Here is a 455,147-nt window from a genome sequence, read left to right as displayed (position 1 = left end):
TGCTATTTTATTGCCAGTTTTATTGAATTTTCAAGGTGCATCTGCGCTTATTCAAATGCGAAGTTTGAGTTATTGATTCTTTCAACTAAAACATCTTGAGCTTGCATCTTTTGTCCCTCCCATATTTGGTATTATTTTATTTATACTATACCTCATTATAATTACCAATTTATACCATTTTCGGAAGTATATGTAAAGAATTTATTATTTGCGGATTCAAAATATCCTCCGAAGCATAATTGCTTCTGCGTGCTTACCTCCTTTAACCCCCTTTTCGCATTTTACATCTCTGCAATAATGTAAATATATGGCTTTTCCTAGAAAAATCTGTTCTTCTAATCCATCAAAGAAAGGTTTAATGTCAGAGAATTCCACCCCGTCATATCCGATAAAAATAACAGTGTTTTGGCTGGGTCGATAGCTAAACCGGATAAATCATCTGATTTTAAAATAAGATTTTTCATTTGTTACCTCGCAGCGTTTTTTAGAAAAATCAACATCCGCATGGACCATACTTGCACAATGGTTTATTTATATCTCTAACGTTTCACAATATTTTGAAATTACACTGCATATAGTAGAATATACTCGTTTTGCGTCTTCATATTTAACTAAAGTGTGAAGTACCTCTCTTAATTCTAGAATATCTGCTTGTTTCTTTTCATAATATTCTTCGCTTAGTTCAAGACAAGCCTTGAGGTATTCTTTCAAATTTTGATTCTGCGCTTTATATGGATTACCATCATATTTGGTTTCCGCTTGGAATTCTTTAATATATGTATGCAGCAGCTTGGTTTTTTCTGGCATTTTGGGGGCGAGTTCCGATTCCCATTTTTCTTTTTCCTGCATTAATTGAGAAGTTACTGCAATTCTGCTTATATCTTCATTGTTTTTCTTTAAGCTGTATACATCTATCTTTTCATCATCTATGAAACCATTCAGATAATCTTCATAGGATATCTTTAATAGCAATATCATTTGCAAATCTGAATAGGTTTCTGAATATAACGAAATAAGTCCTCTAATATATTTTTTTAAAGGTTTATCTCCCCTTAAGATAGTATTTCCCATAGAATTGACTATACTTTTACTGCTTTTTTCACCTGATAATATTGACATTTCACGGACTATATCTTTTAATATCAATTTTGATAAATATTCTTTTTGAATTAGCGTAAGCTGTAATTCTGAATGAAAACTGTCAATTACTCCGCAACCATTAGATTCATTTTCTCTTTCTATAATTTTAGAAAAATAAGTATATTTGCCTTCGCGCAGCAAATCTTCTATTTTTTGAAATACATATTTCCTTATTTCTTCGTGCACCGTTGTTTCAGAATGGGTCATATAACGAATAATCTGTCTATACAATTCTTTTAAATCGTTAGAGTAATTCTTACTTTCGCAATTAATGCCATAATCATTAATAATATTCGTAACAATTTTTTTCTTCAAATTTATAAAGGAGCTATCAAGTTTAAAATCTATGTACAATGTTTGTCGTAAAATTATATAAACTATAGTATCAATTATTTTTTCCATTCTCAGAGAACGTTTTCTTAAGGGACCACCAACAAAATGTGCAATTTCATGTGTCATTCGTCTTATAACTGCTTTCGGATTATACAGTGATCGCTCATTTATTGAAACTTTGAGGAGCCTGTCACAAGGCATTTCCACCTCATCATAAGAAATTATCTTTACATTAACCTCATCTGAAAAGCTAGGAGACATGAAAAAGGTATATTTCTTTTCTCCGCTTGTTTGCATAATTCCCATTGTTTTATAAATTATAGCAACATAAAAGGCCATGATTTTAGGCGGAACGTCATAAAAAATATTGCTGAAGGATGTTGCTCGAATAAATTGACGGTCTGCATGCATTGCACTGTTTACTAATGCATTTAAGCCATCATAATAGGAGCAAAAACATTTATCGAATGCTTCAGAATATTGGATATTTGCTTTTTCATTTTCAATCTGTTCTTCCATTTTGCTATGCAAGTATTCTAAAAATTCAATAAAAGGTTGATAAATGCAGATTACAAAATCTTCTGCAAAGCCATTATGTAAAAGACTTATGATGGAAGCAGAAACTTCTTTCACTGGAATGCAATATGAATCATATCCGCATTCCTTTGCTTTTTCTACAAACTCCTCCTGAGCATTTTTTATTCTATTAACCAAAGGGTCATATATTTTAAAATCACTTTTTTGATCAGGATACTCTTCTTTAAGCCCTACTTTGATAAAAGATTCATATGCATAAAAATCGCCAACAGATTTGCCAGTATACAGATTTAACAGATATTGTATGAACAGGAGCCATCCCATATCTGTTTTTCTATTTACAACTGAGATATCATGTCTTCCTGAAAGCTTAAATGATTCGCTTGTATAGCCATATTTTTTTTCAAAATCATGTAAGTCTTTCTCTAAAAATTTATATGCAGAATAATTTTGCACGCTGATATTAACAACAATTTCATATTCTTCCTTATCATTTAGATATTTTAATACATTCTCTTTGCTCCATTGATTTTCTGAAAATTTCTCGAATATCGCTTTAAGATTTTCTTTTCGAAGGCCGTAAATAGAAAAAGTATCTTTAACCAATTTAACATCTTTTTTGTTGCTATAATTGATTTTAAATAATAATTCCATATAGTCTTTGATAGAAATGTTTTTTGCTAATATAACAATGCCACTGTAGTCAAATGTGAAATAGTATAAATATTTTACTGAGGTAAATACTTCTCTTATTTTTCTTAATATACTTTCTACATCATTTTTTAAATATAATTGCAGCATAGAAAAACATAAAAGAATAGAATCATCCTCCCAAAAGTCTTTTATTTGCTCAGCTTCAAATCCCACTTCCGGGTTTTTGGATATATTGGTAAAGGCTTTTATCTCCTGCACAAAAAAATCACTTTGAAAAACCTCTTTCCGGCGATAAGAACTTTCGTACGCCTGTGTAAGCAGGTGGTGTTCACTTTCTTTTATTTTTTCTATGCCAAGTATATCAAAATATCCTAATGCATAGTACATATCACCAATTGGGTAATCTGCTTTTTCGTTTCTGGGAATATTCCATTTTCCAAGTCGAAATTCTCTGCTATCAATCTTAACCTTCTGCATTTTTTTCCTCTTCTTCTTTTGCATCATCAGTAGAATAAAAATGGACCATTCCATCTTCGGATACAATGACTGCCATTGCTTTCATTCCACGTTTTGATTGGTCTGCAATATATAACTTTGCTGAATTAAATTTTGCTCCGCGACCGGGATCTTTTTTTATTGTTGTGCTTCCTTTAAATGGAAGAATCATTCCATACCCATATCCATTTCCTTCGTTATCGATAATTAATGCGCCATCTATTGCAGTTAGTCTGCTTACATATTGGGGGTCTAAATGCACTGTATCCAACATTGTGCCTGAAGAAGATTTAAGCAGTTCTTTAACTCTATCTTCTATAACTTCTCTTTCCTCACATATAATTATCAACGTAGTTCCCTGCGTTTGGTGTATCGCTGCATGGACTAGAGGCCATATCTTATCATGCTCTGTTCTCGCCAAACCATCAATTCTCTTTTTAAATAGTGCTTTATAGTTTGTTTTAGAAGAAATGTATTTCCCACAATTATATCTGAGGGTCTCCGTCCCCCAATACATATCCCATACCATATGTTTGACGAAATTAAAACATATCAGTTGCTGCTCCTGATGGATAGAATTTGTAAAACCTTTCAACCACCATTCTCCGTCAAAAGCAAATGCTAATCCTAAAGGCTCCTTTGAGGAGGTACCATTTGTAATTTCTAACAGTTTTCTTATCTTTCTTATATTAGTTCCACAAAAGGAAACCTTGTCAGAGAATGCACAATTAGCAAGTTTGAGACATAAGGCATCTTTGGAAGTCAGAAAAAAGCAGATATTTCCATTGCTTTCTGAATGTTCATAATAGGTCCCTGAAAGCTCTGTAATATCTTCGATATGTATATGGAGATAATCCCTTATATATTCTCCTAAAAGCGAGCAAGCTCTCTGGTAAATTCTATTTCCAAGCGCCTCTGTCTCCACATCAGTAAGATTTGATATATTATTTCTAAATAAATGTTCCCTAATGCTTTTAAAAAGGAATGAATTAAACAATTTTGAACTATGCGCAAAAGACGCTTTTATTGTATATGTATTTTTTGAAGCCTTATCCATTATTTTAAATATCGTACAATCTGGTAAGGCAATGTCCAGGGCATCATCTTCGTCTGCCTTTGAAAAATTGACATTGTCTTTACCATAAAAATGACTGAATGTACTATAGAAAAGCTTTATATAAGTATTTGGTTCTTCCCTGCTTTCTTTTGTATTCATGATTTACTCCTCTTATATTGATTTTAGCCAAAAATAAAAGCCTCCTTAAATTAAGGCTGGCTTTTAGATGTAGGTTCATATATTCTATTATCCGTATGCAGGGCAAAGATTTCTTTATCCTTTCGATAATATCTGGAATCATGATACAGTATATCATCGTCCGTATCTTCCGTTTCCCTCAAATAGTGTGCTGTATCTATTTCCAATACAAATTCCTTTTCCATCTTTGCGTAATCTGCCTCCCAATTTATTTATCATTTAAGTGTTAATCATTTTTCACGATTGTATTATCGCTCATCAAGTTCTGCTATTGACAAATAGTATGCCAATACTGTTCGCTGCTTATACATAGTAGAACTTAAGATTTAATTATCAAGGTACCAATCAATGAAAAATATCGACACTTATATGCGCTTCATCATAACACATTTCCCTAAAGCACACAATACTTTCTTGAAAGTTTTTTGCTTTTTATGTTGATTTTGACGATCAGCTGTCATACTTTTTTCTAAACAGCAATGCAATATGGATTATAAAACAGAAAAAAAAACTATATTTTTGTTCTATATTACAATTTATTCTGAAAACATTCGTTGTTGCTATGACAAAAATTTATTATAAAAAAATCAGGGTATGACTCTACAGAAACGCTGGTTTGCCCCTACTGAACGTTTAAAGTATAAAGGCTGCTTGCAAAGTCGTGTAAGAATTATATTATAAATCAATATATTATAATAGGAACTTCTATACTTTGATTTAGGAACTATTATGCCCTTAAAGGAGCACTGAATAATTGCTTATATTTTTAATGTCTTCATCTGGTTTTTGGTTATGAACTGATAATTGGTATAATTTCTTCACAGGTATATTCACTGTCAAGCCTTTTCCTAACAGATGGTAAGAAACATACAACGGGTGATACGCTTCGCAAGACATTCTTATCTTAATAAGAAAATGGGCTTTGATCCGGCTTTCATCCTGCAGGTAAACGGACTTTATCGAAAATCTCATCTTTGTTATATATTCTGTGACAGTTCAATTTATATAAAAGAATCCATTTCTCTGAATTTACCATGCCGATAACCTTCTCCATTCAAAATATGGTAATATATCCTGTTTGAAAAAAGAAAACATAACAGTCCATATATAAGCAATTATGTAGTATACCGATTTTGCTTTGCCAGTTCTACCTTTTTCACCCTTTTTGTATGCTTTAACCAAGTTACATACTTATCAACGGTAGCATCTTCAATCCGGCTGACCAAACGAATTGTCAGATCCTCCACTTCCCTCTCTATATCGACATATACACGCGGTACTGCCGATTCCATATTATATTTTGCAACGGAGCTATCCGCAGAGTCCGTATATATGACCCGGACTTCTCCTTCATATTCATAGTCCGCGTCCTTAAACAGAAAACGTATTTCATTAATTCTATCTGCTGCAAACGCCCGGATAACGTCCTTGCTCTCCCCAACAGCATTCTCAAACTGCTTTTCTTCCAGATATTCATCCAACTCTTTCCACCGAGAATTAATTTGCTGCAAAATCCGAAACAGGTCCTCATAACAAATCGCCTCTGTTCCGCAGTTCTGCAGATGCCCATGGGTGTGAAAGGTTTCATAATCCTTTTCCCGGTATTTGTAATTTTCCTTATTTGCCTTATATTTGGTTTCAAACTGTGAACCAATATACTGGACAATATATAATGGATAATCCTGATCCGTATACTTGGAAAGCGTATAGTCACGCAATGCCTTGGGTAGATACGGAATCCCATCAATATCAAAAAAACCTTCTCCGAACTCGATATTACACCCCGACTCTTTCTCCGAATATCCGTTCCACATAGGAAAGCTGTCTGCTTTTACTGAAAACGATCCAATATAGACATTGCTGCTACTGGGCAGCAAATCCTCGTGCGAACGGTTAATCTGCGGAAAATACTTTTCCACAAACTGGGACTGCATGGGAGAGTGCATGGATGGGATATCTTCCGAAATAAAAGCTATGCTCTTTAAAAAAACTTTTCCTTCAAAAACATCGTTCATATATCCGCAATTATTGATTCGAAAGCGTGGGGCTGTATCTTTTTTTACATGCCTGTCTGTCCCCAGTTCCCTTTGTTCCGAATCCATAATATCCCAACAGTCTGCCTGCGCCGCAGAGGAATCCTCTTTCCGGGGTTCTCCGGCCAAAATTTTTTTCAGTGTTTCCATGTTCGTATAATGTACCAGATGCGAAGTGCGTTTTTTATCTTCCATATTAAAACAGCATTCTTCCTTAAGCGCTTTAATGGGCTTATACATGGCCAGAAGAAGCGCGCAGAATTTACCCCTCTGGGCCGCAGTAAAGAAACGGAATTTGCCGTTATCCCGCAAAGTATTAAAGACCCCGGCTCCACGTTCTTCATAAATCCTGATATAACTAAACGAACGATACAATTGATTCTGCAGGCGTTCGGCTTTGGTATATTTTTTTTCGTCCATCTTTGTTTTTTTTATTCTTTCATCATTATTCAGCAGCCACTCAGCCAGCGCAATTGCAGCTTTTAATGAAATTTTATAATTTGCAGGGAAATGAAGAAGGAATCTCACCAAATTCCGCTTGCTTGCCATCAAATATTCTAGCTGCTGTTTCGTCACCTGAAATCCCGCACCAAATAATCCATTTATATTATCCTGTCCTTCTGATTCTTTCCATTTTGCGTTCAGTTCTTCGATACTCTTCTGCTTGGCCAGATATAACTTTTGCAGCTTTGTCAAGCTGATAATATAGACCGATATACGCTCAATTTCGTTTCTCAATTTGGCCTTATTCCCTCTGTCATACTCATCCAGCAGGTCATATTGTGACGGAAAAACCTGCCCGATCATACTCGCCTTTTTGAAATATGGAAATGACCTCAAAAGTGCCTGACTTCTTATATGTAAGTCAGCTGTTCCCGATATGTTCTGACACATATTAATCTGCTCGTCAGTCATTGGTTCCGCTCCCGGCTCTATCCCTGTGCAAAGTGTATAATATCCTTTCAAAAGATTTGTTTCAGGATTCCATTCAAACCGATCAGCTTCCTTTTCGTTATCCTGATCGGAAAAGTGAGTATCCATGTAACAGAAAATTCTCCTCGCTGTTTCGATTTTCCTTTTTATACCGGATATCTTTCCGCTTGGGTCGTCATTAATAGAAAAAATACAACTTGATGCATAATTGTTCAATCCCATAATACGCCGTTGTTTTTTTACCTGCTTTAAACCAAAATGTGGCTCCGCATCAAGTGCGCCTCCATCACCGTACATCCTTTTATAAATCTCAATCGCTTCTTCATAAGCTCCCCGTTGCATACAACAATAACCCAGATCAATCTCAACCCTGGCGTCCGTTTCTGCATCCGTACTTCCTTCCACTCCCTGACTTTTTCTACTCTTTTTTGCAACCGCCAATGAGTCATGTAGATATCTCAGTATTTTCTCTGCTTTGGAAAATTCTGCCCGTGACATGTAACAATTGGCGAGCAGATACCTGGTCTTTAATCCAAGGGTTCCCAAACGAATATACCGCATCTCCTTCCAATTCTGTGCTAGCAGATCCATAAAAATCCCAATTGCTTCCTCATATTTTTCAGAACGCAAAGCCAAAAGCCCGTTCATAAATTGGAGCTGGCAGTTTGATTCCCCCTCCTGAAAAAGAGATTTCTTAACCTTATCCTTAATACAGGCCAGCAGTCTGGGCTCCTGCAGATACAGGCAATGCCATTTCATCACTTCCACCTTAGATTTCAAGTGCCCCTTTCCTGCAAACTCATCCAGTTTATCTATTAACGTTTCAAGACTGGCAACAGCATGCTCCTTTCGTTCCTCATCCCAAAATTTCAGTTGATATTCATTTTCATCTATTTTTATAGTAATTTGTTCCAACGGCAGTTCTTTGGAACTGGCAACATTTTGAAACTTGATATATTTTCTAAGACTACTTGAAATTGTAATCAGAGCATCAATATTATACCCTGGTATATACCCGTCTTTCTTATCCAGTTCACTTGACCATTGAGCAGCAATAACAGCTATTGCTATTGCGCCTTTATAATTTTCCTCAAAATGCAGATCACGCTGAATTCTGGAAAGCTCCAATAAAACCAGAAGAAAATATCTTCTTCTGTCATAAACATTCAAGTCATCACATTTTTCAAACGATTCTCTCTTTAAGCCCAACATATCCTCATCGTTTTCCAGAAATCGCTCACCTTCTATTTGCAAACGCTTCATCTTGCCTGAAATTACTTTATCCGCCTTCTCCAGCCATACCTGTAAGCCTTCTTTCTTACCTGAATCCTTCTGTACCTGAAATGCCGGATCTTTGGCCAATAATCTGTTTTTCAGGCAGCTGTATAAAAACACTATCTCCTTTTCGGAAATTTCTGTCTGATACTTTCTTCTATGTATTTTTGCAATATTAATAATCGCATCCATCCATATCAGAACATACTGTCTTTTCTGTTCCGGATTGCTAATATGGCTATACTCTTGTTCCATACGATATCTTACCTGCTTAAATTCATCCAGCGCAGCATCAAAATCACTTCTGCGGTTCTTACGTGCATAATCACGATAATATTTTGCCAGATTCAGTTTAATCAACCGAAGGTACAGATCCGCCTGTACCCTTTTATCTGATTTAGCAGAATCCCGCAGTGCAGCAGCCTTGTTCTTTCCATGCCAGAAAATTTCAATTCCTTTGCTTGCCCAACTATCTGAAGCATCCAGCTCATAATTTTCATAGTAGTATTGCGAGATTCTCAGGCAAAGATTACCCCTTACCAGATGATACAATACCAACATTATTGATAGCTTATATTGTTTATCCACTTCTTCGCTATCTATAGGCTTGTTATATAACATTTCCTTGTTATCCGCAGTAAATAGTTTATACTGTCCCTCAACTCTGTTCCATAATGTCTTCAACCCTCGAAAGCGCAAGTGCTCATTCCCTTTAGAATCGTCTTTATGCTTATCAGGATCCATACCCATATTTTTTTCTTCTATTTCTGCAAGATCTTTTAACAGCTCATCATCATTTTGTTCAAATCGCTTGTCAGAAATAATATCTGTCATATCATAATATACTTTTAACGCTTTATCATCCTTAGGAGCAGACTCCTGACTCACATATTCTATCAATAACTTATCCAGCTTGAAACTTTCATCATAAGAAAAGAAAAAATGTTTCATAATAAACCCTAACCCCTTTCTTTTATTTCATCTCATATGCCTCCGGTTGTTTCGTGCTGCATCTGCGGGCAGCGCTTTGCTACTTACAAATACTTATTAAGTTTCTGTAGTTTCGGGCTTTAAATGAAAAGGCCGCAAACACCGTCACCGATGGCCTGGCCTTGATATTTAAAGGACAATGTTATATCTGCCTTTATGCAATGTTTCCTGCCATCACCCCATATGAAATACGACAGCCTGCGTACTTTTTCCTGCCTGCTGGTTTGGGCATCGTTGCCGGGGCCGGAATGACACACTTCATATTGTGACTGATGAACTGGTGGTAGGACGTGAAGCCCAGACAGTTAGTCTCATAACCGCAAATAAATACGGCATTGTTTCCGTAATGGAAACACATGACTTCCCGTTAGTTAAGCATTTTACTGTATTGTCCATCGACTTTCTGGCAGTATTCAGGATCTTCTTCCTCATCTTGTGTAACAGCAGCGTAAAAAACTTTCTTTGTGTACATCCATCCCTACGCAAACTGTGCTACAATTCATTTGATGACCTCCATTTGTATGCAATAATTCCTATTACCCTTAATGTTTTCTAACTTATTAGTATACAGGAAAATCCATGAAACTACAAGTCGGGGGATTACATAGTATCTGTTACACACAAAATCCAATTAAAATCGCCTTCGGAGATGAGATTTTGTACTCTTGTATCACGGTCTGTGCAGTAAATGTGCGGACCCGACTGAATCGTTATGCGTATTGCAACACATATTCTACCTATTTCCCCTGAAATATTCAAGAATTACGCGATGTATTTGATATAGGAAAGCTCAAATAAATATACTATGCTTTAAGCCTTCTGACCATGTGACTATACTCATTCCCTACATTTTAACCCAATACTTAAAAACCTTGTGTCAGGAACAATAATTCATGGCATTATTTTCCACATTCTACTAAAATAATTACAATATTTAGGATATTAAAGTATTTTATAGTCATTAAAAAGGTATTAACGTCATTTTTTGTCAAATATAATATTCTCTTAAATATACAATCCATGCAAAATTGAATCGAAAATTTCTTCACACAGCAAATTTTTTTACGCTTAAAATTTGTAGGATACCAACAAGAACGGGGGATTAAAATGGTTAAAAAAATTTTTATGATAGCAGTTACAGACAAAGAAATTTCCCTAAACAGAAAATATACAGAAACAATATTTGATTTACTTACGGTTAATTCTCCTTTTGTAGAAGAATATGTAATTGAACCGCATTATAAACAATCGGTTCATGATCTTCATCAAAGTTTACATAAGGCATTAAACGGAGACCGCTACGAAGGCTACATAGTACTTTTAGATTCTCTGACAGAGCCAATCTATAATCCTAATGTTATGTTTGAATTAGGCGCTATTTTCTATTCCGAAAAACCTTATGTAGTCATTTCATCACATCCGAAAGAAAGCGTGCCCTTTGATATAAATATTATAAACATAATAGATATTCCACACGTAATCGTTAATTATGTTGAAGACTGCCACAAAAACTCTAAAGAAATAAATGCCTATCAACATTTCTATTTAGAAAACAGAAGCGCAGAAACATCTATCGTCATTAAATTTCTTACTCTGGTCCACCATCAGTATAAGACTTGCCTGAGAAATATTGATAAAACAATCACTGGAAAAATTGAGTTAAAAAATGTCTTGGATGAAGTAAAAGGAATAAAAAAATTACTATCTAATACTGCGGAATATATTGATGGTGAAAAAGCTGCTTTTCGTAACCTTGGGGAAGCCGTTAGACATGCAAAAATTTCTTTACGAACAACCAGATTTGCAAATGAGTCTATTGTAAAAGATGATTCTATAGAAGAAAAGAAAAAATTTATGGAATCATTGTATGATGCATCAAAAGACCCAAACTTAAATGATAAATTTTATCGTATTATCTGTAACAATCATCCCGCAAAGTGGCAGGATATATATAATATCTTATTTTTTGGAGGAAATGGTGCAAAGGTCTTTGTCAGAAAACATGATTTTAGTATTCACTTTGAATTAGTAATAATTGATGACAAAATTGCTTTCATTCATTTCTATCAGGCAAACAGCAGAAAAGAAGAAGGGCAGTCGGTTAAAGAGGTAGAGCGGCTTAAATCCACACTAAAAATTCAGGGAAGCAGTATCTGTCAAAAATTATCTGACATTTTTGACAGATTACATCATCGTGATTTCTCTAAAGGGGATCCTTCAAGAACGTTATTAGGGATTCCAGTACAGGATGGTGACTTAGACGAAAAATGTAAAAATTATGGCAGTTTTGTTGTGAATGAGACGATTCCAACTCATTCATTATATGGAAGTAATGCCAATGATAAAAGAAAGGAATATATTATTCAAATGTTTAAAGATGCCTTTCTTACATGGCATATAAATGAGTTCCATGACAAAACGATTATGGCTTCCGGTATTTCTTTGCTGGAAGGTAATGATAATTTTATTGAAAAAATGAAAAACATTAAGTTAGATGAACGCGAATATGCAGAAGCAAAACAGTTATATGCGGATAATCAAAAGAAACAGTAAAAGGGCTAATAGATGGAAAAGAAGCTTAAGCATTTAGAAATGATTGTTAGAATTATTGAACGAATGGAAAAAAATAGCTTTTCCTTAAAAAGCTGGACTATGACTCTACTTGTTGCTATTTGTGCTTTGTCTGTGAATGATTCAGAAAAAAGATTTATTCTAATCGCCGGACTTCCCACCATAACCTTTTGGTTGTTGGATTCATTTTATCTATACATAGAAAGCAAATATAGAATTTTATATAAAATCGTTTCTAAAAGAAAAGAGAGCGAAATTGATTTCAGTATGGATATTAATAATATCGCTCTTAGTAAATGTGAAATGGAAAAAATTTATTTTATAAAATGTTTATTTTCTTTTAGCGAAATTCTGTTTTATTTGCCATTAATTATTGGAATAGTTTTGATTATCTGTTTATTAAAAATATTTTAAACATTACTATTAAAAAATAATTTTGTATTGCGAACAAGGGGAGAAATGCTCTATGAAATATATTAAACAATTTTTGATCATACTTGCCATATCTTTTATTGGCGAACTTATTAAATTTTACTTGCCATTTCCAATTTCAGGAAGCATATACGGAATGGTACTTCTTTTTATATTACTCGTTACTGGTTTCATAAAGATTGAGCAAATTGATGATACTGCTAAATTTTTATTGGATATAATGCCTATACTTTTTATACCCTCTGCAGTCGGGATCATCACAAAATTACATGAACTCCAAGAGATTTGGTGGCAGATCATTATTATTACGGTTGTCACTACCATAATTGTCATGACAGTTTCAGGCCTGGTAACACAGACGATAATAAGAAAAAAAAATAGATTGAAAAATCAGCCTGGCGGCTGATTTTATCAATCGCAAATTTGTGCTCCGGGCACAAATTCGCAGGTCAAGAAAGCAGCATGGCTAGTAGCGTGCAATGTACCGGGGGATAGATATGGATATGTTTACAGAAACAGTTTGTTGGGGACTCCTTATAAGTGTAGGGTCCTATATCTTATGTGATTATATACAACGGAAAAAACATTTTATTTTTTTTAATCCACTTTTGTTTTCTACAATTTTCTCGATTTTATTTTTGATAATTTTCAAAATAGATTACGAAGATTATTATAACAAATCAGATTATTTGTATTATCTATTGTCTCCTGCAACAGTCTGCCTTGCTGTCCCTTTATATGAACAAATCAATGTTTTGAAAAAAAATATTCAAGCAGTTTGTTGGGGGATTATCTCCGGTGTCCTTGCAAGTATGGGAAGTATTTTGGTTTTCTCAATTATGTTTGGGTTTTCACATACTATGTACGTTACTTTATTACCCAAATCTATTACTGCTGCAATTGCTATGGGTGTTTCAGAGGAAATGGGAGGAATTTCCAGTTTAACAGTACCTATTGTCATTATGACGGGCATCACAGGACATATGGTGTCCGAAAAAGTATGCAAAATATTTAAAATCACAGATCCGATTGCTAAGGGCATTGCTATTGGTTCCGCATCTCATGCAATGGGAACAACAAAAGCAATAGAAATGGGAGAAGTTGAAGGTGCAATGAGTAGCCTTTCGATAGCTGTAGCTGGTATAATAACCGTGATTTGTTCTTTTGTATTTGTTCATTTTTACTAACGAATGTTTGGTACTATGTCAAGAAAAAGTACAAGTTAAACGTGAACTTCTGATCCATTCCTGATTACCTCTCCGCCTGTTCTATTTTTTCACTCAGCTACTTTATGGTTCTCTGCTTCGATATCTGCCCTGGAGCCAGATGATTGAGATGGTCAAGCTTTTTTGTAACATTTACAAGGAAAAGTTTTGACATAGATCATGTCTGCATTCTCTTTTCAAATGGCGTCATATATCTATTTGATGAATGTGGCGGATATGATTGTAATAAACATATATATAATCTATAGTTGCATTGTAAGCGTTTAATTTCGGGGTGTATCCCAAAAGTCTAGGAACCCTATCACCAGGATTCCTGTACGCTAACATTTTGCTCGTTCTTTTTGCTACATTTTGCCTGGACTTTTTCACTCCAGGGAGCCAGCTTGGCTAACTCATCATCTGCCATATCCTTGTTGGGACGATGCTCCAGCAGATATTTCAGATATTCATATAAATTCAAGCCGTATGCCTTTGCCATTTCAACAATGGTTAAATATAAGGCATTGGCGGATGCGCCATCCGGTGTATCGGAGAACAGCCAATTCTTTCTACCTATGGTTACGGGGCGGATGCTATTCTCGCTTAGGTTGTTACTCAAACTGCAACGGCCATCTTCCAGATAGGTCATCAGGAAATCTTCACGGTTTCTGATGTAGGTGATTGCTTTCTTCAATTTGCCGTTACTTCCGGGATTTACCTGTTTTATCCACGCCAAGAAGCCCTCAATGACCGGTTTCTGATCTTTGAGGCGGCGGTTATAAATCTGTTTGAAACTAAGACCTTTTTCTTTGTAGGTGCGTTCGTATTCGAACAGTTTATTGCAATAGAGAACTCCCTGTACTGCAGGATTGCTGTAATCCTTTTCGTGTCCCTTTGGAATGGCTTCCCAAAGGTATCTGCGGATATGAGCCCAGCAACAGCAACGATGGGGTTTCTTTCACTTTATTGTATCCTTGATAGCCATCTGCCATCAGATAGAAACCAGGTTCAATTCCTTTCAGGAATTGCTGCATTTTCGCCTGCTCTGGTAGGAGGTAAGCGCCAAATATTCCTGCGGATTTTCTAATCCGCTGGTTCCCTCTATAATTGTAGAAGAAAGATATTTAGACTATTTCACTACAATTACGGAGGATAGGCTATGGCAGCTGCCCGCAAAGCCCGTGTTCCGATGGCGGAACAGATCAGGCTTATCAATGAATGCCATCAGAGCGGCATGACAGATGCTGACTGGTGCCGTGAAAACGGCATTGCAGCAAGCACCTTTTATACCTGGGCCAGCCGTTGTCGAAAAGCGGCATCAGATCAGATCCCGGTACCAAACTATGGTCATCTTGAAGACCCACACCCAAAACAGGATGTGGTTCCTGTTGACATTGTTCCGGAACAATGTCCGGAGCAGCATACAGCATCACAGATGCGGCAAATGTACCTTGACAATTCACATACGATTGAGGTGGCCATGAAAGACGTTACTGTCCGCATCTGTAATGATGCCGATCCTGTCCTGCTCGCCAGGACGCTTCGTCTCATCCGGGAGACTTCATGTTAGGCGATATCTCTGGTCTTGAAAAAATCTACATTGTCTGCGGCTATACGGACATGCGCAAATCGATTGATGGTCTCTGCGCTGTTATTGAAGACCAGCTGAAGATGGATCCAGCCTCCAGCGCGCTTTTCCTGTTCTGCGGAAGGAGACGGGACAGAATCAAAGCCCTATTCCATGAACCGGATGGCTTCGTCCTCATTTATAAAAGGCTGTCCGTCCCAGGAGGTTATCAATGGCCCAGGAAACAGTCGGAAGTCCGGAATCTTTCCTGGCGTGAGTTTGACTGGCTGATGTCAGGGATTGATATCGACCAGCCCAAAGCACTCAAAACGGAGTGAAACATCTTTAGATTTTGTTAAAAATCCTGCACTGAAAAATGGGCGGACTTCCTTATATATTCAGCATTTTTCAGCCCTTGTTTTCCTTTAGGAATATCCCGGTTTCTGGTATAATAAAGGGAGTAAATCCAAGGAGAGAACGATGGCTTCCAGTGCAAAAGATATCCAGCTGCGAGAGCTGAAGGACACCATATCCGGGCTGAAAACAATAGTCTCTGAACAGACGGAGCTGATCAAATCTCTCCGTCTTGTTATTGATGAAAAATCCAGCCATGAAAAAGATCTTCAGGAACAGGTGGACTATCTGACCAAAAAGCTTTTCGGTTCCTCCAGCGAAAGAAGAACTGATGACATTCCCGGACAACAGAATCTTTTTGATGAAGCGGAAGCAGAACTGGAACTTTCCCGGTTCGAAGAAGCGGCCGTGGTCCGGGAGCATACCCGTAAGAAGAAAGCAACCCATGAGGAGCTTTATAAGGGACTGAGAGTGGAAAAAATAGTCATCCCCCTTCCGGAAGAAGATCAGGTCTGTCCAGTCTGCGGTACGCAGATGGTTCTGATCGGCGAAGAGTATGTCCGCCGGGAACTGCTGAAGCGCAGCTTCGCAATGGCAGATGAGACCAGGGTCCAGGTACTGAAAGAAGAAGACCGCCAGGCACAGGTGTAGTCTTTCATGTGGCTGTTCCGCAGTGGTGAAGATGATCTTCCAGCCATTATCCTGTATGGCTATTAACCTGCCAGAAGCGGCAGCCATGCAAAGGAGTTCCTGAAAGGGTACCATGGGTATCTGGAAACTGATGGTTATCAGGGCTATAACAGCCTGCCGAATATCAAACGGTGTTCCTGCTGGGCACATATCCGCCGATACTTTATCGTTGCCGTTCCCAAAGGGAAACAGTATGATTACAGCCAGCCTGCAGTGCAGGGAGTCCAGTACGGTAACCGGCTGTTCGCCATAGAGGATTCCATCAACAAAAAATATCCTGGTGATTATGAAAAAAGGAAGCAGCTGCGTCTCAAGAAGGAAAAACCTGTTCCGGAGGCTTTCTGGTCGTGGCTTGAACAGCAGAAGCCAGTCCGAAATACCCGTATGGATAAAGCGGTAATTATGTGCTTAACCGGCGGGAAACAGCGGAGACCTATCTTGAAGATGGACGCTGCAGCTTTACGAATAACCTCAGTGAGAATACGATCCGTCCATTTACAGTTGGACGGAAGAACTGGCTGTTCAGTGATTCTATTTCCGGAGCCAATGCCAGTGCTGTAGCATATACCATGGTTGAGATAGCAAAAGCACATGACCTGAACCTTTACGGATATCTGAAATTTCTTCTGGAGCATCGGCCAACGAAAGAGATGACAGACAATCAGCTCGCAGAGCTTGCACCTTGGAGCGAAAAACTCCAATCTATCAAAAATCGTATGTGAATTATAGTGAATTACTCCAACCCGCAAAGGGGTGGGGTGATTTTTATATCTGACCGCATTATTATTTGGCGGTTACTAAACAAATAATCTACATCTAATGGATTATCTCTTAAAAACTGACACAATTTCTTTCTCATTGTATTTGACAAAGCTTGTCCACAACCAAAATGCAAGTCAGATATATGCAACCATCTCACCATAATTTCCCTTCCTTTTCACTCAACTTACAGCGCCTTGAAAAATACTGAATTAAAATATAAGGAATCTTCTCCTTTTATGCTCCGGAATTAAAATCAACATGACAATAATCCACTGAACAAAAAAAGAGGAGGATTCCCCATTTTACCCTGCAAGCATCATTAAAGCCCAGTTTTCCCCGTGCTGCCGTGGCATCCAAACAAAATTTTGTTTTTCACTCCATATATAAAATATCAGAAACAGCAAAATTCGTTAGCACCGATTCTTGCGTATTTATTAATATATTTAATTTTATCATATTATAGAATATATTGGCAGGAACTATTGTTTATTGGTATGGCACTATGGGTTATTACAATACGAATTTTATCAATTTCTTTCATTCTTATTGGTTAGGTCAAGTGATCTTTGAAACGGTAATAATTCCCACAGGTATTATGTGTAAAGTTTTTCAGCTACATGTGTTGTCCCCATGGTTCAGCCTACAAAAATAGTGTAAGTGCTACAGCATACATTTGAAATATAATAGCGGCAGAGTTGTATCTTAATGTCACCTTTCTGCCGCTACTATACACATTGTTATATCGCTTCTATCATCAGAGCTCAATTATTTGTTACCGCCGTAGCAACCTCCGTATTGATAAAAGTTTGGCTTTGTTTTACTCCCCAAGACTCAAGTGTCCGTCACCTATTCCGTTAGTAGAAAAATCTCGTTCGATAATTTAAAACACCCCAGCAGCAAAACATATTCACACATATTATTTTCTGTTCTTGAAATATTCTGTCAAAAAGTATCTGTTCTCATAAATGGTATTATAATATTGTGCTATGAATGCCTCATATTCATTCAATATCTGTTGCTTCACTTGCTTTTGATTCGTAACATTCTGATATCTCATTTTTAGAATATAATTTACACATTTTTCAAATTGATTGCTTTTTATGACAACTTTTATGAACTCTTGGCACATACTTTGGGCTTGGCTAAGACTGCGCTTAAGAATCCTTGCAGCATCCATATCAAATGGAGAAAGTATATACCAACGTATGCAGGCATCTAAATGTGAGACAAAGTTTCCTCCTTGGCTAAATGTATGTGGATAGCATGGGATTACAAGATGAGGAAATGCTTGTTCAGGCTTAAATACCTTTTTCTGAACCGTTGCATAGTCAATATGTTCCTTTCTATCTTGATAAAGATCAAAAGCACCTATATAGTCAAGGATTTTGGCCGTATTACTCATTTGTATTGTACTTGGTGAGTATTCTGGTTCAAAGCGAAACCTATATATTTTTTTCCCATCAGCAGAGACATAAATTGATACAATCTTCACCAATCGGCATGGAAAATGGCAAAGCGTTTCAGGCGTTATCATCTGTACCTCAACATCCGGAATATTTATGTCTGCAAGCCAGATATTATCAGGCACCAATTCGACTTGGAATAGTTTTTCGGGATTCCAAAAACATACAGCAGGTATTTGTTCTGTTCCAACAACCAGGTTCATGTTATCCAAAAATGACTGATAAGGAGCGATAAACTTCTGAAATTGTTCTACCGACACATTTTGGTAAAACAACAGAATCAGAGACAGCAGGATACCTGGCGTTTTTTCAAATCTATTATTTCCAAGATTTCTGGCATCCTGACTACAAAAGTATTCGCACCATTTTTGCAGGATAGGGCCACGGATATCTAATAGTTCTTGTTCAGAAATTGCACCTTCTTTAAGTCGATCACGATCAATGTTCATATATCGCATCGGATCGCCATCCAAGATCAGGATACGCCACTCTAAAAAGCCCGCGTGGACATTTTGCATACGGTTTCTGGGATGATAAATTGTCTCAGTGTTTGAAATCTCATTAAACTTATAACTGATATGGTATAGGTTCTGGGTGGTCTCTGGCAGAAAGACTTGCTTACTCATATCCTTGGTTCGGATTTCACACGGACGTATTTTCAGGCGATAGTAACGGCAGGCTGTTTCATCCCAGTAGTGAGCGGTGTTATCTAAAAAGCAATAGTTTTCTTCTCCCTTATAAGCCAAAAACGGTAGTATAGAATCTACAGAATTTGTAAATGACAGCATATGTTTATCCCTATAATCATTAAACGGAATAAAGAAGCTTCGGCGAAGATTGCGTTTATCTCTCTTACTATCGCAACCTACTTCATCCCGAGTAATTTCCTGGTAAAAGATGTTAAAGTAGTCGCATTTAACACTTTTAATCAATTCTTTACACACTTGGCAGATTTCTGCATATGCTATATCAATTTCGTTTCCAACATCGAATTGCGTATCATAATAGATAAAATTTCGTTCATAGCCATCCGAAGCCTTAGGGGTTATCATTTTGTATGGGTCAATAGCGATCTCTACATTTGTGCCTTGGATTGTGTTGTCATAAAACATTCCATCTTCATTCTCTGGGATATCATGCACATTAATTTTACCCCTGCTTTTACCGTAAGAATGCAGAACAATAAGCCTTTCCGGCTGATTTGGCTGACGCGTATAAAATTTGATACAATCAGTTAATTGAAATACTGATTGAAGTCCTATTCCAAAAATACCAGAGGGCCTTAACCAATCAGGCATATTTTCCATAATCTTACGCAGACGAATGTTATTTTCTTTACTTGAGCCAATATCTGCAATATATTTTACATCATCAAGTGTAATGCCAATTCCTTTGTCTTTAACAATAATGAGAAGTTGATTGTTCTCTAAATATTTGATAACCTCAACCAAGATATCATAATCAGCAAAAATGGTGTGCCGATTATCTTTCATGAAATCGGTTAATCGCAGTCCTTATTTTGTACTATTTTTAGAAAGCCCATATTTTAAATGAAAACTGGTGAGAAGGATGAAAACGGCAAAGATATTGAAAAGCATTATACTGGTCCCATCTGTTATTCTGTCTCGATGCAAACAATATATTGTGAAGTTTGTTCGGAGGAGATTGGAGAAAAATGCTATCTTCTATTTCATTATGATTTTCTTGCTTATCAGAATTTGGAATGCAGATTGGTAACAGCCCTTACTGTTTCCAGCGGTGTGAAACGCTTGCCAACGATGCATAAGCTTTTGTTAACAAAGAAGCAATTAAGTCAATGTGATATAGAATATCTTTGTGGGCAGCTAAAACTCAATAATTCGGAAATATTAATGTCAGAAAATGCATATCGAGAATTTCTTAGAGATACAAAACTGCCTGAAAGATTTTTTGAATATTTTGGTGCAAAGGAGACATACGCTGAAGGCTTTTTATCTTCAGTTGCGAAGACACCTTACCTTTCCTTTAATGAGTCACTAATCAGCGATTCATTTCTTCCTCCCTTTGATAAAATAAAAATTATTTGCCTCCTTAGAAAATATTCTTCTGCTCCACGATACAACAAAATTAGTGGAAAGGCAGAAGAAATGGTATATAATTATTTGCAACTTCAAAAAGAATGTGATAATTCGGATACAAATGAATAGTCATACGCAATATTTACTTACTACATAAATTCTTCCTTGTAGGGCAATGGCAAACAGGATAATTCAGTTTGCCATTGCCTTGATGGACATATTCAAATCATATCTTGAAAATTCTCCCTCCTGACGTACAAGCTCCATCCCCTTCATATCCCCTGTAATTAAAGATAAGGCTACCGGACTTCTTTCTGGGACATTTCATTATCCACGGACAGCTGTAGAATAGGTGATTGCTTCCACTACTTCGATACAGACCAGAAATAAATTTCGGATATTTTACTTTTCAGCAGTCACCACACAATATTTCCCCCGCATTCAGAGCAGAATCTGGCATCTCTCTCTCCAGTTTATGCTCAATTACTTCTGTGGCCTCGAAAGAGAAAAAATCTTCTTCCCTTTTTCTACCTTTTGCTACCATTACTCTTTTAAAAACTATTCTTTTAGGCCAACGCAAAAACAATATCCCCATCGGTTTTTGATTCTCTTTCCTTTACTCTGGCCATGAAACACCCTTGGGATAGATAATTTTGTAAAAATCGAACTAATCACCCGATATACTCTACTTCTATTTAATTCAACACGGCTCTGCTCAGGTGTATAAACCGAATATCGTTTTTTCTTACAGAGCCATTTTACAAGTCTTTTTTCTACCCAAAGCCGATGTAACCAAAAATCTATAATCTCTATATTTAATACATTAAACCCTGCATTCATTAAATATTGATAATATTCTTCACTTGTTCGTCTCAAAAAATACCCCCCCCCCATATCTAAATGGAGCAGTTTGCTCACAAATTACAAATATACCACCATTAAATAAATGTTCGTAAATGTTATGCATTAAATACTGACAATGCATATCGTCAATATGTGCCCATACTGCAGACGAATAAATCATATCAAATTTGGCATCTTCTGTGATTCCTTTTTCAGAAACCTCATAACTAACATTATCATACTGCAACTTTTTTGCTATATCTATCATTGACGGTGAGGCATCCACTCCATGAATATATAACTCTTTCTCCCATATCTTTTTAATATATTCACCATCTCCGCAACCGAAATCACATATATATTTAAAGTGATTTTTTTTAATAATTTTTTTTATTTTCCTTATAATAATTTTTCGTCTTGCATAATAATATGGAATAGGTGTAATTGTATAAAATTTCTCTTTTTTATAAGTATATTCCATATTAGCTCTCTCATCCCAATAAGAAATATTTGCGCCCTTCCAATTGCTTTCATACATTCACTTTCTCCTCATCTGCGTTGAAGCAAATACACCCTATATTTTTCTACTTGTTAATATTTATTTTTTAAAATATACTCTGCATCCGGAATATAGGAAATACATCTATTAATTCTTGAATCAATACTTAATATTAACTCATGGTCTGTTAACCATCTACCTCCATTTACTTGCTTTGTTTCCCAACATTTTGCATGTACAAATTCATCCGAATCTGACCATAGCTCTGGTACCGGCATCCATCCTGCAACAAAAGCAATATATAAGCCCTCTGGAGAATACAAATTAGGAATGCTCCTTTCCATTGCTTCAATAATTTTTATTGTTGCATTCTTAAGTACGTTTGTCCGCTCATTAATTTCATCCGTAATCGTTTCTGGTGTCATTCCCTCTTTTTTTAAACGTCTATATTCATTTAATGAAGTTCTTGTTATCTTAATACTGTCATTTAATATATCTGGTGTAGCCAGAAAAAGAGCTTCGCTATAGCTAACTACATGGATTATCTCAGGACTATAAATATTATTAGGCTCAATATCATCCATCATTGCTGTAACTGCAGCCAATTGCACTTTTGCCCTTTCCAAATCCGGCTTAAAAAAGTCCAAACCGGCTCTAGTCTGAAGCACCACTTTAAATTTATCATCTTCTAGCCCTTTTACAAGGCTTAAAAGAGCTCTAGATTTTGCCAAATCCTGAATTCCCCATGTGCTCCGAGGCGTGTTCAACATATTTTGAAGAATAAAGACCTTTATTCCACACTTTTTAATCATTTTAGCCGCAAGATATGCCGAAATAATATATGTGATATCATCACATCCCCGGAATGCAAAATGATGAGAAACATTTGCTTCTACAGGTTTATTTGTTGTAGCAATATACTGAATTGTATTAATATGCTCTTTTAAGTTCTTATATAAAGAATTAGATCCTCTTCCGTCAAGTTCATCGAACCACCATAACGAAAGTGCGTGCCATGCAATATTGATATTCTTTTCATATATTTGGGCCATCAATTTTACATTTTTTGTTCCAGAATATGTACGCACAAGCATAGGACGGGCTATATCCCAAATATCCTTAAACTCTTGTTCTGAATTAATCGGAACTCCACCGCCATTGACTTTTTCTTCCCAGTTTTCACCAAAATTAGACTGTGAAAGTTGTGAAGTACCAATAGAAAGAATATCTAGGTATCCAGTATCAGCTAAAATCCGGCACCACTCTTTATACTCCTTTAAACACTGCTCTCTTTTCAGTTCTGCAGAATATGGGCCTGAATGTGCCCTAATCAATGGCTGAAACCCATTCATAAAATTATGTTCAAGCCTTGCAGACAGTGAATCTCTAAATGTCCCATATTCCAAATATTTATTACGATTGAGCGGTTTCATCTCTTTATAAGAATTTTCCTCAATAATAGTCTTTCCAAATGTCAATAACTCCTTGTCATATTGGCAGCCAGACAATATTTTTTGCGGTATTTCTTCATATGGAATCCCCATGATCAGCAATGTTTCTTCAGCTGATTCCCCCCCACGAAAAGTGCGAATTCGGCCCTTATATTCTTTATCTATCGCATTGCAGGCAGCAGCTAATCCCGCAAAATAAACACTTTTAATCGTTGCTCCTGCACTTTCGTAATCACCATTCTGTTTCAATATATGTACCAATTTCCCGACAATATTAATTGCATCATTCACGTCCAAACGATACGAAATACCGATATGATTAATTTGATTTTCTTTTAACCATTTCAATATAAGCCTTTGGGAACTATCAGCAGAAATCTTCTCTAGGGCCTCCTCAATTTGCGTTGGTGCAACAATAACACGATATCCACACTCTTTTAATAACGCCGCTGCTGCATGTATTCCCATTGTATGAGCATCTAATAATGCTTTCATCAAACCAAATGTCTCATTCTTCAAAACTGTCATATTCATAGTCCTTCAAAAAAATTCCCGGGCAGATTCTAATAAAACTTTTCTCCCTTCTTCTCTAAAGTTTCGTTCCAACACCGTACTAGCCAAATTAATTATCATTGTCATATTAGGCGTTAAAATGCCTACCTGCATCCCTAAATCTTCCATTGGCACCATTCCATTAGGAATATCCTCGAAAATATACCGACACCAAATAGATGTAGGTGCATCTATCTCTCGATATTTATCATTATTTTGAATGCATTCAAATAGATCATTACCTTTAACATTATATGTTCTCTTCATCCAATCAGCCGTTGACTCTATTTCAAAACCAACTTCCTTGGATATTCTCATTCGCTCACCATCTATTTTTTCTAAAAAACCTGACACGCTTTTAGAAATTCCATCGTAATAATATTTAAAATCAGCCTTCTGTGTTTCAATCCAACCAATATTCATAAGTACTGGTGCACAGTGCAATACCATGCCTACATTAGAAAAAGAGGTTATCGCTACAGAATTGACTATTTTAAAATAAGGTTTTAAACAGGCAGGCATTGATGCCATTATATACTTCATTTCTTCCTTCCTTAAAGAAGCAATTTGAACATCATTTTTCATGGCATATAGATTTACACTATTATTAGTATCTTTTCTACATGTATACACAATTGTCTGTGTTTCAGCAATTTGGGGCATCTCTTTAACTCCATGTTGCCGGAGTGTATTAGCAAAATCTATTGCGCCAAAAGTCCTTCCCGGATTTAATATAATCACCATATCTCTATGAACATATGGCGCTAATTCCTTTGCTATGTCCCTATGAGCACTACTTGGCGTAGCTACCATTACGAAATCAGAAATCACTTCACTTATTTTTGAAGAAGCCTTTTCTATTGTCGCCACATCATTTATAATGCCACTACAATAAATTTTGCGTGTTTCTACTACTTCCTGTATATTTTTTAATGTTCTATTCCATAAAGTTACTTTAACACCATTCAATGCAAGGTGAGCTGCCATTGAAAGGCCTTGATGCCCCGCACCACATACAAACACTCTATCGCTATCCTTCGAATTTATCGTACTCATATTAAAACCTCATATAATTTATATTTCATTTAATAAAAGCACTCTTTATACATTATACTGTCTCCATTGGCATCTAATATATCCACCTGTTCTAATATTTTATGCCGTTTTTTCGATAATTCTTCAGAAGTATTTGCTTCTATTAAAAAACCAAGCACTCTGTCACCACTAGTTGTTTTTTTACGTATTTCACTTCCAAATGTTTTATACTGAAACAATTCACTAATATTCCCAGAAATCACATTTTCTTCAAACCCAATCAGTTCTTTCAATATACCACTATGAGCATAAACATAATTCATCTCTGCCGACTTATTTACATAGGTAGGAGCCACGCATTGAACCTTATCTCCAAGCACTCTATTAACGTATAGCTTCATAATATCTATACCCGTTATATTCTCTATAAATTTATATTTCGATCCGCCCCCCATACGCGCACTACACTCAATAATGCTTATATCATCTCCTTTTACAATAGCCTGTATAAGTAATGGCGTATTCTCTAACTCAAATGCCTTACAAATTTTTTCTGCTGTATCTTGAATTTTATACTTCACAATATCAGAGAGTATAATTGGATATTGACTTTGATAAATAGTAAATTTATCTATATCAGTCTTCATTTTGTTTGTCGAACTAACTAAAAGAATTTTAACTCCTTCATTATCTTTCCAAGCATCTATCGAAATTTCTTGTCCTTCTATATAATTTTCAGCAATTACCATCTTGCTTCTACTTAAAAGGAAAGCATTATCCACAGCCTCTTCAAGCTGTTTATCATTATTAACTTTTACTACTCCTTTTGAGCTGTTAGCATCACAAGGCTTTACTAGAAATGGATATCTTAAACTATCCTTTATTTTTTTTAGAAAAGGCTTATCTTCTTCTAATAAAATCCAATCTGTAGTAGGCACACCATATTCTCGAAATTTCTTTTTCATATATGCTTTATTTGTGATATTTTGTGCTATACAAGAACTTAAATAGGATGGAAGTTGTAATTTCTCTGATACTCTTGCGGCTGTTAATAAAGCCTGATCAGTACATGCTGTTGTTATCAAATCCACTTTTTCGCGCACTGCCAAATCATACATTAAATCTTCGTCAAGAGTACTAGCTTGAAAATGCTCCTTTACATATTTTTTAGCTGGAGGATTTTCAAGATAATCCGCTAAAATAACTTCATGTCCTCTAGACCGCAATTCCTTTATTAAAGCTATCTGGTCAAATCCACCAGCTAATACTAAAATTTTCACGATTTACACGCTTCCTCCTATTTATTGACACATTGATAACAAAATAATATCTAATTAAAAATAATTATGTTTTTAGATCTAAAAAATTAGAATTCGGTGTAAGGTTTGTGTCGCTAAATATTTCTTTAGCGAACAAAAACAACTTTTTCATATTGATTTATAATTATTATTTCTTATATAATTTTTATATTTTAACAACTTTTTCACGTCTTGTCAATTTTCTTATCTTTTTCAACCAATATTTTTAATTTGTATTTACTATTTTGTTATATATTTTCCCAAATTCTATTTACTTTATTAAAAAAAATAATAAATTCTTTAACAGAATATTATGAGTGGTCAGTATATGGGCCAAATTAAGGAAAGGAGCAGTTTATGTCTAAAAGAGGAGAAAATATACACAAACTGAAAGATGGAAGATGGGAGGCACATTATATAAAAAATAGAGATAAAAATGGAAAAATTCATTATGGATACGTTTATGCTTTAAAGTATGCAGATGTTAAAAAAAGAAAGAAAAAATCATACAGTCAATGGAAAATACCTCCAATGTAATAAATGATTCTATGAAACCATGTTATTTTTCAGAAATATTTGATAAATGGAAAGTAAAATCTCTTTCTATTGTCAAAAAAGTAGTTATTACTTTTATGAAACAATAATAATCATCACCTTCTTCCGTATTGGGGAAAAATTACAATATCACAGATTTCGGAACAACTCATACAGAAATTCATATTACTTAAATTGGATGAAGCACTTTCCATTTCTTATATTAATACTATTCTATCCATATTTAAAAATATATTAAAATTTGCTAAACAATATGGTTACTTAACTACATCAATTCCTATATTTCAATTGCCGAAGCAAAGGAAAACACCTTCAGATATTTTTAGTTTGTCTGAATGGGCATGCTTGAATAATTATTTATTGACTCAAAATGATAATTTTTCTTTTGGTATTTTTCTTTGCATGTACACAGGAATACGAATTGGTGAATTATGCGGGTTAAGATGGGAAGATTTTGATTCTAAAAGCGGTCAATTAATGATAAAAAGAACAGTGTACCGGATAAAGAATATGGCGTATACATCAGATAATAGTTTACCCAAAACAATTGTTAGTATAGCATCTCCCAAAACACCTTCTTCAATTAGAGAAATGCCATTGCCTGCTTTTTTATGTAGGAAGATGCAACAATATTCCAGTGATCCTCTGCATTATATTTTAACAGTAACCACAAAGTGCATGGAACCACGCATTGTACAAAAAAAATATAAAAATATATTAAAAAAGTGCGAAATACGATACCTCAATTTTCATTCTCTTAGGCACAGCTTTGCATCTATTGGAATTTCAAAAGGATTTAATTGCAAAACACTGTCGGAAATACTCGGGCATAGTTCTGTTAACATTACTTTAAATACATATGTTCATAGTAGTATTGAACAAAGGCGGCAGTGTATGGAATTATTAGTAATGAAATAATGGTCAAAATAGTAGTCAATTTAAAAATTTGTTTTAATTTTATTATTTTCACTATTTGTTCGCTAAAGAAATAGTTTAGCGACATAGATATTTCATAAAATTATTTTTAGAGGAAGGACCAAGATTATTGGCTTGGTGAAATGAAGATGGTATGGAATAGTCAAGTAAAGAAAACATATGAAGACACGAAAGCACAATTATATATTTCTGGCGGAACAGAACGTCTAGCGCGTGAACATGAAAAAGGGAAACTGACAGCCAGGGAAAGAATGGCTATGTTGTTTGATAACAAAGTATATTCAGAAATCAATATGTTGGTAAAATCAAGAACATCTCTAGAAGATTTACACAAAAAAACATATTTAGGTGACGGAGTTATTGCATGCTATGGAAAAATAAATGGAATAACTGCATATGCAGTAGCACAGGATTGTACCATCAGTGGTGGTGCTGGTGGTGAAGCCCATGTGCAAAAAATATGTCAGACATTAGAATTAGCCCTAAAGACTAAAAGCCCTTTTATATGTTTATGTGATAGTGGAGGAGCAAAAATTGAGGAAGGTATTATTTCATTGTCTGCATACAGTAAGTTATTTTACTTAAATACACAAGCTTCCGGATATATTCCTCAAATAGCTGCTATTATGGGAAATTGTGCTGGAGGATCTAGTTATTCGCCTGCAATGTGTGACTATATATTTATGGTCAAAAATACAAGTCAATTTTTTATAACAGGCCCAAGAGTGATCAAAGAATTAACTGGGGAAGTTATAACTATGGAAGATTTAGGTGGTTCAGAAGTTCATAGCCAATATAGTGGTGTGGCAAATTTTGTTTGTGAAAATGATGCAGAATGTATTCAAGAAATAAAAAAACTACTTAATTATACATGCATAAAAGAAAAGCCATTCAAAATTACGATACGCAATAATTATAAGGAATTAGGCAGAAAAATAGAAGAAATTGTCACTGAAAATGCGCGACACTCTTATGACGTTCGACAAGTAATTTCTTGCTTGGTAGATGAAGAGTCATTTTTTGAAATTTCAAGTAATTTTGGCAGAAATATAGTAATAGGTTTTTGCCGACTAGATGGTAAAACAACTGGCATTGTGGCAAACCAGCCATGCGTATTGGGAGGAGCAATTGACTGTGATGCGTCAGATAAATGTGCACGATTTGTTCGTTTTTGTGATAGTTTTGAAATACCTTTACTTATAATGATTGATGTTCCAGGATTTTATCCAGGAGCCGCTGAAGAAAAGAAAGGAATTTTAAGACATGGCAGTAAAATGTTATATGCGTTTTCAGAAGCGACTATACCCAAAATATCTTTAATTATGCGAAAAGCATATGGGGGTGCATATTGTGCCATGAATAGTAAAGCTTCAGGCGCCGATATGGTGTATGCATGGCCTATTTGCGAAATTGCCGTCATGGGTGCCGAAGGTGCTGTAGATGTTATGTATAACAAGCAAATAAAACAAGCTGAAAATCCTACTGAATTTCGTCAAGAGAAGATTGATAGCTATAAGGAAAAATATTTAAATCCTTACTTTGCTGCTTCTTTAGGGATGGTTGATGAAGTAATCCTACCAGAAGAAACCCGGGAAAAAATCATTCAAGCCTTTGATGCTTTAAAAAATAAGGAAATAAAAGTATATAGCAAAAAACACGGTAATATTCCGTTATAAGAAAAGAGAAAACGTATGCACACAAACTCTATGGGAAATTTTTTTGAAGATTTTATTGTCGGGGAAGAAATATATCATGCTCTTTCTAAAACCATTTTTGAGAGCGATAATAATTTATTTTCTCTTCTTACAATGAATGCACATCCGGTACACACTAACATAAATTATGCTGAAAAGCAACAACATGGACAGCTTCTAGTAGTAGGGACATTAGTGTTTAGTCTGATTGTTGGTCTGACTGTAACAGATATTAGCGGAAAAGCTATTGCAAACTTAGATTATGAGAATGTTAAACATCTTGCACCAGTATTTATAGGAGACACCTTGTATGCTAAAACAAAAATATTGGATAAGCGTATATCACGGAAAAGTACTGACAGAGGAATTTTGTATGTTGAAACGATAGGATATAATCAAAATAAAATCAACGTAATTTCTTTCAGGCGGCATGTACTAATCAAATGCAGTAAGAGGGAGAAAGAATGAATACCAATATGTTATTACGAAGTTTCATGTTTTTACCAGCTTATAATTCAAAATTTATTGATAAAGCACTATGCAGTAACGCTGATGCATTAATTCTTGATATGGAAGATGCCGTTCCACCTGAGAAGCGTCAATCTTCGAGAGATAATATTATTCAATATCATAATAATGGAGCATTCCATCAAAAAAATATATTTATAAGAATTAATGAGATAGGAACAAAAGATTTTTCAGAAGATATTATGCAGTTGATATTACCCGATATTACCGGATTAATGCCTTCTAAGATTATGAATGCTGAGGATATTATTTTTTTAGATAAATTATTAAATGTAATGGAGCTAAAAAAGAATATTGATGTTGGAACTATAAAATTAGCACCACTTATTGAAACAACAAAGGCCGTGATGGATGTTCAGCGAATAGCACAATCAAGCAAACGACTTGTTGCTTTATGCTTTGGAGGCGAGGATTATCTTAATGACCTTGGCAGCACATATACTTATCAGGAAACAGCTTTCATTTTTCCTCGCGCTATAATTGTCAACGCGGCCAGATCTGCTGGACTTTTACCAATTGATACCCCATATCTAAATGTAATGGATATAGAAGGATTTGAGAAAAAAGAATGTGAAGCCTATAAAAATGGCTTTGCTGGATGCTTACTTCTAAATCCAAGACAAATCGAACCAGCAAATAGGGTATTCTCTCCTGATGCTAAAAAAATAGAATACTCCAAAAAGGTTATTGAAGCAGTAAATTTAGTTACTTCAGAAAAAAAGTCCGGTGTTGTAATGTTGGATGGGGTAATGGTCGGACCACCTATGAGGAAAAGAGCCCAGTCTGTATTAGAACAAAATAAATTAATTAATTTAAAGAAATAGGTAGGGCATTATGCTGCGAAGCTTTTTGTTTGTACCAGCCAAAAGACATATGCTTTCAAAAATAAAGACATTCGGGGCTGATGCATATATAATTGACTTAGAAGATTCTATTGAAATTGAAAATAAGGAAAAAGCACTAAATCAGACAGAAATCTTTTTAGATGAATATTCTAATAATTCACAATTTTTTGTCAGATTAAATAAAGAATCATATGACAATGAAGTAAAAAGACTCGTAAGATTTTCTAATGTAGGTTTTATGTTACCAAAGTTTGATAACATAGATTTTTATGACGCTTTCGCCCATATTTGGAAAGAACGAACAGTAATTGCCATAATCGAAACTCCTATTGGAATTGTCAACATAAAAAAAATTGCAAACTGTAAATGGATAAATATAATGGCTTTCGGTGCAGAAGATTACACTTCTATTACAAATATGGATAATAGACCAGAATTACTTATGTATCAAAAAAGCCGTTTAGTTACATATGCAAAAGCATATGGTAAATATGTTTTAGACACTCCCTGCTTTTGTCTAGATGACGAGAATACAGCTATTGAAGAATTTAAAATGGCTGCACGAATGGGATTTGATGGAAAGTTGGCAATAACACCAAAGCATATAGAATACATCAATAAAATATTTAACCTTGGTAAAAATAACCATGAGGATATTATAGAAATTATAAATCGTTTTGAAAAAACAGGAGAAGCAGTTCAGGTGATTGATGGTAAAGTATATGAAAACATGCATATAAACAAGCTAAAAAAACAATTGGATCTATAAAATACATGCTTTGCAGACATATGGAGATAAGAAGAAAATGAAAAAGCTTATAATACTAGGCGGAAGTGGAATTGGAATGTCCGTAGCTGCTATTGCCACACAAGATTTAACAATAGAGACCTTGGGTTTTCTAAATGATATTCTCCCAATAGGCTATAAAGTCGGGAAATTTACAAGGGTTCCAGTTATAGGAACAACAGATGATATCAATCGCTACTTAAAAGATGAAGACACATTTTTTTTTATTGCATATGTAGGTATGCAACACGAAGAAGAAGTTTATAAAAAAATTGAAAGTTTGAATATTCCGACAAATAGATATTATTCTGCAATTCATCCGACCGCTGTTTACCCTAAAGGATTTTGTTCCATTGGAAATGGAGTACTATTAACGGCTTTATCTCAAGTCGGCGTAGATGCAGTAATCTCTGACAATTGCATGTTGTTAGCAAATTCTTATGTTGGACATGACAGTTTTCTTGACAGATTTGCACATATTGCAACAAATGCAGTAGTTGGTGCAAATGTTCATGTAGGTAAAGCTGTTCATGTAGGTAGTAATGCAACCATTAGAGAAAAAATTACTATTGGTGATTTTTCTCTAATCGGAGCAGGCGCTGTTGTAATAGAAGATGTTCCCCCTAATAGTATAGTAGTGGGTAATCCCGCAAGGGTCCTGAGGACAAAAAAGAATGTTTGAAATAGCTTGGTCGTACATTGTAAATAATCGTAAACTCTGGTTACACTTTTCCTTTGGAAATACCCTGAACTCTGGTATAATAAAGGTATCAGCTCCAAGGAGGGGACAATGGTTTCCAGTGCAAAAGACCTTCAGCTAAGAGAGCTGAAAGATACAGTATCACAACTGAAAACAATGGTATCCGAACAGACTAAGCTGATCAAATCTCTCCGTCTTGTCATTAATGACAAGGCCAGCCGTGAAAAGACCTTTCAGGAACAGCTGGATTACTTGATCAAAAAGCTTTTCGGTTCTTCCAGCGAAAGGAGATCCGATGGCATCCCCGGCCAACAAAATCTTTTTAATGAGGTCGGGGTGGAACATGGTCCATCCCTGTTGGAGGAAGAAACAGTAATCCGGGGACATACCTGTAAGAAAAAGGCAACCCATGCGGAGCTTTTCAAAGGCCTTCCGGTTAAAAAAGTAGTGATCCATCTTCCAGAAGATGAACAGATCTGCAGCGCCTGCGGTACACAGGTGGTCCTCATTGAAGAAGAATATGTCCGCCGCGAGCTGGAATTCATTCCTGCCAAATGTAAAGTCATTGAATACTACAGCCAGAATCTATGGCTGTCCGTCCTGTAAAGAAGGACTTGGTGATACCGAAAAACCTGTGATCGTAAAATCCCGGGTTCCGGAAACACTGCTGGAAAAAAGACCGGCAACCCCATCAACTGTGGCATGGACCATGTATCAGAAGTATGCAGGCCGGTTTCCCCTCTATCGTCAGGAAAAGGACTGGAAACAGTATGGCGCACAACTCAGCCAGACCACACTTACCAACTGGATCGTCTATTGTGCTGAGCATTATTTTCAGCCAATGTATGATCTTCCATCGGCAGCTACTCAAGCGTAGCTTCGCAATGGCGGATGAGACCAGAGTCCAGGTACTTAAGGAAGACGGCCGCCGGGCAGACACAGTCATCCATGTGGCTGTTCTGGAGCGGTGAAGATGGCCTTCCTCCGATCATTCTGTACGGGTATTCCCCTACCAGAAGTGCTTGCTCAGTCAAGATTATTTACAGCCTCTAATTTGAGGTTACTATTTCAAAAATATAAGTAAATTATCAATTCGAGATTATGTCATATTTATCATACACAAAGCTACTAAGCATATATTTATAGTGCCAAGAGGGTTATGCCCCATATTATAATATTGACTTGTAAACATAATATGATAATGTTTTTCCTTCTACTATATCAGTTAGTTCAAATACACCATTGCCCACAATAATATCATGACAAAAAGCTCCCTTATATATAATTGTCATATTTCTAGGCACTCTCAAAATACTCTTTTTAATATTTTCCATTACTTTTTCCATTACTATTGCAGGAAAGGGATTAAACATATATATATGGGTATATTCATCATATTCAAGAAATTCTGCAGCATCAGCATGATAGACTATACATTTGCCAAGTTTTTCCTTTCTAATATTTTTATTTGCAATTTCACATAATCTTTCAGATAATTCAACCCCCCCCACTTTAAAAAAAGCATACTTACTAAAAATTTTTAACATATATCCTTTCCCACATCCTAGGTCTAAAATAGCATCTGTATCCTTAATAGGTATTCCTTTCATAATTTTATATAAATAAGTATTATCTCTCGTTGCTTGGTAAACACTTGAGCGCTCCTGACTTGTTCCTATTTTTTCATAACCTTCATTTTTTACAAAATCCACTCCTCGTATTCTATCCAAAACAATCCACCACAAATACTTCACTGAATAAAAAAATCTTTTTTCTTTAAATATTTTTAGCAATCCATATAAAAATTCCTTAAAAGAATGAAAATACATAACTTTAAACCTCACTAATAAAATGAAATAATGGTAACAAAACTATTGACAAAACAGCTACGCTTATCATTATAATATACAGTACTAATGAATATCCTATCGCTAATTCTTTTGAAACACCCAACAACATCAGCAAACTTATTGTTGACATTTGGCTGACCCCTAATCCCATTACGGACAATGGGACTAAAGCCATTACAGAAACTAATGACATAATCCAACAAAGATCCTGAAAAGGAATTATTATATCTAATGAGTAACAAACGGAAAAAGAAACAGCTACAGAAACAATTTGCAGTATAATACCCCACAAAATACTAACCAAAATCGCCTTTTTATCATTCACATATCGCTTAATTCCATTTAGAACATTTTCAAGCATTTCTCCAATTTTTCTTAATATCCCCTTTTTTCTTTTTATTCCATCTAAAAACCATCCCCAAAAGTTTATCGACTTTTGATTAAACAGCCCTATGATAAGACAAATGCATCCTCCTATTATAAAGCAATAATATAGTTTATATTTATTTGAAAGGGGTATTCTCGAAAATATCATTCCTATTAGTCCTACAATAAAACCCCCTAAAAAACCAGTTATTTTATCAACTAAAATAGAAGCTGTAATCATTCCCATATTTTTCTCAGTTTTTTTTAATAAAACAATTTTCCCTCCTTCACCGACTATTTGTCCTCCCAGTGAATACGTAATTATATGTCCTATCAAAACACCTTCCAAAAGTCGTACAAATTTTATATTTTTTAATAAAACTTTCCATTTAAACGCCAAAAGCCCGCACATAAAACATACCATAACAAATGCTAATAAAAGCATTTTCTTATCTGCATTAAGTAGGTAAGAAAGTATTTCTTCTGTATTAACCTTCCTTAATAATATAAAAATAATGACTAAAATAAAAAATATTTTAATAATTAATTTTAAGTACTTTTTCACTATATATACCCCAAATATATACGAACAAATAGGTTATCTATTTCATACATCTATGCTTATTTAACCAAATCACTAAATTATTAATATCTTGTTTAAAACAATATTTTAAAATAATTTCGAACGGGCAATAAAGAACTTTCAACACACCTTTCAATTTAAAATATATATAACTATCTATCAAATCTCCACCGAATTTTTTCTTAAATTTGTAATGATGATAATAATAGCTTGTTTTATCTTCCGTAGGCATAACTCCCCCAAAATCAAACATTTCAAATCCCCTTGCATGATAATTTTGAATAGCATACCAAATTATTGCTTCATTCGCGTTATATTTATGCAATGTTGCACCATACTTATATCTAACTGTTTTCTTATCTCCAGAAATTATAAATGCGCACCCTCCAAGAAACTCCTTTTCATCTGTTTCCGCACAAAATATCTCTATATTATTCAACTCATCCGCATCTAATTTAGGAATTCCCTTTTCTTCACAAAATAAATTTTGAAAATCAAAGTATTTCTTCTTATCGTCACTATCCTCTACTTTCCATACACGAATACCATCCCTATTTGCCCTATTAATAGCATATTTACAAGATTTATAATCAAAACATGCAAAAATATCTTCAATTTCCTTTGATATATCTAATAAAAATGTTTTTGCAGTAATTTTAAAATCATACATGTTTTTATCTATTTTTTTATTTTCATGAAGACATTTTATACTGCTGTCTGCCGTATAAAACAATTCTTCCTCAAACCATATATCAAATATTTTTAAAAAGGCTAAATTTTTATATCGAAACATATACATATCTCCAATAGTTACTTTTATCACCAAAACGGCTCCAAAATAAGGATAAGTTTAGATTAAAATAAAATTACTTAATTTATTTTCCTCGTATTATATAATAGTAGTGTATATAGTTCCTCTCCAAAGACTGTAAGCTATAATTTTCACAGATGCTGTAGATTAGTTCTAGTATAGCGTATTCAAAGTTTATGTGGAAAATCATATCTCAAGCTCATCCATTTTGTATGTCCAATGATACACTACCGGATGTTCGTTGATTTCGGCAATATACTGATATATCCGTTCTTCCAGTTCCTCTTTGGAATCGACACGGATGCCCTTCAGACATTGCTTCCCCATCTTTCCAAAGAAACTTTCAATCAGGTTCAACCATGAACCATGCCTGGGTGTGAATACAAATTCAAACCTCCCCGGTCTTGTTGCAAGATATTTTTGAGTCTCTTTGGATGTATGGGCGGAATGGTTATCCAGGACAAGCCGTATTGTATCATGTTCCGGATACTTCGCATCAAGCTTACGGAGCCATGAAATGAAATCCGAGCTTTTATGGGTATCACTTACAAGGGGGATAATTTCTCCCGTAAGCAGGTCCACTCCTGCAAGTAAGGACAATGTCCCCAGACGTTTATACTCATAATCCCTTCCGACAGTACCGTGTGTCTGTGTCGGCGGAAGGTCCGGTGCTATGTTCTTAAGAGCCTGGATGCCAGGTTTCTCATCATAGGAGACAGTCACTGTTTTGGGATCTTCCATGTTGATGACAAGATTCCCTTCTTTGTCAAAGCACATCTCTACCTGCTTATATACAAGGAGGACGTCATGCATTTTTGTCTCAAACTCGGGATCCTTCCGTTCAAGGTAATAGCTGATCTTATTGGGCTTTATTTCATTGCCTTCAAGAGTGGATCGAACAGTAGCATGGGAAATATTCTTCAATTTGGGGTATCCCGCTTCTACGCAGCAGGACTGAATGTACTGCTGCAGCGTGCGGTATGTCCACAGTTCCTGTGCCCTGCCCAGATCCTTCGGCTTTGTGCATGCAATGTTGGTGATCCAGATCTTTTCCTCATCTGTTATGGAGTTTGGTTTACCAGACCGGGCAGCATCATTCATTGTATACTCAAGCCCTGCGGCTATATATTTGTTGACGAAATTAGCTACTGTGTTAGGGTGGACACCGATTGTCTTCGCTATCTCAGTGTTGGACATTCCATCTGCGCTATAAAGGATAATTTTTGCGCGTTGTACCTTACAGTATTCCGCAGTCTGGGATCGAGCAATTTTTTCCAGAACCTCGCGGTCGTCATCTTTCAATATGATGTTTCCGTATTTTTTGTTTCTGCCCATAGTTTTGTCCTCCATACCTGTTGATAAAACCACTATAGCAGATACACATTATTTACACAAGAACTTTCAATACGCTATACTAGTTTTCCTACCGTTTAACGTTTTCAGAAAGTCTATAATCAGCTATTTGTCTAATTAGTTGTATAACGCATGACGTTTTATTTAGCATGAGATTATATTTGACCTTATCACCAATTCGGATGGTATTTCTCTTTTTAAACGCTTTTCCATACTAGCAACCATTTCTCAGATACAAAAATAGAGCTGGTAGCTACTGGTCAACACAGTGATAATCACTAGATTTTCTACCATGTCCGTGAGCTAAAGCCGAAGACCGAATACCGATTTTCTCTTATTCAGGATTGTGCCAGCTGAAATCTTCTTAATCAAGACTTTGTAGATTCTGTCCCCCGAGTCAGAAAACTTGTTTCCTTACTGCATACGGTTTCCGTCTATGCCCTAATGAAAGAACTTCCCACTGCAAAGCAATTGCATACTATCATCTGTCTCACCTGCTTTCCTGTGCTTCTATCAACACTTACGGTGAGGTAAATCCTCTGAAACCACCGCAAACCCATTTCACTCTTTGAAATGATCGAAATCAAATAAAGCAAGCAAAAGCTTAGATTGTTCCGTTCGTGGACACCCTCTCCAGTCCACTCATGACGGTCCCCGGTATTTCCTACCACATAGCAACAATCATTATCATTGAAATAGACAGCTTTACAAATTTCAGTTCCGCAGAACCGGTGGTTGCCTATGTCACATTGAATCCATCCGTCTATCAATCGGGACAGATGACCTTTCACTCATGTCAAAATAGTGAAATGGGGCTCCAAATACCTTCGCTATGCCTTATTTATTGCCGCCAAATAGTCTACTTGGGATAGCTTTTTGGAACCCATTTTGCCCGTGACAAGCGCCAAAGGACAAGGCGTACAACCATTATCCATGCTGCAAAGAAACTGACCAGAATCCTATTCCATCTAGTTAAATCAAGCTAGTCCTGATTTTTGACTTCCATAAACATTTTTTGAGGTGCTCTGTTTGTCATACAATTGTCAAGATGCATATTTATCAGAAATGTCCTATATAATATTTCCCGAATATTAGTTCAGAAGACTAACCTATACTAGGGATCTGAAGGGTCAATATACCCCATTAAATTTTACATATATTGACTTATAAAAAACTCTGGACAAAAAACATACTACAATATATTTAATAAGCATGTCTTATCTATCTGTTCAGGCAAACTAATATGCTCACCATCAAACACCTCATTTTTATCCTTTTTCTTTATACGCAACCGCCAATATATCTTTTTCAAATATTTTAAGACTAGTCCTACCATATAACATCGATAATATATACAAAACCAAATTAATAATCTTAGATAACATCTTAGTAACAATGGAAATTAAAGGATTTAAGACATAAATATCTGTTCCAACTATAACTATATTTTTAAATCCTGTAGCTCTAAGCATTTGTTTCATGCTTATTTCTGTAAAACCAACTTCATGCGTAATATCTATATATCGTCCGGCAGTAGAAACAAATGGATTTACCATATTCGGAGTTTTTAATAAGAAAACACCGTCTTTCCTCATCGCCTGTATTACAGCATCTAATACATCAAATGCCTCTTCCTTCGTTAAATGTTCTATCACATCATTAAGGACAATAACATCATAGTAATCTTCTTTATCGTCCAAAAAATCTATTATAGATAAATTATATACCTGAGCGTTCTCATTCTTTCTTTTAATAAATTCAATATTTTCCTTGGAAACATCTACACCTGTACAATCTTTATACCCATATTTATGACAGAAATAGAGAAACTGCCCCATTCCACATCCCAAATCTAAGATGCGTTTGCTCTTATCTTTTGGCATGTACTTCAAATAATTCTTCTTAAAATATCTACTATGCAATTCAAAATCTTTCTTCATATTATGTGTATCTGCAAAACCATTAGACATATATAAAGCATAAACTCTTTCTTTCCAATTACTCACTTTCTCCTAACTCCTTTTCTTTGCATACTCTATATTTTCTTCGCAACCAAATATAATATTTCTGCATCAACGTGTTTCATGGACTTTTATCTGCTTATTTTGTTACATGCCTGTTTTTGAATACATCATAATAATTACTACTATTTCTCTGCTTTACATATAATACATTTTTCAAAAATTCTTATTGACCATCTACCAGCCATACAGCACAACAGGTAATGTACAAAATAAACTATCTTTGAAATTATTTTTACAAGATAGCTAACTACCCCCCCCCATACATAAATATCTGCTCCTATAACTTCCACATTTTTAAATTCTGCAGCTTCATATATTTGTTGTAACGATAAAGAAACAAAGCCCAATTCATGTGTAAAATCCATATACCTTCCACTTATTCCACAAAATGGATTGGCCTCATTATCAGTCTTTGTTATGACTATTCCCCCATCCTTAAGAGATTCCTTTATCAACACGAGCAAAGGCATTACTTCTTCCTTTTTGAAATGCTCAATTACATCATTGAAAATTATTACATCATATTGATTTTTATGTGTATTCAAATATTCTTCCGCATCTTGACACACAACATCCAAACCATCCGCCTTACAAAATCGAACATTTCCCTCGCTTATATCTACACCTTTCACATTAGAATAACCCATATCCTGTAATACAGCCAGGTAATGTCCCATCCCACATCCCAAATCCAATATTGTTATGTTTTTGTCCTTAGGAATATATCTTAGATAATTTCGCTTTACATATTTAGAAATCATTTTCCTTTCTTTTTCTACCGTTGACAGACTCATCCTTTTCTGTAAGTCCTTATCATACCCTTCGTATATTTTATCTCTGTAATTCATAACCCTACCCCTTTCAATATCCTTGTTTCTTAGCATACTCTATAGTTTTTCTTAATCGCCAGATATAATATTTCTGCATCCACCTAGTTCTTACATAAGGACTTTTACCTATCATAACTTCCATTGAATGAAACATCATCACAATATCTCTAATACCTGTTTTTTTTAATATCTTAATCATGTGCCTTTGTTCAATGTATGACATATGCGATGGCCTTATCCATTGATAGAACAACCATTTATCGGGTAATAATTCTCCAAAAATTCCTAGCCGCTTGCCCATAATAGTTATCGGATATTCTTTTATCCCTCCCGCCATGCCGCTATCTTTATATATATTTGGAAATTCTATATAATAACTATTTAATGGTGCTAATTTATGATTAGGTCCACCCTTATCCGTCCAGTCAATATAAGGAGTAAATGAGCTATCATACTTAAACCCTAATTCCTGCAAAATTTCTATTGTATCCCTATCTGCACCAAATCTGGCAGCACGATACCATTCTGGTTGCACCCCTAATCGATTTTTAATCAAATTAGCTAAATTGTTTATTTTAGCCTTCTCAACCTCTTGAGAATATGCTATACATGGAAATTTTTCTTCTTGTACCTTATCCGGATCTTCTTTACATGGCTCAATATATTCTGGATGAAGATGCGCACCAATAATTGCACCTTTCTCTATTTCTTTTCTTAATATTTGACAGCATTCATCATTTTCTACGACCTCTGGCGATACAAAATAGATTGGCTTAATTTCATATTTATCCCATATAGGACGTAGGATTAAAGGAATTCCTTCTATAACTGAAGAAAACTTAGCTGGCTTCGTTTTCTTCCAATGAATATCTGCATCCATTTCCGTATCAATCGTTACATATAACTTCCTCTCAAAGTCATTTTTACCCAAGTTCTTCCTCCAAATTAATAGCTCAAACCAACTGTTTATAAATCTGTTTATACTTTTGAATAATATTGTTCCACTCATATTTTTCAATATCATATTGTTTTACAAACTCTGTTCTTTTCATATTCATTTTCAATTTCTCGATCAATTCTTCCTCCGAGCAGTATATACAATCTTCTGGCAACAACTCTCTGTGAGGCTCAATATTCGATGCTATAATTAAATTCTGAGATGCCATTGCTTCCAATACGGAAACAGGCATTGCTTCGAACCAACTTCCCGTAAAATAAATACTGGCCTCACTTAAGTAACGCACATACTCTTCACCGCTAATATAACCTCTTAAATAAATTATCTCCTGCAAATTATATTTATTTATTAATATCTCCAATTCGTCTCTATATGGACCCTCGCCAAGAATATTAACTTCCCATTCTGACATATCAATTTTAGAGCACGCCTCTATTAAATCCTGTATCCCCTTACTTTCTTGCAGTCTTGCTGCAACAATAATACTTTTCTTTCGGGAACCAACCCCAAATAAATTATTAAAAATTCCATTAGGTACTACCTGACAGTCTACATTTGAATATGCTTTACAAATTTTATTAGCCAAATAATAGCTAGGCGCCGTGACCATAGTAGCATTTTTTAATATGGATTTCCACATAGGTTTTACTATTCCATACAAATATTTAAATCTTGCATTATTATGTCCTAAGACATCGCTTCCATGTGCAGTAACCAAGAATTTAATACCATACTTTTTTCGGAGCCATAATGCTAATAATCCGGTAGGAATAATAAAGTGGCAGTGCACTATATCATATTGTTTAATATCCATCTTTTTTATAATATAATGAAATGCTGATATACAATACGTTAATTGTTCCCACGGATGACACACCCTTTTTTTGCTACGCCAGCAAGCTACACGATGTATTTCCACACCATTATAATTTTCTTTTCTTGCCAAACCTTTAAACGCCATAGTCACTACTGATACTTTATCACCATCTTTAATCATTAACTCTGACATATCTCTACAGACTGCGGCTCCACCCCCTCCTAATGGAGGATACTCATAATTTAACATTAAAACTTTCATTTTTCTTCCTTACAATATTTCTTAATACTGATATTATGAATCAAAATATCCATTATATTTTTCTAATTGGCTCCCTTTATATATCCATGTCGATATTTCTCCATTATACTTAATTGTTGCTACTGGCTCTACTTCATAGATAAACTCTGGCACATCATATCGATATAATCTAAACTTACTTAATACCATATACTCTGTATCATCCCATTTATAATTTTCTGCTCCTGATCCCTTTCCAATGATGCCAATATTAAATCCAGGATTATTTAGCCATATATGTCCATAATTACCATAGATAGCTATCTGTCCATAGTCATTCAATCCCTGTTTGTCCACAATATCCTTAATTAAATTCCCAGCTATTGCAATATCCTCCCCCCATGTCATCGCCTCTCCCGCATACCATGCCCCTTGTCTTATATTCTGTTTATAATTTGTTGAACGTACTACCCAAATTGGTTGAAAAATCTTAACATTAGGACTGAATATCAACATTTCTCCTATATATAAAAAGCCTAAAACGCTAAAAACAATTCTATATTTAAGATTTGCTTGAATTTTAGTTTTCGCTATATAAACATAGTAGCAACATATCAAAACTTGCATTATAATAGTCACACCATAATATCTTTCACCAGCTGGCTGTCCTGCTATAGAAAATAAGATTGGCTGTATAAGGCTAATAAACATCATTATTTGTATAAAGCTACTTTTACTAATATCTATTCTTTTCACTAAAACATATATACAAAATATAAGTAGAAATAGAATTACAGTAGGATAATTACACAATATTGTTCCATAGGCATAAAATAACTTATATATAAAATGTTCGATTGCATTAGTTGCTCCAAAATGATAAATTGCGGCTCCAAAGTGATCTGTAGAATTGTAATATCCTGCTGGTATCTCCCTGTATGGCATCTGATACTGTGGAATGTAATATGCCCCTATAATACCCCCCCCCACGCTCAAACACAATAAAAAGGTATTAATATACACCAACAACTTAGATAAGCATCCCTTAAATTTTATATTCATCCAGTCATATAACTGTATGATAAATGCACATATCAACATTAATATCATTATAACAAACAAATAGCTTACCGCTCCCTTACAGTAAGACATTTCATTTGAAGAATCAATTACATTATCTGAAGAAACAAATCTCAGCACATAAGTAAATGGAAACAAAACACTACCAATATTAATTTTAGCACAAAGACCATTTTCCAAAAAATCAAGATAAACCAAGCTTAACCAACTAACTCCGACTGCTGTCCCAGTTGCCAACAAGCAATACTTAATTGCGCTGGCCAATTTCTTATACCAAAGTTCAACCTTACGTATTCCAATATAAATAAAAAACATTACACAGATACACCAATACAACACTCCTGGAAATTTATCCATACAGCCAAAAACTGCAGCCACTGTTCCCAAATAGGCATATTTCAAATCATCTGTTTTTTCAGCGACAATGATTAAACTAAATCCTAATATAGCAAAATAAATATATGCTGTATCATAATTACAAACCTTCAATAATAAACAGCTAACTGGAAGTGCTAATAAGCTATATAAAATAGCATTATCCACAAATCGGAATTTAATGTTATGAATATTCTTACCCAATATTTTATTTCTCCAAATTGAAGAAATGAGGAGTACAATTCCAAAAAAGAAATACCAATGTACCAACTTATAAATCCTTAGTAATGTATATATAGATATTATATTCTTAATATTAGGGGGAAGTATTCTAAAAAAAGTTCCAAACACCATTTGTGATGTACGATATTGATATTGCATTGCCAATGCAAAGCCCTCTATATTTTTCATATTCTCTATATCAATAATGGCACTCATATGCATCCATTCATCAGCCGTCATACATTCTGTCACCATATTGATTGAAAAATACAGCATTGGTACTGAAAGAAGCAACCATGGTAAGGCATATTTTCCATATTGAGCCTTCCAATAATAAATCACTAATATTGCAAATGCAAATATCAGCATACCGATTTCCATAATATTCATGTTTTTCTCTCTCCCAAATTGTTTCAGAATCATTATCTATCATCTATCTGGTAACAAATTTCCTTAATACTGTATGACGTATCTACATGAACTCCATAGTATGTCTTCATCAGAATTTCGCTCATAAGCCCGAACACAAATAAAAGTAACCCAATAACAATAAAAAAAATTGTCATAAGTGGTGGAAAAATATTGTCAGACATTTTTCTTCCCTCAATCCAAAACACCACCGACCAGATGCCACATACACCACCTAATGCTAAGAAAAACATTCCAAATCCGCCAAGCATATGTAAAGGTCTTGCAGCATACTTATTCCAAAACCATACTGATATCATATCTACAAAACCTTTAACTGTACGTTTCCAATTATATTTTGTCACACCGACTGTTCTTGCCCTATGATTTACAACTACTTCACCGACTTTAAAGCCTTTCATCTGCAAAATAGCAGGTATAAAGCGATGCTGTTCACCATATAAATTAACCCCTTTAAAACATTCTCTGCGATATACTTTCAAAGAACAGCCGCTGTCATGTATGCCATCATGTACTAAAATATACCTGAATAAATTAGCTCCTCTGGAAATAAAACGTTTCATCAAAGTATCTTTTCGATTCTTACGCCATCCTGATACTACGTCCAAATTATTCTCTAATAAATACTCTATCATTCTGGGTATATCATGCGGATCATTTTGCCTATCCCCATCCAAGGTTACAACAAACTCTTTTGTAGCTATTTTAATGCCCGCATCCATTGCAGCAGTTTGTCCAAAATTCCTACGAAATTGAATGTATTTAAGAGGTTTTAATGTACGGCATACTTCATCGGTCTTGTCGGAAGATCCATCGTTAATAAATATAATTTCAAAATCGAAGTTTGCTTTATTACAAACTTCTTTTATTTCCTTGTGAAGTTCTACTACATTCCCATCTTCATTATAGACCGGCACTACAACGGATAAACTAATCATTTTCTTTTGCTCCTTTATTACCTTAATTTGTTTTACATTCTTCTCCACCATGCTGATCTTTAACACATTTTACAGCAATTTATATGATATGGTCAAGAAAAATTTATATTATTGCAGAATAAACGCATGAACAGAAACACTAGTAAAAAAGAACACTTTTTGATTAATTTTGTATCATAAATCTGGCAAAAAATTATCCTGTCACTTGATTGCGTTATTTGCTGTCGCATTGTCAAAAACAAAAAAATATGTTCTTTTCAATTTGAATAAAAATACAAAGTAAGCCTGCCCTATTTTTGTCCGCGCGTTTATTTTGATATTATTGCAAAAGAGAAGGTTGAATATGTGAAAATATATAATTATGATGGAAAAAAAAATTTATGTGGGTATAAAATAAGAGAAGCCAGAATACATAAAAAAATGTCTCAATCAGAGCTGGCTGCGAAAATGCAAACAGAAGGAATCATATTAGAACGTGACAGCATAAGCAGAATAGAAATAGGCACACGTTTTGTAACCGATTATGAGCTGATGATTTTTGCAAGAGTATTAAAAGTTAATATTGAATGGCTATTAACAATTCCATGATTTTTATTCATAGTATGGGTAACAGGAATAAGTCGCCTTTTCCATAAAGATGACTGGTAGTGTTTTTAATTTTGTGTCTTTACCCTTCCACCTTATTCCAGAGGCCGGGTGTGGGCAGAGCCCACAAGCCCTTATAAATGCTAGGTTTCCGGCTAATTATAGTTGGTAAAAATCTGCTAAGGAAAAAATCCAAAGACACATAATTATTTACACCCTCAGATGACTTACTCCTATTTCATCTTACTAACACAAGAATTATCGAATACTGCTAATTAACAATAATTACTTTCGTATTTCCAACAAATCTTTTAATCTCACATTTATCTCCCCACTCCTTCTTATATATACTACGAAATATACTGCTCCCATATTCATCCGCTATTATTACCCTTTTTATATCGGATTCAAAAATTTTCTCAATTTCATTAGTAATTATAACCATGACCTTATCATTCAATTCTTCATCCATGGACAATACCTCATTATAGTCTTCTTCTGTATTTGATTCCGCCCATACCTTCTTCCTTAAATCCACAATATTTAAATTTGTCTCTACATCCAGCCAGTCAAAATATGCCGACTGCTTTTCTAATGTCATCATCGTCACAATCTCATATCCTTGTTCTTCAAGATCTTTTGTAAGTACAGCTGCCCCTCCTAAATCTGACGATGGTACTTCATTGGGTACACATGGAAACTGCCAAAAGTTATTCTGTATGTTAAACGTTAATAAAACAGCAATAACAAAAATCACATAATTCTGTATTCTAAATAATCTGATTTTATCAAATATCAAATACGCCGATATGCACATAATAGGTAAAAATGCAACATATGTACGCAAATAACGAGTATTGTGAAAAAACACTGCATATCCTAATAGTGGTAAACCTGCAATGAAAAACAAAACTTTTACATTGTCTATTTTTCTTTTCCAAGCATAAATTAGCGAAACAATAAAAGGAAATGATATATAAAATATTTTATAAAAAACAAACTCCAAAAAAACCGGATAACTTTCAATAAAGCTTTCTATATGTCCGCCTTGCTGCATAATTTCAATTAATGTTCTAATCAATGGCTGTTCTGCTATTATTATCTCTAATATAACAATGCAAATTAAGCCACAAAATAGTCCTATCTTTCTTGGCGGAAATCTTTTCAAACCGGTTTTCCCGTAATTTATATAGAAATAATACAATCCAGCTATTATTAGCAGCATAAGCAGAGCAACTACCGTAACATCTTTCGTATTCCAAACATAAAGGAAGGTTATAATTCCTATAAGCAAGAGACTTATTCTCTCCCATTTTGTTCCTTTCTTCTTTTGCGCACTATAAAATAATGCAGAATCTATCATTATAACTGCCTCAAGAAAAACGTACATTCTAATATAAAAATGATTGAAAATTACATTCGGCATAAAAGTTATAATACTGCTAATCGTTATAATCCAGTACGGGTTGTCATAAATATTATATAGCAAATATAAACAACACAGAAAACTAACACTCCCCGCCAAAAAAGGAACTAATTTAACTGCCAAGTCTCTCAGTCCAAAGATATTGTTTAAAATATAAGCTAAATGATTAATATATAATCCCCATTCATATGATGTTACATAATCGGCATTTAATGTTGATATATGATGAAACTCATCATTAGAAAAAAAACCTTTGTGGGTCAGCAAAAAAACAATCCTACATGATAAAAAAAGAATCCCCGAAATAATAATTGCATATTTCTTTCGTAGTTTTGGCAAATCATTAATTTTTTCATAAAATCGGGTAATAAAAGTAAGTACAATTACAATTATAATTGACACAAGAAAGAGAAGACCCAAACTATATAAATTAAATTTCCCATTAAGTGTATCCAAGTTTATCATAACTATATATGGTGAAATTCCTGTAATTTCTATAGTTAAGACATCCCCTTGGATACTCATATCTCCAATATCCTCTGAATGAGCACAAGATGCCATATATTGAAGCGGAATATTTTTGACCATAAATAAATTTTTTACTACCACATCACTTATTTGAAGTTTTTCTGCACTAGTGTCGAAATCAATACGCAATATATTACTATATGGAACAGAAAAATTATATTTCCTAGCATCTGAACCAGCCAATTCCTGAACCATGCGCTTTCCACTAAATCCCTCATTTCCATCATCACAATACACCTGCACAACATCATTCGTCATTGTATTCTGAACTACCATTTCCAGCTTTGTAGAAAAATTAATGTATATATACACTATGCCGATTAATAATAGAAACAATAAGCTCTCTTTTATCAAATTCCCATAATATACAGTTATTATAATAGATAACAATACTAATAAAACAAATAAAACTAACAGGACACCTATTTTGCATAAATCCAGTTTATATATTATTGGGACAGTATTGTTTAAAATAACATATGGATCATTCCCTGTGCTTTCAATTAATATTCGTTCTTCTTCAATTTCTACTACTTTCAAATCTTCTGAAAAAGAACATAATGCAAAATCCTGGGGAGAAATTTTTTGAGTTGTAAACAATCCCTTAACTGCAATATTGCTAATTTGAAATTTCCCCTTATCATTTCCAAAATCAATTCTTAGCAAATGACTATCTGCAATATGAAAACTATACTTATGTGTATCTTGGCCAAGTACATCCCATACCACATGCTCACCATCAAAATAATCCATTTTCCCCTGTATATAGTATACTTGCAAAATATCATTCGGGTTAGTACTTGACAGATTAAATTCAATTTTAGGAAAAGTATTATACAAATATATAGCACTTATTAAAAAGAAAAACAACAGACAGAAACAGAAAATTTTGCGTCTATCCCTTATTTTTTTAATTATTTCCTTATATCTACCTAGCATTTTCCTAATACACTCCAAATATTAATTAAGATTTAATTGAAGATTTCTCCAAAAGCTCATTTCCCGACTCATCTGCAAAAATATGTATATAAATTTCTCCAGTTTCGCCATTAGGAACATTTAATATCTCCTTCTCCTCGAATGGCTTTAGTAACTGTATTACTTCCACTTTTCAGGCAGAGCATAAGACAAATATATCTTGGTTCCACCACGCATAAAATATCAGACTACTCAAATGTAAAAATATATTTCAAAATTTCCTCGGAATAAAAAAATAGCCAACAAAGATTATTGGAAGAAAAATCCATAAAAAAAAGATGAAAAAAATATTGAATGTTTCTTGTATAATAATTTTTAAATAAGTAAAAGCTTCTAAACTTATTCCTTTTTTCTATTTCTCATTTAATCACTTTGTAGTCATAACCTAAGATGCCACTCTAACTCTATGCTAAAGCTTATTATATAAATGCTGTATTCTGGTATCTAACCATTACCAAGATATTTGTGCCAAGTAATACCGATAATACAACGTTCAGGACAGCGTAGTGAACTAGGGATTCCTTAACTTCCTGCAAATTTATGCCTCTACCCTTTGAACTTAGTACAAACCAATTCTACTCTCCGGAAAAGAGTAGGTAATTTAAATATGTTCCAACTTACGTTTTCATTTTAACATATATTGCTATCCTTTAGTTTATTTTTACCGTACGTCATTTTTTATCTTAATCCTTTTTTAAACCAAGTTTTTCTAATGCAAAAGAAGTACCAATGCAAATAATGTGGTAACCATTTCCACATATGAAAATTGGATTCACCTTCTTCTCGGTCAAACCATTGTGATGGTACTTCTGTTATCTTATACCCCATAATATATGCTTTAACAGCAATCTCTAACCCAATTTCAAATCCACCATTGCTCTCTATTAATATTTTATCCAGCATGCTCTTACGATACAATTTAAAGCTGTTCGTCACATCATGAGTAGGAATTGCGGTAAGAATATGCAACGATATACCCGCTGTTCTTGAAAAAAGCCCCTTTAAAAAGGGGCCGCCTGTTTGCCTTCCGTCTTTCATATAGCGTGAGCCACATACTAAATCGTATCCTTCCTCCATTTTGCTACACATAGAATCAACAACGTCCAATTTATCTGACGAATCTGCCATCATTACCAATACCATCTCATTTACAGCTGTCCGCATACCTACTTTAATTGCATTCAAAGCACCTCGTCCAATATTATTTTTTACTAAAATAATTTCAAACGAATAGTTAGCTTTTTCCGCCAAAATAATCGGTAAGGTTGTATCTTCTTCAAAATCATATACTATCAATACCCTTTTAAATGCCTTGATCTCATTCTGTATCTCATCAAACAGCTTCAAAATCCCCTTGTCTTCATTATACACAGGAACAATGATATCCAACATACTTTAACCTCTTAAATTAATCTTCCTAAATATTACCCATATCAATTTGGTTGCAAATCCAAGGAATCACTTCATCAAGTGTTGTATTTAAATCCGTTTTGGCTTCAAATCCTAATTTTTCTTTCGCCTTCTGTACAGATGGAACACGCTTTTGTACATCATATTCAAACGCCGGATCTGATACAAAAGTCAGCGGTTTATCTCCATTTATTTTTTTCCAGATCAATTCTGCTAATTCTTTAACTGTCGTGGAAGTCGCTACGGATAAATTAAAATCTTCATTAATAGCCTCTTCTTTTTCCACACACATACGAATACCCATCGCAAGATCTCCACCATAAGTATAATGTCGGATCTGGTTTCCAGAGCCCAAAATATGCAAAGGATCCTGTCCCTTATACACTTTTTGTACAAGATCCGGTACTACATGGCTCATAGCCAGATTTATATTTCCCGACATAATTACTTTTTCATTCTTAGCACGTTGTTCACCCGTTCCAACACAATTAAACGGTCTTATAATTGTATAAGGCAACTTATATTGCTCCCATGCACCTTTTGCAAAATATTCACATGCCAGTTTCTGAAAACCATAAGTCGATAATGGAGGCGGACATTGCAACTCATCGCCTTCCTGACTAGGATAACGGCTAACACATTCATAAACCATAGATGAAGACAGTACATTTATCTTCTGCAAATGCCTGTTCTCATGCGCCCAAATTGCAGCATCGAACGTTGAAGAAATAATCCTCTCATTTTCTGCCAGCAAATCGTATGCATACGTATGAAAATACGTAATTCCTCCAATCATAGCAGCAATTGCAATCACCTGATCGCAATCCGCTATCAACTCTTTCATAAGCTCGACATCCTTACAGTCGCCTTCAACAAAATGATATTTAGGATTTGTATCATAACTTTTCTGAATAGGGCCATACTTACTAAAATTATCAATTCCTACTACCTCATGTCCATGCTTCAGCAAATCATCAATTAAATATCCTGCTACAAACCCCGCTGAACCAGTTACTAAAATCTTCATTTTCTTATCCTCCTAAATTTTTATTAATTAAACATATTTCCTAATGTAGATATTTTCACATCATTGCTATAATATAATTCTGTACATGCTCCCCATGAATCCAATATTTCAAATCCGTTTTTTGAATATAATAAAGACGCATTACTCATAACGGAAGCATATTTTTTATGGTTGTTTAGTACCAGCAAGAGACTTGCCTTTGAACAAGCATCATATAAATCATGAAAATAAGTTCCTAACTTTAAAGCTTCCATTTCCTCTGGAAGTGCACAAAAATCATGCAGATTCATTTTATAACCTGCTGCCTTTAATTTTTCAGCAATATACACTGAACTTGACCCTCTTAAATCTGATGTCTCTGGCTGCCCTTTAAATGCCATACCGCTTAATGCAATAACTTTATTATCATCTGGCGCGCCAATCTTATTTTGCACCCATTGTACAACCATATCTTCCAATGATTCATTAAACTGCCTTGCCGCAAGTATAAACTCCTTACTACTGCATTCTGGCATATTATTAATTAAAATATAAGCATCCTTTTCCAAGCATGGCCCTGCTACAAATCCAGGTTTGGCTATATTACTTCTTGCATAGCCATAATTTGCGTGCTCTATCACTTTGCTGCCATCTACATTAAATTTCTGTGCCGCCATGCAAAAAGCATTCCCAATTGCAAATGTCATATCTCTATATGTATTGCAATATAACTTAATCAGTTCTGCTTCCTCTAAACTTTCTGCCTCAATTATACACGGGGTTATCTTTCTAAATATTTTTTGCGCCACCTCAACGGATTCCGCATTATTGCCACTGATAACCTGTGGTAAATGTGTCAGCTCATAAACTGCTTTTCCCTCTAACGTTCTTTCCGGGCACATAGATACTAATAACTCATTTTCCTCTTTACCACACATATTCATTAAGAATGGCAAAATAACATTACGGGTCGTTCCAACAGAAACCGTACTTCTCAAAATAATCAATTCAGAGCCATCATATACATTTCTTATTGACAACATAGCTGATTTGATATACTCGAAATTAGGAACTTTAAGCCCCCCCTTCAAAGGCGTGCCAACGGTAACAATAAATGCATCATATTTAACATCAAGCGGGAATTCATCAACGATATGCAGTGTTTTATTATTCGTCCGCTTAATTAGGTTGTCCAATCCTTCCTCATAAAAATGTGCTTTATCATTTTTCAAACAATCTTTAATATGTGCATTTACTTCCACCCCATAGACATCTATCCCTTTTGAGGCCGCAACTACTACTAATGTCAGTCCAACATATCCTAATCCAATTATTCCTACTTTCATTCATCCATCCTTTCTCATCCTTGAATATAATCTTAGAGTATTATTTACTTTAATTACCTGCCATCTCTAACTGTATCGTTTCTCCAAAACTAATGGACGCCGGATTTTTACACTTCTCATAGATATAATAGTAAATAGAATCCCTATTTTCTGGTAAATAAATTTTATCCGTGTGTACCCATCCGTCTTCAGCGTTTATACTAATAGGAATTTCCTTGCCAGCATCTACACTATCGTAAACAATTTCTATATATTGAATATACTTACCATCAATATTATAAACATTGTCCGCATAATTATCTACCTTAAGACTATACTCAAAACACTTACTTTCTATCTTATCGTATTCCTCCTGGCCATAAAGTTTATATATATACACATTATTATACCTAGGATATTGTATTAAATTATCGTCCGATTCAATAATAGATGCCAGATATTCCAAATGATGAACTACAAGAGTAGTATAATTATCCTCTCGCAATACCCCCTTATCTGATAAATTCCGAAGCATGAATCCTTTTCTATCGGCATAATATAATGTTGTTGGATCCCAGTCTTCTCCCTCGATCAGAATCCTCTCATCCCTTTCTGTAATTTGATTAATATAAATACCCACATTTGCATTTGTTGTATTTTCTTGATATAATGTCCAATGAATATAATCCTCATTCGTAGTCGTTTGAGCATGCATTAACAAAACCCCAAGTGCTCCTATAAGTATATTTCCAATTCTTTTCTCCACTTTCAGCATTTTATAAATTTCAGATATCATCACTCCAAAACATATGCAAATAAAAGGTGATAATGATATCAGATAATAAGTATGAATGTAAAACAGGTTAAATAATGTAAATACCGTTAACAAACAGGCACCTGCACAACTGATTATCATTAACATATTTTTCTTGTTACAGTTAATAATATAAGTGATTAGTAGTAATGCAAAGATATAAAATCCTCCAAAAAAATCACATATTCTTTCCAGTATTACTCTCCAGTTGTCATAATTTAATTTTTGTTTCCATGTTCCATAATTCCAACCTGATAAATCACTTAACCAATTTGTATATATAGATTTTGCCCTTATTACATCTGTATACTTCATCCATATAGCTCCTATAAGGGCAGGGATAATACATATAATCCCCAAAAATAACAACCTTTTCCAATTATTTAAAACATATTTTTTAATGGCTAAAATACATAATTTATGATTTTGCGACTTTATTTCGCTAAATAGCATATACAAAATCCAAAACGCCAGAAAAAAGATTATCGGAAACATCGTACTAGCCTTTAAAAGGTAGCCCAAGCTACCAAACAAAAGCCCAAAAATAAATTGACTATTCTTTTTTTCTTTTAACCATCCATATAATCCCCAAATATAAAGTAAACCAAATAATACGGACATATAGTCGATCAGAATCGCCCTGCTCCAATATATGTTATAAGGCAATAATACATATACGACACATATCCATAAAGAAGTATTTTTATCTACAAATAAATCCATTACCTTCTTTAATACCCATGCAGATAAGTAAAAAAAGACAATACTGTAAATTCTTCCCCATAAATTAATGTCTGTTTGATGAAGCAGTTTCATAGCCACGTATACAACTGTTTGATAAATGGGACACTCAAAAATACAGGTAGTCCATGGTTTTCCCCAAACAGGTATTTGATATTGAAACAAACTCCATCCTTCATGAAAATAATTTTGAATAACAATGGCGGTCTCACTCTGTCTAAAAGCATGCTGTTCATTTGCAATCGGTATTACCATAATATCCGTCAGTCGTATAAAAAAAGACCAAACAATGATTAATCCTACAACTATCAACGCTATATTCTTTTTAAGTCTTTCTTTAATTTTCAATCTTTTTCTCTCCCTCAGATATTCGTTTTTTGAAAATCAAAAAACTTTGTTTTCCCCAAAAAAAGCCACTTAATGGCATTAATCGAAGATATAACTTTACAATCCATCCTGCTTGTGGTAATTTACTTTTTGTTGTAAACGGTAAGAATTTTTTGATACATTTTTTTACCCTAAAGCCATGAGTACACGCTTCTTCAATTAAAGCCTTTTCTGTAATTGGCGTTATATGATCAAAAAAGTCCCAGTACTGCCCTTTGACATATTTAATATTCGGCGTCAAAATCCATATTTCACCATTGGGTTTTAAAAGTTCCTTTTCCATTTTAAATAGCATACTTATATCAGACTTACTAATATGTTCCAAAAAATTGCTCATAAAAAAAATATCTACCGATTCCCTTTCAAAATACTTCGGCAAACTTTTAATGTCATCTACAATAACTCTAACCTCTTTGCCCGCATGCACCTGAACATCTGGATTCACATCAATAGCTACCTTATGCCAATCACATTGAATATTGTTAATAAAATCACAATAGCCAGCAGCCACATCCACCATCACTCCCCTCTCTGCAACATCAACAGAGGGTAAAAATTTTTCAAAATAAGAACATACACATTTCCAAAGCCTATTCTTTTTTTCGATCTCTTTATTACTAAATCTATTACTATATAATTTCTGTAAAAAATCACTCATAAAAATCTTCCTTCTTTTTCATTTCATAATATTTTTTTATTCCTTCCAATAACGAAAGGCATCGATAATTTCCTATTGCAAGTAATATCTTAGATATATCAAGTACATTCTTTTTTACATCCACATTTCTTATATCTTTATACTCAATATCGGCTACTTTTCCTGTAATCTCTTCTATAGCTCTTACTACCTGCATAATACTTGTTCCAATACCAGTTCCAATATTAAAAACTGGCACATCATAATACTCCCTATCCTCTTTATCAAGAAATAATCGAATCATTTCTACGGCATCATCTATAAAAATATAGTCTCTTATTATCTCTCCATCACCATAAATAACAACTTTTTTCCCAAAAATAATATTTTCCAAAAATGTAGTAATTACGCCAACTCCAGAAGAAGCTCGCTGCCCTTTTCCATACGGATTGGATAATCTAAAAATTACATTTTTCATACCATATAATTCATTATACATCAAAAGAATTTTTTCCTGTGTCAATTTCATGATACCGTAATGATTAATAGGTGATGTTATCATGTTTTCCGACAAAACTTCCGTTTTTTGGTTTCCATAAACAGTTCCTCCTGAAGATATAAACACCATACGACTCACATTGCATTTGCGCATCTGCTCAAGCAAATCTATCATTCTCACGATATCTTTTTCATAGCATTTCTCTGATGCCTCTATAGAACTACTTGGGCCAATACTACTTATAAGCAAAATTATCAAATCCTGATTCTTTATAATTTCATCTGAAAAATTCTCATTAAAATAATCAATGTAAAAATAATTATAATCCGCAATATCTAAAGGAATATCCTTCTTATTTAACCGATCACATATAGTAATATTATATCCGCTATTACCGAGCCCGGCAGCAAGCCTTTTTCCAATAAACCCTGCTCCTCCAATTAGTAAACACTTTTTTTTCATAACATACTCCGTTCCAAATTATTTAACTAAAGAATAGAAAATTCTTTAATCAACTTACAAATCTTAATAATTATCGAATTATTTAATTCGGGATATAAAGGTAATACAAGGACATTATTTGCTGCTGTTTTTGCATTAGTCAATTGCAAATTATTATATTTTCCTTCAAAGCAATTTGCATCAGAAGTTAAAGGGAAAAAATATTTTCTAGAATAAATATTTTGCTCTCTTAGTTTATTATAAACCAAATCTCGGATATCCTTCTTTAAAAATCGAATAGGAAAATATCCGTAATTATACGTAACACCTTCTTGGTTGTATTTTTGTACAACTATACTATCCATATTTGCCAATTCTTCGGCATAAATTTGAACTTTTTGACGTCTTAATTCAATATTTTCTGATATATACTCTAAATTACATAATCCCATAATAGCAGAAAATTCATTCATTTTAGCATTAGCCCCTACGCTAACTATCAATTCTTCTCCACGAATCCCAAAATTTTTAAGATTATACAACCTTTCAAGCATTTCTTTACTATGTAATGCAACAGCCCCTCCTTCTATTGTATTAAATACTTTTGTTGCATGAAAACTAAAAATGGAAACATCTCCATAATGAGCTATTCCTTTTCCGTTCAATGTTTCGCCAAAAGCGTGCGCAGAATCATATATTACTTTTAGATTATATTTACTTGCAATACGCGCTATTGCTTCTACATTACACAGATTTCCATACACATGAACTGGTAAAATTGCTACCGTTTTCTTTGTAATTAGTTCTTCTATTTTTGTTTCATCTATAGTATAATCATCTAATTTTATATCGCAAAAAACTGGAGTCAACCTATTTCGTACAATTGCATGAGTTGTAGAGATAAATGTAAACGGTGTTGTAATCACCTCACTTCCTTCTGGAAAATCCATCGCCTGAATTGCAAGTTCCAAGGCCATATGACCATTTACTGTTAGCGAAAGATATGGTGCCTGCAAATAAGCACATAATTTTTCCTCCAAAAGTTTATGGTTCATTCCCATATTAGTAATCCAATGAGAATCCCATAAGGGTCTTATCTTTTTTATATAATCTTCATACGGAGGTAAAGACGTTTTCGTAACTAATATCTGTTCATCCATAAATTTATCTCCACTATATTCTAAAACTTTTTTTATTGCCACATATGCAAGAAGCAATTTCTTCATGCGACAAAAGTTGAATACTTCCTGAAATAATAATATCCAATTTTAATTGCAATATTTTTTTCTTTATAGGTATTTCAACAATATATATCGGATCTATTGTTTTAAATATATCTATTCCATCAACTGTTTTTATACTTTCAAGTGGTTTATATATTACTTCTTCCCCATTAACCTTAAATTCTTTTATTTTACATTTAACAAAAATACCCTCACAAGGATCAAAACGAAGATAAATTTTTTTGCAGTTAACACCATTGAATATAATAGAGTACTCATAACAAAATGAATGAGTCTCCAAAAGCATATATTCTTTTCTAATGCTTTTTTCTGATGCAAACTCTTTCGTTGTGCTATAAAATAATGAGCAAAACTGCATAAGGTTTACAGGCAGCCTATCCTTTTTATCATATTTTCCTGTTAACTTAAAATATTCAAATTTATTAGACTGATAATTTAACAATAAAGACGCAATCTCTTCATTTGTCAATGCCTTTACTTCGCCTGAAAGTACAATGTCATATTCATTAGTAGCATTCTCGGTGTTAACAGACATTTCTGCTATATACATTGGATCCGTTGTTCCAAAAATATCCATTCCCTCAAAGGATTCTATACATTCGATTGGTCGAAATAATAGCTCCTTCCCATTTACTTTAAATTCGTTTATACTGCATTTGACAAGTACTTCTTCCGATGGATCAAAACGAAAATATAACATATTACTACTTATATTATCTAGCATGACAGAGTAATGATAGCTAAATGCATAGGAGTCCAACAATTTATATTCTTCTCGGATTCCATTCTTCAGCGTAAATTCATTCGATTCACTATAATATAATGTACTAAACTGCTTAATCCCTGAAGAAAATTTGTTAAATATATCATATTTACCTGCTAATTGATGATAATCATATCTACTAAAACCATAATACTTTTGCAAATCATCCCGTACCCTTATATCAACCAAAAGTTCATTCAATAAAGCCAAACCAAATAATTTGGTATACATTACTGTAGTTGAAAGCAGGCACATTCTAGATAAAGCATATTTAATATTAAAATACCCTTTCACCGAATATTCTGACCATTCCGGAAATACTTTTATAAAAGCTTCCTCGTCCTCTATCTCCAAAAAATGTCTGTTGTAGCAAAATAGCTCCACACAATTCCGCTGTGCATTTTCAATTGAAAACCCACTTGTATTTATTGCTTCATTTTCATGAACTCTAAAACATGTTAATTTCTCAGGAATAATATATATATCATGTCTTAAACACAGCCTAATCCATCTTATCAAATCTGGAATTTGTCTATATGGATATACAAATTCCATGGCTCCATTTTCTTCATATATATTTTTCCTCACAAGTATACTTGGATGACATAAGCAATTTCCATTAAAGAAAAAAAACCTTAACCACTCAAACCGACTACGATTAGATTGCTCAAAAATATTATAATAAAAACTTTCTTTTTTATCATAAGGACTGCCGTCATCATTTACGACCTGAACCCAAGTAAAAACCGCAGCACACTCTTGATGTTTATCCAAATAAGTAACTTGCTTTGCCAACTTATCTTCGTCTTTCCAGAAGTCATCTGAGTGCAATATTGCAATATATTCTCCTTTTGCATAATTCTCAACTCCTTCTTTTATTCCGCCTCCTCGATTGTATTCATGTTTAATAAACTGAATCCTCTCGTCATGGTAAGACTCAATAATATCACACGAATTATCACTAGAGCAGTCATCTATTATAATAAGCTCATAATCCTGAAAAGACTGTGATAATACACTATCAATACTTTTTTTTAAAAAAGGACTATGATTATATGATGTCAAAATAACTGAAACTTTTATATTTTTCATTTCCAATACACTCTTATCCTATTTTATCTACAAATCTCGACTTCCCTTTCGTAACAACATATAAAATTGCACTTTTAGGTATCGCATTCTCTTCAAACACTTCTTTACCCATAATACTTTTACCAACTTCTATAACTCTAAAACCAGATTCCTTTATTCTATCTAAAAATCCTTGTTTACTATACCGTCTGACATGATCTCCTTGCCCAAATCTTCTCCATCGTTCTTCCTCTGGGCAATTTGGATCTTCATCAATTTTTTTTGTTTTAAGGTCTATTGGCACAAGAAGCATTCCCATACCATCTTTTTTTAGTATTCGATATAACTCTGATAATGCCTTCCTATCATCCTTCACATGCTCTAATACATGAAAGCATATCCACATATCAAAGCTTTCATCTTCAATTTCTTTCATATTCTGAATATCAATTTTATAATCAACTCCATCCATAAGCATATCTGCTGTCTTTACTATAACTTCTGGTTGATTATTCTTGAAATAATCTTCTACTGGAGCAGATGGTGCTATATCAAGCAAACTAACTTCTTTATCCTGTTTATTTTCAAATATTTTGCGAAAAAAAGCAACACATAAACGATCACGATCTGTTGCATAGCAAAATGGACATGTATACTCTTTTCGATTTAAAAATTCCGCTTTAGTGTGCTCAGCTCCATATTTCTTTTCCTGTTGAGCATAATATAAATTTAATGGATCATATTTATCTGGGTAGTTATGACATACTGCACATTTTCGTTTATTTTTTTTTATATAAAACATTAATTTATCCTTTCAACCGTCACCTCATTATCTAAGTGTACTTTATTCCATAATTTCGTTTCTATATTTTCGCCAACTTCAAAAATGGCAGCATTATTTACCAAATCCACAAATAATACCGTTTTATTTGCTATAACTGGAACAGACATGACAAGCATAATATTATATACCCCTTCAAGTATAGGTAACAATGTTCTAAACTTAATACGAAATCTTTCTCCTCTTTTCCCCTTTATTACCCCCTTTCCTATTTTTTCTAATGCTAAAGTTGAACCTAATAGTTCCATATTTTTATTATCACGTATATGATATCCCAATCCGACCTCTATATCTTCAAAGAATTCTATTTGCATTTCAATAGTTACTTTCTCATTGTACTTTATATAATACTCTTCTTTACCATTTTCATTAAACACTTTACAAGCTATAAATCTCACTTCACCTGTTCCCTCTCTGAAAATATCCACCTTCCGTGCGAATTCATTATTATAATCTATATTTTTTCCTTTTCTCTCCTTCTGAATCTCTTTCTGTCGTTCCATAATCTCAAGATGCTCCTGATTCATACTGACTCTTGTTTTATGCAAATATAAATCTGCCAATTCTGCAGCCGGCCCTTCTGATAATATCCTTCCATTTTCAAGATATACACATCTTTTGCACAATGTACGAACCGTATTCATATCATGTGTAACAAATAAAATCGTAGTTCCACTTTTCATCAATTGTTCCATTTTAGCCATACATTTTGCCTGAAAGGCAGTATCCCCTACTGCCAAAGCCTCATCTACAATCAAAATATCAGGATCTACATTAATTGCCACAGCGAAAGCCAAACGCACAAACATACCGCTAGAATAATTTTTAACCGGCTGATAAACAAAATCACCAATATCCGCAAACTCTAGTATTTGAGGAATTCTTTTTTTCATTTCCTCTCTTGAAATCCCCAAAATTATTCCATTCAAATATATATTCTCTATACCGGTATAGTCCATATTAAAACCTGTTCCCAATTCAAGGATAGAAGAAATACGACCATTCACTATCACGCTTCCTCCTGAAGGAATCAGCACGCCAGTTATAATTTTCAAAATGGTTGACTTCCCACTTCCATTCTTGCCAATAATGCCTACGATCTCTCCCTTGTGCACTTGGAAGGAAACATGAGAAAGCGCATAAAAATCTGTATGCTTTATATGCAAAAACGGAAAAGCAGCATCCAAGATCCTATCCCGCGTTCTATTATATATTTTATATATCTTGGTAACTTCCTTTACATCTATCATAATATCGTTCATTTTCTCTCCCAACTCACATTACATCTGCAAACTGTGGTCTTAATCTTCTGAACATATTAGCCCCAATAACAAATACAACTACTGTAATTCCCCAGAAATAAAAGCATTCCGCTTTATTTTCCCAAAACCATTTGTGATAAATAAAACTTTCTCTATAACCATTACATATATAATACATAGGATTACACTTTAAAATAATATTTACCTTTTCTGGCAAATTATTGGGCACCCATACGATTGGTGTTGCCCAAAACCCCACCTGCAATATGACAGAAATCACATTACTGATATCTTTAGAGAATACTGCTAACGCTGAGCATAGCCAAGTTAAACCCATTAACAAAATATCCATTGATAAAAAATAATAAAGTACTTGAAAATTATAAATGCTAACTTTATATCCATAAAGGCCAAACATAACAAAAATTACAAAAATAAAAAACATATGAACAAATCCTGCTGAAATCAATTTTACAATTGGAAGAACGCTAACTCGAAAACACATTTTTTTAATCATATAGCTATACTCCCACAAACATCCACTAGCAGATGAGAACACATCCGAAAAATAATTCCACGCCAAAAACGCTGGAATATAAAATAAGATAAAAGGGACATCATCTACAGGCACAGATCTAAAGCCAAATTCAAATACAAACCACATAATAAGAATTGTAGAGAACGGCACAACAAAAGCCCACACAATACCTAAAATTGAATTTGTATATTTTGCTCTGAAATCATTTTTTGCCAAATCTAATATTGTTTTTCTTTCCCGCCAAATATCTATCAAAAATCCAATTAATTTATTTAACATTTTCTTTTTCCTCATAACCATCTAGTCAATATATATTTAGCTTATTTTACAATTTTGATACAATCTTAAATATTTGTGTACTACATTTGTAATGTTAAATTTTTTACTTGCAGAAACTGTCCTAGATTGTAAAATATTATATATTTCCTGATTTTCTGCAAGTTCAACAATGTCCTCCACCATCTCAGTTTCATTAATTACCCAATTTTGCACAGAAATTAATTTTCCTGCTAATTCTCCACTTTCGTCCATTAACTGATTATGTATTTCAGCTATATCTGTTGCCAAGACAGGTTTTCCACATATTAAACTATCCGCCACCACTAGCGGATAACTTTCACCTGGAAATCTTGATGGTAAAAATCCTATATCTGAAATACAAAAATAATCCCTAATATTTTGTTGAACTCCCATAAAATGAATATTAGAAGATGTTTCTCTTTCAAGTTTATTTCTTATTTCTCCATCACCAATTATAATCAAATGTATTGGTCTAATACATCTTTTTCGAGCCGATTCTACTGCCCTGATCCCTTCTGCCCATCCCTTTTCTGGAATTCCGCGGCTTACCAAACATAATACAAAAGCGTTTTCTTCTATTCCTAACATTTCACGTTTAATTCGATTACCCGTTATTTCCAATTCAGGAAGTCCGTTATCAATTTTAACAAACTTATCTTTATTCGGAAAATAATAATTATTTTGGATAAATGATTCTAAATTTTTATCTGCTGTATACGCAAAGCAACTACATGTTTTAGTAACTACCGCCAAAACATCCTGTCTATTTTTTTCTTCAAGAGCTTCATACATTCCATGCAATGATACCAATTGTTTACATCCAATCTCATTACTCGCAATCCATCTTGAAACGGCAACATCTACCGAAGCATGATGAGAATGTACTATATCTCCTCCCAGCAAGTTAACAATTCGATTAAAATAATCCATAGATTTTATTGTTACAAGAGGAACCTCACCATGTAAAATTTTTCTTATATTGTTATCGCTCCTTTCCATATTAAAATTGAGTAATGTGACACTTAGTCCTTGATGCTTCATTTCGTTAGCTAAATATAGTGGATAAGTTTCTCCACCCCCAGAAATTAAGGCATAACATCCCATTAATATATTAGGATTCCTCTTTTCTTTTTCCAAGTTAATACTTTCTACATGATAATATTGTTCAACAATATCATCATCATCTGTTTCCTGCACTGCTTGATAATGCTTCCTTAAGCATATTAAAACATTTTCAAAGGTTTCTTCTTTTACTATATAATTACGAGCTATATACTTTCCAACAATTTCCCATTCCTCATAATAACGAAATGTTTTCTGAATCTTTAGAGACGTACTCTTTTCATGGATGCGGTAGTAATTTGTTGTCTCATTTGTATAAGCAACTGTCCCTCCCTTCATAATACTTAAATAAAATAGCCAATCTCCACAAAGCAACAAATCTTCACAGATATTTTCTATTTCTTCTGGGAATTTTTCAATACTACGAAATACCACACTACTTACATTAGGAATCATATTTTTATATGCAAAACCATTCCTTACCATCTGGGCTGCGGTCATAATAAATGGTTTATTCCATTTAAAAAATGGAGTATCTGCCATATATCCCTCAGTAGACCATATTTTCTTACCATCTTGAACAAACTCACTTCTTGCAAAAGCAAGCATTAATGATTCATAGCGGAACATTTTAACCATTTCTTCTAGAAAATTACCTTCACAATAATCATCACTCTCTGCAATCCAAATCAACTCCCCATTTGCTGCTTGTAAACCTTTATTCCATTGTTTAAACACTTTTCCAACATTATTTTCATTAAATATTGTAGTTGTATTTTCTTTATGAATCCTTGCATATTCTTCCAATATATCTCTGCTACCATCATTAGAACAATCATCAAGTAATAATACTTCAAAGTTCTTATATGTTTGATTATATATACTGTCCAGCCTTTCTCTTAAGTATGGTTCGTGATTATAATTTGGTACAATAACAGAGACTAAAGGATTATACTCTGTTTTCAATTCACTTTCATATGTCCAGCGCATATTCTCAAATGTTTCATCATACTTCCATTTACCTGAGTTACCATAATGTATAAGATTTTTCTCTCTCCCTATTGTAACACGATATAATGCACCTCCATGTTTTTCTAAGAAACTGTCTATTTTCTCTGCTATTGGTTTAATTGGCGCAAAGAACATTGCTTTATAAATTTTCTTTAACACCCAATGTATCATCCGCATTCTTTTTCTCCTTTAAAAGCTTTATCAAATCTACTATCTATCCCTGTTCATTTTCCTTAAATCTATCATAATAAGCAATGATAAACTTTATTTGTATATCATTCCGCAATCTAAAAATCTGTTTTTTACATTCCAATATTGGCATACTTCTACAAGATACACAAAAATAAGATATTATTTAGTTATTCTTACATTCATATAATTTTAGATATTAAAAAAGCAACCAATATGCTCAAAAGCACTTGCTTTAACTATCAAACCTTCTCCTGTGGAATTGCACATAATCTTCTATCACCCGCAAATTATGCCTTTGTTAAATCCTAAACATCACTCATATTATTGTTCATATAAATACACTATTAAAATTACTTTTATTTTCTCTCCTATAACTTCTAGGTATCAATATTATTAAATTTATCCTGATACTTTTGGAAACCTTTTATCCATACACTTTCCTACCCATCCATATATACCTATTTACAATATCATTATTCGACTTTTTAGTCAAATTACCATATCATCTAACTTCACAAAACCAAAAATTATTTATCAGTTCTACTTCCATACACCCTCAAAACCTCCCCAACCATCCTATCCTTACTATATTTCCCAGCCTCTTCGGCCACCATTTCCACATCTAAATCCATATCTTCAATCTTTTTAATCGCCTTCAAATACTCCCCTATTTCGTTCTTTTCCAGTACTATTCCACATCTCTCATTCACCAGTTCTCTCACTGCACTTGTCCCAAGCACGATAGCCGGCGTTCCACATGCCATAGCCTCCACCGTTACCAGAGAAAAGGACTCCTCCAAAGAAGGATTCAAAAAAATTTCTGCCGCCGAATAAAGAATCCTAAGTTCCTCTTTATTTTCGGTTCTTTCTATTCCCCTCATTTTTTCCGGTAATTTCTTTAACTGCTTTTTATTTACCCCTACAACCACAATGACATATGCATCCGATATATGTTTTGCTAATTCCTCTAAGGTATCCAGCCCCTTCCGTTTATCCCACACACTGGCAACTCCAAGCAAAATCTTTTTATCAGCAGAAATATTATGCTTCTCCAAGATTTGATTCATTTCCGATTCTTCCCGGCAAGGTCTGAACACCTTTAAGTCAATTCCATTATGAACTACTTCTATTCTTTTATCATGAAAAAAAGAAGCTCTGATCAGCCCAGCCATCCATTCTGACGGTGCCAAAATAGTCAAATGCCTAATGGCCGTAAACATTTTCTTCTTTTGATTATAATTTCGCTTTGACCCATCCCAAAAGTAACTTATGGGATATAAGTTTTTCTGAGGGCAGTGGCAACATCCTCTCCTCCACTTTTCGCATGCCGCTGCCACAAAATACGGGCAATGACCTGTAAACGGCCAGCAATCATGAAATGTCCAATATACTTCCCCTTGAAATTCGTCCTTAAGGTACTGAAATAGCAACGGGAGATTCAAATAATATCCATGAAGATTGTGCAGGTGAATTATATCCGGCTTTTCTTCTCTAAGCCTCTTTAATAACCTCTTCGTAACAAAATAGGAGCCAAATCCTTGCCGGTCAAATAAAGTGTTTAAAATAACATGCATCCAAAATGAAACTGCATTTCCGAATTTCTCACATTTTACATCCGTATACACCTTGCGCCTTCCCACAAAGGAAATCGTTCCATATCCCCTATTCTCAGCAGCTACCTGGATATCGTGCATGATCTGCCCTGTACTGGTATTGCAAACAGTATTAATCTGCACCAATTTCTTTTTCATGCTCTATCTCCGCCAAAAACCGTTTATACACTTTCGCTGCTTTCAATATATTTTTCATACGAAATCTGATCCTGTCCTTTTCCTGCCCGCTTACCGTTTTGGTTGCTTCTCCTTCAAAATGCATTACTGTAAGCTTCGGTTGATAAATTGTCTTTTTTTTGTGGTGTATACACCATAATGATTGGATATTTTCCTCATAGTAAAAAACTGTTTCCGGGTCGAATATTTTATCCCGCATATCCATATACTCTCTTGAATAAATAAGACATGCCCCCATCAAACACACATTTTCTTTATATTCCTGATATCCCTGCGCACTGGTACCATGTTCCTGACGCCTGAAATATGCCTTCATAAAAGGATATATAATTGGATAAACGCCCAGCATCATTCCATTCAAAAAAATAGTACGGTTCACTCTTTTTTTATCCGGCGGTTTATCCGCAATTGGACTTTGATGTATCTTCCTGACAGGATTGTATATATCCGGTCCCATGACTGCAAAAGTATTTTCTGCATACTCTTTTTGAATCCTTATGGCAAAATCCTTTTGAACAAATTCTATATCATTATTCGTAACTACTAAAAAATCCGGATCCCACCTTCTTCTTGCATAGTCACATCCTTCATTATTTCCCACCGAAAACCCGTCATTACTTTCTTTTATTATGACAGCCATATTTTCATTCTCGCGATAATCTTCCCACAAAATTCTGCCTGTTTGATTAGGGGAAGCATTATCCACAACGACAATGTATATGTTCTTTGCTCCCTCCAAACCCATGATGGATTTAATACATTTTCTGGTAGCTTCTATGGCATTATAATGTAATATCACAAAACATATTTTTTTCCCTGTTTCCAAGTCCTTCACCTAACGCCAGGCTCTGCATAAGCATTGTCTGGCACATACACAGCCTTTATCTTAATTTTTGTCTTCCTGCGCCTTTTTCAACTCTTCCACCTGTTCTTCCAAGTCTTTACAGCGCAGCGCCATCTCCGCCGCCATTGTTACATACTTGTCCTCCAGCTGGGAATGTATAATAGAAAGTGTTAACACCTTTTCAAACAATAAGCAAATCATGATTAAAAATACAAAGTTAGCCGGAGAAATAATTCCTAAAGCATCTGCCATTCGATAGGATACCTGAGGAAACAGTCCAAGCACAGCCAATATCCCCCCTGTTCCAACCCAGAATAGTGTATCCTCCAGTCTGACCTTAGACCTTCGTATCCTTGCTATAATCCAAACGATACTAAAGGCCGCCACAATTAACAGCGCTGTTCGAAGCATGATTGACATTTATCGTTCCCTCTTTCTAAACCATTGAAAAACCAATATCCCATAAAGCACATGCATCATGTAACTGATGGAACGTCCCATCGTCAAGTAACTGGTGCCGGCTGTCCTCTCCTGCATGCTTACCTGGACTTCACATATCTTCACGCCACAATTCAGTAAAAATGCCAGGGTATCCGGCTCCGGTCCGTAATTCATCTGATAGCCAAATTTTTTGATCATTTTTTTATTAAATAAACGCATACCGCTGGTGACATCCCGGATCTTCTTACCTGTTGTGATCCAAATCGCCAGACTGATTAAATTACTGCCAAACATTCTTGAGCTAAAGGGCTTTTTTTCGTCTACAAATCTTGAGCCAATGACGATATCAGCGTCATTCCTTTTCATTTCCTCCAGCATATCGGCAATATAAGCGGGATCATGTTGTCCATCCCCATCAATCTGTACTGCATATTCATATTGATAATAATTGGCATATTTTATCCCGCTCTTAACGGCTCCCGCCAGCCCTACATTCACAGGCAGTTCAAGCAGATTATACCCTCTTGTCTTACAAACTTTACGGGTCGCATCCGTAGAGCCGTCATTCACTACCACGTAGTCATATTGTGGATAGTTTTTTATAATATTATCCACTACCTTTTCAATATTGTCAGCCTCATTATAAGCCGGTATTATAATCAAACACTTCATCCATTACAACCAATTCCTTATAACATCATACTATATTGCCTATCTGCAGTCTTAAATCAGGCTATTTTTACTATACCAAAATCATATAAAATGTGCAACGAAAAGCCGCCATTTTCCAAGACTACTACTCCGGCCAAACCACATCCGAATCACTCATTTCCTTGTCAAGAACTGTCTTGACATCCGGTTTTCTTTCAATAATTCCCTGTATATACAAGCAATCCGCAACCGTAATTCCTAAAGCTTCATTATAAGTAAGGCTCCTCAAATCTTCAGAATGATCAGGTATCCTAATTACAATTTCCTCTTTTCCTTCCTGGCTTGCCTCCATAATATGATTTATTACATATTTATTCAGCTGTATACAGGTTTGATAGTCTGTGTGCTCCCGCGTACTCATAAGAAACTTCCCGTCCGGAAGCGCGGTTGCAATCACACAGATCGGAATTGCAATCGGTAATAACTTTGTCATAAGCGGAAGCGATTTCGCTATATACGCCGCCATCACAACCGTTGCTGCAATCAGATAGAACCATATGCCCCAGGATGCATCGATTCTGCTCATATAGGCTGTCTTAGAATTTAAAAGTAAAAGAAATATTGTAAGCAAAATCCCGTTACATAGCAGCATTGCAAATATGTCTGCAAATTCACCCTGTCCCTCAAGCCGTCTTTTGCCCAGCAGGAGCGCAATTCCGACAGCTAACAATAAAATAACCACCACAAAGCGTTTAGAAAGCCCTAAAAGAATTGCAATCAATTGTTGCACTGACAGTGCAAGGTTAAGACCGCTTTCTCCTCCTACAACCTCCGCTCGTCCACTGGTTATCTCAAGCACCAGAACAATTCCCCAGCCAGCTAAAATAAAAAGATAAGCCATATTCTTTCTGACAAATTCTTTAAAGCTGTCCTTACAGTGATATAGAGCAAAAAGCAAAGCAGCCCCCGCGTAAATTGCTGTTATCGCCGAATGAAACAAATTTGAAAATAGCGCAAAATATACCAAAATGCAGAAGCCTGTTTTCCGAATCAGATTCCATGACAGAAATTTTTCTGTCACATCTTTCCATTGCAGAAGCAACAAGACAACTATAGCATTAAGGACTCCCGACATAGTATAATAATAAATGCAACATAAGTCAGCCGCAGTAAACATACATTGACTTGTTCCTCTGTTCCTGAAAATAGCAAAAAATGATACAAGGAACAAAATTTCACACATTAAAGCCGTGCAAGCTGGCATCTGAGCCCGGACAATTAAGACTTTTTGAAAGCAAATACACATTACCACTATAAGGAACGTAATGATACATGATGAGATAATTGTAACAGAATATACATAATCGCCACAAATCGGATATATTATATGGGCGGCCATCCAGCCTGCAACAGGCATTAAGGTTCCCGGCATAATTCTTGTAGGCTCCCATTCCTTCCAGCGGGGTATCGGAAGACGGTAGGCGCCAAGGCACAGCCAGTCATCACAGTCAAACACCACCAGCGGGCACAATCTGATAAAAAAGAAAAGCAGGAATACCACAATCCCGGCCTGTATTGCAATATTCACTGCCTTTTCCCTTTTTGAACTAATTGACATATCTTATTTTTCTCCGTATATCTATCAAAAATTCCATCATCCTATTTGCAAATGCTTCTATAAGTAAACAACATAACAATTATAGAAAATATATTATGGCATGTCAATCTGAAAAATAGTATATTCTTCCCTCATGGCTGTCTTCTCCGCAGTCTTATATAAGATCTGGTATTTCCCCAGCTCCCCCTCCAAATCCCCTAAACAGGAGTTTTGAGATTCTAAAAGATAAAATTTCTTTTTATCCGGAAAATTATTTTGAACCCATGTCTCCAGCTCCTCAAATGTGATATTCTTGCTCTGTTCCTCGCTCCAATCCGCATAGCTTTCCCTCTGACCATTTCCCGCATAGTAAAAATTATATTCCGGCAAATATGCTGCCACGGTAGATGCTCTGGCTACATCCACACTGACAATCAGCTCATCCGGCGTTATATTTTCTCTGATATATCCCGCAGCACCACCTCCGTCCGAATAGCTTCCGTAAAGGACATTGGCTAAACCGGAGCTTTCCTCCTTGGCGTTCCATCTGATAAACATACATACAGATAGCACAAGCAACAATACCTGAAGTCCGCACAGTGCAGCCCCTGTTATCTCTGCCTTTTCCTGCTTTTCTCCCCTCTGCTCATACATAAGCCATAATGTCCATATAAACACAAAGCAAAGCGACAGGAAATGCCATATATGAAGCTGGTATACCATCACGCTGAAAGCCGCCTGAAATAAATAAGCCGACATCATCACCGCCACAGCCTGGATATTCCTCAGACGGAAAGAAATAAAAAGCATAAGCCCCATGGACAAAAGAATGAAAATGAAACAAAAGGTCTGACCCCTTCCTGACAGCCGTTCCAAAATCTGGTAAGAGAAGTTTTTCATCTCCCTAAGCAGCTCCATCTTTCCAAATCTGCTTACCTCAAACACCGGACTGTCGGAGACATGATAGAACTGTATAATCAATAACAGGAAGCTGACCAGCGGTATCCAAATTCCTTTTAAAATATTCCATAATGGCGTCATTGTCTTTTGTTTATTGCATTGCCTAAGGTTTTCTCCCAGCCAAAAACACGATATAACGCCTGCCTCCGCCAATGCTATCACATCCGATTGCACCAACAGCCCCAAAAGCAGACCAAACCGTATACATCTATCATTTCTTTTGGGATAGTATATTGCAAGTAAAATTAACAGTAGCGCAATCAGGCAGTAGTTTCTGGCAACCACTGCATAATAGTAAGTAAAGGCAGGGCTGAACAGCACCATTGCCTTTATTGGTTTATAAAAAGGCGCCTTGTACAAAAACAATCCTGCGGTCACCGCCATTATGGCATAGCTGACAAAACCAATGGTTCTAAACGGCAGTCCTGCCTTTGCAAAAGGCATCAATAAGAAATACCACAAGCATGGGTGTCCCTGGTATTTTATTTCCTTTAGCAGTCCCATCGGTGATAATTCTCTGGCCATCAGCCATACATTTGCCTCGTCCCGCCACGGCTCGTGGCATACAAGCAATATTCCGTTAAGAGCCAGATATCCCAGAAATACTGCTGCCATAAGAATGTATTCCGTTTTTTTCTGTTTATTTATATCTGCTATCTTAAACCTCATTCTCCTACACGCACTTCTTCTTTTCTGTAAAAACGGGCTGCCGCTGTATTGACCCAATCTGTAGAATCTTTCGTAATATCCTGCGAGCGCAATACCTCCGGGACACTGGAATAGGGCTCTAATACGACCACACTTTCCTCTCCCAAAAGCTTTTTCAACCGCGCCTTTGCCTCCCTGTCATATTGTCTGGCTTCCCCTGACAAAAGCGACTTGGCGGCAGATACACAGACCATATCCTGGGTATCGTCCGCTAAAATCGAATTCCCGGCAAAGAAAGCTGCCATCAACACCACCATTATAAAATAAGAAACTGCATATTTAGAATACATATCTTTTAAATATGTATTTTTCAGATATGCTGTTATTTGATTTTCATTCTCGCAAGACCCCGCTATACCTCTAACGGTACAGATCACAGTAAATTCCCCTGCTATACAGATAAGAATCCACAAAAAATATCTGATATTCTGTATGCGTCCTGCTCCAGCCCCGCCATAGGCATATAAAGTAGGCGTAAAAGAGGATGCAAAGACCGAAAACTCTAATCCCAAAACAGCGCCCAAAGACCATATATCTCTTAACTTGCTTTTAACTGGAATGCGGCACAAAAAAGGGAATAAGAACAACATTCCGGCTATTACAAGAGGGCTTGTCCACTCCACCATATAGTGATAAGCCTCATGGAAAGAATACAGCACTGCCCTGACCGGCGGCCAGGCCTCAAAGGATGACTGCCGCACCGCATTCCCCGGTGCCAGGCAATTTACAAGGAAAAGGACTATCGTTACAAGCATCACCAGGGCTGCCTTCCTAGATACCTTCTTTCTTTTATAAAGAGCGTAAATCAAAAGGAAGGCCGTAAGTTCCGCCGTAAGCAGCGCTGAAATGTAATTTCCTCCTGAAATAAACACTGCCAAAGCCAGAAGGCCTGTCAACTGCTTCAAATTACACTTGTCCTCCCAAATGATAGCGGACAAATTGGCCAATTGTATCAACATCAGCGAATAAAAAATCACATAATAACTGGCGCCATTCCACCAGAAAAAGCCCTCCACTGGCGATGGCAGCATCTGTATGGACAATAACAGCGCCACGCCTGAAACAAGATCTGCAATCCGCCCATCCCCATGAAACACCCTCTTTACGACTTTTCTAAAAAAATAAAATACGGAAAAGAGAAATAACCCTAAAATGATAAAAGTGGTGAGCGGATAAAACTGCTCCCCAAAAACTGCAGGCTGAAGCGCAAACAAGGCCACCGCCGCATAGCTGCCCTGCCATTCCAGATAAATGGTCCGTACCTTCCGTCCCGCTTCCTTAAGCACCTCTATTACATTATGCGTATCCACCCATACTGCCCTTGTCTGCGTGCCATAAGAATAATCATCTGCACTGCTGTGGCTATAAAGGCCTATCCCAAAAACAGGCGCCACGCTGAACAACAACACCAGACAAACCGTAATCCACCAAAATTTTATGGTTTTTAATCTATCCATGCGTCTTTCCTTTTCCACTTTCCCCTCTGTTCAGATAAATCACAGGCTGCCTGAAAAATATACACCAGCCCTGCCGCCGCAATCGGAAGTAAAAGCGTAAAATATCCCAATATATATCTGCCCTTTGCCTCCCATATCATATGGAACAAAAACCCGCCAAAAACGTTTAAAAGCAGATAGGCTCTTTCCAGACGCCAATTTTTTATCACATATATGCACCCTGCTGTGCTGCATAGGAGGACAATCAAATGGTAAGCATTCATTAGATGTGACAACAATTTCCGTCCTGTTCCATAAATGAAAAAATCCGCCAGCTCAGATCGAACTGAATATCTGCTATACCATTCATTTACAATCATTGACTGAAAAGTTGGGTCATTCCACTGGGATACAAATTTTTTATAGAAATAGTATACCGCATGCTGTGGATTATGTACAAATCTTTTTAACGATTCCCGGATACTTTCCATGCTCTCTTTTGCTGCCGCCTCCGTATCAAAGCCGTTATCTGCGTATACATTCATATTGTATCCATTATACCAGCCGCAGCCATTATCTATTTCTTTCGCCTCCTGCAGCCCCATTGCAATCCAGGCTGCCTTAGGCGCTCCCTCCCCAAGCTTATCAATTCCTGCTCTCTGTATATAAACACTATTTATCGTCCAAACACCCACCTGGGACAAGACAACGATTCCTATGATCCACAGTATCATACTCCACTTTCTATTTTCCAGTATTTTTAAAAACAGTGCAATCACAATTGCCAGAAGAAATATGGTTGTATTGGATTTAACAATTGTTCCCAGCATAAGCAGTATACCTGCCGGCAGTAAATAATTCCACCTGTCACTTCTAATATACCGGATACCGTAATAAACCGCTCCTGTCCCACAGGCAATCCCAACCACATCCCCATATACAAACGTAGCATAAAGAAACAGGGGCAGCATTCCCATGGAAATAATTTCCTCCCATATCCTTACCCTCTCATCCTCGAACAATTCCCAGGTGATTTTATGTAGATAATGGATAATCAGCAGGATAGCTGTCACATTGATAAACTGAAAAGCCAGATAATTTTCCGCACCAAACAGCCTGTAAACCAATTCCAGGAATGCAACCATGCCAAGCTGAAAAGGATAATAACCAAGGTAAGACCCTCCTGCAAGGGCCTCATAGTTTCCTTCCATAAACTCTGTCGCGTATTCACTTAAAAATGCACTGTCGCAAACCACACCGCACCGGAAAAGCAATACAAAAAACGAACTGACCATTCCGGACCAAAGGCAGGAAATGAAAGCTAATTTTTTTCCTGCACTTTTGTGATACGAAAGATACCTGTTGATCTGGCGCGATACTGCTCCCATTATGAGCAAAACAGCAAGGAGTAGAAGTGGATGATCTCTTTTATAGGACGGCACCTCATTGACCAGATACAGTTCGAAATATGTGGTTTTCAGCAGACTGAACAAACTGTCCATAAACAGCACAATTCCCATTGGTATCAAATAAAAATAAGTCAACTTTTTTGCCATTTTTATACCCCTGCATATCGCAAGCTTTGTTTGCGATACTGCCACTGATAAAGAGTTTGGGAGTTTACTTCCAAACTTATCCTGCAGCTCCAAATTGAATCAATATTCCCTTAAAATATGCACCAATATACAGTATCTCCTTGAAAAATCAACTGCTCTGACAAATCAAGATAATTCCAATCCTTATCCTTAAAATATTGATCGTATATTTCTTCATCGCACTTTACTTTTTTAAAATGCCGTCCGGTTACATGCTCTATGAATGAAATGGTTGTGGTTCCTAATACTCTCTCGTTAATTTGATGTGCCCCATAGTTTACTTCCTCATAATGGTCAGGGGCATATGCGTCTTTCACAACACATATTTTGGTTACCTCAGTTCCTGTCTCCTTCTCATATTTCAGCACCTTCTGGTACATCATGCTCACGTACACCTCATCCAGCGTGTTGCTGACGAATCGGTTCGTTACCACAAAATCACAAAATAGCAATTGTACCAGCATATACCCAATACAACCCAGTGAGAGCAGCCATCTCACCTTATCCAAACACACTACATATGCGGTAACCGCCAGCAGGCCCTGCACCAGATAAAAGCAAAATGCCATTCTCGGCGGAAACGAAAAGGTTTCCTGCAATACCGGTATCACATAGAGCAGCAATAAACTCCCCACAAAGGCAATCACTATAAAAAGAAGCTTTTTAACCACTTGTCTTTTCACGCAGCTATATATAAGCAACACCGTCACTCCAAGCGTAAAAAGAAATGGAATCCACAAATTAGGTAGTATACCCAGACTGTTTTTGTGAAGCTCAATAAAACTCTCTGTCATTGCCAACGCCTTCTTACCTATATTTCCTGTACCCGCATGCTTGCCAAAAGCCCTGACAATTCCTGCCTTCTCCAAAATCTTGATACTGATATAATTGGCCGCTCCCATTCCCATAGCAGCGACTATTCCGATTAGTTCTCTTTTAACCGCTTCCATGGATAACTTTTCATCATGCTCCAGACACCCATACACAGTTACAAGTATTGCCGCATAGATCATTGTAAACTGATAGGTACACACAGCCATTGCAAACAGCAGAAGCATAGAGGCATATTTCCTGTCCGCATATCTTTTTACACCTGCTGCTGCCAGTAAATACCCCAGTCCAAAGTAAATGCTGTATTCGCCAAACATCAGAACTTCCGCAAAAAGCACATTAAAGAAAACCAATACCAAAACAAAATTATAGCCTATTTTCCCTGCAAGCTCCTCAGGCTCCCATCTGCTGAATGTCTTTTGAATCACTATCATAGCCCCTAAGAACATGAAAAAGGCCACAAGCATACTGATACTCAGATTATCTGTTACTCTGACCCCCAGCTTTAACAGAATATAATCAAAAAAAGCAACCACATAACGTCCCACCTCTATTCGGGAAAAAATATCTGCATCTCCGGAAAGCATATGATAAATGGTATCGGAATTAAAATTTTTTCGAAGCATCCCGCCCCAAAAAACCAAAAGCAGCGAAAAATTAATTCCCACCCTTATCAGTTCTTCTGTATATTTCTTACCTTGCATAACGAAACCTTCCTTTAGATATTTATTTTTCTGTCCGAAATTTTTGATTGAAAGTCTTCCTTCCACACATGTATAATATCCCGACTGCAACTGCTATATATACGCTTAAACTAATCTTAAACCGCAGGTCCATAAGCTCAATCAGCTGACTGTTCTCATGTGTAAAATAATAATAATTTATATCTTTCGATGCGTTTTCTATATACATAGTTCCATCCACAGCAGGGAATTCGGTCAACCGCACAGTATCCCTGGCCGCATCGCATAATTTCTCATCAACATAAACCTGATTTATTCCAATCACATCCTTGGGAAACAAAAGCAAAAAAGATAAAATTCCCGCTGTTAAAGCCACACCGGCAACCATCTTCCATCTTGTGCTACTTAATCGTTTCTTTAACTTAATCCCAAAATCACACGAAAACAAAAAACATTTATTATACCTTGAAAGAAGTTTAAACACACACTTTTCATTTTCAATCACTCTATACAGAAATTCCCCTAAGAATATGAATGTAATGTTTTTAATAGATGCATTAAATAAAAACGGTTCTGAAATTCCGGCAAACAGAAAGGTACAGATAACGGCAAGCTCCATTCGCAGATTTTTTTTGATGCAATATCTCAGCAATAAAACATATGCTGCTGTCAGCATAATAAATGGAATAACACCGTATTCGTTAATGGCATATACATATGAATTATCAAGTGAAAAATCAATCCCCTCGTTACCGCCTCCAAATAGGGAAATGTCATATAAAGCAAAAAAAACTTTGATTGCCCATAGGCGGCTATTAAATATCTTATTTACGATTTCAAATAGTATGCCATTCCCCAATGCCATAGGAAAGACTATCGAAATAATGACGCATACAATCGGTAATCCCTGGATAATCCCCGTTTCCCATAAACTAAATTTTCTTCTCTTATAAAAATAAAAAAATAATATGAATAAAACAGCCGATGTCAGCACCCCGGTTGAGCTAAAAGAATACATAAATACATATAGATTACCTAACAGCAATAAACATACTGTATAAAATATTTTCTTTTTATGATTGATACACAAATATAAAGCAAAAACCATTAACAAAACATATGTGATATGCAGTACATTAGGATGCGTATACCCTAAGCTTTCCCTAAGAACCGGCCCCATGCCAAATTTTTCATCTACCCGCCTTACCCCTGTTCTTCCCCAGAAAACGGCAGCGGTCACAGAGTAGAACATACATATACTCCATACGGTAGTTCCCACAACAAAAATCCTTTTCACGGACACATTTTTCATTCCAATCGCCAGAACCACATAAATAAACATACCAAGAGAACCTGTCACTTTAAATGTAAAGGCGCCCCATATCCCCAATACCCCCGCTATAATAATTTCTGCCATACTATACTGTCCCACAAGAAATTTGCATGCCAGCAGCAAAACTCCCAGCATGAGGCAGCCGCGAAATAAAAGTGAACCTTCATCCAGTCCAACGCCTTTTGTGAACAAAATAACAGCAAATAATATATAATACAGCAGTTCCTCTAAGGAAACCTGTACTTTATTATCCTCCATCCTTATCCCTTCCAAAATCATCTATTGCCTGCCTGTAAACACCTTCAAATTTTTCCGCAAGACAATTCCATGTAAAATTCTCAAGGACTTTTGTCCTGCCTTTTTCGCCCATAAGTTTCCGCTTTTTTTTATCCGTCAATATACTTTCTATCTTTTTTTCCCATTCTTCCGTCACAAATTTTTCCACGATATACCCGTTTTCCCCATTTTCAATCAGCATACTTGCACCACCATTCATACTGCTGACAATGGGAAGTTCAAAATACATAGCTTCAAGAAGCACCATACCAAATATCTCATAATTACTTGTAAATATAAATACCTCTGCTGCTCTATAAACCTTAGGCAGCTCTCTTTGCGATATTTTTTCCTGATAAACAATATCTCCTCTTTCAAGTTCATTCTTAATAAAGTTTAAAAAAGATGTTTTATATTTTTCTTCCCCATTTCCTATTAAAACTAACTGTAACCCTTTTATCCTGCCCCGCAGCCGTTTATATACTTCCACTAAAAAGTATACATTTCTCCTGTCTTCTATTTTCCCTACATACAAAATCTGCGGCCTGTTGCTCTTTTGAAATTCATAAGAGGGAAAATTATCCGGATTGATACCCACACCCAATGGCAATGTTCTTTTAAATCCCTTTCTCTGTAGAAATTCTTCCGCCATCCTGCTTTTGGTAACCGCCCATACATCCTGATACTTTCTCCTATGGAGAAACAATCCGTCAAAAATTCTACATCGTAAATTGTATCCACGCGCATAGGGATGATAGTATGGGCCATGATAAATTACTACCGGCTTCTTTCTTCCGGTATAAAGCTGCCAGCTCATGATCTGGTCATACTCGTGTACCTGTATCACATCATATTGATTGAGGATTTGCTTAGTTGATGGCATAAAACCATTTTTCAGCAAGGCAATCCCCTTCATCCAATAAATCCAAAAAGCATATTCTTTCCCGTCCTTTTGAAAAGCATACTTTTCTTTCTTATCGCCTTCCCTGCCATTGTAAAGAACAATGTCACATTGATTTCCCCGTACCACAAGCGCTTTTGCCAAGCCAATCTCCTGCACGTTATAACTCTCCAAATCTAACTTATCCGGGAAGGTCCGCACAATTAAAATCTTCATAATCTGTTTTTAATCCTTCTTTTCCATCTAAGATACCGTTCTTTTCCCAATACCTTTGCCGCTATTTTAATACACTTGAAATAGAATCGCCGATACCAGGGAGACCAGCTCGCAAAATAATGATGGATAGATATTGTATCGGACGTAATTGCAAAAGATTGCGTTTCATGGTCAAAACAGCAAAAAAATTCACTGGGGAAAACTGCCACCCCATTTATAATTTGAAAAGCATTATTTCTCTGCAGTCCTTGTCTTTCAAGGACTCCGGTAACAATATCAACAATATTTTCCATGCGGCCATCTATTTTCTGTCCAAATTCCTTTTTTTCATACTCCTCAATCAACTGTTTAAGCATTTTGTGACCTGCCACCGAAGCATAAATCAATCCGGGTGCTATTTTCCCCTCGCTTTCAAAACCTGTAAATGCTTCATATTCCAGCAGTTTCTCCGGAATTGGTTTCAGCAGTTCTACATCCGTATCTAAAAAAATGCCGCCATACCGGTTTAAAATATCAAATCTGGCAAAATCCACTACAAAGGCCCACTTCTTCATCCGATATGCCTCTGCTATATAGCCATTCTTCCTAACATCATAATTGGACTCATTCCACTCAATAATCTCCCAGCCGGGAAGGTATCTTTTCCATGAGGCAATGCACTTTTGTATAAGTTTAGGCTTTTTATTATTTCCAAACCAGCAATAATGTATTTTTTGTGGTATCATTCATTTTCCTCATAATTTACTTTCGTCTATTACCGCTTTTCAGTTCCTTGAATTACCATTGTTTATAATCGGTTATAAACAATCGTCATAAAGCTGAAAATATACATTGTCTCCGCCAAGGACAACAATCTGAATTCCCTGCCAGCTTCCAAATCCGTTTTCATCCTGTTTTTGCTAAAAAGCGTAAACATCAGCAGGGGAAGCAGCGGCAAAAAATATCTCCCCTGTACTCCGAATATTACGTTCTGATTGGCCTGTGTTTCTACCAGCATAATCGCATGAAACCCAACAAATTCCCCCATCAGCAGTAAGCCCGTTAAAACCCTCTCACCGGGCTTTATTTCCTTTACTTGTTCCCTTGTATTCCAAGCTGTTGCAAGTACTAAAATCATCAGAAAAAAAATTATAATTACCCAGCTGGTTTCATCTTCGGTCCATGCCATTCTATTTCCTATCATACTGCCTAAATAATAATCTGCTCTTTTCATGATTGTTCTGACAAGCATTTGAACAAAACCAAAGGGATTTGTAAGCAAATATCGTAAACTAAATTTCGGAATCTGACCGTCTGTTACCCATGACATATTTTCGGCGGCTCCGGAAGCAAACAATATCTGGGTTTTTGCTTCCGTACGGTAAAAAAAGGAGCTGATTTCTCTTTTAAAATGAAACAGCATAGTAGCTCCCGCTAACAGCCAGCAGGTCAGACATGCTCCGATTTTAAATCTTTTCCCTCCGTTTAATTCACTATGCATGAATACCATCAAGAGCAGTATGGGAATATATATGCCCCCTTTACAGCTTCCAAGAATCATACTCGACAGCAGAAGTCCCGCCCATTCTTTTTTCCCGATTTTGCTTTCTTTCCCTTTTAAAACAATGGCCAACACAAAATAAACAATGGGCGTAATTACCGCATCATATGTGATTCCGGCCGCCTGATAAAGATTCATAGGAATCAGTGCCGCCACTGCAAATCCCTCTTTTAGGAATGGGGTGACACGGATAGCCAGACAGCAAACGATAATATAGAAAGAAAGGCAAAACAGCTTGGCCAATAATACACTTCCCATAGCATTTAAATGCAAAATTCTCCCCAGTGTAATACCCAGAACCCCTGGAAAATATTCCAATATACTATCGCTTGCGGTGGGACGGTTTTCCAAATACGGCTGCCACTTTGCATCTTTCTCGTTCCCATCGCCCAGCTTTCTCATAAGAATATAAAAATTGTCTGTTTCTTTACGCAATTCCATCTCATCCGTTGACAAATATACATACTCCAAACTGTCCTGGCCTGCTTTTCCTATTAGCTTATTAGAATATTTATAAACATTCGTAAGATGTGTTCCTCCATCATGTACAATATTTACGTTTAAAAAAGAAAGAAAAATAATACCCATCGGAACCGCAATGCAAAGAAATATTGTCTCCACACTGCCTTTTCTCAACATAGTAAAAAAAACGCAAGAGAGGAACATGAATGCCAGAAGACCCACAACCAGCATAAAATGTATTTTATAACATGGCGTAGACATGTGCGTCCCAATGCTGACGGCATATTCCACTACTTCATTATTAATCCTACAGGCCGGTTCTCCTGCATCCGGAACATAGCCATATAGTCCCAGGCTCCTGCTATCCGGCGCTTCAAGCGTTGATATAGTCACTACATAACATTTATCTGCTTTTCCTCCGCCCTCTGCATATAACTTTACAGGTACGGCATATTTAATATTTCTGTTTTCAATTTCTCCGGAAAAAACAATTGTTCCATCCCATTGCTGTGTTATCTGAAAAGCCGTCTTACCATTAAGATACAGATCATGATCTGAAAAATCCAATGTTATAAACTCCCAGTCGTAAGAACAGACAAACTCCTGCTCAACTGTAGTGCCCTCCCACATGTCGGGAATGATCTGTTCCTCACTTCTATTTGCTATAAAAGTTCCATATTCCGGTACTTTACGCCAAAGAATGATTGATGCCAAAGCTAATAACATAAAAAATATGACAACTAATATAATAACTTTTATATATTTTTTTACAAACTCCATCCCTGCGCCCTTTGCTATTTTCCTGATTTTCCATAACTTCTCCACATTCTCTAAAACCATTCTAACACTGTATTTAGATAATTGAGCACAAAAAACTATATTGCGTTCTATTCTTATTTTAGGTATACTAATTCATTATACGTGGATGATTGGCATAATACAAGCCTAAATTCAATGTAAGCAAACTGCATAGCGGTATACCAAGAGTATATTAAGGAGGCATAAAATGATAAACCGTTTAAAAAAGTGGTGCCGAATATATTTTGAGGACAAAAGAAATATTTCTTATATAAACAAATTAGAGCAGGAAGGCTCTTTAAAAATCAGGGAAATTGAAATAGAAACAGTGAACAGATGCAATGGCAAGTGTTCTTTCTGTCCTGTAAACGCTAATGAGCCTCAAAGGGAATATGCCAAAATGTCCACAGAGTTGTTTTATAAAATAATAGCAGAACTAAAGGATATGAATTATAGCGGAACATTATCCATTTTTTCAAATAATGAACCATTCCTGGACGATCGGATAATAGATTTTTATAAATATGCCAGAAATAATCTTCCATCTGCAAGGTTAAGTATATTCACAAACGGAACCCTGATGAAATTAAATGATTTTAAGGAAATCGTAAATTATCTGGATTACATGGTCATAGATAATTATAATGATGATTTAGAAGTTCTTCCCAATTTAAAAGAAATATTCGCCTATCTGCAGAAGCATAAAGATCTTCAGGACAAAGTCAATTTTGTTGTCCGGCCTCAGGACCAGGTGCGGACCTCCAGAGGCGGACAGGCACCTAATAAGAAAGGTACTGAAGGAATTAACGAATTATGTCTTCTCCCCTTCAGAATGATGGTTATCCGGCCAACGGGCAAAGTCAGCTTATGCTGCAACGATGCTTTAGGAAAATATACTTTGGGGGACATCTCCCAAGACAAAATAATTGATATATGGAATTCTACCAACTATGAGCAAATCCGTCAGGAAATGCTCAAAAACAGGCGTAAAAATTTGAAATTGTGTAAAAACTGCGATACAACAACAGTTCCCTGATAAAACATCTGGGCATTACTATTTCCAATAGCACCCTCCTTCGACTGTTTTGAAATTTGAAGGCATCTCATGATCCATTGGATAATCCCATGCCTCATTAAAATCCAATTTTACCGTGGGGCTGTCCACCCAGCGTTTTCCTTTAATACCAAAAAGCAATTGGGTAGCTCCCCCCATATGGATTGCCTGTTTGCCAGCCATTTTTAATTTGGCGGCTAACGGCATACCATAAGCGCCGCAGCCTATAATCGCAATATCAAAATTAATTTTTAATGCTTCCTGATACATATAATCCAGCGCTTCAAACCAGGAAGAAAAGCGGTTATCCTGCTCTCCGGCTATGGTTTGTACCGCTTTTAATGTTTTTAATTCAAATTCGGGCAATACATTTTTATTCTTAAATAACCGTTCTCTTTTTTTATACTGCTTATGGATGGAATCCTCAAAAGGGTGAATAACCAGCACTTTTTTCCCTTTGAGTGCCGCAGACCATGGCCTTTTAGCCCGCCATGGTTCAAGCCGGGTTAAGTAAGTTAGTTCCACATCCCCCATATATTTATCAATAACATAATCTTCCATATGGCAATGCCACATAGCCAATAAATCTGTCTGTTGGCATGTCTCCAATAGCAGTTTGGCAAAATCTCCTGCCAGCTTTTCATCATTTGGGAAAAAACCGCTCCATTCCCTCAGTCTGCCAAACCATTTACGAAATTCGGCATCTGTCTCAGCGCCTCTGTTCTCCAAATTCCTTTCTAAAATTCTGATTACTGTCTGCAGCTCCGTATTTCCAAATCGAGCCACCATAAATGGAATTCCGGATTTTATTTTATCCGCAATCCAGCGATTTGTCTTCTCTTTCCCCATTACCCATCTATGAGCATAATAAGGCATTACAATATCACAGTGGAAATATTTCTCAAATATATGTCTTCTTAATACTTTATGAAAGTAAAAATCTCTCCAATCCCATTTTTTTTCATACCGCCGCCATTCCTTATCATCAATCTCCATCAGATTCATGTTCATTACTCCTTAAATGCTGTATTTTCGCTTCTTTATGATTGATTTCATAAACCATATCACAATTTTTTATAGTAGATAGTCTGTGGGCGATGATAATGATTGTCTTGCTTCCGGTCAGCGTTTCAATAGCCTCCATTACAGCTGCTTCCGTATCGTTATCCAACGCTGACGTTGCTTCATCCAGCACCAACACTTCAGGGTCATTATACAGTGCCCTTGCAATTCCGATTCTCTGCCTCTGCCCGCCTGATAATCTGACACCGCTTTCTCCTACTTCGGTGTCTAATCCATCACCCAGGCTTTCTATAAATTCTTTGAGCTGTGCTTTTTCAATCGCCTTCCATAATTTTGCATCATTATCCGCTTCTCCCACTGCTCCATATAAAATATTATTTCTGATTGTATCATCAAGCAAATAAATATTCTGCGGAATATATCCTACATTTCTCTGCCATGCGGATAAATGCCGGAAAGCATCTGTTTCATCTATTCGTATTGTTCCTGATGTAGGTGTTAAAGCACCCAAAATCAAGTCTGCCAGCGTTGTTTTTCCTGCTCCTGAGGGTCCAATGAATGCAACCGACTGCTTCTTTCCTATTGTCAGATTAATATGTTCCAGTACATAATCTGTACCTGTCGGATATTTAAAAGACAGATCATCTACTTTAATCTCATTCTGAAGGGGCAGAGCCTCTAAAGCAGTATTCTTCCCTGTTTCATGCTCCTTCACTTTTTCAATTTCTTTTAAATCGCCATACACTGCCTCAAATGCCGGCATATTAAACATAATCACACTCATATAATTAGCAATCCTGTTAAAGGAAGGCAATAACCGGAAAGCTGCAATCGCAAAAACAGAAATTGTTGTTATAAAATAAGAACTATTCGTACCGTTTAATAGTTTAACAATCACCACTGTCATCAACGCTGTGATACAGACAGCTTCCATGATTGGTCTTGGAGCCACCTGCAGATAACGATAAATTTGTTCTCTCTCCGCCCAATTTTGATATTCCGAATTGAATCTGTTCAGGAAAAAGCCCTCCCGACCAAGAATTTTCGTCTCCTTCATACCACCAAAAGACTGTTGCAGCCATTTTACAATACCAGCGCTGTACATCCGGTCCTCCTCGCCTATCCGTGCCAGATATCTTTTAAATTTCTTTGCAAAGAACACCAAAAAGATTATCATAAACAGACACACGCCGATGGTAATACTTTTATCCTTAACAATTAAAAAGACTCCCAATACAATACAGACTAATACCTCCGCGATCAATTGCAAGATAGATAAAACCCCTTGAAACATCATAGCCACATCCGTATTAATACTTCTAATCAGCTCAGCGCTACTGTGAGATAAATGGAAATAGTAAGGCTGCTTCATATAGCATCCCATCATTTTTGACGCTAATTTTTTCTGATTACTGAAGGTAAATTTATACTGTAATTGATACATAACAGAAACACATATATTTTTTAATATATAAACCACAATTAATATTCCCCCAAGAAAGGCAAGGAACTGATTCGTATTCTGGAAACCAAATGTACAATAAGCCCACCATAGATAATCTGTTCTCATTATTATTTGAGGGTCCATCATCACGTTGACTAGCGGCATAACTGCGGTAACGCTAAGCAGTTCCAAAAAAGTAGTTATCACGATTGCCACCAACAGAAAGAAAAATCTAATCTTCTGTTCTTTGGAAAATATATAATTTACCTGTCCTATAAATCCTTTCATTCGTTTCATCGTTATACTCCTCGCATGTCACAAGCTACACTTACAAAATACACACTAACTCCCATTTCGCTCCTTTGCAGCTACGGGTACAAACCTAAATCAAATATATAACTATACTCATACCCTGGACTCATAAGTAACGCGCCATGTGTCCCACCTACATTGCCGGCAACCAGACAATTACATTTAGAAAGCAACCATACTGACACCAAATATTCTTTGCCTTTAAGATATTTGTCCTCATTTCTATCACTATGCATGTCGTTAATATTCTCTTTACCGGACGTAATATATCTTGTAGTCTCTACAGTCAATAGCTTGTCGCCAAATTGAGTTTTCATAACATCATATATTGCTTTATCTTCCGTTGCGAGAAAAATATATGTACACGAATATTTGTCCATCACTTTTCTCACCTTTTCAGCCACCTGCATGGCCGTTGGCTGCACCGGATGATTATGGGGCCTTAAATTAACGTAATCTGTTCCTCTCGCTAGAACCCCCAAAACTCTCTTATTTTCAAATAACTTTTTTCTCTCAATCTGAAATTCAGCTAATAAACTATCCTCAATTGCAAAATAATTCCGAAAGACTTCTCTCCAGCGTAATAGCTTTTCCCTTTCATCTACCAAATGAATATCAGGATAATCATTTTTTCGGGTAATCATACCGTCACTTAATATAATATTTTTGCTGTTTGCTATGTCCATAAGCCCATATCCCATAGGCTGCTTAAAATAAAATTCCCATGCATTTATCTTACCCACTTGTGCCGGTTCTAAATATGTATTTCCTGTATTTTGCATATCTATCACAGGAATATAACCTTTTCTTACCGCATAGTCTACCAGTCCCATATTAGTCATTACATGAGAAAATAGCCCCACCTTACAGGAAGCGCGTCGAATTATGAAAAATATTTTATCCGGATTTTCTTTTCCATATGAAACTTTTCTTTCGCGCCATTTCCACTTAGTATATGGTTCATTGATAAATGGAATTTTTTGAATTTGTTGTTTTAACTCAAATCTAAAACCACTATCTTCCCTCATTATTTTCTCCTGAATATTGTTGCGCATTCCAGCTCAATCTTTTCATAATCATTCTGAGCAATATAGTCAGCCAGATAACCTTCTATTTTATTTGCATTAGGCAATTCTGCTCTTTCCTCTCCCTGTATCAGATCAGATTCGAAATTTCCATATGCTGGGTTTAATACAAAAATACATGTAGGTATTTTTTCAGGTCTCACCTCATAATATTCCTTCAGCCTGGGACTATTAAATGGCATTCGCCAGGAGGAAGGTGTTCCGTAAGCATTATCGGTACATAGATACCCCCAAAAACAATTTTGAGAATACAGCACTTGATCATTTTCACGTACATACGTGTCTATAGCTGTTTTTACATTGTTGTACTGTTTGGCATGTTCTTGCGTAGTGAAAAGATATTTACCTACGCCTGATGTAATCTGTGTGTCCAGCTGGCTAAAAGGGGCATCTCTATAAACACTGAAAAACCTCAGGAATGCTGTTTGAAAAATCATCACACAATAGACTGACAATACGATTCCCGATACAATCTTTTTCTTTTGTAATTCGTCCAGATGGAATACAAGCAAAATCGCGCCCATGTTGATAACCACGAACCCTATCGCCATTGCATCCAATCCGGTATCAGAAGAAAGTGAAAAAGCCAGCGTCAGGCTAATCCCTGCCGTTCCAAACACTCTTACCACATTCTTATTCAGATCTTTCCATCTCTGAAAAATACTTATGATTGGCATTGCAAATAATACACCTGCTATATTGATACAGCCCAGCATATTTCGGGAAAGAAAAAAATTACAAGCAAAAACTACTAAATCAATTCCCAGCAGAAAATTAATTTCCTTCCTGGTAAATAAAAGACATCTCCTTTTTTTATGCCGGATATATATCATAAGCAACCCTGAAATCCAAATAGTCCATTTATATCTCCATATAATTCTTATGAGTATAATCGGCACCACTGTAATTAAGTTAATATGCTTTGCATGTTGCATTTCCGGTTCATTTAGAATATGGGGTATACTTAATATAATTTCATTTAATGGACTTTTATATAGAATGTATCCTACATAGGCAACTGCCACAGTAGCTGTTCCGGCTATTACCGACATAATCTCATATCTCAAAAAACGGTATCTGTTCCTGACCAAGAGATATATACCTAGTATTACATAAAGCAATGCTAAATAGGGTGTATTTCCCACTGCGAATGCCAGCAAAATCCCTGTCACATACAGTTTTCTTTTTCTTGCCTTTTTCTCACAAACCTGTTCATAAAAGAGCAATATTCCAAGTAAAACCCAAGTTAATGTCATATTATAATATGACATACCGCCTATATTCGCCCTGGAATATAAAAAATAAACTAAAGCGCATAATAAACTCGCAGTGCGGGAATTTTGTTTTTGAAGCGTATTGTAGGTACACCACGCGGTAAATGTAGATATTCCCCAATATAATAATCTAAAATATAAGTATACTCCCTCATTGCCTCCTGTTACCAGACGATATAAAGCGTACAACGGGAGCCGCAAAGGTCCCCACACCTGCGCAAAAAACCACTCATCTACAAGAATCCTTTCACCCAGCCAAAACCGATGTACAACCGTCAGGTAAAAGCTCTCATCTGACCAGCTAAAGCTGTAAAAACTTCTTATCAATAAGCATATACTGCATATCCCTAAAATCAATGCAGGCAATAGATTATATGAAATTTGTATGATGTTCTTACCAAACTTCATTTTCCCTTATACCATATCCTAACATACAATTTTTAGTTTTTATTTTGTAATTCAATAAATTTGTTTTCTTTTAAACTGTATTTGCCGCGCTTGAAGAACTTATGCTTTACAACCCACCAGCCGGGTACCCAGATATACTTATGCATGGCAGGGGATGCGCTTCCAATCATCCAACAATTTCGGTCGCATTTCTTTGTACATTCCCTGACCTTCTGCGCCTTGTCAGAATTCCACAATTCGCCCCAGCTTTGCTCCCTTAGATTTCCCATCACTGCCTTTTGAGCCATGCCATTGCAGGGAATCACATCACAGAACGGGTCTATGAAAAAGGCATTTCGTGACATATCACAGGGAAGAAGTCGTTTATTTCCATAAATATAATTGATCAACCCATGGTTAAAGTAAGCCCTGAACCATTTTTTAGGTGAGTTGCTACGCAAAAGCTCATTGATCAGCTTTTCAAAATTACGTGCAACCTTTAATTTATCATCAATTTTGTTATCTGTCTTTCTAAAATAAAAAGAATTATGAAGCGCAGCCGTTGCAAATTCCATGCCCATATCATTGGCAATATGATAAAGCGGCACTAAATCCTCACAATTCATATCCTGAACCGTCATTCCAAACCCCACATCAGGATGCCCCATCTCAACCAGAGTCCTCAGCGTATCATACCCTCTATTATATCCGTCCGGAATTCCTCTGATCTTATCATTCGTCTCCTGCAGTCCTTCTATACTGATCCTAATCCCTACCTTGGGAAATTGTTTACATAAGGCAATAATCCTGTCTGTAAAATATCCATTTGTAGAAATTACAATTCTGTCTGATTTTTTATATAGCTCCTCCACAATCTGGGGAATATCCTGCCTCACAAAGGGCTCCCCGCCCGTAATATTTGTAAACGCCATTTCAGGCAGCTTTTTAATATCTTCAAGCGTAATTTCTTCACTGGGTTTTGAAGGATCCTTAAAGCAATCGCACATATTACACCTGGCATTACACCTATATGTGACGATTACAGTTCCATAAAGAGTTCTTTTCGCCATGCCTTCTAACCTCTTCTCGTTTTTATAAAAATTTTTGCCAACTTAACATGTCATGAATCGGAGATTCATGTACGCCATTCGCCGCTCTCCAAATAAGTAAGCTCATTCTTGCTAACGCTCATTATATCATCTATTATTACAAATTCCAACTTTTTATTAATGTACATCTCTGGTCCATGTGTGAAACACTGTAACCATCTGCTCTCATCTTTTCTTTACTATCTTAAAAGGAATGGGTCGCTAATATCATCGGGTCAGGTGCGCAGGTTATCTTATTGGGGTTGCTGTTTAAATACGCCCCCCAAAAGCCGAATGTGCTCTCCGTAAAGATATTATGCTTACACTCCGCCATAAGCTGCATATCCCGAAAACTATCTTCCCCTCTATTCCAATCCACAAAATATACTTTATCCTTCTTAAAATTCAATCCAAAAATCTTTTCATTTTCCTCACACCATCCCACGCTTTTTTCATCTGTAAAGAAAATAAAGACCGGATTATCCACATGTTTTTTTATATATCGAACGGAACGTTTAAAAAAACCAAATTTATAACAATATCCGTTCACAAATAGAAGATCGCTCCTTCTCGCATGAATAGACACTGCATTACATCCTCGAATCAATTTCATCATTTCCTTGTTCTTTTCGTCCTCAATTGCAGGAAAAGAAAAAGCCTCGCGCACCATAGGATCAATACACTCTATTCCAAATCCTTTATATTTAAAAGCAAAAGAATGTCCTGTATATGCATTGGAGGGATATTTTCTAAAAATATGGTAATTTTCATTGGCTTTGCTTATCAAACGACCTGCCAACAATTTCCGCATATGTCTTTTTATATGATAACCAATTCTTGTCTGAAAAAAACGTGTCATGAACAGTCTGATTTTTCTTTTTAAAGTCATAGGCTTCTTAGAAGGCGCTTCTATCTTTTTTCCATAATTAGTAAGATACACTCCTTCTTCTTCCAACGCCTTAATGATATGAGGCGCATAGTTCCAGTTCTCTTTCCAGAACTGACTATCTTCAACTCTCTGAAGTATTCTTTTCCAAGCCTTTGCATCAAATAATTGCTTTATATTAGGTGGTTCAATGCCAAATATTCTTTTCAATTCATAACCATTCCACATAGAAAACATTCCGTCCTTATGTGGAATCTCATAAATAAGATTTTCTAAATAACATTCCTCATCTTGGTTTTGTGAACAAATTGCCAAATACTCTGCATAATCTAACATTTGATTCCCTAAACCGGAATCCATGTGCACTACCCTCATCCCTTTTCTCCTGTATCTTGGCCATTCATAAAACAAATTTGTTTCATCATTAATTCAATCTAATTCTTTTGATATAGCCAAATCAATTTTTCACAGTATTCCTGTACGGTATCAAAATTTTTCTCTCTACATTTCTCCGAATAGTCTTGTGAAATTTTTTTATTATCCCACATTTTTTTCATTTTCCGATATAAATCATCCCCATCACCGCTTTTAAAAAGCTCTCCGGTTTCTCCCACGCGTATCAGCTCTGGTATTCCTCCAATATCCGCCCCCAGCACAGGAGTCCCGTAAGCAATTGATTCCATCACTGAAAAAGGACAATTCTCATACCATTCTGACGGATAAACACTAAAATCTGCTTCTTCTATTACCTTGCGTAGTGCTGCGCCTTTTAAAAATCCTGCATTTTTGATATTATCTACCTGATTCATTTCATTTTCTAATGGACCACTCCCTGCAAACACAAACGGAATCTCCGGCAGTCTCTTGCATACACTTACCAAAGTACGGATTCCTTTTTCTTCCGAATAACGGCCGAAATAAAGCACATAACCCTTCTTATCTGGTATCTCCGCCCTTGATGCATCCACAAAATTATGCATTACCATCGTTTTCCCTTTATACAGAGAATTCGTAAGAAATTTCTTTTCCATAAAATAGGATGGACAAATAATCGTATCCAGATATCGGTATGTCTTCAATTTACGGTACAGTTTTCCCTCCCACTCCCCCAGCAGACTTTTTACCAGAGAATTATGAATACATTTATTTTTGGTGCACTGTCTCAAATTTCCTTCTAAACATTTCTCGCAATTTTGATTAGAAAACGGGATCCTCAGCATATGATTGGGGCAGAGCAATTGAAAATCATGGGCCGTAAAAACCAGCCGCACCTTTTTCCCGCTTTGCCTGCGATATTTCTCTATCTCATAAATAATAGAAGGTGTCAGCTGAAAGTTAAAATTATTTAAATGCACCACATCCGGCGCGAAATCGTTCAGTACCAGCCTGATTTTTTTTCTTGCTTCCACCGAATAAATAATCTTAAAAGGATATAACAATCTGCTGATTTTTCCGGTATGGAAATTTATATTGGAAGTATAGCTATTAACCTCATTTCCTACAATCCGCCTGTCATCTTCCATACCAAAATACTGCACCTTATGCCCCATTTTTTCCAGCTGTTTTCCAATTTGAAAAATATAAGTTTCCGATCCTCCATTTGGATATAGAAATTTGTTAACCATCAAAACCTTCATGAGCCTGCTCCATTTATTTAATCTTCCTATTTCCTTAGTATCCGCATTTTTCCTATTTTTGTTCATACAAGCTTAAGGTTTCCTTCACTACTTGATCCCAATTATACTTTTGACAGATAAAATCCTGGCTTCTCTCCTTAAAGCTTTGCACCTTCCCGGAATCCTTAAGCAATTCATCCAATTTTATGCCAAGCTGCTTTACGCTGCCCTTTTGGAATGTCACTGCACAGCCTTCTGTAACCTCCGTATTTTCTTTTATATCGCTGACCAGACAGCAATTTCCATAGCTCATCGCCTCGAGCAGGGTAAGCGCCATCCCTTCCACATCACTTGGGAGTACATACAAATAAGCGTTAGAATACAGTTCTTCCAAGCATTGTCCATGGATGAAATCAGTCATTATAATCCTCTTATCTGTTTCAGACATTGCCTTAATCTTCTTCACATACTCATCGCTGTGGCTGGTGCCCCCTGCAATCACTAACTTTTTATCTGTGTCTAATTTTTTAAATGCCTCAATTAAATAATGCAGTCCTTTTTCAGGCACAATTCTAGCCAAAAACAGAATATACCCATCCCTTTCCAGTCCATACTCCTTTTGAATCAGATCCGCCTTTTTTATAGCTGGACGATCAATTCCATTGGGGATTAAAATTGTATCCCGCCCATATGTCTCCTTAAAATATTCTTTCATGTTCTGCGAAAGAACGATAATCTCATCTGCATACTTAGCCGCCAGCTTTTCCCCAAGTTTCAACATATCGGAAGCAAAATTTCCCCACTTTGCCCTCTGCCAGTCTAACCCATGTATCGTAGCCACCACATGGATGCCAAAAAGCTTCGGTATCCATATCACAATGCACGGTCCCTCAGCATGAAAATGTATCACATCATAATGTCCAAACAGGGCGCGCAGGGATGCCAAAAAGGAATATACGATTGCATTAAATGCACTGCTTTTGGGTGTAGGGATCGTAATTAACCTTATACCGTTATAATACCTTCCTCTCCGTTCATCAAATCTCCGGCCAGCCGTGTGCCGACCATATCTGTTGTAAGCATCCACTTGGCAGCCTAGTCTTACCAGCCTTGTGGAGAGCTCATCCACAACAATCTCCACTCCTCCTTCTCTGGAGGGAATCCGCTTATGGCCGATCATGGCAATCTTCAAAGGCTTCTTTCTTCTTTTGCTGTTTTTCTTTTCATCTCTTTTAAATATGTGCTCTTTTATAATCAAAAATAAAAAAGAAAAATTTGTATCTAAATATCTGGGCAATAATCTTACGGGATCCTGAGTAATGCGGTAAAGCCACTCCATACATAACTCCTGCATCCACTTAGGCGCTCTTTTGACTGTTCCTGCATGAAAATCAAATCCTGCGCCTACTCCAAACATAAGTCCGCAGACTCTACCCTCATGCGCTGCCATCCATTCTTCCTGTTTCGGCGCCCCTAAGCCCACCCAAATAAAATCTGCCTCGGTTTTATTAATTTTCTCGATAATCTCCGCATCTTCTGCCTCCGTCAATGGACGGAATGGCGGCGAATACATGCCAGCAATCTTCAGCTTTGGAAATTTCATCTGCAATTCTTTTTTTAGCGCTTTTAAGGTTTCCGGCTTACTTCCATAAAAAAAATGCCGATAGCCCTCTTTTTCAGAAAGTGCAAAAATTTCAGGCATTAAATCTGGCCCAGGCACTCTCTGTGCCTGTTTCATTCCAAAAAGCTTCTGTACAATAGACAGTGGCTTTCCATCCGGCAGATTTAACGCCGCACCATTTTGCACATTGCGGTATTCCAAATTTCTATATGCCATCACCGTAGTATGCACATTGGATATACACACATAATGCCCTTTTAATGTATCCAGATTTTCTTTGACATAGAAAACTGTTTGCTTCATATTCGTCACATGAATGTCTGTGCCCAGAATCCTATAACTGTCTAACTTTTTTAACATACCTGCACCCTCGCATGCTGCAAACAAACCTGTTACTTTGTAATATTACAATCCACCTATTGCTCTTGGCCCTGAGGATCCACGAATATCCATGACGGCCACAGTTCTTCCATTTGTTTTTTTTCAAAAGTCTGGCTGTTTTTATGAATTGTAGGGCGTATCATAATTTTGTCTTCATTATGATTCAGCCTTGCTCCCCAGAAACTAAACGTAGAATTTGCACATATATTGTGTTTGCAGTTACTCATAAGCCACATATCGTAGAAGCTGTCTTTCCCGCGGTTAATATCCACTATAGTATATTCCTTGCCGGAAAAGTTTTCTCTGACATAAGTAATATCATCAGAAAATAAATAAAAATGCGCCTCGGGAATCTTTTCTTTTATTATTTCCATTGCTTTTTTGTAATAAGCATCCGTACAAATATTTCCAAACATAGCCGCATTTTCTGGATCCAGGTAATCCCCCCGCCTTAAATGTACGCTGACAGACGCATGCTCTCTCATCTTCTTTGCCATCTCATGGTTGAAAGGATTTTCCGATTTAGGAAACTGTATTTTTTCCCTCAGGTCATATAAAATATCCGCATAATATTTTTCACAGGCAAAGTAACCGCTGATATACATATTTTCAAAGGTAAAAATCTCAGGGTGGTACATTTGACTTTCTGTAAACCTGTGGACTGTAAATGGCAGACATTTTCTTCTCACTTTACCCGCCATCCCTTCACTGCCTATCAGCGCCTTCTTTTCCTCCGGTGTACAGATTTCATATACCAGCCTGTCGAAATAATCAAGCTCCAGCTTCCTTTTGGCCAGCATCCTTTCCTGCTTTTGGAGCGAAAACCATGAAATATCCACTCTGGCCTCTTTTCCCATTCGCACAAATTTTCGGTAAAGGGCATATTGCTGGAGTTGATTTCCCAATCCTCCCGCGATTTCTACAATGATCATTGAATTGTCCTCATAATATATTTATGTGTTGCATATATCCACTTGAAAAAATTGCATCAGAGCACTGCGGGATTAAAAGTGAATTCTAAGCCCTTCCACCTGAGGTCTCACAATTTGATCTACGCTTCCATTTCTCACATATATTGTCAATGTACCACAGGGTATTTCTTGAAAATCCGTTAAATCCATGGTTAAATCATATACCCAGTGCCTGTCCTCTTTATTGTACATGACGATAATATCTATATCGTCAAAATCCTGCTCTTTATAATATTCTTCGGGATAAGCAATATTAATGTCGCATACTTTTGTTATCATCTGTTCTTCTTCTGTCCAATAATACACATTGTCAAAACCGCGCAGCTTCATCCAATAGTTAATCGTAAGATTGCCCTCCTCATTCGGTCTGAAGCAAGCCAACACATTACTGTCTTCTCTTTTCATTTTATCCACAGCCTGAAACGTTGACATAATGCTTTCACCTCTATATCTAAAGTAATCTGCTTCCCGCAGCATTACTCTTCCATGGGCCGCCAGACACAAAAGTATGCCAAGCACATAAACGAATCTCCGCTTTCCTGATAAAGGTTTCCATTTGGGAATCACATAAACGAAAAGGAACGCGAATCCAACGGAACTGGGAAGAATATATCTTTCACCAATTCCCGATCTCCCATAAAGAACAATCTGTGGAAGCACAAAGCTCGCTGCCAGGAGTATTTCTTTCCATAATTTTTTAAGTTCCTCCCAATAAGTAAGCAAAATCAAACAAAAGAAAATACCAAAACGCTTATACCATTTTAAATCACCTTTAAATGATCTTCCAAGTCCATCTACATACTCCAAAATAGACATGCCACTTTCAAATCCCACATTTCCGTACTGGTCTGTCCCTACATAAAAAACAATCACTATAACCGGCACGATAAAAATAATACTTAAAGCAATCAGATATCCTATCCTACTTTTTATACAACGCCATATTCCCGGCAAAGTTACCTGCCCTTTTTCCGAAGAACAAATTTCAAAATAGAGAATATACAACATAAAAAATGGAATCAGTATAATATGGGATTCCTTGTAATGAACCATAAGGATAAACAGAAAAACATTTCCTGCCATCCATCCTTTTTTATTACTTTTCAGATACCTCAGCATGCAAAAAAAGCCTGCTGATAGAAGCAAAGTCGCCAGTGATTCCTGGGGACCTAATTTCCACCATACAGCGGACTGGTATCCTATCATAGATGTAAAAGCAAACAGTACGGAATAAACCTTCCCAGCGCTCATTTCTTGTCCACAATAATATAGAAATATGATTGAAAATATAATCTCTGAAGCCTTAAAAAAAGAGTAAGCAATCAGGTTATCACCAAACACATAACAGCTAAATATTCTGACAAAATAATATAACGGCCTGTATCTCCAACTTAAATCTCTCCAAAACCATACCTTGAGTATATCAAGCAGATTCGCATTTTGGCACCTGAATTCATATGTCCATCTTAAGAACTCATGGTCATCCACCAAATGAACTCCACTGGTTAATGTTCCCATTCCCAATAACGGCACTGATACAAGCACCAGTGCCAACATAAAGATGATGAAAAGCTCCCATTTCCCATTGATTTCTTCTATTTTCCCATTGAGCTTTTTCAAACCTCCCTGAAATTTATTTAGCATTTTTACCTCCTTCACAATCTATTACAAACAACGACAACGCTGGTCCTAATGACCATGGATAGGCTCCATATACCTGCGGATACATGCTAAATCCCTGGCATTCTGCCAAGCAATCATACAGTTTCCCCTCCTTAACCATGCTCCAAAGAGCCTCTCTCCCCCGCTGCATTCTTGATTTATGAATTCCAATCAAAACTCTGGTTTCCAAAGATCTGGCAATCGCATAAAGAATCATTGCTGTAGCAGAAGTGTCCACAGGCCCCTCTTTTGCTCCAAGCTGCCAGCTGTACAAGCCATTTTCCAGCTGATAAGCCTCTACTTTATCTACCATCCTCCTGTAGGACTGTTTAATCATATCATAACCTGGCATGGATTCCTCCATATATGCAAGACTCTCCGACATCCCAATCATTAACCAGCCTACTGCCCGTCCCCAACCGATAACACCATATTTAATTCCGCTTTCAAGCTGATAACCATGATAAGGAAGCCCTGTCTTGACATCCATACCTCTATCCATAAAATTCTGTATCTGTACAATTGCCAGATGAATTGCATTCATATCCCCATATGTACTGCCATATTTACACAAAAAAGGACAGGTCATTCCAATTCCATCTGCAAAAATATAACCATTTTTCTGCTCCGGCCGATATGGAAAACTCCCCGCACCATCCGTTTCATGCTCAAAAAGATATTGCACCATGGTTTCTGCCGCCTTTTTGTATTTTTCTTCTCCGGTAATCTGATGCAGATCGATCAGTGCCATGCCACTATACAAATCGTCCAAATAATATATCTTACATCCTCGTTTTATCCATCTGTCATAGTATTTCCTAAGGTATTTTGTGATAATGGCTGCTTCCTCAGAATTTTTATTTTGCATATAATAGTCAATCAGGCTTTTCGCAAGCAAGCCATTAGGCCAGTTAATTTTATCAAGCGGTTCCTGCTTGTGTCCCGTTGTTATTTTAATAATCCGCTTCAGATAATATCCCAATCCTCTTTGGGGATAATTTAGAAGTTCTCTCTCCGCTTCCTTTACCATTTCAAGCATTCTTCCCTTTCTCCTTTCCGTATTTTTTATCCTTTATAAACGCCTTTAACATGCCGCACCATGCTGCCCCCAGGAAAAAAAACAAATAATTCCTTGCCAGATAATCAGAAATAATATGAGCCTCCGCAATATTATATACCGCCAACGCAGCAGTCAGCGTAATTGACATATAGTCGTTTCTTTGGTAACAGTATATTAAAAACCATATAACAAACGCCACAAATATGGACGCAGGTATAATGCCATACCAATAAAATAGTCTTACCCATCCCATATCAAAAAAGTAATTGTTTTCCGGTCTTGAAAACAGACTCCAGGTCTGCATAGTGCCTTCAAATCTGGCGTTTTCAACCAAAATATACATTCTCCCATTTAATATTTTATTTAAATAGTAAAGCGTTACTGTAACCGGATTTCTATCAAGATTCCAAATATAATCATATAGCCGGTAGGCGTTAGCTGCTATAAATACCGAGATGGCAACACTTCCTGTAAAAATAAAAATTCCGGCCAGATTCACATATTTCTGCCATCGAGAGTTATTTAGCTTAACCTCTATAAATACCATCGCCATTGTAAAAATCGTTACCATAAAGCTGGTCTTAGAATTGGTCAGCAGAAAAAAGCCCCCGTTTAGCAACAGTACTATTCCATATTGGTGCCATTTCATTTTTTCTCCGTACAAGTATAACCCTAGAGCTGTAATCATCCATACCATACATTGTAATGCGTTCGGGTGCCCCATTCCTAATACATATCTTGTCTCAATACCGCCCCGTCCATAGTCTTCTGTTAATGAGACAGTCCCATAAAGACCTGTAATCGCCAAAATCATAATCGCCACGCATCCGACCAATGTCAAATAAAACACTGTTTTCAGGCATTTCTTCATATCCACGTCCTTGCAAGCCGCAATAAAAATAACCAGCCTTAGAGCCTCATTTCTTCCTGTTATATAATACGAAATTCCTCCTATGATACAAAACAAAAAAATCATCGCATACTCTTTCAACGAATACTTGGTTAAAAAAACCTTTAGTAAAAAGAATAGAAACGTGATACGAAAAATCTGTCCCTCCACAGGGTTCGTATATGCGCTTTTATCAATCAGTACCAAAAGTACTTCTATTAAAACTCCTATATTAAAAAAATAATACGCCATTTTTGAAAATTCTTCTTTTATCCTTGCCATTAAAATATCCTTCTTAAATATCTTTATTCACAAATTATCTTTCTTAAATATTTTTATAAATAACTTTTAATAAACGGAATCTTTCTTAAAACAGCAGTATAAATGAATCCTACAATAAAAACCCCACATACATAAATGCTATTAGCAAACACTCCTATCGTCTTTTCGGACAAAAACAAGTAAAGGGACAATAACTGCCAACGCACAAAATTGTCCAATAAATAAATTCCAAACACACATTGCCCAACAGCCGCTATCGTAATATTTATTCTTTCATTTCCCCTCCATCTGTCAGCTATTTTTCCACATATACAAAAAACAAGCGGTGCCATAATGCATATAAATATATCCAGTAACTCCTGCGAATAGTTTCCAATTTTTAAGAAGTGTATCTGCATAATAATCATATCAAATACAACGCAGCCTATGAAACCAACCGATTCCTGCCAGAACCTATACCTCTTTTCCTGCCAAGTGCTGGCAAACTTCATATAGTAACCTAAAATCATATAAAAAACATAGTCATTGACAAAACCTAGATCCAGCGAAATTGAAAAACCAAAAAGCTCTTTCCACAATGGTAAAATAAGTGCAAATATTATTTTTAAACCAAAAAGATAGCGCATTAGTCTTTGATCTATATGTCTAATCATAATCCGGAAAAAGGGCAATGTCAGCAGCATTCCACAATAGGCATATAAAAACCATAGAGATTCCCTGATTCCATTTGTATAGAATTTCTCCAAAAAATCATTTACTCCCGCATTCGGTATCCTATGCCTGCAGACATCCATCACATAATAAAAAATAGAAATTATGATCAATACAATAAAAATTTTGCTAACCCTTCTGCAAAGCAGCTCCTTAATCGTCTCATCTTTCGATAATAATAAAGCGCCTGACACCATAAAAAACAGCGGTACGCCAACCCTGCAAATACAGGCCATCCCCAATGAAAAGAGCCATGTCATAATATTGCCTGTTTCCGTGTAATAAATGAATCCATCCGTATGGTTAAATATAACCAACAGAATTGCAACAATCCTTATTATGTCCAAATCAATTTTTCTGGCAGCTTTCATTTTACCCTCTATCTAAAGCTTTATTCCAATTCCTGCATAATTACTTTGTCTTTTCCATAAAATCCTGCCACTGCCCAGTTTGTAAAAGCGCCGGAATCTGTTGTTACCGGCATATGCATAAGGGGTCCCTGTTCAGGATTAATAGGGCACAAATATGCCTCTTTTACAGAATCATCCAGTAATATTTCCATTTGGGATTTAATCTGCATCCTGAAATCATCAGCCTGCCCACTTATTACATATTCGCAAGATCTCTTAAAAACACTATTGCCCAGCATTCCATCAAAAAGTATCACCTCCAACCCCAAAATACAAATGCATGGTACCATAACACTTTTTTGATAACTCTTCTCATTTAACAGAAATCCTTGTTTTCCCTTCCCTTTTAAATGATTTATCAGCCACCCCTCTATATAAATAATAGACGCCGTTATCGTAAGAATAAATGTAATATATTGCATGGTAGCCGGACCTAGTGAAACCTCACCTTTTACATAAATAGAAGGCGTAAACATAGATGCATAAATACAATACATATAACCCAAAAAAATGAATGGTAATTTAAATTGAACTTTCATATCCGTTTTTAAAAAAAACTCCCATACAAGAATAGCCAGCACAATCAGCAAAATAAAGATAAGTGTTTTATTTTTTGCAAACGTACCAATAGAAACAATCCCCTGTACCAGTGATTCCAGAATTGTGCGAATAATCTTTTGCCAGCTAAACCCAAAATCCTCCCCACCTCTCGCCGCATTTCCTGGCGCCATAATCTGAAAAAAAAGCGCTACTGTCCCCGCCATAAACGGAATGCCCAGCAATAAAACTTTCTTGAATTTCTTAAAACGCAATATAACTACTGGTAAATAAATAAAAAACACAAGAAAAAATGAGAAATAACTGCTTCCCCCTATCATAACCAGTCCTATAGTAGAATACACAATATACCGTATACGTCCTGTCCTCTCAAATTTTGAAAGATATGCCAGTAAAAGTAATGCCAATACATGAGGGAACATATAATGAACAGTTCCTACATACCAATACATTCCAATTGCCGTACTGGGAATAAATTGATAACTGGACATTAATATAATCACCGCAATGGTAATGCTTTCATACCACTTAAACTTCAATCTGTTTACAGTAACTTCATGCACCAAATATATTGTGGAAATGCAGACTGCCAAAGTGCTTGCCAAAGGAACAATCCAAAAACTATATGGCACAAATACTTCTGGCATCAATGTAAACAAAAAAACCGTAAACCAATCCCCATTCCATACTCTACACATATTCCTTGTCGTTTCTATGCCTGCCTTAAATACCTCTATTAAAGAATGTGTACGCAGCCACGCCTGATGCGTACCCATGGAATATCCATAATCATCTCCTGACGGTCTTGCATAAAATGCCAGATACCATATAGGCAACATTGAAATAATAAATACAAAGCTTAGCGCCAATGCCATCACTTTGGTGTTTATCTTCTCTAATAATAACCCTATCTTATCTTTTAAATTGTTTTTTCTCTCCATGTATGCCTCCCACAGATTACGATTCTATTCTTTTACCACTTTTTTTCATAATCTCCCAAACATACCCAAATTCCTCCGTCCTGCCAAACACCAGCAAAAACAAAGAATTAAACACCACACAAATCGTCCCAAACATCACCAGGAAGGAACCAACTGTCACCTCCCGCATAACCGTCATTTTAAGCCCTGTCAATATTCCTAAAATCACAACCAAAACAATCAGATATTTCACCGAATCCGCGAAATAAGCGCCGACCCTCTTATCAAAGCATACCTTATAAATGATAAGCGGTTTCGTTACATTGGCTATCAATCCCGACACTATGGTCCCGATATAGATTCCCACAAGTCCGATTTTTTGTACCAGTACAATAGAAATAATCAAATTCACCACACCCTGGATTAATGCAAGGTATTTATCCTGCTCAAAAACGCCTGCTGCCGTTTTAAAGTTCGACAAGACAATTCTATCACCTTTAAAATAATAATCAATAAGAATGCAGGCTACTACACTGACCGCCAGCACTTTTTCTGCCCCCTGCCATATGATAATAAAGGGGGTCAGCAACAGAAAAAAGCCCACCGCCGAAAAACCATATACCCAGCAGGCAAAGAAACGGTACACCTTAAAGATTTGGTACTGTTTTTCCCTGGATTCTGTGGCAATCAAATTACCAAACCCGGATAATACAGAATTAAAGATAATATTTACAAAGTTTGCAACGGAAGTCAACACCATATTATAGTTGCCCACATAGCCAACCAAAGTAACATTGATAAAGGCAGAAATAATCATACTGTCCGTTTGAAGCCTGGCCACATCCCCTACCTTATGGAACACCAGCGCTTTCGTCTTCTTGATGATTTCTCCCGTTTCCTCTTTGGAAAGACCGGCCACCTTCCGTTCCAGCAGATACGGATACCGTTTATTTAAATATCTGCTGACCGCGATCTTCTGGAATAATTCCACAAAAGCAGCGGTCAAAAGATACAGATAGAAATTTTCTGTCAGCATAATCACAATAATCTGAAACGTCACTGTGATCATCTTGGTTATGGTAATAATATTTGTCTGTATATAATTATTCTGCTCTGCATTCACCAGGCTGTATTTGTACGCTACAAAGTAAGAGCTGACCGTATTAAACAGAAAGATAAAATAATACAGTGTTAAATCTCTGATCTCTATTCCCTGCGGCTGCTTAACCAGATAAGGTAAAAAAGGAGAAATTACCAGGCCGATAACCCCAATCACCAGACCAATCACACGGTACGCTTTTTTATACAGCAGCATATAGGATTTGATTTTTTCATAATCTTTCCTTGCAACCGGTCCATACAGGCTGAAATTCAAAGCAGTTCCCACTCCCAGCTCTGCCATAGACAGGACAGATAATATTCCTGTGTACAAATCATTGACACCATTTAAGGTATCTCCTAAATGGTCAATGAAAATGGTACGTAAAACAAATCCCAGTAGTTGGGTAACAATATTTCCTATATATCCAAACGCTATATTTCTTGCGGCTGACTTAACTCTTCCCATAATCTGTCAACTTCTTTCCCCGTTAAAAGCGCCCGCTTTGCGTATTCCGGCATGATTTTTTCAAGATGCGCCCTTATTTCCTGCTCCTTGTCTATAAGCCACCTGAAGGCATCTGTTAAATCTTCCGGCCGGTTCAGGCTTTGAACCGGTATGACATAGCCCTCGCCAGTTCCAAATAAATCCACGGCAATCCCCTTCGCCTTTACGGAATACCCCACCACAAGTGTAGGTACACAGGAAGAATACGCCGCTATGGTGGAATGGGTTCTTGCTCCTACGAATAGTCTGCAGCGGCTGATATATCCCTTTAGTTCCTCACAGGTGCCATCTCCGATTTCAACCACCCGCCCTGTATATGCAAATTTTTCATATAATGCATGGATGGGAACCCTGTCGTCATTCTTATTCCATATAACATGGGGAATAAGCGCAACCTGCATATCTGTATGATTTATGATAAAATGTATCATATTTTGATAATTTTCAATCGCAATACCATCACAGCTTTCTTTTTCCTGAATCATGGGACTTACGTTAATGCCTACCGTATTCCCTGGAATAAATCCATCCGGCAAAGGCAGTTCCTTTTTCCCTAATGTGAAAGCCGGATCCGGATAACAGTATAGCTCCGGCGCCTTCCTATCTTCAGCTTTCCTGCTATCTTTCACCTGCTTCATAGTCTCGAAAGCCTTTTTCAAAGCCTCATAGGTAATGGATTCTCTGGCGATAATGGTGTGATATCCCGACAAGTCCGCCATAATTTCCTTTCGACTCAAAAGCTCTGGTTCTATAGAACAGCCCAAAAGAATCGTCTTAGTTCCCCTTTTATGAAAGGCATCATTGGTCAGTCGCAAATCGCCCAGCATATTGTCATAGCAATAATTATCACCGCCAATGGAGACGGCTAACGGCGCTGTTTTTCCCCTGAAAATTGTATGGTACCGGTATCTGATAAAGCTTTCTTTATCCCCTGTCAGCTTGCGGTAAACAAAATATAGCAGATGGGCAAGTTTGTGCCCTGCAAAGCTGCGCTCCTGGAAAATTTCACATAATCCGCTGAGGGAATAAGCCTCATCTTCCCTTCCGCGATAGCTGACCAATACCGCATCTTCCTTGAGCATATGGCAGAGGCTGTTAACAATCGCCTCACAGCCATGATTGCCGCTGCCCGCATGCATATACATTACCAGTTTATCCTTCAATTTAATCCTCCGAATTTTTTTAAATGATATAGCCATAAATATACATCTGGCATAGCGCAAAACAGTTTCGCTTTCACCTTATATCCGGCCGAAAGCTGTTCATACGCTCCCGGCACCTGCAGCTCTCTTTGTAAGGTAGCATGGCATTTCTTTATATACTCAGCCTGCCGCCTTCTCTCCTTCCCTGAAAGCAATGCAAGCTTTCCTGCTGTGAGCATAACCGCCATGATCAAAATAGTCGTGGCGTGTACTCTGGCCTTCTTTGCCGCTAGTTCCGGTTTTACTGTTTCTTTTCCTGAAACTGCTTCCCACATGCAGTCAATTCTATCCCTTGCAAGCTCCCAGCAGATAATCTGGTCCATATATTCCGGTCTGAAGGCTCTGTTCATTGCTCCGGCAGGATTCTGATAATAGCCATACCCTTTATACGGAATTTCTACTATTTTTTTTACCTGTGGCAGTAAATCTACCAAAAACAACATATCCTCACCAATCGTGAGGCCCCGCCTAAAACGGATATCACCAATCAAAGTTCTCTTATACAGCTTGCTCCAACACCGGCTGTTTCCTTTCAAAATTCCTTCTGAAATAAAGGAAGCTCCTGAATAAATTTGTGTTCCACTTTTTTCTATCTCTGCCCTTATACCTTCATTTGTCTCTTTTTCTAAAATCTGCTCCCACTGCTGTTCACTGCTCCAGCTTTCAAAGCTGCAGCCTGCAATATCACTATTTGTTTCTACCAGACTTTCATATAAAAGCTGCAAGGCTCTTGGCAGTAATCTATCATCTGCATCTACAAAGGTAATGTACTCCCCTTTTGCCGCTGTTATCCCCGCATTTCTTGCAGCCGAAACGCCTTCATCCCCCAAACCAATCAGCTGGATATTGTCATATTGATAGGCTGCATTTTCACATACCGCTTCCGTTTGGTCTGTAGAACCATCATTAATAATAATGACCTCAAGATTGGGATAGGTCTGAGCTTCTATACTTTTTATACAGTTGAAAAGAAAGTCCTGTCCGTTGTAAACCGGTACAATCACACTAATTAATGGTTTCATTTCATCATTTCCTATAGTAAATAAGCATCGCCAGCCGCAGCAGCCTGATGGTAATTTCATTGGGGTGGCGTAAAACAAGATAAAGCAGCTTGTTTGCCTTATCCTGCACACGGACAGAGGTATTTTTACACAACTCTCTCACTTTTTCATCCCTGCAGATTTCTGAAATATTTTTTTTATACCCAGATGCATTTCCCCTGGCTTCATTTTTCAGTACCAAGAATAACATGAAAATGTATTCCTGATCCGACCTCCTGCACATGGCAGAACGTTTTTCTCCTGCAAATTTATCCTTCAAAATCTGCTCCACTACTTGTCTGAGCAATTGAATATTCTGATACAGCCCTTTATCATATTTGTGACTCATGGAATCACCTACATAAAGATAGTGATAATATGCCTTATGGTCCATAATCACCAATCGCTCACAGTCAATCAGCGCCGGCAGTATAACGGTTGTATCTTCCCCCATTATAATCGCAGGGTTACTGTACCTGCAATTATTTTCAATCAATTCCCTTGAAATCAATTTCATGCACCGGGAAATACATACATATCTGTGTTCCTCTCCAAGAAGCTTTGGTATAACCTCCTGTTCTATAGCTTTCCTGTCATATACTCCGGGCGGGAGCTGCTGCCATACATATTCACAATTCCCCTCTCCCCTTTCTATCACATAATCGCTTGCAATGATTTCCCTTAAATGACCGGACAGCTTTACTGCCATCTCACCTATCATATTAAGGTCAACCCAGTCATCGCTGTCCACAAAGCTTAAATATTCACCTGTACTCTCACGTACGCCCCTTTTCCACGCAGAAACCAGGCCGCCGTTTTCCTTATGAATTACCCGTATCCTTCCATCTTTCAGGGCCAGCGTATCACAAAGTCCTCCGCTTCCATCGCTAGATCCATCGTCCACTAACAGAATTTCTAAATTATCATAGGTCTGCCCTGTCAGCGTTTCCACGCATTTCGATAAATATTTTTCTGTATTGTATACGGGTACTATCACGCTAATTTTGTATTTTTCCAAATGAAACCTCCCGTTGCCGCCTGTGGCAGCATACAGCATAAATCAGTACGAAAAAGTCCGGGCAAAACTTCATTTCCTTCGCCCATCTAAGCCAAAATATCTTCATAAATCCAAAGAAGCCTGTCAATGCTTTTTTCAATCGAAAAATCGGCTTCCACCTTCCTGCGGGCATTCTCGCCCAGTCTGGCACATAGTTTGGTATCCCCAAGAGCTCTCCGCAGGCCATCCTTCAGCGAAGATACATCCCTGGGCTTTATTAAAATTCCTGTCCGGCCATCCTCAATCATTTGGGGGATTCCTCCCACTTCACTAGCCACAACCGCACAGGAATAAGCCATCGCCTCCAATACAGAAACCGGCTGCCCTTCAAAATAAGTAGGCAGTACAAATAAATCACATTCCGACAAATATTTGTTTTTTTCCTCTCCTGTAATCCATCCCAAATCTATCACATGGGACGAATGGCCGGCCGTAAGAGCCTTCAGCTCCTTATCCTCCCAGACACCTCCCAGATACAGCCTTAAATCCGGATATTCTTTTAGAAGCTCTTTCATCGCTATGAATAGTTCTTCTATTCCCTTTGTTTTACAGAGCCTTCCTAAAAACAGAATCTTATGCTGTCCGTACTGCTTATCCACAGCCGGAGGTATCTGTATGGCATTAGGAAACACTTTGATTTTGCTTTCTTCCACCATACAGGAGAAAAACTCCTTCCATTCAGACGACAACACAAGAAAGCGGTCCGCCATAGCAAAGACCTTCCGCACCTGCTCTTTTCCCCGCTTATTTAACTGTTTGTTATAAAAATTGGGGAAATCCCCTCCATGCTGATGAATCACAATTTTCTTTTGAAATAGCTTTGCCGTTTTTATGAAAAAAGATTTTCTGTAATAACTGCTGTCAGAAGCCACATTTACATGCACAATCTGAAAACAAGGCACCTTCAGGCAAAAGATTAAAAAAGCTTGAACTGCCTTTAAAAGCTTGCGCAGCTTGTTTCCGTCTACCATTGTACCTATATAGCATAAATCTATTTTCCGGTCCAGATCGGCTTCATAGTAAAGATTCACTACCCCGGAAATGCCCCCATGGACACTCCTGTCCGGCCCTACCATTAGCACTTTTGTCCTGTCCTGTTTTCTCATTGGCAGTCCCTTTCTGCTACCTGCAAAATCTACCTTAATTTGAAAATGCGTCTTATCTTTCGAACTGCCTTCCTGAAAAAGCGCTTTACCTTCATGGAAATCCTTGTATAAATCAGTTTACGGCCGCTGACAGGCGGCATAATCAGATAATTGTATTCTTCTATATGCGCGAGCAAATATTCCGGGTAGCTCTCATCCACATCCACCCTCTCAAACTTTGCTTCTCTGCCAAACATATCTTCTCCCAGAATCAACCTGTCCTTCGCTTCCGCTAAAATATCCTGGTTGTTGTATTCCTGATGAGCCGCTGCAACCACCTTCGTCCCAATCCGCTTGGACACATCTGTCTCCTGCCTGCTGCCCATATATCCAAAATGCCAGCCTCCCTCTGCCACCCGCACCGCATTCGCTGCTGTTGTGGATGCCTCCCGTAATTTGATAATCCCATTTGTCGGAATATTCCGCTTGCTAAAGATCTTGGTTCCGAGCCACATTTTTTTCTCCACCTCTGGGAATTCTCCCGTGATGGAAAGCAGGCTTCCCGATACTTCCTCCATGTTGATATAACAGTAAAACATCCTTTGCGCCAGATGATAAATCTTCTCCGGATCAAAATTTGCAATGATTTCCTTTAAAACTTTCGGATTAGGAATTTCATCCACATCACTGAGTATAATGATATCCTCATCTGACGCATCCCTAAGCCCCCGTGCCAAGGCATTTTTTTGAAAATTATCCCTTTGATGGGTGGTTGCCACCATTGGTGAATTGTCCACAACAATATACTCTATCTTAGACAGAAATTCCTGGAACATGGCTTTATTTTTTTCAAAGCAAAGCTCTTTCGATTCCCCTGAAAAAGTAACTGTGGCTTCTTCAATCACAAATTTATCTACAATTGGATCCAGAATATGAAGCCGGAGCTTTAAAATATCCAGTTCATTAAAAAAGGGAATACAATCATATACCATCTGCTTATCCTCTTTTCATTCCCAACATTTTTAATCCCTACATGGATGATTATTTGTTTCAATTCAGGCAGGACTGTGTATTACCGCTGTCTCCAAAACGAAAATGGCCTTATCATCCCTTTTATCTTAAGCCATCTTTTGGTCCATGGATTTTCAAATCTGGGATACTGCTCATTCCGTCCCCACCATTTATGAAAAACAAACGGGGCGTCCACCTCCAACGTTTCCGGCACCGGATGCTCGTGTCCGAAATACTTTGCCACCTCCACAGGCGCAATCCTCATACCTGCTTCCTCTATTTTATGCTTGTTCATACAGCACAAAAAAACATCTTCATTGTAAAAACCATCTCTATCCTTTTCCCATACAAGATTTGCCTTCCTGGGAAAATCCAGAAGCCGCTTGCTCCTGAGTGAAATACTATTTCCTACCCTGCACAGATTGCCATAAATATCATAAAAACAGCGATGCTTGTCTCCTTCCGGCACTGGCCAGGGAGAACCGATATAATCATACGCAAGGAACTGATCCTGCCATTTTTCCGGATGAACCACAAATCCGTCATAGTGAATCAGCAGCACATAATCTGTATGAATATAATTTCCAAGCTCATACACCGTTTTGTAATTAAAGCAATCAATATCCGTCAGCTTAGTAGTATGCTTATAGGTAATCCCATCCGGCAAGGTAAACGGCTTTCTATGGGTAATCAAAACCACCTCGCCAAACTCAATTCCTTTCATACTGTATTCTAGTGCTTTTATGGTTTCATATACCTTTACACTGGTCATGGCCGCCAATGTAACATCAGGCAGCTTCAGCTTACCACAATCCTTGTGCTCCTTAGCATATTGGGGTTTATTTCTATTCATGAACAGTTCCATTTTGCTTTCTCCGTCTTCTAAGCACTGCCCGCCAAATCTTTTTCAGATAAAACCATGCGTAAACAGCTCTTCTCTCAATATCTTGGAAAAAAAATTGCAGTTTGCCCGGTCTTATATTTCTCTTTGCATATTTCTTTGATTTCTTCTTATATTCCTCAAGCTCTTTTCTGCATTCCTTGGCAGTAAACAGCCGTCCTTTTCTGTCCATGTAATGAAAAAGGCTGTAAATGTTCTGTTCCGATGCCCAATATCCGTCTGATACATTATGTCTTGCCCAATATTTAGGCGCTATGGCAAACTTTAAGGTTTCGCTGGTGTGAGCCGGCAGACAGGCAAAAGAAGAATTGGACAGCAGCAGATAATACGCATTTTTTAAGGTTACATAATCTTTTCCTATGTCAAAATGATATGCCGGAATACCTGGCAGCATCTTTCCGGCGCTTTCCACATCATCCGTTATGATCATAAATTCCATATCAGGACGGATTTTTCTCATTTCCTTCATGCCGTGAACCCAATATTTTTTGTCAACAAAAAGCTCCGGACTTCCGGTATATTCCCCGCCCCGCATATTGATAATGCACAGATTCTCCCTGCTGTACTCATAAGAATCATATTCCGGTTTCACTTTAAGCCACTGCTTCACCAGTTCCAAATGCTCTATAAAATAGGATTCATCCTGCATATTGCCGTAGATCAAAGTATTGTCCGCCACATGCTTTATCCCCTCATCCGGTCCTGCAATATAGCAGCCATGTTCCATATCGTGCCTAGAATTACCGATATAAAGCCGTACTTCCTTATCATCATATCTTTTAAAGTTTTTCTTATCCTCCTGGGAAATGACATGTCCTAAATCCATGTCCATAAAATACATTCCCCGGTCACTGTGCATATTTACCGCAAACCTCTCCTGACCTGCGGTACCAAATTCATACCCGTTTTCTTCTGCAGCTACTCTGGCCGTCACATAGCAAAACAACTGGTTCCCCAGCCCCTGGCCATTTATAAATTCTGTTCCTACCATTCTCTTCCCCCACCTTATAAAATGGTTTCCATCAGTTTTCCATCTTCAACTTTATAGATGATATCACATTTTTCAATGGTATTTAGTCTGTGTGCAATGATAATCATTGTCTTTTTCCCATGGAAACTGTTGATGGCTTCCATAACCGCAGCCTCCGTATCATTGTCAAGCGCCGATGTGGCCTCGTCAAACACCAATATTTCAGGATCATTATAAAGCGCTCTGGCAATGCCGATACGCTGTCTTTGTCCTCCGGAAAGACGCACGCCCCTATCTCCAATTGTTGTATCCAGTCCTTTGGGCAGCTCCTGGATAAATTCCTTCAGCTGGGCTTCCTCAAGAACCTCCCAGAGTCTTTTCTCATCAATTTTGTCCGCATCAATACCAAAAGCAATGTTATCTCTGATAGATTCGTCTATCAAATAAATAGACTGGGGAATGTAACCCACCTGTGCAAGCCATGACTCATAATTTTTAAAAATGTTCACTCCGTCACAGGTAATTTCTCCCTCCTGGACATGTAAAAGCCCTAAAAGCACATCCACAATTGTGGATTTCCCGGCGCCGGAAGCTCCAATGATTCCTACCGATTTCCCCTTAGGCACAATCATATGTGCATCCTTAAAAATAGCCTTGTCCGAATCCGGGTAATGAAAGCTGATATGAGCCAGTTCGATTTTATCCTCCAGTTTCAGCTTCTCTACCTGGGAATTAGCCTTCCTCTCCGCTAACATGGCATCCGTCTTCATACCCTCCTGCAGATTCTCATAGACAAAATCAAGACTGGGCTGGGTATAGGCAATCTCCGTAATATACGTATTAATTCTGTTTACACTGGGAAGTATTCTGATTGCCGCCACACCAAAGGCTGCTATGGTTTCCATGATGGCCCCCACGTCTCCGCCGCCTTTGATGTAAATAACAAGAAAAGATAAGACACTGACAATAAATACCGTTTCAATCAAAAGCCTGGGGCTGTTATTTAAAACCGCATAATTGCGCGCCACGTCTGCCCCAACTTTACCTGTTTCATAATAATTCCTTACAAAAAATTCTTCCCTGTTTAAAACCTTTACGTCCTTGAGTCCATAAGTGGCCTGAATCCTCCACTTGGCAATCCGCGATTGAAGGGCCTGGTTTTTAGCGCCTATTTTATTTAATCTTGGCTTAAACACCTTGATAATAAACAAAGTCATAAGACCAAAAACTGCAAGAATGAACAAAGTCATACTTGCATCCTGCCACAATAATACAAGGAAAATCAAAAAAGATACCACAACTTCACTGGCAAGCTGCAGCATAGCCAAAATCAGAGAAAAGGTCTGGGGAATATCGCTGTCCGTAATACGAAAAACAGTAGGAATATCAGCCCCAAGGTATTTTTCATAAGGCCTGTTTAAGAATTCCGCCATAACGCGGCTAATCATTTTATTTCTGTTCCGGGTGATAAAGGAATTCTGTTTATAAGTTAAAAATAAAATATAAAGATTCTTAATCACATAAATAGCCATCATTGCAAATAAAAGTGTCAAGGTAACCTGGCCAACATCCCGGATATGAAAAAAATTACACAAGTCCTGCAAAATTTTATATTGTTCAATATAGCCCTGCAGCTTTTCCGGCATCAAAAGCGCATCCACCACCGGAATCATGGCCCCAACTCCCAGGGTTTCCAATAAACCGCCGATAAAAATCATTATCCCCAGAATAACCAACTGTATTTTTTGTTTTCTGTCAAAGATATATCTTATTTTGCCAAACAAACTTATCTTTTTCATGTAGCTCCTCTTACTTGACCGCTTGCCCCTAAAAAAGCCGCAAACCTCATTCTATATTGCCTGATTTTATCATAATTTTTGTAGCAGCCGCTCCAAGATTAAGCATCAGGTATTCTTTCCTTTTTTACAGAACATCATCTGAATCATACTCCATCAGCGAGAAACGTTCAACTGCATCTTCCTGTTCCATATCGCATGCCAGACTTTCCGCTTCTTTCACTACGATTTCAAACACATAATCCATTCCTTTTTCCGTATAGTTTCTGCTTTTTATTCGATATCTCTTGGTATTTTTCTCCAGTAGTTTCCTGATTTCATCTTCCTTTTGTGCTGACTTGCTATGAACAACCAAAATATGAGATTTCGTCCTCCGGTTCACACGTTCAAGCACTATTAAAACTATCGTTGCCGCAAGCGAAGTGATTACCGCCATCTCATACAACTGACAGCCGCAGATAATCCCGATATGAAGCGACCAAAGGATAAAAATCAAATCCACCGGATCCTTTACCGCCGTCCTGAAACGGATGATTGCCAAAGCGCCTATTGTTCCCAAAGTAATTACCAAATTGGACTGCAAACACAAAATAATTGTGGATATGAAAAGAGGAAGAACAGCTATGGCTATATTAAATGCCTTATTATAAAGGGAACGATGCAGTACTACCTGGTACACAATAAACTCATATGATGCCAGTATACCCGCCACAACAAGCACCGATAGAATCATTGATGTGGTAATTTCCTGGTTTTGCAAACTATTCATAATGTGATTGGTCATCGCCTGGATAAGATTCATTATTCTTTCCTCCTCATGTACTCTGCTGTTTTTGAACTTTACCTGACTTGAAATTTAGTCAATATAGCTATTTAAGATGGAGGCAAGATATTCTTTTCTTTTATAAAAGAAACTTCTAAACTCCTCTATTTCCGCATCAAAAACAGCTAAAGAATCATCATTATAAAAGCGTCTGTCGTTTTCCCGCATAGCTTCAGATATAAATTCCCGATATCCATCAACTCTTTCTTCCATAGCCCCTACTTCAAACACCGTCTCCTCCAATTCTTCTATTCTATGGATCAGCTGTCTCCTGAATGTAGCATTTGTCATCAAATTTCTAAACATCCCATCAGCGCCCATAGCTAAATCTATGGTATCCAAATTCGGATTGAATCCCTCGGAATTCAGATCAAATACCATCCATCTCCATTTTCCGTCCCCATATGCGCCATCTTCTTCCTTCTTTACCCTCCAGCAAGCATAATTGGGAAACGGCCAGTCGCCTTCCCTTGCCGTATAAAGCATTGCCGCAAAATAATCAATATAGCTTTCCATATCAATCATCTGGCATACCTTGTTATAATTTTCATCCTTTGTCAAGTCGCTTTCAGAGCAAAAATCCACCATTTTTCTATAATATTTAAAATCTTCTTCCTCTCCTTCAGCTAATTCCCCGCCTTTTATCATAATCACATTATCCTTGTCCACCCCATAGTAATATTCCAAATAACGGGCATCATATTTTTCACACAGCCAATAAACGCCCCAATACTCCCCGTTTAGAAACATCACATAAGGCTGGTAGTTCATAGCGGAAACCTCTAAATCTTGAATGACACTGCTGATTAGATAATCTTTGACCTTCATTCTCAAATCATTCCCTCCCTGAAAAAGAGTCAAAGTTGAAGGAAGATATCCTGTTCCAAAAAAATCCGCCTCAAAATACTTATTTCCATCATATTCTTTTCTGGCATATAAATTCAAACTTTTAGGGTTATATGCTCTGGTGCTGACCCCGTGAATGCGTATTCCACATTCTTGTGCCAATACAGGTTGTCCTGATGAATCAAAAAACTGACATACTGCTTTTCTCTCCCACTTTATCCCTCTGTTCTTATAATTTGCCAGCCATTGGGACCAATAGGATTCTCTGAAAATATAAATACCCTTGTCTCTGTATTCCCTTTTATAATCGTCATAGGCCTTACCAGTTACATAAATACCCGTTTCATAATCGAAAAGGTTAGAAGGGTCTGTCACTAAACTGAGGATATTCATTCCATCATATCCGTCTTTATCGGAAAATCCTACAAAATAAGTCGCTGTCTTTATGTCCCTGCATTGCCCTGCCCCATCGTAAAGGGCTGCCCGCACCACAGTTGCCTTATCAATTTTATAATTGGGCACCTCATATCCCGGCCCTGGTTCCAATGTGCTTACTTTATCTACTAGTTCCTTGTCAAGTCCCACAGAGACATCCCGTATCATGGAATAAATATTATCCTTCTGTGTAGCGTCTGTGATCAAGATCGGGTTTTCATATTTTGCAGAACTTTTATCCGGCAATGAACCATCCAAGGTATAATAAATCGTCCCAGCCTTCGCTTCCAGTTCCAGTTCAAATTCATCCTCATAGAATCCTGATTCTCTGGAAAAGAACACTCTGAGGCTTTCCTCATTCGGCGCAGTTCCATTGCTTTTAGCCCAAGACATCTCAAACAGAATCAGCAAAGCCGCCACAAGCACGCTTCCTGCTGCGAAAAATCTTTTCTTCCTTGCGCGAAATTTCATCTAAACCATACTCACTTTCTTTTCCTGTAAGGCAAGTCTTCCCAAATAATATTTAGAAAAGGACTGTTGCAAAAGTATATTTGACTGAAGAACTCCTTTGATATAGGAAGGGAGCACCCGGTCAAATTTTACTTCCAGAATGTGTTTCTCCTTTTCCATGACCGGTATTCTGAAATAATTTCCGCTTAAAAACCGTCCTATTTCATTTGATGCGGAAATATTATAATCCAGCGTAATTCTTATGTTGGCAATGGACTCAACAAATGCTTCTCTCTGATAACTGATAATTACCTTTGGAGCAAACCCTCGCGTTACGATATCTAAACAAAATTCTTTCAACAGAAGTTTCTGTGTTCCCCAAAAAACATCCATTACTTTTCCATCTATAATACTCTGATATTCCTGCATTGAAAGTACGCATTTCCGTTTATGGCATCCGCTGTTTTTCTTTTCCTTTTTCTCAAGCCAAAGCCTCTCTGCCTGGTCTCCATAATAGCGGATACGGTATTTGAATCTTTTCCCCTCACCAGACACATTATCTCTTGCGCAGGTATTCTTGTAATCGTCAAAGTACAGACTTTGAATTGTATATTTCCCATCTTCTCCCGCGTGAAAATCATAATCCAGTATCCCTGACAGTCGTTCCTTTACCGCAAGTAAATCCGCTTCTTTTTCACAGTATTTCCATTCATTTCTATACTTTAGCTCCGTGCTTTCTTTTCCTCCCCACTCCATCATACCTTTCTGGTTTTTCGTCATGAACATATATTTTGCCTCTTTGCTTAAATTTCACGGCGGCTGCCGCCGAATGGCTTAACAATAGCATTCTATCATAAATGTTCATACAATGCTATTACAAATTGCCAACGCACCGTATACAAACACTATCAAACCATGCAGGTGGCTTATTGTAAATAATAATTAAGCTTTCACCTAAACTGTTGCAGCACGCATCTCCAAGCCCTGGCTTTCCCGTTCAATAAGTGGAAGTCCACTACTGCGAATCCTTATGTTGCCGCAATGGTATCACAAACCTGTCATATGCCTTCACCACTTTGTAATAGGCTCCAGGCCAAGCCAAAATCAGTTTCATCCTAACCTTATCCCCTAACGCCACATAACTTTTTCTATAAATCTTTTTTATTTCCTGTTTTTCCTCTTGCAGTAATGCAATTAATTGCCGCCCGGATTTCTTCATGCCTCTATCTAGGAAATCCACATAATAAAAAACCATCTTACGGTAAAACTGATACATCGCCTTTTCCGCCAGCTTTTGCATGCCAAGACCTATCAAATATTCTCTCTGTTCTTTCCAAAAAGGAATTTCATCCTGAAAACGTCTCTCATGCAGCCGGCTGTTCATAATACTGCCGCTTCTGTCCACCATATAATTATAATAGAGCGTATCTAAAAACACACATTTGGACGCTTTTGTAAGCGCCCATGTCGTATACATAATATCTTCTGACTTTCTCCCTTCAGGGAAACGAATATCCTTTATCACCTTTCTGTCAAAAAGCTTGCTCCACACCGAATGGTAAATATGATATTGCGGATCCCCGTTAATATATAATTCTAAAGCTTCCTGGCGGCTGAGCGCAAGTACTTTACCGGTAGGATGGACTTCCTCCGCTCCCTCTCCCACCTGCCGGTAAGAACATATTGCAATCTCCGCCCCGGTATCCAGACATGCTTCCAACATATCTTTGTACATAGAAGGCTCCGTCCAGTCATCCCCATCCACGTATCCGATATAATCGCCCTTTGCTATTTTTAAGCCTGCATTTCTTGCGGAAGAAGGTCCGCCGTTTTCTTTATGAATCACATGAATGAACTTACTTTTTTGGGCATATTCATCACATATCCCGCCCGTTCCATCGGTAGAACCGTCATCCACCAAAATTATCTCCATCGGCTCATAAGTCTGAGCCAAAAGACTGTCCACACAGCGGGGTAAATATTTCTCAATGTTATAGGCGGTTACAATCACCGAAATCAATTTCGCATCCTGCTTCATTCTGCCCTCCTGCACACAATCTATGCCTGCGGTACTGCGTAATTATTATAGAAGGTTTGGAAGTTTAGCTAGCTTTAGGCCTTTATACATTCCCCTTCAGGCGAAATCCGAATCATTTCTTCTGTGTAAATATCTTTAAGCTCCTGATTGTTAAACCATTTAGAGGGCGCTATCACCAGCTTGTCCTTGGAGGCATTCAGCCATGCCCCCCACCAACTGAAACTAGAGTTTGCCAAAATATGATGTCTGCATCTGCTCATCAAAAGTAGATCAAAATATCCCGTATTCTCCGTGGTTCCCTCTACTACCACAAACCGGTCTTCCGAAAGCTTTAACTTCCCACACAATTCCTTTACCCACTTGCCAACCCATTCCACATCATTACTGAACATAAAAAAAATTGCCTCTGGAAAAACATCCATCATTTTTTCAAATCCACCACAGTAATACTTTTCCGTACATATTCCGCCATATACCTCATCATTTTCAAGATAATCCCCTCTACGCACATGCACGGATACAGACAGGCAGTTCCCTATTTGCTTCAGGTACTGCTCTACTCTTTGCCTCATGCTGTTTTTAAATTTGAATTCATCGCCCCCGGATTTGCCATCGTCAAGTTCATTCCAGATTTTATCTGAAAAAATAAACGCCTGCCGCACCTTATCTTCTATATCTTTAAAATATTTTTCACTCTGGAAATACCCTGTCAGATAAGCAGGCTCTTTGGCCAGTACCTGCTCATCAAAATTTCCATCTTTTTCATGATACTCAAGAGACTTTCTTCCAAACAGCTTTCTCCTGATTCGATGAGACAGCTTTAAAAATCCGTCCGTAATCCTATTCAGTTCCTCTTTGGTTGCCCTGGGATAATCAATGCCAAACACCCAAAGCATAACCGGTCTTGCATCTCTCCCTTCATACTCCGTAAAATCATCAAATTTTACCTCTTTCCCCATAGAACAAAGCTTTAAATATAGAGCATACTGGAACATCTGATTCCCAAGCCCGCCTGTCATCCTGATTATAACCATAATACCCTTCCATGCTTCTAATCATCCCTGCCGCTTCACGGCAACGTATTTTATTTCTATTTAACAGTACAATTTACCCTGCCCTTCGCATTTATAAGAACCATACCCTTGGTATAAACATCATTGCTTTCCCTATCGTTCACCCACTTATCCGGAGCCACTACCAATTTATCCGGGTTCGCATTAAGCCATGCAGCCCACCAGCTAAAGCTGGAATTGGATATGACATTGTGCTTACATTTACTCATGAGCATCATGTCCAGATACCCCGTATGCTCGGTGTTTGCCTCCACCATCACAAAACGTTCTTCCAAAGATTTGCTCTGTTCCGCCTCCATGTATTCCTTAAGCTGATTTTCAACTAGATACTCTACCCAGCCTCTTACCCACTTGGGTTCATTACTGAAAACATAAAAAACCGCATCCGGATATTTTTCCTGTATAAACCTTACGGCTCCTTCATAGTATTTCTCCGTACAAATCCCCTCATACAATTCTTCGTCCAGTCGGGAATCACTGCGATACATATGTATACTCACAGCCTCCGTTCCCTCAATTGCATCCAAGCATGTTTTCGTACTCTTATAAAGCTTTTCCGGCAAATGCAGTTCTTCTAAAGAAGGAAACTGATAAAGCGCTCTCACCTCATCCTTAATATCTTCAAAGTATTTTTCACTTTGAAAGTTGCCCCGCAAGTACATAGAATCAAAATTCAATACCTGTGGGTCGTAAAAACCGTTCTCATAATATTCAATCGCCCGGCGCCCAAAAATTTTCCGACCAATTCTTTTTAAAATCTTCATGGAACCGTCCGTGAACTCTATAATCTCATCCCATGTGGCTCTTGGATAGTCAATGCCAAATAAGGCCAGCATAATCGGACGGGTATCATCACTGCGATATTCGTTGATATCATCAAATTTTACTTCCTTACCCATAGAGCAAAGTTTCATGCATAATGCATATTGGAACATCTGATTCCCCAGACCTCCGGACATTCTGATTATATTCATATCTTTACCTTATCCATTCTTATACTGATTAAGTCCTGTACTGTCAGTCAGATATTGTCTCGCTTAAGTTACAGCAATTGTTTCTATTTTAGCATCATCTCTCCATGTTTGTCCACGTGTTCTTTCCACTACAAGCCGAACTGTTACACGATTCGGCCATTAGAAGTTCGCCTTCGGCGAAAGGCCGGACTCACTCTCGGCAAAATTCAGGCTTTCTTACGGACTCTGCAGTAAATGCAAAGTCCTAGGCTGAACTGTTACCGAATCGTTACGACAATGTCCTAACGTCCCTAAAATTTTATTGCCAAATATCATATAGGGCCTTATAATATCATTAAATTTGCCCTGGTTTATGATAGTATACAGTGCGCAGGTTCTGAAAGGACATAATAATTTATGCTGTTTAATTCTTATATTTTTATATTTCTTTTTTTTCCATTAACCTTAATTGGATATTACGGATTAAATTATGCCAAAAAATATAATCTTGCCCTGGCATTTCTCATCGGTATGTCCATGTGGTTTTATGGCTACAATAACATATACTACCTTGCTATTTTAATTGTCAGCATTTCCATCAATTATGGGCTCATAACCGGCATGGCAAGTGTATCCGCCAAACGTTTAAAGCGTCTTTTTTTATGGGCAGGCGTTTTCCTTAACATTGGTATCTTATTTTATTTTAAATATTATGATTTTTTTATAGACAATATAAATTCCGCTCTGAAAGCCGAGTTCCCATTATTAAAGCTCATACTTCCTCTCGGAATCAGCTTTTATACTTTTCAGCAGCTATCCTGTGTGATAGATTCCTACAAGGGCGAATGCGAACATTACAGTTTTTTGGAATATGCACTGTATGTCTCCTTTTTCCCACAGCTTATCGCAGGACCCATTGTCTACCACAATGAACTCATTCCACAGTTTCAGGATATAGGCAACAGGAAAATTAACTTTGAAAATTTAAGCAGAGGTATCTATGCTTTTGCCTTGGGACTTGCCAAAAAAGTGCTGATTGCCGATACATTTTCCAGCATTGTAACCATAGGCTATAACAATATAACCGCTCTAAATACTACCAGCGTTATCCTTGTAACCGTCTGTTACTCCCTGCAGCTTTATTTTGATTTTAGCGGTTACTGTGATATGGCATATGGCATGGGATATATGCTTAATGTAAAACTCCCGGCCAATTTCAATTCCCCTTATAAAGCGGAATCTTTTGCAGATTTATGGAACAGATGGCATATGACCCTGACAAGATTTTTTATCAAATATGTCTATATTCCTTTAGGCGGCAGCCGAAGGGGAAAGGCCAGAACCTACCTAAATACGCTAATTGTATTTATTGTAAGCGGATTGTGGCATGGCGCCAACTGGACCTTCATATTATGGGGGACGTTGAACGGTATTGTAATCATCATTGAACGGTTCACAAAGCTTGCTTCCCTGAAAATACCTAAAATAATCAAAATGGTAACAACCTATTCTTTATTTACATTTACCTGCAGTTTATTCAGGTCTGCTTCTGTCAAGGATGCAGGCATTCTTTGGATACGATTGTTCTGTGGCGGATTTGGCCCTGTCTATCAGCCGCTTATAGATGCTTTTGGGGATTTAACAGAATCGAAATTTTTATATCGCGCAGGCTTTGGCGCTATTATGACAAATTATCCGTGGCTTATGCTGACTGTATTTACCGCTATTGCCCTGGCTGCTTGCTTTACACTGAAAAACACGCAGGAAAAGGTGGCGGAGCTAACGCTTTCAAATAGAAAATTTTTTGTAGTGGTCATCCTTATGATTTGGAGCATTATATCTTTATCCGGAATCAGCGAATTTTTGTATTTTAACTTTTAAGTCAAGATCATTGTCCATGGGAATGAATCAATCATTTAGGAAACAAACATGACACAAGTATAGAATCGAGGAAATTATGAATCAGAAAGCTGCTAAGAAATGGTTTATAAAGTGTATCCTTACATTAGTAACCTTATTGGCCTTTATCGCTCTTACCGTTATAATTGTGGACCCATATTTCCACTATCATAAGCCGCTTCCATTTTTATCCTACCGGCTGTATGAAGAACGCTACACCAATGACGGTATATCAAGACATTTTGACTTTGATGCCATGATAACAGGTTCTTCCATAACGCAAAATTTTAAACCCAGCGAAATGGATGCTCTCTTTGGAGCCAACACAGTCAAAGAATCCTTTTCCGGTGCCGGTTATCAGGAGCTGGCTGATAATTTGGACAGGGCCCTTTCAAGAAATAAAAATCTAAAGCAGGTTTTGTGGGCAGTGGATTATAATGGATTTCTCCGGGAATATGACTGGGCAAGATATGAGGAATATCCTACTTATCTGTACGACAATAATCCCCTGAACGATGTCTCTTATCTGTTCAACAAATCCATATTATACCATGGCGTGATGACCAATATTGCTATGACCCTTACCAAAACCCCCAGTACAACTATGGATGAATATTCTTCCTGGGATATGGAAACCGGACTGGAGGTTATTTTGACTACTTATGATAGAAATAATGTCAATACGGATGTTCCCACCGGCTTTGGGGAGGAAGAATACAATATGGTTACCCAGACCATAACCCTGAATATTCTTCGTGTGGTAAATAAATACCCTGACACCACCTTTTACCTTTTTTATCCCCCTTTCAGCATCTTCTACTGGGAATCTTTAAATATCAAGGGAACCTTAGACCGGCAGCTTAGGGCAGAGCAGGTTGCAACCGAATTGCTGCTTGCGTGTCCTAATGTAAAACTGTACAATTTTTTTGATCAATATGATGTAATCTGTAATGCCGATTATTACTCTGATGATGGTCATTACTGCGAAGAAATCAATTCCCGTATTCTGCAATGGATTGCCCAGGATACAGGACTGGTTACAAAAGAAAACTATTTAGGGAAACTGGCGGCAGAAAGAGAATTCTATGCAAACTATGATTATGATAGTCTCTATGAGTAAATGCAAAACGAATATTTAGAAAAAAAGATATTTTTATATGATGTAACCAATGCCCCGCAAAGCGGGGCATTTCTGTAGCAGTCCAGCTTTAACGGGCCGCTTCCTTTATCATCCATTCCTGAAACATTAAAATATACCAGATTTGAATCCGCCATTTTCCTTTATCAATAAAATCTTTCCAAATCTTCCACACCACATCTGCATTCAAGATACCCTGCCGCTCTAAAATGCTTCTGTCAATCAGGCTTTCCGCCCATTCTCTCAGTATCGGCTCACGCAGCCATTTTTCAATGGGAATGCTGAATCCCTTTTTAGGGCGCTCCATCATCTCCTTCGAAACGTAGCGGTAGAGCACATTCCGCAGCACTTTCTTTCCCGTCTTTCCTTCTCTCTTATAATCAATAGGGAGGCTCCAGGCAAATTCTACCACATCCTTATCCAGCATGGGAACTCTTGTTTCCAGGGACACTGCCATTGCCGCCCGATCCACCTTCACCAGGATATCATCAGGATGATACATCAGCATGTCCATCAGCATAATATTATGATTGGTTTCTTTTAAAAATTTTGGTTCATATTCACTATATTTATAACTGCACTCCCTTCCATCAAGACAGATTTCCTTTGTAAGGGGATCTGTTTCATAAGAACAGACATACAGGTCTGAAGGTCCCTTTGCCCCCAGCAGTTTTCCCTTAATCCGATAAATTGGTTTTCTGGCTAACGGACTGTGGGTTACCAACAGGCTGCAGGGCTTTCTAATAAAGTAAGGCACGTCCTTCATCTTATTCCAAATGCGCTCCACCGAAGCATAGGAAGTATATCCGCAGAATAATTCATCTCCCCCATCCCCGCTTAAGGATACCGTCACATGTTCTCTGGTCATTTTGCTCACCAGATAAGTGGGAATCTGTGAGGAATCCGCAAAAGGCTCTCCAAACATCCCTGATAATTTGGGAATCACCGCTTTCGCATCCTCCTGGGTAATATAAAGCTCCGTGTGCTCGGTGCCAAGATGCTTTGCAATTTCCCCAGCGTACACTGCCTCATTATAAGCCTTATCCTCCATACCGATGGTAAAGCTTTTTACCTTATTTTTATTGAAAGACTGCATCAATGCCACCACTGTGCTGGAATCGATGCCCGCTGAGAGAAACGCTCCTACCGGCACATCCGCCACCATCTGCTCCGATATGGCCGCCTTCAAAAGCCGCTCCAGTTCATCCGCCGCTTCTTTTTCAGAGCCATGAAAAGGATTTGCCTGCCCTTTTTTGGCTGCCTCCTTTACAGACCAGTAAACCTTGGTTTTTACTTGCTCTATTCCTGTAAAGGGCAGCTTTAGTTTGAGCATCGTACCGGCTTCTAATTTAAAAATTTTTTCATAAATGGAATACGGAGCAGGAATATAACCATGTACAAAATACAAGTTAAGTACGGATGTGTTGATTGGATTTTTAAACCCATCCAGCACCGCAATAGATCCCAAATCAGAAGCAAACACAAAGCTTTCCCCTACCTGTCCGTAATATAGAGGCTTTTCTCCTATCCTGTCGCGAAGTAAATACAGGACCTGCTCCTTTTGATCATACAGGGCGATAGCAAACATTCCTTTGCAAAGAGAAATAGCCCTCTCTATCCCATAGGCTTCAAATGCTTCCAGCAAAACCTCCGTATCGGAACTTCCCCTAAACTTCTCTACCTTTTTTTCCTCCAAAAGCCTTTTCGCTATTTTTTTATAGTTATAAATCTCTCCATTATAGGCAATCACATAGCGTCCACTATGGGAAACCATGGGCTGAGCGCCATTTTCAGACAAATCAACTATGGAAAGCCTTCTATGGCCTAACGAAACCTGGCCATCTTTCGAAAAATAACTTCCTCCTGCATCAGGGCCTCTATGGTGCATTCTTTCTTTCATTTTTTCAATGTTCTTTTGCTTGTCTCCATTCCAATTGCAAAATCCTGCTATTCCACACATTTTTATACCCCCTGCATATCGCAAGCTATACAACACATTTAAGTTAAAACCGGGAATCCCTGTGTTCCCAACAGTCATCTATTTTTTAATAGGGATAAAAGAAATTTCTCCCAACCACCATATACATGTTCCGGCCGGTAGGTCTTCGCCATCCCCGCAGCTGCTATGCCCAGTTTATCTGCCATCTGTGTATCTGCTAATAAACTGCGCAAATGCTCTCTCATGCTGGCAATATCCCCCACTGGGGTCAAAATCCCATTTTTTCCATTTTCTATTAAATCAGCTGGACCACCGCAGGGACAGTCTGTGGAGATTACCGCAAGTCCCATCACCATAGCTTCAATCAATGTGTTGGGAACTCCCTCCGAGTTGGACGAAAGCACAAAAATATGTGCTTTATAAATGGCATCCGCCACATTGTCAATACTTCCGGGAAGCAGCACCTGCTCTGAAAGCTTCTTTTCTTCTACCAGCTCCATCAGTTTTTTTCTGCATTCGCCATCTCCATAAATAATCAGCTTGTAATCAGAAAATTCTTGTGCAATTTCCGCAAAGGCCCGGATAATCATTTCGTGGTTTTTATTTTCATCCACGCGTCCTACTGCCACAATCGTTTTTTCCCGTACCCCTTCGTATCTTTCCCTGAAAAATACAGCGCTCACAGGATTCTGCAAAATAATCGCCTTGCGGCGTACCTTTTCCGGGAAAAAATCAAAGCATCTACGGGTCTGCAGAATCACGCCGTCCGCCCATGCAAACAAGCATCTTGCCATAAAACGCATCCATGTATGATAATATTCTTCCTTAGGCTCCGCCCGCACAGACACCGCAACTGGTATCCTTAAAAACCGGGAGGTTAAGATTGCCATCATATTATTTTTTCCAATAAAGGAAAGAATCACGTCCGGTCTCTCCGCCTTCCAAATATTTCTAAGCTTCCTAAATCGGCGCTTGAAATTTACCAGACGATTACCCGTAGTCTCCTCCTGACTGATATCGGAAATTACCCTCTTTACTTTTTCATTTAATAGATATTCATTTTCCTTCTGATACTGCGTTACCATAGTTACCCGGTAGCCTTTTTCGGCAAAATAATCCGCCAGATTAACCAGCACCCTTTCTGCGCCGCCCTTTGTCAAGGCTCCAATTAACATGGCAATATGAATCTGCTTTTCCATCATAAACCTCATTTATCCTGTTGGTTTCCATTTTTTAAACTCTCCTCTCAGACAGAGCAGATTTGCATGCTGACTTCAAACATGCTTTAACGCATATACGTCTGATACCATTTCTGAAAAGTAAAAAACGACCAGGACAGCTTAGAATAGTTCGCACCGGTTGCCGGCCCTCCATCTCCTGTTTTCATATAATTTTCTATCATATCAGCCGTAAAATCCGCGTCAAATATGCCCTGCCTTTTTAAAGAATCTCTGCTGCACATATCCGTCAGCTGTTCCTTCAAAGGTCCTCTAAGCCATTTGTCCAATGGCACCCCAAAGCCAACCTTGGGACGGTCTAGCAAACTTCTTGGAATATAATCATAAGCAATATCCTTCAAAATACGTTTTTTATTTCCCTTTTCATATTTCAACTTGTGGGCCATACGGAAGGAATATTCCATTACATCCTTGTCCAAAATAGGACATCTTGCTTCCAGGGAATATTTCATGGAAGCCCGATCCACCTTACATAAAATATCACCTGGAAGGTACGTATCCATGTCAAGCAGCATCCTTCTCATCTGCCAATCAGGTACTTGATAGGTACTTTCTATGGGGAAATGGCAGGGCAGCCCCTCTCCCATCACCATCTGGTTTGCCCTGGTAATATAATTGCTTGCTCCAAACTGGGTTTTGGTTTCCCGATTTCGATTTCCCGCAATCACTCTCACCCGGAAGGAAAGCTTTTCCTCAAGCCCAATCTGCCTAAACCCTGGCAGCTGGCACACCCCATGCACCAGGCCGCCAAGGCCGTCCAAAAGCTGTGCCTGATGTACATTCTCATAAATGTTATAGCCACAGAAAAATTCATCCCCCCCATCGCCCGAAAGAGCAACCGTCACATCCCTTCTTGCCAGCGCCGACACCAGCATGGTGGGGATTTGGGAGGAATCTGCAAAGGGCTCATCATAATACAAAGGTATGCTTTCCACAAGGCCAAGCATTTCCTCCTCATCTATATAAAGCTCCGTATGATTTGTGCCAAGATGCTCCGCCACTTCCTTTGCATATTTTGCTTCATTGTAACGTTCTTCATGAAAACCAATGGAAAAGGTTTTAACCGGCTTCTTTGAGTGTGCCTGCGCTATAGCTGTCATCAAAGAAGAATCATATCCCCCGCTTAAGAAAGCGCCTAACGGAACATCCGCAATCATGCGCGAAGCCACCGCTTTATTTAAAAGTTCCTTTAGCTCTGCCTTCGCCTGTTCATAATCGTTAACAGGTTTCTTGCTCATTTCATGATATACCTTCTTAATATCCCAATATTTCCAGATGGTAATTTCACCCTGGTGGAACTTTAAGATACTCCCAGGCTCTAACTTATATACGTTCTCGAATATACTATCCGGCGCATTGATGTACTGCTGAAACAGAAATCTTGAAAGAATATCCTTCCGTATTTTTTTATGGAAGCCTTCCCTTTTCATAATGGGCTTTAATTCCGATGCGAAAATCAGATTGCCGTCATTCACCTCATAATATAAAGGCTTTTTCCCAATCCTGTCCCGCACCAGATAAACATCCTGTGTCTCCCTATCATAAAGACAAATAGCAAACATGCCATTTAACCGATCCATGCACTTAATGCCCCATTTCAGGTATGCGGCAATGATCACCTCAGTATCGCAGTTAGAGCAAAAAGGATACTCTTTCAGTTCCTTACGCAGCTCCAAAAAGTTGTAAATTTCTCCATTAAAGACCACACTTATCCCTCCATCCTTTGAATGCATGGGTTGGTGTCCTAAAGGGGATAAATCCATAATGGACAGTCTTCTTTGGGCCATACCAATCTGATAACCGTCCTTTATGTCAAAAATTTCCTCTCCGCTGTCATCCGGCCCTCTATGATACATAGTATCGTTCATTTCTTTAAGCTGGGCCAGCGTGATATTTTGTTTTGAAATAAAACCGCATATTCCACACATAAGTTATTCCTTTACCGTTGCTTCTATATATTCTTTCCACTGTTCCAAAATTGCAGCCTCATTCACTCTATCGCTAATTTTACGCGCATTATCGCCCAGGCGCTCTGCTAATTCCTGGTCTTCTATTAATCTGTTGATACTGTCTGTCAGCGCTTTTTCATCTCCAACCGGTATCAGGAGCCCGTTTTCCTCATGTTTGATAACGGTTTTGGGGCCGCCGCAAGGGCAGTCTGTAGCCACCACAGGCATTCCCAAAGCCATTGCCTCTAACAGCGCATTCGGCATACCCTCGTAATCAGAGGAAAAGGCATACACAGCCCCTTTGGGAAGCTGCTTTTCTAAATCATCGCTTGCCCCTGCTAACAGCATGTAATCCTCCGCCTTATACTCCTTAATAAATTTTTCCAGCTTTTCCTTAGTACCATCAAAAGAATCGCCTCCATATATTTTCAGGATATAGTCGGGATGTTTTTCATGTACTTTCAAAAAGGCTTTCAGAAGCATCAGCTGATTCTTAAAGTCAACCAGCCTTCCTGACTGCACCACCAGCTTTTCCCTCACCTCGGGTTTAGGCACGCCTATATATTTGTGATTGACAGGGTTTAAAATAATCCTTGACCTTTTACGCAAAGAGGCCGGAAAGGATTCTCCCTGTTCCCTTGTCTGGAACACACAGCCTGCTGCCCTTGGATATAAAAGAGGAATTAAAATTTTGTCCGCTAAGGAATTATAATAGGATTTCGGATCCTGTCTGACCGCCGTAATCACAGGAATCCCTGTGCCCAATGCGGAAATAAGCGCCCGATAATTTGGTCTTCTGGTAAAGGAGATTACCACATCAGGCCTTTCTTTTTTCATAAGCGCCCGCAAGTAATGAAACCGCAGCCAAATTTTAGGAAGGCGGCCTTTTCTTTCATCCTCTTTCCGTAATCCGACATGAATCCTTCTCACCCGTTGGTCCAGCTTAAATTCAACCTCACCCTGCCACTCGGTAGCAGCAATTACCTCATAATCATCTTTCACAAGCTGATTAGCCAGGTTAGATACCACCCGCTCTGCCCCGCCTTGTTCAAAACAATTTAAATGAAATAAAACCTTCCGCATGTTAATCCTCCAAGCCCTTTACTGCCTACTCTCTAAAAGGAACGGCTACACCAACGTTAATTTTAAAAATTGTTCGATATAATTCTCGTAAGTGAAGATTTGCGCTCGGTTTAACGCTGCCTCTTGATACTTCTTAAGTTTTTCATCATCTTTAAGTAAATCCAGTACAAGCTCCGCCATATGTTTTTCTTCTTCCAGTATATGACTGGCATCCAAATCTCTGTCCCTATTCATAACCGGAACTAAAATACCATACGCCCCATAAATAACCGGCTTTTTTCCTTCCCGTATCTGCTTTTCGAACAAAGTAGTGTCTCCATCCTCAAGGAGTATCTCTGCCGGTCCGGTAAGGCAATCCACGCTAACTGGCGCCAGTCCCAACGCCATTGCCTCCACCAGCGCATTTGGAAAACCTTCATTTAAAGAAGTAAGCAAATAGATTTCTCCTTTTTTCAAATATTGATAAGGCTCCCGCTGCATACCTGCAAAATAAATAACATCCGATATTTTTAAATCCTCCGCCAGTTTTTTATAATAGCCAAAGGTTCCCGCTCCCATCAGAATAAGCCGACTTTCCGGTATTTGCTTATGAACCAGCGAAAATACCTTCAGCATATGCCAAAAACCCTTCATATCGTCATCCCTGCCCATGGATACCATATACCGGATTTTTCTCCCCTGATCGTCATAATCCCCCCAAGGCAGCTTTGGCTCTTTTGCCTGTGCTTCCTCCCTGATTGCCTGTACATCATACAAATTATAAAGTGTAGCAGTTCTATTAAATCCAAATTTAATATTGAGTTCTTTCTCAATTGTTTTAGAGCAGCAAATCATCAGATGGGCCAGTCTGGTAAACAATTTGATTTTAATTGTTTCTTCCACATCTGTGTAATTTCTGAGTCCAAGCCATACTTTTTCCCGTCCTGTTTTCGAAAAGGCATTGACCATATTCGCAGTAGGGCCAAAGCTATAAGCAATATCAGGCTTCATTCTTTTCTTAAGCTTCCTAACCTTTGCGGAACGCCTTATCATGTTAAATATCTTTTTAACTTTTCCCTTTTTTGCCCCCATCTGAATGTCAATGATATTTAAACCCTCTATATTATAAGCAATGTTCGCCGAATTAAATATGACGATTGTCACATCGAAATACGGTTCCATCAATCGCGCAGTAGTGATACACACCCGTTCAAAACCACCCTGATGAAGCATAGGGGATATTAGCATTAATTTCTTTTTCATCTCAAAATACCTGTTTCATAAAATCGCATCATCCGATCAGCTTGTTCCTTTACATCAAATCCCGCTTTTTGCATCTCCTCCACATAGCTTTTTCTCTCATAATCCGCCGTATTTTGGATGTACTTAGCCCAAAGCGCCGCCTTTGCCTGTATATCCATAGTGTGCACCAAATCCGTTGCTATCACTTCCTCACAGATTGTATCCGACATCACACATCTAAGGCCGGAGGTTTGGGCTTCCACCATGGTTCCCGGCAGTCCCTCAAACCGGGAAGGGTAAACAAAATAATCCATAGCCTGGTAATAGTCATAAATATTACTGTGGTTTCCAAGAAAGTATACCTTATCTTCTATTCCCAGCTCCTTCGCCAGAGCCTTAGCATCGGCCATCCCGCTTCCTTCGCCCAACAGCAGTAAAACAAAGCTCTTTTTTTTAGCTAAGTTTCCATTTAAATCTTCATTTAATTTTTCTTTCTTACAAAGCTTAGCAAAGATTTGTAACAAATATTCATGATTTTTAGCATAATGGAACCTGCCCACGTGACCAATCACGTATTTGTCTTCAATCCCAAGCTCCTTTCGTTTTTCCCTTCGCTTTCCCTCATCGTAAGCAAACAGTTGACAGTCAATGGCATTGGGAACGAAAATTGTCTTTCCCTCCCTCACCGCCTGCTCCCCGAAAACGGAAATTCCTGCCAGCTTTGAACAGGTAAAAAGATAGTCCGCCTTTTTGGAAAGATTCCGCCGCATCCATCTGGTCAGCTTACCCTTAGCGCCCTTATCTACCCCGGCGCTTCTGGCATGGGCAATGGTAATCGGAATCCCTGCCTGCTTTGCTATGGGCAGATAAATCGCCGCTGTACTGGTCATATGTCCCTGCACCGCTTTAAAATCCTTATGAACCCTGAAGAACTCCTTCATGGCACTCCGGTAGGAAAAATAGTTATATAGCCGAAAACGGGGAACGCGAAATATCCGCCCTCCCAGCTTTACAATCTCTTTATCAAAATGTCCCTCCGCTTCCGTATGAACCAAAAAATCAAATTGAAATTTATTTTTGTCTATATGACGGTATAAGTCCATAATGCGGCTTTCCGCACCGCCAAGTTGTGTATTTCCGAGCACATGAAGTATCCGAATTGGTTGCGCCATTTCTTCTCCTTTTGCCTTTATGACTATTGTCAGAATATTCGCGCAGCTTATTCTTTCGCAATTGTCTGCTTTTGCGTGCTTGCCTTTACCATCCAATATTTTCCTTTTGCCATAATAAACTCTTTCCACCTGCCTGGAATACTTTGCTTCACCGCAGGCTGCGCTAAATATTCTCTATAAGAAATCCACTGCGTATCTTTTCGCTCAAAATAGCTTTCATACCGCTTCAAATCATCTTCTTTGACGGTTCCCGTATGAACCACCATGGTTGAATACCCTTCCATCTTTCTCAATGTACTGCTAAGCCGAAAGGAAATCGGATAAAATTTTAGCCCCTTAAAATAGTAGGGTCTTTCCCCAAATCCATCTGTCAATGCCGTAAAACCGGTCTCCTGTAACGCTTTTAAGGTACAAATATCATAAGAATGAGCAGGTGCCATAAAAAGATCTGTCTCAATTCCTTTTTCTCTCAAAATCCTTTTCCCTTCTGTCAGCATTTCTTTTTGCTTTTCCAATGGAACCCCTGCAAATTCAGAAAAATTGTTAAGGGGAAACAGACCACCTTTATTGGTGGTGTAAATGTGGTAAAGCCCATGCATGGCAATTACCCAGCCTTCTTTTTCCAGCTCTTTCACATATTCCCAGAAATCCGCCGGCCTGCATTCATTTTCTTTTTCATCCTTTTTCAGATTTTCGTCTCTGTTCTTTGGAACAACCCCTATCAGCGGCTTCACCTGATACCGATCCAGAAGCTCTTTGAACTTTAAAAAACGCTTCCAATCCATATCGGATGTTATGTCATCCAGCCTTACCGCTATTTTCATATAGTCTCCTTCCAAAAAACCTTATCTTATATGAAAAAGGTAAATCTTACAAATTTTCTTTGTACCAGTTGATGGCAAGATTTATCCCTTTTTCAAAATCATATTCAGGGTCATATCCAAGCATCTTCCTTGCCTTGCTGATGTCTGCATTGGAATCTCTGATATCTCCGGGCCTGCTGGGCCCAAACGCCGGTTCCACGTCCTTACCTAGCGCCTTGCAAAGGTCATGATAAACGTCTATCAAATATTCCCTACCCCCTGCTCCAATATTGTATGCTTCGCCTGCTGCCTCTGAAGGAGCCAAACAAGCTTTTAAATTCGCCTCAATTACATTATCAATGTAAGTAAAATCCCTGGACTGCTTACCATCGCCATGGATTGTAGGCACTTGTCCGTCCATAAGCTGCTTGATAAACTTAGGAATCACTGCGGCATACATACCATTCGGGTCCTGCCGCCTGCCAAACACATTAAAATACCTCATGCCATAAGTGTCCAGTCCATACAACACTTTATAAAGTCTTCCGTATTCCTCATCCACCCGTTTGGTTAGAGCGTACGGAGAAAGAAGCTTTCCTTCCCGCCCTTCCTGCTTCGGAAGGATCGGATGATCTCCATATACGGAGGAGCTGGATGCATAGACGAATTTTTTCACGCTGTTTTGTCTTGCAGCCTCCATCATATTGAGTGTGCCGCGTATATTAATTTCCTCATAGAGAAGTGGCATCTCGATACTTCTGGGGACGCTCCCCCATGCTGCCTGATTTAAAACAAAATCCACGTCCCTGCAGGCATCCATGCATGTATCTAACTCCCTGATGTCTCCTTTAATAAAAACAAAATCAGGATTTAAGGTTAACTTCTCAATGTTTTCATACTTTCCCGTTGATAAATTGTCCAGGCATCTGACTCTATATCCCATGTTTAAAATGGCTTCACATAGGTTTGAGCCTATAAATCCTGCTCCGCCTGTCACCAGAAACATAGAATTTTTATCAAACTTTAACTCTCGATATCCCATTTTCTATTCTTCTCCCATTATTGTTTCTTCCAAACCTCTATATATCTTCCTCTCAAAAATGGTCCCATCTTTTCAATCTGCCTGTAATGATTCGGCAGAATCTTACTCCAATCTAAAAAATGGCTCGTTTCACTGTCAGGAACAGTATCTACTATAAAATGTAATATATTGCTTTTTCCGCGATAACATGATAAGGCCGTACCCAAGTATCCTCTGTTCCACCATGCATAAAGTCTAATGTTACCAGATAATCAATATCCTTTTCTATTACTTAATCGAAACTGCCTACCTTATATGTGGCCATCCCATCATCTAACTCACGAGCTGCCAAAATAACATCTTCACACATATCCATTCCCACTTTTTTATTGGCTGTAATATGCCGCAAAAGTTCTCCAAGCCCGCACCCTATATCCACCACATATCCCTTTTGTTCATTATGAAAATTAATATATTATGCTGTTTTTAAAAATCCAGCTTCTTTTATCTTTCGAAAAATTTTCATGTTTCATCCTCTATAACCGCCAATATAGATAGCCCTTATCTTCCATCTCCTTGCGATCGCGTAAGCCCTTGATATCCAGCAACACCTTCTTTTGTCCTGCTTTAAAGAATCCTGCAAAATCTTTTTCCTTTAAAAAGGTAAACTCTTTATGAGCAACCGCTATGATTATCGCATCCATGTCCTTTATGGCGTCCATGGTCTCGAACGTGATTCCATAAAGCTGTTTTGCTTCTTTTGCGTCTGCCGCCGGCTCCACCACCATAGGTGTAATTTTATATTCCTCAAGCTCTCTATAAATATCAATTACCTTGGTATTTCTGGTATCCGGGCAATTTTCCTTAAAGGTGAATCCAAGAATGGCAACCTTAGCCCCTTTTACATGAATATCTGCTTTTATCAGGTTTTTCACCAAAGACTCTGCCACATATTTTCCCATATCATCATTGATGCGCCGGCCTGACAAAATAATCTGGGAATGATATCCAAGTTCCTCCGCCTTGTAGGTCAGGTAATAAGGATCCACACCGATACAGTGGCCTCCCACCAAGCCAGGATAAAATTTCAGGAAATTCCATTTGGTTCCTGCTGCTTCTAACACCGATTTCGTATCAATCCCCATCTTATTAAAAATGATGGACAACTCATTCATAAAGGCTATGTTAATATCTCTCTGGCTGTTCTCAATCACCTTAGCGGCCTCTGCCACCTTGATAGACTGTGCCCGATATACACCGGCCTCCACCACCAACTCATAAACCTTCGCCACCGTATCTAAAGTTTCCTCATCCATACCGGATACAATCTTAACAATGGTTTCCAGACGGTGCACCTTATCTCCAGGATTGATTCGCTCCGGCGAATATCCAATTTTAAAATCCACACCACATTTAAGGCCTGATTCCTTTTCCAAAATAGGCACACAAATATCCTCTGTAACCCCCGGATACACAGTTGATTCAAACACAACCACAGACCCCTTTGTCAAATTCTGCCCTAAAATACGGCTGGCCCCCTCAACCGGCGTAAGATCCGGCGTATGGTCGCTGTTCACCGGCGTGGGAACTGCCACGATATGGAACTTAGCCTCCCGAAGCCTTTTGGGATCAGCTGTAAACGCCACCTTTGTTTCCTTAATGACATCATTTCCTACTTCATTGGTAGGATCCACCCCATTTTTGTATAAATCAATCTTTTTTTCATTTAAATCAAAGCCTATCACCTTAACCTTCCGTGCAAAAGCTACTGCAATCGGCATTCCCACATATCCAAGTCCAACCAGCGACAATTTTTCTTTCCCACTCACAATATCTTCATATAAATTCATCCCAAACCTCCATAGTCGCAGTGCACATTCTGAAAACGTTCGGTTTCCCACATTGCTTCGCGGCACTGCTCATTATCTTCGCGTACATTATACCACATCACTAAATTACTTGTTAATCTGTTTTGCAATTTCTTCTAAATAGATGGAAATAACCTTCCGGCGGTCAAACACATGCTCCACATATTCCCGCCCCCGCAGCCCCATCTCCTGGCGGTCGGATTTTGTATAGCTTAAAATAGTCTTAATAGCTCTCACAAGTCCTTCCGTATCTCTGGCCGGAAAAGTAAGCCCGCTTAATCCACTTTGCAATGTCTCACGACACCCCGGCACATCACTTGCAAGCACTGGTCTTCCACAGGCCGCCGCCTCAAGCAGTACATTCGAAAGCCCCTCATGATAAGAAGGATGGACAATCACATGACTCTGCGCCATAACCTTTGGCACATCATCGATATGTCCAAAGTACTTAAGCTTCCCTTCCTCTGAAAGCCTTTGGATCCATGGCTCATAGGTCTTCCGGCTTTCTTCCTCATATTCCCCTACAAGATAAAAACGGCTTTCCTGAAACTCTCCTGCAATCTGCTCTGCCGCAGTCAAATATTCTTCAATTCCCTTATCCTTCATCATACGCAAAACCGCCAAAAATATAATTCCCTTATCCTCGGACGGATAGCTTACGTAAGGGTGCTCCTGCAAATTCACACCGGATCCTGGCAAAAGCCTGCTCCTTTCTTTTCCCACACCATGTGTAAGCATAAACTGCTGATTCCCTTCATTTTGAAAGAAAACACAGGCTGCCTTTTTTACTGCAACTCTATAAAAAGCAATTAATGCCTTTCCCAGCAATCCCTGCTTTTCCACCGCTGTACCAAGTCCGGTAATGTTTACAAGGTATGGTACCCTCTTTATCCTGCACGCCAGCCCACCGTAAAGGTTGGGCTTTATGGTATAAGTCAACACCACATCCGGCTTCTGCTGCCTCAAAAGCTTTGTATATTTGACAAAAAGCTTAAAGTCATGGACAGGGTTACTGCCCCTACGCTCAAATTCCGTAGGGATCACCTGAAATCCCATATCTTCAAGCTTCCTGCAATTTTCATCAGAAGGCACTGAGATGACTGTCTCATACCCCTTATCTGTAAAGGCCTGCAAAACCTCTTTTCTGAAAAGATACAATCCATTTGCATAATTGCTCAGAATCAAAATCTTCATAACAGCCCTCCATGTAAAATTCCTTGCGATTTTACACTCCGCCTCATGCCATCATAAGCTGACAATAGCAGCTTCTATCTCTTTCTTTTTGCGGATGACAACGCTGTCGTACATCATCATCACCACGTCTTCCTCATAATCGCCAATCTGCTCCGGATTTGTATTTCCCTTAACATTTTCCTGAATCAGTTTAATAAAATCCACTCCGGCTCCATAGGCATGAAGATACGCACCTCCAAACCTTGGGTTAATTTCTGAGAGATAATATTTCCCGTCCTGATAAAAGAAATCCATATCTAGCGGCCCGTTAAACTCCATAGTCCCCAATACTTCTTTTACAAAATCAAATAATCTCTCATCCTTAAAAGATATCGTCTTATTGGCTCCTCCAATTGTGGTGGAAAGCTTACGTTTTGAAAAGATAGCTACCGGCTTATGGCTTACAGTATCCACATAAACGTCAGCGTCCAAGTCCTCCCCTGTCATAAGCTCCTGAATCATCAGGCTTTCATCTGCATCCGTCACCTGCTTTAACAATGCAAGGGTTTCTATCTTTCTGGCACCCACACTGCCGCTTCCCATCCTGGGCTTTACAAATACAGGCAAAAGAATCTCTCCCTTTTCATAAGCGGTTAAAAATTCTTCATAGGTTCCATAAGTTTTTATCGTATGAATTCCATGCCGTATCAAAAATTGATACATTTCATACTTATTAAAGCAGAGCTTTGCCGTTTCCGTGTAAGGCGCCAAAACCACAACACCCAAAGCCTCAAACTCCTCCCTGTGCTCCGCAAGCAGGGCAATTTCAGGATCAATCAGGGTAGTTACCGCATGAATTTCTTCTTTTTTACAAATATCTAAAATCATGGGAATATAACCAGGGTCGGTAATCAGCGGAACCTGATAAGCTCTGTTGGCGAAAGCCATGGCAGGAGCCACCTCACTATTGTCCGTAACCACAATCTTTGCATCTCTACCCAGCGTTTTCCTGAAATCCTTTAATAATTCACATCTTCTTCCCACACTGCAAAATAGTATATGCATCCTTCTTAGCCTCCCTGCGTTCACTCTATCCCTTCTTTCGGCGGTGTTCCCTGAAAGGCTTCCATGGTAGCGTCCGTTTCACTGCTAATTCCCTCTCTTTTTAACACTGCCTTAACCGTGCTGAAAAAAATTTTCAAGTCCAGCCCAAAGGAAATCTGATTGACATATTCCACATCATACTCAAATTTCTTTTCCCATGTAATCGCGTTTCGCCCATTGATCTGCGCCAGTCCTGTAAGTCCTGGCCTTACGTCATGTCTTTGCTTTTGAAAATCATTGTAAAGAGATAAGTATTTTACCAAAAGAGGCCTTGGCCCAATGATACTCATTTCCCCTTTTAAAATATTGAACAGCTCCGGGAGCTCGTCTAAACTGGTGGCACGCAGTTTTTTTCCAAACTCTGGAAGCCTTTCCTCATCCGGCAGCAGATTCCCCTGCCCATCCCTTGCATCCGTCATAGAGCGAAACTTATACAGCTTAAATATTTTTTCATTCTTTCCCGGTCTTTCCTGGGTAAACAAAACCGGACTTCCCAGCTTTTTTCTGACTAAAATAGCAAGGATAATATAAACAGGTGAAAGTACAAGTATCCCACACAGTGAAATTATCATATCAAGCAGTCTCTTTATATACCTTTCGTACATATCTACCCCTTATCTGTCAAAATGCTTCCTTACAATCTTTATAATCAGTTCCATATCCTCCGGTGTATTTTTAATATCGCTTGGCAGGCAGAGTCCCCTGTTAAAAATATCCTCTGCAGCGCTTTCCCGCACACCTTCCTTACAACCATTCCCCTCAGCAGCGATAAAATCGCACTTGGCAAATACCGGCTGCAAATGCATAGGTTTCCAGATGGGGCGGGATTCTATATTCCACTCATCCAGCGCGTCCATTATCTGATTGGGTGTAACGCCGCACGCAGGAGATATGGTCATACAGGTAAGCCAACAATTGGCATCCCCATCCTCATTTAAAGGATTTAAGGTAATTTCAGGTATATCCGCAAAAGCCTCCTTATACTGCCTGTAAATAGCCTTTTTCCGGTCCTTGTGCTCCTCTAAGTGCAAAAGCTGCCCTCTGCCCACTCCCGCCACAATATTACTCATTCTATAATTATACCCAATATTAGAATGCTGATAGTGTCTTGCCGGATCTCTGGCCTGGGTAGCCAAAAAAGTAGCCTTCTTTGTAAACTCCTCTTTCTCCGACACCATCATTCCCCCTCCGGATGTGGTGATAATTTTATTTCCATTGAAAGAATAGATGCCAATATCTCCAAAGGTTCCCGTATGCTTTCCTTTATAAGTACTGCCAAGAGACTCTGCCGCATCCTCAATCAGCGGAACATTGTGCTCCCTGCAGATTTCCATAATTTCATAAAGTTTCGCCGGTGTTCCGTATAAATGAACCACAATCACGGCTTTTACATTAGGATACTTCTCAAAAGCCCTCCGCAAAGCATCCGGGTCCATATTCCAGGTGTCTTTCTCCGAATCGATAAACACAGGCACTGCCTTTTCGTATACCACCGGATTACAGGTCGCGCTAAAGGTCAGGGTTGGAACAAATACAAGATCCCCCTGAGAAATTCCCAAAACCTTAAGAGCCAGATGAATCGCTGCCGTCCCTGCGCTTAAAGCTGATGCATGAGAAATTCCCACATAATCCGCAATCTCCTTCTCAAATGCATTCACATTAGGGCCAAGGGGCGCCACCCAATTTGTATCAAAGGCCTCCTTAATAAATTCCTGCTCCTCCCCATGCATAGTGGGGGAAGACAAATATATTTTTTTCCCTGTCATTTTCCTGCTCCTTTCTAAAAATTCCTCTGGTGTAAGAACAGTTAGCCCCAATACCATAGAACATCTTCACAAAGCCGCCATTGCTGCCAACATCAGAAGGTCTTCTCGCTCTGTTCTTCGTAATTATAAGTGGGCACAATCTCCTTAATAAGCGGCCGGATATCGCTGTTTTCATTGACGGACGCTTCTTTTAAATTTTTCAGCTGAACAAAAAATTCCATTTCATTTATATCAATAGGTTTCCCAATATAAATCAGTTTATTTTTGGTTCCCGTCATTCCCTCCTCCTCCATCAAAAGCTCCTCATACAGCTTTTCACCGGGGCGAAGGCCGGTAAACTCAATTTTTATATCCTCATCCACACGATAACCGGATAACCGGATTAAATTCCTGGCCAGATCCAAAATCTTTACAGGTCTTCCCATATCCAGCACGAAAATCTCCCCACCCTTGGCATAAGCTCCTGCCTGTAACACCAGCGATACCGCCTCAGGTATGGTCATAAAGTACCGTATGATATCAGGATGGGTGACCGTCACCGGCCCTCCCGCCATAATCTGCTTTTTAAACAATGGAATGACGCTGCCATTGCTTCCAAGCACATTCCCAAAACGCACTGCCACAAATTCCGTGTCGTAGTGCTTGTTAAAGGTCTGAATAATCATCTCGCAGATTCTCTTGCTGGCTCCCATAATATTGGTAGGATTTACCGCTTTGTCCGTGGAAATCATTACAAAACGCTTTACATCATTCATGGCAGCCGCCTGGGCCGTTTTCCAGGTTCCAAATACATTATTTTTTACCGCCTCATTCGGGCTTCCTTCCATCAATGGCACATGCTTATGGGCCGCCGCATGATAGACAATGTCCGGTTTATAATGCTCAAAAATCCAGTTCATACGGTTCGTATTGCGGACAGATGCAATCAGTACGGTTAAAGAAAGGTCAGGATACTTAGCCAAAAGCTCCTGCTGCACATCATAGACATTGTTTTCATAAATATCAAGAATAATGAGCTTAGCCGGATGATGGGAGGCAATCTGTCTGCAAAGCTCGCTTCCAATAGAACCGCCGCCGCCTGTTATCAGCACTTTTTTCCCTTTTACATAGCCAAGAATAGAGTCTAAGTCAACCTCAATGGGCTCCCTTCCCAAAAGGTCCTCAACCTCCACATCCCGCAGTTTGCTGACGCTGACTTCCCCGTTCACCAACTGATACATTCCGGGGAGGGAACGGAGCTTACAGCTTGTTTCCTTACAAATATCCAAAATAGCAGACATCTCCTCCCTGGAAATGGAGGGCATGGCTATGATGATTTCATCAATACCATAAATGTCCGCGCACTCAACAATCTTATTTCTTCCCCCTGCCACCTTGATACCTTGAATAAATTTTCCCCATTTTCCTTTATCATCATCAATAATACAGCGGATGACCATGGTGGAAAAATTGCTGTTCACAATCTCCTTGATAATCAGATTGGCGGCTTCCCCCGCTCCAATCACCATAACGGAAATACTATTATTTTTATTCTGCTGCTTGTGCTTAAGACTTCTGAAAAACCGATAGGAAAAACGGCTTCCAAAAATAAAACTAATCAGCAAAAAAACGTACAGAAAATAATAGCTGCTGGGAACAGCCTGCTGCCCTGGCACTTTAAAAAACTGAATCCCCACCGCCTGGGCTGCGGAAGATACAACACTGGCCATAACCAGATTCTGAAGCTCCGTCTCCCCTGCAAAGGCCCAAAGGCTGCTGTACATTCGAAACAGATATAAGACAAAAAGGGTAATTATGATATTCACCGGCAAAAACCTGCTGACAGGATTTAAAAAATGCTCCGGTATTTCTGACATATTAAAATTATAACGCATCAAAAGAGCCAAATAACTAGCCAAAATAACACTAATTACATCATAAATAATCAGACAGGTCCTTCTGTAAAATATTTTAACATTAAAAGGGGTTCTTTTCTTTTCTTTACTCATCACTCTAATCCCCATACTTAAAGCAGCCCACAAATCTTAATTTCAGTTCTCCTGGAATACAAGGGGCGTAATCGCCAGCATCAGTACCAACCCGCAAGGATTGCTTAAATGGAAAATCCATTCCACCATCCCCGCCACTGCTACTGCCACACTTACCACCGCAGGGAATGATGCATAAGTTATTTTGTCCTTTTCCCTCCGATAATACAAACAGCTTCTCATAAAAGTGGCAGCTCCTAACAGCACAAAAAAGATTCCCACTGGTATGCCATGATCGTAGGCCACCTGCAGGTAGATGTTGTGAGCATGGGTTGCATTCTCCCCACTCTTTAAAATTGCCCCCATCTCCTCGTGCCCTATCATATTGAGCTGCTCCAGATAAGATTTGAAAATATCCAATCTGCCGTTGGTATAATCATCATCCCTTAAGGCTTCCTCCGGCACATCCTCCGGTATATAATCTGCCGAAGCCACTAACTTACTGCTATCCACAATACCCGGAATCACAATCCTTTTTTCCGTTCCATAAGATGTATCCGCCTTGGCGCTATTCTTATGAGCCCTTTCATATTCCGCCTGCTTCAGTTCTCCATAAGGGTCCAAAGTTCCCTCTGGTATACCAAAAATTTTATCTGCAAATACATCTATAAAACGGCCAACCCGCATATAGTTTATGGTTGCAAGTCTTCTGCCCCGCATAACCTCCTGCGGGCAGTACATGGAATATTCTATCTCATAAAGAAACGGTTCACTGATAAGCCCAGGTATATTCCTCTGCGCCGTAAACGTCACCGGCAGGCACACCAACACGGCCAATATCAGCATTCCCATGTTCTTTCCATAATTTTTAAGTAGTTGAAGCTTTCTACCACCTGCCATTATACCAACTGCGAATAAAACAGTAATTCCTACTGCAAAAAAGGCTGTTCTGGACATCGTAAAAAGCATATAAGAAGAAACCACTCCAAAAAGCACCAATTCTTTCCAGCAGTCTCTTAATTCCCGGCTTTTCTTAAGCTTTGCAAGCAAAATAACCATTGCCGCACACTCAACTATGGTCAGATAAGAAGCTGTAATTGTCACTGTGTGGAAAATATGGGTATATCTTGCATTCCTGTAGGTAACATAGGGTCGATGCAGCAGAGCAAAGCCCGTAGACCATATAAACTGAATCACTATTCCTCTTGCAATATTTACAAATATCCTCTCCTTGTGTTCCCACATGCCATAGTTTAAATAAAACAGGCCAAAGGCCACCACAAGCGCAACGCCCCACCATCTGCCATTTCTGAAAATAATAATAAGGGCAAAAAAGACTGCCACAAAAGCCGCATATACATAGGACAGCCTTGCAAGCTTCCTTTTGCACAGCCCAATCGCCGTCCGGATTAAAATGAAACCTAACAGTATTCCAATCAGAACCGTATATTTAAGGGCCTGCACCGCAAGCTCGTCCATTTCCTCCGTTAAGTTTGTTTGATAATAATGATACCCATAAAGCCCGGCTGCCGCCAGATAAATCAGATTATAAATATTTACAATTTCTTTCCACTTAAACATGGCAATGACCGCCAGTGAAAACCAAAGCATCTCCTTGCGCTCCGCCACTGTATGATGAATATCATACAATCCGCTCATATACTCGCAGCATCCGGCAACCGCTCCGGCAATTGCCACAGACTGAACCAGATCCCCAAAATGACTTTTCAGGTAGTCCAATGTAAAAATCGCCTGCTGCCCCACTCTGTCATGGTTAATGCCATAAAATAAGATAAGTGCAAGTAAAACCACACTGACAAAATATACCGTATTATCCAGCAAATACTTTCCGAAAAACCCGGTAAGTACAGCCCCAATACAAATAAGGGCACCCACCGCCACAATCGGGTTCATAACCCCCTTAAAAACCTTTTCTACTGTAGTCAGCTTGTCCTCTTTTTTCTTATACCAAAGCCGGACCCCCAATACAGATAAAGCGGCAATTCCTACAATCAGAGCGCCAAGGCCAAACACCCAAGTCTTTCTAAGAGGCATACGATAATTATAATTGGCCATAAGACTCATGCCTTCCTGGGTGGAATCTGCATAATATAACGTTCCCATGTAAGGCATTTCCTCCAAGGACACAGGCCCCCATCCGCTGAAAATCTCCGAGTCATCCCCCTGCAGGATTACAAAATAAGGCTTGCCCACTTCCATATCAACGTCAATGATAACTTTCTGGTATCCTGGCAGATGCTCCGGCTCAATTACTGTCTCCTCCTCACATATCACCTGCCACTGCTCGTCCAAAATCCGCAGGAAAAAGGTTTCTCCATGGCTGTTCTCATCTAAATACACATCTATGGTATCCATGTGATTGTACTGGGCAATTATTTCCTGCAGGATGGTTTTTTCCTCATCAACTGCCTCAGAGATAATTTCTCCTTGCGGCATCACTACCGTGCTTACCGTCTCATGCCAGATTCTAAGAGGCCATAAGGATATCAAAAGGAGTGCCATTATCATTAATATTACGGTTTGAATTGCTTTACTTTTATATACAATTTTCTTCATCTTTATACCCTCCGCATACCGCAAACTAAGCCTGCGGTTCTGCCACCCATAAAGAGTTTGAATTTACTTACAAAATTTTCATGCATGGGTAAGTATATCACAGATATTTCCAATTATCAAACTTTCACACCACACTTTAGCGATTCTTCTAGCAGGTTTGTCTTCCCGGACTGTTTATTCCCTATCCCCTAAAGATGACAAAAGCACCACTGGTAATAATGCCCACAAAAAAACCACATATCTAACCAAACAAGCCGGTCCCAAAAGCACTGTGAGCCAGCAAAGGCCCGGCAGTACAAATGGAAGTACCATGCTCCATCTTTTTCCATAGCACAGAAAGCCTAAGAAAAAACACCAGACTAAGAACAAAAACCCGGGAGAAAACAGCATGGATATTACCGGGATTCTCTGCTGGGCAATTTCCAGAGACATTTTTCGGTATATCTCATTGAGCCACGGGAATTTGCTCTCTCTTACGCCCGGTTCTTCTACCTCATAGCCGAAGTAAGAACTATCCTCATAAGTGTAGGTAAATACGGTGTTTCCACGATAGGTGTCTATCACCGTGTCCGGGTACCAAAATCCGTAGGAAGTCATAAACCACGCATTGAAATAAGCAAAGGGATGTTCTGCCCCCCATTTGGCCCACAGTTTCCAAAAGCTTTTTTTGTCAGCTTCGTAGGCTTCATTGTTAAAGCTTATCTTCACTCCGTCCGTTACCTTGGGGGTATATCTGGCAACAGCCTCTTTCGGCAGATATCTGTACAAAATTTCCTGTTCCTTTAAAGGAACTTCCTCATACGCGCAAATCCTTGCCATCTGGGAAATCGGCACCGTAAGCATCTCCTGGTTTTCTGAATCATCTGCGCCAAGCGCTGCTGCAAGCCCGGCGCTAACCAATACATAAGCCCCTATGCTCACCACAAGGCAAGGGAGAACCTTTTTCCATTCTTTTCTTAAATAAAATACCAATACAGGTGTAAATACCAGAAATCCATAAAAACCATTATGCCGCAGCAGCATCATTCCGGTAGAGGTAATTCCAAACAGGATAACCTGGCCTTTCTTTCGAAAAAATTCATTTACATCCGCACACAGCTCCTGCAAAAGAACTACCAGAATCAGCATCATTCCCGTAAAAAGCCCATCCTTAGCGGAACAAAGGGAAAACATCACAAGCACCGGACACAGGCCAAAATACAATATCATCACTGCTCTTACCCATTTAGCTGCCCCTCTGCTTTCCATTTTTCCTATGCACCACGCAAAAATACCAGCCATGCTGGCCATTTGCACCACTGTATAGCAGGCAATCCCCAGATTATAGGAACCTGTCACTTTATAAACCAGCTGAATGATTCCTCCCAACGCAAGCACATGCAAAAGAGGATGGTGGGTCGAAAAGCTCCGCATCACCACCTGCAAAAGTTCATCCTGCGCATCATACACAAAAAAGCCGGGATAAACCGCTAAGAAAACAGGAATGTAGAAAAGCAGTATCGCCCCTGCTCTGGCAAAAAAACTGCCATAACCTTTTTCCTTCCTTTGTTCCTGCTGCCCGGCTACGGATATGCTGCCTAATGCGCTGCTTCTCCATGGCGCTTTCACACTCCCAAGCTTGTCCCAACAGTAACGCGTCAGTAAAGAAAAAAGAACCGCTAATATACCAATGCCACCCCACATCCGGCCATTCGTAAAGGGAACGCTGCCCCATAAATCCAGCTGCCTTCCAAACACCATGCAAAGAGAAAAAACGATTCCAAAAACGCCAGGATAAATCCATCCCGTCCATTCTCCTCCAAAATCCTTTTCCAGCGCTTTATTCACCAAATAAAACAGAACGAAAAAAACAAAAACAGATACTATGCTGTTGGTATACCCCAGGCTCTCCGCCCGATGAAGTATCCACGGCCAAGCGCTCACACCGGCAAAAGACAAAGCAGCCGCCAAAATCCGCCTTAAAGCGCCAAATTTATAAATATGATACCTATTTAATTTCTCAGCGTTCTTCTGCCTGCTTTTCATTAAGCTCTGCTCCTGTTATCTCCCGTATCACAAACTGCGGAGAATTATTCATGGAAATGTACATTCGTCCCACATACTCACCTGTCAGTCCTACCATCAGCATCAACATTCCCCCTATAAACACGGTCACTGACATTAACGCGCTGAACCCTGTCACCAGTCCCGGAGGATTTATAAAAATTTTTTTAATAATCGTATAAATCCCATATAAAAAGCCAACTGCGGCAAACAGCGCGCCCGAAACAGTGGAAATCCGCAGCGGTTTCACACTAAAGGCTGTAAAGCCATTAAACCACAAACCTAATAATTTTCCTAATGTATACCCGGAGGTTCCTGCCTGCCTGTCTCTATGGTTCACCTCCACATTGATGATCTTCTTTGTGGTGCGTAAAACCAATCCGATTACATAAGGATAAGCATTCACGTAACGCATCATCTCATCCACCACAAACCGCCTCGCCGCAAAGTAACTGGACAGATACAGTTCCTTTGGCTTGCCAAGCATCACACGGGTCATCACCTCATTCACATGGCTCCCCCAATTTCGGAATCCGGAATGATGTTTGTTTATATATTTGGCATAAACCACATCCGCCCCTTTTTCAATTCCATCAAGGAGCTTGTCCACCTCGCCCGCAGGCGTCTGGCCATCATCATCCAGGCAGACAACAATATCCCCTTTCGTGTAGTGAAATCCTGCCATTAAAGCGCTATGCTGTCCAAAATTTCTGGCAAGGTCAATTCCCGTAATATTGTCATTTTCCACACACAGCTTTTGAATCGTACCAAAGGTTTCATCCGGAGAACAGTCATTGACTAAAATCACCTCATAGTCATATTCTTCCATCTGACTCATTTTTCCCTGGATTTCCTTAATTACGCCCGGCAGTGTTGCCTCGGATCGATAACATGGAATCACAAAACTGACCAATTTTCTCACGGCAAACCTCCTCTGTCTCCACCTCTCATCCGATACTTCAGATAAATAAATCTTACAGGCAAAGCCTGTTTAAAGTTTTAACTGTTCTTATTTATCACAGCCATATAAATCACATCTTTATAACGGCCCTCCAAAAAAACTTCATCCTTCAGATAGGCCTCCTTAACAAAGCCTGCCTTCTCATAGCTTCTTCTGGCCTGCTTATTTTCCGCCAAAACCCGCAGCATAAGCTTGTGAAGGCCTTCCTCCCAAAAGGCATACTCTATCATCATTTTAGCGGCCTCAGTTCCATATCCCTTTCCAAGGGCATCCTTCTCTCCGATAAATATGCCATACTCCGCCTTATGATGGTCTCTGTCTATATCCCGCAGATAAACGCTGCCCACCGGCTTTCCATCCATCTTCCTGCAAATCATAAACTGCACCACCTTACCCGTATCTATCATATTTTTCATCCAGTTTTCATGTCCCGCTCTGGTAAAAGGCTTCTGATAAATGAAATTGCTGCGAACGAAATCCGTATTGCGCCACCGGATAATATTCTCCGTATCCTCCGCCCCCATCAAGCGCAGGTAAATCGTTTCCCCTTCCAGCCTATCCTTTTTCACCCCTTTATCCTTCATACCTTCCTCCCACTTTCCTAATGCCTTTCATTCACTTATTTTCCATGCAAAGCATATATTTCAAAGACACCGGCCACCTGCTCCACAAGCTGCGCCTCCACGGGCGTTCCATGGCCTTCGTAATATTCAAAAATCCACTCCATGTCCTCACTGGCTTTTCGGACAAAATAAACGTCCTCCCTGTCCTTAAGAGCCATTTCCATATTTTCTATCTCAAAAAGCGCCAGCTTTTTTCTCTGCAGAGGGCTCTTGCAGGCCCAGCCGCCCATAATGTCATAGTTATCCAAAGAATTATCCACATCCCGGAACATTTTTTCCGAATAAGGAATCCCGGCATCGGAAACCGAAGAATATACATCAATAAAATAGAAATTCTCCTTATTTTCACCCTCGGAAAGACATGTATAAAGTTCCCTATAAAGAGCATTTACCTTTTCCCGCTCCCTCTGCCTTAACGAAACCGACTCCACACTGTCGGGAAAAGTCATAAGCGCCAGCAATCCAAAACAACCTGCTGCCAGAATCCCTCCCAGGCGCTTTGCCTTTGCGCTTTCAACTTCACTCCATTGCACAAAAATCATGGCAGCCAGAATGCAGAACTCCATCAGATATAGAGAATGGGTAATCCGCTCCGGCGCCCGGTCCCCCATTAAGATATACATCCACAGCGCTGTACGCACTCCAAAAAGAAAAATCAGCTTCCATGCTGCCCCAAACGCATTTTTTATATAGGCGCTCCCATTCTTCTTCTCCTGCTCTCCCCTGCTTTTTTTGGGAATCGCTGTAAAAAAAGCTGCCATATATCCCAGTATCACCACATAATTCCATGGATAATCACTGCCCACAGCCCCGGCTCCATGGCTAAAACGGTAAGTATAATCCTTTAGCTTCAAAATAAGCTTTGGCCCAAAAGGCTCTTTGGCGCTTTTCGTTTTGCCAGCATAGTCCGCAATCTCTCCCACCATAACATGGTCAATCTCCTCGTCCATGCCGAAATTATAATTATCAAGCAAGACCTTTTCACTTTCACTAAGGCCGATGCTCTCATAAAATTCCTTATGTTCTTCATATTCAGGCGGTTTTTGAAAGTCATAAAGCTCTGTCCTGTTATCAAAAAATTCTGTAAAATCCCTCCATTCTTTTGAACCGTAGGCTATCATGTGGCTAACCTGCCCCATCAGAATGCCGCCCAAAATAAGTCCAATCACGGTAAAATATTTAAAAGCATGCTCCTTTGTGAAAATCTTATCTTCGCTTCCCCATTTTGCAGTGCCCGCCACACAAATCATGGGAAGCACCAGCAGCAGCATCTCCGAACGAATCAAATAAGCCACTGATACCAGCAAAACGGCAGGAATATTTTTCCTTACAAATTCCCTGCCAGAGAGCCTGATGTCTGTGGTAAAAAATAGAAATGCCGCCGTCCCCCCAAGAAACGTGCAGGTTACCGTATACTGCGCAAAAATCAAATGCTCTAAAAATACTCCCCCAAAAAGCAATCCTTCCGTAAACGCCACAGCCAGCTTTCCCCACCAGGTTTTACAAAAGGCCAAACTCCTTTTTAAAATCAAATAGAAACAACCATAATGGCAAGCACACAAAAAAATCCCATACCAGGGAAGCCTCCCTGCAAGCCTGTAAAACAGACTGATAAAGGCACTGATCATCCACAGCATCTGTATATTATGCCCCTCCGGCGTACCTGTATAGACTCCTGCCAAAATATCCTTCATCAGCACATCATCATTCAAATCATAAAAATAATCAAATCTGCATCCTGCAAATATACCCAAAATGCACAGTGCCGCTAAAGCAATTATGCGGTTTTCATATTTCCTTAACTGATTTTTAAGCTCCATAAAATTCCTTCACACAGCCTGCAATATACTCCGTCTGCTCCTTCTTCAGCTGGTAAAACATGGGAAGCCTTAGCAGTCTCTCACTCTCCCTGGTGGTATAACGATCCTCCCCATGAAATCTCCCAAACTTAAGCCCGGCAGGCGCGGAATGCAATGGTATATAGTGGAAGACTGTCAAAACATCCTTTGCCTTCATAAAATCAATCAAACCGGAGCGCTCCTCCATATCTTTCGTCTTAATATAAAACATATGCCCGTTGTGTCCGCATCCCTCCGGTACTATAGGAAGCTCTATTTTCCCTGCCTCTGCCAAAGGCATTAGGAGCTCATAGTACTGGTTCCACCTTGCGATGCGCGCCTCATTAATTGCATCCGCCACCTCAAATTGTGTATACAAATAAGCCGCATTGATATCACTGGGCAGATAAGATGAACCGAAATTCTGCCACCTGTACTTGTCCACCTGTCCCCTATAATATTTGCTTCTGTCCGTTCCTTTTTCTCTCAGTATTTCTGCCTTTTCAATATACTCCGGTTCCCGTATCAGAAGTGCGCCTCCCTCGCCCATACTGAAATTCTTTGTCTCATGAAAACTATAGCATCCGAAATCTCCAATGGTACCCAGCTGCTTTCCCTTGTAGGTACACATAATTGCCTGGGCAGCATCCTCCACCACCATAAGATTATGACGTCTGGCAATGTCCATAATCACATCCATTTCACAGCTGATTCCCGCATAATGCACCACAGCAATCGCCCTGGTCTTTTCCGTGATGGCCGCTTCAATCAAAGTCTCGTCAATATTCATAGTATCCGGCCTGATATCCACAAACACTGCCTTTGCTCCCCGCAATACAAAAGCATCCGCCGTTGAGACAAAGGTATAAGAAGGGAGAATCACTTCATCCCCTTCCTTGATGTCACACAAAAGCGCCGCCATCTCAAGCGCATGGGTGCAGGAGGTAGTGAGCAGGCATTTAGATGTTCCGGTAACATCCTCTAAAAATACACTGCATTTTCTGGTAAATTCACCATCCCCGCAGATATGCATACTCTCCACGGCCTTTTTCATATTTTCCATTTCCCCTCCTGTATAAGGGGGTACATTAAATCGAATCATATTCATACCTCCTGCATTTCGCAAGCTTTGCCTGCGGCACCGAGCTCCTATTTATTCATAAACTGTAAATGCTTCATTAGAAAAGGTCTCCACATAATGATTCCCTTCCATAAAATTCCATATAGCCTTCAGCTTCTCATCTCCGTCACAAGCCTCCACATCCGTTCCCCAAAATGCCATAGCTTCCTGATTCCCAGCCAAATACGCTGACAGCTTAGGTGTGAGAATCACAAGCGGACGATCCTCTCCCACAGCCTCATTTAAATATGACATTTCTGTCAGTTCCTCTTGAAGTTGTGAAAGCGAGCTGGTATTTAAATCAGCCCATGTTGTATAAATAGCTGGCGCCATATCAAGGTAATAGGCAAGTCCTGGAATATTCCCGTACAGGATCAGCTTTTTCCCTTCATACTCCGATCGATTTTCCGTCATAAAAGCAGAAATCTCCTCTAAGGTCTCCGCATTCATTTCATTTGTATACATTCCCTTAAGCACCGAATTTCCTGCCACCTTATAGTTCCTCTCCTGCCCTGTCTCACCATCCAGAAAAACATAAAAGGAGCCAATTCCTATCGCCTGCACGAAAAAAGCCGCCAGTATACCGGATATCATAGCTTTTACAGGGAAAAGCGGTACCTTTCCGGTGGTATCTAAATAAATCCTTCCCCACCTTGCAAACCGGTAACCCATCCAAAAAACCACCGGCACAATAAAAAACAAATTATTCAGTACCGGCCAAATATGATTATTGCTTCCAAGAGGTGTAATCAAAATAACAATCAGCGCAATACAGCCAATCAGGCGCCACTCGTCATCTAACATTTTTGTATACAGCATCCAAATCGTAACGCCAATTGCCACCAGCAAAAAAACTACTCCCCACTGCAATGCCGCTTCTTTCTGATAATATTTAAAATTAAACATGCCCCATTTCCCAAGGACAAAAAACAGTACAGGAATACAGATACAATAAACCACCTTCCTGACTCCTGCTAAATACTCTTTCCTGATTACAAGAAACGGAATCCCCGGCAATATGCATAAAATCATATAAAGCATCCAGCGGAACCCATGAAAATAGGCATCCAAAATAGCCAGCACCATCTCCCCTAAAGTATAATCGGAGGCACCCTTCGCCATGCCGAAAACACCATTTACCATGGTTCCAAATGCATTTCCGCCATAAACCCCACAAATCACGCCCACCAAAACCAGAAAAGCAGCAAGAAATCCCACAACACACAGCCCGGTTTCCCTTGCAATCCGTTTCAAGCTTTTTTTCTTCAAAGCTCCATAATACCAGACTGCCAAAATAAGCGCGCTTTCCAAAATATTATTCGGGAAACGCACCATTCCGTTTACTCCCAGCACCATGCCTGCTGCCACCAGACAAGCCGGTCTGCATCCCGCCAGCCCCCGAAACAGCAAAATCGCTCCCAATAAGAACAACAGATATGTAAGATAATTATACAAAATCACCGCAGGGCACCAGCAAAAGCCAATTGCAGCCATCTCTCCCAAAAAGGCAATGGAGCTGGGCATTTTTGTTTTAAAAAAGCGATAGCCAAGCAAAGCTGCCACACTTATAAGAAGCGAACAGTACAGCTTCACTCCCAGCATAGTCCCCCCCATAGGCAGTTTCGTAAAGAAAAATCCCAATACATTCGAAAGGAATGTAAGCAATGTCCACACTCCGCTTACCTGCCCAAAAAAACGATAATTGCCAAGGCTGTAACCGGTATCCGTCAAATCAATCCCCTGGTTCATTTTAAGCAGTGGAAACAACAATAAAAGCAGCGGAAAGATTACATCCTCCAAAATACTCCATAACGTCTGTAATTCTTCTTTTTCTAATACAGCCGCCAAAGACCTTCCCTTTTTGTCGTCCTTCATCCTACCCCTCCTTCCCGTTGCTTACGGCAAAACAGCCATCTACCTTTTTCAGCCATCTACCTGGTTTTGTCTCATAAAACCTCTTTCCAACCCGAGCAAATAAACTGCTCCTTAACCAGTCTATGACAATGCCTGCCACAAAAAGAAGTAATACGCAGCAGATAAGCTCCCAAAAGAAATAAAAAATCCCCTTATTTCCCTGTGGATTTATTACCTCTTTTATAAAATCATACCACAAATAGCGCAGGTCAATGTGTTCATGAAGCAAATAAATTCCAAAACTTAAGCTTCCCAGCCTCCTTATCATTTCAGCCCAAGTCCCCTCCCTTATACGGATTTTAGAAAATCCATAAAACAGCCCCACTGCCCCTGACAGGCAAAAGATAAAATTATAGTGAAAAGGAACCGTAAAATAATACCGAAAGCTATCCCATCTCTGGCTTAGGAACCACATAGACAGATTCATAAGAAAGCCTATAAAACAGCTTCCCACATAAACAAGCCACCCTTTTTTTTCAAGAAACGGAAAACCATAGCGTCCCAAATATGCCGCTAATAAGTAAACACAGATAAACCAGGGCAGATCATATCCATATCTGTCAAAAGCAAACACCACCGGACTAATACTCTTTATCACGCTAAAAAGAATCAGTAGCCCTCCCAGTGTAACTTCCATTTGCTTTTTGGACATATTTTTTACCGCCGCCCCAAGCACCGGCGTCAAGAGATATAGCATAAAATAGGAAGCAGCAAACCAATAATGCTCCGTCTCTATAGGAAAAAGGTACTCTATCAGCCCGTATATTCCCTTTGAATCTACCACCGTGCTAATCCCCATAACTTTACAAACAAATAATATAAGCAATGTATAAAACCAGATCTGGCATAAAAATCCTGCTGCTCTGCTTATCTTAAAAGTGCTTTTGACACTAAAATATCCACTGATAAATAGATAGGTATTGACTGCCACCAGGCAAAAGGACTCCAACAATGTACCCAAAACTCTCACACTGTCAAGGGGCATATCAAGGGCGATTAAATTATCTGAACGCGACAAAAAATGCAGAATTACCACCATGACCATCGCCACAATTCTCAGCAATTCATAATTTGCCATGCGTTTACGCTCCGCCACTTTACGCACCTCCCTTCCGTCCCGTCATTTCTTCGCACATATCATATTTGCTAAAATATCCCTCTATATTTTATCGTTCCCTGCACATCTTGCCATTTTCCACCCGGTAAACCATATCACACTTTTCAATGGTCTGAAGACGATGTGCTATAATAACCAGAGTCTTTCTTCCATGAAGCCTGTTGATAGAATCCATAATAGCAGCTTCCGTTTCATTATCAAGAGCAGATGTTGCTTCGTCTAGTACCAAAACCTCCGGATCTTCAAACAAGGCTCTGGCAATACCAATTCTCTGACGCTGTCCGCCTGAAATCCTGATTCCTCTTTCCCCAATACTGGTATCAAGTCCCTCCGGAAGCCCTCTTACAAACTCGTCCAGCTGTGCCTCCTTAAGCGCGTACCATACCTTTTCATCCTCAATCTCGTCATCCCCATAACCAAAAGCCACATTCCTCCGAATCGAAGAATCAATCATAAAAATCGTTTGGGGAATATATCCTATATTCTTAAGCCAGGACTGATAATTCTTACAAACCTCCACGCCGTCTGCAAGAATCTGTCCGCTTTGCATCCTTAAAAGCCCCAGCATAATATCCACTACCGTGGTTTTCCCCGCGCCCGAGGTTCCCACAATCCCTACCGCCTTGCCTATGGGTATCTCCATATCTGCATGGTTAAAAATGAAAACATCCGTATTGGGGTATTTGTAAACAATATCCTTAAGCTCTATCTTATCCTTAATTTCCAGCTTTTTAATTTCCGCCTGCTTCTGATATGTCCGTTCATCATAATTAATATTTTCATCCCTGATTTCTTCCTGAAGATTATCGCTAACCCCCATGAAGAACGGCTCAAAATAAGCGATTGACGTTAAATGATTGTTAATACGGTTCGCACAGGGAATCAACCGCATAGCCGCCACTCCCAAGGCTGCCACTTGAGGCAGAATATCAGAGACCGGTGTTCCCTTAAAAAGCTGAAACAGCATATAAAAAATCATGCCTGCAATCGCCACTGTCTCTATCAAAAGCCGGGGCGTGGCATTATATAAATTATACCTTTGCACGGCATTTACGTACCCGGCACCGCATTTGGCATACTCATTTATAAAATAATTCTCTTTATTTGCAATCTTAATTTCCTTGATCCCCATAACCGACTGGTCAATCCACTTATACAGTCCGCTGTAATACTCCTGGTTTTCTTCCCCGGCCTTTTTCATAATGGGCTTTAAAATCCCCTTAATTATCATCAGCACTGCCACCAAAAGCACCGTAACGGTGACCGTCATCCACACATCTGCACTAAGGCTTACCATAATAAGACATATAAACACAATCACCTCGCTGATCAACTGCAAAAGAGATAAAATAAGCCCATACATATTATTCACATCCGATGTAATACTTCTTTGAATCACAGAAGTATCGGCATTCAAATAATACTCATATGGCCGTTCCATAAAATTAATCATCATTCTTCTGGACGTGGCAAACTGATTTGTATAGACAAACTTAAGCTGGGCCTTCTGCTGAAAAAAAAGAAAGATGTTCTTAACCGCAAAAATCACAACCAGCGCCAGCATGGTAATCATCATAAGCCCTCTGGTATCGTCATAAGCAAGATGACCAATGTCACAAATTATCTGCAAATACCGATACTTTTCCACAGCATGCTCGTCCATCACTACCTGCATGGCCGGTACCACCATGGAAACACCGGCTGTTTCTAAAATTGCTCCTACAAGCATCAATAAAATCAGCAGCACCATAATCCGCTTCTGGCGCTTGTCCAACAATACCATTAATTTTCTAATTATTTTTTTCATAAATTTCTTCCAGAGTATTATTATTTTATTTAAAAATATCGTTCTATTTTACCACAGCTAGCACTACAAGTCAAAACCCCGATGTTGATATTACAACATAGAAGCTTGACAAACTCATAAAGAACTCTGTATAGTTAAGAATAAATCTTTGAGTATATTGTCTCAAAAAACAGGGGCTTTCGCGCCATCACATTTTACAGGCCAGCTTATTCATATAAATGGGAGTTAATCATCAATTATGAGTAAATTATTTTATGAATGCAAAGAAATAGCTTATGCATATAAAGAAAAAGCTTTAGAATATAAAAAGCCATTTTTCATTTTATTATTCATTTATTTGTTATCCTTCAGCGCCATAATAAGATCTAATTATAGTTATTTGGATGATATGGGAAGGGCATATGCCGGATATCACGGTTGGTTGGATTGGAGCCGCTGGACTACGGAGATCCTTGCTACATTTGTGCACGCACAGTGGCACCTAACGGATATTTCCCCCCTTCCACAGATTCTTGCATGTATCATCATGGCTGCAGGAGGAATTTTATTATTAGACATATTCAAAAAAGACTTACCGATTGGCTTTTGGAATATTGCTGCCGCTTCATTAACGGGACTTACTCCCTTTTTTTTGGGAATGATTGTTTATAAATTCGATTCCCCCTATATGGCATTATCCTTTTTTGTAAGCATTTTTCCTTTTTTATTTTATAAAAAATCGCTGAAAAAATATATAGTTACATCTATTTTCTGTCTATTGGTAATGTGTACAACCTATCAGGCTTCTTCCGGTATTTACCCATTAATTGTATTGTTTCTGGTTATGGAAAATCTCAAATCAGGCATATCCATCAAAAAGAATCTTAAATTCATTGGATTATCAGCATCTTGCTACTTAATTTCTCTTGGAATTTTTTGGTTCTTTTTCATGAGACCTAACGGTGTTTCCGTAACTTCTCCCAGTATGCTTATCCCCCATATTATTTCCAGATATATAGCATATTATAAAATAATATGTTATGACTTTACACCTCTTTGGCTTTTTTTGATTTTAGCAACAGCTGTCCTCTTTCTGTATCTGGTATGCAAAACAGCTTCTGTTTCCACAATACAAGCTTTCTTATTTGGTATATTAACGGTGCTTGCCGGAAGCGCCCTTTGTTTTGGAGCCTATCTGTTTATCAGTGAAGATGCATATGATACCAGATGTATGTATGGATTTAACCTTTTCCTTACATTGATGGCCATCTACATTTCATACCATGCGAAATATTGGATTTCAAAAGCTGTTTATACAGCTCTTGCATGGTGTTTCCTCGTCTTTTCATTAACCTTTGGCAATGCACTTGCTTTGCAACAGGAATATTTAAATTACAGAATCACATTAGTCGCAAATGATTTAAACGAATTAGAGCTTATGAAAACAGATGAGATGAAAAAAATCCGGATACAAGGAAGTATTGGTTCAGCTCCCGCCATAACAAATATGGCGGAAACATACCATTTTTTAGGGAAAGAAATATTTTCCGGTTTCGGAGAAGGTTTCTGGGGCGCCTATTATTTCTACCATTATTTTAACATTCCAAATATTGAAGTCATAACGGAGGATGACGAATGTGACTATCAAAATTTGCCTCTTATAAAGGATACAATGTATCATACGATAAGTGGCAGCGGGCGCAATATCTTAATTAAATTAAAATAATGATGCCACGGTTATCGTTCCAGCGCAATAGGTCGTCTTCCTCATCCACCACATGAATATCCGGATTTACTATCTCAAACTCATGTAAAATATGTGCAAATCATAGGTTTCCCTATGAACCTTATTTCAAAACCACATCCTCCACATCCAGCTCCTGCCACCTTGCGTAAAAAACCATATCCTCATAAACTGGCTTAAATCTGTCAAATGGAACCCCAGCCTTTGTGGTCCAACCCATGAATACGGAGCTGTATCTGGAAGGAATTGGTTCATTTTCCACTGTTTCTCCGTCTTTTACACAGGCAATCTGCCAGGCTTCATCATCCACCATGAAGGACACATTATGGTAAACTACTCCCTCCAGCCATACCTCATTTAAAAAATCCATTCTTTTACTAATAAACCATTTTAAATATCTGACGCTATTGTCATATTCTTCATAATACTGGTAACGGTTTTCAAGCTCCTCCCAGCGTATGCTGTCCATTTCCGCAGAAGCCCTGCTTTCCTTTACCATTTCATCTATTCCTGTATCTAGCAGTTTCTCCAGGAAGGGCAATGCCTTTTCTTCATATAAAGTCTGTATCCCTTTATAAAAGTCTTCTTTTTCATAAAGCAGTGCAAATAAATTCGTACCATATATATGGTCATTCATTTTTGTAATCCCTGCAGGATTACTGGCAATCTCGTCCAGATTACAATTGCCAAAAGCCACATCATAATCCCAAACCGGCCCTGCAAATATTTTATTGCTCACTGCGGTCTGAGGTTTATAAAAAAAACTGCTTGTGACACCTCCGTCATAATTTTTAGAAATTTCCTCCACCAAATATTTTTGTACAAAAGAAGTGACATCAATATATTCCGAATAATGCTTCCCTGTTACCGGATGCATCCCACTAGACTCCGCAGCAGCATCCTGAAATTCCTGCATAAGGTCTGCGATGTAATCTACCTGTTCTTTCGAAGCATACGCAGGGCTCTGCAAAGCATAACAATCCCCCTGATTGGTGATAAAACCACTGATTGTCTCCTCAAAACGGCTGGGTAATTCACGCTCTAGCAGATATCCTCCGGAAAAGTCCGTTTCATCATATCCATTTTCTACCCATTTTCTGTCTCCGTCCTCTGTTTCCAGGCGCTCAAGCCTCTCCAATTCCTCTGGGCTGTAAATGGAATCTAAAACTGTCTCCATATCACGGATATCAACCATTTCACTTCCGACCCTGATTTTTTCCGTTAAATAGTAATTTCCATAATAAATATCATTCACATACAAATCTATCATCTGCCCCTCGGGCACGTAATCCATTCCAAGGGCTTTCGCTAACTCCATCGCAATTTCGTTGCGGAGTCTGGTCTCATCATATCCGTTGGCAATCAAATTCCATGACCTGGACTCCCCAAATCCAAAAAAATCAACCTTTTCGCAGAGCTTAAACTGATACGGCTTTTTGGAAAGCCCCCAGGTAGAATTTCCTCTTCCCCCAATGCTCTCCGCTTCACCAGCATAAAGCTTTATTCCCTTCTCGTCAAAAAGAACTACTTCCCCTGCTTCCTCATTTTCCTTATTCTCATCAATATATTCCATACTGCCAGAATAGGTAGTGAGCATAAGCACTGGCAGGTCAGAGGAATACATAAAAATCACCGGTTCCTCCAACATCAGCTCTCCATCTCTCCCGTACAGAGCCAGCTCATAGGCTTCCCCTTCGGAAATATTCTTAAGCACATCCCCTTCCTTTAACCGGGAATTTCCAATATAGATTTCTCCTCCATCGGTTTTTTCCAAAACCAGTCCCATGTCCCTTACAAATCCGGGAAGGAAAAAATAGCAGATGCCATTTTCACTTTGCCACAAAGAAAATTTTATTTCCAGAGAGCCATCTTCCAATCTCCAAATCATTTCAGGAAGTTCCTTTTCCTCTCCTGCCGCCTCCTTATCTTGCTCCACTGCCACCGTATCCTGGGCATTTTCTTCCTTCTGCTGCTCTCTTTCCTTTTGTACTTCCACATCCTCCCAGGTTCCCAAGGACTGCTCCTGTTCCAATGACACATTCTTTTTTCTGAATTCATTTATCTTACCTTTTACTGTCGGAAAGGTCAGCAATGCCCCAAGAGCCAGTATACCCGCTGCCGTCAGAAAAGTTTTCACCTGCTTATTATCTACCACTTTAATCCTCCATATTTCTAACAGTCCTCACCTATTCAATCAGCTCGTTCTGCCTGTGCATCTTTGGTGCCTCATACTTGTCCATAAAGTCCTCCCCGAGATATATCTTTTCCTTTGCAAATAAAATAGCGTCCGGTACAGTAAACACTGTGACAACCCTGTCAAATACAAGATTCGGGAAATAATTTAATATTTCCATTGGGAACTTCCCATCTAATACAATGTACTCTGAAAACAGTTTTTCATAATCAAGCACGTCCCTGGGATGCGGTTTAATTAAAATCTGTGCCTTTTGCCCCTCCACATAGCCATACTCCGCAATAATATCCTTAAAAATCCGCTCCCTGGTTTCTAAATCACACAAGGGCTCTGACAGCACCAATACCTTATGCTCGTGGCCCAAACCGGAGGAAAGATCTTTTTCCAGCCTTTCTTTGCCTGCTACAAAAATCGACACAAGCATTTCTTTTTCCTTTTCTCTAAGTCCCTCCACCAAACTCTTACGCGGAACTTCAATATATTTTGGACAAGGATATTTTAATACAGAGATATCATTGACTTCCATATCCAGGCAATATTTAGCATATCCATTTTGAATAAATATAATATTCCTGGCCGCCATCCAGGCCTTTAGCCCAAAATGTCCCCGGTTATCGTACCGCGCCGTATCATAATAGCAGATGCAGTCAAGTCCATCCTCCAGCGCATGATAATAAATTTTGTGAACATTCAAATAATAGCCTATGGGGTCCGAGTCACAAAACACATAAATGTCCTGATACTCATGCAAATCCACCGGAACGAAAGGAGCCTGCAGTTTTCCCATCAGCCTTGTAAATTTTATTCTGGCCAACATATTCAGCAGAATATTGCCTCTGTCCTTATGGTACTTGGAAAGCTCCGGAAAAAAATCCTCCCGTTTTTCCTCGTAGGGAATAACCTCCTCAAACAATCCCGATTTTTCCGCCCGCTCTTTCAGCGTTCCAAAATCATTTGACAGGGAGCTGAGCATAAGGGAGGCTTGTCCCCGTACAGCGCCTCCCACATCTTCCGGCAGATTTAGTTCTTTTAAGCAAGCAATATATACATGATAATAAGTATGACAAATATAAATACGTTTTTTCATAACATAAATAGTATCATAGAATTTTATTTGATTGCAACGGATATTAGTGTATAATCAAAATATTAAGAATATCTTTTAGATGTTACTATGAACAGCCGCCAAACCTTAGCAGGCTCTAATAGGGAGGATACATGAACAATAGAAAACTGGCTATTATTACTGCCCGTGGCGGCAGTAAAAGAATTCCAAAGAAAAATATAAAAGAATTTTGTGGGAAACCAATCCTTTGTTACTCAATAGAAGCTGCCCGGGATGCAGGGGTATTTGATGAAATCATGGTGTCTACGGACGATATGGAAATTGCGCAGATAGCATGCAAGGCCGGCGCAAGCGTACCTTTTTTCCGCTCTGCTGAAACTGCAGGAGACTATGCCTCAACAGACGATGTCATCATGGAGGTGCTAACAGCCTATCAAAAGCTGGGGCAGACTTTTGATTCCTTTTGCTGTATTTATCCCACCGCTCCTTTCTTAAGCGGCTCAAGACTCAAAGATGCCATGGTTCTTTTAAAGGAAGCTGATTCTGTCATGCCGGTAGTTCCCTTCTCCTATCCCCCCCAGCGTGGTCTTATCATCAAAAAAGAAGGCTTTTTAGCACGGCAGTTTCCCGAATATGCTGCTACCCGCAGTCAGGATCTGCCTAAAATCTACCATGACTGTGGACAATTTTATGCCTGCCGCACAGACTCTTTCCTGCAGGCCAAAACCACCGATGTGGAAAAGCTTCTTCCTCTGGTTCTGACCGAGTTGGAGGTACAGGATATTGATACTTTGGAAGACTGGACCTTAGCAGAGATGAAATATAAATTATGGAAGGGATAACCTGAATTTACCTATCCTTTCGTATGAAATTCTATATTAAAATAGTGTTCTCCATAATTGAATGAACATGGAAATGAGGAAAATATGAAACCACTTCAAACCCCCTTTTTTAGAATCAAAGAGCAAAGCCTGCAATACGATATTTCTCTTTTAAAGCAATCGCTTGCAGATAATTGGGGCAATTATATTGCTGCATATTCCGTCAAAACCAATTCCCTGCCCTGGCTGCTAAATTATCTGAAAGAGCAGGAATTTTATGCCGAAGTAGTATCCAAAATGGAATATGATCTGGCTGTCAGACTTGGCTTTCCCCGCAAGCATATCATATACAATGGACCCATAAAAGATAAAAAAACCTTTGAAACCGTCCTGCTGGCAGGCGGTTATGTAAATTTGGATTCCAACTATGAGCTTGATTGGATGGAGGAATTAAGCCGATTATACCCTAACAGACACTTTAAAGTAGGACTGCGCGTCAACTGTGATCTTTCTCTCCTGTGTCATGAGGAGATACCTGCATCCCAGGAAGGAGGCAGGTTTGGTTACTGTTATGAAAATGGCGTGCTTAAAGCCGCCCTTGAGCGGCTTTCTGCCTTGCCTAATGTATGGGCGGCGGGGCTTCACATGCATACCTCCACACAATCCCGTTCCATACAAGTCTTTGGCGCTTTGGCTAAAATGGCTGTCACCATTGCCAAAGAGTATGCCCTTTGCCTTGACTATGTAGATATGGGTGGTGGTTATTTCGGCGGCAGGGATGATAAACCTGACTATCGGGATTATTTTAAGGAAATCTGTAAGGAGCTTTCCGCTTATTTTAATCCTCAAAAAACCATCCTCATTGCAGAGCCAGGGGTTTCTCTGATTTCAAGAGCCACCACTTTTGAGACCTCCGTAATTGATGTAAAGGATATACGGAATCGAAAATTTGTGGTAACAGACGGAAGCCGTACCAACTTAAATCCACTGGTCACAAGGCATGTTTATCCCCATCACATACACTATATTTCAGACACATCTGTCAGAAAAACAGAATCCTCCCAATGGATTTGCGGCGCTACATGTATGGAATATGATAAATTGTTTGAAATAATAGATGATATTGCCCTTGTTCCAGGCGATCAGATTATTTATGACACTGCCGGCGGTTATACTATATGCTTAAATCCCTTGTTTATTAATTATTTACCCGCTGTCTATGTGGAGCATGAGGACGGCACCCTGTTCACTGCAAGAAAAGCCTGGGACAACGAAGAATACTTGCAAAAAAATTATGTAGAAAAGTCAAAAAGGAGAAACAGCTGATGAATCTCTCACCCTTAAATCATTCTGCTTTAGAAAATTTTTGTTGGAATAAAGAAATCAAAATTGGCTCTCACACAATAGGCGAACATTCACCTGTTTTTATAGTAGCGGAGATTTCCGCCAACCATAATCAGGATTATAACAGAGCCATAGAAATCATTCATGCGGCCAAAGAAGCCGGAGCCAACGCCGTAAAGCTTCAAACTTATACGGCTGACACCATCACCATCGACTGTGACGACCCCTGTTTCCAGATTGACGAAGGAACCATCTGGGACGGAACTACCTTGTACAAGCTTTACCAGCAGGCCTATACCCCTTGGGAATGGCAGCCTAAATTAAAGGAGGAGGCTAATCGGCTGGGAATGGAATGCTTCTCCTCACCTTTTGATTTTTCCTCTGTGGACTTTCTCAAGGAAATGGACGTTCCCGCTTACAAAATTGCCTCTTACGAAATCAATGACATTCCTTTGATCCGCAAAATTGCAGGGCTTCATAAGCCTGTCATTTTTGCCACAGGGGTTGCCTATCCTGAGGATATTGAGCGCGCCCTTTCTGTTTGCAGAAAGGAAGGAAATAAGGATATTATCTTATTAAAGTGTGTATCCTCCTATCCCACTCCTTACGAGGACATTCATTTAAACGCCATCCCCACTCTGGCAAAAACCTATGGCTGTTTAGTCGGCATATCTGACCATACAATGGGAACGATTGTCTCGGCCGGTTCTATTGCCCTGGGCGTAAAAATGGTAGAAAAACATTTCACTCTGCGCCGCTCGGACGGCGGCCCGGACAGTGCCTTTTCTATGGAGCCGGAGGAATTTGCGCAGATGGTGAAGGATATACGCATTATGGAAAAGGCACTGGGCAGCAGCCAGTATCAGCTTACCGACACACAAAAGCTGGAGCATGAGGGATCCCGTTCTTTGTTTGTGGTAAGGGACATCTCTCCCGGAGAAACCTTAACCCCTGAAAATATCCGTTCCATACGCCCTGGCAACGGCCTGCACACCATGTATTATGAGCAGGTACTTGGCAGAAAAGCAAAATCATTCCTAAAGAAAGGGACGCCACTTCAATGGGAACTAATCGACTAATTTATTTCAGAACGGACGGAAACAGCCAAATCGCATCCGGGCATCTGGTACGCTGCTTTTCTGTTGCTTTATCTTGCCTCCAACTGGGTCTAAAGGTTTGCTTTCTTATCTCAGATGAAGATAGCAATGACCTCCTTACAAGGATTTTAGGCAGCCATCCCGCACCTTCTGTGTTAAACGATTGTGAAAATAATTTTTCCATTATGCGCCTTAAGACCGCTGCCTTCGACCATCCTGACCAGGAACTGCCCGAGGTGCTTTCCCTGCTTACCTCCAATACGACTTCTGCCGTCTATTTCCTTGACTCTTATTATGTCACGGAAAGTTATTTACAGGCTTTAAGGCCTCTGATAAAAATCGCCTATTTGGACGATCTTAAGCTATTTGATTATCCCGTAGATTTACTCATTAATTACGACATTATCCCAGATACGGCTATGCCGGCTTACAGAGCCGCTTATCAAAATGCAGGTAAGCTTTTTTTAGGCACTGCTTACACTCCTTTGCGCAGCCAGTTTCAGGATAAAAAGGCATGTATCAGGAAACAGGTATCCCATCTTTTCATCACCACTGGAGCCAGCGATCCTTATCATTTTTGTCTTAAATTTATAGACAAAATAATCGATTCTTCCTTTATTTTGCATATACTCATCGGAAAATTTAACACCGACAAAGAAACGCTCTACCGGCTTGCTAGAGAATTGCCCTATCTGATACTCCACGAAAATGTCAGTGATATGGCTTCCCTCATGCAGACCTGCGATTTGGCAGTATCTGCCGCTGGTACTACTTTATATGAGCTCTGTGCCCTGGGTATACCAACAATCAGCTTCACGATAGCAGATAATCAGCTCTCCTCTGCCCAAGCCTTTGAAGAAATAGGGCTTATCCCCTGCGCTGGTGATATGCGTTCCAATCCGGAGGCTGTACTCCAATCTGCAGCAGATTTTGTGACATCAATGTCATATAACGCAAAAGACAAACTGGCAGATGCGGCATCCTTAAGTCCTTCCTATACGAAAAGAGTCTCCGTCCATACACGTATGTGCCATCTTATAGACGGTAAAGGCGCTTATCGAATCGCTCTAGCTCTTAAGTCCCTCTAGCCCAAAGTTAAAAATGGTTCATATTATTTCGTATGTACATAACTTTCTGCGCGTTGTACGCTTACGAAAAGGATTGCTGCACCAATTGCCGCACAAATGCTTCCAAACAAAAGCGCCCGCCCCATACCAAAACCATCAATCAAAAAACCTCCCATGCTGGAGCCAACCACGGTTCCAATCGTATTCGTCATGGTAAAGTAAGATTGTCCTTTCACAGCATCCCGCGGGGCCATAATTCCTTTTATATAATAAACCGGAGCAACGGCAATCACTGCCCATCCTCCCATCTGCATCAATTGTACGGCATAGAAGCCCTCAACGCTGGTCACCAGCAGTGTGCCAACCGCTTTTAAGAAAAAGGCAATTCCACAAAGGCGGAACCAAAAAGAAGCAGGTTTTTTCTTTAGCAGCCATCCAAAGCAAAACATAACAGGCAGCTCCAGAATTGCAGCAATCGCCTGCATATTTCCCATAACAACGCTGTCCCATCCCTTTGCCAGCACAATCTGCAAAGTAAAATTATTCAGCAAAACATGGCTGATATACAGTAAAATACACCCAGCTAATGTAATTCCAAATCTGGGATACCGGCGTAAAAATCCCTTTTCACTTGGCTCTCTGCGTGCATCCTGGGCCTCTAATTCCCGAGGCTCATAAACATAAAAATGAATTGATAAAAACAATAAGAGGAAAATACCGCAGATTGCCAACGAAATGGAGCGTGCACCCCATCTGGCTACACACTTCCCAAGTATAGCCGCTAATACCGCATAGGCTAAAGAGCCTATTCCCCGGGCAATTCCAAAATCGGTTCTCCCCACCTCCGGTTCCTTTCCAACAGAAAGCGAATTGATCAAAGGAAGGACCATTTGCAGCAAGGCCATGTCTGCCGCAAACAGAATACTTGCTCCCAAGCGCGTTATTGGAAAAAGAAAAGCCTGCAAAAGGGCTGCAGCCAGCAGGCTTCCCGCAATAAGATATAGCCAATGCTTAAGCTGTTTGCCTCCCGAACGGTCTATCCGTCCTGCAACAATCGGCTGTCCAAAAGTGGAAACAAGGCTGCAAATGGCAACAATTACTCCTATCTGTCCATTGGTATAACCGTTTTCCAGCAAATAGGCACTGGAAAACCCTATTAATCCTCCAACCCCCATCCAATATCCGCATTGAATACAGGCATATTGGATGGTGCGTTTATATTTCATAGCTTCGTCCCCCTATCATTCGTATCCTTTGCAATATCAGCATAACTCTTTACCCAAAAACATATTACAAAAATAAACTTTTAATGCGCTGAGCCTGTACAAGTAAATCTGAATCCGCCTCACCCTCCAACACAAAAAAGCCCCGCCCCATCAGAGAATGCCCATTTGACACGTTTGTCAATTCATCCCCTTCTTTCAGGTTACATTGCCATGCCGCCAATTTTACATTTAGAGCCATTTCCACCCTGTTTTGATCTGGTACCTCTCTTACAGTTCCCTGCATGTCGAAATAATGAATCATCATCGGCTTTGTACAGGCAGCTTCAAAACAATAGGGAAGTCCCATTCTGTATTTAATATATTCTTCCGCCATATCCACTCCTGTGCATAAAGGCGTAAACAAATTATGTAGATTATGCCCGGAAGGCCTTGCGGAAAGTTCCACCACAAAAGGGCCCTGGCCGGTTCTGATCACATCTGCATGAAGGAGACATTCCTCTAATCCAAGGCACGCAATCACTTCCGCCATATAATTCTTTACCTGTTGCCAAAAACTATCGTCAGGCAGCACGGAAAAGTACCCCACTGCCTGCCTTGAAGGTGGTGGCGTGTTTTCTTTTTTGCGCAGTAGAATCATAAAAAATCCATCTTTTGTTACTGCTCCATCTACACCATATTCCTCTCCGGCAACGCACTCCTCCAGCACATACGGCTCCCTGCCTACAGCGCAAAGCGCCTCCTTTAGCTGCTGCTTATCAGCCAGCATATATATTCCTCTGCTCCCGGAGCCATATCTGGGCTTTAAAATAGCAGGAAACGTTAGCCCGAAAAATTCATTTTTCACACTATGCTCCATTTGAAATGCCCTTTCCTCAGATATCTCTCCATCCGTATCTGCTATAGCCCTTACGTCTATCCCAAAGCAATGACATTTCCGCAGATTTTTTTTACTTAATGTTTCATGAAACTTCAGCTTATCCGTACATAATACCGCTGTCTCTTTGCTGACCCCAGGTAAGCCAAGTGCGTCATTGACAGCCCCTATGGTAGTCAGATATCTCCCAATCGGCGCCGTCAGCACAAAATCCGGCCTCTCCCTTTTTAAGGTTTCAATTGTAACATCTTCGTTGGAAATATCTATTACAAACTTCTGGTCTGCCGCCTTAAGGCCTTCCGCCTGTGGATTCCCATCCAGGGCCACCACGCTAAGACCATGCTCATGTGCCTTTTTGATTGTGTGAAGCGCCTCACCGCCAGCGCCGATAATTGCTGCTTTCATTTCTTTCCGCTCCCCTTAAGCTTTTGCCGAAGGTTTCGATATCCCCATAATAATTTATAATAAGCCATAAAATACATTGTAGACCTCATATGCATTTTGATAAGCTTCCTCTCCTCTGCATGAACCCGCTCCAGATAATATGGATTTTTCATAAATCCGGGAAATGTTTCCTGCATCTCCCGGCCCATAGCTTTTACAAAGCCATATTCCTTCTTTTTCACCCCTGACATATAAGAAAACAAGGTATTTACATAAAACAGTGTGGTGAAACTGCTCTCTATCTCAGCATAGAATTCTTCCAGATAGCCAAACTCCTTTGCCTCCTTAACCATAACCCTTGCTGCTTCCATCCGATCCTCACAGCGTTTTTTGGTTATGGTGTGAACCGTGGAGTTATCATGCTGATAATAATAATAAAGAGGTTCTTCTAAATATTCAAAATGCTTCGCTCGGAGCATCCATGAATTACTAATTGCATTATCTTCATAAAAAATATGCTCCGGAAAGCGGTTTGGAAAGTCAAGAATAATATGACGCCGATAGATTTTCACCACAAGGCTGCCACTGTCTAAAATAAGTGATTTATACTTTTCTTTTGTAAGGACTCCGGTCTGTGACGGCTTATTGTTATGTACAATCTGCCCTATTTCCATGCTGTGCTCACTTGTCAGGTGATAATCGCATCCCACCATATCTGCTCCGGTCTCCTCTGCCTGAGCCAAAAGCTTTTCGTAAAAATCCGGAGTAATCCAGTCATCACTATCAATAAATCCTATCCAATCTCCCTTAGCCCTTTCCAAACCCAGGTTTTTAGCTCCCCCCTGCTTTTTGTTTTCCTTTGAAGCTATCACATAAAATTTATCCGGGTATCTGCGTTCATAATCGCGCAGTATCTCCAGGGAATGATCCGTGGAACAGTCATCCACAGCAATAATCTCGTAATCTGATATGGTCTGATGGACCAGTGAATCAATACACCAGGTAAGCTTGTCCCCGGCCGCCATATTATAAACGGGTACAATTACACTAAGTTTCATCCGAATTCTCCACATTAAAATATTCTGCGATTCTGGTAACGGCTTTGATTACATCTTCCACATCCTGATCTGTCATAGCATAATAAAGCGGCAGACTGATCATTTCCTCATACAGCTTTTCCGCTTTCGGGCAAAGTCCTCTTTGATATCCCAGCTTTTCATAATATGGAAAATAGTAAGTAGGAATGTAGTGTACATTACAGCAAATATTTTCCGCATCCAAAGCCTCAAAAAACTGTTTCCGGTTTATACACAGCTTTGACGGATTCAGCCGTAAAATATACAGATGCCTTGTGGTATCTGATTCCGGTATTTCTTTTTGTACCACAAGCTGAGGCAATTTGCCAAAAGCTTCATCATAAGCCGTCACGATTTCCTTTCTCCTTGCAGAAAACACAGGAAGCTTATCAAGCTGGCTGATTAGCAAAGCTGCCTGTATATCTGTTAGACGATAATTCATGCCAAGTGCAATCTGCTCATAATACCATGATCCCTCCGGTTCATGGTACATCTGCTGTGGATCTCTTGTAATACCATGGGCGCGGTACAAAATCAGTTTCTTATAAAATTCTTCCTTGTTGGTGAGGACCGCACCGCCCTCCCCACAGGTAACCGTCTTCACCGGATGAAAGCTTAAAGTCGTCATATCCGCAATAGAACCATTGCACTGTCCCTTGTAGCGCGTTCCAATTACATGCGCCCCATCCTCTATCAATACCATATTGTTTGCATGGCAATGGGCAAGTAAACTGCCAAGCTCTACCGACTGTCCTGTAAAATCCACAGCCACTACAGCTCTTGTTTTTTCACTGGTCAGCTTCTTTACTTGTTCCGGATCAATATTATAGGTTTCCTCGTTAATATCCGCAAAAACCGGCTTTGCGCCACAGTAAAGCGCACAGTTAGCTGACGCCGCAAAGGTAATCGGCGTGGTAATCACCTCATCCCCCTCTTTTATTCCGGCTGCCAGACAAGCCAAGTGCAGTGCAGCAGTTCCATTGCTGCATACCACCGCATATTTTGCACCTGTTATTTTGCACAGCTTTTCCTCCAGCTCTCCTATCTTAGGGCCACAGGTAAGATAATCACTTTTCAGCACATCCACTACAGCTTGTATATCCGCCTGATCAATGTATTGATGCCCGTAATATATTTTCTTATCCCGAATGGGAGCTCCTCCTGATATTGCCGGTCTGTCCATTTAATAACCATGCTCCTTTCCATCTATCTTCTGTTCTTTCTCTTTCTTCTCCTCATTTAACTGTATTCTGATCATATCAGCAATTACCGCTATGTATTCACTGTTGGTAGGTCTCGCCTTTCCATTTTCACAGCAATAACCAAAAAGCACTTCAAAAGTCTTCTTGTTTCCTCTCTCCCATGAAATTTCAATTGCATTGCGTATGGCTCTCTCAACCTTCCCATCTGTGGTATTATACTGCTTCGCAATTTCCGGGTAAAGCAGTTTGGTAACACTTCCCACCACTTTCATATCCTCCTCTGCCATAAGCACCGCACTGCGCACATACCTGTATCCCTTCAAATGTGCTGGCACACCGATATCAAGCATCATGTCAGACACCATCTGCTCTATTTTCTTATCGTCTTTTTCCCGCATAATTTACGCTCCCTTGTTTCTCAAGATTTGTTTTTAATAGTAATTATAGTATAAATTATGTCAAATTCCGTGAATAGTTGTAATTCATCGCATTATACATTATTTATGTCATAAAATTTGATATTTCTCCATAAAATTACGAAAAAAACGAACAAATCCATCTTCCGAAACTATATCATCCTGAGCACTATCTTCTAAGTCATAAAAATAGCTGTGGGTTTCAATATCCAAAGAAATGCTGTCAAGTGGGAAACCGGACACCCTTTTCTTATGGGGAACACCCGTAAAAAGAAAAGATTCTCCCCACAAATCCTCCTCCATGCTTTCTTCTCTGCACTGCTCGTCCCAAATCAGGCAGATAGCATTTTTGTATCTGCCTCTCACCAGTCCGTATTCCTTTACCAGAGCAGTATAATGCTGAATCAGTTCTTCATCGCTGAGCCTTACCTCGCCCCCACCCCGCACATGAATCCCCGGCTGCAGGCTCTCAGGCAGCATATCCCCTGAGGCATGATTCCACAAGTAGAGTCCGCTGTCACAGGAAAACACCGGACATTTAAAAATCTGAAAATAACCCTCCGCCTTCAGCCTTGCATTTTCAAGAGGTGTCCTCCCTGCTTCTTTCACCTCCGGTATCACAATTCCCCTTGCATTAGCCGCATCCTTAAGTCCAATTATTTCACAGGGTATGTCCCTTAATGCTCTTTGCATGTATGTTATTTTAGCGTCATTTCCCGTTCCATATATGATCTGCATTTTCAGCCCAACCTTCTTCTTTCGTAAACTCTAGGCCCAATCTGCCATGCCTTTACAGCCTGTCCCAAAACGCAATGTTACTGGCAAAATTTATCCTGCCTATTTCGCCGGCTTATAGGCACCATCTTTTACAATGAACCGCCACAAAATATTTCTGTATTCTTCCGTGGCATAATCGATTCCCACTCTCTTTGCCGCCACATATTCAGGCTTATATCCATCATCCTCCAGCCACAACAGATGAGAAGTCACCATATCCTCCTCATTCAGTGTCCTGTCTATCTCCATAGCCCTGGTAAGCTTGCCTGGCCCATTATAACCTGTAACACCACGAATCAGTACTGCCTCCGGATGTCCTTCCTTCCCGCTCACCACATTAAACAAAGCATGTATGCCATAACAAAGATATACATATGCTGTTCCGCCCTTTTCATACAGAACCTTCGTCCGCTCCGTCTTTCCCCTGCTGGCATGACAGGCTGTGTCCTTCTCGCCGCAATAGCATTCTGTTTCCATAATTCTATATTTGAGAACGCCTTTATCTGTTTTTCTGCATAGCAGTTTGCCCAGAAGCTCTGGTGCTAACTCCTTAGCGGAGCGGCTCAGCGCCTTCCTGCCCATTCGTTTCCCCATATTTATTCTTCCATATACTCCAGATAGTCTTCCTCGCTGGCAAACAGCATATATCTTCCATCTACCAGTCCCATGTATCCATTATTTACAACATAGCCTTTCATATTTCTGCCTCCAGTCATTCTGATTTATTTCCTGTTATAATCAGAATAACATTATGGCAGTCCTATAAAACGGACTTTAAAGCGTTTTTAAGGCAGTTTATACTGCTCCTGAAGCCTTTTTACCTCTGCTAAAAACACAGCGTTATTTTTATTGGTCAAATGCTCCTGAAATTCATGGGTACCAAAATTTTCCTCATTTAACTGTAATAGACAAAGAGCAATGTTAGAACAATGATCTGACACTCTCTCATAATTAGTCGAAATATCTGAAAGAATAAAGCCCATTTCAATCGTACACTTACCCTTACGCAGTCTCTTAACATGGCGCTTTTTAATCTCAGAGTTCAGATAATCAATCAGCTCCTCCATAGGCTCCACTATGTTTGCCAACTGCAAATCTTCTTCACGGAATACCTGAATCGAAGTATTGATAATGTCCCTCACAGCCTCTGAAAAAACCCTCAGCTCCTCTACTGCTTTTTTAGAGAAGGTTAGATCTTTTTCATACATTTCTTTAGCGGATTCCATAATATTGACAGCATGGTCGGAAATCCTCTCGAAATCTCCAATGCAGTGCAAAAGTATGGTAAGCTCCTGGCTGTCTTTTTCCGTAAGGTGCTTACTGCTTATTTTCACCAGATATGTACTCAGCTCGTCCTCATAATGATCCACTAAATTTTCTAATTCTATTACTTTATCTGCCCCTTTCTGGTCAAATTTGTTAAACAGCTCCATGGCAAGAAACAATCCGTCCTTTGCATAATTCGCCATATCAATCGCCGCGTTTTTACACTGCTCAAGCGCTACTCTTGGGGTATTTAAAAATCTGGCATCCAGAATCTGAATTTCCATTTTAGCTGGCGTTACCGGCCGTATTTCTTCATCACTTTCAGGAATTGTCAAGTAAGCCAGCTTTTCCAGAACCCATGTAAAGGGATACATAGCCACTACTGCCACTATATTAAATGTCGTATGTATTACAGCAACTCCTATTGCGCTTGCTGTCTTATCCAAAAACTGAAAATGAAACACCGCATTCAATGTATAAAAATTTACCATAAAGGCTACTACTTTTATTACTTTGTAATAAAGACCAATGAAAGCCGCCCTTTTTGCCTGTTTGCCTGCGCTGGCACTGGAAATCATCGCCGCCACACAGTCACCCACATTCTGGCCCATAATAATAGGAATCGCCGTTGAATAGCTGACTGCTCCGGATACACATAGCGCCTGCAAAATACCTACGGACGCGGAAGATGACTGAATAATCGCCGTAAGCACAAGTCCAATCAGCATACCCAGAACCGGATTGGAAAACATAAGCAGGATATCAATAAAATCAGGATTTTCCGCCAATGGCTTTACGGTATTGGACATAGTATCCATTCCAAACATGAGTACCGCAAAACCGATCATAATTGTTGCGGCCACCTTATGTTTTTCCCGCTTGCACATGCTCATCATAATCACACCTGCAATTGCCAGAATCGGTGAAAAAGAAGATGGTTTCAGAAGCTGGAAAAAAAGACTTGAACCCTCCACCCCTGTCAGACTCAGAAGCCAGGCTGTCACAGTGGTTCCCACATTTGCCCCCAAAATAACCCCTACTGCCTGGCCAAGCTTCATAATCCCCGAGTTTACAAAGCCAACTACCATAACGGTTGTAGCAGAAGATGACTGGATAATTGCCGTCACGCCTGCGCCTAAGAGAATTGCCATCAGCTTATTGGCTGTAAGCTTCTCCAAAATAATTTCTAATTTACCGCCGGACGCTTTTTTCAGGCCATCGCCCAGTACATCCATTCCATACAGAAACAGCGCCAGGCCGCCTATCATAGTCAGTACACTAAAGATATCCATTCTCATACCCCCTGCATACCGCAAGCTTTACCTACGGTACTGCGTAAATAGATAGTTTGGAAATTTATTTCCAGACTTTTCCTCCGAATGTGTCGTAAAATTGCTATGTTTTTTATTTTACACTATTTCATTGATTTTGGATATAGGTATTTTTCTAGCGCAAAATACAAAAACCACAAAACATTTGTTCATATTCTCTTTCCATGATAGAATAGAAAGAAAGCGCAAATTGGGGCCTCATCTGTCATGGAAAACCAGTGTTTACATACAGGAAATCTGCCCTTTCGCCAAAATCTCTGCATCATACAAAATACGGAGGATTATTATGACAAATGAAAATAATATTGATTTAAACAAGGGAATGCTTGAACACAATTATGGTATAGATGCCTTGCGGATACTTTCTATGTTCATGGTGGTGGTAGCACATATATTAGGGCCGGGCGGCGTACTGGCAGCAGCAGAGCCAAGGTCCATCCAATACGAAGCTGCATGGTTTTTGGAAATTGCTGCTTACTGCTCAGTGAATTGTTATGCTCTTATTTCAGGATATGTCGGTATATATGCAAAATATAAATATCAAAATATTGTCATGTTATGGTTAAGAGTTGTATTTTATACTTTGTCTATTACCTTACTCTTTTCCATATTGATTCCTGATGCGGTCTTACTGAAAGACTGGATAAAAGCAGTATTTCCCATAACTCGCGGCTATTACTGGTACTTTACCGCATATTTTGCCCTGTTTTTCTTTATACCCATCCTTAATATGGCCATCAGCAAAATGACGAAAAATCAACACCGGGCAGTCACGATTACACTCATATCTGTATTTTCGTTTTGGCCAACATTGTTTCATAAAGATGTATTCGGGACATCATCAAATGCATGGTGGCTGATTATATTATATATCATTGGCAGTTATATCAGAAAATATGGATTATTTCAGAAAAGCAACGCCCTCACAATGTTTCTGGGTTATATTACCGTAACTGCCTTAACGTGGCTGTCTAAATTCATAATAGAATCTCAAAGCCTTGCATTTTTGAACTTTATAGATCAAAATTATTTATTTAACAATACATCAATTACGATGCTCATGTCCGGTGTCTTTTTATTAATAACCTTTGAGCGAATCCATATTGGACATACAGTAACAAAAATAATTCAATGTTTTTCTCCTGCGGCATTCAGTGTTTATTTGATACATGCCAATCCTTTTGTTTGGAATTATCTGATAAAAGGAAGGTTTTCTTTTCAGGCTAAGCTCCCTGTTCTGCTGGGAATTCTCACTACACTATTGATTGCGGCACTCATTTTTATATCCTGCTCTTTTATTGATTTGATTCGGTCTGGTATTTTTAAAGCCCTCAAGCTCCAAAAGTTTATTGGCGCAGCAGAAGATAGATATTGCAAAAATTTATGGAGTTAAGTCTATTTATTTACATTAAGCAGTTTTTACTTATATATTTGTAAGGAGCAAAAAAGAAAAACCGTTAAAGAAAACCTGACGAATATTTATAATAATACGGAATAAAATAGTATTAGCCAGATAATATTAAGAATTCTTTAAGGTTAACATAAAAAGAATTAAGATGTGTCTATAAAAGTGTATTTGTCCGCATAATATGTTATCCTATGCTAAGCATTTAGAAATTCTATAAAGTCTGAGCTGGCACTGAAATCTGCAGGCTGCTGAAAATATGAGCGCATAGTGTACTTCGTATACATATAATTCGCGGATAGCCTGCAAGAATGGAGGATTCGTATGAGAAATAAAAAATTATTAAAAATAACAAGCTTATTAGGAGCAGTATCACTTTTGGTTTTGACACTGTCCGGATGTGCTGTAAAAGCTGAAGATAGTAAAGATGAACAATTATCATCTGATAACGTTATTTTAACGGAAACAGGCGAGGTTCTGGAAAAGGAAAAATCAACGCCAAAGACAACCCAGACGCCTGAACCAATGAATACACCTAAGCAAACTGCCCCACCTGAAAATTTAACGCCTGACATGAGTCTGATAACAGAGCCGGCACAGGAACAGGTCGTCACCCACGAAGACCCGGTTGAACCTCAGGGTAATAACCTGCAGCTGGTGTTTCTAGGAGACAGTATTTTTGACACGTATCGGGATGGAACAGGAATTCCCTATCGCACGGCAGTCCAATGTGAAGCTGATGTGTATAATTTAGCCATCGGGGGAACATGTGCTGCAGTTGACGCTGATGACCCTCTTGGCACCGAGGAATGGGCCTCAAGAAGCCTTGTTGGGGTAGTTAAAGCTATCGCCCGAGAAATACCTACGGATATTTTTGTCAACGATGAGGTAAAAAAGATATTAGATAATCCCAACGTTGATTTCACAAACACAGATTATTTTATTGTTGAATATGGAACCAATGATTTTTTCAGCTCCGTTCCATTAGACAGTGAAGGGGAAGTGTTTAATTTAAAAACTTATGCCGGAGCGCTAAGATATGCGGCTATGACTTTGAAGGCGGTGGCACCTGATGCCACGATAATTCTCTGCTCACCAGCATATGCCCGTTTTTTTGATGGAACCTGGATGATTGGAGATGGAAACAGTGTCAACAATGGGCAGGGAACACTCTTTAACTATGCAGGTATTTGCCAGTACGTGGCAAAATCACAAAACGCCCTGTTTTTTAATGCTTATGAAGATTTAGGAATTGACGGCTACACGGCCGATGAATATCTGGAAGATGGTGTCCATCTGTCAGATTCCGGCAGGCAGCTGTACGCAGATGCACTTGCCAAAATGATACTTGATTATGATAAGACAAAAAATAATTAAAGAGGGCTTTCTTTAAAATTGGGGCTTATCTTAAAAAGAGGAGACAAGGAATGGTATCCATCATTGTCTCCTCTTTTTAAGATTTTTTTGTTTCGTTATAGCCTTATGGCAAAGATTAAGATATACTTAAGATAAAATGGAGCAAGCAAAGGCATCAGCAAGAATGGAGGGTTACAATGCATTTAGAAACTACGGGGAGGCTGACGCTTCCCACTGATTTGGACATGATTGATGAAACCATACGTTTAAAGGAACTGTTGGGGGCGGATGCTTTGAGGGATTGTGACGGAACCTTAATGCCGCAGGAGCTTCTTGACCAGAATGCCAAGATATATGCCACCTATTACACAACGCGAAAAGACAATGACTGGGCCATGAAAAACCCGGAGGAAATTCAACAGGAATACTTAATCAGCGACCGGATTACTGCAAAAGACACCCAACTGCGGATTGAACTTATGAAGGGCTTTCATACACAGCAGCTTAAGGTGAATACCATTGATTCTCCGAAACGCTGGTGGGAAGTAATAGACAGGACTACGGGTGAAATTGTTCCTGCGGATCAGTGGGAATATGATGAAGCCTCCGGGGAGGTTGTCATTGAAACAATTCCTTATCATCAGTATACGGTTAGTTTCCTTGCTTTCCTTATCTGGGATCCGGTGCATATGTATAACTTCATTACCAACGACTGGAAGGATGCACCACATCAGCTTACTTATGACGTAAGGCAGCCCAAAACCCAGGCTTATGTAAAAGAGAAACTAAAAAAATGGTGCGAGGAAAATCCTAAAGTGGATGTGGTCCGTTTTACTACTTTTTTTCACCAGTTTACACTGACCTTTGATGACAAAAAGCGTGAAAAATTTGTGGAATGGTTTGGTTACAGCGCCAGCGTCAGCCCTTATATTTTAGAACAATTTGAAAAATGGGCGGGCTATAAATTCCGTCCTGAATTTATTGTCGATCAGGGCTACCACAACTCTATTTTCAGAGTTCCATCCAAAGAATTTCTGGATTTTATTGAGTTTCAGCAAATTGAAGTAAGCAAGCTTGCAAAGGAGCTGGTAGACATCGTCCACAGCTACGGCAAGGAAGCCATGATGTTTTTGGGAGATCATTGGATTGGAACGGAGCCCTTTGGAAAATATTTTGCAAATATTGGGCTGGATGCTGTAGTTGGCTCTGTTGGAGATGGTGTTACTTTGCGCATGATTTCTGATATAAAAGGGGTGAAATACACAGAAGGAAGGCTTTTGCCCTACTTTTTCCCTGATGTTTTCACCGAAGGGGGCGATCCTATTGGGGGGGCCCAGGATAACTGGATGAAGGCAAGGCGCGCTATTTTGCGCTCTCCTTTAGACCGAATCGGTTACGGTGGATATTTGAAGCTTGCGGCCGAATGGCCAAGTTTTATCGAGCAAGTACAAAAGGTTGTAAATGAATTCCGTGAGATTCATGCAAATATGCAGGATACAAAAGCCTACACTGCTCCTTTTAAGGTAGGCATTTTAAACTGTTGGGGCAATCTGCGCAGATGGATGGCGAACCAGGTTCACCATGCCCTCTGGTACCGGGAAATTTATTCTTATGTGGGCGTTATTGAGTGCCTTAGCGGAATGCCTGTGGATGTGGAATTTATCACCTTTGACCAGGTGCGGGAAGGCCTTGATCCTGATATCAAGGTAATCATCAACGCCGGTGATGCTTATACCTCCTGGAGCGGCGCTGAGAATTGGCAAGATGAAAGAGTTGTTTGTGCCATCCGCAGGTTTGTGGACCAGGGCGGCGGTTTTATCGGCGTAGGCGAGCCCAGCGCCTGCCAGTATCAGGGACGCTTTTTCCAGCTCAGCGATGTGCTGGGTGTGGACAGAGAGCTTGGCTTTTCCATGAGCACTGATAAATATAATGAATTAAACAGCAATCACTTTATTTTAGAGGATACCCCCGGGGAAATAGATTTTGGGGAAGGCAAGAGCCGTATTTACGCTCAGGGTGAAAATTATCAGATTTTAAACATGGACGGAAAATATAGCCGTCTGGTGGTCAATGCTTACGGAAAAGGAAGAAGCGTTTATTTTTCAGGCCTCCCTTATTCTCCTCAAAACTGCCGCATCCTGCTGCGCGCTATTTATTATGCCGCCCACCAGGAAGGGGAAATGAAAAAATACTATGTTACGAATGTTGACACCGAGCTGGTAGTCTTCGAGAAAACCGGAAAAATTGCGGTTATTAATAACTCCAAAGAGCCAAAAAAGACCGTTCTTTATGTAAACGGCCAGCTGAAAAAGCAGCTTGATTTGGCGCCCATGGAAATGCGCTGGGAAAACTTATAAGTCCCTGAAACCGCTGGCGTCCAAATTTGTGCATGATTTGCCACGTAAGAAGCGATGGATAAAATTTTTAATTAAATTAAGCCCCAATCCGCAAACATCGTAAGAATGGAGGTTATCTATGGATAATAAAAATACTGTTTATGATAAAATAAATAAAGCAATTGCACAGTTTGCGCTAGGCGGCAGCCTTATAGAAAAAAAGCCTTATGGAAACGGTCATATTAACGATACCTTTTTGCTTACCTATGCGCTATCCGGCGGGCAAAAAAAACACTATATCCTCCAAAGGATGAACCGTTCTGTCTTTAAGCAGCCAAAGCTTCTCATGGAAAATATGGTAAATGTCACCGAATACCTGAGAAAACTTATAGCCTCACAGGGCGGTAATCCCGACAGGGAAACCTTAAATGTGGTGAAAACAAAAAATGGCGCCAGCTATTATGAGGATGAGCATCAGAATTGCTGGAGGATGTTCCTGTTTATAGAAAACACGCTCTGCCTTGAGAAGGTGGAAAGCACAAAGGATTTTTATGACAGTGCTGTGGCATTTGGCAATTTTCAGAAAATGTTGGCGGACTATCCCGCCCATACGCTCCATGAGACGATTCCCAATTTCCACAATACGCCTTCCCGCTTTCTTGATTTTAAAAAAGCAGTGGAAAAAGACGCTCTTGGAAGATGTGCTTATGCAAAGCCCGAGATTGCCTTTGCCCTTGCACGGGAGGCAGATATTTCTATCCTGACAGAGCTTTTGGAAAATGGGATGCTGCCTCTTAGAGTAACCCACAATGATACCAAGCTGAACAATATCCTGTTTGACAAGGATACAAAAAAAGCTCTGTGCATCATTGATTTGGATACGGTCATGCCCGGTCTTTCCCTCTATGACTTCGGAGATTCCATCCGCTTTGGCGCCAGCACCGGGGCAGAGGATGAAACAGACTTAGACAAAATCGAAATTGACCTGTCTTTATTCGAAGCTTTTGTCAACGGTTTTCTAAAGGGGTGCGCCGGCAGCCTGACAAAAAAAGAAATTGAAATGCTCCCCATGGGCGCTAAATTGATGACCTTTGAGTGTGGCATACGGTTTTTGGCCGATTACCTGGAAGGGGATGTTTATTTCAAAATCCACAGGGAAAACCATAATCTAGAACGGGCCAGGACGCAGTTTAAACTGGTCGCGGATATGGAAAAAAAGTGGGCAAAACTGAATGAAATTGTCCAAAAACAGGACGCCCTTTATCAATGACAGCCTTAAATGATTTATAAGCCAACAGGTAATTGTGAAACCGATCCAACTGGTTTATCAATTCACAATTACCTGATTCTTTATTCAGGCAATAACAGATCCTTCTCCATGGAAAAAAGCAAATCCTCCGTAAAGCTTAAGAGCATCTGTGCATCCCGTTCCACCATGCCGCATTTCTTATAACGGAACAGAAAAAAGGGCGTTCCCTTTGCACTAAAAGATAACTTTTCATGCCGTTTTAGCACTTTCGGTATTCCTTCGGGAACTATGTCTGCATCCGCTTTCAAAGTAAACTGAATCTCACCGTTCTTTCCCTTAACCTCCGTCATATAGAGCTTATGGGCATTTACCCTTATCATAGCAATCCGCAGAAGATTTTCTACAGGGGCCGGAATCTCGCCAAATCGATCCAGCAGTTCCTCCCGCATATCATCACGTTCATTTCTGTTTTCAATTCCTGCAATCCGCTTATAAATATCCAGCTTCTGCACCTCGTTTACAATATAGGCAGGCGGAATAAAGGCATCCACATCCATGTCCACGGTAGTGTTAAAATCCTCCGCCATGGAGATACCTTTGAGGCTTTTTACCGACTCATTTAACATTTTACAGTATAAATCATATCCCACAGCCTGCATATGTCCATGTTGCTTAGCCCCTAGCAGATTGCCTGCACCGCGGATTTCCAGATCCCGCATGGCAATTTTAAATCCACTTCCCAAATCCGTAAACTCTTTAATAGCGGATAATCTTTTTTCCGCTATCTCCTTTAACATTTTATCCCTTTTATACATCAGAAAGGCATAAGCCGTGCGATTGCTTCGCCCTACCCTTCCCCTGAGCTGATACAGCTGGGAAAGTCCCATTGTATCGGAATCATGGATAATCATGGTGTTTACGTTGGAGATATCCAGACCGGTTTCTATAATCGTAGTGGACACCAGCACGTCAATCTCTCCATTGATAAAATCATACATAATCCTCTCCAGCTCCCGCTCCTTCATCTGCCCATGGGCAAAGGCCACCACCGCCTCCGGCACAAGCTGCTGGATAGATGCTGCTATATCCGCAATATGATTGACTCTGTTGTAAACATAATACACCTGACCATTTCGGGACAGTTCCCGGACTATGGCCTCCCTGACCATCTCCTCATTGTATTCCATCACATAAGTTTGAATCGGAACCCTATCCCCAGGTGCCTCCTCCAATACACTCATATCACGGATACCCACAAGACTCATATGGAGGGTTCTGGGAATAGGAGTTGCCGTCAGCGTCAGTACATCCACATTCTCTTTCATCTTTTTAATCTTTTCTTTGTGGATAACGCCAAACCGCTGTTCCTCATCAATGATGAGCAACCCTAAATCCTTATAAACTACATCCGCTGATAAAACCCTGTGGGTACCGATTACTATGTCCACCAGCCCTTTTCTTAAGTCCTCCACCGTCTTTTTTTGCTCAGCGCTGGTCCGAAACCTTGAGAGCAGGTCTACACGGACAGGAAAATCTTTCATCCTTTGAAGAAAGGTACTGTAATGCTGCTGGGCAAGAATTGTGGTTGGCACCAGATAAACCACCTGCTTTCCCTCCTGAATTGCTTTAAAAGCGGCCCGTATGGCAATCTCTGTTTTGCCATAGCCCACATCCCCACAAATCAGGCGGTCCATAATTTTATTGCTCTCCATATCTTTTTTGGTTGCTTCAATAGCCGCAATCTGGTCCTCTGTCTCCTCAAAGGGAAACAGCTCCTCAAATTCCCGCTGCCATACCGTATCTTTTCCAAACTGGAATCCGTTCTGCTGCTGCCGGGCGGCATAGAGCTCCACCAAATCCCGTGCCACCTCTCCGGCAGCCTCCCGGACCTTGCTTTTGGTACGGCTCCATTCTAAAGTGCCCAGCTTATTTAGCTTAGGACGCCTTGCATCTGCTGAGGCATATTTTTGAATCACGTCCAGCCCCGTTGCCAGCACATAAAGGTTTCCCCCATCACGGTATTCAATCTTAATATAATCCTTTACAACTTTCTCAACCTCTACCTTCTCAATACCTTTATAAATACCCAATCCATGATTTTCATGCACTACATAATCTCCCACCTTAAGTTCATTAAAATCATGAATTTTTTGTCCTTCATAAACCTTCTTTCTCTTTTTCTTCTTCTTCTCCGCGCCGAAAATATCACTTTCCGAAATGACCACAAATTTAAGCAGTGGATATTCAAACCCCTTCATCACTCTGCCATAAAAAGTCATAAGTTCTCCTGGCTTAAGCTCCCTGTCCGGATCCTCCGTATAAAAGGCGCTGATTTCCTCCTCCTGTAAATCCTTGGCAAGCCGCTCGGCTCTTGTCCTAGAACCGGATAAAAGCAAGATTTTGTACCCATTCTTTTTGTAACGCCTTAAATCCTGTACCAGAGCTTCAAAACTGTTATTATAAGAAGAAATACTTTTGACAGAAATATCCGCCTTTCGCTCTGCTTTCAATAGAGAAGTTTTCATATCCAGCGAGGCTAGCGCTGCAACATGTCCCTGCTGCAGCTTTGCCGCCACCTCATCCGCACCATATAAGAGTTTCATCTGCCCAGGAAGAATATATCCCTTCTCCACACGGTGCATCATACTTTCGCGAAACTCTAATTCCACTGCATCCGCATGCTCCCTGACCCTTGCAGGCTCATCCACAAAAACACAGGTCTTAAGCCTGTCAAACAACTCTAAAAAGGAAACGGTATTCTCATAAAAATAATGTACATAAGCGTCTAAATTCATCAGATTTTGAAATTCATAAACCTGTTCCTTTAGCTCTTTTATTTGGCTCTCCACCCTATAGGCTTCCTCTGTATGGAATTCCTCCCTCAGTTTTCCTGCAAAGTTCTTCCCTTCTTTTTCTATTTTTTCCATACCCTTTTTTAATCGGTCGCCGGAAAGAAGCATTTCCCCTGCCGGATAAACCGTAATACCGGAAAGCTTCTCTATGGATCTCTGGCTCAAAACATCAAAGCTGCGGATAGACTCCACCTCATCTCCCCACAGCTCGATTCGATAAGGGTTTTCCTCTGTCAAATCAAAAATATCTACAATGCCGCCTCTTATACTAAACTGTCCTGGCGCCTCCACCTGATAATTTTTCTCATACCCCATCTCAACAAGGCGTGCTGCCAGCTTCTTTTCATCCATGGAACTTTTCCCATGAATGGAAAGCAGGTGCCGTTTCCATTCATCTATGGGAATCTGGGGCGCCATTAAACTGCTAAAGGTAGTAATCACTGTAACGGGCTTTCCCTCCAGCATACGTCTAAGACACTTAATCCGCTCCGTCATAAGCTGATTGCCGTGGATATCCGCCTGATAAAAAATCAAATCTTTTGCCGGATATGCAAGTACATTTCTATCATAAAAGCGATAGTCTTCCATCAGATCCTTCACCCGCAAATCGCTAAAAGTAACAATGAGCTTGTTTTTAAACCCATCGCCCAGTCCGTATACCATATGAAGTTTTTGAGATTCCACACAGCCCGTTAAGGATACACAGCCCGTCTTTTTTTGCAGCCTGTCTTTTATTTCCACAAATTCTCCCAGCTCCTCCAAGGGCGCCGTTAATACTCTCATGAATTTTCCCTTTCCACTCTTACATATATCAATAACTGTAAATTTATGCTAAACCCTTTTTATTATCATCTATCGCAACCTTTCGGTTAAATTCGTTCATCGCCTGATCGGTCTCTCCCTTCAACATCATTTCCGCCGCCTTTACCGCTTTCTCTACTCCCTCTTTCATAACAGTCCTCTCCTCTTTAGAAAAATGTCCCAACACATAGTCTGCCAAATCGTACTCCTTAGGCTTTTCCCCCACGCCAACACGTATTCTTCTGAAATCGCTACTGCCTAGATTTTGAATAATGTTTTTGAGTCCATTATGCCCTCCGGCGCTTCCTTTTTTCCTTATCCTTATCTGCCCTGGCGGCAAATTAATGTCATCCGAAATAATAATCAGTTCCGTCTCATAATCTATCTTATAGTAATCGGCTAATGGCCGAATGCTCTCACCGCTTAAATTCATAAATGTAAGGGGCTTAACCAGTATTACCTTCTGCCCGTTAATGATTCCTTTTCCGGTCATGGCTTTATTTTTAATGTCCATTACAGAAATATTATACTTATCCGCTAAAACATCTATCACTTCAAAACCAATATTGTGTCTGGTATTATCATATTCCTTTTTCGGGTTTCCAAGTCCTGCTATTATAAACATTATTTAACCTCCTGCATATCGCAGATCGCGCTAGTGATATTACCCGGCAATCAATGTTATTGTATTACCATTGCCTTTCTTTCTCAAAATGCTACCCTGCCATCATAACATATTGCAAAGCCAAAAAACAAGTCACCTCTTACCTCATATAAAAATGCCGCCTGATAGCGGCGCTTAAGATGAAAAGATAAGGCCAGAAACTTCTTTCGAATTCCTGGCCCAAATCTTACAAATAGTCATTTCAATTATACACCTTTAATTTACAGATCATAATACATCATAAATTCCGCCGGAGTAGGAATTTCTCCGGCCCTCTTTGCCTCCGCTCTCTTACGCTCAATCCATACCTCAATCAGCCTTTGTGGAAATACACCGCCCTCTATCAGATAATCATGATCTGCCTCCAAGGCATCCAAAGCTTCCTCAAGAGACTTGGGCAGCCCTTTAATTTTCTTCTGCTCCTCTTTAGACAAGGTATAAAGATTAAAATCATAGGGTCCCCAGCCATTTGCAGCAGGGTCAATCTGCTTCTTGATGCCGTCTAATCCTGCCATTAAAATTGCCGCATAAGCATAGTAAGGATTGGCAGTTGCATCCGGATTGCGCAGCTCAAAACGTTTCGTCTCAGGAGATTTCGCATAAGCAGGAATCCTGATAACCGCGCTGCGGTTAGAGGTTGCATAGCCGATAGTCACAGGCGCTTCATAACCCGGAACCAGACGTTTAAAGGAATTCGTAGAAGGATTCGTAAAAGCACACAAGGACGCAATATGGGACAGTAATCCTCCAATAAAATAATGAGCAGTCTTACTTAAACCGGAATAACCTTTTTCATCATAGAAAAGAGGCTTTCCGTCTTTCAGCAGGAGCATATGCACATGCAGGCCGCTTCCTGCCTCCTGGTAAATAGGCTTGGGAAGAAAAGTTGCTGTTTTTCCCTCCTTAGCTGCCATATTTTTGATAATATACTTGGTAATCATTGTGTTGTCCGCCATTTGCGGCATATCCGCAAGCTCCACTTCAATTTCCATCTGGCCTGGGCCTCCCACCTCATGATGGTGGTATTTTACTTTGATTCCCCAGTTTTCCATTTCCATACACATCCGGCTGCGCAGATCATAGCCTACATCCTCAGGCGCTGCAATATGGTATCCGCCCTTATGAGGTACTTCATAACCATTGTTGCCCTCCGTATCAAGACGGCAGTTCCATGCCGCCTGTCTTGTGTCAATTTGATAAGCGCACTGCTTGGGCGATACTTCATAGCGCGCGCTGTCAAACAGATAAAACTCAAATTCCGGTCCAATCACCATTTGGTCCGCAATACCGCTCTCTTTCATATATTCCACAGCCCGAAGGCTCACATTCTTAGGATACTGGTCAAAAGGCTGGTTTTCCCCCTTCCCAATCACGCACACGTTGCCGCACATAGTTAATGTAGGAACCTGTGCAAAAGGGTCTACATACATGGTATCCGGATCCGGCAAAAATACCATATCGCTTTTCTCAACCGGCGCATATCCATAGTTAGACCCATCAAAACCAATTCCATAAACAAACACATTTTCATGAAACCGCTCCACCGGTATCGTAATGTGACGCCAGCGTCCGTCAATGTCTGTCATTTTGAAATCAATCATGCGAATCTTCTTTTCTTCACATATCTTTCTGATTTCTTCACTTCTGTTCATATCCTCTCCCTTTCTTTCCTGCATTTGCTTTGAATACTCCCATTTCCTAAAAGTCAGCAGCTCTACTGCCTGCAGTACTGCCACCAATAAAGAGTTTAGAAGTTTACTTCCAAACCTGCCAGCTCCACCTGACAGTTTTCTTCGTACAAAAGTATAACATACCACCGACTGCCTCCGCAACCTGTCAAGAAATCAAAATCTGGCTGAATTGTTACGCCTAAGCAATACTTCCGGCTGACCTCCGAAAAGAGCTATGGCATTGCAGCCAAATCCTTAATAACTTCCCCTGCCATAATAAGCCCTGCCACTGAAGGAACGAATGCATTACTTCCAGGCGTCTGCCGCTTCTTTGTGTGCCTGTGCGCATTTTCACAAAGAGCTTCATCTCCGTCACCATTGCCGACTATACCCTCTAGCGGCACAAGGGCAGGCTCTTTGGAATAGACTACCTTAAGACTCTTTATCCCTCTCTTTTTCAATTCCCGCCGCATTACTTTTGCTAAAGGACACACGCTGGTTTTATAAATATCTGCCACTTCAAAGGCTGTGGGGTCGATTTTATTCCCCGCACCCATGGAACTGATAATAGGCGTTCCCGCTTTTTTTGCCTGTATCACAAGCTCAAGTTTCCCTGTCACAGTATCTATTGCGTCCACAATATAGTCATACTGCGTAAAATCAAACTGACAAGCCGTCTCAGGCAGGTAAAAGGTTTTATATTTATGAACCACCACCTGCGGGTTAATCTCTTTCACCCGCTGGCAGGCTGCATCCACCTTATACATTCCTATGGTAGTGGTAGTGGCAATTAATTGTCGGTTTAAGTTGGATAGACACACCTTATCATCATCGATAATATCTACCGTACCCACACCGCTGCGCACCAGAGCTTCTAGCGTATAGCTCCCCACACCTCCCAGACCAAAAACTGCCACTCTGGCGCCGGATAGCTTCTTCATAGCCTCGGCGCCAAAAAGCAGTTCCGTTCGTATAAATTGTTCCCTCATTTCGCTTCCTTTCCAAAACATACATAATACAAATCAGCGTCCTTTAGTCCATGGATAACGTCATTACAGTTTTAACAATCACATCAAATTGTCTGAACCCTTATGTTAACGACAACATGCGGCAGATTGCTCCGCCGCATGTCACTGTCCTTTTTATACCAAAAATATCCGGCAAACTATAAATCTTCGCCTATCTTATTCCCGCTTGAAGTTAATTGTTTTTTTCTTTATCCGCCACTTTTTTAGGTAATACCACCTTGTCCAAATGCCATACTTCATCCACATATTCCTGAATCGTTCTGTCGGAAGTGAACTTTCCGCTGCATGCAACATTCAAGATGGCGCTCCTTGCCCATCCCTTTTCATCGCGGTATGCCTGCTCTACCTTCTTCTGGGCTTCAGCATAGGCCTTAAAGTCTTTTAAGATAAAGTACATATCAGCCTTGTTGGTACTGATTGTATTAAGAAGGGAATTGTAAAGGGTTCTGAACCTGTCGGGATCATTCGGCGCAAAGGTTCCGTTGATCAGCTGCATCAAAACTCTTCTTACGTCAGGGTCATTATTAAAAATTTCCGTAGGATCATATCCTCCGTTGTTCTCATAATGAATAACCTCATCTGAGGTAAGTCCGAAAATAAACGCATTTTCTTCGCCTACTTCCTCTACAATCTCTACATTTGCACCATCCATGGTTCCGATGGTCAGGGCCCCATTTAACATAAATTTCATGTTGCCGGTACCGGATGCCTCTTTACTTGCGGTAGAAATCTGCTCTGATACATCTGCCGCCGCAAAAATAAGCTCCGCATTGGATACCCTGTAGTTTTCAATAAATACCACCTTGATTCTTCCCTTGACCACCGGGTCGTTATTTACCACATCCGCCACGGAATTGATCAGCTTGATGGTCATTTTAGCATTATAATATCCCGCTGCCGCCTTGGCGCCAAAGATAAAAGTCCTGGGATAAAATTCCATCTCCGGATGATCCTTAAGCTGGTTATATAAATACATAACATGAAGAATATTAAGCAGCTGACGCTTATATTCATGCAATCTCTTAACCTGCACATCAAAGATGGAACGGGGGTCTACTTCGATTCCGTTATGCTCTAAAATATACTGGGCCAGACGCACCTTGTTCTGATACTTGATATTCATAAATTCCTGCTGGCACTTTTCATCATCTGCATAAATCTTCAGCTTATTGATTTTAGAAAGGTCCGTGATCCAGTCACTTCCCACATGGGCCGTTACCCAATCTGCAAGAAGGGGATTTCCATGAAGCAGGAAACGCCTCTGGGTAATACCATTTGTCTTATTATTGAACTTCTCCGGCATCATCTCATAGAAATCTTTAAGCTCCTGATTCTTTAAGATTTCCGTGTGAAGTCTGGCCACCCCGTTTACGGAAAAGCCTGCTGCAATTGCAAGATGGGCCATCTTGACCTGTCCGTCATAGATAATTGCCATTTTACGTATCTTTTCCTGATTGCCGGGATACATTTCCTGTATCTTTATAATAAATCTCCTGTTGATTTCTTCAATAATCTGATAAATTCTGGGCAGCAGTCTTGAGAACAATTCAATAGGCCATTTCTCTAAAGCTTCCGCCATAATCGTATGATTGGTGTACGCGCATGTCTTAGTGGTCACATCCCATGCCTCATCCCATGTGAGATAATATTCATCCATAAGAATCCTCATAAGTTCCGCCACCGCCACAGTCGGATGCGTATCATTGAGCTGGAAGGTAACCTTTTCATAGAATTTCTTTATATCATCATGCTTTCTCATATATTTGGCAATTGCCTCCTGCACAGAAGCTGAGATAAAGAAGTACTGCTGTTTCAGGCGCAGCTCCTTGCCCGCATAATGATTATCATTAGGGTAAAGCACCTCCACAATATTCCTTGCCAGATTTTCCTGTTCTACGGCCTTTCGATAATCTCCCTTGTCAAAAGAATCCAGATGGAAACACTCTATCGCCTCTGCATCCCAGATACGAAGGGTATTTACAATGCCATTGCCATAACCGACAATCGGAAGGTCATACGGAATTGCCTTTACGCTTTGGTAGCCTTCCTGCACAAAATTGCTTCTTCCATTTTCATCAATACGCACATTTACATAGCCGCCAAATTTAACCTCTTTGGCATATTCAGGTCTTCTAAGTTCAAAAGGATTACCATCATCCAACCAGTTATCCGGTACCTCTACCTGATACCCGTCCCTGATTTCCTGCTTAAACATACCATAGCGATACCGGATACCGCAGCCATAAGCCGCATATCCAAGCGTTGACAGGGAATCCAAAAAGCAGGAGGCAAGACGTCCCAGACCTCCGTTGCCAAGGGCCGGATCCGGTTCCTGGTCTTCAATCACATTCAGGTCTAAGCCCAATTCATCCATTGCCTCTTTTACCGGCTTATAAGCCTGCAAATTAATAATATTATTACCCAAGGCGCGTCCCATCAAAAACTCCATGGACAGATAGTACACCGTCTTAGGATCCTGCTTGTCATACTCCTTCTGGGTATTTAACCAGTTGTCGATTACCACGTCTTTAATTGCATAGCCCACAGCCTGAAAAATCTGCTGGGGTGTAGCTTCCTCCAAGGTCTTTCTATACAAAGTCTTTACATTATAAAGTACGCTTCTTTTAAACAATTCCTTGTCAAAAGCATTTGGTGCCGGTGTCTCCTTCTTTTTGATCATCACTCTCTCCTTCCACTTTATCCTGATTCAAGCCAATCCCTGCATCAATCTGCCGGGCATTGACCGGCGTTGCATGCATCAAATATATCCCCTAACACAACTTCTATATCTGATCCATCACCCGCCAATAAAAATTACCCTCGTAGATTATACTACAAATCTCATAAAATCACAAGTTTTACCATTTTTATGCTACAATTTCCACGCCAATGGTAACCTTCTCCCCATTCACATTCCATTCCTTCAAAGAAGCCAGCTCCCCGTCCACAAGAATCTCATCTGCCAGTACTTTTTCGCAGATCGCCTCTTTGTTGGCGTCCACAATCCCTGCAACCTTTGCATTTCCATTGATCGCCACCTTGATATGGTCCATCACTTCAAACCCCGCGTCCTTGCGCATGGTCTGAATTTTACTGATAACTTCATACACAAAGCCTTCCTCAATCAGCTCCGGCGTAAGATTGGTATCAAGCACAACCGTCACATGATTATCTGCCTCTGTCACAAGGCCCGCCTTCTGTGCCACATCAATCAGCAGATCTACCTCTCCAAGGGAAATTTCCACGCCATTTACTTCAAACTTAAGCTCTCCCTTATCCTTAAGCTCCTTCATAGCCTGAGTACCGTCCACTGCAGACAAATATTCCCTGATACCGCCAAGCTGTTTTCCATACTTAGGCCCTACCGTCTTTAGCTGGGGCTTGAAGCTGTAGCTTGTAAGATCACTGACATCTTCCTTAAACACTACTTCTTTTACATTCAGCTCATCCTTGATAATATCCGTAAAATACGTATCAAGCACATGAGCCGCCTTTACATACATTTTTCCGATAGGCTGGCGGTTTTTCATACTTGCCGCGTTGCGGGCTGCACGTCCCATCACCACAATGTGCAGCGCTTCTTCCATATTTTCTTCCAGCTCCTTATCTATCATAGCCTCCTTTGCTGTCGGATAATCACACAAATGAATACTTTCAGGCGCATTTTTATCATTGCTTCTTACAAGGTTCTGGTAGATTTCCTCTGTCATAAAAGGAATCAGCGGCGCTGCACACTTACAAATCTCAACCAGCGCTGTGTACAGGGTCATATAAGCGTTCACCTTATCCTGCTCCATTCCCTTTGCCCAGAAACGCTCACGGCAGCGGCGCACATACCAGTTACTCATCTCATCCACGAAGTTATCCAATACCCTTGCCGCCTCGGGAATCCTGTAATTATCCAAATGGCCGTCCGCTTCTCTGATTGCCGTATTTAATTTTGACAAAAGCCATTTATCCATAACCGGAAGTTTATCATATTCCAACCCATATTTCGTTGCGTCAAAATCATCAATATTGGCATAAAGGATGAAAAATGCGTAGGTATTCCAAAGCGTGCCTAAGAATTTACGCTGTCCTTCCATAACCGCTTTTCCATGAAACCTGTTGGGCAACCACGGCGCTGAGTTGATAAAGAAATACCAGCGTATTGCATCCGCTCCATAAGCCGCAAGGGCCTCGAAGGGATCAATGGCATTGCCCTTGGATTTACTCATCTTTTGTCCGTTTTCATCCTGTATATGGCCTAAAACAATTACATTTTCATAAGGAGACTTGTTAAACAGCAAAGTAGACTCCGCCATCAGAGAATAAAACCAGCCCCGGGTCTGATCCACTGCTTCGGAAATAAACTGAGCCGGAAATTGAGACTCAAACAGTTCCTTGTTCTCAAAAGGATAATGGTGCTGTGCAAAAGGCATGGCCCCTGAGTCGAACCAGCAGTCAATTACCTCCGGCACACGCTTCATTATCTTGCCGCATTTCGGGCAGGCGCAGGTAATTTCATCAATATACGGCCTGTGCAGCTCCACCGTCCTTGATGCCGGATTGCCGCTTAATTTCTCCAGTTCTTCCCTGGAGCCAATGGCATCCTGATATCCGCAGCCTTCACATTCCCAGATATTTAAAGGGGTACCCCAATAGCGGTTACGGGAAACACCCCAATCCTGTATATTTTCAAGCCAGTTTCCAAAACGTCCCTCACCGATTGATTCCGGAATCCAGTTTACAGTCTTATTATTGCGCACCAAATCATCCCGCACTGCCGTCATCTTAATAAACCAGGACTCTCTTGCATAATAAATCAGCGGGGTATCGCATCGCCAGCAGAAAGGATAATCGTGCTCAAATTTAGGCGCATCAAACAATTTACCTTCCTTGTCAAGGTCCACCAAGATAACAGGATCGGCATCCTTCACAAATTTGCCCCCATAAGCGGTTTCCTGGGTCATATTACCCTTGCTGTCAACAAACTGTACAAAGGGCAGGTCATACTTGCGCCCTACCTGAGCGTCATCCTCACCGAAGGCCGGCGCTATATGAACAATACCGGTACCATCCGTCATGGTAACATAATCGTCACAAGTTACAAAATGTCCCTTTTTGTTCTGCTTTGCCGCCGCTTCTCCTGCACAGGCAAACAAAGGCTCATATTCTTTATACTCTAAATCCTTTCCTTTGTAGGTTTCCAAAATTTCGTATGCGCTTTCACCTTCCCCGGCAAGCTTTCCTAAAACATTATCAAGGAGCGCCTGGGCCATATAATAGGTGTAACCGTCTGTCGCTTTTACCTTTACATAAGTTTCCTCCGGATTCACGCACAGGGCCACATTAGAAGGCAGCGTCCATGGGGTTGTAGTCCATGCCAGAAAATAAGCATCCTCCCCTGTCACCTTGAAGCGGACTACCGCCGAACGTTCTTTTACCGCCTTGTACCCTTGCGCCACTTCGTGGGATGAAAGGGGCGTTCCACATCTGGGGCAATAAGGCACAATCTTAAATCCTTTATAGAGCAGTCCCTTTTCCCAAATCTGCTTAAGGGCCCACCATTCCGACTCAATAAAATCATCATGATACGTTACATAAGGGTCATCCATATCCGCCCAGAATCCGACCGTACCTGAGAAGTCCTCCCACATCCCCTTATATTTCCATACGCTTTCCTTACATTTTCTGATAAAAGGGTCAAGGCCGTACTCCTCAATCTGTTCCTTGCCGTCCAGTCCAAGCAGCTTCTCCACTTCCAGCTCCACCGGAAGTCCATGGGTATCCCATCCTGCTTTTCTGGGAACCATATTTCCTTTCATCGTACGGTATCTGGGAATCATATCCTTGATGACACGGGTCAGCACATGCCCAATATGCGGCGTACCGTTTGCGGTAGGAGGTCCGTCATAGAATGTGTAGGTAGGGCACCCCTCCCTGTTTTCCATACTTTTCTTAAAAATATCGTTTTCCTTCCAAAACTTCTCGATTTTCTTCTCCCGTTCTACAAAATTAAGGTCTGTAGACACTTTTTGATACATAGCTTTCTTCCTTTCTTCTTAGTTTTATAATCGGGTAAACGCCATCATGTGCATTTTACAGGTCAACCAATCAACTACCATGCGCCTTCCAGGTCATCCTATGCAAAAATCCCCGTCCGTAAAAAGGACGGGGATATACTTCACCTTAACCACCTGTTTACCCATACGCACCGATTACACTACGGCTTAATATGCTTTCCCATAACGGAGGATTCCGGCAAAACTTACTTGCCAAAGGCTTTCAGTCCGCAGCTTGGAAGTGATTTTCACCATTTTTCTACTAATACCGGTTCCCACCTATCCCAGCTCTCTGCCATGTTCGAAAAAGGCTACTGTCTTCGTCATTGCCTTTACTTTTTAAAAAGTACAACATTTTCCTATACTTTGTCAACCCCCTGCTCCACTCTTTTCCTTCTTAATCATTAATAACATATTTCTTTTTCCAAACATCTTTTCTCCAGCATGTGAAAAGTATCAGAAAAAATCCATGGACGCACGCTTTTTTGTGATGTACAATAAAGCGGAAAGGAACAGTGTATATTTATGAAAGACAAAAATGAAGAACATACTTATCTCGAAATCAATGGCAGCTTTAAAATGCGTGAGTTAGACAAAAGTGATTTGGAACAGTTCAACGCCCTGCTCCAATACGCATTTCAGGTGACTACCTACGATTTATTTCAAACCGGATGGAAACAAGAAGAAATCAAATACGCCAAAAGGCCCATTTTGGAAGAAGCCTATGTACTGGGCTGGTTTTACGGAGAAAAACTGGCTTCCATGATCGTTGTCTATTCCATGAAAATAAATATTTACGATGAAATCATGGATATGGGCGGCATTACCGGCGTTGCAACCTATCCTGAATACACCGGAAAAGGGCTGATCCATTCCCTTATGAAACACGCGCTTAACTACATTCACGAACAGGAAATGCCTATTTCCTTCCTCTATCCTTATTCCATTCCCTTTTACAGAAAGATGGGATGGGAAATCGTCTCTGATAAGTTATCCTTCACCGTAAAGGATACCCAGCTTCCCAAAACACGGCCGGTAGGCGGAATGGTGGAGCGGGTCAGCCTTGATTCGGAAGACTACCACAATGTACATTCTTATTTTGCCCTGCAGCGCCATGGATGCCTGATTCGGGATAATTTATCCTGGGAAGAATATTGGCGTTGGGATAATGACGACATGATTGCCGCCGTCTACTATAATAAAGAACATAAGCCCTTAGGTTATGTGGTTTACTATATTGCCAATGATATTTTCCACATAAAAGAAATGGTATACTTAAACATTGAAGCAAATTATGGGCTATGGAACTATATCAGCGCCCATTTTTCCATGATTGAACAGGTTCAGGGCGATAATTATTCCGGAGAACCTATGGCTTATCTGTTCGAGGACAGTGAAATCACAGAAACCATTTCTCCTTATATTATGGCAAGAATCGTAAATGTGCGGGCTTTCCTGGAAGACTATCCTTATCAGATTCAGCCGGAGGATTTCAAGCTTCATTTCAAAGTACATGATGAAATGGCCCACTGGAATGAGGGCGATTACATGGTTTCCTGGCACGATGGCGAAACCATCTGCGAGCAGGTGGCGGATAACCAGTCTATTAATGTGGTGGAGCTTGATATCAATACCTTAACCACCATGCTGATGGGATATAAACGTCCTTCTTATCTTTATGAGCATGAAAAATTAAACACCGAATACTACATGCTGACCTGGTTAGAACGTTTAATACCTGTAGAAAAGCCATATTTCTCCGATTATTTCTAAAAGTCTAAAACCCCGCAGCTTTGCTGCGGGGTTTTGACCTTCGCCGCATTCGCCAAATGTCCGCTTCGCAGCCACTTTTGCTGTGTGCAAATCCACCACCTGCCTTACAGTAACTGTTACATTTCCAAAAGCTCCAACAGTTCTTCCCTCGTAAAGTTACCATTTCCCAAGCCTTCCCCTGAGAGCACCTGCTCCGCCAGTTCTCTTTTCCGCTCCTGAAGCTTGACTATATTTTCTTCTATGGTATCCTTCATAATCAATTTATAGACATTTACCACATTTTTCTGCCCTATCCTATGGGCCCTGTCCGTAGCCTGATTCTGCACAGCCAGGTTCCACCATGGGTCATAGTGAATTACGATATCCGCCGCCGTCAGGTTAAGGCCTGTCCCCCCTGCCTTTAAAGAAATGCAAAACACATTGGTTTCATCCCAGTTAAAGCTTTCAACCAGCTGCAGCCTTTTTTCTTTTGGCGTAGCTCCCGTTAACGTGTAATAGGAAAGGTTTTCCTTATCCAATTCTTTCTGTAAATTTTCCAGCATAGATGTAAACTGGGAAAATAAAAGCACTTTATGCCCTCCGCTTACAGCATTTCTAATCAAATCCAGGCACATTACAGCCTTCTCGGAAGAGTTTACATAATTTTCATACACTAGTGACGGGTCGCAACAAAGCTGCCTAAGCTTTAATAGCTCAGATAAAATCTGTATTTTGGCACTCTTGAATTCTTCATCGGACTGCTTGTCCACCAGCATTTTAATTCTCTGCACATGGGCGCAGTAAAGTTTCCACTGCTCTCCTTCCATATGGCCATATACACATTCTTCCAATTTATCCGGCAGGTCTGTCAGGACATCCTTCTTAAGCCTTCTTAGAATAAAAGGCCTTACCATCTTCTGAAGCCTGCCCATGGCCTCCTCACTGTTGTTTTGCAGCGCAGGAACTTCTATTTCCGTTCTAAAACGCTGATAGCCATACAAAAATCCCGGCATCAGATAATCAAATATGCTCCACAGCTCACTTAACTTGTTCTCTATCGGCGTACCAGTCAGGGCAAAGCGATGCCCTGACTCAATCTCCTTTACCGCCTTTGCTGCCTGGGTATTATGGTTTTTTATATACTGTGCCTCATCAATAATCTGGCAGAAAAATGAGACATCCTTATACTGGGGCAAATCTCTTTTTAAAAGCTCATAGGATGTGATCAGGATATCTCTCGTCTGGGCCGTCTCTATGATTTCCTTCCGTTCGGCGGCTGGTCCTGTGACCATCTTTACAGGAAGGCTCGGCGCAAAACGGTTAAATTCACTGTTCCAGTTAAATACCAACGAGGCAGGTGTTACGATCAGACATCTTCTGTTATCATCCGCTTTTGCATCCAAAAATTCTGATAACAAAAAGGCAATGATCTGTAAAGTTTTCCCAAGACCCATATCATCTGCCAGAATCCCTCCAAATCCGTTATGTCTAAGGGTCTTAAGCCACAAAAATCCGACTTTCTGGTATTCCCGCAAAATAGATTCTAAGCTTGCCGGAATCTCAAAATCATTATCCTCTATGGTCTTCATATTTCTGATTAGTTCCTTGAAAGTTCTGCTTCTTATTGCCAAGAGATTCTGTTTTTCGCGCAGCTCGCTGTCTAAATACATGGCCCTGTATTTAGGCACATTCATTTTTTCCTTTTTTAACTGACTCTCTGTCAGGTTCAAATCCTCCTTAATCCCCAGGAGGGTTTGCATCCCGTCATCTTCCACATCAATGAAACTGCCGTTTTTCAAACGGAAATACTTTTTCTTTCGGTCGTATTTAGACAAAATTTCTATCAATTCTTCCCGGGACATATCCCCGGCACTCACTGTCAGCTCCAGCAAATCTCCGGACAGTGACACACCTACCTCTACCTTACTGTGCCGTATCACATGAATCCTCTTTAAAGCATCCGAGACATACACTTCCCCTAACTCCTGAAATTTAGGAATACCATACACCAAAAGCTCGTAGATTTTATCCTCATCCCCGGAAAGAACCATGGCGCGCTCCTTCTCGTCAAAGGCATTACAATAAGAGGCGACTATATTTCCCACAAGCGTTTCCTTTACGGCATCCCTTTCGCCCTTTTTTTCATCCTTTTGATAGACGTCATATTTTCTTTCCCCGTATAACGCGTAAACCTTACAGGTAATAAAATCCTGCTGGGGTGCATCTAAGTAAATCTCAAAAATTACAGGCACAACGCCGTAATCTGACGGCTCAAAATTTTCCCTTTTACATTGATAATGTTTTTCAAGCACAGGCAACAGCTCCCTGCAAAAAACAGGAACATCTTCCTTTGCAATGTAAAGCTTTCTGTCAGGCATCTGCGCCATACAGGATATGAAATCCTGAACCTGCGCCAGGTCTTCCTTTTTTTCTCTGTAAATCAACCCCTCCTTAAACATAATCACATAATGAAAACAGAAAAATCCGAACAGTACCTCCGTGCTTACTTCAATGCCATCCTTCTCTCCCTTTATCCACATATTTCTGATCAGCTTATCTTCTGTCAGTCTCCATGAACGCTCTCCTGTCATATTCACATTCATGGTAATATCCCTTTCCTTCAAGCACTCTAAAAAGTCCTCAAAATCCGCTCCGCTTAAGGGCATTTTACGCAATTTCGGAAAAGATGCTCCATAGTAGTTTCCATAGGCATATTGTACATAACTTCCTCCATTCTCCTGCACCCACCTCAATAAAAACTTCACCAGCTCCTGTGACCCTTTCGCAAATGCCTCCAACGTATGTAAAAATTTAAGCTTTTTTCCGTAAGAATGTTCCTGCTCCAATTCCACATTTCCTACAAACTCAAATATATCTTTCATGACGTATTTTGTATCCACGCCCAATTTAAACTCTACAAAAATTCCATTATTACTGCAATCCAAAAAAGGCTCCAGCTCCACCTTTCCATAATCCCCTTTAGGCAGCAAGGCCATGGTGGCCTTTACTGTCTGCCGGTTCAACAGCTCTTTCATAGCCGGAGTCGTTTCCCTGGCATGTCTGCTTCTATGGCCCTGGCCGAACAGCTCCCCCGGATTGATATAGTCTCTCAAATATTTTTTATTATCATTCCGCGATTCATCTTCCACAAAATCAAAAATTGTCTGCTGTCCTAACTGATGGTTTTCCGCCTCCAAAAGCACAGCCACACAATGCTTACAAATACCTTCATAATTGTAAAAGGCCGGACATTCACAGTAACATTCCTCCATCTCATCCGTCAGATAATCAACCAATATCTCCACATGGTATTTCTTCCGGCCGCTGCCGTGAACCTTTGCCCTGATTTTAATCTCAAATTCATCTCTGTTTTCTACTTCAAATGTTTCGACCATATTCCCATAAAAAAGCTCCACGCCTCTATTGTAGGCGACACTGTTTGTAAGCTTTTTAATTTGTCTTTTATTAAGCATTCTTATACTCCCAGTATATCGCAGCTATGCACGTGATATGTATTACTACCAATATCATTAGCATATCCGCCCCTATTTCTCATGTCAAGTGAAACAATCAGCCACCGCGAAAATCTCCCTTCGCCCCTACTTCATGTTCTCAAGTATACAGCCCATACCCATTCCTGACCCACGCAAAGCAGCTTTTCATTGAAAAATTTTCCTGCCATTCTTGCAACCCGTCCATTTTAAGTGTATAGTCAAATAAAAACCAAGGAGATTCCCCATGGACAGACAAAATCTAACCTTATTAACAGACCTTTACGAACTTACTATGATGCAGGGTTATTTTGAGCATAAAGAGCAAAACGAAACCGTCATTTTTGATGCCTTTTACAGAACCAATCCCTGCGGCGGAGGCTACGCCATTGCTGCCGGCCTCGAACAGCTTATCAAGTACATCAAAGAACTACATTTTTCTAAACAAGACATTGAATACCTGGACAGTCTGCATATTTTCAGCAAAAATTTTCTGGATTATTTGGCAGGCTTTAAATTTTCCGGCGATATCTATGCCGTCCCTGAAGGAACTATCATTTTCCCCCGGGAACCTCTCGTTAAAGTAATTGCTTCTATCATGGAAGCCCAGCTGGTTGAAACCGCCATCTTGAATATTATAAACCACCAGAGCCTGATTGCCACCAAGGCCGCCCGGGTCTGCTATGCTGCAAAAGGAGATGGCATTATGGAATTTGGCCTTCGCCGCGCCCAGGGCCCCGATGCAGGCATTTACGGTGCCAGAGCAGCAGTAATTGGCGGATGTATTGGTACCTCCAACGTCCTTTGCGGACAGCTCTTTGATGTTCCCGTTAAGGGTACCCATGCCCACAGCTGGATTATGAGCTTCCCTGATGAGTACACTGCCTTTAAAACTTACGCAGATATGTACCCTTCCGCCTGTATTTTGCTGGTAGATACTTATGATACTCTAAAATCCGGTATTCCCAATGCTATCCGCGTCTTTCAGGAAATGCACGCTGCCAAAATTCCTCTTACCAATTATGGAATCCGTCTTGACAGCGGCGACCTTGCTTATCTTTCAAAAAAAGCGCGTAAAATGCTGGATGATGCCGGATTCCCCGATGCCGTCATCTCTGCTTCTAATGATTTGGATGAATATCTGATAGAAACTTTAAAGGCTCAGGGCGCTGCCATTTCTTCCTGGGGTGTTGGGACCAATCTCATTACTGCAAAAGATAACCCTGCCTTTGGCGGCGTTTATAAGCTGGCAGCCATCATGAATGAAAAGGGAGAATTTATTCCCAAAATCAAACTCTCTGAAAATACTGAAAAGGTAACCAACCCCGGCAACAAGACCATTTACCGTGTCTATGAAAAAAATACGGGTAAAATAAAAGCCGATTTAATCTGTCTTGTAGGAGAAACATTTAACCAGGAGGAGCCTTTACTGTTGTTTGACCCCTTAGAGCCATGGAAAAAAACAAAACTGTCGGCCGGCTCATACACCCTTCGTGAATTACTCAAACCTGTTTTTCAAAATGGGGAATGCTGCTATGAATCTCCTAAGGTGATGGATATCAGAAGCTACTGTCAAAGCGAGCTTGATACCCTCTGGGATGAAACCAAACGATTTGTAAATCCTCATCAGGTTTACGTAGATTTGTCTAAAAAATTATATGATATTAAGATTCAGCTTTTAGATCAAATGAGTGAAAAATAATCGTTTCAATAAACTGTTCAGGTAGCTGAACTATTATAAACGTCAGGCGTGGGGGAGAGGCTCTCCCCCACAGCATTTTTGTACTTTGCTGAAAATCTTTGTTCTTCTCATGGCATCTTTGGTTTCCTTATCTTTTACTTATAATAAAATTCATTCTATACTTCAATTAACATCTTTGTTGTTTTTGGAAACCGTTGAACAATTTCATATGAATTATCTTTCTTCTTCATAGCGTAATATATATTTTTGATAGAATCTCCCTTATTTTTCAGGAAATTCCCTATTATCTCCATTACACCCTCATAACTTTTACTTGTTACCTGAAATCCTCTAAGCCAAATCAAACCATAATGTAATACTAATTCGGTTCTCGGCGGAATGAAAACTACAAAATCTTTTCCATGCAGGGTAATTAGCGCCCTTTGCTCTTTCAGGGCAAGCTCAAAAACGTCTTCATCTCTTTTCCCTGCCTCGAATCTGTTTAATACATGAATAACATCGTGCCCATATTTTTCTAAAACCGGTATTGATTTCTGTGTAATATTCTCATCTAATAGTACCTTCATTCCTATCCTTCCTGATATGGGGCATCCAAAACTTCAATTACATACTCCATGGCTTTCTCTATATCTTTTTCTGCCAGTTTATATTCTTCGCTAATCTCCTTTATCGTCATTTCATCTTTTAAGCATGCAACCATTAAACTAACTGGTATTCTGGTATTATTTATCACCGGCATACCACCCAATTTTTTTCATCAATTTGGATTTCATTAAATTTTTGAGCTATTTTTTTTAAATACTGCTCTATTTCTTGATAATTTACATTTCCATTTTTTAAAAATATGATATTACGCTTCATATCTTTATTATATGTCTGTTTTTTCATTTAAACCGGATTGGTATTCATTTTTTTTATATGTATATTGCCATATTTCAGGAAAAGATATTTCAGAATTCTTTACAAAAAGTTCCGCCATTTTTACCCCTTCTATTCGTCTATATAGAATCCATTTTTCCTTCAGTTCAATTAAATTATCAATCAAGTTTCCCAAATCCCTTCTGGAAAGCTCAATGTATATGGTATTTCCTCATCCTCCATTTCAGTCATTACTCTGACAATCGCCGAATTTACAGCTATTTCTTTAGGATTTTCTTCATTTCTATAACTGATAATCTGACTTTCAAAATGCTTAAAACAATTTATTTTACTATTCCTTTTTACATAAAGGTGATTCTTTAAATCATTTTCCCGGGCATAAATCTCACTGGCAGTTTCCAAATCTTTTTCCAAGGCATCTTCTGTACTTTTACCTTCTGCCAAATCCGCAACCATCCTAATGATAGAAAATGCGTAATCGATAAACTCTTTTTCTTTTAGTTCAGGAATCACTTCTTTACGTTTTGGGTCAACTCTTAATGTAAAGCCTGATGTATTCCATAGGATTTCAAGTAAGCCGCTGTTAAAACCACTAAGCAAAGTCTCCGCGTATTTATTTTTTTGTCTTCGTTCATAGCATTAGCACCTCTTTTCTCATCCTTAACCTGCTTTTGTATTTTCCATTATAGCACAATCCCTGTTTCCTCTGCAATTATTGCCTTTCTCACCCATTATATAAACCAACCACCCAAAAGTTTTAATTTCTGAGAACCAGGGCACTTCCATTTTATATGTCCAAAAATAGTTCCGTCAGATAATGAACCGTAGACAATATCACACTTTCGTCCACCCTAAATCCGGGCTGGTGAATCGCCCATCCCTTTCCTGTACCAACTTTGATATAGCAGCCGGGAATTTTTTCCTCATAAAAAGAAAAGTCATCCCCTCCCATGGAGCTCTCCTCAGGCACCACCTTCAAATTACACTTATCTGCTGTCCGGATACTTTTTTGCACCATTTCTTCATCATTATAGGTAGCCGGGCAGCCTGCTATCCATTCCATAGCTGCCTTGGCTCCATAGGCAATGGCTGTGTTTCGCACAATTTCTTCCATCCGTTTTTCAAACAAAATCCGGTCTTCCCGGTTCATGGTCCGCACGGTTCCCTCTAAAACTGCCTGTTCCGGTATTACATTCCAGGTATTTCCCGCTTCTATTCTGGTAACGCTCAAAAGCGCCGGATGGAAGGCATTCACATTTCTGGTCACCACGCTCTGTAACGCCTGTACCATAGCCGCTGCCGCCAGAATCGGATCCACGCCATCCTCCGGATGTGCCCCATGACAGCCCACGCCCTTTACGGTAATCACAAACCGGTCTACCGCCGCCGATACATAGCCCTGACGAATGCTCAACACTCCCGCTTCATTTGTGGGGTCCGCATGAATACCCCATATCATCTCCACATCATCTATCTCATCTGTTTCCAATATCTTAAGAGCCCCCAAAGAACTTTCTTCCCCGGGCTGAAAAATAATCTTAACAGTGCCGGCCAGTTCTTCTCTTCTCTCCTGCAAAAGAAGGGCGCAGCCTATTCCGGAAACCGTATGAAAATCATGTCCGCATGCATGCATTTTCCCCTTCTGGCAGGAGGCATAGGCTAACCCCGTTTCCTCCATAACAGGAAGGGCATCTATGTCACATCTAAGGGCCTGTACTGGCCCGTTTAATTTCCCCCGAATCACCGCCACAAGCCCTGTTTCCAGCTTGCAGGGCAGAAGCTCCACCCCGGCCTCCACGAGAATTTCCCTGATCTTAGCTGTTGTCTTGTATTCCTCGTAAGACAACTCCGGATTCTTATGAAACCACTCAAAATATGCAATTAGTTTTTTCTCAAGCTCCATCTTCTTTCTCCCCATTCCTGTCTGCCAGAACCTGTTTAAAATTCATTCCTGCTATCTGACCTGTTCCCATCACCACTTAGGGTAATTTTCATCAAACCCTATGCCGTTAAAATCACCTGCGGCTGTTTGGGTCAAGGGCATCCCTCAGCGCATCTCCAATAAAATTAATGGACATAACCAGCAGTACAATAAGCAGGCCCGGCGGTATCCACAGCCATGGCTGTTTTGTGAGAACCGTCAAAGACTGGGCTCCATTTAACATATTTCCAAGGCTTGCCGTAGGTGGCTGCACTCCCTGTCCTAAAAAGCTAAGAGCCGCCTCGTCCAGCATGGAAAGCGCCAGCACGGAGGTTGCATACACTAAAATCGGCGCTACCGTATTAGGCAGAATTTCTGAAAAAAGAATATGTCTAAGAGGCATTCCCGCCACAATATTTCCTTTAATAAAATTAGTTTCCCGAAGGTTTAACACATTTCCGCGCACCAGCCTTGCAATTCCCGGCCAGTCCACGAAACCCAAAATCAGGATAATATTCCAAAGCCCGGGCTTAAATACCGCCGCTGCAACCAGTACAAGCAAAATATAAGGGAATGACATTACCATATCCGTAAAACGCATGATGATCATATCCGCCACACCGCCAAAATAACCTGCAATCAGTCCAAGTATTACCCCGATTACAGTAGAAATAAAGGTAGCCATAATCCCTACCAGCAGGGAAATTCTCATTGCATACAAAAGTCTGCTAAGCACATCCCTGCCAATCTGGTCTGTTCCAAGCCAAAATTCCTTACAGGGCGCCCCACTAAAGGTTCCCACAATTTCATCCGGGTCATAAGGCGCAATCAAAGGCGCCAAAAGCGCCGCACCGCCTAATAAGGCCAGTATCGCCAGACTCACCACTGCCAGATGGTGGCGGCGAAAACGCCGAAATACTGTCTGCAGGTAGCTTTCGTTGGCTATATCTTTTACCCTCTCGTTTTCAGCGCCCACAAGAACTGTTCTTTCATATTTCTTTTTCTTTGCCATTTTCTTTTCTATCCGTTCTTCCTTCTTCACTTTCCATGCCTCCGGAGCATATTGGAAAAGTTTTCGATACACTAATCCCATGCCGCTATAAAGCAGCATATATCTATCAGGAGAATGCCTGTTTCAGGCATTCTCTTGCAATTTTTCTTCACACTTTAATCAAGCTGAATTGTGGGGTCAACCAATGCATACAAAATATCCGTAACCAGATTGGCAGCTAACACCACCACCGCAGATAAAAGGCACACTCCCATGATCACAGGATAGTCCCGGCCTGTAATGGCACTCATGGTCATAAGACCAAGCCCCGGCCAGGAAAATACCTGTTCAATAATAACTGCACCGCCAAACAGTACAGGGATCTCCATACCGATTACGGTTACAATAGGAACCATCGCATTGCGCAGGGCATGCTTATTGATCACCAAAAAGCGGCCGATTCCCTTCGCGCGTGCTGTACGCAGATAATCCTGCTGCAGGATTTCCAATACGGCGCTTCTGATATATCTGATGTTACTGCCGGCCATAGAGGTGGCAAGTACAATCACCGGCATAACCATATGCTGTAATACATCCCAAAAACCGCCCTCTGTTCCCAGAGTTGCCATTCCGCTTGAAGGGAGCCAGCCCAATTTTACCGTAAAAATATAAATCAGCAGTAAGGAAAGAAAAAAGCCTGGTATACTGCTCCCTAAGAAGGAAAAAGTAACCACTGCATAATCCCCTTTTTCATACTGGTGAATCGCGCTGTAAATTCCTGCCGGAACCGCCATAATGAGACTTACCACCAAAGATACACCCATCAGCAGCAGCGTAGGACCCAGATGGCTTCTTATCATTTCGCTGACCGGCTGATAGGATTTAATGGAATACCCCATGTTTCCCTGTAAAAGCTGTCCCAGCCATACAAAATACTGCACATAAAAAGGTTTATCCAGTCCTAGAGCAATTGCTTTAGCCTCCACCGCAGCCTGTGATACACGGGGACCCTGCAGCATTTCCAGGGGACTCCCTGCCATACACATAATCCCATAATCTATAATTGTGATGCCAATCAACACAGGAATAGCAATCAATATTCTTTTCAGGATATACTTTGTCAATATTCCATTCCTCCTTGTTTTCCGAAGGAAAATGCGACTGCTCTTGCAGGAGCAGAGGAATTCTCCTTCTTATTTTAACTGTTTTGGCAAACAAAATTTTCATTTTTACTGAGCATCACAATAGGGCAGGCCGCATAATGACCCGTATCATTGCCTTCGGAATTCCCCCGGTCGCCATCCCATCCTGCCTTTATTTCCAGCATTTCCGGCTCCTTCTGCCTGCATATATCTGCAGCATATGGGCACCTTGGATGAAACCGACACCCCTTTGGTAAGCTGGCGCTGTTTCCGATTTCCCCCTGCAAAAGGCTGTACGCCTTTTCTTTTTCTCCCGGATCCGGTACTGGAACCGCATCTAAAAGCGCCCTGGTATAAGGATGCACCGGATGGTTAAAAATTTCCTTTGCCTCTCCCATTTCCACAATTCTGCCAAGATACATCACCGCAATCCTGTTGCTGACATAATTAACCGCTCCCAGTCCATGGCCCACGAAAAGAAGGGTTAAATGAAGTTCCTTCTGCAGTTCTTTCAAAAGGTTCAAAATCTGTGCCTGTATGGATACATCCAGAGCGCTGACCGGCTCATCACAGACGATAAACCTGGGATTTAAAGAAAGCGCCTTAGCAATGCCGATTCTCTGCCTTTGTCCTCCGGAAAACTCATGGGGATATCTTCCAAGCACATTGCGTGGAAGACCTACCATATCAAGAATTTTCAAGATATCTTTCTCAACTGTCCCCTTTTCCGATATCTTATGGTACAGCATAGGCTGAGAAAGAATCTCAAATATATGCTTTCTGGGATTTAAAGAAGAATAAGGATCCTGAAAAACCATTTGAAGCTGTGTCCTGATTTTCTGCATTTCAGCCTTTGATAATTCAGCTAAATCCTTTCCTTTATAATAAATCTTGCCCTCTGTGGGTACCTCAAGCCCTACCAATTGTCTCCCTATTGTAGACTTTCCACAGCCGGACTCTCCAACCAATCCTAATGTTTCTCCCTCCATAATGGAAAAGCTTACGCCGTCCACCGCCTTGGTATACCCCTTGGTATGATTGATAATTCCTCCCTTAATGGGATAATATTTTTTTAAATTCTCCACCTGAATCAAAGGGGCATCTTCTTTATCGCTCATAACTCGGCTCCCCCTTCCTTCATCACAATACATTTTGCAGTATGGTGTGCCCCGAATACATAATCCTTTTGAGGATTATCACATTCCGGCCTTCTGTATTTACACCGTTCTGCAAACCGGCATCCTTTCCTGTCATCATAGCTCTCCGGCACCATACCGGGAATAGAAACAAGCTGCCTGTCCGCTGCATCCCGTATGGTGGGAACCGTATCAAGCAGTGCCTTGGTATAGGGATGCTTTGGATTTTCAAAAAGTTCCTTTACAGGCGCTTCCTCTATAATCTGCCCTGCATACATGACTAATACCCTGTCCGCCATATTCGCCACCAAACCAATGTCATGGGTAATTAAAATCATAGACATACCTGTTTCTTCCTGCAGCTCTTTAAGCAGCTTCATAATCTGCGCTTGTATAGTCACATCCAGTGCTGTAGTGGGTTCATCTGCAATCAACAGCCTTGGACTGCAAGACAATGCCATGGCAATCATTACTCTCTGGCGCATCCCACCGGAAAGGGTATGGGGATATTTTTTCATTGTGCCACGTGCATCCGGCATTCCCACTTTTTCAAGCAGCATTTGTGCCCGCTTTTTTGCATCCTCTTTTGATAAATGCATATGTGTGCGGATGCTTTCCACTATTTGATTTCCCACTGTAAAAACAGGATTTAAGGAAGTAAGAGGATCCTGAAAAATCATGGTAATCTCATTTCCCCGCACTTGATCCAGTTCTTTTTCTGTCATAGACAGAAGATTCTTACCGTCAAAGAGGACAGAGCCGTCCTTGACAGCTCCGTCCTTTCTTAATAATCCCATAATTGACAATGAAGTTACACTTTTTCCACATCCTGATTCACCTACAAGGCAGACCACTTCACCTTCCTTTACATGAAAATCAATATGGTCTACACTGATGTTCTTGCCATAGTCCCCAGCAAAAACGGTGGTCAGGCCCTGCACTTCCAATAAATGCGGCATGGCTTTCCCTCACTATTCTTCAATATCCCAATTCTGTACATCATTGAAAAATCCATATGCGCTGGGTTCGGCGCCCGTAAGCCGTTTGCTCACCGCCCCCTGCACACTTAAGATATACGCGGAGAACATGGGAACATCCTCCTGAACCTTCCTATCTATAACAGAATAAAGCTTTGTAATCTCCTCTGTATCACTTGTCTGCTGTGTTCCCTCCAAAGCTTCGTTGATCTCATCGCTGGAATAACCAGTCCAGCTACCATCTCCGCTAAGAAGCCACTGTACATCCGGATAAGGATCAACTGGCGCATAGGTGTACTGTACTGCAAAAAAGTCATAATCCATACTTCCTGCAAGTGTCATAAGCATCGCCAGATCAACTGTCTGCACCTCCACGTTGATACCTACGGCTGCCCACTGTGCCACTAGCACTTGCGCACCATTAACAAAGGTATTATCGCCGGAATTTACATAAAAACGTAGGGTCTTAGAACCGTCCCAGCCTGCTTCTTCAAGCAGTGCCTTTGCTTTCTCCGGATCATAATCCATTGGCGTAATTCCATCATCAAAAAACGGACTCGCGGAGGAAAGGAAACCATCTACCACCTCCCCGTGGCCTTTTAAAAGCTGCTCTACAAGCTGCTCCCTGTCAATGGCATAAACAAGCGCCTGACGAACTCTCGCATCCGGAATATTCGCCGTTTGGATAAATACGGACTGATTTGTAATAGGCTGGCCATACACTGCATCTACATTTTCCAGTTCTTCAATACTCTCATAATCTTCCTGCGGTATGGCAGTCATAGTGTGATGGGTAATATCAATTTCCCCCGACTGAAGTCCCGCATAAATCTGACTTGCATCTACAATTCGAATATTTAATTTGTCAATCTTAGGTGCACCCTTCCAGTAATCGGTGTTTGCCCGATAAGAAACATAATGGTCATTGTCATAATCCGTCAGGATGAAAGGTCCACTGACCACATCCGGATGATTAAACCAGTCCGCTGTTAAAAGTTCTTCCTCAGTATACTGTTCAATCACATGCTTCGGCATGGTATGAAGATATCTGGCATAAGTATTTTGAAATGTGGTAAGCGCCATTGGATATTTTGCCGTAAACCGGATGGTCTTATCATCCATAACCGTAAGACCTGCCATACTCTCAGCCCCTTCTTCTACAAAGCCTTCCTCACCTGTACCCTCAAATGCATAGAGCATCAGGGTTGTATTGTTGACAATAGGGCTTGCCAGTCTGCGCACAGTGTACTCAACGTCATCTGCTGTCACCGGCGTTCCGTCCGACCATGTAGCCGCATCATCGATATGCACTACAAAATTTATATTATCCTCTGTGGTAATACTGTCTGCAAGCATTCCCTGAAAATTTAAATCTTTGTCAAGCTCCATCAGAGGCAAAAACATCAGACCTACCGCATACTTATTAATTTCGGTCTGGTCAACCACAAACGGATTGACACCGCCTAAGGAATCCGTAACACCCACATTGATGATTTTTTCTCCGGCCGCTTCTGCGGATTCTCCATTATTCTGTGAATTTTCTGTGGAAGTTTCCTCTCCTCCCTCACCAGCTTCGCCGCTTCCGCCTCCGGATGACGAACACCCAGCCACGGAGATAGCAAGTACTGCTGTCAACAAAAAGCCCAGCAGTCTTTTTGAAAATTTTTTCATAATACGCTGCTCCTCCATTACAAACCACCGGATTCTGAAAAATCCGATCCCATTTATTTTAGTTGGTTCATTATACTGTTACAGTATTAAATTGTCAATATTTTCAATAATAATTACTGAAAAATGCCCTCTGCAGCACAATCATTCAAATGAAATCTTTAATGATTGCCACTAAATAAAGGGGTAGATAAATACCGGTCTCCGGAATCCGGCAGCAGAACTACGATTATTTTTCCTGCATTTTCAGATCTTTTGGCCAGAATGGCTGCTGCCTTCAGGGCTGCTCCGGAGGAAATACCTACCAGGATGCCTTCACTTACCGCAAATGCCTTTCCTTCTGCAAATGCATCTTCATTTTCAATGGCAATAATTTCATCATAGACTTCCGTATTTAATATATCTGGCACAAAGCCCGCTCCTATTCCCTGGATTTTGTGAGGTCCTGCGGTTCCTTTTGAAAGTACCGGACTGGAAGCAGGTTCCACCGCAACAATCTTTACCGCAGGGTTTTGGGCTTTCAGATACTCTCCCACACCGGTAATCGTTCCGCCAGTTCCAACACCTGCTACAAAAATATCTACCTTTCCATCTGTCTGCTCCCATATTTCCGGCCCTGTACGCTCCCGATGAGCTTTCGGGTTTGCGTAATTCTCAAACTGTCCCAAAATAACCGCACCTGGAATGGATTCTTTAAGCTCTTTCGCTTTCGCAATGGCGCCTGTCATCCCCTTCGCTCCTTCTGTAAGCACCAGCTCCGCCCCATAAGCCCCAAGCAGATTCCTACGTTCCATACTCATTGTATCAGGTAGTGTCAAAATTGCCTTGTATCCCTTGATTGCTGCCACTGCTGCAAGACCAATACCCGTATTACCAGACGTAGGCTCAATAATCGTTGCGCCCGGTTTTAAGATTCCATTTTTCTCCGCATCCTCTATCATAGCCAATGCAACCCTGTCCTTGACAGAGCCTGCCGGATTTAAATATTCCAGTTTTGCTAAAATAGTCGCTTGCGCAGCGCCCGCCTTTTGCGCATAACGGTTTAATTTTAAAATAGGTGTGCTGCCAATTAGCTCCAAAGCGCTTTCCTTGATTTTACTCATATTCATCCTCCCAAAATTTTATTCCCTACTTAATTAGTATGATTAGTATGTTTAAAATTATATTCCAATTCACATTCTCTGTCAAACATGAAATTTATTCTTTTATAAATTACCAAAAAATAACATGTATAGACATAATCTGTGAATTCTTGACAAATGTCCCAAATAGCGTTATATTACAATCACTTTGCATTAAATTTGTACTTTTCGCATAATGTATTTTGTATACATACAATTTGCGGGCGATTGGAAGTATGGGGGATTAAGATGAAAAATCTGTTGAACTATCAGACATCCGAATACGACTGCGGACCTGTTACCGTTCTGAACGGCATACGATACCTTTTTGAGCGGGAGGATATTCATCCTGACTTGGTGAAGTTTATCATGCTTTATTGTTTAGATACCTGTAACGAATCAGGTGACCCTGGTAAGCACGGTACCTCTCCTTCTGCCATAGACTTTCTGTCCTGTTGGTTAAACCACTATGGAGAAACCAGAAATTTCCCTCTCCACTGCGAGTACTATTCCGGGGAGATTGTAACAGTCACGCCGGATAGTCCCATTACCAAAGCCCTTGCAGCTGGTGGTGTTGTTTTGGTGCACCTTTTTTTGGGTGTAGATCATTATGTTCTGTTAACAGGTATTGAAAAAGACCGGGTTTTACTCTTTGATCCTTTTTACGAGGAATTAAATGACCCGGAATTAGATGAAGAATATTTTACGGAAGAAATTTCTTTTATCACAGACCAGCCTAAAAAGGCCAACCGTTCCGTATCTATGGAACGCCTGAATCGTACCACCAGAAATTATTATGAAATGGGAGACTTTTCTCTCAGGCTGGCTTTGGTTATGTTCAATACGGCGCTTACTTAAATATACTTCGTATCATAAATTATTGTACCTTTCATTTAAAAGGACTGCTCCCGGCAGCCCTTTTTTGTTCCCGCTAAGCTTATTGTTCCATCTGTCTTCCCAAAAAACCTGCTGCCGACTGAATCAGCTTTTGTTCTACCTCTCCCATTTTTCCTTTCTCTCCATTATCAATCAGCACTACACCGCCAATCATATCTCCCTCACAGATAATAGGACTAATTGCCTCCTGATAAAATTCATCGGTTACATCCTGTGTAATCGGGATAAAATTGGAATCCTCCTTTGAGGCAATCAGCATTTCCCTCTTATTTAGCTTTTCCTCCAATTCTTTACTGATGGATTTACCAAGAATACTTTTATAGCCTCCCGACACTGCAATGAACTGATCTCTGTCTGCAATCAGGGCTGTCCTGCCTGACACCTGTGCTAAGCTTTCTGCATATTGTTTTGCAAATGTATTCATTTCACCAATGGGCGAATATTTTTTTAATATAATCTCGCCTTCCCTGTCAGTAAAAATTTCAAGCGGGTCACTTTCCCGAATTCGGAGGGTCCGTCTGATTTCCTTGGGTATTACAATACGGCCTAAGTCGTCTATACGTCTCACAATACCTGTAGCTTTCATAAAAATAAACCTCCATTTACGCTAATAGTAAAAAATTACTCTTGTACTATTATTTGTAAAAGAAGGCTTATTATACATGAAAATTTAAATCAAACTGCGGCACAAAACTTTCCCTGGCAGTATCTCCTTCCTGAATAAAAGCATTTTTGACCCCTAAATCTATGGCATACGCTACAACAGCCTCATACTCCCGCTTTGTTACCTTTCTGCACAATTCCTTATGATCAGAGTCTTCCATAACTTTTGCAAAAGGTGTATATTGGTTCATTAAACTAAGATAGATCCTGTCCTTATAGGTTTCATACAGATATTTTACAACCGCTTTTGCATTTTTCTTATGCCCCGGCAAAATCAGATGTCTTACAATAATTCCCTTTTGCATCATACCCTTTTCGTCAAATGCGGCCTCTCCCGCTATCTGCATCATTTCTTCAAGCGCTGCCGCCGCAACAGACGGATAATCAGGGGCTTTAGAATATTTTTCCGCTAAATCTTCATCCATATACTTAAAATCTGTCAAAAAAACATCCACAATTCCTGTTAAATTTTTTATTACCTCTCTTTTTTCATACCCACTTCCATTATATACCATTGGCAGGGTAAGCCCCATATCCCTTGCTGCCAAAACAGCTGATGCAATCTGGTCTATATAATGGTCCGGCGTCACAAGATTAATATTGGCCGCCCCCTTTGCCTGGAGCTCTAAAAAAATTTCTGCAAGCTCTGTTACGGAAACCTGTCTGCCTCTTTTGCCTGCTGCAATTTCATAATTTTGGCAATAAACGCATCTTAAACTACAGCCGGAAAAAAATACCGTACCTGATCCCTTCTCTCCTGATATACAGGGTTCCTCCCACATATGAAGCGCTGCCCTTGCTACAAAAATCCTGTTATCCGAAAGGCAATAGCCCATCTGGCCGTCTTTTCGTCTTGCCTGACATTCCCTGGGGCACAAATTGCATGGACTATTACCTAATTGTTTCCATTTCACAGCCATTATTCCTCTCCATACTGCTCCTCCCATTCATCTCTTGGAATTGCCGTAATATTTCCCAAATCATAGTAAACTTCATAAAACAGATTAATCCAATAATCTTTATCATCCTGCAAGTCCGATTCATGAGCATTGCTATAAGGGTTCTTAAAGGCCTCTCTAAACTGTGGTATCACCAAAATACCATCTTCATCGGGATCGCCCTTTTCTTCCCAGATTAAATCAATCCTCTCCTTCTCCTCTCTATATATTCTGGCCAGATTGACCAGATTATCCAAATAAGCAAAGAACAGCCATGCACACAGCACACTGACCAGACTGTACTTAGCGGCCCGGACCACCTGTTCCGTATCCGATACGTCAACTATCCCCTGAATGCATCCTACAAACAGAAAAATACCTGCCCCAAAATACGCTCTGTCCGCAGGAGTAGGCGCAAGGGCAAGGGCATAACATGTGGCCGTTGCCACCAGTAAAAAAATAACCGTTTCATGATTGCGCAGTAACCTTAAGCTACACAATTTTTTTTGCAGTACCAGAATCACAAGTACGATGATTGTAATTACGATTACAACAAAAAATAATTCCCTAATGCTAAGCGTTATTTTATAAATTCTGGAAAGAAGACCCACAAATCCCGTATATTCACCTTCTGACATAGTAGCGCTCCTGCTCCTTATGCCTGGCGCTGAAATCATTCCCAGCATTCCGCAGCACATACCAAGGACGCCGGCAATCATAAAAGGATAAATACTTTTTTCCTTCCTTTTTCTTCTATCCCACCAAAAATTCAGTCCGAATAATAATATCATCATCAAACATCCACCAGATGTATTTTCGTTGCACCAGCCAGCTATTATACCAAGCATAAATGCTCCGGCTGCTATCATCCAATGATGCTTTATTTTATCCGCATGATACAAAAAATGCCTGTAAAAGGTCACAAACCCCAAAATAAACACACTCCCCCAAAGGTAATTACAGGCTCCGCATATCCAAAGCATGGTCTGGCCAAAACTTACTGCAAATTTCCATAAGAAAGTAATGATAAGTAAAAGGACAAAAATGTCATATTTCTTTTTACGGCGGATATTGGCGTACATAAAAAGTACAAGCGCTATAAACATAAAGCTGTTTACCAGGTTAAACACCCACTTATCAAATACAAGGGAAAGCCGCACATTGAACTGGCCAATCACCCTTCCGCTGTTTGACAAGTATTCTCCATACTGCTGTTTTATCAAATCCCATACGGATTTGGCCTCCCGCACCGCAATCGCATAGGAATAATCATCTGACAGGTATGGCGTCAAAAAATTGTAGGCCAAAATCATCAAAAATGCTGCTGCTAATATTATCCGGAATATCTGTTTTCTATGTTTTTCTATAAAAGCCGTCACGTTTTTTCCTTTCCTGATATGACATGATACCAATTGTAATAGGTTCCCTGACCGGACTGTTACAAACTATTACTGCTTATTTTATCAAAACTTAATATGGAATGCAATTAGGTAGTGTATCAGTGAAAAATATGTTATACTTAGGTAGTTTTATATTTTTCTATTCAGGTTCAAAATCACAATATTTCATTCAAACAACAGAGGTATTTATGAACGGAAAAGTTTTACACACTTTAGAATATACAAAGATTATCAATTTATTAGCGCAGAAGGCGTCCTCTGATCCTGGCAGGGCTATGTGTCAGGAGCTAACGCCTTTCACTGATCTTAACGCTATCGAGACAGCCCAGAGGGAAACTGCGGACGCCCTCTCTATGCTTTTTGCTAAGGGCTCCACTTCCTTTGGCGGAAACCGGGATGTGTCTATGTCACTGCGCTCTCTGGAAATTGGGAGTACCCTATCTGCCCCTGAACTCTTGAAGATTGCAGGTCTTCTTGACAATGTAAATAGAATTAAGTCCTACAGCAGAGGGCCAAGAGATGAGGAAAAGGAGACTTCACTTACGAACTACTTCCAAGCCTTAGAACCCCTTACTACTCTTGCAAATGAAATAAACCGCTGTATTCTTTCCGAAGAAGATATTGCAGATGATGCCAGTCCGGGACTGAAGCATGTAAGGCGCTCCATCTCCTTAACCGGTGATAAAATTCATTCACAGCTAGCCGGTATGGTAAACGGTTCCTACCGAAGCTATCTACAGGATGCAGTCATCACCATGCGGGACAACAGATACTGTATTCCTGTTAAGGCGGAATATAAAAGTCAGGTGCCCGGCATGATTCATGACCAATCCTCCACCGGCTCCACCTTCTTTATTGAACCTGCTGCGATTGTAAACCTGAACAATCAGCTAAAAGAGCTTGCACTGAAAGAAAAGGAAGAAATCGAGGCCGTCTTAGCTGACTTAAGCGCCCAGACGGCAAACCATATTTTAGAAATCGCCGAAAACCAGCGGATTATGACCTTTTTGGATTTTGTGTTTGCCAAGGCTGCCCTTGCCATGGATGAAAATGCAACCATGCCTCTTTTTAACCGGGAGCATTACATTCATATCCGTAAAGGGCGTCATCCCCTTCTTCCTCCGAAGAAGGTGGTTCCCATTGACGTTACGCTTGGAAAGGATTTTGACCTGTTAGTTGTCACTGGCCCTAACACCGGTGGTAAAACTGTTTCTTTAAAAACAGTAGGACTTTTTACCCTGATGGGGCAGGCAGGCCTTCATATCCCAGCCTTAGACCGCTCGGAGCTCTCCATTTTTACGGAGGTGTATGCTGATATTGGGGACGAGCAAAGCATTGAACAGAGCCTTAGTACTTTTTCCTCCCATATGACCAGTATTGTTTCCATTTTAAAAAATGCAGATGAAGATTCCTTATGTCTGTTTGATGAATTGGGCGCCGGCACTGACCCTACGGAAGGCGCCGCCCTGGCTATTGCCATTTTAGACCATCTTCACACAAGCGGCATCCGTACTATGGCCACCACTCACTACAGTGAGCTTAAGGTGTATGCCTTATCTACCGATTTTGTGGAAAATGCCTGCTGTGAGTTTAATGTGGAAACGCTGGCTCCCACCTACAGACTTTTAATCGGTATTCCCGGCAAGAGCAATGCCTTTGCCATTTCCTCAAAGTTAGGGCTGCCAGACTATATCATAGAAGCTGCCAGAAAGCAGATTACCACTGAGGAAAAAAGCTTTGAAGACCTGATCGCTGATTTGGAAAACAGCCGTCTTACCATAGAGAAGGAACGCCTGGAAATTGCTTCCTATAAAGAGCAGGTAAAAGCCTTAAAAGAAAAATTACAAGCCAAAAATGAAAAAATTGACAACGCCAAGGACCGCATCCTGCGTCAGGCTAACGAACAGGCCCGGGAAATTTTACAGGAAGCTAAAAATGTGGCGGATGAAACCATCCGCATCTACCAAAAGGCCGGTCCCGGCGCCTCCCTAAAGGATTTAGAAAAGACCAGGGAACGGTTGCGCGGCGAAATTGGCAAAAAAAACGACAAGCTGACCCTCACTCAAAAACAACCTCAAAAGAAAAAACAGTTGAAGCCGGAGCAAATCAAAATAGGGGACAGTGTCAAAATTCTCTCTATGGGACTTAAGGGAACGGTAAGCTCCCTTCCCGACCACAAAGGAAACGTATTTGTCCAATGCGGAATCATGCGTTCCCAGGCAAATATAAAGGATTTGGCGCCCTTGGAGGAGGAAACACCCCCTGGTCTTTCCGCTATACAAAAAAGCCATACCAGTAAGGTAAAAATGTCAAAGGCTTTAAATATTTCTTCTGAAATCAATTTACTCGGGCGCACGGTGGATGAAGCTCTTGCAGAGCTTGACAAATATCTGGACGATGCCTATCTGTCCCATCTCTCCACCGTTAGAGTGGTACATGGCAAAGGCACCGGCGCCCTGCGAAGTGCTGTACACAGTCATTTAAAACGCATTAAATATGTAAAGTCATACCGCTTGGGAGAATACGGCGAGGGTGATGCCGGTGTTACAATTGTTACATTCAAGGAATAAAAACAGTAGCTAAAAATCACCTGCATTGTTTTGCATACAATATATAGGGGAGATTCATAATTAAATGGTAAATAGACAAAAAATATTAATTGTAGATGATGACAGCAATATTGCTGAATTAATTTCACTGTATCTGACAAAGGAATGCTTTGAAACCATGATTGCCGCAGATGGGGAAAGCGCCCTGGTTCTTGCAGAATCTTTTGCACCAAATTTAATTTTACTGGATTTGATGTTGCCTGGCATTGACGGTTATCAGGTATGCCGTGAAATCCGTGCCAAATCCGCTATTCCTATTATCATGCTTTCCGCCAAAGGGGAAATTTTTGACAAGGTTTTAGGACTGGAATTGGGTGCCGATGATTATATGGAAAAGCCCTTTGACTCCAAGGAGCTAGTTGCACGGGTAAAGGCAGTGCTTCGCAGATATAAGCCCGCCCCCGCTGCAGCCCAACCACAGGATGTTAAATGCGTGGAATATCCTGACCTTTCCATCAACCAGACCAATTATTCTGTGCTTTATAAGGGAAAGCACATAGAAATGCCTCCTAAGGAACTAGAGCTTTTGTATTTTCTTGCCTCCTCCCCGAATCATGTTTTTACGAGGGAGCAGCTTCTTGACCAGATTTGGGGATATGAGTACATTGGAGATACCAGAACGGTAGACGTGCATATCAAAAGGCTCCGGGAAAAAATAAGTGACCATGCCGGCTGGCGCATAGCAACCATTTGGGGCATTGGCTACAAGTTTGAGGTGCGCTAATGAGAAAAACCCTTTACTTGAAGTTCCTGTTGGCTTACTTTATATTTGGAGTTTTTGGTTTTATTATTGTTGCGACCTTTGTAAACAGCATGACCATGGAGCATCTGAAATATGAAAAAGCGGACGCGCTATATCGTGAGGCTACCCTAATTGCCAACACCTATGCTTCAGACCTTTACAATAACGAAACCTCTCTGGACACGGTCAAAAAGCAGCTGGACGCACTAGATGCCTATCTTTCTGCAAACCTGTGGATTATCAATCCTTCCGGTCGAATGATTCTGGATTCACAGGCGCCCGTTGATGTGGAAAGCGAGACAGTGATTGAGGGCTTTGACCCCACGATTACAGAAAAATCTTATTACACAATCGGCTATTTTTTTGGCAGCTTTACCCAGGAACAGCTTAGTGTATTTGCTCCCATTACTTCAGATTATAAAGTAAGGGGATATGTGGTGATACATTATCCCATGAGCAATATCGCTGCCTCCTGTAACAGCCTTTTAAATATCTCTTATTTGATGCTGATTATCCTGTTCCTGCTCTCTATGATTATCCTAATTTTCTTTACGGAGATGGTCTACCTCCCTCTGCGCAAGATAACCGAAGCAACCGAACAATATGCCGCAGGAAATATGCACTACGAATTTCAAATTGACAGCGAGGATGAAATGGGATATCTGGCCGCCTCTCTTTCTTACATGGCAAGCGAAATTGCCCGGTCTGAAGACGACCAGAAAAAATTTGTGGCAAACGTTTCCCACGATTTTCGTTCGCCCCTTACCTCCATCAAGGGTTATCTGGAAGCTATGTTAGATGGTACCGTACCGCCCGAGCTTTACGAAAAATACCTGAACATTGTTCTAAATGAAACAGAACGGCTTACCAAGCTCACCAACAGTCTGCTTACCTTAAACAATTTAAATACCAAGGGAATCATGCTGGATAAAAGCATTTTTGATATCAACAAGGTTATACGCAACATTGCCGCCTCATTCGAAGGAACCTGCAAGAACAAGACCATTGCCATAGAACTGATTCTCACCGGCGATGAACTGTTTGTCAATGCCGATATAGGAAAAATCCAGCAGGTGCTCTATAACCTGCTGGATAATGCCATTAAATTCAGCAATCCCGATTCTATCATTAAGATTGAAACCACGGAAAAGCACAATAAAGTTTTTGTATCCGTAAAGGATAAGGGAATCGGCATTCCCAAAGACAATTTAAAACTGATTTGGGACCGGTTTTACAAATCCGATCTTTCCAGAGGGAGGGACAAAAAGGGAACCGGACTTGGCCTATCCATCACCAAAGAAATTATTCATGCCCATGGAGAGCATATCAATGTAATCAGCACGGAAGGAGTAGGCTCAGAATTTATCTTCTCCCTTCCCATTGAAGATGAAGGAGACGGGGATTGAATTTGTTATAATTCTTCCCCGTTTGTTTTAATCAGGTTTTGATACCAGTAAGCAGAGTCCTTCCATATCCTCTCCTGTGTCCGATAGTCCACATAAACAAGACCAAATCTCTCAAAATATCCCTTTGCCCACTCAAAGTTATCCATCAAAGACCACTGGAAATATCCGTGAAGCTCAATTTCTCCCGCCGCCCTTTTTAACGCCTTTAAATATCTGGCAAGGAAATCAATTCTGTTTGGGTCATGCACCTTTCCGTCCAGAGAAACCGTATCATGACAGGAAAGGCCGTTTTCTGTGATATAAATCGGTTTCTTATACCGCTCATACAAAAACTTCGGTCCCCAGTATAAGCATTCCGGCGTTACCGGCCATCCTATCGCCGTTCTCGGGAAACCTTCATAACGTTTTACTTCCTCCGGCCTCCCATCCTTTCCCATACGCACACATCTTCCGTTATATATGTTCTGTCCATACACATCGATTGGCTCCGAAATAAGCTTCATATCTTCATCCGTAATCTTAGGAAGATATGGCTCATAATATTTGAGCCCTTCTTCAGGATAACGTCCAAACAGCACCGGATCCGACCACCATGTCACATTCCAGGACCAGTATCTTGCATCCTCCGGCAGCGAGAACAAGAGCTGCCTTGCGGCTTCTATATTTTCCGGTGTCTCCGTCTCCGGATAGCACATTGAGCCTGTGGGCGCATACCCAATGATAAGAGGCTGCTTACCATACTGGCGCAGCATCTGCACCGCACGGCCATGGGCCTTCATGGCATTATGCGCCATTTCCAGTGTGTCCTGGACAGGCGCTTTCAGTCCAGGAGCATGCTCTCCTGAAAGAAAACCAAGTCCCACAAAGCACTGGGGCTCATTTAAAGTAAAGAAATGTGTCACCCGGTCACTAAAGCGCTCCGCCACAAGCTTGGCATAAGCGCCGAACCACTCCACTATCTCCGGGTTCATCCAGCCTCCCCTTTTATAAATCTCATAGGGCAGCTCCCAATGATACAGGGTAATATAAGGTTCTATGCCGCTTTCTAAAAGCGCGTCAATTAAATTACTATAAAAAGCAATGCCCGCTTCATTTACTTTTCCCCTTCCCTCCGGAAGCACTCTTGACCAGTCTATGGAAAAACGATAACCCTTTAATCCCATTTCCTTCATAATGGCAACATCTTCCCTGAAGCGATGGTAATGATCGCAGGCCACATCCCCAGTATGGTCTTCATAAACATGTCCCGGCTGTTTTGTATAAATATCCCAGACATGTTTACCCTTTCCGTCCTCGTTTACCGCACCCTCAATCTGGTAGGCGCTGGTGGCAGCGCCCCACACAAAATCCTTTGAAAATCCCATAATCCCTTCTCCTGTTCTATTTTGATTCACTGCATTAAAAATGTCATAGCTAAATTATATCTCTTTCCCCTGTTAAATACAATAAACAGTTCCCACAATCCAAACCGTTCCTTCTCATAAAATCCAAATTGAAGCCCTATAAAAGCCATGGTACAATAAATTCATATAGATAACATTTAAAATAAATTATAGAAGGAGTAAGTACCATGCATATTATTCTACACCAGCCGGAAATACCCGCCAACACAGGAAACATTGGAAGAACCTGCGCAGCCACCGAAACCAGTCTTCATCTGATAGAGCCTTTGGGTTTTCGGTTAAATGAAAAAGAAATTAAACGGGCTGGTATGGATTATTGGGAACATCTTAATGTAACCCGATATATGAATTTTGACGAATTTAAATCCGTCCATCCAAACGCCAAAATCTGGATGGCCACCACCAAGGCTAAACATGTTTACACAGAAGTTTCCTATGGCCCTGATGACTTTATTATGTTTGGAAAAGAAAGCGCCGGTATTCCGGAGGAAATTCTGGTAGATTATGAAGAAACCTGCATCCGCATTCCCATGCTCCCCGAAATTCGTTCCTTAAATCTTTCTAACTCTGTTGCCATTGTTCTCTACGAGGCCCTCAGGCAGCAAAATTTTACACAATTACAGTTAAAAGGGGAGCTCCATCATCTACACTGGAAGGAATAGCCTGGCATCTCTCTCCTTCTCTCAGAATTCAAACTCTAAATTTTATGAATAACCCATAAAATTTTTATCCTCCGGCGTATCATAAATAGGTTACCTAGTAAATGATACAAAAAATGGAGGATCTGGTATGAAAAAAATTTATATGCAATTAGCTTTAGGAATGATTGTTTTAGGAATTACAGGCTGTGGAAGTGCAGCTTCCGGCACCGCGCCCATGCAGGAGCAAATTTCATCTGATGCTAATGAAAACTCACCTGTTGCTTCTGAAACTGCACCTGGGGCTGTGAATACTCCGGCAGCAAGATATCAGCAAAATTCTATTACGGTTAGCAGCAGCGAAAATGTCACTGCAATTCCTGATATTGCAGAGGTTGTTTATGCTGTACGCACTGAGGCCTCCGATGCTGCTGCCTGTCAGCGGCAAAATGCAGAATCTGTCAGTCAGGTTATTGAATTGTTGAGGAGCCTTTCTGTTGAGGAAACTTCCATTCAAACTTCAGATTATTTCATGAACCCTGTTTATGACTACAGCAACAACAGAGCTCGTATTACCGGCTATGAAGCCACTACCACCCTGACAGTGTCAGACCTTCCAATTGATGGACTTGATCATATTCTTTCCCAGTCTGTTTCCTCAGGAATCAATACCATTCAGTCCATTACCTACCAGGCAAGTAAATATGATGAAAGCTATCAGGCGGCTTTAAACGCCGCTGTAGAAACCGCATATCAGAAGGCTCAGGTATTGGCTGATGCTGCCGGATGCAGCGTGGGATCTGTTATCAACATTGAGGAGATTAGCAACTACTCTAATGCCCGCTATACAGATTCGGCTCTGGCTAACAAATACCGTTCCACTGCTGTCAAAGAAGATTATGCGCTCGCTGACACAGCTGGTATTATGCCGGGCGAAATTGAAGTGGAGGCAAGCATCCTGGTAGAATATCAGCTCTATTAAAAAAATTGTAATTTGGTTGACAAATAAAATAGTGAATGCTAAAATTTTTACGTTAAAAGCAAAGACGCTATGGCTCTGGCCGTAGTGTCTTTTTTATTTGTTTTGAAAAATATCTAAATTTCCTTTTATGGGATACTAATTAAGAATGGGGGATTCATTATGGCAGTAAAATATGTTTTTGTCACCGGCGGTGTGGTTTCAGGTCTCGGTAAGGGCATCACAGCAGCTTCTCTTGGTCGGCTTTTAAAAGCTCGTGGATATAAAGTAACCATGCAGAAATTTGACCCTTATATCAACATTGACCCAGGTACCATGAATCCCATACAGCACGGAGAAGTTTTTGTAACCGATGACGGAACGGAAACCGATTTAGACCTTGGACACTATGAGCGGTTTATAGATGAAAACCTGGATAAAAATTCCAATGTGACCACCGGCAAAATTTACTGGTCTGTGCTGCAAAAGGAACGGCGGGGCGATTACGGCGGAGGTACCGTTCAAGTCATTCCTCACATCACCAATGAAATTAAAAGCCGTTTTTATAGGAATTTTACAGACAAAAGCACAAGAATTGCCATTATAGAAGTGGGCGGCACGGTAGGTGACATAGAAAGCCAGCCCTTTCTTGAATCTATCCGGCAGTTTCAGCATGAGGTAGGGCACGAAAATGCAATTTTAATCCATGTCACTCTGATTCCCTATTTGAAAGCCTCACAGGAGATGAAAACCAAGCCTACACAGGCAAGCGTAAAAGAATTGCAGGGAATGGGAATCTGGCCGGATATCATTGTATGCCGGAGCGAACATCCTTTAGATCAGGCTATCAAGGATAAAATAGCCCTTTTTTGTAATGTACCAAGCAGCCACGTGCTGCAAAATCTGGATGTGGAATATCTCTACGAAGCTCCCCTTGCCATGGAAAAAGAACAGCTTGCCCAGGTTGCCTGCCATTGCCTGCATCTGGAATGCCCTACGCCGGACCTTGCCGACTGGAAGAATATAGTAGCCTCTCTACGCTCTCCTGTGGGTGAAGTAACCGTTGCTATCGTAGGTAAATATGTGCAGCTTCATGACGCCTATATCAGCGTGGTAGAAGCGCTAAAGCATGGCGGCATTTCCAACCACATTACTGTGAATATTAAATGGGTTGACTCTGAAACTCTCCTGCCTGAAACTGTAGATACAATTTTAGGTGATGTAAATGGTATTCTTGTTCCCGGAGGATTTGGTTCCCGGGGGATTGAGGGAAAAATATGCGCTATAACCTACGCAAGAACCCATCAGATTCCTTTTCTTGGCTTATGTCTTGGCATGCAGCTTGCCATTGTAGAATATGCCCGCAGCGTTATCGGATTTAACGATGCTCATAGCATTGAGCTTAACCCTTCCACCTCTCATCCTGTAATTGCTCTTATGCCTGACCAAAACGATGTAGAAGACATTGGAGGCACCTTAAGGCTTGGTTCCTACCCCTGCGTGTTGGATGGGACTTCAAAAGCATTTGAATTATATGGACAAGAAATCATATATGAACGTCACAGGCATCGTTACGAGGTAAATAATGATTACCGCAATGTCTTAGCCGAAAGTGGAATGAAGCTTTCCGGCCTTTCCCCCGATGGACGGATTGTGGAGATGTGTGAACTGCCCAATCATCCTTTTTTCGTTGCAACCCAGGCACACCCGGAACTTAAATCAAGACCTAACAGGCCTCATCCCTTATTTAAAGGATTTATTAAGGCTGCGGCAAAAGCAAACGCTGCCGCGCTTCATAAGACAGATTATTGTGATAAAAATGTGCGCCCCTAGGCGCACATTACATTCTGGCAATATCTACATTTTCTTTAAACCACTGATAAGCGAAAGCAACTCCCTCTTCCAATTCAACCTTATGTGTCCATCCAAGATGATGAAGCTTATCTACATTCGTTAACTTTCTGGGCGTTCCGTCCGGCATAGCTTTATTCCAGACAATTTTGCCTTCATAGCCAACTGCCTTTTGAACTGTTTCCGCCAGTTCCTTAATGGTAACCTCTTTACCTGTTCCTATATTCACATGCTGTTCCCCTTCATAATTTTCGAGCAGGAACACACAGGCATCCGCCATATCATCCACATAAAGAAATTCCCGCAGCGGTGTTCCTGTTCCCCAAAGCTCCACTGTGGGCATATGATTCACTTTCGCCTCATGAAATTTACGAATCATGGCAGGCATAACATGGGAGCCCTCCAAATCATAATTATCATAGGGACCATACAAATTTGTGGGCATACAGCTGATAAAATCATCCCCATACTGTCTTTTATAAAATTTACACATTTCAAGCCCCGCTATTTTTGCAATCGCATAAGCTTCGTTGGTTTCCTCCAACGGTCCGGTCAAAAGGGCGTCCTCCGGAATCGGCTGTGGCGCCATTTTGGGATAAATACATGTGCTGCCCAAAAAGAGAAGCTTTTTCACTTTATATTTATGACAACAATCAATCACATTACACTGAATCTGCATATTTTCATAAGCAAAATCGGCCGGTGCTGTGTTGTTGGCATTGATACCGCCTACCTTTGCCGCCGCCAGCACCACCACATCCGGTTTCTCCTTCTCAAAGAAATCACGCACCATAGCCTGATTGGTCAAATCCAGTTCCTTATGGGTCCTTCCAATCACATTTACATACCCTTTTGTCTCTAAATTCCTGACAATCGCACTGCCCACTAGACCTCTGTGGCCTGCCACATAAATTTTGTCTGTTTTGTTCATCATCACAATTTCTCCTACTTAATTTTCTGCCTATTCATGAATAACATCTTTAAATCCCTCTTGGATCGTATCACCCAAAAAAATATCCTCCGCCTTCACCGGCGCTGATGGAAAATCCCGGTACCCTACTCTATCACCCTGCACCGGATAATAAAAAGTATATCCGTGGAGTTCATAGTCAACCGTCTCAAAATTTTCATAGTCCTTTTGCCTGACCAAATATTGAATCGTTGCTCCCTTACCTACCTCAATACCAAAGACTGCTAACTTGTAAGTTCCAAACAATACAAGTATAATCAAATATATCTTAAACCTGTCCATATGAGGACTGATTTTTAAATACAGAAATCCCCACACCATCACCGGAAACATCCATAAAAACACACATCCATATCGAACTAACGGTGCACTCAAAAGCCAAAACAAAAAGCAAACCATCAGCGTTCCGGCTGTGTGAAGAAAATCCAGCATATCCTTTTTTCTTTTTATAACTGCATATGCCAGATACGCCATCCATAACAAAATTCCCAAAAGAGCCATAGCCAAAAACACCTTATTACTTCCATCCAAATGTGCCGCCCATTCAGGAAACCACTTAGCCAAAGACTCTCCATATCTTTCCACATCGCTAAATCCCCTGCCCCACACTTGTATCTCTTTCGCATCATAATCTGCCATCCCTTTAGGAATCTTAAAAGCAAAAGAAAACAGGTCAATGGAGGTAAACGGATAAACCAGCCAGCCTGACAAAATTACATTGCGTACCAGAAAAGGCAGAACCGTTAAAAGTCCCGCCACCAGAAACTTAACGATTTCTTTTCCTCGCTTTTCCCCTAGCATCATAGCTGCCGGTTTTACTGTAAGCAAAAGAATAAGCGCTCCGGAAAGCTTCACTGTCATCACGCTCACACTCAGCACACTTAAGAAGGCATAAGGCAGATAGGAATCCTCCTTTTTCTCAATTAACTCCAGCCACCTGATTAGAATAAAAAAGACCAGAAGCACCATAAAATAGTCTGATGCCGGGGACACCATCTCGTCAAAAATCATAAACAGATAATAGATAGCCACAAGTCGTGCAAAATCTGAAAGTTTAGGTTTTTTGATTCTTTCCTTTGTCAGTGCTTCCATACACACCAATGCCAGTAAAAAAGCCAGAAAACCTGCACAACAATGATAAGACTGCCCACCCAAAAAGGCCATACTGTAAAGCGCTGACAGGCAAAATGCCGCACTATTATAAGCTAATCTGCTGTGTAAATTACCTAAGCCTGGAACAATTCCATATTCCTCTATCCAGCGAATGCTCTGGGCATGATACAATCCGGTATCATAATGTATAACCCCTGTGGATGCGCCGTAAGCAAAACCTAAAAAAAGTAACAAAAACACAATTGCCTTTACAGGCGTAATGGTCAGCCTGAAGGCGTACAGATGATTCAAAAATTCTTTTTTTAAAAATAGAATACTAAAACCGCATGCAAGGAGCAAAATTGCATTGGCCGCCAACCCAACCTTCCAAAATATACTGAAAAGCTGCGCAAAAACCGTAACTGCCCCAATGCCTGCGTACAGATAACTGACCTTTTGTTTGCAGGAATAACTCTCTCCTGCAATTACCCTGATAGAAGCAACTCCCATCACATAACAGGTAAACAGCATATACAGCCAGATGAGAATAACAGAAAGCATTGAACCATCCTCTTTCACAATTGCAGGGCATTTCTTTTGCTATTTACGATCTAAAGACTGTTCATAGCAACCTATTTCTTCATTTTCCCTTCTTTATACTCCTCACAACTCATTCCGGCTATTTCCTTTAAGTCAGCATCCATCATCATTGCCACAAGTCCCTTAAAATCAACTTCACGCTTCCAGCCCAGCATCTTTTCAGCCTTAGCGGCATTTCCCCACAAAAATTCAACCTCGGCTGGACGATAAAATTCAGGGTTTACATCTACAAGCAGTTTTCCGCTCTCCCCATCATAGCCCTTTTCGTTGACGCCTGCTCCTTCCCATCTAATCGAAATTCCAAGCTCCCCAAAGGCGGACTCTACAAATTCCCGTACCGTATGCGTTTCATTTGTAGCAAGCACATAATCACCTGGCTTATCCTGCTGAAGCATCATCCACATTCCCTTGATATAATCTCCTGCAAATCCCCAATCACGCTTTGCATTCATATTGCCCAAAGAAAGCTTCTCCTGTTTACCGGCAACTATATTTGCAATCGCTAACGTAATTTTTCTTGTGACAAAATTTTCTCCCCTTCTGGGAGATTCATGGTTAAATAAAATACCGTTACATGCAAACATGTTATAAGACTCTCTGTAATTTACCGTAATCCAATAAGAATACAGCTTTGCAGCCCCATAAGGACTTTTGGGGTAAAAAGGCGTAGTCTCGCTTTGCGGTGCGGTCTCAGGAAGTCCTCCGAATAACTCTGAAGTAGATGCTTGATAATATCTGCAATTTCCTCCGTTTACACGAATGGCTTCCAGAAGCTTAAGGGTACTTACTCCGGTAGCCTCCGCTGTGTATTCCGGCACCTCGAAGGATACACCCACATGGGACTGGGCCGCCAGATTATAAACCTCCGTAGGACGGATTTCCGATATAAGCCGCATCAGATTGCTGGAATCTGTTGTATCTGCATAATGAAGAAAAAATTTGACCTTGTGATAGCCTGAGCGAATCAAATGGTCAATACGGGATGTATTGCTGATGCTGTGCCTTCGCACAAGCCCATGAACTTCATACCCCTGTTCCAACAAAAATTCGGCCAAATAAGAGCCGTCCTGCCCTGTAATACCGGTAATGAAAGCTATTTTCTGCATAAACTATCTCCTTTTTATCCTGTATTTACATAATCAATTGTAAAGCTTTTAAACCTACCGAACCTTCTACATAACTCATTCCACAATTGACCATAGCATTATATATTCATAACAATTGCGGCAATGATAATCCCCAATATGGCCCCCATTAAAACCTGTAAGGGCGTATGCCCTACAAATTCCTTCAAACGTTCTTCCACGCTAATCTGCTTACCCATATTCATCAGAACTTCCATCATTTCATTCAGAACCCGGCCCTGCTTGCCAGTTTCCCTGCGCACACCCATAGCATCATACATAACAATAATTGCAACCATAGCGGTTACCGCAAACTCAAAGCTTCCTCCGCCATATTTTATCCCTACGGAGGTTGCCAACGCACATACAGTTGCAGAATGGGAGCTGGGCATACCCCCGCCTCCCACCATTCTTTCCATCAGAAACTGTTTCGTGATAATCAGGTGAATCAATGTTTTTAGTACCTGCGCCACCAACCATCCGAGAACGGCCGAGATAAATATCTGATTTTGGAGTAATTCCGTAATAAAATCCATCTTATTTAAATTCCCTCATATAAACGGCCAGGGCATCCTTCCAATCTGCAAACTGATAGCCGTCTGTCAGCTTAAGTATATAATTCTCCAGTATGGAATAGGCCGGCCTCGGCGCCTTTGCCCCAAATTCCTCAGTTGTAATTTTTTCCACCTTGGTATCCTTGCCTGCAAGTCTGAAAATTTCCTCCGTAAACTGAGCCCAGGAACAGCTTCCCTCACAGGTAGCATGAAACAAACCGTAATTTTCCGTAAAAATAAGCCGGGTAATCGCACGGGCAAGCTCTTTTGCACTGGTAGGGCTGCCTACCTGATCGCCTACTACCCTTACTTTATCATTGCTTTCAGACAGGCGCAGCATCGTTTTCACAAAATTCTTTCCATCACCGTACAGCCATGCCGTCCTTAATATAAAATACCGATTTGTAAAATCCTTCACCATATTTTCCCCCGCCAGTTTAGTAGCGCCATACACACCCTGGGGATTGGGCTTATCAAACTCAACATATGGCTTATCCGTATTACCGTCAAACACATAGTCGGTAGAGATTTGAACCATCTTTGCCCCGGTCTCGGAAGCCGCAATACTCAAATTCTTTGGCCCGATGGCATTGATGCGATAGGCCTTGTCCAATTCATCTTCACAGGCATCCACACCTGTATGTGCAGCACAATTAATAATCGCATAGGGCTTTACCTTTCTTGCAAGCTCCATTACCTTGTCAATTTTAGTAATATCCAGTTCGGCCACATCAGTATTTACCAATTCAATGTCTTGGTTATCCTTCCATTCAAGATTAATTGCACGTCCAAGCTGTCCGTTACAACCTGTTACAATAATTTTTTTCATTCTGATCCCCCATTCTTGCCGGCAACCCTCAAATTGTCGGTAATTTTAATTCGAACAAAGAGTACTCGCCTATATTTTACCCTTTAAATCCATTTTAGACAAGTAGTTCCCAAAATCATTCTTTTTTATCTATCTACGTAATAATTTCTTAATAATTTTGTATAACATTTTACACATTTTTCTAGTGACGCTCATTCTGTTCTGTGTTATAATTATTACCGTGTGATTTTTGGCATACTGTTATAATTATATGAAAGAAAGTGAGGAAATATTGATGAAAAGATTACAAGTACTTTGTCTTGTAGCCTTATCTTCATCTCTTTTATTATTTGGATGCGGAAAAAAAGATGAAGAGGTCAGTGAGACTCTTGTCCAGCCCATTGTAGAACCAATCACCGAGACAACGACTCCTGATGAAGAATCCAATGAACCTGAAGAATCTGAGGACGAAACCGATGTTCCTCCACAGGAAGGTATGGTTCGCAGCCCTCTTACCAATGAGTGGATAGATGGCTCCCTGGAAGATGCAAGGCCTATAGCCGTAATGAGTCCTAATGACTCTAACGCTTTGCCCCATTACAATTTCTCCAAGGCAGATCTTTTATATGAATGCCCCGTGGAAGGCGGCATCACCAGAAGCATGGCTGTCTTTAAGGACTGGGAAAACTTAGACCGAATTGGAAACGTAAGAAGCAGCCGTGATTACTTTATCTATTGGGCGCTGGAATGGGATTCTATCTACGTTCACTTCGGAGGCCCATTCTACATTGATGATCTGATTGAGCAGGAAAGCACAAACAATATAACAGGCTGCAGCTACGGTGCCGGTAAAAAAGTTGGCTTATATGAAAATGCGTTTTATCGCGCTACTGACCGTTCCGCTCCCCAGAATGCATATGCAAGTGCGGAAGGAATTAACAGCGCTATTGATAAATTAGGTTATTCCAAAACCTATCGCGACAGTTACTATCAGCCGGATCATTTCAAATTTGCGTCTGAAAGTGAGCCTAACACCTTAGAGAGCTACTCTGATGCGGTCAGCGCAAAGGAAATTGATTTGTCAAAGCCTTACCCCATTACCAAAACCTCTTTTACATATAATGAGGAGGACGGATTATATTATCGTTCCATGTATGGCAAGGCTGATGTAGATGCCGCCAACGGCAATCAACAGCTGGCATTTAAAAATGTACTTGTTCAGTTTGCTTATCATGAGGTAAGAGATGCTAAGGGATACCTTGCCTTTCAGGTTCACGACACCACCAGAGGCGGCTATTTCTTTACAAATGGCAAAGCAATTCACGTAAATTGGGAAAAATCTACTGATTATTCACCTACTAAGTTCTATGATGACGATGGGAATGAAATTCAGCTCAACACTGGCAAAACCATGGTTTGTATTGTAAAGGATACGGATACTATTAACGTAGATGGAAATGACCTGAAGTAAATATTTGTCTGCAGGAAAGGGGAAATGATCATGAAAAAATTCCAAAAAATTATTATGACATGCCTCCTTCCACTGCTCTTATTTTCGGGCTGTAGTCCAAAAGAGGATGTGCAGCCCCCTTTAGAGCCGATTGATAGTTTAAATCCTGCCCCCCAGACTTCGCAGGCAAAAGAGCAGGCCGGTTCTCCTGAGCCTGCCATGGACCTTCCTCCTGCAGATGGAATGGTCAGAAGCCGTATTACCAATGAATGGATTGATAAAAAAATTGCTGACAGGCGGCCGATTTCTTTTATGATTCCTAACACCAAAACAGCAAGTCAGTATGGCATTTCCAAGGCTGATATTTTATATGAATGCAATGTTGAGTCCAGTATTACCCGTTTGATGGGTATATGTGAAAATTGGGATGATATAGAAAAGATTGGAAATATCAGAAGCAGCCGTGATTACTTTATGTATTGGTCTTTTGAGTGGGATGCTTTTCATGTACATTACGGCGGTCCCTTTTATATGGATGACCTGCTTGACAGAAACGATTCTGATAACATTAATCTGAATGTGGATATCTCCAAAACCTATCATTTTCGTGATGTGGCCAAAAATGATTTTGACAATGCTTTTACAAGCGCTGCTTTCATCAAAAAATACATCCATAATGCCGGATATTCCTTAAACTACAGGGATAATTACTCGGATGAACAGCATTTTCTATTTTCATCCGAGCAAAAGCCTAATATGCTAACTCAATACGATAATTCTATTGATGCATATGAGGTAGATATGTCCCTTGCTTATCCTCTTACAAATTGCTATTTTAAGTATAATGCGGAAACCGACCTTTATGACAGATACCAGCACTTATCCGGTACGCCCGATGGCCCGCACATAGATCTTGCCACCAACACTCCTCTTGCTTTTAAAAATTTGTTGGTGCAGAACACTTATTATGAGGTCAGGGACCAGAAGGGTTATCTTTCTTTCCAGTGTCATGACACCACCCGTGATGGTTGGTTTTTTACCAACGGAAAAGGTATTCATGTTACCTGGGAAAAAACTTCCGATTACGGTGCTACCAGATATTATGATGATAATGGTAATGAAATCAAGCTAAATACGGGCAAAACCATGATCTGTATTCTCGCGGACGGCGATACATTTATGGTAGACGGAAAAACAATAAACATGGATTAAACAAGCAAAGCCTTTCGGGAAATCCGAAAGGCTTTTATATTCAATCAATTATCTTTGCAAAGCACGGCAGTGTTTAGAGTAATCTCTCTGCTTCTCCCAATCCCAGCCTATTAACTGCTGAGAAAATAGCTCTTACCGAAGCTCTGGTAATGTTGGAGCTTACGCCAACGCCGTAGGTAACTTTCCCACTGTCAGAATCCAAAAGATGGATATATGCTGCTGCCTGTGAATTAGAGCCGCTTTGAAGTGCATGCTCCTCATAATCAAGAATTTTAAGCCTTGCGCCAAGCTCTACCTGGAGGCCTCTCTGCACTGCGTCAATAGGGCCATTTCCTACAGCCTCAAAACTCTTTTCAACACCCTTATCCGTATATTTCACCAATACGCCTGTATCAAATTCTGACTGGGTCTCCCCGCTTAAATCATCTACCCGTAGCCTACGGAAATGTATAGGCTCTTTCTTTTGCAAATATTCCTCGCGAAATGCCTGCATAATTTCATCTGGTGAAACCTCACCTTTTTCTTCAGAAATTCTCTGTATGACATCAGCGAACTCTCTGTGCATACCCTTCGGTAATTTAAAGCCGAAGTAGGTATCCATAATAAAGGCAACTCCACCCTTTCCGGACTGAGAATTAATACGCACAATGGGTTCATACTCTCTGCCAATATCCGATGGATCAATAGGCAGATAAGGAACCTCCCAATGCTCGTTACCTCTCTCCTTCATTGCCTTTACACCCTTATTAATTGCATCCTGATGGGAACCGGAAAAGGCAGTAAACACCAGCTTACCAGCATAAGGATGCCTGGGGTGAATCGGTATTTTACAACATCTTTCATATATCTCAATAATTTCATTAACCTTCTCGATATTAAGCGCAGGATTTACGCCCTGAGAGAACATGTTGTAGGCTATATTAAGAATATCAACATTTCCTGTTCTCTCCCCATTGCCAAACAAGGTGCCTTCTACCCTCTCAGCTCCTGCTAACATGGCAAGCTCCGCCGAAGCCACGCCCGTTCCTCTGTCATTGTGGGGATGTACACTCAAAATAATACTTTCTCTATCCTTAAAATGCCGGTTCATCCATTCAATCTGATCCGCGTAAACATTAGGCGTATTCATCTCTACTGTGGAAGGAAGATTTATAATAATGGGTTCCTCCTTAGTTGCGCCCCATGTTTCCTGCACTGCAGTACAGATCTCAAGAGCATAATCCAGTTCCGTACCAGTAAAGCTTTCTGGGGAATATTCCAGAATAATTTTCCCGGGAAACTTTGCTGCTCTCTCTTTCACCATCTGTGCGCCTTTTACCGCAATATCAGTAATTTCCTTCCTGTTCATTCCAAATACCACATCTCTCTGCAGCGTTGAAGTGGAATTATAAATATGCACAATTGCTTTCTTACATCCCTCTATGGATTCAAAAGTACGCTCAATCAATTCCTTCCGGCACTGTGTGAGAACCTGTACACATACATCATCCGGAATCATTTTTCTCTCAATTAACTGACGTAAAAAATCATATTCTATCTGACTGGCCGCTGGAAAGCCAATTTCAATCTCCTTAAATCCAAGTTTGATCAGATACTGAAACATCTCGATTTTTTCGCTGACAATCATAGGATCAATCAACGCCTGATTACCGTCTCTTAAGTCCACGCTACACCAGATTGGTGCTTTCTCAATCTCTTTCCCTGGCCACTCTCTTTCCGAATAAACAACCACCGGATTTTTTCTATATCGCTTATAATTTAACATATCCTCTCGCTTTCAAACTTTCCGATATTCCGCCTTACGGCACAAACAATACACATGAATCATTTCGGAAGAATCGCCCTGCGATTCTTTGAGACGAAACCTAGATTTTCTAAGACAGCATCCTTTGACGCCTAAGAAAGTCTTTTCGTCTTATTTTTTCGTCTTATTCTCCTAAACCGCTTTCAATTGCCTTTACCAGGGTCTCAAGCGCCTCTGTCTCATCTTCTCCCTCGCAAATAACCTCAATTTCATCACCGCTTTTTACACAGGCCCCCAAAACACTCAGCACACTTTTGGCATTCGCAGTATTCCCTCTAAATGTAAAGGTTATTAACGATTTGAACTGCATAGCTTCCTTACATAGGATGCCAGCTGGCCTTAAGTGAAGACCTGTTGGATTCTTAATAACCACTTTTTGGCTTACCATAAGCATTTTCCTCCAACATTTTTTACTTTTTCTCAAGCGGTAACCGTTCAGATAAGCTGCACTTTACCTCAATTATTTTACAGCATAATGTTCTGAATCAGCTCCGCCAGCTGTTTTGCTTCATCCTCAATCATTTTCTGATCTTTCCCTTCTATCATGACACGGACAAAAGGCTCAGTCCCGGAAGGACGAATCAGCACTCTGCCTTCTCCGGCGAACTTATCATTCAGTCTTCGGATAGCAGATGCAATTTCAGGATACTCCATATATTTTTCTTTTTTATGGTTTGGCACCTTTGCATTAATTAGTGCCTGAGGAAGGACTTCCATAATAGAAGCCAGCTCTGACAAAGTCTTTCCTGTCTCCACCATTACCTTTAACAGATGCAGTGCGCTTAACAGTCCGTCACCGGTCGTATTTTCCTTTAAGAAAATAATATGTCCTGACTGCTCCCCGCCTAGGCTGGCATCAATTTCCTTCATCCTTTCAAGAACATATCTGTCACCAACCTTCGTCTGCTCCGTATGGATACCGTTTTTTTCGGCCATAAGCGTAAATCCTAGATTGCTCATCACGGTAACAACAATCGTATCATTCGCTAAATCGCCATTTTCCTTCATATGGTTTCCAATGATAGCCATAATCTGGTCGCCGTCTACAACATTTCCCTGCTCATCAACCGCAAGAAGCCTATCCGCATCTCCATCAAAAGCAAGCCCTATGTTCGCCTTTTCATAGACTACCCTAGCCTTCAATTCTTCCATATGGGTAGAGCCACAGTTAGCATTGATATTGGTTCCATCAGGCATATTGTGGATTGCCACAATATTTCCTCCCAGTTCTCGCAGAGCCTCCACAGATGTATAATAAGCAGCGCCTTCAGCACAATCTACCACAATTTTAAGCCCTGACAGATCGATTTTTACAGATTGGATGGAATGATTAATGTATTCTTCCCTTGCATCTGTGCGATATTTAATTTTACCTACATTAGCGCCTATTGGGAATTTAATTCCTGTCATGCCGTTTTTGATAATAGCTTCTATCTCATCTTCCAGTTCATCCGGCAGCTTATAGCCGTCTCCGTCAAAAAATTTGATACCGTTAAACTCTACCGGATTATGGGAAGCTGAAATGACTACTCCTGCATCCACTTTATACTTTCTGGTAAGGTAAGCCACCGCCGGTGTAGGGATTACTCCCACATAAACGGCATTGGCTCCCACTGAGCAAATACCTGCCATCAATGCGTTTGCAAGCATATCCCCTGAGATTCTGGTATCACACCCCACCATAATAGTAGGTTTATGCATATTTTCTTTTGTTAGTACATATGCGCCTGCCTGCCCCAGCTGCATAGCAAGCAAGGGCGTCAACTCATCATTGGCCACTCCTCTAACACCATCTGTACCAAATAATCTTCCCATTTAAAATCCTCCCATTATTCTTCCTGTTCTTCCGATATATGTAGCATTACTGTAACATCTTCTCTCAGTGCTACATTCTCTGGCAAACCAAAATCAACTGTTACAGTATAATAGCCTGGTTCCGGCCGTTCCATTCCCTGCTCCTGCATCCATTGTTGAATATCCACCACACCTGATATATTGTTGGCCTGCAGAGCATTTACATCCTGTGAAAGGCCAACCACCTGTATCGCAAAGCTTTCCTCCAATCCGGAAATGGTCGCATTATAGCCCTCAGGGAGATTCGTAATTCTTACTCTTTCCTCCCTAATTTCCATCCGTTTAATCACTTCTGCTTCTATATGGACCGTAACCGTACAAAAAGCATCTTCCGAATTTACCAGGAAAACATTCTCTGGCAGATAAGGGCGGATATCCACTTCCGTGACAAAATCCTCCATCTGATCCGTAACATCCAATGCCTCCGCAGGTATCTCTATGGTTGATATATTCCTGAGCGCATTAGCCTTGCCCGCTATCTCCACAGTCCCTCCATTGACCTCCGGATCACCGATTATTCTGTACCCCTGGGGCACTTCTCCCCCTACCGTAAAATGAACGGGAACTGTTGTTTTCTGCCAGATGCTTACTCTTACTCCTACAGACTTGATATTTTGTGTTATCTTGCTTGTGTTAACTTCATTATCCTCTGCATCGTAAAGCTTAATCTCTCCATTCGTTACAATATCACTTGTAATTCCCGTAACATTCACATCTACGGACGCTTTCGCCACCGTATCAATCACCGATTGAGGGCCTGATATCCTTACCAGGTTTTGATCCGTAGTGATATCACCAATCATATATCCGCTTTCTATCTCTCCCGAGGTAGTTGCTTTCAAGGTCAGTGCCTTACTTTTCCTGTCTTCTATTTTTAGCTTTACAATATCATTGCTGCCTGTAATGCTGTTGATATTTGATACATTTGTGGTAAGCTTTATAGAAATCGTATCAAGACTGCTTAGCTCTCTTACATCTGCTGTTGCAATAATATTTTCATCCTTCAAATCTTTTATCACAGAGCTGGGCGCCCTCACCGTTACTCTGCTGATCACATCCGTTCCCTCTAATACTTCATACACCTGCCCAGAATCCGTAATCAGTTCCGTGTGTAAAAGTTCTACGGGAATATCATAAAAAGTCTGAGGAATCGTTGGATTATTTATCCCGGTAACTATCAGCCAAAGCATTGCCGCGAAAAAAACCGAAGCGATTTTCAGGCCTATATTATTCGTCAGTTTATTTTTCACCTTTAGACCGTCCCTTCCACAGAATTCTCTTCCGGCTTTCTTCCTCCGGCTTGTTCTGTATTGTCCTGAGCTTCTCCTTCAGGGCATCTCCACTTAAATTGCGTTCTATTTCTCCATTGTATGCCACACTTATTTTTCCTGTTTCTTCAGATACAATAATTGTAAGAGAGTCTGTCGCCTCCGAAATTCCTACACCCGCTCTATGTCTGGTTCCCAGCTCCTTGCTAAGTCCCATATTATCTGAAAGAGGCAGATAACAGGTTGCCGATGTAATCCTATTTCCTCTGACAATTACCGCGCCATCATGGAGAGGCGTATTGTGCTCGAAAATATTAATAAGCAGCTGGCTGGTGACAATTCCATCCACGTCTATACCCGTTCTCTCATATTCCGTAAGAGAATCGTTTTGTTCTACAACAATAAGGGCACCGGTTTTCACCTTGCCCATCTCCACACATGCCCTTGCAATTTCATGAATCGTCTTATCCGAAAATCTGCCTTCAATCAGATTTTTCCCTAATTCAAAGGGGAGAATGGAACTGACGATATTTTTTCTTCCAAGTTCTTCCACAGCCTTTCTAAGCTCCGGCTGTAGAATTACTACCACTGCCGTCACTGCCACACCAAACACATTCTGTACAATCCAAAGGATTGTATTCATCTCAAAGTACGCCGCTATCAATATAAATACTGCTATTACAAGGATTCCCTTAAGCAATGACCATGCCCTTGTATTTTTAATCCATACCAGTATATTATAAAGCAGAAAGGAGATAATGATAATCTCCACAACATCTGTCCATCGTACACCTGAAACCCGTGACAGATATGTTTCTATAATTTCTAATCCCCGTGACATTTCATCTTTCCCCACTACCAAAATATGAATTTTTCTTTCCCTATCTCCTTGACTGACTGCCCGATGGCCGCCTTTTAGAAGTGTTAATTCGCTTTACCGTTTTAGATGGCGTTGCTACCGTAATTTTGGGTACGGCTTTTACATAATAATAATATTCGTCATCCTCAAACTGCACCTTTTCCGTTCGATTGTAATCCACATGGAAGATAAAAAATTCCACCACCTTTGCAACCAAAACAGAGACTACGGTTCCAATAATAATTCCAACAATAGATACATTTGTGTCGAACATTAAATCGCCTATTAATAGAATCATTACATCTGCAATGGCACCTGCGATAATTGCGATTGTCCATGCATAATTCACTGACATCCTTTTAATCATGTAAACAAGGACTATTGTAATCCCAAAAGCCACTATCGTAAGCGCCATATCCTTATTATCCAAAAAACCATCAATAACAGACCTGAACCTAGCAACCAATTCTTCCGTATCCATTCCCGAAAGTGTCGTGGCATTATCGCTGATATAGTTGAGCAGATAGCTGACCATTACACCGCATCCCACGGAAACCGCCGAAGCCGGCGTTCCTACAAGCCCCATAGTAAGCGGAATAACATAAGGAATCTTAAGCACAAAACATATAGGTGTCAGCAGGACAACAAGTGTATCCTTAGGGGAAAGTCTAAAATAAAGTAAAAACATCACTAAAAAAAGTACCAACGCAATCACTGCACATTCTAAAGACAATTCGTACAAATGCAGTACTGTAAACAATGCCGCTATAAATATTATGAAATTCATGGGCATGAAAGAACACATCAGGGAAACAATAAGCACAATAGATATATTGTCCAATCTATGCATATAGCCTATCTTCCCATTAATCATCATAAGCGTCATAAGCGCCAATATCAGTTTCATAAGAGGTTTTAAATAAACCTCATATTTACTGATAAAATTTTTAATATACTGTTTTGCAACAAGTAAAGTTGTCATATGGTCATCCTCATTATTTATCATACATGCCTGCTAATTTTTTCAGGCTGCTGTAGTAATTTTTCAGACTTTTTTTTGCCCTGTTGTATCGGCTGGCAGATACAATATAAGAAACAACTCCGTATGCTCCCACCACACACAGGTACAGTATAACTATGTCTTTTCCAAATTCCAGCAGATCCATCTTATAAATATCCTGCATCAGTTCTTCAAAATGATATAAAACATAAATTCCAAACAACGCAAGAAACGAAATTGTAGCTGCAATCGTTGATTTTAATACCTGGAATCCAATATAATCATTTCTGAAATAATGAATAATCGCAATATCTTTTTTTCCTCTTTGCGATTCATAGGATGCCAGCTTGGTCATAAGGATGACCTTTTCTTCATTTATCATAATTTTGTACCTTTCAACTGCCGCCATGTATTAGTGCACTTCAAAGGCCGTTTCGATATTATTAAAGGAAACGCATCTTTTCATGGCTTTTGGATGAATCCGGCTTTTTCGCCGGTTCTTTCGGTTTATCCCGGCCTATGGCATGGTTAAATTCATGGGTCATCTGCGCCTTACATTTATCGCAAAAACGCCCTGACTGAATCATTGCGCCGCAGCTCTCACAGGGAATCCTGATGGGCGAATCATCCGCAAACTGCAGCCGCTCCTCTCGAATCCACTGGCGAATCTGGGATATCTCCACTTCACAGGCCTCAGCCACTTCCGTAATGTCAGCGCCGCGATTTTCCTGTATAAATTTCTTTACATCCTGAAACTTAACTTCCTGTTCTTCTCTACATCTAGGGCAAACCGGAGGTCCCCCTACATAATTAAATATTCTACCGCATTTTCTACAATTACGTACGTTCATATTTATACCTCCTGTATTTCTTTTATTACACTAATTGCCAATCACCATGCCTCCAATAACCCTCAAATTGCGGTTCCAGCACAAACCTGTGAATTAAAAAAAACCTGATTTTTCAATCCTAAATTCCCCTGCCGATTGTCAATGCCATAAAATAAATTTCTGTTATACCCACCTCGCGCAAAACCTGCGCCATAGAATCAACCGTACTGCCCGTTGTGTATATGTCATCTATAATAACAATCGTATTTAATTTTACATCATTTCGCCGGATTTTAAAAGCCCTTTTCAAATTATTTTGCCGCTCCCCATGGGTCTGGTTCTTAAGAGGTTGTGTTTTTCTAACCCTTTCCATCAAAGTTGTATTCACAGGAATCCCCGAATGCTCTGATAATTCCCTGGCAATCAGCTCCGCCTGATTATATCCGCGTTTCCGTTTTCTGGATGGATGCACAGGAACCGGCAAAAACGCATCTGGTCTTACCATGGAAAGCCATTTTGTCTTTTTCTCATATAAATCCCTTCCATAAAAGGATGCGTATTCCATCCTCCCGGCATATTTAAACCGAAAAATAGAATCTGCCATACTTCCATAATCATACAAAGCCGTTCCCCGTATATAGCTGTGCCGCCTCTTTTCGCAATCTCTGCAATATTCCTGTTCTTCCCTTTTTAACTGTTTGCCGCACTTCATACAGACAGGTTCTTTGATATAAATAATTTTTTTCCGGCATTTTCCGCAAACAGATTCTCCCATCTGTTCCGTAATCTCATCACACACCACACATCGTTTTGGAAAGATCAAATCTAGTATTCTGTTTCCTACTACCATTAAGCCTCCGTTCCGTTTATTTCTTTTATTCTATCACATAAGCTGGTATAACGCTTATTCTGCCTTTCATTTTGGATCATCTCCTGTACGGTTCTGCTGCTGCCTAATATCGTAACGCATTTTCTTGCACGTGTTACTGCCGTATACAAAAGATTCCTGTTAAAAAGCATTTTAGGCCCGGACAATAGAGGCAGTATAACCGCCGGATATTCACTTCCCTGGGATTTGTGAATGGTGATTGCATAGGCAAGCTCAATTTCCTCCAGCCCTGCAAAAGCATAATCCACCCTCCTATGTTCATCATACTCCACTGTAAGCTGTCCGGCCACTTCATTGATCTCCTTTATTACCCCTACATCCCCATTAAAAACACCAGTTCCCTTATCAATGGTTATACCGTATTTGCTAACAATTTCCCACGGAAGTTGATAATTATTTTTAACCTGCATAACCTTATCTCCCTCCCTGAAAATCCTTTCTCCTGATGCATATTCCTTTTTTTCCAAAGAAGGCGGATTCAAATAACGCTGCAAAATCCCATTTAAAACCTCCACGCCTAAATTTCCTTTTCTCATGGGCGTAAGCACCTGAATATCATAGGGTACCGCTTCCACATAGGGCGGAAGCTTCTCCCTAATCAACTGAATCATATGCTTATAAATCACATTCACATCCGCTCTTTCCAAAAAAAAGAAATCCCGGCTCTTATTGTCCAAAGCAATATTCTCTCCATGATTGATTTTATGTGCATTTACCACGATATCGCTTTCTCCGGCTTGTCTGAAAATCTTCTTAAGCATCACCACCGGAAAACGATTACTGTTTATCAAGTCACGCAAAACCTGACCCGGGCCTACACTGGGTAGCTGGTCTACATCTCCCACCATAATCAGCCTTGTACCCACACTGATTGCACATAGCAGTGCCTTAAACAGGAAAATATCGACCATAGACATTTCATCAATGATAATTACATCCGCTTCCAAAGGATTTTCCTCATTGCGCTCAAACTGTCCCCGCTTTTCTTCCTCAACGGATCCGTTTACCTCCAAAAGCCTGTGGATTGTACGAGCCTCATACCCTGTTGCTTCTGTCATCCGCTTAGCCGCCCTGCCTGTAGGCGCCGCCAACAGAATATCCATTCCTTCCTTCTCAAAATAACGAATAATCGTATTAATTGTGGTTGTTTTCCCTGTTCCCGGTCCCCCTGACAAAACCATAAGACCTGACTTAACACTTTCAAGCACAGCTTTTTGCTGTAATTCATCCAGCTTTAATCTCTGCTCCTGCTCCAAGATGCGCAAAAGTTCTCTTACTTTTTTTTCTTCTGTTACAAGTGCCTCATCTCCCACTGTAACATTCAGGTCGTGGAGCATCCTTGCACAGCTTAATTCCGCATAATAATAGGTAGATGCATAAACCCTTTTTTCTTCTTCTTTCAGCTTAATCACAAGCTTCCTGTCCATGGCAAGATTCGCAAACTGAGGCTCTATAGCCTCCGGTGACAATCCCAGCAGCTCTGCGGTCCGCATCAGCAGATTGTCTGCCGGCAAATAAATATGTCCATCCGCTGATGCCATCAGCAATACATACAAAATACCACTTCGTATTCGAAAATCAGAGTCCGTATGAATCCCTATTCTACCTGCAATTTCATCTGCAATTTTAAATCCCACACCGTCAATGTCTTCTGCAAGCCGATAAGGATTTTCTTCCATAATACCATATAGCTCCATACCATATTGATGGTAAATTTTAACTGCCAATGTATTAGAAATACCATACTTCTGCAGAAACACAAAAGCTTTACGCATATCTCTTTTTTCAATCATCTGTGTAGCAATTTCCTGTGCTTTGCGCTGACTAATTCCCTTAATTTCTGCAAGTCTCTCCGGTTCTTCCTCTATAATCCTAAAGGTTTCCTGGCCAAACTTTTTTACAATTCTCGCAGCCATCGCTTCTCCGATGCCTTTAATTGCACCTGATCCCAAATAACGTTCCATACTGACCGCATCATCTGGTTCCATCACCTCACTGCTCTCCACCTTGAGCTGGCTTCCATACAGAGGATGCTCTACAAAGCTGCCGCTTACTTTCAATGTCTCTCCTGCTTCCACGGCTCGAAAGGTACCCACGCATACCAGTTCTTCTCCCTCCGATACCAACGCTACCACTGCATAGCCATTCTCCTTATTTCGATAAATAACATGATCTACATAACCTGTGACCGTTTCCATTGAAATTCCTCCTGTCAATTAGCAGCGCCAACTTGGCTCGTTGCTCACGAAAGCCAACAAAAGCTGCCAAATAAAACGGTAATCCGTTTTATTTCAGCAGCCTTTATGTTCTTTTATATTTCGTAAAATACTAGCCCGTTAAATTTTTAAAGCAATAGGTTGAAACGTTTATGTTTCTATATTGTAATTACGTTTCATCTGTTCATACAGCATCTGAGCAAGCCCTAACCCCTGCATCTCTGTTGATGTGGCAGCCAATTTCTGAATGGAAGAATCCTGAAAATAATCTACCAAGTTATCATTAGGGTCGCTATCCTCATCGGATTTAAAACAATCTACCGTCTTTTGCATTTCCTTGAATACTTGCTCCAAAAAATAGGATTCAAATTGTTTACAGGCCTCCAATAGTTCATCATCCGATGCTTGGGAGTAGTCTGTTCCACTAATCGCCTCCTTTAGCTGTGATCCGGCGGTTGTACTCTGGTCTTTTATATAATCTGCATATGCCGCTGAAGAAATCCCACCCAATTCCATATCCATTCTCCTTCCAACACCTTAAAATCCTAATCCGACAAATCCGGATTATGCTTCATTCCTGTTAACGCTTCAAGTTATTTGCAGTCTGCATCATTTCATCTGTGGTCGTAATTGCCTTTGAGTTCATCTCATAAGCTCGTTGGGCTATAATCAGATTTACCATCTCATCTGCCACCTGCACATTAGAACCTTCCAAATATCCCTGCACCATCTTACTTCTCACAACATTTCTGTTAGTTGCCTCATTAAGAGCCTCACCGCTGGCCGGGGAAGTCTCCCAAAGAGTACTTCCTTTTCTCACAAGACCGCCCGGATTATTAAACTGATACATGCCAATGGTCATATTCAATGACTGAGGATTATTATTGGCATCCGGATAACAAATTGTTCCATCATTGGTAATCGTAATTCTACTGGTTACATAATTGTTATTCAAGGTAATAGTTCTGCCAGTAGTACTTAGAACAGGAAGGCCATCCTGATTGGTAAGAATTAATCCATTTGTTCCATTGGTCGCCCAGGTAAAATCACCATTGCGCGTATAATATGTATTTCCATCACTGCCTTGAATTGCAAAAAATCCCTCTCCCTCAATAGCAAATGATGCGTCCCCATTGGATGATAAAAAGCTTCCTTGGGTAAAAATAGAATTGATAGATGAATTTCTCACGCCCAATCCTACCTGTGAGCTTGTAGGTTTTGGGTCCCCATTTGCCGTAGTGGTGGCTGTCTGTAGTGTCTGATAAAGCAAAGATTTAAACTGCGCCACCTGGGACTTATACCCTACCGTATTAACATTTGCCAGATTGTTTGCTATCGTATCAACATTTGTCTGTTGCGCATTCATTCCTGTCGCTGCGGTCCATAAACTCCTAACCATAAACTGCCTCCTTAAATCTTACCAAGCTGATTTGCTGCAATGTCTAATGTACTATCATAAGTGGTTATCACTTTTTGGTTACTTTCATATGCACGGGAAACCGTAATCATATTAACCATTTCTGTCACCACTGATATATTGGAGGATTCCAGATAGCCTGAATAAACCTCTGCTGTGGATTCCTTTTCTTCGGCCCCCTCTATAGGTTGAAAATAATTTTCCCCATATCGCTCTAAATAGTTATAATCTTCAAAATCGGTAACCTGAATGGTCGCTACTACCCTGCCGTCCTGAACAATCTCGCCGCTTGTGTTAATTTCTGCCTTCTGAAGGGGATCTATAACAATAGGAGAACCATTCTCATCAAGTACTGCATCTCCATCCCTTGTAACCAGATGTCCATCCTCAGTCAAAGTAAAGTCGCCGTCTCTTGTATATTTCACAGAAGTTTCACCGGCTTTGCTGGTAAACTCAACTGCAAAAAAACCTGCATCACTCAAAGCCAGATCAAAGGTATTTTCCGTATTTTTCAAGGGGCCTTGGGAAAAATCTGTATAGCCCTCGCCAATCTTAACGCCCGGGTGATTCATTCCCAGCCTTTTCGTAGTGCGGCCGCCTTCCGTCACGTCCTTGATCTTATACGTTAAAATAGAATCAAAGGATTGACTGGAAGCCCCCTCTTTCTTAAAACCTGTCGTATCCGCATTGGCCAGATTGTTCGTAAGAACATCCATCCTATGCTGTTCATTTACCATACCTGTATAGGCAATGTATAGTCCTTTTACCATAAAAATCCCCCATTCTTGCCAGCAATCCGCAAATTACATGTATCAGAACATATAAGCATTTATTGCTGGCATAAACTTATGAATTGAATCATCTATAAACCTAATCTTCTCTGTAACCGGCAAGGAATTCTACATATTTGCCTGTCCCAATGGCAACTGCCGTCATAGGATCCTCGGCTGTCATTGTATTAATTCCTGTTCTTTCCGAAATCAAATCTTCGAAACCACGCAGCAAACTGCCGCCGCCTGTAAGCACAATTCCTCTATCCGCAATATCAGCCGCCAGTTCCGGCGGTGTTTTTTCAAGCACACTATGAATCGTTTCTATTATCTGCGCTGTTGTTTCCTTAAGCGCCTCCTCTGTTTCCTCAGAGGAAACCTTCACGGTTTTAGGAAGTCCTGTAACCAAGTTGCGTCCTCTTACATCCATATAATCCACCTCTGCACGCTTAAACGCAGAACCAATCTTGATCTTAATGTCCTCCGCTGTCCGCTCGCCAATCAGCAGATTATGTTTCTTACGCATGAATCTCACCAATGCTTCATCGAAATCATCACCCGCAATCTTAATGGATGCGCTTACCACTGTCCCTCCCAATGAGATAACTGCAATATCGGAAGTACCTCCGCCAATATCCACAATCATATTTCCGCAGGGCTTAGAAATATCAATCCCAGCGCCTATTGCTGCCGCAATGGGTTCTTCAATAATAGAAACTTCTCTAGCTCCCGCCTGAAGCGTAGCGTCTTCAACCGCTTTCTTCTCTACCTCTGTAACGCCGCTGGGCACACACACCGCAATCCTTGGTTTTCTGAAAGTTTTTTTACCAAGAGCCTTCTGAATGAAATATTTCATCATTTGCTCTGTTACCTTATAATCAGAAATAACACCCTGACGCAAAGGGCGAACCGCCACGATATTTCCTGGTGTTCTTCCAAGCATCAGCCGTGCATCCTCTCCAATAGCCTTAATCCTGTTCGTATCTCTATCAAAAGCTACTACTGAGGGTTCTTTCAGCACAACGCCTCTCCCTCTAATGTAAACCAATATGCTGGCAGTTCCCAAATCGATCCCGATATCTGTGTATTGCATTGTTTGTGCCCCTTTCTTAGCTCAATCGTCATATTTCCAAATCTATCCTGCCAGCAGCACATACATCCTGACTCTATCAGCAGCACAGACTATACTCACTATTTCAAAATTATAATATCTATAACGAGACGCATATAGAAATTATTATAACCCATAGTAATATTTTTTCAAAGGGGTTTCACAAAAATTTTATAAAAATGGATGCAACAAGTAAAACGGTTCCATCCGTTTCCTCAACTGCATCCATGCTTCAATTTATTTATCGGTACTTATCTGCGTTTTCTTTATACTTTTTCAACATTTTTTTCACATACTGTCCCGTATAAGAGCTGGGATGAGCCGCTACCTCCTCCGGCGTTCCACAGGCAACTACCTCTCCTCCTCTGTCTCCACCGTCCGGTCCCATGTCAATAATATAGTCCGCAGTCTTAATCACATCCAGATTATGCTCTATCACCACCACCGTATTACCGCCATCTGCAAGCCTGTGCAGAATTTCAACCAGCTTGTGCACATCTGCAAAATGCAGACCGGTTGTAGGCTCATCCAGAATATAGATTGTGTTTCCTGTACTGCGCTTGCTGAGCTCTGTGGCAAGCTTAATCCTCTGAGCTTCTCCGCCTGATAAGGTGGTAGAAGGCTGTCCCAACTTTACATAGGAAAGTCCTACATCATTAAGCGTCTCTATTTTCCGGCGGATGGAAGGCAGGTTCTCAAAGAAAGGGACAGCCTCCTCCACCGTCATATCCAGTACATCGTAAATGTTTTTGCCTTTATATTTTACCTCCAGGGTTTCTCTATTATAACGCTTACCGCCGCAAACCTCACAGGGAACATAGACATCAGGCAAAAAATGCATTTCGATCTTGAGAATACCATCTCCGCCGCAGGCTTCACAGCGTCCACCCTTTACATTGAAGCTAAATCTCCCCTTCTTATAACCTCTTGCTTTCGCATCCGGCGTTCCCGCAAACAGGTCTCTAATCATGTCAAAAACTCCCGTATAGGTGGCCGGATTAGAGCGGGGCGTCCTTCCAATAGGCGACTGGTCAATATCAATCACCTTGTCCAACTTATTGATACCGGAAATATTTTTGTGTTTTCCCGGTATGGTTCTTGCCCGGTTTAAATCTCTGGCAAGACGTTTATACAAGATTTCATTGACCAGAGAGCTTTTCCCCGAACCGGAAACACCGGTTACGCAGGTGAGAATCCCAAGTGGAATTTTTACGGAAATATTTTTTAGGTTGTTTTCCCTTGCACCCGTTACGCTTAGCCATCCTTTGGGCTTACGCCGCTTTTCCGGCACCGGAACCTGCTTTCTGCCGCTTAGATACTGCCCTGTAACAGATTCTTCCACCTTCATAATTTCCTGTGCTGTACCTTGGGCCACCACAGCACCACCATGGGAACCTGCACCAGGACCAATGTCCACCACATAATCAGCTTCCAGCATTGTATCCTCGTCATGCTCCACCACAATAAGCGTATTGCCCAGGTCGCGAAGATTTTTAAGTGTATTTAAAAGCTTATCATTATCTTTCTGATGAAGTCCTATACTAGGTTCGTCTAAAATATAACATACTCCTACCAGCCCGGAACCAATCTGTGTGGCAAGACGGATACGCTGCGCCTCTCCTCCTGAGAGACTGGCCGTAGCTCTTGCCAGCGACAAATACTCCAATCCCACATCTATCAAAAATCCAACTCTTGCATTAATTTCCTTAAGCACCTGCTTTCCAATTAACTGTTGCTGCCTGGAGAGCTCTATGTTTTTTAGGAAATGGAAAAGATCGCGAATCGACATGGATGTAATTTCAAAAATATTTTTATTGCAGACCGTTACAGCCAGAGACTCCTTTTTTAATCTCATGCCACCGCATTCCTTGCAGAGCGTAATCCGCATAAAAGTTTCGTATTCCTGTTTGATGATATCGGAACCTGTTTCTCTATATTTGCGCTCCATGTTCCGAATCAATCCCTCGAATGCAACCGGATAAACTCCTTCTCCTCTCTGACCCTTGTAATGAACCTTCACTTCTCTGCCCTGTGTTCCATGAATCAGCATATGGAAGATATCCTCCGGCAAATCCCCTATAGGCGTATCCAAACTAAATTTATACTCTTTTGCAAGAGCCTGCAGCAGTGCATTGGTAAAGCTGCCAGGTTCGCTGCTTGACTGCCATCCCATTACCTGAATAGCTCCTTCACTGATACTTAAGGTTCTGTCAGGAAGCATCAGCTCCGGATCAAATTCCATTTTATAGCCCAGTCCAAAACATACAGGGCATGCCCCAAAAGGGTTATTAAAAGAAAAACTTCTGGGTTCGATTTCACTGATGCTGACACCACAATCTGGACAGGCAAAGCTTTGGCTAAAATTGATGGTTTCTCCATCAATAACATCCACCATAAGCAAACCCTCTGCTAATCCAAGCACATTTTCAATGGAATCCGTAAGCCTTCTCTCAATACCCGGCTTAATGACAAGCCTATCAACCACGATTTCAATGTTATGCTTAATGTTCTTATCCAGCTTAAATTCTTCCGTAAGCTCATATAAGTTTCCATCCACCCGCACCCTCACATATCCGCTTCTCTTGGCACGGTCAAATACCTTGGCATGTTCTCCTTTTCTTCCTCTGACAACAGGCGCAAGCAATTGTACCCTTGTCCCCTGGGGAAGCTCCATGATCTGGTCTACCATCTGATCTACACTTTGCCGCTTAATCTCTTTACCGCATTCAGGGCAGTGGGGAATACCGATTCTGGCATACAGCAGCCTAAAATGGTCGTAAATTTCTGTCACCGTTCCCACTGTGGAACGTGGATTTCTGTTGGTGGACTTCTGGTCTATGGAAATGGCCGGAGAAAGTCCTTCTATTTTCTCCACATTCGGCTTTTCCATTTGCCCCAGGAATTGCCTCGCATAGGAAGACAAAGATTCCATATACCTTCTTTGCCCTTCCGCATAAATTGTATCGAAGGCCAGTGATGATTTTCCTGAGCCTGAAAGACCGGTAAGCACCACTAGCTCATTTCGGGGAATATCCACATCCAGCTCTTTTAAATTATGCTCATTTGCTCCCCTTATTTTAATAAATTCCCTGGGACGCATTCTTGGAACTTCTATATGTTTATCTGATAGCTTCATTGCATCAACCATGCCTTTCCATTTGTTTTCGCTATTTCAATGTATTTATAGCAATCGAATATTTAATAAAGCGTTATTTTCTATTTTTTATTTCATCATCCTCCAATTCCTTCAGCTTCATTTTAAGCTCAACCATTTTGTCACGCAGCTCTGCGGCAACCTCGAAATTCAAATCTGCTGCTGCCTTCTTCATCTGCTTTTCAACCTCCGCAATCAGTTTTTCCAGCTCCTTACGATCCATGGATTCAGGATCCTTTTCAAATTGCAGCTCCTCTTTTGCAATTACCTTGGAAATACTGATTAAATCGCGAACTGCTTTCCTGATGGTAGTAGGCGTAATACCATGCTCCTCGTTATATTTTTTCTGAATCCTCCGCCTTCTGTTGGTTTCTTCTATGGCCGCCGTCATGGAGTCTGTCATGTTGTCGGCGTACATGATTACATGTCCCTGCGAGTTTCTGGCAGCCCGCCCCACCGTCTGAATCAAAGAAGTTTCCGAGCGCAAAAATCCTTCCTTGTCAGCATCCAAAATCGCCACCAGAGAAATCTCAGGTATATCCAGTCCTTCTCTTAAAAGATTGATACCTACCAGCACATCAAAAACATCCAACCGCATATCCCGGATAATTTCTGCCCTTTCAAGTGTATCTATATCTGAATGGAGATATTTCACCCGTATTCCCACATCATTCATATAATCTGTAAGATCTTCTGCCATTCGCTTTGTCAGCGTAGTAACCAAAACCTTATTATGTTTCTCCGTTTCCATATTAATTGCTGCTACCAGATCATCAATCTGCCCCTCTACAGGCCGCACCGATATCTCCGGATCCAGCAAACCTGTAGGACGGATAATCTGCTCTGTGCGAAGCAGCTCATGCTCCTGTTCATACTTGGCAGGTGTAGCAGAAACAAAAAGCATCTGGTCAATATGTTCTTCAAACTCCGCAAAACATAAAGGGCGGTTGTCAAGCGCTGAAGGAAGCCGAAATCCATAATCAACCAATGTTGTCTTCCTGGCCCGGTCACCCGTGTACATTGCTCCAATCTGAGGAATCGTCATATGAGACTCATCTATAATAATCAGGTAATCATCCCCAAAATAGTCCATAAGAGTATGCGGCATAGCGCCTGCCGCCATTCCCGCAAGATGTCTGGAATAATTTTCAATTCCGGAACAAAATCCTGTCTCCCTGAGCATCTCAATATCAAAATTGGTTCTCTCTGAAATCCTCTGCGCCTCTAACAGCTTGTCCTCTCCCTTAAAATAGCGGATTCTTTCTTCTAACTCCACTTCAATATTTTTGCACGCCTCAAAAATCTTCTCCTGCGGCACCACATAATGGGAAGCCGGGAAAATGGCCACATGCTCCAGCACAACATGCACCTGTCCTGTTACTGGATCCGTTTCCGCAATTCTGTCAATTTCATCTCCAAAAAATTCTATGCGGATCAGATGGTCTCCGCCCTGGGCAGGGTACACCTCTACCACATCTCCCCTGACTCTAAAGCATGCCCTTTCTAAATTCATATCATTCCTGTCATATTGTATATCTATCAATTCCTGAATTACCTGGTCCCTGTCCTTATTCATCCCAGGACGGAGTGAGACGATCATCTCTTGATAATCATCCGGACTGCCCAATCCATATATGCAGGATACGCTGGCCACTACAATAACATCCTTCCGCTCTGACAAGGATGCAGTGGCAGACAAGCGCAATTTTTCTATTTCTTCATTAATAGAGGAATCCTTGGCAATGTAGGTATCAGAGGACGGTACATAGGCCTCCGGTTGATAATAATCATAGTAGGAGACAAAATATTCTACCGCGTTATTCGGAAAATACTCTTTGAACTCACCATAGAGCTGTGCCGCTAATGTCTTATTGTGCGCTATCACCAAAGTCGGCTTGTTAAGCTGTGCGATCACATTCGCCATGGTAAAGGTCTTCCCGGAACCCGTAACCCCCAGTAAAGTCTGGAATTGGTTGCCTTCCTGGAACCCTTTTACAAGGGCTTCTATGGCCTGCGGCTGGTCGCCTGTGGGCTGGTATTCTGAGTGAAGTTTGAAGATTTTTTGTTCATTTTGCACAAATACTCACCTCTGATTTCGTAGTAAAAAAAGACGCCTATACGCCACAAATTCGTCGTGGAGCATTTTATTTTCATCGTGGTGTTTACTTGAATCGGGGCAAAACAGGCCCACGACGAATTCCGTTCACAATTTGCTGTTTTTGCAACCTGGCGTACCTCAGTAATTCCATACGGACAAAACAGCACTCAAAGAACTTTTTTATCTTACCACAGATCACGAAATTTGTATAGATGGAAAATCGAACTTTTGTTCTTTTTATCCTGCCTCCGGAAGAAATTCCGTTACGTCCATCACAATCTCCAGCAGTTCTTTTTTAAAGCTTTCCATCTCTTCCATGTTTGGCAAAACTTCTTTCATATATGTTTCAATTTCCGGCACGCCATCTGCTATGATGCCTTTATTATCGCCATAAACATCTATCGTTATGAGTTCCTTTGCATGCCCCATGAGCTTTGATACCGCCTTCGGATTAAACGCCTCTTTCAGCAGAAGCGTACAATATGTGCTGCGCAGATCATGCCAGCGGATGTTCGGCAGGCCACTTTCAGCAAGAAGCTGTTTATAATACCTGCAATGAAATCCTTTGCTCCTTGCCCTGCCAAAGGTGGAACAACAGATATAGTCCAGATCCTGAAATTCTTTCTGCGGTTTCTGTTTTTCTCATACACCTGCCGTTCCTTTAAGATCGCCTCAAAGACATAATCAGGAATCGGAATTTCTCTGTAACTGGATTTTGTTTTTAATCCTACCTCCTGTTTCGTGAAAGTCTTTGGAGCAAAGTCTTCTTTTACTGTGTTATGTACCCTCCCTAACTGGCGTTCTACTTTTAAGGTGCGGTTGATATAATCCACATCCGAATATTTCACACCATTTATCTCGGATCTCCGAAGCCCCATCAGAACATTAAACAGCACCTGCATATGGATCGGGGTATCTTTGCTCTTTTCCAGCAAAACCTGAATCTGCTCCATAGTCAGCGTTTTCTGTGTATCAATATTCCTGGTTCTAAATCCTGATTTCTGCTGCGGCTTTTCTGCTTTGGGAAGTCCTATTCCATCCACCGGACTTGCCTGGATCACTTTGTTCGCTACCGCATAACGAAAAGAGACATTCATGATTGTTTTTACCAGCTCTGCTATCGACCTCGAATAGTCTGCCTTGGTATTAAACAATTTTTGAACATCTCCACGGGTAACATCCATCATTTTTTTCTTACCCAGAATGGGAATGATGTGATTCTTTACTATTCCGCAATAACCATAGTAGGTTTCGTAACTGTCAGTACGCTTTTTAAGGTCCGTTTCAAGCCAGAATATCATAAAATCAGACACATTGACCTTTGTATATACAACAAACGTACCATTATATAATTCTGCGATTGTCTTCTCTCTTGCCTTATTTGCTTCTTTCTCTGTTTTGAATCCGGACTTCTGCTGTGGTTTTTCGCTTCCGTCCGGATATCTCAGGAATACCCTGTAGCCGAAGCCGGAGCGCACAGGCATTACCTGTGACACTCTCCAATCCACATAATTTTTCAAACTCAGATCTAACATGTTGAAGCACTCCCTTCCGGAACAAACGTATTGTTCATAAACGTAATGATCTGCTCATTCTCATCCATAACTTCGCAATAATACTCAAGTCTGATGTTAGAATATAAATAGTACAAGTTAAACATGGCAGATTCAGAAATAACTGTATAATAGAAATGGATACAGGAGGAAATTTTCCATGAGTAAACAGTACGATAAACAGTTTAAGGAAAATGCGGTACAGTATTACCTTGCCTATAAGGAGCTTGGATGGAATAAATGCGCGGAAAACCTCGGAATGAGCCGCAATGCCATCCGCAGCTGGGTAAAGACGGCAGCTGAGAATGCAGGGGAAGTACCCACACGGGGATCCGGGAACTACGCAAGCGATGGGGCGAAGGAAAATGCCCGGCTGAGAAAAGAACTCAGGGACACGAAGGATGTGCTTGAAATACTAAAAAAAGCCATCAGCATTCTGGGAAACTGACACAGGCCATCTTCCAGGCAGCCGAGAGCGAAGAAAAACGATTAAAGGAAGAAGGGAAACGCCGCCTGAATGTCAGCGGGGTGCTGCGGATTTTAGGCGTTTCGAGGAGCGGCTATAACGCTTTCAGGAAGCATACACCATCTGCCGGCCAGATGAAAAGGGAGCAGCGGATGGCAGAGATCGGGACAATCTATGAGGAATCACATAAAATCTATGGAGCCCCCAAAATAGCAGCAAAGATGCGGCAGAAAGGTGACAGGGTAAGTGAGAGGACCGTGGGAAAGTACATGAAAGAGATCGGGATCCGGGCATGTTACAGGAAACAGATATCTATGGCTTCCCTGCAAAAAGCGGATCGGACGGAAGCCTGTTTCCTCCAGGGTAGCCGGTCCCATAACAATAAGTAACATAACAACACCCCCGGAAACCACATTCCACAGAAAGGAAAACCGGTATCTTTGTATCCGTTTTTCTTCTGACAGCTCATTCCCTTTTAATTTTTCTATCGCCGCATACCCTGTATATGCTGTTATAATAAGATAGATGATTATGCCCACAAATAAAATGATATCCATTGTTCTTCTCCCCACAATGCAGCCTACTTCAAATAAGCAATTCTCCATTGGCCGACTCGTTTCAAAAAATCCCTTTCCAGGCTGTCCGGGTCCAGTTTCCCGGTGGATAGCATCTGCCAGAGACTGTGAAACAGATAGCTGTCAATCTCCTCCAGCAGCATTCCCACTTCAACACCCGGGCGAAACGCGGAAAGATCCACGGACTCCAGCAGCTTGCCCGCTGCATCTTCATATACTTCTTTATATGACTTCCCAGTTGCCTCCCTGATTTCCGGGGTTTCCGCAAAAAGGGCCTGTAATGAAAATAAATATTCATCGGGGGCCGTTCTCATAAACTCACACCTTGCCAGAACCTTCTGGGTCATAGCCTCAAAGAAATCTGACGTTTCCTTGTAATACTTCAGCTCTATCTCATTTGATATCCTGTCGATATTCTCCCAGAGGTATAAATACAGCTCTTTTTTATTCTTGAAATAATGGAACAACAGGGACTTTGATATGTCACCGGCATCCGCGATCTTGGATGTGGACGCATTTTTGTAATTGTTATGGGCAAATACCACATATGCTGCTTATAATCTGTTCCTGCTTTTCCAATGGCAGTTCAAAAAATTTCCCGTTCATTATGGTCCTCCCAGTATTTGTCGCCAGAGCGGACATGCAGGGACAAATCATCCACGGCTTTCTTCCCACCGGGACAGGTCTTGGAATAATGTTTAATGTAAAGCATTGGTAAGCTCCTTTCGTAATTCCCTTATCCATTTTATGTTATACTTTTTATTATCACCCCATTGACCAATTTTGAGAAGACCTCATTCCTCTTTATCGATCCGCTATGCTTAACGTTTCAATAGCGACACTACCTCCCCGAACAATTTCAATTCGATTTGCATAGCATTTCTCCAGTAATGCAATCAGATCATTATTACGGTTTTCTGTATGCACACTCTCAATCAGCGCTGTCTCCGGGGAATAATCAATAACCGATACCTGAAACACTTGCGAAATCTTGAATATCTCGTCAATATCCCGGGCCGAGCAGTTATTGATTCTTACAAACATCAGCTCTTTCATATGGATAGCAATATCCGTGTAATCAACTACCTTAATTACCTCAACACAGCGGCCCAGCTGCTTTTTTACCTGTTCAAATGTCCTGTCGTCACTGGTTAAGCTGATTGTCATACGGGAAACCGTTCTGTCCTCGGTTGTCCCCACGGTCAGGCTGGACAGGTTATAGGACTTCCCGGAAAACAGTCCCGATATTCTGGCAAGAACCCCTACATCATTTTCAACAAATAAACAAATCCATCTCTTTTTCATATTCCCTTATCCCCGCTTTCCAGTATCATGTTGTCCAAAGCATTGCCGGGCGGAACAATCGGCATAACATTTTCCTCCGGCTCAATGATAAATTCAATGACAGTAGGTACTTTTAGCGTGTGTTTTGCAGTTTCAAGGGCAGCGGCTATCTCATTTTCTTTTGTTACGCGGATACCGTTTGCCCCGTAGCTTTCCGCCAATTTAAGAAAATCCGGCGTATATTCCGGGCAGCATTCTGTCGGGGTATTGCAGCTGCCGGGGCAGCTTTTCCTGTACCGCATACAGGTGCTGGAATAACGCCTGTCAAAAAACATTTCCTGCCATTGCCGTACATTTCCCAAATAACCGTTGTTAAGTATGCAGATGGTGATTGGAAGTTCATAGCAGATTGCGGTCGCCATTTCCTGAATGTTCATCTGCATGCCGCCGTCCCCGGAAATAACGATAACATCCTTTGACGGATTCCCGATTTTGGCTCCAATAGCAGCCGGAAAGCCATAGCCCATGGTTCCCAAGCCCCCGGAAGTCAGCATCTGTTTCTTTTCGCTTAATTCCAGGAATTGTGTCGCCCATAACTGGTTCTGCCCCACATCTGTGGCAATGATCGCGTTGTCAAACGTATGGTTGATTGCCCTTATCACTTTTTCCGGGGTCAGCCCTTCTGTTTTCATGGAAAGGGGATATTGGCTTTTCCACTGCCTGATCTGCTCCAGCCATTCCTGCGTATCTAATTTCCGCACTTTTTCAAGCAAGGCCAAGAGAGCCGTTTTTGCGTCCGCAACAATGGGAACATCCACCTCTATATTTCTGGAAATCGAAGCGGGGTCTATGTCTATATGGATGATTGCCGCATGGGTGGCAAAGTGTCCGGTTTTTCCTGTTATGCGGTCATTAAACCTTGTCCCGATAGAAAAGAGGACATCACAATGACTAATTGCTGTATTCGCCGCGTAGCTCCCATGGATTCCCAGGTTCCCGATGTACAAGTCATGGGTTGTGGGAATTGCCCCTTTTCCCATTATAGTAGTAATCACAGGAACCCCTGTCATTTCTGCAAGCTTCCGCATTTCTGAATATGCATGGCTGATGCCCACACCGCCGCCAACCAAAAAGACAGGCTTCTTCGCATGGTTCAATATCTCCAAAGCTTTCTTTAACTGTCCTGCATGGACGGAACGTTTCGGCTTATATCCCCTGATTTCGATTTCTTCCGGGTAGTCGTCACTGCCATACTCCCTCTGTATATCCTTCGGTAAATCGACCACAACAACGCCCGGTTTCCCTGTCCGGGCAATGAGAAAGGCTTTCTTGATGACCGCCGCCAGTTCCTCACGTTTGCGGACCGTTACGGCGTATTTGCAGATACTTCTTGTGATACCCACAATATCAACCTCCTGAAAGGCGTCATTGCCAATCAGCCCGGTAGGCACCTGCCCGGTGAAGCATAACAGCGGAACGCTGTCATAATTCGCTGTCGCTATCCCTGTCACTAAATTGGTAGCTCCCGGTCCGCTTGTAACCAGGCAGACCCCGACTTTTCCCGTGGAGCGCGCGTATCCGTCTGCCGCATGGACTAATCCCTGCTCATGCCGCGGCAAAATAACATCAATATCCTGCTCACCGTAAAGGGCATTAAACAGGTCAATTGCCTGTCCGCCCGGGTAGGCAAACAGGGTATCTACCTGCTCCGCCCTGAGAGCTTTCACAAATAATTCCGCACCTGTAACCATTATCATTGCCTCCTTGTATGCGTGTACTTGCTTGCTTTTAGGTATGATAAAATGGCACTGAATATACAGTACCATTTTTACTTCTGTACAATCCCATTTACAAATATCTTCACACTGTTTTTGATAAATTCTTCTCTGCCCACATCCGTAAGGTTCTGGCCAAAAGACGCATTTAAAAAGGTATAACCAAACGTGGAAGAAAAAACAGTCATCGCCAGACTTTCAAAATCATAATGGGGAATTTTCCCCAGCTCCTTCATTTTCCTGAAGTATTCTGTCAGGGAAGAAATAAATGCCTGCGGTACTTTCATGATCATAGAGGCAGTTTCTTCATAAAGCTGCGGCGCTCTTAAGCCAATGGACAGATTTACAAAATCCGGAGTGATTTTATCCATATATGCGTTCATAAACATCTCTAAATCCGGCTCTAACTCCCATTGCACATTTTGAAAAAGCTCCGGCGTAACATGCGCTCTCCATTTTTCCTGAGATACCCCATGGAGTACAATATCTTTTTTATTTTGAAATTTACGGAACAGTGTACACTCGTTTACGCCGGCTAAACGCGCGATATCTTTTGTCGTTGTGGCAACATACCCCTTATCACGAATCAGAGACATGGTTGCATCAATGATTTTTTGGCTTGTTTCGTCCATTCCCCCACCTCTTATAAGCAAGTGCTTGCTATCATTCTATTCTCCTTTTTGTAAAATGTCAATAGAAAAGATAATCTTATGAGGTATGCTCCAAAGCTTTCCTTAAATCCGTTATATATAAACCCTGCTGCCTTTTCAGATATACCCCGATAAACGGTTTCATAAACCATTTTTTTGCTGTAACATTCTCCGTGAAATCAACCATTGTTACGCCGCCTTCGCTGGAGAAAATCCCTGTCCAATGCCCATGCATATTATCATTCTCCATATCAAATTCCCAGCGCCGGCATTCTTCCCTCACTGTAACGGTGAAGGTGGTCTGGCAGCCGGATGTTGTATATTCCACGAACTGCTTATCATCTATAATCTCAACCTTGCTCAGATCGCTGCGCCACGCCGTATCCTCCAGAGAAGTCACAATCTCCCAAACCTTTTGCAGTTCTGCGTGAAAGTCTGCTCTTATATTTGAAACTGCCATCTTAATGATTCCTTTCTTTCAGGTATACCCTTTTCCACTGTCCAACTCTTTTCAGGAAGTCCTTTTCCAGAGAATCCGGATTCAACTCCCCGGTTGAAAACATCTTCCAGTAACAGCTGAGAAGATAACCGTTAATCTCTTCTAACAGCAGCCGCGTATCAATCCCCGGCCGGAACAGGTCCATATCTGCCGGCCCCCGTATATCTTCTGTCCCGTGAAGATAGGCTGTCTTATAATGATTCTGAAGTTCTTCCCTGATTTCCGGGTTTTCCTCAAAAAATGCCCTCAAGATAAACAGGTATATGGTCGGGGCTTCCCTCATAAAGACACAGCCTGCCAGAACCCTCTGGCAGAGGATCTCAAACAAATCCGTGGTCTGCGTATCTCCCTTCCTTACTTTTTCACGGTAAAGCCTGCATGCATGTTCCCAAAGGTACAGATACAGTTCCTTTTTATTCCCGCGGGCAACGAGCCAGGCGGACATGCTGGCATGTCCATTTGGCGACTGCCGCGAGGGTCAAAGCCCTTGTAGCTTGCTACGGGGGCTTTGACTTAAGAAATAATGAAACAGCAGGGATTTGGATACGCCGCCGGCATCCGCAAGCCTGGACATGGACGCATTTTTATAGCTGTTCCTGGAAAACACACCATATGCCGCATTTATGATCTGCTCCTGCCTTTCCTGCGGTAGCGCAAAAAACTTCCCGTTCATCCCGAACCTCCTGATTCCTTTCCCATCCTGGTATTTGCGGAAATCAGACGTCCCCGTCCTTCTGCCTTTACCATGGTTTCCAGTTCCTTCGCCGTATCCTTTCCAATCCACCTCAATACCTTGCTTTCTCCTTCCATCCACTCGTGCGCCAGCAAAAGCGCCTTTTCATTATAATGAAAGTTCTTTTTTCCGATTTCCCTCAAAGCAGTAGAAACCGCCTTTTTCACGTGCTCCCGTCCATCATCCGCATACTGCGTAACCAGCTCCAGATAGCCGTCCACCGTTTCATCCGTCAGCTTTTTGTCATGTATCACGGAGGCTGCAATCAGCACAAACGCCGCCCTTTTTTTATATAACTGCGGTTCCCGTATCCACTTTGTAATAAAAATATCCCTGCTCTTCATCTTCAAAAATAAATTTTTACACAGGTGGTCGCATAAATCCCAGGAAACCACATCAAGGAGCAGCCTTTCCGCCTCAGCATCCGTTGTCGCCTTCGGATTCATCAACAAGACCGCCAGCATCCTTGCCTCGTGGTATTTTGTATTCCACAGTTCAAATGCCAGCTCCTGCGATTTCCCGGCTTTCTTTGCAAGGCCCCTTACTACGGACGTTGCCACACCAATACTGTTTTCGGCCGGTATCCCCATCCGAATCATATTTTCCCTGTATTTCTCAGAAGCCTGTGCCCTAAGCTCTTTCATCATCTCCTGACCATCCATCGGTATCCTCCTTCCGGTTCCATGCTCTTCTTATCGTACAGGAAGCCAGTATTCATAGACTGCGTCTTCCGGGTCTGCATGGAGATACACCTCAATATCCGGTATCTCTGCGTAGGTGTAGCCGGACGTAGGAAGCCACTGGGTAATGACACGCTTTTCCAGTTCCTGAAGGGTACGGTTCGTTCCCTTCCCTTCAAAAACCGCCCATTTGCATGCCGGAATCTGATATTCTTCGTATTCCCCCGGCTTCTGATCGGAACGGACAGCAATCAGATATTTCCAGTCTTCCGTATGATGGATACTGACACCGAGAAGTCCCTCCGGCTTTCCCTCTGCCATGGAGAGTAATCTGGCAAGTGTTCCGTCTGCCAGTGCGGCATCCCATACCGCTGGTATCCTTTCAAAATTCTCTGTCAGTTCTTTCGACAGGGGACAGGACCTTCCCAGTATCCGGAACGCTTCTTTTTCCTCTATCCTGAACTGCAGCGGCGCCCCTCCGTGGATTGCCATGGAAAAAGAAATGGGCGGATATGCCTGAAAGGATACCGGTTCCGTTTTTACAGTGGAGGGCGTGATTCCATGAAAATTCTTAAAAGCCCTGGTAAACGCGGTGGGAGATTCATAACCATACTTCATGGCAATATCCGTTACTTTTCCATTTCCTTTTTGCAGTTCCACGGCGGACAAAGACAGCCTGCGCCGCCGTATGTATTCCCGCAGTGTCATGTCTGTCATATATAAAAACATCTGTTGGAAATAGTAGGAAGGGCAGCCCGCAACCCCGGCTACCTCCTCATAATCCAGTTCCCCGTCCAGGTTCTCTTCTATAAAATCAATCGCCTGGTTCAACCGTTTTATCCAGTCCATCGTGTTCCCCCCTGCTGTTTTAAGTATAGCCTATTATCTCACAAAAAACCTCGCATTTGAACGATATGAATTGATAGCCCGAAAGAACTCACTCCCATTTAAAAAATTTTACCGCTGCGCCTGCGCACAGAATAGTAACAATCCCCATAACCGCTGCCGGTGTCCAGACAGATTCCATATGTATTCCCAGGGAAGCCGCCTTCATAAGCTGTATCCCCTGTGTCAACGGGAAAAGGGCCACGATTTTCTGCATCATCCCCGGCATTACCTCAAAGGGCAGCGTGGCCCCGGAAAAAATCAGCATGGGAAAGTACAGAAGGCAGGCGATCACACTGGCCATTTTTTCATTTTTCGCAATGCCGCCCACCAGCATCCCGATGCTTAAGGTGGAAACCAGGGTAAGGAGCCAGCCTCCAAGGAATGCCGCCGGGCTGCCGGGAAGCCTTACACCCCAGAATACAGCCGCCATCGGAAAAACCAAAGCCATGGAAACCGCAGCATACAGCACATAGATGGTAAATTCCACCCCCAGCAGCATAACCGGGCTGATGGGCGTCACCCGGAACCGTTTGAGGATTTTCCGTTCCCGGTACCCTGCTACCACCAGAGGCAGCCCCATCAGGCCCCCGGCGCAGATGGAGATGGTACAGACCGCGCTCATGGACTGCTCCAGGAACGTATACTCCGCCCCCGGAAAAGCGGGCTTTGTCTGGTAAATAAAACCAAGGATGACCAGTACCACAACCGGCATAATGACGGCAAAAATCACCATGTTCATATTCCGGATATTTAGTTTCAGTTCTGTTTTTAAAAGACTGAAAAATGTTCTCATGCCACAACCCCCTCGTCCGCAAATTTCAAATAGGCATCCTCCAGACGTTCACAGCCACTCTGGGCCTTTGCCTGCTCCACGGTGCCGTAAAACACAGCCTCCCCTTTTCTCAGGATACAGATCTGGTCGCAGAGGGCTTCCACCTCATCCATGAAATGGGAAGTGAGGAAGATGGTCAGCCCTTCGCCCTTCAAATCCTCAAGAATCTTCCACACCGTCCGGCGTGCCCTCGCGTCCAGCCCGGTAGTCAGCTCGTCCAGGAACACAAGCTCCGGGTTCGGTATCAACGCCAGGACAATAAACAGCCGCTGGCGCTCCCCGCCGGAAAGACTTTTCACGGCATGGTTTATCTTATCCCCGATTCCGAAACGTTCACACAGCTTCCGCCAGTCTGCCGGCCTCTCATACAGGCAGGCGGTTTCCCCGCAAAGCTCGGATACCCTGATTTCCGACTGGTAATCCCCTTCCTGAAACTGGACGCCCACTTTCTGAAATACGGTGCGCCGGTCCTTTTTTGCATCCCGCCCCAATACCAGGGCGGTTCCGCCATCCGCCTGTTTCGTTCCCAGGATGCATTCGATAGTGGTACTTTTTCCGGCGCCGTTTGCCCCCAGCAGGCCAAAGACTGTGCCGGCCTTAACCGATAGATTCAGATCTTTCAGCACGGTTCTTCCCTGATAACTTTTGGTAAGCCCCGTTGTTTTGACGGCCTCTTCTGTCTTTTTTATGGTTTCGCTCATCTTATCCTCCTTTTTCAGATAACGGTACGCACCGTTACACCTGCTGTTTTCTGATTGCCCGAAGCTCGATATATCCCCTCTCCCCTCTGGGTTCCAACTGGATACGGGGATTGTCCTCGTCCCACTCGTATCCGATTACAGTCGGGTCATAGTGGTCGATGGCATACTGTATGGCAAGAATCGCCTGGGAATAATCCTCCTCCCGGAAAGGCTCCCCCTGGACTGCCAGATACTCGGCGGCAGGCAGGGAAATGACATCAAATCCCTCCGGGATTTCCCCTTCGTAATCCGCCTCTGCCTCCACGCCCTGTACATAGGTGGAGGTGCCGGGCTTTTTATAGGCATCCGGCAGCCACAGGCAGACCGGCTCCCCACAGAGAGAATCCATGCTTTTTAATATCCCCCAGACCTCGCAGCTCACTTCTTCACAGTACGCAAAATAATCTTCCGCTTTTATTCCCCGTTTGATGATGACTTTTCTCTCCGGTTTCCGGATTACCTGGACAAATACGCTCTGCAGATTCTTCATTTCCATATCCAAAACATCCTCCCTCAGTTCTCTGAATTTTACGCCATATGGGATAAACAGGGCAATGGGCACCGGGTCCTTCAGATATTCCCCCGGCCTGCAGCCGAATTCCCGGTAAAAGGCACGGGTATACCCGTCCACACTGCCAAACCCGCAGTCAAAGGCCGCCTCCGTCACAAGGCACTGTTCCTCCTTCAGCCGCATGGCGGAACGGGAAAGCCGGAGCCTGCGGATATATTCTGCCGGCGTCACCCCCAAAAACTCCTTAAACAGCCGGTAGGAATGCCAGGGGGAAAACAGGGAGACGGCTGACAGCTGTGCCAGTGTGATATCCGCTTCCAGATGGGTTTCGATATAATCCTGCATCCTCTGGACCGCCGCTGTCTGTTCTTTCAAAATAAACCACCTCCTTCTTGGAGTGTAACAGTTCAGAAAAGCCCTGAACTGTTACGGCATCCGGCCATTTAGAATCGCCTTTGGCGATGGGCCGGATGCTCGCAACCACAACGTTTTCATACGGTCAGCGCGGTGAACGCGCAGACCTACCTGAACGATTACTTCTGGAATTACTATCATATAATGATCCCCACTTTTTGTCTCGACTTTTTTTGCTGTTTTCGGGTTTTTTAGGGAAACGCTGATTTAATCAGCATTTCCTTAGATAATCAGCCGTAATGGTCTGTCCATATTCCGCCAGCTCCTGCGGGGTTCCGGTAAAGACTACCTCGCCTCCCATCGTCCCCCCGTCCGGCCCCATGTCAATCACGTAATCCGCCAGCTTTACCACATCCATGTTATGTTCGATCACAACCACCGTGTTCCCCTGCTCCACAAAGCCGTCCAGAAGTTTCATAATTGTCTTCACATCGGAAGCATGGAGCCCGGTGGTGGGTTCATCCAGCACATAGATGTTCCCCTTCTGTCCCAGGTATTTTGCCAGCTTTACCCGCTGCCGCTCGCCCCCTGACAGAGTGGATAAGGGCTGTCCAAGGGAAAGGTAGGGAAGCCCCACCTCCACCATGGCGTGCAGCGCCCTGCAGATTTTCGGACGGCCGGAAAAGAAGCCTTCGGCCTCCTCTGCGCTCATATCCAGAATCTCCACAATATTTTTCCCTTTGTATAAATAGGAAAGCGCCTCGTTGCTGTAACGGCTCCCGCCGCAAGCCTCGCAGGTGGTCGTCACCGGGTCCATGAAGACCAGCTCGGTGGTGACAGCCCCCCGTCCTTTGCAGACCGGGCAGGCGCCTTTGCTGTTAAAGGAAAATAGGGCGGCGCTCACGTTGTTTTCTTTCGCCATCTGTTTTCGGATATCATCGAAAAACCCCAGGAAGGTGGCCGGGGTTGAACGCCCGGTGGCTGTCACCGGGGACTGGTCCACCAGGATGACCTGTTCCGGATACTGTCCGGCAAACACGTCCCGGATCAGGGAGCTTTTCCCGGAGCCTGCCACACCGGTCACCGCAGTCAACACACGCAGGGGGATATCAACGGAAACCTGTTTCAGATTGTGCAGGCTGGCGTGTTTGACAGGCAGGAACCCTTGGGGCTTCCTTGGCTCCGCCTTAAAGGGTATCTCCATCTCCATGGCCTTCCCGGTTAATGTGCCGGAGCCAAGGAGCCCCTGATAGCTGCCCTGATAGAGAACCTCCCCGCCGTTTTTTCCTGCCAGCGGCCCCACATCGATCACTTCATCCGCAATGGAGATTACATCCTTATCATGCTCCACCACCAGGACCGTATTCCCCTTATCCCGGAGGGCACGCAGCAGCCTGGTCATGCGGTGTACATCCCGTGGGTGCATCCCGGTGCTTGGCTCATCGAAAATATAGAGCATGCCCGTGAGGGCGCTCCCCATGTAGCGCACCAGCTTCAGGCGCTGTGCCTCCCCGCCGGACAAGGTAGCCGCTTCCCGGTTCAGGGAAAGGTAAGGGAGGCCGATCTCGATCATGCGGGTCAGGGTCATAACCAGGCTCTCCGCCACCGACCTGCCCCTTGGGTCTGTGACTGTCCCCAGAACCCGTTTCAGTTCTGTCAACTCCATCTCACACATCTCACTGATATCATACCCGGCAATCTTACAGGACAGGGCCGCCCCGTTTAGGCGTTTCCCATGGCAGAGGGGACAGTCGGATTCCCGGACATATTTTGCCAGCCGGCCTGCAGAAGTTTCCCCAAGTTCGGAGCTGTCCCTTTTTAACAGCAGCCGGCTCATCATGTTGTGGATGCCCTCCACCTGCTTCGACACCCGCTTCCCGCCCGGTTCCTCCGAACCGTACAGCAGAAGGTTCCGTTCCCTTTCGGAATAGTCCTGCCATTTTTTATCCAGGTCAAACAGGCCGCTGTCTGTATACTGCTTCCAGTACCAGTTCCCCACACGGAACGTGGGCAGCTCCACCATCCCCTCATTCCAGCTTTTATCTTCCTTTATAAGAGGAAGGACGTCCAGCGTCATCACCTTCCCCAATCCGGAACACTCCGGACACATGCCCCCCGGATTGTTGAAGGAAAAGCAGGAGGGTGTTCCCACATGGGGTTCCCCGATCCGGGAGTAGAGCAGCCGCAGGGCGGAATACATGTCGCTGATGGTCCCCACCGTGGAACGGGCGTTGCCCCCAAGGGGGTTCTGGTCAATGATGACCGAGGGGGAAAGGTTTTCGATTCTTTCCGCCTTTGGTTTCTCATACTTCGGGAGCCTGCCCCGGACATAAGCGCTGTAGGTCTCGTTCATCTGGCGCTGGCTCTCTGCCGCAATGGTGTCAAACACGATGCTGGATTTCCCGGAGCCGGAGACCCCGGTGAATACAACGAGCTTTTGTTTTGGTATCTTTAAGGAAATATTTTTCAGATTGTTCTGGCATAAGCCCTGAATAATGATATGATTCTGATCTGGCATGATGTTCTCCTTTCTGGCCTTTGGCCTGGTCTTAGTAGTATAACAGCATGCCGGAAAATGTACTCGACTTTTTTTGCCCTTTTCAGAACAGACAAACTTCATTCCCACTTCTTTATTTTCGAGTCCTCCGTCAAATCTTTAACAGCGTATAGTAACAATAAGAACCTCTGGATTTTTCCAAAGGTTCCTATTGCATTATGATACCAATATTTTTTTGTTAATTGAAATCAGCTCGGATAACTCGTCCAATTCAATAAATGTTACTTTCTTTCCAGACAACCTTGCCAAGTGTCTCAAAGTTCCTTTAAATCCTGCATCAATATATTGCGGAATGACTACTGCTATTATTTGACAACGAGCATCTATCATTCCCTGCTCCACAAACTGACGAATTATCTCCTGCCCTTCTCCTGATGTTGATAATAGTGGTTTTCTTATTTTTTCATCATCATTAACAGATTTTCTAGGTCGGTTTTCACTATTCTTTTTTATGATACCCTTTAAATCATATGCTTTATTTCCAATTTTCACTTCCGCAGCAACATCCCCATACTCCATGCCTTTGTGAGGTTGTGGACGATAGCCTGGTAAAATGGTATAAAAAACTTTAGGTAAACATGCCATTCCATCATTTTCAGTACATTTTTCAATTTTTGCATATGAACAGGTTCCAGAACCACATTTCTCATTCATATTTACCGCATAAGCTTTCACTCTATGTGTAAGGGCCACTGAATCATGTTTAAAGCATTCTATTGCTGCAAATGGAATTTCAACTTCTGTTTGCAAATTCTCTGTTCCATTAACAATATATCCCATATCGCCTACAATGCAGATATTATATTCTAAAGAATAGTCTTTAAATATTTTCTGAATATTTTTATTGATCATACTTACCAATATAGATCTTGGAACATACCAATTTACAATCTCACAAGTATCATGACCATCCGCACATTTAATTTTTAAGGGTGTCCCACACTCACATTCTTTTATTATCCCCCTTCCCATCTTCAACTCTGTTCCACATTCAGTGCAATATGGAGTCTCATAAGAATCACAAGTTTTGCAATATATTCTCGGAAACTTGATAAACCATTTACTATTATCCAATACCGATAATTTATCTACCGGAATCTGGAACTCATACTCGTCTCTATCAAGAGAAGCTATAATTTGTGTCAAATACCAATTCAGTTGCGTAATTTCAATTCCGCTTGCCCCTGTCCATTTTATTTCCTGACCTACTTCTTTAAAAATTTCTTCAGCTGGCTTCCCTTTTAATTTTTCAATTTCCTCCAAAATAATTTTAATCGAATTTTCAGACCACTCAAACAGGACAGAAGCTGGCAAATGTTTATAAATTCCAATACTGCCGTTTCTAACATTATATTTAATCGTAGCATCAATATTCTCGGTAATTGCCGAGATAAAACTCCCAGATGTATCAATTCTCTCAGAACGAATTCTGCTAATCTCTTCTTCTTGATCAGGCGTAATTCCCCCAGCTCTTGACACAATTGTTTTCTCTCCACCTTTTCCCTGCAACACAATTCTGCTTATGGCCTTAGAATTTGTGCATTTGTCAATTGCTGATTTTGGGGGCTTTATTTGTGTTACCGGGTTTTTAAATAAATCAGCAATGTATTTTGTCATAAAAGCCGTCATTTTCTCATGTTTACTAATGCAGGCAAGATATGTTGATGCCTTTCCAATCCATAAGCATCCTCTATGTTGTTCCCATACACTGGCATTTTGCCCATCCTCATTAACATAAGTATATTCTTTGCTATAAACATATAAAACTTCTGTACGGTCCTCATATTCTTTTACAGATAAAATTTTTAATTTTCTATATCCAGAAACAGAAAGATATTCCTCCTCCACATTTTCCAGGGAATTAACAATACCATAATCTGAATCTTTCAACGATGATTGAAATGTCCATAACGTAAACGTTACTCGGTCACCATAAATATAATCATTTACATATTGCTCTATTTCCTCATCCGAAAGGATCCCATAAGATAATATCTTATCTATTATTGTATTCTTTTCCTTTCCGTTAACTTCTTTTTCTTCTATTCCCTTTTTTACTGCAATATCATGTAAAGCATACCAAGGCAAAGTTCGTAGTTTTTTGTTTTTTACTGATGTATCCAAATACTCTCCCCCTTTAATTGCAAGCTTCCTTAAATCTCTGTGCAACATGCTCCGGCAAATACTTAACCAGTTCTTCCACCAACTCATACACCTTCGTTCCCGGCGCAATTTCTGCTGGTGTCTTACTTTTACCATCGTTTATGATACGTCTGGCATATCGAATTGCCAGCTTTGGATTCCCTTTTTCCGTCAAAATATCAAAAATATCTTTCATATTTTTCTGATATTTTCCAATCCCCAATTCCCTGAATTGATCATTCAGAAATGCTATGTATTCCCCCCGGTGATTATTCGCTGTATAATATGCAAAATGCAAAAGAAACCAGAACTCAATACATTCATTACTCCATGCTGTATGATATTGAAGTTGAGAACTTTCTTTATTTAAGTTCTCTGCCCGATTGACAACACCATTAAAATCATCTGCCGGAAAGCTGTCTTTATCATAAACGCACCAAATCTGGCCCTTTTGGATTTTGTTCTTCTTTACATATCTTTCCGCCATTCCGATTACTCGCATCGTTTCTGCCTGACAGGGTTCTATTTCAATTAGAACCATATCCTTATAAATCGGATTATCTTCAATCAGCTTTTTGAATCCCATAAAATACAGAGGTTCTGTCTGCTGCCCCTCGCAGAAGATATAGTATCTGTACTGCTTCATTTCCAGGTACTCCTGACGGCGCTTCTTTTTCCACTTCTCCATTCCGGCTTTTTTAGGCATTGACCTTCCCCCAATCTATAATTCTTTTGAGATACGGATCAGCGCCATATTTTCCTTCCAGATATTGCTTATCGAATTTGGCATCCTTACGAACAGATTCGCCTTTTTCGTTCTTAAATTCCACCAATGAATACAATTTAGAGTTTTGAGCATTCCCTTTTGCCACGAACCAGATTTCATCCCTTCGAAACACTTCATTGTTCATTGTAGACAGATCATGGGATGTGAAGATTAATTGTGCTTTCTTTTTATTAATACTCATATCATTAAACATCATAATAATATGACGCAGCAAAACAGGATGTATCTTTGCATCCAGTTCATCAATAACCAAAACGGTTCCCGTAAGTAAACATCCGGCAATAAATGGCATTAAACCAAATAATTTCCTTGTCCCGCTGGATTCTTCCAGTAAGTTTAACTCCGTCTCATAGCCATCCACCAAATGCTTTGTATACACATCGATTCTGTCATTTTCATCCTCAACTACACGGAAATCCACGATATCCAGATCCATTTCCTGTATCATGTCAAGCATAAGCTGCTTCACATCCTCTGAATTTGATACTGCCATACGAAGTTCTTCAATCGGATTACCATAGTTTAAAAAATCAATTCCGTATTCAAACCAATCCAGAACATCTTTTACTACCTCATTTTTTTTATAAGTGATCCCAAGATAAGACAGCAACGGTAATGTCGCGGACAAGTCCTCACTGGCTTTCAGTTTGGAAAATACACCTTTTAAAGAAATTTCTTCCGTATCCCGTTCGAAAAGCGCTGAACGTCGTCCCGTGTCCAATTTTACACGGTCCAAACTTTCATAATTTACAACATCCTTCATGATATGGAGTTTATACCGATACTCCGCAATTTCTGTACGGAAAAAAATTTCAAACTCTGTTGGCTGGCTTTTCGTTTTTTTTGAGAATGCAAAAGGTTCGATAAGCAGCCTTTTCTGAAGAAATATACGTTCCTCCTTATCACCAGTTGCATATAATGGACGAAGTACTTTTGAAGCCAAAGTATGCATTGCCTCCAATACGTTTGACTTTCCACCTCCATTTGGCCCATATATTGCAGAAATCGGCAAAAACAATTCTCCATCTTTATCACGAATTATATTATTTTCATGTTCAGAAATAGCAGCTGCCTGCATATCAAAGGTCATTTCATCCCGAATGCTTTTATAATTTTTCACTGTAAATTGGCACAGCATCTCTTTTTCCCTCCAGTTTATGTGTCTTTCAATATCTATTATACTCATTTTTAAAATTTTGTAAACAATATATGAGATATTTTCTCATATTTATTGTTGAAATTATTCATCAAAACAGGACATCCAACATATATCCTATGTCGAATGTCCCTCAATTAAGGACTTTCCATTTTCTGTTACATCCCTTCTCCATGCTGTTTTTAACAGCATTTACTCCCCCTCTATTCCCGCCATCCTCCCATGCCCCACCAGAAACTCAGCGCTCAGTGTTTCCACCACAAGCCTGTACGTTCCCGGTTCCAGCGTACCGTAAATATTCAGATTATAGGTCTCGCTGGCGCTCTCCCCGTTCGGAAGGATATGGGCGATATCCTGGAATCCCACGTTATCCGCCCTTACCGGTACCGTATACCACTGACCGTCTATCTGCTTCTGGATAGAAAAGTATTCCCCGTAGGAAAATTCCTCCCCGCTGTTATTGGTAATCCGTACCGTAATCTCGCTTGTCCCTATGTCCTCCACCGTCAAAGTCAGACCCTCCGGGACTTCTGCCGTCTGCTCATCCGCTTTCAGAAGGAAGATCGTATGGTATGCCGATAAACGCCCCGCATTGGGAAAATTCAGGGCATTCCAGGTATCCTCATCCTTGCCTTCCATCTGTTCCCATAAACCAGACAAATCCGTATCCCCATAATAAACCGCCCCGTCATTCTTAAGCCAGACACCGCCGGAGGCCGTCACGGAAATGTCAAAGCCATCCTGACTGCTGACCCAGAACCCGTAAAAGGGAGGCTCCATCTGGGAGAGGGCATCTTCCTCTGCCGCCTGGAGGGGGATACCATTAATTTTTTTAATCACTTCCTTCTCCGCACCGCTGTCATACAGCGTCCTGACCGCAACCGTTTCCCCGTCAAAATAATACATCTGGAAAGCGCTTGTGTCCGGGCTTGCCCCGGCAAGGATATTTCCACCTTTGTCATTTCTTCTGCCATTTCGTATTCCATACAAAACCGCCGCCAGAATAAGCAGAGAGAGTATCAAAACTGTTATATATTTCTTCCTCCAAAGTACTTTTTCTGTTTTCACCAATGTTTTCCTTTCTGATGGTTTCTTTTATTATTACTCTATTGACCGATTCTGGGAAGCCCTGAAATAAGCAACACTACCCCGCTTTTCCTTCCAGCCCTTCTACAATCCCCTCCACCAGCTCCTGGGCCAGCTTTCCCTGGTATTCCCCTGATATCAGTTGATTCCTCTCATTATAATTGGAAAGGTATCCTGTTTCCACCAATACGGCAGGAACCGTTGTATTTTTCAAAATATAGTAGCCGGAAGGCTTTGCATTCCTCGAAACAATCTCCCCACTCTTTTCTATGGTATCCAAAATCCTTTCGGCATAATATTTCCCGTCCTCCGCCCCTTTGCAGTAATAGCATTCCAGGCCGTAGATCGAACTGTCTTTCTCATAATAGTTGCAGTGGATACTGACAAAAAGATCCGCTTTTTCTCCGTTTGCAACCCGTACCCTTTCCTCCAACTTTATAAATATATCCTGCTCCCTTGTAAGGACCACACAGATGCCCTGGTTCTCCAACAGCTCTCTCATTTTCAACACAACAGCCAGGTTGATTTCCTTTTCCGTGGCCGTCTGCTCCACGGTTCCTCCGTCCTCCCCGCCGTGTCCGGCATCCAGGACTACCGTATATTTTTCCTGCTCTGGAAATTCCGTGTCTGGTTTATTTTCTTCCACGCCGGGTACGGCTTCCCGAACGGAATCTGCCTTAAGAGCAGAATCCTTATGATCTTTGCGAAAAAAATCCCGGATATACAGACAGCCGCAGACCATCAGAAGAAGCATGACTGCCAGGACAGCCGCCACGATTCCCCGGACTGTATAGGCTATAATCCTCCGCCGTAGTCTGGCAATCCTCTTTTCTCTTTTTCTCCGGCTCTCTGCCTTCCAGACCGGCTGTCTTCTCCTTTGCTCCATATCCGCTCCTGCATCTGTCTCTTTCTGGGATTTACAAAAAACAGCCAATTAAGCATGTCAAAGCCTCTGTTTCACGGACCCTGACATGCTCACCTGGCATAATTATGGTATGATTCCATATATTCCGGCAGCGGAAAAATACTGTCTACTGCTGTGCCGCTGGAACATAATGGAGTTTATTGCTATCCAAAAACAGTATCCTGCCGTCTGCCAGTGCTGCCATCGGATAAAAACCTTCCGTGCTGAAAGGCAGTTTACCTGCGGGAACATTCCATTTGATATTGGCGCTCCCCAGGTCATATCCAAGGATTCCTTCTCCGCCGAAAATCACAAGGTCACAATCCCTCCCCGGGCATACATTTGAATAGAAACTGCCATCACTGCGGAGCATAAAAGAAGTGGCATCCCCTATATGGCCGTCTCGTCCGTCCAGTTCAACGATCACGGAAGTGCCATCATCTGCAACACTGTCGCGAAGCACGGCGTATACCTTTCCATCTCTGCCCCTCCCCATAGCGGTACGGAGACTATAAACCTTGTAATCATAACTGATTTTATTCAGGAAATTTCCTTCCGCATTAAAAGCCAGCACTGCTGTTCCATCGACCTGGGTGGACAGGTAGATATCCCCGTTCCCTGCCACTGCGATCATACGGGGGGAGAAGACCTCCTTCTTTACATATTCGGAAATGTCCAGTTTTGCCGTCACCTCACCGGACGGGCTGACCCTCCATACTTCACAGTGTTCTGTAGGGCAGACAACCTCATCATCCCTCATCGTTTCCTCAATATCCTTATCCTCCGCCACCACATACAGGTTCCCCTGCTCATCCGTGGTCATGACGGAAAAAGTCATCCCATCCGGCGCCGTCACCTGCAGGGCCTCCCCGTCAGCCTCCCCTGGCTTCATCTTCAGGATTCCGGAGCCCCCGTCCTGATCCCTGCTCAATAAATAAATGGCATCCGAAGACGCCGTAAGCCAGTCTACAGGCACACTCCCCTTATAATCTATGGTCTGCGCTTCTGTAGATAACGGCGGCAGTACGGAACTCTGGCCGCTTTCCTGCGGGGTAATGCCAGAATCCCCACCGGAACCGGAATCTGCGGAATCCTCCAGCAAGCCCGTCTGCTGTACATCCGCCGCCATAACGTCTGCATTCGATTCCGTGCTGCCGCAGCCAGTTAGACACAAAGCCCCTGCCAATAACAGCGTACCCAAAAGCCTGTATTTTCCTGTTCTCATATTTTCTCTTTTCCTCCATGTATACGGGCTGATTCCGTTTCGCTCTTACAGGGCATCATGACCTGTTCAATCCTGATGCCCTGTACCTGCCTGCTTTCAGACAGTATCAATCCTGTATTTTCTTTCCGCGTTAGTGCGTTTACGAAAAGCCACCTTTTCCCCTGTTTCTAACGAAGCGTATCGGAATCGTTTGCCTCTTCCCATGCCTCCTGCCTCTGCTGCTGCACGTCCGGATTCTGTTCAAGAGCAAAGTCTCTTTTGGAATTAAAATCCAGGATCTGCAGAAGTTCTTCGTCTGTCAGTGCCCTTTCCGGCAGATAGAAGCAGCCGGTGTCTCTGGCATAAACCAGCTGGTCAGAATCCACAGCCTGCCCTGCATTTTCCACCAGTGTCAGCGTACCCTCCGGGAATCTGCCGTTCTCGTACTCCTTCCTCAGCGCTTCCTTCCGACTCTCTTCCTCCTTCGTATATTCCCTGTTAAACTGGTCGGCATGGAAGCTGCGCTGCTCATACTGGACCATGTTATAAATATCCTGCACCTCTGCTTCGGGAACCTCCTGCATCCTTGCCATTACTTTGTCGCTGGTGATCGCGCTCCGGAGTCCCAGATACCCTGCATAGGCCGGAATGGACACTGTCCCGATTACCAGCAGGCAGGCTGCTGCCGATACCATATTCCTCTTAAAACTGTTCCGTCTGTAGGTTCCGTCTGCCATCTGTGTTCTTACATTCATGATAATTTCCTCCTGCATATTTTCTTTCATGTGTACCTGTTTCATAGCATGTCTCAGCTGTCCGCCATTCATCTCACTCATCTGCAATATTCCTCCTTCCAGGCAGTCCGAAACTGCTCCCTTCCACGCTGCAGCCTCTTTTTGACCGCATGCTCCGTGATCCCCAGGATACCGGCAATCTCCTTTACCTGGTATCCTTCTACATAATGGAGTACCATCACGGCTCTCTGCTTTGGGGGCATCTGGAGGAGCTCCCGCACCGCCTCCCTGTCTTCCTGCTGGGATACCAGTGTGCCTGCAAGCTCCTCAATGGGCACCTTCGGGTGCCGGAATCTGAACCGCTGTATGTCCCTGCAGTGATTAGTCGCCACCTTGATCAGCCATGCCTTTTCATGCTCGCCGTCCACAAATTTCGGTTTTTTCTCCAGATATTTGCAGAAGGTCTCCTGAATGGCATCCTGGGTATCCTGTTCACTGCCGAGTATCACAATGCAGATCCGGTACAGCATCTCGCTGTGTTTCCTTACTGCCGCTTCCAGGTCCATATCTTTCCATCTCCTTCCTGTTCCACATCCATCGCTCAAAATACCCGGACCTGGAAGAATTCCCGTTACCGTTCGCAGGGCGGGAAAAATTGAATAACAGCAGATGTCAAGCTTGCTTGTAAGTCCGTTGTTATCCGGTTTTCCACATCGGTCGGACGCCCGATGCTTCTTGTCCGGCATAAGACGGGCAGGAAGATGTCCCTGCGAACTACATCCGTGCCCGAAAATCTTTCCGGATATCCTTTGGTTGGATGCTGTTATACTTATGACACGCAATTAGAAGACGAAAGGTGACCTTTTTGCAAAATTTTTTAAGACATGCCAGATTTATCAAAGAAATGCAGGAAATAAAGGTTTTATTTAAGAAAAACTGCCCTCTCCTGACAAGGGTTTTCTCCTTATCAAAAGAGGACAGGCAATGGTTCAGGCCACTTTTACAATACAAATCTGGGTTGCTTTCAGTCCGCTGCCGGAAGAACTTCCCCATACCTGAATGAACTGGCCGGATGCCAGGTCCGCCGCTGTTGCTGCTAACATTTCAGATCTGGCCCCTCCATCGTAGATCGTTTGTATAGCAAACAGGGTATTTTCATCGTATGTAACTGCAATCTTGTTAAACTCAGAATCATCCCCGCTGCCAGGAGACACTACGATATCACCTCCATTATCCGATTTTTCTGTAATGGCCTCTACCACGGTAAGCTGCCCATCCTTCAGCTCTTTGATATCCCCTTCCAGATTGGGAGTACTGTCCACCCATTCTGCAGATGTGCCAGACGTACTTTGACTTTGTGCTTCCGGCTGTTGTTCAGGCTGTTCTTTCTGTGCGCTGTCTGTTCCCTGGCTGCTGCTTTCACCGGATTGCGGTTCCGGTGATGCTTCCGGTGACTCCGGTTCATTCCCGGTGTCGGTTCCTTCTGCATCCGCTTCCGGTTCCGGAGCAGAAACATCGTCCTCTGTATCATCCTCCGGGATCGGCTCGCCCTGAACCACCTGTGGTTCCTGGGTATCTGATGCTTCCTCCGTCTTTCCACAGGCACATACCGCAAGGCTCAAGATGCATAGCACCCCTGTCAATAAGATCATTTTTCCTGTTTTCTTTTTCATGTCGTTCTCCTCTCATATAAAATTCCATCCACAGTTTATCCAGTATTTCTGCAGATTTTTGTCTATTCTATCAGAGTAGTCTCTAAAAAGCCTCTAAAACATCTTAAAAAAGAATGAACTTAATTTATTATTGCTTCATTGACCGATTTTGAGAAGACGTTTGTTTTCAGCCCTTCCCAAAATCGGTCAATGGCAGTAAAATTGACAGAAAAGGATAAAATCAGAAACCATGGTACAGGGACGTGGTCATTACTCCAATTTTGAAAGGGAAAATATATGATAGGTATCTATTTAAGCGGAACGGGAAACACAGAACATTGTATCAAAAAGCTGCTTTTTTTACTGGATAAAACTGCGCAGGCAGTTCCGATGGAGCAGAAAGACGCGGTACATTTATTATCACAGCATGACTTTATTGTTTTTGCATATCCTGTTCAGTTTTCAAACGTTCCCGTCATGGTAAAAGATTTTATCAAAAGCCATCCGGATCTTTGGAAGGGTAAAAAAATACTCTGCGTTGCCACTATGGGATTGTTCAGCGGAGACGGCGCAGGCTGCTCGGCACGGCTGCTCAAAAAGTATGGTGCAGAAATTGTTGGCGGTTTCCATATCCGTATGCCTGATTCTGTCTGCGATGTAAAGCTGCTGAAAAAATCCTTTCAGGAGAACCGGGAAATCATCCGGAAAGCAGACAGAAAGATTGAGAAATGTGCAGAGGAAATCAGGAAAGGCAGGTATCCCAAAAACGGCCTGCATCTTTATAGCCAAATCACCGGATTACTCTGCCAGCGTTTGTGGTACTACAGCAAAACCAAAAGTTACTCGGATCAATTAAAGATCAGTAATGCCTGTACAGGCTGCGGGCTTTGTACCCGGCTCTGCCCGACAGACAACCTTACCCTGAAAAATGGAAAAGCGGCTGCCGGAAAACACTGTACGATGTGTTACCGGTGCATCAGTTCCTGTCCGGCAAGGGCAATTACATTACTGGGGCACACAGTCATTGAACAGTGCCGCTATGATAAATATATCCAAAACGGGAAAAAGAACGAGCCTTTAAAATGAAATGAAACAGAAAGCGAAGGGAGCAGCAAATCAATGAAAATATTTTTTCCCATAAGGAAGCTGTAAAAAAGAGAATTTGAGGAGGAAAACAGAATGAAATCTATCTGCGGAATTGATTGTACGAACTGTGAATTATGCAGCACTTGTAACGGATGTGCAGCAACAGAAGGGCAGCCTTTTGGGGCGGAATGCCTTGTTGCACAGTGCTGTAAAAAAGGGAAAACAGCGTTAAGCGAATTAAAAGAAAAGCTGATTGCGGCCTTCCATGCGCTGCAGATTCCAGATATGGAAGAAGTAACAGAGCTGAATGCGCTGAAAGGTTCCTTTGCGAACATTGAATATACCCTTCCAAACGGCCAGACCGTAAAGTTTTGGGATGATAACAGGATTTATTTAGGGAATCAGCTTCATAAAAAGGACAGCGACAGATGTTATGGAATTATCGCTGATGAGAAATATCTCATGGTGTCTGAGTACAGCGGCTATGGAACTGATGCGGAAATAATTGTATTCAAACGTTGGAATAAAATAGAGAAAAGCGGAATTATTGAAAGAGTATAATATAAATGATTTCTGCAATTTACAATAAACAAAGCATTAGAAAATTCATAGATAAGCCAATATCCCAAGAAAATATTATAAACAATGGAATGAAAGCGTCTTTTTCAAAAAACAGGCCGCCATGGAACTACACTGTTGTTAACTCTTGGGAGAAAGGGCTGTCTTGGTAATGGAGGCGCACCGACAGAAGTTGGAGGAAACATGTATATAGACAAACAGTTAAAATTGAATGTAAACGGTGTGCCGCAGTTTGTTTCGATACGTGCAGAAAAGGAAAAGGCTCCTTTGCTGATCTATCTGCATGGTGGCCCCGGAGACGCTGCGTTTCCCTTGGTGATGACGTACAATAAAATGTTAGAACAGCAGTTCACGGTTGTTATATGGGAGCAGCGTGGTGCGGGAAAGTCCTATTATAAATTTGACGGGCCCGTTACGATTGACATTTTTGTCAATGACCTCTACACACTTGTGGATTATTTGCTGCCCCGGTTTCATCAAAGTTCGGTGTATTTGGTCGGTCATTCATGGGGGAGCATTCTGGGGCTGCGCTTTGTCCAGGCATACCCGGAATTAGTGCATACTTATATCGGCTGTGGGCAAGTCGTCAATATGAAAAAATCCAGCAAATCAGCCTATGAATATGCTCTGGCACATGCTGATAAAAAGGACTTGGAAAAACTCAGGAGGATTGATTGCTCCTATCAAACGGACAGTTGGCTGAATGACCTGCTTTTTGTGACCAGGCAGGTTGTTAAACACAAGGGTTCCCTCTATGGAAGAACAAATTATAATAATTTAGCCATTCCCTTTTTGCTCTCTCGATATTACACACTCGCCGATTTGATTCGGCACCAGAGGGGCAGTCTGCAAGCCATACAATATTTGTGGCAGGAAGTCATGCAAACAAACTTTGAAGCCCAAACACAATATGGCGCTCCAATCATATTTATCGAGGGAAGATATGACAACCATGTGTCCTCTGCTCTTGCGAAGGAATACTTCGACCGGATTGAAACAGAAAAACAGTTTTACTGGTTTGAGGAATCCTGTCACTTTCCTCAATGGAGCGAAAGCGACAGGTTTAATAAGCTAATTTGCAATTTGCTTACATAACAGATAATAATTTAGTGCGTCTTAATGCTATCAGGTAAAGATGACAAATCGGGGGTTGCAGAAGGGAAATTACAACATGGAAATAATAGCATATGAAATGAAATATGTAAAAGATGATATTGAAAAAAGCAATATCTTGTGTATTCCTTTTGAGCAAAAGTATTTTCAACAATACATGAAAATATATAATACTTGCTTTTATGAAATGCGAAAATTTCTTGCTATTGAGCCGTATAATTTTTTGAATGATTATAAACAAGTTCGTGAAAAAAGTAAGGATATTTTCTTGCTTGTAAGTGGGGAAGAAATTATTGGTTCTATTGCCTGTTATGGAAACGAAATAGACGATTTGATCGTCAATAAGGAATTTCAAGACAGGGGATATGGAAAACAACTTTTATTATGGGGAATGAACCATATTCGCCAAACCAGTAATGAGCCTATTTTGTTACATGTTGCTAAATGGAATGATAAAGCTTTCATGCTGTACAAAAAAGTAGGATTTGTTCTTACAAATACCGTGAGAGTACGTTAAATTTATTTTTGCATTATCCATGCAACAAAACGGACGCATCACCGTTTAGATGATACGCCCGTTTTGCTTTCCCATATATGGCAGCCGCCCTAATTTAATTTCTCCAGGTTTTCATTCATCTTTTTCAGGATAGAATCCTTTTGGTCTAAAGTTACGGTCTTATCTTTTACGGCCTGGTCCAAAAGCTTTGTTACATCCTCAATATCCTTTTTATAGTTTTCCGCTGTCAATTCCTCAGCGCTCTTTGCCAGATCCGGCCTCATAACGATTGTGGGATTGAAGGCAACGATGGTAGTTTCTGTGGATACGGTAAAAGCGCCTTTGTAAATGACAAATTCACCTTTGCCGTTATCCGCCTTCAGTTTGGCCAGGTCCGCTTCCATGGCCTTGACATCCCCATGGTCTGCGCCCATGTATTTTTTAATCTGGTTGATAGATTCCTCATATTCTTCCGGGGTATAAAGCTCAAAAAGCCCTCCCAAAGTAGGATCCGCCGCCGGGTTCTGAACTTCCTGGGCCCAAACTGTAGATACCTGCGGGGCAGGCGCTGCCCCATAGGCAGTCTGTCCAGCAGCCATAAGCATAAGACACATGATTCCTGAAGCTGTAAGGTTTCTCTTTGTATGATGGAACATGGTATAAATCCTTTCTTTTTATTAGTTTATCTTCACGGGTGCGCACCTTTTGAAAAAACAGACTACTATGATAGTCTGTCTAAACAATAGACTATCATAGTAGTCCAAGTGCGTCAACGAATATTTTCTGACGAATCTCTTAAGAATTCCGATTACAGCCCGCTTTTTTAATTGGGATAGAAATTTACCACCATAAAAGTAAGCATTACATCCTGCTCATTGATATAGGTGTGCTTGACAGACGAGTCAAAAACAAGAGCGTCACCGCTGTTTAGCGTATAATTTCTCATCTCTGTGTGCAGCGTTTCCCGGCTCGTTTCGCTGAAATGGATATGTATGTCAAAGGTGGTATTTCCTATCCGCTTCACAAGATCGGGCTTCACATCCAGAAGGGCGGTGGTGTGGCTGGTCTTGCTGGTGTCTTTGTTCATAGGCTCTCCTTTGCAAAAGCCATTGAAAGAATACATGATGTGTTCCTTGTATGCTTTTGTTGCATTATTTACTTTTTCTTCTGTTGAATTTTTCTTTTGCAAAATCATAGGATTCTTGTATCATTGCTTTGAAATCCTCAAAGGTCTTATCAGAGGGATTTAAAACACATACCCAGCTCATCCATGCGTAGACAGGGTGGGGAATAATGGTGTCTAAAACGGTAAAATCATAATCCATTTTTACGATTTTTCCAGCAGGCGGACGCTCTGGAATATACCCAAATTTTTTAATAAAGGTCTGTTTCCTTAAACCGACATTCACACGATATACATTATCACGGTTCAACATAGAGCCTTTATCATTATCACCGTCTTTTTCTTTAACAGTTAAAACATATACTCCCCGTTTCAAAACTCCGTTTGGATTATAAAAAATCCCTCGTTCTCCCCAACTTTCTACCAATACAACATCTTTCAAATTAGACTGGCAGTAGGAAAGAATATCGTTTGGTGTCATGCCATTTCCTCCAAATGGAACATCATTGTTCCCTCGTCTGCTAAAGCAGAACAATACTCCTGAAATTCCGTAACCTGCGGCAACTTTTCCAAAGCCCCCTGTGCTGCCTCCATTGATGCCCACCAAATCATTTCAACCCATTTATCCTGCTTTAAATCCTTTGTTAATGACCGTTTTACAAATCCAGCAATATCTTTTTCAAGCACCTCATTCAATTTGTGATACATTCGTAAAAAATGTTCCTCGGTCACTTCTTGGTTTGTCTGAAAAATAACCATTTCAATCACGTTTTTATTCATAACATCTTGTCCTTTCGTTTGAGTATCATATTGCATTTGGTACATAGATAGTCTATCATGGAATAGTGACAACGGCTGTCACCATTCGGAAAGGAGTTTTTAAAAATGTCAAAAGCAGAACGGCTTATTGAAATGATGATAACGATAAATACCAAAAAGGATTTTACAGTAGGCGAATTAGCAAAAGAATTTTCTGTGTCAAAGCGAACAATACTCCGTGATTTGCAAGAATTAGAACAGGCTGGATTCCCCCTTTATTCCGAAGTCGGTGCTGCTGGCGGGTATCACATCTTGAAAGAGCGTATTTTGCCGCCTATCACTTTTTCAGAGAATGAAGCCAAAGCTATATTCTTTGCCTGTCAAGCCTTGAAATTCTATCACGATTTACCTTTTGAACAGGAAACAATATCTGTTTTGAAAAAATTTTTGAACTGTCTGCCCTTAGATATACAAAGCAGTATTACACAAATTCAAAATAGTGTAGTATTTTGGATTCCAGACAGGCATTACGATTCACCACTACTTAAACCAATGTTTCATATTGTCGTTAATCACCATTCAGCAACAATACAGTATTCATCAACACATTCTGAAAGTATACGCACAATTATACCGATTGGGCTATATGCTATGAATGGGCTTTGGTATTGCCCTGCATATTGCACCGTTGCTAATCAAATCAGAGAGTTCCGTATTGACCGTATAAAGGAAATAATAGAGGAAAAACCATATCCTAAAGGGAAATTTCCTGTTCCTGCGTCCATTCAAGAATATCTCGAAAGGTTAGAAATCGGAAATGATTACCACATAAAGATTCAGCTAACCGATATAGGTGTTAAACGCTGCGAAACTGAATTTTTACTGGCAAGGGGATTAAAAACATTCCCAACAGGCGGCGGTATCATCGACATGGAAATACGTCATGCAACCTTGGATTGGGTTGCCGATTATTTCCTGCCATTTGGAATCAATGCAACTGTCTTAGAACCACCAGAACTTGTGGAGCTAATGAAACAAAAGATATACGAATTACATCAGCATTATTGTAGGTAAGCTTCCCTATAACCCTATTATACTTATCGGTTCAATTATATTATCAGCCACATCCAGTGGTTATTCATTGACATCAACAGGCTACTATCAAAAAATGTATAAAGAAAGCCTTGTCAAAAGCGGCACTCATAAAACAGCATAGGATTGTTTTCGGGAAACGGCGTAGCTTCGGCTATGCCGTTTCTCCGTTTTTCAGATCATTGAGCAGGGAGTACTTCCACAAGGCCATAGGAAATATCAATCTGCTGTCGGAGAATTTTCCGTTGGCATTATCTTTGTGAACATGCTTTATGGAATAGAATTCACTACATCAAGGATTTCTTCCGCAGAAAGGTCATCTGGAGAAACCCCAATATACACATCCTCATAGGCAAAATGAAATATTCCATTGTCGTCTTTTGTTTCTAAATATTCTCGCAAATCCTTAAAAGAGTATATAGGTTTATTTGTCCTTGGCTTATGGTCTATAATGAGAACAACAAAACTTGAACCAAATAGGCTTGGGTCTGCAACTGCAACTCCGCCATCATCGTTAGCGGGAGCCGTTGTTATTTCATCATTGCCTGTTGTATAAGTTACCCGAAGTAAGTGATATTTTGTTCCGTTTTTCATAGTTGTTTCATATAGACTGGCCTTGCCAAAATGATAGCCAGCGGGCAAATCAGCAGGCAAGTGATTTCCTAATCCCGGTATTCCGTAGGCGGTATTCTCATCAACGCTTTCTATGGTCGCATCTAAAACATCTCGAATATCCTCGGTGGCCGGATAGACAGCCATACTTTCAATTACTGGGTCAACACCCTCCGGATGTTCCCCTGGAGTAACAATGCCGCCGGGAATGTTCGGGCCGCCGCTCGGTTCCCTCAAAATGCCCGGTAGTGTCAGTGCTGTTGCTGTGATAATCAGGCCAGCACAAGCTGCCATAGCCCCCCATTTGACCGCTTTATTGTATCGGGTCCGCTTATATGCTTTCGCATCTTGCACAGCCTCATCGTTAATCGCTCCAACAGCATCCAAAATATTTTCAACTTTCATTACAAAAATTCCTCTCTTTCCAACCGGTTTAGAAGATTTTTCCGTTGCCTGTGTAACATCATTTTTACTTTGCTTTGTGAAAACCCAAATCTTTGAGCAATCTCGCTAATCGGGTCAAAATACCAATACCTGCAGATGAAAATACGGCGTTCCATAGGAGATAGCGACATAACGAAACTGTCAATTAGCTGTACCAATTCTGCGGCCTCCACCTCATGCTCTACGTTTTGGTTAGAGGGAATACAGTCAGACAGTTCGTCAAGTACCAGCACGATCTCACCGCCGCCTCGCTTTTTTGCAGTACGTCCACGCCATTTGTCAATAGATATTCTCCGTGTAATTTTACCTAAAAATGTTGAGAGGATAGACGGACGGTGGGGCGGAATGCTGTTCCATGCGTCAAGGTAAGTATCATTTACACTTTCGTCTGCGTCCTCTATATTTCCCGGGATGCCATAAGCGATGGAATAGCAGTAATTTCCGTACTTTTTAGATGTTTCTGATATTGCATTTTCAGAGCGCGCCCAATAAAGGTTGACAATGCTGTCATCTTCCATTTCCATACCTCCTTTGTCCCCAGATAGAGTTCTTCATCTATCTACTCGAAAAATAATCGTTTAGGTCACAGTCATTTTGAAAAAATTTAGAAAACCGAACAACGGCCTTACATCCCGAAGCACAGTCGCCCCATGTTAGCGTTTGTAGAACGAACAGGGTACAGGACATATAAACAGTCAGAGGCTGTCGCAAGTTGACAGCCCCTGGTTATGGAATAAATATGTGATTCGCTCAAAGCAACCGAAACGTGTTTTTATAATAATCAATGACCCCATCGCGCTTCATATAGGACAGCTCTCGTGAAAGCGCGCTGCGTTCCACGTTAAGATATTCAGCCATAGCGTTTCTATTCATGGGAATGGTAAATGTCTTTTTTTGTTGTTCGCGGGACATCCGCCATAAATAGGTCAATATTTTTTCCCGTATGGTCGGACGCAGCAGACAATCAATACGTTCATGCAATACAAGCCCTTTTTCAGCGACAATGTTGATATAGCTGTGCAACAGCTGTTCATGCCGGGGACAAGCCTTTTTACACCGGGTTAAAACACGTTCAAAAGGGATCCGCAATACCAGTACATCATCCTGCGCCTCCACAGTAACGGGGCTTTTATGGTCTGAACTTGCTGCTAAAATAACGCCTATTTTGCTTCCCTTTTTCAGCAGAGTAATAATAATGACCCTGTCGGACGAATCCCACTTTATCGCTCATCCACGCCCTGATAACATGATACCGAAATCATATACCTTGTTTCCCTCTTCAATGATCGTGTCGTCCTTGACATAACGGACATACCTGGCGCAAAGGCAATGAAGCAGCCCGTCAATTTCCTGCGGTTCAATACCTGAAAGCAGGTTTGTTTGTTTCAAATCTTCTATCAATTCGTTCATAGCTGTGCCCTCACTTTTGTTGCGTGTGCAACAGATGATTTTGGCAGATTATACTGTAATGGCAGTTGAAAAGCAAGAGAAAGGAAATCAAAACCATGAACAACAACAAGGGAAAAACACTTTGGATTACGCGCACAGCGGTTTTTATTGCTTTGCTTGTGGTATTACAAGCGGCTACCGCCTCCTTGGGAAATACCATAATTACGGGGTCTGTTGTGAATATGCTGCTGGTCGTCTCCGTTATGACCTGCGGTATGATGTCAGGGCTTTGTGTCGCTGTCATTTCGCCTGTCATGGCAAAGCTGATCGGAATCGGCCCGCTTTGGAGCCTGATACCGTTTATCATAGCAGGGAACATTGCCCTCATATTGACTTGGCACTTCATAGGCAACCGGCATTGGGGACATAGGCATACCGCGCAAATGATTGCTTTAGTCGTTGCGACAATCGGTAAATTCTTAATTCTATACATCGGGGTTGCAAAAATAGCCGTGCCATTGCTTTTAAGATTACCCGAACCGCAGACATCGGTTATTTTTAATATGTTCTCTAAACCACAGCTATTAACAGCCCTTTTAGGCGGCGGTGTCGCGCTGCTGGTACTTTCGCCATTAAAAAAGCTTAACTGATGCAGAGTGTGGGTATTATGAAAAGCAAAAACAGCCACGGCGATACCTCCTTAGATACCGCCGTTAGGCTGCCTTAATCAAAATTTAGACTTTTCTCTCTCGTCCATGCCCTCAAACTGCACTTGATTTTCGTCAATTGTGATTGTGATTAGATCGGTACTATATTCATCAGCCAAAGAAACCATTTTCGTTACGACATCGCGCTCGGTCAGCGTCAGCAAATCATCCAGCGAGGTTTCATTCCAAAAGGCTTCTATGGCACTGACGATACCGCCGATAGCGTAATCACGCTCGCCAATCGTCAAGCGGTCTTTGTCTGCGATGTGATAGGAAAACTGATACCACAAATTACACCAAGCGCCATAGCCCCCGTCTTCCGTATCTTTTGAAAGGATGGTTCCGGCAAACCACGGATCTTCCTCCGGGCGTCCGGTATTCAGGCTTTGTATCATACGGAAATTTTCTTCACCGGAAAGCGTCCTCGTCAACGTCACAAAAGCACGTCCCTCCGCCGAGAGTTCCACCCGGTAATCATTTCGTGCGGCATCCTCCCCAATCCGATCCCATCCGTCAAGGTTTTCGTTAGCCCATTCCAGCAAGGCAGCATTAAAATCAGCCACGGTCATCTGTTGGTAATCGGGGGTTTTAAGAGCCAATAGTGAGGCATACTCCTCGCTTGTGCCATATCCGTACTGGCGCGGCTCTTGTTCATTGAAGCCGGGATCATCAGTACTGGCGGGCAGGGTATCTACATAGCCAGAAAGTGGCATAAACCAAAATTGAATGGAAAGTTGCAGACATTTAAGGCTGTGCGCCTGGGCAAGGCCCTCAATTTTTGATTGAAGCGCCGCCGTCTGGTCTCCTTGGAGTTCTTCCAAAGACATTCCCTGTAAAAGCGCTGGCATGGCATTTGCAACGCCGAGCCGCGCATCGTTGTACTCCCGCACGGTCAGCGTGTCTGCATCCAGTATCGTCATCGTGAGTTGATATTCCAGTGTCGCGTTGTCTGATGCCACATAATTTGTCGTTACATAGCCGCCGAAGCCTCTTTCCTGCCATCTTTCGGCAATAAGCGGTTCTAACACATTAAACAGGAATGAGGCGGCTTCATTGTTGTCTTTCAAATCATAAAGCGTTTGGTCCTGTGAAAAACGCTCCAGAAGCTCTCTATATTCGACTGTATCAATCAATTCAAAAATCTGTGTCCGAAACTCGGAAACGGTCATATCCTCATAACCGTCAAGCTGTAACGCAAACAGCTTGTTATATTCTTCGTTGGTAAAGCCAGTATTAGGAACAGGGCTTAACCGATTATTTCCTGCTGCGGCAGAAGTGGCAAAAGCAATCGTGACTCCAGCAGCCAAAACAACCGCAACACATGTGGCAATCAACGATGTTTTCTTGATTTTCATAATAGCGGTCACTCTTTCTTCAATGGCGTTTTTGCTAAAGCTGTTACATAGCGGGGTCAGACCGCTTTTTGTTTCCTCCATACTGATAAGTATCCGCGCATAAATCGACTTGTTTCCCGTTCCAAAAAGCCGAACAACCGCATCATCACAGGAAAGTTCAATATCACAGTTTGCCAGGATATACATAGCCCATACCAACGGATTAAACCAGTGGATGCAGAGTGCCACAACCAAAACCAGCTTCGTGAAAGCGTCAAAACGCCGGATATGAACATACTCATGGGCCAAAACGTATGGAAGCGATTTTGTATCATTCCAGTCTGTACCCTTTGGCATCAAAATCACAGGCCGGAGAAAACCGTAGGTGAGAGGGGCGCAAATCCGGCTGGACTGCCTAATGGCGATTTGACGCTTTATTTTATGTGTAATGAGCCAGCTTTTTACAAAATCATTCTCCACAGGCAGAGAGGTCTGAAACTCCCGATGGCATCGGATATACGAAATTGCAAAAAACAGGAAACAGATAAGTGCGCCAACAGCCCAAATGACTATCCATATGGGAATGGAGCTTCCCGTTTCATTGATACCGGCTGTACTTGGGAGCATTGTCATAGCCTGGGTTGGAGTGACCGGGATAAAGTTTGCAACAGGGGGCTGCTGTACCGCTTGCATAGCGGATGTTCTATGACCTATGACCGAATAAACGCTAAACATGGACGGTAAAGATAATGGGATCAACAAGCGCAATAGCGCAACCCCCCATAGTACCAAAAAGGTCTTTTTCGGCAGTCTGTTAATTGCCAGCGCACGGATGACAACAATCGCTAAAATTAAAATGGCACCGGAAAAACTCATTTGTAGTAAGCTCATAGTTACCTCCTCATTCTAAATCGCCAACAATCTGTTTCAACTTTTCGATCTGTTCAGCGGAAAGTTTCTTCCTGCCGAGCAGCGCCGCAAATAGCTTATCAGCAGAACCGTCATAGACTTTATTGATCAGTTTGTTGGTTTCTGCCTCTTGGACGGACTCTTTCGGGATCAAGGCGCGGCACATAAAGCCCGGCTCGGAGCGTTCAATCGCCCCTTTTTTGATGCACCGCTTTATGAGAGTATAGGTCGTGTTTACATTCCAGCCCAACTGCCCGGTCAGTTGTTTAGCAATCTGCTTTGCCGGAATGTCCCCCTCTTTCCAGAGCACCTCCATTACTTTCAATTCAGAGTCAAAAAGTTTTACAGCCATCAAACAGGAACTCCTTTCATAAGACGCCAGTAGTATTTTTAAAATTAAACTACCACAGTCTTAATGCTTTGTCAATACTACTCGTGTCTTAAATTTTCCGAATATAAAATAGTCGGTAGTGTGAAATACCAGGCGCAAAAGAGAGCCCAAGGGAATGACGCAGCTGCGTCCTCACTTTTTGTTGCGTGTGCAACAGGAAATTTGAGCAAATTGTACTATAATGAAAGTTGAAAAGCAAAGGAAAAGACGGTGGTAAAGGTGAACACAGTTTTTACTTATTGGTTTTACGGTTTAGCAGCGGTTTTACTCATTCTTTCCTTTGTGAAAGACAAAAGTAAAACACTGTTGTCCTTAAAAAATGCGTGGAAAATGTTTATAGGCGTCCTACCACAATTTGTGGCTATCCTGCTTTTTGTTGGATTGGCGCTTGCGGTGCTTTCACCGGAAACAATCAGGCGCATGATCGGCGAGGAAACGGGATTTACTGGTATGCTCTTAACTTCGCTTATTGGCGCAATTACGTTAATCCCCGTAATGATTGCGTTTCCCATTGTTGCGGAACTTTTGAAAAACGGCGCGGGACTTACACAAATGGCGGTATTTGTTTGTGCACTTACTACGGTTGGGAGCATCACAATCCCGGTAGAGATAAAATATCTGGGCAGGAAAACAGCCATTCTCCGGAATGTACTTGTGTTTCTATTCTCTTTTATCACTGCTTACTTAATGGGGGTTTTTCTCAAATGAAAACGGCAATACGAAAATACTGGTTTCTATTTATAATTGTGCTCTGCAAAGGTATCGTTTGGCTATATGACCCGCAGATTGGAAAAACCACATTGGCTTTTAGCAGAAAAAACGTTATCAACTTCCTGTTCATACTTACGCCTGTTTTCGTATGTATCGGGCTGATGGACGTATGGGTTGAACGGGAAAAAATGATACGGATTATGGGAGCTGATTCCGGTATAAAAGGAATTGTCGTTGCCCTGTTGTCGGGAATGATAACGGCTGTACCCTTATATGCGCTGCTGCCTGTTGCCGGGGTGTTGTTAAAAAAGGGAAGCAGAGTTTCAAACGTGCTGATATTTCTTTGCGCAAGCGCAAGTATCCGTATTCCCCTGCTCTTTTTTGAAATATCCTCTTTGGGAGCGCCATTTACTCTGATCAAGTTTGGTCTTAATCTATTGGTTGTCTTTGCGATTGCCTTTATCATTGAAAAACTGTTGTCCGATCAGGATAAAAAGGCAATCTATGATAATGCGGACAAGCTATAACAATACTGATCATCCATATCCGGCGGTTATTCATTGACATCAACAGACTACTGTGATAGTATATGGGAAATGTACAATAAAGAACACACACAATGAATATGAGGTGAACACGGGTATGGAAAAGACACTGTTTGATTCAGAAAGAAAGGTAATGGAAGTAATCTGGAAAGAAGGAGAAGTGACAGCCAAACAGATTTCCCTGACCCTACGTGATACCATCGGCTGGAATAAGAATACCACCTACACGGTCATTAAAAAATGTATCCAGAAGGGCTTTATTGAACGCCTGGAACCGAATTTTGTCTGCAGGGCTCTCCTTTCCAAAGAACAAGCAGTTCAGGATGATACCAGGGAATTTGTAAACCGTGTCTTTGACGGCTCCGTCCCCCTGCTTTTTTCGGCGCTGTTATCCCAGAGGGCCCTGTCAAAAAAGGAACTGGAGGAGTTAAAGCAAATGATCAATGAAATGGAGTGAGCCTATGAACCTGCTGCAGATGAGCCTTTCGGCTTCCGTTCTGATTCTGATGGCCGTGGCCTTTCGGAAGTTCTTTTCTGACAGAATACCCAGAACCGTTTTTTCGCTGCTCTGGCTGCTTGCCTGGTGGAAGCTGATGATTTCCGCACCGATGGGCTTTCCTGTGCCTGCGGCGCATTCGTTAAGCGGAAAAATGCCGGATATCACCGCGGCTTTACCTTTTTCGGCGGGAACCTGGCAGACAGCCGGGGCCGGGCCAGACTTTGGATGGAATCTCCTTAAAATCCTGTGGCTTTGCGGCGCTGTAGCTGTCAGCCTGTATATCGCTTATCTTCATGCCGCCAGTATGAAGAAATACCGCACAGCAATTCTCCTTAAGGAATCTTCCTGGATTCCCATGTGGCTGGAGCAGAAGCGTTCCTTCCGCAGAATTACCGTCCGAGTTTCGGACGAGATTGATTCCCCTTTAACCTATGGTATCTTCTTCCCAGTGATTCTGCTTCCAAAACAGACCGACTGGGCGGACAAAGAAAGCATGAAGCTGATCCTGGAACATGAAGCGGCTCACATCCGGCACCTGGATGCACTGAAAAAGCTGTGCCTGAACATATCCTGTGTCTGCCACTGGTTTAACCCTCTGGTATGGCTCATGGCTGCCCTGGCCTGCCGGGATATGGAGCTGGCCTGTGATGAAGCCGTAGTCCGGGCCGTGGGAGGAGAAAACCGTAAGCTTTATGCCGATTTACTGGTAGAACTGGAAGCAAAGAGAGCCGGAATCCATCTTCTGACCTCAGGTTTTGGGCAAAGTCTTATGAAAGAACGTGTCCTTCATATCATGAATAGGAAAGAAAAAGTTTCCCTCACAGGAATCCTCTTTTCCCTTGCCATGGTCATAAGCTATATCACCGTTTATGGCGCAATGCCCTCCGGCACTTTTTCTCTGAACTTCCGGAAGGATGACCCGACCCTTGGAGGCATCTTTGAACTGTACTCCGTGGAAGAATACCAAAGGATCGTAGATGCTGTAAAGGTAGACAGAGGCGAGAAAGACCCGGACGCCGTAGCCATGGAACGGGATCTGAACCGCCTGAAAGCTGACAATGGGAAAGGAGAATATGTCATTCATAAAGGGGCGTTTCTTATGGAAACAGAAACGGTTATGGTCTCCTTTAACCCAACCATTGTCATGCGGCCAGAACTTGTGAACCGGAATGTGCTTCTGACTGCCGAAACCTACCGTAATGATATGGCAGAGGTGGCAGAGATTCTGGACGATGCAATAGCAGACGGATTTCTCACAGAAGCGCAGAGGAAACGGGTGATGGACAAAATGGAGGAGAATCTGGCCGGGATAGAATCAGCCCCAGTGCCTTGAAAAGGAATGGTGAAAAATATGAGCAGAATCCTACTTTTGGAAGATGATTTGAGCCTGGTAAACGGATGGTGATGACAGAGATTCCTGTGATTCTTCTCCTTTGTCTGCTGCCCCGGTATTGTCTGTGGCGGCGTTTCTGGAAATCTCCATAGCCGGTTCCTGGGATTCTTCCGGCTGCTTTCGGCCTTTGTCCTCCTTGAAGCCTGTAAAGAAGCTCCCGGTTGCCACTGTCAAACATAACAGGATAAGCAAGAAACCTCCCTTTCTGAACAACTGCTTTAAATCTTCCAACTAATCATCCCCTCCATATACTTCCTTCCACTAGTCCTCTGTCAGCCGGTCCGAATGCCACCACAGCTCACAGCCACCCTCCGGAAAAATAATCTGATTGGATATATACTGAAAACCTCAATCGTCAAGGGGACGGACCACGGTTTTGTGGGTACAGCATTCACAGTCAGAGTTAACGTTCCGTCATCATTTTCCGTATAACTGACCACCTCCGGATATGGGATATCCGGATATTCAACCTCATAAAACCCTCTCGGCCTGTATTCATAAGTCTGATCCTCCGGGATATAGGCGGCCTTCCTCTGCAGCTCCTCGTGATCGATTTGCAAATGCCGCTCAATGACATGTTCAAATACATCTGCCGGTATCCTGTAAACGGTCCCGGCATCTAAATCATCATCCTGCGTAAAAGGAATCGACTGCTTATAGATATCCGGGTAGAACCTGTCGAATAAATCATAAAAATCCAGATTCCCAAAATCCTGTTCACTCCAGTCCGTAAGGAAAAGATTATTTCCCCCATACCCTACCAGCAGCAAATACTGTCGGTTTAATCCCCTGCACGTTTCATCCAGCGGCTCAACCCTCAGCGCCGTATGTTCCGGTTCATCACTGAGGGAAAGCACATAATAGCTTTCGGAAAAATAACTTCCCTCAAACAGCAGGTAGCCTTCTTCCGTATATTCCCACGATTCTGCCGGATAGCTTACGGTACTAAAGTTTTTCAGAATCCCATTGCTATACTGATAATATCCTCTGGTTACGTTTACTGCTCCCTCTGCTGTATGAAGGTCATACTTTATAAATCCGCCGGAGCTGGTGACTGCGATTATGGTAAGTTTGTCATCCTACGCTTCCTCTACGGATCTGCAAAAGCGTAAAACCTGTTCCGAACCTACTATGTCAATCTGATTTTCTTCGTCCACCACAGCATAACCATGTTCTCCAATCCGTTCAACCATGCGTCTTGTCACTTCCAGCTCTCCAACCGTTCCCATTTCTACTGCCTGTTCATAAATATCACGATAAAGCTCTGCAATGGATTCTCCATCGGAATCACGGTTTTCTCCCATTTGTTCCTTTTCCGAATATTCTTCTCTGACTTCTGCATATTGCAGTATCTTCTGATTTTCCTCTGCCTTTTTGCCGCATCCGGACACTATAAAAAGAAGGACACCTGCAGCAATAAACAGTTTTTGTTTTCCCATGTTTTTCATCTCTGTCAGACCACCTTTTATCAATATCTTTTATTTAAGAATTCCCGCCATGCGCAGCAGATACCTGGCATTTGTGGTAATGCGGCGCCCCACATTTTGGCAGCAGAGAAGCATTGCACATCTATTTATCCGGCTGGGTTACGACAAGACAAACCTGATGCCCTGCCATAATCAGAGCTTCCAGTATCTCCACAGAAAATTGCGGTGTTCCCATAAAAATGACTTTCATTTATTATCTCCACATCCTTTCAAGTACTGACTTTCTTATATAGGGATATCATACTGCATGATAATGTTATGGAAACAGTCATGGAACCCCAGTTTTCTGTAGAGTTCAACGGCCTCCTCCGAACCGCTGAGCGTAACTGCCCTTATTCCGTTTTCAAAAAGCTCCCCAAGTGCCTGTGAGCATAACGAAATTGCTGCTTTCCTCCTGCGGTATTCCTGTAAGGTGGAAACAAATTCCAAAGACGCCGTATCCCCTGTCCGGATTGTAGATGCTGTAGATACCGGTTTTCCATCCATCTCGCACAGATAAAACCGGAGATTCTCTTCCTTATACCCTCTGCGGTTAAAAAGCCGGAAAACGTACTTCTATTATCACCCTGTTGACCGATTTTGAGAAGACTCCGGGTTCTTATTCCACAAGTTCAATGGAATCCACAATGCTCATCCTGCTGATCTTCCGGAGTGGAATACAGGTTGCCAGAATACATGCCCCGATGGAAAGGAGCGATGCACAGGCTATCGGAATTACAGGAACTGCTGTCAGCCGGATGGTATCCGTTGCCCCGGCCTCCACAAATACGGTACCCAGATATCCGGCGATACTTCCGATTACCGCCGCGTTCCTGCCATAATAAAATCCTTCCCACAAGAACACCCGGAACAGACTTCCCACACTCATACCCACAGCACGCTGTATCCCGATCTCCATGATCCGGGTATGGATATTGGTGTACACCGTATTGATGATGTTCAATATCCCGATCAGACCGATGAACAGAATCAATCCCCAGGCCAGAAACCGGATCTGGGCTTCGCTTTCCTCATACTGGCGATCCGTCTCTTCATAGGATACCGTAGCTGTCCCTGGTATCCGCTGGCCAAGTTCTTCCAGCACCTGATTGAAAGCGGTTCGGTCAGCGCCGTCTTTCAGTCCCGGACATAGTTCCGCATAGGTATCCGTTCCTGTAAGACCAGAATAGATCCGGTCGCTGACCAGAACCTGAACACCGTTTACAAATCCGTTGTTTCCCACGCTGAAATAACCGTCATAGCCGCTCATGGACAATAGTACCGGGAGCTTTTTCCCGGACACAGTGACCGTGCTCCCTTCTTCCACATGGGTCGTTCCGAAGGAAACCCCATCAATCTCCATGGGGATGGGATTGCGGATCACGCACCCCTCCCCTGCTTTCAGCATGTCAAGCTGCTCTTTTGTCAGCCTGGAAGCGAATTCATGATCCATCCAGCAGTCATTGAATCCGAATATCTGAAAGGTTTCGCCAACCCCCAGCACAATATCGGTGTCAATCCCCATGGGCCGGTTCTGCTCATCCAGCTCATAGAGGGAAAACTGCTGAGCCGCCACGTAATCCACATTTTCTCCCAGCTCCAGCGCTTTTTTCTCCTCCGGTGAGATACCCTCGTACTGATTGACGATGGAATAATCCCCCAGGTGTTCGGATAACGAGCCGGATACGCCAAGCAGCGACAGAAAACTCTGCAGCGTGATAAAGACGGTAATGCTCATGACCAGGGACAGGACGGTTACCGCTGTCCGACCTTTACTGCGGCTCAGATTCAGTCTGGCATAATACCGTTCAAAGTTCCGGATCTGTTTGATCTTCCGTTTCTTACGTTTCACCTGTCCCTTTGTTCCTGTCATAGCCGTGACCGGTGACACTCTGGCCGCAAACCGGGCCGCCGGAGCTGCAGCCAGAAATGTAAATGCCAGAGTTACAAAGGCACTGACCAGCAGATATTCCCATTTCCCCGTACTGTTGGCGTCTATCAAAGCCTGGAGCTGTTCTCTGCTTCCTGCCAGAAACATCTCCGGCGAAAGCTGATTTAATGCCGCGGTCAGAATCCCCTTTGCGGACAGACAGCCAAGCAGCAGGCCAGCGGGAATCCCTGCCATACACAACAGCAAGATCTCAGCAGCAACCACACGATACAGCTGCCCTTTCTCTGCACCGATGGCCCTGAGCGTACCATACTGCCCGATCCTTCCAGAAACGGCGATTTTCAGAATATTATAGACCACCAGCCCGGCCGCCAGCAGAATCAGGGCAACGACCACTACCCCCGCGAACACCAGCCAGGAAAAACCCGCATCATCCATAGCCAATTCCGAATCAGCCGCCTCCGAACGGTAAGAAATGCCGAGCGCATTCAAAAGGGGGATATTGTAAAGAGTGTCTAGCTCATGAATCTCCAGCTTTTCGCAGAGGTCATCCATCACAGCCTGAAAGTTCTTAGGATTTTTGGTACGGATATCCATACTATAATAGAGATACTCCGGGGGAAGAACCGCCTCTGCCGTCCCCTGTCCGGCAAGGCTCAGGATATGGCCTCCGGTATAGCCAAGGAAGTTACTCTCCGTGATTCCCACCAGAGTAAACGCAGCCGTATAATCAAAAGCATCCACCACAATTCCATGGCGAAGAGCTTTGGAAAGGGAAAGGCTGATGGTATCCCCAATCTTCCCGTTAAATCCCAGAAACTGCAGGGCGTCTTCCGGCAGGGCCAGTTCCATAGGAGCTTCGGGCAGCCTCCCCTCCACCAGACGGGAGTATGTGGGCCAGGCGGCAATCCCGCCGTTCCAGTATTCCGCCAGATCCAGGGAAAGATGGTCATTCAACTCATGATCCCCCAGCGGGACAGAACGGCCAGTGTAGGACAGACGGGAATCATTCTCCAGTATCCGTGCCTTTTCTTCCGTAAGCTGCACAAAGGTTGCGTAGCGGTCCCCGCCGATGGCGACTGCCTGCTGCTGACGCATGGCAGAGAGGACGCCGACGGACTGTCCTGCCGCAGTGGTCATCATGGTGGACAAAATCACCGCAATGAGGATCAGAAAAGAAGTCAGTTTCTGTGAAATCACTTCCTTAAGCGCCAGAGTAAGATAGCTTTTCATCTTCCGCCCACCTCCGTCAGCATGCCGTCCACAATGGAAAACCGCCGGTCGGCCATTCCAGCCACGCGATTGTCATGGGTGATGATAACCAGCGTTTTTCCCATTTTTTCATGTACTGCCCTGAGCATTTCCATCACTTCCCCTCCGCTTCTGCTGTCCAGATTTCCCGTAGGCTCGTCCGCGAAGATCACGTCCGGCTGTGCAATCAGCGCACGGGCAATGGCCACCCTCTGCTGCTGCCCGCCGGAAAGCTCATGGGGCAGATGGGTCAGCCTGCTGCCGATCCCAAGCAGTTGCGTGAGCTGTTCCAGATACGCCTCATCCGGCTGCTTTTTGTCAAGAAGCAAAGGCATCAGGATATTTTCCCACGCAGTCAAAACCGGAAGCAGGTGAAACTGCTGAAAGACAAAACCGATGCTCCTGCGGCGCAGTGCAGACCGTTCCCGGTCAGAAAGGCTGTAAATATCCTGACCGTCATAAGTCAGCCGGCCAGACATCGGCTGATCCAGTCCGGATAACAGATGGAGCAGGGTACTTTTCCCACTTCCTGACGGGCCTGTGATCGAAATAAAATCACCCGGCATGATCTGAAACGAAGCCCGGTCCAGCGCCGTTACCCGGCTTTCCCCCTCCCCATAAATTTTTGAAAGCCCATTTGCTTCAATTTTCATAAAAATACACTCTCCTTATCATCATTTTGCATCTGCATAGACAGGGACTGCCTGTATGCATGCTTTATGCTGTAAAAAGAGTGTAATGGACAAATCTCAAGAAACGCTCAAGATTTGATAGTTTTAAAAAACGCCGCAGCCGCCCCGCCGCCTTCCGGTCTGTTATCCAGACAGAGTTTTCCGCCGTGTTTCAGGCACAAAAGGTTGCTGCTGTACAGCCCCATACCAAAATGCTCTGCATTTTCCTCTATTTTCCCAAAGGGTTTCGGTCCGTTCTTCACCAGTTCAGGCGGAAAGCCGGGTCCGTCATCTGCAACCATAAGACACAGCATATGTCCGGTCAGTGTAAGGCGAACCTCCAGTTTCCGACAGGCAAAACGCGCCGCATTTCCGATCAGGTTTTCTGCCACGGTCAAAAAGATTCCATGATCTATCCTGACGATCCCCAGATCCGGTACGGGCAGTATGAGATCAAGTCCGGGCGCAAGCAGATGCGCAGTCTCTTGCAGTTCTTCCAGAAGGGCAGAACCGTCTGTGTCACAAAGCCGCACCTGTATCTGTTCCAGCCTCTGGATGCTGCTCATAGCCTCCACATACTGTTCCACCCTCAGCACATAGCGTTCCATCCTCTCCAGCGTATGTTCATCCGCCCTTCCCCCTTTCATCAGCTTCACGCTTCCCTTCAGAACCGTCACCGGATTGCGCAGGTCATGGGCAAAGGCCGCATTGAGCCTTTTGCGTTCCTCCGCCTGCTGCCAAAGCTTTCGGTTTGTTTCCAAAAGCTCTTTTCTCATCATCTCAAATGCGGAACAGATCTGTCCCAGTTCATCTGCCGATGCCTCCGGCATGGAAAAGTCCAGGTCATGGTTTCGGATGCGCCCGGTTCCCATTTTCAAAATTTCAATGGGGACTTTCAGCTTCAGACGATAAAACAGAATCCCGGCAAAGCCCAGTCCGCCTGCCGGAAGCAGTACCGCCGAAAGCAGCCGGACGCCGTCCAGCAGCTCCAGAATCTGCATCTGTTCCCGATCCGGCCCGGCCAGCTCTGTAACCGTGCCATCGGAATCAATGGCAATCCCTCCCTGGGGATACCTCTCTGCAATTCTTCCGCATAACAGATACACTCCCAGTGTAAGCAGAAGCGCAGTCACCAGGCAGAAGACGGACAGCAGAAAAAAACACCGCTTCAGCCCCATATTTTTCAGCCGTTCCATCGGTATCCGCACCCCCAGACTGTTTCGATATAAGCGGTAAATGTATGGGCTGCCAGCTTTGCCCGAATTTTCCGGACATGCTCCATAACCACATCGCTGCTGCCCTCCCCGTCAATCCCCCACACGCTCTCATAAATGCGCTCCCGGTCAAACACCTGCCCTGTATGCAGCGAAAGCAGCTCCAGGATATCAAACTCCCGCCTGGAAAATGCCACCGGCTCCCCGTTTACCGTCACGGTGCGGGCCGTATAGTCGATGGCAAGCTCTCCAAAAAACTTTACCGCAGAAACGTTCTGCCGCCTCTGCTCCCTCCGCAGATGAGCGGCAACTCTTGCATCCAGTTCGTCCAGATCAAAGGGCTTTACAATATAGTCATCCCCGCCTGCCTGAAACCCCGCAATCTGGTCTGCGGATGTTACGCGAGCTGTCAGGAAAAGAATCGGACAAGTCACATGGTTTCGTATGTTTCGACAGACGGAAAGGCCGTCCATACCGGGCATATTGATATCCAGCAGAATCAGATCCGGCTGCATCTGTGCTTTTTGAATTGCTTCCTTCCCATTATAAGCGGTCAAAACATCATACTCTTCGGAAAAATAACTTCTCATCATATCCACAATTCCCTGCTCATCATCCACAATCAATAATTTCCTTTTCATACGTTCCACCTTCCACAAAGATTTTTTTATTATATCATATAGAAACACTTTTTAGTCGGAATACTCGGACTTTTTGTGTGCAAAGAGATAGGGAATGTATAATGACCTTATTCCCACAGTTTGTCATAAAACGGCTCTGCAACTTTCATATTCCTGCTATGATGGTATACGCTTTCTGAGATTGATAAGGCGAAATACATCATCCATAATTTCTCTATCCCGCACATCCAGCATCAACCATTTCTGTCCATTTCCGGTTTTTGTGTTTTTGAATACTGTCTGTACATAGTCGGAACATTGCGGCATAAGAAACTCTGCCTCCGTAAATTCACGACTTCCTACAACCACGAGAACAATAAAATAGCCCTGCATCGGATAGAGTGTACAAAGAGACTTTCCGCCTTTTTTATACTTAATATTCCAGCCTGCCTGCATAGAACAACGGCTGTGTTCCATCCAGGGCCTGGTCCGATAGGTGGACTGAATACGGTTATTAAAATCTGTCCATAAAGAATTGTTAATGTATTCTGTGACTTGCTCTATTGAAGGAGATTTTTCCTTTGAATATAGCGTATTCCAATCCATTCTGAATTCCTCCTTAGCCTTTATTTTTCAGCGGCAGGGGCTTGACCCAAATTTCCATACAGGCCATCCCATCCAGGTCACGGTAATATTTTTCTGCCGAAAGAGGCTCCGTGGTTAAATTGTGGTGGGGCAGCCAGATACTAAAAAGGTATTTGCCGGCCTGATCTAAAGCAACCGTTACCAAATCCTCAAAATTTTCTGCTTCGTTTCTGCAAACGATCTATTCTCCTGCCGGGAGTTCTCTCTTAACAAAACCATCCTGCAGCCGGTCCGGAATATTTTGAACCAGGCCGCCTGCAAAATAAGTGAAAAGGTTTTGTGCAATACTTTCCCCATGGGACATTCCCATTTCTACAGCAGTATTTAGATTGGCTGCGATGGAAGCCTTCTCCATGTGATAACGTTTCCAAAGCTGTCCTGTTACATCTACACCTGTGCTTTCATCAGCCGGCATTTGTTCGGAGATACGGACTTCTGTTTCCAGGCCAAGGTAAATTTCCGGTTTTTCCAATGTCCTTCTCTGGATTTCCAGGACGATATTTCCTGCCACCAGTGGAACCCCCTCGTCTACTAAAACATAATTCATGGAAACTTCCGGCCTGGCGAATGTATTGAGCATTGGCAAATCCCTCCTGTAGATTTCAGGCGTAATCCCATACGTTTCCTTGAAAACCCGTGTAAAATTGCCGTGGCTTGAAAAGCCATAGTCCAGGGCAACGTCAAGAATCCTCTGGTCGGTATTTTTTAGATTTTCAATAACCTTTGCCAAACGGCGTAGCTTCACATATTCCTGAACCGGTTTGTTTACCAGCCTTTTGAATAATCGCTGAAAATAAAAGGAGAACAGACCGACAGTATTTGCCAGTTTTTCCGCTGAAATTTCTTTTGTCAGATGTTCCTCGATAAAAGTCAGGGATTGTTCGATTGCTTCATATGCGTGCATTGCGGCACCTCCTTAAGTTGATGATCAAATCATATCATTTTATTATTTGCCAGGCTTATCACGCAATGCGCTTTTTGATTGGGAAATTTCAATATAATCAGCCTTAATCATACCATACAAATAGTAATCGCAGTATGTGTTTACCATTTTACCTCCACGGATAAGCCCCTCACGCTTGAAGCCTGCCTTTTCCAAAGTTTTATAGGATGCAATATTTTGTATGTGAGCATCAGCCCATAAACGCTGTAATTCCGTTTCTTCAAAGCAGAAGGTAACTGCTCTCACCAGCGCTTCTGTCATAAGCCGTTTGCCCTGGCAGGCAGATGAAAGGCGAAATGCCACTTTTGCCATGCGGTCATTTTCAATGAGATATACCTACATATCGCCAATAACTTTATGATCCTGTTTATGGATAATATCCCAATGAAAACTTTTCGTAGGTTTCTCTTGCTTTTGGATAAGTAATTCCGGGTTTAAGTCACTTTTCCCGGAGCGTTTGCCCCAATACTGATAAATAGAGCTGTCACCCCTTTAAAAGTTAAACACTTGTCCCCAATCAAAACGGCCGGATGCTTCTGTGCTTTTCGGCCATTCGCTGCACCATGCGGGAACACCGGGCGTTTCAACCCTGTCAAAACTCGGTGTATAGGGCTTGATGTCCAGCACAGGCGTATTGTCATCCGCGTCAATGAACACAACACGAATCATGCCGTTGGTGAAATCAATGTTGGTTATTTCGGACGCTGTTAATGCAACAGGTATTGGATAGTGCGGAGGGGTGACAAAACAAATACAACTAATAAAGGGACTTCCTCAATCCTTAAAAGACTATGACGGTTATAGTCTTTTTTCATGCGGTAATTACCGTAAGAAATAACCCCCTATTCCCACAAGCGGAGAAATACCCAACCATGATATTCCGCAATCCAATCTCCCAACAATTAACGTAAGAAAATCATTTATCAGTACCGAAACCAATCAATCATATCAATCAATATCACAGGAGGGCAAAGACCATGAATAAAAAGCAGGAACAGCAGATTTTAGACTATTACAGCATCACCGACAAATATATCCGTAGCAAGACACACTCCAATGCGCATCAGAGTGTATTTACCAAAGAAAGCGATAATTACCAATGGCTTGTTTTGGAGCAGAAAAGCCAGTGCGAAGTCGAGGTAAGGCAGACCGACAGTCATGGAACAATCACAGTGAGGGATAATTGCGAACTGACAAGGAATATCCCTAAGTGCGTGGGCGTGGAGCGTTTATGTGAGGGCACAAATTTTCAGATACCTTTTAACGCTGATGAAATCAACTTAATCTATCAGTTTGGGGAGCAGGACAAAGCGGAAACGTGCGCCAGTCTGTCCGCTATTCTTCCGCAGGTAAAAGACAGCAATACAAAGCAGATAGCTTCAGAACGAGAGCCGACAGCATAACAGGCAACAAGGCAAGATTAAGCGGAGGGAGGAAGAAATTTAATGAAAATGCGATAGAAATATAGGTGTGATTGTGGTAGTATCTTAATTGAATAAATCGTAGCTTATGGAGGTACATTATGAAAATCAAAAAAATGCTTGGTGCAGGAATGATTGCTGTTTGTTTAATGACAGGTTGTGCAAATCCAATGGTTGCCATATATGACAACGATATAAAAATAGCAAGTAATACAAATTCATATAACCTTAATAATTATGAACAGACAGCAGAGGACGGACATTTTACGGCAAGCGTTGAAAAAATGGAGGGTATGGACACCATATGGGTTTTTGACGCAGAGGAAGATAAATCTTTAGATATAACATACACAATAAATGTCTTCTCTGGAAAGATGAAACTGGTATTGATAAATCCAAAGGGAGATGTTTCAATCATTGCTGAATGTGACACCGAAATGTCAGAGCCTATTCAAAGCACTTTGAATGTAGAAAGTGGAAACAATAGAATTAAGATAGTTGCGGGCGAGAACACAAAATTTGATTTTGAAATTTCTATTCAGGAGGGGGAATTTAAGGAGTTAGGTTAAATATTAGATAACTGTCAACTATTACCACAATCACAACTAAATAAGTAACACAGCGTCAGAGCGTATAGAAAAATCTATGCGCTCTATTTTATTGTAAAGGAGCAGATTTATGAGCAAAGACAGCAAGGCACAGCATAGAGCCACCCGACAGCACCCACCCACAAAAATTATCGTGGAAAGCCACTATGTAGGCACTGAAAAAATGGAAACGGTATTCAAGCGGATAGCCGAGGAACAAATAACAAAAAGGGTTAAGGAGATAGCGGAAAACAGCGTAAGTGAGATACAAGAGGGAAAAATGCCCTGCTTTTTTAGCGGGGCATTTCAAATTCTATATGGGTATGGTGTTCCAGTGGTATTTGAAGCTCAATCAAATACTTTTCAGGGTTCTTCTCATTCCACGGGCCTCTATGCACGATTTGACGCATCGGGTCAAATATTTTGTATTCACTGTTTTTCTGCAGCCATTCGGCAAAGGCAAGATAAGCTCCTTTTATATTTGCAAAATCGCCATAGACCATTGTGCAGGCCATATGCGGGACTGTTCTGTCATACGGAAACAAAATGGGTCATTTGCATTTCCCATTTTCTTTACTGGAGCTCACAGTTCAATATCAACATCTGTCTCCCGAAATTCTGTATCGTGATAAATAGAAAATGTACTGCCCGTTATTTCTGTTTTTTGCGCCCTCGTAAAAGCAGAGAGTTCTTTCCATAAGTCGCCCTCGGAATAGTAGTCTGGTACAACCCTCCGCAATGACAGCACCTGATACCCAGAGATTGGCTTAATGGAAATGTTATAGTGCAGCTCTCCTTTGCCATCCTATATTTCACTTTTTGCAAATTCGATTTTCCGCAGTTTTTCCTATTCGGCCTGTATTGCATTTTCTATCTCCATGCGCTTTTTGTCGAGATGTCCGAAAAGTGATTGCTCGTCCAACGTCAGAGCAAGCGCAATTTCTGAAACATTCAGTCCACTGTCCCGCAAATACAGGATTTTATTCAGGCGCGGTATTTGATCCACCGAATACAGCCGGTGTCCCGTCCACTTGTCAACCTCTGCCGGCGTCAGGATGCCTGTCTCATCATAATAGCGGAGCATACGAACAGATAACTGCGTCAGCTTTGAAAACTCTCCTATCCGAAACATTGTTTTGCTACCTACTCCATGTCATACCTTGTCCCATGTGCTGTAAACCACTCGCCGGTGATTGCTACAACAGGATTCGCTTTTATCTGTTTTATTTTATTCGAAAGTGCATGAGTAATGATATAAAATGAACCATTTTCGTAATAGGCATTTACATATCGCGCATAAAGCGTTGCGTTTTCCGTTCTTGCCAACGAGATAATGGTATCTTTCCCGAAACGTTCCATCATGATCTGTTCTGCTTCGCGACTAAATTGTTTCATGAAATCATTCTCCCTCTGAAGCATGGTTTCCCCCCTGTTTAAAGTTCTTACAAGCCGTAAGTTGTCAAACGGATATGCAGTCTATCCCCTCAGATTTTTTAGGGCGTCCGGGTTGTTTGAGATGATCTCTCCAACAGTCTGACAGCTTTCCATGTCTGGGCAGTCACCACATGTTTCCGCATCTTTTTTCAATGCACACTGACGAATTCCGCAAAGACTATCGCAGAATACAGTTTTCGCTCCATCAACGCGACATCCTTCACAATTGATATGTTCAGGCAGAATGGAGGCATTATTTAACTCGGCCCATAGTTTTGCAGTTTTCTCACGCAACGCCTGGTCGTCATTGATTGTTGCGAGATATGCATCGCATTTCCCACAATCCAGCCCACAGTATGCAATCATATTTCTCATGGTTATGTACCTCCTAAAAATCCTAATTTAGCGTTTCCCCATCTTAATAAATTCTATCAGCTTTTCCACATCGTCAAAATCATCATAATCGCCAATAATCCCTTTACGATGATACAGGATTCCTCTCTTTTCATTTTCTTCAAGGCAGTCAAGAAGATTTTCTATCCCATATCTTTTTATAAATAATGTAAATCCATATGGCTTGATTTTGTTCAGCAACCCTCTTTTACAATCCATTTCACAGGCATAACAGCCTGGAAGTTCCTTTTCCATGGAACATTTTCTGTTTTCGCATTGGGTGTAATCAGGACAGTTATCCGAATAGCAGCCATTGCATTTTTCATTTTCTGAACACAGGCAACAGGCAAGCCCACACCTTGCAATTCCTAATTCTCGTTTCATTCTTTCCCTTCCTCAACTCTCGATTTGTTTATTGGCCCGCCATGCATTCACTATCCAGAAGTTTCGTTAAGTCCTCCACGGAGGCGTCCATTTTCACAGAGTTCTCCTCCATCGTCATGCCGGAAGCAAGAAAACGCTTTATCACCATTTTCATATCCTCACCGACCTCTATGATATGCCCGTCCAGATCATAAAAACGAATCACCCGCTGGCTACAGCTATGTTCGATTACTTCTCCCAGATATTCAATATCCGGGTATTCTATCAGCCTGCACAGAAATCCGTCAAAGTCCTGTTCCTCAAAGACGATTTCCGCATTGTTGGATTTTTTTAATACCTTTTCTTTGGGCAGATTCACAAGCCAGTCAAAATCCTGCTGCAATGCCAGGCCGCAGGTAAAAGCGATATTCCGTCCGTAGTCCTGAAATACTTCCAGTCCAAACAAATCCTCATAAAATTTTTTGCGGCGTTCATGTCGGCCACTGCTATCACCGTACATGTGTACTTCATAGAATGATTCCTTTCCGCTTTACTTTTTCTAATTCTCTTTTACTGTTAGCTGTCTCTGATACAAATAGCGCTGTATCTGGATCATTACTTTTTCCTGTGCAACTTCAGATCAACCTTTCTACGGGATGCAATCTCCGAAAGCACCCCTGCGGCAAAAGCGCTTTTCTCTTTGAGCGTGAGAGTTTCCATATCCGGCCTGCTCCCTATTTTCCTGAGCGCCTCCCTAATCTCCTGCAGATTCAAAAGGTTTACCGCAACGCAAAAAAGGGTCTTTTTACGGCCGCCATTATAGCCGGACAATAAAATATCCAGTATTTTCATCTTTTCCATCTGCTCTGTATTGTAGGCTTCGGCCCCAAACTGCCGGACCTTTTCCAGATCAGCCCTTCGGTTGCGATGTGTAATAAAGGAATCAAAATCATCAATATGCTCATATTTTTCACATGGGTACTCCCTGCATTGACAGCAGTATTCTACTCCTCTGTGCTCCATGCTGCACCTTGCGATCCTGCACGACTGATTTCCTTCCCCTCCACCGCAGCCGGGGCAGTTTTGGTTCAAAAACATAGGGCAAAGTCCACAATTTAGACCACAAAGGGACAAGAACTGATTTTGTCGGTTAAATCCTTTCATGATACCTCCCAAACAGCTTGCCTGTACCTGATTTGACAAGCAACAACTGAATCCTCTCTGGTAAACAAAAATACAGGAATTTATATCATTGTTTATGGAATTTCACAACCGAAATGGTATAAGTGGTCAAATGAAAAGTACTGGAAAGAAAAATAAGATTGCAGGTTTCAACCAACAATCGTTCAATGGATATTTTATCATCTTTTACACCATTGCAACTATCAATGATAATGCAATCCGTCTCCTTTCTTTGATTCCTCGACCACCATCAGCGTAGGTATTTGACTATTCAACGGATATACGAATGGCTTGGCTGGTTTTTCTGATCCTGCCCTAGAGAAAATATACCAACTATCACTCAACTTTAAGCTTGCTAAATGCTTCGTGGTCATAATGTAAATTCATAAATAATTCCCCATTCAATCAGTTTTTTTGCCGTTGGCCCCGTAATACCGGACAGCACACTGGAAAGAAGCTCCTTACTGTAATTTTGTTGTTTTGCATAGTTTTTCAAAAGAATTCCGGTTTCCGAATCAGAAAGCTCGGAATATTTTTCTCCTTGAGAAACGGCATCCAAAAACTGGAGCAGGCCGACATTTTCCGATGTTATATTGGTAGCAGGCCGTTTCAGCCGGACGGTCTGGGAACCTACGGTAACAGTACGCCCTTTTGTCGATTCTTTTGATGTTACGATCTCCAGTGTTGCCGGCATCTGAGTTGTCAGACCAATCTGATTAGCAAAAGTGGCTCCGGCAAAGTATCCATAGGTTTCTGTCGTACTTTGGATATATTTGCGTACAATGACTTTCATGGGATCTAAATAACTTTTTTTCAGTAGCCGTGACGCTTTGGGGAGATAATAAATCCCCGTATCAAAACGGGCTAGGTCGCCTGATTTGAGCATCCGTTTGAAATAGTGGCGCAGGGCATTGTCATTAAATCCATCCAGACGGATCTCGTTAATGAAAATCGGTTCGTTGAAACCATAGTTTTTTTCCAGATATTCCTTCAGCATACAAGTATCCACTCCTTCCACTCTCCCTACACTACTATATTTTTACCAAAAAGGTCAATAGATATGTCAAGATATAGTCTGTATGTTTTTGCAAAATTATATAGAGAAGATAACGGATTGGATATCTTTAGCTGTCTATAAATCTATATGTTTTCATTGTTCATCAAGTATTATTGTCTTGGTCGTGCCCGGCAGTTCCTCCAAATCTGGAACGGCCTATATTGCAATATGTATATCTGGCAACATCTTCATCCGTCATCCACCCAAAATAATCTGGCAATTTCATCATTACACTCGTCTATATCATGGCCGTCTGCAATAAATTTCTGTCCTTTCATACTTCCAAGCCGCGTTTTGTCCCTTGTATGACAGTACTATGATCCACACTCCTTAATTGCATCCCCTACTGTTATGTCATTCCCCCGATAAGAAATTTCTTCCGCTTCCACTTTACAATATGTATCATACACCAGATCAAAATCTGTAAATTCGTCCAGCAATGTTCCGACATCATACATCTGCTTCATCACTTCCATATCTTTTTTACATTTAATGGAATCCCTGTTGTATGTGGCTCAAATGCCGTCAGTTTATTACCAAGAATACAGTTAATATCCGGCGTTTTTACCAGCAGATATTCTGGCTCGGTTAATAATAAATCATTCCTTATTTCACAGTCCACCACTTTTGTATAAGGGTTTTCAGCAAATAAAATATCCAAAAGAATATAGATATCTTTTCCGGTGATCGGAGACTGGTAAGTAAATTTAAAATGCCTCTTTTCAATGCTGTTTTTACCAATGCGTACCTGTTCCTCACATTGTTTAAATGGAAATATCGTTGATGCTTTTGAAATATATGTATCCACATCCGTATCCGGCGCAACAATAATATCTATATCCGTAGACAGTCTCATAGGATGCTTTAACAAAAGGAGCAGGCAGGTGCCTCCTTAAAAACAAACGGCATTTCTACCCGCCTGATTGCCTCTAATAAGCCAAATGCAAATATTGCCCTTTCTAAAAGCGCAGGATTTTTTTTGCTCTGTTTCTGTAACATCCGGATATGAGATTCATTAAAGTTTTCTTTTGTGAGCATAAATTTATTTCTTCGTTCTGAGTTTTATTCTTGTCTGACTATGAATAATTTTCAAAATATCATCTTTTACATGTCATCGCTTTGCATAACGGAACATCTGGCTTTCATCAATAATATATTTTTGAAACGCCTGCTCCAGTACACCTGGATATTCCGCCTCGCTGAAGGTTGTCTTTATCACTTTTTCTGCGGTCATATCAACGAGCATTTTTTCAAGACAGGTATGCCATTCCACTTTCTTTCCTTTTGGCGCTTCTGTCGGCAGCTTTCCTATAATGATAAGATCATCCTGCCAATATAGATGATACTCCTTTACAGAAGGATTTAATAAAATCTTCCCTGGGAATTTTTCTTTCAATGTTTCAAACACAAAATCACCCAGATCTGCCTCAACAAACACAAAGACTGCATTGTGAGCAATCTGGTGGTATAAAAATTCATTCATCTGTACCAGTTCAAAAATCCGGTATTCTAAAAAAGGATGTCTTTCATAAATCAATTTTTGAATGATTACTGCAAGCTCCGAATACTCATAATCATATACCGGCGCCTGATTATCCGGAATGCAATACAGATTCCTTCCAACTCTCGCAATTTTCCCCGATTCCAACAAGCACTGCATTTTCAATTTATAAGACGCCAGGCTCAGCCCTTTGTATTGTTCTTCTAAAACCCGAAAAATCTCCTGCCTGTCAAAAGGCTCCTTATTTTTTAACAGAAATATACCGCTGTCATTGATCATAAAATCATCTCCATTAGCATATCGGCACTTTTTGTTTGAAAGTGCCGATATGCTAAACCTATATTTACTATCTTCCTTTCCTATATCATGCCGATTATCAATTTGATTATGCACTATGAAACAAAAGCGGCAACCTCAGCATTCCTTACCGGAACCCTCATTCCCCATTGGAAAAATAATCCCTTACATTACAACATTTTGCAGATTATCGTTCTCCATCCAGCCGGTCATATCCTAGGTGCCCTTGTGACACTTTTGCATGGTTCAAAATCTGGATGAAGGGCCTGTCCTGATTTTCCAACGCTTTTTTATAACCGGCTTCGGTCAGAAACAGCCTCATCCGTTCACCTTTATCTCCTACGGGAGACTCCCCCGAAAGCACATCAAACACTATCATATGCATTACTTCCGGGTCAAAACGTTCCAGTGCCATAATGTCATGCCCTTCCAGTTTCCGGGCGCGGACTCCTGCCTTGCCACAGCAACCATCTCCCCAACCGTCCTTGCTTTCCAGGGCAGGTGATAATTTCTCTGAATGTCACAGTTCAGCTCCCTGCAGTCATCTTCCGAAAGCTCACGAAGTTTCTTTAACAGATTTTCTGCAGTTGCTTTTATATTATGGTCACGGGTATACCGGAAGATCACAGCAATCTCCTGTACTGCATCATACCTGTGGCAGCCTTCCAGCTCGAAAACTATCCTCTTTTCATCCTCAGTCAATGTTATCATATATTTCCTCCAATCCGGCCTGATCGCCTGTAAATATCATCTAGCTGCTTATTTCTGTTCCCCCTGCATCCTTATCATCCGGAAAGAACTTCTCCAGAATGTCGATACTGTCCTTAGACGTATACCCCCATAGGATAGAGCTGAGTGCGTCAATCGCCTCCCGCCTCCTGCGGTAATAGGTACGAAAGCTGATATCCCGGATATGGGGGCGCAGTTTCTCTATGATCTCCTCCACATTTCGGAGCTGCTGCGGGGAGAGGAAGGAGTAGTACAGCAGCCAGTAATAGTTCTCCCCGTTTTTATGCTTGGTACGGAGCAGATCGATGGAGGTATCCAGAAGTTTCAGCATCCGGTGGCTCCGTTCAATGCATTTGGCATGGTGCTCAATGCTGCGGTCTGACAGGTCTATCCCGGCCACATAGACAGACTCCAGAAAATCCTCGATGGAACTCCCATACTCTATCTCAAACCGGCTCCGTACCTGCTGGACGGACAGCTCCAGGCTCCATACCACATCCCTGTATTTCTTCAGCAGCTTCCAGGTATCATGGTACAGCGGGTTATCGGCAATGTTCATTTCTTCCTGATCCTTTTTCAAGCCCTGGCACCTCCTTCCCTGTCTTTTTCGGTGGGAGAGAGCGTCAGCTCCAAGGTGTAGACCGGCTTACCCTCCCCACAGGATACGGTTATCCCGAACCGTACAGCCCCCTTCTGTATGTGGGATATATACTCTTCCCTGCAGGCGTCAGATAAAGGATATAACTTATATATGGATTTCGGGCACCGAAAACAGGAAATGCCCTGTGCATCAAGGATCTGCGCCATTTTTGTGATGACAGCTTCCATGTTCGATTTTGAAACGCTGGATAATTCCTCTGAAACGAATATCTCATGCTTTTTAACAGCGGAATCTGCCTGCGGATCTGTTTCATCCATTTCATCCGGCAGTGTAAGATTGATTTTCAGAACCATGGCAACCTCCTCCTTGTCAACAAGGACATCTGATATCTGGAACATGGTGGAAAGATAGCTGTGCAAATAGAGCACACTGCCCGTTCTTCCGGGGAATGACATTAAAGAGATATAGTCCATGTCAGCAAGTTTTTTCAGCACACGCCCTGTTGTGGCTTTGGAGATGCCCCAGCGGACAGCCATTTCACTGTAAGTTGCCAGCGGGGAGCCGGTGCCGTTGCGAAATAGACCACCGGGCCAATCTCCGAACCCTGCACCTGGCTGTCATTGTAGACAGCGGACATCCACAGGTCCAGCAGGATATCCATTTCGGAGCAGCGACCGGCGCTGACCAGTTCTGTCGCAACCACAGTGGGCATAAAGAAAAAGCCCGTATTTTTTTGACAGGGGCAGTTGTAGTCCGGCACGGTATTATGTTTTTTTCAATCTCGGACCTTATATTTGACCACCTTTCCCCGGTCAAGGAAAAGATAGGAGATCAGATGGCGTTTCTGCAGTTCATCCAGGATGGAGACTGCCTGGCGCTGGAAACGGGTACGGAACCATGCAGTCAGTTCCTTCACGGTACAGATCCACTCACCGGGGTATATGGTATAGCCAATACCGTCTATGCGGAGATAAGAAGTGCGGAAGTTTGCGTAGTTGCAAAGCACCGTATAATAAAAAAGGCCGGAACCCCCGCTTGCGCGAATGCTCCGGTCTGCCATTAAGTTCTGGATAAAGTGCCAGTAGATCTGGTAGCGTGGATAGTCCACGATCTGTTTGATCTCTAATTGATATTCTGACATACATTTGTTCTTTCGCTATATAATTCAAGGGAGAAAATGACTTTTGCTTATCATTTTCTCCCCTTTTCATGGGTCCATTTCCCAATAGCCCGTTATTATACAGTCTGTTTAAAAAACTTACTTATCGCTTATGCTGATTCTTCTCTACAGCACGCCCTTAGTTGACCACACCGAACCATTCAGGCGCTCCTCGTACATGGTAGCCATATCAAGTGCTTTGGCAAAGGCTTTAAAACTGCTCTCCGCAATGTGGTGATTGTTGCTGCCTGAAATCTGCTTGATATGCAGATTCATAGATGCCGTATAGGAAACCGCATAGAAAAAGTCATGTATCATCTCCGTCTGCATATCTCCAAGAAGGGGAACTGTGTACTGGGCATTATAGGAAAAGTAAGGTCTTCCGGAAAGGTCCACAGCGCACAGCACAAGTGCCTCGTCCATAGGCAGCATGGCGCTTCCATACCGTTTAATCGCTTTCTTATCTCCCACTGCCTCTTTAAGGGCCTGTCCTAAGACAATTCCACAGTCCTCCACTGTATGATGAGAATCCACCTCCAGATCTCCCTTGCAGACCAGTTCTAAGTCAAAAAGACCATGACGGGCAAATCCGTTCAACATATGATCAAAGAATCCTATTCCTGTGTTAAGATTACACTTTCCGCTCCCATCCAGGTTTAACATCAATGTAATATCCGTTTCCTTTGTTACTCTGTTAATTGTTGCGATTCTAGGTTCCATAACCTTCTCCTCCTCATTTCCTTGGTAATACCGTTGAAAAATAATATTTAGCGCCAATATAATAGCATTCCACGTAATACAACGGAGTTTCGTCCTCCAACAAAGTGGTGCACTCCATCCGAAGTACCGGGGCGTCATGGGCTATCCCTAAGCTTTTCTGAATCTCAATCCCAGGCATATCAGCTTCCAGCCTAATCCTTCCATCTCCCATCCTAAGGTGATACACTTCTTCATAGATTTGGTACAGAGAACTTGTATCGTCCAGATATTTCTGCAGGTTGGGACATAATTTCTGTGGGATATAAGCAATCTCGTAAGCCATGGGGCTCTCATCTCCTTTGCGGATCCTTGTAATCCGGTAGCACTTTTCCTCCTCGCCAAGCAAAAGCTCTCTCACTACCTGCCGCTCCGGATTGCTGACCAGTTCAATGGAGATAATCTCAGATGATGGTGCAATTCCTCTGCTTTTCATCTGTTCCGTAAAGCTCTCCATTTTAGAAAGCTGGTAATCTGATTTCTTATGCTTGACAAAGGTGCCCAGAGCAGGCCTCTTTACAATATAATCTTCATTTTCCAGATGTGACAGTGCTCTGCGGATAGTGTCCCGGCTTACACCGTATTCTTCCTGAAGCTCTTTTTCCGTCTTAATCCGGTTTCCCTGCTTATACTCTCCACTTTCAATCTTTTCCTTTAGCTGCTTATAAATTGTCCGATATCGGGCTTCTCTCGCTTTTTCCATATCATCACCACAGGCAAATTCAGTTTCTACTTTTTATTTTAAACCAGGAAACGCAACTTTTCCATCTCTTTTTTACATATACTGTAATGAAAACTACAGTAAGGGCTTTGCCCGGAAAATTCAGGCAAAGCCCTTCGCCATCTCCCACAAATTTTTGTATGAGAAATTAGATATTCAAAAACTCCCTGGCCGCTGCCGCAACCGCTTTCCCTGCCATTCCATCAATAGCAGTTCCAATTACCAGAATATTTACTCCGGTATCTTTAAAAGCACGGAAATTATCAATATTAATTCCACCCTCCGCCAATGTAGGAACCTTCACTGCCTCCACCATCGCACACAATCTTTCTTTCAGCACCTGCGGGATCTGCCCGGCATCAATTCCCTCATAGCTCATACCTGTCATGAGACCAATCATGTCTGTCCCTATTTCTTCCATTTGTCTGGCCAGATGCGCCACTTCTTCCGGCTTTTCTGCGGAAATGCCAAAGGTATGAAGGTCTGTGGGCAGACCGATATAGGCGTCCACACACAATCCATATTTATGGGCTTTTTTTACAAGCTCCTCTAAATCGTAAAGGGATGACTTATGGGTATGCAATCCATCCGCACCGGCTCTGGCCATCATAAGGAAATCTTCATCCGTAAGAGGCATGGGCAGAATCTCCGTAAATCCTCCCGGAATACCTGTAGTAATATAAATATCTTTCCCAACCACGTTTCTCACGCCCTGGGTCACCTCTGCCATTTGTGCCACCGTAATTCCATAGCGCACCTGCTCCGCTTCATGCATGGTGGTAACACCCTTATAGCCTCTTGCCAATGCAACAGCCGGATGATTGGGCTCCAGCATTTTAATACCTGCATCTACCACCGCCTTGGCCATACGTGCATCATCTCCTGTAATGCCCGTGCTTAAAACGGTATGGCCTCCTCCTGCTTTAATCGCCATTTTTACTTTATTCATAGCGGCACTCATTTTTCGTGCCATGTCATTTGTATACATAATACTCCTCCATGATCATAATTCAAGTCAAATACGAAATGTCATTCTCCGCCATCGTTCATTCCAATGCCTTACGCATTTCTTTCGGAAAGATTGCAAATCACAGTTAAAACAGCCTGCATCCCTACCGCAACTACCATACACACAACCGCCAGAACCGCTTTGTTGTTGGACATAAACGGCGCCAGGAAACAGGGCACGTATGCCGTACATTTCACATCAAACATGCCAATCAAAAGGCCTGTCACCGTAGCGGACGCAATCACAGAGGCAAAAATCTTTTTACTGGCAAACATAAAGGGATAAGCTGCCTCCACGAAGGTTCCGAATCCCAGATTAATGACGATGTTGGGGATACTGGTCACGCGGTCACCGTCCTTCTTAGGCGCAATGATATTGCCCAGCTGAAGCCCTGCGCAGACCATAACCATGGAGCAAAGGTCGATACATCCTAAGAAGCTGTAACCTGTGGATTCCATTTCCAGAAGGATAATTGGAAGGATTGCCGCATGATACACACCACCCATAATTGCAAACCAAATGGCAAATCCGGCAATGGCTCCTGCTAAAATGGGATTTACTGCTAATGCCCAGTCAATAGCGGCCTTGATCATATTGCCGACCCAAAGTGCAACAGGTGCAATCAGAAACATTCCGATAAAGCCGGCTGCAAGTCCTGCAATTCCACCCGCCGCAATATTTGCAGTGGTGCCAGGCACTTTATATTTAAAGCAAAGAGAAATAATATAATAGGCAAATATACCTGCTATGATACCTGTACAGAGCCCGCCGATGATTCCTCCATCAATTGAAAGAGCTCCCGCTACGATACCCGCAACAATTCCCACTTCGTCCAGCCCCGATACCTGCTTTGCTGCGATAGCTGCCAGAATAATAGGAAGATAACCTACCAGTGTGTTAAACACTTCCTCCAGCACACTAAGCCCCGGAACCTTGCTTAGCGCCAGGCACAACGCCATAGCGATAAAACCGGGCATGGACGCCATCATAATTCCTCTGAAATTGATTCGCTTCCACACGCTGCCTTCCTGCACCTGTCCGCCGCCTGAGGAACCGATAATAGGGGAATATTTCAGTTTCCATTCCTTTGATAAAGCCGATACTGCAGAAATTGCCCGTGTCCTGTTTGTGGTTCCTGTGGTCCCGGATGCTGCAATAACACGGCATCCCATAGCCTGTGTATTTGCCATGGAGGTTCCGCCTGTACCTGCACAGGGGATTTTCTTTTCTGCAGCAGCCGTCAATGCTTTATGATTGACTCCCTTAGGATCACAGCTTAAGAGCATGATACCATCAATCTCGTCCTTTCTAATCAACTCCGCCAGCTCCTGATCTGTCTTATCCGCCATCTGGTTAATTTCTTTTAGGGTTTTTTCTTCACTACTTCCTATGGTGTTTTTACCTGAAAGTGTCCACAGCCTTGCTTTCGTATCCATGGAAATATTATCCATGGAAGCGCTTGTTCCGATAAACTGGACGTAGGATACTTCAATTCCGGCAGATTCCGCCTGTACGAACACCTCATGCATCATTTTTTCCGGATCCGCGCCACCCTGATTGTACAGATTACCGCCGCTGCTTCCGATAATTGCCAAATGCTTCATCTTCCACCCCTCCTTATGTATGTTGGTATTAACTTTTGTAAACTACATACACGATATCATAAGATACGTACATTTGTAAATCGGATGAATTGCCAATAAAAAAGTTTATATTTGTATATTTTGCACAATTATCCCTCAATTGATTTGTTTATTATATACATTTTACCTATTTTGAATGCAATCATTTATCAGCAAATGTATGTTATTATCATACAACTTTCTTGCCTATGTGTACATTTTGTATTAAGCTCTTTTCGGGAAAACTCTTGTCAATTCATTTTCAAGCTAACTAGAAGCATGTTACATTCGTAATAAAAAAGTATAGAAGAATTACACTTCTATACTTTTCATCTTCCCATTACGATAATCCTACAATAATCAAGCTTCTTTCAATCTTTTGCTATTTCCTCATTTAATATTTCTATTGCCTTTTCCACTTGATTGTCACTTCCATCAGCTTCACTGGCATCATAGTCATACTCCAACTCAATATCCGGTTCAATCCCAACACCATGAATATTTCTTCCGGCAGGCGTATAGTAAGCACTGATGGTCAGCTTAAGAGCCGTTCCGTCCTCAAGCCTGTGTATCTGCTGCACAATTCCTTTCCCATATGTGGTAGTTCCGATCAGTGTTCCTTTATGGTAATCCTGAATTGCCCCTGCCAATATCTCCGATGCACTTGCCGAATATTCATTCACCAACACTACCAAAGGAATATCCAGTTCTCTCTCCCCGTCACAGGTATATTCCTTGCGCGTTCCCTGCTTATCCTCTGTATACACGATAAGACCTTCCGGCAAAATTTTTCTTGCAATTTCAACCACCGCACTTAGATCCCCACCAGGATTACTGCGCAAATCCAGTATCATCCCTTCCATACCATTCCCACGCAGCTCCGCCATTGCCTCCGTGTATTGATCCACTGTCACAGTATCAAACTCCCGGATTCGCAGATAACCAATATGATCGGCATTCTCCAACATTCCGCTGTCTACGGTAGTCGTTTCTAGCCGTTTGCTTCGCTTTATTTCCAGCCTCTGAAAGTCTACCTCACCTTCTCTGTAAATCGTCAGCCGTACCGTAGTCCCTTCTCTGCCTTTCACCAGGCTGACCACCTGGGTCAGGCTCATTCCCTGGGTCGATTCCCCGTCAACCTCATAAATAATATCGCCCTCCCGCAGGCCTGCTTCCTGTGCAGGAGATTCTTCCATAACACCGTTAATCATAGCCATATTCATCTGCTTACTCATAGAAATGTAAGCGCCAATTCCATAAGAAATACCCTGATTGCTGTTTATTACCTCCTCTAGTTCTTCCTTAGAATAATATTCCGAATATGGGTCATCCAGGGAATTCACCATTCCCTTATAGATCCCTTCCTGCATCCCCTGTGCATCTACCTTATCTTCATAATAGTAGTACTCGCTGATAGCATCCTCAATAATCTTCATTTTTTCAAAGGTATCGGCAGTTATCACACTTTCCTGACTGCCTTCTGCCGCCGTATCCACTGCCCGTCCATTATAGAACCAATAAAGCACTCCTCCTGCACATACGCAGAGAAAAAGCAGAGAAACAATAAGCATTCCTGTAATCAGACCTTTTAAAAAGTCTCTGGAATGTTTTTTATTTTCACCTTCCTTAACCGGTCCCTCCTGTTCCCAGGTTCTGCTGCCTATTTCGTCTGATTTGTCCACTTAAATCTCTCCATTTCAAATTTTTTATTATAAATCTTTCACGTCTTCAATAACGAATTGAAAGATAAACTACACGCATTCCGTTTAACCGCCTAAATAATTCTTTGGATTTACGTAGCTTCCATTTAATCTCACGCCAAAGTGCAGGTGGTTCCCTGTAGAGCGCCCTGTTGTTCCCACTGCCGCTATCTTTTGCCCCTTAGAAACTTCTGCCCCTTTAGAAACATAAAGAGCGGATGCGTGCATGTAAATCGTATACAATCCATCGCCATGATCTATCATAATGTAATTTCCCATGCTGCTGCTGTAAGCGGCCGCCACTACCGTCCCGTTATAAGCCGCTAATATTGGGCTGCCTCCCGGCGCTGCCATATCAATACCATTATGAAATTTCATAACATTTAAGGTAGGATGCATGCGGTTTCCATATTCATCCGAAATCCTTGTATAAGAAGGGGCCGGCCATGCAAACATACCTCCATCATACTTGCGGGCCTGTTCGGCCGCCAGCTTTTTTTTCTCCTCAGCAACCGCTGCTTCCAAAGCTGCAATCGTTTCATTTTCCGATGCAATACTGGCCTCATATTCTTTAATAGCAGCCTCCTGACTTTGAATATCACCTGACATCTTATATATTTCCTGCTCCTTGGCTGCAATCAGTTCGTTTAATGAAGCCTCCTCCTCCTTGGCTGCCGCTTTTGCTTCCTCTAATACATCCTTTTCTTCCTCTAATCCTTCCTTACAAAGAGATACATATTCTGCGTATGCCACATATTCATCTAGCATCTTCCGGTCGTAGGAAGAAAGCATCTCTATATAATCTGCCTTATTGAGCATATCACCAAAGCTTTTCGCCCCCATAAAAAGCTCTAAAAACAGAGTATCCCCTTTTTCATACATAAACTTAATGCGGTTTTTCATAGCTTCATACTGAGCATGCTGCGTATCAATGGCTTCCTCGAGCTCCTTTGTTTTTACTTCGATTTCTTCTTCCTTCTCTTCAACCATTACTCTCAGTTCATCCAGCTTAGCCTGAATATTGGCCAAATCAGTATCAAGCTCCGCCACGTAATTCGCCAAATCAGCTTTTGAAGCTTCCAGTTTCTTTTTCAATGCTTTTACGTCTGTAAGCCCGCTCTGCAGCGCCTTTTTTTCTTCCTTTGCCTTATTGATTTCCGCTTCTTTCTTTTTAATACTGTCATTGGTCAATTCGCTGGCATAAGCAGTCGTCTCACCTTGAAAGGCAATTCCCAAAATCAGTCCAAGACAAATCAGCACACAGGCCATATTTCTCCATCGCTTCATTCATTCACCTCAATTACACCTTAAGGTGTTTCCTGACCGTAGTCACACTGCCTAAAAAGCCCATGCCTACTCCCATTATAACGGATGCTGGAAGTAGAGTATTGAAAATAACCTCCACCGGCAAAAAAGATAATAATTTTGTCAAAATTGAAAATCTTAACATAATATATTCAATCACTTTTTCATAAAGAACATACAAAATCCCAATTGGTATCAATGCGCCAACCAGTCCTATCATCATACCTTCAATGACAAATGGGGCCCGCACAAAAAAATCCGTGGCGCCAATATACTTCATAATATTGATTTCTTCCTTCCGCACCGAAATACCGATAGTCACTGTATTGCTTATAAGGAAGATAGATACAGCGAACAAAATAGCTATGATGCCCACTGAAATATATGCCACCAACGCATTCACACCTGTAAGAGTTGACGCCATAACTTCCGATCTATTGACCAGCCTGATTCCTTCTGTTTCCTCCAAATAGGATACTAGTGCGGGCTGCATAGATACATCGCTTAAATAAATTTCATAGCTGGCAGAATTCTCTAAAGGATTTTCTGTAAAGCCATCGGAATATTCCCCAAGATATTCCTCCTTGAACTCCGCCCACGCTTCATCTGCTGATTTATATACTATCTTGGAGACCTCTGTGCGCTTTTCAATCATTGCACCAATCTCCTGTATCCGTTCCTGGCTGATTCCGTTATCAAAAAAAACGGTAACTGACATTCCTTCTTCCGCATTTTTTACAATACTCTGAAAGTTCATAACAATAGCATAAAACAAACCGAACAAAAACAGACAGGCGCCAATCGTAGCTATAGATGCTAACGAGAACCATTTGTTTCTGAAAATATTGATAATTCCCTGCTTGATGGTGTAAAAAAATGTACTAATCCTCATCTATGTAACCACCTTTTTCTTCATCGCTCACAATGACGCCTTTCTTCATTGTAACAACCCTCTTTTGCATTGCATTAACAATCTCACGATTATGGGTTACTACAAGCACCGTAGTCCCGTTTTCATTAATCTGTTCAAGCAGTTTCATAATTTCCCATGAATTTTTAGGATCCAGATTACCGGTAGGTTCATCTGCAAGAAGAATGCTTGGCTGATTGATTAATGCTCTGGCGATCGCCACCCTTTGCTGTTCTCCGCCGGAGAGCTGCCTTGGCTTTGCCTTATATTTCCCTGCCAGCCCTACAATTGCCAGGATACTGGGAACATTTCTTTTGATTTCCTTATTGGATACCTGTATAATACGCTGCGCAAATGCCACATTTTCATACACGTTCCTATCCTTTAAAAGGCGGAAATCCTGAAAAACAATACCAAGATTTCTTCGGAATTTCGGTATTTTCCTATGGCGAATACGTGTCAAATCGTACCCCATTACATTAATATCACCTGAAGTAGGAACCAGCTCCCTGAGTAGAAGCTTAATCATAGTTGATTTTCCTGACCCACTGTCCCCTACAATAAACACGAATTCACCCTTTTTAATATGTAAGCTGACTCCGTTGAGCGCAGGGGCCCCAGTAGCATATGCTTTACTCACATTGTTGAGCGTAATTATTTCGTCTCCCCCGGAAATATGCTTCTTTCTTCTCCTGCTTTTTGCATCACTTCTGACCACGATTATCCTCCACCTGTACTTCCATGCTTAATTTTAATAATCAAGGCTCTCCATATAATTCATGTATTTCACTACCATAAGTGCAATTCTGAATGTAATGGCATCTTCGAAAATACGAAGATCCAGCCCTGTGCTCTTTTGTAGCTTATCCAGACGATACACCAGCGTGTTTCTGTGGATAAACAGCTGCCTTGATGTTTCAGATACATTGAGACTGTTCTCAAAAAATTTGTTGATGGTCGTGAGCGTTTCCTCATCAAATTCATCCAGACCTCTACCACCAAAAATTTCTTTGATAAACATTTTACATAACGGTATAGGCAGCTGATAGATCAAACGACCAATTCCCAACTCACTGTAGGCAATAATATTTCTTTCATCAAAAAAGATTTTGCCCACATCCATCGCCATTTTTGCTTCCTTATAAGAACGGCTGACCTCTTTGATTTCTCTGACCACCGTCCCATAAGCAATATGCACTTGTGTCATGCCTTCCTTTAACAGAAAGGCTTCTATACTATCCGCGCTCTTTTCAATTTCCTTCGCGCCATCCCCCTCAGACAGATCCTTAACCACAATCACATTATTTTCGTCCACTGCAGTGACGAAATCCTTGCTGTTACTGCCGCAGAAGCTTCTCATAACCTCTAAGACATTACTGTCCCGGCTATTTCCTGTCTCAATTACCAGCACGGCCCTCTTTACATCCGTCTGTATATGCAGTTTTTTTGCACGGCTGTAAATATCCACCAAAAGCAGGTTGTCAAGCAAAAGGTTTTTGATAAAATTATCCTTATCAAACCTTTCTTTGTAAGCCACCAGCAGATTTTGAATCTGAAATGCGGCCATCTTTCCTACCATATATACATCTTCACCAATTCCGGATGCAATCAAAACATACTCCGGCTGCTGTTCATCGTATATTTTGAAATATTGGTATCCCCTTATCTCCTGGGAATCAGCCGGCGATCTGGCAAATTCCACCGTTTCAGACTCGCAGCCTGACATACTAGGCGTTGTAGAAGCCGCTTCCTTTCCATCCACATCCATAACACAAAAATCTACCCTTGTGATTGCCTTAAGCCCTTCAATTGTGTTCTGTAAAATCTGATTAGAAATCATGTGCCCCCTCCTTCTATTGTTTAAAATGCTATGCAAAATAAACAATATTTCTATTAATTATTTTTCTCCCCTTTACACTCCTTTTTTTATATTAATATAAATGTACAAAAAAATCTACCTTTAATTGTGATTTTTTTGTGTATTTTTAATGCTTTTTGGTGCTTTTTTCCAACCCAAAACGCTATGCAACCTTCACAAAAAACAAAAGCAGGGCATCAAATTAAATATTCCACTTTTTACTGATTCATGTTATAATAAGTAACAGATTGTATGCTTCACAAACTGTTCTTGTTGTTGATATCGGCACATTCGTTATATTTCTATATTGAATGGAACGAAAACAACGCTTATCCATCAAGGCTTTATAGTCTGATACGTATAATAATAAGGGTTTTTATGGCATATGTCAAAATCAAATTGAAAGTATGGAGGATTTATTTATGAATATTCCCGAGTTATCAACCGCTTTGGCAAACGTACAGCTTTCTAATCAGGTTGGGATTGCTGTTCTTGATAAAGCAATGGAAAATTCCGAAATAATTGGCGAAAGTCTGATTAACATGATGAGCAATTCTATGGAGTTATCAGTAAATCCCCACATCGGAGGCAACATTGATATGCTTGTCTAACAAGCTCCCAGTGTGTATATGGCAGCGCGGGCATTGAATCGTTCTTAGGTAACGTTTCAAACTTTCTTCACGCTATCATTTGGATAATTTTTTGTACAATCCAAAACAAAGCTCCCGTCATCACACCAATGCAGAGGATAAGGGCTAGTACGAAAGGTACGGAAACCAGCTTATCCTTTTTTTCTGCCCTTTGAAGAAATGTTCTCCTTAGGAGAAAGCAAGACAGTATTCCTTCTCTCCCCTCATTTATACTAATCCAAACAAGCACAGCCCACGCCAGCGGTAATGTAACTGCTGCCAGTACCAAATAAACACCCATTCCATAGAGCAGGAAATCAAATGTAATGGCTCCGGCCTGTTCACTGTAAACATTTGGATTCACTCGAAATGCCCCGTATAAAAGTATAATCTGACTTCCATTAACCAAGCCATGATACAGGATACAAGACCACAAGCTTCCTGTCACTTCCAACAAAAGAACTGCTAAAATCCCCATTCCAAATGCATAGCTTGCCTGATTAAAATTCATATGAATCAAAGCAAAAATAAGCGCAGACATAATCATTGCCCCAAAGGCGCGCCCTGACCGATGATATGAATGATAATAAGCCCCTCTGCAGGCAATTTCTTCAAATACAGGCGCCACAATTCCCACCGACAAATATAAAAGGACAAAAGGCATTTGTCCAATATTCATACTCTCCATTGCAGATGCCACTTCATTTTCCACCCAAATTTGCGAAAAGAGATTCAGTACTGTCAACAAGGGCATACTTAGGAATGTAAACAATCCCGTCATAAGCACAGAAGTAAATTTCATCTTGTGAAATCCCAGAAAAGCAAGTATATTTTCTTTTGATACCAATATAAAAATCAGTACCGGCAATATCACCACTATTTCACAGATTAAATTGTTGAAAACAAGGCTTTCTGCAAGAGAAGGTAAAAATTTAGCCATCACAAGCAACAGCCCTATATAACCTATGATTGTTATCAAAAAAGCCCAATTTGCTTTTTTACTGTTCATTTATTCATCCCCCGCATCTCCAATAACCCGCAAATTGGGGCTAAACCAGCTTAATCCCGTCCGGCTCAATCACAATAAGCCTCTGCTTATATAAATTACCTACTGCACGTTTAAATTCATTTTTACTCATGCCTGTAGCATTTCTGATTAATTCCGGGTCTGCTTTGTCATTAAAGGGCAGCCTTCCGCCTTCTTCCTTTATCATCTCTATTAGCTTTTCTGCGTCTTTGCCCATTTGAATATAAGCCTTTTCTCGAAGGCTTAAGGTCAATTTCCCATCCTCAAGCACGCCTGCTACCCTGGCCGTAATCCTGTCTCCTACCTTAACATCCCCTGTAGGTTCTCTTTTGGGTATCATTCCACAATAGCAGTTATCCACTGCCACAAACATTCCAAAATTTTCAATCACTTCATAAACAAGGCCCTCTACTCTGTCATCCTTTTTATAAGGGCTGTCCGTCCGTAAGTAAGGATAAACCTTCATTGTGGTACAAAGCCGTCCGCTCTTATCAATGTAAAGTGCAACCAGGCAGTCTTGCCCCTCCTGTAGCTTTCCAGTCTGCTCTTTAAAAGGAAGGAGCAGATCCTTCTCTAACTTCCATCCCAGAAACGCTCCTATTTTCCCGACTTCCTTTACCTTAAGCACCGCTACCTCACCAACGGAAAATTCCGTTTCCCTGATGGTCGCAATCATTCTATCCATGGAATCCCTATAAATAAATACGTTCAGGCACTCTCCAACCTTTGCTTCCTTTGGCACCTCTTTCTTTGGCAGAAGCACCCTATCTTCCGGATTTCCTCCCTCTCCGGTATCAGCCAGATATACGCCAAAATCAACTTTTTTTACAATTGTAAGTTCCTGTCTTTCTCCTAATTGTATCATGCTTGTTCTTATCCTCCATACCAGAGCAGTTTACTGAAATAAAATTGCACATGTTCACTAACAAATGCATGCATCTCCTGAAGCAATAAACGATCAGGCCTGTGCCTTACTTCCCCTTTTCTTCCTGCAATTCCACAATACAACAAATTTGATCCTCTTCATCCTTTAACACAATGAAAGATTTCCCATCCTCTGTAGCCATTATGTATGGAATCAGCACATCTCCTAATACTACCTGCTTTTTATATTCTGCCCGTAATTGTCTTATCTGACAGCTTCTTTCCAAATTATCTATCGCTATTCTCACAAACTGCCCATTATTTACATGGTGGTTCGTATCCAAATGACAGGGGCGAATCTGCACCTTTTCCCGGCATTCCATATTTTCAGGAACCTGTATTTTTCTGGGGGCGTATTCCATATCAAGCTTAGGCTCCAAAACATATTTTTCATGCATATCTTCAGGCGCCTTCACCGGCATCCCCGTCCTTGTATCAAGGAGGCTCCAAACCGTATTGGCACAAGCCAGCCGCCTGCCCTCCTCATCTGTCATAAAAAAATTTCGAAACCCCAAAAAACCTTTAAAGTCATATGGTATAGTTCCCACCGTAACTCTCTCGCCCAAACCCGGATACCGCTCCACCACAATCTGCCAGGAGGACATTACCCATACCAGATGCCGCTCCTTTAAACATTTTACTCCCAGGCCTATATCCTCCGACTGAAAGGTGGAACAGTCCTGAAAATAATCAAGCAGTGATTCCAGTCTCAAATGTCCTGATTCATCCAGCTCACTGTATCTGATTCTGCTTTTATAACTATACATATTCTTCCTCTCTTCTAAGAATTTATTTCACATAAAGAGTTTGGAAGTTTACTTCCAGACTTTCCTACTTCTTTTATATTATACACGGTTTTCCTGCCAAATACAACAAAGCACATAATGGCTTCACAGAAATCAATTTTCAAAGACGCTGTGTGCCGGAAAATTGGTTTCCGTGGCCTTAAGGGAAGCAGCGTTGACAGTGACGCGTAAAGAATGATACAATAAAAAAAATGTCAGATTAAGAAGTAATATAAAAATGAAAAAACTCTTACAGATAGTCACGAAATCCTTAAGTATATTATATAAAATTCTTCCATTTTTTATCGGGATGTACTGTTATTATCCTGTTTTTGTGGAGCAGGATCAACGTATTTACCCGTTTCTAGACTGCCTCTATGCCTCTTTCAGGTTGTATTCCGGAGTTACCGAAAGCGACATTCCGGTCGGTGCACTTCTTCAGGTTGCGCGTTTCCTGGCACTGGCCGCAACTCTCAGCATATTGGTAAATCTACTCAACAGAATGAACGATATCATCAATGGGATCAAGCTTCTGGGTCCGGATTCAACAGTTGTCTATGGAGATTCCGTCTATGCGGGATATGTATATGGAAGCCTTGACCAGGGACTGAGAATCCGCGGGGAAGAAAAATTTATCGCTGGTGCTTCCAGGTACCTGCTCATGTTCTCCGGCGATGCGGCAAATCTGGAATTTTACAGCAAAAATTATGAGTCTCTTAAAAATAAAAATGTATACATAATGCTGGAGAATATATCCAGGCAGAATATCGAAAACCCATTGATCACGGTTTTCAGCATTGCAGAGAGTTGTGCCCGGCAATACTGGAAGGATCATCCTGTATCCCAAAGCGAAAGAATCGCGATAATCGGATTCGAAAGTCTCGGCAAAAATATCCTGTTGTACGGGCTTCAGATGAATCTGATCGATTTCCAACAACATTTTGAATATCACATTTTCGGGGATGGAGCGGAATTCCGGCGGGAGCATACCGAGCTTGACAAAATGACTCCCGATGAAATTATTTTTTACGATGACGGTGTCTGCGAATACGCAAAGATGACGCATTTTGACCGTATCATAATATGTGGCGTGGAAGGGAACGACAATATCGCCACCGTGAGCAAATTGCTGATATCAGCGCCGATAGATTGTCCGGTTTATGTTTACGCTCCCAATGGCGACATCATAACCAATCTTTTCGGCAGGGACAGGGTCATATGCTTTGGAGCCGCCAGCAGCACAGCCTCTGCCGACATGATCTTCAATGGAAAATCTATGGAAGCCGCCCGCAGGCAACATGAATTTTACTATAAGCAGTATGGCGGAACCCCCTGGGAAAAGCTCGACAGCTTCAAGCGCTATTCCAATGTGAGCTCATCAGACTATATGTATACCATAGACCGTCTGCTTGAAAGAGGCATGCCTGTGGAAAGCATTGCAAGGCTGGAGCATATCAGGTGGTGCAGGTACCACTATATACATAACTGGAAATACGGCGCGGACACGGATAGCAATAAACGCATACATAACTGTCTCGTACCGTTTTCCGAGCTCAGCGAGGAAGAAAAAATAAAAGATATTGAAGCAATCAAAAGCAAAATGTGAGGAACAATGTACACAGTGGCGAATGAATGCGCCAGGACATGCGTTTCATTTGCCAGGAGAAGTATGTATGAAGTATGCGAGAAAAAAGCCAAAGACAGTAATGGCATATCAGCTGGGCAGCCACTCGCCCATGGAAAAGGATCTTATCTGTGAGGGTGCCATCCGGCTTCTGCCGGATGGCAGTTACGCGCTTTTCTCTCAGGAGGCGGTCAACGGAAAGGGTGAGATTGCCCTGCCAGGGGATTATTTTAAGGTGGATATTGTCGATGGCATGCGGTATCCCTATCCCAACAGCAGAAAGTATTTTGAGGCGAACCACCGTCACCTGCAGGGAGATACTTATGAACAGTCCGGCAGTCTGTTTGCCATCTGGCAGGATGGGGATGATCCCTGTGAGGAGATGGACTTCCTGATCTCCGGCGGACGGCTGGTCATCTGCAAGGAGGACAGTGTCCGATACTTTAACGCCATCCTCTGGGATGCACCGCTGAGTGCGGCCAGAGACGCCACGGTGGTATTCTATCAGGTAGAGCGGGACAGCCAGGGCCGTATCAGGGATGTCCGGTTCAATTTTGTCGCACGCCGGGATTTTGAGCGGGATTATGACATTTTAGACGGAATGTAAACCGGTCTGAGGGCTGAAATGCTTTGCATAATATGTGTGATAAACTTTTGTTTTTGATAGAGTCAGGAGGAATTGAACTGTGAATTTAAAAGAATTGCTGCAATTTGACAATATCGTTATCCAGTGTCATGACAACCCCGATGCGGATGCCATCGCCAGCGGCTATGCGCTCTTTGTATATCTGCGCGCCCGTGGCAGGCAGGTACGGCTAATCTATGGAGGCAGCCAAACCATCCAAAAGAGCAATCTGGTTCTGATGGTGGAGATGCTGGACATCCCCATTGAATATGTCCGAAGCCTGGTGGAGGAGCCGGAACTTTTACTGACTGTGGACTGTCAGTATGGGGAAAAAAATGTCCAGAGCTTTCCGGCCCGGAAGGTAGCAGTCATTGATCACCACAAGATGCGGCCGGAAGATCTTCCTGCCATGAGAGAAGTGCGCGACAATTACGGCGCGTGTGCTACGATAGTCTGGGATATGCTCTGCGAGGAGGGCTTTGACGCCGGAGAGGATGAAAGGCTGTCCACCGCGCTGTATTATGGGTTGTTCATGGACACCGGTAAATTGCAGGAGCTTCGCCATCCAAAGGACAAGGACCTGCGGGATGCGCTGGAGTTCCGCTGTAACAGGGGAAACCTTTTCCTGTTTCAGAACAGCAATCTGTCCCTGGAGGAACTGCGGATTGCCGGACAGGCGCTATCCGGCTACGATTACCATCCGTATTATCGGTTTGCCATAGTAGAGGCTCAGCGGTGCGATCCCAACATTTTGGGGGTCATCAGTGATATGCTCATAGAGGTGGATTCGGTGGACGTTTGTATCGCCTATTGTATGCTGGACGGCGGAGCGAAACTCTCTGTCCGTAGCTGTGTGAGAGAGACCCGGGCGGATGAGCTGACTGCGTATGTGGCCGAGGGGCTGGGCTCAGGCGGCGGCCATATCCGGAAGTCGGGCGGTTTCCTGCGAGAGGATCTTCTGGCTTCGGTATACGAGAGTGAGTATGGTTCCCTGAAACCATCACAGCCTGGAGTCGGTGTCCGCCGTCTGCTTGCGGAGCGGATGGAACGCTATTTCCGGGAGCAGGATCTTATCCATGTAGGAGCTGAGGATGTCCCCGATCTGTCCGGGGCGGCGGTTTATCAGAAAAGGCGTCTGCCCATTGGGTATGTGCGCGCCACAGACCTCTATCCCGCCGGAACCAGAGTGGAGGTTCGCATGCTGGAGGGGGATACTGTCTTTACCATCAGAGAGGATACCTACTTTATGATCGGGGTGGAGGCTGAGGTCTACAAAAACAATGAGGAATACTTTCTCTCCCACAATGAACCGGTGGATATACCTTACCAGTTCCAGGGCGAGTATGCGCCAACCGTTCATGAGGCTGTCAGTGCAGTGGGGTTTGAGGCAGAGGCCGGTTCCAGGAAGAATCTGAAGGATTTTGCCCGAACCTGTATACCCAGGGATACATCCTTTATCCATGCGCGTCAGCTCACTCGCAGGACCAAGGTATTTGTTTCATGGAGTGACAGCTATCTGATGGGCGTCCCAGGGGACTGGCTGGTAAGACGGACAGAAGATCAGAATGATATATATATTGTAAAAAAAGATATCTTTTCGAAAATGTACATGCCACTTTCAGAGGCACAGGCTGATTTGAACGATAATTAAAAAGGAGAATAGAAGAATGGGATTAAACGAAACGCAGAAGAAGGAACGCTCAGAATATCTGGATAGGAATCTGGAGATCACTGAGTGTTCCCAGCGCAAACCCTACGCATTTATCAGCTACGCCAGCGACAACTGGGAGGCGGTGTTCAAAACGGCTGTGGTGCCCATGCAGAGGCAGTACGGCCTTCGAGTGTATGCGGATAAGGCCTTTGACAAGGTAAATGATAAGTGGATTGTGCCCATGCTGCGCAATGTGAGAGGGGCAAACGTGATTGTGGCTTTCGTCAGCCAAAGCTATATCGAAAGCTACGCCTGTTTTCTGGAGTTGCTGACTGCCGTAAACAACCGCAAGCAGATCGTTTTCGTATCGCTGGAGGATCAACTGCGGCTGGGAGACACCACTGATCTGCCCGTGATAGAACGAGGGGCCAAAAATGAGATCATCAACCAGGGCGCTAACATCGCCACCAACACCAACAATACCTCCAACGATATCATGCGGGCCATGAAGTCGGCCTACACCAGCCTGTCCACCCTGCTGGAGCAGGACGCCCTGTCCAAGTACGATATTTCAGACGCATTTATCAATTTCTTTCGGGATGCATCCATCAACCGTAAGACAATCAACGATTTGGGAGCGGTGTGCAGGACAATCAAATCTGTCAGTCGGAACGTGTTCGATAAGGCGTTGACCACTGAGCCGGCACAGAAACCTGCATCGAAGCCTGTGCCTGTAGAAACGGCGGAGCCGATACGTCAGACAGAGCCGGCCCCTGCGCAGACAATAGAGCCGGCGCCGGTGAAACAGGCAGAGCCCGCCCCCGCGCAGGCATCGGATTTGGAATCGGTACGGCAGCCGGATACTGCATCCGTCCAGCCGGTAGAAATGGATTCGAAAGCAGATTTTTCTTTCAGCGATAGTGGGCCAAAGACCAAAAGATCCCTGAATGTCAAACTCATGGGAGCCATTGCTTGTGCTATAGTGGTAGTGCTGGTGGGGCTGTTTGTCATATTGGGCGGCGCGAAAAACGTCACCGATATGACTTATACCACTCCAGGTGGAGTCGCAGGCACCTACACCGGTGAATGGAAGAAGGACCAGCCCGAGGGACAGGGCACCATGACCGGAAGTGATGGCACCGTTTACACAGGCGAATGGAAGGACGGCGTACTCAATGGTAAGGGCACCGCCACATACGCCAACGGGGATGTCTATGAGGGTGAATGGAAAGACAGTCTACCCAATGGCCAAGGCACAACCACATATGCCAACGGAAATGTCTATGAGGGTGAATGGAAGGACGGCCTGCCCAATGGCCAGGGCACCTATACACATGCCAATGGTGCGGTCTATGAGGGTGAACATAAGGATGGCCTACGGGATGGTCAAGGTACCTATACAGATGCCGATGGCAACGTCTGGACAAGTGAATGGAAGGACGATAAACTCAACGGCCAGGGCATCGCCACATACGCCCGCGGCAGTACCTATGAGGGCGAATGGAAGGATGATAAACGGGATGGCCAAGGTACCTATACAGGTGCCGATGGCAATGTCTGGACAGGCGAATGGAAGGATGACAAACTGAACGGCCAGGGCACCGCCACATACGCCAACGGCAGTACCTATGAAGGCGAATGGAAAGATGATAAATGGAATGGTCAGGGCACCTACACACATGCGGATGGCACCATCGAGAGCGGAACGTGGGTAGATGGCGAACTGAACGCAACGCTCACCCTGGATGACGGTGTCTACACGGGAGCTGTATCTGACGGCAAACCCAACGGGACAGGCACCATGAAGTATACGAATGGACGGGTCTATGAAGGTCAGTGGAAAGACGGTCTTCGCAGTGGCCAGGGAACCTTTACAGATACCAATGGCAATGTCTGGACAGGCGAATGGAAGGATAACAAACTGAACGGCCAGGGTAGTGTGAAGTATGCTGATGGCGGGACCTACGAGGGCGGATTTGCAGACAACGTTTTCAGCGGTCAGGGCAGTAGAACCTGGGACGATGGCACGAAATATACGGGCGAATATAAGGATGGCAAATTCAACGGGAAAGGTATCATAACCTATAAGGGCGGCAGCACCTACGAGGGTGAATTCATAGATGGCGAGAAGAATGGCGAGGGTGTTTATACCAAAGCAGACGGAACCGTAGTGAACGAGAAATGGGATCGTGGAACAAAGATAAGCTGATTCGTACAAAAGATTCCGACCCAATTTACATGTCCCATAGGACATGTAAATTGGGTCAGGAGAGAAACTTCAGGAAAATATTTTTCCCAGTTTAGAATTAAATTTTTAAAATCCAATAACATAATTTTTAAGAAAACCGCATAAACACTGCATTTTCAGGCATAAAAAAAACCGGTAGATTCATTCTACCGGATTATTTTTCGCTGGGCTACAAGGATTCGAACCTTGAAATGACGGAGTCAGAGTCCGTTGCCTTACCGTTTGGCGATAGCCCAATATCAATTACTTAAAATAGTATACACGATAATATTACATTTGACAAGTATTATTTTAAATTTTTTTATAAAATATATATTCTGAATTTTTCTAAATTTCCTGAATTATTTTAAGCAATTTACACATCCTATGGAAAAAAATGTTTTCAATTTAGCAAAAATCTGGTATCTTTAAAGTGTATGTATGCTCATATATGTATTTTGATTAGGAGGGTTTTTTATGAGGTATTTTTTTAATGGCAAAATTGAAAAAGAGGATGACCTTTACACAATCCGCATTCCCTTTAATGTGTGGGAAGTCTGCAAAAAACGTGATGTAATTGAAGCAGAATTGGTTTTAGACAACAAAATTATTGAATGTGAATTAATTCCTGAAGCAAAGGGTAACTACAAAATTCACTTGCAGGAAGATGATGTTTCACATGTGGACATCACCAAAGAGCACAAGATTCTTCTTCATATTACAAAAAGTTTGATTCAAATTAATCAGAACAGCCCATACAGCTTCGACAATCCAATCCGCAAGATTGATGGTATTGACATTATCATTCAGCCTGAGGATGGTCTTTGTGGCCAGACCTGCGTTGCTATGCTGGCAGGCATTACCATTGCCGAGGTAATCAGCGTTATGGACTGCCGTGAATGGCAGGCTACTATGGGACGTGTTATCTCCGCTTTAAATTACTATGGAATTGACCACAGTGATATTATTGTTTATACCGAAGGCAAGCCGGCTACTCTCCCTAAATGCTGCATCATGATGGAAAAAATGGGGCTTTATTGCCATTATTTAGTTCACTATGATGGAAAATTCTACGATTCCAATCTGGGTATCATTCCCGAATATGATATGGGCAAGCTTCTTGGTTATCTGGAAGTAAAGGTTGAATAAATTGTAACTAAAATCCCCCGGCAGATATCGGGGGATTTTAGTTCTATTAACTATTCGGGAAATTTACACTCACACTACACCTCGAAAATTAAATCCCCATAAGTGGGAATAGGCCATACTTCTTTATCTACCATCATTTCAACTTCATCAGCCGGCGCCCGCAGCTCATCCATTGCAGTTTTTACAATATCTTTATAATAGAAGGCTTGCTCCTTCACATTACTTACATCACCTGCCTTAGCCAAAGCGTCCTCCAATTTTTCCAAAGCCGTTTTCATAGAGGAAAGTTTTCCGGAAACGGTCTTTAGTAAATCAGCGCAGGCAGATGCATCCGCCCCTGCTTCTTTTACCGCAATAACAGTATCTGCAAGAGATTTTGTATATTTCATTACAGCAGGTATAATCTGCTTAGATGCCATATCAATCATGGTAAGCGCTTCAATGTTAATGGTCTTTGTATAGGTTTCGTAAAGAATCTCCTCACGAGACTCCAGCTCTGCCTTGGTAAAAATACCAAATTTTTCAAAGAGTTTTACTGCCTTATCCGTTGTAAGACTATCCACTGCCTCAACCATGGATTTAATATTGGGAAGCCCTCTCCTTTCAGCCTCTTTTACCCACTCCTCTGAGTATCCATTACCGTTAAAAATAATCCTCTGATGTTTTGTCAAATATTCTTTAATCAAATCATGCACCGCCAGGTCAAAATTTTCTGCTTTTTCAAGAATATCGGCCGCCTCGCAAAAAGCCTCCGCAACGATAGCATTTAAAATCGTATTTGGGCTTCCAATAGAATCCGAAGAACCAACCATACGGAACTCAAATTTATTTCCCGTAAAAGCAAACGGTGATGTCCTGTTCCTGTCTGTTGCATCCTTTGTGAAATCTGGCAGAGTAGAAACACCGGTTTCCAGCTTGCCACCCTGCAATACATGGGCAGCCTCACCTGTTTCAACCAGCTGCTTTACCACATCCTCAAGCTGCTCCCCGAGGAATACAGATATAATTGCCGGAGGTGCTTCATTCGCGCCAAGTCTATGGTCATTGCCCACATCGGAAGCACTTTGGCGGAGCAGATCTGCATGTGTGTCAACCGCTTTGATAATACATGCAAGTACAAGTAAAAACTGAATATTTTCATTGGGTGTATCACCGGGATCTAACAGATTCATACCACTATCCGTCCCAAGCGACCAGTTATTGTGCTTACCGGAGCCGTTTACACCTGCAAAAGGCTTTTCGTGCAGCAGACAAGTAAGTCCATGACGGCCTGCAACCTTTTTCATCGTTTCCATAACCAGCTGGTTGTGGTCAACTGCAATATTTGCCGTTTCATATATGGATGCTAACTCATGCTGTGCGGGAGCCACCTCATTATGCTGGGTCTTTGCGGTAACACCAAGCTTCCATAATTCAATGTTTAAGTCCTTCATATAAGCACCAATACGCTCCCGTATGGTTCCAAAATAGTGATCTTCCAGCTCCTGACCCTTTGGTGCAGGTGCGCCAAATAAAGTACGCCCTGTGAAAATAAGGTCGGTTCTCTTTAAATACTTCTCCCGATCTACCAGAAAATACTCTTGCTCCGGTCCTACGCTTGCTGTTACTTTGGTAGCTTCAGTATTTCCAAAGAGCCTTACGATACGCAAAGCCTGTTCATTGATTGCTTCCATGGAACGAAGCAAAGGTGTCTTTTTATCCAGTGCCTCTCCTTTATAAGAATAAAATGCAGTAGGAATGCAGAGAATTACACCGGTCGCATCCTCTTTTAGAAAAGCAGGTGAAGTAATATCCCATGCTGTATACCCTCTTGCCTCAAAAGTAGCCCTCAGGCCTCCTGAAGGAAACGAAGAAGCATCCGGTTCTCCCTTGATTAACTCTTTACCGGAAAACTCCATGAGCATCTTGCCGTTTTCATCAGGATGGGAAATGAAAGAATCATGCTTTTCAGCAGTGATGCCTGTCAACGGCTGGAACCAGTGGGTATAATGGGTTGCACCATTTTCCACAGCCCAGTCCTTCATCTCCTTTGCAACAACATCTGCTGTTGCCAGTGATAACTCACCGCCATTTTCCATTACCCTGATAACATCCCTGTAAACATTTTTAGGTAACCTTTCTTTCATTGTAGCGCGCGTGAATACCTTGCTTGCAAAAAACTCTTCAACGTTAATTACTTCACTCATCCTTCTACTTCCTTTCGTAGTTTCCTCACAAATAAAAAATGCCCCAAAAAACTTTTGGAACATCTTTGTTCGTAACATTACTTTAAATTTTCTTCGTTCTTAAAGATACACGATAATTTACAAAATTGCAATACCCTATTTTATTTTTATCAGATTTGGCCAAAAAGAAATTTGATACGACAGTCCCAATAGACATATTGTATAAGGTAGTTTATCAAACGCTTCACTTTTGCAGGCCGATTCATTCAGGATTTTTCCGAATCCTTAAAATGTCATGCCGATCCGGCCGCTCACTGAGCCCAACCCACAAAATTTCTCTGGCATGAGGCGCGCTTGCAACCAGTTCTCCCTCCACTGTCATCAAAGACAACACTTGGGCCGATACATTTCTTCCATCCGGCTTCATAATCTCTATATCATCTCCCACGCTGAACTTATTTTTCTGCTCTATCCTGGCCAATCCTGTTTCAGACAACTCTTCAATTATACCAAGGTAAATATACTCGCTTATATAAGTATTATTATCATAAATCTGTGTGCTTTCATCCGGCTTACCAAAGTAAAATCCGGTAGAAAACTGGCGATAAGTACATTTTGCAATTTCCTGCTTATACCAGTCCATATTCGCTCGGTATTTCTCCTTTGATTCAAGGTAATCATCAATTGCTTTTCTATAAGTTCTTGCCACTGTAGCCACATACAGCGCATTTTTCATCCTTCCTTCTATTTTAAAACTATCAATCCCTGCATCCAGCAATTCAGGAATATACTCTACCATGCACAAATCCTTGGAATTAAAAATATAAGTTCCCCTCTCATTTTCGTAAACCGGTAGATATTCCCCCGGACGCTTTTCCTCCACTACCGCATACTTCCACCTGCATGGATGGGTACAGGCTCCCTGGTTTGCATCCCTTCCCACAAAATAATTGCTAAGCAGGCATCTTCCCGAATAAGAAATACACATAGCGCCATGGATAAAGCTTTCTATCTCCATATCTTCCGGTATTTTACGGCGGATTTCTTTTATCTCGCTTAAGGAAAGCTCCCTTGCACAAACCACTCTCTTAGCTCCCAGTTTATGCCAGAACAGATAAGTCATATAATTTGTATTATTAGCCTGTGTTGAAATATGGATATCCACTTCCGGACATATTTCCCGGGCCAAAGTAAACATCCCGGGATCCGCAATAATAAGAGCATCCGGCTTCATTTCCTTTAATTCATGAAAATAACCTGCTGCCCCTTCAAGGTCTCCATTATGCGCCAATATATTCGCCGTTACATGCACCCGCACACCATGAGCATGCGCAAATTCAATTCCTTCCCTCATCTCATCCAACGAGAAATTCTTAGCCTTGGCCCGAAGCCCAAAGGCCTCTCCTCCTATGTATACAGCATCCGCCCCAAAGCGAACTGCTGTTTTCAAAACCTCCAGAGAACTGGCAGGTATCAAAAGTTCAGGTTTCCGCATTATATATCACCCTATTTTTCTTAACACTCACTGTCACGCCATCTCCTACAGGCAAAATGGCCGTCTCAAGCTGTTCATTATGTTTTAATTCATAAAGGTATTCCCGCATCCTTCCGTGGATGGTGCGATCTCTTCTGGTAACTGCAAACCGGGACTCCATTACCTCCCCTTCCTGTAACACATTATCAGATATAAGCAGTCCTCCGGCAGGCATAAGCCGCAGAATATCCGGCAGAAAATGAATATACTGCCCCTTAGCGGCATCCATGAAAATAAAGTCATAAGGTCCTATAAGCCTGGTCAATAATTCTGTAGCATCACCCTCTAACAATGTGATTGCTTTCTCTTTTCCCGCCTTCTTAAAATTTTCTCTGGCAAGTGGGATTCTTTTTTCGTATTTCTCAATCGTTGTAATCTGACAATCCTTCGGCCCATATTCACTCATGAGAATCGCCGAAAAACCAATCGCAGTCCCCACCTCAAGAATCTGTTTTGGTTCCTTCATCGCAAGTAAAAGCTTCAAAAGGCTCTGCATCTCCGGTCGTATAATCGGCACATTTGTTTCAACAGCATACTCTTCCAATTCGTTTAAAAAAGGGGTATTGCCCACATCAAAGGAATTGATAAAAGCGCTGACTCTATTCTCCATCTTCAGGCTGCTCAGCTCCATCCCGGGGCACCTCCTCCCCATCAGCGCTGACGCCTTCTTCGTCTGCCTCTACATCCTCCTCCTCAGAATCTGCTGCCACAGGTGTAGGTGTGTTTCCTGTTGCCTTATCTTCCTCCGATACAGGGGTAGCCATAATTTCCAGCATCTGGCTTGCTGTCATATCTGTGCTTAAATCATAAATACCAGGAACAATTTTTCCATGATAGGCGGAAAGAAGCTCTTGCACTATGAACAAATTTGCATCTTCAATTAATCCTCTTTCTTCCAGCATCTGAGCAATTTCCTTTAGTGAAGCAGATTCCTCTATGCTCACCGTAATCGTTCTTCCTCCCGAGGCTGACACAGGCTGGTCTGCAAACACCCGATATCCAAACTCGTACGCCTGTGTAGCGCTACGAAAGACAAAAACGATAACCGCAGCAATAACCACCACCTTAATTATGGTTTCTATCACTGTAGCTATTAAATATTTTGTACTCATAAAACAATCATCCCTTCCTGTGCCTTAAAGATCCCGGGAAATAAACTACTCAAAATCCAGTTCATCCGCAATCGCTATATCAACCTCCTGCATCAACCGGCAAAATGCTAATTCCGCACGCAGAAAATCATTTACCAATGGATTTTCCCTGAATTTTTCATATTCCCGTTCAAAGGCTTCCATTTTTTCAAACAGCTCATCTACCTGGGCCGTATTTTGAATCTCATAGTTTCGCCGCCGGAACTCATTGACCTTCTCGTAAACCTCAGGATCTTCCTTTATCTTTTCAAGCTGATAACGATACCTTCTGTAGGTTTCCGTATTTTTAATCGAATTAACAAACCATTCCACAGCCGCATCCATATGACTATCCAGCATGATTATTTTCTCCTTATATCTCCATTATAATAGGCAGAATCATGGGACGGCGCTTCGTTTTTTTCCATACATAGTCGCCCAAGGCATCCTTAATGGAGCTTTTTAATTTGCCCCAATCAGAAATCCCCCTGCTCAGGCAGCTGTCCACCGCCTCATTTACCACAATTCTGGCTTCCTCCATCAGTTCATCAGATTCCCTTACATACACAAACCCTCTGGACACAATGTCAGGCCCGCTTACCAATTCATCGCTTGCCCCATCCAGCCCAAGTACCACAATCATGATACCGTCCTCCGCCAGATGCTGCCTGTCTCTGAGCACAATATTCCCAACATCGCCCACTCCCAGTCCATCTACCAGAATATCACCTACCGGCACCTTTCCGGTAACCTGCGCCTTTTCCTCGGTAAGCTCCAGCACATCGCCGGACTGTAGTATAAAAATATTTTCCTTGGAAATGCCAAGCTCTTTGGCTATTTTAGCCTGTGCCTTTAAATGCTTATATTCCCCATGGATAGGAACCGCGTATTTGGGCCGTACCAAAGTATAAATCAGCTTGATTTCCTCCTGGCAGGCATGGCCTGAGACATGAACATCCTGAAAAATAACATCCGCACCCTTTAGCAACAGCTCATTGATCACATTCGTAACCGCCTTTTCATTCCCCGGAATTGGATGTGAGGAAAAAATTACAGTATCTGTAGGCCCAATAGAAATTTTTCTATGATTGTCCCCTGCCATACGGCTCAAGGCTGCCATGCTTTCCCCCTGACTTCCTGTTGTGATAATGACCGTTTTCTCATCCGGATAATTTTTAAGCTGCTCAATATCAATTAATGTATTTTCCGGAATACTCAGATATCCTAAATTAGTAGCCGTTTCAATCACGCTCACCATACTGCGGCCCTCAACCACCACCTTGCGGCCAAATTTATAAGCAGTATTGATAATCTGCTGCACCCTGTCCACATTAGAGGCAAAGGTCGCGATAATAATGCGGGTGTTTTTATGCTCCTGGAAAAGGATATCAAAGGTTCTCCCTACTGTGCGTTCCGAGGACGTAAAGCCTGCCCGCTCCGCATTAGTGGAATCACACATAAGCGCAAGCACGCCCTTTTTACCGATTTCAGCAAAACGCTGCAGGTCAATAGCATCACCAAACACCGGCGTGTAGTCTACCTTAAAATCTCCCGTATGCACCACAATACCTGCCGGGGAATAAATAGCCAGCGCCGCGGCATCCACAATGCTATGATTTGTTTTAATGAATTCAATCCGAAACTGTCCAAGATTTATAGACTGTCCGAATTTTACTACTTTTCTTTTTGTATTGTTTGTAAGATTATGCTCTTTTAGCTTGTTTTCAATAATTCCCATGGTCAGCTTGGTTGCATAAATGGGAACGTTCACCTCTCGCAGCACATAGGGTAACGCACCAATATGATCCTCATGGCCATGTGTAATGATGAAGCCCTTTACCCGCTCAATATTGTTTTTTAGGTAGGTCACATCAGGTATGACCAGATCAATTCCCAGCATATCGTCTTCTGGGAAAGAAAGACCGCAGTCCACAACAATAATACTGTCTTCGTACTCAAAGGCAGTAATGTTCATGCCAATCTGCTCAAGGCCACCAAGCGGAATGACCTTCAGCGCTAAGCTGCTTTTCTGTTCATTTTTTTTCAATCAGATTTACCTCAACTTTCTTTTCAGCACCTGCGCAGCTTCCCGTTATAACCTAAACAAAATTTACCACTCGTGTAACCTGATTTTATCCTTTTCCGAATTGTCACACGCACTTAATTCATTGTTTACGAAAGAAACAGGTTGCCTTGGCAAGGGCACTGTATTTTCTATAAACAACTGCCGCCTTATCTATGGACAGTCTGTTTTACTTACACAAAATCTCTCGGCTATTCGCTCTTTTCCACATTGTATTGATAGCTTACTTAAGCTCAATGTCCTCAAGAAGATTTTCAAATACCTCCGCAACAGCGGACATCTCCGTGTCATCCTCTACGATTTCATAGATACTTTCCCCGGTTTCTTGCTCTGTAATCTCTTTTAATATGAGAGCTTCTCCATCCCCTTTCTGGGTATCTGTCACCAGAATATATTGATTTCCGCCCAGCTTTGTCTGCTCTAAAATATAAAACTCCACACTTTCCCCGGTGTCAAGTGTAAATTTAATCTTTTCCAATTATCTTCTCCTACAATCTAAAAATCCCTGTAAAATAAGCACAGCCGCAATTTTATCCACATATTCTTTGCGGTTTTCTCTTCGTATTCCAGCCTCTATCATTGCCTTGTCAGCGGCAACAGTGGTAAGTCTTTCATCCCATGTATGTACCGGCAGTCCTGTGCGCCGCTCCAGCTTGTCCTTAAATGCAAGGGTTGCTTCTACCCTTGGCCCTAATGTATCGTTCATGTTTTTGGGCAGCCCTAAAACCATTTCTTCCACCTGATATTCCTCAATCAGTTCCTCTATTCTTGCCAGTGTCTGGCGTAATTTATTTTCTTCTTTTCTTCTGATAATTTCTATTCCCTGGGCTGTAATCAGCAGTTGGTCACTGATTGCCACGCCTACCGTTTTTGCCCCAAAGTCCAAACCCATAATCCGCATATTTTTACTGCTTTCTGTTTTATTGGCCATGTTCTATTTCCAATGACTGCTTTTAATATACTCCGTCAGCATTTCTTCCACCAGCTCGTCCCGCTCTACCTTCATAATCATGCTTCTGGCATTTTTGTAGCTGGTGATGTATGTGGGGTCTCCCGACATAATATACCCCACAATCTGATTAACAGGATTATACCCCTTCTCGGTCAGCGCTGCGTATACATCTGCAAGTATTTCTTTTACGCTTGTATTATCTGTCTCTACTTTAAAAAATTGTGTATTTCCTAAATCCTGCATAAGTAACACCCCTTAATATCAACATTCACTCGCTCTTATCTTACTCCTTTTTATCATAAAATTCAATGTATTTGCGGCTGAAACAGCAAAATATCTGACATAAGGAAGTCCGTAAGCATGCCTTTTCGTATCTGGCCCGAAAGATTTTCTTCTGTTTCATAGGCTGCGCGAATGTACTCTCTTGTATGACCAATCTGATAATTTCTACCGTTTATCCTTCTTTCTTCCTCAAACAGCACTTCTGCCTGCTTATGTAAATACATTTTTCTGTATGCTTGTGACATTTTCTTTTCAAGCTCTAAAAGCGTATTGCTGCGAAGGGCCTTCTCTCCTTCCGAAATCTGCTTATCCATAACGGCCGCCGGCGTCCCTTTCCTTTTCGAGTATTTGAAAATATGCATCTCATAAAATCCAACCTTTTGCAAAAACTCCTTTGTCTTTTCAAAGTCCTCCCATGCTTCACCCGGAAATCCCACAATCACATCCGTGGTAATAGCCGGTTCATCAAAGTATTTTCTTAAAATACACACTTTTTCATAGTATTCCTTTGTGGAATACTTTCTATTCATTCTCTCGAGCACCTCATCACAGCCGCTTTGCAGAGAAAGGTGAAAATGGGGGCAAATCTTGGAACATTCAAAAAGCCCTTTTACAAATTCTTCCGTAATTATTCTCGGCTCCAATGAACCTAAGCGAATCCTCTCTATGCCTTCCTCCTGCTGCAGACACTGTATCAGCCATAGTAATTTACTCATGGTAAAATCATTTCCACTTTTCATGCCATAAGAACTCAAATGTATACCTGTAAGAACCACCTCCTTATAACCGTTCCTGGAAAGTCTTCTTACTTCATCTAAGATATCCTCTATCTTGCGGCTGCGTATCCTCCCTCTCACATAAGGAATGATACAATAAGAGCAAAACTGATTACACCCATCCTGCACCTTGATAAAGGCCCTGGTATGCTCCGCCGTACGGTGCAGCACCATAGTTTCATATTCATCCGTATGCCCAATCTCTATTATCGTCCGGCCCTGCAGGGTCTTATTCTCTTTAGCTTCCTCCTGTTCTTTGTGCTCTGCTTTTTCCTTATTTGACAAAAATTCTTCAAGAATAGGGATCAAATCCTTCTTTTTGTTATTTCCAATGGCAAGGTCAATACTCGCATCCTTTAAAGTATCTTCCCCTCCTGCCTGCACATAGCATCCCACAGCCACCACCACAGACGCCGGATTCATTTTTTTCGCCCTGTGAAGCAGCTGTCTGCTTTTTCTGTCCGCTATATTCGTTACCGTACATGTATTTACAATATAAATATCAGCCTTTTCATCAAATGGTACAACCCTATAACCCTTTTCCTGCAAGATCTGTTGCATATAATCCATTTCATATCCGTTTACTTTGCATCCAAGGTTGTGAAATGCTACACTTTTCATTCTAACCACCATATTTTTTGTATTGTTTTATCATTGACTTTTTTATCCCAACCCTTTACTATAATAACACAGGGTATAGAAAGAAAAGGAGGTAAATAAAATGAAAACAGTACAAATTTCGTTAAATTCAATTGATAAGGTAAAATCTTTTGTAAATGATATTTCAAAATTTGATTATGATTTTGATTTAGTATCCGGCAGGTATGTAATTGATGCGAAATCTATTATGGGTATCTTTAGTCTGGATTTATCCAAACCCATTGATTTGAATATCCATGCAGAAGATAACATCGATGCTGTTCTGGAAGCTTTAAAGCCTTACATGATTTAATACTCGTAAGGAGCGCGCCTGCAGGTTTAGGCGAAGGTAATCATAAACCGTAAATTTATGATGCGGCCAGAAACATACATACATAATTAAAACCGTGAGCTGGCTTATATGCCAGCTCCTTTTTATGCACAGACCAAGGCATAGGAAACTGTAACAGCGTTATTTCCACCTTACCACTTCTACCTCGTCTGTGTCTATTGCCTTCCGCACCAGCTCGTCCATTTTTTCTCCTAATTTCAATTCGTGACGCTTAATCACATTCAAATTGGGCTTTGTCACCGGATGCTTTGCCACAAAAATAGTACAGCAATCCTCGTATGGCAAAATAGATGTTTCATAAGTTCCAATCTTTTCCGCCACATTCACAATTTCCATCTTATCAAAACCGATTAAAGGACGAAAAACAGGAAGTGTACACACTTCATTGGTCACGGCTAAAGACTGTACCGTCTGGGAAGCCACCTGGCCAATGCTCTCTCCTGTAATCAGTCCCAGACAATCATTTTTTTCCGCCAGCATTTCCGCAATCCGCATCATATACCTGCGCATAATGATGGTAAGCTCCTCATGAGGGCATTTGTCATAAATATACAATTGAATATCCGTAAAATTAATGGTATGGAGATAAACCGCTCCTGCATAACGGGAAACCAGCCTGGCCAAATCAACCACCTTCTGCTTTGCCCTGTCACTGGTATAAGGAGGGGCATGAAAATAAACCGCATCTATTTTAACGCCGCGCTTGGCAATCATATATCCGGCCACTGGCGAATCAATTCCCCCTGACAAAAGAAGCATTGCTTTTCCATTACTGCCTACCGGCATACCGCCTGGACCTGGTATTTCCATAGAATAAATATAAATTTTTTCACGGATTTCCACATGCAGCATCACATCCGGCTCATGCACATCCACCCGCATCATAGGAAAAGCGTCCAGTACTGCACCTCCAAGCTCTCTGCTAAGCTCCATAGAGGTCATGGGATAATTTTTTCTTGCCCTTCTTGTATGGACTTTAAAAGTAATGTTCTTATCGGCATACACCTTGTCCACATAATTGATAAGCGCTTCCGCAAGTTTTTCATAGCCCTCATCCTCCGCATGGACAACCGGGCAGATACCTGAAATGCCAAACACTGTCTTTAAATTATCCACCGTTTCCTCAAAGTCAAACGCCGACAGAGCGTGCACATAAATTCTTCCATCGGTACGTGTTACCTTAAATTCGCCTTCACATCTCCTAAGAGCATATTTAACCTGATGAACCAGCGCATCCTCAAATATATATTTATTCTTTCCCTTAACACCAATTTCCGCATATTTAATCAAAAAAACACTAAACATATTTCCTCTTTTCTTGAAAGGTATCGAATAACCCCGCAGCAAACCAGCCAAATGCCGGCTGCGGGGCTATATCCTCCATGCTTCCAGTAACCCTCCATGTCGCTGCTTTGCAGCGATATAAAACCGAATGAAAAATGCCGTATTTTAGGCATTTTCCCGGGTGAAATTTAGAAGTTCTTAGCGAAACAGCCTCTGCTGTGAGCTTTAGAACTTCTTTTCACCCTATTGTCTGGTATATTTCCTAAGCATGGGAATTATATCATACAACATCTGCAAAGTATAGTTTATTTCTTCTATTGTCGTAAAAACTGAAAAACTAAAGCGTATCGTGGAGCCCAGCAGCTGCGTATGGATTCCCATAGCTCGCAGCGTTGCGGAAGGCTGTGGCTTGCGGGCTGAGCAGGCGCTTCCTGCCGAAACATAAACCCCTTTATCCTCCAGCGCATGAAGAATCACCTCGCTGCGCACTCCCTGAAAGGAAACACTTACAATATGCGGTGCACCTGTTTCATTCGGATGTCCGTTTACAATCACGTTATCTATCTTTTGTACGCCGGATACAAAGGCCCTCTTTAACCGGTAAAGATTTTCTACCTCCCGGTCCAAATCACTATAAATGATTTCTATCGCTTTTGCCAGCCCGGCAATCGCCGGAACATTTTCTGTACCGGAACGAATCCCCTTTTGCTGTCCGCCACCAAAAACAATGGGCTTGATCTTCACCTTTTCATCTACATACAAAAATCCAACCCCTTTTGGCCCGTGGATCTTATGCCCGCTGACAGACAATAGGTCTATTTTCATCCTTTTGGGATATATCCTGCACTTCCCATATCCTTGTACAGCATCCACATGAAACAATATTCTGGGATTTATCCCCTTAATAAGCGCCCCTGCTTCTGCAATAGGCTGCATAGAACCCACCTCATTGTTGGTATGCATGATGGACACCAGGATGGTTTCTCCTGTAATGGCACGCTGTAAATCTTCCAGACGGATACATCCTTTTTCATCTACCGGCAGATAAGTCACCCTGAATCCTTCTTCCTCCAAATGCTTCATGGTCTGAAGAACCGCCGGATGTTCAATCTGCGTAGTAATCAGATGCCGGCCACTCCGGCAGTTTGCATAAGCACATCCCATCAGTGCAAGATTATCGGATTCCGTTCCTCCTGAAGTAAAAAATATTTCTTTTTGATTTACTTTTAAATTTTCGGCAATTACATCCTTTGCATAACGTATATATTTCTCCGCCTCAACGCCCTTTCTATGGAGACTTGAGGGATTTCCATAGTCTTCACACATAATCTGGGTCATCAGGGCAGCTACTTCATCAAAGCTTCTGGTGGTCGCCGAATTATCTAAATATACCTCCATATTAATCCTCCATTCTTGCCGGCAGCCCGCAAGTTTGGATGCCAGCACAAATTTGTTTGACTGAAAAATCTTTGATGATTCAATCTATGGCCTTTCTGAACAGAGCGTTCTTTTATCCTACTATTACTATATGATTATTGTTCCAAATGGTACATTATAATAGAGAGAACTGTCATGCCGGCGGTTTCCGTTCTCAAAATACGCCTTCCCAATGTAACAGGCATGATCCCCGCCTTTATCGCATCCTCAATTTCCTCTGTTGAAAACCCTCCCTCCGGTCCAATGAAAACCGCCACATCTTTCCCCGGCCGCAAACTGCCAATCACTTCCCTGGTCCTTTCCATACCTTCTGCAAGCTCATAGGGAATCATTCTAATATCCGCACACTGGCTATGGTCTATAGCCTCTCGAAAGCTCATCACATTCCGCACCCTGGGAATAATCCCCCTTTTGCTTTGCTTGGCCGCCGCCTCGGCAATTTTCTGCCACCTTAAAGCTTTGCTTTTAGCCTTGCGCTCATCCAGCTTCACCACAGCCCGCTTTACCGCAATCGGTATGATTTCATACACGCCTAATTCCACTGCTTTTTGAATAATCCACTCCATTTTATCTGCCTTCGGCAGTCCCTGAAAAAGATATATTTTAGAAGGAAGCTCCACTCCATCTTCCTTGATAAAGCGAACCTCACAAATAATTTCTTCTCCCTTAAGCTCCTTAATGCCACAGCGGTATTCTTTTCCATCTACTCCGTTGCTCACGGAAATTTCTTCCTCTGCCTTCATACGTAACACATTTTTAATATGATTGACGTCTTTTCCTGTTATAATTACCTTATTTCCCTGAATCTGATCAGGTTCTACAAAAAACTGATACATCTTTCTGCCCTATCTGTTGTAATCGTTCAGACAAGCTGACCTTGTTCCCCTACGTCCACTGCCGGATGATAATTAACTGCTCTTTTGCGCTACCACACTGACCCATTCGCCCTGATAGTTCACCTCAAGCACCTCAAGCCCTACTGCTTTTACCGCACTGACCACTGTTTCTTCCTTATCATCAATAATACCTGATGTAATATAAATGCCGCCCTTTTTCAGCTGGTGAACAATCACCGGTGTCAAGGCCAAAAGCACTTCAGCTAAAATATTGGCTACTACAATATCATAACATTCGTATCCTACCTGATTCTGTATTTCCTTTTCCGTGATAATATTACCAATCATCATAGTAAAATCATCCGCGGCTATCCCATTTGCTTCCATATTTTCTCTAACCGCATCCACTGCACAAGGGTCAAGATCCGTTCCCACTGCCTTCTTTGCCCCAAACATAAGAGAAAGAATTGCCAAAATACCGCTTCCGGTTCCAACATCCAAAAGTGTTGTTTCAGGTGTAATAAATTTGCGCAGCGCCTTGATGCAAAGCTGCGTAGTATCATGCATACCAGTTCCAAAAGCCGTCCCTGGGTCAATATGCAAAATCATTTTGCCTGTATCCTCAGGCTTTACCTCCTCCCAGGAAGGAATCACCAGCACATCGTCTATCATAAACTGATGGAAATATTGCTTCCAATTATTAATCCAGTCAATATCCTCCGTTTCCTCAACGCTGACCGTACCCTCTCCTATATCCATCAAACATCTTAAATCTTCCAGCTCTCTTTTAACACATTCCAAAATAGCTTCTTCCGAAGTCTCCTCCCCATTTAAAATGAGCCCTGGCTGTCCATCCTCCTTAAGTTCTCCATCCTTCTCCTCTACGAAGAAGCTTAAATAAGCAATTCCATCATCTTCAGGCCCATCCGGCAAAATATCCACAAACATCTGCTCTTTCTCAAGTGCCGTAAGTGGAACCTTGTCCTCAATCTGCGCGCCTTCAAGCCCTATATCATACAGCGCACTAATAATAATATCCTCTGCATCCGTAATCGTCTTTATACGAAACTTCATCCACTTCATAAGCTAAGCCCTTTCCAATAAACAATTCCAGCCCATTGACTGCTGAATATTTACATATTATCATAGAAATAACTTTGATGCTATACAAAAATAACCTCTCTTAAGGAGGCGGACTGTTACTGCCAAACTATTATGAAAGGACTTCTCCATGATACAAGACATTTATCCTAAAATCTATCATAATGAATATCATGATATAAAACCAACAGAAAATGATTTTATTCTGATTTTTCATAAAAATATGGTTCTTTTACGTTTTAAAGACGTTAAGCTCCGTTACCCCACGCTAAAGGAAATCGCCGGATTGCCTTATACATATTACTATTTATTTTCCATAGACAATTACAAATATTTTCTGGCATTCCCCAACACCGGACCAGGACAGAATAAACAGGATATCCCCCTTTCTTTAGAACATTATCATTACGAAGATGTACGTATTTTCCGCACTGCCAACTCAAGGCACAGCGCTTTTGCAGGCATCACGGCCCACCACCTTTTTATTTGGTATCAGGCAAATCAATTTTGCGGCCGATGCGGACACAAAATGGTTCCTGACCAAAAAGAAAGAATGCTTTTTTGCCCTGACTGCCATAATATAGTTTATCCAAAAATTTCTCCGGCTGTAATCGTTGGCGTTCTAAACGGAAATAAGCTTTTAATGAGTAAATATGCCGGGCGATCCTATGCGAATTATGCTCTGATTGCAGGCTTTACGGAAATCGGTGAAAGCGTGGAGCAGACAGTGGAAAGAGAGGTAATGGAGGAAGTAGGCCTTAAGGTAAAAAATATCCGCTATTATAAAAGCCAGCCCTGGGCCTTTTCTGACAGCTTACTTATGGGTTTTTTTTGTGAGCTTGACGGCTCTGACCAAATCACCCTGGATACCAATGAGCTTGCAGAAGCCGGATGGTATAGCCCCAATGAAATTACATTGGAAGATGACCACGTAAGCCTTACAAGAGAGATGATTATGTTATTTAAGAATGGAGGATTATCATGATTATACAAAGTAAAAGGGTATGGATTGGCGGACAATTTATACCAGCCCAACTCAACATTCAGGGACAAAAAATCGAAAGCGTTTATCCCTGGGGCACAAACATGCTGACAAGTACAGATAAAGACTATGGACATTTGCGAATTGTACCAGGCTTCATTGACGTGCATACCCATGGGGCCTATGGCTTTGACACCAATGATGCTAACCCGGAAGGATTACGCCATTGGTTAAAGCACATTTCCGAGGAGGGTGTGACAGCAATACTTCCCACAACGGTCACGCAAATGCCCCACATTCTTACCGCAGCGCTTGCCAATGTTGCAGCAGTGGCACAAGAAGGGTATGAAGGCTCTGAAATCTTAGGCATTCATTTTGAAGGCCCCTATCTGGATATGCAATACAAAGGCGCACAAGCGCCGGAAGCAATTGCCGCCCCTTCCGTGGAGCAATTCTGTAACTATCAAAAAGCTGCTTGCGGCAGAATTAAATATATTACTTTGGCGCCGGAGCATGACCCGAACTTTGCACTGACAAAATTTTGTAGTCAGAATGGTGTCATTGTAAGCATGGGACATTCTTCTTCAAATTATGAGACGGCCCTTATGGGAATTGCAAACGGCGCAATGAGCATGACCCATGTATACAATGGAATGACCGGCTACCACCACCGTGAACCCGGTCTTGTAGGAACTGCTTTAAGAGTACGCGAAATCTATGGGGAAATCATTTGCGATGGCCGCCATTCTCATTTGGCCGCCCTAAACAATTTTTACACAGCCAAAGGAAAAGATTATACCATTATGATTAGCGATTCTTTGCAGGCAAAGCATTGCCCTCCCGGAAATCACTACGAACTTGGCGGTCACCCATACGAGGTCGGTAAGGATGGCCTTGCCAGATTAAAAGGCACAAACACCATTGCCGGAAGCACCTTAAACATGAACAAAGGGCTGAAAATTCTTGTGGAGGACGCTATGATACCTTTCGATGCTGCACTAAATTCCTGTACCATCAACCCCGCCCGAATGCTCCACATAGACAGCCGTAAGGGAAGACTTACCTCAGGCTTTGATGCCGATATCGTAGTTTTAGAAGACAACTACGATGTCACCCAAACCTACTGCCGCGGAGCCGCAATGCTTTAATCCAGGCTCATTATTTCATAAACTGGAGGCAGCCATCCACCAACTTAGATTGTTGCCTCCTCATTTTTATTACATATATACATTGTACACACAAGGCCATAGACTTCTTATTTTTTTCGAAAAAATGCCATTCCCGAAAGCAACACTAGCATCCCTGAGGCCAAAAGCCGCGCCCAATCCATTAAAAGCCAGAACTCACCGCCACACACCGCGCTCGGCGTTGTATTATATTCATCCACAAATACCCCCATATTCCAAAACAACTGCCCGGATATCAAAAAAACCGCCAAACTCAAAATAAAAATTACTGCTGATACTGCCTTCCTTTTCATTTATCAGCCTTCCCTCTAAATTTTCTATTATACTTAAGCACAATCGCTGAAGTTTTAGGAAGAGTTATATTCATTTTTCCTGCTGTTACAGGATATTCATAAGTCTCTGTGGTATAACCTTCCTCCGTAGTAAGCATCAGGCGCTTCATCACACTTTCTTTAGGGATTCCCAAATGCCAGACTGAAAACTCCCTTGTCGCCTCATGATCATTGTTGTTTACCAACACAACAATAACCTCTTTTCTGTTAAATCTTCCATAACCTAATATGTTATAGTCTCCATCTATATATTTCAAGGACCCGGTACATATTTCCTGATTTTCCTTATGAATGCGAATCATTTCCTTATGAAACTGTATCAATTCCTGATCCTCATGCCCCCAGGGATAAGTCCGCCTACTGTCCGGGTCAGTAAAGCCACACACACCTGCCTCATCCCCATAATATATAGTAGGCGCCCCCGGCCAGGTCATCTGAATCACCACCGCTTCGCGCAAAACCGCCTTATTTACCCCCTCATCAGCCGCCTGTGCGCCTAATGTATTCGTTCTGCCCACCTTCTTGTTGGTTCTTGTCAGGAATCTGGAATGGTCATGATTGGAGAGCTCGTTCATTGCAATCTGAAGGGACGGCGTAGTGAAGCTGGCCATATAATGCCGCATGGATCCCATAAAATGATCGGCATTTCCAAACATATCTCCTCTATAATCGTCACTGTGCTTCTGCATACCTGTCAAAAACCAGGTTACTGGCTCCATGAACGCATCATAGTTCATAACCGTATCCCATTCCTTGCCATTTAACCATTCCCTGGGATTACCATAATGCTCTGCCAGCACGATGGCATCAGGATTTGCCTGCCTGACAGCCTTTCTGAATTCCTGCCAGAAATAATGGTTAAATTCAGGACTGTGACCTAAATCTGCCGCCACATCCAAACGCCATCCGTCTGCATTATAAGGAGGAGAAACCCATTTTGCAGCCACATGCATAATATAATCAAACAATTCCTTCGACATTTCATAATTCAGCTTTGGCAGAGTATCATGTCCCCACCATCCGTCATAGCTTCCATTATAAGGCCATACATTTTCATTATAGAATTGAAAGTATCCGTTATAAGGACTTTCCTTACAGATATGCGCTCCCTTTTCATACCCCTCTGCATTCTCATATATTCTTTCCCTGTCCATCCACTTATTAAAGGAGCCACAGTGGTTAAACACGCCATCAAGAATTACCCTTATCCCTCGCCTGTGAGCCTCCTTGACTACTTCAGCAAACAGTTCATTGCTTGCCTCCAAATTCTTTTTGTTGGTAACCCTGTCAATATACCTGGATGCAAGCCGGTTCTCCCTGCACCAGTCAGGAAGCAGCTCGCCCTCATCGCTGACAATCTTCCCAATATGAGGATCGATATAATCATAATCCTGTATATCATATTTATGATTGGAGGGTGAAACAAACAGAGGATTAAAATAAATCACATTTATTCCAAGTTCCTGCAAATAATCCATTTTATCAAGAACCCCCTGAAGGTCGCCGCCGTAAAATTCACGGACCCCCATTACAGCCGGGTATTTGTCCCAATCCTCCACCTTCACAGTCTTATCTCCAATATATTCATATTCAGAAGTAAGAACATCATTTGTGGGATCCCCATTATAAAAACGATCCACATAGATCTGGTATATAACCGCTCCCTTTGCCCACTTCGGCGTCTTAAACCCTGGAATGATCCGAAAAGCATACTCTGGCACGGCCTCTTTTGCCACACCTCTGGCATCATATATACATTTTATCTTGCCTACCTGCACTTCAAAGTGATAAGAAAATTCCTCATCCTCCACTTCCACCTGGCAGGCAAAAAAATCAAAATTACCATCACAGCTTTCTTTTAGCATCAGATGCTTAATACCACGGTTTACCAAAAAAACTCTATCTATATTGTTTAAATCTGCTCGAAACCTGATTGTAACCTGCGAATAAGGACTAGGTTCTGACGGAGACAAATAATCCTCCGTTGTATCACTAAACAAAGCCTTCCGATTAAAAACAGGCCGCATACCTGATATATACTGCCTGTTCTTCTCCGCTCTTACCAATCGCTCAAAATCCATACCGTTAGATCCACTCCTTTGAATATTATGCACACTTTATAATACACTATTATAAGGAAGTTAGTCAACCGCCTCAACCTGAACTGTTATAACGTAAAAAAGACAGTAATTTTATTTACTGTCCTTTTTAGAGAAGGTATTTCTTTCTTATGGGGGTATAGCAAAAAACTATATAATGTATTGGGGGGTTACAAGTAGTATAATACCATACCCCTGCTTTTGCGTAAATACCCACGATTCACAAATATTACAAATTTGGCCATTCATTTTTGTGCAATATTTATAATTAACTTTCGAAAAAAGCCTCTGGCGAAGGATTGTTCCGGTTAAACAAAGCCTCAAATTCAACCCTTCCAATCTTTTCCTTCTTAAGAAGAAGCTCTGCACAGTCATGAAGCACCTGCACATGTTCTAAGATAATCGCTTTTGCTTTTGCATAACAATCATCAATAATGCTCTTTACTTCCTTATCAATCTCGCCCGATATTAATTCGCTGTGACTCTTGGCATGGGCCAAATCTCTCCCAATGAACACTTCGTCATCGTCACTGTTATAATTGATGACACCAATGTTTTCTGACATACCGTATCTGGTCACCATATCTCTCGCGGCCTGCGTTGCCTTTTTGATATCGCTGGATGCTCCTGTTGTAATATCATTAAATATAATTTCTTCCGCAATTCTTCCGCCTAAGGATACCATAATATCCTGCAGCATTTTACCTTTTGTGATAAACATCTCATCATTTTCAGGAAGTGGCATCGTATAGCCTGCTGCCCCAAGGCCGGTAGGGATAATGGAAACTGTATACACAGGTCCTACATCCGGCAGTACATGGAATAAAATTGCATGGCCCGCTTCATGGTAAGCCGTAATTTTCTTTTCCTTATCCGTAATGATACGGCTTTTCTTTTCCGCACCAATTCCTACTTTAATAAACGCCTTTTTGATATCCTCCTGTACCACAAAGCTTCTATTCTGCTTGGCTGCTACAATGGAAGCTTCATTCAAAAGGTTTTCAAGATCCGCCCCCGTAAATCCTGCGGTTGTCTGGGCAATCTGCTTTAAATCAACGTCCTCTGCAAGCGGTTTATTTCTGGCATGTACCTTGAGAATGTCTTCCCTGCCGCCTATATCCGGCCTGTTAACACTGATCTTTCTATCGAAACGTCCGGGACGCAGAATTGCCGGGTCCAAAATATCCACACGATTCGTAGCTGCCAACACAATAATGCCTTCATTTACCCCAAACCCATCCATCTCGACAAGCAATTGGTTTAAGGTCTGTTCTCTCTCGTCATGGCCGCCTCCCATACCGGTTCCACGGCGCCTTGCAACCGCATCAATTTCATCTATGAACACAATACACGGTGCATGCCTCTTTGCATCCTCGAACAAATCGCGGACTCTGGATGCACCTACACCTACAAACATCTCCACAAAATCAGAACCTGAAATACTGAAGAAAGGAACTCCTGCCTCTCCCGCAATTGCCTTTGCAAGCAGCGTTTTTCCTGTACCGGGCGCTCCCTCTAAAAGCACACCCTTCGGAATCCTTGCCCCTACCCTGGTAAATTTGGCAGGCTCCTTTAAAAATTCCACAATTTCTTCCAGTTCTTCTTTTTCTTCCTTAAGGCCGGCCACATCCTTTAGCATAATCTTTCCATCACCCATGGAAAGTCTTGCTCGGCTCTTACCAAAATTCATCATTTTGCTATTGCCGCCTGTGTTTTGGCTATTCATCATCACAAAGAAGAAGACCATTACAATGATTGCCAACAGGACCGGAAATACGCTTGTCAAAAACCAGCTTTCCTCCTGTACCTTCTTTACCTCCGGATCTACCCCGTAGGAAATCAACAGTTCTTCAATTTCCCTTACATCCGTTGCGTACAGGGTCCTGCTCGGCCCTTCGCTCAATATAAAATCCACCTCGCCGGTAGGTGTCTCCCGGCTGGGAGAAATGCTGGCGTACACCACGTTGCCCTTTTCCAGATCTTCAATTAATTCGCCTCTGGTATACTCAACCTGGTTATTGTCCAACAAATTTGGAATAACAAGCAGCGCCAGCAACAGTAATACCAGTACAAAATATGCACTATATCCTTTATTTCTCTTATTCAATGTCTTACCCCCTGCATACCGCAGACTATCTCCACGATACTGCAATCATTTTCTACCTTGGAAACAGTTTCCAATTTTTATTTCCTTCCGGAAGGACTCTCCCTTACTCAAATTCCACTATTCCAATGTAGGGGAGGTTTCTGTATTTTTGATCATAGTCAAGTCCATATCCTACCACAAATTCATCAGGTATCTGGAACCCTGTATAATCTACATTCACATCCACCACTCTCCGGTCCGGCTTATCTAACAAGGTGCAAAGCCTAAGGCTTTCAGGCCCTCTATCCTTAAGCATCTCCAGAAGATAGCTTAAGGTACGTCCGGAATCCACAATATCTTCTATTACGATAACATTTTTCCCTTTCAGCGGTTCGTCCAAATCCTTTACAATCCTGACTACACCGCTAGATTTGGTTTCACTGCCATAGCTTGAAACAGACATAAAATCCAGAGAAACCGGCACGGTAATTCTTTTGGCTAATTCACACATAAAAAAGCTTCCGCCCTTTAGCACACAGACAAGATGTACCTGCTTACCTGCATAATCTTTGCTGATTTGTTCACCAATCTGCTGAATTTTAGCGTCCACTTCCCCCTCAGATAACAGTACTTTAATTTTTTCAGTCATATCACTGACTCCTTTCTTCTTAAAGCTGACACTCTATAGCGCCGCCAGTACTTATCCCTCTTGATCTACAGCTCTTACCTGTAAAACCATACGGGTATCTTTATGTACCTTGTAATATTCACTTATCCTGTATCCCGGTATCCATATCACATGGGCACCCTCTGCCAACAAATAAATCTTATCTCTGTCCTGTCTGGGAACCTTTTCATTTACAAAATAATCCTGCAATGATTTACGTCCCATCCCATTATGAATCATAAAATAATCCCCGGATTTCCTGGTCCGGAACACAATAGCCGAAGTTATTTTATCATAATCAAACCATTTCGTATATGTTTTTTCCGGAATATTTTGTGAATCCTCACAAAAAAACACTGTATTTCCACAAAAAAGTTCTGTGCTTTCCACCTTCTTACTACAATGGAGGGTAAATTCCACCCTTCCCAGCCCCGGCACATATATAGATGAAGGAAAAGGAAGTGTCACCTCACATTCTACCTTATTTTCTCGTAAAGGCAAAAATGCCTTATCTTTTCCAGCTTCATCCCTCTTTTTTATCATACCCAAATCATATTTTTTATAAACCACAAGACGATACGGTAAATGCAGCTCTCTGCTGCCTGTCCCTCGAAAGAGCGCTTCTACTCCTTTAATATGGGCTGCCGTAATATCCTTCCTGCGCCCGGCTGCCAATGCAATACTCTCAAGCAGAACACGTCCCCGTAAATATTCGTCCTCCTTAAAAAGCTCCGGTATCCTAATTTCAACCACCGCCTGCTCCCCGTCCACCTGCACACATCTTTTCAAGGCCTCCTTTGTCTGCCTGCTGATATACTCCTCCGCCTCAAAAAGCTGCTCGGCTGCCCGGTACATATTTGCCACTGCCCCCTTGCAGACTTCTCTTTCGGCATACGCCAGAACATGATGCCTGATGCGGTTCCTGGTATAAATATCCTGCTCATTCGTGCTGTCCGTACAAAAAGGAATTCCCTTTTTCCAAAGCCATGCTTCTATTTCCTTTCTTTGTAAGCATAAAAGCGGGCGAATCACCTTTCCGTTTACCGGCCGTATACCGCTTGCTCCCGTAAGCCCTGTTCCCCGAAACAGGTGAAACAACATCGTCTCCGCCCGATCATTGCTGTTATGGGCGATGCCAACTTTTCCTTTCCTGTCCCCCAGCGCCTGTTCAAAAGCCTGATACCTTACCTTCCGCCCTTCCTCCTCCTCAGAGGTCCCATTTTCTCTTGCCCGTTCTTTCACATTTTCTTCTACCAGACGGAAAGGGACTCCAAGCCTCTTGCAAAGCTTTCCCACAAAAAGAGCATCCTGCGCCGCATCCTGTCGTATCCCATGATTTACATGTACCACCTCTATTTTAAAAGGAATCTGCCTCTGCATTTCCATCAGCAAAAAAAGGAGGCAAACAGAATCTGCGCCCCCTGAAATTCCTGCCACTACCGTATCTCCCTGTTCTATCATACGATATCTATTCACATAATTCATTACCTTCTTAACCATACCTAATAATATAGCTCAAATTCCCAAAAAGTCAATCACCTTACCTCTATCCTTTATAGAAATTTTATTTCGCGCAATTCTATTTTCGGATAATTTATTGTCGGTCAGTCACTGTCGTTTCCAAATCCCAATTACAAGCACTGTCATATCATCCCGAATTCTGCCCCTGCTTTGATGGATACAAAAATTTAAAATTGCATTCGCCATCTCCCCCGGATTTTCCAAATTCGTATTGCCGATTAACTCCGATAGCATGTCCTCCCCTATTCCTTGAGAAAGAGCATCTAATATACCATCGGAAACCATAACAATATAATCTCCATCCATCAGAGTTCTTCCTACCGCCTCCATATCCGGCTTTTTAAAAACCCCCATGGGCAGATTGCCCGATGAAATTCTGTCCACCAAATGCTGCCTTTTAATATAGGAGCTGGCACTCCCAACCTTAACAAAATGACACTCTCCGCTGTACAAATCCATGCTGCAAAGATCCAGAGTGGACATATTGGAATTTTCTCCTCCTGCAAGTAACGCGCTGTTAATCATCTGTATCGCCATTTCCATCTGAAAACCCGCTTCTAAAAACTTCTGCATCAGCTCCACTACCATAGTACTGTCATTATTCGCTTTCTCCCCGGAGCCCATACCATCTGAAAGTACTACCGTAAGATTTCCCATGTTTGTCTCAAAAAAAGCATAATTATCTCCCGAAATCTTTTCCGTCTCTTTGGTTGCCTTCGCTACTCCTGTCAAAACATGATATTTAGCTTCTTCCACATAATAAAAGGTTTCCCAGTCCGCTCCCACAAAAAAAGCATTATCCTGCGCGCCTACAAGACGCATATTCAAAAGAACGGAAAGTAAATCTCCAATTTCTTCCGAGGATAAATTATTTTTCTTAATATTTCTCATGGTAAGCGTCACTTCCATACGGCCTGTCTCATTTTCAATCAAATACAGATTTTTAAGCTGAATTTCAACCTCTCGAAGGGCGTGGGAAACCTGCTTAAACCGCCTCTCTCCCATTGGCACACATCTTCTGGATTCCTCCGCAAGCTGAGTCATGATCTGTGCCATTTCTTGAAGGTGCGCTATCATCAAATCTTTATTTTCGTTCAGGCGCTTCTGCCATATGTAGTCTCTTCTGTCGCTCTCTAATGCTATATCCGTGTTTTCTCTGTTATTCTCGGTCTCTCTAAAACTTTCCGCCAACTCCCTAATGGAATCTGCGTAGGTAAGCAGTTTTCTTCGTCCATATTCCGGTAGTATGCTGTTAAATTCTTCTCTTTCGCTTAATACCTGTTTCCTCATAACCGCTCCCTCCTGCAAGGGATTATTATACACGGCAAACAAGAAATATTTTGTCAAAAAAATACTATGAAATCAAAAAATATTTTGACAGCAAGCGCCATCTCTCTTTACAGGTTCGTTCATCAGATACTGCCATACTTCATATCCCTTTGACTCATTGCTCACAGGATGAAAAGCAGGCTGCCCTATGCCGAGGACAGCCTGCCTTAATTTTCATCTCTGAATACAATTTCACCTTCATACACCAAACCAAGCTTATCTCTTGCTATTTCCTCAATGTATTTCTTGGTATGTGTATATTTTTCAAATTCTTCTATTTCCTGTGCACGTTTTTCTTCCGCCGCAATCTGTTCCTCCAATGCTGCCTCTTTTTGATGGTAGATTTCCTGCTTCGCCATAAGCTCCACACTATTAAAAGCCACCACAACAAGCAACATGATTACAACAATTAAAACCAAAAACATGCCAAAGCGGTTCTGCCGCCTTCTTCTATGTGCAGCCATCTTTGCCATAATATTTTATCCCTTCATTTCAAGCTGCCCATTCCGAGCGCAACTCCCCTTAATGCTTAGATAATGTTATTTTAAGTAATTTCAGCTTACCCGTCAACTTGTTTTTTAAATATTTCCCAGCTTTCTTTCCTCTCCGGTAAGAACGCCCTGAAATCTTATATATTTTTCTCCCTAAAAGGCGCGCTGGCCTTAAAATAAACCGCAAAAAACAGAAGACTACATGAAATATACGCTTAATTACGGTCGTCAAAATATTTACAAACAGCGGGCTGACGCTTTTTTTATATACAAGCATCCCAATCGCTGCGCCAAACACGGCAAACCACCTTAAAATCCCATTATTTTCCTCATAAAGCATGTAAAAAACACCGATTGCACAGGCAATCCAAAAAATCATATCTTCCAGAGAAATCAGGAAAAGACTGTGGCTCACCAGCCTGCGTAAAATCAAAAACCCATCATAAGCAAAGGTAATAACAATTCCCAGCAAAAAGGAATGCAATAAAAATGTTACTTCATTTACAATATCCTGGCTCATAAACACCTACTTAAACAGCCTTGCTAACAATGACTCTCCCTTAGCCCCTATGCCTGCCTGTTCCGAATAAGTGAAGCTGTCAACCCTTCCATCCACGTCTACCTCTCCTTTATCCAGAGTAAGCCTGCTCACATGTAATTCATTTCCCTTGATCATCAGCATACCCTGTTCCGTTTCCAGGATAATTTCATTTTCATCAAAAGACAGGACGTCATTTACGCCCGTCAGATTACATGTTCTTCTATTGTTCAGCATCAGCTTATGTGCGCGTTTATTTACATTCGTCAATTCTTCCATATGATTCCTCCATGCTTCCAATAACCCGTGTATTAGGGTGTGAGCACAAATTTGTTGATTGGACATCTCTGATTTTTCAGTCTATCCCCCTAAAAGATTATATTAGGAAACTTGTCAATATAGAATCACTTTTTATAAGCCAGCTAAATTTTATCTATAAATACTTAAACAGTTCTTTTGCTTCTTCTTTTTTCACTGTCTCCTGTACGTTCAGCACTTCTACCTTCACGTCCTTATTGCCAAAAGCGATGGTGATCACATCTCCCACTTTTACATCTGCCGATGCCTTAGCAGGCCTATCGTTAATAAAAACCCTTCCTGCATCACAGGCCTCATTGGCAACGGTTCTTCTCTTAATTAACCGGGAAACCTTTAAATATTTATCCAGTCTCATTTTCAAACCCCCTGCATATTCTCTGCCGCCTATATACTCAAAAACCGATGATTCTTCCTAAGTGTTCTTTATCTTTACATAAAAAGAACCTGCTCAAAGCAGGTCCCTTAAATATTTTATCTTATTCGTTGATCATATCCTTTAAAGCCTTGCCTGCTTTAAATTTAGGAGCCTTGGATGCTGCAATAGGCATTATCTCACCTGTACGTGGATTTCTGCCATCTCTTGCTGCTCTCTTAGATACTTCAAAAGTACCAAAACCAACTAGCTGAACCTTTCCATCATTTTTTAATTCTTCTGATACAACATCAATAAAAGCCTTTAAAGCCTGCTCTGCATCCTTCTTGGATAAACCAGCCTGTTCTGCCATTGCAGCAACTAACTCTGTTTTGTTCATTTCGAACTCCTCCTCTATTATTATATGAGTGTTTTCAGATGTCTCTTCTTGAAACGCCTATATCTATATATAGCGTTTCTGGGTATATTTGTCAAGGTATATTTCCCTACTCCAAGACTTTTTATACATTTTTAGAATCCCCATCAAGAACATTGCCGCTTACTGTATTTCCACTTACCGTATTACCATTATTTCCCTGATTATCTGTATCATCGCGATTATCTGTATTATTGCTGTTACCCGTATTGTTCTCATTATTTGAACTGCTTTGGTTTCCTGTACTTCCCTGATTGTTTTCGTTTTTCTTTTTATCCTCATTGAGTTTATTTCCGCTTACCGTATTTTTATCGGCATTATTGCCGCTTACCGTGTTATCGCTATTCTCAGGATCCAAATCCGGGAAGGAATAAGTAACATCCTCATCATCATCCGCAATATTAATACTGTAGCTTCTGGTAATATACCCGGTTTTCCTTAAGGTAATTGTGTGTTCCCCCGGTGTCTTATCATAAGTAACCGGCGCAATTCCCATATACAGATTATCCTGATATACCTCAACGCCATTCGGTGTATCAATGGTGACCGTACTGGTCTTCTTTTCTTCTTCCTTGTTTTCAGTAACGCTGTTACCGGAAACAGTGGAAACTTTCTCCACTAAGTTCATCTTAACAGTAGTGTTCTTTCCCTCCACCTGAAAATACTGTGAAAGAGTTTCATAGCCAGAGGCCTCTGCCGTAACCTGGTGAAGCCCTATTGGCAGTCTCAACGGATATTTGGTTTCTACCTTTGTATCATCCACGTACACAGCTGAGGGAGTGGGTGTAATTTCAAATGTTACAATCCCATCCTTCGGCTCAGGAATTTCAATATCCTCAAGGTTTAAAACCGTCTCCTTATTTCTCTCAATCGTCACTTCCCTGGTTTCGTCCACACCATCTGCATTAAACCTTACAGTGTAGCTCCCCTCCGGTACTGTGAACAGCATATCTGGTGCAATCTGGGAAATTACTGCCTGTCCAATCTCTATCCAGCCTCCCAAAACAGCATCTTCATTTTCAAGCTTCAGGTATCCATGCCCCTTATCCACCGCAATGCTCATTATATTATAATCCATTCCATAAAAAGTAAGCACATCATGACGGATAATCTGGGAGGTATCAATTGATTTCCCATCTGAAAATACCATTACATTTCCGCCAATGCTGTACATTTCATCTCCAATTGCCGCACTTCCGTTACCTGCGTCCAAAATATATCTGTCTACTTCTTCATAACTCCAGGCATCTTTAGAAAGGCTGATGGAACCCACCTTTTCCAGCTCATCATTATAAGAAATATCCGCTATAGTTCCCGCCTTAAGCTGCGCCATTGTTATAGCGCTTCCGTATTTATCCCAGATAAGCGTGGCGCCGCTATAGCTTAAGGTTCTACTCTCATTTCTGTTAACCAAGCGCACTGTAATGGTTTGATCTTCCTCATTCGTACCTTCAATAATTACCGTTGCGTCAGAAGTATAAATATTTACAGCTTCTTCTTCCTCTTCATTCTCGTAAGAGCTTGCAAAAGTAGACTCGTGCGCCAAACTGGCAGCGCTGCATCCTGTCAATATAAGGCACAATCCACAAAGAACAGGTTTTATCAACTTTTGTATATTATTTCTATTCATCATCATACCCCCTGCATAGCAAAACAATATCTGCCATGCTGTGTTAATTAACTACTTTATTTCTTTCCTGTCTTACAGTATAACACTTACTTGAAATTAGTCAAACGCTTACAAAAAATTGCCAGCCCTACATTTCCGCGGGACATAAGCTATACCGCAGCTTAAACCTATCTAAAAATTCCCTCTTATCCTTTTCCTGATCTGTCACTTTACACAACTTTTCTAAATTTTTCCCTGGAATCCATGCTTTTCCGGAATTATAATAAAAATTTGCAATTTTCCAAAACTTTTCCGGATAAGCTAATCGATAATAGAGCTGCAAATATTCTTCCTTCTCCATAGGTCTTACTTTTTCATAAGAATTTACCAGCTCAAATCCCACGTTTTGCACCCAGCCGCTTTTTTCCAACAGCTTTCTCATAAACAGATATAAATCTCTGACCGGACTGTCAAAAACGCATTTTTCAAAATTAATTAGATGCATTCCATCATCACAAATAATTATATTATGATGCTGATAATCTCCATGGCACACAAATCGGTTCTCCATCTTATTTTGGTAAAACCGCAGTTCTTCTGTTATTTGCAATGCCAGATTAAAAAAGTAATCATAATTTTTCATCAGGCAGATTTCAAAATCTGTCTTCTGGCTCCGCTCCTTTAAATATTTCCTGACTCTGCGCAGTTCTTTATTATGTTTTTCAAACTCTACATGGGCAGGGTGGGACATACTGCCGCCGCTAAAGGAATCTTCTATGCTGGATACACTATGAAACCGAGCAAGCATTTCGGCTGCCTGCCTGCATTCATCCATATCCTTAACATTACATTCCCGTCCCTCACAATAGGTCTTAAGGACATAAAAAGTCCCATCCTGGTCCTGTGTCAAAAGTTCCTGCTCTTTATTTTTAAGAATACCTTCTACATTCCCAAATCCTCTTTGCCTGATTGTGGTAAGCAGCGCATCCTGAAAAACAGCCTTTTCCTTATGGCCGGTATATTCCTTCCATATAAGAGTGCCCTGCTTAGTTTCACAGAGAATAGCGCCCCGTCCTCTCCAGGTACGAAGCACCTCTATATCATAATTTTCCAGCAGACTGACGCTTCTGTCATTCACAATGATTACCCCCAATTTGTGTCATATCCTATCATATGAATGACCAGCCTGAAGTATTACTTAAATTCCTTCACTGCCTTCAGAAGAATTTCTCTTTCGTTACGGGAAGGATCCTCCACAACAAAATCCAATAATCTGTTTAACATCTTCCCTAATTCGGGGCCCGCCTGCATTCCTGCTTCTTCCATTAAGTCTTTTCCTGTAACAGCCAGATCCTTTATAGAAACGCACTGTCTCTCGGAAATAATCTGTTGATAGACCTCATAAACATTCTTTAGCTTTTCTTCCTTTTCCCTGCGCATATAGGTGCTTTGTGCCCTTAAATCTGCTGCCTTCACCTCAAACAGAAGAGGAAAAATATCCTCCCCTATTTTCATAATCGCACGTCTGACATACATCGGCTCCGGTTTTATATTATAATCATGATATTTCACCAGATTTGTCACAAAATAGATCGTCTGGTTGTCAAACTTAAGCCTTTTTAAAATTCCCCTGGCCATCTTTGCCGATACTGCAGGATGCCCATGAAAATGATGCACGCCCTTTTCATCTAACGTCAGCGTCTTGGGCTTGCCTATATCATGAAACAACATAGCCAGCCGCAGCATCTTCTCAGGTTTTATTTCTTCCATGGATTTCAATATATGCTCTCCTACCGTATAACAGTGATGAGGGTTTTTCTGCTCTGTCTTCATACATACATCGAACTCCGGAAGTATCACCTGTGTAATTCCTGTCTCATAAGCAAGACGTAAATTTTCTGGATGAGGTGACATGGCCAGCTTTACCAGTTCCATCTGGATTCTCTCGGCACTGACTTGGATTAAATTATGATTTAATTCTCGAATAGCCTTTGATGTATTTACTTCAATCTCATATCCCAACTGCCCGGAAAAACGCACAGCCCGCATCATCCGCAATGCATCCTCCCCAAACCGTTCTTTGGGTTCTCCCACACAACGAATAACCTTTCTCTTAATATCATCCTCTCCGCCAAATACATCCACCAGCCCGGCCTCATCATTATAAGCCATTGCATTTATGGTAAAATCTCTCCGTTTTAAATCCTCCAGTAGACTAGGCGTAAAGGTCACTTCCTTAGGATGCCGCCCATCCTCATATTTACCATCAATTCGATAGGTGGTTACTTCAAAGCCTTCCCTTTCTAACATTACCGTAACTGTCCCATGCTGTATTCCTGTGTCTATGGTATGGCTAAAGAGCTCCTTTACCTGCCCAGGCGTTGCGGAAGTCGTGATATCCCAATCATCTGGCTCCCGTCCTAAAATGGAATCGCGAATACAGCCTCCTACAGCATATGCCTCGTAACCGGCTTCCATAATGGTATTTATAATGCGCCTTACTTTTTCAGGCAATTGTATCATCACTGTATCCGCGCTCCTCCTTAATCTATCAAATAACCATACATTTAGATGGTCTGTTTTTTAATAAGCTTTTCCCCAATATACCATCTTTTTAGCCGGTTTTCCGCAATAAACACAGGTATCCGACAAACATTCCTGCTTGAAAGGCATACAGCGGCTGGTTACGGCCATATTTTCTTTGATGGCTTCCTCACAAGCCATTTCTCCGCACCACATTGCTTTCACAAAACCAGTTTTTTCTTGAAAAATTTTTTCAAAATCTTCCCTGTTTAATGCAGTATAAGTATGCTCCTCCAAATGCTTCTTTGCCCGCTTTAGCATATCCGACTGCATTTGAGCTAATAATTCTTCTACTGTCTTTTCCAGCTGTTCTAACGCTGTCTCAACCTTTTCTCTGGTATCCCGGCGGCAGATCACACATTTTCCTGCCTCAATATCCTTAGGGCCAATTTCTACGCGCAGAGGAATACCGCGCATTTCCTGCTCAGAAAACTTCCAGCCCGGACTTTTATCGCTGTCATCCACCTTTACACGGAAGCTGCCAAGCTTTTCCCGAAGCTCATAAGCCTTATCAAGAACCCCTTCCTTCTTTTGCTGAATCGGAATAATCATAATCTGTGTAGGCGCAATTTTAGGCGGCAGCACCAGGCCCGAATCGTCCCCATGCACCATGATAATCGCACCAATGATTCTGGTAGATACCCCCCAGGAGGTTTGATGTACGTACTTTAACTGATTATCCTTGTCTGTAAACTGAATCCCGAATGCCTTCGCAAAGCCATCTCCAAAATTATGGCTGGTACCGGATTGAAGGGCCTTGCCATCATGCATTAGCGCTTCTATAGAATAAGTGGCATGTGCACCGGCAAATTTTTCCTTCTCTGTTTTACGTCCTTTTATAACAGGAATCGCCAACACTTCCTCACAGAAATCAGCATATATATTCAGCATCTGCTCTGTTCTCTCCTCTGCCTCCTTAGCTGTAGCATGAGCCGTATGCCCCTCCTGCCACAAAAACTCCCTGGAACGCAAGAAAGGTCTTGTCTCCTTTTCCCAGCGAACTACACTACACCACTGATTATACACCTTCGGCAGATCACGGTAAGAATGGATATCTCCTTTATAAAAATCACAGAATAAAGTTTCTGATGTAGGCCTTACACACATTCTTTCCTGAAGGGGATTCAATCCTCCATGCGTCACCCAGGCAACCTCAGGCGCAAAACCCTCCACATGATCTTTTTCCTTCTGTAAAAGGCTCTCCGGAATAAACATAGGCATATATACATTCTCCACCCCTGTTGCCTTAAATCTCTCGTCCAGCTGCCTTTGGATATTTTCCCAGATGGCATATCCGGCAGGCTTAATAACCATACAACCTTTAACATTAGAATAGTCGATTAGTTCTGCTTTTTTCACTACATCCGTATACCACTGTGCAAAATCTTCGCTCATGGATGTAATTGCTTCTACCAATTTTTTTTCAGCCATTTTCTCCTCTTTTCTGTACGGCCTGTGATTTGAATTGCCATAGGCAAATGCACAGACGTAACTGCCTTTGCTTTGCAGAGTTCATGTGCCGTACAAACATAATCTCTGCCAATTATTCTGTGAACTGCTTCCGTCATCTCCCACTACTAAAAATCATGCTAAAGTATCCGGGCAAATATGACAGAAAGGGTGGCACACCTCTCCACCCCCACAAGGGACCGGAATCCGGCGGTACCACCCTACTTAATGCATCATAAACATTCTCTTTTCTTACCGTTAACGCCGGTGCTACGCTGTGCTTAAATGCCTTCCTATATCTACCTGATGCATATACGTTTCATATGTCCGGCAGGTTCACACAGAGCTCCAAGGCAGGTTCCAGATATTCCACTTAAAAATCTTTCAGCTCCTTAGCATTTGAAATCCGGTAGATAATCTACCGTAAAATCCATCTTTACCAAAGGGATTTTCTCTCTGGAAGGTTCCTATCTGTACTAGTCCTTTTCAACGCTATGTTTTATTTGTTTAAACACTCCGTTCCATACGGAGTGTAACATGATTGTAGGCAAAAAAAGTCATTTTGTCAACTTAGAATTAAGACAAAACTAGTATATTTTTTACCTTCTGTATATCGTTATGAGTTTACTTCCAAGCTTTCTCCCATTCCAAGTAAAAGAAATAAAAACGGGAAATTTAACACTTGCGCAAAGCTTATGGTATTATGAACAAAATAGCACGTTATACTCACTACAAAAAGATAAAAGACGGGATTTTTCCTTCCCTTTTTTATGCAGCTGTGTGCAAAAGACACAAAAATGCTAACAAACAGACACGTTCCCACAATACCCGTATTAATCAGACTGGTAAGCAGCTCATTGTGAGCGTTTGTCAATCGATTCCCTCCAAAACTATCCCGAAGCATTGCCGCCACTTCCTCCAACGAATATACATAGGCGGAAAAACAATCCGGCCCTGCTCCCAGGAACTTGCGCAAAAGAGGCATTTGTCTGTATGCCTCGATGCTTCCTGCAAGAGCTGCTCCCCTGCCATTGCCCCATGTCTCATTAAATGAAAACAATTCGGATTGCCCAAAAACCAAAATCCCCAGCTGACTGTTTAGCCCAGCCAAAGCCAAATACAATAAAATACCTGCTGCCAACACAATACCCATTGTTTTGTGAATCATACTTTGCGTTTTTTCATTGATTTCACCCGATTTTCTGATTCGGAGCAGCATATATATTCCTAAACTTACGATACCAACTAATAAAGTAAACGGATGCTCCGATGCTCGGACACATAAGCTGTCTATATCATAATTATATCCCTCCGGTATAATAACCCGCAAAATACCTATTATCTGCGCTGAAAAACCCCACAAAGAAAGCAGGAAAAAATAATTTTCTATCCATACCTTCTTTTGAATGGCTATCCACAATAAAATATAAAACAATGCCCCCCAAAAAAGGAAAACACTGCTTCCTCCCTGACAAAATCCTGCCAGAAATGCAATGAATGCATAAATTCCATACATCCATTTTGTTTCTGTTCCAAATAGAAACAAACTAATACCAATTGGCGCTATAATAGAAAGATACCCACAAAACCAGTTAATATTTCCTAAGGTGGAAATAAATGCTGGGTTCCGTAACTTTAGCGGAACCAAATAAATAGAAAATCTGTCCAAAATACCAAGTAAAAAAACTACTTCTGAAGCGAAAACCGCCGCCTGCCAAACTATCTTACTCCCATTCCAAAATCCGGATATAACAAAATAAAGGACGCACAGGGTAAGTAAAAGAACCAATCCCATATACCAGCCCTCTGTTCCCCAAAGCGCTTCCTTTTTGTCATAAGAAAATACATAAGAAATAAAAATCTCAGTGGCGTAAAGTATCACAAGCATATCCGTTAGAGATAAGCTATCCCAGTTGATTAGATATGGTTCCCGCTGCGTAAAACGGCAATATAGTGTTTGTCCCCCATAAATTGCCCCTGTCACCACCAGTATCACAACAGCGGCAAGCGAACTATAAATAAAAAAATGATATTTCGCCTCCGCAATATCCGCATATCCTTGATGCATATAAAAAGGATATATTCCAAAAATCAATAATAAATATGCAGTTGTAACCAAACTGCCTGCTTTCTTAATCAATATTCTCTCTTCCCGCTGCTTTCAATTGTATCAGTAATAGTATAACAGCAAAAATATTTTGCTGTAAACATTCTTGTTGTCAATTCATAATATCTTTGTTATTATATAAATATTTTTAATACTACTAACAAAAAGGCAGGAATCATTCGTGCAAAGAAATATCATTTTTGAGGACAGACATATTATAATTGCTTATAAACCCGCTGGCATCGCCACTCAAACTGCCAGGGTCGGACAACAGGATATGGTCAGCGAGCTTAAAAACTATTTGGCAAAGAAACCAGAGTATAATGGTAAGAAAGAACCCTATCTTGGACTTGTGCACAGATTAGATCAGCCTGTCTCCGGGCTTTTGGTATTTTCCAAAACCAGACAGGCCTCCAGAGCCCTTGGCCGGCAAATTACAAACGGACAAATACAGAAATACTACTATACGGTAATTTATGGAAAACCGGAGCGTGAGCAGGGTTCATTAACAGACTATCTCTACAAAGACCCAAAAACAAACCGGTCTATGATTGTAAAGGAAGATTTTCCTCAGGCCAAAAAAGCTGTTTTGGATTTTAAACTGATCAAAACACTATTTGTTTTTGAAGAAAGTATAGATTGGGAAGATTTCGGCACAGTGCCCCATTTGGGAGAAGCTTCCCTTATAGAAATTAAATTGTTAACAGGCCGCCATCATCAAATCAGGGCACAGATGTCCCATGCAGGTATGCCCCTGCTTGGAGATACCAAATATGGCAGTGAATCTTCTAAGGAACTCAGCCGAAAAACCGGGTGTAAGAGCGTGGCATTGTGTGCCTATAAGCTGACCTTTTCACACCCTGTATCGGGGAAGAATCTCACCTTTGAAAAGCAGCCCGAAGGGGAGATATTTTTTCCTTTCTTTTCCAGCGGGATTTAAACTCATATTTGTCATATTTCATGTCAAATTATCCATACTACCAATAGCCCTATCATCTAAAACTTCAAATTTACTTTACTATGCTGAATGCATTTAAAAACAAGCATTCTTCCTCCGGATTTATGCCATTAAATAACAGCGATGCTAAAGATAGTATGAAGGATTAGAGGAAAGGCATATTATGGAGAAGGTATGGAAATTTTATGAAAATCAAATTAACAGATGGTGGAAAAAAGTATCTAACGGCAGCAATCGTCATTCTTTTCGTATATTTTGCTATGAAATATATAAGCCCTATCGTTTCTCCCTTTCTCCTTGCTTTTTTGTTAGCAGGGCTTTTAAATCCACTGATACAATCGCTTCACAAAAAACTAAAAATACGAAAATCCATTCTGGCCGGACTCATTTTATTTTCAATCTGCGCACTGATTATAATATCTCTCTGGCTTATTTTTTCCTGTCTTATTGCAAATGGCAGCAAAATTGCAGGCAGTATACCCGAATATCAAGAAGATTTATGTCTTTTACTGAATGATTGCTGCAGCAAAGTAGAGCAAAAATTTGGCGTAGATAGTACACAGATTGAAAATTTTATTATAGAACAAATGAATGTTTTTGTAGAAAATCTAGAAGTCAAGATTTTACCTACGGTTATGGACAAATCCGTAGGCTGCATGAAAAACATTGTCAGCTTTATCAGCTTTATTGTAATCATAATAATTGCCATACTCCTTATCATGAAAGACTATGACAAATATCTGTTAAAATTCAAAGAAAACAAAGACTTTCAAGGCATCCGGGATGTGGGAATGAAAGTACTGCTATATATCAAAACCTTTGTGAAAGCGCAGCTTATAATTTTATGCATCATAAGCACTATATGTGCAGTTACTCTTACTTTCACAGGTATGAAAGGAGGAATATTTTATGGTATCCTTACAGGTTTTATGGATATGCTTCCTTTCATCGGAACTGGTATTATGCTTATACCGCTGGCATTATTTCGTCTGATAAACGGAAATTACTGGCAGGCGGTTTTATGCTTTTTTCTCTATGCACTCTGCGCTCTCATCCGTGAATTTTTAGAACCAAAGCTGATTGGAGATCGCGTGGGGGTTTGGCCTGTTGGAATTTTGTTTGCTGTTTTTGCCGGTATTCACTTATTTGGTGTATGGGGCATCATCAAAGGGCCTTTATCCCTGGTCATTGTCTGCGAAACCTGCAAATATTTCTGGGACCTGACAGAAAGCACACAGCAAACCTAGCGCTTACCCCTTTTGGGATTGAAGGTCTTCTAAGCTTTATAATTTTAAACCTTAAACCGATACCCCACGCCCCAAATTGTTTCAATGTATTGAGGTTTTGCAGAATCATATTCAATTTTTTCCCTGATTTTCTTAATATGCACTGTAACCGTTGCGATATCTCCAATTGAATCCATATCCCATATTTCTCTGAACAATTCTTCTTTGGTATATACATGGTTTGGATGGTCTGCAAGAAAAGTAAGAAGGTCAAATTCCTTCCCGGTAAACGCCTTTTCCACACCATCAACAATAACTCTTCTTGCTGTTTTATCTATACGGATACCACGGATTTCAATAATATCGTTATTTTTCTGAGTAGAGCCAACCAGCCTGTCATATCTTGCCATATGCGCCTTTACTCTGGCGACCAGCTCGCTGGGGCTGAAAGGCTTGGTCATATAGTCATCAGCCCCAAGACCCAACCCCCTGATTTTGTCAATATCGTCTTTCTTCGCCGAAACCATAATAATAGGAATATTTTTTTCTTCTCTAATGTGTTTACATATTTCAAATCCATCCATTCCCGGCAGCATCAGATCAAGAACAATTAAATCAAATTCCTCCGACAAAGCCGTTTGAAGTCCTTCTTCTCCCTCATATTTAATTGCCACTTCAAACCCACTCAGCTCAAGATAATCCTTTTCCAGATCTGCAATCGCTTCTTCATCCTCAATAATTAATATTCTACTCATTTTTACCTCCCTTTTCAATTTGTCATCTTCCGGTATCCTTCTGCAAAACCTAAGTAAGAAATACGTAAGTCTATCTATTATCACTCTGTTTCCTGATATTTACGGATTACAAAATGCATACAGGTTCCCTCATTTTCTTTGCTGGTGGCCCATATATAGCCACCGTGGTCCTCAACGATTTTCTTTACAATAGAAAGACCTATACCGCTTCCTCCCTGTGCCGAATTTCTGGAAGCATCTGTCCTATAGAAACGTTCAAATATTTTCGGTAAATCCTTGGCCGCGATACCTTTTCCATTATCCTCTATTTCTACCCGGATAGAATCCAGCTCGTCCAAAATACGGATATCGATCTCTCCCTTTTTCTTATCAATATACTTAACACTATTTCCAATAATATTATTGATTACTCTTTTAAGCTGCTCAGGATCCGCAATAATAAGCGTTCCCGGTGTGACCAAGTTAGAATAATTTAATTCAATATTCTTTGACTCTAAGTCAAGTCCCACTTCTTCAATACAATCGCCAAAATATTCAGAAACATCTATCTTGTGAAAATGATATGGGATACGATTAGAATCAATTCCGGAATATACAGTCAATTCGTTAATTAATCTATCCATATCGTTAGCCTTATTATAAATCGTCCTGATATATTTATCCATTTTTTCCGGTGTATCTGCCACGCCATCCATAATCCCTTCCACATACCCCTTTATCGCTGTAATCGGTGTTTTCAGATCGTGGGATATATTACTGACTAATTCTTTATTCTGCTTTTCCGCCAGAATCTTTTCATCTGTGGATTCCTTAAGTCGAAGCCTCATATCCTCATAATTCCGGTAAAGCTCTCCAATTTCCCCATCATCCTTATCTGGAAGTCTGTATTCTAAATTTCCCTCTGCAATATTCTGCATTGCTATATTCAGCTGATTAATCGGTGCAAATACGCCCCGGCTAATCCAATTGGTCAGAAACATGCTCGTAAAAATCAAAATAAGCATAATGGCAATTGCCATATCTATAAATAGTTTTCTGGATATAATTGGATTTGTTCTGGTAATCACAAAAAAGCTTCCTTCATCCCCATTTTGAAAATAGAAATCCATCTGCCTTACCAACTTTTTCATATCGTCCAGGTAAATATTCTGCCTTTCGTTTCCCCTTGCACTTTCTTCCCGAAAGGCTGGCAGCACTGAAAAAATCTGCTTTGCCGCCAACTCATTTCCAGTATAAAACAGTCTGTCCTGTCTGCGCACAATTATATAGGAAGACTTATTAGCAATTTTCTCATTTATGTTAAACAGAACATCTTCATTTTCAATTTCAAAAGGGTCATTCTCTAATATCTCCTTTACCTCCACAAAAATTTCATCTGACATAAGCTTAGACGCCTGTGCAGGGTCAATCAGCATATTGTAATCTTTATTCCGAAGGCCATATTCCTCCTGCCCCCTGATTAAAGCTCCTCCGATGCAAATAAAGGCCGTGCAGGCAAGCGCCAAAGGAAGCAAGATAATTGTTAGAAATGTAATTACCAGTCTGGTTTTAAATTTCATTTTAATCTCCCATTCTTGCCAGCAGTCCGCATATTTGGATACAAGTACAAACTTGCACCTATACCTATCGCTTATCCTAACTCTTTATACCGATTATAGCACATCCAAGATACGGCTGGTTATTAAAGAATAAATGAATCTATAAAAAATTTATAAATTGTTATTGACAACTATATGAAAATTATTATAATAAAACAGTAATAGCTACTAATATTTACCAGAGAGGAACTCATATGAATCTAAAGCACAGTAAACAGCGGGATTCTATTAAAGAATTTCTGGCTACCAGAAAAGATCATCCCACTGCAGATGTGATTTACAAAAATGTCCGTCAATCCTTTCCTAACATCAGCCTTGGAACCGTATATCGGAATTTAACCTTGCTTGCTGATCTTGGTGAAATTGCTCGGGTTCGGGTAGGTGATGGCGTAGATCATTTTGATTATGATACTTCCCCCCATTACCATTTCATCTGTAAAGAATGTGGAAATGTAATTGATTTGGACATGCCCGTCACAGAACAAATAACTGCGGCAGTCCGTGAGAACTTCAATGGTAAAATCGAAGGGCAGATGACCTACTTTTATGGTCGCTGTAGTAATTGCACTCAAAAAATTTTATGCAAAGAAAAGGAGAGCTAAAAATTATGAAATTCGTATGTCAAGTATGCGGTTATGTTTATGAAGGTGATTCTGTACCTGAGAAATGTCCTGTTTGTAATGCACCTGCAGAGAAATTCACAGCTCAGGATAGCGATAAGGTATGGGCTGCAGAGCATGTAGTAGGCGTTGCAAAGGGTGTAAGTGAAGATATCCTTGCAGACTTAAGAGCAAACTTTAACGGTGAATGCACAGAAGTTGGTATGTATCTTGCAATGGCAAGAGTTGCTCACAGAGAAGGTTATCCTGAAATTGGTTTATACTGGGAAAAAGCAGCTTATGAAGAAGCTGAGCATGCAGCAAAATTTGCTGAGCTGTTAGGCGAAGTAGTAACCGATTCCACAAAGAAAAATCTTGAAATGAGAGTAGAGGCTGAAAATGGCGCTACTGCTGGCAAGTTCGATCTTGCAAAGCGTGCAAAAGCTGCTAACCTTGACGCAATTCATGACACAGTTCACGAAATGGCTCGCGATGAGGCTCGTCATGGTAAGGCATTCGAAGGACTTCTTAAGAGATATTTTAGCTAAGAAAAAATACTATTTTTAAAATTTCAATTTAGACTCATATTTTGAAAGGAGATACTATCATGCAGAAATATTTTTGTAATCCCTGTGGATACACCTATGATCCGGAAAAAGGAGATCCCGAACACGGCATCGCTCCCGGAACTGCATTTGCAGATCTTCCTGCTGATTGGGTGTGCCCTGTGTGCGGTGTAAGCAAGGATATGTTCCAGCCTTGCATTGATAACTACAACTAAATTAAAAGTTGTATCATTATCATAAAAAAACAGGAAACAGTATATTCACACTGTTTCCTGTTTTTTATTACCTCCATGCAATTCACTCTTTCAAGCGGTTACAACCACTAGTTAATTTTAGAATACCCGAATCCATTCGCAAAAGCATCAATTGGTTTTCCTTCCTTGCACAGGGAACATCCTTCTGGGTCATATGCCTTATAATCCGGAATATCTGTAATTGTAAACAATGACTTGATTGGAATACCCATCACACTGTTCGCCGCACTGAAAACCGCACTGATTCCACTAATTTTCGCACCATAATATTTAAGCGCCTGACCTGTCTTTACAATCGTCTGTCCTGTTGTGGCAGATGTCAGAAGAATAAGTACATTTTTCCCTTTAATCATTGGTATCATATTCTCCCTGAAAACAAGCTGCCCGGAGTTCACATACTCAGGGGTAACAATATAAATTGTATTATGAGAATTCATAGAATATATGCCTGCTCTCGTCAAATCTTCCGCCAGAAAAGCGCCAATAACTTCGCATCCGTCAATACAGACAATTGTATCTACCACAGTGGTAGCTGCTATTTGTTCGCTTAAGGCCTTCGCTGTTGCAGAAGCCTCATTGAGCCTGCACTTTAAAGTTGCCATATCCAAGAAATAATTTACATGCGAGTTTGGCGTTACAAAATGTCCTGGTATTGCTTTTAATACTACATTATGATGCGCTTTTGATTGAATCCTAACTGTCCCTTCCATAGGCATACCTCCTTAAATTATGTACCTTTAAATTGTACAATAATATTATATTTATATAGTAAATGATAAGACAATTTAATGCAATCATTTATTTTAAAAATCATTTACTGCCACATCTTACAAGTCCCATAAGAGAATATGACAGAAGCCAGATATATCAAATATCCGGCTTCTGAACCTTACATCACATCGCTTATTATGGTCTAAAAAATTACATTCTTAATTTAAGTTTTAATCTAATGTGTAACTATTCAAATATTTTTCCTGTTCCGGTGTCAGCACATCAATTTCTTTTCCTAAGAATGCCAATTTCCTCTTAGCCACATCCTGATCTACTTCTCTAGGCACATCAATCAGTTTTTCTGTAAGCTCACTGCCATGTTCAACCAGATACTTAGCAGATAATGCCTGAATTGCAAAGCTCATATCCATAATCTCCGCCGGATGTCCATCGCCTGCCGCCAGATTAACCAATCTGCCTTCAGCTAAAATAAAAATCCACTGACCTGTAGGAAGCTTATAGCCCATGATATTCTTCCTCTGTTCTCTAGTCTCCACTGCAATTTCGCGCAATCTTGCCATATCGATCTCACAATCGAAATGTCCGGCATTGCAGAGGATAGCGCCATCCTTCATGACCTTAAAGTCTTCCTCATCGATTACCTTATCACAGCCTGTAACGGTTACAAAGAAATCTCCCACCTTAGCTGCTTCGTTCATAGGCATAACATCAAATCCATCCATAACAGCTTCAATTGCCTTGATCGGGTCAATTTCTGTCACAATTACCCTTGCTCCAAGCCCTTTTGCACGCATAGCGGTTCCTTTACCACACCAGCCATAGCCTGCTACTACCACGATCTTACCTGCCACGATCAGGTTTGTCGTACGGTTAATGCCGTCCCAAACGGACTGGCCTGTACCATAACGGTTATCAAACAAGTGCTTGCAATCCGCATTGTTTACACGCACCATAGGGAATTTCAGTTCCCCGGCATGATTCATTGCCTCCAGCCGGATAATTCCTGTGGTTGTCTCCTCGCATCCGCCGATAATATTAGGTATCAGCTCCGGCATCTGTGTGTGAACCATATTCACCAAGTCTCCGCCATCATCAATGATGATATTAGGTCCAGCCTCCAATACATGGCGGATATGAGAATTGTACTCCTCCGGCGTACAGTCATACCATGCATGAACTTCAAGCCCTGCTTTAACCAGCGCTGCTGCCACATCATCCTGAGTAGAAAGCGGGTTAGAGCCGGTTACAAACATCTGTGCCCCTCCTGCCTTTAACACCAGGCAAAGATACGCTGTCTTAGCCTCAAGATGTACGGAAAGCGCAATTTTTTTGCCTTCAAATGGCTTTGTCTTTGAAAATTCTTCTTCCAGAGTGCGGAGCAGGTCGCAATTTCTTTTTACCCACTCAATCTTGCGTTCTCCGGACTCGGCCAAATGAATGTCTCTGATTTCACTGCTCATAACTATGTCCTCCAATAAAATATAAGATAGATTCAGCCGAATTTTTATTATAGTGATGGTCGTCTGTCCTATCATCACTTTATTATTATTCATCTATGAGTTTCTTGTTAGATAGGATATATACTTCTCATTTGTGAATAATAACTTTATAACAACTGCAACGCAGCTATTACCCTTAATACTCTTTCTTATCTAGGCCCATACGGACTATAATATCGTTTACCTTTTTATAAACCATATCCTCGTCTAACGTCAATACTTTTCTGTTTTCCATGGTTATTTTCCCATCAATAATGACGGTTTCCACCTCAGAACCATTTGCAGAATAAGAAAGTCCGGCAATTAAATTATTCCTGGGCGTCAAAGATGGCGTATTTAAATTCAAAATAGCAATATCCGCCTTCTTCCCCGCCTCCAGTGAACCTGTTTCCTGCTCAAGCCCAAGCGCTTTAGCCCCATTTATGGTTGCAATACGGAAACCTTCTTTTGCGCTGACGCACTGAGGGGTCTTCTTAACCCCTTTATGGATCAGTGTAAGCAGGCTCAGCTCATGAAACATATTTAGACTGTTGTTGCTGGCCGCGCCATCCGTGCCAAGACAAACATTGATTCCTTTTTCAATCATTGCCGGAACAGGCGCAAAACCATTCCCCAGCTTCATGTTGCTGGCAGGATTCGTTACCACACTTACATTCTTTTTCTTTAAGATATCCATATCGCTCTCTGTGATCTGTACACAGTGGGCAGCTATGGCAGGCACATCGAATAATCCGTTCTGAACCGCCATCTCAATGGGCGACATACCATACTTTTCCTTTATCTGCTGTATCTCGCTTTCACTTTCTGAAAGATGTACATGAATACCCATATGGTTCTTTTTTGCTTCCTCAGAAACAATCCTCATGTAAGCGTCATCACAGGTATACGGAGCGTGAGGCCCTAACATGAAGGTAAGTCTGTCACAGTCTTTGGCTGCATCTCTTTCTTCATAAGCCTGTTTTAATCTTATCTGACCTGCTTCATCATCACCGCTTCCTACCAAACCACGGCATATGACAGCGCGCATACCGGACTCCTTTACCGCTTTTGTGGTCTGATGAATATTCATCTGCATATCATTAAAACAGGTCGTTCCGCTTTTCATCATTTCAATAATAGCAAGACATGCGCCCCAATAGGTATCCTCATCTGTCATCTGTTGCTCAATCGGATCAATGGTTCCAAAAAGCCAGTCCATAAAGCTCAAATCATCCGCCACGTTCCGCATAAAAGACATATAAGAATGGGTATGACAATTGATCAGGCCTGGTATGGCAAGCCTGTCCTTTCCATCAATCACTTTATCAGCTACAAATCCTGCTGGCTTTGTGCCTATCGCAACAATTCTGCTATCTTCAATATAAATATTGGTTTCCTTCACCACATCCTGATGACCCTCAGGTAATACTGCCAGAATATTTTTTAATACAATTCCCAAACCTTTTTCACTCCTTACTTTTTATGATTTACTTTCTTAACATTTTTCTTATGGCCCTTTGCAATCCCCCAATTTAAAGGTTAACAATATTTCTGTTTTCCCCTTTTAGAAATGCTTCGATATTTTTGCAGGTTTCCGAAACACATCTGTTTCTTGCCTCATTACTTGCCCATGCCAGGTGAGGCGTAATAATTAACTTGTTACTGTCCATAATCTTGCTTAAAGGATTGCTGCTTTTCATAGGCTCCGTGCTAGTTACATCCAGCCCAGCCCCTGCAATATAGTTTTCTGCCAAAGCAGTATATAGAGCTGCATCATTTACCACCGGCCCTCTTGCCACATTGATTAATATAGCACTTTTCTTCATCTTTTTAAATGCTTCTAAATCAAATAAATCCCTTGTCTTATCGCTTAACGGACAGTGAATCGATAAGAAATCCGATTCCTTTAACAGCTTGTCAAACTCCACCCTTTCATACTCCGTACATGTACTGTTTCCAGAGGCCGAATAAAAAATTACTTTGCAGCCAAAAGCTTCGGCAATTCCTGCTACCTTCCTTCCAATATTTCCCATACCCACAATGCCCCAGGTCTTACCTGCAAGTTCTGTAAATGGAATATCAAAATTCGAAAAACGATCCTGTGCCGCATAAGCACCTGATTTTACATAATCGTCATAATGACGAAGCTTTTCCAGAACATACAGACAAAGTGCAAAAGTATGCTGTGCCACCGCATCTGTGGAATAGCCTACAATGTTTGCCACCTTAATTCCTCTGCTTTTGCAATATGTAATGTCCACATTATCATACCCTGTTGCAAATTCACAAATCAGCTTTACATCATGGGCATCCTTTAGGGTCTCGCTATTGAGAGGCGCTTTGTTGGCGATGATAATTTCCGCATCTCTCACTTTTTCTTTTACATCCACAGCCGTGGTATTAGGATATACCGTCACTTCTCCAAATGCCTTAAATATATCCACAGAAACATCCAGCCCCACGCTGTTTCTCTCTAAAACCACTATTTTCATGCGTTTCTCCTTAACTATAAGTTGTATTATAAACATTTTTTATTATATATAAATAATCCTTTTTTGAACAGATGTTAAAAATAATATTTTATTCATAAGATTTATGATGGATAATTTAAAAATCTTTGTATAAATATGCAACAAAAAATTTCTTGTTGACAATTGCCCTTCCCTGCGTTAATATGATAAAAAATTAAATATCACCTAAACCGTTGAAGCGGAGATAACGGTGATGATGCTCCTACAGAGAGCCCGGAATGCTGAGATCGGGCGGAAAACAAGTCATCAAATGGACCGCTGAGGGTGCAGTGAACAACAAATGAATTATTTTAAATTGTTAAGTATTCTGCAACGTAAGGCATACGTCAGTTGCCAGGGATATGTTGGTATCCTGTTAAGGGTACAGCTCAGGCTGTAAATCAAGGTGGCACCGCGGATAGTTTGATATTCGTCCTTGACAGAAATTATTTCTGTTAAGGACTTTTTGTTTGCAAAAAATTCCATATTTTAATATTTTTATTAATATCATTACAGGCAGAAAGGAAAAGTTATGATTCGACCTGAACTTCAAATACTAAAAGAATTAAATAAACAAAACAAGTACAAAACGGCTCCCGTGAGCATGGAAATCTTATCAGACATCAGAACCCCCATTGAAGTTCTCAAAATCCTTAAAAATATTTCCAGCCACTGCTATCTGTTGGAGTCTGTTTCTGACTATGAAAAATGGGGGCGCTACACCTTTTTAGGCTACAATCCCAGCCTTGAAATTACTTGCCAGAATGGCCAAATGAAGGTAGGCTCTCTTTCTTTTGACACAAAAGATCCTGGAGAATACATTCGTCAGATCATTGAAGAACACAAAAGCCCCCGTTTTCCCTATCTTCCTCCCTTTACAGGCGGATTAGTGGGTTATTTTTCCTATGATTACCTAAAATACGCGGAGCCTTCCCTACACCTTAACGCTGCTAATACCGAGGGCTTTAAAGATGTTGATTTAATGCTCTTTGACAAGGTAATTGCCTTTGACAACTTTAGACAGAAAATCGTATTAATTGTAAATATCCAGCTTGACAGCCTTGAGACAGAATATAACAGGGCAATTCTGGAATTAAAGCAATTGGCGGAACTGATTAAAAGCGGTATCCCTGCTGCCGACCAGCCTGGCAAATGTACCACCGACTTTCTCCCTCTTTTTAAAGAAGAAGAATATTGCTCCATGGTGGAAAAAGCCCAACATCATATTAAAGAGGGTGATATCTTCCAGATTGTCTTATCCAACCGCCTGGAAGCCTGTTTTGAAGGAAGCTTATTAAATACCTATCGCATCCTCCGCACCTTAAACCCTTCTCCCTACATGTTTTATTTTGCCAGCAGCGATTTGGAAGTGGCAGGCGCCTCACCCGAGACTCTGGTGAAATTAGAAAACGGTGTTCTTCATACCTTTCCCCTGGCAGGCACCAGTCCCAGAGGAAAAACCGAGGAAGAAGATAAATCGTTGGAACAAAAGCTTCTTGCAGACCCTAAGGAACTTGCGGAGCATAATATGCTGGTAGATTTGGGAAGAAATGATATTGGCAAAATCAGTAAATTTGGAACCGTTCAGGTAGAAAAATACCTCTCTATAGAGAAATACTCTCATGTCATGCATATAGGATCTACCGTACGAGGACAAATACGAGAAGATGCGGATGCACTTTCCGCCATAGATGCTATTTTACCTGCAGGAACACTTTCCGGCGCCCCTAAAATCAAAGCCTGTCAGTTAATTAACGATTTGGAAAATAATAAACGCGGCATTTATGGTGGCGCCATAGGCTATCTGGATTTTACCGGAAATCTCGATACCTGTATTGCGATTAGAATAGCTTACAAGAAAGGCGGCAAAGTCTTCGTCAGAAGCGGCGCTGGTATCGTAGCAGATTCTATTCCCGAAAAAGAATATCAGGAATGCTTAAACAAAGCAGCCGCCATTGTGAAGGCATTAAACGATGACACCCTATACAAACCGGATTATTGAGTGAATTGCTACTATGCTTGACGAGTCCGTTTAATAAAACAAGAGGTGAACCAATGATTTTACTAATTGATAATTACGACAGCTTTTCCTATAACCTATATCAGCTGATTGGATCTTTAAATCCTGATATAAAAGTAATTCGAAATGATGCTGCATCCATAAAAGAAATCGAAAAAATGGAGCCGGAGGCTATTATCCTTTCCCCAGGCCCAGGAAGACCGGAGGATGCCGGCATCTGTATTGATATTGTCAAAGAGCTTGGATGTAAAACTCCCATTTTAGGTGTCTGTCTTGGCCATCAGGCTATCTGTTTGGCCTATGGCGGAACCATTTCCTACGCAAACGAATTAATGCACGGAAAACAGTCCCAAACCAAACTTGAACCCACCAGCCCAATTTTTCAAGGACTTCCCGAAAGCATTTCCGTTGCCAGATATCACTCCCTTGCGCTACTTGAAGAAACCCTTCCTGCCTGCCTTATCATTACCGCCAGGGCGGATGACGGTGAAATGATGGCCGTTCAGCATAAAAACTACCCGGTTTACGGACTGCAGTTTCATCCTGAATCTATCCTCACACCAGCAGGAAGCAGCATTGTTAAAAATTTTTTAAATCACTATAAACAAAATATGGAGGCCCAAAATGATTAAAGAAGCTATTGTAAAAATTGTTGACAAACAGGATTTAACCTATGCTGAAGCTTACGCTGTCATAAACGAGATTATGAGCGGTGAAACCTCACCTACCCAAAATGCCGCCTTTTTAGCTGCTTTGTCCACTAAAAGTACTAAGGCGGAAACCATCAATGAAATTGCCGGCTGCGCCGCTGCTATGCGCGACCATGCCATGAAGGTAGAACATAACATGGATTTGCTAGAAATTGTAGGTACCGGAGGCGATGGCGCTCAAAGCTTTAATATTTCAACTACTTCGGCTCTAGTCGCCGCAGCCGGCGGCGTCAAGGTCGCCAAACACGGCAACAGAGCCGCTTCCTCTCAATCTGGAGCCGCCGACTGTCTTCAGGCCCTCGGTGTAAACATTGATCTATCCCCTGAAAAATGTGTTGAGCTCCTTGAGAAGGTAGGAATCTGCTTCTTCTTTGCACAGAAATATCACACTTCCATGAAATACGTTGGTCTAATCCGTAAGGAGCTAGGTATTCGAACCGTCTTTAACATTTTAGGCCCTTTAACCAATCCTGCCTCTCCATGCAGACAGCTTCTCGGCGTTTATGACAAGTCTCTGGTTGAGCCTCTTGCAAAGGTTCTTACCAATCTCGGTGTCAAACGCGGTTTGGTAGTTTATGGAATGGACAAAATGGATGAAATATCTGCAAGCAGCCCTACCTATATTTGTGAATTTTTTGAGGGAAACTATAATACCTATACCATTACGCCAGAGGACTTTGGATTAACCTCCTGTAAAAAAGAAGATCTAATTGGCGGTACGCCTGATGAAAATGCTGATATTACTCTTTCTATTTTAAAAGGGGAAAAGGGGCCTAAAAGGAATGCAGTTCTTTTAAATGCCGGAGCCGCCTTATATATTGCGGAGAAGGCTGACTCCTTTGCAGACGGTGTTAAGCTTGCCCAAGAACTAATAGATTCGGGACACGCACTTGCTAAGTTAGAAGAATTCAAATCCATAAGTAATTTATCCTAAACGATGAGTGCAAAATTATATCTTCTCATTTATGAATAATAATCATTTTATCAGATTCTCATTAAGGAATATTAACATTAAAGTATTATTTCAAACATAACTCATGGATATGCAGAGATTAAAGCTTGAACTCAAATTTCCAAATTATCTATTAATACTGTATCGCAGACACAGCTTGCGATAGTAGGGGGTAAAACAATGGAAACGATCTTAGACACAATAGCGGCCTACGCGAAACAACGAGTGGAAAAAGCAAAGGAAATCCGACCGCTTAAAGAACTGAAACAGCTTGCCTTTACACAAAGCTGTAAGACTGGGTTTCCTTTTGAAAAAGCTCTCGCCACTGGCGGAATCAGTTTTATATGCGAATGTAAAAAAGCTTCTCCCTCCAAAGGGCTCATCGCAAAAGAATTTCCCTATCTGACCATAGCCAAAGAGTACGAAGCAGCAGGTGCATCCTGTATTTCCGTACTCACTGAACCTAAATGGTTTCTAGGTAAAGATCAATATCTTAAAGAAATTTCTAGCGCGGTGTCTATCCCCTGTATCCGCAAGGATTTCACAGTGGATGAATATATGATTTATGAAGCAAAGCTTTTAGGTGCCAGCGCTGTTTTACTAATTTGCTCCCTGCTTTCCACAGATACCTTAAAGCGCTATATTGACATTTGTGATACGCTTGGTCTTTCAGCTCTTGTAGAAGCCCATAACGAAAAGGAAATAGCATCTGCCATTGCCGCCGGAGCGCGTATGATAGGTGTCAATAACCGAAATCTAAAAAACTTTACAGTGGATATCAGCAACAGTCGAAAGCTGCGCTCTCTGGTACCAGAGGATATTTTCTTTGTTGCAGAAAGCGGTATCCGCTCCGGAGAAGATGTAAAAGCGCTTGAAATGGCTCGTGTGGATGCTATCTTAATTGGGGAAACCCTTATGCGCGCCCCAGACAAGAAAGCCATGCTGGATGAATTGCGCACGGGATCCAAGGGTAAAATGGAGGATTTCTATGACTAAAATAAAAATATGCGGTCTCAAATCTGCGGAGGATATTTCCTATGTGAACGCCCTGAATCCGGATTATATAGGTTTTGTTTTTCTGCAGGGCAGACAGCGCTACATTTCTCCCAAGGATGCCGCAACTCTAAGAGCAATTTTAAAGCCAACAATACAAAGTGTCGGCATTTTCGTAAATGAACCTTTAAAAAATGTAGCCGCCCTTTTAGAGACTGAAACCATACAACTTGCACAGCTCCACGGCAGGGAAGATGCTTCCTATGCTTTAAAACTTAAAAGCCTGTGTCACAAACCCATTATCAAGGCTTTCATCATAAAAAGCAAAGAAGACATCAAACAGGCTCTTGACTATCCCTGCGATTACCTATTGTTGGATAACGGTCTTGGCACAGGTGAAACCTTCGACTGGTCGCTGATATGTGATATCCACAAACCTTTTTTCCTGGCAGGAGGTCTAAATCCTGCCAATGTCAAGGAAGCCATAGAAAAAATACACCCCTTTGGTGTGGATGTCAGTTCTGGCGTAGAAACGAATTGCCGTAAGGATTATCAAAAAATAAAAGCCTTTATTGAAGCTTGCACCGCAGCGAACCGTAAATGCAATTAACCATATTTACACTAACTTTCAAATTTTCCAGACAAATATAAAATAAAAAAATTACATTTCAAAGAATGGAGGATTACCATGTCAAATTCCCAGGGACGCTTCGGCGTTCACGGCGGCCAATATATTCCTGAAACTCTCATGAATGCCGTAATTGAACTTGAAGAAGCTTACAATCATTATAAAGATGACCCTACATTTAACAGAGAACTTACAAATTTATATAACGAATATGCGGGCCGTCCCAGCCGCCTATATTATGCGAAAAAAATGACACAAGATTTAGGCGGCGCTAAAATTTATTTAAAAAGAGAGGATTTAAACCATACCGGTTCCCACAAAATCAACAACGTGCTGGGTCAGGCCCTGCTTGCAAAAAAAATGGGAAAAACCAGACTCATTGCCGAAACCGGCGCTGGCCAGCATGGTGTTGCAACAGCTACCGCTGCCGCACTGCTTGACATGGAATGTATCGTTTTCATGGGAGAGGAAGATACCAAAAGGCAAGCTCTTAATGTATACAGAATGGGCCTTTTAGGTTCAGATGTCATTCCTGTCAAAACAGGAACCGCCACCCTAAAGGATGCAGTATCGGAGGCCATGCGCGAATGGAGCAGCCGGATTGACGATACCCACTACTGCCTTGGCTCCGTTATGGGTCCTCATCCCTTTCCTACCATTGTCAGGGATTTTCAGGCAGTTATCTCCCGGGAAATCAAACAACAAATTTTTGAAAAGGAATCCCGTCTTCCTGATGTGGTAATGGCCTGTGTAGGCGGCGGCAGCAATGCCATGGGAACCTTCTATCATTTCATAGAGGATAAAGATGTAAAGCTGATTGGCTGTGAAGCTGCCGGCAGAGGTATTGATACCTTTGAGACAGCTGCCACCATCAATACCGGACGGCTGGGTATTTTCCATGGAATGAAATCTTATTTTTGTCAGGATAAATACGGTCAGATTGCCCCCGTTTATTCCATTTCCGCTGGTTTGGATTATCCTGGCATTGGCCCGGAACATGCATGGCTCCACGACCAGGGCAGAGCAGAGTATGTACCCATTACAGATAAGGAAGCTGTTAATGCATTTGAATACCTTTCACGTACGGAGGGCATTATTCCTGCCATTGAAAGCGCCCATGCTGTTGCCCATGCCATGAAAATTGCACCTACTTATTCCAAAGATAAAATAATCGTCATCACCATTTCCGGACGAGGCGACAAAGATTGCGCTGCTATTGCGCGCTACAGAGGGGAGGATATCAATGAATAAAACAGACACTGGCCGTTCTCATACGCCATCTTATTATATCAAAGAAGCTTTTAAGGACGGAAAAGCATTCATCCCTTTTATCACCTGTGGAGATCCCGATTTAGAAACCACAGAAAAAATTGTGCGCAGTATGTCGGAAAATGGCGCTGACCTGATAGAACTTGGAATTCCTTTTTCCGACCCAACTGCTGAAGGCCCCGTCATTCAAGACGCCAATTTGCGCGCACTAAACGGCGGCGTTACCACCGACAAAATTTTTGATATGGTGAAACGCCTGCGTAAAGATATTTCCACTCCAATGTTATTTATGACTTACGCCAATGTTGTCTTTTCTTACAACACAGACAAATTCATCAGTACTTGTGCTGAAATTGGAATCAACGGACTTATCCTTCCCGACCTGCCCTTTGAGGAAAAAGAAGAATTTGATGACATATGCCAGAAATACGGTGTAGCTCTTATTTCTCTGATCGCTCCCACCTCCCAAAACCGGATTGCTATGATTGCCAGACAGGCCCAGGGCTTTGTCTATATCGTATCCAGCCTTGGAGTAACAGGTGTCCGCAGTGAAATAAACACCGATATTTCTTCACTCGTGAAATTGGTAAGAGAAAATACATCTGTTCCCTGTGCAGTGGGCTTTGGAATTTCTACTCCTGAGCAGGCGGCAAAAATGGCGGCGATTTCTGATGGTGCCATTGTAGGATCCTCTATCATTAAATTGATCGCTCAATTTGGACGGGATGCTGCCGAACCGGTTGGCCAATATGTGAAGACAATGAAAGAGGCTATTCTCACCTTAAAAAGTGATAAAAACAGCCTTCAATCATAGTATGCATTTCTTTTCAATAAAAAAGGCTCCTTTCCGAGCCTTTTTTATTACATTTTACTTAATACTCTTTATATCATTTAATCTGTTCAAAATTTGTCAGAGGACAGTTATAATCTCTTGAGCAATTCTTCTCTTTGTGCCTCATAGCCGGGCTTTCCAAGAAGTGCAAACATATTCTTCTTGTAGCTTTCAACTCCAGGCTGGTTGAAAGGATTTACACCAAGCAGATAACCGCTTACGCCACAGGCAAACTCAAAGAAGTAAAAGAGCTGTCCCAAATAATATTCATTAACTTCAGGAACTGTAACCATAAGGTTGGGAACCTGCCCGTCCGTATGAGCAAGAATCGTTCCGTTCATTGCGCTCTTATTTACAAAATCCACACTTTTGCCGGCAAGATAATTTAATCCGTCAAGGTCAACCGGCTCCTCCTGTAAGATAATTTCTTCTCTGCTGGTTTCAATATTGATAACTGTCTCAAACATATTTCTGGAACCATCCTGGATAAACTGGCCCATAGAATGTAAATCAGTCGTCAAATCAACACTTGCAGGGAAAATACCTTTCTGGTCCTTACCCTCGCTTTCGCCATAAAGCTGTTTCCACCATTCGGAAACATAATGAACACTGGGTTCATAATTTGCAAGAATTTCAATTCCTTTCCCTTTTCTAAGCAAAATATTGCGGATAGCCGCATACTTAAGAGCATCATTTTCCTCAAAAGAAGCTTCCAAAGCCGCCTTGCGCCCTGCCTGTGCTCCTTCCATCAGTTTATCAATATCCGCGCCGCTTACTGCAATAGGCAGAAGACCTACCGCTGTAAGAACGGAAAAACGTCCGCCTACATCATCAGGCACCACGAAACTCTCATAGCCTTCCTCTGTAGCTAAACTCTTAAGGGAGCCTCTTGCCTTGTCAGTGGTAGCATAAATTCTCTTTGCTGCTTCTTCCTTACCGTACTTCTCCTCCATCATTGCCTTAAACACACGAAAAGCAATAGCAGGCTCTGTGGTTGTACCGGATTTGCTGATCATGTTGATAGAGAAATCCCGATCGCCAATTACATCCATCAAATGCTTGATATAGGTAGAACTGATAGAATTTCCTACAAAGTAAATCTCAGGTGTTTTTCTTATTTCCTTGCTTACAACATTATAAAAACTATGTCTTAAGAACTCTATAGCAGCCCTTGCCCCCAAGTAAGATCCTCCAATACCGATTACCAGCAAAACCTCGGAATCACTCTGAATTTTGGTTGCTGCCTTTTTGATTCTGTCAAATTCTTCTTTGTCATAATCTACAGGAAGATCAATCCATCCTAAGAAATCATTCCCTGCGCCTTCTTTAGAAACCAATACTTCCTTTGCATCCAATGCCAGCTTCTTTATAGATTCCACTTCATGATCCTGAATAAAAGATGCTGCCTTGGAATAATCAAATGTTACTTTCTTCATGCCTCCACACTCCTTTTGATAATATAGTTTTCATATTTCTCTGACTTGCATTGCAAATCTACCTAAATTATTACATAAATTTCCTTTTATCTATCAGCTTTAAGTGTAACAAATGAGCCTGTATTTTTCAAGCAATTCCCTCAATCAATCCCAAAAGCTCCTTCATATTAACAGGTTTTGCTAAATGTGCATTCATACCGCACTCCATTGATTTTTTCCTGTCTTCCTCAAAGGCATTGGCAGACAACGCAATAATCGGAATGTTCGCTAAAGTGCTGTTCGCGAGCCTTCGAATCTTCCTTGTGGCCGTATGACCATCCATCACTGGCATTTGTATGTCCATTAAAACCAAAAAGTATTCATTGGGCTGAGAATTCTTTAACATCTTAACAGCAACGCTTCCATTTTCAGCCGTATCAACCACATATCCTGCATCTGTTAAAAGTGCAGTCATAATCTCAAGATTAATCCTGTTGTCCTCCACCACCAGAATTTTCCCTTTCTCCGTATGATGTTCTTTTCTTATTAGCGGCAGTTCCTTTTGACGACCTCCTTTATCCTGCAGCTTAAGATTTAATGTGACAATAAAGCGGCTACCCTTGCCGAAAATACTGGATACTTCTATCGTTCCTCCCATCATTTCCACAATATTTTTTACAATGGAAAGTCCAAGCCCTGTACCCCTTACTCCGCTTAAGGTTGTATTTTTCTCACGCTCAAAGGGCTCAAAAATATGTGTTATAAAGCTTTCACTGATGCCAATTCCCGTATCCTCAATTGTAAACTGAAAAATTGCAAACTGGTCAGAAGCTCTCTGCTCTACAACCGAAAAACCAATTTCACCACCTTTTTTCGTATAGTTTACTGCATTCCCCGCAATGCGCAGGAAAATCTGCATCAAGTAATCTCTGTTACTATATATATAAGGATGTACAATTCCATTTGCTTCCAATGAAAACCGAATCCCCTTTGCCTGTGCCTTCGGAAGAATATCCGCTTCTACCTCTTCCATAATATCATGCAGATTGCATTCCGCCTCCATAAGATGGTCTCTACTCGTTTCTAACCGTGATAATTCCAGCATATCATCCAATAATTGTAGTAGATCTTGACCGGAATCTTCAATCTTATTAAGAAAACCCTGCAATTTCTCTGAATCCTTCAGATGAGCCTTTGCAAGCGCTGTAAAGCCAATAATTGCATTCATGGGTGTGCGTATATCATGAGACATGTTTGCTAGCAAAACGTCCTTTGCCTTGTTAGAGCTTTTGGCTTGAATCATAGCTTCTTCTAACAGCCTATTTTGTACTGTTTCATGGCGGACTGCGTCATCATTGCTTCTGCAGCCTACCACAACCTGAGAACCATTTCTTACATTCCCCACATTGACCACACATAGCTGCATGTGTTCGATTTCCCCATTCTTTACAATCCGATAATTCACATGGTAAACCTTATTCCCGGAAAGCTGCTCCTTAATATATTCATAATCAACAGCCTTCAAAAAAAACTCCATATCCTCCGGATACACCCAATCCTTAGCATAATTAGAAAGGAACTCCGCAAACACACTAAGCTCATATTTTTTATCCTTAAAACTATTATATATCCGCTCACTAACCTGATACGGATGAAAAATACCCTCGTTAAAATCCAGGTGAAAAATAGACTCATAGTCAATACTAAGACCGTCAATCAGCTCCAGCCGCCGAAGCTGCTCCCGATTAATCATTTCTAGCTTTTTATCATAAGCATCAATCTGATTCCGTAATTCTAATTGCTCCCGCCTTTTTTCTTCCTCCTGACGCTTACGTTTTTCCGTAGCATCGCCTACAAATACATAAAATACATCTCCATATAACTCGCTATGAGTAAAATGTCCATAATCCTCTATCCAGCGAATTTCACCACCCTTTTGGATAATTCGATACTCCACATAATCTAAATCATATTTACTTTCAGTAATCTGCTCTCCAATGCTTTTCTCCACCTCATCCAAATCATCGGGATGTACAATTCCCCGAAAACTGTTTCCTGTCAACTCCTTAAATTCTTCCATTGTATCACAGTTAAATATCCGAAGTATTGCTTCATTCGCATAAATAATTTCTTCATTGCCATCTGCACGATATATAAAAAATCCTCCCGGCATCTTATCTATAACTGTCCTCATACTAAGCACTGTCTGATCTGCATCCACAGTATCCCCAAAAGGAACACCTTGGCCAGACAAAAAATATTCCTTTGACATAAAATCACTACTCATAGCTGCATCCTCCGTCATAACTCCAAAATGATTGTCAAATGTCTGCATACCGTACTTACAGGCCTATAGTATATAAATAATCCGGTTATATATTAATAAATGGAAAATAATACAATTATCATAGCATGTTTAAATTCGTCTGTCATCAAAGATTTTTATTTAAATTATATATTCCAGGTTATAATATTTACATTATTTAGTTTATACAAAGCTAAAATCGATTCTAACTCTTAATCTAATTTGATAATCTAATATATCCTTTCTAAATAATGTTGCATATTTATATAGTAAAATTATTCATTCATATCACTATATATAGTATATAATTATACCAATAGTTAATCGTTGGAAAATTTTTCATATTCTATATGCTTAAATGCCCAAATTATATTGCAACATATGATTCTTTATGTTACTCTTAACTTATAATAAAGTGTTATTGCAGTAAATGAACGCTGCCTAGACTGCAAAAGGTTAGTTCGAACGATAAAATTTCGGGAAACTAGCCGTTTTATGATATATAAAAGTCTAAAACAATAGAATCTAACCGTGCCATCATGGCTGCATAATATGAGAAAGAGAGGTGAATGTTATGAGGCTGGATCCATCTGGCAAACGGCCCCGTTTCATCCGCATCAGTGGCGGCGGGGCTGATAGTAGGAACTGAAAAAAGTCCGAAATATGATTGCACACATTTCGGCAAAACGTTCGAAAGGGCGTGACGTAAAGCCAAGGAACTAAGGCGGTTTCATTTTTCAGCCGCTATGTTAGCCTGGTTGCTAATTATAAAGGCAAACTATTGGAAACAGTGGGACGCAAAGCTAAGGGGCCTAACTATCTTTAAGGTACACGGCAGCCCGGTCACTAATTATAGTTAGCAAACTATCGGAAACGGTGGGACGCAAAACTAGGGAGCTAAGGTTATTGAAACCGTAAAAGTAGTTGCGGTAAAGAAACTACGCCAGCCCGGCCGCCGGACCCTTTGCTTCCGAAGACTAGCAAAGAAAGGAAAATATTATGAAGATAAAAAAATTGAAAGAGTTCAGTAGACGTACACTTGCTCTGCTTATTGCTGTTGTTATGGTAGCTGGTACGCCTCAGCTTGTTTCTTTGGCGGATGAGGAGGAAATATCTTCTGATTTATCTGATGAATCCTCTGCAGACAATAGCCAAAGCAATCTTGATACCAGTCCACCCTCTGACGTACTTGATGATGGAGGTTCCGATGGTAGTGTAACAACACTTGATAATAATTCTAGTTTTGATAATCAGACTTCTGCCGACAATTCCGGTTCAGGAAATCAGCAGCCGCCTACTAGCGAACCTGATTCTAACAACCCACCGTCTGCTGATAGCCCTGATGCTAATAATCAACAGGAATGGCAGACTACAACTACTGTGGACGTAAACGGCACCCCCCACTGATGTCACTGTTACAGGAACTTCTACAGAAGATGAAAATGGCAATATTCAATATGAAGGCACCAGTACAGTCGGCGATGCACCAAATGATGTAAATGTTATCGTGTCTGGGAGCGAAACTACTGAAACTGACGTGCGTAATCCTTTAGACTCCGATTCAACTGATTCTGAGGATAAAAACATTACCATAACACCTGGTAAAGATGGGGAAGTTCATGAAGATTTTGACATCAGAGATCAGATAGAGGCAGAACATAAACCCACTCCTCCTACAGAAGAAGGTTATATCCCTGTAGAGGAAGGTAATAATAACTCCTTCTATCTTCCCGAGGATATCCAGCATCCGGATGAAAATACCACTGTTACTACTAATAGTACCTGGGAGTTGAAAGAAAATCGGGATGAAAATGGTAATTTAACTTCTTATGAAACCACAAAGGTTGAGATTGTAACTACTGAAACCAGAACTCCTAATGTACCTGAAAGCATGCCTGAGAATGCTGAAATCATCAAGGATGAGACCAGCGGACTGGAAATAGGTTATCGTTACAGCATAACGGAGGACTTGGGGAATAACACCGTTCGTACTACTACTTTCACCGTAATCAACGGGGAGACCTTCTCTCAGTCAAAGGATGTCACTACTACTGTAGAAACTATAACACTGGATGAAATTACGTCTGGCAAGGTTGATGCGGAGATGAGCGAAGTTATAGCTGGAGAAGGTCATGGCGAAACAAGTGTGGAGAAGAAAGACAGCATTGATCCCGAGCCTGATAAGTTTAAAGATGGTTATAAAGAGCATGATACAACATATGATCCGGACAATGATCTAGTTGACAGAGATGCCATCAATTCTCTTGCAGTTGCAAATATAAAAGTAGCATCATCTCTAAATGTACGAAAAGGTCCTGGTACAAACTTCGATTTGTATCAAGGTGGTGGGCTTAAACCTGAAAAGGATAAGCTTCTCAAAGTTTATATTTATGAAGAAAAAAATAATTGGTATAGGATAGGAGAAAACGCCTGGATCTCCAAAGATTATACAGAAATAATCGGTGGAACTTTTGAAGTAAAAAAAGGTGGCTGTTATTTGTATGCTGACGACCTAAAGACTCCAATTAATGCAAGCCGTGGAACCAGTGCCATTGTTCGTGTTGATGGTAACGACCCAAACAAAATAAATAGAAAAGTAGATAGTGCTGGTAATGTATGGTATTATATCAACTCGGATGGAAATTATGCCGGTTGGGTAAAAGAAGATAGGCTTGAGTTAGTTATCCATGCCAAAGACAAAGAATTAACTCAGGCTGACCCTAAATGGTTAGAGGATCTTGAAAAGGATGGATACGACTGCTACTATGTTGGCGAGCTTGGATTAGAAAGCTCTATCCGTGCTGATGTTGGTGGCTCAACCACTTATCGTGCCCACCAGTTTATCCTGCGAGATAAAAATAACAATAAGCTCTATGCATATTGTGCAGATTTAAATACTGGCTCTCAAGCGGATTACCGCTACAAAATGGTTGAAATTGATGATTCTAATTATTGGGAACTGCTGATTGACAGCAGTCTTCCTCCGGAAGAACAGGAAGAAGATGCACGCGCTAAGCAAGAGGCCCTTGGTAATATTGTCATAAACGGCTATTGGGGCGTTGCGGATTCTACTGACCCTGATGAAGATGTGGTAGGCAGCTTGGCTACTCTTAAAAAGAACCTTAAGGAGTATCTAGAAGCATTAAACAGCAAAAAAGCCGAAAATGAAACCAAGATTAATGTTGAAGCCGTATTGCAGGGCGTAACTCCTGGTGTAGCCCTTACTGCAACTCAGGCAGCGCTTTGGTATTATGGTAATACCGGAACCAGCAAAAAGGTTAATGTAACGAATTTTGAAAACTGGAGACAGTATATGGGTATGTACTATGATACGGAAGCTAAAAAAATGGTCGGAACCGGAGATGACACCTATGAATCTCTTGATGAAGATCAAAAATTAGCATTAGAACAGATTTGCATCTGGCTCATTAGCCTAAAAGATTTAGATGACAGCACTGTAGGCGCAACCAAAGCACCTGCAGAAATCACGGAAAAAGACTTTACTCCTACTGTTACCATCAAAGGAAAAGAAACAGCCGGTACGGAAGCAGTCATGGCTGTTCAACAAACCGATGATAAAGCTGACATATATAAAGCTGATGTATCCTTTGCCCTGGAAGTTACTCCCAGTAAGCTTAATGATGATTTAATCGTAAAAATTTATGCTGGAGAAGGAGAAAACAAAGTATGTATAGCTTCTAAACGTATTGCTGGTAATCCAAAAACAAAAGATGTTGAAAAAGACTACGATAAGTTTGAAGAAGATGGCAATGTATATACTTTTAGAGATCTTCTTTTGCCCAATGGTACTACTATCACGATTGAATTGGAAGGTACCAGAGATTTAGGAAATGGTATTTATATCTTTTCTTCTGAAAAGAAAAACGGCCAAACATCGCAGACTTTTATTGGCTTAACTGATAGTCATAAAAAACAGGCTGTAAACATGAGTTTCACTTTGAAATTTAATGTTGAAGAAGCATCAGCTACAGTAACTACAACAGAAAATGTAACCGCCACCCACTCCAAATCTAATTGGAGTACTGGTACTTCTTCCCATAATTCTTATCAAAGAACAATACCAGGCAATGAAGGGGATGATGACGCGGACGCAGATGATGATTCTGATGCAGATGCGGATTCTGACGCGGATGCGGACACAGATTCCGATGCGGATGTTCCTGATGAGTCTGTTCCTTTAACAGATATTCCTGCATCCCCTGTGCCTTTGATGGATGTTCCTGCTGAAGATGCTCTGATGGATATTCCTGATGAAGATGTTCCTTTGGCAAACCTTCCTTCCAGAAGGAGCTCCTTAGTAGATATTTTTGATGAAGATGTGCCTCTGGCGAATGTCCCTAAAACTGGCGATATCTCTGATGCGTGGTACTTGATAGCCGTTTTATCGGCTGCTGGATTGTTATGTCTGACAGCTTTAGAACATAAAAAACGCAAAAACGCCTGATTTAAAAAAGTTTTAGTTAAAGAGCCAAAAAAACCGGGGCCCTCATTGGGCCCCGGTTCTATTATATTCTATTATACAAGAAATCTCTATACGGTAAAAGTTTACGCTTTTCATTGTCGAAAATCCGCACATTGAGAAAGGAGCATGGTTGTAAAAATGAAGATAAAAAAGCTCATCCTATGGTTGGCATCGCTGGTGCTGATGATTGCGGTGGCCATATTTGCTCTATCATTTCTGCTGCATTGGGGCAAAAATGACACTACACTTTTTCAGGAAAAAATTGAACTGCTTCAGGAATATGTTCTGGCAGACTGGGTTTATGAGGAATTAGGTGACATGCCTGCCGAAACAGTTGGAAATGTTATCTTTCTTTCTGTTTCTGATGGCACGTCACGGGCAAGTGTTTACACCGGCACAGGCGTAACGTTGGATGAAGCTTGGTTATCAGCTGTAGATAAATCAATCAGTGCCTTGCAGAAAAAGGAACTTTATCCAAAGTGGGTGAAAGCAGATGTGGTTTATTTTTCCGAGACGGTTCCGACAGAAGAACTATTTCAGATTATAGGTTCCTATCGGAATGAATTTTTCCGCTACGGTGTGTCTTTTGATGAAAACTTTCAAACTGCTTTGTTAGAAGCGGAACTTAATGGCGCGAAAATTTATGACTATGAAAATGGCGGCATCAATCACGAAACCTTAAATCGTTATCTGGAAGCGTCAAAACGTCCTACTTTAAAACAGTTTCCTCTGTCCTGCACTTTATTCCAATGTGCCGGCTGGATATGTGATGATGACAACACTGTTTATGATTTAAGCGCCAGTGGATTGGATTATGGGCGGCGTAAAGTAGATGTTCTTGATGCAGACTATGCCAAAGAATTAATTTTAAATGCCTCTAATTTCCTGGTAAATCAGGTTAAAGAAGATGGCTCCTTTATTTATGGTATTTATCCTCGTTTTGATGAAGAAATTGAAAATTATAATATAGTACGACATGCCAGCTCTCTCTGGTCATTGATTTGCCGTTACCGTTTATCACCAAATCAAACCCTGGCAGAAAAGATCAATCAATCAAACTATCGACTATATGCTCAGCCAGGTAATTTATGATTCCGATGGCAAAGCCTATCTTTATGATGAAAAAGATGATGAAATTAAGTTAGGCGGCTGTGGTCTTGCTGTGGTAGCCTTAACAGAGTATATGGACGTTTTTGATGATGATAAGTACAAAGATGTCTGCTGTGCCCTGGGCGAAGGAATCCTTTCCCAGCTAGAGCAGTCAACCGGTGAATATTATCATGTTTTAAACGGTGATTTCTCAAGAAAAGAAGCTTTCCGTACCGTATATTATGATGGTGAAGCAACTTTTGCTCTCTGCCGCCTTTATGGGCTTACCAAGAATCAGGTCTGGCTGGACGCTGCACAAAGTGCCGTAGAACATTTTATCCAAGCGGATTATACTCAGTATAAAGATCATTGGGTAGCATACAGTATAAACGAAATTACCAAGTACATACCAGATAATATGGACTATTATGCTTTCGCCCTGGAAAATGCCCAGGTAAACCTTGAAGAAATTAAAGACCGTGACACCACTTATCATACTTACTTGGAGCTGCTCATGGCAACCTTTGAAGTATATGACCGGATGGTTGAAAATGATGGATTTGCCACGGGTTTTGATTTAGATGAGTTTTTGAGTACTATTTATACCAGAGCAGACCGGCAATTAAACGGCTATTTTTTTCCTGAGTATGCTATGTATATGGAAAATCCTCAACGAATATTGGATACCTTCATGATTCGACATGATGGCTATCGCGTTCGTATAGATGATGTCCAACATAATATTGGAGGATATTATCTCTACTATATTAATTATGATAAACTGGTAGATTACGGAATGCTAAGGGCTGTCGGTAAATTGAGGGCATTGGCAAGAATGGGGGATTAGGATGAAAAAGAAAATACGCCTACTGATAACAATATCGCTTGTTCTGACTTTTGCTGTCAGTGCAGCCGTCATTGGCATAAAACAGTTGGATTATCGCAGTGGAACTGAAGATTACTTTGATGCACAGCTAGTAGCAGGTCTTGCCACCATGCCGGATAAGGCGCCTGAAAATGCAGGAGAAACCGATTATTGGGCCGAAATACTTGCAGATACTGATTTGGATTCTCTGCGGACAATTAATGAAGAAGTCATTGGGTGGATTACTATTCCGGGAACAGAGCTTTCCTATCCCATTCTCCAGACCGAAGATAATAAATATTATTTAAATCATACCTGGAACAACGATCTGAGCTCTGTGGGATCCATTTTTATGGAATGTCAGATCAGCCCCAATATGCGCAGCTTTAATACCATTATTTATGGACATAAAATGCGCAATGGCTCTATGTTTGGCAATCTGTTAAACTATGACAATCTTGATTATTGGCAGGAACACCCTAGCATTTATCTGGTTATGGATGATGGGGTCTACAGATATGATATTTTTGCTGCTTATGAAGTTGGAATCCGGGAAATTGTATATCGAATCAATATCAACTCGGAAAAAAGAAGATCTGATTTCATTCAATTTTGCTTGGAAAATTCTGAAATTGATACGGGAATCACTCCTACCTTTGTAGATAGAGTATTAACCCTTTCCACCTGTACCGGAAGGGGACATTCTACCCGTTGGGTTGTCCAGGGAATTCTTCATAATGGAGAACCCTTTCTCCGACAGAAGACTCCGTAGGAAAACCTACGGAGTTTTTGATAAGTTTGACATCTTAGAACTTTTCTTCACACTATTCAACTTGCCAGAGTATCTAAAAACAGATTTCTTATGTAATCCTCCATATAATTTCCAAGCTCTGGCAACCGTTCCTTACCGATAAACCCACCGCCCATGGAAGCATGTCCTCCACCGTTTCCTATATCCTTTAATGCCCTATGGAGTAGTTCTCCGGCATGAATCTTCGAGTCCTCAGAACGGACAGACAGTTTTATCCCGTCTTCCCGAAAAGAAAATACCACTGCTACTTCCACTTCAATCAGGGAGAGAATAAAATCGGACAAAATCGCGATCAGCGCATCCGGACACGAAAAAGGAATGCAGGAAAACCCGACCTTCTCATAAAGCTCAATGCTCTCGATCGCCGCCCCATAGGCTTTCAGGTCAGTAAACTCCATATTGTTTCGTTCCAAATCAGCTAGCTTTTCCTGATCACAGCGTGGAAATAGAAATCCGAACATTTTAATATCCAGTTCCGTCACACCTCTTGAAAACTGCAAAGTGTCCATTTTAAGCCCATAGAGCAATGCCGTTGCCACATCCCTATCTGGTTCATTCCCTGACAAGACGTAATATTCTGCAATCAATGTAGCACATGAACCGGTGATACGAATATCCTGATACAGATATTCTATGGGGACAAACGTAGGATGATGATCGATACAGGCAATCTCATCTCCGATAAAATCTGTGACATTACCACTATTCTTCTGACTGTCCACACAGATAATTCGGTCCGTCTCCTGCATATCAGAAACCAGCTGCACATAAGGCAACATCTGGATATGAAACGCATCCAACATTTTGGAAGCACTCAGCTTATCAATCAACCCATCATAGCAAAGCCTCGATTGCACCCCATATAATTCCAATAGCTTTTGCAGCCCATATGCTGAGGCAATGGCATCCGGATCAGGGAAATTATGTGTCTGGATATAAATAAGGTGCCCTTGACACAATTCAATTAAATCATTCAACTTATTCATCATTCGTGCTTTCCTCCATATAGAAACATTTTTGCTGAAATACCGCACAGGCCTCTATTTCGATGTGATACTTGAATATTCAAGCACTTTAATAAACACATCACCCTCCGATTGGGATATACCCACTGTATTGTCCGTATCGATAATGTCACAAAGCACATGAGCAAATGTGCAAAATTCTTCCTTTTCCTCTCCACTTAACCCAGCGTAGGCTGTAATTTTCGATTCCTCACTGCTAAGCTCAGAAAGAATCTCTGGCGTTACTTGATTCTTCATCCGTTTTAACCCATCATACACCGCATAAAATCTTGTCTGCATGCAAAGCAGGGCAAACAGCATTAACCGCTGAACCTTATTTTCATACAACCCTTTATCATCCATGTTCTTTAAAAGCAGAAAAGAGTTAAACAGTCGGTCTATACTTTTAGGCTCATTGCCCACAGAATGTTGAATCAACGCAGTGCAAAAATCAAGTTCTTCTTCATCACTTCCATATATTCCCATGTATTTCAGTTTACCATTTACATAATCTCTAATCTGCTGACTTGACACAGGAACACGAAATGACATCTGAAATATCTCATCAAAAAGGGCTTTCTCCTGGTTCTCGTCCAAGTCCATATCAGGGTTCTCTCTTACTCCGCGCTGAAAAAGACTATAGTCAATCGCTGCTACAAATACGCAGCCTTCACAGTCCAAGAAAATCCGCAGGGCCATAAGCAGCTCCACCGCTTTTACAGGAGCAAGCTTGTCCAGCTCATTGATGAAAATAACAACTTTACCGGCTGAATCCTTAGCTCGTTTCTCCACCAACTTAGAAAAGGCGTCTACAAGTTTTTCAGGAGAAATTCCGGAACCATCTTTGAACAATCCTTCCACCAGATTTTGTCCGGCTGAACTATCCGGAGCGATAATACCAGCTAAAAGCTCGATAACTCCTTTTGCCACCTTAACCGCGGAATCCTTAGAAACACTTCCTTCAGCGCCACTAAGCTGCCGAATTAACGCTTTTCCTATAAGTATTGGGAGTGGATCCTCCGAATTGACTTGAAGCAGCAGTCGGGGATTAAACCATACCCGATTGTCAGAGCAGCTCCCCTCCAAGCTATCCGAAAGTGTGTTTATAATATTATTTTTACCACTTCCCCAGCTTCCTTGGATTGCAATCGTCATGGGGGTTGGGCAATTGCTAATAAAACTAGATATACCATCGATATATTTTGCAATTCCTAATCTATCCTTTTCTAAAGCAACAGTGCCAGCCTCAATAATATCTTCCTTCCCACTTACAGTATCTACTATGTACCCCTTCTCTCTGCTTACAACATCCACTATGATCTCATCCCTTCGTCCAACAGCCCCTGTCTCGACTTCCGGTTCTGGAAGGATAGACTCAATCAGCTCACATTCAGCATATGCGCCTCCCAAATACTCCATAAATTTCGATGTCTCGGCGAAATACTGGTCATATTTTTTGTTGCTTCTGCTCATTCCCAAAGAAAAATCTCCGAATCGAATAACCTCTGTTCGTACACCCTCATCAGTTTGCACTGTCAGCTCTATCCCTACGAAACTAATGATATCATCTGCGCTAGGCGCACCCAACTTATCCTGCACCCCTACAGCTTTTGCCGCACCAGCAAGAAGACCCAGCGCACTCTTTGGCGCACGATACTCTACCTGCTCGCACTTAGTAATAGTAGCCAAAGAACACTCATTTGTAATTTCACTTCCACCCTGACGAAGAATATGAAAAACACCACGCTCCTCATTGACCTCGATTTGCTCGTCAACACCAAATGATAAATCAAATCCCACAGTTCTTTTCAGCACATAGGGTTGAATCTTCTCTTTAACAAAAGCTAAAACCTCATTCCGTATATCCACCTCAACAGCAAAGGATTTCGATGTACCGTTAGTAAGAAAAAGCTCCAGCGACTCTGTAAACAAGCAGGCTGTTCTAACATCCTGGAAGAAGACAATCTCATTATCTCCCATTTTGCCCATGAACTCTGCCTTATCCTCATAAATATTTAGGGTTCCGCTCTCAGAACCATAACTGCTAAGGCAAGAGAAGTAGATTCCTTGCGCTAGCAGAGCGTCCTTTCTTTCAGCAATATATGGTTTAATCGCCTCACTGACAAAAGAATATACTTCATCTATAAACTCTTTATCGATTGTAAAAGACTTCAAAGTTCCATCTGTCAGCGAAAAATCTAATGAACCGGCGGATGCACTGACAAACTTAACATCTCGAAAAAAAACAACCTTACTCTGCCCTGCTTTACCTTTAAATACCGCCTTATCATCCGAAATGTCCATAATCCCACTGTTCGTCAACCCTATGCTGCTGATGAGAGAATACCGAATGCCCTGCGCTAGAAGGCGTTTTTTTCGTTCAGCAAGATAGGGATTAATCGCCTCTTGAATACGCAAAAATGCCTCATGAACATCCTTTCTGTTTACAGGACAGGATTCTATGCTCCCATCCTCTGTAATGAAATTAATATGATCTAGCCCAAGCCCTAGAACTGTACCTACTCCCAATTTTTTCTTCACCGCTGCCAGTGCTGAATAATTGTAGACCGTTTTCTGAACACTGCTGGTAACAAATTCTGTTCTGTCACGATAAACAACCAGTTTTCCATTTTTTCGCATTCCTTTTACATCGGTCTGGTAAATAGGTTTATTCTCTTTTGATTTTCCTTCCTCTACCTTTCCACCACAATAGGGACAGAATGCTATCCCCTCCATAATTTCATAACCACATTTGGTACATTTCATTTCTATACAACCCTTTCTACAACAAGACTTTTTTCCTTTATCGATTTTCGTTTGGCCAATAAGACGCAAGCCTCTGTATGAACCGTCATAGGAAACATATCCACCGTCCTCACCTTCTCTATCTCATACCCATCCGCGCAAAGTATACGCAAATCTCTAGCCAAAGTAGCACTATCACAGCTCACATACACAATTCTCTCAGATGCCATTTTAAGCACAGTATCAAGGCATGCTTTATCGCATCCCTTACGAGGCGGATCCACCACCACCACATCTGCCCTTATCCCGTCTTTCTCATATTTCTCAGGAAATATCTCCTCTGCATTCCCTACAAAGAACTGCACATTTTCAATATCATTATAAGCAGCATTTCTTTTTGCATCCTCAATCGCCTGCGGTACAATTTCCACGCCATATACCTGTTTAGCATTTGACGCCAAAAACAACGAAATTGTCCCGATTCCGCAGTATAAATCCCATACCACTTCCTTTCCCGTAATTCCTGCATAAGAAAGGGCAAGGCTATATAATTTTTCTGTCTGTACGGGATTGATCTGATAAAATGACAAAGGAGAAATAGAAAAAGTGATTCCTCGCCCGGTGGCTGCAAAATTATTTTCCACATTGCGCACATAAATGATATCTTTTATACTATCCTTGCCCCAAATCGTATGGACTTCCTTTCCCATAACCACATTAGTACGCTCTCTGTTGATGCTGACAGATATGCTGGTCATACCCTTTATATTTGACAGGGAACCTATCAGCCTATCCTGATTTGGCAAAAAAGTAGAATTTTTCTTTCCTATTTTAGAGTTTATAACAAGACAGACCATGATTTCTCCGCTTTGAAATCCTTTTCGAATAAGCACATGGCGGATGAATCCTTTTCCTGTTGCTTCGTCATAAGCAGATATGTGGTTTTCCTTCATATAAGAAAGAATTATCTCCAAAATTTCCTTATTTTCCTTAACGCCAAGACTACAATCTGTATTTGCAATAATGCTGTGCGTTCTCCCGGCATAAAACCCCGCCACAGGATTTCCTTCTTTATCCATGCCAATAGGATACAATGCCTTATTTCTATAATGAAAAGGTTCTCCCATCCCCACAATAGGCTCCATAACCTTATCAAGGAACTCTGGCGCAAATCCGCCAATTCGAATCAGGTTATTTTTAACCTTAGACTCTTTAAATTGAAGCTGGCGCTCGTAGCTCATCGCCTGTATCTGGCAGCCGCCGCACCGTTTGTGAAATGGACATTTTGTCTCTACGCGGAAGGAAGAAGGTGTAAGCACCTTCTCCAATCTCCCATAAGCATAATTCTTTTTTACCCGTGTAACACGAATCTGCGCCTTATCTCCGATGATTGCATCTTTCACAAAAAATGGATATCCGTCTATCTTTCCAATTCCCTCTCCGTCAGTTGTCATATCGATAATTTCTACTGTTAATAATTGATTTTTCTCATAAACCATAACCTGGCCTCATTTTCACAACAGCTCCGATAAACTGTATATTTTATTCTACTTTTGTTCTCTTTAAATTTGAGTCAAACAATCGGTTAAAGCCCATCCATCCTATTTCTGTGGAATTTTCCAGTATTTCTGTAAATGTCTGCAGCTTGGCATCTGTATTATCAGCAAAATTAAGCGCCACAGCCTCTATAATTGCAGGTTTTTTGGGAGAACCAAATTCATATTCCCCATGGTGGGCTAAAATGCAATGTTTTAATTCACTGGAAAGTGTGACAGGAAATTCATCTATTTCACGGATTTTTTCTGCAACCATTTCTGTCCCTATCATAATATGGCCCAGGAACTGTCCCTCATCTGTATAGTCATTTTGAGGAAAAAGTGAAATCTCCCTGGTTTTTCCGATATCATGACAAATAGCCGCACTGATTAATAAATCTCTATTAAGCAGAGGGTATGCCTTGCAGTAATAATCACAAAGTCTTACAACCCCTAAGGTATGTTGCAGCAATCCGCCTACAAATCCATGATGAACGGTTTTTGCCGCCGAAGATTGTTTAAATACCCTGATAAATTCCTTATCTTCCATAAAAAAGGCCTTGAGTAGCTGCTTTAAATATTTATTTTCCAGCTTTTCAATATAGCCAATCAGCTCCCGAAACATATCATCAATGTTATATTTGCTTACAGGAAGGTAATCCTTCGGATTAAATTCACCTTCCTGGCATTTCCTGATTCTTTTGACGTTTACCTGCAAAGCGCCCTGAAAGCTGGTAATATCACCATATACCTCTATATAATCCAAAGCGATAAACTCTGCAATCCCCGCACTGGAAGGATCCCACACCTTGGCATCTATGGTTCCCGTCTTATCCTGCAATATCAGGCTTTCGTAAGGTTTTCCATTTTTTGTAACCGCTGATACTTTATGCTTGCAAAGATAAATGTCAAATACTCTGTCTCCATCTTTGTAATCCTTTATATATTTCATCTTTTTCTTCTGCGGGTATCCGCAGCCTCCCTTCCTAATATAATCAAGTTTATTATTCTTGCTTTAATCCAAGTACTGCCTCTAATTTCATCTCCGTATAACCGTCCGGCCCTTGGCGCATCAGTTCAATCGCCAACTCCCTTTCCGGCTCCTCTATCAAAAGCTCTTTTACCAATTCCTGATAATTGTTTATTTCTGTTTCATTTAACTTTGTGATGACATCACCGCTTTGTATACCAGCATCCATAGCTGGGGAATCCATATCTATTTCTGTTATGTAAGCCCCAAAAGGAACGCCTAGTTCCTCATTGGCCTCTTGGGTTACATCAACCCCATAAATTCCAAAGTAAGGAATATTCTTGTCATTTGAAAGGCTTTCCACAAGCCTTTTTAATTCACTAATTCCAATTGCACTGACAAGATTTTTCATATCACTGGAATTATATGACATATCAATTATTCCAATGACCTGCCCCTGTAGATTCACCAATACTCCGCTGGCACTGCTGCTTCCATATATATCCGTGGTCATATATTTATAATTGGAATCCGGAAGCCTGATCGTATTTCCTGTGGAGGTTATATTTCCATAGCAAAGAGAACCTTCCGTTCCCACTGGCCTGCCAAGGGCAATAATGGGATTTCCTGCCAAATTACCTCCGGATGTACCAAGCGTTACCGCCTGAGCCATTTCCAGTGTATCCGAATTTATTTTGGATTTCGGTATAAACAAAACTGCCAGCCCGGTATTATTATCCTTTTTCTTAATAGAAGCTTCATATTCTTCTCCATCTGCAAATGCAACCTTCAGGGAATCCGCCTCATCAATACTTTTGGTATTAGCCAAAATCAATAACTCCCGCCCATTATCGGCCACTACTACACCAGATACTGCGCCCTCGCTCTCGTGCTCATTATCAAGCCACCCTACATCCGCTGTAACACCTACCACTGTCACAATAGACTGGCTAACTTTCCAAGCAATTTCTCCAACACTATCCAAAAGCGATATATAATCTTCTACTCCTAACTCCATTTCCGATAAAACCTGAGCAATCTGTTCATCCTCCAAAGCAGGCGCTTCTGTGGGTTCCGGCTGCATCTGGGAATCATCTGCTATCATGTCTTCCGGAAGTATTTCATTTTCTTCCGTTTCCTCAACAAATACCACTTTGTCCGGCTCCTCCTCAGGATAAAGCTTTTTGCTGATTACCGGCTCTAAAAGCAAAAAAGTAAAGCAGGCAACCAATCCAAAAATAACAGCCATTGCAGCCGTAATAAGCGTACGCTGCATCAGCTTTCTTTTATTTAAAGGCCTTTTTTTAATCGTCTCCTTCATAAAATCAGTGTTATCCTGGTTTTTGTTTATTTCCATTTACCAAACTCCTTAACTACAATATATCCATAGTAATTCAGGCAGACAAAACCGTTTCATTCTATCTGCTTCACGGTACGAAAAGCCTGGAAATATAATAGCATACAAATATTTATAAGTAAAACAAAAAGCCCTGAAAACCGAATCCTTTAAGATTCCTTTCAAGGCTTTTAGTCGGCGTGACAGGATTCGAACCTGCGGCCTCTACGTCCCGAACGTAGCGCTCTACCAAGCTGAGCCACACGCCGAAAGCTTACAACATCATTTATCATACAATTTTTACGCTAAATTGTCAATGTTCCTATAACATTTTTTCAAAAATATGTAACAGTTCAGCCTTGCTGAACTGTTACAAAATAACGTAACCTCAGCCCACAACCTTGCGGTAAATGCAAAGTCCGAGGCTGATATTAGCTTGAAATACTTATTTTCTATGCGTCTGCCGAATAATAAACTCCCTACTATTTCATCCTAAACAATACATAAATGACGGTAATAATCAACCCCACGCAGAACAATAAAAGTCCAAAAGACAGGCTCCTTCCAATAATGGTTCTTTCCTCAGACCATTCCTCATGAATCAGCGCGTATTTATGTTCATAATCTATATTTTTCGGCTCTTTCCTCCAAATAATGGCATTTCCTAATCTTTGCAGACTGTTTACAAAACAGCCCAACATATGGGTAAAAGGCGTACCCTCCTCCAGCTCATGGGGAAGTTTGCTGTCCTTATAAACAGTTTTCCGCAGCAGCACTACAATTCCATCCACGAAACTATCCAACACTCTGCAAATTACACCAAATACAAAAGGTAAAGCTTTTAAAAGGACCGGCCTGTAAATAAGATTTTCCAAGTCCAGATAGCGATACCATCTGTTTACATAAATCTTTGGCTTTCCTTTATCTTCCGTCTTCATAAGCCATAATCGTACAATAAACAGATAGATAAGGGCACCTATTATAAGAGAAGTGGCCGCACCCTTTAAATTTTCAATGGAAAACCATGCCATTTGAGGGATTTCTCCTTCCGGCCGTAAAATTCCCTGTCCTAAATCTGCTACAGGTTCCATAACATGTGCAGGCAAAAAGCCCATAAGAGGAAGCAGTGTTGCGCAGGTTGTAAGTGCCGCTCCGCTTACCTTGTTCATATAGTTATCCTTCAAAGAGTCATATTCTTCCTGTACTTTTTCATCACTGTTTTTCTCAAGGAACAAGGCCACATAAAGCTTTGTCATATATGCTACTGTCAAACCGCCGCTTATAAGAAAAATCCACTCTATCCCTTTCATAGTACCAGCGCTGAAAATACTGCTTATGGCACCTTCCTTCACCAGTTCCATATACTCCACGATACTTTCATGAATCAATGTCTTACTCACGTATCCATTCCATAAAGGTACGCCGCCAATCCCCAGCGCACCCATCAGAAAAATAGAATGAAGCAAAGGTTTTTTTCTTCCAAATCCACGTATTTCATTTAAATCCAGTTTGTGTATATTCATATATACAACACCTGCCGCCATAAAAAGCACCAATTTAATGAAAGAATGATTTACCATATGAAGCAGACTTCCCCGTACTGCAAGAGCATTTTCCCCGCTTAAAAGTCCGGACATCCCAACTCCCACCAAAATAAATCCTATCTGGGAAACAGAAGAACATGCCAACGTTCTTTTTAAATCTATGGAGAATAAAGCCAATAAGGCACCTAAGGCCATGGTGCATACGCCAAGTATCAAAATAAGACTTCCCCAAACACTATCCCCTAAAAAGATATGACCTGTCAGGATTAAAATACCAAACATACCAGCCTTCGTCAAAATGCCGGATAAAAGGGCTGATGCAGGCGCCGGTGCAACCGGGTGAGCCTTTGGAAGCCAGATATGCAAAGGAAAAGCTCCTGCCTTGGCTCCAAAACCAAAAAGCATACAAATTCCTGCAGCCCATAATCTCTTTTTCGCAACCACCGAAGATAAATCCCTACCGTTTGCAAGATTTCCTGATAGTCCACTGAGATCCTCAAACCTTAAGGTACCTGTCAGGCTATACAAAAGAAAAATTCCCATCAGCATTACAAGTCCGCCAATCACCGCAACTGCCAGATAGGTACCAGCCGCCCTTAAAGCTTCCTTTTTTTCCTCATGGACCACCCACACATAGGAGGTAAAGGACATAATCTCGAAGAAAATAAATGTAGTATAAAAATCAGCAGATAAAAACACACCTTCTGTAGCGCCAAGGGTGAGAAGTAAAAACAGGTAATATCTGTTTCTATTCCGATAATGAGTAAGATACTCTTCCGAAAAAAGCGTACTCATAAACCACATAAAAGCGGCTATGGTTCCATAAAGAGCGCGAAAACCATCTAGTGTAAAATGCAGTCCAAACCCGCATACCTGCGGAATCTCCATATCAATATGTCCACCCTTTAAAATAATTTGAAGCAAAAGGATAAAGAACAACACAAATTCCAGCCCTGTCACCGCGTCCGCAAAATAATTCCGCATATTCTTATTGCGTCTCCCAATAAGATAACTAATGATAGCAGACGCCATAGGAAAAAACACGACAATGCAGAGTAATAAACTTGTGAGTGAAAAACTCGTAACCAACGAATCCATATCCACACCCCCTTAATATACACCTGCTGCCACATCAGCTAAAAAATTCACAATGGGCGCAGAGTAAAAACCAAACAACACCATAAAAAGAGTAAATACAAACAAGGGAACAAGCATCTTCCAATTGGGATCTTTTTCCCCTTCCAACGTTTTGAAATCAAAATCTTTCACAGGGAAAAATGCCCTGACTACAATTGTAAGCATGTAGATCGCTGTGAGAAGTGCAGAAATCAGCAGGCAGGCAATTCCTCCGTAAGCTATCTTATTTCCGCTTTCCACAGCCGCTGACGCCAGATTCCATTTACTTACAAATCCCGCAAGTCCTGGCACACCCATAAGCGCTAGAGCGGATACAGTAAATATACCAAATACACAGGGCATTTTATAGCCCATCCCATCTAATTCATGGACGTAATGCTTATCTGTCTGATACATGACAGCGCCTGCGCAGAAGAAAGAACAAATTTTCATCACAGCATGAAAAACCAAATGGGTAAGTGCACCTACCATCCCCAATGGTGTCATAATTGTCACTCCAAATAAAATGTAAGATAAATTACTGATTGTAGAGTAAGCCAGCCTTCTTTTTATATGTGTCTCCTTAACTGCACGGCTGCATCCATATATAATGGTAAACATAACGACCAGCATAACCACATTTTGTGCCCAGGTACCTTTTAAAAATGCTGCACCAAAACTGAAATAGGTTAAACGTATAATCGCAAAAGCACCGGATTTCACCACAGCCACCGCATGAAGTAACGCTGTTACCGGCGTAGGCGCCACACCTGCATCCGGCAGCCAGGAATTAAACGGGCAAAGGGCTGCCTTAACTCCAAAACCCATAAAAGCAATTACATAAATCAATAAAAGTACATTGGTTCTGTTGCCAATCTTTTCAAGGTCCAGCACACCGCCCAAAATAAAGTCCGTAGTACTTCCATAGATAATCAAAAAAATCAGTCCAATAAAGGCAAATGCCGCACCGCCCAGAGAATAGTACAGGTATTTCCGGCTGGCCAATATGGCCTCTCTTGTCAAAGTATGCATCACCAAAGGCACTGTGACCAGCGTCAGCAGCTCGTAAAAGAAATACATAGTAAGCAAATTTCCTGCCAGAGAAATCCCTAAAGTCACCCCATAAGTCATGGTATAAAATGTAAAAAATACTTTTTCACGCTTTTCCTTTGTCATATATTCAAAGGCATATAAGGTTGCAAAAGGCCAAAGCGCAGATACCAGACCAGCAAATACCATACTCATACCATCCACTTTAAAGCTGACAGAAAGATTACCTGTAAAATTAGCCAGCGTAAAGACACTCTCCGGCCTATGAATTAACAGATTCCAAACTAAAAGGCTGTTCAAGATTACCAGCGCTTCCAGAAAAATCTCCATATGGTTCCGCTTTTTAAAAGGAATAAGCGGAACCATTATTCCGGCTATAACAGGAATTAAAATAACCAACATAATCATCATAATAATCCTCCAATTGCCAATACCTGCAAATTTGTACATCAGCACAAATTTGTCTGTGAAAAATTTATTTTTGACAGTAATATCCTCCGCATACCCTTCTAAATAATTTTTTCAACAATACGTAATAAGTAATTTATAAAGATCTGTGGAAAAAGACCGATTTCCACCGATAAAACTGTAAGAATCAGTATTGGTACAGTCATGATAAGCGGAGGCTCCTTTTTCTTTAACGTACTATAATCATAATCTGTTCCTGGAAAAAATCCCTGGATGGTCAAAGGCAGCAGATATCCTGCCGTAAGAAGCGCGCTGATTAATAAAACAGCAGGTCCAATCCAGCTAAATCCCGGAATCCCACTTGAAAGAGTACCCTGTGCCAAATACCATTTACTGATAAACCCTCCTGTGGGAGGAATGCCAATAAGACCTAAAGAAACAATTGTATAGCACCACATTAAAAGAGGCATTTCTTTTCCAATCCCCCGAAGCTGTTCCACCCTTGTCTTCCCGGTCATATATATAATCCCACCGGTGCAAAGGAAAAGAGCCGCTTTAATAAAACCATGACACAGCACATGTAAAAGTCCTCCCGTAACAGAACCTCCATCCATCACTGCAAATCCAAACAAAATATAAGACAATTGGCTGACTGTAGAATATGCCAGTCTTTTTTTAAGCACCTGTTCCCGATAAGCTAACATAGAACCCATAAACACTGTGATTAAAGTCAGTATCATCCATGTATACTGTACCCAGCTCCCCCTTAAAAAAGAAGCGCCATATATATAATAAACCACACGTACTATTGCCAGCACACCTGCTTTTACAATAACGGCTGATAATACGGCTGAGGCAGGTGCAGGCGCAACCGGATGTGCGGTCGGAAGCCAGGCATGCATTGGAAACATTCCTGCCTTAACACCAAAACCAATTAACATAGCAAAGCAAATCCCCAGTAAAAGCTCACCATGCTGTGCTGCCATTTCCGCACTGATTACACCACCTGCACTAAACGTTAATGTATTCCCGTATCTTTCAAGAAAGTAAAGCCCAAACAGTGACATATATGCACCGCTTAGAGAGTAAAACAAATATTTAAGCCCTGCCATGATTGCTTCCCTGCTGCCATTATGAAGTACCAAAGGCATGGAAGATAAAGTAAGTAGCTCAAAAAACAAATAAAAGGTAATAAGATTACCTGCAAAGCAAAGGGCAACCAAAACACCCAGAACAATTAAATAATAGCCATAATAGCGCTTTTCCTTTTCCTCATGCTTCATATAAACAAAAGAAAAAAATCCGGCACAGAGAACAACCACAATTGTCATAACGGAAAAAACCACGCTGACCTCATCTATTCTAAATAAAATGGGAAGTCGGTCTGTCAGGCTGAACAAAGTAAAAATACCATTCCCTGTTATACATAATGTTAGAATTACCAGCACAGCCGAAACCACAAAAAATGCGCCTGTTACAATCAACAGATTTTTTCTGCTTTCCATATCCCTTCTGACCAGAAGGTATACCCCTGTGCAAATCGGAAACAAAATGGATAATATCATGTAATACATAAAGGCACACCTCCTTAAGAAAACATGGCAAGGCCCTGGCCAATTAAATCCACAATCGGCTGAGAACTAACGCCTAAAACCACATTTAAAATGATAAAGCACAAAAGCGCTGCCACATACAGCTTCATATTCTTAAACGCAATACTCTCATACTTGTGTTCTTCTACCGGTGTATAAATGCGAATGACCGTTTTCATAAAGTAAATTGCATTTAATATGGTACTAATTCCGAGTACAATCAAAGCAGGCAGCATTTTTACATCGTTTTGTACTGCTGCCTGTGCAAACAACAGTTTACTGATAAATCCCGAAAACAGCGGAACACCTACCATGGACAAGGAACCCACTGTAAAAGCCACTCCTGCCCATTTATTCCGATATGCCGAACCAGTCAGCTCTATAAACTGCCTGCTGCCTCCGGATACATCCGTGAGCCCAATCGCCGCAATAAACAGCAAAGATTTTGTAGCTGCATGGGAAAGAATATGAAATATACTGGCCTCCATACCTGCTTGTGTTCCCATTCCGATACCCATATAAATATACCCAATCTGAGCCACCGAGGAAAAAGCTATCATTCTCCTTACATCATTTTCCCTGATAGCGCTTATAGAACCAAAAATCATTCCCATAAGGCCGAAAGCAAAGAGAACATCCACTATCCTGCTTTCATAAAAAACTTCAAATCCTATTACTCTGTAAATAATCTTTATCAACAGAAAAATATATCCCTTTGAAACCAAACTGGATAAAATTGCGGCGGAAGAAACTGTTGAGTAGCCATAAGCATCCGGCAACCATGCGTGAAAAGGAAATAATGCACTCTTAATAGCAAGCCCCACTGACAAAAGCGCTATGGTAACCAACGCTGGCATCTTGTATTGCCCTGATAAGTAAATCCATCCCATTTGTTCCTTTATATTGCTCATCAAAAGATGTCCTGTCAAATCATACAATATACAAAGGCCCATAAGCAAAAGACCGGAACCTAAAAGACTCATAATCATGTATCGTGCCGCCGCTTCAATGGTTCTGCCGTTCTGCCTGATCATAATCAGACCACAGGCTGCAATTGTATTAATTTCCACAAAAACATAAGCCGTAAATAAATCGTTGGTATATACCAACGCAAGCAGTGAAGCCAGCAATAAATCCATTAATACATAATAAAGAAAGGTTTTTCCATCTTCCACCTCATCCGCCAGCTTTTTTCTGCCTCCTGCCAGAGACAAAAGCATAATAATACAAAAAAACAATGCCATAAACGCTTCCAACACACCTGCCCGAATCTCATTTCCCCAGGGCGCAGGAAACTTACCCATCACATAAACAAACGCTTCCCCTGTCTCCAAAATATACATAAGTGTACATAAGCTTAAAAAGCCTACCCCAGAAATCAGAATTGTATTTACATATCTGGCCGCCTGTTTCTTAAGCCCGGAACTGATAATTCCGGCAAATAAGCACAGCAATATGGAAACTGCCGGAAAGTTCTGTATCAAACCCATTTACAGCCCCTCCTTCTTTAATCTGGTAGAAATTTCATCCAAATCCAGAGTTTGGTAACGCTGATATAAACGAATTGTAATGGATAGCATAAGTGCGCTGACCGATACGGATACCACAATCCCTGTAAGAACAAGTCCGCTTGGAATCGGATTGATATAGGCCTCCATACTTTGTACTCCATTTGTCACAATTGGAGCTACCCTGTTTTCTATGTAGCCTTTTTCTGCTAAAAATAAATAAATTGCCGTATCCATAATATTAAGGCCGATAATTTTTTTAATCAAATTATTTTGCAACAGTAAATTTCCAAACCCAATTCCAAAAAGAATCATTGCAACTGCTTCCCCGTAATTGGAAAAAAGATTTGCCCCCATTCTACAGGCCCCCTCTCCTAAACAATGCATAAAATGCATACATAGTACATGCTACTTCTATTCCCACACATATATCAATGGGAAGAATAATACCGCCGCTTAAAATATGTCCTGGTATACCTAAGGGTATATGATTTTCAATCCCATTCGCTCCCGTAATGTAAAAATAAGAGCCGATAATACCATACATACAAAGGGCTGTTATCTTGGCAATTTTATAAACAAGCTCATTAAAAAATCTCTGCGCTTTTTTAAAACCAAACGCGCTTGTATAAAGAATTAATCCTGCGCCTAAAATCGCCCCTCCGGAAAAACCGCCGCCGGGAGATAATTGTCCATTCAAAATGACATAAATCCCAAAGATGAAAATGAAAGGGCAAAGGACAAAAGCTGTTCCCTGCAAAATCGTATCATCTCTTGGCTCAAACCGCCTGTCATCTTTTTCTTCTATTTCCTTTAAGATAGCTTCATCCAGCATAAGGAGAATCATGACACAGCAAGTGGCAATAAAAAGTACATTGGTCTCCCCAAAGGTGTCAAAGGCCCTGTAGGTTAAAATCATACCTGTAACAATATTTAGCGCACCTGTCTCTTGAAGCCCGTGTTCTATGTATCTTTTTGATACAACATTATTGTCCGGATTACCTGAATTCCCGGTTCGTGGAAGATAAGAAACCGTATCAAGCAAAAGAACGGTAAGTGCAATACAAAAAAAGATTGCAGCCGCTACATAGACTTTATTATAAAATGTAAGCTTTTTATTGTTCTTTACATCATAAACCTTATTTCGAATCATCTGCTGCTCAAACATCCGCTCTAAAATAGTGGTTTCCGGCACCTCTGTCTCTTTCTGAGGCTTCATTTCCACTTCACCCACATAAAAATCTTTGCTTCCGGAAAGCCATCTGAAGAAACGAAATGCTTTTGTCTTTTCATATTCTTCCTGAGGCTTTAATTTACTCATTTTCATCCGCCCCCTTCTGTACAACTTTGGAATTATTGAAATCTGAAGTCTTTAAATCCGGTGTGTGTAAAACTGCATTTTTCAAAAATTTATCTTCTTTATCTTTTTCTATTTGGATAGCCTGAATCTTTTTGAGAGTGGAAAAAAATAAAATACTGGTCACTCCTGCCCCCACTGCCGCTTCGGTAATCGCAAGATCCGGCGATTGTAGGCAAACCCAGATAATGGACATAACCAGACTGTAGGACATATAAATCAATACCGAATTAAGCAGATTTTTTGAAAAGCTTACCGATATTGCACAAACAATTAAAAAACCCATCAATATACATTGAAATACCGTCATACCTTACCCTCCTCAGCCTTTTCTTTATTTTTTTCTTCCTTTAACTCCTTTTCCAAATCTGACAGATTTTCATATACCTGACAATATTTTTTCAGATTTTCATTCGTGGTAACTTCCAAATTAGATAGAAGGTGAGATGAAACGGGAGATGCAAACCATAAAAATGCAACTACCAGCATCATTTTGAAGGTAGTAAAATTAAGTCCGCAAAAAATCATAAGTCCAATCAAGGAGCAGCTGATTCCTAATGTATCTCCTGTGGCAGCAGCATGCATCCTGTTAAGAACATAATGAAAATGGAAAATACCATATAGCTCTACAAAAAATATAATCAGCCCGCTAAGAAGCAATGTCCCTCCTAAAATCAATCTGATCCATTCAAGAATTTCCATGGATTTTTCCTCCTTTCTCACCATCTTCTAAAGTTTCCTCCTTTGGTTCCTGCTGCTTTTCCACAAATACCCCCAGATAAACTTTAGAAATAACATTTACCGCCAAAAAGCTAATCATCGCATAAATCAGACATATATCTATTAAATATCCCTGCTTAAGCAAAAGAGAAAGAACCGCAATAATAACCATTACCATGGTTCCCATCATATTAACTGCTACAAGACGATCTGCAATACGAGGTCCTTTTACCGCTCTTATCAGACAACCAAACAGCATTAACGCTAAAAAAACCAGAACTGATATGTACATACCATGATATACCTTGTCCAAAGTAGTTATAGTTTCATTTATCTGCATTATCATCCCATCCTTTCCATCTTCTCAAGCAACTCTACAAAAATGGAGCTGTCAATTCCCTGAGCAAGGCTTTTATCCAGACAATGAACCATATATTCATCATTTGATAAGGACACCGTAATAGTACCCGGTGTCAGTGTAATAGAATTAGCAAGAAGTATCCTTGCAGGCTTGGTTTTCAGGTTTGCCCTAAACTTTATTACAACAGGTTCTATCTCATATTTAGAAGACATGATCATTTTTACTACTGTAAAGTTCGCTTTAATGATTTCTATTATAAGTACAAATAAGTAATGCAGTATCTGAAATAGCTTTTTTACTAGAATCATATCCATTTTGGGATTGTAGTTTAAAAATTTGCAGATAAACCAATAAATTCCTCCGGCAATTACTATGCCAAAGGCTGCTATCTCCAATGTAAACTGTCCATTAAAAATAATCCAAATAAAGAAAAATATTAAATACATTTTACACCTCCTGCATACCGCAAGCTATGTCTGCAATATTGCATTGATTTTTTCCATATAGAAGCAGGTGAGGCTTATGCCAGCACCTGCTTCAATTTATCTTCCAATTCATTTTTAGATACCGCTCCTATAACGGTTTCTACAGCCTTTCCGTCCTTAAAAAATATCATAGTAGGAATCGACATTATTTTAAATTCTCTGCAAAGCTCCGGATTTTCATCTGTGTTGCATTTCCCTACCTTACATTTTCCGTCATAGCTTTCCGCCAGCTGCGCTACCAAAGGCGCCATCATTTTACAAGGTCCACACCAGCCCGCATAAAAGTCTACCAAAACTGGCAAATTACTTTTTTTAACCTCTGTTTCAAAATTGTTGTCTGTGATTTTTAATTCCATATGAATCCTCCATTCTATTTCCATATAGTTTACCCGTTTTACGGAATTCTTAAAATAAAAAATGTTATCTCTTAACAATATATTTACAGATAGGGTTTCCCATAGAAGAAAATCGTTCCTCATATTCTGTCATAATATTTCCTTCTACCATTTCACTGTCATGATGCAAGTCATAAGTGAACTGTAATACTTCAAATCCTGCAAAAGAAAGTTCCTCAAGGGCAAAATCAAATAAGTCCCTGTTATCCGTCTTAAATTCCACAACGCCATCTTTTTTAAGAAATCTGTCGTATCTTTTCAAAAATTCTCTGGAGGTAAGACGTCTCTTAGCATGACGGTCTTTCGGCCAGGGATCAGAAAAATTTAAATAGATTCTATCAACCTCCTCTCTGCTAAATACCTGATCAACATTCTCTGCATCCATACGTATAAACATGAGATTAGGCACTGGTGTCTCATCCATTTTCTGCAAAGCACGTAAAAGAACACTGGAATACTTTTCTATCCCAATATAATTTATATCCGGATTCTTTTCTGCCATCTCATGGAGAAATTTTCCTTTTCCCATACCAATTTCTATTCGAAGAGGATGATTGTTATTAAAAATTTTATTCCAGCTTCCTTTTGCCTTCTCTGGGTCATGTACTACCAAAGGACTGTCCGCAATCACATCTCTGGCACCTGGCACATTTCTTAATCTCATTTAAGTATTTCCTTTGTTTTCTTCTTTTTCAGAAATTTATTGTACACCTTTTTTTTCTTATGAGCAAACAGAATTTTAAAGTAAAAAAGGCTTGTCAAGCATATCTTGAAAATGTAAACTAATAATAAGAATAGCTAGTACAACAGTTTCGATAAAGAAAAAGGAGCCATTATGCGTTACAATAGATTAAAACCGATAGGGTGCGGGATACTAACCGCATTTTTATTTTTTTCTGTTTTTTCAAGAGGCAGTTTTCCCGTTTATGCCGCCCCCGCAACAACAGAAGAAGCATTCTCAGATGCAGAGGAGCGCAAATCTCTTCCAATTCAAAGCAATCAAATAGAAAACTGGCCTGCAGGCCCAGCAATAGGCGCTCAGTCTGCTATTTTAATGGATGCCAATACAGGCGTAATTCTTTATGCCAAAAATGTGGATGAAAGATTATATCCTGCCAGCACCACCAAACTGATGACTTGCATTCTGGCAGCAGAAAATAGCACGTTAAATGAAATGGTCACTTTTTCTCATGATGCTGTTTTCAGTATTGAGCGTGGAGGCTCTAATATCGGAATCGATGAAAATGAAGCTATGCCCATGGAGGAATGTCTTTACGGGATACTGGTAGCCTCCGCTAATGAAGTGGCGAATGCCGTTGCAGAACATATCGCCGGGAGTATGGATGCTTTTGCGGAAAAAATGAATGAAAAAGCCACTGAGCTTGGCTGCAAAAATACCCACTTTGTCAACGCCCACGGTCTATATGATGACAATCATTATACCTCCGCTTATGATCTTGCTTTGATAGCAAGAGATTTTTTTCAAAATGAGCTACTTTCCAAAATAGGCAACACTTCTTCCCACCATTTTGAAGCTACTGATGAACAGCCGGACGATTTTATTGAAAGAAATAAACACAGACTGATTACCGGGGAGATTCCCTATGATGGAATCAAGGGCGGCAAAACCGGCTACACTGACGAGGCCAGACAGACACTTGTAACCTGTGCGGAACAAAATGGCATGAAATTAATTTGTGTTGTAATGAAAGAAGAATCTCCTGAACAGTTTTATGACACTGTAAAACTTTTTGATTATGGCTTTACCAACTTTTCCGTTGTCAATGTGGCAGAAAATGAAACCAATTACTCTATACAAAATTCTAATTTTTTTAATACCTCCAGTGACGTATTTGGAAATTCCAATCCTATCCTTTCTTTAAATCAGGATAGTTACCTGATTATGCCAAAAACCACCGTATTTAATGAACTGGATTCTGAAATTTCTTATAACACTGATGAGGAAAATGAGGTTGCCGTAATCAATTATTATTATCATGGTGCATACGTAGGTACAGCCACTGTAGATCTTGTTGATGAAAAATCCGCTACCTACGATTTCACAGAAAATGCACCAGAGGAGGAAGCCACAGACAAAAAAGAGCCTAATGTGATTATCGTCAATATAAAAATCATATTGATTGCTGTTTTAGCTGTCGCTGCTTTACTGATTGCATTTTTTATAATCCGTTCTATCATTGACCACCATAACTTCCTTTATAATAGACGAACTATCAAAAAAAGGCGGAAAGGATTAAAGAAAAGAAAGGACGGCCCTCATTTTCCATCCTCCAATTTTAATGATTATAATTTTTAAACCAAATCCGAATCTTTTGTTTTATCTTTTTTTTGAAGAATTTTTCTGCAATCTTCCTTTGAAATAAACTTGGAAGTTTTAACCACATAAACTTTATCATTTCCTGACCTGCGGATACGTATTTTTGATTTCATATATCCGTGAACAGGACAAAAAGAAATACTGTAGTAATGCTTTCCGTTGGGTGAAAACCAACGGATTTTTTTTCGAATATTTCTCCGGCACAAATAACATTTTGTGCTAATGACCTCTTTATCCTCCATAGCCTGCAGCTTGTCGGGAAATTCTCTGGAAATATATTTCATGTAATCATGAAACATAACATATACTTCATCTTTTTTTGTTTTAGGTAAAATATAAGTATCTATAGAATAATTTTCCAAAACACTTTCTTCAATGAAAGACAAAATCTCCGCTGTATAGTGAGCATCACTGTAGGCTCTGTGAAAAGGAACATCCTTTTCGATTTTCAAATAATCAATAGCGTATTCTAAGCTTCTTCTTGACTTCTTATCTTCATATGCAATACTAAACAGTTTCTGCACATCCAAAAACTTGATAGGCTTATGACTTAATGGTTCCATTTCATAATAGTGCATATTTCGCTGCAGCTCATACAGGTCAAGAGGGCCCCATGTACAGAAAATATAATCTTCTCCACACCAGGAAAGAAATGTATCCATAGCTTTTATAAAAGGATCCCCAGTTTCCAGATCTTTCATATGAAGTTGAATTAAATTTCCGGTAATCATATGCATCTGTTTATAGACAGTAGGTTTAATCAATTGATTATAAGTATCAATCATTACCCTTTGCCCATTTAATTTAACTGCACCGATATCAATAATCTCAAAAGGAATCTCTTTTACTTCCGGTTCATTTCCAGTATTGCTTTGATTCCATTCCAAATCCAGTACAATATAATTCATTCCTAAATTCCTCATTTCATGACTGACTTACATTTAAAACATAACTTTGATAAGCATATCATAATTTCTTTCTTCCCGCTACCTGCTAAAAATATTTGATTCCCCACATCAATTATGATACCATGTAATCTATGTCAATGCCTGAATTTGCGGCGTTTAAGAACTGTAAAATTAACTATGCATAAGAAGACTTAGACAAATTATCATTACCATAGTTTACAAAACATGCGTAAAAAAATATATAATAAAGGGGGATGCCATGAAAACAAATACTTTTACGGAAGGAAAATGGAAAAAATTTATTTCCTACTACAAACCTTATAAAAAAATATTTATATCCGATATGTTTTTTGCCTGTATGGGGGCTGCGGTAACATTAATTATTCCCCTCATCATCCGCTATATTACCAGTGATGTTATTTTCAGAGATACTTCAGAATCATTAAAGACCATCTTAATGCTCACCGGCAGTATGGTTCTTTTAATTATTTTAGAATGCTATTGTAATTATTTTATTGCTTATTATGGACATATGATGGGCGCTAAAATGGAATACAATATGCGAAACGAAATTTTTGCCCATTACCAAAAACTTTCTTTTAGCTTTTTTGACAATCAAAAGGTGGGGCAATTGATGAGCAGAGTTACCAATGACCTTTTTGAAATCAGCGAACTCTTTCATCATGGACCTGAAGATATTGTAATCTCCATTATTAAATTATTAGGCTCCTTTACTATCCTGCTTTCTATTAATTGGAGGCTGGCTTTGACCGCTTTTGCAGTTGTACCTGTAATGCTCCTGTATGCCTTCTATTTTAATATCAAAATGAAACGTGCTTTTGTGAAAAACAGGGCAAGGATTGCAGATATTAACGCACAGATCGAGGATAATCTTTCCGGTATACGTGTAGTTAAATCCTTTGCCAATGAAGAAATAGAGATGGATAAATTTAAAGTGGGAAATGACCGGTTTGTAGAAAGCAAAAGAGAAAGCTACAAATATATGGGACTCTACCACTCTGGGTTAGGCGCTTTTACTACCCTGATCAGTGTCATTGTCATTGCCATGGGCGCTGTTTTCATTACGGTAGATATTATTTCCATCACTGACCTCATTACCTTTTTGCTGTATATCAATAATTTTACGGAACCTATTAAAAAATTGATTAATTTCACGGAACAATTTCAAAATGGCGCCTCCGGTTATACCAGATTTTTGGAAATTTTAAGTATTCATCCTGATATTACTGACAAGCCGGATGCAATAGAACTGGTAAACGCCAAAGGTGATATTAGTTTTGAACATGTATCCTTTCATTATGAGGAACACTCGGAGACAGTTCTTTCCAATTTAAATCTTCATGTTAAAGAAGGTGAATATATTGCACTGGTTGGTACCTCCGGTGTTGGGAAATCTACCTTATGTAGTTTAATTCCAAGATTTTATGATGTTTCTTCCGGATGTATTCAAATTGACGGAACAGATATACGTAACTATACTCTAAAAAGCCTTAGAAACAATATTGGCATTGTGCAGCAGGATGTTTATCTCTTTACCGGAAGCGTTATGGATAATATACGCTATGGCCGTCCAGACGCAACGGATGCCGAAATAGTGGCAGCAGCACAAAATGCCAACGCCCACGAATTTATTATGAACCTGCCGGAAGGCTATGATACCAACATTGGGCAGAGAGGAATAAAATTGTCAGGAGGCCAAAAGCAGCGTTTATCCATAGCAAGAGTATTTCTGAAAAATCCTCCCATTCTGATTTTTGATGAAGCTACTTCGGCTCTTGATAATGAAAGTGAAAAGGTTGTACAGGAATCCTTAGAAAAGCTGGCAAAAAATCGTACCACCTTCGTAATTGCACATAGACTTTCTACTATACGAAATGCTGAAAAAATATTAGTGCTTTCCGAAAATGGAATTGCTGAAAGCGGAAACCATGACCAGCTCTTAGCTCAAAACGGAATCTATGCAGACCTTTATAACATGCAGTTTAAAATAAATGGAAAATAGAAAAACTGTAACACATTAAAACGTCTGCTGTAAACCTGATAATCCGCTATCTGTAAACTGACAAATTTAAAAAGGCGTGTAAATAAAACAATATAATAACATACATTATTTTATTTACACGTTTTCTTACTATTTCAAAGTATATAAACAGGATTTAATTTATCCATCTTACTATATCTCCCTTTCCAAATTCTTTATCAGCAGAAAGGATGATTTGACTATCCATATCTAATGTACTTCCTTCTATCGCCGCCCAATTTTCATTCTTGTCAACTACTTTTACATTTACCTCCTCAACATAATACTCTTTTCCCAAAATACCTTCCCGCTCCCGCAGTACGTACACATAGCTTCTGGTATCTGTCTCAATGATGGACAAAGGAGGAATACAACATCCATATTTCTCGCCGATATTTGAACAGCTAAGTGTCCCTGAAAGACCCGGAACGCCTGTCCCTTCCGGCAGATTAATCAATGTTTCAAAACTTCCCGGCATTGACTGGCTTTCTGAAAAATAATCTATGGTCATATCCATCTTCTTACTGCTGCCGTCCAATTTAACCAAAACTTCATCTCCAAACCCAACATATTTCTTTTGTTCTTTATCAAGTATCACCTTAAATTGACAGGGAACATTGTCATCTGTCAACATCATAGAAGCACCATCCGGAATCCTTCCCCCTGCTTCAATATAAATATCTGTAATCATGCCTCCTATTTTGGCCTTTATATTTCCTTCCTGATTCAGAATATCCAAATATTTACTTAAATCAGCATTTAATTCTGAAATTTGTAGCTGTGTAACAGAAAGTGTAGCATCATTTGCATCAGGAAAAAGAATATCTTCCACATTTCTTTCAGCTTCTTTCATCGCCTGATCCCGATCCCGCTTTGCATCTGCCTCTGCATAGGCCGCGCTCTGCAAAGCGTCCAAAAGTTCCTGCTGGGTTTGATTTCTGGTTTCTTCGTCCATACCGGAATTATCCTCATAAAAATCATCTAAATCTTCGGCTGCACGGGCGTACCTGTCGGCTGCACGTCCCACATCCGTATTTTCCAGACGGGCTGTTGTATTATAATCTTCCCTTGCACGTTCTTCTTCTATTTCTTTCTTCTGTTCTTCCAGTTCCTGATTTTCAAGAATTGTATTGACCTGTAGTTGAAGGGAGTTTATTTGCCTTTGCTTTTCTTTTATGATTTCCTTTAAATCATCTAAATCAATCTGAAAAAGAATATCACCTTCTTCCACTCTATCTCCCACGTGGGCAATAAGTGTCTTTACTTTAACCCCTGGCAATGATGTAACCGCCTGTTTTCCGCCTTCCACAACAATTCCTGCTACCTCAACCTTATGCTCTATATATTTTTCTTCCGGCGATATGGTACTGACCATAGGAAGCCTGGTCGTATATACACTTTTAGAAATCAAAGTGCACAACCACATAAACACTAAAAAAAAGCTAAATCCTATTATAATTTTTTTATTGCTCATATAAAATCCCCTATTCTTATCCGTTTTCGAAAATAATTTATTCTTTTAAACCAGAATAAATAATTCCCTGCTCTAAGTAGTCCTGTCCGAAAGTAAATATAAATACCGCAGGAATCAATATAATAACAGAAGCACAAAAGGCAAACCCTGCCTGAGACCAATTAATCTGTGGCAAATATAAGGACAATGGCCATAATGCCTGTTCATCTAAAAAAGCCATTGGCTGCTCCATCATATTCCAATATTCCAAAAATCCAAGCACCATAGCGGATAATAGACCGCTTTTCCCAAGTGGAAGGCCTATTTTGAAAAAAATAACTCTCTCAGAAGCTCCATCCACTCTTGCCGCCTCAAAAAGCTGATTTGGAATACTTCTAAATCCACCATAGGTTAAAAAAACCGGAAATGTAGAAAATATGGCCGGCAGGATAATAGCCTGCTGTGTGTTTAAAAGGGAAAGTCTGTTTAACACCAGATAACTGGAAAGCATTGTGACCTGAAAAGGCAGAAGCATTAAAATCACATAAAGCGCAAATAGAATTTTACTGCCCTTTACCCTATACACTGCAAAAGCCCAGGCTGCAGGTACTCCTACAAGGATCTGTCCTGCCAAAATACATGCCGTCATCCTCATAGAATTCCAAAACAACACAAAAAACTGAGGCGTCATAAAAAGCAGCTTTCCGTAATTTGCAAAAGAAGGGTAATCCGGCATCAGTTTCCAGCTTATAAAATCGGAAAACCCGTTAAAAATTGGATTCAGGTATTCCTTTAGCTCATATTGGTCCATTACAGACCCAGTAATCAATATGATAATTGGAAAAATCACAAAAAATCCTGGCAGCATTAATATAAATATGATAAATTTTCTTTTAAAACCTTCAGCAAACTGATAAACTTTCTTTTTCATGACGCTTCATCCCTATCCCACATTTTCTGCAACAACAGAATAATGATAAATAAAAATCCTCCGGTACATATTGCCGCTGCCGCCATTTTGTCAAGCTCTAAGTTTACAAACCAATTGTTAAAAGTATGCTGTAACAGATATATACTTTTGTGAGGATAGGCACCTGCTACCAAATATGCTTCTCTGTATATTTTGAAGGAATTTAAAAAAGATAAAATAACGATCGTATATAAACTTCCCTTGAGATTGGGCAAAACAATATACCATATTCTTTGTATACTGCCTGCTCCATCCACTTTTGCCGCATCTAAAAACTCTGCGGGGATTCCCGCTATCCCTGCAAGCCATAACACCACGGTATACCCTGTATTTTTCCATATGTAACTGCATACCAGCACCCAGAAAGCAGCCTCCGTATCCAGATAATCTGTCTGTATCATTCCCCAGGTTCCCAACCACTCCCCAATCTTTGTAAGAAGAATATTTAAAAATCCCTGTTTATAAAAGACCATTTTCCAAACCAAAACAATAGTTGCTGTTGGCATTGCAAGGGGAAATAAATAGATTGACTTTATGATTCCTGCATTTTTCAATTTACTTAATGGCCACGCAATCAAAAATCCTATCACCACCAGAAGAGGTATACAAATAAAAGTAAACCGTAATGTATTTTTTACCGCAAGCAAAAATGCCTGATTTTGAAAAATCGTTTTGTAATTGGACACACCTACAAACTGACCTGTTATTGCAGTACTAAAAGATCTTTTCAACACGTCACCAAAAGGCATTAAAACGAAAATAATTACCCCTAAAAAACTGGGAGCTATAAATATTAGAAATGAAATCAAATTTTTACTTTTATTCATTTACCTTCTCCCTATAGCTGTCTTACATTACAGAGGCATAAATCTGCTTTTTACACCAACTTCTATCCATCTGTACTATAGACTTTCAATCTGTATGGAGAATGCCCATATTTGGGCATTCTCTGAAACATTTAGGAACTCTAGCGCAGCATTTTTGGCTCCTTTAAGCTTTTAATGTTTTTTACACTATTTATTCAGACATATATATGGCAACACTTTGCTCGATGGCTTTAACCGCTTCATCCAAACTTGTAGCTCCTCTTAAATATTTGGTCCCTTCTTTGTATACCGCTTCTTCCAATACCGTATCGACTATATATGGCATATTGACATTTTCAATCCAGTCACGCAATTCTTGCTGCTGGTTTTCATCAAGAACGTAAACCTCTAAATCAACCATTATGCCATCCTGATCCGATGCACCGATATAACTGTAGATTCCTTCTTCTGATACATATTTTTCATCAATTATAAATTCTCCTTCTAAAGCTGCTTTATTGACAGGCATTCCCTTAAATAAATAAGACTGATTTTCCTTTCCAAGCAATACCTTTAGTAATTCCTCTGTTCTTTCTATATTATTGGAGGCTGCGCTAATTCCAACCAGATTTTTTGGGATAAATATATTTTTACTTTGTCCATCTAAGGGCATATATACATCATCTGCAAATTCCTTTTTCCTCATTATAGACCTAAATTCCGCATATTCATTGACATCTGTCAATGAACCACATACCATTTGTATTTTTCCGCTCAAATAATTAAACCAGTCAAGACTTCTTATCCAATCAGGATTATCTCTTGGTGTATCATAGTAAGCAATCAGATTTTCGTTGTTAAGCTCATAATCTTCCAGAAATTTTTCTGGTAGGCCCTCCATTTGCGCATCATAAATCCTTTTACACTGTAATAAAAATTCTTCTATTGATTCTTTATTTAATTCTCCGGTTTCTGTTTTCCATGCAGGCGCGCACACCATAGAAAATATTCCCAAAATTCCTTTTTCCGTACAGGCGTACACTAGTGCTTTTCCTTCATTATCTTCTCTTAAATCCTCAAAAGCGTCTGCAATTCCTTTCATATCTTTCATCTGTGAAATATATTTCTCATCCCCCTGTACCATTGGAAGTTGTATTTCACATGGAATCATATAAATTTTATCATCTTTTTTAAAAGCATTTTTAATACTTTCAAAAATTTCATTTTCCCCATTAAGGCTATTTAAACATTCGCTTAAATCCAAAAGCAATCCTTTACTCATATAAGAATCGATGGGCATATCATCTAACACAAGAAGGTCTGGCCCTTCGCCTGCCATAATTTGTGTGTTTAACTTTTTCAGGGCATCATCTCTTGTGATAGAATTACCTTCCCCAAGCCCAACCTCATATTCCACATAAACTTCAGGATTATTTGACTGGTAAATCGTAATTGCCTGACGCACCGTATCATTATCTTCTAAACTATATACCTTGACCCTTTCATTTGGCACTGTGGGAATGTCAGGATTATATGTAAAACGGACCAATTTTCCACCGCCAAAAAGCGCTAAAAATTCGTTATCAGGTAGCGTTACCATTCCATGAAGGGAATAGGAAGGATTATTAAAACAGGAAAGACTTCCGTCAATGATTTGTTCTACCGTACTTCCTCCTATTACGTGACGATGCAATCCTTTTTTCCCTGCAAGATAAATAACCCCTTCTTCCCCGGGAAATATATAAAGGTCAAAAAATTCACTGCCATTATAAACATCTCTCTCCTTATAATTTTCGCTTACAAAATCATTTAATACCTCGTCTACCACCCGTTCCTTTTTCTCCATATCATACAAGATCAAATCTCCGAATCTACTTCCATCTATTATCATAAGGTCTCCCTGAAATGCTATCAATTCCGTCCTGTCTTCTATGGTAAGAAACTTTTCTGCAGTTCCGTCTTCTTTTATTTCATATATATTGGTTCCCAGAGTACTTACAAAAATCCTTCCTTTATCTGAAACCCATACATTTCTCATATAGGCGTCATCTTCTTCAACTGAAATCTGAATTGGTATCTGAGTTCCATCAGGTTTTACAATAAAGCCTACCGGATCTAATCTATATTCATCTTCTTTGGAATTGTCTGTTTCCGTTTCATTTTCTCCCAAAGCTTCGCTTTCCGATTCCTCATCCTGATTATCCGAATCTTTTGTTTCTGCCGGATCTTCTTCGGAATCTGTATTTGAATCATCTTCACTATCTGTATTATCATCACTTTTATCATAAATAACAACAGCGGTTCCATCCGGACCATATGCCATATCCATAATATAGGCATCTTCTTTCATTAACTTTGTAAACCATTCCGTGCCCTCCGGTTCCCAGGTTTCTCCATTGTCCCTGGATACAATCGGAGAATTATAATAATCTGGTATGACTAAAGTTCCATCCTCATATTTCGTCAAAGAATCCGTACGTATACAATATTCAGATAAATCAATAGCCGTTTCTACATAGCGGCCCATAGCTGTATTTTCGTTATTTTCCCCTGAGGCGCCATTTGTTCCGTCACCGTTTTTGTTTTCCTCTGTCGTATTTATGTCTCCCCCTATATCCGAGGTGCCTACTCCTAAATTATCCTTGTTATTACCACATCCTGAAACCAATGCAGCTGCCATGGAAAAAAATAATAAAATAGAAAAAATTCGTTTCATTTTGCCTCCATCTTTCTTTTCAATATTTTTATTACAATAAACTGACTCGCAAAGTGTGGCAGCGTTTGTTTTCTTCTTTATTATTATCTTGTTTTTATAAAGTTTATATCTTTATATATCAAATACTACTATTCTTTACAAGTCAATTTATTGATTTACAATTTCAATTCTATACAAAATTATAAATACTTACCAAATCCGCCTGAAACTCATTTTCAGAAATATACTGGCCCGTTAGTGTAACAGATTTACTTTCTGATAAATCTGACATAGAACCGTCTGTCACCGTAACATCAGAATCACCGTTTACACCGCCATTTGCAACCGTTCTAATCTCGTATTTTGTAGTATCGGAAACATTTACTGTAATTAATACTTCCTCGTCACTGCCTTCCGCCGGGGCCCACGCAATTAAAACGTCACCCTCTCCTTCTTCCGTAAAAGTCTTACTGATTACAATGCTTGATTCACCTATACTTTTGACACTACCTTCTAATATTTCCGTTCCCTGCTTATGATTATCAGATTTTTCAGATGTATTTTCTTCTTTTTCCTCTGTATTTGCTTCACCTTCATTTTTTTCTTCATTTTTCTTATTTCCTTCTTCGCTTGCTCCTCCCTCACCATTTTCCGATTCTTTTTCATCCGACTCAAAGTTATCTAAATTATCTTCCTGTCCATTTTCATCTTGATTTTCTAACCCCTCCACAATAATGCCTGACTCCTCAGATTTCTCACTACAGCCAGTTATTGTCAGAGCAAGAATTGTACAAACCAAAATTGTAAACTTCTTTCCGTAAACAGTTATTATTTTTCTTTTCATAATTTTCTCCTCCGTTTTATGTAAAAATTTTATTTATGTATTTTATCCTATCAGGAATTTCTCTAAATTTTCTCTAAAAGGCAAATTTTCAATTTATCTCTACCTTAGAGAATTTTTAAAGATTTCTGTGATAATATAATATATAATGTTTAAATGAGGATATAATTATGAGAATTTTACTTGTAGAGGACGACAAACAATTAAATGAAAGCCTTACTTTCCAGCTTGAAAGAGAAGGATTTTCTGTAGACTCATGTTTTGATGGAGAAGAAGCCTGCTATTATGGGGAACAGAATATTTACGATATCATACTCTTAGATCGAATGCTCCCTTTAATGGAAGGTACCCAGGTACTTACTTTACTCCGGAAGAAAGGAATCACAACACCTGTTATTATTTTAACGGCGCTTGGCACATTATCTGATAAAGTAACGGGTCTTGACCTTGGCGCTGATGATTATCTGGTTAAACCCTTTGCAATAGAGGAACTTCTTGCCAGAATCCGCTGTATTATAAGACGTCCTAATACTTTAACGAATACGGATACCCTTACAGTTTCTGATATTGTCTGGTATATGAATGAGGACCGTATTCAGGGTCCTTCCGGAAATTGCACGCTTTCAAAAAGAGAAGCTTCTCTTTTTGAAACCTTTATAAGAAGAAAAAATCAAACTTTATCCAGAAATTTTCTTCTTTTAAAAGTATGGGGACCGGACAGTGATGTGGAAGAAGGAAATTTAGACAATTATATTCATTTTCTGCGCAGACGCCTAAACGGCGTTGGAAGTAGTTTGCAAATTAAAACCATTCGCGGAATAGGTTATTGTCTGCAGGATTAACCAATGGAGAATTCTTATGTATAAAAAAGTACATTTAGATTTAACTATTTTATGCGCAGGTATTACGGCTGCTATTATGGTCAGTATGTCCCTAATTTATTTATATATCTCTGAAGCTGAACTTCACAGAAATCACTTTAATTCCTTTAAAAATGATATGAATACAATTACTATGAATCTTGAAAGTCAATCCACTATATCCATGGAATGGCTTTCCAGAATGGAAACACAGGGAAATTATATTTTTTATGTGTTGGATAATGGAATTCCTTATCTTTATAACATACTTACAGATAGTTCAGAAAAATCTATTATTTTTGAAGAAGCTATAGATACTTTTAAAAATTATTATTCTATTGTTTTATCTGAACAAAATTCCCTATCTACCTTCCTTTTTTCTACTCACATAGAATATACTTTCACTTCAACTTCTACAGGGAATGATTATTATGCATGTGTTATAGAAATAGATAAAAATTCCTCTACATTACAGGTCATTATTTTATCGCTTCTTGACTCATTAGAAAAACAAATTTTCAGGCAGCGCATACAATTTCTTTTGATCAATATTGTTTCAATCATTTTATTAAGTATTTTTTCATGGATTTTTACCGGAAAGCTTTTAAAACCTATTTTGGAAAATCAAAAAAAACAGGCACAGTTTATTGCATCTGCTTCGCATGAACTTCGCACCCCACTTGCAGTTATTCTTTCCTCAGCAGAATCCTGTAAGGAAGCTTCTCCTGACAAACAATCTTCCTTTTTAGAAACCATTAAGCAGGAAGGTTTTCGTATGTCCGCTTTAATTGAGGACATGCTTACTTTATCAAGCTCTGATAACCAACGATTTTCCGTACGAATGATGCCTGTAGAATTAGACACCCTGCTGCTCAATTCCTGTGAAGCTTTTGAAGCCCTTGCAAAGAAAAAACATATTTCTATTTCCCTTGACCTTCCGGAAAATACTTTACCATTATGTTCCTGCGATGCTGACCGCATCAGACAGGTTATTTCTATTTTATTGCACAATGCTATCAGCTATACAAAGGAAGAAGGATCTATAAAATTATCTCTTTCTTATCATAAGGAACAATTTTGTATTTCCGTTACAGATAATGGGATTGGTATCTCTGATGAAGACAAAAAAAGGATTTTTGATCGTTTCTATAGAGTAGAAAAATCGCGAAGTACCAAAGGACACTTTGGCTTAGGTTTGTCCATAGCTTATGAAATTGTAAAATCCCATAATGGAACAATAGGAGTTAAAGATGCATCTGGAGGGGGAAGTGTTTTTTATATAAATCTTCCATCCCACCAATAACTGAAAACGAATTTGTCTTTTGAAAAATTGGCAGTATACAGACACACATTAAAATCTATTTCCATACTTTCAAAAAAAATGAAAGAAGGTTGTAAATCCAAGAATCCTTGAATTTACAACCTTTTCAGCGTTCCCTGCGAGAATCGAACTCACAACTGGGGCTTAGGAGGCTCCTGTTATATCCATTTAACTAAGGGAACAACCTATCAATATGTTTTTACTACTGTGTTATTTTAACACAAACTTTTAACTCTGGCAACTTAATTTGGAAAATTTATATACCCCTGCATCCAAATTGTACCTTTAAACCTTCTGCCCACACCAGGTTCACCATAAACATCTTCTTTGTTAATACACAAATCAAAAATCATATCATTACAATTAATGGTCATTAAATATACTTCTTCTTTTGTAAAGCTATTTTCAATTAAATTACAATCAGCAATTTCTCCTAAAATTGAATATTGATCACATTCTACCCCATAAGGCATAAAATATGTGTCCACCAGGCTGAAAACGTCTTCTTTTTGTATTCTTTTAGATATGGCAGTATAAGTATCCATATCATCCAGTGTTAAACTTTCAATAGCATTTTCATCGCCCTTTCTTGCCGCATTTAAAAGTTGGCTTCTATTCATAGAAACCTGCTTATTTCTAATCAAATCTTTTTCACTTTTATTGATAGCCATCATAATTGTGCCTTTTAGAGATAAAGCTGATAATGTAAGAGTTGTACCTCTAATTGGCAATGTCCCTAAATTTTTAGCTTTAACATACGGTATCATATTCTGCAAATAGAAAATAATTGATACACCCATCCTGACATCATCGCATACTCCTGCATAGGATTCCTGGGCTGCATGCCTTTCTAAAGATACATCTTCTTCCGAACTTATGTTCACGCCGCGTAAATATGGAAAATAGTAATCATAAGTAAATTTATCCTCATTATCAAATTCACCGCATACAGCCACACCTATAGATGTTCCAAAATCCTTGCAAAATTCAGCCAAAAGTGTTTCTTTTCCATTTGAAGTATAACTACGTTCTGTTCCTTCTATAATCACATCCGTTATAAGCTTTTGCAATTCTTTTCTATCCGATAATTTACTAAAGCCAATGGCTCTCATATATTTATGCAAGGATTTCACCTCCCATTATCATCTGATTTCTTTTTTACCACCCATATACGGCTGCAATACTTCCGGAATTTTGATTGATCCATCTTTTTGTAAATTGTTCTCTAAAAATGCAATTAACATTCTGGGAGGAGCAACTACTGTATTATTCAGTGTATGGGCAAAATACTTTCCATTTTCTCCATTAATACGAATCTTTAATCTTCTTGCCTGAGCATCACCTAAATTTGAGCAACTTCCCACTTCAAAATATTTATTTTGTCTGGGCGACCATGCTTCTACATCATATGATTTAACTTTTAAATCAGCAAGATCACCTGAACAACACTCAATCGTTCTTACAGGTATATCCATCGAGCGGAACAAATCAACTGTATTTTGCCATAACTTTTCAAACCACATAGGTGATTCTTCAGGCTTACATACAACTATCATTTCCTGCTTTTCAAACTGATGAATTCGATAAACGCCTCTTTCTTCTAATCCGTGAGCTCCTTTTTCTTTTCTGAAACAAGGAGAATAGCTGGTAAGTGTTTTGGGTAATTCTGCCTCCGGAACAATTGTATCAATAAATTTTCCTATCATAGAATGTTCAGATGTTCCTATCAGATATAAATCTTCTCCCTCAATCTTATACATCATTGCATCCATTTCGGCAAAACTCATGACACCTGTAACTACATTACTTCTAATCATAAATGGTGGTATACAATAGTTAAATCCTCTATCAATCATAAAATCCCTGGCATAGGAAATCACTGCGGAATGAAGTCTGGCAATATCTCCCATCAAATAATAAAATCCATTACCTGCCACTTTCCTTGCGCTATCTAAATCAATACCGTTTACCTTCTCCATAATTTCCGTATGGTAAGGAATTTCAAAATCAGGAACAAGAGGTTCTCCGTATTTTTGAATTTCTACATTTTCACTGTCATCTTTTCCTATAGGAACGCTGGGATCAATAATATTAGGAATGACCATCATAATTTTAGTAACTTTTTCACTTAATTCTTTTTCTTCTTCTTCCAATTCAACAAGACGCTTTGCGCCAGCAGCAACCTCTGCCTTTTTAGCTTCTGCTTCTTCTTTTTTACCTTGAGCCATTAATGCTCCGATTTCTTTAGATATTTTATTTCTATTAGCTCTTAAATTGTCTGCCTCCTGCTGCGCTTTACGGCTCATGGCATCTAACTGAACTACTTCATCTACAAGTTTTATCTTTTCATCCTGAAATTTTTTTCTAATATTTTCTTTCACTAGATCAGGGTTTTCTCTTAAAAATTTAATATCTATCATATTTAATCCTCCACAATTTGTTTGAAAACTTCTTATTAATACAAATTTATTGCTTTCTATTTAATATTGTAATATTAGTATGTACATATAATTTATGCAAGCACTTTTTTATTGGAAAATATAATTCTAAACAAAAAATAGAAATTTTAATTTATACCCATTGCTATATGCAAAGTTTCCACTTCTTCTTTACTTAAAGAAATATTACATTCTCCATTTTTAATTTCTTTTGTATAAGAATAACATCCATCCGTGCTATGAACCGTATTCAAAATAAAACCATTATTATTTTCATCTAGTAGTGCAAGACAAAAACTTAATTTTCCTCCTATTTGACTAAAAGCATCATATTTTATTATACCTATCTTTTGGAAAGATGATTCAAACTTATGATATAGTGTTTTAATATCAGTTTTATTTTTTTCAATAGAACTTTTAATAAATTTATTATCTTCAAACAATGCTGTAATCTCATTTTCTAGACTATTAGCATTTTTCCCTTGCATAAATTTTTTATATTTCTTTCTTAATTTTGCTATTAAACACATATTCACAATATTCAAAATAAGAAGAATTAATATGATACCTGCCAATGCTGTTAATATAATACCAATATCAATATATTCTAATCCGATACTTGTAAAAAAATAGTTATTCATTTCAATCTCCTTTACTGTCAATATTAAAAATCTAATATTGACATAAACTTGTTGATTTTATCTGTCTTGTATCTTTTAGATTATTTTGAAAGTAAATCCATAAGTTTTTCTAAATCATCATGACTATAAAATTCTATTTCAATCTTTCCTGCTCCGTTTCCTTTTGATGATATAGTTACCTTTGTACTTAGTTTTTGCTTCAGATTTTCTTCTATATCCTGGTAAACTGCCTCAAGACTATCATCCGTTAAAACAGCTTTTTTAGGTTTTACAGGTTTATTTAAATTTTTTACCAGTTTTTCCACATCACGTACACTGAGCTTTTCATCAAAAATTTGTTGTGCAATGGCATATTGTTGCTCAGGATCATCTATTGTAATCAACGCTCTTGCATGTCCAGTTGAGATCATATCATCAATAATCATTTGCTGAACATTATTGCATAACTTAAGCAATCTCATAGAATTGGTAACTGCGGTACGGCTTTTAGCTACTCTTTCAGCTACTTCATCCTGCTTTAAATTAAATTCTGTCAAAAGACGTTTATATGCCTGAGCTTCTTCAATTGGATTTAAATTTTCTCTCTGAATATTTTCTATCAAAGATATCTCAACTATTTCCTGGTCACTCAGATTTTTAATGATAACAGGGACCTCTTTCAAACCTGCTTTTTTTGCAGCTCTCCATCTTCTTTCACCTGCAATAATTTCATAATGATTTTTTCTATCCTGAACAATAATCGGCTGTAATAATCCAAACTGCTTAATAGATTCAGCTAATTCTTCTAATGAATCTTCATCAAAATTTTTTCTTGGCTGGTCTCTGTTTGGTTCAACCATTGTAATCTTAACGATTGTTTCACCATTATTATTTTCTTCTGATTTATTATGATCTGATTTTGTTTCATACTTAGCTGGTTTTTCACCAACTCCACTTGGAATTAATGCATCTAACCCTTTGCCCAATCCCCTTACCGCCATAATCAATCTTCCTTTCCTTGAATAATTTCATCCGCTAATGATAAATAAGCTTCTGCACCTGCTGATTTTACATCATATAAATTAATTGGCTTACCATAACTGGGCGCTTCAGCAAGTCTTATATTCCTTGGAATTACCGTATTAAATATTTTTTGATTCAAATTATCTTTTACATTTTCAACCACCTGCATAGATAAATTTGTTCTTGAATCATACATAGTAAATACTACGCCCTCGATATCTAAATCCGGATTCAAACGTTCTTTTACCAGATTAATTGTATGTATCAATTGACTTAAACCTTCCAGAGCATAATATTCACATTGTATAGGAACCAATACGGAATCGGCAGTGGTCATAGAATTGATTGTCAACATATTTAAAGATGGAGGGCAATCTATCATGATGTAATCATAACTTTCTTTTATCCATTCAATTTCACGTTTTAGAATAAATTCCTTACGGTCTACTCCTATCAGCTCTATTTCTGCTGCTGCAAGATTTACATTTGAAGGAATGATAGAAATTCCAGGGATTACATCATTTAAAATACATTCTTTAATAGAACATTCTCCTAACATCAATTCATAAATTGTGTTTTCTAATTCATTTTTTTCTACCCCAAATCCACTGGTTGTGTTTCCCTGTGGGTCTGTATCTATTACTAATACTTTTTTTTCTCTTGCTGCTAATGCAGCTGATAAATTAATTGAAGTAGTAGTTTTTCCTACTCCTCCCTTTTGATTTGCAATAGCAATAACTTTTCCCATATTTTATCCTTTCACATTTTCAATAATTTTTATATTGATTTTGTCTCGAAGTCTCGTAAATGATTATATCACTTCTTAAATTGATATTCCATAAATTTTTTCATAAAAGTGGCGGAGAAAAATATACTTAAAAATTATATATACATTACTTTTTTCTTATTTAGCCAACAATCCCGCTTTAAGCAATGGATATCAAGCTTACAGCTCTGCAAAGCATAGGCCGCAAGGCAGCGTGGTATTGACCATCAGCATTCGTTAAATATCTATGAGATGCCTCGTATCTTTATAAACACGTCTACTTGGCTTATTGTTTGTTGAAATAAAAATATAGTAGTACATAAATTAATAGTTTTTAATATGTATATGAATTACAGAAAACCACAATATCTTGTATATGTATATACTAAACTCATAAATTTTATATATATTAATGTTTCACAGCGTATTTTTGGAATATTGTGGGATGTTTCACGAAATGTTTACTAGATTTTGGGGTTATATGTTTCACGTGAAACATTATCTTGTGTTAGTATTTTAAAATTAAGATAATGTTTCACGTGAAACATTTTTAGAAAATTTTTATAATATTGTTTTTAATCGCAAAAACAGCAGCCTGTGTTCTATCAGATACTTCTATCTTCTTAAAAATATTTGAAAGATGATTTTTAACTGTTCTTTCGCTAATATTTAAATTTATAGCTATTTCTCTATTAAACATTCCTTTGGCTACATGTGTGAGTATTTCTATTTCTCTTTTTGTTAAAGATTTGATTCTAATTTTATCTAAATTTCTATCTATTAATTTATCATTTAAAATTGATAATAAACTAGGCTGTATGTAAGTGTTTCCATCCATGATTTCAGTAATAGCTTTTTTTAAATTTTCAACGCTTGATTTTTTTAATATATATCCATCTGTTCCTATATCAAACGCTTTTAAAAGAAGTTCAGTTTCCTCATAAGCAGTCAATAATAAAATTTTAATCGGTTTTTTTTCATTTTTTATTATTTTTAAAACATCAATTCCATTCATATTTGGCATGTTAATATCTAATAACAAAATATCAGGGCTTACATATTTTAATTTATTAATACAATCAATTCCATCATTTGCTTCATCAATTACTTCAATACTACCGTCCATTTCTAATAAATATTTAATACTTTGTCTTACCATTATATGATCATCTACAATCATTGCTTTTATCATTTCTGTCTCCTTTTCATTATGTCATATAGCAATTAATTTTTTTTCAGAATATAGGTTTTTTTATAGGTAACCCAGCATTTCTCGGATATTTATTTGGAGTATTTTTTTCTTTTTTTATTATTAAAAGATTTCGATATATATCTGAATTTGGCAATTCAAATTCAATTTTTGTCTCACATTTTCCTCCGAGTATTCCTATTGCTTTCTGAGCATTTTCATATTCTTTTATTACTTTTTCAGATTTATAAGAAATAAAATAACCATTTTTTTTAACAAATGGTAAACAGTATTCCGATAGAGTAGATAAATTTGAAACTGCTCTAGACACACATAAATCAAAGGACTCCCTCAATTCATTTAATCTGGCGCAATCTTCAGCTCTTCCATGAATAGCATTAATATTTTCAAGCTTTAAATCACTTATTACTTTATTCAAAAATTTAACTCTTTTATTTAGAGAATCTAGAAGCGTAATTTTTAAACCAGGAAATACTATTTTTATTGGTATTCCAGGAAATCCTGCTCCTGTCCCAATGTCTATTAATTTTTTAGAAGAATTATATAAATCCGGAATTGCCTTAATGATTGAAACACTGTCTAAAAAATGTCTTTTTAAAACATCTTCAAATTGTGTAATCGCAGTAAGATTCATAAAAGAATTCCATTCTAATAATAATTCATAATATTGAATAAATTGTTCTGTCTGACGTTCATTTAAAGTAATATTAAATTCTTCTAAATCTTTTTCAAAATTATGTATAAGTAAATCATTGATATTTTCACACACTATATTTCTCCATAAATCTACTATTTTTAAATAACTTTTATATTTGATACTTTATATTGTTCTAAATAAACCAAAAGTACAGAAATATCGGCAGGAGATACACCGGAAATTCTTGATGCCTGTCCTACAGATATCGGATGAAAAGCTTTCAGTTTTTGTCTTGCCTCTAAACGTAGGCTTGGTACATTATCATAATTTAAATCAACAGGTATTTTTTTATTTTCCATTTTTTTAAACTGTTCGACCTGTCGAAGCTGTCTTTCGATATACCCTTCATACTTTATTTCTATTTCTACTTGCTCAATTACATCTTTTGGAAGTTCTTTTCTCTCAGGATCAATTTCTTCTAAAAGATTATAAGTAAGTTCCGGTCTACATAATAATTCAGCAAGATTTACTCCTGTTTTTAAAGTTGAACTTCCATACTTTTCTAAAAATTTTTGATTTTTTGCTGATGCACCAATCTTTATATTTTTAAGACGATTTATCTCATTTTTTATTAATTGTTTTTTATGAGTGACATCATTATATTGGTCTTCTGTTATTAACCCAACTTTGAATCCTTTTTCACGCAATCTTAAATCTGCATTATCCTGTCTAAGTAAAAGCCTATATTCTGCACGGGAAGTCATCATTCTATATGGTTCGAAATTATCCTTTGTAACCAAATCGTCAATTAATACTCCTATATATGCTTCCGATCTATCAATTACTAATTCTTCCTTTCCTAATATAAACTGTGCAGCATTTATTCCGGCTATTAATCCCTGAACTGCTGCTTCTTCATAACCGCTGCTTCCATTTAACTGTCCACCACTATAAAGACCTTTCACATCTTTAAATCTTAAAGTAGGATACAACTGCTTTGGATTAATACAATCATACTCTATTGCATATGCATTTCTCACTATTTTACAATTTTCCAGACCAGGAACAGTACGATACATAGCAATCTGCACATCTTCCGGTAAAGAAGAAGACATACCTCCAACATACATTTCATTAGTGTGTAGACCCTCCGGCTCTATAAATACTTGATGTCTTTCCTTATCAGCAAATTTTACTACCTTATCCTCAATAGAAGGACAATATCTTGGTCCTGTACCTTCTATAATTCCGGCATATAGAGGAGAACGATCAAGATTATTTCTTATAATTTCATGTGTCTTTTCATTTGTATATGTAAGATAACATGATACCTGATCAATCTGTACATCTTCCGAATTAGTAGAAAAAGAAAATGGAATGACTCTCTCATCTCCAAATTGTTCTTCCATTTTAAAAAAATCAATACTTCTTTTATCCATTCTTGCCGGAGTCCCTGTTTTAAACCTACGCAATTCTATTCCCATAGATAGTAAAGAATCTGACAAATAATTTGCCGCTTTTAAACCATTAGGTCCAGTATAATCTATTGCTTCTCCACATAAACATCTTGATTTTAAATAAGTACCTGTACACAAAATAATTGCCTTACATTCATATATAGTGCCAGTAAAGGTCTTTAAACCAATTATTTTTTTAGTTGTATTTTCATTCGAATCATTTATATCTTCCCATAATAATTCACAAACTTCAACTTGTTTAATTGTAAGATTTTCCTGATTTTCAAGAACTTTTCTCATAGTACGGCTATACTCAGCTTTATCGGCCTGAGCACGAAGAGAATGAACTGCAGGACCTTTCGAAATATTCAACATTTTTGATTGAATAAACGTTTTATCTATGTTTTTACCCATTTCACCGCCAAGTGCATCTAACTCACGCACAAGATGTCCTTTAGAAGATCCTCCAATATTTGGATTACATGGCATAAGAGCAATACTATCTACACTTACAGTAAATATTATCGTTTCAAGACCAAGTCTGGCACAAGCTAAAGCCGCTTCACATCCTGCATGTCCCGCACCTACCACACAAACATCAACATATTCCCTTATTTCCATTCTAACCTCCATGCTGCAAGCAACCCACAAATTTAGACACAAGCACAAATTTGTTGCTCAAAAAATCTTCGATTTTTCAATCTATTTACCCATACAAAATTTTGAAAAGATTTCGTTTACAAGATCTTCCTCTATTTCTTCTCCTATAATTTTTCCAAGACTAGCATAGGCACTTATCAAATCAATTGAAAAGAAATCTTCAGGCATTTTATTTTCTATACTTTTTTTAACTTGATTCAAACTAAAAAGTGTATCTCCCAACGCTTCTTTATGTCTTAAGTTTGTTATCATGACTTCATCATCTAAAAAAATTTCACCTTTAAAAAATAATTTTTTAATAGCAGCTTCAAAATTATCTATTCCAGTATTTTCTTTTGTTGAAGTTTTAATTATAATAGAATTTCTTATCTTATCCATTAAATCTTCAAAAGATATACTTGCGTCCAAATCTGATTTATTAAATAAAATAATAGATTTTCTATTTTCTATCATTTTCATAATTTCAAAATCATTTTCATCTAAAGGTACAGACGAATCAACTACATAAACAATTAAATCTGCATCCTCTACATATTTTTTTGCTTTTTCAACACCTATTTTTTCAATAATATCCTCCGTAAAACGAATACCAGCTGTGTCTATCATCTTAAGACTGATACCGCCTATATTTATATTTTCTTCTAATATATCTCTGGTTGTACCAGCAATATCTGTTACAATTGCTTTTTCTTCTCCAACCAATACATTTAATAAAGAAGATTTTCCCGCATTCGGCTTTCCTACAATAACAGTTTTAATACCTTCTTTTATAATTTTCCCATTTTCTGCGCTTAACAATAATTTATTAACTTCATTTATTAAATTTTCATTTTTAATATACAATTTATCTGCATAACCATCAAGACTTATATGCTCTGGATCATCCAAGGCAGATTCAATAAAAGCAATTTCATAAATAATGTCTTCTCTTAAATCCTTTATTTTTTCATAAATAGAACCTCCAAGATGTTTCATCGAATTTTTAAGTGCCATTTCATTTTTAGAAGAAATAATATCCATAACAGCTTCTGCTCTTGACAAATCAATTCTTCCATTTAAAAATGCACGTTTTGTAAATTCTCCTGGCTCTGCTAACCTTGCTCCATTTTTTACAATCATATCTAAAATACGATTTAGTACTACAACTCCACCATGGCAATTAATTTCAACTGTATCTTCTGCGGTAAAACTATTCGGTTTTTTCATAATAGAAACCATAACCTCGTCCACTACTTCATTTCCATCATAAATAAAACCATAATGAATTGTATGGCTTTTAAAATTTTTTAATTTTCTCTCATTCTTATTATTTCTATATATTAAATCGACTATTTCAATAGATTCTTCACCACTTACCCTTATAATACCTATACCTGCATTACCCATTGCAGTTGCAATAGCAGCAATTGTATCTGTTTTCATTTACATACCCCATACTTCCAATTAACTATATCAAACACTACCAATCTTCGCGATTCAACCTTTGACTATTTATAAAAAATGCCGGAGGATACAATTCTCCAGCATTTTTATATACCTATCTTTTTAATGTTACAACTACTCTTCTAAAAGGTTCTTCACCTTCACTATGTGTTGTTACATATTTATCATTTTGTAACGCGGAATGAATAATCCTTCTCTCATAAGGATTCATAGGTTCTAAAGAAACAGGACGTTTTGTTCTTTTTACCTTATAAGCAATATTTTTTGCAAGGTTCTCAAGAGTTTCCTTTCTTCTTCTTCTATAATCCTCTGTGTCAACCTTTACTCTAATATAATCATCTGAATCCTTATTTACTACTAAAGATACGAGATATTGAAGTGAATCGAGAGTTTGTCCTCTTTTTCCTATTAAAACACCCATTTCGTCTCCGCTCAAATCTATACTCATATTGTTACTAACTTCATCATATTTAACATCCACTACCACTGTCATATTCATAGCCTCAAAGACTTCGTTTAAGAAATCCTTTGCCTTATCTTGGACAGTACATTTTGCTCTTGCTTTAATAACAGCTGGTTTAGATCCAATACCAAGAAAACCTGCTGAACCTTCTTCAACCACAATATAATCTAATTTATCACTTGTTACTACAAATCTCTGACAAGCTTCCGTAATTGCGTCATTTACTGTTTTAGCTGAAATTTCAACGTATTCCAAAATAATTTCCCCCTATTTATTATTTTTTTCATTGTACTGTTTTACCATATTAGCTTTTGATGCAAGACTCCCTGGTTTAGCGTTTTTATTATAATATTCAGTAGACTTTTTCATTGCTTCATCCTTTTCTTCCTGAGTCATAGGATTAACCTTTGCCTTTGATGACATAGAAGAAGAACTTTTGTAAGGATTAACATTTTTTGTACTTAAAGTAGCGTTTTTATTTAACGACTTAGGATCAATTCCTGCTTTTTCAAGCTTCTTAATTCTTTTATCCTCATTTTTATTAATAAGCTCATCAATGTCTATCTTATCAATATGCTTATTAATTACTACCTGCTGAATACTTCTTACAACTGAACCTGCAATCCAATAAAGTCCCATACCGGCAGGAAGTGTAAAGCAGAAAAATGCTGACATAAGCGGCATCATGGTATTCATCATTTTCATTGACTGTGCCATAGAATTTTGCTGATCACTTTGATTAGAGGTATCAGCCTGCGGCATTAATTTGGTATTAATCCACTGAGTAACTGCTGATAAAACCGGAATAATAAGCGCCACAATAATGAAAAGCCACTTGATACCATCAGGAGAATTCCATGCCTCACTTATCATATAAGAAGGAGAATTTCCTATATTTATACCAAGAAAATTATTATAGGTATCAATTAATCCGCGCGTTCCTTCATTGCTTAAAATAAGCTCTCCATCATAAGTAAGCTGCGATAAATTATAATGTTCTGAAATAACATTCATATCAGAAGTAGAAAGCTTGTTAAGCACATCAATAATACCATTTGAAAGATTCTTTTCAAGATTATTTCCGTACATTCTGATTGCGCTTACAACACTAGTTAATTCAGAACTCTGTAAAAATTCACCTTTATCTAATGAAATAATTTTTTCAGATAATACTCTGAAAGTTTCACCTATTTTTGTAACATATGCAGGCATAGAATAAATCACACGATAAAGTGCAAATAAAATAGGCATTTGAATCAAAAGCTGCACACAACTACCACTAGGAGAAACACCATATTTTGCATACACAGCCTGTGTTTCCGCATTCATTGCCATCATGGAATCATTATCTTTTTTATTCTTATATTTTGCCTGGATTGCCTGAAGCTCCGGATTCATCTTTGCAGAAAGCTTAGAAAACTTTTGCTGCTTAATCGTAAGAGGCATCATTAACAAATATATTACAATCGTAAATAAAATAATGGAAAGCCCTACATTTGGAATTCCGATCAAATCAAGGAGCGAAAAAATTCCTTCCATAAGATAACCAAGAATCTTGGCAATAGGACCGATTATCATACCATCATACTGGGTTAAAATAATTCCTGTCAATTTATTTCCTCCTGTTGTTAATTCTATCAATCTTATGGTACAGGATCATATCCCCCTTTTGAAAAAGGATTACACCTTAAAATTCTCCACAAAGCTAACATACTTCCTTTTAAAGCTCCATATTTTTCTATCGCTTCAAGCCCATACTCCGAACAGGTAGGAAAATATGGACACTTCGTATGCTTTATAGGAGAAATATATTTCCTGTAAAATATAATCAATAAAATCAATAATTTTTTCATGTTATTTTCTGATTTCTTCATCATCCTGTATATTACTTAAATATCAAATACTGTCACGATAAGTGACCAACTTAATAAAAATAAATTTTTATAATCTGATGAAGCTTTGCAAGATGTAATAAAGCGCTTTCAATCTTCCAATAAGATACAGAAGAAGCGTTATTTCTGGCTATGACTACTATATCTAAACCACTATTAAATATATTTTCATGTAGTCTGTAACTTTCTCTTATCAATCTTGTAACTTTATGTCTGACTACGCTGTTTCCTACTTTCTTACTTACACTTATTCCCAGCCTGTTTTTATCTGTACTATTTTCCAAAACATACATGACTAAATATTTGTTGGCATAAGATTTGCCCATTCTGTAAACTTGCTGGAAATCACTATTTTTTTTTAAAGAATCTGAAAAAATATAACTCATTTCAATCTTCCAATTATCTTTATATCATTTTTTATTATATTTTCTATTGAAAAAATATAGAAAAAAAGGCCACATAACGCGGCCTATGCTGATAATCTTTTTCTTCCTTTTGATCTTCTGGCTGCTAAAACTTTTCTTCCGCCAGCACTGCTCATCCTGGCTCTAAAACCATGAACCTTAGATCTCTGTCTTTTCTTAGGCTGATAAGTCATTTTCATAATCGAAACACCTCCTTTACTTGACCTTAATATATAATAAGGTAAACAAATATTTAGATTTATTACAAAAAACCCTTCTTTGGAAAATATCATTAAAATTATATAAGATTAAAATATTTACGTCAAGTCAAAAAAGAAAAATCAAAACGAAAAAAATATAAAAAAAATAATCGAAAAAATCGTTATATTCACCATAACAATATATTGTTATAAGTATCCCGTTAAAAACACTAAATGTAGTAAATAATAATTTTATAACTTTACATAATAATATCCACAAAATGTGGATAAGTTGTGGATAACTCATATTTTTTCAACATAGATTAAACAAATTGTCAAATAAATCCATGCTTTTCCCTAAATATTTCAGTGTGCAAATTGTTGATTTCTTTTTTTAAGTTATTCACAAACAATCCAAAAATCCTTATAAATTATGTAAACTAAAAATAATTTGAAATTTCATCTTATTTATATTAAGATAAAATTGAGTAGTTTTTTAATTATTATATGGGGGTATTCAATGGACTTGATTAAAGAAAATTGGAATTTAATTAAAGAAACTCTTAGGACAGAATATGATTTGTCAGATATATCCTACAACACATGGGTAAAGCCTTTAAACTTTCACAGTGAAAAGGATGATATTGTCACAATTATGATTCCTTCCGATCAGGCCCATGCCCTTAAATATATTTCATCCAAATATAAAAGTTATTTTCAGGTAACAATTTCTGAAATGATGGATCATACTTATGATATTTCCTTCATCCTTGAAAAAGATGCGGAAAATGAAACATCCTCATCTAAAGCAGTTTATAATATTAATTACATAAATGCCAACCTCAATTCAAAATATAGATTTGACACCTTTGTAGTAGGAGGAAATAATAAATTTGCCCATTCTGCTTCGTTAGCCGTAGCAGAATCTCCTGGTGAAGCATATAATCCTCTTTATTTATATGGTGGAGCTGGTCTTGGAAAAACCCATCTGATGCACTCGATAGGCCATTTCATATTAAATCAAAGCCCTGATATGAAAGTGCTCTATGTTACCTCCGAGCAGTTTACCAATGAAGTAATTGAATCCATACGAAGCGGTAATGCTGCAAAAATGAACAGACTAAGAGAAAAATATAGAACTGTAGATGTGCTTTTAATTGATGACGTACAATTTATAATAGGTAAGGAAAGTACCCAGGAAGAATTTTTCCACACCTTTAATGTACTTCACTCCGCAGGAAAACAAATAATTCTTTCCTCTGATAAGCCTCCAAAAGAAATGGAAACATTAGAAGAAAGATTTCGCTCACGTTTTGAATGGGGACTTATTGCCGATATACAGCCTCCTGACTATGAGACCCGCTACGCCATCCTTAAAAAGAACGCTGAAAACTACAATAAGGAAATAAAAGAAGATGTTTTTCAATACATTGCAACTAATATTAAATCAAATATAAGAGAATTAGAGGGTGCTTACAATAAAGTAATCGCTTTTGCAAGGCTCAATAAACTTGACATAACCCTTGAAAATGTCCAGGAAGCATTAAAGGATATTATATCCTCCAACGCAACCAGACAAGTTACACCTCAGCTTATTATTGATATAGTAGCTGAACACTTTGGTATTTCACCGGAGGATATCATATCAAGAAAGAGAAATTCAGAATTTGTACAGCCAAGGCAGATTTGTATGTATTTATGCAGACAATTAACAGAAGAATCTTTACAAAGTATAGGTAAAGCCCTTGGAAAAAAAGACCACACTACAGTTATCCACGGTATCGACAAAATAACCGAGGATATAAAGACAAATGCAGAGCTTAAAAACAGAATAGAAATTATTCGAAAAAAAATAAACTCTGACTAAACAATAATCTTTCAAGATACATTGTTCATAAATAAAAGGTTATTCCCAAATAAATTTTTTAAAATTTGTTTTATCCACACGTTTTACATTCCTTTTTTCATTGAAAAATAGTATAATAAAAGAGTTATACACAAATTAACACCCCTTATTAAGTATTATTACTAAATTAATTATATATTAATAAGGCTCCTAAGAACTATAAATATATTTTCAACTTTACATTCTTAAAATGTATTTTTCTGTAACTGTCTATATTATCCTTGTGGATTATCTTATAAAAGAAAGGAAGTCATGGCCAAATGAAATTAATATGCAGCAAATCAAACCTATTAAGTGGAGTACAGATTGTTTCAAAAGCTGTTCCAAATAAGACTACAATGTCTATTCTTGAATGTATTTTAATAGATGCCACAGGAAGAAATATTAAATTGATTGCCAATGATATGGAACTTGGCATTGAAACAATTATAGAAGGGGATATTGTAGAAAAAGGACAAATAGCACTTGATGCAAAGATATTCCTTGATATTGTTAGAAAATTACCTGACAATCAGGTAGTCCTTGAAACAGATAAATCATTTAAAACAAATATTGTATGTGAGAAAGCAAAGTTCACAATTATAGGAAAATCCGGAGAAGATTTTTCATATCTTCCATCCATTGAAAAAATAGATCATATTATTATATCTCAATTTACCTTGAAAGAAGTTGTAAGACAAACTATTTTTTCAATTTCAGACAATGATAACAATAAGCTGATGACAGGAGAACTGTTTGATATCAATGGGGATACTTTAAAAGTTGTTTCTCTTGATGGTCACAGAATTTCAATTCGTAAGATAGGATTGAAAAACAGTTATCCTTCCAAAAAGGTAGTGGTTCCTGGAAAAACATTAAATGAAATAAGTAAAATTCTTTCAGGTGATGCAGATAAGGATGTTTCCATTTTCTTTACAGGAAAGCATATTGTATTTGAATTTGATAAGACCACGGTTGTATCTAGATTAATTGAAGGTGAATATTTTAGGATTGACCAGATGCTTTCCAGCGATTACGAGACAAAGGTAACGATTCATAAAAGAGAATTTTTAGAATGTATTGACAGAGCTACCTTACTAGTAAAAGAGGGAGATAAAAAACCCATTATCATCAATATTACAGATGGTGTATTAGAGCTAAAAATTAATTCGACCATAGGAAGTATGAATGAAGAAATTGACATTACGAAACAGGGTAAGGATTTGATGATCGGTTTTAATCCTAAATTTATGATAGATGCTCTGCGGGTGATTGATGATGAACTGATTGATGTTTATCTTGTTAATCCTAAAGCACCTTGTTTTATAAAGGATGCCACTGAAAATTATATTTATTTGATACTTCCTGTTAATTTCACTACTGTAAATTAAAGGTCATATTCGTAGAGTTTTGATTAAAGAGGTAAAAAATGGAAATAATTAATTTAAAAGATGATTATATAAAATTAGGGCAGGCACTCAAGGCTGCTAATCTGGTACAATCAGGAGTGGATGCTAAATTTGTCATTCAGGATGGTTTGGTAAAAGTAAATGGAAAGGTGGAAATCCAAAGAGGAAAAAAATTATATGATGGAGATATTGTAGAATTTGAAGGAAACCAGATTAAGATAACAGGTTGATTTATCTTTTGCAGAAAGGCTGGAAGGTTGAAAATTTAAGATGATCATTAAATCTCTTGAACTGGCTGATTTCAGAAATTATGAAACGTTAAATATAAGCTTTGACGAAGGAACTAATATACTTTATGGGGATAATGCCCAGGGTAAGACCAATATTTTGGAAGCTATTTATGTTTCATCTACAACAAAGTCACATAAAGGAAGTAAGGATAAAGAAATTATAAATTTTAATAAAGAAGAAGCTCATATAAGAACCTGTCTTTTAAAAGAAGCTGTGGAATACAGGGTGGATATGCATCTCCGCAAAAGTAAATCAAAAGGAATCGCAATAGACGGACAGAAGATAAAAAAGGCAGCAGAGCTACTTGGTCTTTTAAATGTGGTTTTCTTTTCACCGGAAGATCTTTCGATTATAAAAAATGGTCCGGCGGAAAGAAGAAGATTTGCAGATATGGAGCTTTGTCAGTTAGACAGCTTTTATCTTTATAATCTTAATCATTATAATAAAATAATAAATCAGAGAAACAAATTGTTAAAAGATATGTATTTTAACCCAAGCCTAAAAGAAACCTTAAGCATATGGGATTCACAGCTGATTTCTTTTGGCAGTAAGATTATTGAAAGGCGAGGGCTTTTTACAAAACAGCTGTGTGAAATTATATATGATATACATAGTAAATTATCCGGAGGAAAAGAAAATTTAGTTATCAAATATGAGCCTGATGTTGAAATAGAAGATTTTGAAAGGAAAATGAAAGAAAATCAGGAAAAGGATATACATACAAAGATAACCTCTACCGGACCTCACAGAGATGATTTTTCTTTTATTGTGAATGATATTGATATACGTAAATTTGGTTCCCAGGGACAGCAAAGGACAGCCGCTTTATCTTTAAAATTATCAGAGATAGAACTGGTTAAAAAAATGACTAAGGATACACCTGTTCTTCTTTTAGATGATGTTCTCTCGGAATTAGACAGCAACAGGCAAAATTATCTTTTAAACAGTATAGGAGATATACAGACAATTATAACCTGTACAGGTTTGGATGAGTTTGTAAATAACAGATTTAAAATAAATAAAATATTTAATGTTATTGGAGGTAATGTGGAAGTAATGTCGGAAACGACAGTGTAAATGATAGTATATATTTTTTGATTTTGGAAAGGACATGGATTTTTATATGAATAACGATTACGGTGCGGATCAGATTCAGATATTGGAGGGGCTTGAAGCAGTTAGAAAAAGGCCTGGTATGTATATTGGTTCCACGTCCAGCAGAGGTCTTCATCATCTTGTATATGAAATAGTGGATAATTCTGTTGATGAGGCTCTTGCAGGTTATTGCGATACCATTACAGTTACAATTAATGAGGATAACTCTGTTACTGTAACCGATAATGGTAGAGGTATACCTGTTGGAATTAATAAAAAAGCAGGGCTCCCTGCCGTAGAGGTTGTTTTTACCGTACTGCATGCCGGTGGTAAATTTGGAGGAGGAGGGTATAAGGTTTCAGGCGGTTTACATGGGGTAGGCGCTTCTGTGGTAAATGCTTTATCAGATTGGCTTGAAGTTGAAATTTATGCGGATGGGAAGGTTTATAAACAGAGATATGAAAGAGGACATGTGTGCAATGCTTTAGAGGTCATTGGTGAATGTGAAAAAGAAAAAACAGGAACAAAGGTTTCTTTTAAACCTGATGCTACGATTTTTCAGGAAACTACAGAATATGAATTTGATGTTTTAAAGCAAAGACTCCGCGAAATGGCCTTTCTTACCAAAGGTCTTCTTATTATTTTAATAGATAAAAGGGTAGAAGAAGGAAAAGCGCCTATTGAGCGTAAATTCCACTACAAAGGTGGAATAAAGGAATTTGTAACTTATCTAAACAGAAGTAAAACTCCTTTGTATGATAATATTATGTATTTTGAAGGCAGCAAAAATAATGTTTATGTTGAAGTTGCTATGCAGCATAATGATTCTTACACGGAAAGCTCTTACAGTTTTGTAAATAATATAAATACGCCTGAAGGAGGTACTCATTTAGTTGGTTTTCGTAATGCGCTTACCAAAACCTTTAATGATTATGCAAGAAACAGTAAATTATTAAAAGAAAGTGAACCTAACCTTACTGGTGAAGATATAAGGGAAGGATTAACGGTAATTGTAAGTATAAAAGTAGAAGATCCTCAATTTGAAGGACAGACCAAACAAAAGCTTGGAAACTCCGAAGCAAGGACTGCAGTGGATAATATTGTAAGTGAACAGCTTACTTACTTTTTGGAGCAGAATCCTGCCATAGCAAAATTAATCTGCGAGAAATCAATTCTTGCGCAGCGTGCAAGAGATGCGGCAAGAAAGGCAAGAGATTTAACAAGAAGAAAAACAGCTCTTGAAAGCGCTGCCCTTCCTGGAAAATTAGCAGATTGTTCTGACAAAAATCCGGAAAATTGTGAGATTTATATTGTTGAGGGTGATTCAGCTGGCGGAAGCGCTAAGACTGCTAGAAGCCGTGCAACTCAGGCAATTCTTCCGCTGCGCGGTAAGATTTTAAATGTGGAAAAGGCAAGGCTTGATAAAATTTATGGCAATGCTGAAATTAAAGCAATGATTACCGCTTTTGGAACCGGTATTCATGAAGATTTTGATATTTCAAAGTTAAGGTATCATAAAATTATTATTATGACCGATGCGGATGTGGATGGAGCACATATTGCTACATTGCTTCTTACATTTTTATATCGATTTATGCCGGAGCTTATTAAGCAGGGATATGTATATTTAGCGCAGCCGCCTCTTTATAAGTTAGAAAAGAACAAAAATGTATGGTATGCTTACAGTGATGATGAATTAGATAAAATTCTTTCTGAAGTCGGGCGGGATCAAAATAATAAAATACAGCGTTATAAAGGTCTTGGGGAGATGGATCCTGAACAATTATGGGATACAACCATGGATCCTGCAAAGAGAATACTTTTACGTGTCACTATGAATGAAGAAGCGGAATCTGAAATTGATCTTACCTTTACAACTTTAATGGGTGATAAGGTAGAGCCAAGACGTGAATTTATAGAGGAAAATGCCAGATTTGTCAAGAATCTTGATATTTAAGTTATTTGAAAAAATACCGTTAGCAGCAGGGTATAACTTTAAATAAATTTTTTAATATGGAGGAAAAAGTGGAAGATAATATTTTTGATAAAACCCATGAAAATGTCGGAAACGACATAGATAAAATTCATGACGTGGATTTAAAGAAAACCATGGAAACATCTTACATTGACTATGCCATGAGTGTTATTGCTTCCAGAGCGCTTCCGGATGTAAGAGATGGTTTAAAGCCCGTACAGAGAAGAGTTTTGTATTCTATGATAGAGCTGAATAATGGACCTGACAAGCCTCACAGAAAAAGTGCGCGTATTGTTGGTGATACAATGGGTAAATATCATCCTCATGGTGACAGTTCTATTTATGGAGCTTTGGTTAATATGGCCCAACCCTGGTCGTTCCGTTATCCATTAGTGGATGGACATGGGAATTTTGGTTCCGTAGACGGCGATGGTGCTGCTGCTATGCGTTATACAGAAGCAAGATTAAGCAAAATTTCTATGGAGCTTCTTGCTGATATTAATAAGGATACGGTAGATTTTGTACCAAACTTTGACGAAACAGAAAAGGAGCCTTCCGTTCTTCCAAGTCGTTACCCAAATCTTTTGGTCAATGGTACTACAGGTATTGCAGTTGGTATGGCAACCAATATTCCTCCTCATAATCTAAGGGAAGTGGTAGATGCTATTATAAAAATTATTGATAATAGGATTGTTGATGACAGGGAAACACAAATAGAAGAAATTCTTTCTATTGTAAAAGCACCGGATTTCCCAACCGGAGGTATCATTTTAGGTACCAAAGGAAGTGAAGAAGCCTACAGGACAGGGCGCGGTAAAGTAAGAGTTCGTGCAGTAACTGATATTGAGACCATGGCAAATGGTAAATCAAGAATTGTTGTAACAGAGCTTCCTTATATGGTAAACAAGGCTAATTTGATTCAAAAAATTGCCGAGCTTGTTAAACTAAAGAAAATTGATGGAATCACTGACCTTCGAGATGAGTCCGACAGGGAAGGTATGCGTATTGCCATAGAACTTCGCCGGGATGTAAGTGCCAATATTATTTTAAATCATTTATTTAAACATACGCAGATGCAGGATACTTTTGGTATCATTATGTTAGCTTTGGTAAACAATGAGCCTAAGGTTTTAAACATTCTTGATATGCTAAAGGCTTACATAGCTCATCAGGAAGATGTAGTAACCAGAAGAACAAAATATGATTTAAATAAAGCGGAGGAAAGAGACCATATTTTACAGGGGTTACTGATCGCCCTTGATCATATTGATGAAGTTATAAGAATTATAAGAGGAAGCCGCAGTACACAGATTGCGAAAGAAAGCCTGATGGAGAGATTTGGTTTAACAGATCTCCAATCACAGGCTATTGTGGATATGAGACTTCGGGCTTTGACAGGTTTGGAACGGGAAAGGCTCGAAAACGAACATCAGGAGCTTTTGGTTAAGATTGCGGAACTAAAAGAAATACTTGCAGATAAGAAGAAGCTTTTAGGTGTCATTAGAACAGAAATCAAAGAAATTTCTGATAAATTCGGAGATGATCGTAAGAGTAAAATTGGTTATGACGCTTTTGATATTTCTATGGAGGATATGGTTCCTAATGAAAATACAATTATTGCCATGTCAAATTTGGGATATATCAAACGTATGACCATTGATAATTTTAAATCTCAGCATCGTGGTGGAAAAGGTATTAAAGGAATGCAGACCATAGAGGATGATTTTATTGCTGATCTTCTAATGACAACTACTCATCATTATGTAATGTTTTTTACAAATTTTGGAAGGGTTTACAGATTAAAAGCATATGAAATACCGGAAGGAAGCAGAACTTCAAGAGGGATTGCGATTGTAAATATTTTGCAGCTTAATCCAAATGAAAAGATAAGCGCTATTATACCTGTTAAAGATTATGAAGAAAATAAAAATCTTTTTATGGTCACTAAAAATGGTATCGTGAAAAAGACAAGTATAGTAGAATACAGCAATGTACGTAAAAATGGACTAGCTGCTATTAATTTAAGAGATGATGATGAATTAATAGAAGTAAAAATTACAGATAAGGATACGGAAATCTTCCTTGTTACGAAATATGGAATGTGTATTAGATTTAAAGAGACAGATGTCCGTGCTACAGGAAGGGCTTCTATGGGTGTCTTAGGTATGAACCTTGGAGATGGCGATGAAATTGTAGGTATGCAGCTTGATCATCAGGGAGATTCCCTCTTGATTGTATCTGACAATGGTATGGGTAAACGTACCTATTTAGATGAATTTACAGTTCAAAAGCGTGGAGGAAAAGGTGTCAAGTGTTATAAAATAACAGAAAAAACAGGATATGTTGTTGGTGTTAAGGCAGTCAATGATGATCATGAAATTATGATGATTACCACAGGAGGTATTATTATTCAAATACCTATGGAAGATGTGTCAACTCTTGGACGTATTACCTCCGGTGTAAAGCTTATTAATCTTGATGAGGGCGTAACAGTTGCACAAATTGCAAAGGTAAGAGAAAAGATTTCTGATGGTGATCATGAATTTGAAAATATTGATGATGCTATAGAAGATATACCAGATCAAAATATAGATTCTGATTTTTATGATGATGATATAACTGATAGTATAACATTTCCTAAAGAAGATGAAGAATAAGGAGGGGGAGTATGGTAGGAGTAATAATTGCAGTAATTGTAATCATTTTTGTAGTAATTATTTTAATAACCGGATATAAGAAGGCACCTCCGGATACGGCTTATATTATTTCCGGTCTGCGCAAAAAAGTAATCATAGGGAAATCAAGTGTCAAAATTCCATACTTTGAAAGAATAGATAAGTTAAGCCTAAAGCTGATTCCCATTGATGTTAAAACATCCAATGCGGTTCCTACGGCGGATTATATCAATATCCAGGTAGATGCGGCAGTAAATGTTAAAATAAGCAGTGAAAAGGAAAAGCTTGCCCTTGCAGCGGAAAACTTTTTAAATCAAAATACACAATATATTGGCGGTATTGCAAGAGAAGTTCTTGAAGGTAACATGAGAGAAATCGTTGGCCGTATGAGACTTGAGGAAATGGTCAGCGACAGGCAGAAATTTGCTAATCTTGTAAAAGAAAATGCCGAACCTGATTTGGCGGCAATGGGTCTTGATATTGTCAGCTTTAATGTCCAGAATTTTGCGGATGGCAATGGTGTGATTGATGATTTGGGTATTGATAATATATCCCAAATCAAGAAAAAAGCAGCTATTGCAAAAGCAGAAGCAGAAAAAGAGATAGCCGTTGCAAAGGCGGAGGCTGATAAACAGGCAAATGATGCCAGAATAAATGCGGAGCGTGAAATAGCAAAGAAAAATAACGAACTTGCCCTTCAAAAAGCTGAGTTACAAAAAATGCAAGATACAAAACGCGCAGAGGCTGATGCAGCTTATAGTATTCAGGAGCAGGAGCAGAGGAAAACAATTGAAATCGCTACCCAGGAAGCAAGCATTGCAAAGCAGGAAAAAGAGGTCATCTTAAAGCAAAAAGAAGCGGAAGTAAAAGAAAAAGCGTTGGATGCGGAAATCAAGAAAAAAGCGGAAGCCGAAAAATTTGCCCGCCAGCAGCAGTCAGAAGCACAATTATATGAAAGAATGAAGAATGCTGAGGCAGAAAAATTTGAACGTGAAAAAGAAGCAGAAGCAATGAAGGCTACAGCGGAAGCCCAAAGATTTTCCAAGCAGCAGGAGGCGGAAGGAATCAGAATGGTAGGTGAGGCAGAAGCGGAAGCTATTCGTGCAAAAGGTATTGCGGAGGCTGAGGCTATGGAAAAGAAAGCAATCGCTTACCAGAAATATAATAATGCCGCTATGGCTGAAATGCTGATTCAGGTGTTACCTGAAATTGCAGGCAAAATTGCAGAGCCTCTTACCCAGATTGATAAGATTACAATTATTGGCGGAGATAACAGTAATGGCGTAAATACGGTAGCTGATAATGTTCCGGGTGTTATGACAAAGCTTTTTGAGAGTATGAAGGAAACAGTTGGAATTGATTTAGCTGAAATTGTGAAATCAGGTACATATGATGCTAAAGTTAACAGAAATATCAATCTAACCAATATTTCTGATGACAAGATGAAAGATGCTGTTGCCGCCGTCTCAGGGGCTGTTGTAAATAATGAGATAGAAGATTATGTTTAATTCAAATATAATTGTTTAGCATTAGTCAAAATCTTACTAGATTTTGGACAGAAATCACACAAATATTAATATGTTGCTCTAAAAAGGTTTGCAGTAAAATGCAGACCTTTTTTAGACTGATTACTTATGATATGATAGAAGAAAATTAGTTGGATAAAAGGAATTGTAATGTCTAATCAAAATAATGTGCAGAAAGAACTTAAATATATAAGATTAATGGAAGATTTGAAGGGAAAGATTTTATCAGGAGAAATTCGTATGGGAGATAAGCTGCCTTCGGAAAATGAATTGTCTTCTGCGTATCATATAAGCCGGCAGACGGTGAGAAAGGCTTTGTCCATTTTGGAAAATGCCGGATATGTTTATGCGGAACATGGGAGAGGGACTTTTTGTTCGAAACCTGTTCACCATAACAGAAACTCAAAAAATATAGCGGTGGTAACGACTTATTTGTCTGATTATATTTTTCCAAGAGTGATAAATGGGATTGATACCGTACTTACAAAAGAAGGGTATAGTATTATTTTAAAAAACACCAGAAATTCCAGAAGCCAGGAGGCAAATTGTCTTAAAGAGCTTTTGGAAAAAGATATTGATGGGATTATCATTGAGCCAAGTAAAAGTCAAATTTATTGTAAGCATATAGATTTATACCAGAAGTTAGAGGAATATGGGATTCCTTATGTTTTTATACAGGGATGTTTTTCGAAAATGCATGATAAACCGCAGGTACTGATGGATGATTGCAAAGGCGGTTATATGATTACCAAATATTTAATTGAAATGGGAAATAGAAATATCATAGGGGTCTTTAAGTCTGATGATATACAGGGGCAGAACAGACATAAAGGATATGTGCTGGCATTGCAGGAGGCAAATATTTTATACGATCCTGATAAGGTAGTTTGGTTTTATACGGAAGATAGGAAGATTCATGCTTATGAGAGTATTTATCATATGGCTGTCAACAATTATCCAATGGATGCTGTTGTGTGTTATAACGACCAGATTGCCATAAAAGTCATACAGGCATTAAATGATGCAGGACTTAAAGTACCTGAGGATGTGTCAGTGACCGGATATGATAATTCTTATATTGCAAGCAGCAATGGATTTAAACTTACCACCATTGTCCATCCTCAGGAAAAGCTCGGTGAGATGGCGGCGGAATTGATGCTGGATTTAATCAGGTGCGGTGAGGAAACAGGAAATAAGCGGAAGATTTTAATTGAACCGGAAATTGTGATTGGTAATTCAAGTTGTAAAAAAACAACTTGTAATGATAACCATACAAGTTATACCATTTAAATATGAGAATCTGATAATAGCGTAAAACAGATTTGAGGGTTAAAATTATATTTAAGGAGGTATTTTTATGTTGCAGAAGAAAGAATACAAGTTTTGGTTTTGTACGGGGTCACAGGATTTGTATGGGGATGAATGTTTAAGAAAGGTAGCGGAACATTCGCAAAAAATGGTGGAAGGTTTAAATAAGTCCGGCATCCTTCCTTATGAGGTGGTATGGAAACCTACTTTGATAACCAATGAACTGATCAGGAAAACTTTTAATGAAGCAAATCTGGATGACACATGTGCAGGTATTATTACCTGGATGCATACCTTTTCACCTGCTAAGTCATGGATTTTAGGGTTACAGGAATTTAGAAAACCGCTTCTTCATTTACACACACAGTTTAATGAAGAACTTCCTTATGACAGTATTGACATGGATTTCATGAATGAAAACCAATCTGCTCATGGTGACCGTGAATATGGACACATTGTAAGCAGAATGCGCATAGAACGTAAGGTGGTAGTAGGACATTGGACAGACGAAGTTGTGATTGCAAAAATAGCGTCCTGGATGAGAACGGCAATTGGAATTATTGAAAGCAGTCATATCCGTGTTATGCGTGTGGCGGATAATATGCGTAACGTAGCAGTTACAGAGGGTGACAAGGTAGAAGCACAGATTAAATTTGGTTGGGAAATAGACGCTTATCCTGTAAATAAAATTGCTGAAAGTGTGGATGGCGTATCTGTATCAGATGTAAATGCCCTGGTAGATGAATATTATGATAAGTATGAAATTCTGTTAGAAGGCAGAGATGCGGATGAATTTAAAAAACATGTAGCTGTTCAGGCTCAGATTGAATTGGGATTTGAAAGATTCCTGGAAGAAAAGAACTATCAGGCGATTGTAACACATTTTGGAGATTTAGGCGCTTTAAAGCAGCTTCCCGGATTGGCAATTCAAAGACTTATGGAAAAAGGTTATGGTTTTGGTGCGGAAGGTGACTGGAAGGTTGCCGCTATGGTGCGCCTTATGAAGATTATGACCGGGGATCTTAAGAATCCTAAAGGTACTTCTATGCTGGAGGACTATACCTATAATCTTGTCAAAGGAAAAGAAGGAATTTTACAGGCGCATATGCTTGAGGTTTGCCCCAGTTTGGCCGAAGGACCTATCAGTATTAAGTGCCAGCCTTTAAGCATGGGTGATCGGGAAGACCCTGCAAGATTAGTATTTTCTTCCAAAGTTGGACATGGTGTTGCAACTTCACTGATTGATTTAGGCAATAGATTCCGCTTAATCATCAATGATGTAGAGTGCAAAAAGGTTGAAAAACCTATGCCGAATCTTCCGGTTGCAAATAATTTCTGGACCCCTGAACCGGACATGTATACAGGAGCTGAAGCTTGGATTCTTGCAGGAGGGGCTCATCATACGGCATTTAGCTACGACCTTACGGCAGAACAAATGGGAGATTGGGCAAATGCAATGAATATTGAAGCAGTATATATTGATAAAGACACAAAGATTCGGGATTTCAAGAAAGATCTTATGTTGGGGGAAGTATTTTACAGATAATAAAGCAATGAAATACTGTCATATTTCTCACATCAGCAAAAAATAGAATTTTTAGGGCAGCAAAACATGCTGCCTTAGAAAGCCTAAAGTAAAAGTATTGGTTTATTATATTATAGAAGGAGAAAAGGGTATGGACAAAAAATTATTAATTGAAGAAGGTAAAACTTCTCTTGGCATTGAATTAGGTTCCACCAGAATTAAGGCTGTGCTTATTGATGAAACAGGAGCTCCTTTGGCATCGGGCGCTTATGAGTGGGAAAATCAATATGTAAACGGCATTTGGACCTATTCTTTAGAAGACGTATGGAAAGGAATGCAGGGGTGTTATCAGGATTTACTTAAGGATGTAAAGGAAAAATATGATACGGTAATTACAAAGATAGGTTCCATGGGAGTGTCCGCCATGATGCATGGTTATCTGGCTTTTGATAAGGAGGATAATCTTCTGGTCCCCTTCAGAACGTGGAGAAATACCATAACCGAGGAGGCTGCTTACAAGCTTACGAAAGAATTTAATTATAATATTCCTCAAAGATGGAGCATAGCTCATTTGTATCAGGCTATTTTAAATAAAGAAGAACATGTAAAAGATGTTGCTTTTATTACAACTCTTGCCGGATATGTCCATTACAAACTTACAGGAAATAAAGTAATTGGTGTAGGTGATGCTTCGGGTATGTTCCCAATTGATATCAATACAGGCGATTATGACCAGGGTATGATGGACAAATTTGGTCAATTGGTAAGCGGTGAAGGATTTAGCTGGAAACTGAAAGATATATTGCCTGAAATTATGACAGCGGGAGAGATTGGCGGTTCGCTCACGAAAGAAGGAGCTGCTTTGCTGGATGTAAGCGGTAAATTACAGGCGGATATCCCTGTATGTCCTCCCGAAGGAGACGCAGGAACCGGAATGGCGGCTACAAACAGTGTGGCAAAGAGAACAGGAAATGTTTCTGCCGGAACTTCCGTATTTGCTATGATTGTATTGGAAAAGGAGCTTAAGAAGGTTCATCCTGAAATTGACCTTGTTACTACACCGGATGGCGCATTGGTTGGTATGGTTCACTGCAATAACTGTACTTCCGATTTAAATGCATGGGTGGGTTTATTTGACGAATTTGCAGAGAGTATCGGCGCTAAGGTAGATAAAAATCAGTTATTTTCCGTTCTTTACAACAAAGCTCTGGAAGGGGATGCAAATTGTGGCGGTTTGATTTCCTATAATTATTTTTCAGGCGAGCCTGTAACAGGGTTTGCAGAAGGAGCTCCTTTGTTTGTCAGAAAAGCGGAAGATAAATTTAATCTGGCAAACTTTATGCGGACACATTTATATTCATCTCTTGCAGCATTGAAAGCAGGTCTTGATTTATTGTTTAAGGAAGAAGATGTTCAAGTAGATGAAATGTTTGGCCATGGCGGTTTCTTCAAGACAAAAGGAGTGGGACAAAAAATAGCGGCGGCAGCTATGAATACGCCTGTTTCAGTAATGGAAACTGCCGGAGAAGGCGGAGCATGGGGAATCGCACTTTTGGCAACTTATATGTCCTGTAAAGAGGAAAATGAAAGTCTGGAAAATTATCTTAAAAATAAGATTTTTAATGGTCAGGCCGGAAGTAAAATGGAACCTGATAAGAAGGATGTGGAAGGGTTTGACCAGTTTATGGAACGGTATATGAAAGGCCTTGCGATTGAACATGCGGCAGTTGACGCATTATAATAATAACAATTAATTTTTTATTCAATAAGCGTTGTAAAGTATGATGGCGTTTGTTGTTATGGAATGGAGAAAATAATGTTAGAAGAATTAAAGAAAATAGTTTATGAAGCCAATATGAAATTACCGGAGCATGGTCTTGTTACTTTTACATGGGGAAATGTCAGCGGTATTGATAAGGAAAAGGGATTGTTTGTGATAAAGCCAAGCGGTGTTGATTATGATAAATTGACGCCGGATGATATGGTGGTTATGGATTTGGAAGGAAATAAAATAGAAGGAAATTTAAAGCCTTCTTCCGATACGGCCACACATCTAGAGCTTTACAAAGCTTTCCCGGAAATAGGCGGAATTGTCCATACACATTCCTCCTATGCTACAAGCTGGGCACAGGCAGGCAGGAGCATACCCTGTTATGGTACAACCCATGCAGATTATATCTATGGGGAAGTGCCATGCTTAAGATGCCTGACAAAGGAAGAAATTGAAGATGCCTATGAAGAAAATACCGGACATTTAATTGTGAATGAATTTATCCGTATGAATAAGGATCCTATGGCTGTACCTGCCGTGCTCTGCAAAAATCATGGTCCTTTTGCATGGGGAAAGGATGCTCTGGATGCGGTTCATAATGCGGTAGTTCTTGAGGAAGTGGCTAAAATGGCGTACAGGACAGAGACCATCCATCCTAAGGCTGCCCCTGCTCCAAGTGAGCTTCAAGATAAGCATTACTACAGAAAACATGGGGCAAATGCTTATTACGGCCAATCAATATAATTTTGGGATTGACAAAACAGATATTTTTTGATAGCTTAATGATAGTAAAAGTAAAGGAGATGTGCAGATGTTTATTTTTTCTACAAAATAACAAATTGAATAAGTTGTGTGTAGAAGAAACTTTCTAAGAGGTTTTCAGAATATCTTAGAAAAGCATCTAAAATCCTTTTTATGCTTACTATATTACTATAATAAAATAAATGTTATGTCTGTTCATATTTTAAATATATTTGTGTAGTTGCTGTGTTTATATGTGAATGATAATAAGATTTATAACATTGCAAGAATATTTTTGTTATATAATTTTCTTATAGTTTGTGACATGTTTTAAGGTGTAGAAGTTTTCTTCTGCACCTTTTTGCAGCCAAAAAAAGATGTATGAAAGCGTGGTTGGCCAGCTTTCCGGTAAGGAGGAATGCATATGTCACAGATTAGTGTTAATCATATGACTTTTTATTATGAAGGGAGTTATGATAATATTTTTGAAAATGTGTCCTTTCAAATTGATACGGACTGGAAATTAGGATTTATTGCAAGGAACGGAAAAGGGAAGACTACTTTTTTAAAGCTGTTAACAGGAATGTATGAATTTAAAGGCAGTATAAGTTCCAGCGTTGTTTTTGATTATTTTCCCTTTGAAATTCAGGATAAAAATAAAAATACAATTGATGTGATAGAAGAAATTTATCCTGATTATGAATTTTGGAAAATATGCAGAGAATTAAATTTAATGAATGTAGATGGGGAGATTTTTTACAGATCTTTTTCTACTTTAAGCAGCGGAGAGCAGACGAAGGTAATGCTGGCGCTTCTTTTTTCAAAGGATAATCATTTTTTGTTGATTGACGAGCCTACCAACCATTTGGATATGGAGGCAAGAGAAACTTTAAAAAAATATTTAAACAACAAAAAAGGATTTATCCTTGTTTCCCACGACAGAAATTTTATGGATGGCTGTGTGGATCATGTGTTGGTCATAAACAAAGAAACGATTGAAGTACAACAGGGAAATTTTAGTTCCTGGTGGGAAAATAAAAAAAGACAGGATGCCTATGAGCTAGCTGAAAATGAGCGTCTGAAAAAAGATATACGGAGATTGACAGAATCGGCCAGGGTAACAAAACAGTGGGCTGATAATGTAGAAGCAACGAAGATAGGAGAAAAATCTAACAAATATGAGAAATGCATAGATACCAGAGCTTATGTAGGAGAAAAATCCCGGAGAATGCAGATGAGACGCAAAAATCTGGAGCGAAGACAGCAGAGAGAAATAGATGAAAAATCAGGGCTTTTAAAGAATCTGGAAACTGTGGAGGATTTAAAGATTCTTCCTTTGAAGCATTATAAGGAAAAATTAGTTGTTATGGAGGATTGTACGATTGCATATCCTGATTCTCAACAAGAAAATAATATTGATGATACTAAAAAGAAAATTATATGTGGATTTAATCTGGAAGTCAGACAGGGTGAAAGAATTTTTCTAAAAGGGAAAAATGGATGTGGAAAATCCAGTATTATCAAGACAATTTTAAAACAGGTATATAAAAAAAATAATGAAAATGTGGAAAGTTTTAAACATTTGATAAAGGATGTTCCCATTTTGGAAAAAGGTAATATTGAAGTGCCCAATCAGATGATTGTATCTTATTGCTCTCAGGATACCTCCATGCTTCATGGAACAGTGAAAGATTATGCGTCTGAAAACGGGATTGACGGAACATTGTTTATGGCGCTTTTAAGAAAACTGGATTTTCCCAGGATTCAATTTGAAAAGAATATAGAAAATTACAGTGGAGGACAAAAGAAAAAAATTCTTATAGCCGGAAGTCTTTGCAAGAAAGCCCATCTTTATATATGGGATGAACCTCTTAATTTTATTGATGTGTTTTCGCGTATGCAGATAGAAGAATTGATTTTAAAATTTAAACCTACTATGATACTTGTGGAGCATGATAAAGCTTTCCTTAAAAAGGTGGCTACAAAAGTAGTAGAATTATAATTATTGTTACGAATTAGATTAAACGCTATTACGCCTTGCAAGACAGCCTATTAGCTATTGATATGAGGATGACATACTATTTTATGTCATCCTCATAAAAGTAAAAAAGTTATAAGCAAAATTAAGCGTGAGATACCGGCATTGAGATACCATTGATATATACGTAGCAACGTCTCATGTCATTACCAAAAAACTTTTTGATTAATTCTTCTAAAAACCTATTATTATGATGTATTCTGAAAGCTGATCTTCTTTCCTTTTCCTGATTCTTTTTTTGGGTTGTATAAATCGTTTCCGGTTTTCTCCCCATAGCTAAAATTTCCTGATTTCTCATTTTGTTTACCTCCCTATATTGTCAAGTGATTTTCCTTAAAAAATCAAGGAATTTATAGTTACATATCTCAGATGAATGA

At 40.4% G+C, this 455,147-nt stretch carries 391 protein-coding genes, 3 tRNA genes, 12 pseudogenes, 2 riboswitches and 1 other annotated feature; of the genes and pseudogenes, 98 read left to right on the top strand and 308 right to left on the bottom strand.

Annotated elements, in window-relative coordinates:
- Positions 1-531 precede the first annotated feature (531 nt).
- From D5281_RS01995 to D5281_RS01980, 4 genes are all read right to left on the bottom strand, one after another.
- Complete coding sequence (locus D5281_RS01995; protein WP_160558454.1) at positions 532-3,141, bottom strand: hypothetical protein; 2,610 nt, start codon at positions 3,139-3,141, stop codon at positions 532-534.
- Positions 3,128-4,375, bottom strand: a complete 1,248-nt coding sequence (locus D5281_RS01990) for a hypothetical protein (RefSeq protein WP_160558453.1) — start codon at positions 4,373-4,375, stop codon at positions 3,128-3,130. Before D5281_RS01990 ends, D5281_RS01995 begins: the two co-directional genes overlap by 14 nt.
- Positions 4,376-4,425: 50 nt before the next feature.
- A complete protein-coding gene (locus tag D5281_RS01985) occupies positions 4,426-4,599 on the bottom strand; it encodes a hypothetical protein (protein WP_160558452.1) in 174 nt (57 codons plus the stop codon).
- 930 nt (positions 4,600-5,529) lie between these two features.
- Positions 5,530-9,606 (bottom strand): tetratricopeptide repeat protein, encoded by a 4,077-nt coding sequence (locus D5281_RS01980; RefSeq protein WP_160558451.1) that lies wholly within the window; start codon positions 9,604-9,606, stop codon positions 5,530-5,532.
- A gap of 1,146 nt (positions 9,607-10,752) precedes the next feature.
- On the opposite strand from D5281_RS01980, the gene D5281_RS01975 reads away from it, so the two are divergent.
- From D5281_RS01975 to D5281_RS01960, 4 genes are all read left to right on the top strand, one after another.
- The gene (locus D5281_RS01975) at positions 10,753-12,198 is read left to right on the top strand and encodes a hypothetical protein (protein ID WP_160558450.1); all 1,446 of its coding nucleotides are present in this window, start codon (positions 10,753-10,755) and stop codon (positions 12,196-12,198) included.
- A gap of 12 nt (positions 12,199-12,210) precedes the next feature.
- On the top strand, positions 12,211-12,630 hold the full coding sequence (locus D5281_RS01970; protein ID WP_160558449.1) for a hypothetical protein: 420 nt from the start codon (positions 12,211-12,213) through the stop codon (positions 12,628-12,630).
- Between the two features lie 52 nt (positions 12,631-12,682).
- A complete protein-coding gene (locus D5281_RS01965; protein WP_160558448.1) occupies positions 12,683-13,054 on the top strand; it encodes a CidA/LrgA family protein in 372 nt (123 codons plus the stop codon).
- Between the two features lie 91 nt (positions 13,055-13,145).
- Positions 13,146-13,835: an LrgB family protein gene (locus tag D5281_RS01960; RefSeq protein ID WP_160558447.1), complete on the top strand. Its 690-nt coding sequence runs from the start codon at positions 13,146-13,148 to the stop codon at positions 13,833-13,835.
- A 340-nt stretch (positions 13,836-14,175) separates the two neighbouring features.
- Here D5281_RS01960 and D5281_RS26850 read toward each other — a convergent pair whose 3' ends face one another.
- Complete coding sequence (locus D5281_RS26850) at positions 14,176-14,754, bottom strand: IS66 family transposase (protein WP_334296601.1); 579 nt, start codon at positions 14,752-14,754, stop codon at positions 14,176-14,178.
- A gap of 258 nt (positions 14,755-15,012) precedes the next feature.
- Here D5281_RS26850 and tnpA point away from each other — a divergent pair, with 258 nt between their 5' ends.
- From tnpA to tnpC, 3 genes and pseudogenes are all read left to right on the top strand, one after another.
- Positions 15,013-15,423 (top strand): IS66 family insertion sequence element accessory protein TnpA, encoded by a 411-nt coding sequence (gene tnpA, locus D5281_RS01950; RefSeq protein WP_277935114.1) that lies wholly within the window; start codon positions 15,013-15,015, stop codon positions 15,421-15,423.
- The gene (gene tnpB, locus D5281_RS01945) at positions 15,417-15,758 is read left to right on the top strand and encodes an IS66 family insertion sequence element accessory protein TnpB (RefSeq protein ID WP_160558446.1); all 342 of its coding nucleotides are present in this window, start codon (positions 15,417-15,419) and stop codon (positions 15,756-15,758) included. The genes tnpA and tnpB overlap by 7 nt, the downstream gene beginning before the upstream one ends.
- A 142-nt stretch (positions 15,759-15,900) precedes the next feature.
- Positions 15,901-17,186: pseudogene (gene tnpC, locus D5281_RS01940) on the top strand (IS66 family transposase).
- A gap of 956 nt (positions 17,187-18,142) precedes the next feature.
- Here the strand turns inward: tnpC and D5281_RS01935 are convergent.
- Positions 18,143-20,182, bottom strand: coding sequence for a hypothetical protein (locus D5281_RS01935; protein WP_160558445.1), 2,040 nt, complete (start codon positions 20,180-20,182; stop codon positions 18,143-18,145).
- A gap of 57 nt (positions 20,183-20,239) precedes the next feature.
- Here D5281_RS01935 and D5281_RS01930 point away from each other — a divergent pair, with 57 nt between their 5' ends.
- The gene (locus D5281_RS01930) at positions 20,240-20,875 is read left to right on the top strand and encodes a hypothetical protein (protein ID WP_160558444.1); all 636 of its coding nucleotides are present in this window, start codon (positions 20,240-20,242) and stop codon (positions 20,873-20,875) included.
- Between the two features lie 429 nt (positions 20,876-21,304).
- On the opposite strand, the gene D5281_RS01925 is transcribed toward D5281_RS01930, so the two are convergent.
- From D5281_RS01925 to D5281_RS01905, 5 genes are read right to left on the bottom strand one after another with little or no spacing between them, the layout of a single operon-like run.
- Entirely contained in the window at positions 21,305-21,622 is a 318-nt protein-coding gene (locus tag D5281_RS01925; protein WP_160558443.1) for a hypothetical protein, read from the bottom strand.
- Complete coding sequence (locus D5281_RS01920; protein WP_160558442.1) at positions 21,606-22,127, bottom strand: class I SAM-dependent methyltransferase; 522 nt, start codon at positions 22,125-22,127, stop codon at positions 21,606-21,608. Before D5281_RS01920 ends, D5281_RS01925 begins: the two co-directional genes overlap by 17 nt.
- A gap of 53 nt (positions 22,128-22,180) precedes the next feature.
- Positions 22,181-24,067, bottom strand: a complete 1,887-nt coding sequence (locus tag D5281_RS01915) for a cobalamin-binding protein (protein ID WP_277935113.1) — start codon at positions 24,065-24,067, stop codon at positions 22,181-22,183.
- Between the two features lie 12 nt (positions 24,068-24,079).
- Positions 24,080-25,147: an NAD/NADP-dependent octopine/nopaline dehydrogenase family protein gene (locus D5281_RS01910; RefSeq protein ID WP_160558441.1), complete on the bottom strand. Its 1,068-nt coding sequence runs from the start codon at positions 25,145-25,147 to the stop codon at positions 24,080-24,082.
- 29 nt (positions 25,148-25,176) lie between these two features.
- Positions 25,177-26,406, bottom strand: a complete 1,230-nt coding sequence (locus D5281_RS01905; RefSeq protein ID WP_160558440.1) for an ATP-grasp domain-containing protein — start codon at positions 26,404-26,406, stop codon at positions 25,177-25,179.
- A 375-nt stretch (positions 26,407-26,781) separates the two neighbouring features.
- Here D5281_RS01905 and D5281_RS01900 point away from each other — a divergent pair, with 375 nt between their 5' ends.
- From D5281_RS01900 to D5281_RS25355, 9 genes are all read left to right on the top strand, one after another.
- Entirely contained in the window at positions 26,782-26,961 is a 180-nt protein-coding gene (locus D5281_RS01900; RefSeq protein ID WP_160558439.1) for a hypothetical protein, read from the top strand.
- Positions 26,962-27,153: 192 nt separating this feature from the next.
- Positions 27,154-27,897, top strand: a complete 744-nt coding sequence (locus tag D5281_RS01895) for a site-specific integrase (RefSeq protein ID WP_160558438.1) — start codon at positions 27,154-27,156, stop codon at positions 27,895-27,897.
- A gap of 146 nt (positions 27,898-28,043) precedes the next feature.
- Positions 28,044-29,591 (top strand): acyl-CoA carboxylase subunit beta, encoded by a 1,548-nt coding sequence (locus D5281_RS01890; protein ID WP_160558437.1) that lies wholly within the window; start codon positions 28,044-28,046, stop codon positions 29,589-29,591.
- Between the two features lie 15 nt (positions 29,592-29,606).
- Positions 29,607-30,077, top strand: coding sequence for a MaoC family dehydratase (locus D5281_RS01885; RefSeq protein WP_160558436.1), 471 nt, complete (start codon positions 29,607-29,609; stop codon positions 30,075-30,077).
- On the top strand, positions 30,074-30,961 hold the full coding sequence (locus D5281_RS01880; RefSeq protein WP_160558435.1) for an HpcH/HpaI aldolase/citrate lyase family protein: 888 nt from the start codon (positions 30,074-30,076) through the stop codon (positions 30,959-30,961). The genes D5281_RS01885 and D5281_RS01880 overlap by 4 nt, the downstream gene beginning before the upstream one ends.
- A 10-nt stretch (positions 30,962-30,971) precedes the next feature.
- Complete coding sequence (locus D5281_RS01875) at positions 30,972-31,751, top strand: HpcH/HpaI aldolase/citrate lyase family protein (RefSeq protein ID WP_160558434.1); 780 nt, start codon at positions 30,972-30,974, stop codon at positions 31,749-31,751.
- A 37-nt stretch (positions 31,752-31,788) separates the two neighbouring features.
- Positions 31,789-32,451, top strand: a complete 663-nt coding sequence (locus D5281_RS01870; protein WP_160558433.1) for a NeuD/PglB/VioB family sugar acetyltransferase — start codon at positions 31,789-31,791, stop codon at positions 32,449-32,451.
- Positions 32,452-32,559: 108 nt separating this feature from the next.
- Positions 32,560-33,075 carry an IS66 family transposase zinc-finger binding domain-containing protein gene (locus D5281_RS25360; RefSeq protein ID WP_277935112.1) on the top strand — a complete coding sequence of 172 codons (516 nt, stop codon included), beginning with the start codon at positions 32,560-32,562 and terminating at the stop codon, positions 33,073-33,075.
- On the top strand, positions 32,978-33,346 hold the full coding sequence (locus D5281_RS25355) for an IS66 family transposase (RefSeq protein WP_277935111.1): 369 nt from the start codon (positions 32,978-32,980) through the stop codon (positions 33,344-33,346). The genes D5281_RS25360 and D5281_RS25355 overlap by 98 nt, the downstream gene beginning before the upstream one ends.
- 292 nt (positions 33,347-33,638) lie before the next feature.
- Here D5281_RS25355 and D5281_RS01860 read toward each other — a convergent pair whose 3' ends face one another.
- The 4 genes from D5281_RS01860 to D5281_RS01845 form a co-directional block, all read right to left on the bottom strand.
- The gene (locus D5281_RS01860) at positions 33,639-34,298 is read right to left on the bottom strand and encodes a class I SAM-dependent methyltransferase (RefSeq protein ID WP_160558432.1); all 660 of its coding nucleotides are present in this window, start codon (positions 34,296-34,298) and stop codon (positions 33,639-33,641) included.
- Between the two features lie 4 nt (positions 34,299-34,302).
- Positions 34,303-35,250, bottom strand: a complete 948-nt coding sequence (locus D5281_RS01855) for a lysylphosphatidylglycerol synthase transmembrane domain-containing protein (protein WP_160558431.1) — start codon at positions 35,248-35,250, stop codon at positions 34,303-34,305.
- A gap of 37 nt (positions 35,251-35,287) precedes the next feature.
- On the bottom strand, positions 35,288-36,061 hold the full coding sequence (locus D5281_RS01850; RefSeq protein WP_160558430.1) for a peptidoglycan bridge formation glycyltransferase FemA/FemB family protein: 774 nt from the start codon (positions 36,059-36,061) through the stop codon (positions 35,288-35,290).
- 204 nt (positions 36,062-36,265) lie between these two features.
- On the bottom strand, positions 36,266-37,414 hold the full coding sequence (locus D5281_RS01845; protein WP_160558429.1) for an IS630 family transposase: 1,149 nt from the start codon (positions 37,412-37,414) through the stop codon (positions 36,266-36,268).
- 662 nt (positions 37,415-38,076) lie between these two features.
- Between D5281_RS01845 and D5281_RS27135 the strand changes: the two genes are divergently transcribed.
- Positions 38,077-38,304, top strand: a complete 228-nt coding sequence (locus D5281_RS27135; RefSeq protein ID WP_160558428.1) for a transposase — start codon at positions 38,077-38,079, stop codon at positions 38,302-38,304.
- Between the two features lie 396 nt (positions 38,305-38,700).
- Here the strand turns inward: D5281_RS27135 and D5281_RS01835 are convergent, their stop codons facing one another.
- The 6 genes from D5281_RS01835 to D5281_RS01810 form a co-directional block, all read right to left on the bottom strand.
- Positions 38,701-39,438, bottom strand: a complete 738-nt coding sequence (locus D5281_RS01835; protein WP_160558427.1) for a class I SAM-dependent methyltransferase — start codon at positions 39,436-39,438, stop codon at positions 38,701-38,703.
- Between the two features lie 140 nt (positions 39,439-39,578).
- A complete protein-coding gene (locus D5281_RS01830) occupies positions 39,579-40,304 on the bottom strand; it encodes a class I SAM-dependent methyltransferase (protein ID WP_160558426.1) in 726 nt (241 codons plus the stop codon).
- A 13-nt stretch (positions 40,305-40,317) separates the two neighbouring features.
- The gene (locus D5281_RS01825; RefSeq protein WP_160558425.1) at positions 40,318-41,217 is read right to left on the bottom strand and encodes a polysaccharide deacetylase family protein; all 900 of its coding nucleotides are present in this window, start codon (positions 41,215-41,217) and stop codon (positions 40,318-40,320) included.
- 22 nt (positions 41,218-41,239) lie between these two features.
- Complete coding sequence (locus tag D5281_RS01820; RefSeq protein ID WP_160558424.1) at positions 41,240-42,322, bottom strand: glycosyltransferase family 4 protein; 1,083 nt, start codon at positions 42,320-42,322, stop codon at positions 41,240-41,242.
- Between the two features lie 33 nt (positions 42,323-42,355).
- A complete protein-coding gene (locus D5281_RS01815; protein ID WP_160558423.1) occupies positions 42,356-44,368 on the bottom strand; it encodes a hypothetical protein in 2,013 nt (670 codons plus the stop codon).
- Positions 44,369-44,400: 32 nt separating this feature from the next.
- Positions 44,401-45,345: a glycosyltransferase family 2 protein gene (locus D5281_RS01810; RefSeq protein ID WP_160558422.1), complete on the bottom strand. Its 945-nt coding sequence runs from the start codon at positions 45,343-45,345 to the stop codon at positions 44,401-44,403.
- A gap of 345 nt (positions 45,346-45,690) precedes the next feature.
- Between D5281_RS01810 and D5281_RS01805 the strand changes: the two genes are divergently transcribed.
- Positions 45,691-45,933, top strand: a complete 243-nt coding sequence (locus D5281_RS01805) for a helix-turn-helix domain-containing protein (RefSeq protein ID WP_330584750.1) — start codon at positions 45,691-45,693, stop codon at positions 45,931-45,933.
- Between the two features lie 268 nt (positions 45,934-46,201).
- Here D5281_RS01805 and D5281_RS01800 read toward each other — a convergent pair whose 3' ends face one another.
- From D5281_RS01800 to D5281_RS01675, 26 genes are all read right to left on the bottom strand, one after another.
- Complete coding sequence (locus tag D5281_RS01800) at positions 46,202-48,637, bottom strand: hypothetical protein (protein WP_160558421.1); 2,436 nt, start codon at positions 48,635-48,637, stop codon at positions 46,202-46,204.
- A gap of 903 nt (positions 48,638-49,540) precedes the next feature.
- Positions 49,541-50,254: a glycosyltransferase gene (locus D5281_RS01795; protein WP_160558420.1), complete on the bottom strand. Its 714-nt coding sequence runs from the start codon at positions 50,252-50,254 to the stop codon at positions 49,541-49,543.
- 25 nt (positions 50,255-50,279) lie between these two features.
- Positions 50,280-51,299: an NAD-dependent epimerase/dehydratase family protein gene (locus D5281_RS01790; protein WP_160558419.1), complete on the bottom strand. Its 1,020-nt coding sequence runs from the start codon at positions 51,297-51,299 to the stop codon at positions 50,280-50,282.
- A 23-nt stretch (positions 51,300-51,322) separates the two neighbouring features.
- A complete protein-coding gene (locus tag D5281_RS01785) occupies positions 51,323-52,624 on the bottom strand; it encodes a nucleotide sugar dehydrogenase (RefSeq protein WP_160558418.1) in 1,302 nt (433 codons plus the stop codon).
- A 49-nt stretch (positions 52,625-52,673) separates the two neighbouring features.
- Positions 52,674-54,506 (bottom strand): ArnT family glycosyltransferase, encoded by a 1,833-nt coding sequence (locus D5281_RS01780; protein ID WP_160558417.1) that lies wholly within the window; start codon positions 54,504-54,506, stop codon positions 52,674-52,676.
- Complete coding sequence (locus tag D5281_RS01775) at positions 54,496-55,203, bottom strand: class I SAM-dependent methyltransferase (protein WP_160558416.1); 708 nt, start codon at positions 55,201-55,203, stop codon at positions 54,496-54,498. The genes D5281_RS01780 and D5281_RS01775 overlap by 11 nt, the downstream gene beginning before the upstream one ends.
- Complete coding sequence (locus D5281_RS01770) at positions 55,196-56,143, bottom strand: NAD-dependent epimerase/dehydratase family protein (protein ID WP_160558415.1); 948 nt, start codon at positions 56,141-56,143, stop codon at positions 55,196-55,198. The genes D5281_RS01775 and D5281_RS01770 overlap by 8 nt, the downstream gene beginning before the upstream one ends.
- A 26-nt stretch (positions 56,144-56,169) precedes the next feature.
- On the bottom strand, positions 56,170-57,282 hold the full coding sequence (locus tag D5281_RS01765; protein WP_160558414.1) for a DegT/DnrJ/EryC1/StrS family aminotransferase: 1,113 nt from the start codon (positions 57,280-57,282) through the stop codon (positions 56,170-56,172).
- A 13-nt stretch (positions 57,283-57,295) separates the two neighbouring features.
- Positions 57,296-59,221, bottom strand: a complete 1,926-nt coding sequence (locus D5281_RS01760) for a glycosyltransferase family 2 protein (protein WP_160558413.1) — start codon at positions 59,219-59,221, stop codon at positions 57,296-57,298.
- A gap of 13 nt (positions 59,222-59,234) precedes the next feature.
- A complete protein-coding gene (locus D5281_RS01755) occupies positions 59,235-60,002 on the bottom strand; it encodes a methyltransferase domain-containing protein (RefSeq protein ID WP_160558412.1) in 768 nt (255 codons plus the stop codon).
- On the bottom strand, positions 60,002-61,303 hold the full coding sequence (locus D5281_RS01750; protein WP_160558411.1) for an ABC transporter ATP-binding protein: 1,302 nt from the start codon (positions 61,301-61,303) through the stop codon (positions 60,002-60,004). Before D5281_RS01750 ends, D5281_RS01755 begins: the two co-directional genes overlap by 1 nt.
- 13 nt (positions 61,304-61,316) lie before the next feature.
- Positions 61,317-62,120 carry an ABC transporter permease gene (locus D5281_RS01745; RefSeq protein ID WP_160558410.1) on the bottom strand — a complete coding sequence of 268 codons (804 nt, stop codon included), beginning with the start codon at positions 62,118-62,120 and terminating at the stop codon, positions 61,317-61,319.
- Positions 62,121-62,156: 36 nt separating this feature from the next.
- Positions 62,157-64,391: a glycosyltransferase gene (locus tag D5281_RS01740; RefSeq protein ID WP_160558409.1), complete on the bottom strand. Its 2,235-nt coding sequence runs from the start codon at positions 64,389-64,391 to the stop codon at positions 62,157-62,159.
- A gap of 542 nt (positions 64,392-64,933) precedes the next feature.
- Positions 64,934-66,157: a glycosyltransferase gene (locus D5281_RS01735; RefSeq protein ID WP_160558408.1), complete on the bottom strand. Its 1,224-nt coding sequence runs from the start codon at positions 66,155-66,157 to the stop codon at positions 64,934-64,936.
- On the bottom strand, positions 66,132-67,022 hold the full coding sequence (locus D5281_RS01730; protein ID WP_160558407.1) for a glycosyltransferase family 2 protein: 891 nt from the start codon (positions 67,020-67,022) through the stop codon (positions 66,132-66,134). Before D5281_RS01730 ends, D5281_RS01735 begins: the two co-directional genes overlap by 26 nt.
- 60 nt (positions 67,023-67,082) lie before the next feature.
- Entirely contained in the window at positions 67,083-67,460 is a 378-nt protein-coding gene (locus D5281_RS01725; RefSeq protein WP_160558406.1) for a DUF2304 domain-containing protein, read from the bottom strand.
- Positions 67,461-68,153 (bottom strand): glycosyltransferase family 2 protein, encoded by a 693-nt coding sequence (locus tag D5281_RS01720; protein WP_160558405.1) that lies wholly within the window; start codon positions 68,151-68,153, stop codon positions 67,461-67,463. It lies immediately after the preceding gene.
- Positions 68,154-68,277: 124 nt separating this feature from the next.
- On the bottom strand, positions 68,278-69,750 hold the full coding sequence (locus D5281_RS01715; protein ID WP_160558404.1) for a hypothetical protein: 1,473 nt from the start codon (positions 69,748-69,750) through the stop codon (positions 68,278-68,280).
- Positions 69,751-69,843: 93 nt separating this feature from the next.
- The gene (locus D5281_RS01710; protein WP_160558403.1) at positions 69,844-71,358 is read right to left on the bottom strand and encodes a hypothetical protein; all 1,515 of its coding nucleotides are present in this window, start codon (positions 71,356-71,358) and stop codon (positions 69,844-69,846) included.
- Positions 71,355-72,854 (bottom strand): YfhO family protein, encoded by a 1,500-nt coding sequence (locus D5281_RS01705; protein ID WP_160558402.1) that lies wholly within the window; start codon positions 72,852-72,854, stop codon positions 71,355-71,357. Before D5281_RS01705 ends, D5281_RS01710 begins: the two co-directional genes overlap by 4 nt.
- A complete protein-coding gene (locus tag D5281_RS01700) occupies positions 72,842-74,389 on the bottom strand; it encodes a glycosyltransferase family 39 protein (protein ID WP_160558401.1) in 1,548 nt (515 codons plus the stop codon). Before D5281_RS01700 ends, D5281_RS01705 begins: the two co-directional genes overlap by 13 nt.
- Positions 74,390-74,499: 110 nt before the next feature.
- On the bottom strand, positions 74,500-75,963 hold the full coding sequence (locus tag D5281_RS01695; protein WP_160558400.1) for a glucosyltransferase domain-containing protein: 1,464 nt from the start codon (positions 75,961-75,963) through the stop codon (positions 74,500-74,502).
- Between the two features lie 22 nt (positions 75,964-75,985).
- The gene (locus tag D5281_RS01690; protein WP_160558399.1) at positions 75,986-77,533 is read right to left on the bottom strand and encodes an O-antigen ligase family protein; all 1,548 of its coding nucleotides are present in this window, start codon (positions 77,531-77,533) and stop codon (positions 75,986-75,988) included.
- On the bottom strand, positions 77,523-78,668 hold the full coding sequence (locus tag D5281_RS01685) for a glycosyltransferase family 4 protein (RefSeq protein ID WP_160558398.1): 1,146 nt from the start codon (positions 78,666-78,668) through the stop codon (positions 77,523-77,525). The genes D5281_RS01690 and D5281_RS01685 overlap by 11 nt, the downstream gene beginning before the upstream one ends.
- On the bottom strand, positions 78,665-79,393 hold the full coding sequence (locus D5281_RS01680) for a glycosyltransferase family 32 protein (protein ID WP_160558397.1): 729 nt from the start codon (positions 79,391-79,393) through the stop codon (positions 78,665-78,667). Before D5281_RS01680 ends, D5281_RS01685 begins: the two co-directional genes overlap by 4 nt.
- Positions 79,394-79,455: 62 nt before the next feature.
- Positions 79,456-81,510: a DUF2142 domain-containing protein gene (locus tag D5281_RS01675; protein ID WP_160558396.1), complete on the bottom strand. Its 2,055-nt coding sequence runs from the start codon at positions 81,508-81,510 to the stop codon at positions 79,456-79,458.
- A gap of 166 nt (positions 81,511-81,676) precedes the next feature.
- On the opposite strand from D5281_RS01675, the gene D5281_RS01670 reads away from it, so the two are divergent.
- Positions 81,677-82,504: a radical SAM/SPASM domain-containing protein gene (locus D5281_RS01670; protein ID WP_160558395.1), complete on the top strand. Its 828-nt coding sequence runs from the start codon at positions 81,677-81,679 to the stop codon at positions 82,502-82,504.
- Between the two features lie 18 nt (positions 82,505-82,522).
- Here D5281_RS01670 and D5281_RS01665 read toward each other — a convergent pair whose 3' ends face one another.
- The 29 genes from D5281_RS01665 to D5281_RS01520 form a co-directional block, all read right to left on the bottom strand.
- Positions 82,523-83,527 carry a hypothetical protein gene (locus tag D5281_RS01665; RefSeq protein WP_160558394.1) on the bottom strand — a complete coding sequence of 335 codons (1,005 nt, stop codon included), beginning with the start codon at positions 83,525-83,527 and terminating at the stop codon, positions 82,523-82,525.
- Positions 83,508-85,286 carry an ABC transporter ATP-binding protein gene (locus D5281_RS01660; RefSeq protein ID WP_277935110.1) on the bottom strand — a complete coding sequence of 593 codons (1,779 nt, stop codon included), beginning with the start codon at positions 85,284-85,286 and terminating at the stop codon, positions 83,508-83,510. Before D5281_RS01660 ends, D5281_RS01665 begins: the two co-directional genes overlap by 20 nt.
- 71 nt (positions 85,287-85,357) lie before the next feature.
- A complete protein-coding gene (locus D5281_RS01655) occupies positions 85,358-86,329 on the bottom strand; it encodes an O-fucosyltransferase family protein (RefSeq protein ID WP_160558393.1) in 972 nt (323 codons plus the stop codon).
- Positions 86,329-87,657, bottom strand: coding sequence for a hypothetical protein (locus D5281_RS01650; protein ID WP_160558392.1), 1,329 nt, complete (start codon positions 87,655-87,657; stop codon positions 86,329-86,331). The genes D5281_RS01655 and D5281_RS01650 overlap by 1 nt, the downstream gene beginning before the upstream one ends.
- A gap of 443 nt (positions 87,658-88,100) precedes the next feature.
- On the bottom strand, positions 88,101-89,117 hold the full coding sequence (locus D5281_RS01645; RefSeq protein ID WP_160558391.1) for a radical SAM protein: 1,017 nt from the start codon (positions 89,115-89,117) through the stop codon (positions 88,101-88,103).
- 223 nt (positions 89,118-89,340) lie between these two features.
- On the bottom strand, positions 89,341-90,396 hold the full coding sequence (locus D5281_RS01640) for an alpha-1,2-fucosyltransferase (protein WP_160558390.1): 1,056 nt from the start codon (positions 90,394-90,396) through the stop codon (positions 89,341-89,343).
- Between the two features lie 59 nt (positions 90,397-90,455).
- Entirely contained in the window at positions 90,456-91,724 is a 1,269-nt protein-coding gene (locus D5281_RS01635; RefSeq protein ID WP_330584746.1) for a glycosyltransferase, read from the bottom strand.
- On the bottom strand, positions 91,711-93,618 hold the full coding sequence (locus tag D5281_RS26445) for a WecB/TagA/CpsF family glycosyltransferase (protein WP_330584745.1): 1,908 nt from the start codon (positions 93,616-93,618) through the stop codon (positions 91,711-91,713). The genes D5281_RS01635 and D5281_RS26445 overlap by 14 nt, the downstream gene beginning before the upstream one ends.
- Before the next feature lie 56 nt (positions 93,619-93,674).
- Positions 93,675-94,571, bottom strand: coding sequence for an alpha-1,2-fucosyltransferase (locus D5281_RS01620; protein WP_160558389.1), 897 nt, complete (start codon positions 94,569-94,571; stop codon positions 93,675-93,677).
- Positions 94,572-94,643: 72 nt separating this feature from the next.
- The gene (locus D5281_RS01615) at positions 94,644-96,254 is read right to left on the bottom strand and encodes a glycosyltransferase family protein (RefSeq protein WP_160558388.1); all 1,611 of its coding nucleotides are present in this window, start codon (positions 96,252-96,254) and stop codon (positions 94,644-94,646) included.
- Entirely contained in the window at positions 96,244-97,311 is a 1,068-nt protein-coding gene (locus tag D5281_RS01610) for a glycoside hydrolase family 88 protein (protein ID WP_160558387.1), read from the bottom strand. Before D5281_RS01610 ends, D5281_RS01615 begins: the two co-directional genes overlap by 11 nt.
- Positions 97,304-98,503: a hypothetical protein gene (locus D5281_RS01605; RefSeq protein ID WP_160558386.1), complete on the bottom strand. Its 1,200-nt coding sequence runs from the start codon at positions 98,501-98,503 to the stop codon at positions 97,304-97,306. The genes D5281_RS01610 and D5281_RS01605 overlap by 8 nt, the downstream gene beginning before the upstream one ends.
- Positions 98,504-98,556: 53 nt before the next feature.
- Positions 98,557-99,585, bottom strand: coding sequence for an acyltransferase (locus D5281_RS01600; RefSeq protein ID WP_160558385.1), 1,029 nt, complete (start codon positions 99,583-99,585; stop codon positions 98,557-98,559).
- A gap of 20 nt (positions 99,586-99,605) precedes the next feature.
- Entirely contained in the window at positions 99,606-101,123 is a 1,518-nt protein-coding gene (locus tag D5281_RS01595; RefSeq protein WP_160558384.1) for a DUF6056 family protein, read from the bottom strand.
- A 16-nt stretch (positions 101,124-101,139) separates the two neighbouring features.
- Entirely contained in the window at positions 101,140-102,669 is a 1,530-nt protein-coding gene (locus D5281_RS01590; protein ID WP_160558383.1) for a lipopolysaccharide biosynthesis protein, read from the bottom strand.
- Positions 102,636-103,871, bottom strand: a complete 1,236-nt coding sequence (locus D5281_RS01585; protein WP_277935109.1) for a polysaccharide pyruvyl transferase family protein — start codon at positions 103,869-103,871, stop codon at positions 102,636-102,638. The genes D5281_RS01590 and D5281_RS01585 overlap by 34 nt, the downstream gene beginning before the upstream one ends.
- A complete protein-coding gene (locus tag D5281_RS01580) occupies positions 103,868-104,932 on the bottom strand; it encodes a glycosyltransferase family 2 protein (protein WP_160558381.1) in 1,065 nt (354 codons plus the stop codon). Before D5281_RS01580 ends, D5281_RS01585 begins: the two co-directional genes overlap by 4 nt.
- 4 nt (positions 104,933-104,936) lie before the next feature.
- The gene (locus tag D5281_RS01575; RefSeq protein WP_160558380.1) at positions 104,937-105,968 is read right to left on the bottom strand and encodes a glycosyltransferase family 2 protein; all 1,032 of its coding nucleotides are present in this window, start codon (positions 105,966-105,968) and stop codon (positions 104,937-104,939) included.
- Between the two features lie 86 nt (positions 105,969-106,054).
- Entirely contained in the window at positions 106,055-107,113 is a 1,059-nt protein-coding gene (locus tag D5281_RS01570; protein ID WP_160558379.1) for a glycosyltransferase family 4 protein, read from the bottom strand.
- Between the two features lie 29 nt (positions 107,114-107,142).
- The gene (locus tag D5281_RS01565) at positions 107,143-108,084 is read right to left on the bottom strand and encodes a glycosyltransferase family 17 protein (RefSeq protein WP_160558378.1); all 942 of its coding nucleotides are present in this window, start codon (positions 108,082-108,084) and stop codon (positions 107,143-107,145) included.
- Positions 108,085-108,164: 80 nt separating this feature from the next.
- Positions 108,165-108,968 (bottom strand): DUF5672 family protein, encoded by an 804-nt coding sequence (locus tag D5281_RS01560; RefSeq protein WP_277935108.1) that lies wholly within the window; start codon positions 108,966-108,968, stop codon positions 108,165-108,167.
- Positions 108,949-109,995 (bottom strand): glycosyl transferase, encoded by a 1,047-nt coding sequence (locus D5281_RS01555; protein ID WP_160558377.1) that lies wholly within the window; start codon positions 109,993-109,995, stop codon positions 108,949-108,951. Before D5281_RS01555 ends, D5281_RS01560 begins: the two co-directional genes overlap by 20 nt.
- 14 nt (positions 109,996-110,009) lie before the next feature.
- Positions 110,010-111,773 carry an ABC transporter ATP-binding protein gene (locus D5281_RS01550; protein ID WP_160558376.1) on the bottom strand — a complete coding sequence of 588 codons (1,764 nt, stop codon included), beginning with the start codon at positions 111,771-111,773 and terminating at the stop codon, positions 110,010-110,012.
- Positions 111,774-111,897: 124 nt separating this feature from the next.
- Positions 111,898-112,572 (bottom strand): DUF4956 domain-containing protein, encoded by a 675-nt coding sequence (locus tag D5281_RS01545; RefSeq protein ID WP_160558375.1) that lies wholly within the window; start codon positions 112,570-112,572, stop codon positions 111,898-111,900.
- 54 nt (positions 112,573-112,626) lie between these two features.
- Entirely contained in the window at positions 112,627-114,345 is a 1,719-nt protein-coding gene (locus tag D5281_RS01540; RefSeq protein WP_160558374.1) for a CotH kinase family protein, read from the bottom strand.
- On the bottom strand, positions 114,346-115,110 hold the full coding sequence (locus D5281_RS01535) for a polyphosphate polymerase domain-containing protein (RefSeq protein ID WP_160558373.1): 765 nt from the start codon (positions 115,108-115,110) through the stop codon (positions 114,346-114,348).
- Positions 115,111-115,339: 229 nt separating this feature from the next.
- Complete coding sequence (locus D5281_RS01530; RefSeq protein ID WP_160558372.1) at positions 115,340-116,362, bottom strand: glycosyltransferase family 2 protein; 1,023 nt, start codon at positions 116,360-116,362, stop codon at positions 115,340-115,342.
- A gap of 74 nt (positions 116,363-116,436) precedes the next feature.
- On the bottom strand, positions 116,437-117,396 hold the full coding sequence (locus D5281_RS01525; protein ID WP_160558371.1) for an alpha-1,2-fucosyltransferase: 960 nt from the start codon (positions 117,394-117,396) through the stop codon (positions 116,437-116,439).
- 56 nt (positions 117,397-117,452) lie between these two features.
- On the bottom strand, positions 117,453-118,409 hold the full coding sequence (locus tag D5281_RS01520; protein WP_160558370.1) for an alpha-1,2-fucosyltransferase: 957 nt from the start codon (positions 118,407-118,409) through the stop codon (positions 117,453-117,455).
- 396 nt (positions 118,410-118,805) lie between these two features.
- On the opposite strand from D5281_RS01520, the gene D5281_RS01515 reads away from it, so the two are divergent.
- Both D5281_RS01515 and D5281_RS01510 read left to right on the top strand, forming a co-directional pair.
- Positions 118,806-120,269, top strand: a complete 1,464-nt coding sequence (locus tag D5281_RS01515; RefSeq protein WP_160558369.1) for an MBOAT family O-acyltransferase — start codon at positions 118,806-118,808, stop codon at positions 120,267-120,269.
- Positions 120,270-120,345: 76 nt separating this feature from the next.
- Positions 120,346-121,407, top strand: coding sequence for a hypothetical protein (locus D5281_RS01510; RefSeq protein WP_160558368.1), 1,062 nt, complete (start codon positions 120,346-120,348; stop codon positions 121,405-121,407).
- Positions 121,408-121,495: 88 nt separating this feature from the next.
- Here D5281_RS01510 and asnB (D5281_RS01505) read toward each other — a convergent pair whose 3' ends face one another.
- The 24 genes from asnB (D5281_RS01505) to D5281_RS01390 form a co-directional block, all read right to left on the bottom strand.
- Positions 121,496-123,385: an asparagine synthase (glutamine-hydrolyzing) gene (gene asnB / locus D5281_RS01505; protein WP_160558367.1), complete on the bottom strand. Its 1,890-nt coding sequence runs from the start codon at positions 123,383-123,385 to the stop codon at positions 121,496-121,498.
- A gap of 74 nt (positions 123,386-123,459) precedes the next feature.
- Positions 123,460-124,566, bottom strand: a complete 1,107-nt coding sequence (locus D5281_RS01500) for a glycosyltransferase (protein ID WP_277935107.1) — start codon at positions 124,564-124,566, stop codon at positions 123,460-123,462.
- Positions 124,567-124,649: 83 nt separating this feature from the next.
- Positions 124,650-126,530, bottom strand: a complete 1,881-nt coding sequence (gene asnB, locus D5281_RS01495) for an asparagine synthase (glutamine-hydrolyzing) (RefSeq protein ID WP_160558365.1) — start codon at positions 126,528-126,530, stop codon at positions 124,650-124,652.
- 3 nt (positions 126,531-126,533) lie between these two features.
- A complete protein-coding gene (locus D5281_RS01490) occupies positions 126,534-127,634 on the bottom strand; it encodes a glycosyltransferase (RefSeq protein WP_160558364.1) in 1,101 nt (366 codons plus the stop codon).
- Between the two features lie 45 nt (positions 127,635-127,679).
- Complete coding sequence (locus D5281_RS01485) at positions 127,680-128,876, bottom strand: glycosyltransferase (RefSeq protein WP_160558363.1); 1,197 nt, start codon at positions 128,874-128,876, stop codon at positions 127,680-127,682.
- On the bottom strand, positions 128,873-130,027 hold the full coding sequence (locus D5281_RS01480; protein ID WP_160558362.1) for a glycosyltransferase family 1 protein: 1,155 nt from the start codon (positions 130,025-130,027) through the stop codon (positions 128,873-128,875). The genes D5281_RS01485 and D5281_RS01480 overlap by 4 nt, the downstream gene beginning before the upstream one ends.
- A 47-nt stretch (positions 130,028-130,074) precedes the next feature.
- Entirely contained in the window at positions 130,075-130,851 is a 777-nt protein-coding gene (locus D5281_RS01475; protein WP_160558361.1) for a DUF2334 domain-containing protein, read from the bottom strand.
- 46 nt (positions 130,852-130,897) lie between these two features.
- Complete coding sequence (locus D5281_RS01470; protein ID WP_160558360.1) at positions 130,898-131,872, bottom strand: SDR family oxidoreductase; 975 nt, start codon at positions 131,870-131,872, stop codon at positions 130,898-130,900.
- Between the two features lie 271 nt (positions 131,873-132,143).
- On the bottom strand, positions 132,144-132,290 hold the full coding sequence (locus D5281_RS01465) for a class I SAM-dependent methyltransferase (protein WP_160558359.1): 147 nt from the start codon (positions 132,288-132,290) through the stop codon (positions 132,144-132,146).
- 97 nt (positions 132,291-132,387) lie between these two features.
- Positions 132,388-133,701 carry a nucleotide sugar dehydrogenase gene (locus tag D5281_RS01460; RefSeq protein WP_160558358.1) on the bottom strand — a complete coding sequence of 438 codons (1,314 nt, stop codon included), beginning with the start codon at positions 133,699-133,701 and terminating at the stop codon, positions 132,388-132,390.
- 105 nt (positions 133,702-133,806) lie between these two features.
- A complete protein-coding gene (locus tag D5281_RS01455; protein ID WP_160558357.1) occupies positions 133,807-134,913 on the bottom strand; it encodes a glycosyltransferase family 4 protein in 1,107 nt (368 codons plus the stop codon).
- A gap of 51 nt (positions 134,914-134,964) precedes the next feature.
- A complete protein-coding gene (locus D5281_RS01450; protein WP_160558356.1) occupies positions 134,965-135,957 on the bottom strand; it encodes an ATP-grasp domain-containing protein in 993 nt (330 codons plus the stop codon).
- Between the two features lie 20 nt (positions 135,958-135,977).
- Complete coding sequence (locus D5281_RS01445; protein ID WP_160558355.1) at positions 135,978-136,601, bottom strand: sugar transferase; 624 nt, start codon at positions 136,599-136,601, stop codon at positions 135,978-135,980.
- A 9-nt stretch (positions 136,602-136,610) separates the two neighbouring features.
- A complete protein-coding gene (locus D5281_RS01440) occupies positions 136,611-137,762 on the bottom strand; it encodes an aminotransferase class I/II-fold pyridoxal phosphate-dependent enzyme (protein WP_160558354.1) in 1,152 nt (383 codons plus the stop codon).
- A gap of 92 nt (positions 137,763-137,854) precedes the next feature.
- Positions 137,855-139,750, bottom strand: a complete 1,896-nt coding sequence (locus D5281_RS01435; RefSeq protein ID WP_160558353.1) for a polysaccharide biosynthesis protein — start codon at positions 139,748-139,750, stop codon at positions 137,855-137,857.
- 42 nt (positions 139,751-139,792) lie between these two features.
- Positions 139,793-142,306, bottom strand: coding sequence for a hypothetical protein (locus tag D5281_RS01430; RefSeq protein ID WP_160558352.1), 2,514 nt, complete (start codon positions 142,304-142,306; stop codon positions 139,793-139,795).
- Between the two features lie 174 nt (positions 142,307-142,480).
- Entirely contained in the window at positions 142,481-144,331 is a 1,851-nt protein-coding gene (locus D5281_RS01425) for a DUF6020 family protein (RefSeq protein ID WP_160558351.1), read from the bottom strand.
- Positions 144,306-145,271, bottom strand: coding sequence for a glycosyltransferase family 2 protein (locus D5281_RS01420; protein WP_330584743.1), 966 nt, complete (start codon positions 145,269-145,271; stop codon positions 144,306-144,308). Before D5281_RS01420 ends, D5281_RS01425 begins: the two co-directional genes overlap by 26 nt.
- A 77-nt stretch (positions 145,272-145,348) precedes the next feature.
- Entirely contained in the window at positions 145,349-145,894 is a 546-nt protein-coding gene (locus D5281_RS01415; protein WP_160558350.1) for a GNAT family N-acetyltransferase, read from the bottom strand.
- Between the two features lie 35 nt (positions 145,895-145,929).
- On the bottom strand, positions 145,930-147,753 hold the full coding sequence (locus D5281_RS01410) for a hypothetical protein (protein WP_160558349.1): 1,824 nt from the start codon (positions 147,751-147,753) through the stop codon (positions 145,930-145,932).
- Positions 147,743-148,873: a dTDP-4-amino-4,6-dideoxygalactose transaminase gene (gene rffA, locus D5281_RS01405; protein WP_160558348.1), complete on the bottom strand. Its 1,131-nt coding sequence runs from the start codon at positions 148,871-148,873 to the stop codon at positions 147,743-147,745. The genes D5281_RS01410 and rffA overlap by 11 nt, the downstream gene beginning before the upstream one ends.
- A 51-nt stretch (positions 148,874-148,924) precedes the next feature.
- Entirely contained in the window at positions 148,925-150,766 is a 1,842-nt protein-coding gene (locus D5281_RS01400) for a hypothetical protein (protein WP_160558347.1), read from the bottom strand.
- Between the two features lies 1 nt (position 150,767).
- The gene (locus tag D5281_RS01395; protein ID WP_160558346.1) at positions 150,768-151,901 is read right to left on the bottom strand and encodes an acyltransferase; all 1,134 of its coding nucleotides are present in this window, start codon (positions 151,899-151,901) and stop codon (positions 150,768-150,770) included.
- Between the two features lie 70 nt (positions 151,902-151,971).
- Positions 151,972-153,729, bottom strand: a complete 1,758-nt coding sequence (locus tag D5281_RS01390; RefSeq protein WP_160558345.1) for an ABC transporter ATP-binding protein — start codon at positions 153,727-153,729, stop codon at positions 151,972-151,974.
- 238 nt (positions 153,730-153,967) lie between these two features.
- On the opposite strand from D5281_RS01390, the gene D5281_RS01385 reads away from it, so the two are divergent.
- Positions 153,968-155,434 (top strand): glucosyltransferase domain-containing protein, encoded by a 1,467-nt coding sequence (locus D5281_RS01385; protein WP_160558344.1) that lies wholly within the window; start codon positions 153,968-153,970, stop codon positions 155,432-155,434.
- A gap of 121 nt (positions 155,435-155,555) precedes the next feature.
- On the opposite strand, the gene D5281_RS01380 is transcribed toward D5281_RS01385, so the two are convergent.
- Together D5281_RS01380 and D5281_RS01375 are read right to left on the bottom strand one after the other, a co-directional pair.
- Positions 155,556-157,607 carry a CotH kinase family protein gene (locus D5281_RS01380; RefSeq protein WP_160558343.1) on the bottom strand — a complete coding sequence of 684 codons (2,052 nt, stop codon included), beginning with the start codon at positions 157,605-157,607 and terminating at the stop codon, positions 155,556-155,558.
- Positions 157,608-157,638: 31 nt separating this feature from the next.
- The gene (locus D5281_RS01375; protein WP_160558342.1) at positions 157,639-158,733 is read right to left on the bottom strand and encodes a glycosyltransferase family 52; all 1,095 of its coding nucleotides are present in this window, start codon (positions 158,731-158,733) and stop codon (positions 157,639-157,641) included.
- A 131-nt stretch (positions 158,734-158,864) separates the two neighbouring features.
- Here D5281_RS01375 and pseF point away from each other — a divergent pair, with 131 nt between their 5' ends.
- The 4 genes from pseF to pseG all read left to right on the top strand — a co-directional run bounded on the left by pseF (position 158,865) and on the right by pseG (position 163,062).
- Positions 158,865-159,554: a pseudaminic acid cytidylyltransferase gene (gene pseF / locus D5281_RS01370; protein WP_160558341.1), complete on the top strand. Its 690-nt coding sequence runs from the start codon at positions 158,865-158,867 to the stop codon at positions 159,552-159,554.
- A gap of 84 nt (positions 159,555-159,638) precedes the next feature.
- Entirely contained in the window at positions 159,639-160,859 is a 1,221-nt protein-coding gene (locus D5281_RS01365; RefSeq protein WP_160558340.1) for a type III PLP-dependent enzyme domain-containing protein, read from the top strand.
- Positions 160,859-161,956, top strand: coding sequence for a pseudaminic acid synthase (gene pseI / locus D5281_RS01360; RefSeq protein WP_160558339.1), 1,098 nt, complete (start codon positions 160,859-160,861; stop codon positions 161,954-161,956). The genes D5281_RS01365 and pseI overlap by 1 nt, the downstream gene beginning before the upstream one ends.
- Entirely contained in the window at positions 161,938-163,062 is a 1,125-nt protein-coding gene (gene pseG / locus D5281_RS01355) for a UDP-2,4-diacetamido-2,4,6-trideoxy-beta-L-altropyranose hydrolase (RefSeq protein ID WP_160558338.1), read from the top strand. Before pseI ends, pseG begins: the two co-directional genes overlap by 19 nt.
- A gap of 23 nt (positions 163,063-163,085) precedes the next feature.
- Here the strand turns inward: pseG and D5281_RS01350 are convergent, their stop codons facing one another.
- From D5281_RS01350 to D5281_RS01315, 8 genes are all read right to left on the bottom strand, one after another.
- The gene (locus D5281_RS01350; RefSeq protein WP_160558337.1) at positions 163,086-164,267 is read right to left on the bottom strand and encodes an MFS transporter; all 1,182 of its coding nucleotides are present in this window, start codon (positions 164,265-164,267) and stop codon (positions 163,086-163,088) included.
- A gap of 64 nt (positions 164,268-164,331) precedes the next feature.
- Positions 164,332-165,546, bottom strand: a complete 1,215-nt coding sequence (locus D5281_RS01345; RefSeq protein ID WP_160558336.1) for an ATP-grasp domain-containing protein — start codon at positions 165,544-165,546, stop codon at positions 164,332-164,334.
- Positions 165,543-166,583, bottom strand: a complete 1,041-nt coding sequence (locus D5281_RS01340) for a glycosyltransferase family 2 protein (protein WP_160558335.1) — start codon at positions 166,581-166,583, stop codon at positions 165,543-165,545. The genes D5281_RS01345 and D5281_RS01340 overlap by 4 nt, the downstream gene beginning before the upstream one ends.
- A complete protein-coding gene (pseC, locus tag D5281_RS01335) occupies positions 166,573-167,784 on the bottom strand; it encodes a UDP-4-amino-4,6-dideoxy-N-acetyl-beta-L-altrosamine transaminase (protein ID WP_160558334.1) in 1,212 nt (403 codons plus the stop codon). Before pseC ends, D5281_RS01340 begins: the two co-directional genes overlap by 11 nt.
- Entirely contained in the window at positions 167,785-168,201 is a 417-nt protein-coding gene (locus D5281_RS01330) for a sporulation initiation factor Spo0A C-terminal domain-containing protein (protein WP_160558333.1), read from the bottom strand.
- 108 nt (positions 168,202-168,309) lie between these two features.
- A complete protein-coding gene (locus D5281_RS01325; protein ID WP_160558332.1) occupies positions 168,310-168,957 on the bottom strand; it encodes a non-canonical purine NTP pyrophosphatase in 648 nt (215 codons plus the stop codon).
- A 99-nt stretch (positions 168,958-169,056) separates the two neighbouring features.
- Positions 169,057-169,590: a DNA-3-methyladenine glycosylase gene (locus D5281_RS01320; protein ID WP_277935106.1), complete on the bottom strand. Its 534-nt coding sequence runs from the start codon at positions 169,588-169,590 to the stop codon at positions 169,057-169,059.
- Between the two features lie 191 nt (positions 169,591-169,781).
- Positions 169,782-171,554 (bottom strand): Na/Pi cotransporter family protein, encoded by a 1,773-nt coding sequence (locus D5281_RS01315; protein WP_160558331.1) that lies wholly within the window; start codon positions 171,552-171,554, stop codon positions 169,782-169,784.
- A gap of 325 nt (positions 171,555-171,879) precedes the next feature.
- Here D5281_RS01315 and D5281_RS01310 point away from each other — a divergent pair, with 325 nt between their 5' ends.
- The 4 genes from D5281_RS01310 (at position 171,880) to D5281_RS01295 (ending at position 177,960) form a co-directional block, all read left to right on the top strand.
- Positions 171,880-172,986: an acyltransferase family protein gene (locus D5281_RS01310; protein ID WP_160558330.1), complete on the top strand. Its 1,107-nt coding sequence runs from the start codon at positions 171,880-171,882 to the stop codon at positions 172,984-172,986.
- A gap of 336 nt (positions 172,987-173,322) precedes the next feature.
- On the top strand, positions 173,323-174,375 hold the full coding sequence (locus tag D5281_RS01305) for an SGNH/GDSL hydrolase family protein (protein ID WP_160558329.1): 1,053 nt from the start codon (positions 173,323-173,325) through the stop codon (positions 174,373-174,375).
- A 176-nt stretch (positions 174,376-174,551) separates the two neighbouring features.
- Complete coding sequence (gene gnpA, locus D5281_RS01300; RefSeq protein ID WP_160558328.1) at positions 174,552-176,711, top strand: 1,3-beta-galactosyl-N-acetylhexosamine phosphorylase; 2,160 nt, start codon at positions 174,552-174,554, stop codon at positions 176,709-176,711.
- A gap of 118 nt (positions 176,712-176,829) precedes the next feature.
- The gene (locus D5281_RS01295) at positions 176,830-177,960 is read left to right on the top strand and encodes a phosphotransferase enzyme family protein (protein WP_160558327.1); all 1,131 of its coding nucleotides are present in this window, start codon (positions 176,830-176,832) and stop codon (positions 177,958-177,960) included.
- Positions 177,961-178,040: 80 nt separating this feature from the next.
- Here the strand turns inward: D5281_RS01295 and mfd are convergent, their stop codons facing one another.
- From mfd to ileS, 7 genes are all read right to left on the bottom strand, one after another.
- Complete coding sequence (mfd, locus tag D5281_RS01290; RefSeq protein WP_160558326.1) at positions 178,041-181,574, bottom strand: transcription-repair coupling factor; 3,534 nt, start codon at positions 181,572-181,574, stop codon at positions 178,041-178,043.
- Positions 181,575-181,617: 43 nt separating this feature from the next.
- Positions 181,618-182,217: an aminoacyl-tRNA hydrolase gene (gene pth / locus D5281_RS01285; protein WP_160558325.1), complete on the bottom strand. Its 600-nt coding sequence runs from the start codon at positions 182,215-182,217 to the stop codon at positions 181,618-181,620.
- 260 nt (positions 182,218-182,477) lie between these two features.
- The gene (gene glnA, locus D5281_RS01280; protein ID WP_160558475.1) at positions 182,478-183,908 is read right to left on the bottom strand and encodes a type I glutamate--ammonia ligase; all 1,431 of its coding nucleotides are present in this window, start codon (positions 183,906-183,908) and stop codon (positions 182,478-182,480) included.
- Between the two features lie 251 nt (positions 183,909-184,159).
- Positions 184,160-184,915, bottom strand: a complete 756-nt coding sequence (locus tag D5281_RS01275) for a tRNA threonylcarbamoyladenosine dehydratase (RefSeq protein ID WP_160558324.1) — start codon at positions 184,913-184,915, stop codon at positions 184,160-184,162.
- Between the two features lie 211 nt (positions 184,916-185,126).
- On the bottom strand, positions 185,127-187,634 hold the full coding sequence (locus D5281_RS01270; RefSeq protein ID WP_160558323.1) for a glycogen/starch/alpha-glucan phosphorylase: 2,508 nt from the start codon (positions 187,632-187,634) through the stop codon (positions 185,127-185,129).
- A complete protein-coding gene (locus D5281_RS25350; RefSeq protein ID WP_277935105.1) occupies positions 187,594-187,716 on the bottom strand; it encodes a hypothetical protein in 123 nt (40 codons plus the stop codon). Before D5281_RS25350 ends, D5281_RS01270 begins: the two co-directional genes overlap by 41 nt.
- Before the next feature lie 105 nt (positions 187,717-187,821).
- A complete protein-coding gene (gene ileS / locus D5281_RS01265) occupies positions 187,822-190,980 on the bottom strand; it encodes an isoleucine--tRNA ligase (protein ID WP_160558322.1) in 3,159 nt (1,052 codons plus the stop codon).
- Positions 190,981-191,523: 543 nt separating this feature from the next.
- Here ileS and D5281_RS01260 point away from each other — a divergent pair.
- Positions 191,524-192,771: a GNAT family N-acetyltransferase gene (locus D5281_RS01260; protein WP_160558321.1), complete on the top strand. Its 1,248-nt coding sequence runs from the start codon at positions 191,524-191,526 to the stop codon at positions 192,769-192,771.
- 116 nt (positions 192,772-192,887) lie between these two features.
- Here D5281_RS01260 and D5281_RS01255 read toward each other — a convergent pair whose 3' ends face one another.
- Complete coding sequence (locus tag D5281_RS01255) at positions 192,888-196,223, bottom strand: SNF2 helicase associated domain-containing protein (protein ID WP_160558320.1); 3,336 nt, start codon at positions 196,221-196,223, stop codon at positions 192,888-192,890.
- 265 nt (positions 196,224-196,488) lie between these two features.
- Between D5281_RS01255 and D5281_RS01250 the strand changes: the two genes are divergently transcribed.
- Entirely contained in the window at positions 196,489-197,943 is a 1,455-nt protein-coding gene (locus D5281_RS01250) for a nicotinate phosphoribosyltransferase (protein WP_160558319.1), read from the top strand.
- Positions 197,944-198,098: 155 nt separating this feature from the next.
- Here D5281_RS01250 and D5281_RS01245 read toward each other — a convergent pair whose 3' ends face one another.
- From D5281_RS01245 to cysK, 11 genes are all read right to left on the bottom strand, one after another.
- Entirely contained in the window at positions 198,099-198,509 is a 411-nt protein-coding gene (locus D5281_RS01245) for a DUF5615 family PIN-like protein (RefSeq protein ID WP_160558318.1), read from the bottom strand.
- A 2-nt stretch (positions 198,510-198,511) separates the two neighbouring features.
- Positions 198,512-198,676 (bottom strand): DUF433 domain-containing protein, encoded by a 165-nt coding sequence (locus tag D5281_RS01240; RefSeq protein WP_160558317.1) that lies wholly within the window; start codon positions 198,674-198,676, stop codon positions 198,512-198,514.
- Entirely contained in the window at positions 198,673-198,831 is a 159-nt protein-coding gene (locus tag D5281_RS01235; protein WP_160558316.1) for a hypothetical protein, read from the bottom strand. Before D5281_RS01235 ends, D5281_RS01240 begins: the two co-directional genes overlap by 4 nt.
- Positions 198,832-198,984: 153 nt before the next feature.
- Complete coding sequence (locus tag D5281_RS01230) at positions 198,985-199,422, bottom strand: hypothetical protein (RefSeq protein WP_160558315.1); 438 nt, start codon at positions 199,420-199,422, stop codon at positions 198,985-198,987.
- A 187-nt stretch (positions 199,423-199,609) separates the two neighbouring features.
- Positions 199,610-200,740, bottom strand: coding sequence for an amidohydrolase (locus D5281_RS01225; protein WP_277935104.1), 1,131 nt, complete (start codon positions 200,738-200,740; stop codon positions 199,610-199,612).
- 97 nt (positions 200,741-200,837) lie between these two features.
- Positions 200,838-201,755 (bottom strand): ABC transporter permease, encoded by a 918-nt coding sequence (locus D5281_RS01220; protein ID WP_160558473.1) that lies wholly within the window; start codon positions 201,753-201,755, stop codon positions 200,838-200,840.
- Positions 201,756-201,910: 155 nt separating this feature from the next.
- Positions 201,911-202,858: an ABC transporter permease gene (locus tag D5281_RS01215; protein WP_160558314.1), complete on the bottom strand. Its 948-nt coding sequence runs from the start codon at positions 202,856-202,858 to the stop codon at positions 201,911-201,913.
- Between the two features lie 74 nt (positions 202,859-202,932).
- On the bottom strand, positions 202,933-203,994 hold the full coding sequence (locus tag D5281_RS01210) for an ABC transporter ATP-binding protein (RefSeq protein ID WP_160558313.1): 1,062 nt from the start codon (positions 203,992-203,994) through the stop codon (positions 202,933-202,935).
- Entirely contained in the window at positions 203,991-204,971 is a 981-nt protein-coding gene (locus D5281_RS01205) for an ABC transporter ATP-binding protein (protein ID WP_160558312.1), read from the bottom strand. Before D5281_RS01205 ends, D5281_RS01210 begins: the two co-directional genes overlap by 4 nt.
- A gap of 12 nt (positions 204,972-204,983) precedes the next feature.
- A complete protein-coding gene (locus D5281_RS01200; protein ID WP_160558311.1) occupies positions 204,984-206,660 on the bottom strand; it encodes an ABC transporter substrate-binding protein in 1,677 nt (558 codons plus the stop codon).
- 158 nt (positions 206,661-206,818) lie between these two features.
- Complete coding sequence (gene cysK / locus D5281_RS01195) at positions 206,819-207,760, bottom strand: cysteine synthase A (protein WP_160558310.1); 942 nt, start codon at positions 207,758-207,760, stop codon at positions 206,819-206,821.
- 267 nt (positions 207,761-208,027) lie between these two features.
- Here cysK and D5281_RS01190 point away from each other — a divergent pair, with 267 nt between their 5' ends.
- Positions 208,028-208,636, top strand: coding sequence for a peptidase C39 (locus D5281_RS01190; protein WP_160558309.1), 609 nt, complete (start codon positions 208,028-208,030; stop codon positions 208,634-208,636).
- Between the two features lie 79 nt (positions 208,637-208,715).
- Here the strand turns inward: D5281_RS01190 and spoVT are convergent, their stop codons facing one another.
- The 3 genes from spoVT to D5281_RS01175 all read right to left on the bottom strand — a co-directional run bounded on the left by spoVT (position 208,716) and on the right by D5281_RS01175 (position 211,655).
- On the bottom strand, positions 208,716-209,261 hold the full coding sequence (gene spoVT, locus D5281_RS01185) for a stage V sporulation protein T (RefSeq protein ID WP_160558308.1): 546 nt from the start codon (positions 209,259-209,261) through the stop codon (positions 208,716-208,718).
- A gap of 70 nt (positions 209,262-209,331) precedes the next feature.
- Positions 209,332-210,258 (bottom strand): radical SAM protein, encoded by a 927-nt coding sequence (locus tag D5281_RS01180; RefSeq protein ID WP_160558307.1) that lies wholly within the window; start codon positions 210,256-210,258, stop codon positions 209,332-209,334.
- Complete coding sequence (locus D5281_RS01175) at positions 210,258-211,655, bottom strand: DUF3329 domain-containing protein (protein WP_160558306.1); 1,398 nt, start codon at positions 211,653-211,655, stop codon at positions 210,258-210,260. Before D5281_RS01175 ends, D5281_RS01180 begins: the two co-directional genes overlap by 1 nt.
- 209 nt (positions 211,656-211,864) lie before the next feature.
- Between D5281_RS01175 and D5281_RS01170 the strand changes: the two genes are divergently transcribed.
- The 3 genes from D5281_RS01170 (at position 211,865) to D5281_RS01160 (ending at position 216,433) form a co-directional block, all read left to right on the top strand.
- Positions 211,865-214,246 (top strand): endonuclease MutS2, encoded by a 2,382-nt coding sequence (locus tag D5281_RS01170; RefSeq protein ID WP_160558305.1) that lies wholly within the window; start codon positions 211,865-211,867, stop codon positions 214,244-214,246.
- A gap of 64 nt (positions 214,247-214,310) precedes the next feature.
- A complete protein-coding gene (locus D5281_RS01165; RefSeq protein ID WP_160558304.1) occupies positions 214,311-215,009 on the top strand; it encodes a response regulator in 699 nt (232 codons plus the stop codon).
- A complete protein-coding gene (locus D5281_RS01160) occupies positions 215,009-216,433 on the top strand; it encodes a sensor histidine kinase (protein WP_160558303.1) in 1,425 nt (474 codons plus the stop codon). The genes D5281_RS01165 and D5281_RS01160 overlap by 1 nt, the downstream gene beginning before the upstream one ends.
- Positions 216,434-216,438: 5 nt before the next feature.
- Here the strand turns inward: D5281_RS01160 and D5281_RS01155 are convergent, their stop codons facing one another.
- On the bottom strand, positions 216,439-217,797 hold the full coding sequence (locus D5281_RS01155; protein WP_160558302.1) for a GH1 family beta-glucosidase: 1,359 nt from the start codon (positions 217,795-217,797) through the stop codon (positions 216,439-216,441).
- A 206-nt stretch (positions 217,798-218,003) separates the two neighbouring features.
- Between D5281_RS01155 and D5281_RS01150 the strand changes: the two genes are divergently transcribed.
- From D5281_RS01150 to D5281_RS01140, 3 genes are all read left to right on the top strand, one after another.
- Positions 218,004-218,498, top strand: a complete 495-nt coding sequence (locus tag D5281_RS01150; protein ID WP_160558301.1) for a tRNA (cytidine(34)-2'-O)-methyltransferase — start codon at positions 218,004-218,006, stop codon at positions 218,496-218,498.
- A gap of 127 nt (positions 218,499-218,625) precedes the next feature.
- A complete protein-coding gene (locus tag D5281_RS01145; protein WP_160558300.1) occupies positions 218,626-219,456 on the top strand; it encodes an SIMPL domain-containing protein in 831 nt (276 codons plus the stop codon).
- A 159-nt stretch (positions 219,457-219,615) separates the two neighbouring features.
- On the top strand, positions 219,616-221,265 hold the full coding sequence (locus D5281_RS01140; RefSeq protein ID WP_160558299.1) for a CTP synthase: 1,650 nt from the start codon (positions 219,616-219,618) through the stop codon (positions 221,263-221,265).
- Between the two features lie 7 nt (positions 221,266-221,272).
- Here the strand turns inward: D5281_RS01140 and D5281_RS01135 are convergent, their stop codons facing one another.
- From D5281_RS01135 to rfbD, 5 genes are all read right to left on the bottom strand, one after another.
- Positions 221,273-222,214, bottom strand: a complete 942-nt coding sequence (locus D5281_RS01135; RefSeq protein WP_160558472.1) for a GDP-L-fucose synthase family protein — start codon at positions 222,212-222,214, stop codon at positions 221,273-221,275.
- A gap of 30 nt (positions 222,215-222,244) precedes the next feature.
- Entirely contained in the window at positions 222,245-223,906 is a 1,662-nt protein-coding gene (locus D5281_RS01130; protein ID WP_160558298.1) for an LIC_10190 family membrane protein, read from the bottom strand.
- Between the two features lie 71 nt (positions 223,907-223,977).
- A complete protein-coding gene (gene gmd / locus D5281_RS01125) occupies positions 223,978-225,051 on the bottom strand; it encodes a GDP-mannose 4,6-dehydratase (RefSeq protein WP_160558297.1) in 1,074 nt (357 codons plus the stop codon).
- Positions 225,052-225,149: 98 nt separating this feature from the next.
- Positions 225,150-225,605 (bottom strand): divergent PAP2 family protein, encoded by a 456-nt coding sequence (locus D5281_RS01120; RefSeq protein ID WP_160558296.1) that lies wholly within the window; start codon positions 225,603-225,605, stop codon positions 225,150-225,152.
- A gap of 1 nt (position 225,606) precedes the next feature.
- On the bottom strand, positions 225,607-226,452 hold the full coding sequence (rfbD, locus tag D5281_RS01115) for a dTDP-4-dehydrorhamnose reductase (RefSeq protein WP_160558295.1): 846 nt from the start codon (positions 226,450-226,452) through the stop codon (positions 225,607-225,609).
- A gap of 274 nt (positions 226,453-226,726) precedes the next feature.
- Between rfbD and D5281_RS01110 the strand changes: the two genes are divergently transcribed.
- Positions 226,727-227,902, top strand: a complete 1,176-nt coding sequence (locus tag D5281_RS01110; protein WP_160558294.1) for a DUF3048 domain-containing protein — start codon at positions 226,727-226,729, stop codon at positions 227,900-227,902.
- A gap of 30 nt (positions 227,903-227,932) precedes the next feature.
- Entirely contained in the window at positions 227,933-229,093 is a 1,161-nt protein-coding gene (locus D5281_RS01105) for a DUF3048 domain-containing protein (RefSeq protein ID WP_160558293.1), read from the top strand.
- A 73-nt stretch (positions 229,094-229,166) separates the two neighbouring features.
- On the opposite strand, the gene leuA is transcribed toward D5281_RS01105, so the two are convergent.
- The 19 genes and pseudogenes from leuA to D5281_RS26840 all read right to left on the bottom strand — a co-directional run.
- Positions 229,167-230,858, bottom strand: coding sequence for a 2-isopropylmalate synthase (leuA, locus tag D5281_RS01100; RefSeq protein WP_160558292.1), 1,692 nt, complete (start codon positions 230,856-230,858; stop codon positions 229,167-229,169).
- 163 nt (positions 230,859-231,021) lie between these two features.
- Positions 231,022-231,285, bottom strand: a complete 264-nt coding sequence (locus D5281_RS01095) for an HPr family phosphocarrier protein (protein WP_160558291.1) — start codon at positions 231,283-231,285, stop codon at positions 231,022-231,024.
- A 77-nt stretch (positions 231,286-231,362) separates the two neighbouring features.
- On the bottom strand, positions 231,363-232,712 hold the full coding sequence (gene glmM, locus D5281_RS01090; protein WP_160558290.1) for a phosphoglucosamine mutase: 1,350 nt from the start codon (positions 232,710-232,712) through the stop codon (positions 231,363-231,365).
- Between the two features lie 14 nt (positions 232,713-232,726).
- Positions 232,727-234,001, bottom strand: coding sequence for a CdaR family protein (locus tag D5281_RS01085; protein ID WP_160558289.1), 1,275 nt, complete (start codon positions 233,999-234,001; stop codon positions 232,727-232,729).
- Positions 233,991-234,860, bottom strand: coding sequence for a diadenylate cyclase CdaA (gene cdaA, locus D5281_RS01080; protein ID WP_160558288.1), 870 nt, complete (start codon positions 234,858-234,860; stop codon positions 233,991-233,993). Before cdaA ends, D5281_RS01085 begins: the two co-directional genes overlap by 11 nt.
- A 40-nt stretch (positions 234,861-234,900) precedes the next feature.
- Positions 234,901-235,884, bottom strand: a complete 984-nt coding sequence (locus D5281_RS01075; protein WP_277935102.1) for a hypothetical protein — start codon at positions 235,882-235,884, stop codon at positions 234,901-234,903.
- The gene (locus D5281_RS01070) at positions 235,874-236,260 is read right to left on the bottom strand and encodes a hypothetical protein (RefSeq protein ID WP_160558287.1); all 387 of its coding nucleotides are present in this window, start codon (positions 236,258-236,260) and stop codon (positions 235,874-235,876) included. Before D5281_RS01070 ends, D5281_RS01075 begins: the two co-directional genes overlap by 11 nt.
- Positions 236,261-236,321: 61 nt before the next feature.
- Complete coding sequence (locus D5281_RS01065) at positions 236,322-236,729, bottom strand: flagellar protein (RefSeq protein ID WP_160558286.1); 408 nt, start codon at positions 236,727-236,729, stop codon at positions 236,322-236,324.
- Positions 236,730-236,847: 118 nt separating this feature from the next.
- Positions 236,848-237,558: a ComF family protein gene (locus D5281_RS01060; RefSeq protein WP_160558285.1), complete on the bottom strand. Its 711-nt coding sequence runs from the start codon at positions 237,556-237,558 to the stop codon at positions 236,848-236,850.
- Positions 237,558-239,795 carry an SF1B family DNA helicase RecD2 gene (gene recD2, locus D5281_RS01055; RefSeq protein ID WP_160558284.1) on the bottom strand — a complete coding sequence of 746 codons (2,238 nt, stop codon included), beginning with the start codon at positions 239,793-239,795 and terminating at the stop codon, positions 237,558-237,560. The genes D5281_RS01060 and recD2 overlap by 1 nt, the downstream gene beginning before the upstream one ends.
- A gap of 168 nt (positions 239,796-239,963) precedes the next feature.
- Positions 239,964-240,329, bottom strand: coding sequence for a rod-binding protein (locus D5281_RS01050; protein ID WP_160558283.1), 366 nt, complete (start codon positions 240,327-240,329; stop codon positions 239,964-239,966).
- 64 nt (positions 240,330-240,393) lie between these two features.
- Positions 240,394-241,212: a flagellar hook-basal body protein gene (locus tag D5281_RS01045; protein WP_160558282.1), complete on the bottom strand. Its 819-nt coding sequence runs from the start codon at positions 241,210-241,212 to the stop codon at positions 240,394-240,396.
- 11 nt (positions 241,213-241,223) lie between these two features.
- Positions 241,224-242,000, bottom strand: a complete 777-nt coding sequence (gene flgF, locus D5281_RS01040; protein ID WP_160558281.1) for a flagellar basal-body rod protein FlgF — start codon at positions 241,998-242,000, stop codon at positions 241,224-241,226.
- A gap of 100 nt (positions 242,001-242,100) precedes the next feature.
- On the bottom strand, positions 242,101-243,093 hold the full coding sequence (mreB, locus tag D5281_RS01035) for a rod shape-determining protein (RefSeq protein WP_160558280.1): 993 nt from the start codon (positions 243,091-243,093) through the stop codon (positions 242,101-242,103).
- A gap of 259 nt (positions 243,094-243,352) precedes the next feature.
- Positions 243,353-246,211 (bottom strand): excinuclease ABC subunit UvrA, encoded by a 2,859-nt coding sequence (uvrA, locus tag D5281_RS01030; RefSeq protein WP_160558470.1) that lies wholly within the window; start codon positions 246,209-246,211, stop codon positions 243,353-243,355.
- A 109-nt stretch (positions 246,212-246,320) separates the two neighbouring features.
- The gene (gene uvrB, locus D5281_RS01025; RefSeq protein ID WP_330584738.1) at positions 246,321-248,342 is read right to left on the bottom strand and encodes an excinuclease ABC subunit UvrB; all 2,022 of its coding nucleotides are present in this window, start codon (positions 248,340-248,342) and stop codon (positions 246,321-246,323) included.
- Between the two features lie 258 nt (positions 248,343-248,600).
- The gene (locus D5281_RS25345) at positions 248,601-248,792 is read right to left on the bottom strand and encodes a hypothetical protein (protein WP_277935100.1); all 192 of its coding nucleotides are present in this window, start codon (positions 248,790-248,792) and stop codon (positions 248,601-248,603) included.
- Between the two features lie 18 nt (positions 248,793-248,810).
- Positions 248,811-248,963, bottom strand: a pseudogene (locus D5281_RS26845) (site-specific integrase); the annotation flags it as partial.
- 602 nt (positions 248,964-249,565) lie between these two features.
- A pseudogene (locus D5281_RS26840) lies at positions 249,566-249,847 on the bottom strand (Arm DNA-binding domain-containing protein); the annotation flags it as partial.
- Positions 249,848-250,076: 229 nt separating this feature from the next.
- On the opposite strand from D5281_RS26840, the gene D5281_RS01015 reads away from it, so the two are divergent.
- Together D5281_RS01015 and D5281_RS27130 are read left to right on the top strand one after the other, a co-directional pair.
- Positions 250,077-250,364, top strand: a complete 288-nt coding sequence (locus D5281_RS01015; protein WP_160558279.1) for a transposase — start codon at positions 250,077-250,079, stop codon at positions 250,362-250,364.
- A gap of 152 nt (positions 250,365-250,516) precedes the next feature.
- Positions 250,517-250,771, top strand: a complete 255-nt coding sequence (locus D5281_RS27130) for an IS3 family transposase (protein WP_408637256.1) — start codon at positions 250,517-250,519, stop codon at positions 250,769-250,771.
- Positions 250,772-250,962: 191 nt separating this feature from the next.
- On the opposite strand, the gene D5281_RS01005 is transcribed toward D5281_RS27130, so the two are convergent.
- The 23 genes from D5281_RS01005 to D5281_RS25320 all read right to left on the bottom strand — a co-directional run bounded on the left by D5281_RS01005 (position 250,963) and on the right by D5281_RS25320 (position 272,146).
- Positions 250,963-251,502 carry a TetR/AcrR family transcriptional regulator gene (locus D5281_RS01005; protein ID WP_330584735.1) on the bottom strand — a complete coding sequence of 180 codons (540 nt, stop codon included), beginning with the start codon at positions 251,500-251,502 and terminating at the stop codon, positions 250,963-250,965.
- Positions 251,503-251,543: 41 nt separating this feature from the next.
- Positions 251,544-251,669 (bottom strand): hypothetical protein, encoded by a 126-nt coding sequence (locus tag D5281_RS25325; protein WP_275563880.1) that lies wholly within the window; start codon positions 251,667-251,669, stop codon positions 251,544-251,546.
- Positions 251,670-251,761: 92 nt separating this feature from the next.
- Entirely contained in the window at positions 251,762-252,262 is a 501-nt protein-coding gene (gene ilvN / locus D5281_RS01000; protein WP_160558277.1) for an acetolactate synthase small subunit, read from the bottom strand.
- Complete coding sequence (ilvB, locus tag D5281_RS00995; RefSeq protein WP_160558276.1) at positions 252,259-253,992, bottom strand: biosynthetic-type acetolactate synthase large subunit; 1,734 nt, start codon at positions 253,990-253,992, stop codon at positions 252,259-252,261. Before ilvB ends, ilvN begins: the two co-directional genes overlap by 4 nt.
- A 77-nt stretch (positions 253,993-254,069) precedes the next feature.
- Complete coding sequence (locus D5281_RS00990; RefSeq protein ID WP_160558275.1) at positions 254,070-254,648, bottom strand: TetR/AcrR family transcriptional regulator; 579 nt, start codon at positions 254,646-254,648, stop codon at positions 254,070-254,072.
- Between the two features lie 76 nt (positions 254,649-254,724).
- Positions 254,725-255,126, bottom strand: a complete 402-nt coding sequence (locus D5281_RS00985) for an SRPBCC family protein (protein WP_160558274.1) — start codon at positions 255,124-255,126, stop codon at positions 254,725-254,727.
- 1 nt (position 255,127) lies between these two features.
- Entirely contained in the window at positions 255,128-255,610 is a 483-nt protein-coding gene (locus D5281_RS00980; protein ID WP_160558273.1) for a hypothetical protein, read from the bottom strand.
- 33 nt (positions 255,611-255,643) lie between these two features.
- Positions 255,644-255,838, bottom strand: a complete 195-nt coding sequence (locus D5281_RS00975) for a TetR/AcrR family transcriptional regulator (protein ID WP_160558272.1) — start codon at positions 255,836-255,838, stop codon at positions 255,644-255,646.
- Positions 255,835-256,560, bottom strand: coding sequence for a DNA alkylation repair protein (locus D5281_RS00970; protein WP_160558271.1), 726 nt, complete (start codon positions 256,558-256,560; stop codon positions 255,835-255,837). Before D5281_RS00970 ends, D5281_RS00975 begins: the two co-directional genes overlap by 4 nt.
- Positions 256,561-256,590: 30 nt before the next feature.
- Positions 256,591-257,427, bottom strand: coding sequence for an AraC family transcriptional regulator (locus D5281_RS00965; RefSeq protein WP_160558270.1), 837 nt, complete (start codon positions 257,425-257,427; stop codon positions 256,591-256,593).
- 88 nt (positions 257,428-257,515) lie between these two features.
- Positions 257,516-258,259: an ABC transporter permease gene (locus tag D5281_RS00960; protein ID WP_160558269.1), complete on the bottom strand. Its 744-nt coding sequence runs from the start codon at positions 258,257-258,259 to the stop codon at positions 257,516-257,518.
- Positions 258,256-258,999 carry an ABC transporter ATP-binding protein gene (locus D5281_RS00955; protein WP_160558268.1) on the bottom strand — a complete coding sequence of 248 codons (744 nt, stop codon included), beginning with the start codon at positions 258,997-258,999 and terminating at the stop codon, positions 258,256-258,258. The genes D5281_RS00960 and D5281_RS00955 overlap by 4 nt, the downstream gene beginning before the upstream one ends.
- A 34-nt stretch (positions 259,000-259,033) precedes the next feature.
- Positions 259,034-259,924, bottom strand: coding sequence for a helix-turn-helix transcriptional regulator (locus D5281_RS00950; RefSeq protein ID WP_277935098.1), 891 nt, complete (start codon positions 259,922-259,924; stop codon positions 259,034-259,036).
- Positions 259,925-260,174: 250 nt separating this feature from the next.
- On the bottom strand, positions 260,175-262,421 hold the full coding sequence (locus D5281_RS00945) for an ATP-binding cassette domain-containing protein (RefSeq protein WP_160558267.1): 2,247 nt from the start codon (positions 262,419-262,421) through the stop codon (positions 260,175-260,177).
- A 195-nt stretch (positions 262,422-262,616) separates the two neighbouring features.
- Complete coding sequence (locus tag D5281_RS00940) at positions 262,617-264,584, bottom strand: hypothetical protein (RefSeq protein ID WP_160558266.1); 1,968 nt, start codon at positions 264,582-264,584, stop codon at positions 262,617-262,619.
- Positions 264,585-264,597: 13 nt separating this feature from the next.
- The gene (locus D5281_RS00935) at positions 264,598-265,308 is read right to left on the bottom strand and encodes an RloB family protein (protein ID WP_160558265.1); all 711 of its coding nucleotides are present in this window, start codon (positions 265,306-265,308) and stop codon (positions 264,598-264,600) included.
- A complete protein-coding gene (locus D5281_RS00930) occupies positions 265,301-266,527 on the bottom strand; it encodes an AAA family ATPase (RefSeq protein WP_120472055.1) in 1,227 nt (408 codons plus the stop codon). The genes D5281_RS00935 and D5281_RS00930 overlap by 8 nt, the downstream gene beginning before the upstream one ends.
- 210 nt (positions 266,528-266,737) lie before the next feature.
- A complete protein-coding gene (locus D5281_RS00925; protein ID WP_330584734.1) occupies positions 266,738-267,613 on the bottom strand; it encodes an immunoglobulin-like domain-containing protein in 876 nt (291 codons plus the stop codon).
- Between the two features lie 76 nt (positions 267,614-267,689).
- The gene (locus D5281_RS00920; protein WP_160558263.1) at positions 267,690-268,517 is read right to left on the bottom strand and encodes an N-acetylmuramoyl-L-alanine amidase family protein; all 828 of its coding nucleotides are present in this window, start codon (positions 268,515-268,517) and stop codon (positions 267,690-267,692) included.
- A gap of 145 nt (positions 268,518-268,662) precedes the next feature.
- A complete protein-coding gene (locus D5281_RS00915) occupies positions 268,663-269,760 on the bottom strand; it encodes a hypothetical protein (RefSeq protein WP_160558262.1) in 1,098 nt (365 codons plus the stop codon).
- A 167-nt stretch (positions 269,761-269,927) separates the two neighbouring features.
- On the bottom strand, positions 269,928-270,575 hold the full coding sequence (locus tag D5281_RS00910; protein ID WP_160558261.1) for a hypothetical protein: 648 nt from the start codon (positions 270,573-270,575) through the stop codon (positions 269,928-269,930).
- Positions 270,572-271,039, bottom strand: a complete 468-nt coding sequence (locus D5281_RS00905; RefSeq protein WP_016300234.1) for an RNA polymerase sigma factor — start codon at positions 271,037-271,039, stop codon at positions 270,572-270,574. Before D5281_RS00905 ends, D5281_RS00910 begins: the two co-directional genes overlap by 4 nt.
- Positions 271,040-271,462: 423 nt before the next feature.
- Positions 271,463-272,146: a hypothetical protein gene (locus D5281_RS25320; RefSeq protein WP_277935097.1), complete on the bottom strand. Its 684-nt coding sequence runs from the start codon at positions 272,144-272,146 to the stop codon at positions 271,463-271,465.
- A gap of 276 nt (positions 272,147-272,422) precedes the next feature.
- Here D5281_RS25320 and D5281_RS00895 point away from each other — a divergent pair, with 276 nt between their 5' ends.
- The 4 genes from D5281_RS00895 (at position 272,423) to D5281_RS00880 (ending at position 275,420) form a co-directional block, all read left to right on the top strand.
- Complete coding sequence (locus D5281_RS00895) at positions 272,423-273,211, top strand: EFR1 family ferrodoxin (protein WP_277935096.1); 789 nt, start codon at positions 272,423-272,425, stop codon at positions 273,209-273,211.
- 93 nt (positions 273,212-273,304) lie between these two features.
- Complete coding sequence (locus tag D5281_RS00890) at positions 273,305-273,772, top strand: DUF3795 domain-containing protein (protein ID WP_160558260.1); 468 nt, start codon at positions 273,305-273,307, stop codon at positions 273,770-273,772.
- Between the two features lie 201 nt (positions 273,773-273,973).
- Entirely contained in the window at positions 273,974-274,885 is a 912-nt protein-coding gene (locus D5281_RS00885) for an alpha/beta fold hydrolase (RefSeq protein WP_160558259.1), read from the top strand.
- Positions 274,886-274,961: 76 nt separating this feature from the next.
- Complete coding sequence (locus tag D5281_RS00880; RefSeq protein WP_160558258.1) at positions 274,962-275,420, top strand: GNAT family N-acetyltransferase; 459 nt, start codon at positions 274,962-274,964, stop codon at positions 275,418-275,420.
- 89 nt (positions 275,421-275,509) lie between these two features.
- On the opposite strand, the gene D5281_RS00875 is transcribed toward D5281_RS00880, so the two are convergent.
- The 4 genes from D5281_RS00875 to D5281_RS00860 form a co-directional block, all read right to left on the bottom strand.
- A complete protein-coding gene (locus D5281_RS00875; RefSeq protein ID WP_277935095.1) occupies positions 275,510-276,004 on the bottom strand; it encodes a hypothetical protein in 495 nt (164 codons plus the stop codon).
- Positions 276,005-276,222: 218 nt separating this feature from the next.
- Positions 276,223-276,486 carry a hypothetical protein gene (locus D5281_RS25315; RefSeq protein ID WP_277935094.1) on the bottom strand — a complete coding sequence of 88 codons (264 nt, stop codon included), beginning with the start codon at positions 276,484-276,486 and terminating at the stop codon, positions 276,223-276,225.
- A gap of 64 nt (positions 276,487-276,550) precedes the next feature.
- On the bottom strand, positions 276,551-277,003 hold the full coding sequence (locus D5281_RS00865) for a DUF6194 family protein (RefSeq protein WP_103237946.1): 453 nt from the start codon (positions 277,001-277,003) through the stop codon (positions 276,551-276,553).
- A complete protein-coding gene (locus D5281_RS00860; protein ID WP_147413095.1) occupies positions 277,000-277,302 on the bottom strand; it encodes a hypothetical protein in 303 nt (100 codons plus the stop codon). The genes D5281_RS00865 and D5281_RS00860 overlap by 4 nt, the downstream gene beginning before the upstream one ends.
- 105 nt (positions 277,303-277,407) lie before the next feature.
- Between D5281_RS00860 and D5281_RS00855 the strand changes: the two genes are divergently transcribed.
- Positions 277,408-278,355: a helix-turn-helix transcriptional regulator gene (locus D5281_RS00855; protein ID WP_160558256.1), complete on the top strand. Its 948-nt coding sequence runs from the start codon at positions 277,408-277,410 to the stop codon at positions 278,353-278,355.
- A 288-nt stretch (positions 278,356-278,643) separates the two neighbouring features.
- On the opposite strand, the gene D5281_RS00850 is transcribed toward D5281_RS00855, so the two are convergent.
- The 4 genes from D5281_RS00850 to D5281_RS25305 all read right to left on the bottom strand — a co-directional run bounded on the left by D5281_RS00850 (position 278,644) and on the right by D5281_RS25305 (position 280,839).
- Positions 278,644-279,390 (bottom strand): hypothetical protein, encoded by a 747-nt coding sequence (locus tag D5281_RS00850; protein ID WP_160558255.1) that lies wholly within the window; start codon positions 279,388-279,390, stop codon positions 278,644-278,646.
- A complete protein-coding gene (locus D5281_RS00845) occupies positions 279,390-279,947 on the bottom strand; it encodes an RNA polymerase sigma factor (protein WP_160558254.1) in 558 nt (185 codons plus the stop codon). The genes D5281_RS00850 and D5281_RS00845 overlap by 1 nt, the downstream gene beginning before the upstream one ends.
- Before the next feature lie 232 nt (positions 279,948-280,179).
- Entirely contained in the window at positions 280,180-280,545 is a 366-nt protein-coding gene (locus tag D5281_RS26435) for a Crp/Fnr family transcriptional regulator (RefSeq protein ID WP_330584733.1), read from the bottom strand.
- 111 nt (positions 280,546-280,656) lie between these two features.
- Positions 280,657-280,839 carry a cyclic nucleotide-binding domain-containing protein gene (locus tag D5281_RS25305; protein WP_277935093.1) on the bottom strand — a complete coding sequence of 61 codons (183 nt, stop codon included), beginning with the start codon at positions 280,837-280,839 and terminating at the stop codon, positions 280,657-280,659.
- Positions 280,840-280,934: 95 nt separating this feature from the next.
- On the opposite strand from D5281_RS25305, the gene D5281_RS00835 reads away from it, so the two are divergent.
- The gene (locus tag D5281_RS00835) at positions 280,935-281,468 is read left to right on the top strand and encodes an ECF transporter S component (protein ID WP_160558253.1); all 534 of its coding nucleotides are present in this window, start codon (positions 280,935-280,937) and stop codon (positions 281,466-281,468) included.
- Positions 281,469-281,545: 77 nt separating this feature from the next.
- Here the strand turns inward: D5281_RS00835 and D5281_RS00830 are convergent, their stop codons facing one another.
- Complete coding sequence (locus tag D5281_RS00830; protein WP_160558252.1) at positions 281,546-283,750, bottom strand: M56 family metallopeptidase; 2,205 nt, start codon at positions 283,748-283,750, stop codon at positions 281,546-281,548.
- Positions 283,751-283,760: 10 nt separating this feature from the next.
- The gene (locus D5281_RS00825; RefSeq protein ID WP_160558251.1) at positions 283,761-284,120 is read right to left on the bottom strand and encodes a BlaI/MecI/CopY family transcriptional regulator; all 360 of its coding nucleotides are present in this window, start codon (positions 284,118-284,120) and stop codon (positions 283,761-283,763) included.
- 249 nt (positions 284,121-284,369) lie between these two features.
- Between D5281_RS00825 and D5281_RS00820 the strand changes: the two genes are divergently transcribed.
- The 4 genes from D5281_RS00820 to D5281_RS00805 all read left to right on the top strand — a co-directional run bounded on the left by D5281_RS00820 (position 284,370) and on the right by D5281_RS00805 (position 287,247).
- Entirely contained in the window at positions 284,370-284,867 is a 498-nt protein-coding gene (locus D5281_RS00820) for a hypothetical protein (RefSeq protein WP_330584732.1), read from the top strand.
- Positions 284,864-285,397, top strand: coding sequence for a permease (locus D5281_RS00815; protein ID WP_160558250.1), 534 nt, complete (start codon positions 284,864-284,866; stop codon positions 285,395-285,397). Before D5281_RS00820 ends, D5281_RS00815 begins: the two co-directional genes overlap by 4 nt.
- A gap of 115 nt (positions 285,398-285,512) precedes the next feature.
- Positions 285,513-285,872 carry a BlaI/MecI/CopY family transcriptional regulator gene (locus tag D5281_RS00810; protein WP_160558249.1) on the top strand — a complete coding sequence of 120 codons (360 nt, stop codon included), beginning with the start codon at positions 285,513-285,515 and terminating at the stop codon, positions 285,870-285,872.
- Positions 285,873-285,876: 4 nt separating this feature from the next.
- A complete protein-coding gene (locus D5281_RS00805; protein ID WP_160558248.1) occupies positions 285,877-287,247 on the top strand; it encodes a M56 family metallopeptidase in 1,371 nt (456 codons plus the stop codon).
- Positions 287,248-287,277: 30 nt separating this feature from the next.
- Here D5281_RS00805 and D5281_RS00800 read toward each other — a convergent pair whose 3' ends face one another.
- The 12 genes and pseudogenes from D5281_RS00800 to D5281_RS00745 all read right to left on the bottom strand — a co-directional run.
- Entirely contained in the window at positions 287,278-287,538 is a 261-nt protein-coding gene (locus D5281_RS00800) for a hypothetical protein (RefSeq protein WP_160558247.1), read from the bottom strand.
- A gap of 41 nt (positions 287,539-287,579) precedes the next feature.
- Positions 287,580-288,611 (bottom strand): annotated as a pseudogene (locus tag D5281_RS00795) (DUF6070 family protein).
- Between the two features lie 268 nt (positions 288,612-288,879).
- A pseudogene (locus tag D5281_RS26835) lies at positions 288,880-288,984 on the bottom strand (methionyl-tRNA formyltransferase); the annotation flags it as partial.
- 35 nt (positions 288,985-289,019) lie between these two features.
- Positions 289,020-289,304, bottom strand: a pseudogene (locus tag D5281_RS00785) (GNAT family N-acetyltransferase); the annotation flags it as partial.
- A gap of 88 nt (positions 289,305-289,392) precedes the next feature.
- A complete protein-coding gene (locus D5281_RS00780) occupies positions 289,393-291,897 on the bottom strand; it encodes an ABC transporter permease (protein ID WP_160558245.1) in 2,505 nt (834 codons plus the stop codon).
- Complete coding sequence (locus D5281_RS00775) at positions 291,894-292,568, bottom strand: ABC transporter ATP-binding protein (RefSeq protein ID WP_160558244.1); 675 nt, start codon at positions 292,566-292,568, stop codon at positions 291,894-291,896. Before D5281_RS00775 ends, D5281_RS00780 begins: the two co-directional genes overlap by 4 nt.
- Before the next feature lie 107 nt (positions 292,569-292,675).
- Positions 292,676-293,782, bottom strand: a complete 1,107-nt coding sequence (locus D5281_RS00770; RefSeq protein ID WP_277935092.1) for a HAMP domain-containing sensor histidine kinase — start codon at positions 293,780-293,782, stop codon at positions 292,676-292,678.
- Positions 293,770-294,441 carry a response regulator transcription factor gene (locus D5281_RS00765; protein WP_160558243.1) on the bottom strand — a complete coding sequence of 224 codons (672 nt, stop codon included), beginning with the start codon at positions 294,439-294,441 and terminating at the stop codon, positions 293,770-293,772. The genes D5281_RS00770 and D5281_RS00765 overlap by 13 nt, the downstream gene beginning before the upstream one ends.
- 156 nt (positions 294,442-294,597) lie before the next feature.
- A complete protein-coding gene (locus D5281_RS00760; RefSeq protein ID WP_160558242.1) occupies positions 294,598-295,026 on the bottom strand; it encodes a DUF3788 domain-containing protein in 429 nt (142 codons plus the stop codon).
- Between the two features lie 13 nt (positions 295,027-295,039).
- Positions 295,040-295,969 (bottom strand): annotated as a pseudogene (locus D5281_RS00755) (AraC family transcriptional regulator).
- Positions 295,970-296,011: 42 nt separating this feature from the next.
- Positions 296,012-296,320, bottom strand: coding sequence for a GNAT family protein (locus D5281_RS27305; protein WP_330584729.1), 309 nt, complete (start codon positions 296,318-296,320; stop codon positions 296,012-296,014).
- Between the two features lie 180 nt (positions 296,321-296,500).
- Positions 296,501-296,737 (bottom strand): annotated as a pseudogene (locus D5281_RS00745) (TrmO family methyltransferase domain-containing protein); the annotation flags it as partial.
- Positions 296,738-296,985: 248 nt separating this feature from the next.
- On the opposite strand from D5281_RS00745, the gene D5281_RS00740 reads away from it, so the two are divergent.
- Entirely contained in the window at positions 296,986-297,411 is a 426-nt protein-coding gene (locus D5281_RS00740; RefSeq protein WP_277935091.1) for a transposon-transfer assisting family protein, read from the top strand.
- A gap of 119 nt (positions 297,412-297,530) precedes the next feature.
- Complete coding sequence (locus D5281_RS00735; protein ID WP_160558241.1) at positions 297,531-297,998, top strand: hypothetical protein; 468 nt, start codon at positions 297,531-297,533, stop codon at positions 297,996-297,998.
- A gap of 311 nt (positions 297,999-298,309) precedes the next feature.
- On the opposite strand, the pseudogene D5281_RS26830 reads toward D5281_RS00735, so the two are convergent.
- The 24 genes and pseudogenes from D5281_RS26830 to D5281_RS00625 all read right to left on the bottom strand — a co-directional run bounded on the left by D5281_RS26830 (position 298,310) and on the right by D5281_RS00625 (position 316,595).
- A pseudogene (locus D5281_RS26830) lies at positions 298,310-299,148 on the bottom strand (MerR family transcriptional regulator).
- A gap of 32 nt (positions 299,149-299,180) precedes the next feature.
- Positions 299,181-299,411: pseudogene (locus D5281_RS00725) on the bottom strand (pyridoxamine 5'-phosphate oxidase family protein); the annotation flags it as partial.
- A gap of 81 nt (positions 299,412-299,492) precedes the next feature.
- On the bottom strand, positions 299,493-299,825 hold the full coding sequence (locus tag D5281_RS00720) for a DUF3795 domain-containing protein (protein ID WP_160558239.1): 333 nt from the start codon (positions 299,823-299,825) through the stop codon (positions 299,493-299,495).
- Between the two features lie 27 nt (positions 299,826-299,852).
- Positions 299,853-300,227: a DUF3795 domain-containing protein gene (locus D5281_RS00715; RefSeq protein ID WP_160558238.1), complete on the bottom strand. Its 375-nt coding sequence runs from the start codon at positions 300,225-300,227 to the stop codon at positions 299,853-299,855.
- A gap of 28 nt (positions 300,228-300,255) precedes the next feature.
- Positions 300,256-300,737, bottom strand: a pseudogene (locus D5281_RS00710) (VOC family protein).
- An 84-nt stretch (positions 300,738-300,821) separates the two neighbouring features.
- Positions 300,822-301,370 (bottom strand): DUF3795 domain-containing protein, encoded by a 549-nt coding sequence (locus tag D5281_RS00705; RefSeq protein WP_160558237.1) that lies wholly within the window; start codon positions 301,368-301,370, stop codon positions 300,822-300,824.
- A 388-nt stretch (positions 301,371-301,758) separates the two neighbouring features.
- Positions 301,759-302,385: a DUF6088 family protein gene (locus D5281_RS00700; RefSeq protein WP_160558236.1), complete on the bottom strand. Its 627-nt coding sequence runs from the start codon at positions 302,383-302,385 to the stop codon at positions 301,759-301,761.
- Positions 302,386-302,759: 374 nt separating this feature from the next.
- Positions 302,760-302,903: a hypothetical protein gene (locus D5281_RS00695; protein WP_160558235.1), complete on the bottom strand. Its 144-nt coding sequence runs from the start codon at positions 302,901-302,903 to the stop codon at positions 302,760-302,762.
- A gap of 8 nt (positions 302,904-302,911) precedes the next feature.
- Entirely contained in the window at positions 302,912-303,301 is a 390-nt protein-coding gene (locus D5281_RS00690; RefSeq protein WP_160558234.1) for a nucleotidyl transferase AbiEii/AbiGii toxin family protein, read from the bottom strand.
- 255 nt (positions 303,302-303,556) lie between these two features.
- On the bottom strand, positions 303,557-304,225 hold the full coding sequence (locus D5281_RS00685) for a DUF6577 family protein (RefSeq protein ID WP_160558233.1): 669 nt from the start codon (positions 304,223-304,225) through the stop codon (positions 303,557-303,559).
- A 205-nt stretch (positions 304,226-304,430) separates the two neighbouring features.
- Positions 304,431-304,658: a DUF5720 family protein gene (locus D5281_RS26405; protein WP_334296597.1), complete on the bottom strand. Its 228-nt coding sequence runs from the start codon at positions 304,656-304,658 to the stop codon at positions 304,431-304,433.
- On the bottom strand, positions 304,628-304,954 hold the full coding sequence (locus tag D5281_RS26825; protein WP_334296596.1) for a hypothetical protein: 327 nt from the start codon (positions 304,952-304,954) through the stop codon (positions 304,628-304,630). Before D5281_RS26825 ends, D5281_RS26405 begins: the two co-directional genes overlap by 31 nt.
- 40 nt (positions 304,955-304,994) lie before the next feature.
- Complete coding sequence (locus D5281_RS00675; protein WP_160558465.1) at positions 304,995-305,531, bottom strand: hypothetical protein; 537 nt, start codon at positions 305,529-305,531, stop codon at positions 304,995-304,997.
- Positions 305,532-305,548: 17 nt separating this feature from the next.
- Complete coding sequence (locus tag D5281_RS25300; protein WP_277935090.1) at positions 305,549-306,067, bottom strand: MarR family transcriptional regulator; 519 nt, start codon at positions 306,065-306,067, stop codon at positions 305,549-305,551.
- Positions 306,068-306,348: 281 nt separating this feature from the next.
- Positions 306,349-306,714, bottom strand: coding sequence for a hypothetical protein (locus D5281_RS25295; protein WP_277935089.1), 366 nt, complete (start codon positions 306,712-306,714; stop codon positions 306,349-306,351).
- A gap of 144 nt (positions 306,715-306,858) precedes the next feature.
- Entirely contained in the window at positions 306,859-307,452 is a 594-nt protein-coding gene (gene hisB / locus D5281_RS00665) for an imidazoleglycerol-phosphate dehydratase HisB (protein WP_160558232.1), read from the bottom strand.
- Between the two features lie 13 nt (positions 307,453-307,465).
- Positions 307,466-308,191 (bottom strand): GntR family transcriptional regulator, encoded by a 726-nt coding sequence (locus D5281_RS00660; RefSeq protein ID WP_160558231.1) that lies wholly within the window; start codon positions 308,189-308,191, stop codon positions 307,466-307,468.
- A 166-nt stretch (positions 308,192-308,357) separates the two neighbouring features.
- Positions 308,358-309,197 carry a histidine biosynthesis protein gene (locus tag D5281_RS00655; RefSeq protein WP_160558230.1) on the bottom strand — a complete coding sequence of 280 codons (840 nt, stop codon included), beginning with the start codon at positions 309,195-309,197 and terminating at the stop codon, positions 308,358-308,360.
- A 71-nt stretch (positions 309,198-309,268) separates the two neighbouring features.
- Entirely contained in the window at positions 309,269-310,822 is a 1,554-nt protein-coding gene (locus tag D5281_RS00650; protein ID WP_160558229.1) for a PTS sugar transporter, read from the bottom strand.
- Positions 310,823-311,211: 389 nt separating this feature from the next.
- Entirely contained in the window at positions 311,212-312,522 is a 1,311-nt protein-coding gene (locus D5281_RS00645; RefSeq protein ID WP_330584722.1) for a S41 family peptidase, read from the bottom strand.
- A gap of 84 nt (positions 312,523-312,606) precedes the next feature.
- Positions 312,607-313,827 (bottom strand): murein hydrolase activator EnvC family protein, encoded by a 1,221-nt coding sequence (locus tag D5281_RS00640; protein WP_160558228.1) that lies wholly within the window; start codon positions 313,825-313,827, stop codon positions 312,607-312,609.
- Between the two features lie 13 nt (positions 313,828-313,840).
- Entirely contained in the window at positions 313,841-314,737 is an 897-nt protein-coding gene (gene ftsX / locus D5281_RS00635; protein ID WP_160558227.1) for a permease-like cell division protein FtsX, read from the bottom strand.
- Positions 314,727-315,413, bottom strand: coding sequence for a cell division ATP-binding protein FtsE (gene ftsE, locus D5281_RS00630; RefSeq protein WP_334296600.1), 687 nt, complete (start codon positions 315,411-315,413; stop codon positions 314,727-314,729). The genes ftsX and ftsE overlap by 11 nt, the downstream gene beginning before the upstream one ends.
- A 93-nt stretch (positions 315,414-315,506) precedes the next feature.
- A complete protein-coding gene (locus D5281_RS00625; RefSeq protein ID WP_160558226.1) occupies positions 315,507-316,595 on the bottom strand; it encodes a PucR family transcriptional regulator in 1,089 nt (362 codons plus the stop codon).
- A 440-nt stretch (positions 316,596-317,035) separates the two neighbouring features.
- On the opposite strand from D5281_RS00625, the gene D5281_RS00620 reads away from it, so the two are divergent.
- Positions 317,036-317,224, top strand: coding sequence for a YjfB family protein (locus D5281_RS00620; protein ID WP_160558225.1), 189 nt, complete (start codon positions 317,036-317,038; stop codon positions 317,222-317,224).
- A 67-nt stretch (positions 317,225-317,291) separates the two neighbouring features.
- Here the strand turns inward: D5281_RS00620 and D5281_RS00615 are convergent, their stop codons facing one another.
- The 3 genes from D5281_RS00615 to D5281_RS00605 all read right to left on the bottom strand — a co-directional run bounded on the left by D5281_RS00615 (position 317,292) and on the right by D5281_RS00605 (position 319,960).
- Entirely contained in the window at positions 317,292-318,251 is a 960-nt protein-coding gene (locus D5281_RS00615; protein ID WP_160558224.1) for a CPBP family intramembrane glutamic endopeptidase, read from the bottom strand.
- Between the two features lie 40 nt (positions 318,252-318,291).
- Positions 318,292-319,134, bottom strand: a complete 843-nt coding sequence (locus D5281_RS00610) for a CvfB family protein (RefSeq protein ID WP_160558223.1) — start codon at positions 319,132-319,134, stop codon at positions 318,292-318,294.
- Between the two features lie 106 nt (positions 319,135-319,240).
- Positions 319,241-319,960, bottom strand: a complete 720-nt coding sequence (locus D5281_RS00605) for an acyl-[acyl-carrier-protein] thioesterase (RefSeq protein WP_160558222.1) — start codon at positions 319,958-319,960, stop codon at positions 319,241-319,243.
- A gap of 256 nt (positions 319,961-320,216) precedes the next feature.
- Here D5281_RS00605 and D5281_RS00600 point away from each other — a divergent pair, with 256 nt between their 5' ends.
- From D5281_RS00600 to D5281_RS00585, 4 genes are all read left to right on the top strand, one after another.
- The gene (locus D5281_RS00600) at positions 320,217-321,584 is read left to right on the top strand and encodes a RyR domain-containing protein (protein WP_160558221.1); all 1,368 of its coding nucleotides are present in this window, start codon (positions 320,217-320,219) and stop codon (positions 321,582-321,584) included.
- Positions 321,585-321,651: 67 nt separating this feature from the next.
- Positions 321,652-322,209, top strand: a complete 558-nt coding sequence (locus tag D5281_RS00595; RefSeq protein ID WP_160558220.1) for a hypothetical protein — start codon at positions 321,652-321,654, stop codon at positions 322,207-322,209.
- Positions 322,210-322,288: 79 nt separating this feature from the next.
- Complete coding sequence (locus D5281_RS00590) at positions 322,289-323,878, top strand: DHH family phosphoesterase (protein WP_160558219.1); 1,590 nt, start codon at positions 322,289-322,291, stop codon at positions 323,876-323,878.
- A 16-nt stretch (positions 323,879-323,894) separates the two neighbouring features.
- A complete protein-coding gene (locus tag D5281_RS00585; protein ID WP_160558218.1) occupies positions 323,895-326,087 on the top strand; it encodes a TIR domain-containing protein in 2,193 nt (730 codons plus the stop codon).
- Positions 326,088-326,290: 203 nt separating this feature from the next.
- Here D5281_RS00585 and D5281_RS00580 read toward each other — a convergent pair.
- Positions 326,291-326,362 (bottom strand) — tRNA-Gln (locus tag D5281_RS00580).
- A 220-nt stretch (positions 326,363-326,582) separates the two neighbouring features.
- On the opposite strand from D5281_RS00580, the gene D5281_RS00575 reads away from it, so the two are divergent.
- The gene (locus D5281_RS00575; protein ID WP_160558217.1) at positions 326,583-327,254 is read left to right on the top strand and encodes a DUF1905 domain-containing protein; all 672 of its coding nucleotides are present in this window, start codon (positions 326,583-326,585) and stop codon (positions 327,252-327,254) included.
- Between the two features lie 74 nt (positions 327,255-327,328).
- Here D5281_RS00575 and D5281_RS00570 read toward each other — a convergent pair whose 3' ends face one another.
- The 10 genes from D5281_RS00570 to mtaB all read right to left on the bottom strand — a co-directional run bounded on the left by D5281_RS00570 (position 327,329) and on the right by mtaB (position 336,797).
- The gene (locus tag D5281_RS00570; RefSeq protein WP_160558216.1) at positions 327,329-329,440 is read right to left on the bottom strand and encodes a glutamine synthetase III family protein; all 2,112 of its coding nucleotides are present in this window, start codon (positions 329,438-329,440) and stop codon (positions 327,329-327,331) included.
- Between the two features lie 241 nt (positions 329,441-329,681).
- The gene (locus D5281_RS00565) at positions 329,682-330,914 is read right to left on the bottom strand and encodes a peptidase U32 family protein (RefSeq protein ID WP_160558215.1); all 1,233 of its coding nucleotides are present in this window, start codon (positions 330,912-330,914) and stop codon (positions 329,682-329,684) included.
- Positions 330,901-331,584, bottom strand: a complete 684-nt coding sequence (locus D5281_RS00560; protein ID WP_330584720.1) for an O-methyltransferase — start codon at positions 331,582-331,584, stop codon at positions 330,901-330,903. Before D5281_RS00560 ends, D5281_RS00565 begins: the two co-directional genes overlap by 14 nt.
- Positions 331,553-332,065, bottom strand: coding sequence for an endolytic transglycosylase MltG (locus tag D5281_RS00555; protein WP_160558214.1), 513 nt, complete (start codon positions 332,063-332,065; stop codon positions 331,553-331,555). The genes D5281_RS00560 and D5281_RS00555 overlap by 32 nt, the downstream gene beginning before the upstream one ends.
- Before the next feature lie 45 nt (positions 332,066-332,110).
- Positions 332,111-332,443 carry a YlbF family regulator gene (locus D5281_RS00550; protein ID WP_160558213.1) on the bottom strand — a complete coding sequence of 111 codons (333 nt, stop codon included), beginning with the start codon at positions 332,441-332,443 and terminating at the stop codon, positions 332,111-332,113.
- Between the two features lie 13 nt (positions 332,444-332,456).
- Complete coding sequence (locus D5281_RS00545; RefSeq protein WP_160558212.1) at positions 332,457-334,130, bottom strand: ribonuclease J; 1,674 nt, start codon at positions 334,128-334,130, stop codon at positions 332,457-332,459.
- 259 nt (positions 334,131-334,389) lie between these two features.
- Positions 334,390-334,644 carry a DUF1292 domain-containing protein gene (locus D5281_RS00540; RefSeq protein ID WP_160558211.1) on the bottom strand — a complete coding sequence of 85 codons (255 nt, stop codon included), beginning with the start codon at positions 334,642-334,644 and terminating at the stop codon, positions 334,390-334,392.
- Positions 334,645-335,067, bottom strand: a complete 423-nt coding sequence (gene ruvX / locus D5281_RS00535) for a Holliday junction resolvase RuvX (protein WP_160558462.1) — start codon at positions 335,065-335,067, stop codon at positions 334,645-334,647.
- Between the two features lie 33 nt (positions 335,068-335,100).
- Positions 335,101-335,361 carry an IreB family regulatory phosphoprotein gene (locus D5281_RS00530; protein WP_160558210.1) on the bottom strand — a complete coding sequence of 87 codons (261 nt, stop codon included), beginning with the start codon at positions 335,359-335,361 and terminating at the stop codon, positions 335,101-335,103.
- 62 nt (positions 335,362-335,423) lie between these two features.
- Entirely contained in the window at positions 335,424-336,797 is a 1,374-nt protein-coding gene (mtaB, locus tag D5281_RS00525) for a tRNA (N(6)-L-threonylcarbamoyladenosine(37)-C(2))-methylthiotransferase MtaB (RefSeq protein WP_160558209.1), read from the bottom strand.
- A 100-nt stretch (positions 336,798-336,897) separates the two neighbouring features.
- Between mtaB and D5281_RS00520 the strand changes: the two genes are divergently transcribed.
- Complete coding sequence (locus D5281_RS00520; RefSeq protein WP_160558208.1) at positions 336,898-337,128, top strand: HPr family phosphocarrier protein; 231 nt, start codon at positions 336,898-336,900, stop codon at positions 337,126-337,128.
- A gap of 159 nt (positions 337,129-337,287) precedes the next feature.
- On the opposite strand, the gene thiI is transcribed toward D5281_RS00520, so the two are convergent.
- The 4 genes from thiI to prmA all read right to left on the bottom strand — a co-directional run bounded on the left by thiI (position 337,288) and on the right by prmA (position 341,807).
- A complete protein-coding gene (gene thiI / locus D5281_RS00515) occupies positions 337,288-338,472 on the bottom strand; it encodes a tRNA uracil 4-sulfurtransferase ThiI (RefSeq protein ID WP_160558207.1) in 1,185 nt (394 codons plus the stop codon).
- Between the two features lie 222 nt (positions 338,473-338,694).
- Positions 338,695-339,849 carry a cysteine desulfurase family protein gene (locus D5281_RS00510; protein WP_160558206.1) on the bottom strand — a complete coding sequence of 385 codons (1,155 nt, stop codon included), beginning with the start codon at positions 339,847-339,849 and terminating at the stop codon, positions 338,695-338,697.
- A gap of 134 nt (positions 339,850-339,983) precedes the next feature.
- Positions 339,984-340,724, bottom strand: coding sequence for a 16S rRNA (uracil(1498)-N(3))-methyltransferase (locus D5281_RS00505; protein WP_160558205.1), 741 nt, complete (start codon positions 340,722-340,724; stop codon positions 339,984-339,986).
- Positions 340,725-340,796: 72 nt separating this feature from the next.
- Positions 340,797-341,807: a 50S ribosomal protein L11 methyltransferase gene (prmA, locus tag D5281_RS00500; RefSeq protein ID WP_160558204.1), complete on the bottom strand. Its 1,011-nt coding sequence runs from the start codon at positions 341,805-341,807 to the stop codon at positions 340,797-340,799.
- A 148-nt stretch (positions 341,808-341,955) separates the two neighbouring features.
- Between prmA and nudC the strand changes: the two genes are divergently transcribed.
- On the top strand, positions 341,956-342,810 hold the full coding sequence (nudC, locus tag D5281_RS00495) for an NAD(+) diphosphatase (protein ID WP_160558203.1): 855 nt from the start codon (positions 341,956-341,958) through the stop codon (positions 342,808-342,810).
- Complete coding sequence (nagA, locus tag D5281_RS00490; protein ID WP_160558202.1) at positions 342,807-343,955, top strand: N-acetylglucosamine-6-phosphate deacetylase; 1,149 nt, start codon at positions 342,807-342,809, stop codon at positions 343,953-343,955. Before nudC ends, nagA begins: the two co-directional genes overlap by 4 nt.
- Before the next feature lie 107 nt (positions 343,956-344,062).
- Here the strand turns inward: nagA and D5281_RS00485 are convergent, their stop codons facing one another.
- The 16 genes and pseudogenes from D5281_RS00485 to D5281_RS00410 all read right to left on the bottom strand — a co-directional run bounded on the left by D5281_RS00485 (position 344,063) and on the right by D5281_RS00410 (position 361,944).
- The gene (locus D5281_RS00485; protein ID WP_160558201.1) at positions 344,063-344,287 is read right to left on the bottom strand and encodes a hypothetical protein; all 225 of its coding nucleotides are present in this window, start codon (positions 344,285-344,287) and stop codon (positions 344,063-344,065) included.
- The gene (locus tag D5281_RS00480; RefSeq protein WP_160558200.1) at positions 344,284-346,407 is read right to left on the bottom strand and encodes a glycoside hydrolase family 13 protein; all 2,124 of its coding nucleotides are present in this window, start codon (positions 346,405-346,407) and stop codon (positions 344,284-344,286) included. Before D5281_RS00480 ends, D5281_RS00485 begins: the two co-directional genes overlap by 4 nt.
- Before the next feature lie 286 nt (positions 346,408-346,693).
- Entirely contained in the window at positions 346,694-348,532 is a 1,839-nt protein-coding gene (ftsH, locus tag D5281_RS00475) for an ATP-dependent zinc metalloprotease FtsH (RefSeq protein WP_160558199.1), read from the bottom strand.
- Positions 348,533-348,635: 103 nt separating this feature from the next.
- Positions 348,636-349,160, bottom strand: coding sequence for a hypoxanthine phosphoribosyltransferase (gene hpt / locus D5281_RS00470; RefSeq protein WP_160558198.1), 525 nt, complete (start codon positions 349,158-349,160; stop codon positions 348,636-348,638).
- A 51-nt stretch (positions 349,161-349,211) separates the two neighbouring features.
- Positions 349,212-350,678, bottom strand: coding sequence for a tRNA lysidine(34) synthetase TilS (tilS, locus tag D5281_RS00465; protein ID WP_160558197.1), 1,467 nt, complete (start codon positions 350,676-350,678; stop codon positions 349,212-349,214).
- A 108-nt stretch (positions 350,679-350,786) separates the two neighbouring features.
- Complete coding sequence (locus D5281_RS00460) at positions 350,787-351,989, bottom strand: SpoIIE family protein phosphatase (RefSeq protein ID WP_160558196.1); 1,203 nt, start codon at positions 351,987-351,989, stop codon at positions 350,787-350,789.
- Between the two features lie 206 nt (positions 351,990-352,195).
- Positions 352,196-352,501: an FtsB family cell division protein gene (locus D5281_RS00455; RefSeq protein WP_160558195.1), complete on the bottom strand. Its 306-nt coding sequence runs from the start codon at positions 352,499-352,501 to the stop codon at positions 352,196-352,198.
- 49 nt (positions 352,502-352,550) lie between these two features.
- Entirely contained in the window at positions 352,551-353,039 is a 489-nt protein-coding gene (yabQ, locus tag D5281_RS00450) for a spore cortex biosynthesis protein YabQ (protein WP_160558194.1), read from the bottom strand.
- A gap of 6 nt (positions 353,040-353,045) precedes the next feature.
- A complete protein-coding gene (gene yabP / locus D5281_RS00445; protein WP_160558193.1) occupies positions 353,046-353,336 on the bottom strand; it encodes a sporulation protein YabP in 291 nt (96 codons plus the stop codon).
- Between the two features lie 154 nt (positions 353,337-353,490).
- On the bottom strand, positions 353,491-353,730 hold the full coding sequence (locus tag D5281_RS00440; protein WP_160558192.1) for an RNA-binding S4 domain-containing protein: 240 nt from the start codon (positions 353,728-353,730) through the stop codon (positions 353,491-353,493).
- A 121-nt stretch (positions 353,731-353,851) separates the two neighbouring features.
- Positions 353,852-354,163 (bottom strand): annotated as a pseudogene (locus tag D5281_RS00435) (HU family DNA-binding protein); the annotation flags it as partial.
- Positions 354,164-354,248: 85 nt separating this feature from the next.
- Positions 354,249-355,799 (bottom strand): PEGA domain-containing protein, encoded by a 1,551-nt coding sequence (locus D5281_RS00430; RefSeq protein WP_160558190.1) that lies wholly within the window; start codon positions 355,797-355,799, stop codon positions 354,249-354,251.
- A 121-nt stretch (positions 355,800-355,920) separates the two neighbouring features.
- A complete protein-coding gene (locus D5281_RS00425) occupies positions 355,921-356,910 on the bottom strand; it encodes a CotS family spore coat protein (protein WP_330584719.1) in 990 nt (329 codons plus the stop codon).
- A gap of 56 nt (positions 356,911-356,966) precedes the next feature.
- Positions 356,967-358,298, bottom strand: coding sequence for a CCA tRNA nucleotidyltransferase (locus D5281_RS00420; RefSeq protein WP_334296595.1), 1,332 nt, complete (start codon positions 358,296-358,298; stop codon positions 356,967-356,969).
- A gap of 57 nt (positions 358,299-358,355) precedes the next feature.
- Positions 358,356-359,786 (bottom strand): proline--tRNA ligase, encoded by a 1,431-nt coding sequence (gene proS, locus D5281_RS00415; protein WP_160558188.1) that lies wholly within the window; start codon positions 359,784-359,786, stop codon positions 358,356-358,358.
- Positions 359,787-359,996: 210 nt separating this feature from the next.
- Positions 359,997-360,303, bottom strand: a binding site (T-box leader).
- Positions 360,304-360,420: 117 nt separating this feature from the next.
- Complete coding sequence (locus D5281_RS00410; protein WP_160558187.1) at positions 360,421-361,944, bottom strand: O-antigen ligase family protein; 1,524 nt, start codon at positions 361,942-361,944, stop codon at positions 360,421-360,423.
- Between the two features lie 148 nt (positions 361,945-362,092).
- On the opposite strand from D5281_RS00410, the gene D5281_RS00405 reads away from it, so the two are divergent.
- A complete protein-coding gene (locus tag D5281_RS00405) occupies positions 362,093-362,851 on the top strand; it encodes an RluA family pseudouridine synthase (RefSeq protein ID WP_330584718.1) in 759 nt (252 codons plus the stop codon).
- A 203-nt stretch (positions 362,852-363,054) separates the two neighbouring features.
- Complete coding sequence (locus D5281_RS00400) at positions 363,055-364,116, top strand: AI-2E family transporter (RefSeq protein WP_160558186.1); 1,062 nt, start codon at positions 363,055-363,057, stop codon at positions 364,114-364,116.
- A 44-nt stretch (positions 364,117-364,160) separates the two neighbouring features.
- On the opposite strand, the gene D5281_RS00395 is transcribed toward D5281_RS00400, so the two are convergent.
- Both D5281_RS00395 and D5281_RS00390 read right to left on the bottom strand, forming a co-directional pair.
- Positions 364,161-364,850, bottom strand: a complete 690-nt coding sequence (locus tag D5281_RS00395; protein ID WP_160558185.1) for a response regulator transcription factor — start codon at positions 364,848-364,850, stop codon at positions 364,161-364,163.
- Between the two features lie 80 nt (positions 364,851-364,930).
- Positions 364,931-366,409 carry a sensor histidine kinase gene (locus D5281_RS00390; RefSeq protein ID WP_160558184.1) on the bottom strand — a complete coding sequence of 493 codons (1,479 nt, stop codon included), beginning with the start codon at positions 366,407-366,409 and terminating at the stop codon, positions 364,931-364,933.
- Between the two features lie 233 nt (positions 366,410-366,642).
- On the opposite strand from D5281_RS00390, the gene D5281_RS00385 reads away from it, so the two are divergent.
- The 3 genes from D5281_RS00385 to rd are packed head-to-tail and all read left to right on the top strand — an operon-like array spanning position 366,643 to position 367,828.
- The gene (locus D5281_RS00385; RefSeq protein ID WP_160558183.1) at positions 366,643-367,050 is read left to right on the top strand and encodes a Fur family transcriptional regulator; all 408 of its coding nucleotides are present in this window, start codon (positions 366,643-366,645) and stop codon (positions 367,048-367,050) included.
- Between the two features lie 2 nt (positions 367,051-367,052).
- Positions 367,053-367,595, top strand: coding sequence for an NADH peroxidase (locus tag D5281_RS00380; RefSeq protein WP_334296599.1), 543 nt, complete (start codon positions 367,053-367,055; stop codon positions 367,593-367,595).
- 59 nt (positions 367,596-367,654) lie between these two features.
- On the top strand, positions 367,655-367,828 hold the full coding sequence (gene rd / locus D5281_RS00375; protein WP_120468473.1) for a rubredoxin: 174 nt from the start codon (positions 367,655-367,657) through the stop codon (positions 367,826-367,828).
- 107 nt (positions 367,829-367,935) lie between these two features.
- On the opposite strand, the gene D5281_RS00370 is transcribed toward rd, so the two are convergent.
- The 4 genes from D5281_RS00370 to D5281_RS00355 all read right to left on the bottom strand — a co-directional run bounded on the left by D5281_RS00370 (position 367,936) and on the right by D5281_RS00355 (position 372,569).
- Positions 367,936-368,577, bottom strand: coding sequence for an orotate phosphoribosyltransferase (locus tag D5281_RS00370; protein WP_160558181.1), 642 nt, complete (start codon positions 368,575-368,577; stop codon positions 367,936-367,938).
- Between the two features lie 231 nt (positions 368,578-368,808).
- Positions 368,809-370,059: an adenosylhomocysteinase gene (locus D5281_RS00365; protein ID WP_160558180.1), complete on the bottom strand. Its 1,251-nt coding sequence runs from the start codon at positions 370,057-370,059 to the stop codon at positions 368,809-368,811.
- Between the two features lie 175 nt (positions 370,060-370,234).
- The gene (locus D5281_RS00360) at positions 370,235-371,536 is read right to left on the bottom strand and encodes an amidohydrolase (RefSeq protein ID WP_160558179.1); all 1,302 of its coding nucleotides are present in this window, start codon (positions 371,534-371,536) and stop codon (positions 370,235-370,237) included.
- Positions 371,537-371,609: 73 nt separating this feature from the next.
- Positions 371,610-372,569, bottom strand: coding sequence for a D-2-hydroxyacid dehydrogenase (locus tag D5281_RS00355; protein ID WP_160558178.1), 960 nt, complete (start codon positions 372,567-372,569; stop codon positions 371,610-371,612).
- A 550-nt stretch (positions 372,570-373,119) separates the two neighbouring features.
- Here D5281_RS00355 and D5281_RS00350 point away from each other — a divergent pair.
- From D5281_RS00350 to trpA, 7 genes are all read left to right on the top strand, one after another.
- Positions 373,120-374,589, top strand: coding sequence for an anthranilate synthase component I family protein (locus D5281_RS00350; protein WP_160558177.1), 1,470 nt, complete (start codon positions 373,120-373,122; stop codon positions 374,587-374,589).
- 53 nt (positions 374,590-374,642) lie between these two features.
- On the top strand, positions 374,643-375,239 hold the full coding sequence (locus D5281_RS00345; protein WP_160558176.1) for an anthranilate synthase component II: 597 nt from the start codon (positions 374,643-374,645) through the stop codon (positions 375,237-375,239).
- Positions 375,232-376,251, top strand: coding sequence for an anthranilate phosphoribosyltransferase (gene trpD / locus D5281_RS00340; protein ID WP_160558175.1), 1,020 nt, complete (start codon positions 375,232-375,234; stop codon positions 376,249-376,251). The genes D5281_RS00345 and trpD overlap by 8 nt, the downstream gene beginning before the upstream one ends.
- A gap of 198 nt (positions 376,252-376,449) precedes the next feature.
- Positions 376,450-377,265, top strand: a complete 816-nt coding sequence (gene trpC, locus D5281_RS00335; protein ID WP_160558174.1) for an indole-3-glycerol phosphate synthase TrpC — start codon at positions 376,450-376,452, stop codon at positions 377,263-377,265.
- Positions 377,258-377,872 carry a phosphoribosylanthranilate isomerase gene (locus D5281_RS00330; RefSeq protein WP_160558173.1) on the top strand — a complete coding sequence of 205 codons (615 nt, stop codon included), beginning with the start codon at positions 377,258-377,260 and terminating at the stop codon, positions 377,870-377,872. Before trpC ends, D5281_RS00330 begins: the two co-directional genes overlap by 8 nt.
- A gap of 78 nt (positions 377,873-377,950) precedes the next feature.
- A complete protein-coding gene (trpB, locus tag D5281_RS00325) occupies positions 377,951-379,141 on the top strand; it encodes a tryptophan synthase subunit beta (RefSeq protein ID WP_160558172.1) in 1,191 nt (396 codons plus the stop codon).
- A complete protein-coding gene (trpA, locus tag D5281_RS00320) occupies positions 379,134-379,973 on the top strand; it encodes a tryptophan synthase subunit alpha (RefSeq protein ID WP_160558171.1) in 840 nt (279 codons plus the stop codon). Before trpB ends, trpA begins: the two co-directional genes overlap by 8 nt.
- Before the next feature lie 107 nt (positions 379,974-380,080).
- Here the strand turns inward: trpA and D5281_RS00315 are convergent, their stop codons facing one another.
- Both D5281_RS00315 and D5281_RS00310 read right to left on the bottom strand, forming a co-directional pair.
- Positions 380,081-381,427 carry a glucose-6-phosphate isomerase gene (locus D5281_RS00315; RefSeq protein ID WP_160558170.1) on the bottom strand — a complete coding sequence of 449 codons (1,347 nt, stop codon included), beginning with the start codon at positions 381,425-381,427 and terminating at the stop codon, positions 380,081-380,083.
- A 127-nt stretch (positions 381,428-381,554) separates the two neighbouring features.
- Positions 381,555-383,693 carry a hybrid sensor histidine kinase/response regulator gene (locus tag D5281_RS00310; protein WP_277935088.1) on the bottom strand — a complete coding sequence of 713 codons (2,139 nt, stop codon included), beginning with the start codon at positions 383,691-383,693 and terminating at the stop codon, positions 381,555-381,557.
- Between the two features lie 688 nt (positions 383,694-384,381).
- Positions 384,382-384,477, top strand: a riboswitch (cyclic di-GMP riboswitch).
- A gap of 85 nt (positions 384,478-384,562) precedes the next feature.
- Positions 384,563-384,671: riboswitch (cyclic di-GMP riboswitch) on the top strand.
- Positions 384,672-384,710: 39 nt separating this feature from the next.
- On the opposite strand from D5281_RS00310, the gene D5281_RS00305 reads away from it, so the two are divergent.
- From D5281_RS00305 to srtB, 5 genes are all read left to right on the top strand, one after another.
- Complete coding sequence (locus D5281_RS00305) at positions 384,711-385,118, top strand: RodZ family helix-turn-helix domain-containing protein (RefSeq protein ID WP_160558169.1); 408 nt, start codon at positions 384,711-384,713, stop codon at positions 385,116-385,118.
- Positions 385,119-385,218: 100 nt separating this feature from the next.
- The gene (locus tag D5281_RS26400; protein WP_160558168.1) at positions 385,219-388,176 is read left to right on the top strand and encodes a doubled motif LPXTG anchor domain-containing protein; all 2,958 of its coding nucleotides are present in this window, start codon (positions 385,219-385,221) and stop codon (positions 388,174-388,176) included.
- 156 nt (positions 388,177-388,332) lie between these two features.
- Positions 388,333-389,286 (top strand): hypothetical protein, encoded by a 954-nt coding sequence (locus tag D5281_RS00295; RefSeq protein WP_160558167.1) that lies wholly within the window; start codon positions 388,333-388,335, stop codon positions 389,284-389,286.
- Positions 389,264-390,130, top strand: a complete 867-nt coding sequence (locus D5281_RS00290) for a hypothetical protein (protein ID WP_160558166.1) — start codon at positions 389,264-389,266, stop codon at positions 390,128-390,130. The genes D5281_RS00295 and D5281_RS00290 overlap by 23 nt, the downstream gene beginning before the upstream one ends.
- 1 nt (position 390,131) lies before the next feature.
- Positions 390,132-390,920, top strand: coding sequence for a class B sortase (gene srtB, locus D5281_RS00285; protein WP_160558165.1), 789 nt, complete (start codon positions 390,132-390,134; stop codon positions 390,918-390,920).
- Positions 390,921-390,976: 56 nt separating this feature from the next.
- On the opposite strand, the gene D5281_RS00280 is transcribed toward srtB, so the two are convergent.
- The 18 genes from D5281_RS00280 to trmB all read right to left on the bottom strand — a co-directional run bounded on the left by D5281_RS00280 (position 390,977) and on the right by trmB (position 409,749).
- Positions 390,977-391,948 carry a DHH family phosphoesterase gene (locus D5281_RS00280; protein ID WP_160558164.1) on the bottom strand — a complete coding sequence of 324 codons (972 nt, stop codon included), beginning with the start codon at positions 391,946-391,948 and terminating at the stop codon, positions 390,977-390,979.
- Between the two features lie 51 nt (positions 391,949-391,999).
- Positions 392,000-394,729 carry a P-loop NTPase fold protein gene (locus D5281_RS00275; RefSeq protein ID WP_160558459.1) on the bottom strand — a complete coding sequence of 910 codons (2,730 nt, stop codon included), beginning with the start codon at positions 394,727-394,729 and terminating at the stop codon, positions 392,000-392,002.
- Between the two features lie 2 nt (positions 394,730-394,731).
- Positions 394,732-396,207: a 23S rRNA (uracil(1939)-C(5))-methyltransferase RlmD gene (gene rlmD / locus D5281_RS00270; protein ID WP_160558163.1), complete on the bottom strand. Its 1,476-nt coding sequence runs from the start codon at positions 396,205-396,207 to the stop codon at positions 394,732-394,734.
- Between the two features lie 43 nt (positions 396,208-396,250).
- Complete coding sequence (locus D5281_RS00265; protein WP_160558162.1) at positions 396,251-397,195, bottom strand: 3'-5' exoribonuclease YhaM family protein; 945 nt, start codon at positions 397,193-397,195, stop codon at positions 396,251-396,253.
- A gap of 52 nt (positions 397,196-397,247) precedes the next feature.
- Positions 397,248-398,570: a S1C family serine protease gene (locus D5281_RS00260; protein WP_160558161.1), complete on the bottom strand. Its 1,323-nt coding sequence runs from the start codon at positions 398,568-398,570 to the stop codon at positions 397,248-397,250.
- Between the two features lie 174 nt (positions 398,571-398,744).
- Positions 398,745-398,818: transfer RNA gene (locus D5281_RS00255), tRNA-Pro, on the bottom strand.
- Positions 398,819-399,031: 213 nt separating this feature from the next.
- On the bottom strand, positions 399,032-401,191 hold the full coding sequence (locus tag D5281_RS00250; protein ID WP_456299537.1) for a complex I subunit 5 family protein: 2,160 nt from the start codon (positions 401,189-401,191) through the stop codon (positions 399,032-399,034).
- A gap of 12 nt (positions 401,192-401,203) precedes the next feature.
- On the bottom strand, positions 401,204-402,670 hold the full coding sequence (locus D5281_RS00245) for a complex I subunit 5 family protein (RefSeq protein WP_160558160.1): 1,467 nt from the start codon (positions 402,668-402,670) through the stop codon (positions 401,204-401,206).
- Positions 402,671-402,768: 98 nt separating this feature from the next.
- On the bottom strand, positions 402,769-404,241 hold the full coding sequence (locus tag D5281_RS00240) for a complex I subunit 5 family protein (protein WP_160558159.1): 1,473 nt from the start codon (positions 404,239-404,241) through the stop codon (positions 402,769-402,771).
- Positions 404,242-404,255: 14 nt separating this feature from the next.
- Complete coding sequence (locus tag D5281_RS00235; RefSeq protein WP_160558158.1) at positions 404,256-405,749, bottom strand: complex I subunit 5 family protein; 1,494 nt, start codon at positions 405,747-405,749, stop codon at positions 404,256-404,258.
- Complete coding sequence (locus tag D5281_RS00230; RefSeq protein WP_160558157.1) at positions 405,750-406,124, bottom strand: sodium:proton antiporter; 375 nt, start codon at positions 406,122-406,124, stop codon at positions 405,750-405,752.
- Between the two features lies 1 nt (position 406,125).
- Positions 406,126-407,088 (bottom strand): hydrogen gas-evolving membrane-bound hydrogenase subunit E, encoded by a 963-nt coding sequence (gene mbhE, locus D5281_RS00225; protein ID WP_160558156.1) that lies wholly within the window; start codon positions 407,086-407,088, stop codon positions 406,126-406,128.
- The gene (locus D5281_RS00220; RefSeq protein WP_160558155.1) at positions 407,081-407,434 is read right to left on the bottom strand and encodes a Na(+)/H(+) antiporter subunit B; all 354 of its coding nucleotides are present in this window, start codon (positions 407,432-407,434) and stop codon (positions 407,081-407,083) included. The genes mbhE and D5281_RS00220 overlap by 8 nt, the downstream gene beginning before the upstream one ends.
- The gene (locus D5281_RS00215) at positions 407,431-407,850 is read right to left on the bottom strand and encodes a cation:proton antiporter (protein ID WP_277935086.1); all 420 of its coding nucleotides are present in this window, start codon (positions 407,848-407,850) and stop codon (positions 407,431-407,433) included. The genes D5281_RS00220 and D5281_RS00215 overlap by 4 nt, the downstream gene beginning before the upstream one ends.
- A complete protein-coding gene (locus D5281_RS00210; protein WP_160558154.1) occupies positions 407,813-408,184 on the bottom strand; it encodes a monovalent cation/H+ antiporter complex subunit F in 372 nt (123 codons plus the stop codon). Before D5281_RS00210 ends, D5281_RS00215 begins: the two co-directional genes overlap by 38 nt.
- Before the next feature lie 2 nt (positions 408,185-408,186).
- On the bottom strand, positions 408,187-408,651 hold the full coding sequence (locus tag D5281_RS00205; protein ID WP_160558153.1) for a Na+/H+ antiporter subunit E: 465 nt from the start codon (positions 408,649-408,651) through the stop codon (positions 408,187-408,189).
- A 74-nt stretch (positions 408,652-408,725) separates the two neighbouring features.
- Positions 408,726-409,046 (bottom strand): thioredoxin, encoded by a 321-nt coding sequence (gene trxA, locus D5281_RS00200; protein WP_160558152.1) that lies wholly within the window; start codon positions 409,044-409,046, stop codon positions 408,726-408,728.
- Between the two features lie 64 nt (positions 409,047-409,110).
- Complete coding sequence (gene trmB, locus D5281_RS00195; RefSeq protein ID WP_160558151.1) at positions 409,111-409,749, bottom strand: tRNA (guanosine(46)-N7)-methyltransferase TrmB; 639 nt, start codon at positions 409,747-409,749, stop codon at positions 409,111-409,113.
- Between the two features lie 171 nt (positions 409,750-409,920).
- Between trmB and D5281_RS00190 the strand changes: the two genes are divergently transcribed.
- Positions 409,921-411,402, top strand: coding sequence for a D-alanyl-D-alanine carboxypeptidase family protein (locus tag D5281_RS00190; RefSeq protein WP_160558150.1), 1,482 nt, complete (start codon positions 409,921-409,923; stop codon positions 411,400-411,402).
- On the opposite strand, the gene D5281_RS00185 is transcribed toward D5281_RS00190, so the two are convergent.
- Positions 411,399-412,331, bottom strand: coding sequence for an exonuclease domain-containing protein (locus D5281_RS00185; RefSeq protein ID WP_160558149.1), 933 nt, complete (start codon positions 412,329-412,331; stop codon positions 411,399-411,401). The two genes, D5281_RS00190 and D5281_RS00185, sit on opposite strands and share 4 nt — an antisense overlap.
- 259 nt (positions 412,332-412,590) lie before the next feature.
- On the opposite strand from D5281_RS00185, the gene D5281_RS00180 reads away from it, so the two are divergent.
- The gene (locus D5281_RS00180) at positions 412,591-414,354 is read left to right on the top strand and encodes an ABC transporter ATP-binding protein (RefSeq protein ID WP_160558148.1); all 1,764 of its coding nucleotides are present in this window, start codon (positions 412,591-412,593) and stop codon (positions 414,352-414,354) included.
- A 154-nt stretch (positions 414,355-414,508) separates the two neighbouring features.
- Here the strand turns inward: D5281_RS00180 and D5281_RS00175 are convergent, their stop codons facing one another.
- The 5 genes from D5281_RS00175 to D5281_RS00155 form a co-directional block, all read right to left on the bottom strand.
- Positions 414,509-415,846, bottom strand: coding sequence for an HlyD family secretion protein (locus D5281_RS00175; RefSeq protein ID WP_160558147.1), 1,338 nt, complete (start codon positions 415,844-415,846; stop codon positions 414,509-414,511).
- 37 nt (positions 415,847-415,883) lie between these two features.
- Positions 415,884-416,756, bottom strand: coding sequence for a carbohydrate ABC transporter permease (locus D5281_RS00170; RefSeq protein ID WP_160558146.1), 873 nt, complete (start codon positions 416,754-416,756; stop codon positions 415,884-415,886).
- Positions 416,753-417,622 (bottom strand): carbohydrate ABC transporter permease, encoded by an 870-nt coding sequence (locus tag D5281_RS00165; protein ID WP_160558145.1) that lies wholly within the window; start codon positions 417,620-417,622, stop codon positions 416,753-416,755. Before D5281_RS00165 ends, D5281_RS00170 begins: the two co-directional genes overlap by 4 nt.
- Before the next feature lie 190 nt (positions 417,623-417,812).
- Positions 417,813-420,317 (bottom strand): extracellular solute-binding protein, encoded by a 2,505-nt coding sequence (locus D5281_RS00160; RefSeq protein ID WP_160558144.1) that lies wholly within the window; start codon positions 420,315-420,317, stop codon positions 417,813-417,815.
- Positions 420,318-420,486: 169 nt separating this feature from the next.
- A complete protein-coding gene (locus D5281_RS00155; protein WP_160558143.1) occupies positions 420,487-421,140 on the bottom strand; it encodes a hypothetical protein in 654 nt (217 codons plus the stop codon).
- A gap of 167 nt (positions 421,141-421,307) precedes the next feature.
- Between D5281_RS00155 and D5281_RS00150 the strand changes: the two genes are divergently transcribed.
- Both D5281_RS00150 and D5281_RS00145 read left to right on the top strand, forming a co-directional pair.
- Positions 421,308-421,979 (top strand): response regulator transcription factor, encoded by a 672-nt coding sequence (locus tag D5281_RS00150; protein WP_160558142.1) that lies wholly within the window; start codon positions 421,308-421,310, stop codon positions 421,977-421,979.
- Between the two features lie 16 nt (positions 421,980-421,995).
- Positions 421,996-423,300 (top strand): sensor histidine kinase, encoded by a 1,305-nt coding sequence (locus D5281_RS00145; RefSeq protein WP_160558141.1) that lies wholly within the window; start codon positions 421,996-421,998, stop codon positions 423,298-423,300.
- A 128-nt stretch (positions 423,301-423,428) separates the two neighbouring features.
- Here D5281_RS00145 and D5281_RS00140 read toward each other — a convergent pair.
- The 15 genes from D5281_RS00140 to rpmH form a co-directional block, all read right to left on the bottom strand.
- A tRNA-Arg gene (locus D5281_RS00140) sits at positions 423,429-423,500 on the bottom strand.
- Positions 423,501-423,560: 60 nt separating this feature from the next.
- On the bottom strand, positions 423,561-424,451 hold the full coding sequence (locus D5281_RS00135) for a DUF3881 family protein (RefSeq protein WP_334296594.1): 891 nt from the start codon (positions 424,449-424,451) through the stop codon (positions 423,561-423,563).
- A 9-nt stretch (positions 424,452-424,460) separates the two neighbouring features.
- Positions 424,461-425,738, bottom strand: a complete 1,278-nt coding sequence (gene serS / locus D5281_RS00130) for a serine--tRNA ligase (protein WP_160558139.1) — start codon at positions 425,736-425,738, stop codon at positions 424,461-424,463.
- A gap of 146 nt (positions 425,739-425,884) precedes the next feature.
- Positions 425,885-426,397, bottom strand: a complete 513-nt coding sequence (locus tag D5281_RS00125) for a DUF4446 family protein (RefSeq protein WP_160558138.1) — start codon at positions 426,395-426,397, stop codon at positions 425,885-425,887.
- An 80-nt stretch (positions 426,398-426,477) separates the two neighbouring features.
- On the bottom strand, positions 426,478-427,377 hold the full coding sequence (locus D5281_RS00120; protein WP_160558137.1) for a ParB/RepB/Spo0J family partition protein: 900 nt from the start codon (positions 427,375-427,377) through the stop codon (positions 426,478-426,480).
- Between the two features lie 2 nt (positions 427,378-427,379).
- Positions 427,380-428,147, bottom strand: a complete 768-nt coding sequence (locus D5281_RS00115) for a ParA family protein (RefSeq protein WP_160558136.1) — start codon at positions 428,145-428,147, stop codon at positions 427,380-427,382.
- A gap of 568 nt (positions 428,148-428,715) precedes the next feature.
- A complete protein-coding gene (locus tag D5281_RS00110) occupies positions 428,716-429,357 on the bottom strand; it encodes a response regulator (protein ID WP_160558135.1) in 642 nt (213 codons plus the stop codon).
- A gap of 43 nt (positions 429,358-429,400) precedes the next feature.
- Positions 429,401-430,144 carry a 16S rRNA (guanine(527)-N(7))-methyltransferase RsmG gene (gene rsmG / locus D5281_RS00105; RefSeq protein ID WP_330584716.1) on the bottom strand — a complete coding sequence of 248 codons (744 nt, stop codon included), beginning with the start codon at positions 430,142-430,144 and terminating at the stop codon, positions 429,401-429,403.
- A 26-nt stretch (positions 430,145-430,170) separates the two neighbouring features.
- On the bottom strand, positions 430,171-432,090 hold the full coding sequence (gene mnmG, locus D5281_RS00100) for a tRNA uridine-5-carboxymethylaminomethyl(34) synthesis enzyme MnmG (protein WP_160558134.1): 1,920 nt from the start codon (positions 432,088-432,090) through the stop codon (positions 430,171-430,173).
- A gap of 81 nt (positions 432,091-432,171) precedes the next feature.
- The gene (mnmE, locus tag D5281_RS00095; protein ID WP_160558133.1) at positions 432,172-433,551 is read right to left on the bottom strand and encodes a tRNA uridine-5-carboxymethylaminomethyl(34) synthesis GTPase MnmE; all 1,380 of its coding nucleotides are present in this window, start codon (positions 433,549-433,551) and stop codon (positions 432,172-432,174) included.
- Between the two features lie 115 nt (positions 433,552-433,666).
- On the bottom strand, positions 433,667-434,290 hold the full coding sequence (gene jag, locus D5281_RS00090) for an RNA-binding cell elongation regulator Jag/EloR (protein WP_160558132.1): 624 nt from the start codon (positions 434,288-434,290) through the stop codon (positions 433,667-433,669).
- 12 nt (positions 434,291-434,302) lie between these two features.
- Positions 434,303-435,646 carry a YidC/Oxa1 family membrane protein insertase gene (locus tag D5281_RS00085; RefSeq protein ID WP_160558131.1) on the bottom strand — a complete coding sequence of 448 codons (1,344 nt, stop codon included), beginning with the start codon at positions 435,644-435,646 and terminating at the stop codon, positions 434,303-434,305.
- A 32-nt stretch (positions 435,647-435,678) separates the two neighbouring features.
- Positions 435,679-435,888, bottom strand: coding sequence for a membrane protein insertion efficiency factor YidD (yidD, locus tag D5281_RS00080; protein WP_277935085.1), 210 nt, complete (start codon positions 435,886-435,888; stop codon positions 435,679-435,681).
- A gap of 71 nt (positions 435,889-435,959) precedes the next feature.
- A complete protein-coding gene (gene rnpA, locus D5281_RS00075) occupies positions 435,960-436,313 on the bottom strand; it encodes a ribonuclease P protein component (RefSeq protein WP_160558130.1) in 354 nt (117 codons plus the stop codon).
- 83 nt (positions 436,314-436,396) lie between these two features.
- Positions 436,397-436,531: a 50S ribosomal protein L34 gene (rpmH, locus tag D5281_RS00070; RefSeq protein WP_160558129.1), complete on the bottom strand. Its 135-nt coding sequence runs from the start codon at positions 436,529-436,531 to the stop codon at positions 436,397-436,399.
- Positions 436,532-437,051: 520 nt separating this feature from the next.
- Between rpmH and dnaA the strand changes: the two genes are divergently transcribed.
- The 12 genes from dnaA (at position 437,052) to D5281_RS00010 (ending at position 454,734) form a co-directional block, all read left to right on the top strand.
- Positions 437,052-438,398, top strand: coding sequence for a chromosomal replication initiator protein DnaA (dnaA, locus tag D5281_RS00065; RefSeq protein WP_160558128.1), 1,347 nt, complete (start codon positions 437,052-437,054; stop codon positions 438,396-438,398).
- A 299-nt stretch (positions 438,399-438,697) separates the two neighbouring features.
- On the top strand, positions 438,698-439,807 hold the full coding sequence (gene dnaN / locus D5281_RS00060) for a DNA polymerase III subunit beta (protein ID WP_160558127.1): 1,110 nt from the start codon (positions 438,698-438,700) through the stop codon (positions 439,805-439,807).
- A 38-nt stretch (positions 439,808-439,845) separates the two neighbouring features.
- Complete coding sequence (locus D5281_RS00055; protein ID WP_160558126.1) at positions 439,846-440,055, top strand: RNA-binding S4 domain-containing protein; 210 nt, start codon at positions 439,846-439,848, stop codon at positions 440,053-440,055.
- A gap of 40 nt (positions 440,056-440,095) precedes the next feature.
- Positions 440,096-441,193 (top strand): DNA replication/repair protein RecF, encoded by a 1,098-nt coding sequence (gene recF, locus D5281_RS00050; protein WP_160558125.1) that lies wholly within the window; start codon positions 440,096-440,098, stop codon positions 441,191-441,193.
- Between the two features lie 46 nt (positions 441,194-441,239).
- A complete protein-coding gene (gene gyrB, locus D5281_RS00045) occupies positions 441,240-443,168 on the top strand; it encodes a DNA topoisomerase (ATP-hydrolyzing) subunit B (RefSeq protein ID WP_160558455.1) in 1,929 nt (642 codons plus the stop codon).
- A gap of 68 nt (positions 443,169-443,236) precedes the next feature.
- Positions 443,237-445,843 (top strand): DNA gyrase subunit A, encoded by a 2,607-nt coding sequence (gyrA, locus tag D5281_RS00040; RefSeq protein WP_330584714.1) that lies wholly within the window; start codon positions 443,237-443,239, stop codon positions 445,841-445,843.
- 11 nt (positions 445,844-445,854) lie between these two features.
- Positions 445,855-447,369, top strand: a complete 1,515-nt coding sequence (locus D5281_RS00035; protein ID WP_160558123.1) for a flotillin family protein — start codon at positions 445,855-445,857, stop codon at positions 447,367-447,369.
- 168 nt (positions 447,370-447,537) lie between these two features.
- Positions 447,538-448,677 (top strand): GntR family transcriptional regulator, encoded by a 1,140-nt coding sequence (locus tag D5281_RS00030; RefSeq protein ID WP_160558122.1) that lies wholly within the window; start codon positions 447,538-447,540, stop codon positions 448,675-448,677.
- A 67-nt stretch (positions 448,678-448,744) separates the two neighbouring features.
- Positions 448,745-450,241, top strand: a complete 1,497-nt coding sequence (gene araA, locus D5281_RS00025) for an L-arabinose isomerase (RefSeq protein WP_160558121.1) — start codon at positions 448,745-448,747, stop codon at positions 450,239-450,241.
- Between the two features lie 130 nt (positions 450,242-450,371).
- Positions 450,372-451,961: a xylulokinase gene (locus D5281_RS00020; RefSeq protein WP_160558120.1), complete on the top strand. Its 1,590-nt coding sequence runs from the start codon at positions 450,372-450,374 to the stop codon at positions 451,959-451,961.
- A gap of 75 nt (positions 451,962-452,036) precedes the next feature.
- Positions 452,037-452,735, top strand: a complete 699-nt coding sequence (locus tag D5281_RS00015; protein WP_160558119.1) for an L-ribulose-5-phosphate 4-epimerase — start codon at positions 452,037-452,039, stop codon at positions 452,733-452,735.
- Positions 452,736-453,156: 421 nt separating this feature from the next.
- The gene (locus D5281_RS00010; protein ID WP_160558118.1) at positions 453,157-454,734 is read left to right on the top strand and encodes an ATP-binding cassette domain-containing protein; all 1,578 of its coding nucleotides are present in this window, start codon (positions 453,157-453,159) and stop codon (positions 454,732-454,734) included.
- Between the two features lie 121 nt (positions 454,735-454,855).
- Here the strand turns inward: D5281_RS00010 and D5281_RS00005 are convergent, their stop codons facing one another.
- On the bottom strand, positions 454,856-455,068 hold the full coding sequence (locus tag D5281_RS00005) for a hypothetical protein (RefSeq protein ID WP_160558117.1): 213 nt from the start codon (positions 455,066-455,068) through the stop codon (positions 454,856-454,858).
- Positions 455,069-455,147: the final 79 nt, after the last annotated feature.

The sequence above is a fragment of the Parablautia muri genome, assembly GCF_009917485.1.
Taxonomy (GTDB): Bacteria; Bacillota; Clostridia; order Lachnospirales; family Lachnospiraceae; genus Suilimivivens; species Suilimivivens muri.
Note: the sequence above shows the minus strand (reverse complement) of the source record. Positions and strands in the feature narration are given on the sequence as shown.

Coding starts and splice junctions, on each gene's coding strand:
- D5281_RS01995 (WP_160558454.1), bottom strand. CDS start 3,141: ATGCAGAAGGTTAAGATTGATAGCAGAGAATTTCGACTTGGAAAATGG.
- D5281_RS01990 (WP_160558453.1), bottom strand. CDS start 4,375: ATGAATACAAAAGAAAGCAGGGAAGAACCAAATACTTATATAAAGCTT.
- D5281_RS01985 (WP_160558452.1), bottom strand. CDS start 4,599: ATGGAAAAGGAATTTGTATTGGAAATAGATACAGCACACTATTTGAGG.
- D5281_RS01980 (WP_160558451.1), bottom strand. CDS start 9,606: ATGAAACATTTTTTCTTTTCTTATGATGAAAGTTTCAAGCTGGATAAG.
- D5281_RS01975 (WP_160558450.1), top strand. CDS start 10,753: ATGGTTAAAAAAATTTTTATGATAGCAGTTACAGACAAAGAAATTTCC.
- D5281_RS01970 (WP_160558449.1), top strand. CDS start 12,211: ATGGAAAAGAAGCTTAAGCATTTAGAAATGATTGTTAGAATTATTGAA.
- D5281_RS01965 (WP_160558448.1), top strand. CDS start 12,683: ATGAAATATATTAAACAATTTTTGATCATACTTGCCATATCTTTTATT.
- D5281_RS01960 (WP_160558447.1), top strand. CDS start 13,146: ATGGATATGTTTACAGAAACAGTTTGTTGGGGACTCCTTATAAGTGTA.
- tnpA (WP_277935114.1), top strand. CDS start 15,013: ATGGCAGCTGCCCGCAAAGCCCGTGTTCCGATGGCGGAACAGATCAGG.
- tnpB (WP_160558446.1), top strand. CDS start 15,417: ATGTTAGGCGATATCTCTGGTCTTGAAAAAATCTACATTGTCTGCGGC.
- D5281_RS01935 (WP_160558445.1), bottom strand. CDS start 20,182: ATGAAAGATAATCGGCACACCATTTTTGCTGATTATGATATCTTGGTT.
- D5281_RS01930 (WP_160558444.1), top strand. CDS start 20,240: ATGAAAACTGGTGAGAAGGATGAAAACGGCAAAGATATTGAAAAGCAT.
- D5281_RS01920 (WP_160558442.1), bottom strand. CDS start 22,127: ATGTATGAAAGCAATTGGAAGGGCGCAAATATTTCTTATTGGGATGAG.
- D5281_RS01915 (WP_277935113.1), bottom strand. CDS start 24,067: ATGACAGTTTTGAAGAATGAGACATTTGGTTTGATGAAAGCATTATTA.
- D5281_RS01910 (WP_160558441.1), bottom strand. CDS start 25,147: ATGAGTACGATAAATTCGAAGGATAGCGATAGAGTGTTTGTATGTGGT.
- D5281_RS01900 (WP_160558439.1), top strand. CDS start 26,782: ATGTCTAAAAGAGGAGAAAATATACACAAACTGAAAGATGGAAGATGG.
- D5281_RS01890 (WP_160558437.1), top strand. CDS start 28,044: ATGGTATGGAATAGTCAAGTAAAGAAAACATATGAAGACACGAAAGCA.
- D5281_RS01885 (WP_160558436.1), top strand. CDS start 29,607: ATGCACACAAACTCTATGGGAAATTTTTTTGAAGATTTTATTGTCGGG.
- D5281_RS01880 (WP_160558435.1), top strand. CDS start 30,074: ATGAATACCAATATGTTATTACGAAGTTTCATGTTTTTACCAGCTTAT.
- D5281_RS01875 (WP_160558434.1), top strand. CDS start 30,972: ATGCTGCGAAGCTTTTTGTTTGTACCAGCCAAAAGACATATGCTTTCA.
- D5281_RS01870 (WP_160558433.1), top strand. CDS start 31,789: ATGAAAAAGCTTATAATACTAGGCGGAAGTGGAATTGGAATGTCCGTA.
- D5281_RS25360 (WP_277935112.1), top strand. CDS start 32,560: ATGGTTTCCAGTGCAAAAGACCTTCAGCTAAGAGAGCTGAAAGATACA.
- D5281_RS01860 (WP_160558432.1), bottom strand. CDS start 34,298: ATGTATTTTCATTCTTTTAAGGAATTTTTATATGGATTGCTAAAAATA.
- D5281_RS01850 (WP_160558430.1), bottom strand. CDS start 36,061: ATGTTTCGATATAAAAATTTAGCCTTTTTAAAAATATTTGATATATGG.
- D5281_RS01845 (WP_160558429.1), bottom strand. CDS start 37,414: ATGGGCAGAAACAAAAAATACGGAAACATCATATTGAAAGATGACGAC.
- D5281_RS27135 (WP_160558428.1), top strand. CDS start 38,077: ATGACGGTCCCCGGTATTTCCTACCACATAGCAACAATCATTATCATT.
- D5281_RS01830 (WP_160558426.1), bottom strand. CDS start 40,304: ATGAATTACAGAGATAAAATATACGAAGGGTATGATAAGGACTTACAG.
- D5281_RS01820 (WP_160558424.1), bottom strand. CDS start 42,322: ATGAAAGTTTTAATGTTAAATTATGAGTATCCTCCATTAGGAGGGGGT.
- D5281_RS01815 (WP_160558423.1), bottom strand. CDS start 44,368: ATGAATATTATGGAAATCGGTATGCTGATATTTGCATTTGCAATATTA.
- D5281_RS01810 (WP_160558422.1), bottom strand. CDS start 45,345: ATGATTAGTTTATCCGTTGTAGTGCCGGTCTATAATGAAGATGGGAAT.
- D5281_RS01800 (WP_160558421.1), bottom strand. CDS start 48,637: ATGGATTATTTTGATGGTGAGCATGTGGTATGGGATGTACTTGGCCAA.
- D5281_RS01795 (WP_160558420.1), bottom strand. CDS start 50,254: ATGTTGGATATCATTGTTCCTGTGTATAATGAAGACAAGGGGATTTTG.
- D5281_RS01790 (WP_160558419.1), bottom strand. CDS start 51,299: ATGAAGATTTTAGTAACTGGTTCAGCGGGGTTTGTAGCAGGATATTTA.
- D5281_RS01785 (WP_160558418.1), bottom strand. CDS start 52,624: ATGAAAGTAGGAATAATTGGATTAGGATATGTTGGACTGACATTAGTA.
- D5281_RS01775 (WP_160558416.1), bottom strand. CDS start 55,203: ATGAGTGATTTTTTACAGAAATTATATAGTAATAGATTTAGTAATAAA.
- D5281_RS01770 (WP_160558415.1), bottom strand. CDS start 56,143: ATGAAAAAAAAGTGTTTACTAATTGGAGGAGCAGGGTTTATTGGAAAA.
- D5281_RS01765 (WP_160558414.1), bottom strand. CDS start 57,282: ATGGATGAACAGATATTAGTTACGAAAACGTCTTTACCTCCGTATGAA.
- D5281_RS01760 (WP_160558413.1), bottom strand. CDS start 59,221: ATGAAAAATATAAAAGTTTCAGTTATTTTGACATCATATAATCATAGT.
- D5281_RS01755 (WP_160558412.1), bottom strand. CDS start 60,002: ATGTTTTATATAAAAAAAAATAAACGAAAATGTGCAGTATGTCATAAC.
- D5281_RS01750 (WP_160558411.1), bottom strand. CDS start 61,303: ATGAACGATATTATGATAGATGTAAAGGAAGTTACCAAGATATATAAA.
- D5281_RS01745 (WP_160558410.1), bottom strand. CDS start 62,120: ATGTTAAATAAATTAATTGGATTTTTGATAGATATTTGGCGGGAAAGA.
- D5281_RS01740 (WP_160558409.1), bottom strand. CDS start 64,391: ATGCGGATGATACATTGGGTGTTAAAGAAAATTTATAAAGCAATGTTC.
- D5281_RS01735 (WP_160558408.1), bottom strand. CDS start 66,157: ATGAAAAAGAAATTGGTGCAGATTAATACTGTTTGCAATACCAGTACA.
- D5281_RS01725 (WP_160558406.1), bottom strand. CDS start 67,460: ATGTCAATCATGCTTCGAACAGCGCTGTTAATTGTGGCGGCCTTTAGT.
- D5281_RS01720 (WP_160558405.1), bottom strand. CDS start 68,153: ATGAAGTGTTTGATTATAATACCGGCTTATAATGAGGCTGACAATATT.
- D5281_RS01715 (WP_160558404.1), bottom strand. CDS start 69,750: ATGTCAATTAGTTCAAAAAGGGAAAAGGCAGTGAATATTGCAATACAG.
- D5281_RS01710 (WP_160558403.1), bottom strand. CDS start 71,358: ATGAGGTTTAAGATAGCAGATATAAATAAACAGAAAAAAACGGAATAC.
- D5281_RS01705 (WP_160558402.1), bottom strand. CDS start 72,854: ATGGATAGATTAAAAACCATAAAATTTTGGTGGATTACGGTTTGTCTG.
- D5281_RS01700 (WP_160558401.1), bottom strand. CDS start 74,389: ATGGCAAAAAAGTTGACTTATTTTTATTTGATACCAATGGGAATTGTG.
- D5281_RS01695 (WP_160558400.1), bottom strand. CDS start 75,963: ATGCAAGGTAAGAAATATACAGAAGAACTGATAAGGGTGGGAATTAAT.
- D5281_RS01690 (WP_160558399.1), bottom strand. CDS start 77,533: ATGGAGGATAATAAAGTACAGGTTTCCTTAGAGGAACTGCTGTATTAT.
- D5281_RS01685 (WP_160558398.1), bottom strand. CDS start 78,668: ATGAAGATTTTAATTGTGCGGACCTTCCCGGATAAGTTAGATTTGGAG.
- D5281_RS01680 (WP_160558397.1), bottom strand. CDS start 79,393: ATGATACCACAAAAAATACATTATTGCTGGTTTGGAAATAATAAAAAG.
- D5281_RS01675 (WP_160558396.1), bottom strand. CDS start 81,510: ATGGTTTTAGAGAATGTGGAGAAGTTATGGAAAATCAGGAAAATAGCA.
- D5281_RS01670 (WP_160558395.1), top strand. CDS start 81,677: ATGATAAACCGTTTAAAAAAGTGGTGCCGAATATATTTTGAGGACAAA.
- D5281_RS01665 (WP_160558394.1), bottom strand. CDS start 83,527: ATGAATCTGATGGAGATTGATGATAAGGAATGGCGGCGGTATGAAAAA.
- D5281_RS01660 (WP_277935110.1), bottom strand. CDS start 85,286: ATGAAACGAATGAAAGGATTTATAGGACAGGTAAATTATATATTTTCC.
- D5281_RS01655 (WP_160558393.1), bottom strand. CDS start 86,329: ATGAGGGAAGATAGTGGTTTTAGATTTGAGTTAAAACAACAAATTCAA.
- D5281_RS01650 (WP_160558392.1), bottom strand. CDS start 87,657: ATGTCATATTATAATATGACATTAACTTGGGTTTTACTTGGAATATTG.
- D5281_RS01645 (WP_160558391.1), bottom strand. CDS start 89,117: ATGGCGAAAAGAACTCTTTATGGAACTGTAATCGTCACATATAGGTGT.
- D5281_RS01640 (WP_160558390.1), bottom strand. CDS start 90,396: ATGAGGGTAGTGCACATGGATTCCGGTTTAGGGAATCAAATGTTAGAT.
- D5281_RS01635 (WP_330584746.1), bottom strand. CDS start 91,724: ATGAACAAAAATAGGAAAAATGCGGATACTAAGGAAATAGGAAGATTA.
- D5281_RS26445 (WP_330584745.1), bottom strand. CDS start 93,618: ATGTTAAAAAAGTTAGACAGTTATAGGATTCTGGGCACAGACATTCAT.
- D5281_RS01620 (WP_160558389.1), bottom strand. CDS start 94,571: ATGATCATTGTAGAAATCGCGGGAGGATTGGGAAATCAACTCCAGCAA.
- D5281_RS01615 (WP_160558388.1), bottom strand. CDS start 96,254: ATGCTAAATAAATTTCAGGGAGGTTTGAAAAAGCTCAATGGGAAAATA.
- D5281_RS01610 (WP_160558387.1), bottom strand. CDS start 97,311: ATGCTTGAAATGGTAAAGGAAGCGGAGAGAGAACTTCTAAATTATCCC.
- D5281_RS01605 (WP_160558386.1), bottom strand. CDS start 98,503: ATGGCAAGGATAAAAGAAGAATTTTCAAAAATGGCGTATTATTTTTTT.
- D5281_RS01600 (WP_160558385.1), bottom strand. CDS start 99,585: ATGAAAGCTGCCAGAAAAATTGATTTGGACATAATAAGGATTGTTGCA.
- D5281_RS01595 (WP_160558384.1), bottom strand. CDS start 101,123: ATGGAGAGAAAAAACAATTTAAAAGATAAGATAGGGTTATTATTAGAG.
- D5281_RS01590 (WP_160558383.1), bottom strand. CDS start 102,669: ATGGGAAGAGTTAAGTCAGCCGCAAGAAATATAGCGTTTGGATATATA.
- D5281_RS01580 (WP_160558381.1), bottom strand. CDS start 104,932: ATGAAACCATTAATTAGTGTGATTGTACCGGTTTACAACGGACAGGAC.
- D5281_RS01570 (WP_160558379.1), bottom strand. CDS start 107,113: ATGAGAAAACAGGACAGGACAAAAGTGCTAATGGTAGGGCCGGACAGG.
- D5281_RS01565 (WP_160558378.1), bottom strand. CDS start 108,084: ATGGTATATGATTGTATTCCCTTTTTTAATGAACTGGATATTTTAAAG.
- D5281_RS01560 (WP_277935108.1), bottom strand. CDS start 108,968: ATGGAACTGTTCATGAATAGAAATAAACCCCAATATGCTAAGGAGCAC.
- D5281_RS01555 (WP_160558377.1), bottom strand. CDS start 109,995: ATGGTAGGAACAGAATTTATAAATGGCCAGGGGCTGGGGAACCAGTTG.
- D5281_RS01550 (WP_160558376.1), bottom strand. CDS start 111,773: ATGAAAAAGATAAGTTTGTTTGGCAAAATAAGATATATCTTTGACAGA.
- D5281_RS01545 (WP_160558375.1), bottom strand. CDS start 112,572: ATGAATCTTATCCAGGCGATGACCAATCACATTATGAATAGTTTGCAA.
- D5281_RS01540 (WP_160558374.1), bottom strand. CDS start 114,345: ATGAAATTTCGCGCAAGGAAGAAAAGATTTTTCGCAGCAGGAAGCGTG.
- D5281_RS01535 (WP_160558373.1), bottom strand. CDS start 115,110: ATGTTCATGACGAAAAACCAGAAAGGTATGATGGAGTGGGGAGGAAAA.
- D5281_RS01530 (WP_160558372.1), bottom strand. CDS start 116,362: ATGAAGCAGGATGCGAAATTGATTTCGGTGATTGTAACCGCCTATAAC.
- D5281_RS01525 (WP_160558371.1), bottom strand. CDS start 117,396: ATGGTTATAATCAGGATGACAGGCGGGCTTGGGAATCAGATGTTCCAG.
- D5281_RS01520 (WP_160558370.1), bottom strand. CDS start 118,409: ATGAATATAATCAGAATGTCCGGAGGTCTGGGGAATCAGATGTTCCAA.
- D5281_RS01515 (WP_160558369.1), top strand. CDS start 118,806: ATGCTGTTTAATTCTTATATTTTTATATTTCTTTTTTTTCCATTAACC.
- D5281_RS01510 (WP_160558368.1), top strand. CDS start 120,346: ATGAATCAGAAAGCTGCTAAGAAATGGTTTATAAAGTGTATCCTTACA.
- asnB (WP_160558367.1), bottom strand. CDS start 123,385: ATGTGTGGAATAGCAGGATTTTGCAATTGGAATGGAGACAAGCAAAAG.
- D5281_RS01500 (WP_277935107.1), bottom strand. CDS start 124,566: ATGATGGAAAAGCAGATTCATATTGCCATGTTAATTGGAGCCTTGACA.
- asnB (WP_160558365.1), bottom strand. CDS start 126,530: ATGTGTGGAATATGCGGTTTTATTTCAAAACAAAATATCACGCTGGCC.
- D5281_RS01490 (WP_160558364.1), bottom strand. CDS start 127,634: ATGCGGAAGGTTTTATTTCATTTAAATTGTTTTGAACAAGGCGGGGCA.
- D5281_RS01485 (WP_160558363.1), bottom strand. CDS start 128,876: ATGAAAAAGAAATTAATGCTAATATCCCCTATGCTTCATCAGGGTGGT.
- D5281_RS01480 (WP_160558362.1), bottom strand. CDS start 130,027: ATGGCGCAACCAATTCGGATACTTCATGTGCTCGGAAATACACAACTT.
- D5281_RS01475 (WP_160558361.1), bottom strand. CDS start 130,851: ATGAAAATAGCGGTAAGGCTGGATGACATAACATCCGATATGGATTGG.
- D5281_RS01470 (WP_160558360.1), bottom strand. CDS start 131,872: ATGGGATATCGAGAGTTAAAGTTTGATAAAAATTCTATGTTTCTGGTG.
- D5281_RS01460 (WP_160558358.1), bottom strand. CDS start 133,701: ATGAATTTATATGAAGATATTGTGAGTGGGAAAGAAAAATTGTCGCTG.
- D5281_RS01455 (WP_160558357.1), bottom strand. CDS start 134,913: ATGAAGATTTTGATTCTGAGCAATTATGCAAATGGATTGTATCTTTTC.
- D5281_RS01450 (WP_160558356.1), bottom strand. CDS start 135,957: ATGCATATACTATTTTGCAGTGTGGGAAGAAGATGTGAATTATTAAAG.
- D5281_RS01445 (WP_160558355.1), bottom strand. CDS start 136,601: ATGTACGAAAGGTATATAAAGAGACTGCTTGATATGATAATTTCACTG.
- D5281_RS01440 (WP_160558354.1), bottom strand. CDS start 137,762: ATGACAGGGAAAAAAATATATTTGTCTTCCCCCACTATGCATGGGGAG.
- D5281_RS01435 (WP_160558353.1), bottom strand. CDS start 139,750: ATGAGTAAAGAAAAGAAAAGAACCCCTTTTAATGTTAAAATATTTTAC.
- D5281_RS01430 (WP_160558352.1), bottom strand. CDS start 142,306: ATGAAGAAAATTGTATATAAAAGTAAAGCAATTCAAACCGTAATATTA.
- D5281_RS01425 (WP_160558351.1), bottom strand. CDS start 144,331: ATGAAAAGCAGGCAGAAGAACGCTGAGAAATTAAATAGGTATCATATT.
- D5281_RS01415 (WP_160558350.1), bottom strand. CDS start 145,894: ATGAAGGATAAAGGGGTGAAAAAGGATAGGCTGGAAGGGGAAACGATT.
- D5281_RS01410 (WP_160558349.1), bottom strand. CDS start 147,753: ATGGAGCTTAAAAATCAGTTAAGGAAATATGAAAACCGCATAATTGCT.
- rffA (WP_160558348.1), bottom strand. CDS start 148,873: ATGATTCGATTTAATGTACCCCCTTATACAGGAGGGGAAATGGAAAAT.
- D5281_RS01400 (WP_160558347.1), bottom strand. CDS start 150,766: ATGAAGGACGACAAAAAGGGAAGGTCTTTGGCGGCTGTATTAGAAAAA.
- D5281_RS01390 (WP_160558345.1), bottom strand. CDS start 153,729: ATGAAAAAAATAATTAGAAAATTAATGGTATTGTTGGACAAGCGCCAG.
- D5281_RS01385 (WP_160558344.1), top strand. CDS start 153,968: ATGAGTAAATTATTTTATGAATGCAAAGAAATAGCTTATGCATATAAA.
- D5281_RS01375 (WP_160558342.1), bottom strand. CDS start 158,733: ATGAAAAAACGTATTTATATTTGTCATACTTATTATCATGTATATATT.
- pseF (WP_160558341.1), top strand. CDS start 158,865: ATGAACAATAGAAAACTGGCTATTATTACTGCCCGTGGCGGCAGTAAA.
- D5281_RS01365 (WP_160558340.1), top strand. CDS start 159,639: ATGAAACCACTTCAAACCCCCTTTTTTAGAATCAAAGAGCAAAGCCTG.
- pseI (WP_160558339.1), top strand. CDS start 160,859: ATGAATCTCTCACCCTTAAATCATTCTGCTTTAGAAAATTTTTGTTGG.
- pseG (WP_160558338.1), top strand. CDS start 161,938: ATGGGAACTAATCGACTAATTTATTTCAGAACGGACGGAAACAGCCAA.
- D5281_RS01350 (WP_160558337.1), bottom strand. CDS start 164,267: ATGAAATATAAACGCACCATCCAATATGCCTGTATTCAATGCGGATAT.
- D5281_RS01345 (WP_160558336.1), bottom strand. CDS start 165,546: ATGAAAGCAGCAATTATCGGCGCTGGCGGTGAGGCGCTTCACACAATC.
- D5281_RS01340 (WP_160558335.1), bottom strand. CDS start 166,583: ATGAAACTTAGTGTAATTGTACCCGTTTATAATATGGCGGCCGGGGAC.
- pseC (WP_160558334.1), bottom strand. CDS start 167,784: ATGGACAGACCGGCAATATCAGGAGGAGCTCCCATTCGGGATAAGAAA.
- D5281_RS01330 (WP_160558333.1), bottom strand. CDS start 168,201: ATGCGGGAAAAAGACGATAAGAAAATAGAGCAGATGGTGTCTGACATG.
- D5281_RS01325 (WP_160558332.1), bottom strand. CDS start 168,957: ATGCAGATCATATATGGAACGGGAAATGACGCTAAAATAACATACATG.
- D5281_RS01320 (WP_277935106.1), bottom strand. CDS start 169,590: ATGGGGAAACGAATGGGCAGGAAGGCGCTGAGCCGCTCCGCTAAGGAG.
- D5281_RS01315 (WP_160558331.1), bottom strand. CDS start 171,554: ATGGATATCTTTAGTGTACTGACTATGATAGGCGGCCTGGCGCTGTTT.
- D5281_RS01310 (WP_160558330.1), top strand. CDS start 171,880: ATGACAAATGAAAATAATATTGATTTAAACAAGGGAATGCTTGAACAC.
- D5281_RS01305 (WP_160558329.1), top strand. CDS start 173,323: ATGAGAAATAAAAAATTATTAAAAATAACAAGCTTATTAGGAGCAGTA.
- gnpA (WP_160558328.1), top strand. CDS start 174,552: ATGCATTTAGAAACTACGGGGAGGCTGACGCTTCCCACTGATTTGGAC.
- D5281_RS01295 (WP_160558327.1), top strand. CDS start 176,830: ATGGATAATAAAAATACTGTTTATGATAAAATAAATAAAGCAATTGCA.
- mfd (WP_160558326.1), bottom strand. CDS start 181,574: ATGAGAGTATTAACGGCGCCCTTGGAGGAGCTGGGAGAATTTGTGGAA.
- pth (WP_160558325.1), bottom strand. CDS start 182,217: ATGTTTATAATAGCAGGACTTGGAAACCCGAAAAAGGAATATGATAAT.
- glnA (WP_160558475.1), bottom strand. CDS start 183,908: ATGAACAGAAGTGAAGAAATCAGAAAGATATGTGAAGAAAAGAAGATT.
- D5281_RS01275 (WP_160558324.1), bottom strand. CDS start 184,915: ATGAGGGAACAATTTATACGAACGGAACTGCTTTTTGGCGCCGAGGCT.
- D5281_RS01270 (WP_160558323.1), bottom strand. CDS start 187,634: ATGATCAAAAAGAAGGAGACACCGGCACCAAATGCTTTTGACAAGGAA.
- ileS (WP_160558322.1), bottom strand. CDS start 190,980: ATGTATCAAAAAGTGTCTACAGACCTTAATTTTGTAGAACGGGAGAAG.
- D5281_RS01260 (WP_160558321.1), top strand. CDS start 191,524: ATGAAAGACAAAAATGAAGAACATACTTATCTCGAAATCAATGGCAGC.
- D5281_RS01255 (WP_160558320.1), bottom strand. CDS start 196,223: ATGCTTAATAAAAGACAAATTAAAAAGCTTACAAACAGTGTCGCCTAC.
- D5281_RS01250 (WP_160558319.1), top strand. CDS start 196,489: ATGGACAGACAAAATCTAACCTTATTAACAGACCTTTACGAACTTACT.
- D5281_RS01245 (WP_160558318.1), bottom strand. CDS start 198,509: ATGAAGGTACTATTAGATGAGAATATTACACAGAAATCAATACCGGTT.
- D5281_RS01235 (WP_160558316.1), bottom strand. CDS start 198,831: ATGAAAAAACAGACATATAATAAAGATATGAAGCGTAATATCATATTT.
- D5281_RS01225 (WP_277935104.1), bottom strand. CDS start 200,740: ATGGGGAGAAAGAAGATGGAGCTTGAGAAAAAACTAATTGCATATTTT.
- D5281_RS01220 (WP_160558473.1), bottom strand. CDS start 201,755: ATGGCAAAGAAAAAGAAATATGAAAGAACAGTTCTTGTGGGCGCTGAA.
- D5281_RS01210 (WP_160558313.1), bottom strand. CDS start 203,994: ATGAGCGATAAAGAAGATGCCCCTTTGATTCAGGTGGAGAATTTAAAA.
- D5281_RS01205 (WP_160558312.1), bottom strand. CDS start 204,971: ATGCCGCATTTATTGGAAGTGCAGGGCCTGACCACCGTTTTTGCTGGG.
- D5281_RS01200 (WP_160558311.1), bottom strand. CDS start 206,660: ATGAAAAAATTTTCAAAAAGACTGCTGGGCTTTTTGTTGACAGCAGTA.
- cysK (WP_160558310.1), bottom strand. CDS start 207,760: ATGAGTAAAATCAAGGAAAGCGCTTTGGAGCTAATTGGCAGCACACCT.
- D5281_RS01190 (WP_160558309.1), top strand. CDS start 208,028: ATGAAAAATCTGTTGAACTATCAGACATCCGAATACGACTGCGGACCT.
- spoVT (WP_160558308.1), bottom strand. CDS start 209,261: ATGAAAGCTACAGGTATTGTGAGACGTATAGACGACTTAGGCCGTATT.
- D5281_RS01180 (WP_160558307.1), bottom strand. CDS start 210,258: ATGGCTGTGAAATGGAAACAATTAGGTAATAGTCCATGCAATTTGTGC.
- D5281_RS01170 (WP_160558305.1), top strand. CDS start 211,865: ATGAACGGAAAAGTTTTACACACTTTAGAATATACAAAGATTATCAAT.
- D5281_RS01165 (WP_160558304.1), top strand. CDS start 214,311: ATGGTAAATAGACAAAAAATATTAATTGTAGATGATGACAGCAATATT.
- D5281_RS01160 (WP_160558303.1), top strand. CDS start 215,009: ATGAGAAAAACCCTTTACTTGAAGTTCCTGTTGGCTTACTTTATATTT.
- D5281_RS01155 (WP_160558302.1), bottom strand. CDS start 217,797: ATGGGATTTTCAAAGGATTTTGTGTGGGGCGCTGCCACCAGCGCCTAC.
- D5281_RS01150 (WP_160558301.1), top strand. CDS start 218,004: ATGCATATTATTCTACACCAGCCGGAAATACCCGCCAACACAGGAAAC.
- D5281_RS01145 (WP_160558300.1), top strand. CDS start 218,626: ATGAAAAAAATTTATATGCAATTAGCTTTAGGAATGATTGTTTTAGGA.
- D5281_RS01140 (WP_160558299.1), top strand. CDS start 219,616: ATGGCAGTAAAATATGTTTTTGTCACCGGCGGTGTGGTTTCAGGTCTC.
- D5281_RS01135 (WP_160558472.1), bottom strand. CDS start 222,214: ATGAACAAAACAGACAAAATTTATGTGGCAGGCCACAGAGGTCTAGTG.
- D5281_RS01130 (WP_160558298.1), bottom strand. CDS start 223,906: ATGCTTTCTGTTATTCTCATCTGGCTGTATATGCTGTTTACCTGTTAT.
- gmd (WP_160558297.1), bottom strand. CDS start 225,051: ATGCAGAAAATAGCTTTCATTACCGGTATTACAGGGCAGGACGGCTCT.
- D5281_RS01120 (WP_160558296.1), bottom strand. CDS start 225,605: ATGGATTTTATTACGGAATTACTCCAAAATCAGATATTTATCTCGGCC.
- rfbD (WP_160558295.1), bottom strand. CDS start 226,452: ATGAAAAAAATTATTGTAACAGGTTGTAACGGACAGCTTGGACGTGCA.
- D5281_RS01110 (WP_160558294.1), top strand. CDS start 226,727: ATGAAAAGATTACAAGTACTTTGTCTTGTAGCCTTATCTTCATCTCTT.
- D5281_RS01105 (WP_160558293.1), top strand. CDS start 227,933: ATGAAAAAATTCCAAAAAATTATTATGACATGCCTCCTTCCACTGCTC.
- leuA (WP_160558292.1), bottom strand. CDS start 230,858: ATGTTAAATTATAAGCGATATAGAAAAAATCCGGTGGTTGTTTATTCG.
- D5281_RS01095 (WP_160558291.1), bottom strand. CDS start 231,285: ATGGTAAGCCAAAAAGTGGTTATTAAGAATCCAACAGGTCTTCACTTA.
- glmM (WP_160558290.1), bottom strand. CDS start 232,712: ATGGGAAGATTATTTGGTACAGATGGTGTTAGAGGAGTGGCCAATGAT.
- cdaA (WP_160558288.1), bottom strand. CDS start 234,860: ATGTCACGGGGATTAGAAATTATAGAAACATATCTGTCACGGGTTTCA.
- D5281_RS01075 (WP_277935102.1), bottom strand. CDS start 235,884: ATGATAAATAATGAGGATGACCATATGACAACTTTACTTGTTGCAAAA.
- D5281_RS01070 (WP_160558287.1), bottom strand. CDS start 236,260: ATGATAAATGAAGAAAAGGTCATCCTTATGACCAAGCTGGCATCCTAT.
- D5281_RS01065 (WP_160558286.1), bottom strand. CDS start 236,729: ATGAACGTACGTAATTGTAGAAAATGCGGTAGAATATTTAATTATGTA.
- D5281_RS01060 (WP_160558285.1), bottom strand. CDS start 237,558: ATGGTAGTAGGAAACAGAATACTAGATTTGATCTTTCCAAAACGATGT.
- recD2 (WP_160558284.1), bottom strand. CDS start 239,795: ATGGAAACGGTCACAGGTTATGTAGATCATGTTATTTATCGAAATAAG.
- D5281_RS01050 (WP_160558283.1), bottom strand. CDS start 240,329: ATGGAATTGGGTGGGATTTCTTCAGCGGCATATGCAGATTATATAAAA.
- D5281_RS01045 (WP_160558282.1), bottom strand. CDS start 241,212: ATGGTTAGGAGTTTATGGACCGCAGCGACAGGAATGAATGCGCAACAG.
- flgF (WP_160558281.1), bottom strand. CDS start 242,000: ATGGTAAAAGGACTATACATTGCCTATACAGGTATGGTAAATGAACAG.
- mreB (WP_160558280.1), bottom strand. CDS start 243,093: ATGCAATACACAGATATCGGGATCGATTTGGGAACTGCCAGCATATTG.
- uvrA (WP_160558470.1), bottom strand. CDS start 246,211: ATGCGTCCCAGGGAATTTATTAAAATAAGGGGAGCAAATGAGCATAAT.
- D5281_RS25345 (WP_277935100.1), bottom strand. CDS start 248,792: ATGGGGCATGCAAAGGAACTCATAACGATAGATGTTTATGGCGATAAT.
- D5281_RS01015 (WP_160558279.1), top strand. CDS start 250,077: ATGAGTAAACAGTACGATAAACAGTTTAAGGAAAATGCGGTACAGTAT.
- D5281_RS27130 (WP_408637256.1), top strand. CDS start 250,517: ATGAAAAGGGAGCAGCGGATGGCAGAGATCGGGACAATCTATGAGGAA.
- D5281_RS25325 (WP_275563880.1), bottom strand. CDS start 251,669: ATGCTTTACATTAAACATTATTCCAAGACCTGTCCCGGTGGGAAGAAA.
- ilvN (WP_160558277.1), bottom strand. CDS start 252,262: ATGAAAAAGAGATGGATTTGTTTATTTGTTGAAAATGATGTAGGGGTT.
- ilvB (WP_160558276.1), bottom strand. CDS start 253,992: ATGGTTACAGGTGCGGAATTATTTGTGAAAGCTCTCAGGGCGGAGCAG.
- D5281_RS00990 (WP_160558275.1), bottom strand. CDS start 254,648: ATGGACGAAACAAGCCAAAAAATCATTGATGCAACCATGTCTCTGATT.
- D5281_RS00985 (WP_160558274.1), bottom strand. CDS start 255,126: ATGGCAGTTTCAAATATAAGAGCAGACTTTCACGCAGAACTGCAAAAG.
- D5281_RS00980 (WP_160558273.1), bottom strand. CDS start 255,610: ATGTCCGCCTGGCTCGTTGCCCGCGGGAATAAAAAGGAACTGTATCTG.
- D5281_RS00975 (WP_160558272.1), bottom strand. CDS start 255,838: ATGAACGGGAAGTTTTTTGCGCTACCGCAGGAAAGGCAGGAGCAGATC.
- D5281_RS00970 (WP_160558271.1), bottom strand. CDS start 256,560: ATGGATGGTCAGGAGATGATGAAAGAGCTTAGGGCACAGGCTTCTGAG.
- D5281_RS00965 (WP_160558270.1), bottom strand. CDS start 257,427: ATGGACTGGATAAAACGGTTGAACCAGGCGATTGATTTTATAGAAGAG.
- D5281_RS00960 (WP_160558269.1), bottom strand. CDS start 258,259: ATGAGAACATTTTTCAGTCTTTTAAAAACAGAACTGAAACTAAATATC.
- D5281_RS00955 (WP_160558268.1), bottom strand. CDS start 258,999: ATGAGCGAAACCATAAAAAAGACAGAAGAGGCCGTCAAAACAACGGGG.
- D5281_RS00945 (WP_160558267.1), bottom strand. CDS start 262,421: ATGCCAGATCAGAATCATATCATTATTCAGGGCTTATGCCAGAACAAT.
- D5281_RS00935 (WP_160558265.1), bottom strand. CDS start 265,308: ATGCCTAAAAAAGCCGGAATGGAGAAGTGGAAAAAGAAGCGCCGTCAG.
- D5281_RS00930 (WP_120472055.1), bottom strand. CDS start 266,527: ATGCTGTGCCAATTTACAGTGAAAAATTATAAAAGCATTCGGGATGAA.
- D5281_RS00920 (WP_160558263.1), bottom strand. CDS start 268,517: ATGGAGCAAAGGAGAAGACAGCCGGTCTGGAAGGCAGAGAGCCGGAGA.
- D5281_RS00915 (WP_160558262.1), bottom strand. CDS start 269,760: ATGAGAACAGGAAAATACAGGCTTTTGGGTACGCTGTTATTGGCAGGG.
- D5281_RS00910 (WP_160558261.1), bottom strand. CDS start 270,575: ATGAGTGAGATGAATGGCGGACAGCTGAGACATGCTATGAAACAGGTA.
- D5281_RS00905 (WP_016300234.1), bottom strand. CDS start 271,039: ATGGACCTGGAAGCGGCAGTAAGGAAACACAGCGAGATGCTGTACCGG.
- D5281_RS25320 (WP_277935097.1), bottom strand. CDS start 272,146: ATGAAAAAGAAAACAGGAAAAATGATCTTATTGACAGGGGTGCTATGC.
- D5281_RS00895 (WP_277935096.1), top strand. CDS start 272,423: ATGATAGGTATCTATTTAAGCGGAACGGGAAACACAGAACATTGTATC.
- D5281_RS00890 (WP_160558260.1), top strand. CDS start 273,305: ATGAAATCTATCTGCGGAATTGATTGTACGAACTGTGAATTATGCAGC.
- D5281_RS00885 (WP_160558259.1), top strand. CDS start 273,974: ATGTATATAGACAAACAGTTAAAATTGAATGTAAACGGTGTGCCGCAG.
- D5281_RS00880 (WP_160558258.1), top strand. CDS start 274,962: ATGGAAATAATAGCATATGAAATGAAATATGTAAAAGATGATATTGAA.
- D5281_RS00875 (WP_277935095.1), bottom strand. CDS start 276,004: ATGCTTATGGCTGCTGGACAGACTGCCTATGGGGCAGCGCCTGCCCCG.
- D5281_RS25315 (WP_277935094.1), bottom strand. CDS start 276,486: ATGAACAAAGACACCAGCAAGACCAGCCACACCACCGCCCTTCTGGAT.
- D5281_RS00865 (WP_103237946.1), bottom strand. CDS start 277,003: ATGACACCAAACGATATTCTTTCCTACTGCCAGTCTAATTTGAAAGAT.
- D5281_RS00860 (WP_147413095.1), bottom strand. CDS start 277,302: ATGAATAAAAACGTGATTGAAATGGTTATTTTTCAGACAAACCAAGAA.
- D5281_RS00855 (WP_160558256.1), top strand. CDS start 277,408: ATGTCAAAAGCAGAACGGCTTATTGAAATGATGATAACGATAAATACC.
- D5281_RS00850 (WP_160558255.1), bottom strand. CDS start 279,390: ATGAAAGTTGAAAATATTTTGGATGCTGTTGGAGCGATTAACGATGAG.
- D5281_RS00845 (WP_160558254.1), bottom strand. CDS start 279,947: ATGGAAGATGACAGCATTGTCAACCTTTATTGGGCGCGCTCTGAAAAT.
- D5281_RS25305 (WP_277935093.1), bottom strand. CDS start 280,839: ATGAACGAATTGATAGAAGATTTGAAACAAACAAACCTGCTTTCAGGT.
- D5281_RS00835 (WP_160558253.1), top strand. CDS start 280,935: ATGAACAACAACAAGGGAAAAACACTTTGGATTACGCGCACAGCGGTT.
- D5281_RS00830 (WP_160558252.1), bottom strand. CDS start 283,750: ATGAGCTTACTACAAATGAGTTTTTCCGGTGCCATTTTAATTTTAGCG.
- D5281_RS00825 (WP_160558251.1), bottom strand. CDS start 284,120: ATGGCTGTAAAACTTTTTGACTCTGAATTGAAAGTAATGGAGGTGCTC.
- D5281_RS00815 (WP_160558250.1), top strand. CDS start 284,864: ATGAAAACGGCAATACGAAAATACTGGTTTCTATTTATAATTGTGCTC.
- D5281_RS00810 (WP_160558249.1), top strand. CDS start 285,513: ATGGAAAAGACACTGTTTGATTCAGAAAGAAAGGTAATGGAAGTAATC.
- D5281_RS00805 (WP_160558248.1), top strand. CDS start 285,877: ATGAACCTGCTGCAGATGAGCCTTTCGGCTTCCGTTCTGATTCTGATG.
- D5281_RS00780 (WP_160558245.1), bottom strand. CDS start 291,897: ATGAAAAGCTATCTTACTCTGGCGCTTAAGGAAGTGATTTCACAGAAA.
- D5281_RS00775 (WP_160558244.1), bottom strand. CDS start 292,568: ATGAAAATTGAAGCAAATGGGCTTTCAAAAATTTATGGGGAGGGGGAA.
- D5281_RS00770 (WP_277935092.1), bottom strand. CDS start 293,782: ATGGAACGGCTGAAAAATATGGGGCTGAAGCGGTGTTTTTTTCTGCTG.
- D5281_RS00765 (WP_160558243.1), bottom strand. CDS start 294,441: ATGAAAAGGAAATTATTGATTGTGGATGATGAGCAGGGAATTGTGGAT.
- D5281_RS00760 (WP_160558242.1), bottom strand. CDS start 295,026: ATGGATTGGAATACGCTATATTCAAAGGAAAAATCTCCTTCAATAGAG.
- D5281_RS27305 (WP_330584729.1), bottom strand. CDS start 296,320: ATGGCAAAAGTGGCATTTCGCCTTTCATCTGCCTGCCAGGGCAAACGG.
- D5281_RS00740 (WP_277935091.1), top strand. CDS start 296,986: ATGAATAAAAAGCAGGAACAGCAGATTTTAGACTATTACAGCATCACC.
- D5281_RS00735 (WP_160558241.1), top strand. CDS start 297,531: ATGAAAATCAAAAAAATGCTTGGTGCAGGAATGATTGCTGTTTGTTTA.
- D5281_RS00720 (WP_160558239.1), bottom strand. CDS start 299,825: ATGAGAAATATGATTGCATACTGTGGGCTGGATTGTGGGAAATGCGAT.
- D5281_RS00715 (WP_160558238.1), bottom strand. CDS start 300,227: ATGAAACGAGAATTAGGAATTGCAAGGTGTGGGCTTGCCTGTTGCCTG.
- D5281_RS00705 (WP_160558237.1), bottom strand. CDS start 301,370: ATGAAAGGATTTAACCGACAAAATCAGTTCTTGTCCCTTTGTGGTCTA.
- D5281_RS00700 (WP_160558236.1), bottom strand. CDS start 302,385: ATGCTGAAGGAATATCTGGAAAAAAACTATGGTTTCAACGAACCGATT.
- D5281_RS00695 (WP_160558235.1), bottom strand. CDS start 302,903: ATGTATGATGTCGGAACATTGCTGGACGAATTTACAGATTTTGATCTG.
- D5281_RS00690 (WP_160558234.1), bottom strand. CDS start 303,301: ATGAGACTGTCTACGGATATAGATATTATTGTTGCGCCGGATACGGAT.
- D5281_RS00685 (WP_160558233.1), bottom strand. CDS start 304,225: ATGATCAATGACAGCGGTATATTTCTGTTAAAAAATAAGGAGCCTTTT.
- D5281_RS26405 (WP_334296597.1), bottom strand. CDS start 304,658: ATGGCACTGGAACGTTTTGACCCGGAAGTAATGCATATGATAGTGTTT.
- D5281_RS26825 (WP_334296596.1), bottom strand. CDS start 304,954: ATGATAACATTGACTGAGGATGAAAAGAGGATAGTTTTCGAGCTGGAA.
- D5281_RS00675 (WP_160558465.1), bottom strand. CDS start 305,531: ATGAACATTGCCGATAACCCGCTGTACCATGATACCTGGAAGCTGCTG.
- D5281_RS25295 (WP_277935089.1), bottom strand. CDS start 306,714: ATGTCAGAATATCAATTAGAGATCAAACAGATCGTGGACTATCCACGC.
- hisB (WP_160558232.1), bottom strand. CDS start 307,452: ATGGAACCTAGAATCGCAACAATTAACAGAGTAACAAAGGAAACGGAT.
- D5281_RS00660 (WP_160558231.1), bottom strand. CDS start 308,191: ATGGAAAAAGCGAGAGAAGCCCGATATCGGACAATTTATAAGCAGCTA.
- D5281_RS00655 (WP_160558230.1), bottom strand. CDS start 309,197: ATGTATACAAATGACATGGCACGAAAAATGAGTGCCGCTATGAATAAA.
- D5281_RS00650 (WP_160558229.1), bottom strand. CDS start 310,822: ATGAAGCATTTGGCAATTATCGGAAGCAGCGGCGGTAATCTGTACAAT.
- D5281_RS00640 (WP_160558228.1), bottom strand. CDS start 313,827: ATGAAGCGATGGAGAAATATGGCCTGTGTGCTGATTTGTCTTGGACTG.
- ftsX (WP_160558227.1), bottom strand. CDS start 314,737: ATGAGGATTAGTACATTTTTTTACACCATCAAGCAGGGAATTATCAAT.
- D5281_RS00625 (WP_160558226.1), bottom strand. CDS start 316,595: ATGATTTCTAATCAGATTTTACAGAACACAATTGAAGGGCTTAAGGCA.
- D5281_RS00620 (WP_160558225.1), top strand. CDS start 317,036: ATGAATATTCCCGAGTTATCAACCGCTTTGGCAAACGTACAGCTTTCT.
- D5281_RS00615 (WP_160558224.1), bottom strand. CDS start 318,251: ATGAACAGTAAAAAAGCAAATTGGGCTTTTTTGATAACAATCATAGGT.
- D5281_RS00610 (WP_160558223.1), bottom strand. CDS start 319,134: ATGATACAATTAGGAGAAAGACAGGAACTTACAATTGTAAAAAAAGTT.
- D5281_RS00605 (WP_160558222.1), bottom strand. CDS start 319,960: ATGTATAGTTATAAAAGCAGAATCAGATACAGTGAGCTGGATGAATCA.
- D5281_RS00600 (WP_160558221.1), top strand. CDS start 320,217: ATGAAAAAACTCTTACAGATAGTCACGAAATCCTTAAGTATATTATAT.
- D5281_RS00595 (WP_160558220.1), top strand. CDS start 321,652: ATGAAGTATGCGAGAAAAAAGCCAAAGACAGTAATGGCATATCAGCTG.
- D5281_RS00585 (WP_160558218.1), top strand. CDS start 323,895: ATGGGATTAAACGAAACGCAGAAGAAGGAACGCTCAGAATATCTGGAT.
- D5281_RS00575 (WP_160558217.1), top strand. CDS start 326,583: ATGAGGTATTTTTTTAATGGCAAAATTGAAAAAGAGGATGACCTTTAC.
- D5281_RS00570 (WP_160558216.1), bottom strand. CDS start 329,440: ATGAGTGAAGTAATTAACGTTGAAGAGTTTTTTGCAAGCAAGGTATTC.
- D5281_RS00565 (WP_160558215.1), bottom strand. CDS start 330,914: ATGCGGAAACCTGAACTTTTGATACCTGCCAGTTCTCTGGAGGTTTTG.
- D5281_RS00560 (WP_330584720.1), bottom strand. CDS start 331,584: ATGGAGCTGAGCAGCCTGAAGATGGAGAATAGAGTCAGCGCTTTTATC.
- D5281_RS00555 (WP_160558214.1), bottom strand. CDS start 332,065: ATGAGTACAAAATATTTAATAGCTACAGTGATAGAAACCATAATTAAG.
- D5281_RS00550 (WP_160558213.1), bottom strand. CDS start 332,443: ATGCTGGATAGTCATATGGATGCGGCTGTGGAATGGTTTGTTAATTCG.
- ruvX (WP_160558462.1), bottom strand. CDS start 335,067: ATGCGGATTATGGGTTTGGACTTTGGGGCAAAAACGGTAGGCGTGGCA.
- D5281_RS00530 (WP_160558210.1), bottom strand. CDS start 335,361: ATGCAGGATTTAGGAAATACACAATTTTTTAAAGTAGAGACAGATAAT.
- mtaB (WP_160558209.1), bottom strand. CDS start 336,797: ATGAAAAGTGTAGCATTTCACAACCTTGGATGCAAAGTAAACGGATAT.
- D5281_RS00520 (WP_160558208.1), top strand. CDS start 336,898: ATGAAAACAGTACAAATTTCGTTAAATTCAATTGATAAGGTAAAATCT.
- thiI (WP_160558207.1), bottom strand. CDS start 338,472: ATGTTTAGTGTTTTTTTGATTAAATATGCGGAAATTGGTGTTAAGGGA.
- D5281_RS00510 (WP_160558206.1), bottom strand. CDS start 339,849: ATGGAGGTATATTTAGATAATTCGGCGACCACCAGAAGCTTTGATGAA.
- D5281_RS00505 (WP_160558205.1), bottom strand. CDS start 340,724: ATGTATCAGTTTTTTGTAGAACCTGATCAGATTCAGGGAAATAAGGTA.
- prmA (WP_160558204.1), bottom strand. CDS start 341,807: ATGAAGTGGATGAAGTTTCGTATAAAGACGATTACGGATGCAGAGGAT.
- nudC (WP_160558203.1), top strand. CDS start 341,956: ATGATACAAGACATTTATCCTAAAATCTATCATAATGAATATCATGAT.
- nagA (WP_160558202.1), top strand. CDS start 342,807: ATGATTATACAAAGTAAAAGGGTATGGATTGGCGGACAATTTATACCA.
- D5281_RS00485 (WP_160558201.1), bottom strand. CDS start 344,287: ATGAAAAGGAAGGCAGTATCAGCAGTAATTTTTATTTTGAGTTTGGCG.
- D5281_RS00480 (WP_160558200.1), bottom strand. CDS start 346,407: ATGGATTTTGAGCGATTGGTAAGAGCGGAGAAGAACAGGCAGTATATA.
- hpt (WP_160558198.1), bottom strand. CDS start 349,160: ATGACTGAAAAAATTAAAGTACTGTTATCTGAGGGGGAAGTGGACGCT.
- tilS (WP_160558197.1), bottom strand. CDS start 350,678: ATGGTTAAGAAGGTAATGAATTATGTGAATAGATATCGTATGATAGAA.
- D5281_RS00460 (WP_160558196.1), bottom strand. CDS start 351,989: ATGAGGAAACAGGTATTAAGCGAAAGAGAAGAATTTAACAGCATACTA.
- D5281_RS00455 (WP_160558195.1), bottom strand. CDS start 352,501: ATGGCAAAGATGGCTGCACATAGAAGAAGGCGGCAGAACCGCTTTGGC.
- yabQ (WP_160558194.1), bottom strand. CDS start 353,039: ATGAGCCAGGATATTGTAAATGAAGTAACATTTTTATTGCATTCCTTT.
- yabP (WP_160558193.1), bottom strand. CDS start 353,336: ATGGAAGAATTGACGAATGTAAATAAACGCGCACATAAGCTGATGCTG.
- D5281_RS00440 (WP_160558192.1), bottom strand. CDS start 353,730: ATGAGACTGGATAAATATTTAAAGGTTTCCCGGTTAATTAAGAGAAGA.
- D5281_RS00430 (WP_160558190.1), bottom strand. CDS start 355,799: ATGATGATGAATAGAAATAATATACAAAAGTTGATAAAACCTGTTCTT.
- proS (WP_160558188.1), bottom strand. CDS start 359,786: ATGGCTGAAAAAAAATTGGTAGAAGCAATTACATCCATGAGCGAAGAT.
- D5281_RS00400 (WP_160558186.1), top strand. CDS start 363,055: ATGAAAATCAAATTAACAGATGGTGGAAAAAAGTATCTAACGGCAGCA.
- D5281_RS00395 (WP_160558185.1), bottom strand. CDS start 364,850: ATGAGTAGAATATTAATTATTGAGGATGAAGAAGCGATTGCAGATCTG.
- D5281_RS00390 (WP_160558184.1), bottom strand. CDS start 366,409: ATGAAATTTAAAACCAGACTGGTAATTACATTTCTAACAATTATCTTG.
- D5281_RS00385 (WP_160558183.1), top strand. CDS start 366,643: ATGAATCTAAAGCACAGTAAACAGCGGGATTCTATTAAAGAATTTCTG.
- rd (WP_120468473.1), top strand. CDS start 367,655: ATGCAGAAATATTTTTGTAATCCCTGTGGATACACCTATGATCCGGAA.
- D5281_RS00370 (WP_160558181.1), bottom strand. CDS start 368,577: ATGGAAGGGACAGTTAGGATTCAATCAAAAGCGCATCATAATGTAGTA.
- D5281_RS00365 (WP_160558180.1), bottom strand. CDS start 370,059: ATGAGCAGTGAAATCAGAGACATTCATTTGGCCGAGTCCGGAGAACGC.
- D5281_RS00355 (WP_160558178.1), bottom strand. CDS start 372,569: ATGAAAATAGTGGTTTTAGAGAGAAACAGCGTGGGGCTGGATGTTTCT.
- D5281_RS00350 (WP_160558177.1), top strand. CDS start 373,120: ATGATTCGACCTGAACTTCAAATACTAAAAGAATTAAATAAACAAAAC.
- D5281_RS00345 (WP_160558176.1), top strand. CDS start 374,643: ATGATTTTACTAATTGATAATTACGACAGCTTTTCCTATAACCTATAT.
- trpD (WP_160558175.1), top strand. CDS start 375,232: ATGATTAAAGAAGCTATTGTAAAAATTGTTGACAAACAGGATTTAACC.
- trpC (WP_160558174.1), top strand. CDS start 376,450: ATGGAAACGATCTTAGACACAATAGCGGCCTACGCGAAACAACGAGTG.
- D5281_RS00330 (WP_160558173.1), top strand. CDS start 377,258: ATGACTAAAATAAAAATATGCGGTCTCAAATCTGCGGAGGATATTTCC.
- trpB (WP_160558172.1), top strand. CDS start 377,951: ATGTCAAATTCCCAGGGACGCTTCGGCGTTCACGGCGGCCAATATATT.
- trpA (WP_160558171.1), top strand. CDS start 379,134: ATGAATAAAACAGACACTGGCCGTTCTCATACGCCATCTTATTATATC.
- D5281_RS00315 (WP_160558170.1), bottom strand. CDS start 381,427: ATGAAGAAAGTAACATTTGATTATTCCAAGGCAGCATCTTTTATTCAG.
- D5281_RS00310 (WP_277935088.1), bottom strand. CDS start 383,693: ATGAGTAGTGATTTTATGTCAAAGGAATATTTTTTGTCTGGCCAAGGT.
- D5281_RS00305 (WP_160558169.1), top strand. CDS start 384,711: ATGAAGATAAAAAAATTGAAAGAGTTCAGTAGACGTACACTTGCTCTG.
- D5281_RS00295 (WP_160558167.1), top strand. CDS start 388,333: ATGAAGATAAAAAAGCTCATCCTATGGTTGGCATCGCTGGTGCTGATG.
- D5281_RS00290 (WP_160558166.1), top strand. CDS start 389,264: ATGCTCAGCCAGGTAATTTATGATTCCGATGGCAAAGCCTATCTTTAT.
- srtB (WP_160558165.1), top strand. CDS start 390,132: ATGAAAAAGAAAATACGCCTACTGATAACAATATCGCTTGTTCTGACT.
- D5281_RS00280 (WP_160558164.1), bottom strand. CDS start 391,948: ATGATGAATAAGTTGAATGATTTAATTGAATTGTGTCAAGGGCACCTT.
- D5281_RS00275 (WP_160558459.1), bottom strand. CDS start 394,729: ATGAAATGTACCAAATGTGGTTATGAAATTATGGAGGGGATAGCATTC.
- rlmD (WP_160558163.1), bottom strand. CDS start 396,207: ATGGTTTATGAGAAAAATCAATTATTAACAGTAGAAATTATCGATATG.
- D5281_RS00265 (WP_160558162.1), bottom strand. CDS start 397,195: ATGAAATATATAAAGGATTACAAAGATGGAGACAGAGTATTTGACATT.
- D5281_RS00260 (WP_160558161.1), bottom strand. CDS start 398,570: ATGGAAATAAACAAAAACCAGGATAACACTGATTTTATGAAGGAGACG.
- D5281_RS00250 (WP_456299537.1), bottom strand. CDS start 401,191: ATGGATTCGTTGGTTACGAGTTTTTCACTCACAAGTTTATTACTCTGC.
- D5281_RS00245 (WP_160558160.1), bottom strand. CDS start 402,670: ATGATGATTATGTTGGTTATTTTAATTCCTGTTATAGCCGGAATAATG.
- D5281_RS00240 (WP_160558159.1), bottom strand. CDS start 404,241: ATGTATTACATGATATTATCCATTTTGTTTCCGATTTGCACAGGGGTA.
- D5281_RS00235 (WP_160558158.1), bottom strand. CDS start 405,749: ATGGGTTTGATACAGAACTTTCCGGCAGTTTCCATATTGCTGTGCTTA.
- D5281_RS00230 (WP_160558157.1), bottom strand. CDS start 406,124: ATGGGGGCAAATCTTTTTTCCAATTACGGGGAAGCAGTTGCAATGATT.
- mbhE (WP_160558156.1), bottom strand. CDS start 407,088: ATGAGTAAATTAAAGCCTCAGGAAGAATATGAAAAGACAAAAGCATTT.
- D5281_RS00220 (WP_160558155.1), bottom strand. CDS start 407,434: ATGACGGTATTTCAATGTATATTGATGGGTTTTTTAATTGTTTGTGCA.
- D5281_RS00215 (WP_277935086.1), bottom strand. CDS start 407,850: ATGGTGAGAAAGGAGGAAAAATCCATGGAAATTCTTGAATGGATCAGA.
- D5281_RS00210 (WP_160558154.1), bottom strand. CDS start 408,184: ATGCAGATAAATGAAACTATAACTACTTTGGACAAGGTATATCATGGT.
- D5281_RS00205 (WP_160558153.1), bottom strand. CDS start 408,651: ATGTATTTAATATTTTTCTTTATTTGGATTATTTTTAATGGACAGTTT.
- trxA (WP_160558152.1), bottom strand. CDS start 409,046: ATGGAATTAAAAATCACAGACAACAATTTTGAAACAGAGGTTAAAAAA.
- trmB (WP_160558151.1), bottom strand. CDS start 409,749: ATGAGATTAAGAAATGTGCCAGGTGCCAGAGATGTGATTGCGGACAGT.
- D5281_RS00190 (WP_160558150.1), top strand. CDS start 409,921: ATGCGTTACAATAGATTAAAACCGATAGGGTGCGGGATACTAACCGCA.
- D5281_RS00185 (WP_160558149.1), bottom strand. CDS start 412,331: ATGAATTATATTGTACTGGATTTGGAATGGAATCAAAGCAATACTGGA.
- D5281_RS00180 (WP_160558148.1), top strand. CDS start 412,591: ATGAAAACAAATACTTTTACGGAAGGAAAATGGAAAAAATTTATTTCC.
- D5281_RS00175 (WP_160558147.1), bottom strand. CDS start 415,846: ATGAGCAATAAAAAAATTATAATAGGATTTAGCTTTTTTTTAGTGTTT.
- D5281_RS00170 (WP_160558146.1), bottom strand. CDS start 416,756: ATGAAAAAGAAAGTTTATCAGTTTGCTGAAGGTTTTAAAAGAAAATTT.
- D5281_RS00165 (WP_160558145.1), bottom strand. CDS start 417,622: ATGAATAAAAGTAAAAATTTGATTTCATTTCTAATATTTATAGCTCCC.
- D5281_RS00160 (WP_160558144.1), bottom strand. CDS start 420,317: ATGAAACGAATTTTTTCTATTTTATTATTTTTTTCCATGGCAGCTGCA.
- D5281_RS00155 (WP_160558143.1), bottom strand. CDS start 421,140: ATGAAAAGAAAAATAATAACTGTTTACGGAAAGAAGTTTACAATTTTG.
- D5281_RS00150 (WP_160558142.1), top strand. CDS start 421,308: ATGAGAATTTTACTTGTAGAGGACGACAAACAATTAAATGAAAGCCTT.
- D5281_RS00145 (WP_160558141.1), top strand. CDS start 421,996: ATGTATAAAAAAGTACATTTAGATTTAACTATTTTATGCGCAGGTATT.
- serS (WP_160558139.1), bottom strand. CDS start 425,738: ATGATAGATATTAAATTTTTAAGAGAAAACCCTGATCTAGTGAAAGAA.
- D5281_RS00125 (WP_160558138.1), bottom strand. CDS start 426,397: ATGAATAACTATTTTTTTACAAGTATCGGATTAGAATATATTGATATT.
- D5281_RS00120 (WP_160558137.1), bottom strand. CDS start 427,377: ATGGCGGTAAGGGGATTGGGCAAAGGGTTAGATGCATTAATTCCAAGT.
- D5281_RS00115 (WP_160558136.1), bottom strand. CDS start 428,147: ATGGGAAAAGTTATTGCTATTGCAAATCAAAAGGGAGGAGTAGGAAAA.
- D5281_RS00110 (WP_160558135.1), bottom strand. CDS start 429,357: ATGATAAAAGCAATGATTGTAGATGATCATATAATGGTAAGACAAAGT.
- mnmG (WP_160558134.1), bottom strand. CDS start 432,090: ATGGAAATAAGGGAATATGTTGATGTTTGTGTGGTAGGTGCGGGACAT.
- mnmE (WP_160558133.1), bottom strand. CDS start 433,551: ATGAAAACAGATACAATTGCTGCTATTGCAACTGCAATGGGTAATGCA.
- yidD (WP_277935085.1), bottom strand. CDS start 435,888: ATGAAAAAATTATTGATTTTATTGATTATATTTTACAGGAAATATATT.
- rnpA (WP_160558130.1), bottom strand. CDS start 436,313: ATGAGTTATATTTTTTCAGATTCTTTAAAAAAAAATAGTGATTTCCAG.
- rpmH (WP_160558129.1), bottom strand. CDS start 436,531: ATGAAAATGACTTATCAGCCTAAGAAAAGACAGAGATCTAAGGTTCAT.
- dnaA (WP_160558128.1), top strand. CDS start 437,052: ATGGACTTGATTAAAGAAAATTGGAATTTAATTAAAGAAACTCTTAGG.
- dnaN (WP_160558127.1), top strand. CDS start 438,698: ATGAAATTAATATGCAGCAAATCAAACCTATTAAGTGGAGTACAGATT.
- D5281_RS00055 (WP_160558126.1), top strand. CDS start 439,846: ATGGAAATAATTAATTTAAAAGATGATTATATAAAATTAGGGCAGGCA.
- recF (WP_160558125.1), top strand. CDS start 440,096: ATGATCATTAAATCTCTTGAACTGGCTGATTTCAGAAATTATGAAACG.
- gyrB (WP_160558455.1), top strand. CDS start 441,240: ATGAATAACGATTACGGTGCGGATCAGATTCAGATATTGGAGGGGCTT.
- D5281_RS00035 (WP_160558123.1), top strand. CDS start 445,855: ATGGTAGGAGTAATAATTGCAGTAATTGTAATCATTTTTGTAGTAATT.
- D5281_RS00030 (WP_160558122.1), top strand. CDS start 447,538: ATGTCTAATCAAAATAATGTGCAGAAAGAACTTAAATATATAAGATTA.
- araA (WP_160558121.1), top strand. CDS start 448,745: ATGTTGCAGAAGAAAGAATACAAGTTTTGGTTTTGTACGGGGTCACAG.
- D5281_RS00020 (WP_160558120.1), top strand. CDS start 450,372: ATGGACAAAAAATTATTAATTGAAGAAGGTAAAACTTCTCTTGGCATT.
- D5281_RS00015 (WP_160558119.1), top strand. CDS start 452,037: ATGTTAGAAGAATTAAAGAAAATAGTTTATGAAGCCAATATGAAATTA.
- D5281_RS00010 (WP_160558118.1), top strand. CDS start 453,157: ATGTCACAGATTAGTGTTAATCATATGACTTTTTATTATGAAGGGAGT.
- D5281_RS00005 (WP_160558117.1), bottom strand. CDS start 455,068: ATGAGAAATCAGGAAATTTTAGCTATGGGGAGAAAACCGGAAACGATT.